This window comes from Microbacterium sp., assembly GCF_047602155.1.
Classification (GTDB): Bacteria; Actinomycetota; Actinomycetes; order Actinomycetales; family Microbacteriaceae; genus Microbacterium.
In genome coordinates this window covers 1,537,622-1,998,994 of sequence record NZ_JASGHZ010000001.1, presented here as the reverse complement: position 1 = coordinate 1,998,994, position 461,373 = coordinate 1,537,622, and the positions used below count along the sequence as shown (strand labels likewise).

At 70.5% G+C, this 461,373-nt stretch carries 372 protein-coding genes, 1 tRNA gene, 14 pseudogenes and 1 riboswitch (2 of these 388 only partly in view); of the genes and pseudogenes, 174 read left to right on the top strand and 213 right to left on the bottom strand.

Features of this window, described 5'->3' with window-relative positions:
* A protein-coding gene (locus QM720_RS08975) for a hemolysin family protein (RefSeq protein WP_415125769.1) crosses the window boundary here: on the bottom strand, window positions 1-103 show its 5' end (the start). It extends 947 nt beyond the left edge of the window; 103 of the gene's 1,050 nt are visible here — the first part of the coding sequence; its start codon is at window positions 101-103; the stop codon falls past the left edge of the window.
* On the bottom strand, window positions 100-1,431 hold the full coding sequence (locus QM720_RS08970) for a hemolysin family protein (protein WP_415127866.1): 1,332 nt from the start codon (window positions 1,429-1,431) through the stop codon (window positions 100-102). Before QM720_RS08970 ends, QM720_RS08975 begins: the two co-directional genes overlap by 4 nt.
* Before the next feature lie 364 nt (window positions 1,432-1,795).
* Here QM720_RS08970 and QM720_RS08965 point away from each other — a divergent pair, with 364 nt between their 5' ends.
* A complete protein-coding gene (locus tag QM720_RS08965; protein ID WP_415125768.1) occupies window positions 1,796-2,752 on the top strand; it encodes a hypothetical protein in 957 nt (318 codons plus the stop codon).
* 240 nt (window positions 2,753-2,992) lie between these two features.
* Entirely contained in the window at window positions 2,993-3,577 is a 585-nt protein-coding gene (locus QM720_RS08960; RefSeq protein ID WP_415125767.1) for a GNAT family N-acetyltransferase, read from the top strand.
* Between the two features lie 221 nt (window positions 3,578-3,798).
* Here the strand turns inward: QM720_RS08960 and QM720_RS08955 are convergent, their stop codons facing one another.
* Window positions 3,799-5,256, bottom strand: coding sequence for a GuaB1 family IMP dehydrogenase-related protein (locus tag QM720_RS08955; RefSeq protein WP_415125766.1), 1,458 nt, complete (start codon window positions 5,254-5,256; stop codon window positions 3,799-3,801).
* Between the two features lie 105 nt (window positions 5,257-5,361).
* On the opposite strand from QM720_RS08955, the pseudogene QM720_RS08950 reads away from it, so the two are divergent.
* A pseudogene (locus QM720_RS08950) lies at window positions 5,362-9,070 on the top strand (multifunctional oxoglutarate decarboxylase/oxoglutarate dehydrogenase thiamine pyrophosphate-binding subunit/dihydrolipoyllysine-residue succinyltransferase subunit).
* A 311-nt stretch (window positions 9,071-9,381) separates the two neighbouring features.
* Window positions 9,382-10,284: a diacylglycerol kinase gene (locus QM720_RS08945; RefSeq protein ID WP_415125765.1), complete on the top strand. Its 903-nt coding sequence runs from the start codon at window positions 9,382-9,384 to the stop codon at window positions 10,282-10,284.
* A gap of 13 nt (window positions 10,285-10,297) precedes the next feature.
* Here QM720_RS08945 and QM720_RS08940 read toward each other — a convergent pair whose 3' ends face one another.
* The 3 genes from QM720_RS08940 to QM720_RS08930 are packed head-to-tail and all read right to left on the bottom strand — an operon-like array spanning window position 10,298 to window position 12,381.
* The gene (locus tag QM720_RS08940; RefSeq protein ID WP_415125764.1) at window positions 10,298-11,173 is read right to left on the bottom strand and encodes a sensor histidine kinase; all 876 of its coding nucleotides are present in this window, start codon (window positions 11,171-11,173) and stop codon (window positions 10,298-10,300) included.
* On the bottom strand, window positions 11,170-11,889 hold the full coding sequence (locus QM720_RS08935; protein ID WP_415125763.1) for a response regulator transcription factor: 720 nt from the start codon (window positions 11,887-11,889) through the stop codon (window positions 11,170-11,172). The genes QM720_RS08940 and QM720_RS08935 overlap by 4 nt, the downstream gene beginning before the upstream one ends.
* Before the next feature lie 9 nt (window positions 11,890-11,898).
* Complete coding sequence (locus QM720_RS08930; RefSeq protein WP_415125762.1) at window positions 11,899-12,381, bottom strand: DUF3060 domain-containing protein; 483 nt, start codon at window positions 12,379-12,381, stop codon at window positions 11,899-11,901.
* Window positions 12,382-13,023: 642 nt separating this feature from the next.
* Here QM720_RS08930 and QM720_RS08925 point away from each other — a divergent pair.
* Window positions 13,024-15,882: a hypothetical protein gene (locus QM720_RS08925; protein WP_415125761.1), complete on the top strand. Its 2,859-nt coding sequence runs from the start codon at window positions 13,024-13,026 to the stop codon at window positions 15,880-15,882.
* 13 nt (window positions 15,883-15,895) lie between these two features.
* Here the strand turns inward: QM720_RS08925 and QM720_RS08920 are convergent, their stop codons facing one another.
* Window positions 15,896-16,141: a zf-HC2 domain-containing protein gene (locus QM720_RS08920; protein WP_415125760.1), complete on the bottom strand. Its 246-nt coding sequence runs from the start codon at window positions 16,139-16,141 to the stop codon at window positions 15,896-15,898.
* The gene (locus tag QM720_RS08915) at window positions 16,138-16,761 is read right to left on the bottom strand and encodes a sigma-70 family RNA polymerase sigma factor (RefSeq protein WP_415125759.1); all 624 of its coding nucleotides are present in this window, start codon (window positions 16,759-16,761) and stop codon (window positions 16,138-16,140) included. The genes QM720_RS08920 and QM720_RS08915 overlap by 4 nt, the downstream gene beginning before the upstream one ends.
* Window positions 16,762-16,910: 149 nt before the next feature.
* On the opposite strand from QM720_RS08915, the gene aroA reads away from it, so the two are divergent.
* The 3 genes from aroA to bcp are packed head-to-tail and all read left to right on the top strand — an operon-like array spanning window position 16,911 to window position 19,854.
* Window positions 16,911-18,281: a 3-phosphoshikimate 1-carboxyvinyltransferase gene (aroA, locus tag QM720_RS08910; RefSeq protein ID WP_415125758.1), complete on the top strand. Its 1,371-nt coding sequence runs from the start codon at window positions 16,911-16,913 to the stop codon at window positions 18,279-18,281.
* Entirely contained in the window at window positions 18,278-19,357 is a 1,080-nt protein-coding gene (rsgA, locus tag QM720_RS08905) for a ribosome small subunit-dependent GTPase A (protein WP_415125757.1), read from the top strand. Before aroA ends, rsgA begins: the two co-directional genes overlap by 4 nt.
* A 29-nt stretch (window positions 19,358-19,386) precedes the next feature.
* Window positions 19,387-19,854 (top strand): thioredoxin-dependent thiol peroxidase, encoded by a 468-nt coding sequence (gene bcp, locus QM720_RS08900; RefSeq protein ID WP_415125756.1) that lies wholly within the window; start codon window positions 19,387-19,389, stop codon window positions 19,852-19,854.
* A 16-nt stretch (window positions 19,855-19,870) separates the two neighbouring features.
* On the opposite strand, the gene QM720_RS08895 is transcribed toward bcp, so the two are convergent.
* A complete protein-coding gene (locus tag QM720_RS08895; protein WP_415125755.1) occupies window positions 19,871-20,263 on the bottom strand; it encodes a histidine kinase in 393 nt (130 codons plus the stop codon).
* A gap of 241 nt (window positions 20,264-20,504) precedes the next feature.
* Between QM720_RS08895 and QM720_RS08890 the strand changes: the two genes are divergently transcribed.
* Window positions 20,505-20,753, top strand: coding sequence for a WhiB family transcriptional regulator (locus QM720_RS08890; RefSeq protein ID WP_415125754.1), 249 nt, complete (start codon window positions 20,505-20,507; stop codon window positions 20,751-20,753).
* Window positions 20,754-20,765: 12 nt separating this feature from the next.
* Here the strand turns inward: QM720_RS08890 and QM720_RS08885 are convergent, their stop codons facing one another.
* From QM720_RS08885 to QM720_RS08875, 3 genes are read right to left on the bottom strand one after another with little or no spacing between them, the layout of a single operon-like run.
* On the bottom strand, window positions 20,766-22,277 hold the full coding sequence (locus QM720_RS08885) for a sensor histidine kinase (protein ID WP_415125753.1): 1,512 nt from the start codon (window positions 22,275-22,277) through the stop codon (window positions 20,766-20,768).
* 9 nt (window positions 22,278-22,286) lie between these two features.
* The gene (locus QM720_RS08880; RefSeq protein ID WP_415125752.1) at window positions 22,287-23,597 is read right to left on the bottom strand and encodes an AAA family ATPase; all 1,311 of its coding nucleotides are present in this window, start codon (window positions 23,595-23,597) and stop codon (window positions 22,287-22,289) included.
* Window positions 23,594-24,295 (bottom strand): SAF domain-containing protein, encoded by a 702-nt coding sequence (locus tag QM720_RS08875; RefSeq protein WP_415125751.1) that lies wholly within the window; start codon window positions 24,293-24,295, stop codon window positions 23,594-23,596. The genes QM720_RS08880 and QM720_RS08875 overlap by 4 nt, the downstream gene beginning before the upstream one ends.
* 19 nt (window positions 24,296-24,314) lie before the next feature.
* Here QM720_RS08875 and QM720_RS08870 point away from each other — a divergent pair, with 19 nt between their 5' ends.
* Complete coding sequence (locus QM720_RS08870) at window positions 24,315-24,596, top strand: helix-turn-helix domain-containing protein (protein ID WP_415125750.1); 282 nt, start codon at window positions 24,315-24,317, stop codon at window positions 24,594-24,596.
* 42 nt (window positions 24,597-24,638) lie between these two features.
* Here the strand turns inward: QM720_RS08870 and QM720_RS08865 are convergent, their stop codons facing one another.
* Window positions 24,639-25,253, bottom strand: coding sequence for a hypothetical protein (locus tag QM720_RS08865; protein ID WP_415125749.1), 615 nt, complete (start codon window positions 25,251-25,253; stop codon window positions 24,639-24,641).
* A 177-nt stretch (window positions 25,254-25,430) separates the two neighbouring features.
* Here QM720_RS08865 and QM720_RS08860 point away from each other — a divergent pair, with 177 nt between their 5' ends.
* A complete protein-coding gene (locus tag QM720_RS08860) occupies window positions 25,431-25,871 on the top strand; it encodes an Rv3235 family protein (protein ID WP_415125748.1) in 441 nt (146 codons plus the stop codon).
* Here the strand turns inward: QM720_RS08860 and QM720_RS08855 are convergent, their stop codons facing one another.
* The 7 genes from QM720_RS08855 to QM720_RS08825 form a co-directional block, all read right to left on the bottom strand.
* Window positions 25,872-27,095 carry a pyridoxal phosphate-dependent aminotransferase gene (locus QM720_RS08855; protein WP_415125747.1) on the bottom strand — a complete coding sequence of 408 codons (1,224 nt, stop codon included), beginning with the start codon at window positions 27,093-27,095 and terminating at the stop codon, window positions 25,872-25,874. It lies immediately after the preceding gene.
* 212 nt (window positions 27,096-27,307) lie between these two features.
* The gene (locus tag QM720_RS08850) at window positions 27,308-29,551 is read right to left on the bottom strand and encodes a TIM-barrel domain-containing protein (protein WP_415125746.1); all 2,244 of its coding nucleotides are present in this window, start codon (window positions 29,549-29,551) and stop codon (window positions 27,308-27,310) included.
* Window positions 29,548-30,717, bottom strand: a complete 1,170-nt coding sequence (locus QM720_RS08845) for a glycoside hydrolase family 15 protein (RefSeq protein WP_415125745.1) — start codon at window positions 30,715-30,717, stop codon at window positions 29,548-29,550. Before QM720_RS08845 ends, QM720_RS08850 begins: the two co-directional genes overlap by 4 nt.
* Window positions 30,718-30,813: 96 nt before the next feature.
* The gene (locus tag QM720_RS08840) at window positions 30,814-32,076 is read right to left on the bottom strand and encodes an ABC transporter substrate-binding protein (RefSeq protein ID WP_415125744.1); all 1,263 of its coding nucleotides are present in this window, start codon (window positions 32,074-32,076) and stop codon (window positions 30,814-30,816) included.
* Between the two features lie 43 nt (window positions 32,077-32,119).
* Window positions 32,120-32,938: a carbohydrate ABC transporter permease gene (locus QM720_RS08835; protein ID WP_415125743.1), complete on the bottom strand. Its 819-nt coding sequence runs from the start codon at window positions 32,936-32,938 to the stop codon at window positions 32,120-32,122.
* Window positions 32,931-33,884, bottom strand: a complete 954-nt coding sequence (locus QM720_RS08830) for a carbohydrate ABC transporter permease (RefSeq protein WP_415125742.1) — start codon at window positions 33,882-33,884, stop codon at window positions 32,931-32,933. Before QM720_RS08830 ends, QM720_RS08835 begins: the two co-directional genes overlap by 8 nt.
* Window positions 33,881-35,083, bottom strand: coding sequence for an ROK family protein (locus tag QM720_RS08825; RefSeq protein ID WP_415125741.1), 1,203 nt, complete (start codon window positions 35,081-35,083; stop codon window positions 33,881-33,883). The genes QM720_RS08830 and QM720_RS08825 overlap by 4 nt, the downstream gene beginning before the upstream one ends.
* Window positions 35,084-35,219: 136 nt before the next feature.
* Here QM720_RS08825 and QM720_RS08820 point away from each other — a divergent pair, with 136 nt between their 5' ends.
* Complete coding sequence (locus QM720_RS08820; RefSeq protein ID WP_415125740.1) at window positions 35,220-35,519, top strand: DUF503 domain-containing protein; 300 nt, start codon at window positions 35,220-35,222, stop codon at window positions 35,517-35,519.
* A 203-nt stretch (window positions 35,520-35,722) separates the two neighbouring features.
* The gene (locus QM720_RS08815) at window positions 35,723-36,994 is read left to right on the top strand and encodes an ATP-binding protein (RefSeq protein ID WP_415125739.1); all 1,272 of its coding nucleotides are present in this window, start codon (window positions 35,723-35,725) and stop codon (window positions 36,992-36,994) included.
* 113 nt (window positions 36,995-37,107) lie between these two features.
* Here QM720_RS08815 and secA read toward each other — a convergent pair whose 3' ends face one another.
* Window positions 37,108-39,939: a preprotein translocase subunit SecA gene (gene secA, locus QM720_RS08810; protein ID WP_415125738.1), complete on the bottom strand. Its 2,832-nt coding sequence runs from the start codon at window positions 39,937-39,939 to the stop codon at window positions 37,108-37,110.
* A gap of 182 nt (window positions 39,940-40,121) precedes the next feature.
* On the opposite strand from secA, the gene QM720_RS08805 reads away from it, so the two are divergent.
* The 4 genes from QM720_RS08805 (at window position 40,122) to QM720_RS08790 (ending at window position 44,539) form a co-directional block, all read left to right on the top strand.
* Complete coding sequence (locus tag QM720_RS08805; RefSeq protein ID WP_415125737.1) at window positions 40,122-41,456, top strand: hypothetical protein; 1,335 nt, start codon at window positions 40,122-40,124, stop codon at window positions 41,454-41,456.
* A 181-nt stretch (window positions 41,457-41,637) separates the two neighbouring features.
* Window positions 41,638-42,567 carry an efflux RND transporter periplasmic adaptor subunit gene (locus tag QM720_RS08800; protein ID WP_415125736.1) on the top strand — a complete coding sequence of 310 codons (930 nt, stop codon included), beginning with the start codon at window positions 41,638-41,640 and terminating at the stop codon, window positions 42,565-42,567.
* Window positions 42,564-43,325 (top strand): ABC transporter ATP-binding protein, encoded by a 762-nt coding sequence (locus QM720_RS08795; protein WP_415125735.1) that lies wholly within the window; start codon window positions 42,564-42,566, stop codon window positions 43,323-43,325. Before QM720_RS08800 ends, QM720_RS08795 begins: the two co-directional genes overlap by 4 nt.
* The gene (locus QM720_RS08790) at window positions 43,322-44,539 is read left to right on the top strand and encodes an ABC transporter permease (protein ID WP_415125734.1); all 1,218 of its coding nucleotides are present in this window, start codon (window positions 43,322-43,324) and stop codon (window positions 44,537-44,539) included. The genes QM720_RS08795 and QM720_RS08790 overlap by 4 nt, the downstream gene beginning before the upstream one ends.
* A 592-nt stretch (window positions 44,540-45,131) precedes the next feature.
* Here the strand turns inward: QM720_RS08790 and hpf are convergent.
* From hpf to QM720_RS08750, 8 genes are all read right to left on the bottom strand, one after another.
* Entirely contained in the window at window positions 45,132-45,794 is a 663-nt protein-coding gene (hpf, locus tag QM720_RS08785) for a ribosome hibernation-promoting factor, HPF/YfiA family (protein WP_415125733.1), read from the bottom strand.
* Between the two features lie 122 nt (window positions 45,795-45,916).
* Window positions 45,917-46,636, bottom strand: a complete 720-nt coding sequence (locus tag QM720_RS08780) for a ComF family protein (RefSeq protein ID WP_415125732.1) — start codon at window positions 46,634-46,636, stop codon at window positions 45,917-45,919.
* Between the two features lie 112 nt (window positions 46,637-46,748).
* Window positions 46,749-48,449 (bottom strand): LpqB family beta-propeller domain-containing protein, encoded by a 1,701-nt coding sequence (locus tag QM720_RS08775; RefSeq protein WP_415125731.1) that lies wholly within the window; start codon window positions 48,447-48,449, stop codon window positions 46,749-46,751.
* Window positions 48,446-50,113 (bottom strand): MtrAB system histidine kinase MtrB, encoded by a 1,668-nt coding sequence (gene mtrB / locus QM720_RS08770; protein ID WP_415125730.1) that lies wholly within the window; start codon window positions 50,111-50,113, stop codon window positions 48,446-48,448. The genes QM720_RS08775 and mtrB overlap by 4 nt, the downstream gene beginning before the upstream one ends.
* Window positions 50,114-50,123: 10 nt before the next feature.
* The gene (mtrA, locus tag QM720_RS08765) at window positions 50,124-50,813 is read right to left on the bottom strand and encodes an MtrAB system response regulator MtrA (RefSeq protein WP_415125729.1); all 690 of its coding nucleotides are present in this window, start codon (window positions 50,811-50,813) and stop codon (window positions 50,124-50,126) included.
* A gap of 155 nt (window positions 50,814-50,968) precedes the next feature.
* Window positions 50,969-51,613, bottom strand: coding sequence for an MIP/aquaporin family protein (locus tag QM720_RS08760; protein WP_415125728.1), 645 nt, complete (start codon window positions 51,611-51,613; stop codon window positions 50,969-50,971).
* Window positions 51,614-51,713: 100 nt separating this feature from the next.
* Window positions 51,714-53,171 carry an adenosylhomocysteinase gene (gene ahcY, locus QM720_RS08755; protein ID WP_415125727.1) on the bottom strand — a complete coding sequence of 486 codons (1,458 nt, stop codon included), beginning with the start codon at window positions 53,169-53,171 and terminating at the stop codon, window positions 51,714-51,716.
* 132 nt (window positions 53,172-53,303) lie between these two features.
* The gene (locus tag QM720_RS08750; protein ID WP_415125726.1) at window positions 53,304-53,510 is read right to left on the bottom strand and encodes a DUF3499 family protein; all 207 of its coding nucleotides are present in this window, start codon (window positions 53,508-53,510) and stop codon (window positions 53,304-53,306) included.
* A gap of 330 nt (window positions 53,511-53,840) precedes the next feature.
* On the opposite strand from QM720_RS08750, the gene QM720_RS08745 reads away from it, so the two are divergent.
* Window positions 53,841-54,287 (top strand): metallopeptidase family protein, encoded by a 447-nt coding sequence (locus QM720_RS08745; RefSeq protein WP_415125725.1) that lies wholly within the window; start codon window positions 53,841-53,843, stop codon window positions 54,285-54,287.
* Between the two features lie 4 nt (window positions 54,288-54,291).
* Here QM720_RS08745 and QM720_RS08740 read toward each other — a convergent pair whose 3' ends face one another.
* The 5 genes from QM720_RS08740 to QM720_RS08720 all read right to left on the bottom strand — a co-directional run bounded on the left by QM720_RS08740 (window position 54,292) and on the right by QM720_RS08720 (window position 61,485).
* A complete protein-coding gene (locus tag QM720_RS08740) occupies window positions 54,292-55,677 on the bottom strand; it encodes a DUF5719 family protein (protein ID WP_415125724.1) in 1,386 nt (461 codons plus the stop codon).
* Entirely contained in the window at window positions 55,674-58,457 is a 2,784-nt protein-coding gene (locus QM720_RS08735; RefSeq protein ID WP_415125723.1) for a glycosyltransferase, read from the bottom strand. The genes QM720_RS08740 and QM720_RS08735 overlap by 4 nt, the downstream gene beginning before the upstream one ends.
* 426 nt (window positions 58,458-58,883) lie before the next feature.
* Complete coding sequence (locus tag QM720_RS08730) at window positions 58,884-59,201, bottom strand: WhiB family transcriptional regulator (RefSeq protein ID WP_415125722.1); 318 nt, start codon at window positions 59,199-59,201, stop codon at window positions 58,884-58,886.
* Window positions 59,202-60,169: 968 nt separating this feature from the next.
* Window positions 60,170-60,985 carry a hypothetical protein gene (locus QM720_RS08725; protein ID WP_415125721.1) on the bottom strand — a complete coding sequence of 272 codons (816 nt, stop codon included), beginning with the start codon at window positions 60,983-60,985 and terminating at the stop codon, window positions 60,170-60,172.
* Window positions 60,955-61,485: a type I phosphomannose isomerase catalytic subunit gene (locus QM720_RS08720; RefSeq protein WP_415125720.1), complete on the bottom strand. Its 531-nt coding sequence runs from the start codon at window positions 61,483-61,485 to the stop codon at window positions 60,955-60,957. The genes QM720_RS08725 and QM720_RS08720 overlap by 31 nt, the downstream gene beginning before the upstream one ends.
* A 42-nt stretch (window positions 61,486-61,527) precedes the next feature.
* Between QM720_RS08720 and QM720_RS08715 the strand changes: the two genes are divergently transcribed.
* The 3 genes from QM720_RS08715 to QM720_RS08705 are packed head-to-tail and all read left to right on the top strand — an operon-like array spanning window position 61,528 to window position 65,272.
* The gene (locus QM720_RS08715) at window positions 61,528-62,922 is read left to right on the top strand and encodes an O-antigen ligase family protein (RefSeq protein ID WP_415125719.1); all 1,395 of its coding nucleotides are present in this window, start codon (window positions 61,528-61,530) and stop codon (window positions 62,920-62,922) included.
* A 4-nt stretch (window positions 62,923-62,926) separates the two neighbouring features.
* The gene (locus tag QM720_RS08710; protein WP_415125718.1) at window positions 62,927-64,270 is read left to right on the top strand and encodes an O-antigen ligase family protein; all 1,344 of its coding nucleotides are present in this window, start codon (window positions 62,927-62,929) and stop codon (window positions 64,268-64,270) included.
* Between the two features lie 12 nt (window positions 64,271-64,282).
* Window positions 64,283-65,272, top strand: coding sequence for a glycosyltransferase family 2 protein (locus tag QM720_RS08705; protein ID WP_415125717.1), 990 nt, complete (start codon window positions 64,283-64,285; stop codon window positions 65,270-65,272).
* 29 nt (window positions 65,273-65,301) lie between these two features.
* On the opposite strand, the gene QM720_RS08700 is transcribed toward QM720_RS08705, so the two are convergent.
* The 4 genes from QM720_RS08700 to QM720_RS08685 all read right to left on the bottom strand — a co-directional run bounded on the left by QM720_RS08700 (window position 65,302) and on the right by QM720_RS08685 (window position 69,455).
* Window positions 65,302-66,042, bottom strand: a complete 741-nt coding sequence (locus QM720_RS08700; protein ID WP_415125716.1) for an ABC transporter ATP-binding protein — start codon at window positions 66,040-66,042, stop codon at window positions 65,302-65,304.
* Window positions 66,042-66,836: an ABC transporter permease gene (locus QM720_RS08695; protein WP_415125715.1), complete on the bottom strand. Its 795-nt coding sequence runs from the start codon at window positions 66,834-66,836 to the stop codon at window positions 66,042-66,044. The genes QM720_RS08700 and QM720_RS08695 overlap by 1 nt, the downstream gene beginning before the upstream one ends.
* A gap of 24 nt (window positions 66,837-66,860) precedes the next feature.
* Window positions 66,861-67,997 (bottom strand): UDP-galactopyranose mutase, encoded by a 1,137-nt coding sequence (gene glf, locus QM720_RS08690; RefSeq protein ID WP_415125714.1) that lies wholly within the window; start codon window positions 67,995-67,997, stop codon window positions 66,861-66,863.
* 111 nt (window positions 67,998-68,108) lie between these two features.
* Window positions 68,109-69,455 carry a hypothetical protein gene (locus tag QM720_RS08685; protein ID WP_415125713.1) on the bottom strand — a complete coding sequence of 449 codons (1,347 nt, stop codon included), beginning with the start codon at window positions 69,453-69,455 and terminating at the stop codon, window positions 68,109-68,111.
* Between the two features lie 127 nt (window positions 69,456-69,582).
* On the opposite strand from QM720_RS08685, the gene QM720_RS08680 reads away from it, so the two are divergent.
* The 4 genes from QM720_RS08680 (at window position 69,583) to QM720_RS08665 (ending at window position 74,445) form a co-directional block, all read left to right on the top strand.
* Complete coding sequence (locus QM720_RS08680) at window positions 69,583-70,605, top strand: glycosyltransferase (RefSeq protein ID WP_415125712.1); 1,023 nt, start codon at window positions 69,583-69,585, stop codon at window positions 70,603-70,605.
* A 275-nt stretch (window positions 70,606-70,880) separates the two neighbouring features.
* The gene (locus QM720_RS08675) at window positions 70,881-71,900 is read left to right on the top strand and encodes a hypothetical protein (RefSeq protein WP_415125711.1); all 1,020 of its coding nucleotides are present in this window, start codon (window positions 70,881-70,883) and stop codon (window positions 71,898-71,900) included.
* Window positions 71,897-72,985, top strand: a complete 1,089-nt coding sequence (locus tag QM720_RS08670; protein ID WP_415127864.1) for a glycosyltransferase — start codon at window positions 71,897-71,899, stop codon at window positions 72,983-72,985. Before QM720_RS08675 ends, QM720_RS08670 begins: the two co-directional genes overlap by 4 nt.
* A 41-nt stretch (window positions 72,986-73,026) precedes the next feature.
* Complete coding sequence (locus tag QM720_RS08665; protein WP_415125710.1) at window positions 73,027-74,445, top strand: ArnT family glycosyltransferase; 1,419 nt, start codon at window positions 73,027-73,029, stop codon at window positions 74,443-74,445.
* Window positions 74,446-74,455: 10 nt separating this feature from the next.
* On the opposite strand, the gene QM720_RS08660 is transcribed toward QM720_RS08665, so the two are convergent.
* The 6 genes from QM720_RS08660 to rfbA all read right to left on the bottom strand — a co-directional run bounded on the left by QM720_RS08660 (window position 74,456) and on the right by rfbA (window position 82,539).
* Window positions 74,456-75,676, bottom strand: a complete 1,221-nt coding sequence (locus tag QM720_RS08660) for an ABC transporter ATP-binding protein (protein ID WP_415125709.1) — start codon at window positions 75,674-75,676, stop codon at window positions 74,456-74,458.
* A gap of 1 nt (window position 75,677) precedes the next feature.
* Window positions 75,678-76,595 carry an ABC transporter permease gene (locus tag QM720_RS08655; protein ID WP_415125708.1) on the bottom strand — a complete coding sequence of 306 codons (918 nt, stop codon included), beginning with the start codon at window positions 76,593-76,595 and terminating at the stop codon, window positions 75,678-75,680.
* 144 nt (window positions 76,596-76,739) lie between these two features.
* On the bottom strand, window positions 76,740-77,708 hold the full coding sequence (locus tag QM720_RS08650) for a glycosyltransferase (RefSeq protein WP_415127862.1): 969 nt from the start codon (window positions 77,706-77,708) through the stop codon (window positions 76,740-76,742).
* A gap of 63 nt (window positions 77,709-77,771) precedes the next feature.
* Window positions 77,772-79,682 (bottom strand): rhamnan synthesis F family protein, encoded by a 1,911-nt coding sequence (locus QM720_RS08645; RefSeq protein WP_415125707.1) that lies wholly within the window; start codon window positions 79,680-79,682, stop codon window positions 77,772-77,774.
* Window positions 79,679-81,601 (bottom strand): rhamnan synthesis F family protein, encoded by a 1,923-nt coding sequence (locus QM720_RS08640; protein ID WP_415125706.1) that lies wholly within the window; start codon window positions 81,599-81,601, stop codon window positions 79,679-79,681. Before QM720_RS08640 ends, QM720_RS08645 begins: the two co-directional genes overlap by 4 nt.
* A gap of 65 nt (window positions 81,602-81,666) precedes the next feature.
* Window positions 81,667-82,539 (bottom strand): glucose-1-phosphate thymidylyltransferase RfbA, encoded by an 873-nt coding sequence (gene rfbA, locus QM720_RS08635; RefSeq protein ID WP_415125705.1) that lies wholly within the window; start codon window positions 82,537-82,539, stop codon window positions 81,667-81,669.
* Between the two features lie 16 nt (window positions 82,540-82,555).
* Here rfbA and QM720_RS08630 point away from each other — a divergent pair, with 16 nt between their 5' ends.
* The 4 genes from QM720_RS08630 (at window position 82,556) to QM720_RS08615 (ending at window position 87,752) form a co-directional block, all read left to right on the top strand.
* A complete protein-coding gene (locus QM720_RS08630; RefSeq protein WP_415125704.1) occupies window positions 82,556-83,992 on the top strand; it encodes a hypothetical protein in 1,437 nt (478 codons plus the stop codon).
* Between the two features lie 34 nt (window positions 83,993-84,026).
* A complete protein-coding gene (rfbB, locus tag QM720_RS08625; RefSeq protein ID WP_415125703.1) occupies window positions 84,027-85,025 on the top strand; it encodes a dTDP-glucose 4,6-dehydratase in 999 nt (332 codons plus the stop codon).
* Window positions 85,025-86,431, top strand: a complete 1,407-nt coding sequence (locus tag QM720_RS08620; RefSeq protein WP_415125702.1) for a sugar nucleotide-binding protein — start codon at window positions 85,025-85,027, stop codon at window positions 86,429-86,431. Before rfbB ends, QM720_RS08620 begins: the two co-directional genes overlap by 1 nt.
* Before the next feature lie 181 nt (window positions 86,432-86,612).
* Window positions 86,613-87,752 carry a glycosyltransferase gene (locus tag QM720_RS08615; protein ID WP_415127860.1) on the top strand — a complete coding sequence of 380 codons (1,140 nt, stop codon included), beginning with the start codon at window positions 86,613-86,615 and terminating at the stop codon, window positions 87,750-87,752.
* Window positions 87,753-87,774: 22 nt separating this feature from the next.
* Here the strand turns inward: QM720_RS08615 and QM720_RS08610 are convergent, their stop codons facing one another.
* From QM720_RS08610 to QM720_RS08580, 7 genes are all read right to left on the bottom strand, one after another.
* Window positions 87,775-90,069 (bottom strand): hypothetical protein, encoded by a 2,295-nt coding sequence (locus QM720_RS08610; RefSeq protein ID WP_415125701.1) that lies wholly within the window; start codon window positions 90,067-90,069, stop codon window positions 87,775-87,777.
* Complete coding sequence (locus QM720_RS08605) at window positions 90,021-91,199, bottom strand: glycosyltransferase (protein ID WP_415125700.1); 1,179 nt, start codon at window positions 91,197-91,199, stop codon at window positions 90,021-90,023. The genes QM720_RS08610 and QM720_RS08605 overlap by 49 nt, the downstream gene beginning before the upstream one ends.
* A gap of 9 nt (window positions 91,200-91,208) precedes the next feature.
* The gene (locus QM720_RS08600; protein ID WP_415125699.1) at window positions 91,209-92,681 is read right to left on the bottom strand and encodes an LCP family protein; all 1,473 of its coding nucleotides are present in this window, start codon (window positions 92,679-92,681) and stop codon (window positions 91,209-91,211) included.
* Window positions 92,678-93,145, bottom strand: a complete 468-nt coding sequence (gene purE, locus QM720_RS08595; RefSeq protein WP_415127858.1) for a 5-(carboxyamino)imidazole ribonucleotide mutase — start codon at window positions 93,143-93,145, stop codon at window positions 92,678-92,680. Before purE ends, QM720_RS08600 begins: the two co-directional genes overlap by 4 nt.
* Window positions 93,146-93,404: 259 nt before the next feature.
* Window positions 93,405-94,520, bottom strand: a complete 1,116-nt coding sequence (locus QM720_RS08590) for a 5-(carboxyamino)imidazole ribonucleotide synthase (RefSeq protein ID WP_415125698.1) — start codon at window positions 94,518-94,520, stop codon at window positions 93,405-93,407.
* Between the two features lie 247 nt (window positions 94,521-94,767).
* Window positions 94,768-95,343, bottom strand: a complete 576-nt coding sequence (locus QM720_RS08585; RefSeq protein ID WP_415125697.1) for a PH domain-containing protein — start codon at window positions 95,341-95,343, stop codon at window positions 94,768-94,770.
* 113 nt (window positions 95,344-95,456) lie between these two features.
* Window positions 95,457-96,263 (bottom strand): biotin--[acetyl-CoA-carboxylase] ligase, encoded by an 807-nt coding sequence (locus tag QM720_RS08580; RefSeq protein ID WP_415125696.1) that lies wholly within the window; start codon window positions 96,261-96,263, stop codon window positions 95,457-95,459.
* Between the two features lie 173 nt (window positions 96,264-96,436).
* On the opposite strand from QM720_RS08580, the gene QM720_RS08575 reads away from it, so the two are divergent.
* Both QM720_RS08575 and QM720_RS08570 read left to right on the top strand, forming a co-directional pair.
* Window positions 96,437-98,026, top strand: coding sequence for an acyl-CoA carboxylase subunit beta (locus tag QM720_RS08575; protein ID WP_415125695.1), 1,590 nt, complete (start codon window positions 96,437-96,439; stop codon window positions 98,024-98,026).
* Window positions 98,023-98,298 (top strand): acyl-CoA carboxylase subunit epsilon, encoded by a 276-nt coding sequence (locus QM720_RS08570; protein WP_415125694.1) that lies wholly within the window; start codon window positions 98,023-98,025, stop codon window positions 98,296-98,298. The genes QM720_RS08575 and QM720_RS08570 overlap by 4 nt, the downstream gene beginning before the upstream one ends.
* A 207-nt stretch (window positions 98,299-98,505) precedes the next feature.
* On the opposite strand, the gene QM720_RS08565 is transcribed toward QM720_RS08570, so the two are convergent.
* The 4 genes from QM720_RS08565 to QM720_RS08550 are packed head-to-tail and all read right to left on the bottom strand — an operon-like array spanning window position 98,506 to window position 102,725.
* On the bottom strand, window positions 98,506-99,549 hold the full coding sequence (locus QM720_RS08565) for a hypothetical protein (protein ID WP_415125693.1): 1,044 nt from the start codon (window positions 99,547-99,549) through the stop codon (window positions 98,506-98,508).
* Window positions 99,546-100,760, bottom strand: coding sequence for a sensor histidine kinase (locus QM720_RS08560; RefSeq protein ID WP_415125692.1), 1,215 nt, complete (start codon window positions 100,758-100,760; stop codon window positions 99,546-99,548). Before QM720_RS08560 ends, QM720_RS08565 begins: the two co-directional genes overlap by 4 nt.
* Window positions 100,750-101,406, bottom strand: coding sequence for a response regulator (locus QM720_RS08555; RefSeq protein WP_415125691.1), 657 nt, complete (start codon window positions 101,404-101,406; stop codon window positions 100,750-100,752). Before QM720_RS08555 ends, QM720_RS08560 begins: the two co-directional genes overlap by 11 nt.
* Before the next feature lie 20 nt (window positions 101,407-101,426).
* The gene (locus QM720_RS08550) at window positions 101,427-102,725 is read right to left on the bottom strand and encodes a class I SAM-dependent RNA methyltransferase (protein ID WP_415125690.1); all 1,299 of its coding nucleotides are present in this window, start codon (window positions 102,723-102,725) and stop codon (window positions 101,427-101,429) included.
* 80 nt (window positions 102,726-102,805) lie between these two features.
* On the opposite strand from QM720_RS08550, the gene QM720_RS08545 reads away from it, so the two are divergent.
* Together QM720_RS08545 and QM720_RS08540 are read left to right on the top strand one after the other, a co-directional pair.
* Window positions 102,806-103,468, top strand: coding sequence for a Maf family protein (locus QM720_RS08545; protein WP_415125689.1), 663 nt, complete (start codon window positions 102,806-102,808; stop codon window positions 103,466-103,468).
* A gap of 88 nt (window positions 103,469-103,556) precedes the next feature.
* Window positions 103,557-105,337: pseudogene (locus QM720_RS08540) on the top strand (acetyl/propionyl/methylcrotonyl-CoA carboxylase subunit alpha).
* A 1,203-nt stretch (window positions 105,338-106,540) separates the two neighbouring features.
* Here the strand turns inward: QM720_RS08540 and QM720_RS08535 are convergent.
* A complete protein-coding gene (locus QM720_RS08535) occupies window positions 106,541-108,001 on the bottom strand; it encodes an NAD(P)H-quinone dehydrogenase (protein WP_415125688.1) in 1,461 nt (486 codons plus the stop codon).
* A 54-nt stretch (window positions 108,002-108,055) separates the two neighbouring features.
* On the opposite strand from QM720_RS08535, the gene QM720_RS08530 reads away from it, so the two are divergent.
* Genes QM720_RS08530 through QM720_RS08520 form a run of 3 tightly spaced genes read left to right on the top strand, consistent with a single transcriptional unit; the run spans window position 108,056 to window position 111,145 of the window.
* Window positions 108,056-108,883, top strand: coding sequence for a purine-nucleoside phosphorylase (locus tag QM720_RS08530; RefSeq protein ID WP_415125687.1), 828 nt, complete (start codon window positions 108,056-108,058; stop codon window positions 108,881-108,883).
* Entirely contained in the window at window positions 108,880-110,559 is a 1,680-nt protein-coding gene (locus tag QM720_RS08525) for a phospho-sugar mutase (RefSeq protein ID WP_415125686.1), read from the top strand. Before QM720_RS08530 ends, QM720_RS08525 begins: the two co-directional genes overlap by 4 nt.
* Before the next feature lie 13 nt (window positions 110,560-110,572).
* Window positions 110,573-111,145 carry a GNAT family N-acetyltransferase gene (locus QM720_RS08520; protein ID WP_415125685.1) on the top strand — a complete coding sequence of 191 codons (573 nt, stop codon included), beginning with the start codon at window positions 110,573-110,575 and terminating at the stop codon, window positions 111,143-111,145.
* A 138-nt stretch (window positions 111,146-111,283) separates the two neighbouring features.
* On the opposite strand, the gene QM720_RS08515 is transcribed toward QM720_RS08520, so the two are convergent.
* Window positions 111,284-113,215, bottom strand: a complete 1,932-nt coding sequence (locus QM720_RS08515; RefSeq protein WP_415125684.1) for a BglG family transcription antiterminator — start codon at window positions 113,213-113,215, stop codon at window positions 111,284-111,286.
* A gap of 119 nt (window positions 113,216-113,334) precedes the next feature.
* Between QM720_RS08515 and QM720_RS08510 the strand changes: the two genes are divergently transcribed.
* From QM720_RS08510 to QM720_RS08480, 7 genes are all read left to right on the top strand, one after another.
* The gene (locus QM720_RS08510; RefSeq protein WP_415125683.1) at window positions 113,335-113,661 is read left to right on the top strand and encodes a PTS sugar transporter subunit IIB; all 327 of its coding nucleotides are present in this window, start codon (window positions 113,335-113,337) and stop codon (window positions 113,659-113,661) included.
* Entirely contained in the window at window positions 113,658-113,933 is a 276-nt protein-coding gene (locus tag QM720_RS08505) for an HPr family phosphocarrier protein (protein ID WP_415125682.1), read from the top strand. Before QM720_RS08510 ends, QM720_RS08505 begins: the two co-directional genes overlap by 4 nt.
* A 15-nt stretch (window positions 113,934-113,948) precedes the next feature.
* Window positions 113,949-115,613, top strand: a complete 1,665-nt coding sequence (ptsP, locus tag QM720_RS08500) for a phosphoenolpyruvate--protein phosphotransferase (protein WP_415125681.1) — start codon at window positions 113,949-113,951, stop codon at window positions 115,611-115,613.
* A gap of 29 nt (window positions 115,614-115,642) precedes the next feature.
* Entirely contained in the window at window positions 115,643-117,262 is a 1,620-nt protein-coding gene (locus QM720_RS08495) for a PTS mannitol transporter subunit IICB (protein ID WP_415125680.1), read from the top strand.
* A 138-nt stretch (window positions 117,263-117,400) separates the two neighbouring features.
* The gene (locus QM720_RS08490; protein WP_415125679.1) at window positions 117,401-117,838 is read left to right on the top strand and encodes a PTS sugar transporter subunit IIA; all 438 of its coding nucleotides are present in this window, start codon (window positions 117,401-117,403) and stop codon (window positions 117,836-117,838) included.
* An 11-nt stretch (window positions 117,839-117,849) separates the two neighbouring features.
* Window positions 117,850-118,998, top strand: coding sequence for a mannitol-1-phosphate 5-dehydrogenase (locus QM720_RS08485; protein ID WP_415125678.1), 1,149 nt, complete (start codon window positions 117,850-117,852; stop codon window positions 118,996-118,998).
* A 169-nt stretch (window positions 118,999-119,167) separates the two neighbouring features.
* A complete protein-coding gene (locus QM720_RS08480) occupies window positions 119,168-120,562 on the top strand; it encodes a flavin-containing monooxygenase (RefSeq protein WP_415125677.1) in 1,395 nt (464 codons plus the stop codon).
* 239 nt (window positions 120,563-120,801) lie between these two features.
* Here QM720_RS08480 and QM720_RS08475 read toward each other — a convergent pair whose 3' ends face one another.
* The 13 genes and pseudogenes from QM720_RS08475 to QM720_RS08415 all read right to left on the bottom strand — a co-directional run bounded on the left by QM720_RS08475 (window position 120,802) and on the right by QM720_RS08415 (window position 136,658).
* Window positions 120,802-121,665, bottom strand: a complete 864-nt coding sequence (locus QM720_RS08475; protein WP_415125676.1) for an aldehyde dehydrogenase family protein — start codon at window positions 121,663-121,665, stop codon at window positions 120,802-120,804.
* Window positions 121,662-123,113, bottom strand: coding sequence for an aldehyde dehydrogenase family protein (locus QM720_RS08470; RefSeq protein WP_415125675.1), 1,452 nt, complete (start codon window positions 123,111-123,113; stop codon window positions 121,662-121,664). The genes QM720_RS08475 and QM720_RS08470 overlap by 4 nt, the downstream gene beginning before the upstream one ends.
* 8 nt (window positions 123,114-123,121) lie before the next feature.
* Entirely contained in the window at window positions 123,122-124,129 is a 1,008-nt protein-coding gene (deoC, locus tag QM720_RS08465) for a deoxyribose-phosphate aldolase (protein WP_415125674.1), read from the bottom strand.
* Window positions 124,130-124,153: 24 nt separating this feature from the next.
* Window positions 124,154-125,110: a sugar-binding transcriptional regulator gene (locus QM720_RS08460; protein WP_415125673.1), complete on the bottom strand. Its 957-nt coding sequence runs from the start codon at window positions 125,108-125,110 to the stop codon at window positions 124,154-124,156.
* A 486-nt stretch (window positions 125,111-125,596) separates the two neighbouring features.
* A complete protein-coding gene (locus QM720_RS08455; RefSeq protein WP_415125672.1) occupies window positions 125,597-126,856 on the bottom strand; it encodes a S1C family serine protease in 1,260 nt (419 codons plus the stop codon).
* 333 nt (window positions 126,857-127,189) lie between these two features.
* Window positions 127,190-128,305 carry an adenosine deaminase gene (locus QM720_RS08450; RefSeq protein ID WP_415125671.1) on the bottom strand — a complete coding sequence of 372 codons (1,116 nt, stop codon included), beginning with the start codon at window positions 128,303-128,305 and terminating at the stop codon, window positions 127,190-127,192.
* 56 nt (window positions 128,306-128,361) lie between these two features.
* Window positions 128,362-129,649 (bottom strand): annotated as a pseudogene (locus QM720_RS08445) (thymidine phosphorylase).
* Window positions 129,646-130,047, bottom strand: a complete 402-nt coding sequence (locus tag QM720_RS08440; protein ID WP_415125670.1) for a cytidine deaminase — start codon at window positions 130,045-130,047, stop codon at window positions 129,646-129,648. Before QM720_RS08440 ends, QM720_RS08445 begins: the two are co-directional and overlap by 4 nt.
* A gap of 5 nt (window positions 130,048-130,052) precedes the next feature.
* Window positions 130,053-131,339, bottom strand: coding sequence for an ABC transporter permease (locus tag QM720_RS08435; RefSeq protein ID WP_415125669.1), 1,287 nt, complete (start codon window positions 131,337-131,339; stop codon window positions 130,053-130,055).
* A pseudogene (locus tag QM720_RS08430) lies at window positions 131,336-132,612 on the bottom strand (ABC transporter permease). Before QM720_RS08430 ends, QM720_RS08435 begins: the two are co-directional and overlap by 4 nt.
* Window positions 132,609-134,123 carry an ABC transporter ATP-binding protein gene (locus QM720_RS08425; protein ID WP_415125668.1) on the bottom strand — a complete coding sequence of 505 codons (1,515 nt, stop codon included), beginning with the start codon at window positions 134,121-134,123 and terminating at the stop codon, window positions 132,609-132,611. The pseudogene QM720_RS08430 and the gene QM720_RS08425 overlap by 4 nt, the downstream one beginning before the upstream one ends.
* A 73-nt stretch (window positions 134,124-134,196) precedes the next feature.
* Window positions 134,197-135,297, bottom strand: a complete 1,101-nt coding sequence (locus tag QM720_RS08420; protein WP_415127855.1) for a BMP family lipoprotein — start codon at window positions 135,295-135,297, stop codon at window positions 134,197-134,199.
* 245 nt (window positions 135,298-135,542) lie between these two features.
* Window positions 135,543-136,658, bottom strand: coding sequence for a mannose-1-phosphate guanylyltransferase (locus QM720_RS08415; protein ID WP_415125667.1), 1,116 nt, complete (start codon window positions 136,656-136,658; stop codon window positions 135,543-135,545).
* A gap of 171 nt (window positions 136,659-136,829) precedes the next feature.
* Here QM720_RS08415 and sdhC point away from each other — a divergent pair, with 171 nt between their 5' ends.
* The 7 genes from sdhC to QM720_RS08380 all read left to right on the top strand — a co-directional run bounded on the left by sdhC (window position 136,830) and on the right by QM720_RS08380 (window position 144,366).
* Complete coding sequence (sdhC, locus tag QM720_RS08410) at window positions 136,830-137,264, top strand: succinate dehydrogenase, cytochrome b556 subunit (RefSeq protein ID WP_415125666.1); 435 nt, start codon at window positions 136,830-136,832, stop codon at window positions 137,262-137,264.
* Entirely contained in the window at window positions 137,264-137,707 is a 444-nt protein-coding gene (gene sdhD / locus QM720_RS08405) for a succinate dehydrogenase, hydrophobic membrane anchor protein (protein WP_415125665.1), read from the top strand. Before sdhC ends, sdhD begins: the two co-directional genes overlap by 1 nt.
* A gap of 61 nt (window positions 137,708-137,768) precedes the next feature.
* Window positions 137,769-139,595, top strand: coding sequence for a succinate dehydrogenase flavoprotein subunit (sdhA, locus tag QM720_RS08400; RefSeq protein WP_415125664.1), 1,827 nt, complete (start codon window positions 137,769-137,771; stop codon window positions 139,593-139,595).
* Window positions 139,595-140,377 (top strand): succinate dehydrogenase iron-sulfur subunit, encoded by a 783-nt coding sequence (locus QM720_RS08395; RefSeq protein ID WP_415125663.1) that lies wholly within the window; start codon window positions 139,595-139,597, stop codon window positions 140,375-140,377. The genes sdhA and QM720_RS08395 overlap by 1 nt, the downstream gene beginning before the upstream one ends.
* Window positions 140,378-140,415: 38 nt before the next feature.
* Window positions 140,416-141,570 carry a YihY/virulence factor BrkB family protein gene (locus QM720_RS08390; protein WP_415125662.1) on the top strand — a complete coding sequence of 385 codons (1,155 nt, stop codon included), beginning with the start codon at window positions 140,416-140,418 and terminating at the stop codon, window positions 141,568-141,570.
* A gap of 30 nt (window positions 141,571-141,600) precedes the next feature.
* Window positions 141,601-142,734 carry a YihY/virulence factor BrkB family protein gene (locus tag QM720_RS08385; protein ID WP_415125661.1) on the top strand — a complete coding sequence of 378 codons (1,134 nt, stop codon included), beginning with the start codon at window positions 141,601-141,603 and terminating at the stop codon, window positions 142,732-142,734.
* Between the two features lie 768 nt (window positions 142,735-143,502).
* The gene (locus QM720_RS08380; RefSeq protein ID WP_415125660.1) at window positions 143,503-144,366 is read left to right on the top strand and encodes an exodeoxyribonuclease III; all 864 of its coding nucleotides are present in this window, start codon (window positions 143,503-143,505) and stop codon (window positions 144,364-144,366) included.
* 78 nt (window positions 144,367-144,444) lie between these two features.
* Here QM720_RS08380 and ppsA read toward each other — a convergent pair whose 3' ends face one another.
* Together ppsA and QM720_RS08370 are read right to left on the bottom strand one after the other, a co-directional pair.
* Window positions 144,445-146,814 (bottom strand): phosphoenolpyruvate synthase, encoded by a 2,370-nt coding sequence (gene ppsA / locus QM720_RS08375; protein WP_415125659.1) that lies wholly within the window; start codon window positions 146,812-146,814, stop codon window positions 144,445-144,447.
* 19 nt (window positions 146,815-146,833) lie between these two features.
* Window positions 146,834-147,664, bottom strand: coding sequence for a pyruvate, water dikinase regulatory protein (locus QM720_RS08370; RefSeq protein WP_415125658.1), 831 nt, complete (start codon window positions 147,662-147,664; stop codon window positions 146,834-146,836).
* 165 nt (window positions 147,665-147,829) lie between these two features.
* Between QM720_RS08370 and trpS the strand changes: the two genes are divergently transcribed.
* Both trpS and QM720_RS08360 read left to right on the top strand, forming a co-directional pair.
* Window positions 147,830-148,834 (top strand): tryptophan--tRNA ligase, encoded by a 1,005-nt coding sequence (trpS, locus tag QM720_RS08365; RefSeq protein ID WP_415125657.1) that lies wholly within the window; start codon window positions 147,830-147,832, stop codon window positions 148,832-148,834.
* Window positions 148,835-148,992: 158 nt separating this feature from the next.
* A complete protein-coding gene (locus tag QM720_RS08360) occupies window positions 148,993-149,856 on the top strand; it encodes an Fpg/Nei family DNA glycosylase (RefSeq protein WP_415125656.1) in 864 nt (287 codons plus the stop codon).
* 12 nt (window positions 149,857-149,868) lie between these two features.
* On the opposite strand, the gene glpK is transcribed toward QM720_RS08360, so the two are convergent.
* Entirely contained in the window at window positions 149,869-151,404 is a 1,536-nt protein-coding gene (gene glpK / locus QM720_RS08355; protein ID WP_415125655.1) for a glycerol kinase GlpK, read from the bottom strand.
* A 53-nt stretch (window positions 151,405-151,457) separates the two neighbouring features.
* A complete protein-coding gene (locus tag QM720_RS08350) occupies window positions 151,458-153,173 on the bottom strand; it encodes an FAD-dependent oxidoreductase (protein ID WP_415125654.1) in 1,716 nt (571 codons plus the stop codon).
* A gap of 177 nt (window positions 153,174-153,350) precedes the next feature.
* Here QM720_RS08350 and QM720_RS08345 point away from each other — a divergent pair, with 177 nt between their 5' ends.
* From QM720_RS08345 to QM720_RS08335, 3 genes are all read left to right on the top strand, one after another.
* Window positions 153,351-154,634 (top strand): ATP-binding protein, encoded by a 1,284-nt coding sequence (locus QM720_RS08345; protein WP_415125653.1) that lies wholly within the window; start codon window positions 153,351-153,353, stop codon window positions 154,632-154,634.
* A gap of 371 nt (window positions 154,635-155,005) precedes the next feature.
* Window positions 155,006-155,812: a hypothetical protein gene (locus tag QM720_RS08340; RefSeq protein ID WP_415125652.1), complete on the top strand. Its 807-nt coding sequence runs from the start codon at window positions 155,006-155,008 to the stop codon at window positions 155,810-155,812.
* Window positions 155,813-155,870: 58 nt separating this feature from the next.
* A protein-coding gene (locus QM720_RS08335; protein WP_415125651.1) for an IS3 family transposase occupies window positions 155,871-157,114 on the top strand; the annotation gives its coding sequence in 2 pieces (ribosomal slippage) (window positions 155,871-156,177 and window positions 156,177-157,114; 1,245 coding nt in all).
* Between the two features lie 419 nt (window positions 157,115-157,533).
* Here QM720_RS08335 and QM720_RS08330 read toward each other — a convergent pair.
* Window positions 157,534-157,953, bottom strand: coding sequence for a hypothetical protein (locus tag QM720_RS08330; protein ID WP_415125650.1), 420 nt, complete (start codon window positions 157,951-157,953; stop codon window positions 157,534-157,536).
* Complete coding sequence (locus tag QM720_RS08325) at window positions 157,950-159,530, bottom strand: RHS repeat-associated core domain-containing protein (RefSeq protein WP_415125649.1); 1,581 nt, start codon at window positions 159,528-159,530, stop codon at window positions 157,950-157,952. Before QM720_RS08325 ends, QM720_RS08330 begins: the two co-directional genes overlap by 4 nt.
* 322 nt (window positions 159,531-159,852) lie before the next feature.
* On the opposite strand from QM720_RS08325, the gene QM720_RS08320 reads away from it, so the two are divergent.
* The 14 genes from QM720_RS08320 to ribH all read left to right on the top strand — a co-directional run bounded on the left by QM720_RS08320 (window position 159,853) and on the right by ribH (window position 177,937).
* Window positions 159,853-162,771, top strand: a complete 2,919-nt coding sequence (locus tag QM720_RS08320) for a LamG-like jellyroll fold domain-containing protein (RefSeq protein ID WP_415125648.1) — start codon at window positions 159,853-159,855, stop codon at window positions 162,769-162,771.
* Window positions 162,772-162,779: 8 nt separating this feature from the next.
* The gene (locus tag QM720_RS08315; protein WP_415125647.1) at window positions 162,780-169,325 is read left to right on the top strand and encodes an RHS repeat-associated core domain-containing protein; all 6,546 of its coding nucleotides are present in this window, start codon (window positions 162,780-162,782) and stop codon (window positions 169,323-169,325) included.
* A 5-nt stretch (window positions 169,326-169,330) separates the two neighbouring features.
* Window positions 169,331-169,795 carry a DUF4265 domain-containing protein gene (locus QM720_RS08310; RefSeq protein ID WP_415125646.1) on the top strand — a complete coding sequence of 155 codons (465 nt, stop codon included), beginning with the start codon at window positions 169,331-169,333 and terminating at the stop codon, window positions 169,793-169,795.
* A 123-nt stretch (window positions 169,796-169,918) separates the two neighbouring features.
* Window positions 169,919-170,206 carry a hypothetical protein gene (locus QM720_RS08305; RefSeq protein ID WP_415125645.1) on the top strand — a complete coding sequence of 96 codons (288 nt, stop codon included), beginning with the start codon at window positions 169,919-169,921 and terminating at the stop codon, window positions 170,204-170,206.
* A 62-nt stretch (window positions 170,207-170,268) separates the two neighbouring features.
* The gene (locus QM720_RS08300; RefSeq protein ID WP_415125644.1) at window positions 170,269-170,973 is read left to right on the top strand and encodes a hypothetical protein; all 705 of its coding nucleotides are present in this window, start codon (window positions 170,269-170,271) and stop codon (window positions 170,971-170,973) included.
* A gap of 27 nt (window positions 170,974-171,000) precedes the next feature.
* Window positions 171,001-171,279 carry a colicin D domain-containing protein gene (locus tag QM720_RS08295; RefSeq protein WP_415125643.1) on the top strand — a complete coding sequence of 93 codons (279 nt, stop codon included), beginning with the start codon at window positions 171,001-171,003 and terminating at the stop codon, window positions 171,277-171,279.
* Window positions 171,272-171,505 carry a hypothetical protein gene (locus QM720_RS08290; RefSeq protein WP_415125642.1) on the top strand — a complete coding sequence of 78 codons (234 nt, stop codon included), beginning with the start codon at window positions 171,272-171,274 and terminating at the stop codon, window positions 171,503-171,505. Before QM720_RS08295 ends, QM720_RS08290 begins: the two co-directional genes overlap by 8 nt.
* A 410-nt stretch (window positions 171,506-171,915) precedes the next feature.
* The gene (locus QM720_RS08285) at window positions 171,916-172,428 is read left to right on the top strand and encodes an RNA polymerase sigma factor (RefSeq protein ID WP_415125641.1); all 513 of its coding nucleotides are present in this window, start codon (window positions 171,916-171,918) and stop codon (window positions 172,426-172,428) included.
* Window positions 172,415-173,518 (top strand): hypothetical protein, encoded by a 1,104-nt coding sequence (locus QM720_RS08280; RefSeq protein ID WP_415125640.1) that lies wholly within the window; start codon window positions 172,415-172,417, stop codon window positions 173,516-173,518. The genes QM720_RS08285 and QM720_RS08280 overlap by 14 nt, the downstream gene beginning before the upstream one ends.
* Before the next feature lie 58 nt (window positions 173,519-173,576).
* On the top strand, window positions 173,577-174,023 hold the full coding sequence (locus QM720_RS08275) for a hypothetical protein (RefSeq protein ID WP_415125639.1): 447 nt from the start codon (window positions 173,577-173,579) through the stop codon (window positions 174,021-174,023).
* A gap of 298 nt (window positions 174,024-174,321) precedes the next feature.
* Window positions 174,322-175,557 carry a bifunctional diaminohydroxyphosphoribosylaminopyrimidine deaminase/5-amino-6-(5-phosphoribosylamino)uracil reductase RibD gene (gene ribD, locus QM720_RS08270; RefSeq protein ID WP_415125638.1) on the top strand — a complete coding sequence of 412 codons (1,236 nt, stop codon included), beginning with the start codon at window positions 174,322-174,324 and terminating at the stop codon, window positions 175,555-175,557.
* Window positions 175,558-175,560: 3 nt separating this feature from the next.
* On the top strand, window positions 175,561-176,190 hold the full coding sequence (locus tag QM720_RS08265) for a riboflavin synthase (RefSeq protein ID WP_415125637.1): 630 nt from the start codon (window positions 175,561-175,563) through the stop codon (window positions 176,188-176,190).
* Window positions 176,187-177,458, top strand: a complete 1,272-nt coding sequence (gene ribA, locus QM720_RS08260; RefSeq protein ID WP_415125636.1) for a GTP cyclohydrolase II — start codon at window positions 176,187-176,189, stop codon at window positions 177,456-177,458. The genes QM720_RS08265 and ribA overlap by 4 nt, the downstream gene beginning before the upstream one ends.
* Window positions 177,455-177,937 carry a 6,7-dimethyl-8-ribityllumazine synthase gene (gene ribH, locus QM720_RS08255; RefSeq protein ID WP_415125635.1) on the top strand — a complete coding sequence of 161 codons (483 nt, stop codon included), beginning with the start codon at window positions 177,455-177,457 and terminating at the stop codon, window positions 177,935-177,937. Before ribA ends, ribH begins: the two co-directional genes overlap by 4 nt.
* 753 nt (window positions 177,938-178,690) lie before the next feature.
* Here the strand turns inward: ribH and QM720_RS08250 are convergent.
* Window positions 178,691-179,650 (bottom strand): LacI family DNA-binding transcriptional regulator, encoded by a 960-nt coding sequence (locus QM720_RS08250; protein ID WP_415127853.1) that lies wholly within the window; start codon window positions 179,648-179,650, stop codon window positions 178,691-178,693.
* A gap of 111 nt (window positions 179,651-179,761) precedes the next feature.
* Here QM720_RS08250 and galT point away from each other — a divergent pair, with 111 nt between their 5' ends.
* The 3 genes from galT (at window position 179,762) to QM720_RS08235 (ending at window position 182,613) form a co-directional block, all read left to right on the top strand.
* The gene (gene galT / locus QM720_RS08245) at window positions 179,762-181,009 is read left to right on the top strand and encodes a galactose-1-phosphate uridylyltransferase (protein WP_415125634.1); all 1,248 of its coding nucleotides are present in this window, start codon (window positions 179,762-179,764) and stop codon (window positions 181,007-181,009) included.
* Window positions 181,006-182,181 (top strand): galactokinase, encoded by a 1,176-nt coding sequence (gene galK / locus QM720_RS08240; protein ID WP_415125633.1) that lies wholly within the window; start codon window positions 181,006-181,008, stop codon window positions 182,179-182,181. Before galT ends, galK begins: the two co-directional genes overlap by 4 nt.
* An 81-nt stretch (window positions 182,182-182,262) precedes the next feature.
* Window positions 182,263-182,613 (top strand): Fe-S protein, encoded by a 351-nt coding sequence (locus QM720_RS08235; RefSeq protein ID WP_415125632.1) that lies wholly within the window; start codon window positions 182,263-182,265, stop codon window positions 182,611-182,613.
* 45 nt (window positions 182,614-182,658) lie between these two features.
* Here the strand turns inward: QM720_RS08235 and QM720_RS08230 are convergent, their stop codons facing one another.
* The 3 genes from QM720_RS08230 to QM720_RS08220 are packed head-to-tail and all read right to left on the bottom strand — an operon-like array spanning window position 182,659 to window position 185,311.
* A complete protein-coding gene (locus QM720_RS08230; protein WP_415125631.1) occupies window positions 182,659-183,486 on the bottom strand; it encodes an ABC transporter permease in 828 nt (275 codons plus the stop codon).
* Window positions 183,483-184,373, bottom strand: a complete 891-nt coding sequence (locus tag QM720_RS08225) for an ABC transporter permease (protein ID WP_415125630.1) — start codon at window positions 184,371-184,373, stop codon at window positions 183,483-183,485. Before QM720_RS08225 ends, QM720_RS08230 begins: the two co-directional genes overlap by 4 nt.
* Window positions 184,370-185,311 carry an ABC transporter ATP-binding protein gene (locus QM720_RS08220; protein ID WP_415125629.1) on the bottom strand — a complete coding sequence of 314 codons (942 nt, stop codon included), beginning with the start codon at window positions 185,309-185,311 and terminating at the stop codon, window positions 184,370-184,372. Before QM720_RS08220 ends, QM720_RS08225 begins: the two co-directional genes overlap by 4 nt.
* 155 nt (window positions 185,312-185,466) lie before the next feature.
* Here QM720_RS08220 and QM720_RS08215 point away from each other — a divergent pair, with 155 nt between their 5' ends.
* A complete protein-coding gene (locus QM720_RS08215; RefSeq protein ID WP_415125628.1) occupies window positions 185,467-185,676 on the top strand; it encodes a hypothetical protein in 210 nt (69 codons plus the stop codon).
* A gap of 37 nt (window positions 185,677-185,713) precedes the next feature.
* Window positions 185,714-187,600, top strand: a complete 1,887-nt coding sequence (locus tag QM720_RS08210; RefSeq protein ID WP_415125627.1) for an ABC transporter ATP-binding protein — start codon at window positions 185,714-185,716, stop codon at window positions 187,598-187,600.
* A gap of 554 nt (window positions 187,601-188,154) precedes the next feature.
* On the opposite strand, the gene QM720_RS08205 is transcribed toward QM720_RS08210, so the two are convergent.
* Together QM720_RS08205 and QM720_RS08200 are read right to left on the bottom strand one after the other, a co-directional pair.
* Window positions 188,155-191,193 (bottom strand): alpha-mannosidase, encoded by a 3,039-nt coding sequence (locus tag QM720_RS08205; protein WP_415125626.1) that lies wholly within the window; start codon window positions 191,191-191,193, stop codon window positions 188,155-188,157.
* Complete coding sequence (locus QM720_RS08200; protein WP_415125625.1) at window positions 191,172-192,365, bottom strand: glycoside hydrolase 5 family protein; 1,194 nt, start codon at window positions 192,363-192,365, stop codon at window positions 191,172-191,174. Before QM720_RS08200 ends, QM720_RS08205 begins: the two co-directional genes overlap by 22 nt.
* A gap of 141 nt (window positions 192,366-192,506) precedes the next feature.
* On the opposite strand from QM720_RS08200, the gene QM720_RS08195 reads away from it, so the two are divergent.
* The 5 genes from QM720_RS08195 (at window position 192,507) to QM720_RS08175 (ending at window position 199,993) form a co-directional block, all read left to right on the top strand.
* Window positions 192,507-193,553, top strand: coding sequence for a LacI family DNA-binding transcriptional regulator (locus QM720_RS08195; protein ID WP_415125624.1), 1,047 nt, complete (start codon window positions 192,507-192,509; stop codon window positions 193,551-193,553).
* Between the two features lie 120 nt (window positions 193,554-193,673).
* On the top strand, window positions 193,674-194,957 hold the full coding sequence (locus QM720_RS08190; protein WP_415125623.1) for an ABC transporter substrate-binding protein: 1,284 nt from the start codon (window positions 193,674-193,676) through the stop codon (window positions 194,955-194,957).
* Between the two features lie 34 nt (window positions 194,958-194,991).
* Window positions 194,992-195,876, top strand: a complete 885-nt coding sequence (locus QM720_RS08185) for a carbohydrate ABC transporter permease (protein ID WP_415125622.1) — start codon at window positions 194,992-194,994, stop codon at window positions 195,874-195,876.
* Window positions 195,876-196,832 (top strand): carbohydrate ABC transporter permease, encoded by a 957-nt coding sequence (locus tag QM720_RS08180; RefSeq protein WP_415125621.1) that lies wholly within the window; start codon window positions 195,876-195,878, stop codon window positions 196,830-196,832. The genes QM720_RS08185 and QM720_RS08180 overlap by 1 nt, the downstream gene beginning before the upstream one ends.
* Window positions 196,829-199,993, top strand: a complete 3,165-nt coding sequence (locus tag QM720_RS08175) for a GH92 family glycosyl hydrolase (RefSeq protein WP_415125620.1) — start codon at window positions 196,829-196,831, stop codon at window positions 199,991-199,993. The genes QM720_RS08180 and QM720_RS08175 overlap by 4 nt, the downstream gene beginning before the upstream one ends.
* Before the next feature lie 335 nt (window positions 199,994-200,328).
* Here the strand turns inward: QM720_RS08175 and QM720_RS08170 are convergent, their stop codons facing one another.
* Window positions 200,329-202,215, bottom strand: coding sequence for a phosphoenolpyruvate carboxykinase (GTP) (locus tag QM720_RS08170; RefSeq protein WP_415125619.1), 1,887 nt, complete (start codon window positions 202,213-202,215; stop codon window positions 200,329-200,331).
* Window positions 202,216-202,334: 119 nt separating this feature from the next.
* On the opposite strand from QM720_RS08170, the gene QM720_RS08165 reads away from it, so the two are divergent.
* The 10 genes from QM720_RS08165 (at window position 202,335) to QM720_RS08120 (ending at window position 212,141) form a co-directional block, all read left to right on the top strand.
* Window positions 202,335-203,792, top strand: a complete 1,458-nt coding sequence (locus QM720_RS08165) for a helix-turn-helix domain-containing protein (RefSeq protein ID WP_415125618.1) — start codon at window positions 202,335-202,337, stop codon at window positions 203,790-203,792.
* 76 nt (window positions 203,793-203,868) lie between these two features.
* On the top strand, window positions 203,869-204,573 hold the full coding sequence (locus tag QM720_RS08160; protein WP_415125617.1) for a hypothetical protein: 705 nt from the start codon (window positions 203,869-203,871) through the stop codon (window positions 204,571-204,573).
* Window positions 204,573-205,196, top strand: a complete 624-nt coding sequence (locus tag QM720_RS08155) for a hypothetical protein (protein ID WP_415125616.1) — start codon at window positions 204,573-204,575, stop codon at window positions 205,194-205,196. The genes QM720_RS08160 and QM720_RS08155 overlap by 1 nt, the downstream gene beginning before the upstream one ends.
* Window positions 205,193-205,660, top strand: coding sequence for a hypothetical protein (locus QM720_RS08150; RefSeq protein WP_415125615.1), 468 nt, complete (start codon window positions 205,193-205,195; stop codon window positions 205,658-205,660). The genes QM720_RS08155 and QM720_RS08150 overlap by 4 nt, the downstream gene beginning before the upstream one ends.
* Before the next feature lie 14 nt (window positions 205,661-205,674).
* Window positions 205,675-206,142, top strand: coding sequence for a hypothetical protein (locus tag QM720_RS08145; protein ID WP_415125614.1), 468 nt, complete (start codon window positions 205,675-205,677; stop codon window positions 206,140-206,142).
* Between the two features lie 207 nt (window positions 206,143-206,349).
* Window positions 206,350-206,589, top strand: coding sequence for a T6SS immunity protein Tdi1 domain-containing protein (locus QM720_RS08140; RefSeq protein ID WP_415125613.1), 240 nt, complete (start codon window positions 206,350-206,352; stop codon window positions 206,587-206,589).
* Between the two features lie 104 nt (window positions 206,590-206,693).
* Entirely contained in the window at window positions 206,694-207,671 is a 978-nt protein-coding gene (gene efeU, locus QM720_RS08135; RefSeq protein ID WP_415125612.1) for an iron uptake transporter permease EfeU, read from the top strand.
* On the top strand, window positions 207,668-208,897 hold the full coding sequence (gene efeO, locus QM720_RS08130) for an iron uptake system protein EfeO (protein WP_415125611.1): 1,230 nt from the start codon (window positions 207,668-207,670) through the stop codon (window positions 208,895-208,897). The genes efeU and efeO overlap by 4 nt, the downstream gene beginning before the upstream one ends.
* A gap of 173 nt (window positions 208,898-209,070) precedes the next feature.
* Window positions 209,071-210,351: an iron uptake transporter deferrochelatase/peroxidase subunit gene (gene efeB / locus QM720_RS08125; protein ID WP_415125610.1), complete on the top strand. Its 1,281-nt coding sequence runs from the start codon at window positions 209,071-209,073 to the stop codon at window positions 210,349-210,351.
* Window positions 210,352-210,782: 431 nt separating this feature from the next.
* Complete coding sequence (locus QM720_RS08120; RefSeq protein WP_415125609.1) at window positions 210,783-212,141, top strand: amidohydrolase family protein; 1,359 nt, start codon at window positions 210,783-210,785, stop codon at window positions 212,139-212,141.
* A 334-nt stretch (window positions 212,142-212,475) separates the two neighbouring features.
* On the opposite strand, the gene QM720_RS08115 is transcribed toward QM720_RS08120, so the two are convergent.
* The 8 genes from QM720_RS08115 to QM720_RS08080 form a co-directional block, all read right to left on the bottom strand.
* Window positions 212,476-213,459, bottom strand: a complete 984-nt coding sequence (locus tag QM720_RS08115) for a methyltransferase dimerization domain-containing protein (protein ID WP_415125608.1) — start codon at window positions 213,457-213,459, stop codon at window positions 212,476-212,478.
* Window positions 213,460-213,528: 69 nt separating this feature from the next.
* A complete protein-coding gene (locus QM720_RS08110) occupies window positions 213,529-214,263 on the bottom strand; it encodes an alpha/beta fold hydrolase (RefSeq protein WP_415125607.1) in 735 nt (244 codons plus the stop codon).
* A 40-nt stretch (window positions 214,264-214,303) separates the two neighbouring features.
* A complete protein-coding gene (locus QM720_RS08105; RefSeq protein ID WP_415125606.1) occupies window positions 214,304-214,888 on the bottom strand; it encodes a TetR/AcrR family transcriptional regulator in 585 nt (194 codons plus the stop codon).
* A gap of 53 nt (window positions 214,889-214,941) precedes the next feature.
* Window positions 214,942-215,784: an ATP-binding cassette domain-containing protein gene (locus tag QM720_RS08100; protein ID WP_415125605.1), complete on the bottom strand. Its 843-nt coding sequence runs from the start codon at window positions 215,782-215,784 to the stop codon at window positions 214,942-214,944.
* Window positions 215,781-217,625: a dipeptide/oligopeptide/nickel ABC transporter permease/ATP-binding protein gene (locus tag QM720_RS08095; protein WP_415125604.1), complete on the bottom strand. Its 1,845-nt coding sequence runs from the start codon at window positions 217,623-217,625 to the stop codon at window positions 215,781-215,783. Before QM720_RS08095 ends, QM720_RS08100 begins: the two co-directional genes overlap by 4 nt.
* Window positions 217,622-218,563 carry an ABC transporter permease gene (locus QM720_RS08090; RefSeq protein WP_415125603.1) on the bottom strand — a complete coding sequence of 314 codons (942 nt, stop codon included), beginning with the start codon at window positions 218,561-218,563 and terminating at the stop codon, window positions 217,622-217,624. Before QM720_RS08090 ends, QM720_RS08095 begins: the two co-directional genes overlap by 4 nt.
* Window positions 218,564-218,629: 66 nt before the next feature.
* On the bottom strand, window positions 218,630-220,162 hold the full coding sequence (locus QM720_RS08085) for an ABC transporter substrate-binding protein (RefSeq protein ID WP_415125602.1): 1,533 nt from the start codon (window positions 220,160-220,162) through the stop codon (window positions 218,630-218,632).
* Window positions 220,163-220,342: 180 nt separating this feature from the next.
* Window positions 220,343-221,302, bottom strand: a complete 960-nt coding sequence (locus QM720_RS08080) for an aldo/keto reductase (RefSeq protein WP_415125601.1) — start codon at window positions 221,300-221,302, stop codon at window positions 220,343-220,345.
* A gap of 88 nt (window positions 221,303-221,390) precedes the next feature.
* Here QM720_RS08080 and QM720_RS08075 point away from each other — a divergent pair, with 88 nt between their 5' ends.
* The 3 genes from QM720_RS08075 to QM720_RS08065 are packed head-to-tail and all read left to right on the top strand — an operon-like array spanning window position 221,391 to window position 224,354.
* Window positions 221,391-222,134, top strand: a complete 744-nt coding sequence (locus QM720_RS08075; RefSeq protein WP_415125600.1) for an SDR family NAD(P)-dependent oxidoreductase — start codon at window positions 221,391-221,393, stop codon at window positions 222,132-222,134.
* 10 nt (window positions 222,135-222,144) lie between these two features.
* The gene (locus QM720_RS08070) at window positions 222,145-223,254 is read left to right on the top strand and encodes a zinc-binding dehydrogenase (RefSeq protein WP_415125599.1); all 1,110 of its coding nucleotides are present in this window, start codon (window positions 222,145-222,147) and stop codon (window positions 223,252-223,254) included.
* The gene (locus QM720_RS08065; RefSeq protein WP_415125598.1) at window positions 223,251-224,354 is read left to right on the top strand and encodes an aldo/keto reductase; all 1,104 of its coding nucleotides are present in this window, start codon (window positions 223,251-223,253) and stop codon (window positions 224,352-224,354) included. The genes QM720_RS08070 and QM720_RS08065 overlap by 4 nt, the downstream gene beginning before the upstream one ends.
* 38 nt (window positions 224,355-224,392) lie before the next feature.
* Here QM720_RS08065 and QM720_RS08060 read toward each other — a convergent pair whose 3' ends face one another.
* Window positions 224,393-226,747 (bottom strand): sulfatase-like hydrolase/transferase, encoded by a 2,355-nt coding sequence (locus QM720_RS08060; RefSeq protein WP_415125597.1) that lies wholly within the window; start codon window positions 226,745-226,747, stop codon window positions 224,393-224,395.
* 83 nt (window positions 226,748-226,830) lie between these two features.
* Between QM720_RS08060 and QM720_RS08055 the strand changes: the two genes are divergently transcribed.
* Genes QM720_RS08055 through QM720_RS08045 form a run of 3 tightly spaced genes read left to right on the top strand, consistent with a single transcriptional unit; the run spans window position 226,831 to window position 230,019 of the window.
* Window positions 226,831-227,829, top strand: coding sequence for an alpha/beta hydrolase (locus QM720_RS08055; protein WP_415125596.1), 999 nt, complete (start codon window positions 226,831-226,833; stop codon window positions 227,827-227,829).
* 7 nt (window positions 227,830-227,836) lie between these two features.
* Window positions 227,837-228,814, top strand: coding sequence for an alpha/beta hydrolase (locus QM720_RS08050; protein ID WP_415125595.1), 978 nt, complete (start codon window positions 227,837-227,839; stop codon window positions 228,812-228,814).
* A complete protein-coding gene (locus QM720_RS08045; protein WP_415125594.1) occupies window positions 228,811-230,019 on the top strand; it encodes a multidrug effflux MFS transporter in 1,209 nt (402 codons plus the stop codon). Before QM720_RS08050 ends, QM720_RS08045 begins: the two co-directional genes overlap by 4 nt.
* A gap of 163 nt (window positions 230,020-230,182) precedes the next feature.
* On the opposite strand, the gene QM720_RS08040 is transcribed toward QM720_RS08045, so the two are convergent.
* Window positions 230,183-231,028, bottom strand: coding sequence for a DUF559 domain-containing protein (locus tag QM720_RS08040; RefSeq protein ID WP_415125593.1), 846 nt, complete (start codon window positions 231,026-231,028; stop codon window positions 230,183-230,185).
* Window positions 231,029-231,374: 346 nt separating this feature from the next.
* On the opposite strand from QM720_RS08040, the gene QM720_RS08035 reads away from it, so the two are divergent.
* The 12 genes from QM720_RS08035 (at window position 231,375) to QM720_RS07980 (ending at window position 247,360) form a co-directional block, all read left to right on the top strand.
* A complete protein-coding gene (locus tag QM720_RS08035) occupies window positions 231,375-233,408 on the top strand; it encodes a primary-amine oxidase (RefSeq protein WP_415125592.1) in 2,034 nt (677 codons plus the stop codon).
* Window positions 233,409-233,521: 113 nt separating this feature from the next.
* Window positions 233,522-234,472, top strand: a complete 951-nt coding sequence (locus tag QM720_RS08030) for a helix-turn-helix domain-containing protein (RefSeq protein ID WP_415125591.1) — start codon at window positions 233,522-233,524, stop codon at window positions 234,470-234,472.
* Window positions 234,473-234,682: 210 nt separating this feature from the next.
* Window positions 234,683-235,678 carry an ABC transporter permease gene (locus QM720_RS08025; RefSeq protein ID WP_415125590.1) on the top strand — a complete coding sequence of 332 codons (996 nt, stop codon included), beginning with the start codon at window positions 234,683-234,685 and terminating at the stop codon, window positions 235,676-235,678.
* Window positions 235,679-235,685: 7 nt separating this feature from the next.
* Window positions 235,686-236,564, top strand: coding sequence for an ABC transporter permease (locus QM720_RS08020; protein ID WP_415125589.1), 879 nt, complete (start codon window positions 235,686-235,688; stop codon window positions 236,562-236,564).
* Window position 236,565: 1 nt separating this feature from the next.
* A complete protein-coding gene (locus QM720_RS08015; protein WP_415125588.1) occupies window positions 236,566-238,332 on the top strand; it encodes a dipeptide ABC transporter ATP-binding protein in 1,767 nt (588 codons plus the stop codon).
* Between the two features lie 92 nt (window positions 238,333-238,424).
* Complete coding sequence (locus QM720_RS08010; protein WP_415125587.1) at window positions 238,425-240,191, top strand: aminotransferase class III-fold pyridoxal phosphate-dependent enzyme; 1,767 nt, start codon at window positions 238,425-238,427, stop codon at window positions 240,189-240,191.
* The gene (locus QM720_RS08005) at window positions 240,188-241,828 is read left to right on the top strand and encodes an amidohydrolase (protein WP_415125586.1); all 1,641 of its coding nucleotides are present in this window, start codon (window positions 240,188-240,190) and stop codon (window positions 241,826-241,828) included. Before QM720_RS08010 ends, QM720_RS08005 begins: the two co-directional genes overlap by 4 nt.
* Before the next feature lie 45 nt (window positions 241,829-241,873).
* Window positions 241,874-242,728 carry a sulfurtransferase gene (locus tag QM720_RS08000; protein WP_415125585.1) on the top strand — a complete coding sequence of 285 codons (855 nt, stop codon included), beginning with the start codon at window positions 241,874-241,876 and terminating at the stop codon, window positions 242,726-242,728.
* On the top strand, window positions 242,721-243,710 hold the full coding sequence (locus QM720_RS07995; RefSeq protein ID WP_415125584.1) for a ketopantoate reductase family protein: 990 nt from the start codon (window positions 242,721-242,723) through the stop codon (window positions 243,708-243,710). Before QM720_RS08000 ends, QM720_RS07995 begins: the two co-directional genes overlap by 8 nt.
* On the top strand, window positions 243,707-245,059 hold the full coding sequence (locus tag QM720_RS07990) for an FAD-binding oxidoreductase (RefSeq protein WP_415125583.1): 1,353 nt from the start codon (window positions 243,707-243,709) through the stop codon (window positions 245,057-245,059). Before QM720_RS07995 ends, QM720_RS07990 begins: the two co-directional genes overlap by 4 nt.
* Window positions 245,060-245,206: 147 nt before the next feature.
* Window positions 245,207-245,566, top strand: a complete 360-nt coding sequence (locus QM720_RS07985; RefSeq protein WP_415125582.1) for a carboxymuconolactone decarboxylase family protein — start codon at window positions 245,207-245,209, stop codon at window positions 245,564-245,566.
* Window positions 245,567-245,791: 225 nt separating this feature from the next.
* On the top strand, window positions 245,792-247,360 hold the full coding sequence (locus QM720_RS07980) for an ABC transporter substrate-binding protein (RefSeq protein WP_415125581.1): 1,569 nt from the start codon (window positions 245,792-245,794) through the stop codon (window positions 247,358-247,360).
* 65 nt (window positions 247,361-247,425) lie between these two features.
* Here the strand turns inward: QM720_RS07980 and QM720_RS07975 are convergent, their stop codons facing one another.
* Window positions 247,426-249,174 (bottom strand): FAD-dependent oxidoreductase, encoded by a 1,749-nt coding sequence (locus tag QM720_RS07975; RefSeq protein WP_415125580.1) that lies wholly within the window; start codon window positions 249,172-249,174, stop codon window positions 247,426-247,428.
* Window positions 249,175-249,305: 131 nt separating this feature from the next.
* Window positions 249,306-251,200: pseudogene (ilvD, locus tag QM720_RS07970) on the bottom strand (dihydroxy-acid dehydratase).
* A gap of 103 nt (window positions 251,201-251,303) precedes the next feature.
* On the opposite strand from ilvD, the gene QM720_RS07965 reads away from it, so the two are divergent.
* The 6 genes from QM720_RS07965 to QM720_RS07940 all read left to right on the top strand — a co-directional run bounded on the left by QM720_RS07965 (window position 251,304) and on the right by QM720_RS07940 (window position 257,557).
* On the top strand, window positions 251,304-252,209 hold the full coding sequence (locus QM720_RS07965) for a helix-turn-helix transcriptional regulator (protein ID WP_415125579.1): 906 nt from the start codon (window positions 251,304-251,306) through the stop codon (window positions 252,207-252,209).
* Window positions 252,210-252,301: 92 nt separating this feature from the next.
* Entirely contained in the window at window positions 252,302-253,288 is a 987-nt protein-coding gene (locus QM720_RS07960) for a sugar ABC transporter substrate-binding protein (protein ID WP_415125578.1), read from the top strand.
* Window positions 253,289-253,389: 101 nt separating this feature from the next.
* Window positions 253,390-254,850 carry an ATP-binding cassette domain-containing protein gene (locus QM720_RS07955; protein ID WP_415125577.1) on the top strand — a complete coding sequence of 487 codons (1,461 nt, stop codon included), beginning with the start codon at window positions 253,390-253,392 and terminating at the stop codon, window positions 254,848-254,850.
* A 6-nt stretch (window positions 254,851-254,856) separates the two neighbouring features.
* Window positions 254,857-255,870: an ABC transporter permease gene (locus QM720_RS07950; RefSeq protein ID WP_415125576.1), complete on the top strand. Its 1,014-nt coding sequence runs from the start codon at window positions 254,857-254,859 to the stop codon at window positions 255,868-255,870.
* A 12-nt stretch (window positions 255,871-255,882) separates the two neighbouring features.
* Window positions 255,883-256,467: a TetR/AcrR family transcriptional regulator gene (locus QM720_RS07945; RefSeq protein WP_415125575.1), complete on the top strand. Its 585-nt coding sequence runs from the start codon at window positions 255,883-255,885 to the stop codon at window positions 256,465-256,467.
* Window positions 256,468-256,609: 142 nt separating this feature from the next.
* Window positions 256,610-257,557, top strand: coding sequence for a helix-turn-helix domain-containing protein (locus QM720_RS07940; RefSeq protein ID WP_415125574.1), 948 nt, complete (start codon window positions 256,610-256,612; stop codon window positions 257,555-257,557).
* Between the two features lie 158 nt (window positions 257,558-257,715).
* On the opposite strand, the gene QM720_RS07935 is transcribed toward QM720_RS07940, so the two are convergent.
* Window positions 257,716-258,531, bottom strand: a complete 816-nt coding sequence (locus QM720_RS07935) for an SDR family NAD(P)-dependent oxidoreductase (protein ID WP_415125573.1) — start codon at window positions 258,529-258,531, stop codon at window positions 257,716-257,718.
* 17 nt (window positions 258,532-258,548) lie between these two features.
* Window positions 258,549-259,367, bottom strand: coding sequence for an SDR family oxidoreductase (locus QM720_RS07930; protein WP_415125572.1), 819 nt, complete (start codon window positions 259,365-259,367; stop codon window positions 258,549-258,551).
* A 119-nt stretch (window positions 259,368-259,486) separates the two neighbouring features.
* Between QM720_RS07930 and QM720_RS07925 the strand changes: the two genes are divergently transcribed.
* The 3 genes from QM720_RS07925 to QM720_RS07915 are packed head-to-tail and all read left to right on the top strand — an operon-like array spanning window position 259,487 to window position 263,485.
* A complete protein-coding gene (locus QM720_RS07925; RefSeq protein ID WP_415125571.1) occupies window positions 259,487-260,974 on the top strand; it encodes an APC family permease in 1,488 nt (495 codons plus the stop codon).
* Between the two features lie 39 nt (window positions 260,975-261,013).
* Window positions 261,014-261,844 carry a molybdenum cofactor biosynthesis F family protein gene (locus QM720_RS07920; RefSeq protein ID WP_415125570.1) on the top strand — a complete coding sequence of 277 codons (831 nt, stop codon included), beginning with the start codon at window positions 261,014-261,016 and terminating at the stop codon, window positions 261,842-261,844.
* A gap of 3 nt (window positions 261,845-261,847) precedes the next feature.
* Entirely contained in the window at window positions 261,848-263,485 is a 1,638-nt protein-coding gene (locus tag QM720_RS07915) for an amidohydrolase (RefSeq protein WP_415125569.1), read from the top strand.
* Window positions 263,486-263,620: 135 nt separating this feature from the next.
* Here QM720_RS07915 and QM720_RS07910 read toward each other — a convergent pair whose 3' ends face one another.
* A complete protein-coding gene (locus QM720_RS07910) occupies window positions 263,621-265,063 on the bottom strand; it encodes an aldehyde dehydrogenase family protein (protein ID WP_415125568.1) in 1,443 nt (480 codons plus the stop codon).
* A 476-nt stretch (window positions 265,064-265,539) separates the two neighbouring features.
* On the opposite strand from QM720_RS07910, the pseudogene QM720_RS07905 reads away from it, so the two are divergent.
* Window positions 265,540-267,215: pseudogene (locus tag QM720_RS07905) on the top strand (thiamine pyrophosphate-binding protein).
* Between the two features lie 30 nt (window positions 267,216-267,245).
* On the opposite strand, the gene QM720_RS07900 reads toward QM720_RS07905, so the two are convergent.
* The gene (locus QM720_RS07900; protein ID WP_415125567.1) at window positions 267,246-267,863 is read right to left on the bottom strand and encodes a hypothetical protein; all 618 of its coding nucleotides are present in this window, start codon (window positions 267,861-267,863) and stop codon (window positions 267,246-267,248) included.
* A 184-nt stretch (window positions 267,864-268,047) separates the two neighbouring features.
* On the bottom strand, window positions 268,048-269,937 hold the full coding sequence (locus tag QM720_RS07895; RefSeq protein WP_415125566.1) for an FAD-binding monooxygenase: 1,890 nt from the start codon (window positions 269,935-269,937) through the stop codon (window positions 268,048-268,050).
* A gap of 194 nt (window positions 269,938-270,131) precedes the next feature.
* Between QM720_RS07895 and QM720_RS07890 the strand changes: the two genes are divergently transcribed.
* Window positions 270,132-271,016: an IclR family transcriptional regulator gene (locus QM720_RS07890; RefSeq protein WP_415125565.1), complete on the top strand. Its 885-nt coding sequence runs from the start codon at window positions 270,132-270,134 to the stop codon at window positions 271,014-271,016.
* Window positions 271,017-271,150: 134 nt separating this feature from the next.
* On the opposite strand, the gene QM720_RS07885 is transcribed toward QM720_RS07890, so the two are convergent.
* Entirely contained in the window at window positions 271,151-272,566 is a 1,416-nt protein-coding gene (locus QM720_RS07885) for an MFS transporter (protein WP_415125564.1), read from the bottom strand.
* Between the two features lie 100 nt (window positions 272,567-272,666).
* Between QM720_RS07885 and QM720_RS07880 the strand changes: the two genes are divergently transcribed.
* From QM720_RS07880 to QM720_RS07835, 10 genes are all read left to right on the top strand, one after another.
* The gene (locus tag QM720_RS07880; RefSeq protein ID WP_415125563.1) at window positions 272,667-274,187 is read left to right on the top strand and encodes a fumarylacetoacetate hydrolase family protein; all 1,521 of its coding nucleotides are present in this window, start codon (window positions 272,667-272,669) and stop codon (window positions 274,185-274,187) included.
* A gap of 5 nt (window positions 274,188-274,192) precedes the next feature.
* Window positions 274,193-274,882, top strand: coding sequence for a GntR family transcriptional regulator (locus QM720_RS07875; protein ID WP_415127851.1), 690 nt, complete (start codon window positions 274,193-274,195; stop codon window positions 274,880-274,882).
* A 31-nt stretch (window positions 274,883-274,913) separates the two neighbouring features.
* Window positions 274,914-276,428 carry a 5-carboxymethyl-2-hydroxymuconate semialdehyde dehydrogenase gene (gene hpaE / locus QM720_RS07870; RefSeq protein WP_415125562.1) on the top strand — a complete coding sequence of 505 codons (1,515 nt, stop codon included), beginning with the start codon at window positions 274,914-274,916 and terminating at the stop codon, window positions 276,426-276,428.
* 117 nt (window positions 276,429-276,545) lie between these two features.
* Window positions 276,546-277,703 carry a 3,4-dihydroxyphenylacetate 2,3-dioxygenase gene (gene hpaD / locus QM720_RS07865; RefSeq protein ID WP_415125561.1) on the top strand — a complete coding sequence of 386 codons (1,158 nt, stop codon included), beginning with the start codon at window positions 276,546-276,548 and terminating at the stop codon, window positions 277,701-277,703.
* A gap of 76 nt (window positions 277,704-277,779) precedes the next feature.
* Complete coding sequence (locus tag QM720_RS07860; RefSeq protein ID WP_415125560.1) at window positions 277,780-278,565, top strand: 2-keto-4-pentenoate hydratase; 786 nt, start codon at window positions 277,780-277,782, stop codon at window positions 278,563-278,565.
* Complete coding sequence (locus QM720_RS07855) at window positions 278,550-279,365, top strand: HpcH/HpaI aldolase family protein (RefSeq protein WP_415125559.1); 816 nt, start codon at window positions 278,550-278,552, stop codon at window positions 279,363-279,365. Before QM720_RS07860 ends, QM720_RS07855 begins: the two co-directional genes overlap by 16 nt.
* Before the next feature lie 89 nt (window positions 279,366-279,454).
* Entirely contained in the window at window positions 279,455-279,988 is a 534-nt protein-coding gene (locus QM720_RS07850) for a hypothetical protein (protein WP_415125558.1), read from the top strand.
* A gap of 121 nt (window positions 279,989-280,109) precedes the next feature.
* A complete protein-coding gene (locus tag QM720_RS07845) occupies window positions 280,110-280,961 on the top strand; it encodes a transporter substrate-binding domain-containing protein (protein ID WP_415125557.1) in 852 nt (283 codons plus the stop codon).
* A gap of 65 nt (window positions 280,962-281,026) precedes the next feature.
* Window positions 281,027-281,872, top strand: coding sequence for an amino acid ABC transporter permease (locus QM720_RS07840; protein ID WP_415125556.1), 846 nt, complete (start codon window positions 281,027-281,029; stop codon window positions 281,870-281,872).
* On the top strand, window positions 281,869-282,603 hold the full coding sequence (locus QM720_RS07835) for an amino acid ABC transporter ATP-binding protein (protein ID WP_415125555.1): 735 nt from the start codon (window positions 281,869-281,871) through the stop codon (window positions 282,601-282,603). Before QM720_RS07840 ends, QM720_RS07835 begins: the two co-directional genes overlap by 4 nt.
* 409 nt (window positions 282,604-283,012) lie before the next feature.
* On the opposite strand, the gene QM720_RS07830 is transcribed toward QM720_RS07835, so the two are convergent.
* Together QM720_RS07830 and glyA are read right to left on the bottom strand one after the other, a co-directional pair.
* Entirely contained in the window at window positions 283,013-283,894 is an 882-nt protein-coding gene (locus QM720_RS07830; RefSeq protein WP_415125554.1) for a bifunctional methylenetetrahydrofolate dehydrogenase/methenyltetrahydrofolate cyclohydrolase, read from the bottom strand.
* Between the two features lie 159 nt (window positions 283,895-284,053).
* A complete protein-coding gene (gene glyA, locus QM720_RS07825; protein WP_415125553.1) occupies window positions 284,054-285,382 on the bottom strand; it encodes a serine hydroxymethyltransferase in 1,329 nt (442 codons plus the stop codon).
* A gap of 49 nt (window positions 285,383-285,431) precedes the next feature.
* A riboswitch (ZMP/ZTP riboswitch) is annotated at window positions 285,432-285,514 on the bottom strand.
* Window positions 285,515-285,608: 94 nt separating this feature from the next.
* Here glyA and QM720_RS07820 point away from each other — a divergent pair.
* The 4 genes and pseudogenes from QM720_RS07820 to QM720_RS07805 all read left to right on the top strand — a co-directional run bounded on the left by QM720_RS07820 (window position 285,609) and on the right by QM720_RS07805 (window position 290,230).
* On the top strand, window positions 285,609-287,144 hold the full coding sequence (locus tag QM720_RS07820) for a beta-N-acetylhexosaminidase (RefSeq protein WP_415125552.1): 1,536 nt from the start codon (window positions 285,609-285,611) through the stop codon (window positions 287,142-287,144).
* Between the two features lie 25 nt (window positions 287,145-287,169).
* Entirely contained in the window at window positions 287,170-288,303 is a 1,134-nt protein-coding gene (gene nagA / locus QM720_RS07815) for an N-acetylglucosamine-6-phosphate deacetylase (RefSeq protein WP_415125551.1), read from the top strand.
* 156 nt (window positions 288,304-288,459) lie between these two features.
* A complete protein-coding gene (locus QM720_RS07810) occupies window positions 288,460-288,876 on the top strand; it encodes a YrdB family protein (RefSeq protein ID WP_415125550.1) in 417 nt (138 codons plus the stop codon).
* A pseudogene (locus QM720_RS07805) lies at window positions 288,873-290,230 on the top strand (FAD-binding oxidoreductase). Before QM720_RS07810 ends, QM720_RS07805 begins: the two are co-directional and overlap by 4 nt.
* Window positions 290,231-290,245: 15 nt before the next feature.
* Here QM720_RS07805 and QM720_RS07800 read toward each other — a convergent pair.
* From QM720_RS07800 to QM720_RS07775, 6 genes are all read right to left on the bottom strand, one after another.
* Window positions 290,246-291,025, bottom strand: coding sequence for a glucosamine-6-phosphate deaminase (locus QM720_RS07800; RefSeq protein WP_415125549.1), 780 nt, complete (start codon window positions 291,023-291,025; stop codon window positions 290,246-290,248).
* A complete protein-coding gene (locus QM720_RS07795) occupies window positions 291,018-291,959 on the bottom strand; it encodes an ROK family protein (protein ID WP_415125548.1) in 942 nt (313 codons plus the stop codon). Before QM720_RS07795 ends, QM720_RS07800 begins: the two co-directional genes overlap by 8 nt.
* Window positions 291,959-292,912 carry a carbohydrate ABC transporter permease gene (locus QM720_RS07790; protein WP_415125547.1) on the bottom strand — a complete coding sequence of 318 codons (954 nt, stop codon included), beginning with the start codon at window positions 292,910-292,912 and terminating at the stop codon, window positions 291,959-291,961. The genes QM720_RS07795 and QM720_RS07790 overlap by 1 nt, the downstream gene beginning before the upstream one ends.
* On the bottom strand, window positions 292,909-293,850 hold the full coding sequence (locus QM720_RS07785; RefSeq protein ID WP_415125546.1) for a carbohydrate ABC transporter permease: 942 nt from the start codon (window positions 293,848-293,850) through the stop codon (window positions 292,909-292,911). The genes QM720_RS07790 and QM720_RS07785 overlap by 4 nt, the downstream gene beginning before the upstream one ends.
* 76 nt (window positions 293,851-293,926) lie before the next feature.
* Window positions 293,927-295,219, bottom strand: coding sequence for an extracellular solute-binding protein (locus QM720_RS07780; protein ID WP_415125545.1), 1,293 nt, complete (start codon window positions 295,217-295,219; stop codon window positions 293,927-293,929).
* A gap of 67 nt (window positions 295,220-295,286) precedes the next feature.
* Window positions 295,287-296,483 (bottom strand): ROK family transcriptional regulator, encoded by a 1,197-nt coding sequence (locus tag QM720_RS07775; RefSeq protein ID WP_415125544.1) that lies wholly within the window; start codon window positions 296,481-296,483, stop codon window positions 295,287-295,289.
* Window positions 296,484-296,766: 283 nt separating this feature from the next.
* On the opposite strand from QM720_RS07775, the gene QM720_RS07770 reads away from it, so the two are divergent.
* Window positions 296,767-298,251: a L,D-transpeptidase family protein gene (locus QM720_RS07770; protein ID WP_415125543.1), complete on the top strand. Its 1,485-nt coding sequence runs from the start codon at window positions 296,767-296,769 to the stop codon at window positions 298,249-298,251.
* Window positions 298,252-298,413: 162 nt separating this feature from the next.
* On the opposite strand, the gene QM720_RS07765 is transcribed toward QM720_RS07770, so the two are convergent.
* Window positions 298,414-300,630: an NADP-dependent isocitrate dehydrogenase gene (locus QM720_RS07765; RefSeq protein ID WP_415125542.1), complete on the bottom strand. Its 2,217-nt coding sequence runs from the start codon at window positions 300,628-300,630 to the stop codon at window positions 298,414-298,416.
* Between the two features lie 175 nt (window positions 300,631-300,805).
* On the opposite strand from QM720_RS07765, the gene QM720_RS07760 reads away from it, so the two are divergent.
* Complete coding sequence (locus tag QM720_RS07760) at window positions 300,806-301,258, top strand: GNAT family N-acetyltransferase (RefSeq protein ID WP_415125541.1); 453 nt, start codon at window positions 300,806-300,808, stop codon at window positions 301,256-301,258.
* A 236-nt stretch (window positions 301,259-301,494) separates the two neighbouring features.
* On the opposite strand, the gene QM720_RS07755 is transcribed toward QM720_RS07760, so the two are convergent.
* The 16 genes from QM720_RS07755 to QM720_RS07680 form a co-directional block, all read right to left on the bottom strand.
* A complete protein-coding gene (locus QM720_RS07755; RefSeq protein ID WP_415125540.1) occupies window positions 301,495-305,181 on the bottom strand; it encodes an ABC transporter ATP-binding protein in 3,687 nt (1,228 codons plus the stop codon).
* 395 nt (window positions 305,182-305,576) lie between these two features.
* Entirely contained in the window at window positions 305,577-307,277 is a 1,701-nt protein-coding gene (locus tag QM720_RS07750; protein ID WP_415125539.1) for a hypothetical protein, read from the bottom strand.
* A gap of 5 nt (window positions 307,278-307,282) precedes the next feature.
* Window positions 307,283-307,507 carry a hypothetical protein gene (locus QM720_RS07745; protein WP_415125538.1) on the bottom strand — a complete coding sequence of 75 codons (225 nt, stop codon included), beginning with the start codon at window positions 307,505-307,507 and terminating at the stop codon, window positions 307,283-307,285.
* Window positions 307,508-307,613: 106 nt separating this feature from the next.
* Window positions 307,614-307,904: a WXG100 family type VII secretion target gene (locus tag QM720_RS07740; RefSeq protein ID WP_231370862.1), complete on the bottom strand. Its 291-nt coding sequence runs from the start codon at window positions 307,902-307,904 to the stop codon at window positions 307,614-307,616.
* 94 nt (window positions 307,905-307,998) lie between these two features.
* Window positions 307,999-312,510 carry an FtsK/SpoIIIE domain-containing protein gene (locus tag QM720_RS07735; RefSeq protein WP_415125537.1) on the bottom strand — a complete coding sequence of 1,504 codons (4,512 nt, stop codon included), beginning with the start codon at window positions 312,508-312,510 and terminating at the stop codon, window positions 307,999-308,001.
* On the bottom strand, window positions 312,507-313,826 hold the full coding sequence (locus tag QM720_RS07730; protein ID WP_415125536.1) for an RDD family protein: 1,320 nt from the start codon (window positions 313,824-313,826) through the stop codon (window positions 312,507-312,509). Before QM720_RS07730 ends, QM720_RS07735 begins: the two co-directional genes overlap by 4 nt.
* Entirely contained in the window at window positions 313,823-314,692 is an 870-nt protein-coding gene (locus QM720_RS07725; RefSeq protein WP_415125535.1) for a hypothetical protein, read from the bottom strand. Before QM720_RS07725 ends, QM720_RS07730 begins: the two co-directional genes overlap by 4 nt.
* Before the next feature lie 55 nt (window positions 314,693-314,747).
* Window positions 314,748-315,842, bottom strand: coding sequence for a hypothetical protein (locus tag QM720_RS07720; RefSeq protein ID WP_415125534.1), 1,095 nt, complete (start codon window positions 315,840-315,842; stop codon window positions 314,748-314,750).
* A 53-nt stretch (window positions 315,843-315,895) separates the two neighbouring features.
* The gene (locus tag QM720_RS07715) at window positions 315,896-316,978 is read right to left on the bottom strand and encodes a hypothetical protein (RefSeq protein ID WP_415125533.1); all 1,083 of its coding nucleotides are present in this window, start codon (window positions 316,976-316,978) and stop codon (window positions 315,896-315,898) included.
* Between the two features lie 41 nt (window positions 316,979-317,019).
* Window positions 317,020-317,709 (bottom strand): hypothetical protein, encoded by a 690-nt coding sequence (locus QM720_RS07710; protein WP_415125532.1) that lies wholly within the window; start codon window positions 317,707-317,709, stop codon window positions 317,020-317,022.
* A 3-nt stretch (window positions 317,710-317,712) separates the two neighbouring features.
* Entirely contained in the window at window positions 317,713-318,411 is a 699-nt protein-coding gene (locus tag QM720_RS07705; RefSeq protein WP_415127849.1) for a hypothetical protein, read from the bottom strand.
* Between the two features lie 105 nt (window positions 318,412-318,516).
* Window positions 318,517-319,008: a methylated-DNA--[protein]-cysteine S-methyltransferase gene (locus QM720_RS07700; RefSeq protein ID WP_415125531.1), complete on the bottom strand. Its 492-nt coding sequence runs from the start codon at window positions 319,006-319,008 to the stop codon at window positions 318,517-318,519.
* Window positions 319,009-319,090: 82 nt separating this feature from the next.
* The gene (locus tag QM720_RS07695; protein WP_415127847.1) at window positions 319,091-320,599 is read right to left on the bottom strand and encodes a DNA-3-methyladenine glycosylase 2 family protein; all 1,509 of its coding nucleotides are present in this window, start codon (window positions 320,597-320,599) and stop codon (window positions 319,091-319,093) included.
* 181 nt (window positions 320,600-320,780) lie between these two features.
* Window positions 320,781-322,382, bottom strand: coding sequence for a bifunctional phosphoribosylaminoimidazolecarboxamide formyltransferase/IMP cyclohydrolase (gene purH / locus QM720_RS07690; protein WP_415125530.1), 1,602 nt, complete (start codon window positions 322,380-322,382; stop codon window positions 320,781-320,783).
* A gap of 19 nt (window positions 322,383-322,401) precedes the next feature.
* A complete protein-coding gene (purN, locus tag QM720_RS07685) occupies window positions 322,402-322,986 on the bottom strand; it encodes a phosphoribosylglycinamide formyltransferase (RefSeq protein ID WP_415125529.1) in 585 nt (194 codons plus the stop codon).
* Between the two features lie 171 nt (window positions 322,987-323,157).
* Entirely contained in the window at window positions 323,158-324,501 is a 1,344-nt protein-coding gene (locus tag QM720_RS07680; protein ID WP_415125528.1) for a DUF6350 family protein, read from the bottom strand.
* Window positions 324,502-324,611: 110 nt separating this feature from the next.
* Between QM720_RS07680 and QM720_RS07675 the strand changes: the two genes are divergently transcribed.
* Window positions 324,612-326,096 carry an NCS2 family permease gene (locus QM720_RS07675; RefSeq protein ID WP_415125527.1) on the top strand — a complete coding sequence of 495 codons (1,485 nt, stop codon included), beginning with the start codon at window positions 324,612-324,614 and terminating at the stop codon, window positions 326,094-326,096.
* 152 nt (window positions 326,097-326,248) lie between these two features.
* Here the strand turns inward: QM720_RS07675 and sucD are convergent.
* Window positions 326,249-327,150: pseudogene (gene sucD / locus QM720_RS07670) on the bottom strand (succinate--CoA ligase subunit alpha).
* A gap of 38 nt (window positions 327,151-327,188) precedes the next feature.
* Entirely contained in the window at window positions 327,189-328,355 is a 1,167-nt protein-coding gene (sucC, locus tag QM720_RS07665; protein WP_415125526.1) for an ADP-forming succinate--CoA ligase subunit beta, read from the bottom strand.
* A 149-nt stretch (window positions 328,356-328,504) separates the two neighbouring features.
* On the opposite strand from sucC, the gene QM720_RS07660 reads away from it, so the two are divergent.
* On the top strand, window positions 328,505-329,182 hold the full coding sequence (locus QM720_RS07660) for a TetR/AcrR family transcriptional regulator (RefSeq protein ID WP_415125525.1): 678 nt from the start codon (window positions 328,505-328,507) through the stop codon (window positions 329,180-329,182).
* 116 nt (window positions 329,183-329,298) lie between these two features.
* Here the strand turns inward: QM720_RS07660 and QM720_RS07655 are convergent, their stop codons facing one another.
* A complete protein-coding gene (locus QM720_RS07655) occupies window positions 329,299-331,092 on the bottom strand; it encodes an acyl-CoA dehydrogenase (RefSeq protein ID WP_415125524.1) in 1,794 nt (597 codons plus the stop codon).
* Window positions 331,093-331,691: 599 nt separating this feature from the next.
* Between QM720_RS07655 and QM720_RS07650 the strand changes: the two genes are divergently transcribed.
* A complete protein-coding gene (locus QM720_RS07650) occupies window positions 331,692-332,063 on the top strand; it encodes a hypothetical protein (RefSeq protein WP_415125523.1) in 372 nt (123 codons plus the stop codon).
* Here QM720_RS07650 and QM720_RS07645 read toward each other — a convergent pair.
* The 5 genes and pseudogenes from QM720_RS07645 to QM720_RS07625 all read right to left on the bottom strand — a co-directional run.
* A pseudogene (locus QM720_RS07645) lies at window positions 332,058-332,735 on the bottom strand (ATP-dependent DNA ligase); the annotation flags it as partial. The gene QM720_RS07650 and the pseudogene QM720_RS07645 sit on opposite strands and share 6 nt — an antisense overlap.
* 246 nt (window positions 332,736-332,981) lie before the next feature.
* Entirely contained in the window at window positions 332,982-333,374 is a 393-nt protein-coding gene (locus QM720_RS07640) for a hypothetical protein (protein WP_415125522.1), read from the bottom strand.
* A 170-nt stretch (window positions 333,375-333,544) separates the two neighbouring features.
* Window positions 333,545-336,001 (bottom strand): ATP-dependent helicase, encoded by a 2,457-nt coding sequence (locus QM720_RS07635; protein ID WP_415125521.1) that lies wholly within the window; start codon window positions 335,999-336,001, stop codon window positions 333,545-333,547.
* A 159-nt stretch (window positions 336,002-336,160) separates the two neighbouring features.
* A complete protein-coding gene (locus QM720_RS07630; RefSeq protein WP_415127845.1) occupies window positions 336,161-336,847 on the bottom strand; it encodes a LuxR C-terminal-related transcriptional regulator in 687 nt (228 codons plus the stop codon).
* 1,068 nt (window positions 336,848-337,915) lie between these two features.
* Window positions 337,916-338,293 (bottom strand): annotated as a pseudogene (locus tag QM720_RS07625) (PspC domain-containing protein); the annotation flags it as partial.
* Between the two features lie 114 nt (window positions 338,294-338,407).
* Between QM720_RS07625 and QM720_RS07620 the strand changes: the two are divergent.
* From QM720_RS07620 to QM720_RS07605, 4 genes are all read left to right on the top strand, one after another.
* Window positions 338,408-340,117 carry a PspC domain-containing protein gene (locus tag QM720_RS07620; protein ID WP_415125520.1) on the top strand — a complete coding sequence of 570 codons (1,710 nt, stop codon included), beginning with the start codon at window positions 338,408-338,410 and terminating at the stop codon, window positions 340,115-340,117.
* Window positions 340,114-340,509, top strand: coding sequence for a hypothetical protein (locus QM720_RS07615; RefSeq protein WP_415125519.1), 396 nt, complete (start codon window positions 340,114-340,116; stop codon window positions 340,507-340,509). The genes QM720_RS07620 and QM720_RS07615 overlap by 4 nt, the downstream gene beginning before the upstream one ends.
* A 91-nt stretch (window positions 340,510-340,600) precedes the next feature.
* A complete protein-coding gene (locus QM720_RS07610; protein WP_415125518.1) occupies window positions 340,601-341,005 on the top strand; it encodes a YccF domain-containing protein in 405 nt (134 codons plus the stop codon).
* Window positions 341,006-341,108: 103 nt separating this feature from the next.
* Window positions 341,109-341,184: transfer RNA gene (locus QM720_RS07605), tRNA-Met, on the top strand.
* 260 nt (window positions 341,185-341,444) lie between these two features.
* Here the strand turns inward: QM720_RS07605 and QM720_RS07600 are convergent.
* Complete coding sequence (locus tag QM720_RS07600; RefSeq protein ID WP_415125517.1) at window positions 341,445-342,107, bottom strand: DUF4166 domain-containing protein; 663 nt, start codon at window positions 342,105-342,107, stop codon at window positions 341,445-341,447.
* Window positions 342,108-342,133: 26 nt separating this feature from the next.
* Here QM720_RS07600 and QM720_RS07595 point away from each other — a divergent pair, with 26 nt between their 5' ends.
* From QM720_RS07595 to QM720_RS07580, 4 genes are all read left to right on the top strand, one after another.
* On the top strand, window positions 342,134-343,129 hold the full coding sequence (locus QM720_RS07595) for an epimerase (RefSeq protein ID WP_415125516.1): 996 nt from the start codon (window positions 342,134-342,136) through the stop codon (window positions 343,127-343,129).
* A gap of 62 nt (window positions 343,130-343,191) precedes the next feature.
* Complete coding sequence (locus QM720_RS07590) at window positions 343,192-343,797, top strand: RNA polymerase sigma factor (RefSeq protein ID WP_415125515.1); 606 nt, start codon at window positions 343,192-343,194, stop codon at window positions 343,795-343,797.
* Window positions 343,797-344,684 (top strand): hypothetical protein, encoded by an 888-nt coding sequence (locus QM720_RS07585; RefSeq protein WP_415125514.1) that lies wholly within the window; start codon window positions 343,797-343,799, stop codon window positions 344,682-344,684. Before QM720_RS07590 ends, QM720_RS07585 begins: the two co-directional genes overlap by 1 nt.
* Window positions 344,685-345,354: 670 nt before the next feature.
* Entirely contained in the window at window positions 345,355-345,765 is a 411-nt protein-coding gene (locus tag QM720_RS07580) for a hypothetical protein (protein WP_415125513.1), read from the top strand.
* An 86-nt stretch (window positions 345,766-345,851) separates the two neighbouring features.
* Here the strand turns inward: QM720_RS07580 and QM720_RS07575 are convergent, their stop codons facing one another.
* The 4 genes from QM720_RS07575 to QM720_RS07560 form a co-directional block, all read right to left on the bottom strand.
* Complete coding sequence (locus QM720_RS07575) at window positions 345,852-348,956, bottom strand: S8 family serine peptidase (protein WP_415125512.1); 3,105 nt, start codon at window positions 348,954-348,956, stop codon at window positions 345,852-345,854.
* 143 nt (window positions 348,957-349,099) lie between these two features.
* A complete protein-coding gene (locus tag QM720_RS07570; RefSeq protein WP_415125511.1) occupies window positions 349,100-350,200 on the bottom strand; it encodes an ABC transporter permease in 1,101 nt (366 codons plus the stop codon).
* Window positions 350,197-351,135 carry an ABC transporter ATP-binding protein gene (locus tag QM720_RS07565; protein ID WP_415125510.1) on the bottom strand — a complete coding sequence of 313 codons (939 nt, stop codon included), beginning with the start codon at window positions 351,133-351,135 and terminating at the stop codon, window positions 350,197-350,199. Before QM720_RS07565 ends, QM720_RS07570 begins: the two co-directional genes overlap by 4 nt.
* Before the next feature lie 323 nt (window positions 351,136-351,458).
* Window positions 351,459-352,466, bottom strand: coding sequence for a glycerophosphodiester phosphodiesterase family protein (locus QM720_RS07560; protein ID WP_415125509.1), 1,008 nt, complete (start codon window positions 352,464-352,466; stop codon window positions 351,459-351,461).
* Window positions 352,467-352,628: 162 nt separating this feature from the next.
* Between QM720_RS07560 and QM720_RS07555 the strand changes: the two genes are divergently transcribed.
* Window positions 352,629-353,552, top strand: coding sequence for a Bax inhibitor-1/YccA family membrane protein (locus tag QM720_RS07555; protein WP_415127843.1), 924 nt, complete (start codon window positions 352,629-352,631; stop codon window positions 353,550-353,552).
* A gap of 123 nt (window positions 353,553-353,675) precedes the next feature.
* Here the strand turns inward: QM720_RS07555 and guaA are convergent, their stop codons facing one another.
* The 5 genes from guaA to guaB form a co-directional block, all read right to left on the bottom strand.
* Window positions 353,676-355,259 (bottom strand): glutamine-hydrolyzing GMP synthase, encoded by a 1,584-nt coding sequence (gene guaA, locus QM720_RS07550; protein ID WP_415125508.1) that lies wholly within the window; start codon window positions 355,257-355,259, stop codon window positions 353,676-353,678.
* On the bottom strand, window positions 355,256-355,747 hold the full coding sequence (locus tag QM720_RS07545; protein WP_415125507.1) for a DUF3817 domain-containing protein: 492 nt from the start codon (window positions 355,745-355,747) through the stop codon (window positions 355,256-355,258). The genes guaA and QM720_RS07545 overlap by 4 nt, the downstream gene beginning before the upstream one ends.
* A 78-nt stretch (window positions 355,748-355,825) precedes the next feature.
* Window positions 355,826-356,704, bottom strand: a complete 879-nt coding sequence (locus QM720_RS07540; protein WP_415125506.1) for an SURF1 family cytochrome oxidase biogenesis protein — start codon at window positions 356,702-356,704, stop codon at window positions 355,826-355,828.
* Window positions 356,704-357,822 carry a GuaB3 family IMP dehydrogenase-related protein gene (locus QM720_RS07535; RefSeq protein WP_415127841.1) on the bottom strand — a complete coding sequence of 373 codons (1,119 nt, stop codon included), beginning with the start codon at window positions 357,820-357,822 and terminating at the stop codon, window positions 356,704-356,706. Before QM720_RS07535 ends, QM720_RS07540 begins: the two co-directional genes overlap by 1 nt.
* A gap of 152 nt (window positions 357,823-357,974) precedes the next feature.
* Window positions 357,975-359,477 (bottom strand): IMP dehydrogenase, encoded by a 1,503-nt coding sequence (gene guaB / locus QM720_RS07530; RefSeq protein WP_415125505.1) that lies wholly within the window; start codon window positions 359,475-359,477, stop codon window positions 357,975-357,977.
* Window positions 359,478-359,719: 242 nt separating this feature from the next.
* On the opposite strand from guaB, the gene QM720_RS07525 reads away from it, so the two are divergent.
* The 4 genes from QM720_RS07525 to QM720_RS07510 are packed head-to-tail and all read left to right on the top strand — an operon-like array spanning window position 359,720 to window position 363,790.
* Window positions 359,720-361,045, top strand: coding sequence for a branched-chain amino acid ABC transporter permease (locus tag QM720_RS07525; RefSeq protein ID WP_415125504.1), 1,326 nt, complete (start codon window positions 359,720-359,722; stop codon window positions 361,043-361,045).
* A gap of 10 nt (window positions 361,046-361,055) precedes the next feature.
* A complete protein-coding gene (locus tag QM720_RS07520; protein WP_415125503.1) occupies window positions 361,056-362,042 on the top strand; it encodes a branched-chain amino acid ABC transporter permease in 987 nt (328 codons plus the stop codon).
* Window positions 362,035-363,051: an ABC transporter ATP-binding protein gene (locus tag QM720_RS07515; RefSeq protein WP_415125502.1), complete on the top strand. Its 1,017-nt coding sequence runs from the start codon at window positions 362,035-362,037 to the stop codon at window positions 363,049-363,051. The genes QM720_RS07520 and QM720_RS07515 overlap by 8 nt, the downstream gene beginning before the upstream one ends.
* The gene (locus QM720_RS07510; protein ID WP_415125501.1) at window positions 363,041-363,790 is read left to right on the top strand and encodes an ABC transporter ATP-binding protein; all 750 of its coding nucleotides are present in this window, start codon (window positions 363,041-363,043) and stop codon (window positions 363,788-363,790) included. Before QM720_RS07515 ends, QM720_RS07510 begins: the two co-directional genes overlap by 11 nt.
* Window positions 363,791-363,856: 66 nt before the next feature.
* Here the strand turns inward: QM720_RS07510 and QM720_RS07505 are convergent, their stop codons facing one another.
* From QM720_RS07505 to groES, 3 genes are all read right to left on the bottom strand, one after another.
* Window positions 363,857-365,230, bottom strand: coding sequence for an ABC transporter substrate-binding protein (locus QM720_RS07505; protein WP_415125500.1), 1,374 nt, complete (start codon window positions 365,228-365,230; stop codon window positions 363,857-363,859).
* A gap of 154 nt (window positions 365,231-365,384) precedes the next feature.
* Window positions 365,385-366,320, bottom strand: a complete 936-nt coding sequence (gene rarD, locus QM720_RS07500; protein WP_415125499.1) for an EamA family transporter RarD — start codon at window positions 366,318-366,320, stop codon at window positions 365,385-365,387.
* 243 nt (window positions 366,321-366,563) lie between these two features.
* On the bottom strand, window positions 366,564-366,860 hold the full coding sequence (gene groES / locus QM720_RS07495) for a co-chaperone GroES (RefSeq protein WP_005050391.1): 297 nt from the start codon (window positions 366,858-366,860) through the stop codon (window positions 366,564-366,566).
* 153 nt (window positions 366,861-367,013) lie between these two features.
* On the opposite strand from groES, the gene QM720_RS07490 reads away from it, so the two are divergent.
* Entirely contained in the window at window positions 367,014-368,201 is a 1,188-nt protein-coding gene (locus QM720_RS07490; protein ID WP_415125498.1) for a THUMP-like domain-containing protein, read from the top strand.
* 5 nt (window positions 368,202-368,206) lie between these two features.
* Here the strand turns inward: QM720_RS07490 and QM720_RS07485 are convergent, their stop codons facing one another.
* The 8 genes and pseudogenes from QM720_RS07485 to glmS form a co-directional block, all read right to left on the bottom strand.
* On the bottom strand, window positions 368,207-368,734 hold the full coding sequence (locus QM720_RS07485; protein WP_415125497.1) for a hypothetical protein: 528 nt from the start codon (window positions 368,732-368,734) through the stop codon (window positions 368,207-368,209).
* The gene (gene tsaD, locus QM720_RS07480; RefSeq protein ID WP_415125496.1) at window positions 368,731-369,774 is read right to left on the bottom strand and encodes a tRNA (adenosine(37)-N6)-threonylcarbamoyltransferase complex transferase subunit TsaD; all 1,044 of its coding nucleotides are present in this window, start codon (window positions 369,772-369,774) and stop codon (window positions 368,731-368,733) included. Before tsaD ends, QM720_RS07485 begins: the two co-directional genes overlap by 4 nt.
* Before the next feature lie 136 nt (window positions 369,775-369,910).
* Window positions 369,911-370,414, bottom strand: coding sequence for a ribosomal protein S18-alanine N-acetyltransferase (gene rimI / locus QM720_RS07475; protein WP_415125495.1), 504 nt, complete (start codon window positions 370,412-370,414; stop codon window positions 369,911-369,913).
* Window positions 370,411-371,094, bottom strand: a complete 684-nt coding sequence (gene tsaB, locus QM720_RS07470; protein WP_415125494.1) for a tRNA (adenosine(37)-N6)-threonylcarbamoyltransferase complex dimerization subunit type 1 TsaB — start codon at window positions 371,092-371,094, stop codon at window positions 370,411-370,413. The genes rimI and tsaB overlap by 4 nt, the downstream gene beginning before the upstream one ends.
* 441 nt (window positions 371,095-371,535) lie before the next feature.
* Window positions 371,536-372,039, bottom strand: coding sequence for a tRNA (adenosine(37)-N6)-threonylcarbamoyltransferase complex ATPase subunit type 1 TsaE (gene tsaE / locus QM720_RS07465; RefSeq protein WP_415125493.1), 504 nt, complete (start codon window positions 372,037-372,039; stop codon window positions 371,536-371,538).
* Entirely contained in the window at window positions 372,036-373,160 is a 1,125-nt protein-coding gene (gene alr / locus QM720_RS07460) for an alanine racemase (RefSeq protein WP_415125492.1), read from the bottom strand. Before alr ends, tsaE begins: the two co-directional genes overlap by 4 nt.
* A gap of 125 nt (window positions 373,161-373,285) precedes the next feature.
* Window positions 373,286-373,633, bottom strand: a pseudogene (locus QM720_RS07455) (holo-ACP synthase); the annotation flags it as partial.
* A gap of 185 nt (window positions 373,634-373,818) precedes the next feature.
* Complete coding sequence (gene glmS / locus QM720_RS07450; RefSeq protein ID WP_415125491.1) at window positions 373,819-375,669, bottom strand: glutamine--fructose-6-phosphate transaminase (isomerizing); 1,851 nt, start codon at window positions 375,667-375,669, stop codon at window positions 373,819-373,821.
* Between the two features lie 588 nt (window positions 375,670-376,257).
* On the opposite strand from glmS, the gene QM720_RS07445 reads away from it, so the two are divergent.
* From QM720_RS07445 to QM720_RS07420, 6 genes and pseudogenes are all read left to right on the top strand, one after another.
* A complete protein-coding gene (locus tag QM720_RS07445; RefSeq protein WP_415125490.1) occupies window positions 376,258-377,739 on the top strand; it encodes a sugar transferase in 1,482 nt (493 codons plus the stop codon).
* A 318-nt stretch (window positions 377,740-378,057) separates the two neighbouring features.
* A pseudogene (locus QM720_RS07440) lies at window positions 378,058-379,179 on the top strand (glycosyltransferase); the annotation flags it as partial.
* A gap of 153 nt (window positions 379,180-379,332) precedes the next feature.
* Entirely contained in the window at window positions 379,333-380,409 is a 1,077-nt protein-coding gene (locus QM720_RS07435) for a glycosyltransferase family 4 protein (protein WP_415127839.1), read from the top strand.
* Window positions 380,410-380,476: 67 nt separating this feature from the next.
* Window positions 380,477-381,586, top strand: coding sequence for a YveK family protein (locus QM720_RS07430; protein WP_415125489.1), 1,110 nt, complete (start codon window positions 380,477-380,479; stop codon window positions 381,584-381,586).
* The gene (locus tag QM720_RS07425; protein ID WP_415125488.1) at window positions 381,567-382,043 is read left to right on the top strand and encodes a hypothetical protein; all 477 of its coding nucleotides are present in this window, start codon (window positions 381,567-381,569) and stop codon (window positions 382,041-382,043) included. The genes QM720_RS07430 and QM720_RS07425 overlap by 20 nt, the downstream gene beginning before the upstream one ends.
* Before the next feature lie 6 nt (window positions 382,044-382,049).
* Window positions 382,050-383,366 carry a hypothetical protein gene (locus QM720_RS07420; protein ID WP_415125487.1) on the top strand — a complete coding sequence of 439 codons (1,317 nt, stop codon included), beginning with the start codon at window positions 382,050-382,052 and terminating at the stop codon, window positions 383,364-383,366.
* Here the strand turns inward: QM720_RS07420 and QM720_RS07415 are convergent.
* Window positions 383,272-384,738 (bottom strand): lipopolysaccharide biosynthesis protein, encoded by a 1,467-nt coding sequence (locus QM720_RS07415; RefSeq protein ID WP_415125486.1) that lies wholly within the window; start codon window positions 384,736-384,738, stop codon window positions 383,272-383,274. The two genes, QM720_RS07420 and QM720_RS07415, sit on opposite strands and share 95 nt — an antisense overlap.
* Window positions 384,739-384,878: 140 nt before the next feature.
* On the opposite strand from QM720_RS07415, the gene QM720_RS07410 reads away from it, so the two are divergent.
* A complete protein-coding gene (locus tag QM720_RS07410; RefSeq protein ID WP_415127837.1) occupies window positions 384,879-385,820 on the top strand; it encodes a glycosyltransferase family 2 protein in 942 nt (313 codons plus the stop codon).
* Between the two features lie 156 nt (window positions 385,821-385,976).
* Here the strand turns inward: QM720_RS07410 and QM720_RS07405 are convergent, their stop codons facing one another.
* The 3 genes from QM720_RS07405 to QM720_RS07395 form a co-directional block, all read right to left on the bottom strand.
* Complete coding sequence (locus QM720_RS07405; protein ID WP_415125485.1) at window positions 385,977-391,340, bottom strand: PKD domain-containing protein; 5,364 nt, start codon at window positions 391,338-391,340, stop codon at window positions 385,977-385,979.
* Window positions 391,341-391,401: 61 nt separating this feature from the next.
* Entirely contained in the window at window positions 391,402-392,016 is a 615-nt protein-coding gene (locus tag QM720_RS07400) for a hypothetical protein (protein ID WP_415125484.1), read from the bottom strand.
* A 54-nt stretch (window positions 392,017-392,070) separates the two neighbouring features.
* Window positions 392,071-393,636: a right-handed parallel beta-helix repeat-containing protein gene (locus QM720_RS07395; RefSeq protein ID WP_415125483.1), complete on the bottom strand. Its 1,566-nt coding sequence runs from the start codon at window positions 393,634-393,636 to the stop codon at window positions 392,071-392,073.
* 248 nt (window positions 393,637-393,884) lie between these two features.
* Between QM720_RS07395 and QM720_RS07390 the strand changes: the two genes are divergently transcribed.
* Entirely contained in the window at window positions 393,885-394,841 is a 957-nt protein-coding gene (locus QM720_RS07390) for a glycosyltransferase family 2 protein (RefSeq protein WP_415125482.1), read from the top strand.
* Between the two features lie 7 nt (window positions 394,842-394,848).
* Here QM720_RS07390 and QM720_RS07385 read toward each other — a convergent pair whose 3' ends face one another.
* Window positions 394,849-395,661 carry a CDP-alcohol phosphatidyltransferase family protein gene (locus QM720_RS07385; protein ID WP_415125481.1) on the bottom strand — a complete coding sequence of 271 codons (813 nt, stop codon included), beginning with the start codon at window positions 395,659-395,661 and terminating at the stop codon, window positions 394,849-394,851.
* Between the two features lie 284 nt (window positions 395,662-395,945).
* Between QM720_RS07385 and QM720_RS07380 the strand changes: the two genes are divergently transcribed.
* Together QM720_RS07380 and QM720_RS07375 are read left to right on the top strand one after the other, a co-directional pair.
* Window positions 395,946-396,527 carry a low molecular weight phosphatase family protein gene (locus QM720_RS07380; RefSeq protein WP_415125480.1) on the top strand — a complete coding sequence of 194 codons (582 nt, stop codon included), beginning with the start codon at window positions 395,946-395,948 and terminating at the stop codon, window positions 396,525-396,527.
* 160 nt (window positions 396,528-396,687) lie between these two features.
* Window positions 396,688-397,149: an adenylyltransferase/cytidyltransferase family protein gene (locus tag QM720_RS07375; RefSeq protein WP_415125479.1), complete on the top strand. Its 462-nt coding sequence runs from the start codon at window positions 396,688-396,690 to the stop codon at window positions 397,147-397,149.
* A gap of 105 nt (window positions 397,150-397,254) precedes the next feature.
* On the opposite strand, the pseudogene QM720_RS07370 reads toward QM720_RS07375, so the two are convergent.
* The 3 genes and pseudogenes from QM720_RS07370 to coaA all read right to left on the bottom strand — a co-directional run.
* A pseudogene (locus QM720_RS07370) lies at window positions 397,255-397,434 on the bottom strand (type I pantothenate kinase); the annotation flags it as partial.
* A 283-nt stretch (window positions 397,435-397,717) separates the two neighbouring features.
* Complete coding sequence (locus QM720_RS07365) at window positions 397,718-399,580, bottom strand: hypothetical protein (protein WP_415125478.1); 1,863 nt, start codon at window positions 399,578-399,580, stop codon at window positions 397,718-397,720.
* A gap of 159 nt (window positions 399,581-399,739) precedes the next feature.
* Complete coding sequence (gene coaA / locus QM720_RS07360) at window positions 399,740-400,687, bottom strand: type I pantothenate kinase (RefSeq protein WP_415125477.1); 948 nt, start codon at window positions 400,685-400,687, stop codon at window positions 399,740-399,742.
* A 467-nt stretch (window positions 400,688-401,154) separates the two neighbouring features.
* Here coaA and QM720_RS07355 point away from each other — a divergent pair, with 467 nt between their 5' ends.
* On the top strand, window positions 401,155-401,295 hold the full coding sequence (locus QM720_RS07355) for a hypothetical protein (RefSeq protein WP_415125476.1): 141 nt from the start codon (window positions 401,155-401,157) through the stop codon (window positions 401,293-401,295).
* 112 nt (window positions 401,296-401,407) lie between these two features.
* On the opposite strand, the gene glmM is transcribed toward QM720_RS07355, so the two are convergent.
* The 3 genes from glmM to rplM are packed head-to-tail and all read right to left on the bottom strand — an operon-like array spanning window position 401,408 to window position 403,718.
* Window positions 401,408-402,754 carry a phosphoglucosamine mutase gene (gene glmM / locus QM720_RS07350; protein ID WP_415125475.1) on the bottom strand — a complete coding sequence of 449 codons (1,347 nt, stop codon included), beginning with the start codon at window positions 402,752-402,754 and terminating at the stop codon, window positions 401,408-401,410.
* Window positions 402,751-403,236, bottom strand: coding sequence for a 30S ribosomal protein S9 (rpsI, locus tag QM720_RS07345; RefSeq protein ID WP_415125474.1), 486 nt, complete (start codon window positions 403,234-403,236; stop codon window positions 402,751-402,753). Before rpsI ends, glmM begins: the two co-directional genes overlap by 4 nt.
* A gap of 35 nt (window positions 403,237-403,271) precedes the next feature.
* Complete coding sequence (gene rplM / locus QM720_RS07340) at window positions 403,272-403,718, bottom strand: 50S ribosomal protein L13 (RefSeq protein WP_415125473.1); 447 nt, start codon at window positions 403,716-403,718, stop codon at window positions 403,272-403,274.
* Between the two features lie 225 nt (window positions 403,719-403,943).
* On the opposite strand from rplM, the gene QM720_RS07335 reads away from it, so the two are divergent.
* Window positions 403,944-405,245, top strand: coding sequence for a UDP-glucose dehydrogenase family protein (locus QM720_RS07335; RefSeq protein WP_415125472.1), 1,302 nt, complete (start codon window positions 403,944-403,946; stop codon window positions 405,243-405,245).
* A gap of 100 nt (window positions 405,246-405,345) precedes the next feature.
* Complete coding sequence (locus QM720_RS07330; protein ID WP_415125471.1) at window positions 405,346-406,770, top strand: cell wall-binding repeat-containing protein; 1,425 nt, start codon at window positions 405,346-405,348, stop codon at window positions 406,768-406,770.
* An 85-nt stretch (window positions 406,771-406,855) separates the two neighbouring features.
* On the opposite strand, the gene QM720_RS07325 is transcribed toward QM720_RS07330, so the two are convergent.
* A complete protein-coding gene (locus QM720_RS07325; protein ID WP_415125470.1) occupies window positions 406,856-407,719 on the bottom strand; it encodes a universal stress protein in 864 nt (287 codons plus the stop codon).
* Window positions 407,720-407,920: 201 nt separating this feature from the next.
* On the opposite strand from QM720_RS07325, the gene QM720_RS07320 reads away from it, so the two are divergent.
* The 3 genes from QM720_RS07320 to QM720_RS07310 are packed head-to-tail and all read left to right on the top strand — an operon-like array spanning window position 407,921 to window position 411,478.
* Entirely contained in the window at window positions 407,921-408,739 is an 819-nt protein-coding gene (locus tag QM720_RS07320) for a response regulator transcription factor (protein WP_415125469.1), read from the top strand.
* Window positions 408,740-408,749: 10 nt separating this feature from the next.
* On the top strand, window positions 408,750-410,360 hold the full coding sequence (locus QM720_RS07315; RefSeq protein WP_415125468.1) for a sensor histidine kinase: 1,611 nt from the start codon (window positions 408,750-408,752) through the stop codon (window positions 410,358-410,360).
* Entirely contained in the window at window positions 410,357-411,478 is a 1,122-nt protein-coding gene (locus QM720_RS07310; protein ID WP_415125467.1) for a hypothetical protein, read from the top strand. The genes QM720_RS07315 and QM720_RS07310 overlap by 4 nt, the downstream gene beginning before the upstream one ends.
* 18 nt (window positions 411,479-411,496) lie before the next feature.
* Here the strand turns inward: QM720_RS07310 and QM720_RS07305 are convergent, their stop codons facing one another.
* On the bottom strand, window positions 411,497-412,162 hold the full coding sequence (locus QM720_RS07305) for an endonuclease/exonuclease/phosphatase family protein (protein ID WP_415125466.1): 666 nt from the start codon (window positions 412,160-412,162) through the stop codon (window positions 411,497-411,499).
* A 114-nt stretch (window positions 412,163-412,276) separates the two neighbouring features.
* Complete coding sequence (locus tag QM720_RS07300; RefSeq protein WP_415125465.1) at window positions 412,277-413,131, bottom strand: tRNA pseudouridine synthase A; 855 nt, start codon at window positions 413,129-413,131, stop codon at window positions 412,277-412,279.
* 252 nt (window positions 413,132-413,383) lie between these two features.
* Between QM720_RS07300 and QM720_RS07295 the strand changes: the two genes are divergently transcribed.
* Complete coding sequence (locus QM720_RS07295) at window positions 413,384-415,498, top strand: acyltransferase family protein (RefSeq protein WP_415125464.1); 2,115 nt, start codon at window positions 413,384-413,386, stop codon at window positions 415,496-415,498.
* A 31-nt stretch (window positions 415,499-415,529) separates the two neighbouring features.
* Here the strand turns inward: QM720_RS07295 and QM720_RS07290 are convergent, their stop codons facing one another.
* The 8 genes from QM720_RS07290 to QM720_RS07255 form a co-directional block, all read right to left on the bottom strand.
* Window positions 415,530-416,597: a GNAT family N-acetyltransferase gene (locus tag QM720_RS07290; RefSeq protein ID WP_415125463.1), complete on the bottom strand. Its 1,068-nt coding sequence runs from the start codon at window positions 416,595-416,597 to the stop codon at window positions 415,530-415,532.
* Between the two features lie 100 nt (window positions 416,598-416,697).
* Complete coding sequence (gene rplQ / locus QM720_RS07285; RefSeq protein ID WP_415125462.1) at window positions 416,698-417,264, bottom strand: 50S ribosomal protein L17; 567 nt, start codon at window positions 417,262-417,264, stop codon at window positions 416,698-416,700.
* Between the two features lie 47 nt (window positions 417,265-417,311).
* Window positions 417,312-418,301 (bottom strand): DNA-directed RNA polymerase subunit alpha, encoded by a 990-nt coding sequence (locus QM720_RS07280; protein ID WP_415125461.1) that lies wholly within the window; start codon window positions 418,299-418,301, stop codon window positions 417,312-417,314.
* Window positions 418,302-418,417: 116 nt separating this feature from the next.
* Window positions 418,418-418,816, bottom strand: coding sequence for a 30S ribosomal protein S11 (rpsK, locus tag QM720_RS07275; RefSeq protein ID WP_194582672.1), 399 nt, complete (start codon window positions 418,814-418,816; stop codon window positions 418,418-418,420).
* Window positions 418,817-418,851: 35 nt separating this feature from the next.
* A complete protein-coding gene (rpsM, locus tag QM720_RS07270; protein WP_415125460.1) occupies window positions 418,852-419,232 on the bottom strand; it encodes a 30S ribosomal protein S13 in 381 nt (126 codons plus the stop codon).
* 208 nt (window positions 419,233-419,440) lie between these two features.
* The gene (rpmJ, locus tag QM720_RS07265) at window positions 419,441-419,557 is read right to left on the bottom strand and encodes a 50S ribosomal protein L36 (RefSeq protein WP_005050492.1); all 117 of its coding nucleotides are present in this window, start codon (window positions 419,555-419,557) and stop codon (window positions 419,441-419,443) included.
* Between the two features lie 74 nt (window positions 419,558-419,631).
* Entirely contained in the window at window positions 419,632-419,853 is a 222-nt protein-coding gene (gene infA / locus QM720_RS07260; RefSeq protein ID WP_005050493.1) for a translation initiation factor IF-1, read from the bottom strand.
* 142 nt (window positions 419,854-419,995) lie between these two features.
* The gene (locus QM720_RS07255) at window positions 419,996-420,673 is read right to left on the bottom strand and encodes a DsbA family protein (protein ID WP_415125459.1); all 678 of its coding nucleotides are present in this window, start codon (window positions 420,671-420,673) and stop codon (window positions 419,996-419,998) included.
* A 328-nt stretch (window positions 420,674-421,001) separates the two neighbouring features.
* On the opposite strand from QM720_RS07255, the gene QM720_RS07250 reads away from it, so the two are divergent.
* Complete coding sequence (locus tag QM720_RS07250) at window positions 421,002-421,988, top strand: hypothetical protein (protein WP_415125458.1); 987 nt, start codon at window positions 421,002-421,004, stop codon at window positions 421,986-421,988.
* A 118-nt stretch (window positions 421,989-422,106) separates the two neighbouring features.
* Here QM720_RS07250 and QM720_RS07245 read toward each other — a convergent pair whose 3' ends face one another.
* Window positions 422,107-427,218 (bottom strand): SdrD B-like domain-containing protein, encoded by a 5,112-nt coding sequence (locus QM720_RS07245; RefSeq protein WP_415125457.1) that lies wholly within the window; start codon window positions 427,216-427,218, stop codon window positions 422,107-422,109.
* Window positions 427,219-427,393: 175 nt separating this feature from the next.
* On the opposite strand from QM720_RS07245, the gene QM720_RS07240 reads away from it, so the two are divergent.
* The 3 genes from QM720_RS07240 to QM720_RS07230 are packed head-to-tail and all read left to right on the top strand — an operon-like array spanning window position 427,394 to window position 430,576.
* A complete protein-coding gene (locus QM720_RS07240) occupies window positions 427,394-428,713 on the top strand; it encodes a nitrous oxide reductase family maturation protein NosD (protein ID WP_415125456.1) in 1,320 nt (439 codons plus the stop codon).
* A complete protein-coding gene (locus QM720_RS07235; protein WP_415125455.1) occupies window positions 428,710-429,429 on the top strand; it encodes a hypothetical protein in 720 nt (239 codons plus the stop codon). Before QM720_RS07240 ends, QM720_RS07235 begins: the two co-directional genes overlap by 4 nt.
* On the top strand, window positions 429,422-430,576 hold the full coding sequence (locus QM720_RS07230; RefSeq protein WP_415125454.1) for a Dyp-type peroxidase: 1,155 nt from the start codon (window positions 429,422-429,424) through the stop codon (window positions 430,574-430,576). Before QM720_RS07235 ends, QM720_RS07230 begins: the two co-directional genes overlap by 8 nt.
* Before the next feature lie 103 nt (window positions 430,577-430,679).
* Here QM720_RS07230 and map read toward each other — a convergent pair whose 3' ends face one another.
* From map to rpsJ, 23 genes and pseudogenes are all read right to left on the bottom strand, one after another.
* Complete coding sequence (gene map / locus QM720_RS07225) at window positions 430,680-431,540, bottom strand: type I methionyl aminopeptidase (protein ID WP_415125453.1); 861 nt, start codon at window positions 431,538-431,540, stop codon at window positions 430,680-430,682.
* Window positions 431,541-431,550: 10 nt separating this feature from the next.
* Window positions 431,551-432,144 (bottom strand): adenylate kinase, encoded by a 594-nt coding sequence (locus QM720_RS07220; RefSeq protein WP_415125452.1) that lies wholly within the window; start codon window positions 432,142-432,144, stop codon window positions 431,551-431,553.
* Complete coding sequence (secY, locus tag QM720_RS07215; protein WP_415125451.1) at window positions 432,141-433,469, bottom strand: preprotein translocase subunit SecY; 1,329 nt, start codon at window positions 433,467-433,469, stop codon at window positions 432,141-432,143. The genes QM720_RS07220 and secY overlap by 4 nt, the downstream gene beginning before the upstream one ends.
* A gap of 143 nt (window positions 433,470-433,612) precedes the next feature.
* On the bottom strand, window positions 433,613-434,278 hold the full coding sequence (gene rplO, locus QM720_RS07210; RefSeq protein ID WP_415125450.1) for a 50S ribosomal protein L15: 666 nt from the start codon (window positions 434,276-434,278) through the stop codon (window positions 433,613-433,615).
* Window positions 434,278-434,463, bottom strand: coding sequence for a 50S ribosomal protein L30 (rpmD, locus tag QM720_RS07205; RefSeq protein WP_271172371.1), 186 nt, complete (start codon window positions 434,461-434,463; stop codon window positions 434,278-434,280). The genes rplO and rpmD overlap by 1 nt, the downstream gene beginning before the upstream one ends.
* On the bottom strand, window positions 434,463-435,107 hold the full coding sequence (gene rpsE, locus QM720_RS07200) for a 30S ribosomal protein S5 (RefSeq protein ID WP_415125449.1): 645 nt from the start codon (window positions 435,105-435,107) through the stop codon (window positions 434,463-434,465). Before rpsE ends, rpmD begins: the two co-directional genes overlap by 1 nt.
* 29 nt (window positions 435,108-435,136) lie before the next feature.
* Window positions 435,137-435,496: a 50S ribosomal protein L18 gene (gene rplR, locus QM720_RS07195; protein ID WP_415125448.1), complete on the bottom strand. Its 360-nt coding sequence runs from the start codon at window positions 435,494-435,496 to the stop codon at window positions 435,137-435,139.
* A gap of 2 nt (window positions 435,497-435,498) precedes the next feature.
* Window positions 435,499-436,035 (bottom strand): 50S ribosomal protein L6, encoded by a 537-nt coding sequence (gene rplF / locus QM720_RS07190; RefSeq protein ID WP_415125447.1) that lies wholly within the window; start codon window positions 436,033-436,035, stop codon window positions 435,499-435,501.
* Between the two features lie 6 nt (window positions 436,036-436,041).
* On the bottom strand, window positions 436,042-436,440 hold the full coding sequence (rpsH, locus tag QM720_RS07185) for a 30S ribosomal protein S8 (protein ID WP_415125446.1): 399 nt from the start codon (window positions 436,438-436,440) through the stop codon (window positions 436,042-436,044).
* Between the two features lie 161 nt (window positions 436,441-436,601).
* Window positions 436,602-437,213, bottom strand: coding sequence for a 50S ribosomal protein L5 (gene rplE / locus QM720_RS07180; protein ID WP_415125445.1), 612 nt, complete (start codon window positions 437,211-437,213; stop codon window positions 436,602-436,604).
* A gap of 2 nt (window positions 437,214-437,215) precedes the next feature.
* A complete protein-coding gene (gene rplX / locus QM720_RS07175; protein WP_415125444.1) occupies window positions 437,216-437,575 on the bottom strand; it encodes a 50S ribosomal protein L24 in 360 nt (119 codons plus the stop codon).
* Window positions 437,576-437,578: 3 nt separating this feature from the next.
* Entirely contained in the window at window positions 437,579-437,947 is a 369-nt protein-coding gene (rplN, locus tag QM720_RS07170) for a 50S ribosomal protein L14 (RefSeq protein ID WP_018171454.1), read from the bottom strand.
* Window positions 437,944-438,339 (bottom strand): 30S ribosomal protein S17, encoded by a 396-nt coding sequence (gene rpsQ, locus QM720_RS07165; protein WP_415125443.1) that lies wholly within the window; start codon window positions 438,337-438,339, stop codon window positions 437,944-437,946. The genes rplN and rpsQ overlap by 4 nt, the downstream gene beginning before the upstream one ends.
* Window positions 438,339-438,683, bottom strand: coding sequence for a 50S ribosomal protein L29 (gene rpmC, locus QM720_RS07160; RefSeq protein WP_415125442.1), 345 nt, complete (start codon window positions 438,681-438,683; stop codon window positions 438,339-438,341). Before rpmC ends, rpsQ begins: the two co-directional genes overlap by 1 nt.
* Window positions 438,683-439,102: a 50S ribosomal protein L16 gene (gene rplP / locus QM720_RS07155; RefSeq protein ID WP_415125441.1), complete on the bottom strand. Its 420-nt coding sequence runs from the start codon at window positions 439,100-439,102 to the stop codon at window positions 438,683-438,685. The genes rpmC and rplP overlap by 1 nt, the downstream gene beginning before the upstream one ends.
* Window positions 439,102-439,863, bottom strand: coding sequence for a 30S ribosomal protein S3 (gene rpsC / locus QM720_RS07150; RefSeq protein WP_415125440.1), 762 nt, complete (start codon window positions 439,861-439,863; stop codon window positions 439,102-439,104). Before rpsC ends, rplP begins: the two co-directional genes overlap by 1 nt.
* A complete protein-coding gene (rplV, locus tag QM720_RS07145) occupies window positions 439,863-440,261 on the bottom strand; it encodes a 50S ribosomal protein L22 (protein ID WP_415125439.1) in 399 nt (132 codons plus the stop codon). The genes rpsC and rplV overlap by 1 nt, the downstream gene beginning before the upstream one ends.
* 38 nt (window positions 440,262-440,299) lie before the next feature.
* A pseudogene (gene rpsS, locus QM720_RS07140) lies at window positions 440,300-440,580 on the bottom strand (30S ribosomal protein S19).
* 12 nt (window positions 440,581-440,592) lie between these two features.
* Window positions 440,593-441,432, bottom strand: coding sequence for a 50S ribosomal protein L2 (gene rplB, locus QM720_RS07135; protein WP_415125438.1), 840 nt, complete (start codon window positions 441,430-441,432; stop codon window positions 440,593-440,595).
* Between the two features lie 25 nt (window positions 441,433-441,457).
* Entirely contained in the window at window positions 441,458-441,763 is a 306-nt protein-coding gene (rplW, locus tag QM720_RS07130) for a 50S ribosomal protein L23 (protein ID WP_415125437.1), read from the bottom strand.
* Window positions 441,760-442,416: a 50S ribosomal protein L4 gene (rplD, locus tag QM720_RS07125; RefSeq protein WP_415125436.1), complete on the bottom strand. Its 657-nt coding sequence runs from the start codon at window positions 442,414-442,416 to the stop codon at window positions 441,760-441,762. The genes rplW and rplD overlap by 4 nt, the downstream gene beginning before the upstream one ends.
* A gap of 5 nt (window positions 442,417-442,421) precedes the next feature.
* Window positions 442,422-443,081: a 50S ribosomal protein L3 gene (gene rplC, locus QM720_RS07120; RefSeq protein ID WP_415125435.1), complete on the bottom strand. Its 660-nt coding sequence runs from the start codon at window positions 443,079-443,081 to the stop codon at window positions 442,422-442,424.
* A gap of 11 nt (window positions 443,082-443,092) precedes the next feature.
* Window positions 443,093-443,401: a 30S ribosomal protein S10 gene (gene rpsJ, locus QM720_RS07115; protein ID WP_005050520.1), complete on the bottom strand. Its 309-nt coding sequence runs from the start codon at window positions 443,399-443,401 to the stop codon at window positions 443,093-443,095.
* A 1,239-nt stretch (window positions 443,402-444,640) separates the two neighbouring features.
* On the opposite strand from rpsJ, the gene QM720_RS07110 reads away from it, so the two are divergent.
* Complete coding sequence (locus tag QM720_RS07110; RefSeq protein WP_415125434.1) at window positions 444,641-445,531, top strand: hypothetical protein; 891 nt, start codon at window positions 444,641-444,643, stop codon at window positions 445,529-445,531.
* A gap of 590 nt (window positions 445,532-446,121) precedes the next feature.
* Here the strand turns inward: QM720_RS07110 and QM720_RS07105 are convergent.
* The 12 genes from QM720_RS07105 to rpsL all read right to left on the bottom strand — a co-directional run bounded on the left by QM720_RS07105 (window position 446,122) and on the right by rpsL (window position 460,078).
* Window positions 446,122-446,364: a hypothetical protein gene (locus QM720_RS07105; RefSeq protein WP_415125433.1), complete on the bottom strand. Its 243-nt coding sequence runs from the start codon at window positions 446,362-446,364 to the stop codon at window positions 446,122-446,124.
* An 88-nt stretch (window positions 446,365-446,452) separates the two neighbouring features.
* Window positions 446,453-447,373, bottom strand: coding sequence for a class C sortase (locus QM720_RS07100; protein WP_415125432.1), 921 nt, complete (start codon window positions 447,371-447,373; stop codon window positions 446,453-446,455).
* A 90-nt stretch (window positions 447,374-447,463) separates the two neighbouring features.
* Window positions 447,464-448,990, bottom strand: coding sequence for a SpaH/EbpB family LPXTG-anchored major pilin (locus QM720_RS07095; RefSeq protein WP_415125431.1), 1,527 nt, complete (start codon window positions 448,988-448,990; stop codon window positions 447,464-447,466).
* Window positions 448,991-449,073: 83 nt separating this feature from the next.
* The gene (locus tag QM720_RS07090) at window positions 449,074-452,361 is read right to left on the bottom strand and encodes a SpaA isopeptide-forming pilin-related protein (RefSeq protein ID WP_415125430.1); all 3,288 of its coding nucleotides are present in this window, start codon (window positions 452,359-452,361) and stop codon (window positions 449,074-449,076) included.
* Between the two features lie 324 nt (window positions 452,362-452,685).
* On the bottom strand, window positions 452,686-453,309 hold the full coding sequence (locus QM720_RS07085) for a signal peptidase I (protein ID WP_415125429.1): 624 nt from the start codon (window positions 453,307-453,309) through the stop codon (window positions 452,686-452,688).
* Entirely contained in the window at window positions 453,309-454,274 is a 966-nt protein-coding gene (locus QM720_RS07080; RefSeq protein WP_415125428.1) for a hypothetical protein, read from the bottom strand. Before QM720_RS07080 ends, QM720_RS07085 begins: the two co-directional genes overlap by 1 nt.
* Window positions 454,271-454,816, bottom strand: a complete 546-nt coding sequence (locus QM720_RS07075; RefSeq protein ID WP_415125427.1) for a SipW-dependent-type signal peptide-containing protein — start codon at window positions 454,814-454,816, stop codon at window positions 454,271-454,273. Before QM720_RS07075 ends, QM720_RS07080 begins: the two co-directional genes overlap by 4 nt.
* Window positions 454,817-454,858: 42 nt before the next feature.
* The gene (locus QM720_RS07070; RefSeq protein WP_415125426.1) at window positions 454,859-455,395 is read right to left on the bottom strand and encodes an alternate-type signal peptide domain-containing protein; all 537 of its coding nucleotides are present in this window, start codon (window positions 455,393-455,395) and stop codon (window positions 454,859-454,861) included.
* Window positions 455,396-455,646: 251 nt separating this feature from the next.
* The gene (tuf, locus tag QM720_RS07065) at window positions 455,647-456,840 is read right to left on the bottom strand and encodes an elongation factor Tu (RefSeq protein ID WP_415125425.1); all 1,194 of its coding nucleotides are present in this window, start codon (window positions 456,838-456,840) and stop codon (window positions 455,647-455,649) included.
* A 150-nt stretch (window positions 456,841-456,990) separates the two neighbouring features.
* Window positions 456,991-459,105, bottom strand: a complete 2,115-nt coding sequence (fusA, locus tag QM720_RS07060) for an elongation factor G (protein ID WP_415125424.1) — start codon at window positions 459,103-459,105, stop codon at window positions 456,991-456,993.
* Between the two features lie 128 nt (window positions 459,106-459,233).
* Complete coding sequence (gene rpsG, locus QM720_RS07055) at window positions 459,234-459,704, bottom strand: 30S ribosomal protein S7 (RefSeq protein WP_415125423.1); 471 nt, start codon at window positions 459,702-459,704, stop codon at window positions 459,234-459,236.
* Window positions 459,705-459,709: 5 nt separating this feature from the next.
* Entirely contained in the window at window positions 459,710-460,078 is a 369-nt protein-coding gene (gene rpsL, locus QM720_RS07050; protein WP_018171438.1) for a 30S ribosomal protein S12, read from the bottom strand.
* Between the two features lie 589 nt (window positions 460,079-460,667).
* Between rpsL and QM720_RS07045 the strand changes: the two genes are divergently transcribed.
* On the top strand, window positions 460,668-461,373 hold the 5' portion of the coding sequence (locus QM720_RS07045) for a hypothetical protein (RefSeq protein ID WP_415125422.1). The gene runs 269 nt beyond the window's last position; only the first 706 of its 975 coding nucleotides appear in the window; it begins with the start codon at window positions 460,668-460,670; its stop codon lies off the right edge, out of view.

The window sequence follows — 461,373 nt, the reverse complement described above, 5'->3', positions numbered from 1 at the left end:
TCTGCGAGCGGCGTGCCGAGATGACGGCGAACTCGGCGCCGACGAAGAAGGCGTTGAACGCGAGCAGCACGACGAGCCACGCGAGGCCGGCCCAGTCGCTCATGACTGCTCACCGCCCTCGGCGCCGTCCGGCAGCGGATGCGGGGTGAACCGCACGCGGTCCACGCGCCGGCCGTCCATGCGCTGCACCGTGAGGGTGCCGTCCTCGAGGTCGACGGTGTCGCCGACGGCGGGGATGCGCTCCAGCGTCGACATGACGAAGCCGCCGACGGTGTCGTAGACATCGCTCTCCGGAACCCGGATGCCGGTGCGGTCGAGCACCTCGTCGGGCCGGAGGTCGGCGGGGAACGTCACGGCGCCGGCCGTACCGGCCACCCGCACGACCCCGGCGCGGCTGCGGTCGTGCTCGTCGAGCACCTCACCGACGATCTCCTCGACGAGATCCTCCAGCGTGACCACTCCCGCCGTGCCGCCGTACTCGTCGACGACGATCGCCATCTGATACCCGCGAGCGCGCAGCTCTGCCATGACGGCGTCGAGGTGCACCGCCTCGGGCACGCGCAGCGGCTCCTCGGCGATGGCGGCGGCGGGCACGTCGGCGCGGCGGTCGCGCGGGACGCTGACGGCCTGCTTGAGGTGCACGATGCCGGTGATGTCGTCCATCGAGTCGTCGTACACCGGAAAGCGGCTGTGCCCGGTGCGACGGGCGAGCTGGATGACCTCGTCCACGCTGTCGCCCGCGGCGACGGCGTGGACGCTCGGCCGCGGGGTCATGACGTCGGCGGTGGTCAGCCGGGAGAAGGTGAGCGTGCGGTCCAGCAGCGACGCGGTGTCCTCCTCCAGCACGCCGGCGCTCGCCGAGCGGCGCACGAGGCTCGACAGCTCCTCGGCGGTGCGGGCGCCGGACAGCTCCTCCTTGGGCTCGACGCCCAGGCCGTGCAGCACGGCGTTGGCGCTGCCGTTGAGCACGGCGATGGCGGGCCGGAACACCATCGTGAAGCCCACCTGGAACGGCACGACGAGCTTCGCGGTCTGGCGCGGCACGGCGAGCGCGAAGCTCTTCGGCACGAGTTCGCCGAGGATCATCGAGAACGTCGTCGCGATCGCGATCGCGACGACGGTGGCGATCGCGCTGACCGCGGCATCCGGAACCCGCCAGGAGGTCAGCACGGGGCTCAGCAGCGTCGACAGCGCCGGCTCCATCGTGTAACCGGTGAGCAGCGTCGTCAGCGTGATGCCCAGCTGCGCGCTGGAGAGGTGCGTCGAGGTGATCTTCAGCGCGTCGATCGTCAGCGACAGCCGCGACTCGCCCGCCGCCCGGCGGGCCTCGAGGTCGGCCCGGTCGAGGTTCACGAGCGCGAACTCGCTCGCCACGAACAGCCCGGTCCCGATGGTCAGCAGCAGCCCCACGCCCAGCATGACGAACTCCATCACGCATCACCCCCGGTCAGGCCGGGTTCGGGTCGGTGGGGCGAGTGTCTACAACTGGGAGGGTCGTCCATCGTGCACAGAAGTTTACGGCACCGCGCCGACTGCGCGCCGCTGCCCGCGGCATCCGCCCGCACCGTGCGCTCCCCCGCGCCCGCCGCATCCGCCCGCGCCGTCGAAATCGGCACGCGCGGTCGAAATCGGCACGCGCTGCTGAAGTTTCGATAGCGCGTGCAGGAAACGGCAGCGCGAGTGGGCCGCACGGATGCCGGTCGCAACCTCCTCCCCAGGACGCGAGTTCGGCGATCTGTCCACAGATCGCCGCGCGGGCCGATTCCGCGACGCCGTGACGTGCCAGGGTCGGAGCATGACTCCGACACCCGACGTGCAACTGGCGCGGACGCGCGAGTTCGGCGACACGCCCGACTACCGCCGACTGCGTCGCCACGTGCGCTCCGGCGCGTGGACCCGTGTCGCGCCCGGCGTGTACGCCTCGACGCCGCAATGGCGCGCGCTCGCGCCGATCGCGCGGCACCGCCTGCGCGTCGACGAAGTGTCGGCGCGGCTGGACGGCCCGGCCGTTCTCTCGCACTTCGCCGCGGCGGCCGTGTGGGGCATCGACATCCTCGGCGCGTGGCCCGAGCTCGTCGATGTCACGATCGAACGCGCGAGCGGCGGGCGCTCGGGCGGCGCGGTCCGGCGGCGCGCGCTCGGGTTGGCGGGCGTTGCTCGCGTCGGCTTCGGCCGGCATGAAGTGACAAGTCCGGCGCAGACGGTGCTCGATCTTGCCCGGATGCTCCCCTTCGTGCGCGCGGTCTCGGCGATCGACCAGGCCATCTGGACCGGTGGCCGCGGCGGCGCTCTGACGACGAAAGCCGAAATCCTCGCGCTGCTGGATGCCGGTCCGCCGCGCCGCGGCGATGCCCGCGCGCGCCGGGCCGTCGCTGCGGCCGAGCCGCTCGCGGCCAACGTGCGCGAAACCCAGATGCGGCTGCTCGTCATCGCCTTGGGATTCGGCGAGCCCCGACTGCAGGAGCGGCGCGTGCTCCGCAGCGGGCGGCTCGTGTACGGCGACGCCTATTTTCCGGAGCAGGACCACTGGCTCGAACTCGACGGACGCGGAAAGTACCTCAGTCCCGAGTTCGGCCAGTCCCGCGCGCCCGCCGAGATCGTCATCGATGAGAAGAACCGCGAGAACGAGATCCGCCGCGAGGTGCGCGGGTTCTCACGCCTCGAGGCGGCGGACCTCGATCACCCGAGGCGCGTGTACGACATCCTCACCGGCGACGGGCTGCACAGTTCGAAGCCCCGCCCGTCGCACTGACCGCCGCCGGCGCTGTCGCCGCCGATGCCCGACGCGCTTGCGCCCGTCGCGCTCGGCGCTCGTCGCGCTTGCGCCCGTCGCGCTTGCGCCCCGACGCGCTCGCGCTGTCGAAATCGGCACGCGCTACTGAACTTTCGATAGCGCGTGCCGAAAACGACCGCGCGAGCCGAGCGGGCGGGGACACGCCCTGCCGAACGGGCGGGGGCGCGCGAGCCGAGCGGAGGACGCGAGAATGGAGCCGTGAGCGAGACGATCGGCGAGAGCGCGGGCGTCATCGTGCGCCCGTTCATCGAGTCCGACATCGAGGACTATCGCCGCTGGCTGCAGCCCGACCAGGAATGGCACCGGTGGGACGGTCCGTACTTCGCGAAGCCGGATGCCGCCGCCATCGCCGCCGCGTGCCGACGCTTGTCGACGGCGCTCGCCGACGGCTCGTACGCCGCGCAGTCCCCGTTGCAGCGCGCGGTCATCGCGACCGCGGAGAACCCCGACGTCATGCGCGGCACGGTGTCGTGGCACTGGGAGGGCGAAGAGTCGGACTGGCGCCGGATGGGGATCACGGTTTACGACCCGACGCTCCGAGGCCGCGGCATCGGCACGGCGGCGCTGCGCATCTGGACCGACTACCTGTTCCGCACGACGCGCGTCGTGCGACTGGACTACTCGACGTGGTCGGGCAACACGCGCATGCTCGCCGTCGGCCGGCGCCTCGGCTTCACCGAAGAGGCCCGGTTCCGCGACGCGCGCGAAGTGCGCGGCATCCGCTACGACTCTGTCGTGATGGGCATCCTGCGTCACGAGTGGGAGGCCGCGGCTCACGCCTGACGCGCTTCGCGCTGTCGAAACCTGCACGCGCTGCTGAAGTTTCGACAGCGCGTGCAGGAAACGACCGCGCGAGCGGCGGGGTGGATGCCGGCGCCAGTGCCGAGCGGCGGACGAGCCGCCGAACTCCCACCCGACCGGCTGACCGCGCGCCGCCACCAGCTGACCGCCGAACCCCCACCCGAGCGCCTGACCGCGCGCCGCCACCAGCTGACCGCCCGCCGCTACCAGCTGACGGGCAGAGCCTTGCCCTCTTCGTAGCCGGCGGCCGACTGCAGGCCGACCGTCGCGCGCACGTGGAAGTCGGGCACGGTCGCCGCGCCCGCGTAGGTGAACGACGAGCGCACGCCCGAGGTGATCATGTCGACGAGATCCTCGACCGACGGCCGCAGCGGGTCGAGGTAGATCTTCGACGACGAGATGCCCTCGGCGAACAGCTCCTTGCGGGCGCGCTCGTACGGGTCGAGGCGGCCGAAACGGCCCTGCACGGCCTTGGTCGAGGCCATGCCCCACGACTCCTTGAACACGCGGCCGTCCGCGTCGGCCTGCAGCCCGCCCGGCGCCTCGATCGTGCCGACGAACCACGAGCCGATCATGACGGATGCCGCTCCCGCCGCGAGGGCCAGCGCCACATCGCGCGGGTAGCGCACTCCCCCGTCGGCCCACACGTGTGCGCCGAGCTCGGTCGCCGCGGCCGCCGTGTCGAGCACGGCGGAGAACTGCGGCCGCCCCACGGCCGTCATCATGCGCGTCGTGCACATCGCGCCCGGGCCGACACCGACCTTGAGGATCGAGGCGCCGGCATCCACGAGGTCGCGCGCGCCCTCGGCGGTGACGATGTTGCCCGCCGCGATCGGGATGCCGAGCTCCAGCTCCGACACCGCGCGCAGGGCGCGCAGCATCCCCTCCTGATGGCCGTGCGCGGTGTCGACGACGAGCACGTCGACTCCCGCGGCGGCCAGCGCCCTCGCCTTCGCGGCGACGTCGCCGCCTATGCCGACGGCGGCGGCGACGATCAGCCGTCCCGAGGCGTCGACGGCCGGCCGGTACAGCGTCGAGCGCAGCGCCGTGCGGCGCGACAGCGTGCCGACGAGGTAGCCGTGGTGCAGCACGCACACCGTCTCGGCGTCGGCGGCGACGATGAGGTCGAACGCGTGCCGCGCGTCGTCGACGTCGTCGGCGTCGATGGATGCCGTGCGCCCCCGCGCAAGGTCGCCCAGCCGCGCGTCGGGCAGCGCCGTGCCCAGGCGCGTCGCCGGCACGACGCCGAGGATGTCGTCGACGTGCACGCGCTCGCGGGCGCTCGACACCACGACGATGCCGTGCCCCTCGGTCGCCGGCAGCAGCGCCGCCGCCTCGGCGACGGTCGCGTCGGCGGGCAGCACCTGCGGCGTGTCCCACGGCACCGGCTGGTCTTTCACCCACCGGATCGCGGCGTCGATGTCCTGCAGCGGCATGTCCTGCGGCAGCACGCCCAGCCCGCCGCGGCGGGCCAGGGCCGCGGCCAGCCGGGGGCCGGTGACGGAGTTCATGTTGGCGGCGACGAGCGGGATCGTCGCGCTCGTGCCGTCGCGCGGCGACAGGTCGACGTCGAGGCGGCTCGTGATGCCCGACCTGCGCGGGACGAGGAAGACGTCGGAATAGGTGAGGTCGACGGTGGGCTGCGCGCCGGAGAACTGCATGCGTCCACGGTAGCGACTCCAACTGGGATAACCTTGACGGGTGTGCGCGAGGGCTCTTGCAAGCCCCGTACGATCTGAACTTCATCGACGAAAGCAGGCACAACCGTGTCCAGTCAGTTGACCGGCGTGGGTACATCGAGCGATGGCGAATTCGGGGCCAACGAGTGGCTCGTCGCCGAGATGTACGACCAGTTCGCGAAGGACCGCAACTCCGTCGACGAGTCGTGGTGGCCGGTCCTGGAGGCCTACGAGCGCACGCAGCGGAACACGGATGCCGCACCGCCGGCCGAGCGGGCTCCGGCATCCTCGCCCGTCACGACCCCTGCCGCGGCGGCCGAGGCGCGCCCCGTGACCGCCCCCGTCCCGGTCGTCGGCGCCCAGCCGGTCGCACGCACGACCGCCAGGCCCGCCGCTCCTCAGCCGGTTCCCGCGCAGGCTCCGAAGTTCGAGCCCGGCCCCGTCGCCGCGACGCTCGACGACGTCGTCACGCCGCTGCGCGGCATGCCGAAGACGCTCGCCGCCAACATGGACGAGTCGCTGACCGTGCCCACCGCGACGAGCGTGCGCACGATCCCGGCGAAGCTCATGATCGACAACCGCATCGTGATCAACAACCACATGTCGCGCACGCGCGGCGGCAAGGTGAGCTTCACGCACCTCATCGGCTGGGCCATGATCCGGGCGCTGAAGGACTTCCCGAGCATGAACGTGTCGTACGCCGAGGTCGACGGCAAGCCGTCGGTCGTCGCGCCCGCGCACATCAACCTCGGCATCGCGATCGACCTGCCCCGCCCCGACGGGACGCGCTCGCTCCTGGTGCCGAGCATCAAGCAGGCCGAGACGCTGACCTTCAACGAATACCTCGTCGCGTACGAGGATCTCGTCAAGCGCGCCCGCGCGAACAAGCTCACCGCGGCCGACTTCCAGGGCACGACGGTGTCGCTGACCAACCCGGGCGGCATCGGCACCGTGCACTCCGTGCCCCGGCTGATGAAGGGCCAGGGCTGCATCCTCGGCGCCGGCGCCCTGGAGTACCCGGCCGAGTTCCAGGGTGCGAGCGAGAAGACGCTCGCGGAGCTGGCGATCGGCAAGACCATCACCCTCACGAGCACCTACGACCACCGCGTCATCCAGGGTGCCGGGTCGGGCGAGTTCCTCAAGATCGTCCACGAGTACCTGACCGGTCAGCGCGACTTCTATTCCGGCATCTTCGCGGCGCTGCGCATCCCCTACGACCCGATCCACTGGGCCGAGGACGTCAGCGTCGACCTCGCCGAGCGCGTCGACAAGACCGCCCGCGTGCAGGAGCTCATCAACGCGTTCCGCGTGCGGGGCCACCTCATGGCCGACATCGACCCGCTGGAGTACGTGCAGCGCACGCACCCCGACCTCGAGATCGAGAACCACGGCCTGACCTTCTGGGATCTCGACCGCGAGTTCGTCACCGGGGGCTTCGGCGGCAAGCGGGTGCTGAGGCTGCGCGACGTCCTCGGCGTGCTGCGCGACTCGTACTGCCGCACGATCGGCGTCGAGTACATGCACATCCAGGATCCCGCCCAGCGCCGGTGGTTCCAGGCCCAGGTCGAGGTGAAGTACCAAAAGCCCGACCACGACGAGCAGCTGCGGATCCTCGACAAGCTCAACCAGGCCGAGGCGTTCGAGACGTTCCTGCAGACGAAGTACGTCGGTCAGAAGCGCTTCAGCCTGGAGGGCGGCGAGTCGCTCATCCCGCTGCTGGATGAGATCCTGCAGGGCGCCGCCCGTGCGAACCTCGACGGCGCCGCCATCGGCATGGCGCACCGCGGGCGCCTGAACGTGCTGACGAACATCGCCGGCAAGACCTACAGCCAGATCTTCCGCGAGTTCGAGGGCCAGGTCGCGATCGGGTCGAAGAGCGGGTCGGGCGACGTCAAGTACCACCTCGGCACCGAGGGGACGTTCGTGTCGGATGCCGGCACCGAGCTGCCCGTGTACCTCGCCGCGAATCCGTCGCACCTGGAGACGGTCGACGGCGTGCTGGAGGGCATCGTCCGCGCCAAGCAGGACCGGATGCCGATCGGCTCGTTCTCGTGGCTGCCGATCCTCGTGCACGGCGACGCGGCCTTCGCCGGTCAGGGCGTCGTCGTCGAGACGCTGCAGATGTCGCAGCTGCGCGGTTACCGCACCGGCGGCACGGTGCACGTCGTGGTCAACAACCAGGTCGGCTTCACGACGACGCCGCAGGACGGCCGCACCTCGGTGTACGCCACGGATGTGGCCAAGACCATCCAGGCTCCCATCCTGCACGTCAACGGCGACGACCCCGAGGCGGTCGTGCGCGTCGCCGCACTGGCGGTCGCGTACCGCCAGGAGTTCCAGCGCGACATCGTGATCGACCTCGTCTGCTACCGCCGCCGCGGGCACAACGAGGGCGACGACCCGTCGATGACGCAGCCGCTGATGACCAACCTCATCGAGGCCAAGCGCTCGGTGCGACGCCTGTACACCGAGGCGCTCGTCGGCCGCGGCGACATCACCGAGGAGGAGTACGACAAGGCCAAGCAGGACTTCCAGAACCGGCTCGAAGATCGCGTTCGCCGAGACGCACGCCGCCGAGACGGGCGCGAGCGGCATCGTGACCCCGACCGGGACGACCGAGGTCGCCGTCGGCGAGCCCGACACGACCGGGGTGGCGCTGGAGGTCGTTCACCAGATCGGCGACGCCTTCGTGAACAAGCCCGAGGGCTTCACGGTGCACCCGAAGCTCGATCAGCTGCTCGACAAGCGCCTGGACATGAGCCGCAACGGCCAGATCGACTGGGGCTTCGGCGAGCTGCTCGCCTTCGGCTCGGTGCTCATGGAGGGCACCAACGTGCGGCTCGCCGGCCAGGATGCCCGCCGCGGCACCTTCGTGCAGCGCCACGCCGTGCTGCACGACCGCGTCAACGGGCAGGAGTGGCTGCCGCTGGCCAACCTCTCCCAGACCCAGGGGCGCTTCTACGTCTACGACTCGCTGCTGAGCGAATACGCCGCGATGGGCTTCGAGTACGGTTACTCCGTCGAACGCGCCGACACGCTGACCCTGTGGGAGGCGCAGTTCGGCGACTTCGCCAACGGCGCGCAGTCCGTCGTCGACGAGTACATCTCCGCCGCCGACCAGAAGTGGGGCCAGCAGTCGAGCGTCGTGCTGCTGCTGCCGCACGGCTACGAGGGTCAGGGGCCCGACCATTCGTCGGCCCGCATCGAGCGGTACCTGCAGCTGTGCGCGCAGGACAACATGACCGTGGCGCGCCCGTCGACCCCGGCATCCTATTTCCACCTGCTGCGGCGGCAGGCCTACGCGCGCCCGCGCCGGCCGCTGATCGTGTTCACGCCGAAGGCCATGCTGCGCCTGCGCAGCGCCACGAGCCCGGTCGGGGACTTCACGACCGGGCGGTTCGAGCCGGTGCTCGACGACGACCGCGGGCTCGACAAGGCCGCCGTCAAGCGCGTGCTGCTGCACTCGGGCAAGATCCACTGGGATCTGAAGGCCGAGCTGGAGAAGAACCCGAACCCCGAGATCGCGCTCGTGCGCGTCGAGCAGCTGTACCCGGCGCCGCTCGACGAGCTGGGCGCCGTGATCGACGGCTACCCGGACGCGCAGCTGGTGTGGGTGCAGGACGAGCCCGAGAACCAGGGCGCATGGCCGTTCATCGCGCTGGAGGTCGCCGGGCACCTGCACGGGCGCACCATCCGCCGCGTCTCGCGCGCGGCCGCCGCCTCGACGGCGACCGGCTCGCCCAAGGTGCACGCGCGCGAGCAGGCCGCCATCCTGGAGACGGCGCTCACGCTCTGAGGCGGCGCATGAGCCCTCGCGGAGCGCATTCCGCCCCGTCGGCATCCGGGGCCGGTTCCTCAACGGTCATGCCCGACGCCTCGTGCGCCCGGCGCAAATCGCGGCTATTCGCACGAATGACCGCGATCTGCGCCGGATGAGGGGCGAGGCATCCGCGTGGTCCGGCGCAAATCGTGACGACCCGCGCAGTTCGACGCGATCTGCGACGGATGAGGGGGGTGACGCCTCGGCGTCGGGCATCGCGCCTGACCCCCGCCCGCGGGACGAAGCGCAGCAACACCCCCACACCGCAGCCCCGACCGAAGGACGACATGGACGTCGCACTCCTGACCAACCCCGCCGCCCGCGCGGGCGCACACACCGGCGCGGCGCCGCGCGCCGCCGCGCGGCTGCGCGCGGCCGGGCACCGGGTCACGGTGATCTCCGGCGGCAGCGCGGCGGAGTCGTCCGAGCTGCTGCGCACGGCGCTGCGCCTGGGGGCGGGTGCCGTCGTCGTCGCGGCCGGCGACGGCACCGTCGCCCTGGCCGTCCAGGAGCTGGCGGGCACCGGCGTGCCGCTGGGGATCGTCCCCGCCGGCACCGGCAACGACCTCGCGACGGCGCTGGGGCTGCGCGACCTCGACGCGGTCGGGGCCGCGGACGCCATCGTCGCGGGGCACACCCGCACGATCGACCTCGCCCGCATCACGCGCCCCGACGGGTCGGGGCAATACTTCGGCACGGTGCTCGCGAGCGGGTTCGACTCGCAGGTGAATGACCGCGCGAACCGGATGCGGTGGCCGCGCGGGCACCTGCGCTACACCATCGCGATCCTCATCGAGTTCGTGAAGCTGCGCGGCATCCCGTTTCTCGTCGAGGTGGAGCGGGCCGACGGCTCGACCGAGCGCGTCGACGGCGACCTGGTGATGGCGACCGTGGGGAACGGGCCGACCTACGGCGGCGGCATCCCGATCTGTCCCGACGCCGACCTTTCCGACGGGCTGCTCGACGTGACGCTCGTCCGCCCCGCGGGGCGTCTCAGGCTGCTGCGGCTGCTGCCGCGCGTATACCGCGGAACGCATATGACGGTTCCGCAGGTCTCGACGCACCGCGTCCGCGCCGTGCGGCTCGCATCGCCGGGCGTGACGGCGTACGCCGACGGCGACCCGGTCGGCGCGCTGCCGCTGTCGGTCGAAGTCGTCCCGGCCGCGCTGACCGTGTTCGTGCCGGCCTGAACCGGCCGCAGCCTCAGTGCCGCACGGCCGGCAGGGTGATCCGGACGCTCGTGCCCTGCCCCTCGCGGGACGTGATGTCGGCTCCGCCGCCGTGGCGTTCGACGATGGTGCGCACGAGCGCCAGCCCCAGCCCGCTGCCCTGCCGATCGCGGGCGTTGGACGCACGCGCCAGTTCTTCGAAGACGGTGCCGAGCTCCGCCTCCGGGATGCCGCGCCCCGTGTCGGCGACCTCCAGCACCACGGTGCCGTCCCGCTCCGAACCGCGCACCTCGATCGTGTCGCCGGGTTCGCTGTACTTCGCGGCGTTCGCCACGACGTTGAACACGGCGACGAACAGCAGGTCGGGGTCGCCGGCGACCCGCGGCAGCGGCCACGGCGCCGACGGCAGCGTCACCGCGATCTCGCGCCCGTGCGCGTCGCGGACCGCGTCGACGACGTCGCCGACCAGCGTGTCGACATCGACGGATGCCGCCTCCAGCGCGATCGTCCGCAGTTCCGCGAGCTTGCGCAGGTCGCCGACGAGCCGCGCCAGACGCTCGGTCTGCCCGTCGATGACGTCGAGCTGCGGCGTCGACGGCGTGCTCGCGGCGACGGCCGCGCGGATCGCGGTGACCGGGTTCTTCAGCTCGTGGTCGAGGCGGTCGAGGAAGCGCCGGTGCTCGCGCGCGGCATCCTCCGCGGCGGCGGCGCGCGCCCGCTCGGCGGCACGAGACCGCGACCGCATCCAGAGCACCGCGGCGGCTGCGGCCGCCGCCAGCACGAGCGCGACGACCGCCGCGACCAGGGGAACGGCCGCCCCCACGACGACCGTGCGCGCGTCGCCGAGCGCGACGACGGCCACCACCAGCGCCACGGCGGCGGGCAGGAACAACAGCAGCCGGCCCCTCATCCGCGACTCACCTCGGCGCGGAAGCGGTACCCGGCGCCCGGCACGGTCTCGATGTAGCGCGGGTCGGTCGCATCGTCGCCCAGCGCCGCGCGCAGTTCGGCGACACGGTGGTCGACGGCGCGCGTGTGCGCGGCGAAGTCGAAGCCCCACAGCGCCGACAGCAGGCGCTCGCGCGTGTGCACCTCGCCGGGCCGGGCCATCAGATACTCCAGCAGCTGAAAGGCCTTCGGCGTCAGCGTCACCTCGGCGCCGTCGCGCCAGAGGCGCCGCGCGGGACGGTCGATCCGGATGCCGTCGGCCCGCAGCACCTGCGACGAGACGAGCGGCGCCGCGCCGGCGGCGACCCGCCGCAGCACGGCCCGCACTCGGGCGACGAGTTCCTGCGGGTCGAACGGCTTGTTGAGGTAGTCGTCGGCGCCCTCCTCCAGCGCGGCGGAGCGTTCGCCCGACTCCCCGACGTGCGTCAGCAGGATCGCCGGCGTGGTGACTCCGCCCGCCCGCAACCGCCGGATGACCTCCCGGCCGTCGACGCGCGGCATGACCACGTCGCTGACGACGATGTCGGGATGCCACCGCGCCACCTCGTCGAGCGCCTGCGCCCCGTCGGCCGCGACCCGCACCTCGAAGCCGCTGCGCGACAGGAACGGCGCCAGGCTGTCGGTGATCGACGATTCGTCGTCGACCAGCAGCAGCCGGGGCAGAGCCTCGGAGTCCATGCCTCGACGCTAGCGGCTGATGGGAGTCGTCGCGTTCAGCGTGCCCTGGTCGTGGATCGCGGGTGTGCCGCTCTCCCAGCCCACGGCCCACGCGCTGCCGGTGATGGTGATCGTCTCGGCCGAGGCCACGATGACGATGCCGCCGTCGCCGGTGATCGTCAGGTTCTTCACGGCGGGCAGCAGCGTCACCCCGGCATGCGCCTCGATCGTCACGTCGGTGCAGTCGCCGGTGACGTCCACGACCATCGCATCGTGGACGTGGTCGATGACGTAGTCGTCGGACGTGCAGGTGAAGTTGCTGGTGACCGAGTCCGTCCAGCGGTCGCGCCGCAGGCGGTCGCGCACCTCGTCGCTGACGATGACGCTCGAACCGTCGTCGGCGGCGTCGCCGGTGGCCTCGTCCGTGACGTCCGTGGTCGGTGTGGACCCGGCATCCGTCGCCGGCGTCTGCGACAGCGACGCCGAGGGGCCTCGGCGACGGTGACGGTGCAACCGGCGAGACCGACCGCGGCGAGGGCTGCGGCCAGGCCGACGGTGGCGATGCGGAGCGGGGTGCGTGCGGCGGTGTTCATGCCCTCCACGCTACGGGGCCGATGTCGCAGGCGTGTCGCGAGCATGTCGCAGTCTCGCGACAGCTCCGGCGTCGCGCGGATACGGCCGGCGCGGCTCGCCCGTCACACACTGCCGGTCCGGCCGGCAGATTCCGACAGCGACCAGAGAGCGGCGACGGCCCGCGGCCTGCGGCCTGGGCGAGTTCAGTCGCGGCATCCTGCGGGTCGCGGACGCCGGCACCCACAATTCGCCGCGACCAAACCACACGGGCGGGCCACGCCCCACCCTCAGCCACAGCCCAGGCGAGTTCAGTCGCGGCATCCTGCGGGTCGCGAATGCCGGCACCCACAATTTGCTGCGACCGAACCACACGGGCCCACCACGCCCCGCCCTCAGCCGCGACCCGGGCGAGTTCGGTCGCGGCAATCTGCGGGTCAGGGGAAGACACACCCACGTTTCGCCGCGACCGAACCAACGCGGCGAAACGGATGCCGCGGCGCGGTCCCCGCCCTGTCGCCAGGGGCCCGCCGGGTCTAGCATGTGGCCGAGCGCAGGCGGCGCGGAAGGCGGGGTGGCGGACCCATGATCGGCTTCGCAAAGATCGTCGCGAAGAGCGAGCCTCACGTGCTCGAGCTGCGGGTGCACGGCGTCAACAACACGGCACCGCAGGATCTGCTCGACCTGCCGAAGGATCAGGTCGAGCTTGCCGCCGGCGACGAACTCGGGTCGTTCTGGCGACCGACGGCCGCGGCATCGGGCCCCTCGACCCGTCCGCGGGGTGCGATCCCGCCCGGCATCGTGCGCGAGGCGTACTCGTGGGGCGGGATGGTGCGGACGACGCCCGGCGTCGGCGGCACCGGCGTCGCGGGCAAGATCCTCGCCGTCATCGCGCGCATCGGCTACGCGCTGCTGCTCCCGTTCGCGCTCGCCAACACCGTGCAGTGGGTGCGGCGGCTGAAGCTCCCCGACCCGGAGCAGGTGGCCGTCGACGAAGCGACGGCATCCGCGCTCAGCGAGGCCGCGGCCGGCAAGAACGGCCAGGCCGGCGCCTCCGGAGCACCCGGAGCCCCCGGCGCGACAGCCCCCCGCCCACGCCGCAACGCGATCCCTATGACGGCGCAAGAACGCGCGCTCTCACTGCTCTCCGAGCGCGGCCACCTGCTCGCCGCGGGTGCGACGCGGGTGTTCGGGTTGCTGCTCACGCTCGTATTCACGACGACGGCGGCAACGGTCGGGCTCGGGATCGGCGCCGCGCAGTGCGCCGCCAGATCCACCCTCTGCGGCCCGCTGGCCGGCGTGTTCGCTCCCCTCGAGGACGCGACGCCGGGTCAGCGCTTCGGCCTGCTGGGCCTCGTGCCCGTGGCGGCGATCGTCGTCCTGTGGGGGTTGTCCGCGATCTCCCGTCAGCGCTACGGATCCCGGCCGTCGATGGCCTCGCACACCGAGCGGCCGACCCCGAAAGACCGGCTGGAGCGCGCGCCGCAGGCGTCACGCGCCCTCCTCGGTCAGCGCGGATTCTGGTCCACGCGCGGCTCCCGCGACCTGGCGCGCCTCAACCTCGCGGGCGGACTCCTGCTGTCGGCGGGATTCGTCTCGGTGCACGCCGCGGCATCCGACTGGGGGCGCGACTGGGCCGGATGGCATGTCGCCTGCGCCTGGATCGTGCTCGCCGGCCTCGTCGTGACGGCGGCGCTGACGTTCGCGGTCCCGACCACGACGGTGCTTCCGATCGGCTCGGCCGGCAGCCGCTGGCCGAGCCGCGCCAGCGCCGCGATGCTGATCGCGGCGTGCGCCGTGGCGGCGGCGATCCTGCTCGTGATCGCCTTCGAGCCGTATGCCGGCGAGCCCGCCGACGTGCCGCCGACGCCTCTGACGTGGGCCAACGAGGTGCTGCTCGTCCTCGTCGCGCTCGCCACCGCGATCGCGCTCACGGGATGCGGGTGGCGCCGCGCCGACCGCGCCCGGCGTTCGTACCGGGCGTGGCGAGGCAGGGCGCCGGCCGTCTTCATGATGCTCGCGCTGGCGGTCGCGGTGGGCACGAGCGCCATCGTCGTCGCCACGACGGGCAACGTGCTCAACGGGTCGGCGAGCTCGTCCCAGCTCGTCGACCCGGATGTGGCTCCCGCCCCCGTCACGACCGCGCCCGCGCTCGTCCCGGAGGGCTTCGAGTCGATCGGCCAGGCAGAGATCGTCACGCCGTCCGGCCAGGCAGACGGCGCGACACTGGTGGTGCCGACTCCCGTCGATCCGCGACCGGTGTCGCTCCAGGTCCCCACCGGTTTCCTCGCGCTCGGCACGACGATCCTCGCCGGGGGCCTTGCCGCACTGCTGATCCTGGGGCTGTTCCTCCTCCCCCGTCGAGACGTGTCGCCGCGCGCCGCCCGATGGCAGCAGACCTGGAAGCCCGGAGAGCCCCGGGTCGGTCCTTTCGCCGAACTGGACTCGGACGACGGCGTCCTGCCGCTCGACCCGGTCGACCTCTACGCCCAGATCACCTCGACGCGCGCGGCCGCCGCCCGGTTCCACCTGGTCGAGCCCGTCCTGGGCATGCTGTCGGTCTTCTTCGGGCTCGCCATCGTCCTCGGCATCGTCTGGACGATCGCCGGCAGCGGCGCGTTCGGTGCTCCCGGAGCGTTCCCGGCGAGGCTGTGGCCGGTCGAGAACGGCCTCGCACCCGGAGCGATGCACCGCATCCTCGACATCGCCATCGCGGCGCTCTCGTTCGCCGGCCTCGCCCTCGTCGCGGCGCTCGCGGCGGATGTCCAGCGTCCCCTGGGGATCGTGTGGGACGTCGTGTGCTACCTGCCGCGCACCGGCCAGCCGTTCGGGCCGCCGTGCTACGCGGAGCGGGCCGTCCCCGAGATCGCCGGAAGGATGTATGCCTGGCTCAACGATCGCGACAACGACCCGCGCCGGCGGCGCACGGTCGTGCTCGCCGCCCACAGCATGGGCGCCGTGCTCAGCGTGTCGGCGCTGGCCCTGCTCGCGAGCACCGGCAAGGGCGACGAGCTGCTCGGCCGCATCCGGCTGCTGACGTTCGGCGTCCAGTTGCGCGCGTACTTCGGCCGCGTGCTGCCGGAACTGCTCGGCCCCGAGGTTCTCGGCATCCAGTCATGCCTCGCGCCGCGGCTGCGCAGTCGCGACCCGTGGCAGGCGGATGCCGATGCCGCACCGGCCGCGGACGATACGGCATCCGGAACCCTCACGGGAACCCTGCTGCCGGAGCCGGGCGTGCCGTGGCGGAGCCTCTGGCGCCTGACCGACTACCTCGGGTTCCCCGCGCGGGCACCGCGCGAGAACCCGGTCGACCGCTACGCGCAGGAGCTCGACCTCACGGGGTACATGATCGCCATCGGCACGCACGGCGACTACTACCGCAGCCGGGCCTACGAGACCGCGCTGCTCGAACTGCGCGACCTGAACCCGCGCGATATGAACTGAGCCGCGTACGGGGTCAGTGGTGCGTGGCCTGCTCGGCGCGCAGGCGGGCGAGCACCTGGTCGCGCAGCTCGTCGGGCGCGGTCTCTTTGCAGGCGCGCGCGATGACGGTGGTGAGCGTCGTCGCGACGAGCACCTCGTCCTGGCACTCCGGGCAGTTCTCCAGGTGCGCGCGGATGTCGGAGTGCTCGGTGCGACACATCTCGTGCCGCAGGTACTCTTCGAGGTCTTTGCGCGCCTTGTCGCAGCCGCAGTCGGTCATTTCTTGCTCCTCGAAGCGAGGGCGGATGCCGGCACGTCGATGCCGCGCTCTCTCGCATAGTCGGCCAGCTGCTCACGCAGCATCCGCCTGCCACGGTGCAGGCGACTCATGACCGTTCCGATCGGGGTCTTCATGATGTCGGCGATCTCCTGGTACGCGAATCCCTCGACGTCGGCGAGGTAGACGGCCAGGCGGAAGTCTTCGGGCAGCGCCTGCAGCGCGTCTTTGACGACGGATGCCGGCATGTGGTCGATCGCCTCGGCCTCGGCCGAGCGCGAGCTCGTCGCCGTCGTGGACTCGGCGCCGCCGAGCTGCCAGTCCTCCAGGTCGTCGATCGTCCCCTGATAGGGCTCACGCTGCTTCTTGCGGTACGTGTTGATGTACGTGTTCGTGAGGATGCGGTACAGCCACGCCTTGAGGTTCGTCCCCTGTGTGAACGAGGCCCACGACGCGAACGCCTTGACGAACGTCTCCTGCACGAGGTCGGCGGCATCGGCGGGGTTGCGGGTCATCCGCATCGCGGCGGCGTACAGCTGGTCCATGAACGGCAGCGCCTGCTGCTCGAACTGGGTGCGCGCATCCTGCGGGGTCTGCGGCTCGGGGTCCGCCTGCTCGTCCATCACGCGCCAGTCTACGGGGGCGAGCCCGCCCGGCCGAGGGGGCGCCAGGGTCACGGTCACAAGACTCCTCTGCTGATGGCGATGCCCGCGCGTGCGCGGCGGATGCCGCACGGCGAGCGTGTCGCACGGGTTCGTTAGGGTAGAACCCGATGACCACGACCGGCTATTCCCTCACCGATCCGGCCACGGGCCCCACGCCGTGGCCGGCGCCGCACGCGACCAGCGCCGTGCAGGCGACCGTCGCGGTGCCCGGTTCGAAGTCGCTGACGAACCGCAAGCTCGTGCTCGCCGCGATCGCCGACGGCCCGAGCACGCTGGCCGCTCCGCTGCACTCCGACGACTCGGCCCGCATGATCGGCGCACTGCGCGCGCTCGGCGCCGAGATCGACGAGGTGCCCGGCACGGGGGCGTTCGGACCCGACCTGCACGTGACTCCCCCGGCATCCTTCCGCGGCGACGTCGTCATCGACTGCGGCCAGGCGGGCACGGTCATGCGCTTCATCGCGCCGTTGGCGGGCCTCGCGACCGGCGACGTGACGCTCACGGCGCACGAGAGCGCGCTGCACCGCCCGATGGGCGAGATGATCAAGGCGTTGCGCGACCTCGGCGTCGACATCGACGACGGCGGTCACTGGGCGCTGCCGTTCACGGTGCGCGGCCACGGCCACATCCGCGGCGGCGAGGTCACGATCGACGCCAGCAGGTCGAGCCAGTTCGTGTCCGGGCTGCTGCTGGCAGCTCCCCGCTTCGACGTCGGGCTGCACCTCATCCACTCCGGCGAGCGCCTGCCGTCGGTGCCGCACATCGACATGACGGTCGAGACGCTGGCGCGGCGCGGCATCCATGTCGAGCATCCGTCGCCGAACGAATGGGTCGTGCCGGCCGGCACGCCGCGCGGGCGCGACGCGGCGATCGAGCCCGACCTGTCCAACGCGGCGCCGTTCCTCGCGGCCGCCCTGCTGACGCACGGGACGGTCACGGTGCCGGCGTGGCCGGCCAGTTCCACCCAGCCCGGCGCGCTGCTGCCGGAGATCCTGTCGCTTCTCGGCGCCCGCGTCTCCCGGCGCGGCGGCGCCCTCACCGTCGCGGGCGGCGCGCAGATCGCCGGCGTCGACCTCGACCTCACGGCCGCGAGCGAGCTCGCGCCGACGCTGTTCGCCCTCGCCGCCTTCGCCGACGCTCCGACGGTGCTGCACGGCATCGGGCACATCCGCGGGCACGAGACCGACCGCATCGACGCCCTCGTCGGCAACCTGCGGGCGCTCGGCGGCGACGCCCGGGAGCTGCCCGACGGCATCCACATCACGCCGGCGCCGCTGCACGGCGGACTGTGGCGCGCCCACCACGACCACCGCATCGCGACGGCCGGGGTCCTCATCGGCCTGCGCGTGCCCGGCGTCGAGGTCGACGACATCGGCACGACCGCGAAGACCATGCCCGAGTTCCCCGCCCTGTGGCAGGGGATGCTGGGGCAGGGGATGCTCGACCCGGCTCCATCCGGCGGCGCGAGCCGCGGATGAGCTGGCTGGACGACCTCGACGACGACGAACCGGAGTTCGACGAGTCCGACGTCCGGGTGCGCCCCAACCCCAAGGCGAACCGGCCGCGCACCAAGCGTCGCCCCGCCCACGCCGACGCGCAGCTCGCCCGCGTGCTCGGCGTCGACCGCGGCCGCTACACCGTCCTCGTCGACGAGGACGGCCCGGGCGAGCGGCAGGTGCTCGCCACCCGCGCGCGCGAGGCGCGCCGCCGCCCCGACGCCGACGGCGACCCCGCTCAGGAGCTGCGCAAGCAGCCCATCGTCACGGGCGACCGGGCGCGGGTCGTGGGCGACACGAGCGGCGTCGAGGGCACCCTCGCGCGGATCGTCGGCATCGAGGAGCGCACGTCGCTGCTGCGCCGCAGCGCCGACGACACCGACCAGGTCGAGCGCGTCATCGTCGCGGGCGCCGACCAGATGCTCGTCGTCGTCGCGGCCGCCGACCCCGAGCCCCGGCCGCGGCTGGTCGATCGGTATCTCATCGCCGCGCTGGATGCCGGCATCCATCCCCTGCTCGTGGTCACCAAGACCGACCTCGCCGACCCGGCGCCCTTCCTCGCGCACTTCGAGGGGCTCGACGACCTGGAGGTGTTCACGAGCAGCCGCGGGCAGATGCCCGTCGACGAGATCGGGGCGCGGCTGGCGGGACACTCGACGGTGTTCGTCGGGCACTCCGGCGTCGGCAAGTCGACGCTCGTGAACGCGCTCGTGCCGACGGCCGACCGCGCCACCGGGCACGTCAACGAGGTCACCGGGCGCGGGCGCCATACGTCCAGCTCGACGGTGTCGCTGCGCTACGAGGGGCCGGCCGGGCGCGGCTGGGTCATCGACACCCCGGGGGTGCGCTCGTTCGGCCTCGGGCACGTCGACCCGGCCAACATCCTGCGCGCCTTCAGCGACCTCGCCGTCGTGGCCGAGGAGTGCCCGCGCGGGTGCACGCACCTGCCCGACGCCCCGGACTGCGCGATCGTCGAGGCCGTCGCCGCGGGCGAGCTCGGCGAGCGCGGCGCCGCCCGCCTCGACTCGCTGCAGCGCCTGCTCGCGACGTTCGCGTAACCCGCCGGGGAGACACGTAGGGTGGGAGGATGCCGCACCTGGAAATCGGAGACACCGCCCCCGCCTTCACCCTCGTCGATCAGGACGAGCGACCGGTATCGCTGAGCGACCTGCGCGGCGCACCGGCCATCGTCTTCTTCTACCCGGCGGCGATGACGCCGGGGTGCACGAAGGAGGCGTGCGACTTCCGCGACAGCCTCGCCCCGCTGCAGGCGGCCGGGTATGCCGTGGTCGGCATCTCGCGCGACGAGCCGGCGAAGCTGCGGGCCTTCCGCGAGCGCGACGCGCTGACCTACCCGCTCCTCAGCGACCCCGACCACGCCGTGCACGACGCCTACGGCGCGTGGGGCGAGAAGATGAACTACGGCAAGCTCATCGAGGGCGTCATCCGCTCGACGTTCGTGCTCGATGCCGATGGCGTCGTGACCCACGCGCTGTACAACATCACGGCGACCGGTCACGTCGCCCGGCTGCGCAAACTCCTCGGCGTCGGCTGATCAGGGATGCCGCGGCTCACTCGCGCCGCTGCGCGGCGCGGCGGGTGACGACGACGAGCACGACCAGCCCGGCGATGGCGGGCACCGCCAGCAGGAGCGCCGTCGCCGGCGACGGCGTCGGCCCGGTGGCGGCGCCGAACGCCACGGCGAGCAGCAGCAGCTGCGCCACCACCCCGCCCGAACGCCCCCACGACTGTCCCCGCGCGACGGCGACGGCGAACGCGGCCAGCGCCACCGCGCCGATCGTGGTGAGCACGATCAACGCGAGCGAGCTCACCGCGTCGTCGGTGTCGCCCCCGGCGAGGGCGACGACCTCCCAGCCCGCGACGACGAACAGCGCCAGCGCCTCGACCGCGAGGATCGCCGCGGCCCAGCGCTGGGCGGCAGGGCCGGGGACGCTCGTCGGCATGCTTCCCTCTCGTTCGGCGACGGCCGCTGCGCGCCCGTCGGATACAGGCGATGCACAGCAACTCGAACAGGAAATCCCGTGTTCACCCTTGATTCATCGGAATGCACATGGGACGATTGATTCATTCGTGTGCTCCCACAGCGAGGTGGGGCGAGCGCTCGCTCGCACACCCACCAGGGTAGTCGATGCTCCGCGTCGCACCCACCCGAACGTTTCATCCCGCATCAAGGAGCACCACACTATGGATTGGCGCGACAAGGCCGCCTGCCTCACCGTCGACCCCGAACTGTTCTTCCCGGTAGGGAACACCGGTCCCGCCGTGGACCAGATCGAGAAGGCGAAGTCGGTGTGCGCCCGCTGCACCGTCACCGAGATCTGCCTGCAGTACGCGCTGGAGACCGGTCAGGACTCGGGCGTGTGGGGCGGCCTGTCCGAAGACGAGCGCCGCGCCCTCAAGCGCCGCGCCGCGCGCGCCCGCCGCGCCGGTTGACGCCGAGCACCCTCAGTCCTCCGGCCGGGTTCCGTCCTCCATCGGGCCGAGGTAACGCATCGGGATCTCGATCGTCACCTCGGTGCCCGAGCCGACCTGCGTGTGCCAGTCGATCGTTCCGCTGAGCTCGCCCTGAATGAGGGTGCGCACGATCTGGGTGCCCAGCCCCCGGCCCACCTGGCCTTCCGGCAGGCCGACGCCCGTGTCGCGCACGCGGACCTCGAGGTGTTCGTCGGTGCGGGAGGCGTAGATCTCGACGTCGCCCTCCCGGTCGGCGAGGCCGTGCTCGACGGCATTCGTCACGAGTTCGGTGAGGGCGAGCGCGAGCGGCGTGGCGTACTCGCTGGGCAGCGTCCCGAACGTGCCCGTCTTGACCGTGCGCGCGCGGGTGCTCGGCGATGCGGCCACCTCGGCGATGAGCTTGAGCACCCGGTCGAACACGTCGTCGAAGTCGACGTTCTGGGCCAGCCCCTGCGAAAGGGTGTCGTGCACGACGGCGATGGCCGACACGCGCCGCATGGCGTGCGTCAGGGCGTCGCGCGCCTCGTCGGAGTGCGTGCGGCGCGACTGGATGCGCAGGAGCGAGGCGACGGTCTGCAGGTTGTTCTTCACCCGGTGGTGGATCTCGCGGATCGTCGCATCCTTGGTGATGAGCTCCTGCTCCTGGTGGCGGATCTCGGTGACGTCGCGGCAGAGCACGATCGCGCCGATCCGGGTGCCGTGGTCTTTCAGCGGGATCGTCCGCAGTGACACCGTGACCCCGCGCGCCTCGACGTCGGCACGCCACGGTGCGCGCCCCGCCATGACGATCGGCAGCGACTCGTCGAACTGCCGCTTCGCCGGCAGGATGCCGGTGGCCACCTCCAGCAGCGACTCGCCCTCCAACTCGTCGTCGAAGCCGAGCCGGTTGAACGCCGACAGCGCGTTGGGGCTCGCGAAGGTCGTGACGCCGTCGACGTCGATGCGGATGAGCCCGTCCGACGCGCGCGGAGCGCCGCGGCGCGGCGAGGTCGGCGCCGACAGATCGGGATAGTCGGCCGACGCGATCATGCCGAACAGGTCGTCGGCGCAGTCGTTGAAGGTGATCTGCTGCCGCGACGGCGTCCGCGCCTCGCCGAGGTTGGTGTGCCGGGTGAGCACGCCAACGACGACCGGCGGCTCGTCGCCGACGGCGAGCCGGCGCACGATCGGCACCGCGCGCACGCGGGTGGGCGTCTCCTCGAACCAGTCCGGCGACGCGGAATCGATGATGAGCACCCGGGTGAACGCCTCGCGCACCTGCGTGCGCCACTGCGGCCGCACGAGGTCGCCCACGATGTCGCGGTAGAACAGCGTCGCCGCCCCGGACGGCCGCGTGTGCGCGACGGCGATGAACGAATCATCGGCCGTCGGCACCCACACCACGATGTCGGCGAAGGCGAGGTCGGCCAGCAGCTGACCGTCGCCGGCGAGCCGATGCAGCCACTCGACATCGGCCGCCGTGGCACGGCCCTGGGCATAGACGAGATCGCTGAGCGTCGACACCCTCCCAGCCTATGGGTGCGCACGCGCCGTCGCCGCCCCGCCGGCTGTCGTCCGGGCCACCGGCTTCTGTGCACGTGAGTCCTGGCGGCTCGTCCGCCGCGTGGCGGCTCGCGGGGTGCGCGGTGCCGTGCGGGCGGCGGGCGGCTCGATCGCCGCGCCGACGAACCGGCGCATCGCCCCGGCGAGCGCCGACCGGCCGGCGATGTGGGCGATCGGCTGCGCCGCGAGCATGGCGGCATCGGTCGCCTTCGGATCCCACGGCACGAACCACTGATCCCGGATGCCGGCGTAGCGCTCGATCGCGCGCCGCACCTGGCCACGGGCATCCATCCCCAGCGCGGACGCACGGGACTTGTTCACGAGCACCCGCACGGGCGTGGCTCCGACGGCCGCACGCAGCTCGGCGTGGGCGCGGACGAACCGCGACACCCCCACGGGGTCGGCCGCCACGACGGCGACCACGAGGTCGGCGGCGCCCAGGACGCCGAGCGTGGCGGCGTTGCGGCGCGGGCCGTCGAGATCGCTCACGATCTCCTCGTCGCGCTCCAGGGATGCCGCGACATCCACGACGACGTCGTCGACCCAGTCGCGGCAGCGTTCCAGCGCCGCCGTGACCCGCGCGCCGGTCAGCTCGGGCCACCGGCCGGGACGGTTGAGGCCGGTCAGCACCTCGACGGTGCCGAGCGGGACCGCGATGCGGGCGAGCTCCGCGACGGTGAGCGTGCCGCGTTCGGCCTGGCGGCACGCGGCGGCGAACCCCGGTCCCTCGTCGGCGAGCCCGGTCATCAGCGCGATCGACGGCGCGTGCGCGTCGGCGTCGACGAGGGCCACGCGGCGCCCGTCGCGGGCCAGCTCGCACGCCAGCTCGATCGCGACCGTCGTGCGGCCGGGCGACCCGGCCGCACCCCACACGGCGATGACCCGGCCCCGGGGCTGCGCCGCCGCCGGCGCCGCCCGCGGTGCGACGACCTGTGTCACGGCCTCGTCGGCCGTGGATGCCGCGAGCCCGAACATCGCGGCGAGCCGCTCGTCGGCGTCGCCGTCGCAGACCGCGACGATCCGCACGCCGAACCGGTCGCACGCCGTCACCACCTGCGCGGTGAGGGTGTGCCGTGCGACAGCGAGCACGACGACGTCGGCGCGGGCGAGCTCACCCAGCAGCACGGCCGCGCTGACGTCCCCGTGCCCCGTCATCGTGTCGGCGACGGCGTCGGCCGGGGCATCCGCCGTCACCGTCACGGGCACCTCGACGCCCTCGGCCCGCAGCGCCTCGGCCAGGCGGCGCCCCGCCGCGCCGTCGACCGCGACGATCGCCCTCACGGCGTCACCGCCGTCGTGGGCACGATCGACAGACTCGAGCCGTCGGCGATCGCCGTGAGCGCGGCGGAGACGTCGGCGCGGGCGATGACCAGTTCGACCGCGGTGCCCGACGAGCCGAGCATCGACTCGTCGCGTGCGACGGAGACGACCACGGCGGAGGCGACGAGGATGCGCGGCGTGTCGTAGACGCCGCGTTCGCGTAGCGCGGCGGCCCACACCTCCACCGTCGCGCCCGCACCCACCGCCGCCGGGATCTCGGTCGCACTGTGCAGCACGACCGTCGTCGTGCGCACCGAGGTCGCCGCCCCCAGGGCGTCGGCCGGCACGAGCTCCCCGGCCGCGATCGTGCGCGTCGCGACGGCGCCCGGGGCGAGGGTCGCCGGCGTCGCGTACGCCTCCTCCACCTGGCCGAGGGCGACCTCGACGACGCGCAGGTCGGCGGCATCCACCACCTCTCCGGGGACGATCGTGCGCGTCGCGGCGAAGACCGGCGCCGTCTGCCGCGCGGCGGCCACGACGAACCAGACGCCGGCGATCGACACGACGATGAGGGCGATGCCCAGGAGGAAGCGGGCATCGGCCCAGAAGGCGCGGGGGCGCGGACGCGCAAGATCGCTCATGCCCACATCGTGGCCGATCTCGCGGCTCGCCGTGCGAGTTATCCACAGGTCGGCGTGGACCGTGTCGTCGTCCGTCACGGACGCGCATAATGGCCTCATGCCCGATTCCACCGCCTCCGACGCGCGCCTGCTGACGCCCGCCCAGGTCGCGGAGATGCTGCAGCTTCCCGTGGACGAGATCATCGCGCTCGTCCTGGACGGACGGCTGCGCGGGGTCAAGGCCGGGTCGCCGGCGCGGTGGCGCATCGAGGCGGATTCGGTCGCTGGATACCTCGACGACCAGGCGGAGGAGGCCCGGCGCATCGCCCTGTGGCACGAGTCCAACGCCGCGAGCTTCCCCGAGCTGTGGGGGCGCGGTCCGGTGCGCAACCCGGACTGACCCTCGCCCGCGGATGATCCGGCCGCGGAAGGCCGCGGAAGGTCAGGGCAGCTCGGTCGGCGCGTCGATCCGCACCGCGGCGAGCGCGGCGAACGGCACCACCCGGTATCCGCTGACGCTGCCGGCGCGGCGCGGCACCCCCGCCTCGTGGAGGGCGAGGTCGAAATGATCCGCGCCGGCGCGGTCGAGCGTGCCGCCCAGGATGCGTCCCGAGGTCAACCGCACCGTCACCGGCACGCGCCGACGGACGAGGTCGCGCAGCACGAAGCCGAGGCTCATCCGCTGCCCGAGGGGGCTGCCCGCGGCGGCATCCCGCACACTCGCGAGCATGTCCGGGGCGGCGAGCGTCGCCGCCGCGACGGCCGTCAGCGGCACGATCCACATCGTCTTGGCGCGCCGCGCCGCCTCGCCCGGGCAGGCGACGGCGAGCCAGTCGGGACCGACGCGGGAGAGGATGCCGGCGAGCACCGTCCCGTCGGCGAGCTCGAACGACGCCTCGTGCTCCCCCGCCGCCTCCGCGACGGCGACCAGTCGGTCGTGCAGCGGGATGCGCGACTGACGCAGCCGTTCGGCCTCGGTGTCCAGCGCCGCCCGCTCGGCCTCCCACTCGGAGTCGAGCTGATCCTCCAGGTCTTCGAAGAAGCGATCCCAGCGCACGGCGAGAGCGTACGCGACCGGCGCGGGGCCGCGTGCGGGTTTTCCACAGGCCCGCCGTTCGCGCGACGAGCTTTCCACATGTTGGAGGATTCTCATCCCACCGCGTACGCGGCTGTGCTGTACTCAACCCACAGCGCGACCCGAGTCACCGATCCGCAATGCAAGGAGGTCCGCACGATGGCTCCCCCCTCGGCCGGCAGCGGGCAGGCCTCAGCCCGTCGCACCACGGCGCTCGACGTCGAGGAGTACTTCGCCCCGCAGCGCACACCGAGCGACGACCTTCCCCAGCCCGAACCGCTGATGAAGAATCTGACGCTCGGCGTGCTGGAGGTGCTCGCGGGCGTGCGCGAGGTCGACCAGCTGGCGCGCTGGCTTGGCGAAGACGCGTTCCGCGTGCTCGTGACCCGGGCCAACCTGTCGGCGCGGGCGCGCAACGCGCGCGGCGTCCTTCCGACCCGCCCGGCCTATCGCATCCTCTCCACCCACTGCTTCTCCCCCGCGGACGGGGTCGTCGAAGGCGTCGTCATCGCCTCCGGCCCCGCCCGCACCCGGGCCATCGCGATGCGGCTCGAGGGCTGGGACGGGCGCTGGCGCGCCACCAGCGTCGGGCTGCTCTAGCTACTGCCGGTACGACGACAGGAAGTTGCCGAGTCGCTCGATGGCCTCGGTCAGCACGCGCGCCTCGGGCAGGGTCACGATGCGGAAGTGGTCGGGGGTCGGCCAGTTGAAGCCGGTGCCCTGCACGAGCAGCACGTGCTCGGCGACGAGGAAGTCGTAGACGAACTTCGCGTCGTCGCGGATCTCGTGCACCTCGGGATCGAGCCGGGGGAAGGCGTACAGCGCGCCCTGCGGCTTCGTGCACACGACGCCGGGGATCGCGGTCAGGGCGTCGTAGGCGGCATCCCGCTGCTCGTGCAGCCGGCCCGTCGGCGCGATGAGCGCGTCGATCGACTGCACGCCCGACAGGGCCGCCTGCACGGCGTGCTGGGCGGGGACGTTCGGGCACAGGCGCGTCGAGGCGAGCACCTGGATGCCCTCCAGGAACCCCGCGGCGTGCTTCTTCGGGCCGGTGATCACCATCCAGCCGGAGCGGAAGCCGGCGACCCGGTAGGTCTTCGACAGCCCGTTGAAGGTGAGGCAGAGCAGGTCGGGAGCCAGGGTCGCGAGCGGAATGTGCACCGCGTCGTCGAACAGGATGCGGTCGTAGATCTCGTCCGAGAGCAGCAGCAGCGAGTTCTCCCGCGCGATCTGCACGATGCCCTCGAGCGTCTCACGGTCGTAGACGGCGCCGGTGGGATTGTTCGGGTTGATGACGACGATGGCCTTCGTGGCCGGCGTCACCTTCCCCCGGATGTCGTCGAGGTCGGGCTGCCAGCCGTGCTCGCTGTCGCAGTGGTAGTGCACCGAGGTGCCGCCGGCGAGGCTCGTCATCGCCGTCCACAGCGGGTAGTCGGGCGAGGGGACGAGCACTTCGTCGCCGGTGTCCAGCAGCGCCTGCATCGTCATCGTGATGAGCTCGGACACGCCGTTGCCGAGGTAGACGTCGTCGGGGTCGAAGGCCGGAAAACCGGGCTCCTCCTCGTACCGCGACACCACGGCGCGGCGTGCCGACATGATGCCGCGGCTGTCGCTGTACCCGTGCGCCGTGGGGATCGCCTCGATCATGTCGCGCACGATCTGGTACGGCGCCTCGAACCCGAACGTCGCCGGGTTGCCGGTGTTGAGCTTGAGGATGCGATGCCCGTCGGCCTCGAGCCGATCGGCCTCGACGAGCGCGGCCCCGCGGATCTCGTAGAGGACGTCTTTGAGTTTCGACGACTGATCCAGGATGCGCGGGCTCATCGGAACAGGATATCCCCGTGCCGTGGCCGCCTCGCCCGGAGGCCGCATGCCAATCGCCCCGCCGTGGCCCGCGGCCGGGGCGGCATCCGTCCGCCGCACCAGAACAGGAGATCGTTCGGCAACAGGACGGATGCCGGGGATTTCGGCCTGTTCTCGCACGTTCTCCTGTTCTCGTCGACCGCTCCGGTGAAGCCGTGTCGATGGCGCAGACGCTAGGCGAACGCCCGCAGCACGGCCGCGCCCGCACGGGCGAACACGGGGATGCGCTCCAGCGGCGCCTCGACCGTGACGGTCGTGCCGCCGGCGACGATCGCGCCGGTCCAGACGTCGACCCAGTCGCCCGCGTCCGACGCCGGAAGCAGCACCCGCCGCGAGGTCGCGCCGGGCTCCAGGATGGGCGCGACGAGCAGGTCGTCCCCCAGCATCCATTCGATCCCCGTGCCCTCCAGCGCGGGGTCGCCGAGCAGCTCGGGCTGTGCGAAGAACAGCGGCCGCAGGAGCGGGCGGTCGGTCGCGAGGGTGACGCGCGCCTGCGCCGCGAGGTAGGGCAGCAGGCGTTCCCGCAGCTGCACGAAACGGCGCGTGACCTCCAGCACCCGGTCGTCGCCGGTGCGTTCGGCGATGTTCCACGGGGTGCGGTCGCGTGACGGCGTGCGATGGTGGTTGAACTCGGAGTGGTACTGCATGATCGGCACGAACACCGACGCCTGCATCGCGCGGATGTACAGCTCGGCATCCGGGATCTCGCCGGAGAACCCGGCGATGTCCCAGCCCCAGTAGACGATCCCGCTGGATGCCGCCGACAGCCCCGCGTTCATCGACCACCGGAACGCGTCCCACGTGGAGTTCTCGTCGCCGGCCCAGAACGCGCCGTGCGCCTGCGATCCGGCGAACCCGGCGCGGCTGAACGTGACCGGCGCCTTGCCGGCCGAGGCCAGCAGCTCGCCGTAGGCGGCCGCGTACGCGACGGGGAACGTGTTGTTCTTCTCGTCGCCGCGGCGCCCGTCGAGGTACTCCAGCTCGGCGCCCCACGCGTGCTCGCCGCCGTCGGTCTTGAAGCCGTCGACGCCGATCTCCTCGACCAGGTAGCGGCGCTTCTCGGTCCACCAGGCGGCGGCGCGCGCGTCGGTGAGGTCGGGCATGAGAGCCAGCGGGAACCACCAGCCGCGGTTGCGGTAGGGGCGCAGGCCACCCCGCGGGTCGGGCTCACGGATGAGGACGTCGGCGGCGACGGCGGCACGCGCGTCGGCGGCGAGCTGACCCGACGGATGCGGCCGCATCTTCAGCAGCGGGATCTGCCACAGGTGCAGCTTGACGCCGCGCCGGTGCAGCTCGTCGGCCATGCCCTTGGGGTCGGGCCAGGCGCCGTCGGCCGGGAAGGTGAAGTCGGCGAGCCGGTGCGGCGCGCCGTCTTCGGTGACCTCGTACCGGGCGTCGCGGAACGCCGTGAACGTCGACTCGTCGCTCCACGCCTCGATCACGACCGATCCGACCGGGATGTCGTGCGCGGCGTGCAGGTCGATCTGCCGCATGACCTCGGCCTGCGTGTTCCATTCGTTGCCGCTGGCCCACAGGCGGAACACCCAGTCGGGCAGCTCGGTCGCGCGCCCGACGCGGTCGAGGAACGCGCCGAGCACCTCGGTGGGCGTGCCGTCGAACAGGCGCACGTCGAGGCGGCCATCCGGGCCGGTCTCGGCCTCGATCCCCAGGCGGCCGGGTCGACGCGCGCCGAGGTCGAACCACACGCGGCGGGTCGTGTCGACGTGGAACCCCCAGCCCGCCCCGCCAACGACGTGCGCGAACGGCATCGGCAGATAGGTCTTGCGCTCCGCGCCCTGGCTCTTGTACTGCTCGAACACGACGGCGTCCAGCTCGGTGCCGGTCTGGTCGAGCCGGTCATAGCGCTCCCCGAAACCGGCGACGCGCTCCCGGGGTGCCAGCGGCAGCGCGAAGCGCACGCGCCACGCGCGCCGCCCGTCGTGCAGCTGCTCGACGGAGCCCGGGAGGATGCGCGGGGCGCCGTGCTCGCTCACGGCATCGGGCGCCGGCATCCAGGCGGCGGCGCGGAACGAGAAGGAGCGCGTGCGCTCGATACGGCCGTCGTCGCGCACGCCGGTGAAGCGGTAGGTGTATGTGCCGCCGGCGCGCAGCGCGGGCGTCTCGGCCTGCCAGCCGCCCGCGGCCCGCGCCAGCCTGCTCGCGGCCGAGGCCAGGTGGCCGCCGTCGGTGACCCGCCCGCGCGAAGTGGAGGCCACGCGCTGCAGCGTGAGGTCGACCTGATCGGCGGGCGCCCCGTCGTCGGGCGCGAAGACGAGCACGGCGGCGACCGCGGTGATGCGCGCGTCGGCGCGCACGCCGAGCACGGTGGTGCTGCCCGCCTCGGGGATCACCGGCCAGCGCTGCTCGGTGTCGACCGAGTAGGGGTGGCCGGAGCCGGCGGGACGGTGACGGATCATCGGGCGGAATCCTCTGCGTGATCGGGGGTGAAGGCGGATGCGTCGGCGTCACGGGTCAGCGACGCGGGGTCGAGGCGGCCGAGGCCGAGCCCCAGTCGCAGCAGCATGGCGTGGCTCCACAGCAGCGGCGTCGCGACCGGACCCCACCGATCGACCCACCTCTGACGCATGCCCGGAGCGATGAGGTGCTCCCCCACCTGCTCGGGCAGGTCTCCGCCGGCGGTCGCGGTGCCGACGGCCCATTCGTACAGCGCCGTCGCGGCGTCGCGGTCGCCCGCCGCGAGGTGCGCGAGGCCGAGGAAGCAGCTGAGCAGCGGCCACTGCCCGCCCCCGAAGAACGTGTCGCCGAGGTAGCGGTGCACGCCGCCGCCGACGTTCAGGTGGGCGTCGAGCACGGCGATGGTGCTGCGGCCGACGCCGCCGGCGGCGTCCACGAAACCCAGCGGGGCGATCGCGGCGGCGAGACTCCCGTCGACGCCGGTGCTGCCGAGCCACTTCGCGAGGTGCCCGTCGACGAGGCCGCGCTCGTCGATCAGGGCACGGATGCGGTCGACCGTGACCGAGATGCGCGCGGCGCGCGGCGCCGATACCCGCGGTGCGACGGCTTCGAGCCCCGCTCCGATGCAGGCGAGGGTCGACACGTGCACGTGGGCGGCGTGCTCCTCCCACCAGTCGTAGCAGGGGCGGTCCCACGAGGCCAGCAGGTAGTCGACCGTGAGGTCGACCGCCGGCTGCCAGCGCGCGAGGTCGCCGCCGTGGCGGCCCGCGTGCGCCACGAGAGCCCACAGCCAGGTGCCGTACCCGTCGAGCTGGAAGTCCCACCAGTCGTCGTCGCCGTCGCCGCCCGTGAAGGTGAAGCGCGCCGGAAGCATGCGTTCACCGGCGGGGGGCCGACCCGCCTCGGTCTCGGCGACGATCCACCGGATGTGATCGCCCCGCCGCTGAAGCACGCGGGCGCACCAGTCGAAGAACCGCTCCGCCGACTCTGCGCAGCCCGCCGCCGAGACGGCGTCGGCGATGAACGCGCCGTCGCGGAACCAGCAGTACCCGCGGTAGGCGGAGAACGTGGGGCTCGCCGGATACGCCCCCTCGGGGGTCTGGAACGCGAGCATCAGCCGGAGACTGTGGCGGGCGAGCGCCTGCTCGGAATCGATGGGGAAGGGCACAGAGGGATCCTTCACGACAGGAGTGGTCGTGTCCGCGGCGACGGGCGCATGGCGGGGTACGGGGGAATTCGCCGCCGCGGACACGAGTGCGGGTGGTTACTGCAGCAGCCCGTCGACGGTCGTCGCGAGGGCCGGAATCGCGTCGTCGACGGTCGCCCGGCCGGCGGCGATCTCTCCGAGCGCGTTGCCGACGGCATCCTGGATCTGCGTCGCGTTCGCACCCAGCTGGGGGGCGACGGCGACATGCTCGAGCGAGTCGAAGACGGCGATGCGGTTCGCGGGCGGCGTCTTGTCGAGGTACGGCGCCAGGAGCGACTCGTCGCTGATGGCGGGCAGCTCCCAGCCGGCGTTGAGGCGCACGTCCACCATCTCCTTCGAGCTGGTCAGGAACGCGGCCCACTTCTGCGCCGCCTCCTGGTGCTTCGAGGCGGCGGAGACCACGACGGCGTTCGAGAACGTGGCGCTGGCCTTCTGCACGTCGCCGGGCTCGACGGCGATGTCCCACCCGAACGGCAGGTCGCCGACGAGGCTGATCATCCAGATGCCCGTGTGCCACATGGCGAGCTTGCCGTCCTTGAACAGGTTGGTGTCGAAGTCGGCCGTGCCCGCGCCGTCGGCGGCCGTGGGCATGACGGTGCCGGACTTGCCGGCGAGCCACTCGGCCGCCGCCTTGCCCGCGTCGGAGTCGATCGCCGAGGCGGTGCCGTCGGCCGCGATCACGTCGCCGCCGGCCTGCTGCACCGCCTTGTAGTACTCGTAGTACGAGATGGGCTGGTAGTCGCCCCAGACCCCGGCATCCTTGTCGGTCAGCTTCTGCGCCGCCGCCTGCTCGTCCGCCCACGTCCAGTCCGAGGTCGGGTAGTCGACCCCGGCCGCGTCGAACAGATCCTTGTTGTAGAACAGCACGACGTTCGAGAACGAGGTCGGCAGCCCGTACTGCGCACCGTCGACGGCGTAGCCCTCGAGCACGCCCTGCCGGTAGGCGGACGCGTCGTAGTCCGTGAACGGGGCGAGCACGCCGGACGCCTGGATGTTGGCGAACGCGCCGGCATCGACGTCGAACACGTCGGCCTGCGTGCTGGCCGCGAGATCGGTCTGCAGCTGCGTGAAGTAGTCGCCGTAGGCGCTCGTGGTGACGTCGACCGTGATGCCGGGGTTCGCGGCCTCGAACGCATCGACGATCGTCTGCAGGTTGTCTTCGTTGCCGCCGTTCGAGATGAAGTTGGCGTAGGTGATGGTGACCGGCTCGTCGCTCGCGGCGGGCTCGGCCGTGCCGGCTGAGCAGCCGGTCACCGCGATCAGCGCGGCGGCGGCGACGGCGGCGGCGACGGCGCCGGCCGCCAGGTGCTTGCTGTGCATGGGGATCTCCTTCGATTCGGGTGGGTGGTACGGAGTGAGCCGGCTATTTCAGGCCGGCCCCGGCGACGCCCTGAACGATGTATTTCTGGGCGAAGACGTAGAGAGCGAACATGGGCAGGATGCTGATGACCGAGCCCGCCATGAGCACGTCCCACTGGGTCGAGTACTGACCCTGCAGGCTCGTGAGGGCGACCGGCAGCGTCTGCATCAGCGGGTCGCGCAGGATGATGAGGGGCCACAGGAAGCTGTTCCACGTGTTCAGGAACGCGAAGACGGCGAGCGTGGCCAGCGCGGGGCGGACGAGGGGCAGCACGATCTGGAAGAAGATCCGGAAGTGCCCCGCGCCGTCGAGGGTCGCCGCCTGGTCGAGGTCGTAGGGGACGGTCGTGATGGCCTGCCGCAGCAGGAACACGCCGAACGCCGTCGCGATCGTGGGCAGGATCGCGCCCGCGTAGGTGTTGATCAGCCCCAGCGTCTTCATCTCGGCGAACAGCGGCACGATCAACACCTGGAAGGGGATCATCATGGTCGCGAGATACACGACGAACAGGGCGCCGCGCCCGGGGAACGGCATCCGCGCGAACACGTAGGCGGCCATCGCGCTCGTCGCCAGTTGCAGCAGGGTGCTGACGACGGCGATGAGGAGGGAATTGACGATGACGCGCGCGAACGGCACGCGCTGGAACAGCTCCAGGTAGGGCGAGAGCGAGGCGTCGTCGGGGATCAGCTGCGGCGTCGACGTGAGCGTTGCGCCGGGGGTGATCGAGGTCACGACCGTCCAGACGAACGGGAACACCATGATCAGCGCGCCGACGGCCAGGACGACGTACAGGAGGACGCGGCGCATCGCGAGGCTACTCATAGTTCACCCACCGCTTCTGCCCGTAGAACTGCACGAGGGTCACGAGCATGATCACCAGGAACAGCAGCCACGAGAGGGCGGATGCCATCCCCGCCTGGCCGTACCGGAACGTGAGGTCGTACACCTGCTGCACGACGACCTGGCTGGAGTTGTTCGGGCCGCCTCCGGTCATGACGTAGACCTGGTCGAACACCTGGAAGCCGTTGATGAGCGACAGCACGATCACGAAGAACGTGGACGGCGACAGCATCGGCAGCGTCACGCTGAACAGGCGCCGCCACCAGCCGGCGCCGTCGAGAGCGGCGGCCTCGTACAGGTCGGGGTTGATCGACTGCAGGCCCGCCAGCAGGATCACCATGACGAATCCGAGATCCTTCCACGCCGAGGCGAGGATGATCGACGGCATCGACCACGCCGGGTCGGACCACCAGCCCGGGCCGGCGATGCCGAACCACGCCAGCACCGTGTTCACGACGCCGTTGCTCGGGCTGAGCAGCCAGCGCCACACGAGCGCCACGACGACCCAGCTGGTGATCACCGGCAGGAAGTACATGCCGCGCAGGAGCGCCCGTCCGCGCAGCCTGGCGTTCAGCGCGAGCGCGAGGGCGAGGCCGCCGACGTAGACGATCGGAAGATAACCGACGATGTAGTACACGGTGTGCCCGAAGGCGTCGCGCGTCGCCGCGTCGGTGAGCAGGTGCGCGTAGTTGTCGAACCCGACCCACGTCATCGTGCCGATGAGGTTCCAGGAGTGCAGGCTCGTCCACGCGGCCGAGATCATCGGGGCGAGGACGAACGCGACGAGCGGGACGAGGCTCGGCAGCAGGAACACCGCGACCGTCAGCGCGTAGCGTGCCCGACGGCGGCCGGGCGTGCCGCGACGGGGGATGCCGGGAGCCGAGGGCGTCGACGTCGCAGCCGGCCGGGCGGACAGGGCCGTGGTCATGACCGGCCGTCGATCGCCGCGACGAGCCGCTCGCGCACGAGCCGCCCCTGGTCTCCCGCGACGCCCTGCGCGTCGAACGGCGTCGCCAGCACGAGGGCGGCGGCGCCCTGCGCCCAGCGGTCGTCGTCCCAGCGCTCGACCTCGACCGCGATGCCGCGCTTGCCGGGGACCAGGGCGCTGCGCAGAGCCCGGTCGAAGGCGGCCGCCCAGTGCGTCCACGCGGCGACGCCCTCGCCGAGCAGCACGACGGCCTCGGGGTCGAGCAGGTTGACCGCTCCGGCGAGCGCCCGGCCGAGCTGATGACCGGCGTGCGCGAAGATCTCTCGCGCCTCGGCGTCGCCCCCGTCGGCGAGGGCACGGACGGCGTCGATGCCCTCGTCGGGGCCGATGAGCCGGATCGAGCGGGCGTCGTTGACGAGCGCGTTCTGGCCGATGATGGCCTCGAGGCAGCCGCGGTTGCCGCACTGGCACAGCGGGCCGTCCTCGCGCACCGGGACATGCCCGAGGTCGCCGGCGCCGCCGGCGCGACCTCGTACGATCGCCCCGTCGGCGATCAGCCCGGCGCCCACGCCGTTGCCGACCGTGACGACGAGGACGTTCTTGAGACCGCGACTGCGCCCGAACAGCTGCTCGGCGACGCTCAGCGCGTTGACGTTGTTCTCCACGACGACCGGCAGGTCGAGCGCGCGACGCAGCTGGTCGCCGAGCGGCACCTGCACCCAGCCGAGCTGCGTCGAGTCGACGACCCCGATGCCCTGCTGCGCGACGTTGCCGGGCAGGCCCACGCCCACCCCGAGCAGTCCCTTGACCGAGCCGGCGGAGATGAACTCCCGCAGCAGGGCGACGAGCGTCGAGGTCGCCAGCGGCGACACGGCGTCGAACGCACGCGTGTCCGTCCGCCGCACGACGCCGTCGATCCCGACCTCGACGAACGCGACGTGGTCGGGGGCGACCTTGACGCCGACGGCGGTGGTGTCGCGCGAGACGAGGCCCAGCATCCGGGCCGGACGCCCGCCGCTGCTGGCGGCATCCAGTTCTTCGATGAGACCGTCCGCGAGCAGATCACGCGTGAGCTGGGTGATGAGCGCCGGCGAGACCTCGAGCGCCCGTGCCAGGTCGGCGCGCGACGCGGGCTGTGCACCGAGATGCGCCAGGATCGCCGTGCGGTTCACGTCGGTCTGCGGTCGCGCGCCTGCCACTCTTCACCTCTTCGTCAGGAGTACTTTGTTCAGGATTGAATAAACCATAAAAGTAACTCCGCGGCGTTGTCAAGCGCGGACGCCGAGGAAGCTCACGGGCCACTCGCATCGGCTCACTTCTGGCAGACTGACGGCGATGTGGATCGGATGGGTCGAGTTCGACCTGCTACTGGGCGACGTGCACTCCCTGAAGGAGAAGCGCGGCATCCTGCGCCCCCTCATCGCCGATCTCAGCCGTCGCACCGAAGCGACTGCCGCCGAGGTCGGCGCGCATGACCTGCATCGGCGCGCCACCGTCGGCGTGAGCGTCGTCGCCTCGCACGCCGGTCACGTGCGCGACGTGCTCGAACGCGCCGAACGCCTGGTCGCCGAGGAGCACCCCGAGGTCACCGTGCTGTCCGCGCGGCCGAGGATCGTCTCCGCCGACGATCTGTGAAGGTGTCCGCGCAAAACGGAAATGGCGCGAATAACGGACGGCAGGGGCCGCCGGCATCCGTTTCTCGCGGCATTTCCGTTTCTGGCGACGATCCGCAAGACAGGAGCTCCGGCCCCTTGTTAGTCAACAAGTCCGGCTATCTGTTAGATAAGATATCCGCTATCTGTTAGTTATTGATACCGCTATCTGTTAGATTTAACGACATGGACGGCTATCGGCAGCGCATCGTCGACCGTACGCTCGATGAGGTGTTCCCGCATTTGGCGGCGATCGCACTCGAGGGAGCCAAGGCCGTCGGAAAGACGGCCACCGCAACCCAGCGCGCCCGAACCGTGCTCTCCATGACGACGGCCCCACAGCGAGCCGCGCTCGCCGGCAACCTCGACCTGGTCACTGCCGTCGACCCACCCGTGCTCGTCGATGAATGGCAACTCGTTCCCGACGTATGGGATCGCGTCCGCGACGCGGTCGATGCCGACCGTTCCGGAGGCCGATTCCTGCTTACGGGTTCGGCATCGCCAGCGCCGGGACTTCGTGTTCATTCGGGCGCCGGCCGGATCGTCAGCCTTCGAATGCGGCCGCTCACGGTCGCCGAACGCGGAATCAGTGATCCGACGGTGTCCGTGCGCGAACTGCTCCGCGGATCCTCGCCGAAGATCTCAGGACACACGAGTCTCGCGGTCGGCGACTATGCCGATGAGATCCTGCGTTCCGGATTCCCCGGCATCCGAGATCTCCCGGAACGGGCGCGGGATCTGCAGCTCGACGGCTACGTTTCGAGAGTCATCGACCGCGAACTACCCGAGAACGGGATGACTGTGCGCCGCCCGGCTGCCCTGCGTGCCTGGCTCGCCGCCTACGCGGCTGCCACGGCGAGCACCGCGAGCTACACCACGCTCTTGGATGCCGCAACCGCGGGGGACGACGACAAGCCCGCACGCCAGACGGTTGCGCAGTACCGCGACTATCTGCAACGGGCCTTCATCCTCGACCCCGTGGAGGCGTGGATGCCGGCTTTCGCTCCATTGAAGCGTCTCGGCGCCAGCCCGAAACACCATCTCGTCGATCCGGCGATCGCCGCACGCCTGGTCGGAGTCGGCAAGCAAGGACTGCTGGTCGGGGAGGGCGCGCCGAACCCCGCCACCGGCACCTGGCTTGGGGCGCTCTTCGAGTCGCTGGTGACGCAGTCGGTGCGGGTATATGCGGAAGCGGCCGACTCCCGGATCGGGCATCTGCGCACGAGGGACGGTGACCACGAGATCGATCTGGTCATCGAGTCGCCCGACCGATCGTGCATCGCGATCGAAGTCAAGCTGTCCGACACCGTTCACGACACAGATGTACGCCACCTGGCATGGCTCCAGCGCGAACTCGGCGATCGCCTGATCGACCGCATCGTCGTCAACACCGGACCGTACGCGTACCGCCGCCCGGACGGCATCGCCGTCGTGCCTCTCGCTCTGCTCGGACCGTAGGCGCCGCAGACTGTCGGTCGCGAAATACGGAAATGCCGCGAGAAACGGACGGCGGGGGCCGCCGGCATCCGTTTCTCGCGGCATTTCCGTTTCTGGCGACGGACCGCGTCAGCTCACTTCTTCTTGCCGGCGGCGCGGCGCTGGGCGCGGTTCTGCGGGGCGGGCGCGGCACCGGATGCCGCGGACTCGGTCCGCTGCCCGAACGCGCCGCGCGCTGCTTCCGCCGGAGCGGCGGCCCCGCCGACGCCCCCACCGGCACCGGCGGCCTGCGCGGCCGCCGCCTGCGCGGCGGCGGTGCGCAGCTTCGACGTCGCGGCCTGCTGCACCTGGCCGCGGTCGTTGCGCACCTCGACCTCGCCGGCGTCGTTCGCGGCGGTGTACTGCAGCTTCTGCGCCTCGACCGACGGCGCGGTCAGGCCCTTCGCCTCGACGCCGTCGCCCGCCGCGCGGACCTCGACGTCGAGGTTGTAGAGGAAGCCGACCGACTCCTCCTTGATCTGGCCCATCATGGCCTGGAACATCTGGTAGCCCTCGCGCTGGTACTCGATCAGCGGGTCGCGCTGGGCCATCGCCCGCAGGCCGATGCCGTCCTTGAGGTAGTCCATCTCGTAGAGGTGGTCGCGCCAGCGGCGGTCGAGCACCTGGAGCACGACGCGGCGCTCCAGCTCGCGCATGGCCGGCTCGCCGAGCTTCTCCTCGCGCGCGGTATACGCGATCTTCGCGTCGGAGAGGATCTCGCGCCCCAGCACCTCGGCGGTGACCCGGCCCTTGCTGCCGCTCTCGGCGACGACCTCGTCGATCGTGACGCTCACCGGGTAGAGCGTCTTCAGCTCGGTCCACAGCGCGTCGAAGTCCCAGCTCTCGGTGTGTCCGGCGCCGGTGTGGTCGTCGATGACGGCCGCGATCGCATCCTCGATGAAGTGCTGCACGCGATCGGAGAGGTCGTCGCCTTCGAGCATGTGCCGGCGGTCGGCGTAGATCGCCTCGCGCTGCCGGTTGAGCACGTCGTCGTACTTGAGGACGTTCTTGCGGATCTCGGCGTTGCGCGCCTCGACCTGGCCCTGTGCGCTCTTGATGGCGCGCGAGACCATGCCCGACTCGATCGCGACGTCGTCGGGGAAGTTCGTCCGCGCGAGAATCGCCTCGGCCGCGCCCGACTGGAACAGGCGCATGAGGTCGTCGGTCAGCGACAGGTAGAACCGGCTCTCGCCGGGGTCGCCCTGACGGCCCGACCGGCCGCGCAGCTGGTTGTCGATGCGGCGCGACTCGTGGCGCTCGGTGCCGAGGACGTAGAGGCCCCCGGCATCCACGACCTTCGTCGCCTCGGTCGCGACGGTCTCGCGCATCGCGGTGTAGACGTCGTCCCACGCGGCCTCGTACTCGTCGGGCGTCTCGACCGGGTCGAGGCCCCGCGCCTTCATCTCCTGCACGGCGAGGAACTCGGCGTTGCCGCCGAGCATGATGTCGGTGCCGCGGCCGGCCATGTTGGTGGCGACGGTGACGGCGCCGAACCGCCCGGCACGGGCGACGATCTCGGCCTCGCGCGCGTGGTTTTTCGCGTTGAGCACCTCGTGCTTGATGCCCTTCTTGGCGAGCAGCCGCGACAGGTACTCGCTCTTCTCGACGCTGACGGTGCCCACGAGCACCGGCTGGCCGGTCTCGTGCCGGCGGGCGATGTCCTCGACGACCTGTGCGAACTTCGCCTGCTCGTTCTTGTAGACGAGGTCGGCCTGGTCCTTGCGGATCATCGGCCTGTTCGTCGGGATCGGCACGACGCCGAGCTTGTACGTCGACATGAACTCGGCCGCCTCGGTCTCGGCGGTACCGGTCATGCCGGCGAGCTTCTCGTACAGGCGGAAGTAGTTCTGCAGCGTGACGGTGGCGAGGGTCTGGTTCTCGGCCTTGACCGGCACGGCCTCCTTCGCCTCGATCGCCTGATGGATGCCCTCGTTGTAGCGACGGCCGACCAGGATGCGGCCGGTGTGCTCGTCGACGATCATGACCTCGTCGTTCATCACGACGTAGTCGGTGTCGCGCTTGAACAGGGCCAGCGCCTTGATCGAGTTGTTCAGGAACGAGATGAGCGGCGTGTTCGCCGACTCGTACAGGTTGTCGATGCCGAGGTAGTCCTCGACCTTCTCGATGCCCGGCTCGAGCACGCCGATCGTGCGCTTCTTCTCGTCGACCTCGTAGTCGACGCCGGCCTCCAGGGTCTTCGCGATCTTCGCGAACTCGACGAACCAGCGGTTGGCCTCACCCGACGACGGGCCGGAGATGATGAGCGGCGTGCGCGCCTCGTCGATGAGGATCGAGTCGACCTCGTCGACGATCGCGAAGAAGTGGCCGCGCTGGACGAGGTCCTCCTTGCGCCAGGCCATGTTGTCGCGCAGGTAGTCGAAGCCGAACTCGTTGTTGGTGCCGTAGGTGATGTCGGCGTCGTACTGCGCGCGGCGCACGTCGGGGGTCTGCCCGGCGATGATCGTGCCCGTCGTCATGCCGAGCGCCCGGTAGACGCGGCCCATGAGCTCGGACTGGTACGACGCGAGGAAGTCGTTCACCGTGATGACGTGCACGCCCTTGCCGGCGATCGCGTTGAGGTACACGGCGAAGGTCGCCGTCAGGGTCTTGCCCTCACCGGTTTTCATCTCGGCGATGTTGCCGAGGTGCAGCGCCGCGCCGCCCATGATCTGTACGTCGTAGGGGCGCTGGCCGAGCGTGCGCTGGGCCGCCTCACGCACGGCCGCGAAGGCCTCGGGCATGAGCTTGTCGAGGGTCTCGCCGGCCTCGTAGCGGGCACGCAGTTCGGCCGTCTCGCCGCGCAGCTCTTCGTCGGTGAGCTGGGCGTAATCCTCTTCGAGGGCGTTCACGGCCTTCACGACCTGCTGAAGGCGCCGGAGGATGCGTCCCTCACCGGCGCGGAGCAGTTTCTCGAGCGGATTGGCCACGGACGATCTCCATCTGTCGGATGCGGGCGGCCTCGGATGCCGCCCGTGCCGCGCGCGACAGGCACAGCACAAAGTGCTATGTTACCGGGCCGTGACCATCGCTTGCTGTGTACGCCGCTGAATCGCCTGTGGACCGGCATCCGCCCCGCCGTCGGGTCACCGGCGCCGCATAGGATCGTGCCATGGCCGGATTCTGGAGCGCCCGCAAGCGAGAGCGCGAAGAACTCGCGTCGCACGACGCACAACAGGGGCAGCGCGCCGACGCCGCCCTCGTCGCCGTGGACGAGCGCGTGCGCACGACGACCGACGAACTCGTCTTCGCCGAACTGGAACTGGGGCGCGACGCCACGCGCGAACTGCGCGAGGCGCTCGCGGCGGTGCGGCACCACCTCGGCGAGGCGTTCCAGCTGAATCAGCTCAACCACGACCACCTCCCCGACACGGCGGACGAGCTGCGCACCCGCAACGCGCGCATCCTCCAGCTGTGCGACTGGGCGCAGGATCTGCTCGATGACCGGCTGCAGGCGCTGGCCGAGCCGATCTCCCGCGCCCGGCGCGCGCCGGAGATCGTCGCCGGCATCCGCGCCGACGTCGCCTCCGGCACCGCACGCATCCCCCGCGCCGAGGCGACCCTGGCGCGCCTGGGCGCACGGTACGCCGACGAGGCGGTGCGCAAGATCGCCCGCAACCCGGCCGAGGCCGCGCAGCTGCTGGAGTTCGCCATCCACGGTGCCGACGTGTCGGCGGCGCGCCGCGAGTCGGGGCAGCGCGAACAGGCGAACCTCGCGCTGGAGACGGCGATCGAGGCGGCGCGGCGCGCAACGACGCTGCTCGACGCCGTCGACGCCTTCGAGATCGAGGCGCTGCGCGCCGAGTCGACGCTGGACGCCATCGTCGACGACTCCCGCGACGACCTCGCCGCGGCGAGAGACCTCGTGCACGTGCCGGCCGTCACGGCGGCGATGACGGCGCTGGAGCAGGAGCTCGCGGCGCTGGCACCGGCCGGCACCCGGCCCGATCCGTTCGCCGAGCTCACCCGGCTGCGCGAGGCGAACGCCGCGCTGGATGCCGCCGTCGACAAGGCCCGCTACCGGGCCACGCACCCCGCGCCGCCCGAGTCGCACGTGCGGCACGCGATCGAGGATGCCGACCGCCAACTGGGCGTCGCCCGCGGCGTCATCTCGGGGCACCGCGGCTGGATCGGCGCCGACGCCCGCACCCGCCTCGCCGAGGCCGAACGCCTCCGGCTCGACCTCGCCGCCGTCGGCGGTCAGCCGATCGTGGAGGACGACCGCGAGCGGGCGCTGGCCGATGCCCGCCGCTGCGGCGCGCTGGCCGCCGAAGCGCTGCAGCTCGCCCAGCGCGACATCGACGCGTCGCGCCCCCGGGACGACGACTGGGGCGGACCGGGGCGGGGAGGCCAGGGCGGCCGCGGACAGCGCGGCGGCAACGATGTGCTGGGCGGCATCCTCGGCGGGATCGTGATCGGCAGCATCCTCGACGGCATCTTCGACTGATCCGGCTGCGCACCGCCGTCGGGCCGGTTCGCCGCCGCAGACGACCCCTGTCCGCGCGCGGCGGCCACCCGCGACGGCGGAGCCCCTATCGGGGGCATCCCCGATTCCACCCTGAATTGCCACCGCGGCGGCATCCGACCCCGTAGGTTCGGAGAAATCCCGTCCCTGCCTGGAGGACCCTATGCTCGTGTGGCGCCGCTGGATCTTCCCGATCCTCATGCTCGTCGTCTGTGGCGCGATCGCCGCGGCGCTCGTCAAACTCGCCTTCTTCCCCGACGAGGCGCAGGCCGCGACCGTCGTCCCCGGCGGGGAGGTCACCGCGCCGACGGTCGCGGTCGAGCGCGGCGCCGTCACCGACGAACTGACCATCGACGGCACCGTCGCCCGCGACGACGCGATCACCGTGCGCTCGGGGGTGGATGCCACCATCACGAGCGTGGCCGTCGGCCAGGGGCAGGCGGTGACCGCCGGCCAGGTGCTGTTCACCGTCAAGGCGAACGAGTGGCCGAACACCGTCACAAACATCGTCGCGCCCGAGGCGGGCGACGTCACGTCGTTCGAGCTCGTCGCCGGGCAGAGCGTGTCGATCGGTGGCGAGGTCGCCAAGATCTCGCCGGCCCGGTTCCACCTCATGGGCACCATCGAGCCCGTGCTGCTGTACCGGCTCGTGGGCGCACCGACCGAGGCGCAGGTGACGATCCAGGGCGGACCCGCCCCGTTCACCTGCACCGGGCTGAAGGTGCAGGTCTCCGAGGACGGCACGACGAGCGTCGTGTGCGCCGTGCCCGGCGACCAGCAGGTGTTCGCCGGGCTCAAGGCGTCGCTCGCGGTGCGGGTCGGGTCGGCCGACGACGCGCTGCTCATCCCCACGACGGCCGTCAAGGGCGGCGCCGGGACCGGCGTCGTCTGGGTCGATGTCGACGGCACCGCCGAGCAGCGCACGGTGAAGCTCGGCGTCACCGACGGCACCGTCGTGCAGGTGACGGAGGGGCTCGCCGAGGGCGACGTCGTGCGCCAGTTCGTGCCCGGCCAGACCTCCGGCGACGAGCCGGTCTGCTACGACGACGGCGCCGGCGGCCAGTACTGCGAACCCGCGGGAATGAGCTGGTGAGTCTCGTCGATCTGCGCGGCGTCACGCGTCACGTCACGCTGCCCGACGACACGCGCCTGGACATCCTGCGCGGCGTGGACCTGTCGGTGGATGCCGGCGACCACGTCGCGATCGTCGGCCGCAGCGGGTCGGGCAAGTCGACGCTGCTGAACATCCTCGGCATGCTCGACCTGCCCTCCACCGGCGAGGTCTTCTTCCGCGGGCGTCCGGTGTTCCACGACGGCACCCGGATGCGGCGCGGCACGCTCGACCGCCTGCGCGGGAGCGAGGTCGGCTTCGTGTTCCAGCAGTTCAACCTGCTGCCCGGTCGCACCGCGACCGAGAACGTCGCGATGCCGCTGGGGTATGCGTCCGGCGCCCAGTTCTGGCGCCGGCGGAGGCTGGCCGAGGAGATGCTCGACCGCGTCGGCCTCAGCCACCGGCTCGACTCGGTGCCCGAGCAGCTGTCCGGCGGCGAGCAGCAGCGCGTCGCCATCGCGCGCGCCCTCGTGCGGCGCCCGGCGCTGATCCTCGCCGACGAGCCGACCGGCGCGCTCGACGTCGAGACCGGCGCCGCGGTCATGACGCTGCTCGACGAGGTCGCCGGCAAGACGGCGGCGGCCCTCGTCACCATCACGCACGACCTGCACGTCGCCGCTCGCGCACGCCGGCACTACCGGCTGGATGCCGGGGTGCTCGCACCCGTCGCGCTGGATGCGGCATCCCGCGAGACCGCCCTCGGCGCCGTCACCGCGCTCGACGCGGGGGTGGACGCGTGAGCGCCGTCGTCGGCGCCCTGAGCGAGGCGTGGGCCGAGCTGCGCCACCACAAGCTTCGGGTGCTGCTGAGCCTCGTCGGCATCGCGGTGTCGGTCGCGGCGATCGCGGCGGTGCTCGCGTTCGGCGACTACATCCGGCAGCAGACGATCGAGCAGTCCGACCGCTACGGCGGCCGGGAGGCGACCATCTCGATCAGCGCGACCCGCACCGACGGCGGCACGCTCGACGGGGCGGCCTTCGACGCCCAGGTGCGCGCGGCGGCCGAACGATTCGGGATCGACCACCTCACTCGGCGCGCCGACCAGCTCGCCGAGCCGGCATCCGTACAGCTGACGGACTTCGTCCGCCCGGTCTCGGTGCGCCTGGCCGACGAGGACTATGCGGTGATCCACCGCACGACGCTGCACGCCGGCCGGTGGTTCACCGACGGCGACGCCGAATGGCTCGCGCCGCCGGTGATCGTATCCGAACCGCTGTGGCAGGCGCTGGGTGCGCCGTCCCTCGGCGCGAACCCCACGCTGCAGCTGCTCGGCGCCCTCGGCGGCACCTACCGGATCATCGGCGTCACGCCCGCGGAATGGGCGGGCGACAACCAGAAGACGATCACGCTCCTCACCGACACCTACCTCCAGCGCGCCGAGACCCTGTCGGCGAACGACTCGATGTCGTGGGAGCTGTGGGTCTCCCCCGACACCGTCGACGCGATCGGTCCCGAGCTGGCGGCGCAGCTGCGGGCGGGGGCCGGCTCCGACGTGCAGGTGAGCCTCAACCGGGCCGACTGGGGCTCGCGCCCGGAGTATCAGCAGCAGGTGGCGATCTTCGAGCTCGTCACGGGGCTCATCGCAGGCCTCGTGCTGCTGCTGGGCGGGCTCGGGCTCGTGAACATCCAGCTCGTCGCGATGCGCCAGCGCATCCGTGAGATCGGCGTGCGCCGCAGCTTCGGCGCCACCAGCGGCCGCATCTTCACGACGGTGCTGCTGGAGAACGTCGTCGCGACGGCGGTCGCGGGTGTCATCGGCATCGCGCTGGCGATCATCGTCATGCGCACCCTCTTCGCCCTGGGCGTCGTGCCGCCGCTGCAGGACAACCCGCCCTTCCCGCTGCGCGCCGCACTGGTCGCCCTCGCCGCCGCCGTCGGCATCGGCGCCGTCGCGGGGTTCCTCCCCGCCCTCGCCGCCGTCCGCGCCAGGGTCATCGACACCCTGCGCTTCTAGACACCGCCGTGCCCGCCTCCCGCCCCCTCGAATGCGTCGCCCCGCGCCCCGCGCCCCCCGCGCCCCGCGCGCCTTCGCGCTGTCGAATCCTGCACGCGCTATCGAAATTTCTGTAGCGCGAGCAGGATTCTGTAGCGCGAGCGGGTTTCTATAGCGCGTGCCGGTATCTGTAGCGCGAGCGGGTTTCTATAGCGCGAGCCCGATTCCGCAGCGGGTGCCGGATTCCGCGGCGCGGCCACCGCGCGGGCCTTCGCGCTGTCGAATCCTGCACGCGCTATCGAAATTTCTGTAGCGCAAGCAGGATTCTGTAGCGCGAGCGGGTTTCTATAGCGCGAGCCGGATTCCGCAGCGGGTGCCGGATTCCGCGGCGGGTGCCGGACTCCGCGGCGCGGCCGCCGCGCGGACCTTCGCGCTGTCGAATCCTGCACGCGCTGTCGAAGTTTCTGTAGCGCGAGCAGGATTCTGTAGCGCAAGCCGGAATGCGCGGCGCAAGCCGGACTCGGTGGCGGGCGCGGACGCGGGCGGGGGCGGGGGATGCCGAGACGACGAGGGGACGGATGCGCGCGGCATCCGTCCCCGTGTCACGGACCCGTCAGGAGGCGAGCTCCTCCTCGACCGGCGGGGCGACGGCGGTCAGAGAGATGACGCCGTAGTCCCAGCCCTTGCGGCGGTAGACGACGCTCGGGTGGTCGCTGCGCGCGTCGATGAACAGGAAGAAGTCGTGGCCAACCAGCTCCATGCGGTCGACGGCCTCTTCGACGGTCATCCACTCCGCGTCGAAGTTCTTCGTGCGGATGACGACGGGCGTGTAGTCCTCTTCGCCGTCCTCGGCGACGATCGGCACCTCGCCGGTCGCGACCGCGCGCAGCGTGTCGATGGACGCCGGCTGCACGTCGATGCCCTCCAGGTCGCCGTGCGCCTTGTCGAAGCGGGCACCCCGCGGGTGGTTGCGCGCGTCGACGCGCTTGTCCTTGGCGCGGCGCAACTGCTCGGCGAGTTTGTCGACGGCGAGATCGAGCGCCGTGAACTTGTCGGCATCCGTGGCCTCGGCACGCACGACGGGCCCCTTGCCGGTGACGGTCAGCTCGACCGTCTCTTCTTCGCGGGAGCCGTTGTGATAGGCCCGATGCGTGACCTTGACATCCAGGCGCTGCGCGCGCGGTGCCAGATTCTGGATCCGGACGGACTTCTCTTCGGCGACCGTGCGGAAGCGATCGGAGATGCTCACCCCGACGCCGACGATGCTGGTTTCCATCCTTGACCTCCTTGTTCCGGTCCGCCCGGTCAAGGGCGGACCCTGAGTTCGCCTTGGTGCCCCCAACGCTAGTGGTGCGCGGGCCCGGTGTCACCTGCGAAATGCCGGGACAAACCGATTGCTCAGGGTTTCGAGGGGGACTTCATCGGCGTCGAGGCGACGGTCGCCGCCGCGACCACGATCGCACCGGCTTCCCGCAGCGCCCGCACGGCCTCGCGGAGGGTCGCGCCGGTCGTGACGACGTCGTCCACGACGACCACCGGCACCCCTCGCACGCCGCGGGCGCGCATCGTCCCGGCGACGTTGCGTGCGCGCTCCGCACGGCCGAGGCTCCGCTGGTCGGCGTGCCCGGCGGTCGTCAGCGCCGCGACCGGCCGCAGGCCGCCGCGTCGCGCGATGAGCCCGGCGACCTCGTAGCCGCGCCGCCGCAGCGCCGCCGGGGACGAGGGCACCGGGACGACGACCGGTTCCGGAGACACCGGCACGGCGCCCCCGGCCGCAGCGAGCGCGCCGCACAGTGCGCCCTCCACCGCACCGTGTACCGCCCCCTGTACTGCCCCGCGCAGTGCCGCACCGAGTGGCCGCGCCAGCCCGGTACGGCCGTCCTCCTTGAACGACCGCAGCACCCGGGCCGGCACGCCGTCGAACACGAGCGCACTGTGCACGGCGACCCCGCCGACGTCGGCCCGCGTCACCCGCACCTCCGCCGCCAGCGCGCCGCGGCACGCCGCGCACAGCGCGACGTCGGGCGCGTCGCATCCCGCGCACCACGTGGGCAGCACGAGCGCGAGCGCCTCTTCGACCGCGTCGCGCACGACGCACACGAGGGATGCCGCTGCCATCCTCCGATCATCGATCATCGCGCCGGGCCGAAAGCGGCGCTGCGCCGATCTGTGGACGGATCGCCCGGATCCGCGGGCTGTGCAGGAGGTTCCGACGACGGCGTGGTGCGCGTCAGTGCGGCATCCCCTGCTGGATGGCGAGCACGAGCACGCCCGACCCGAGGTGCTGCCAGTTCGCGCCGCTCTTCGTGTACAGCTCCCCGTCGGCGTCGCGCAGGCGCACCCCGCCCGACTGCGAGCCGCCGGCGACCGCCGTCGCGGCCGGCGGCGTCCGCAGCATCGAGCCGAACCCGCCGACCTCGTGCGTGTAGAGGTTGTCCTCGCCGTCGTCGGTCGTGAGCACGCCCAGGGTGGCGGCATCGAGCCACGTCAGGGCACCAGCGGGCCCCGGCAGCACCGCCAGCACCTTGGGAGTGCCGAGCGTCACGGGGGCGTGATCCCGGTCACGCTGGATGCCGGCGACCCACAGGGAGTAGTCCTCGCCGTCGCGCACGACGGCGGCCACCTGCGTGCCGTCGCGCGAGACCCGCTGTGCGACGATCTGCGTCGCCCCGGGCCAGCCGCCCGCGACCTGCACCGCCGCGCCGCTGTCGGCGGCGTAGGCGACGACGCCGGCCGGGTCGTCGACGGGAGCGGTCCAGACGAAGCCGAACGGGTCGACCGAGGGGGCGACCAGGCCGCTGCGCGGATCGAGCTGCGACGTCGACCCGTCGGCGCGGGCGACGAGCACGGCGCCGTCGGCGTCGCGGACGGCGGCGAGCGTGCGTTCGGCATCCGTCTCGATCGCGACCACGCCGTTCGCGGCGAGGCCGGTCACCGCGTCGGACAGTCCGGGGATCTCCTCGATCGTGCTGCCCGCGACGAATCCGAAGGCGTCGGCGGTCAGCACGAGGGGGCGCGAGTCGACACGGGTGGAGCGCACCGTGACCGCCTCGGCGGCCAGCCGCTGGTCGCCGACGGTCAGCATGTCGACGCCGGCGATCCCGCCGGTGCCGACCAGGCTCGCCTCCAGCTGCGTCTGCATGCGGTCGAGCACGAGCTGATCCAGCGCACCGGCGCCGTCCTGCAGCGTCACCTCGGCGACGTTGGAGCGCACCGGCACCGCCGCCTGCGCGAGGCGCGCGTCGTCGGTGAACGCCGTGGCCACCGACCCCGCCAGCCACGGGCTCGGCTCGCCGTCGACGAGGGCCTGGGCGATGCGCGTGGCCGCGTAGGCGCGCGGGAACCACCGCTGGTCGGGGACGAGGTAGGTCCACGTCGGGTCGAAGTACATGATCGAGGAGGCGGCGAACACCGCGGCGAAGCGGGTGCGGTCGAGCACGATCCCGTCGGGCGCCTGGCTGATGCGCCACTGGCCGTCGGCCTGCTGCTCGAGCTTGAAGGTCAGCCGGATGTCGCCGGTGTCGCCCGCCGTCGTCAGCTCGCCCGCGGCATCCACCGTCGCGACCGGCGTGACGGTGAGGACGAACTCGTCTTCGGCGACCTCCGCGATCGTGCGCAGGCCCGGGCTGTACACCGTCACCCCGTCCTGCGGCTTCCACTGCCCCGTGAACTCGGGGGTGAGGAACGTCTGCGCGGTCTGCCAGTTGTTGCTGGGCCCGGAGCCGGCCGCGATGAAGCCCTCGACGATCTGCTGCGGCGTCGCGTCCTCCACGGGGCCGTTGGGGATGAAGGCGAAGTCGCTGGTCGTGTCGGCGTCGGCGACGGCGTCGCCGGCGTTGACGGCGCCGGAGGTGGGCAGGCCCGCGCACGCCGTGAGCGCGAGAGCCGCCAGCGCCGACACCGCGGCGGCCAGCATGCGACGGCCGATCATGGCGCCTCCCCCGTCTTCGCGGATGCCTCGGGAATCGTGATCGGCTGCGTCAGGCCGAGGTCTTCCAGCGCCGCGTCGTCGCCGGGGTCGACGGGGATGGGCGAGGCGCCACCGAGATCCTGCCCGCGGCGGGGCAGCGTGAGCACGAAGTTGGTGCCGCGGCCGAGCTCCGACCACACCGCGAGCGTGCCGCCGTGCAGCCGCGCATCGCCCAGCGCGATCGACAGGCCGAGGCCCGTGCCCCCGATCGTGCGGGTGCGCGACGGGTCGGCGCGCCAGAACCGGTCGAAGACCCGCTCGGAGTCGGCCGCGCTCATGCCCAGGCCGTAGTCGCGCACGCCGATCGCGACGGCGTCGCGGTCGCTGTCGACGGTGACGACGATCGGCCGGCCCTCGCCGTGCTCGATCGCGTTGCCGAGGAGGTTGCGCACCACCCGGCGCACCCGGCGCGGGTCCATGTCCACCGGCGAGTAGCCGCCGGGCGCGACCAGGCGCACGTCGGTGCCGTGCTGCTCGGCCAGCTGGTGCATCGAGGCGATGACGTCCTCGGCGAGGTGGGCGAGGCTCGTGGGCTCGTACTCCAGCTGCACCGATCCGGCGTCGTAACGGCTGATCTCCAGCAGGTCGGTCAGCAGCGTCTCGAACCGCTGCACCTGCGCGTGCAGCAGCTCGGCGGCCCGCGCCGTCGCGGCATCGAAGCTCTCGCGCCGGTCGTTGAGCATGTCACTGGCCAGGCGGATCGTCGTCAGCGGCGTGCGCAGCTCGTGCGAGACGTCGGACACGAACCGCTGCTGCACGAGCGAGAGCTCGGCGAGCTCTTTGATCTGCGCCTCGATGCTGTCGGCCATCGCGTTGAACGAGCGGCCGAGGGTCGCGAACTCGTCCTCGCCGCGCACCGGCAGCCGCACGCCCAGATCGCCCGCCGCCAGCGTCGCGCTCGTCTCGGCCGCCTCGGCGATCGGCACCGTGACCGAGCGCAGCACGAACCACGAGATCGCCCCGATCAAGAGCACGAGCCCCGCCCCGACGAGCCACAGCGTCACCTGGACGAACTGCAGCGTCTGCTGCTCGGAGCCGAGGTCGTACGCGAAGTAGAACTCGTACGCGCCGACCTCGGGAAACACGAGCTGCTGCCCGATGACGACCCCGGGCAGCCGCCCGCCGTCCTCCGTCGGCAGACCGATCGACTGCCACCACAGCTTCTCTCCGTCGCCGCGCACGCTGTCGCGCAGCTCGGAGGTGACGAGGTCGGCGATGTCGCCGGATTGGATGTTCTGCGGGGCGATCGCCGACGGCACGCTCGACACGCGGAACGCGGCGATGAGGTCGGTGCCCGCCTGCCGCGACATCGCCTGCACCGAGTTGTCCCACAGGGTCTGCAGCGCGACGGCGTCGCCGGTGACCTGCGCGGCATCCAGGGTGCGCTGCGTGGATGCCGTCGCACGCTGCACCGCCTCCTGCACCTGCTGCACGCGCGACTCGAACAGATCGTTCTGGATGGCCAGGGCCATCGCGACGAACGCCGCGAGAATCGCCAGCGCGGTCAGCCCGAGCGTCACCGCGACCGTGCGGAAGCGCAGCGAGCGCTGCCAGGAGTGCACGACGCGCCGCGGCCACGACCGCCAGTCGGTCAGGGTCGGCACGGTCGCCACGCGCGACGTCACGGCGGTCCGATCAGACGACGGCGCCGGCGCGGTAGCCGACGCCGCGGACCGTCATCACGATCTTCGGGTTGTCGGGGTCGATCTCGACCTTGGCGCGCAGGCGCTGCACGTGGACGTTCACGAGCCGGGTGTCGGCCTTGTAGTGGTAGCCCCAGACCTGCTCCAGCAGCATCTCGCGTGAGAACACCTGCTGGGGCTTGGAGGCCAGCGCGACGAGCAGCTCGAACTCCAGGGGCGTCAGCGCGATGACCTCGTCGCCGCGGCGCACCTCGTGCGCGGCCACGTCGACGACGATGTCGCCGACGCGCAGGAGACCCCCCTCGACGGTCGCCGACTTGGTCGCCGGACGCAGCCGGGTGCGGATGCGGGCGACGAGCTCCTTCGGGTTGAAGGGCTTGACGATGTAGTCGTCGGCGCCGGACTCGAGCCCCCGCACGACGTCGGCGGTGTCGGTGCGGGCGGTGAGCATGATGATCGGCACGCCCGACTCGGCGCGGATGCGGGTGCAGATCTCGATGCCGTCGAGCCCCGGGAGCATCAGGTCGAGCAGCACGAGCTCGGGACGCTGCGCACGCCACACGTCCACCGCCGCGGCGCCGTCGGCGCAGAAGACCGGCTCGAACCCCTCGGTGCGCAGCACGATGCCGATCATCTCTGCAAGTGCCGTGTCGTCGTCGACAACGAGGATGCGGGAAGTCATGGAAACGCGTACGTCCTTTGCGTCGGGCTCACACACCGGGGGCGACTCGCATCCCCAGCGCACTCCACACAGTAGCCGACGAAGCCGCACAGAACGATGAAGCCGGCCCGACCGGCGCCCGAGAGGCACCGTGCCAGGCCGGCATCCAGCGTCGACTACTCCGCGGCGGGCAGCTTGTCGTGCGCGTTGAGCACGCGGAACACGACGGCCGCGACGGCGGCGCCGACGATCGGGGCGATGAAGTACAGCCAGTACGACGCGAAGTCGAACGCGCCGGTGATCGACAGGCCGAGCGCCACGGCCGGGTTGAAGCCGCCGCCCGAGATGGGGCCGAGGCCGACGGCGCCGACGAACACGGTCGAGCCGATGGCGAGGCCGTAGAACGAGTTGTTCGGGTGGTCCTTGCTCGTGGCCACGTTGAGCACGACGAAGGCGAGGGCGAACGTGCCGAGCGCTTCGGCGAGGAAGGCGGGGCCCACCTCGATCGCGGCCGGCGCCTCGGCGGCGGGCCACAGCGCGAAGCTCAGCGCGGCGGCGAGCGCGCCGCCGATCAGCTGCGCCACGATGTAGACGCCCGCTCCCGCGACGTCGATCGCCCCGCGCAGCCACACCGCGACCGTGACGGCCGGGTTCAGGTGCGCGCCGGAGATGTGGCCGGTGGCGAAGACCATGACCATCAGGGCGAAGCCGATGGCCAGCGGCGTGAGGGCGCTGCCGCTGTTGACCGCCGCGATGATGGCGGAGACGAAGACGAATGTGCCGACGAGTTCGGCAACCGCACTGCGAACAATGCCGGTCATGGGGTACTCCTTAGGTTGAGGGCCGGGAACGTCGCCCCGGCGCATCAAGGGTAGAGCACGTTCAGCTTTCTCCCAGGTATTCCACGCCGTGTCGCCCTGCTCAGTACCGGTAGTGCTCCAGTTTGTACGGCCCCTCGACCGGCACGCCGATGTAGGCGGCCTGCTCGCCCGTCAGCGTCGTGAGCCCGACCCCGAGCGCGGGCAGGTGCAGGCGGGCGACCTTCTCGTCGAGCACCTTCGGGAGCACGTGCACGCCCACCGGGTACTCGTCGCGCTTCGTGTACAGCTCCAGCTGGGCGAGCACCTGGTTCGTGAACGACGCGCTCATGACGAACGACGGGTGCCCGGTCGCGTTGCCGAGGTTCAGCAGGCGGCCCTCCGAGAGCACGAGGATGCTGGTGCCGCCCGGCATCCGGTATTCGTGCACCTGGGGCTTGATCTCGATCTTCGCCACGCCCGCGAGGGATTCGAGCCCCGCCATGTCGATCTCGTCGTCGAAGTGGCCGACGTTGCCGACGATCGCGAGGTGCTTGAGCGCCGCGAGGTGGTCGACGGTGACGACGTGCCTGTTGCCGGTGCCGGTGATGAGGATGTCGACCTGGCCTACGACGTCGTCGAGGCGGGCGACCTGGAACCCGTCCATCGCCGCCTGCAGGGCGCAGATCGGGTCGATCTCGCCGATGATGACGCGCGCACCCTGGCCGCGGAGGGCCTCGGCGGCGCCCTTGCCGACGTCGCCGTAGCCGACGACGAAGGCGACCTTGCCGCCGATGAGCACGTCGGTGGCACGGTTGATGCCGTCGGGCAGCGAGTGGCGGATGCCGTACTTGTTGTCGAACTTGCTCTTGGTCACCGAGTCGTTGACGTTGATGGCGGGGAACAGCAGCGTGCCCTCGGCGGCCAGCTCGTACAGGCGGTGCACGCCGGTGGTCGTCTCTTCCGTGACGCCGATGATCTGCTCCGCCATGCGGGTGAACCGCTGCGGGTCGCGCGCGAGGCTCGCCCGCAGGGTGTCGAGGACGATGCGGTACTCGGCGGAGTCGCCGTCGGTGGCCGCGGGGACCGCGCCGGCGCGCTCGAACTCGACGCCCTTGTGCACGAGGAGCGTCGCGTCACCCCCGTCGTCGAGGATGAGGTTGGGGCCGTCGTAGCCCTCGGCGGACCAGTCGAAGATGCGGTCGGCGAGCTGCCAGTACTCCTCGAGCGTCTCGCCCTTGAACGCGAACACCGGGATGCCGGCGGGGTGGGCGGCCGTCCCGTGCGGGCCGACGGCGACCGCCGCGGCCGCCTCGTCCTGCGTGGAGAAGATGTTGCAGCTGGCCCAGCGCACCTGGGCGCCGAGCGCCACGAGCGTCTCGATCAGCACGGCCGTCTGCACCGTCATGTGCAGCGAGCCCGCGATGCGGGCGCCCGCCAGCGGCTGAGCGGGCCCGAACTCCTCGCGCAACGCCATGAGACCCGGCATCTCGTTCTCGGCCAGCCGCAGCTGGTGACGACCGGCCTCGGCGAGGCTCAGGTCGGCGACGACGAAGTCATGGGTGGCGGTAGCAGTCGGCATCCCCCCATCCTCCCACGCGGGCGCCCGGGGCGCGTTCCCGCGAGACAGCATCCGTGCACCGAGACTGCTGCTGCCGACTGCTGTTTCGGTGCACCGATGCCGTCTCGCGGTGGGTGAGGGGGTGGCGGCGAGTTAGACGCGGAGCGTCTCGTGGCGGACGACGACCCAGCCCTTGGGGACCGACAAGCGGTCGGTGTGGACGGCGCACAGGTCGTGGGCGTGCGGGTCGGCCGCGGCGCCGAGGGGGCCGAGCGCCGCCATCTGGTCGCCGTAGTCGTAGGTCAGGGTCGTCACGGCCTCGCGGGCGCAGCCCACCTTCGAGCACAGTCTGGATCGCATCGGCTTCACCGTAGCCGTCGTCGGCCAGGCGGCCGCGCTGCCGCGCCGGTCGTGTGCTGATTGCGGCACCGACCGCCTGCCCATTCCGCGCCGGTCGACAGCCGAGCGCGTGCCAAAAGCAGGGTCGATCGGCACTTCGCACCCGAAAACGGCCCCCGAACGCCACTTCAGCCTGCGTTTGGCGCACGACTTGGTGGTTCCGCCGATAGTTCGCCCCGCGACGAGCGCAGCGAGGAGACGAAACGCGGTTCTCTGCCGATCACGTCGTTTCGTCTCGCTACGCTCGCGGGGCGACCGGCGCCTATCGGCACACGACCTAGACTGGACGGCATGATCCGGCGCCGCGTCCCCTCCCGGTCGGCGAGCGCCGCCGTACGGCGCCCGGCGCGTCACGGCCGGCACGGCCGCGAGGGTCGCAGCCCCGTCGTCCGCCCGCCGCTGCTGCCGCTGGAGACGCGCGACGAGCGGTTCGATTTCGCCGTCGGGACGGCGGCGGAGTTCTTGCGCAGCGCCTGGCCCGAACTGCGCGAGGTGCGCTTCGAAGTCGCCGGGATGCCGATGGCCGCGGACGACGACGGCATCCCGCGGTGGAGCGTGCACGCCGACGAACAGCGCATCGTGCTCTACCGGCTGCCGATCGAGCGGCTCAGCCACCTGCATCGCGAAGACGACCTGCACCGCCGCATGGTCATCGAGGGATGCGTCTTCCGCGCCGCCGCCGAGTACCTCGACCGCGACCCCTGGGATCTCGGCCCGGAACGCTTCCGGTACTTCTGAGCCGTCAGCGCGGATAGACCGTGAAACCCGCGGCGGCGGCGTCACCGGCAGCGACGGGGTAGCCGGCGATCGCGCCGTCGGCGCCGTAGGTGACGGCCGCGCGGATCGGCCCGGCACCGTCCGCCGGCTCGATCCGGTACACGACGCCCTGCTCGACCGGCACGGTCGCCGCGCCGCCGGCCGGCACGGCGACCTCGATCGCAGACCCCGACTCCGCCCGCACGGTGACCGTCTGCGCGTCGCCGTCGGAGAACAGCGTGAGGACAGGGTTCGCACCGTCGGCCACCGCGACCAGGCTCGCCGCCGTCAGCGCGCCCGCCGCGGCGAACCAGCCGAAGTCACTCCCCGCGCCGAAGCCGCTCGTGGCCCACACGGCGCCGGTCACGGGAGCCGTCGCCTCGACGACGACGGTGTAGAGGCCGATGTCGAGCCCGGCCAGATCCAGCTGCAGCGGCACCCCGGCCAGCAGCGGCACGGTCTGCGGCGAGCCGACGACGGCCCCGCCGCGGTACACCGTGACGGTCGCCGTCGCGGCGGCGGCCGGCGCGAGCAGCCGCAACAGGGTCGGCACGTTGCTGTCGCCGGCCTCGCCGGGGGCACTCGTGACCGGCACGCCCGGGATCACGATCCGCGACCCCGGCACGACGCTCGCACCCACCTGGTCGACCCCGCCGGGGGTCAGGACCCGCGTCAGGCTCGCCTGCAGCGAGGCCTGCACGGGAGCCTCGGCGGCGGTGATGCGCAGCACGGGGCTCTCCTCCCCGAGGGCGAGCGAGGCCAGCGGAATGACCCGCTGGGTTCCCGCGGCCACGACGATCCCGTCGCCGGCGGTCGGGACGACGGGGCCGGTCGCACCGTAGACGGTGATCGTGACCTGTGCGGCGACGTCGCCGGGGTTGGCGAGCACGACGAGGTCGGCGGCGCCGGTGGTGCCGGCTCCCCCGACGAGCCAGGACTCCATCGCCGCACGCGTGCAGGCGGATGCCGCGAACCCGCGCAGATCGTCCGCTTCCAGCGCCGACGAGCCTGCGGCCGCGATGTCGGTCGGCTCGTCGCCGGTCGGCGCGGCGCGGAACGACGCCGGCCCCGTGCCGTCGGCGACGTCCGGCGCGGCGAGCCGTCGTGCGGAGCCGGCCGCCTCGGACGCGGTGACCGCCTGTGCGGCGGCGTCGCTGAGCAGCGCGGCCTGCGCGGAGTCGCGCGCGGTGGCGAGCACCGGGCCGGCACAGGTGGCCACCGAGGTCGTCGCCGACGGCTGCGCCGCGACGGTGACGGCATCGCGGGCGTGCCCGGGCAGCGGCGCGAGCACGGCGCCGATTCCGATGACGACCGCGGCCGCCGTCACGACGGCGCCGGCGATGAGCCGACCGGTGGTGGTCAGCGCGCTCATGAAACACCTCCGGGGCGGCCGACGACACGCGGCATCCGCCGGCTGCGGGCGAGCGAACGTCGCGTCGGCAGCGCCAGCAGGAGCGCCACCACGACGACGCCCCACTGCAGCGCCGCGACGCGGGCGGCCTGCGACGTGGCCGACGTATCGCGCGGGGTGACCGGCACGGCGATGCGCCAGAGCTTGCCCTTGCCCGTGTCGCCGACGATCTCGAGGTCGTCGCGCTGGTCGAGCGAGGTCTCCGCCTCGATGCGGATGGCGCGGGCCGCATCGCTGTCGCCGCCGGCGGTCGTGCCGAGCAGCACGAAGGCGACGCCGTGCGCCGCGAGGTCGGAGACGACGTCGCCGGTCGGGTCGGCGATGAGTTCGGCGGCGGCTCGTGCCGCGTCGGCGTCGCCGGCATCCGCCGTCAGGCGCGCGGAGCGCAGGGTCGTCTGCCCGCCGAGGGCGGAGGTCTCGCCCCAGACGACTTCGGCGACGACGCCCCCGTCGGATGCCGGCGTCACGACGAACGTCGCCGTGCCGAGCCCCGACCTGCCCTCCTGCTCGACGTACGCGGGGAGGGTGCTGCTCGGCCCGTCGGTCAGCGCCGACGCGCCGCGCGGCAGTGCCGTGAGCGCGGGCACCGCACTCACGGCGAGCACGACCATCGCGAGCGCGGCCAGCGGCGTGCGCACCCGGAGCCGGCCGGGCAGGGCGTCGAGCGTGAGCGCGGCGGCGCCCAGCAGCGCGAGCCAGTACAGGCTCAGCGCGGCCCCCGGCCACACCGGGACCGGGGTGGCGACGTCGACCGTGACCGTGATCCCGACGGCGAGGCTCGCCACCCCGAGGCCGAGCACCGCCGCGAACAGCAGCACGGCGGCCGCCGCCCCGCGCGCGAGCAGGGGGGCCGCCAGCGCGAGCAGCAGGACCGGCAGCGTGAGGAGCACCATCCACTGCGCGACGGACGCGTCGGCGAACCCGGTCCAGCCGGAAGAGCTCGGGAAGCCGAGCGCGAGCAGCATCCGCCGCGCGGGGTCCGTCGCGGCATCCCCCGCGAGCGGAACACCGGGGTCGGCCAGCAGCGCCCACGGATCACCGGTCGTGAAGCGATGCCACGCCAGCGGCGCGAACACGACGACCGCCGGCACGGCGAGCCAGACGACCTGGGCGATGCCGTGCCCGCGCACGCGCACCGCGGTGAGCACGACCGCGACGAGCCACAGGATGAGCAGCGCGGGCGCGAGCGAGGGCGCGCACGCGAGGATGACGGCGGCGGCGAGCGAACCGACGGCGGCGGCGCTCCACGAGCGGTGCGCGACGGCGCCGGTCCACAGCAGCCAGGGCAGCGCGAGGTGCGCGATCACGACGGTCGGCCGCCCCGACACGAGGGCGTCGAGCAGGCTCGGCGCGAGCGCCCAGCCGACCGCGACGACGGCGCGCACGCCGCTGCGGTCGGTGAAGCGGGTCGCGGCGAACCAGCCGCCGAGGGCGGCCAGCGGCAGCGCGCAGACCCACAGCACGACGATCGTGCGCGAGGGCTCGAGCGGCCACAGCGACCCGAGCACGGCGATGACGGCGCTGAACGGGTCGGCGGGGCCGCTGGTCGCCCAGCCGAGCGGGCGCCAGCCCGCCGCCGCGTCGGCCCAGAGCTGACCGAGGGTGGCGCGCAACGGCGCCAGCGCGCCGCCGCCGAGCACGGGCCAGGTCAGCAGCGACAGGAACGCGATGACCGAGACGAGGAGGGCACCCAGGACGATCCAGGCGCCCCCGCCGCTGAAGAACCGCAGCTCGCCGCGGCCCGGTCCGAGCACGACGTCGTCGTCGAGGCGCTGCCGCAGCTGACGCCCCGTCACGCGCAGGGGGGCCAGCTGCGCCCACGAGACACGGCGCCCGCTGCGGATGCCGCGGCGCGCCCGCGCGACCGATCCGAACCGCGTCATGGCGACCGCCGCTGCGCCCCACTCCGGCAGGATCTCGGCCGGGTGCTTGGCCAGCAGCAGCAGGGCGGTGCGCAGCAGGGCGAGCGGCAGGAACGACAGCCAGTGCAGCGGCACCGCGGCCGCCGGCGCGTAGACGAGGCGCCGGTGCAGCTGCGCGGTGCGCTTGGCGTACGCGCGACGCATGCCGCCACGGGGCGGGCCTGCGACGGCGATGAGCGCGAGCGGCGCCAGCACGATGCGGCCGCCCCGCAGGCGTGCGCGCACCCCGAGGTCGAGGCCCTCGTCGGCGCCGGCGAGCGCGGGGTCGATCCCGTGCAGCTCGCGCCAGGCGTCGGCGCGGACGAGCAGGCCGCGGTGGTCGGCGCCGAGCACGTCTTCGCGACCGTCGTGCTGCCCCTGGTCGTGCTCGCCGTCGGCGAGGCCGACCGCGCGCCCGAGCGCCGTCATCGACATCCCGAACGAGACGATCCGGTCGTTGTCGTCGGAGCGGACGAGCTTCGGCACGGCGACGGCGACCGACGGCGAGCTCTCCAGCGCGGCCGTCAGCCGCAGCAGGGCATCCGCCCCCGGCGTCGACTCCTGGGTGAGCAGCCACACCGCGTCGCCGTCGAGCCGCAGGCCGCCCATCGCGAGAGCCTGCGCGAACGACGTGCCGCGGTCGGCGGCGATGACGCCCTCCGCCGTGGATGCGGCCGCCACGCGATGGGTCTCGGCATCCGCTCCGCAGAGCACGATCGTGAGCGCGTCGATCGGACGGACCTGCGCGGTGAGCGCGGTCAGCGTCCGTTGCAGGTGAATGTCGGTGTTCGCGCGCCCGTCGGGGCGCACGACCAGCAGCGCGTGTACTCGGGCGGGCATGACGTCGTCAGCCTAGGCGCGGGCGCCGCCGCGCCGCGCAGGCGCGCCCGGAGGTCCCCGATCGGGCCGCCGATTCGCCGCACCGGCGGCATCCGTTCACCTCATTCGCCTGGCACTCGTTGCGGAATGCCGCACCGCGAAGCCACAACAACTGCCACCTCTCCACGAGGGTTAGGGACGTCACACCCATTCACCTGGCACTCGTTGCGGAATGCCGCACCGCGAAGCCACAACAACTGCCACCTCTCCACGAGGGTGGGAATGCCACGCCCGTTCACCTGGCACTCGTTGCGGGATACCGCGCCCCGAGGCCACACCAATTGCCAGCCCTTCGCGATGGCTCGGGATGGCACGGCGTCCATCTGGCACTCATTGCGACATCCCCCGACGCGAAGCCATGAGGGCAGGGGGCGAGGATGCGCGCGCTCAGGCGCGGCGCTTGAGCTTGCGCCGCTCGCGCTCGCTGAGGCCGCCCCAGATGCCGAACCGCTCGTCGTTGCGCAGCGCGTACTCGAGGCATTCGCCGCGCACGTCGCACGAGGTGCAGATGCGCTTGGCGTCGCGGGTCGAGCCGCCCTTCTCGGGGAAGAACGCCTCGGGATCGGTCTGCGCGCACAGCGCGTCGGCCTGCCAGGCCAGTGCGCTGTCTTCGTCGGCGGGGGCGGGGCGACGTACCCCGGGGACGCCGAGATTGACCGGGTCGACAAACCAGTTGTCGGGGGCGCCGGAGCGGTAGCCCGTCATATCGCTGTCTCCCTGAATTCGCGTCACGCCGATGCGCGTGTTGGAATAATTACACCCTTGTCATTCCCCGCGGTCAAGTCGCAGATCGTAAACCCTCAAGGCCTGATTGAAGCTTTCTCGCGCCGCTCCGGCGTGTCGCACCCCGCACACCTGTCACATTCCGGCTTCGCTGCCGCGCATGACCCCGGATGCCGCCAACTCCGCCGCGCCCGGCAGCCCCGGCATCCGCGGCGTCGACACCCTGTACCCGGTACCCGGTACCCGGTACCCGGTACCCCCAGCCTCCGCAAACTTGCCACAACTCGGGCCCAACAGCACCCCGTCACCCCGGATACAGCCAACTCCGCCACCGCCCCGGGCACCCCCAGCATCCGCAACGTCGACACCCGGCATCCCCAGCCTCCGCAAACTTGCCACAACTCGGGCCCAACAGCACCCCGTCACCCCGGATACCGCCAACTCCGCCACCGCCCCGGGCACCCCCAGCACCCGCACACCTGCCACGTTCCGGGCCCAACACCACCCCGTCACCCCGGATGCCGCCAACTCCACCGCGCCCGGCAGCCCCCAGCACCCGCACACCTGCCACGTTCCGGGCCCAACACCACCCCGTCACCCCGATACAGCCAACTCCGCCGACACCCCGCACCCCCCAGCACCCGCACACCTGCCACGTTCCGGGCCCAACACCACCCCGTCACCCCGGATACCGCCAACTCCGCCGACGCCTACACCCCCAGCACCCGCGCACCTGTCACGTTCCGGGCCCAACACCACCCCAAGACCCCGGATACAGCCAACTCCGCCGACGCCGGGCACCCCCAGCATCCGCACACCTGTCACGTTCCGGGCCCAACACCACCCCGTCACCCCGGATACCGCCAACTCCGCTGATCGGGGCGGGGCGGATCGGGTGAGGCCGGGCTGGGAGAGGCGGAGCGGATGAGGGGAGGCCGGGTGAGAGCGGGTCAGGGGAGGCCGGGCTGGGCGAGGAACAGCTCGCCGGCACCGTCCGCGCGCACGACCGGCTCCCCCACGAGGCACACCGCGTCGCCCGGGGCGAGCGTCGCCGACGCACCACCCGCCGACACCGTCACCTCGCCGACGGTCGCCAGCACGATGGCGGGACCCCGCAGCGCGAACTCGACCGGAGCCGACACGTCGGCGTGCGTGAGGGCGAAGTCGGGCACCGGCGGCACGAACTCGACGGCACCGGGCGCCACCGGCCGGGGTTTCACGACCGGCGCCGGGCCGGGGCGCGCGTCGAGCACGTGCAGGAGCTCGGGCACATCGACGTGCTTGGGCGTGAGACCGCCGCGGAGGACGTTGTCGCTCGCGGCCATCAACTCGACCCCGAGCCCCCGCTGGTAGGCGTGCAGCACCCCCGCGGGGGCGAACAGCGCCTCGCCGCGACGCAGCGTGACGAGGTTCATCAGCAGCGCGACGATGAGCCCGGCATCGCCGGGGAAGTCGGCCGCCGCCGCCCGCAGCACGGCGACCTCGCCGAAGCCGCCGAAGTCATCGAGGACGCCGACGCCACCAACCTCGCCGCCACCACGCGCACCGCCGCCACCGCCAACCTCGCCGCCACCACGCGCACCGCCGAAGCCGCCGGCCTGCCCGCCACCGCCGCCAGCGGGCCCATCGACACCGCCCGCACCAACCCCGCCCCCGTCGACACCGCCCGCGCCAACCCTGCCCGCGGCATCCAGCGCCGCGACCAGCCCCGCGACGACCCCGGCATCGGCCTCGGTCAGCGCCCACGCGACCGCGTCGCGGAGCACCGCCTCGTCCTCCCGCCCGTCGTCGGCGAGTCGCGCCGCGATCGGCGCCGCCCCGGGCCCAGAGCCTCCACCAGCCGCCGCGTGTCCTCGAGCGGGCGCAGCCCGACCAGGGCAAGGAACTCGTCGCTCAGCGCGACGATGATCTCGGGTTTGTGGCGGGCGTCGCGGTAGAGGCGGTCGGCGGCGTCGCGCGGGATGCCGGCATCCTCCTCGCGCGCGAATCCCTCCAGGGCCTGCGCGGCCGTCGGGTGCGCCTGGATCGACAGCGACGACCCGGCGGCGAGGAGCTTGAGCAGGAACGGCAGCGGCTCCTGACCGGCCGATGCGAGGGCATCGGCGAGCGTCCGACCGTCGGCGGTCACGGCCGGGCTGCCCGGGTGGTCGCCGTACCAGATCTCGGCCTCCGGGGCACCGGTCGGCACGCGTCCCACGAGCGCCGGGATCAGCTCCACAGAGCCCCACGAGTAGTCGCGCGGGGTGTTCGAGATCGGGATCAGCACGCCCCCAGCCTAAATGCCTCGCCACGGTACCCTGATCTGACAATGGCCATCCACACGCAGCATCCCGTCGCGGCGCCGCCGTCGGCGCCGATCCGGGAGAAGACGGCGCACCTCTTGCTGCGCGGCTGGTGCATCTTCGTCGTCGCCGGCGCGCTCGCGGGCACGTCGTGGCTGATGGTGCTCGGCGAGGCCGGCACGGCGATCGTCGCGTACGGCTCGGGGCTGGTCTCGCTGGCGCTGTGGTTCGTCGTGCGGCCCGAGGTCCAGTGGCGCCGGCTGCCCTGGTTCGCCGTGGCCTATGTCGGCTGGGCGGCGTGCTCCCTGCTGTGGACCGCCTACGCCGCAGCCACGCTGCTGACGCTGCTGCTGCTCGTCTCGACGACCGTGCAGGCGATGTTCGTCGGTTCCGTGCTGACGTGGCGCGAGCTCGTGCGCGCCACGGCGTCGGCGCTGAAGTGGATTCTCGCGCTGTCGATCGTGTTCGAGCTGTGGGTCTCGCTCGTGTGGGGCGGGCCGATCCTGCCGCAGTTCGTCCGCCCCGACGGGCCTGTGGGCGACCCCATCGTCTACTGGTCGCGCGACAACCTCTTCGACGGCGGCCGCATCCAGGGTCTGTTCGGCAACGCCAACCCGCTCGCGTACGTGGCCCTGCTCGGCATGATCGTGTTCGCGATCCGGTTCGCCGCGCGCGCCCCGCGGCGCACGCTGTTGGCGGCGTGGTTCGCCCTCGCCGCGTTCCTGTTCGTGCGGGCGGGGTCGGCGACGGCGTGGCTGGCGGCGGCCGGGGTCGTCGTGGTGCTCGTCACGGCGCTGCTCATGCGCACGACCGCCCGCCCGGGCGGGCGGCTGCGGTTCTCCCTCGCCTACCTCGCCGTGGGCGCCGGCGGACTCGCCGCCCTGTGGTTCGGCCGCGACACGGTCTTCGCCGCGCTGGGCCGGTCGTCGGATCTCACCGGCCGGGAGCGGATCTGGGGCGCCGTGTGGGACAGGGCGATCGAACGCCCGGTCACCGGATGGGGATTTTCCACGCCATGGATGCCGGCCGATCCCGCGTTCGACGGCTGGATCGTCGATCACGGCCAGACGGTCATGCAGGCGCACAACATGTGGCTCGACGTCTTGTTCCAGCTCGGGGTCGTGGGCCTGTTCCTCGTCGGGCTGACCTTCCTCGCGTACCTCTGGCGGTCATGGTTCTTCGCGATCGACCGGCCGCGCTGGGATCTCGTGGCCGACCGCCCCTACTCGGCCATCACGCTGCTGCCGACCCTCGTCGCGGCGGTACTGCTCGTGCAGGGGCTCACCGAATCGGCGCCGCTGCTGGCGTGGGGATGGTTGTTCCTCGTCATGCTCGCCTTCAAGATCAAGCAGGCGCCGCTGGTCGGCCGCGGCCCGTCGGAGCAGCGTCTGACCGGCGAGCAGGGCGAGCGGCTCGGATGACCCCATGACACCCGCCGCCACCCAGCCCGCCGACGGCGCACCCGGGGCGCCCGGCACCCTGACGCGCGTGCTCGGCTCCGCCGACCTCGCCCGCGCGTTCACGCTCGCGACCTTCGCCGCACTCGTCGGCACGCACCTGATCGAGCGCGTGGCCGGCATCGTGACCCTGCGGACGGTCGTCACGGGGCTGTGCGCCATCGCGCTGGCGATGCTGGTGGCCCGCCGCGCGGAGATCGCGTTTCTGCGACTCGTGCCGATCACGCTGCTGGCGCTCGTGACGTGGGCGCTGGCGAGCGTGTTCTGGAGCACCGATGCCACGATGAGCTTCGGCCGCTGGCTCGCGATGCTCGCGGTCGCCCTCCTCGCCGTGACGGTCGGTCACGTGCGCGACACGCTGCAGACGGTGCGGGCGCTCGGCGACGTGCTGCGCGTCGCCCTCGGGCTGTCGCTGGGGCTCGAGATCCTGTCCGGCATCCTGCTGGACATCCCGTTGCGCTTCCTCGGCATCCAGGGCAACATCGCCGCGCTGGGACCGATCCAGGGCATCTTCGGCACGCGCAACATGCTGGGGTTCGTCGCCGTCGTCGCGATGATCACCTTCGCCATCGAGATGCGTACGCATTCGGTGCGGCCCGGCACCGCGGCGGCCTCGCTGACCCTCGCCGCCGCGCTCGGGCTGCTGTCGGCGTCGCCGACGGTGCTCATCCTCGCGGTCGTCGTCGGCGTCGCGACGGCCGCCCTGACGCTCGTGCGTGCCGTCCCGCCTCAGCGGCGCACGCGCGTGCAGTGGATGCTGGCCGCCGCCGTGGCCACGGCATCCGTCGCGATGTACCTGCAGCGCAGCCGTGTCATCGAGATGCTCGGCGCGACCGACGATCTGCGGATGCGCACCAACCTGTGGGCGCTCGCACAGTACTTCGCCGGGCGGATGCCGGTGCAGGGCTGGGGCTGGTACGGGCCGTGGGAGCGCAGCGAGCAGCCGTTCTTCACGATCAACCAGCTGCTCGGGCAGAACCACACGACGGCGCTGAACGCCTACGTCGACGTGCAGCTGCAGCTGGGCTGGGTGGGCCTGCTGCTGCTCATCGCGTTGGGCGGCATCGCGCTCGTGCGGTCGTGGATCATCGCGAGCCGGCGACGCTCCATCGTGTACGCCTGGGCGCCCCTCATGCTCGTCACCCTCGCGACCACGAGCGGCTTCGAGTCGGTCGCCCTGTTCGGGCTGGGCTGGATGCTGCTCGTGCTCTGCGCCGTGCGCGCCGGGCAGTCGCGCTCGTGGCGCGATCGCCTGGGCGGACCGGAACGGGCGGGCGGCCTGCCCACGGGCGCCGTCAGCCTGCCGGGGTAGGATGTTCGGGTCATGACCCTCCCCGCCTCGCGTCCCGCCGCAGCCCACGACGAGCAGTTCGCGCCCGCCGACGCGACCATCGCGATCGTCACGTTCAACCGCTCCGCGCTGCTGACGCGCCTGCTGACGAGCATCACGGCAATGGACCCGAAGCCCGGCCACGTCGTCATCGTCGACAACGCGTCGACCGACGACACGACGGATGTGGTGGAGTCGTTCCGCGACGGCATCGGCACCGAGATCGTGTACCGGCGGCTCGACACCAACACCGGCGGCTCGGGCGGGTTCAGCGAGGGCATGCGCATCGCGTACGAGTTGGGCTCCACCTGGATCTGGGTCATGGACGACGACGTCGAGGTGCTCCCCGACGGTCTCGCCAAGATGGGCAAGTGGGCGCCGCGGTTCCGCTCCATCCAGGGGCGCCGTTACGACTTCGACGGCAGCGAGTTCTACTGGCAGTACCGCATCGCCGAGCGCCTCGGCATCCCGATCCCGTTCGCCCCGTCGGGGTTCGACGCGTCGGGGTACAAGGAGATGAACTCGGGCTGCTTCGAGGGCATGTTCATCCACCGCGACATCGTCGCGCAGATCGGCCTGCCCGACCCGCGGTTCTTCATCTACTGGGACGACCAGACCTACGGCTGGCTCGCCTCGCGCGTGACCACCTCGGTGATCGTGAACGAGTTCGTGCTGCGCCGCACGCGCGAGATCAAGCAGTGGGACATGGGCATCCGCCACATGAACGCGTCCTCGAACGCCTACCGGTACTACATCATGCGCAACCGGGCGCTGATCAAGCGCTACTACCGGTCGCTCGGGGTCTATCAGCCGGTGCTGTTCGGCCTGGGTACGGCGCTGACCTTCACCAAGGAGCTCATCCGGCTGCTGTTCGTCGAGCGCACCGTCCGCGGCACGTCGAACCTGTTCCGCGGGCTGCGCGACGGGCGCGCCATCGCCCGCGACCCGCAGTGGCAGCCGATGCCGCCGCTTGCGGTCGGCTGACTGAGCGCGACACTCTCGGTTCGCGTCGATCAGCCGCCCGCGTGGTCGGCGTTGTAGGCGTCGAGCACGTCGGCGATCGGCGCATCGAGTTTCAGCACGCCCTTGTCGAGGTACAACCCACGGGTGCAGAACCGGCGCAGATCCTTCTCGTTGTGACTGACGAAGAAGAGCGTCCGCCCCTCCGCGAGCAACTCGTCGATGCGGCGGTAGCACTTCTCGCGAAACGCCTTGTCGCCGACCGCGAGCACTTCGTCCACGAGCAGCGTCGGTTCATCCAGCTGCGAGACGACGGCGAACGCGAGGCGTACCTTCATGCCGTTCGACAGGTGCTTGTAGGGCATGTCGACGAAATCGGCGATCTCGGCGAAGGCGATGATGTCGTCGAAGCGGCGCGCGACCTCGGCCTTCGACATCCCGTGCAGGCCCGCCGTCAGCCGCACGTTCTCCCGCACGGTCAGGTCGCCGACGAAGCCGCCGGTGATCTCGATCAGCGGTGCCACTCCCCCGTGCACCGTCACCGATCCCTCGTCGGGCAGCAGTACACCGGCCACGAGTTTGAGCAGCGTGGACTTGCCCTGTCCGTTGCGGCCGACGACACCGATGGCCTCGCCCCGCCGCACCGTGAACGACACATCGCGCAACGCCCAGAACTCGCCGGGCAGGGTGCGGCGCGCCCGCCCGGCGAACAGATCCTTGATGCTGCGTCGCCCGCGCCGGTTGCGCCGGAAGCGCACACCGAGCCCGGTGACCGTGATGGCTGCGTCCGTCATCACAGCTCCTTCAGCACGGCGGGTTCGAGGCGCCGGAAGACGACGACGCCGAGCAGCAGGATGCCGATGCTCATCGCCGCGCCGACGACCACCGCGAGCGTGTCCCACTCCTGCGGGAACAGCCCGACGCGGTACAGCGTGAAGATGCCCGCGAGAGGGTTGCACACGGCCAGCTCCCGGAACACGCCGGGCAGGTCGGTCACGCCGTAGATGATCGGGGTCGCGTAGAACAGCGCCCGCAGCACGAGCCGGGTCGTGCGCTCCAGGTCGCCCCACAGCACGCACAGCGGTGCGACGAGCAGCCCGAGCCCGACCAGCAGGACGGCCTGCAGGACGACGGCCACCGGCAGCAGCAGCAGGCCCCACCCGGCGCTGCCGCCGGCGAAGACGGCGAACAGGGCGAGCACCGGCAGCGAGAAGAGGAACTCGACCCCCTTGCTCAGCACGATCCGGTTCACCCAGATCGAACGCGGTATGGCGGTCGAGCGCACCAGCCGCGCATCCTTGTTGAAGGCCCGGGTGAAGTCGGCGACCGCCGAGTTGAACCACATCCAGGGCAGCAGCCCGGAGACGAGGAACACGATGTACGGCTGCGCGCCGATGTCGCCGCGCTGGAAGACCTGCGTGAAGACGAACCAGTAGATGGCGCTCATGACGAGCGGGTCGAGCACCGACCACAGATATCCGAGCGCGCTCGTCGAATAGCGCACGCGCAGATCGCGCGCCGACAGCAGCCACAGCGAGTGGAGGTAGCGCCGGGGCGAGCCCGGAGCGCCGACGACGGCGGTGGTCACGATGTCGAGTCTATGAGGTGTACGTCACCCGAGCTGGTTGTGCCACATCGACAGCGCGGAGCCGATGGCCATGTGCATGTCGAGGTACTGATAGGTGCCCAGGCGCCCGCCGAACAGGACGCCGTCCTCCCCCTTGGTGAGCTCGCGGTAGGCGAGCAGGCCGGCCCGGTCGCCGGCCGTGTTGACCGGGTAGTAGGGCTCGTCGTCGCGGGTCGCGAACCGGGAGAACTCTCGCATGATGACGGTGCGGTCGGTCGGGTACCGGTCGGCGCGTTCGGGGTGGAAGTGCTTGAACTCGTGGATGCGGGTGTACGGGATGCCGGCATCCGCGTAGTTCATGACGCTCGTGCCCTGGAAATCGCCCACCTCGAGCACCTCTTCCTCGAAGTCGAGGGTGCGCCACCCCAGCTCGCCCTCCGCATAGTCGAAGTACCGATCGACCGGGCCGGTGTACACGATCGGAACCTGCCCGACGGTGGCCCGCTTGTGCAGCGGCTGCGCCGCGTCGAAGAAGTCGGTGTTCAGCCGGACCTCGATGTTGGGGTGATCGGCCATCCGCTCCAGCCACGCGGTGTAGCCGTCGGTGGGCAGACCCTCCCACGTGTCGTTGAAATAGCGGTTGTCGTAGGTGTACCGCACCGGCAACCGGCTGATCACCTCGGCCGGCAGATCCTTCGGGTCGGTCTGCCACTGCTTGGCGGTGTAGTCGCGGATGAACGCCTCGTACAGCGGCCGGCCGATCAGTCCGATCCCCCGCTCCTCCAGGTTCTGCGCCGTCTTCGGGTCGAACTCGCCCGCCAGTTCGTGCACGAGCGCGCGCGCCTGGTCGGGGGTGTATGCGGCCTGGAAGAACTGGTTGATCGTCCCCAGGCTGATCGGCAGCGGGAACACCACCCCGTTGTGGTTCGTGTACACCCGGTGCACGTAGTCGGTGAAGGTCGTGAACCGGCTGACGTACTCCCAGACCGCGGCGTTGGAGGTGTGGAACAGGTGCGCGCCGTAGCGGTGCACCTCGATGCCCGTGGTCGGCTCGTCCTCGCTGTAGGCATTGCCGCCGATGTGATGACGGCGGTCGATGACCGTGACCTTCCGGCCGGCCGACGCTGCACGCTCAGCGATGGTGAGTCCGAAGAAACCCGAGCCGACGATGAGGAGGTCCATAGGTGTCAGGCTTCCGATCCCGAGGCGAACATCCGATCAGTGTACTCAGTCTCCTGCTGCGGGTTCCCCCGCCGCCGCGTCTTTGCGGGGCGCACACGGGAATGCGGTGGATCACGCGTGCGTCTTCAGGACCGCGCAGTTCACGAGCATTCCACCGAACCAGGTCGGAGAGGCTCCGAGGTTGGCTACGGCGTCTGCGTTCGGTTGGTCGGCGCACCATTCGCGCGCGTGGGCGATCGCGCTGCGCCACGGCCAGTGGTCCTGCCTCGGCGTCGCGGCGCGCAGATCCACGAGCATCGGGATGAGCACAAGGGCGAGCACGCCCCCGGCCAGGTTCCTCCGGCTGACGGTGGCGGGCACTCGGGCGACGAATGCGTCGACGGCGATGAGCACCGCGATCATCATCAGCGCCGCCGGCACCACCGCGTATCGCATGCCCACGAGCACGGCTTCGGTGGGCGCGTCCGCAATGGCGTACCACTGCACGTAGTAGATCACGACGGCCGATGCCAGCGACCCCGCGAAGAAGAGGACGATCCCCCATCGGCGCAGCCTATCGACGCGGGCGGCCGCGACCAGCAGGGCGACGACGGCAAGCAACGCCGACCATCCCGCCGCCTGCCCGAGGAGAGACCAGGCGTGCTGCGAGCCGGACACGCCGGTCAGCCCGGTCAATGCGACCCGGATCGAGTAGGTCTCGCCGAACTCGATGATGCTCGGATGAGTCTGACCGATCTGACGCGCGTCCGATGCTCCGAGGAGCCCGCCCACGACGGCGCACGCCTGGACGACTCCGGCGGCCAGGGCCGCGCCGACGACGCCGCGATCCCGGCCGGACGGAAGCAACCACCACCGCACGACGAACAGGGGGATCAGGAGCAGCCCTAGCGCGTCGCTGGTGATCGCGGCGAAGATCGCAATGGCCTGCACGATCGCGATGCGACGGGAGGTGGATGCCGTCAGCAGCACACAGACGGCGGTGATGAGCAGATACCAGTGCAGATTCGCGAGGTTGTTCGGCACCTCGCCACCCATCGTCGGCAGCACGATGCAGACCAGCCACGCCGCGAGCCGCAGGGGCACCGCCGCGATCCGCGACTCGAGCATGATGTAGCAGAGCACGGCGAGTGCGGCCGTGATCACGGCCGCCACGAAGGTGATCGCCACCGGGAGCACCTCCAGCGGCACCCATGCCACGGCGAAAGCCGCGACTCGCGGCACCAGGTGGAAGTATCCGGAATAGGGCGCAATCAGCGACGCCCAGGAGTCGTTCAGGGCACCGCTCGCGAAGATCGTGCCGTCCTCAGCCCACAGGACATTCCACTGTGAGCGCGGAGTACGCGCCAGCGACAGCACGGCGCCGAGAACGAGCAGCACCCCCAGCAGCGCCCGGCGCTGCACGCCGGTGAATGTCGGCGGGTGCGGTCGAGGGTAAATCGCCTGTGCAACGCGCGCCATTCGGATCCGCACAAATGAAGAGCGTAGTACGAACCCACCATGACTCTCGACATGCGCATTGCCCACTGGCGACCCCTCGGTTCGTCCTTCCCGAGGTGCGCGCGCGGGGCACCGTATGATCGTCTCCATGAGCGATGCACATCGCGGTGGGCGCCGCCTCGCAGCGGCCGCCGTCCGCCGGGTGCGACGCGCAGCGGAACGCTCTCGCGCCCGCCTCTCGCGAAGCTCACGCATCCGCCGCGGGACGCTCAACTGGGCTCTCAAAATCAGTTCACCGGCCGATGCTTCTGCGTTTCGCTGGGGCGACACGGCGTTCGCCGCTGACCTGGCCGTTGCTCTGCGTGCGCGGGGACAATCCGTGTCGATCGACCACCTCGGCGCGCCACAGCGTCCGGACTCGCACCAGGACGACGTCGTCCTGGTGCTGCGGGGTCTGCACCGCATCGAGCCAACCGCTGGCGCGATCAACTATCTCTGGATCATCAGCCATCCGGACGCCGTAGGTGATGAAGAACTCGCCCTCGGCTGGAACCGCATCTTCGTCGCCAGCGAGAGCTGGAATCGCTCAGCCGAGGTCGGTGCCACGCCCCTCCTGCAGGCCTCCTCGGCATCCCGGTTCTCCTTGCGTCCCGAGCCGACCGACATTGCCGAGGACGTCCTGTTCGTGGGGACATCGCGGGGTGTGGTGCGCCCTGTGGTGCGCGACGCGATCCGGGTTGGTGCGCACCTGGCGGTGTACGGCCACGATTGGGACCGCTTCATCGACGAACGTTTCGTCCGCGCTGATCATCTCGACTTCGCCTCGGTGCCGGGCGCGTACCGCGCCTCGCGCATCGTGCTCAACGACCATTGGGAGGACATGCGGGCACACGGATTCCTGTCGAACCGGCTGTTCGACGCTGCCTTCGTCGGCGCGCGTGTGATCTCCGATCGCGTCGATGGTATCGATCGCATCTTCGGCGGTCTCGTGCAGACCTACGACAGTCCGGAGAGCCTGCGGCGGCTCCTGACGGAAGAAGCGGCCTGGCCAAGCCTCACCGAGCGGCGCGACCTCGCACGGCGCGTGCGCGCCGTGCACTCCTTCGATGCGCGCGCCGAAACGCTGGTGGATGCCGCCATCGCCGACATTCGCACGCGACGGAACAACTGAGCGTGTCGCGACGCGACCGACGTCGCGGTGAAGCTGGCCCACGCCCTGAAGCACCCCGAGTGTCGATCATCGAGCGTCCCCCTGCGGCCGGCGAGCCCATGCAAACGGACGCGTATCCGTTTCTTCCTGAACTCAGCGGATTGTGCTGTCCGTCTGGACCGCCTGATCGGAGCCGTGCCGCTGCGCGTACGTGAACCCGGTGCGCATCGTGGAGTCGGTCATGATGCTCCGATCTACAGGCCGTGCCCACCTCGTCACGGCAACGAGGCGCTGCCGTGACGACGGTAGACTGCTGGCGACATGCGCCCTCCCTCGACACCTTGCACACCGTGAACCTGATCCATCAGGGTCGTTCCGCCGTGCGACGTGTGGGTTCTGTCGTGCGCCACCCGCGCGCATCGCTGCGGCGGGCTCTCGCGCGTTACGGTGGATTGCCACACTCGGTCGGTACGATCGACAGTCCCACGCCCGAGACGGCGCGGCGCGTGCGCCGCCTCTGGCTGCGCAACGCGTTCTCGCGTGCGCCGATCGTTGATGCCCGCGCCGCTGAGGTCGTGACCATGACCAGCTACGGCCCGCGGCTGGGCGACGCCTGGGTCGCCCTGGAGTCGATCGGCGACGGCACTGCGCTGCCACGTCGGATCATGCTGTGGCTCGACGCACCGCTGGACCGCACGCCCTGGCGCCTGCGCCGGCTGCAGCGGCGCGGGCTCGAGATCCTGCACACCGAACCGGGCTTGGGGGTGCACACCAAATACTGGCCCTACCTGACCACCGCCGCGCTGGAGGGTCCGCTCGTGACGAGCGACGACGATGTCCTCTACCCCGCGCACTGGCTGGCTGCACTGCGAGCCGCCCACTCCCAGGAACCCGAACTGGTGCTCGCGCACCGGACCAAGACGATCCTGATGTCCGGACCGGACGATTTTGCACCCTACATCGAGTGGCCGGTGACCACCGAGACCCTCCCGAGCTATGCGATCTTCGCCACGTCGGTGTCGGGCCAGCTGCTGCCGGCCGCACTGCAGCAGGCCATCCGCGACGACGGCCCGGGTTTTCTCGATGCCGCCCCGGCGGCCGACGACGTGTGGATCCACAGCGCGGCGGTGCGGCACGGGTACCGCACGCGGCAGCTCACCGCGGTCGCCGAACATTGGCCCTTCGTGCCCGGCTCGCAGAAGGTGGCCCTCAACTACAGCAATGTCTTTGGCGGAGAAAACGACCCGCAGTTGCGCAATTCGCACTCCGCGGCAACCCGCGCGCGGATCTGGGAAGACCTCACCCGCGAGAGATGACGCCTCACGCGATCGACGCGACCGGGGAATTGCTGGCACAATCGGGTACCATGCCCTCTCGACCCACGAAAACACCCCGAGTGTCGATCATCGTGCGAACGCGCAACCGTCTGGACCTGCTGGCGCGGGCAATCGACGACATCTTCGCGCAGACCTTCGACAACGTGGAAGTCATCGTCGTCGACGACGCGGATGATGCGGATGACGGCGCCGCGTTCGTCGCCGCGCTGCCGCAAGGTCGCGCTGAGCGCGTTCGCCTCGTCTCACGGGCGGGACAGCAGCACGGCCGGTGGTTGGCCGCGAACTCCGGTCTGGAGGCGGTACGCGGCGAGTTCATCTCCCTCCACGACGACGATGACTACTGGGATCCCGAGTTCCTTGCCCGGACGATCGACTTCCTCGACGCGAACCCTGGTACGCCCGCGGTCTGCTCGCGGACAACCATCGTCATCGAGCGTCCCAATGCGGCCGGCGAGCTCACGCAAACGGACGCGTATCCGTTTCTTCCTGAACTCAGCGGCATCAGCCTGATCGACATGCTGCGCGCCAACCGCATTCCGCCGATCTCGATGCTCTACCGTCGCTCGCTCCACGACGAACTCGGCCCCTACGACTCATCGCTGAGGTACCTCGGCGACTGGGCGTTCTACCTCGCGATCGTCGCGAAACATCCGATCGGACTGCTGGAGGGAGCACCCCTCGCCTTCTGGAGTCTGCGCCCCGAGTCTGTCGGAGACGACAGCAACAGCATCTCCGCGGAGCGCTCGCGCGCCGCGACAGACGACGCGATCCGCGACGCGTTCGTGCGACGCGGCATCGACGACCACGGCATGGCACTGTTCGTGCACGTCGCCCACGAGAGCAAGTGGCTGGACCATCGCCTGACGGGCAGGATCGAATCTGCCCGCGGCTCCCTCGCCGAGCAGTCCGACGGGCTGTCGCAGCAGATCGAATCGCTGGGTGAGCAGTTGTCCGCGATGCAGGCGGAGCTGAGCGCCCTCCGCGAAGAGGTGCACCGTCGCACGAGCGTCACAGACATCCTCACCCGTCCGTTTCGCGGTTTTCGCGCCCGTCCGCGGGCATGACGCCGCCGGGCCGCGTTCTGGCCGGATGGACAGGCGGCAGGATGCTGCACAACGCCGCCGCGGCGGCAGCGGCAGCCGCCGGCGCGATTCTCGCGATCTTCATCTGCTTCCACGGAGTGTCCTCTCTCAACATCAACGGTGACGAATACATCTACGTCAACGCCGGCTGGGACTATGTGCACGGCGATTTCACGGCGAACCTCGAGCATCCTCCGGTGGCGAAGTACTTGTTCGGCCTGGCGCAGCTCGTCGGCGGTCAGGGCGTGGTCGCGCCGCGGGTGCTCGTGGGCATGCTCGTCTTCGCGGGCGCTGCGATCATGTTCGTCTGGCTCCGCCGCGAGCGAGGCCTTGCCGCCGCGACGGTGGCGGCCAGCCTCTGGCTGCTCTCCCCGCGGCAGCTCGACGGATACCGCATCGATCGGGTCGCGCTCTTAGAACCGGTCATGATGTTCTTCGCGATCCTGGCGATGTGGCTCGCGTGGCGCTGGGCGCGACGCCAAAACGGTCATTGGGCGGCGCTCGCTTCCGGCATCGCGATGTCGCTATCGATCACCTCGAAGGTGTCTTCTCTTGCGATCCTCCCGGCATTCGCCGTGCTGCTGGCGATCTTCGCCCGCGGGCGCAGGGCTCTCGTGGGGGCCGGCTTGTTCGCCGCAGGCCTGACCGCGACGGCGGTGGCCGTCTACGTGGGACCCCGACGCGCCGGCCTGCTGTATCTCATCCAGTTCCAAAGCGCGCACAACGCGAACGGCCACGTCGTGTGGATCGCGGGAGCTGCGTACGAGAGCGCACCGTGGTGGGCGCATGCGTGGTATCTGTGGCTCGGCGTGGGGACGCCCATGGTCGTCGTGCTCGCGGTGGGCGTCGGTGCCGCGATCGTCCGGTTGCGCGAACCTCTTGTGCTGTTCCTGGCGTCCGCACTTGCGGGACTGCTCGTCTTCTACCTCGCGGTCGCTCATGTCGCTTTGGCGTTCTACTACTACGCGTTCATGCCCTTCCTCGTCATGCTCGCAGCCATCGGGTTCGCACGGTTGCTGAGCACGCGCCCCGCGCCCCGCATCGGATGGCGCGGCGTGAGCGCATTCGCGCTCGTCGTGCTCACCGCGGTCGGCGTGATCCGGCTCGCCGAGCAGACCGGCGCGATCCGCCCCACCGGCATCGCCGTCGTGCCGGACGTGCTGCGGGAACACGATGCCTCAGGCTCGGTGCTCGTGCTGGCGATCACGCCGAACGCGTACCTTCCGTACCTCGGCGCGGCCGGAACCCAGGATGAGAGCGCCGGCCCCTTCTCCGCGATCGTGATCGGCACAGATCCGCGGTTCCCCCCAGACCAGGCATTGACGAGCGCCCTCGAAGACGAGGCAGGGCTCTACACACTCGTCGTCGAAGACGGGGTCGAGATCTGGTTGCCTCCGTCACCGGTCGTCTACGGCGACGGATCCTTCTCCACCCCTCGCTGAGATCCGCCGATCAACCGGGCCGCGGCGGGGCGACCTTCGCATCGACGTACACCGTGCCGGTCCTCTCCTCGCTCAGCGGGACGTAGAACCGGGCGCCCTGCCAGAGGATGTCAGCGCCGACGCCTTCTTCATCCATCACCTGTGCATTGACGAAATACTGTCCGCCGCCGAACGTGACATCGGGCAGCGAGTAGAGCACGACGGCGGGTCCGGCGGCGGCAGGTCCATGCGTGTCGCCCGTCAGCCTGCGGACACTGGTACCGAGGACCTGCTGCCCCGTGGGCGTGTCGATGCTGAACGACGTCTGCCAGTCGCGATGCGCAACCGCGTGGTTGACGGTGATCTCGATCTGGATGTCGTCGCCCGGGTTCACGTCCTGCACGGGCTCGCCGACCGAATTGAGAACGCGCACGCCCGTCACCGCATACTCTTGCGGAGACTCCGGCTCCGCGGCATTGACCAGCGACTGCCGCTTGCCTTCCATGATCTCGCGGTGCATCTTTGTGGCCTCGGCCGCCGGGCCGATGAACGCCACTCGTCCGTGCTGCAGGACGACACCCTGATCGCAGATGTCCATCACCTGAGCGGCCGAGTGGGAGACCAGGACGATCGTGCGGCCCTCACGCTGGAATTCGCGAATCTTGTCCATGCACTTGCGCTGAAAGGCCTCGTCACCGACGGCAAGTACCTCGTCGACGAGCAGGATATCGGGATCGGTGTGCACGGCGACGGCAAAGGCGAGTCGCACGTACATTCCCGACGAGTAGAACTTCACCTGGGTATCGATGAAGTCGCCGATCTCCGAAAACGCGACGATGCTGTCGAACCGCTCGTCGGTCTGCTCTCGCGTGAGCCCCAGAATCGCGGCATTGAGGTACACGTTGTCACGCCCGGACAGATCCGGGTGGAATCCGGCGCCGAGCTCCAGCAGCGCCGCGAGCCGGCCACGTCGGCGCACTTCTCCGTTCGTCGGCTCGATGATCCCGCCGATGACCTTGAGCAGCGTGCTTTTGCCGGAACCGTTGGGGCCCATCAGAGCGATCGACGCGCCGGCGGGGATCGAGAAGGAAACGTCTTGCAGCGACTGGAACTCCTCCTTGTGCTGCCGCCCGCGACGACCGAGCGTAACGATGCGCTCCTTCAGCGAGTTATCCCTGCGCAGCGCGAATGTCTTGGAGACGCCCTCGATGACGATGATCTCGGGAGCATCGCCGGTGGATGCCACAGTCATGTCACAGCTCCTGTGCAAAATTGCCCTGCAGGCGGGCGAACCCACGCTGGCAGAGGATCAAGAGGATGAGGCCGATAACGAAAGCGATGCTCATGCGCAGCAGCAGGTGCTCCGGAAAATCGGCCGGCGTCGCGGCGGTCCAGAAGGCACGGTGGAACCCGAGCACCGACAAGGTGAGCGGGCTGGCGGTATACACCTCGAGCACCCACGCGGGCAGATGCGCGCGCGCGACGAGATTACCCACCATCGTCCATGCGTAGACGATCGGCGACGCCCACATCGCGAGCATGAGCAGCACCTGGGTGAGGTACTGCACATCGCGCAGGTAGACGTTCAGCGCGGACAGCAGCAGCCCGAGTGCCAGTGCCCACACCAGGATCAGCGCGACGGAGGGGACGACGTACAGCAGATCCCACGACAGCGGCGGTGTGCCCAGCGTAAAGGCCGCCACGCACAGGACGAGCAGTTGCACCCCGAAGGTGAACAGCGCCGATCCGGTCGCTGCGAGGGGGAACACCTCGCGGGGCACGTAGACCTTCTTCACGAGGCCGGAGTTCGCGACGATCGACCCGGTGGCTCCCGAGAGCGTCTCGGAAAAAAGGCCGTAGATGGTGAGGCCAGAGAAGATGTACACCGCGAACCCCGAGATGTTGCCGGCTGCGCCGAGAACCTGCCCCATCACGAGGTAGTAGACCGCCAGCTGAACGAGCGGGTTGATGAGCGTCCACAGCATGCCGAGCACGCTGTCCTTGTATCGCGCTTTGACGTCGCGGCGGACGAGGAGTCCGAGCAACTGGCGATGATCCCAGACGTCGCCAACGGTGCGGAAGAACCCGCCCACGCCCAGACGGGTGGGGGTGACGGGCTGGAGGGGCTGGTCGGCCAATCGATGGAATCGAAGGACGGCGCTCTCGTTCACGTGCTGCTCACAGTGTTTCGCTCAAGACGGAGTGTCGATCATATCGTGCGGGTCTGCGAAACTGCCCGACACGACGCATCCGCTCGTGCGTGGTGAGCCGTCGGTGAGCCAGGAGCCGGGCACGATCGGCGGGTGCGGCGGCCCTCAGCGTCTGCGATGCACGGTGAGCCGGTACACCCTCACCTCGAGCCGCCGGATCGTGTGGAGCAGCCGACACCGCCAGCGCTGGCCGGCGCTGAGCCGCGCCATCTGGGCGGCGACATGGTCCTCATCGGCCCGGTACAGCGCAGCCTCGTCGACGTTACCCACGCTTCGCCGTTCGAGGTCGAGCGTCATCATGCCACCGTACGCACGAGCGGGGGTGATGCCCGCGGCGAGCGAGAGGTCGAATGCGTGCGAGTGCGCCGCAACGATGTCATGGAAGTACGCGGTGCGGCGCGCATCGTGCGACACGCTCTGAGGGTGCTGGATCCAGTAGTACAGGACGTCCGAGCAAGAGGCCACCGTGCGCATTCTCAGGTAGAGGTCCATGGCGACCGCGACATCCTGCGCGAACACGCCCTCCGGGAAGCGGATGCCCTCCCACAGGGCGGCGCGATAGAGCTTGCCCCAGTTCGCCTCACTGAAGTACTGCAGTTCACGGCGCGCAAGCCGCCGGTGCGCGAGGCTGAAGACCTCTTGATAGTGGCGCGCCGGTGCGTCGAAGACAAGGGTGTCCCCGATCGGATCAACGGCGTGCCGCCGCAGTTCGGTCGCCGCCGTGCTGGCGCCGATGTTCCGCCAGCGGCAGCAGCTCATGTCGGCATCCGCGTCGACCAGGATGTGGACCAGACGTTCGACGAGCGTGGGGCGCATCAGATCGTCATTGTCGCAGAACGTGATCAGTTCGCCCGATGCGACGTCGAGTCCGGCGTTCTGCGCGGCCCCGATCCCGGCGTTGGGCTGGTGCACGACTCGCACCCGTTCGTCGCGCTCGGCGAGCCGGTCGCACATCTGTGCGGAAGAATCGGTGGAGCCGTCATCGACGAGCACCACCTCGAGGTTCCGGTACGTCTGACTGAGGATCGACTCGACGGTTGCGACGAGGAACCCGGCGGCGTTGTAGACCGGCACGATGACGGAGACCAGCGGCGACGGCACGCCCGGGATCCCGCCCGCCTCGTGATCGGTCACCCCTCAGCGCTTCCGGGCCAGTCGCCGCTTGACGGCGCGCGCGCGCGCGAACAGACCTCGGATGCGCGGCTGCCACTGCGGTCGGCGCAACCGAGAGAAGATCAGCGCGAAGTCCTCCAGGCTGCCCCGCCCCAGAGGGCCGAGCCGGCGCAGAAACTCGATCTGGTGCATCGTGGTGTCGGGCATCGTGCTGGAGAACTGGTCGAGGTCGTAATCGAGTGCGGTGTAGCTGGAGGCCAGGTAGTCCGTGTTCGCGATCGTGCGCGTGATGTAGCCCGACTCCCCGGCCACGTAGGAGGGCATGCGTTCGAGCACGTGCGCGAGACCGCCGTCCTGATAAGCCTCCGCGCCGCCGAAATCTTCGTACTTCCACTCGTGCGAGGTCAGCAGAGTGAGCGCCTCGGGTCGGGCGACGTACATCGAACCGTACGGTGCGAGCGGTGAGGTCTCGTCGACGGGCACGCGCACGCCGAGACGCTCGGCCATCTCGACGAAGCCCGGGCGGTTGGCCCACCACGCGTGGCCGACGGTGCCGTACCCCAGATGCACCATCGGCGGATATGCAAGGCCCAGCCACGGTTCACGCTGGAAGAGAGCGACGACACTTGCGACATAGTCGGGAGAGCGCAACAGATTGTCAAACTGTTGGCTCTGAAAATGGGCGCCCGCGTTGGCCGCGTCCTGGAGCGTGCGCTTGGAGTGGACCTTGACGACGAGGTCGTAGCCGCCGTCGACAAGGACGTCTCGGCATTCGATCAGGAAGGCGCTCTGGTCGCGCCCGTCGTTGGACCCGACGACCCGCACCTCGGCGCTTCCGCGTAGCGCGCGCCCGTCGAGCACTCCGCGGATCCGCTCGGCCTTGTCCTCGCTACTCGTGGTCACCACGAGGTCATACGCGCCGGGGAGGTAGTCGAGGCGGTCGAGGATCTCGGTCGTCATCTCGTCGTAGAAGATATGGGCGATCGCGACGATGCGGAGCCGCTGCTCGGGGCGATACCCGGTCCCCGTGTCGCCGATCGCCTCAAGCAGCGCGGCGTCCGCGTTGAGCGTGTGCGGCTCCACGTTCCGCGCGAGGTCGGTGTAGACGAGTCTCATCGGATAGCCATGCCGCTCGGCGGCATCCAGCGCCCAGCGCCCGATGACGCCCAGGTGGTCGAGGTACGGCGGCCACTGGAAGAAGGCTCTGCGCTTGAGCGTCGGGCAGCCCTGCTCGATGAGCTTCTCGGCGTACAGCACCGAGTGATTCTCGACGCGATCGGTCAGTCCGGGGAACGCGACCTCGCCGACGAAGCCCAGCGACGAAAGCCACTCCGTGAAGGTGGCTTCGTGCAGCGCCACGGCGTCCTCGTATCCCGGCAGCGGGGGGAGGTCTCGCCAGTACGCCTGCCACTGCTCGGACAGGAAGAGCTCCCGACGCACGGCAAGCCAGTACGACTGCAGGTGATAGGGCAGATATCCGGTGCGCGTGAACGGGTTCGGCTCGACCCGCGGATGGTCGGTCATGCCCCAGAAGTGCAGCGGCTGCGCGTCCATCTGCTCGAACACGGGACCGAAGGGACGCACCGGCCCGAACCAGGTGTCGTTGGCGAGGATGATCTCGTCGTACTCTTCGAGCCGCGCGGCGGCGGTGTCCAGGCCCGTCTTGTATCCCCAGATGTCATATCCGGTGTTGGCGCGCTCGACGATTTCGTCGGCGACCGGGTCCAGCGCGGCACGCCCCTGGTCGGTGAGCTGCCCGTTGACGACGACGAGGATGTGCTCGCAATGAGCGCGCAGGCTGGTCAGCGCGTAGGGAATGTACTCCTCGACGTCGCCGCGGCGGTCGTAGACGACGTAGATGAGCAACCGTCGTCCACCCTCGGGGAAGCCGGCGGCCGAACGCGGATTGGTGACGATGAGTTCTGTAGTCTTCATGCTTGCCGCTCTTCCCGCAACGCCCGAATCGCGCGACGTGCCGCGGCGCGGGCTCGCAGACCGCGCACACGCAGGTAGCCGCGCTCGGCCAGGGACATCGCCGGCAGCAGCGCAGCCGAAAGACGCGGGTGGTTGCCACGCAGGTACATCCGAGACAGCCCGACGGGGCCACCACGTCCGGTCGGGCCGAGGCGGTGCATCAACGTGATCTGGTCAACGGGGTAACCGGTCGATGTCGAAGTGAGCTGATCGGCCTTGAACTCGATCGCAGTGTGGCTGATCGCCGCGTGCTCCGCCGTGAGCACCGTGCGCGCGTGGAAACCGTCCTCTGCAGCGGATGCAACGACGATTCTCTCCTGGATGCGTGCGAGCGCCCTCGACTTCTTATAGTCCCCGTACGTCCATCCCGCGGCGGCCAGGCGCCGCAGCGCCGCCGGGCGAGCGATCCACGTTGCGCCGAAAGGCGCGAGCGGCGAGATGAGGTCGAACGGGACACGGATGCCGAGCCTCTCGGCCAGCCGCAGCGTCTCGCCGCGGTAGGGACCCCAGCCGCGCCCCATCGTCGCATATCCGATGTGGATCATCGGCGGGAAGACGATGCCGAGTCCCGGCTCCCGTTCGAACAGCTGCAGGAGGTTGGCAACGTGTGCGCGCGACCCGAGTACGTTGTCCCACTGGTAGCGACGGAAGTAGTGCCGCACGTTTGCCGTCTTCGCCCGTTTGCGGCGGACATGGATCTTGACGATGAGGTCGTAATGGTCGCCGGCGATCACGTCGCGGCATCCGACGAAGAAGTCGCCCATGTCGCCGCCACCCCCGGTGGGAGTCACCCGGATATCCACCGTACGTGCTCCCAAAGACTCGCGGGATCCGAGTGACGAGCGCAGTCGCGCCGCCTTCACACCGTCGGTGGTCGTGACGAAGAGGTCATACCCGGCCGGCACGTTCTCGACGTAATCCAGCAGTTCGTCGGCCAGAGCGACGTCCGAGATGTACGCGACCACCGCGATGCGCCCGGACGGCGCAACGGCCTCGTGCTGCTCGGGGAAGATCTCGAGCATCGCGGCGTTGGTGTTGAGCGCCTTCGCCGGCACCGTGCGCGCCAGATGCGGCCACATCGCCGACGGCGGGTAGCCGGTCTTCTCCACGGCAGCGACGATCTCTCGACCGAGGATGGCGTGCTGCTGCAGGAACGGTGGGTAAAGAGAGAACGGGAGGACGCTCAGCACAGGGCATCCTGCCGCCAGCAACCGGACCGGGCAGTACAGCGCGGGGTTCCCGTAGGGGAAGTCCGCGCTGCGGAAGGCGAAGTCGACACGGTGGCCGGCCTCCGTCAGATGACGGGCAAACTCGACCTCTCCGGCGGGCGTGGCCGGTTGATCTGCCGCCCAGTACTGGCGCCACGCGGCCGAGTCCAGCACTTCCCGCCGCACGACCGTCCAGCTCCACGGCAGCCGGGGCGCCGGGAACCCCTGCGCCGTGAAGTCGCGGGGAGCGCCGTCGCGGTTCTCGACCATCTGCCATGCCCCCGCCGACGTTCGACCCATCCGGTCGAGAACGGGGGCGATGTCGGCAACCGGACCGAACCAGCAGTCCCCCGTCAGCAGCAGTTCGTCGGCTGAGGCGATGTCCGCACGCAGGGCACGGATCGCCTGCGCGTAGCAACCCGGCGTGAAGTCACTGCTTGTCGCAGTGAAGACGTGGTCGGCGAGCGCTCCAAGTCCCCGACGAGTGCGCTCGCCGACACCCGACGTCGTGACAACGGCGAGGGACCGCACGGACGGACGTAGCGCCGCCAAGGCGATGCGGACGTGCTCCGGGACGTCATCACCGCCACGCGTGACGACGTAGACGGCGACGCGCTGCACAGCGAAATCCGTCTCGTCGTGGGTGCCGCTAACTTCTTCGCTGCCCGCCATATATCCCTATTGCTCCTGTGACCATCGCACGGCACACGCTCACCGAGCGTCCGCCGCCGACGACGTCAGCGCGCGCCCTGCTGAAGCGCCTTCAGGAGGTACTGCCCGTATCCGCTCTTCACGAGCGGCTCGGCGCGAGCCCGCAACTCGTCGTCGGAGAGGAAGCCCATCCGCCACGCCACCTCTTCCGGACACCCGATGGACAGCCCCTGCCGCTTCTCCACCGTACGGATGAAGTCTGTGGCCTCGCTGAGCGAGTCAAAAGTGCCCGTGTCGAGCCACGCCGTGCCGCGCGGAAGCAGCTCGACCCTCAGATCCCCACGCGCGAGATATTCCTTGTTGACGTCGGTGATCTCCAGTTCCCCACGCGCAGACGGCTTCAACCCCTTCGCGATCTCGACGACGTCATTGTCGTAGAAATAGAGGCCGGGCACGGCATAGTTGCTCTTCGGCACCGCCGGCTTCTCCTCGAGAGACACCACCCGACCGGACTCGTCGAACTCCACGACGCCGTAGGCGGATGCGTCATCAACCCAATACCCGAATACGACCCCTCCGGTCAGGTCGTTGTACTGCCGCAGCCGCGTCCCCATCCCCTGGCCGTAGAAAATGTTGTCGCCGAGGACGAGCGCGGCCGTATCCGAGCCGATGTGCTCCTCCCCCAGGACGAAGGCCTGCGCGAGACCATCCGGGGAGGGCTGGGCCTTGTAGGTCAGGGACACGCCGAACCGGGAGCCATCGCCCAGCAACGACGTGAACTGATCGGCATCCTTTGGCGTGGTGATGACGAGAATGTCGCGGATGCCAGCGAGAATGAGCGTCGCCAGCGGGTAGTAGATCATGGGCTTGTCGTACACCGGCACGAGCTGCTTCGAGACGCCGAGCGTGATCGGGTGGAGTCGGGAGCCGGTGCCTCCCGCGAGAATGATTCCGCGCATGATGTCAAGTCTTTCATTGCGCACCGCCGCCGTCCAAGTTTCCCGGGTCGCGGACGCGTGCGACAATCGATGGGCTCGTCTCCAGAGCCGCGTCCGCCCGCACCGTCCCGGAAGAGGGCCCATCATGAGTTCCGTCGTGTCCGAAAATCGGCCATGGTCCCGGTTGGCGTCAGGGAGCACCGGCGTGCTTCTGACGGCCCTGATCGGCGTCGCGGCGGCAGCAACGGCCTTTTTCCGCCTCTCTCCCACGGCCCGAGGGACGGTGTGGGCCGAGGACGGCGCACTGTTCCTGTTCCGCGCCGCACATCCCGAGCAACTGACCGCCTGGATCTTCACACCCTACGACGGCTACACGCACGCGTTACCGCAGTTGATCGGCGTCACGATCTGGGCTCTCGTGCCGATCGCCTGGATAGGCATCGCGACAACCGTGGCGGCATGCGCGGTAACGGGAGCCGTGGCCGCAGGCGTGTTCGCGTTCACCTCTCGATGGAACCTCAACCTCGCGGGACGCCTCTTCCTCGCAGCGACCACCGTGCTCGTCCCCGACCTCACCTTCGAGGTTCTCGGGAACCTGGCCAATCTGCACTGGTTCCTGCTCTGGCTGACCCCGTTCGTCCTGCTCACCCGTGCGCGCACGTGGTCTGGTGCAGTCGGTCTCGCCTTCCTCATGTTCGTCATCGGGACGTCGGAGATCCAATCGTTTCTGTTTGCGCCGCTGCTGCTGTGGCATCTTCGAGACCGCCGACGCTGGCCGATCGTGGGCGGCGTCCTCGCGGCGGGCGTGATCCAGGCTCTCGCACTCCTCGGGGGCAGTCGCGATCGCGGGAGCCGGCCCTCGATCTCCTCGACGATCGACGGCTATTTCCTGCAGGTGCCTCTCACCGGCCTCGCCGGGACGGGCCAGGGGGCATCCGGCCTCGTCGCGCACTCCGGCTGGCCGATCGCCTACGCCGCCGCGGTGCCGTTCATCGTGTGCGGCGTGTGGTTCGCGTGGCGCTCGCACCGGCGAGCGGCACTCGTAGCGTTGATCGTCATCGCGTCGGGGACGCTGTGGGTCGCCGGGTTCGCCGTCAACTACGCCGACTCCTGGAACTATTCGCACATGGACGCATCGCAACTTGCCGCAGGCATCGCGCAACTGCGTTACGCCGTCGTTCCGACGATGCTCCTCTTCGCATTGGTGGGGCTCGCGATCGGTGGGGACCGCCCACGTCGCGAACGCCGTGGGCCGTCCCCTCAGGCTGTGGGCGTGCTCGTGATCGCCGTCTGCACGCTGCTGGCGTCATTCACCGTGTCCAACGGCGGCGCACGCGCGCAGGGTCCGACCTGGCGCGATGCCGTACGCACCGCGGCGGAAACCTGCGGCACGGACGGATCGGCGGTGGTGCAGGTGATGATCGCCCCCGCGGGCTGGATAGTGGGACTGCCCTGTGACAGCGTGACCCGCTGACCGCCGGACCTTTCCGCCTCGGTATCCTGGACGAATGCGCAAACTGCTCGTCACCGGCGGCGCCGGCTTCATCGGCTCGAACTTCGTGCACCACGTCATCGAGCACACCGACGACCACGTCACGGTGCTCGACAGTCTCACCTACGCGGGCAACCTGGCCTCGCTCGAGGGACTGCCGGCCGACCGCTTCACGTTCGTCCAGGGCGACATCGCCGACCCCGAGATCGTCGACACGCTCTTCGCCGGCACGGATGCCGTCATCCACTACGCCGCCGAGTCGCACAACGACAACTCGCTCAACGACCCGCGGCCCTTCCTGGACACCAACATCATCGGCACCTACACGCTGCTCGAAGCCGCGCGCCGGCACGGCACGCGGCTGCACCACATCTCCACCGACGAGGTCTACGGCGACCTGGAGCTCGACGACCCGGAGCGGTTCACCGAGAACACCCCGTACAACCCGTCGTCGCCGTACTCGTCGACCAAGGCGGGCAGCGACCTGCTCGTGCGCGCGTGGGTGCGCTCATTCGGGGTGCAGGCGACGATCAGCAACTGCTCGAACAACTACGGGCCGTACCAGCACGTCGAGAAGTTCATCCCGCGCCAGATCACGAACGTGATCCGCGGCATCCGTCCCAAGCTCTACGGCGCGGGCGAGAACGTCCGCGACTGGATCCACGCCGACGACCACTCCTCCGCCGTGCTGACGATCCTGGAGAAGGGCCGCATCGGCGAGACCTACCTCATCGGCGCCGACGGCGAGAAGGACAACAAGACCGTCGTCGAGCTGATCCTGACCCTCATGGGACAGGATGCCGACGCCTACGACCACGTCACCGATCGCGCCGGGCACGACCTGCGCTACGCGATCGACTCCACCAAGCTGCGCACCGAGCTCGGCTGGCAGCCGCAGTACCGCGACTTCGAGGCGGGCCTTGCCGCCACGATCGACTGGTACCGTGCCAACGAAAACTGGTGGGCGCCCGCGAAAGACGGCGTCGAGGCGTTCTACGCCAGCAAGGGACAGTAGTGACCGAGTACAGCAAGCCCCTCGCCGCGCACGAGACGACGATCCCGGGGCTCGTCGTGTTCGACCTGCCCGTGCACGGCGACGCCCGCGGCTGGTTCAAGGAGAACTGGCAGCGCGAGAAGATGACCGCGCTGGGCCTGCCCGACTTCGGGCCGGTGCAGAACAACATCTCGTTCAACGATGCCGTCGGCACGACCCGCGGCATCCATGCCGAACCGTGGGACAAATGGGTCTCCGTCGCGACCGGCCGCATCTTCGGCGCCTGGGTAGACCTGCGCGAGGGGCCATCGTTCGGCGCCGTCTACACGACCGAGCTCGACCCGTCGAAGGCGATCTTCGTGCCGCGCGGCGTCGGCAACTCGTACCAGACGCTGGAGCCCGACACGGCGTACACGTACCTCGTCAACGACCACTGGTCGCCGACGGCGGAGTACTCGTTCCTGAACCTCGCGGACGAGACCGCCGCGATCGACTGGCCGATCCCGCTGTCCGACGTGGAGATCTCTCCGAAGGATCTCGCCCACCCGCGTCTGGCCGGCGTCGTGCCGATCCCGCCGCGCAAGATCCTCGTGGTCGGCGCGAATGGGCAGCTCGGCCGCGCGCTGCGCGCCTCTTACGGCGATGCCCCGCACGTCGAGTACGCGACCCGCGACGACCTGGACCTCGCGTCGCCCGACCTGACCGCGGCGCGCCGCTGGCGCGACTACGGCACGATCATCAACGCCGCCGCCTACACGAAGGTCGACCTCGCCGAGACCGCCGACGGACGCCGCGACGCGTGGGCGGCCAACGTCACCGGGGTCGCCGCGCTGGCGCGCGTCGCGACGGAGAACGGCATCACGCTCGTGCACGTGTCCAGCGACTACGTCTTCGACGGCTCGCTCGACCGCCCGTACCGCGAGGACGACCCGGTCTGCCCGCTGGGCGTCTACGGCCAGACGAAGGCCGCGGGGGATGCCGTGGTCGCCACGACAGCGCGCCACTACATCGTGCGCACCTCGTGGGTCATCGGCGACGGCAACAACTTCGTGCGCACCATGGCCTCGCTCGCTGAACGCGGCATCGACCCGAAGGTGGTCGACGACCAGGTCGGGCGTCTGACCTTCACCGACGACATCGCCCGCGGCATCCGTCACCTGCTCGAATCCGGCGCGGCGTACGGGACGTACAACCTCACCGGCTCCGGCGATCCGCAATCGTGGGCCGACATCGCCCGGCGCGTGTTCGCGCTGACCGGCCACGATCCGGCGCGCGTGACGGGGGTGTCGACGGACGAGTACTTCGCGTCGGCATCCGGCCCGATCGCGCCGCGGCCGCGGGGTAGCGTCCTCGACCTCGGAAGGCTCGTCGATACGGGCGGCCTCACGCGTACGGCGGACGAGGCACTGGCGCGCTACCTGGGATGACCACCGCCGCACTGTGAACGGGGCTCGGCGGCATCCTTATTCGTCACCCCCGGCAACACGATCCGCAACCGCACCGCCGGCACCACCCCGGGTCTGCACAGCTTCTTCTCGTAGACTTTGCTGGGCGGCGAACGCGACCGACGTTCTGGTGTGCCCGAGAGACAGGTCAGGAGCACCCCGCATGGACTTAACGGTCGTCGTCCCCACGTTCAACGAATCGATGAACGTCGAGGAACTGGTCAGGCGCCTCTCCGGCGCGACAGCCGGCATCGACGCCGAGGTGATCTTCGTGGACGACTCCACGGATGACACGCCCGAGGTTATCCGTCGAGTGGCGGCGGTATCGAAGATGCCCGTGCGGCTCATCCATCGCGAAAAACCGTCCGGCGGGCTCGGTGGCGCCGTCCTGGAGGGGTTTCGCAGCGCATCCGCGGATGTGTGCCTCGTCATGGACGGCGATCTGCAGCATCCACCCGAGGACGTCCCCGTACTGTTCCGCCGCTTCCAGGAGGGCGGGGCCGACGTCGTCGTTGCGTCCCGCTACACGGGCGAGGGTACCGCGCACGGTCTGTCCGGCGCGATCCGCACGCTCGTCTCGCGGGCATCGACCCTCGTGACCAAGGCGATGTTCCCCATCCGGCTGCGGGCGTGTTCGGATCCGATGACCGGCTTTTTTCTGGTCGACCGGCGAGCGATAGCGCTCGAGACCTTGCAACCGCGCGGATTCAAGATCCTCCTCGAAATCCTCGCGAGGCAATCGCTGCGGGTCGCCGAAGTGCCCTTCCATTTCGCGGAGAGATACGCGGGCGCCTCGAAGGCGTCGCTGCGGCAGGGCATCAACTTCCTCAGCCAGCTCGCTGCGCTCCGCTTCGGAAAGATGTCGGCATTCGCTCTGATCGGCGCATTGGGGGCCATCGCCAACATCGGCATCGTCTGGGCGTTGAGCGCGCTCGGACTGGACTACATCTGGGCCGCGATCATCGCCGCGGAAGTCACAATCATCGCGAACTTCCTTCTGATCGAGCACTTCGTCTTCCGCGAGATGCGCGATCAGGCCAGCGGGGCTTGGGTGCGATTCGCGAAGTCTTTCGCGTTCAACAACACGGAAGCAGTGATCCGGATCCCGGTGATGGCGCTCATGGTAGAGAACTGGCATATGTCGAGCGTGTTCGCCACCGCGCTGACTCTCATCGTCGCGTTCTTCGCACGGTTCGTGTTCCACTCGCTGATCGTGTACGCGCCGCGCAAGGAGCTCGCTCCGAACCTGGAGCGGATCGTCTCCGATCTCGATGACGAGCTCACCGTCCCCGGCGAACTGTGACACCACCGCACGATCAGCGTCATCACGGCACCGTGACGACCCCGCACCCGAGGAGCGTATTGGCGCCGGGTACGGTGTTGATCCCGTACGCGCAGACCGTGTGTTGACCTGACGTCGCGACGACCGTCGCCGAGAATCCGTGCAGCGAACCATACCCCGGGTACGCCGCGGCCACGTCCGGTCGGGACTCGTCAGCCGTCAGAGACACGCCGTTGCCATCGACGTAGAGGTGGACGGCGATGGACTGCGCGACGTCCGGGTCGATCGCCCAGCCCTTCACCTGGATCTTCCCCGAGATCTGCCCCGAGGACGTCGTTGCGACATCGAGGCTGCCGACCGGCGCGCGCCCCATCTCGAGCGGCGACATCTTCGCGGATACGGTCCGGCACCCGAGGGTCGTGTTCGTCCCTCCATTGCTGTCGATCGCGTATACGCACACCGATGACGTTCCCGCGGGTACGGTCACCGTCGCGGTGTAGCCGTGCGCTCCGCCGTACGCAGGATAGGCGCTCGCGATGTCCGTTCGCAGCTGATCTGCGGTCGTCGAGGTCCCCCGTGAGCCGACGTAGACGTGGACTTGCGTCGAACCGGTGGTGTCGGGGTCGAGCGCCCACCCCTTGAGCGTGACCTGCTGCCCGTTTACCGAGACGTCATCCAGCGATCCCCGGGGCGCCGTCTGGGCGTTCCCGTCGCCGGGGAAGAGGGTTCTGACACAGCGGAACGTGACGTTCGATCCTGCGCCGACGTTGATGCCGTACACGCAGACGGTGTGCTCGCCTGCCGACACGGGGATCGTAGCGGAGAAACCATGCGCCGCACCATAGACGGGATACTGGACGGCGACGTCGGGTCGAGCATTGTAGGCGTCGATGATCCGCCCGACGCCGTCAACGTAGACATGCACGTGACCCGACGCCGTGGTATCGGGATCAATCAGCCAGCCAGTGATCGAAACGCCGCCCTTGACGTATGCGAAGCTGTCCAGGTTGCCGACGGGCGACCCACTCATCGCGGTGAGCGTCTTGCACCCCAACAGGCGATTCGAGCCGGCACCGGTGTTGATCCCGTACGCGCACACGGTCGCGTCCCCGGCGCCGGTCGCCGCGATTGTGGCGTCGAAGCCGTGCGCGGCGCCGTATGTGGGATAGGCCGTACCGACATCGGCGCGCGCACTGCTGGCCGTCACAGCGGTGCCCGTCGTTCCGACGTAGAGATGGACCGCGATCGGCGCCGCCGTGTCGGGGTCGATCGCCCAACCCGTGACGTGGAAAACGCCTGGCGCGGCCTCGACCGCGTCGAGGTAACCGAAGGGCGAGCTCGCAGAGTCCGAGTACTGGGTAGAGCCGAACCAGGCCGTGTAGTAGCTGTAAAAGTTGCGATTGCCGTAGCTGGAGCAACTATCTCCCAGAGAGAACCCCGCCGCGAGCGCGGCCGCATTCGGCTGGTACGGGGTGTAGTTGTACAGGGCGGCGGTCGCATAGTTCTGGATGTTGAGGTACGTGCCGCCGCAGCTGGTCGAGGGGTTGTAGCCGATCCAGTTGCGACCGGGCTGCTTGCCGAAGGCGGTCGCCTTGTACTTCTTGAGCTGCTCGGTGCCCTTGTAGATCTGCAGCACCGGTCCGGCGACGGTGGAATCGCAGCTGCCCGTGTCGGGACAGTCGTGGCCCATCGCGGCCAGCAGGTTCCAGTCACTCGGCGCCTTGCTCGTCGTGAGCCCCTGCTCTTTCTGAAGGGTCACCAGAATCACTTTGGCCGAGATGCCGCATGCGACCTGAACGCGATAGATCCATTCCGAGATCAGCATGTTCCCGCCGGCGATTGCGGAGCACACGAGGTTTCCTGTCGTCTGCGAGTAGTAGGCATCTTTCGTGACGCCGTCGACCCGCAACACGTTGAGGCACTTGCCGTTCGTGCACGTGCCGATCTTCGCGTCGAGGAAGGCCTGGATCTCGGCCGACGTCATCGCCAGCGAGTCGTAGAACAACGAGTCGTTGATGATGTTCTCGGGGTCGAACCCCACGACGGCGGCGGCCTTGACGATGCCGGAGTCGACCGCCGCATCCACGGGCGCGGCGGTCGCCGCGGGGGCGCTCAGACCGGCGAACAGAACGGCGCAGACGGCGATGGCCGCTGCGAGGACACGGGGGCGCCGGGGGGAATGGCGTCGGGTACGCATGTGTCCATTGTTACTGAAGTTGCCTCCCGTTACCAGCGAGACGTCAAAATCACTGTGAAGACACGCCGTTTCCCGGTCGCATTCAGGTTGCCTCACAGGTCGGCGTGGAGCTGCCAGACCCGCTCCGCCGAGCTCAGCCACGAGAACGCCCGGCCTCGGTCGCCGGCGAGCACGGCGTAGCGCTCCACGGCCGCCGTCGAGGCCAGGACGTCGGCGAGCGCGCCGGCGAGCGCATCCGCGGACTCACCCGCACCGCGCTCGGCGGCCGGGCGGCTCGCGTCGGCATCCGTTCCGCCCACGAGCAGGCCGCCGTCGATGACGACGTCGCGGTGCGAGGTCGTGTCGGCGGCGATCACCGGCACGCCGACAGCGAGGGCCTCGACGACCCGCCACGGGAATGCCGTCCGGGTCGCGGGGGCGAGGAAGGCCACCGCGCCGCCGAAGACCGCCGCACGATCCGCATCCTCCAGCGCGCCGCGCACGTGTACGCGCCCCTCACCGAGACCCGCCGCGGCGGCGAGCTCCACGACAGCCGGCTCGTCACCGTCCGGCGCATCGAGCACGACGACCGGCAGATCCGCACCCGCCCGGGCGATCGCCGCGAACGCGTCGACCAGCCGCGCCGACCCTGCCGAGGAACCGGCGACGAGAAGGAAGCCGTCCGGCACGCCGAGCGCCCGGCGCCGACCGACCTCGTCCGTCGGCACGGCGAACCCCGCCGGCGCGGCGCCCGCGATCACGCGGATCCGGTCGCCCAGCGCCGCGGTCGCGCTCGTGAGGCCGGTCAGACGCTCCGCGAAACCGTGCGTCGGGACGACGACGGCATCCGCATAGCGCACCGCGCGCTTGAGCATCGCCCGCTGCCACGCGACCGCCGTGCGGCCGAGCTCGGCGGGGTGCTCCCACGCCGTGAGATCCCACAGCGTCACGACCGTCTGGTCGTGGTCGTGCACCCGGTCGTGCTTGACGAGGGGCGCGAGCAGCGTCGGCGAGTGGATCATGCCGCCGCCCACGCCCGAGACGACGCCCAGCTGCCACGCGGCGGCCAGTTCACGCCGCGCCAGCGACGTGCGCGTCAGGTCGGCGAGCCCCGGCGCGGCGCTCTCGACGAGGCCCGCGGCATCCGCGACGGCCGGCACGATCGCCGCGACCTCGCACCCGGCGGGCGCCGTCGCGACGAGCGCCCGGGTCAGTTCGCGCGACGCCGTCGCGAGGTCGGCGTCGGTCTGCGCGACCACCTGGTCGAGCACGACCCGCAGCGTCGCCGGCACGCTGTGCCCTCAGCCCTCGGGAGTCGGGGTCGGCGACGGCGGATACAGCGCCTGCTGGATGAGCTCCCTCACGTGCGCGTACGCCTCGGCGCTCGGCTCGTCGGTGTCGATGCCGGCGCCATCGGGGGTGAGCTCGAGGGTCTGCACCGGCTGCTCCTTCGCCTTGGCCGCGAGCTCCACGAGGAACGGCAGCAGGGAGGCCGGGATGTCGGTCTGCACGAGATCCTCGCCCGCCGCGGCCACCTGCTGGAAGCGGGTCAGCACGTTGGCGGGGTTCGCCTGCGCGAGAATCGCCTCCTGCAGCTCGCGCTGCCGCCGCATCCGGTCCCAGTCGCTCGTCGTGTACCGCGAACGCGCGTACCACTGCGCGGTGTCGCCGTCCATGTGCTGCGCGCCCACCTCGATCCAGCCGGTCGCCCAGTCCTCGACGGGCTGGCCGTCGTATGCCGGCCCCCCGCCCTCCGGCAGCCGCTCCTGCACCGTGATGTCGACGCCACCGAGCGCGTCGACGATGTCGGCGAAGCCCTTCATGTCGACGAAGACGTAGTACGGGATCTCGATGCCGAGGATGCCCTCGGCGGCATCCTTGGTCGCCTCGATCGCGGGCGTCGAGCCGTTTGCGGCGGCATCCGGATACAGATCGGTGCCACCGCCGTCGCGACAGATCTCGACCGCGTTCATCAGCTGGTTGATCCCCGGACCCCATCCGCACGTGGCGGACACGTACCCCTGCAGCCCGTCGGGATACAGGTCGTGCATCGGCCCCTCGGAGAACGGCACGTGGGCGAGATCGCGCGGGATGCCGGTGATGTGCACCGCGCCCGTCTCGGCGTTGACCGACACCACCGAGATGCTGTCGAAGCGCATCGAGTCGCGGCCGAGGCCGCTGTCGGCGCCCAGCAGCAGGAAGTTGTAGTAGCCGTTGGACGGCGGCACGCTCGGGCCGCTGTTGCCGAAGATCGCCGCGATCGCCTCGCGCGCCGGGGCGAGCAGCTGCTGCGCGGCGTAGGCGGCCCCGCCGCTGCCGAGCACGAGACCGACGATCGCGGCGACGGCGACGGCCGGCCGCGCGCCCGGGCGCGTCTTGACGAGGCGCACGAGGCGCAGCGTGTCGACCGTCAGCACGACCCACAGCACGGCGTAGGCCAGCAGCAGGATCTGCGCGACGAGGAGGAAGACGACGTTCGTGCCGAGGGTGATCAGCAGGCCCGGCCACACGAGCGCGGCGACGGCGGCCAGCACGACCAGCGTCCACAGCGTCAGCGTCGCCGCCAGCCCGAAGCGCCCGAGGCGGCGGTTGCCCGACAGCGTCTGCGCCGAACCCGGCACGAGGAAGTTCATCGCGACGAGCCACCAGGCGCGGCGCGTCATCACCTGCGCAGACCGGGTGTCGGGGCGGCGCAGCGGCTGGTCGCCGAGCACCGGCGACTCGGTCGTCGTCTGGGTCTTCGCCGTCGGCCGGGGGGGCGCGCTCACGCTCACAGCGACTCCTTCAACCGGCGGTTCTTCTCTTCGACCTGCTCTTCGAGGGCGCGCGCGTACTGCTCGACGCGGTCGGCGAGGCGAACGTCGCTCGTACCGAGGATGCGGGCCGCGAGCAGGCCGGCATTTTTCGCGCCGTTGATCGACACCGTCGCGACGGGGATGCCGGCCGGCATCTGCACGATGCTCAGCAGCGAGTCGAGACCCTCGAGCGTCGCCAGCTGCACGGGCACGCCCACCACCGGCAGCGCCGTGACCGACGCGAGCATGCCGGGCAGGTGCGCGGCTCCCCCGGCACCGGCGATGATGACCTTCAGGCCCCGCCCGCGCGCTTCACGCCCGTAGCGCAGCAGCTTGTCGGGCGTGCGGTGCGCGGAGACGACCTCGACCTCGTGCGCGATCGTGAACTCGCTCAGCAGTTGCGACGCATCGCTCATGACGCGCCAGTCGGAGTCGGAGCCCATCACGACCCCCACGAGGGGCGATGCCGAGGAGTGCAGAGGCCGGGTCACCCGTCAAGGCTAGGCCGCGCGCCTGAAAGATCCCCGGAGCGCCACACCCTGCGGCGGTTGCCGGGCGGCATCGTCCGATGCTCGAGTTGACCCGTGCGCGGCCGCGCAGAGCGCACGCGGATTCGCCCCGCGAGCCCGTCGCGGGGCGCCCATCCGGGACGTTGAGCGAGCGGCGCAGCCGCGAGACGAAACGCCCCGAGCCTTCCGGCGCTCAGTCGGTGAAGAAGGCGGCGGCGGCGCGGGCCTCGTAGGCCACGGCATCCAGGTCGGCACCGGCGGCGGTGACGTGACCGACCTTGCGGCCCGGCCGCGGCGCCTTGCCGTACGTGTGCACCTTGACCGCGGGGTGCGCGGCGAGCGCCGCCGGCCAGCGCTGCTCGAGCCCGCCCTCGGCCGGCCCGCCGAGGATGTTGACCATCACGGCCCAGGGCTGACGGGGCGTCGGTTCGCCCAGCGGCAGGTCGAGCACCGCGCGCAGGTGCTGCTCGAACTGCGAGGTCACGGCGCCGTCCTGGCTCCAGTGCCCGCTGTTGTGCGGCCGCATCGCCAGCTCGTTGACGAGCAGCCGCTCATCGGTGGTCTCGAACAGCTCGACGGCGAGCATCCCGGTGACGCCGAGGCCTTCGGCGATCGTCGCGCCGATCTGCTCGGCCACCTCGGCCAGCCGCACCGTGCCGTGCGGAGCCGGAGCGATGACCTCGGCGCAGACCCCGCCGCGCTGCACCGTCTCGACGACGGGGTAGGCGACGAGCTCGCCCGACGGGCGCCGGGCGATCTGCTGCGCGAGTTCGCGCGTGAAGTCGACGAGCTCCTCGACCAGCAGCGCCCCGCCATCGAGCCAGTCGGCGACCTCGGCCGGGTCGGACACGACGCGCACGCCCTTGCCGTCGTAGCCGCCGCGGGGCGTCTTCACGACGGCGCGCCCGCCGTGGTCGTCGAGGAATGCCCGCAGGTCACCGGCATCCGTCACCGCCGCCCAGTCGGGCTGGGGCAGGCCGAGCTCGGCCAGGCGCCCGCGCATGAGCAGCTTGTCCTGCGCGTACTGCAGCGCGTCGGGGCCGGGGTGCACCCGGATGCCGTCGGCAACGAGCGCGCGCAGCACCTCCTGCGGCACGTGCTCGTGGTCGAAGGTGAGCACGTCGAGCCCCTGCGCGAACGCCCGGACGGTGTCGAGGTCGCGATAGTCGCCGACGGCGGATGCCGCGAGGGCTGCGGACATGGCGGGCTCCTCGGCGAGCACCTGGATCTCGATGCCCAGCTCGACCGCCGGCGCGATCATCATCCGGGCCAGCTGCCCGCCCCCGACGACTCCGACCCGCAGCGCCATGTGCTCCCCTTCGCGTTTGCTTCCGGCATCCATCATCCCCCACCTCCTCCCCCTCCGCGAAACCTCACAAATGTCTCGATCTGCGGCCCATTTCGCCGCGAAACCCGACATTTGCGAGGTCTCGCGAAACCTCACAGATGTTTCGGTTTGCGGCCAGATTCGCCGCGAAAGCCGACATTTGCGAGGTCTCGCGAAACCTCAGAGATGTCGGGGCGGGCGGGGCGGCGGGGACGAGGCCGGGAGTGGGTCAGGGCAGGGGCGGCTGGTCGCCGACGACCGGGATGCTGTGCGAGTCGCGGTGCGCGAGGATCTGACTGACCTCGACCTGATCGGCCAGCGCCTCGTGCATGAGACGCACGGCCGGGATGTTCACCATCCGCAGCGGCGCATCGACGCCGTTGGACAGGATCAGGGTGCCCGCCCCCCACATCCGCTGGATCGGCCCGCGGCGCTCGGAGATCGTGTAGCCGCGGGCGTGCGTCAGCTCGACGCGACGGCGCCCGAACACCCCGGACTCCTCGATCACCCGGCGCGTGGTCACGGTGTAGGTGTGCGAGAACCACCGCAGAAACGGCACGACGACCAGGAGCAGGACGATGAGGCCGGCCACCGCCCACAGCATCCAGTCCTGCAGCCACGCGCTGACCGGTGCGGGCGGGTTGCCGGTGACGTAGCCGGTCGCGCCGGCGACGGCGACGAGCACGAGCGCCGGCCAGAACAGCCGCCGCGCGTGCGGGCGCACCCGCGCGACCCGCAGCTCGGGCGTCGCCGCACCCGGAGCGGGCGTGGCGGGGCGCCCGAGGTACGCGGTCGGCTGAGTCACCCCTCCATTGTGACGGCGCGCGTGCCAAATGCAGGCTCAACCGGCCATGAACCGCCGTTTCCAGGGGTGAAACGTCGATTCACCCTGTCTTTGGCACACCCCGCCGGGGTGTGTCAGCGCACGTGGACGACGTCGCCGGCGCCGACGACGGTCTCGACCCCGCCTGTTTCGCCCCCGTCGGCTTCGCCGCCCCGGGCCTCGACGACCAGGCGCCCGGCCTCGTCGAGCCGCCGTGCGACCCCGCGCAGGGACGCACCGCCGGGAAGCGACACGACGACCTCCGAGCCCAGCGTCGCGCAGCGCGCGGCGACCCCGGCGGCCACCGCCGCGCCGCCTCCGACCGCGAGCGCGGCGATGCGGTCGCGCAGCCCGGTGAGGAAGCCTTCCAGCAGCCGATCGTCGCGGCAGTCCCGGCCCAGCGCCGCGAACGACGTCGCCGTGGGCACGGGCAGCTGCTCCGCCGTCATCGCGGTGTTCACGCCCGCCCCGAGCACGACGGTGTGCGGGTCGCCCGGCAGCACCTCCGCGAGGATGCCGCTGATCTTGCGCCCCTCGACCAGCACATCGTTCGGCCACTTCACGGTCACCTCGAGCCCGCCCAGCTGCGCCGCCACCGCCTCGGCCATCGCGACACCGGCCAGGAGCGGGATCCAGCCGCGATCGGCGGGCGCCACCGCGCCCACCCGCAGCAGCACCGACACCGCGATCGCCGACCCCGGCGGCGTCGTCCAGGTGCGATCGAGCCGCCCGCGCCCGGCGCGCTGGTCGTGCGTGAGCACGACCGACAGGTGTGGATGCCCGTCGGGATCGTCCTGCGCATCGCGCGCGAGCTTCGCGTTCGTGGAGTCGACGGCATCCATCACATGCAACCGCGGCGAGACGGCCGCGGCGAGGGGATATCCCCGCATCTCGTGGGTCATGCGTCCACGGTACGCCGCCGCGACCCCTCCGCCGCCCCGGTGCGCCGCGCCGAGACGCCGCGGCTCGGGCGGAAGGGGGTGGCCCGGCGGAGGGGGGAACGTACAGCAGATCGGCGGTCGCGTTGTCGGTGTCCCCCAACGCGGCGGCATCCGCGGTCGCTAGGGTGGAACGCGTGACCGACACGCCCGACCTGTCCACGACCGCCGGCAAGATCGCCGATCTCCGCTCCCGCTTCCAGGAGGCGGTGGTGGATGCCGAGGCCATCGCTCGCGACAAGCAGCACGGCAAGGGCAAGCTCACCGCCCGCGAGCGCATCGAGTCGCTCATGGACCCGGGATCGTTCGTCGAGCTCGACGAGTACGTGCGCCACCGCACGACGGCCTTCGGCATGGACCGCTCGCGCCCCTACGGCGACTCGGTGGTCAGCGGAGTGGGCACGATCCACGGCCGCACCGTCGCGGTCTACTCGCAGGACTTCACGACCTTCGGCGGGTCGCTGGGCGAGGTCGCGGGCGAGAAGATCATCAAGGTCATGGAGTTCGCGCTGCGGGCCGGCTGCCCGATCGTCGGCATCCTCGACTCGGGCGGCGCCCGCATCCAGGAGGGCGTCGTGGCCCTCGGCAAGTACGGCGAGATCTTCCGGCTGAACACGGCGGCATCCGGCGTGATCCCGCAGATCTCGATCATCATGGGGCCCGCCGCGGGCGGCGCCGTGTACTCCCCCGCCCTCACCGACTTCGTCGTCATGGTCGATGGGACCAGCCAGATGTTCGTCACCGGCCCCGACGTCATCAAGACGGTCACCGGCGAAGACGTCAGCATGGAGGAGCTCGGCGGCGCCTACACGCACAACACCCGTTCGGGGGTCGCGCACTACCTCGCCGAAGACGAGGACGACGCGATCGACTACGTCCGTACGATGGTCGGGTTCCTGCCCGACAACAACATGGCGGACATCCCGGTCTACGAGCACGAGTTCGAGTGGGAGACGACGGATGCCGACCGCTTCCTCAACACCGTCATCCCCGACTCGCCGAACCAGCCGTACGACATCCACCAGGTGATCGGGCACATCGTCGACGGCGGCGACTTCCTCGAGGTGCAGCCGCTGTTCGCGCCGAACATCGTGATCGGCTTCGGACGGGTCGAGGGGCGCACGGTCGGCATCATCGCGAACCAGCCGAAGCAGATGGCCGGCACCCTCAACATCGAGGCCGGCGAGAAGGCGAGCCGCTTCGTGCGGTTCTGCGACGCGTTCTCGATCCCGATCCTCACGCTCGTCGACGTGCCCGGATACCTCCCCGGCACCGACCAGGAGTGGACGGGCGTCATCCGCCGCGGCGCCAAGCTGCTGTACGCGTACGCCGAGGCGACGGTGCCGCTCGTGACCGTCATCCTGCGCAAGGCCTACGGCGGCGCCTACATCGTGATGGGCTCGAAGCAGATGGGCGCCGACGTCAACCTCGCCTGGCCGACGGCCGAGATCGCCGTCATGGGCGGGCAGGGCGCGGTGAACATCCTGTATCGCGGCGAGATCCGCAAAGCGGAGGAGGCCGGCGAGGACGTCGCCGCCGTGCGCACGCGCCTGGCCAACGAATACACCTACAACGTCGCCTCCCCGTTCCTCGCGGCCGAGCGCGGCGAACTCGACGGCATCATCGAGCCGGCGGCCACCCGCGTCGCCGTCGCCAAGGCACTGCGGGCTCTGCGCGGCAAGCGCGCCAGCATGCCGACGAAGAAGCACGGTAACATCCCGCTATGAGCGACGAGGGCCGCACCGGGGCAGGGGATGCCGCGGCGATGGATGCCGCCCCGGATGCCGGTCCGCCCGCCCTGCGCGTCGACGTGCTGCGCGGCGAGCCGACGCCGGAAGAGCTCGCCGCCGTCATCGCCGTCGTCACCGAGTCGTACCACCGCGAGGCGGCGTCGGCCCTGGCCGAGGATGCCCCGCGCCTCTCGGCCTGGCAGGTCTCGGCGCGGGCGCTGCGCCCCGAGCTGCGCCGCGAGATCGGCTGGGGCCGCTACGCGGGATAGCCGCGCGAAATCTCCGACTTCTGGCGGAGGGCTTGTCCCCCAAAATACCTACAGACAACTCATAGGCTCGGTGGCACACTAGAACTGCTGGAACGCTTTCTGCGTTCGGCCGGTTGCGCTGTCCGGTGCCGCCGGCCCTGGTGCGAGCAGGTTTTCGGGTAACCGCTCGCCCGGCGAGGGGCGGCACAGCCGCCCCTCGCCCCCAGCTCACTCCTCGGCCGGCCGCCGCGGGATCTCGCGCCACAGGTCGACCCGGTCTTCGCCGTCGTCGCCCGCGGAGCGACCGACGACGGTGACGGCGACCTCGTCGTGGCGCGACGCCCGCACGTACAGCCGTTCCGAATCGGCCCCCGCGAGCACGGCCGCCAGTTGCTGCCGGATCGCCGTCCGCGCCGCGGCGGACAGCTCCTCCAGCCCGCCCTCGTCGAGCACAGAGACCAGGGTGCCGCGGGCGCGGGCGGCCGCGAGCGCTCCGCGGACGACGTCGTCGAGCAGGGCCGCCGCGCGCAGCTCGTCGCGCAGCGCCGCCTCGGCGATGCGCGCCGCGTCGCGCTCGGCGTCGTCGAGCCGGCCCTGCGACTCGATCGTACGGGTGAGCACAGGGCCGGCGAGCGCGAGCGCGCGCTGCACCAGGGTGCGGCGCTCGACGCGGCGCCCCTCCTGCGCCGCCAGCCACTCCGAGGCCGCCCGTTCCACCTCCGCGAGTTCCGCCGTGTCCTGCGCCGCACGGTCGACGAGCCACATCAGCAGCTGGGCGACCCCGACCCACAGCACGGCCCCGACGACGCCGAGCGCCAGCGCATCGGCGATGCCGATCCACGCCGCGGCCTGCACCGCGAGGACGGCCACCCCGGCCCACGCCACCCGCGGGCGACGCCGCACCATGACGATCGCCATGAGCGCGCCGATCGCACCCATGCTCCACGTGGCGTAGTCGCGCAGGCGATCCTCGGGCGCCACCGCGAGCCACGACGCGTTCGGCATCACGACGGCGGTCGCCAGCGCCAGCGCCGCGGCCCACCCCGGCAGCAGGGGGCTGCGCCCCAGCTCGCCGGTGATCGGGTCGCCGGCGACATCGGGCCGGGCCTTCCAGAACGTGCACAGCCAGGTGGTCACGAGGTAGCAGGCGACGGCGGCGATCTGCAGCAGCGGCCGGGCCGGCGGGGTCGTCCACAACAGCGCCCCCACCGCGAGGTAGGCCGTGAAGGCCACCGTCAGCACCGACAGCACGGAGCGGATGCCGACACTCATCGCGGGCGCTCCCACTCCAGTTCGATCGCCGTGCCGCCCGCCCCGGTCTGCACGCGCGCACGGCCGCCGACCGCGGCCGTGCGCGCGACGATCGAGCCGCGGATGCCGAGACGGTCCTCCGGCACCGTCGCCGGGTCGAACCCGGCGCCGCGGTCGTCGACTCGCACCCGGATGCCGAGACGGTCGGCGTAGACCGCCACCGCCAGCCCCTCGGCGGCGGCGTGCTGCACGGCGTTGGCGATGGCCTGCGTCGCCGCCAGCACGAGTGCGCGCGCGACCCGGCCGGGGAGGGTGCCGGCATCCACGGTGATCACCCTCGTCACCTCCGGCGAGGACGCCCCCGTCTCGGCCAGCACGGTCTGCAGCTGCGCGACGATCGCGTCGGCGCAGACGGGTTCGTCCGATCCCTCGCCCGCGTCGCGATCGGCGTTCGCCAGCCGGGTCAGCGCCTCGCGGGCCATGGTGGCGGCAAGGGCCTGCTCGCGCGGCGCGCCGGCGCGCTCGGCGGCGATGAGTGCGGCCAGCACGCTGTCGTGCATGAGCGCGGCGACGGCGACCCGCTCGGTCTCCGCCGCGGCCGCCGCGGCGGCGGCGGCATACGATCCGCGGGCGTCGCGGCGCGCGCGATCGATGCCGATCGCGGCGGAGCGCAGCATCCAGGCGAGGGCGATCAGCACGCCGGCGAGGATCATCGCGAAGGCCGCGTCGAGCACGACCTCGACCGCCTGCTGCGGGTCGGCGTGGAGCTGCAGGATGCGCACGACGGCGTACAACGCGGGGATCGCTCCCGCCCACACCACCTGCAGCGGCAGGCGAAACGCCATGACGGCGGCGACGGTGGCGACGTTGAGCAGATACCAGACCCCCGGGGCGACGCCCGAGTACTCGGTGTGGCCGGCCGTCGCGACGGGCCACACCACGAGCACGAGCGGAAACACGATCGCGAAGGCGGCCGACATGGTGCGCACCGCGATGCCGCTCGCGCACGCGAGGATCATGAGCGCGAGCGGCACGAAGACCGCAGCGATCAGCGGCTGCCGCCACTGCTGATCGGCCTGCGGAGAGGCCAGCGCGTTGATCAACGCCTGCACGCCGAGCACGGCGCAGCCGAGCGCCACCACGATGCCGAGGATCCGCTCCACACGGGCCTGGGTGAACGTCTCCGTGCCGAGCCTCGGTTCGGCGGCGACCGGCGCCCCGTCAGCTGTCACCGGTGTGCTCGGACACGAGGCCGTCTTCGATGGCGCGGTGCAGCAGCTCGATCTTGGTGCGCGCGGGACGGCCGACCTCGACGTACTTCACCCGCACGCGCGTGATGTTCTCCTTCGCGGTCGAGTACGCCACCCCGAGCCGCTCGGCGACGGCCTTCAGCGGCAGGCCCGCCGCGTACAGGCGCAGCACCTCGCGCTCGCGCGCCGACAGCTGCGCGTCGGCGAAGGCGCGGTCGCCCTCGACGGCGCTGGCCCATTCGATGTTGTCGAGGGCGTCGCCGCGCGCGATCGTGCGAATGGCGGCGAGCACGTCGTCGGTGCGCGAGGCCTTGCTGATGACCCCGGCGGCGCCCGCCGCGAGAGCCTCGCGGACCGCGACCGGCCGATCGGCGACGCTGTGGATGAGCACGGGCGATCCGTCGCCGACGAGGCCGCACACGTTCTCGCTCGGGGTCGTCCCGTCACCCAGGGTCAGGTCGAGCACGACGACGTCCGCCGGGGCCGCGCCCGTGTGCGCGCGCCACTGCAGGTACGAGCGCACCGTGCTGCCGGAGAAGGCGATCGCGATCTCGCCGGTGCGCGCACACGCCGCCTCGAGCCCGAGACGCACGGACTCGTGATCGTCGATGAGGGCGACGCGCGTCATGCCGCCAGCCTAGCCAGCCCTCACGCCGGCGCCAGTACCGCGACCGCCTCGACATGGTGCGAGTGCGGAAACAGGTCGAGCGCATGGATGCGGCGCGGCTCGTACCCCTGCGCGCGGAACGTGCCGAGGTCGCGCGCGAGCGCGACCGGGTCGCACGCCACGTACACGACGGATGCCGGCCGCAGCGCGGCGACCTGTTCCACGACCTGCCGGCCGGCTCCGGCCCGCGGCGGGTCGAGCAGCACGACCCCGCGCGCCAGGCGCTCCCGCTCGGCGCCGCCGGCCTGCGCGAGCAGGCGCGCCAGGTACCGGTCGGTACGGTCGGTCTCGGCGCGCGCACCGACCCAGTCGGCGAGGTTCTCGCCCGCGTGCGCGGTGGCGCGCGGGTCGGATTCGACCGTCGTGATGCGGGTACCGCCGAGGCCGGCGATCGCGGCGGCGAACAGCCCGACGCCGCCGTACAGGTCGAGATGCTGCGCATCCGGGTCGACGGCGCCCTCGATCATCGCCGCGGCGGTGCTCGACAGCGAGGGCGCGGCGAGACGGTGCACCTGCCAGAAGCCCCCGGCATCCACGCGGAACGCGCGGTCGCCGACCCGCTCGATCACCGTCTCGCGGGCGGGGTCGTTCGCAGGGCGCCGCGCGGGGCCGCGAGGGCGCCGCCGGGCCTCGGGCCGCGGGATCACCCGCACGCGCCCGTCGGCGGGCTGGACGAGATCGATGCGCCCCGCGGGCAGGGGCGGCCCCGCGCGGAGGGCGTCGGCGGCGGCCTCGATCTCGGCGGTCGCGAGCGGCAGGTCGTCGGTCTCGACGACGCGGTGACTGCGGGCGGCATAGGGGCCGACGCGGCCGTCGGCGTCGACGTGCAGACTGACCCGGGTGCGCCAGCGCGTGGCATCCGGGGTCTCCTGCGCGACGATCTCGCCGGCCGGCGACAGCAGCGGCGGCGCGCCTTCGATCGTGGCGGCCGGCTGCGTCATGCCGCCGAAGCGCTCCAGGGCGTCCAGGAGCACCCGCAGCTTCAGCTCCCGCTGGTGGGCGAGGTCGATGTGGCCGAAGTCCGCGCCGCCGGGGCGGTCGGCCACGCCCACGTCGGCCGCCGCCCAGACGTGCGGGCGGCGGTGCGGCGAGGCGGCGAGCACCTCGACGACATCGCCCCGCCAGAACGCCGGCTTGGCGGTGTCGGTCAGCTGCACCCGCACCCGCTCGCCGGGGATCGCGTCGGCGACGAAGACGACGCGCCCGTCGTGGCGGGCGACGAACACCCCGCCGTGCGCGACATCGGTGACGTCGAGGTCGAGGAGCTCGCCGGTCTGCATCCTCCTATCCTCGCCCCTTCCGCGACCGCGTGCCTTCCGCGTCGGCGCGGGGTGCGCACCGGCCGGGATAGCGTGAGGACATGCGCGTGTGCCTGGCCTCGACCTCCCCCGCCCGACGGATGCTGCTGCGCCAGGCCGGCATCGAACCGCTCCTGCGGGCGCCCCAGGTGGACGAAGAGGCGGTGATCGCGGCGGTCGAGGCCGGCGAAGGGCGGGTGCTGGCGCCCGACGAGCACGTCCTGCTGCTCGCGCGACGCAAGGCCGCCGACGTCGCGGCGCGGCTCGCGGCCGACGAGCCGGGGTTCGACGGCATCGTCATCGGCGGCGACTCGATGTTCGAGCTCGACGGCCGGATCCTCGGCAAGCCCCTCCTGCCCGAGGTCGCCACGACCCGCTGGCACGAGATGCGCGGCCGCACGGGCATGCTGCACTCCGGGCACAGCGTGTGGCGGCTCGGCCCCGGCGCGGCGCCGCGCGAGGCGCACGCGGTGGCCGCGGCATCCGTCACGTTCGTCGACGACCTCACCGACGCCGAGATCGACGCCTACGTCGCCTCCGGCGAGCCGCTGCAGGTCGCCGGCGCTTTCACCGTCGACAGCCTCGGCGGCGCGTTCATCGAGCGCGTCGACGGCGACCCGTCCACCGTCGTCGGCATGTCGCTGTCGACCGTGCGACGCCTCTGCGGCGAACTCGGCGTCACCTGGACCGACCTGTGGGATGCCGGCATCCCCGCGACGGCGTAGCCTTCCAGACGATTCCACACACGATTTCCCGCGGATCTTGTGCGAGTTATCCAAAGGCGACCCCCGAAGGCTCGGTAGGCTGGCATCCATGCCTGAGATCGTGCCGCAGCAGATCACCAAAGTGCTCGTCGCGAACCGCGGGGAGATCGCCGTGCGCGTCATCCGCGCCGCGCGCGACTCCGGCAAGGGTTCGGTCGCCGTCTACGCCGACCAGGACCGCGACGCGATGCACGCGAAGCTCGCCGACGAGGCGTACGCCCTCGAGGGGGCGACGAGCGCCGACACCTACCTGTCGATCGAGAAGATCCTCTCCGTCGCCCGCCGCTCCGGCGCCGACGCCGTGCACCCCGGCTACGGCTTCCTCGCCGAGAACGCCGACTTCGCGCGCGCCGTCATCGCCGCCGGCCTCGTCTGGATCGGCCCGAGCCCCGAGGCCATCGAGGCTCTCGGCGACAAGGTCACGGCTCGGCACGTCGCCGAGAAGGTCGGCGCGCCGCTGGCCCCCGGCACGCCCGGACCGGTCGACGGCGCCGAGGAGGTCATCGCGTTCGCGCAGGAGTACGGCCTGCCCATCGCCATCAAGGCCGCCTACGGCGGCGGCGGTCGCGGCCTGAAGGTCGCCCGCGAGCTCGACGAGGTCGCCGAGCTGTTCGAGTCGGCCACCCGCGAGGCGATCACCGCCTTCGGCCGCGGCGAGTGCTTCGTGGAGAAGTACCTCGACAAGCCGCGTCACGTCGAGACGCAGTGCCTCGCGGATGCCGCGGGCACCGTCGTCGTCGTGTCCACCCGCGACTGCTCGCTGCAGCGCCGCCATCAGAAGCTCGTCGAAGAGGCGCCCGCGCCGTTTTTGACCGACGCGCAGAACCGCGTGCTGTACGAGGCGTCCAAGGCGATCCTGCGCGAGGTCGGCTACGTCGGGGCCGGGACCTGCGAGTTCCTCATCGGCGCCGACGGGACGATCTCGTTCCTCGAGGTGAACACCCGCCTGCAGGTGGAGCACCCGGTCTCCGAGGAGGTCACCGGCATCGACCTCGTGCGGGAGCAGTTCCGCATCGCCGAGGGGGCCTGCTCGACGACGACGACCCGGTGGCCGTCGGCCACTCCATCGAGTTCCGCATCAACGGCGAAGACCCCGGGCGCGGGTTCCTCCCGCAGCCGGGCCGCATCCACCAGTTCAAGACGTTCGGCGGGCCGGGGCTGCGCCTCGATTCCGGCGTGACCGCGGGCGACAGCGTGAGCGGCGCGTTCGACTCGCTGCTGGGCAAGCTCATCGTCACCGGCCGCGATCGCGCCGAGGCGCTGGAGCGCTCACGCCGCGCCCTCGACGAGTTCGAGGTCTCCGGCATGCCGACCGTGCTGCCGTTCCACCGCAAGGTCGTGCGCGACCCCGCCTTCACGGCGGAGGACGGGCGCTTCGGCGTGTTCACGCGGTGGATCGAGACCGAGTTCGTGAACGACATCCCGCCGTGGGACGGTGAGCTGGAGTCGCCCGCCGAGGCCGAGGGACGCCACACCGTCGTCGTCGAGGTCTCGGGCAAGCGCCTCGAGGTGAGCCTGCCCGACCGCATCGTCACCGCTCCCACCAAGATCGGCCGCCCCGCCGCCGTGCCGCCGTCGCGGCGCTCGCACGCGCCGACCGTCATGGCGGGCGCGTCGGGCGATGCCGTGAAGGCGCCCATGCAGGCCACGATCGTCAAGGTCGCGGTCGAAGACGGCCAGCACGTCGTCAAGGGCGACCTCGTCGTCGTGCTCGAGGCGATGAAGATGGAGCAGCCCATCCAGGCGCACAAGGACGGCGTCGTGGGCGCGATCAACGCCGCGCCGGGCACGACCGTCTCGGCCGGGCACCAGCTGCTGACGATCAGCTGAGCCCCCCACGCCTCCCCCGTCGCGCCACCGCCGCACCGCCGTCGCCGCCCTCCCCCGTCGCGCCGCTGCCCTCCCCCGTCGCGCCGCCGCCCTCCCGCGTTGCGCCGCCGCCCTCCCGCGTTGCGCCGTCGCCGCCGCCCCGCCGCACCGCCGCCGCCGCCCTCACCCGTCGCGCCGCCGCCCTCCCGCGTTGCGCCGTCGCGGCTCTCGCGCTGTCGTTTCCTGCACGCGCTATCGAAATTTCGACCGCGCGTGCAGGAAACGACAGCGCGAGCAGAGCCGCGCGTCAGCTGACGACGTCGGCGCCGTGCCGCACGCCCCATCGCGCCACCGTCGCACCCGTCGCGCGACGCGCCGTCGAAATGTGCACACGCTATCGAATCGGCGCCGGCCACGTGCCGTCCGTCATGCGCAGACCACCCGCGGCTGCCGTGCCAAACGCAGGGCGAAACGTCCCTTCCGGCCGTCCACCGGCTGCAGATGCGCAATCGGCCCTGCGTTTGGCACACCGCCGACGTCAGAGAAGCCGCGCCGCATCGGCCGGTACGCGCAGGCGCTGACCACCGAAGCCTGCAGCGACCGGCACGCGTGCTGGATCGGTTCGCAGATCTGGCAGCATCCGGGCCCACACTCGCGCATCACCCCGAAACCCGCCACATTCGGTGAAACCCACCGCGCAGACTTGGCGACATCCGGGCACAAACGCACACGTCACCCCGGATTGCGCCAGCTCTGCCGCTGCTGACCGCGCGTCCGAGTGGCATCCGCCGCGTGGCGGCCGACCACCTCACCGGCCAATCGCTGGACGTGCCGCGCGGCCACACCCGGCATCCTCACGCGCGTCGCGCTGTCGAAACCTGCACGCGCTGCCGAAAGTTCAGCCGCGCGTGCAGGAAACGACAGCGCGAGCAGGGCCGCGCGAGCGGGAAACGACAGCGCAAGCAGAGCCGCGGGAGCGGGAACGACAGCGCAACCAGGAAACGGCAGCGCAAGCAGAGCCGCGGGAGCGGGAAACGACAGCGCGAGCAGGGCCGCGGGAGCGGGAAACGACAGCGCAAGCAGAGCCGCGGGAGCGGGAAACGACAGCGCAAGCAGAGCCGCGGGAGCGGGAAACGACAGCGCAAGCAGAGCCGCGGGAGCAGGGCCGCGGGAGCAGGGCCGCGCGTGCGGGAAACGACGGCGCGAGGAGGAAACGACGGCGCGTCAGCTGACGACGTCGGCGTCGCGCGTGACGAGGTGCATCGCGCGGGTCGCGTCGGTGATCGAACCCGACAGCGACGGGTACACCGCGAACACGCGCGAGACCTGATCGACGGTCAGGCGGCGTTCGACGGCGATCGCGATCGGGTAGATGAGCTCCGACGCGCGCGGCGCGACGATGACGCCGCCGAGGACGGTGCCGCTGCCCCGATGGCCGATGATCTTGATGAAGCCGTCCTTGATCCCCAGCATCTTCGCGCGCGGGTTGGCCGCCAGCGGCAGCTTGTACACGTAGCCGCTGATGCCCTCGGCATCCAGATCCTGCTCCTGCAGGCCGACCGTCGCGATCTCGGGCGCCGTGAAGACGTTCGCCGTGATGCGACGGCGACCGAGCGGGATGACGATGTCGCCGAGCGCGTGGAAGACGGCGGTGCGCCCCTGCATCGACGCGACGGATGCCAGGGGCACGAAGGTCGTGCAGTCGCCGGCCGCGTAGATGTTCGGCACCGACGTGCGGGCGACGCGGTTGACCTCGATGTGGCCGGAATCCGCGAGCTGGATGCCGGCCTCCTCCAGCCCGATGCCGGCGGTGTTCGGGATCGAACCGACCGCCATGAGGCAGTGGCTGCCCGAGACCGTGCGGCCGTCCGCGAGGGTCACGACGACGCCGTCGGCGGTGCGCGCGACCGACTCGGCGCGCGATTTCGACAGCACCGTCATCCCGCCGCGCTTGAAGACCTTCTCGAGCACGGCGGCGGCATCCTGGTCCTCGCCGGGAAGCACGCGGTCGCGGCTGGAGACGAGCGTCACCTTCGCGCCGAGGTTCATGTACGCCGAGGCGAACTCGGCGCCGGTGACGCCGGAGCCGACGACGACGAGATGCTCGGGCAGCGCCTGCATGTCGTACAGCTGGGTCCAGGTGAGGATGCGGTCGCCGTCGGGCTCCGCCGTGGGCAGCTCGCGCGGCGACGCGCCCACCGCGACGACGAGGGTGTCGGCCTCGACACGGTCGAAGTCGGTGCCGCCGGGGCCGGTCGAGACGACGATGGCGTTGCGGTCTTCGAGCCGCCCGTGCCCGGAGATGATGCGCACGCCCGCCTCGACCAGCTGCAGGCGCATGTCGTCGGACTGCTGACGCGCGAGCGAGAGCAGCCGCTTGTTGACGGCGGCAAGGTTGATCGCGACCTGGGGCTTGAGGGGCTTGCCCGCGGCATCCTTCGCGAACAGCTGCACGCCGAGGTCGGATGCCTCGGCGATCGCGACGGCGGCGTCGGCCGTGGCGATGAGGCTCTTCGACGGGACGACATCGGTGATGACCGCCGCTCCCCCCACGCCGGCGCGCTCGACGAGGGTGACCTCGGCCCCGAGCTGGGCGGCGGCCAGCGCCGCCTCGTAGCCGCCGGGCCCGCCGCCGAGGACGGCGACGGACTGGGTGTTGACGAAGCTCGAGGACATGGCGACCATTCTTTCAGTAGCGCGGTCTAGTCGTGATCGCCGCCGAGTTCCTAGAGTGGGAGCATGTCCAACGAGAACCCCCTCGGCGCACCTGACGCCGACGTCATCGCCATCGCCGCCGACGCGGCAGCCGACATCGCACGCCTGACCGGCGTCGAGCGCCACGACATCGCCGTGACCCTCGGCTCGGGCTGGGGAAAGGCGGCCGACCTCATCGGCGAGACCGTCGCCGAGATCCCCGCCACCGAGGTCACCGGCTTCTCGCGCCCCGCGGCCGAGGGCCACGTGGGAACCCTGCGCAGCATCGTCACGCCGCGCGGCAAGCGCGTGCTCGTGATCGGCGCGCGCACGCACTACTACGAGGGCAAGGCCGTGCGCTTCGTCGTGCACAGCGTGCGTGCCGCGGCGGCCACCGGCGCGAAGATCATGGTGCTCACCAACGGCGCCGGCTCCATCCGCCCCGCCTGGGGGCCGGGAACGCCGGTGCTGATCAGCGACCACATCAACCTCACCGGGTCCTCGCCCGCGCAGGGCGCCAAGTTCATCGACCTCACCGACCTGTACTCGCGGCGGCTGCGCGACATCGCGCAGTCGATCGACCCGTCGCTGCCCGAGGGCGTGTACGTGCAGTTCCCCGGCCCGCACTATGAGACTCCGGCGGAGGTGCGCTACGCCAAGATCATCGGCGGCGACCTGGTCGGCATGTCGACGGCCCTCGAGGCGATCGCGGCCCGGCAGTCGGGGCTCGAGGTGCTCGGCATCTCCCTCGCGACCAACCTCGCCGCCGGCGTCAAGACGACGCCGCTCAGCCACCAGGAGGTCCTCGAGGCGGGGCGTGCCGCCGAGTCGGTCATCGGCCCGCTGCTCGCGCGGATCATCGGCGCGATGTGACCGGCGCCGTGGGCATCGGGGGCATCGCGCGGGCCTGGCTCGCGCAAGATCCCGACGACGTCACCCGCACCGAGCTGGCGGGCCTGATCGCCCGGGCCGAGGCGGGTGAGACGGATGCCGTCGCGGACCTCCACGACCGCTTCGACACCCGTCTGCAGTTCGGCACGGCCGGGCTGCGCGGTGCGCTCGGCGCCGGCAGCAACCGGATGAACCGGGTGCTCGTGTCGCAGGCCGCCGCCGGGTTCGCGGCGTACCTGCGTTCCCGGGCGACGGGCGCGACGCCGGTGGTCGTCATCGGCTACGACGGGCGCCGCAACTCCGACGTGTTCGCGCGCGACTCGGCGGAGCTGTTCGCCGGCGCGGGCCTGCGGGCGATCCTGCTGCCGCGGCTGCTGCCGACGCCCGTGCTCGCCTTCGCGGTGCGCCACCTCGGCGCCGACGCGGGCGTCATGGTGACCGCCTCGCACAACCCGCCCGACGACAACGGCTACAAGGTCTATCTCGGCGGTGCCGACGAGGGGTCGCAGATCGTATCGCCGGCGGATGCCGAGATCGCAGCGCACATCGAGGCGGTGGCTGCGGCATCCGTCGTCGGCGATATGCCGCGCGGGGAATACGAACTGGCGGACGAAGCGGTCGTCGAGGCCTACGTCTCCGCGACCGCCCTGGTCGCGCCCGCCCCGCGCGGTGCCGGGGAGCTGAACTGGGTCTACACGGCCATGCATGGCGTGGGCTACGAGACGCTCGCGAAGATCGTGGAGCGCGCCGGATACCCGCTGCCCACGGTCGTCACGGCGCAGATCGACCCCGACGGGCGCTTCCCGACGGTGGCCTTCCCCAACCCGGAAGAGCCCGGCGCGATGGATCTCACCTTCGAGACCGCGCGTGCCGTCGGTGCCGAGTTCGCGCTCGCGAACGACCCCGACGCCGACCGTCTCGCCGTCGCGATCCCGGATGCCGCCGGCTGGCGCCGCCTGACCGGGAACGAGGTCGGGCTGCTGCTGGGCTGGCAGGCCGGGGCACGCGCTTCGGGCTCGGGCTCGCTGGCGTGCTCGCTGGTCTCGTCGCCCGGGTTGCAGGCGATCGCCGAGCACTACGGCCTCGGGTTCCACACGACGCTCACGGGATTCAAGTGGATCTCGCGCGCGCCGGGCCTGATCTACGGCTTCGAGGAGGCGCTCGGCTACCTCGTGAACCCGTCGACGGTGCGCGACAAGGACGGCATCTCGGCGGCGGTCGCGATGCTCGGGCTCATCGCCGAGGCGCGCGAGCGCGGGCAGAGCGTCGCCGATCTGCTGGCGCAGTTCCAGGAGACGTTCGGGTACTTCCAGTCCGGGCAGGTGTCGCTGCGGGTCGACGACGTCTCGATCATCGGGCGGATCATGGCCGCGCTGCGCGCGGCACCGCCCGCCGCGCTCGGCGAGGTCGCGGTCGACCGCTTCGACGACCTGCTGACGCCCGACGCCTCCTCGACACCCGGCGACGGCCTGCCGCCCAGCGACGTGCTGCGACTGTGGCTGGCCGACGGCTCGCGCGTCATCGTGCGCCCCAGCGGCACCGAGCCGAAGCTCAAGGTGTACCTCGACGTGCGCGGCACGTCGGCGCCCGATGCCGACGCGCGCCTGGCCGCCCTCGATGCCGCCGCGCGTGGCCTCGTCGCCACCGCGCAGGCGTGAGTACGCTCGAGGGATGCTGCTGAACGACCCCGTCGTGCTGGAGAACGCCCACGTGCGGCTCGAGCCGCTCACACCCGCGCACACCGACGACCTCACGGCGGCCCGGGAGGGGCTGGACTACGCGTGGTACACGTCGGTGCCGGCATCCGTCGGCGAGGAGATCGCGCACCGGCTCGGCGAACATGCCGCGGGGCGCATGAACCCCTTCGCGGTCGTCGCGGGCGGGCGCGCCGTGGGCATGACGACCTACTGCAACATCGACGAGGCCCATCGCCACGTCGAGATCGGCTACACGTGGCTCTCGCCCGCCGTGCAGCGCACCGGCGTCAACACCGCCGCGAAGCTGCTGCTGCTCGGTCACGCGTTCGAGGCGTGCGACGCGATCGCGGTCGAGTTCCGCACGCACTGGCACAACCGTCAATCGCGCGCCGCGATCGAACGGCTCGGCGCGAAGCTCGACGGCGTGCTGCGCAACCATCGTCTCGGCCCCGACGGCACCATGCGGGACACCGTCGTCTACTCGATCCTCCCGCACGAGTGGCCGGCCGTGCGGCTCGGCCTCCAACGGCGCCTCGCGCGCGGCTGAGCCCGCGCATCCCCCGACCAAGTCCGCAGAATCTCACGTACTCCGCAGGATTTCGGCCGAATCCTGCGGAGTACGTCGCATTCTGCGGACTTCGCAACCATCGGCGCGGATGCCCCACGCGCAGTGCCGGAGCGCGAACTACCCGTCGACGACGGCGACCAGTTCGTCGAGGAACGCGGCGAACGTCGTCGCGCGGCGCACGATCCGCTGCACGCTGTCGCGCTCGCTGAACACCTCGACAAGCTGCTCGAAGACGGTCTGGAACGCCTCGCGGTCGCTCTCCGAGAAGGCCACCATCGCGACCACCTGCACGCGGGCGTCGCCGCCTCCCCAGGCCATCGACGGGTCGGCGATGGCGACGGCGATGGCGGTGCGGGTGGCGGTCATCCCGAGGGCGTGCGGTACGGCGAGGGCGTCGGTGAACGCCGTCGACGACAGCCGCTCGCGCTCCAGCGTGCGCTCGACGTAGTCGTCGTCGATGACGCCCTGCGCGACCAGCAGCGCCCCCAGCATCCGGATCGTCTTCTCCTGGTCGGCATCCGACGGCGCCGGGGCCACGAACGCGGCGGCGGAGAAATAGCGCTCCAGCTCGGCGCGCAGCCGCGCCAGGCGCCGCCCGCGGCGCACCCGGCCGGCCGCCGCCTGCACCCGCTCGATGTCGCCCTCGGTGAGGAACGGCTGGATGCGCACGATCCGGTCGCTCGCGACCGGCGGGTCGATCGTCGTGAGCACGAGGTCGGTGTCGATCGACTCCCAGTCGGGGTCGGCGCGGGTGTCGACGCCGACGACGTCGACGGCCTGGCCGAGGGAGCGGTCGATGCTCGAGCGCAGCAGTTCGTGCAGCTCGTAGTATCCGGGGCACACGATCGTCGCGGTCAGCATGGCGCTCGCGCGGCGGCTGCGCTCCAGGCGCCCGCCGACGTGCATCGCGATGTAGGCGATCTCGTCGTCGAGGATGGGGATGCCGAGGAGCCCTCGCAGCCCGTCGGCGATGAACACCGCCACCTCGAAGATCATCGGATGCGTCGCCTTCAGCGACCGGGTGAGGGGGTTGCGCGACCACGCCTGCTCCTGCGCGCGCAGTCGCAGGTTCTGCACGTGCAGCGCGAGGCGCAGCAGGAAGTCGTCGTCTTCGAGGTCGACGAGGAACTCTGCCGAGGCGCGGTGCACGACATCGCGCACCGCGGCCTCGACATCGGGCTGCAGCCGCTCGCGGATGACGGATGCCGCCTCCGACGCCCCCGGCGCCACGACGCGCCCCAGCACGAGCGCGGCGAGATGGCGCCGGTCGCCCTCGCCGAGCCGCACGTCGAGGTGCTGCGCGCACAGCCGGTCGATGAGCTCGGCGATCTGCTCCTGCGCGGGCGGGACGGTGCCGGCCAGGGTGGCCTCCAGCGCCCGCCCGTGCGCGACGCGGTCGGCGGTGATGGCGATGTGCATCATGACGTCGCCGATGCCGAGCTCGTTGACGAAGTAGCCGAGCGCGCCGAGCCCGGCCACGAGGTCGGCCTTGAACGGACCGAACACGGCCTCGCCGATGGAGCCCGCGCCGAGGCTGCGCCGCAGGGCCTCGAGGTCGAACGCGCCGTCCTCGGTCTCCTCGTGGGCGAGCCGGCTGAGCAGGCGCCGCTGCGCCATCTCGGTGCCGCGCAGCCGCGCGCGTGCGCCGCTGCGCTCGAGCGTCAGGTCGGTGTCGCCGAGCAGCGCCCGCACCCGGGCGAGGTCGCCCTCCAGCGTCGCCGGGCTCACGAAGAACTGCTGCGCCACGTCGTGCACGTCGACGCCGTCCGGCGTGTCCAGCAGCGCGCGCACGAGCCGGTGCACGCGCTCGCTCGGTGTCGCCGCGTCGCTGGCGGCGTGGAGCGCGGCCGAGGCTTCGGCGCCGGCGCGGTATCCGGTCGGGCCCGACTCGACGGCGGCGCCGCCGGGCACGCGCGCGTTCAACGCCGTCACGTAGCTGCGGATGCTGCGCGGCGTCACGCCGACGATGTCGGCCAGTTCTGACGCCGTCACCCAGTCGCCCTCCCGGATGAGCAGCGCGATGACCCGGTCCTGGCGCGCTCTGCTCACGGCATCCAGTCAACCACGCGCGGCGCGCGCGTCTGCGACGGGTTTCCGCCCCCGCGGAAACAGGAATGGTTGTCCGCTCCCAGCGTTTTCACAAGAATGGCCACAAAGGAGGCGGATCGATGAGGATCCTGGTGGTGTGCGGGGCGGGAGCGTCGAGCACGTTCGTGGCGCAGCGCATCCGGAGTGCCGCCGAGGCGGCCGGCCGCGAGGTGACCGCGGCGGCGGGCACCGAGACCTCGATCGCCGCCGGCGTCGCCGACGTGATCCTCCTCGGCCCGCACCTGGCGGCCGCGCTCGCCCGCATCCGCGACGAGGCGCGCGGCACGACGGTCGCGCTGCTTCCGCCCGATGTCTTCGCCGACCGCGACGGCACGCGCACCCTGGCCCTCATCGACGCTCTATCCGCCACCGCATCGCCCCCATCCACGGAGAGGAACCCCGCATGACCGAAGTGTCTCGCACGGTCCGCATCGGATCGTCGCACGGACTGCACGCCCGCCCGGCGAAGCTGTTCACCCAGGCGGTGAAAGACGCCGGGGTTCCGGTGACGATCGCCAAGGGGGCCGGCGCACCGGTGAACGCCGCCAGCATCCTCGGTGTCATCGCCCTCGGCGCCGAGAAGGGCGACTACGTCACCCTCACCACCGACGGGGAGGGCGCGAACGAGCTGCTCGATGTCCTCACCGAGCTTCTGACCACTGATCACGACGAGAACTGAGACGGGAACATCGACATGACTGAACTGCGCGGAGTCGGAATCGGCCTGGGCGTCGCCCAGGGGCCGGTGGCACGGATGGCCGAGCCCCTGCCCGCCCCGGACGATGTGGCGAGCACCCTCACCCCCGACCAGGAGCAGGCCCGCGTGCGCGAAGCGGTCGCGGCAGTCGCCCGCGAGCTGGAGGAGCGCGGCGCGAAGGCCGGCGGCCTGGCTCGCGAGGTTCTCGAGGCGCAGGCCATGATGGCCGAGGATCCGACCCTGGATGCCGAGGTCGCCACGCGCGTGAACGCCGGGAAGACCGGCGAATACGCCGTGCACGCGGCGTTCGCGAGCTTCCGCGACACCCTCGCCGCGATGGGCGGCTACCTCGGCGAGCGCGCCGCCGACCTCGACGACGTCGCGCAGCGCGTCATCGCCCGACTGCGCGGCCTGCCCGCGCCGGGCGTGCCCGACCCCGGCCACCCGTACGTGCTCGTCGCGCGCGACCTGGCGCCCGCCGACACCGCGCTGCTCGACCTCGACCAGGTGCTGGCCCTCGTCACGACCGACGGCGGCCCGACCTCGCACACCGCGATCCTCGCCCGCGAGAAGTCGATCGTCGCCGTCGTCGGCGTCGCCGCCGCGAAGGATCTCGTCGACGGCGAGACCGTCATCGTCGACGCCGCGAAGGGCATCGTCACGAGCCGGCCCACGGCCGGCGACCTGGAGCAGGCGCAGCACCGCGCCGACGCGCGGGCGGCGGCGGCGTCGGCCCCCATCACTCCCGGCGCGCTCAAAGACGGCTCGGCCGTGCCGCTGCTGGCCAACCTCGGCAAGCCCGGCGGCGCCGCCGAGGCCGTGGCGCTGGGCGCCGAGGGCGTGGGCCTGTTCCGCACCGAGTTCCTGTTCCTGTCGTCGACGCAGGCGCCGACCGTGCAGGAGCAGACCGCGGCGTACACCGAGCTGCTGCAGGCGTTCCCGGGCAAGAAGGTCGTCGTGCGCGCGCTGGATGCCGGTGCCGACAAGCCCCTCGCCTTCCTCAACGACGCCCACGAGGACAACCCCGCCCTGGGCCTGCGGGGCCTGCGGGCCCTGCGCGCCAGCGAGGACATCCTGCGCGAGCAGCTGACGGCGCTGGCGAACGCGGATGCCGCCACCGAGGCCGACCTCTGGGTCATGGCGCCGATGGTCGCCACCGTCGAGGAGACCGAGTACTTCACGACGATCGCGCGCGAGTACGGCATCAAGACCGCCGGCGTCATGGTCGAGGTGCCCTCCTCGGCGCTGCTGGCCGATCGCGTGCTCGCGATCGCCGACTTCGCCTCGATCGGCACGAACGACCTCACCCAGTACACGATGGCCGCCGACCGGCTGCTCGGTTCGGTCGCGTCGTTCCAGGACCCGTGGCATCCGGCGGTGCTGCGCCTCGTGAAGGCGACCGCCGACGGGGGGCGCGCCAACGGCAAGCCGGTGGGCATCTGCGGCGAGGCCGCCGCCGACCCGCTGCTGGCGGTCGTGCTCGTCGGCCTCGGCGCGACGACGCTGTCGATGGCGCCGACGGCCCTCGCCGACGTGCGCGCATCGCTGCTGAACCACACTCGCGCCGATGCCGAGCGCATCGCCGCCGCCGCACTCGCTGCCGACGACGCGGCAGCCGCCCGCGCCGCGGCGCAGGCGGCTGCCGAGACCTCCGCGGCCTGACCGCGGATCACCCGAAGGAGAAGACACACATGACAACGGCCTCGACCCCCGCGACCGGGGTGAACCGGGCACGGGTCGGAGTACAACGCTTCGGCACGTTCCTCTCGGGCATGATCATGCCCAACATCGCGGCGTTCATCGCCTGGGGCTTCATCACGATGCTGTTCATCAGCGCGGGGTTCTTCGGTGCGAACAGCCCGTTCGGCTGGCACTGGTTCCCCGTCGCGGAGATCATCGGGGGCGGCGGCGACTCGTCCGTCATCAACTGGCAGGGCGCGATGACGGCTCTCGCCGAGGCGAAGGACGACGACGGCAACGTCGTCGGCCACTTCCTCGCCTATGTCGGCCTCGTGGGACCGATGGTCACCTACCTCCTGCCGCTGCTGATCGCCAACACGGGCGGACGCATGGTGTACGCCGAGCGCGGCGGCGTGGTCGCCACGATCGCGACGATGGGCGTCATCGTGGGCACCGACATCCCGATGTTCCTCGGCGCGATGATCATGGGCCCGCTCGCGGCGTGGATCACGAAGCAGATGGACAAGCTGTGGGACGGCAAGATCAAGCCCGGCTTCGAGATGCTGGTGAACAACTTCTCCGCCGGCATCCTCGGCATGATCCTCGCGATCGTCGGCTTCTTCGCCTTCGGCCCCGTCATGCTCGGCATCAGCGCGTTCCTCGGCGGTGTCGTCGGCTGGCTCGTCAACCTGCACCTGCTGCCGCTGCTGTCGATCATCGTCGAGCCCGCGAAGGTGCTCTTCCTCAACAACGCCATCAACCACGGCGTGTTCACGCCGCTGGGCATCCAGCAGGCCGACGAGGTCGGCAAGTCGATCCTGTTCCTCATCGAGGCCAACCCCGGCCCCGGTGTCGGTCTGCTGCTCGCGTTCACGTTCTTCGGCGTCGGCGCGGCGAAGGCGTCGGCTCCCGGTGCGATCATCATCCAGTTCTTCGGCGGCATCCACGAGATCTACTTCCCGTACGCGCTGAGCAAGCCGATGACGATCCTCGCCCTCATCGCGGGCGGCGCGACCGGTGTGACGACGAACATGCTCCTCGGCGGCGGGCTCGGGTTCCCGGCCGCGCCGGGCAGCATCATCGCCGTCTCCGCGGCGGCGATCGGCGGCGGGGTCGGCAACCTGATGGTGGTCTATCTCTCCGTGATCCTCGCGGCGACGGTCACCTTCCTCATCGCCGGCGTCATCCTGCGCGCCTCGCGGGGGCGCGACCTGGCTGCCGAAGGCGCCGCCAGTGCGTCGTTCGAGGCGGCCATCGCGCAGACCGAGGCGAACAAGGGCAAGAAGTCGGATGCCCTCGCCGGCCTGCACGCCAGCGCGACCGCCGCGACCGCCCCGATCCGCAACATCGTGTTCGCGTGCGACGCGGGCATGGGGTCGTCGGCGATGGGCGCGAGCGTGCTGCGCAACAAGATCAAGAAGGCGGGCGTCGAGGACGTCTCAGTCACCAACAAGGCGATCGCGAACCTCGACGGCACCGAGGATCTCATCGTGACGCAGCAGCAGCTGACCGATCGGGCCCGCGAGCGCAACGGCAAGGCCGTGCACGTGTCGGTCGACAACTTCATGAACGCGCCGCAATACGAGGAGGTCGTCGCTCTCGTCGTGAAACAGCACGAGAACGGCGCCTGAACCCCGGTGGGACGGCGGTGGGGCCGGGGTGTGCGCAACACCCCGGCCTCGCCAGAACCCTGCCTCAGCCCGCATCCGCCGTCCCGCCCGGGCGCGGGTGAACAATACGAAGACACCCCAGAACAAGAAGAGGTCGCCATGTCACGCAGTGTGCTCAACGTCGGTCAGGTCCGGATCCACTCCGGCTCGGTATCCAAGGAGGATGCGATGCGCGAAGCCGCCGACATCCTCGAGGCGGCGGGAGCGGTCACCTCCGCCTATTTCGACGCGATGCAGCAGCGCGAGCAGGCGGTCTCGACGTACATGGGCAACGAGCTCGCCATCCCGCACGGCACGAACGAGACGAAGAACGCGATCCTCGACTCGGCGCTGTCGTTCGTCCGCTACGACGGCGGGGTCGACTGGGACGGTGAGCGCGTGACCTTCGTCGTCGGCATCGCCGGCAAGGGCGACGAGCACCTGGAGATCCTGTCGCAGATCGCGCTCATCTTCTCGGAAGAGGACGAGATCGCGCGGCTGAAGTCGGCGCAGACCCCCGAAGAGCTGTTCGGCCTGCTGTCCGCCGTCAACGAGTGACGGACAGGGCGATGAAGGCAGTGCATTTCGGCGCCGGCAACATCGGGCGCGGGTTCGTCGGGCTGCTGCTGCACGAGGGCGGCTACGACCTCGTCTTCACGGACGTGGCGGCGCCCCTCGTCGATGCCATCAACGGGGCCGACCACTACACCGTGCACGAGGTCGGCCAGGGCGGCGTCGACACGGTCGTCACCGGATTCCGCGCCATCAACAGCGCCACCGACCCGCAGGAGCTCGCCGACGAGATCGCGACCGCCGAGGTCGTCACCACCGCCGTCGGGCCCACGGTGCTGCGCTTCGTCGCGCCGCACATCCTCGCCGGGCTGGCCCTGCGCTCGCCCGCCCTGCCGCCGCTGCAGGTGATGGCGTGCGAGAACGCCATCGGCGCGACCGACCTGCTGCACGGCGAGCTGCGCGCGCAGGCCGGCGACGCCTGGGACGGGCTGTCGGGCCGTGCCGTGTTCGCAGGCACCGCCGTCGACCGCATCGTGCCGGCACAGCCCGCCGGCGCCGGAGTCGACGTCACGGTGGAGCCGTTCTTCGAGTGGGCGATCGAGCGTGCGCCATTCGGCGAGAACCCGCCGCACATCCCCCGGGCGCATTTCGTCGACGATCTCGCGCCGTTCATCGAGCGCAAGCTCTTCACCGTCAACACCGGCCACGCTACGACCGCGTACTTCGGGGCGCGGGCGGGGATCGACAAGATCTCCGACGCGCTCGCCGACCCGGCGATCGCGGCGCAGGTCGCCGCGACGCTGGAGGAGACCTCCGCGCTGCTGTCGGCCGTGCACGGGCTCGACCCGGCCGATCTCGCGCAGTACCGCGCGACGATCCTGCGGCGCTTCGCGAACCCCGCCCTGCCCGACACCGTCGGCCGCGTCGGCCGCCAGCCGCTGCGCAAGCTGTCGCGGCACGAGCGCTTCGTGGGACCTGCCGCGGCGGCGGCCGAGCGCGGGCTGCCGGTGACGGCGCTGGTGGCCGCGATGGGCGCCGCGCTCGAGTTCGACGAGCCCGACGACGAGCAGTCGGTCGAACTGCAACGGCGCCTGCGCACCGAGGATGCCGCATCCTTCACCGCGTCGGTCACCGGGCTCGAGCCCGGCCACCCTCTCTTCGCCCCGATCGAGGAGGTCGTGCGCGCCCGCCAGTCCCCCCTCTAACCCGCCCCACCCCTCCCCTCCCCCACCCCGCGTCGAGCCCACCCCTTCGACACGACCCGGCCCCCTGCGCACCGTGCGCAAGGGGCCGGGTCGTGTCTATCCGGCTGGCTCGACGGTACGGTGGTCTCATCCCGTACCAAAGACGTCGGCGGGTTGTGGGGATGGGAACATGCACAAGCTGCGCGTCGCCGTCATCGGCGCGGGGCCGTCGGGGCTGTCGGCGGCGCGCGCGCTGAGCAGAGCCGGGCACGACGTCGTCGGCTACGAGGCCTCGCGCGGGGTCGGCGGCCTCTGGGACATCGAGAACCCGCGCTCGACCATGTACGAGTCGGCGCACCTCATCTCCTCGCGCACGACCACCGAGTTCACCGAGTTCCCGATGACGACGGATGCCGACTACCCGAGCCACCGCGTCCTCCTCCCGTACTTCCGCGCCTACGCCGACCGCTTCGGGCTGACCGCGCTGTACCGGTTCGAGACCCAGGTGACGGCAGTGACGCCGGCAGAGGCGACAGAGGCGACCGGCGGCTGGGACGTCACCGCAACCGGTCCCGACGGCGAGTCGGCCGAGCGGTTCGACGCGGTCGTGCTCGCCAACGGCACCCTCGCCGAGCCGCAACTGCCGACCTTCCGCGGCGAGTTCGACGGCGAGATCTTCCACACCTCGGCCTACAAGAACGCCCGTCAGCTCGACGGCCGGCGCGTGCTCATCATCGGCGCCGGCAACTCCGGGTGCGACATCGCCGTCGACGCCGTGCACCACGCGGCATCCGTCGAACTGAGCGTGCGCCGCGGCTACTACTTCGTGCCGCGCTACCTCTTCGGCAGACCCTCCGACACGCTCAACCAGGGCCGCCCCCTCCCGGCCCGGCTCAAGCAGTTCGTCGACAAGCGGGTGCTGCGGGCGTTCACGGGCGACCCGGTGCGGTTCGGATTCCCCCAGCCGCACTACCGGATCTACGAGTCGCACCCCATCGTCAACACGCTCATCCTCGACCATCTCGGGCAGGGCGACCTGCGCATCCGCGCCGACGTCGACCGGTTCGACGGGAACACCGTGCACTTCCGCGACGGCACGAGCGGCGAGTACGACACCGTGCTGCTCGCGACCGGCTACACCCTCGACTACCCCTTCGTCGACCGCGCGGCGCTGAACTGGACCGCAGCCGCGCCCGACCTGTTCCTGAACATCTTCCCGCCGTCGTTCAACGGCCTGTACGTGATGGGGATGATCGAGGCGTCGGGCATCGGCTGGCAGGGGCGGTACGAGCAGGCCGAGCTCATCGCGGCCTACCTGTCGGCATCCGCGCAGGCGCAGGCCGAGTTCCGGCGCCGCGTCGCCACAGAGCCCTGGCCCGACCTCACCGGCGGATACCACTACCTGGGCCTCGATCGCATGTCGTACTACGTCAACAAGGACGCCTACCGCGGCGCCGTGCGCCGGGCCGTCGCCGCGCTGCGCGGCGACGCCAGCGGCGCACAACTCAGGCAATTCGCGCGGGTTGTCGGGCCGCACCCGCACAATTGCAGGGATCGCGACCCGCAGCGTCGGCAAACAGCCTGAGTGGGAAGCTCCGCCGATAGATACGGTCGCCCCGCGACCGGGAACCGCGTCTGCCCCGTTGCACGTGCCAAAAGCAGGGCGAAACCGCCTGAGACCGCTCTGCAGAGCCACTTTCGGTCGGTTGGCCCTGCTTTTCGCACGCCCTCGCGAGTATCGGCGAGGCGACCGATCGGCGGAACAGCCTATTCGCCGCCTCGCGGCGTACCTCGCCACGCACCCGGGCGTGGCGAGGGGCTGACTCACACCAGGCTCTTGGTGTGCCAGACCGTCTTGGTCTCGGTGAACGCCGTGATGCGGTGCAGGCTCGGCGCCGCGGCATCCGGACCCCGCTCGGGGCGCAGCACCCGGGTCAGGGTCTCGGCCGCGGCGATCTCGAGGTCGACCCAGTCGAGATCGCCCGCGCCGACGAGGTCGAGCGCGTGCACCTCGGGGTGCGAGGCGAGCCACGGCGCGATCTCGGCCGGCGACCCGGTGAGGACGTTCACGACACCCCCCGGCACGTCGCTGGTCGCGAGCACCTCGGCGAGGCTGATCGCCGACAGCGGGTACCGCTCGGAGGCGACGACCACGACCGCGTTGCCCGCCACGAGCGCCGGCGCGACCGCCGACACGAGACCCAGCAGCGCCGAGTCCTGCGGCGCGACGATGCCGACGACGCCCGTCGGTTCGGGCACCGAGATGTCGAAGTAGGGGCCGGCGACGGGGTTGAGCGACCCGGCCACCTGCGCGAACTTGTCGCACCAGCCGGCGTACCAGACCCAGCGGTCCACGGCCTCGTCGACCTCGGCGCCCGCGACGGCCGCCGACACCCCTGTCTGGGCGACGATCTCGTCGACGAACTGCGCGCGCCGGCCGTCGAGGATCTCGGCGACCCGGTACAGCACCTGACCCCGGTTGTACGCGGTGGCACCCGCCCACTTCGCGCCGGCGCCGACGGCCGCCTTCACGGCATCCCGCGCGTCTTTGCGCGAGGCGAGTGCGGCGTTGGCGAGGAACGCGCCCCGCGCCGAGCGCACCTCGTACGTGCGCCCCGATTCGCTGCGCGGGAAGGCGCCGCCGACGAACAGCTTGTAGGTCTTCGGCACGGTCAATCGCTGGGTCATTTCGTGGCTCCTGCCGACGGGGCGAGGTAGGCGAGCAGGCCGTGACGGCCCCCCTCGCGTCCGTAGCCCGATTCCTTGTAGCCGCCGAACGGCGACGCGGGGTCGAACCGGTTGAACGTGTTCGCCCAGATGACGCCGGCGCGCAGCCGGTCGGCGACGGCGAGGATCTTCGACCCCTTGTCGCTCCAGATGCCGGCCGACAGGCCGTACGGCGTGTTGTTGGCCTTCGCGATGGCCTCGGCGGGCGTGCGGAAGGTGAGCACCGACAGCACCGGGCCGAACACCTCCTCGCGGGCGATGCGGTGGCTCGCCTGCACGTTCGTGAAGATCGTGGGCGCGAACCAGAACCCGGTGCCCGGGATCGCGCAGTCGGCGCTCCAGCGCTCGGCGCCCTCGTCCTCGCCCACCTGAGACAGCGCGCGGATGCGGTCGAGCTGCGCGCGCGAGTTGATCGCGCCGATGTCGGTGTTCTTGTCGAGCGGGTCGCCCAGCCGCAGCGTCGACAGTCTCGCCTTGAGCCGGTCGACGACCTCGTCGTGCACGTTCTCCTGCACGAGCAGGCGCGAACCCGCGCAGCACACGTGCCCCTGGTTGAAGAAGATGCCGGTGACGATCCCCTCGATCGCCTGGTCGATGGGGGCGTCGTCGAAGACGATGTTCGCCGCCTTGCCGCCGAGCTCCAGCGTGAGCTTCTTGTCCGAGCCGGCGACGGCCTTGGCGATCTCGCGGCCCACGCCGGTCGAGCCGGTGAAGGCGATCTTGTCGACATCCGGATGCCGCACCAGCGCCGCGCCGGTGCTCCCCGCCCCGGTGAGGATGTTGACGACCCCCGGCGGCAGGTCGGCCTGCTGCAGGATCTCGGCGAACAGCAGCGCCGTCAGCGGCGTCGTCTCGGCGGGCTTGATCACGACGGTGTTGCCGGCGGCCAGCGCCGGGGCGATCTTCCACGCCAGCATGAGCAGCGGGAAGTTCCACGGGATCACCTGGCCCGCCACCCCGAGCGCCCGCGGGTTCGCGCCGTAGCCGGCGTAGTCGAGCTTGTCCGCCCAGCCGGCGTAGGAGAAGAACCAGGCCGCGACGAGCGGCACGTCGACGTCGCGGCTCTCCGTGATCGGCTTGCCGTTGTCGAGCGACTCCGCGACGGCGAGCTCGCGCGCTCGCTCCTGCACGAGCCGCGCGATGCGGAACAGGTACTTGCCGCGGTCACGACCGCTGAGCCTCGACCACGTCTTGTCGTACGCGCGGCGGGCGGCCGCGACCGCACGGTCGACGTCGGCCTCGGTCGCCGCGGCGACCATCGTGATGGGCTTCTCATCGGCCGGCGAGATGGTCGCGAACGGGGTGCCGGAGCCGGCGACGAACTCGCCGTCGATGAACAGCCCGTACTCGTCGCGCAGGGTCAGGATCGCGCGCGACTCGGGCGCGGGAGCATATTCCAGAAATGACATTTTCCGCCTCAATCGATCGTCACGTAGTCGGCGCCGGAGTAGTGGCCGGTGCGCAGCTTCTGCCGCTGCAGCAGCACGTCGTTGAGCAGGCTCGACGCGCCGAACCGGAACAGGTGCGGCTGCAGCCACTCCTCACCGGCGGTCTCGGCCACCGTCACGACGTACTTGACGGCATCCTTCGAAGAACGGATGCCGCCGGCCGGCTTCACGCCGATGCGCTCGCCGGTCGTGCGGTACCAGTCGCGCACCACCTCGAGCATCAGCAGCGTGACCGGGAGCGTCGCCGCGGGGGCCACCTTGCCCGTCGAGGTCTTGATGAAATCGCCCCCGGCGAGGATGGCGAGCACCGAAGCCCGCTTCACGTTGTCGTAGGTGTTCAGCTCGCCGGTCTCCAGGATCACCTTCAGCGCCGCCGAGGTGCCGTCGGCGCGGCGGCACGCCTCTTTGACGCGGGCGATCTGGTCGAACACGACCCCGTAGCGGCCGGCCAGGAACGCGCCGCGGTCGATCACCATGTCGATCTCGTCGGCGCCGGCGGCCACGGCATCCCGGGTGTCGGCCAGCTTGACGTCGAGCGACGCGCGCCCGCTCGGGAACGCCGTCGCGACGGCCGCGACCGACACCAGCCCGTCGTCGGGGTCGCCGTGCGCGGAGCCGAGCGCCTCGACCGCGTGGGGCACCATGTCGCCGTACACGCAGACGGCCGCCACCCGGGGGCACGTCGGGTCGGACGCGTCCGGATGCAGCGCCTTGGCGACGAGCGAGCGCACCTTGCCGGGGGTATCGGCGCCCTCCAGCGTCGTCAGGTCGATGAGCTCGACGATGCGCTCGAGCGCCCACGCCTTCGAACTCGTCTTGATCGACCGGGTGCCCAGGCCCGCGGCCCGCTGCTCGAGGCCGACGGCATCCACGCCGGGAAGGCCGTGCAGGTATCGGCTGAGGGTCACGTCGTCGGGCTCGCCGCCCAGCAGCGCGACGACCCGGCCCGGTGCGGGCACGAGCGAGGTCGCTGTCATGTCGTGGTCCATCCTTTCGCTTGGTCACTCACCGTCGGGTCCGCCGCCCAGCAGGTGCAGAGCGGTCGACTCGTCGGTGATGAGGATCTTGCACAGCCCCGACGCCACCATCGCGCGGGTGACCGCGTGCTTCGCGGTTCCCGCGGTGACCGCGATCGTGACGGGCGCGCCGCGCAGGGCGTCGAGCGGGTAGCCGACGGTGCGGGCGTCGAGGTCCGGATCGACGATGTCGCCGTCGGCGTCGACATACCGGCCGACGACGTCGCCGACCGCGCCCCTGCGGGTGAGCCTCGCGATGTCGGCGTCGTCGAGGTAGCCGCTGGCCACGTGCACCGACCGCGCGTCGGCCGCACCGGCGCTGAACAGGTAGGCGTCGGCATCCGCGGCCTGCCGCAGCACGCTCGCGACGACGCGATCGGCCTCGATCGCCTCTTTCGTCTCGCGGCGCTCGAGAATCGCCGGGATGGGCAGCAGCGTCGCCTGCCCGCCGCCCTTGTGCGCGATGCCGACGGCCGTGGCGGCTGCGGCGCCCCGGTCGTTGACGCTCGCACCGCCGTTGAGCTGCACGACGCTCGTGCCCGCCGACCACCCCTCGCGCAGCTGCGCCGCGACCTGGGACAGGGTGCGGCCCCAGCTCACGCCGAGCAGTCGCGGCACCGGCCGCAGGTCGGTGAGATAGTCGGCCGCGGCCTGCGCGACGCGGCGCTGCAGCTCGTCCTCGCTCTCGACGCCCGCGCGCGAGACGACGACGGCGTCGAGCAGTCCGCGCTCGTGGCGCAGCCGGCGCTCCAGGGCGACGCGGCGGGCGCGGGAGTGGCGGATCTCGATGCGGATGAAGCCCTCGTCGCGCGCCTGGGTGAGCAGGCGCCCGACCTTCCAGCGGGTGATGCGGAGGGCCCGGCCGATCTCATCCTGCGTGAGGTTCTCTTCGTAGTAGAGCTCCGCGGCGCGGATCGAGAGCAGTTCGTCGACGGCGTCCACGGTCCTCCTCTCGAGCCTTCCCCTCCAGGCTCGCACAGGTTCGCGGCCGTCTCAACATCTGCACACGAGTTTGCTCATATGAGCATGCCGCGGGTTGCCGCTGAGGCCGCGGCGCTGGCGCGCCGATTTGGCGAGGTACAGAGTTGGCGAGGCGCCGAGTTGGCGGCATCCGGGCCCAAGAGGCGACGATGACCCCGGATGCCGCCACATCCGCAGCGACAAGACGCACAGAGTTGGCAGCATCCGGGCGCAAAGGCGACGTTGGCCCCGGATCCCGCCACATCCGCAGCGCCAACGCACAAAGCTGGCAGCATCCGGCCCCAAAAGGCGACGATGACCCCGGATACCGCCACATCCGCAGCGACAAGACGCACAGAGTTGGCAGCATCCGGCTCCAAAGCGCAACCAAGACCCCGGATACCGCCAACCCTGCAGCGCTCATCCGTCGCCGACGACGACCCGCGGGGCAGGGAGCGGGGAGCCGGCTCAGGCCGCAGGCCCGGCGATGAGCGTCACCGTCGCGGAGTGCTCGGCGCCGGCGGCGTCGGTCCACGTGATCGTGACGCTGTCGCCGGGCGCGTGGCCGGAGAGAGCCGCGGACAGGCCGCTCGCGTCGGCGATCGCCGTGCCGTCGACGGCGGTGATGGTGTCACCCGCGGTCAGCCCGGCCGCCGCGGCGGGGGTGCCCGAGACGACGCCCGCGATCGTGGCGCCGCTGGTGGTGGCGCCGGTCGAACCGCGCTGCCCGCGCGGGCCGTCGCTCGACGACAGGTTCGACTGCCCCAGTTCCACGCCGAGGAAGGCCGGGTAGCCGAGCGTCACGCCGTTCGACTCGTCGCCGTCGAGGATCTCCTGCACGATCGTGAGCGCGTCGTCGATCGGGATGGCGTACGCGGTGACGTCGGCGCGGCCCGACGAGGCGGCGGTGTTCATGCCGATGACCTCACCCTCGTCGTCGAGCAGCGCGCCGCCCGAGTCGCCCGACACGACGTCGGCGGAGATCTGGATCATGCCGTCGAGCGTCTCACTCGCCGACGCACCGTCGGAACTCGTGGTCACGCTGGTGTCGAGGCCCGTGATCGTGCCGTCGGCGGCCAGCAGCACTCCCCCGCCCTCGGCGTTGCCGACCGCGGTGATCGCGTCGCCCACCGCGGCGTCGTCGTCCTGGTCGACCGTGACGGTGGCCAGTCCGCTCGCCCCCTGCAACTGGAGCAGGGCGACGTCGTCGTCCACGTCGACCCCGACCACCGTCGCGGTGTAGGTCTCACCGGTCGAGGCGATCGTGACGGTGATCTCGGTGGAGTCCGCGATGACGTGGTTATTGGTCAGCACGAGCCCGTCGGAGGTGAGCACCATCCCGGTGCCGGCGGCGGCGCCGTCGTCGTAGCCCAGGACGGTCTCGACGAGCACCACGCCGGTCGATTCGCCGGCGTCCGCCGTGGTCGCCGCCGCCTGCGTCGTGCCGGTCCCCGTGCCGGTCCCCTGGCCGCCGGAGCCGCTGCCCGCCCCGCCGCCCCCGCTCGATCCGGCCCCCGAACGCCCGCCGTCCCCCGAGAACGCCGGCGCCGCGACGGTGGTGGAGCTGCCGCTCGCGACGGATGCCGCCGAGGCCGACAACGGCACCGCGACCCCGAGGGTCGCGGCCACCACGACCGCCGCCGCGCACGTCAGCGGCGCCGCTCGGCGGTACCAGGGGCGCTTGGTCGCGGTCGGCTCGGGCTGGGCGGTCGGGGTCTCGGGGTGCATGGCGGTCTCCTTTTCGTCACCAGACAGGTCACCACCCGTGCCGATGCGCCCGGCATCCATCGGGTGTGCGGAGCCTATGAGTGCCTATGCCCCACCTTCATCCGTCGCAAATGACGGCGAAACCCGGGGATGGGCACGATATGCGACGGATGACCCAGCGGCCGGCTCCCAGAGTTGGCAACATCCGGGGCGAAAGCGCGAGATAGCCCCGGATGCCGCCAAGTACGCAACGCGGGGACACGCTGAGTTGGCAACATCCGGGGTGAAAGGGCGAGGATGACCCCGGATGCCGTCAACTATGCGACGCGAGACGGCGACGCGACGCGGCGGCGCTCAGTCGCCGAACCCGTCGCCGATGAGCTCGATGAGCTCCTCGCGCTCCTCGACGGAGAGGAAGGCGCCGGCGGCGGCGTTGAGCTGGAAGGCCTCGAGATCCTCCAGCCGGTAGTCGAAGGTCTCGGCCAGCAGCGCCAGCTCGCGGGTGAGCGACGTGCGGCTCATCGTGCGATTGTCGACGTTGACGGTGACGGCGAAACCCAGCTGGTAGAGCAGGTCGAAGGGGTGGTCCTCCAGGGTCGTGCCCCAGCGCGCGATGGCGCCCGTCTGCAGGTTCGACGAGGGCGAGAGCTCGAGCGGGATCTCACGGTCGCGCACCCACCGGGCCAGGTCGCCGAAGGTGACGAGCACCTCCTCGCCCTGCTGCTGCACGATCTCCAGGTCTTCCGCGAGGCGCACGCCGTGCCCGAGCCGCAGCGCGCGGCCGTCGAGCAGCGCCGAGCGGATCGAGTCGAGCCCGGCGGCCTCGCCGGCGTGGACCGTGACGGGGAAGAACTCCGACGCCAGGTAGTCGAATGCGGCACGGTGGTTCGACGGCGGGAAGCCGTCTTCGGGTCCGGCGATGTCGAAGCCGACGGCGCCGCGGCCGCGGAAGTCCACCGCGAGCCGGGCGATCTCCAGCGACCGGTCGGTGTGGCGCATCGCGCTGATCAGCTGCCCGACGCGGATGTCGCGCCCGGCGCTCTCGACGGCGTCCTCGCCCTCCTCGATGCCCTCCTGCACCGCCTCGACCACCTCTTCGAGCGAGAGCCCGCGCGACAGGTGCTGTTCGGGCGCCCAGCGCACCTCGCCGTAGATGACGCCGTCGGCGGCGAGATCCTCGACGAACTCCTTCGCGACGCGCCGCAGACCCTCGGCGGTCTGCATGACGGCGGTCGTGAGGTCGAACGTCTTGAGGTATTCGACGAGCGATCCGGAGTCGCTCTGGTCCTCGAACCAGTCGGCGAGGTCGCCGGCGTCGGTCGCGGGCACGTCGAGGCCGATCGCGTCGGCGAGCTCGATGATCGTCTGCGGGCGCAGCGCACCGTCGAGGTGGTCGTGCAGCGACACCTTGGGAAGGGAACGGATCGAGACCCCTTCGAGCTTCGCGTCGCCGTGCTGATCGATGGCCATGGTGCTTCCTTCGGGTGGGGATCGGGGTGTCGGGGCAGTCCTCGACGGGGTCGGGTTCAGGCGGTGATGCGTTCGCGCACGAGGGGCGCGGATGCCGGAGCCTGCGCACCCACCTCCCACGCGCCCTCGAGGGCGTCGAGGGCGCGTGGGAACCGCTCTGGATCATCAGCCAGCAAGGTAAACAACGGCTGACCGGCGACCACCGGGTCGCCGGGCTTCACGTGCAGGTCGATGCCGGCGGCGTGCACGACCGGGTCCTGCGCCCGTGCGCGCCCCGCGCCCAGGCGCCAGGCCGCGACGCCGAACGGCAGCGCCTCCATCCGCGCGACGACGCCCGCCGCCGGAGCGACGACGGTGTGCGTCTCGCGCGGGGTCGGCAGCGCGGCATCCGGATCGCCGTCCTGGGCGCGGATCATGGCGCGCCAGGCATCCATCGCACGCCCGTCCTGCAGCGCCGCCTCGACGTCGGCGTCGGGGTGCCCCGCCAGCGCCAGCATCTCGCGGGCGAGGGCGACGGTGAGCTCGACGACATCGGCCGGGCCGCCGCCGGCGAGCACCTCGACCGACTCGCGCACCTCGTTCGCGTTGCCGATGGCGCGGCCGAGCGGCGTGTTCATGTCGGTCAGCAGCGCCGTCGTCGCCACGCCGGAGTCGGTGCCGAGCGCGACCATGGTCTGCGCCAGTTCGCGCGCACGGGAGAGGTCGCGCATGAACGCGCCGGAGCCGAACTTCACGTCGAGCACGAGCGCGCTCGTGCCCTCGGCGATCTTCTTCGACATGATGCTCGACGCGATCAGCGGAATCGCCTCGACGGTGCCGGTGACATCCCGCAGGGCGTAGAGCCGCTTGTCGGCGGGGGCCAGTCCCGAACCGGCGGCGCAGATCACGGCGCCGACGCCCTGCAGCTGCGCGAACAGCTCGTCATTGGTCAGCGCCGCGCGCCAGCCCGGGATCGACTTCGAGCTTGTCGAGCGTGCCGCCGGTGTGACCGAGCCCGCGGCCCGACAGCTGCGGCACCGCGACGCCGAACGAGGCCACCAGCGGCGCCAGCGGCAGCGTGATCTTGTCGCCCACTCCCCCGGTCGAGTGCTTGTCGACGGTGGGCTTGCCGAGCCCGGCGAAGCTCATCCGCTCGCCGGAGGCGATCATCGCGTCGGTCATGACGCGGATCTCGTCGCGCGTCATCCCGTTCAGCAGCACCGCCATCGCGAATGCCGCCATCTGCGAATCGGCGACGTATTCCCGGGTGTAGGCGTCGATCATCCAGCGCAGTGCGTCGTCGGGCACGGCGCCGCCGTCGCGCTTGATGCGGATGACGTCGACGGCGTCGAAGGGCTCGGTCATCGGGCGGCATCCTCCAGGTCGCGCGGACCGAACGCGTCCGGCAGCACCTCGTCGATCGTACGGATGCCCGAGACGGTTTCCAGCAGCATCCCGGGAACGGCGAACTCGTACAGCAGCTGGCGGCACCGCCCGCACGGCATGATCGTGTCGCCGTGCCCGTTGACGCAGACGAAGGCGACCAGTCCCCCGCCGCCCGACAGCTGCAGGTCGCTGACGAGTCCGCACTCCGCGCACAGGCCCACGCCGTACGACGCGTTCTCCACGTTGCAGCCGGTCACGATGCGCCCGTCGGTCACGAGGGCCGCGGCGCCCACCTTGTACCGCGAGTACGGCGCATAGGCGCGCTGCATGGCCGCGGTGGCCGCGGCGCGCAGGTCGTCCCAGTCGATGTCGGTCACCGGCGTCACCCCTTGATGTACGCCACGCCGTCGGCGGCGGGGGCGCGCGATTTGCCGACCACCCCGGCGACCACGAAGATCGTGACGAGATACGGCAGCATGAGCATGAACTCGCTCGGCACGGGCGACCCGATGACGCTGAGCGTGTTCTGCAGGTTCGAGGCGAACCCGAACAGCAGCGCCGCGAGCGTCGCCTTGATCGGATCCCACTGGCCGAAGATGACGGCCGCCAGGGCGATGAAGCCGGCACCGGCGGTCATCTCCTTGTTGAAGGCGATGCCGTTGCCGATCGTGAACACCGTGCCGCCGATGCCGGCGATCGCGCCGGCCAGCAGCACGTTCCAGAACCGCGTCGCGTTGACCTTGATGCCGACGGTGTCGGCTGCCTGCGGGTGCTCGCCGACGGCGCGCAGGCGCAGGCCCCAGCGGGTCTTGAACATCCCGACCCACACGAGCACCACCGCCAGGTACATCAGGTACACGATGATCGTCTGGCGGAACAGCACCGGCCCGAGCACGGGGATGTCCGAGAGCAGCGGGATCGGGATGCGGTCGAAGCGCGGCGGCGTGTTCAGGGTGGCCGCGTTGGGCTGCAGCACCTGCGAGAACAGGAAGCTCGTCAGCCCCGCCACCAGCACGTTGAGCACGACGCCGATGATCACCTGGTCGACGAGGTACTTGATGGCGAACGCCGCCAGGACCGCCGCGACGAGCACGCCGGCGAACGCGGCGGCGATGAGCCCCAGGATCGGCTGCTGCGTCAGGGTCGCGACGACCGCCGCGGTGAAGGCGCCCGCGAGCAGCTGGCCCTCGATCGCGATGTTGACCACGCCCGCGCGCTCGCCGATGACCCCGCACAGCGCGCCGTAGATGAGCGGCACGGCCAGGCCCAGCGAGCCCGCGAGCAGGCCCGTGACCGGGACGGTGCCGCCGGATGCCGCCCACGTGAGGAAGCCGACCACCAGCACGACGAGGTAGACGATGACGATCCACAGCGGCGAGCGCCCGAAGGCGCGCACGAAGTATGCGGATGCCGCGGCCAGCAGCACGCCGAGGACGACACACGTCCACGCCGTCGCCATGACGGGGGTGACGAGGTCGGGCAGTTGCACGACGTCGCTGCCGCTGGACAGACGGAACGTCGTCTCGTCCTGCCGGGGAGCTGCCAGCAGGAGGATCGCGAACAGCACCGCGAACACGGCGAGCGCGATGGGCGCCTTCCAACTGCGGATGATCACGGTCTCGGGCAGGACGGCATCCGTCGAGGCCCGCACGGGAGTCGCGGCGCTCACGGTGCCGCCTCCCCGACGAGGGCCTCGGCTGTGACGGCCTTGGCCCGCGCCTTCTCACGCCGGCGCTGGTCGCGTTCGGGGGACGGCAGGAAGAAGATCGTCCGCACGAGCGGGGGCGCCGCGATGAACAGCACGATGAGCGACTGCACGACCGTCACGATCTCGATCGGGATCTGCTGGCTGGCCTGCATCGCGAAGCCGCCGGCCTTGAAGGCGCCGAACAGGATGCCGGCCGCGAACGTGCCCCACGGCGTCGAGCGGCCGAGGAGGGCCACCGTGATCGCGTCGAAGCCGATGCCGGCGTCGATGCCCGACGTGAACCCGGTCGTGATCGTGCCGAGCACCTGGTTGACCCCGGCCAGGCCCGCCAGGGCGCCGGCGATGAGCATGCCGTAGACGTACATGTTCTTCACGTCGATGCCGGCCACGCGCGCCGCATTCGGGTTCTCGCCGACGGCGCGGAACTTGAAGCCGAGGCTCGACCGGCTGAGGATCCACCAGACGAGGATCGTGGCGAGGATCACCAGGATGAAGCCGAAGTGCAGGTTGTAGCCCGAGCCGAGCAGCAGGGGGAAGATCGCCGTCTCCTTCATCGCCGGCGACTTCGGGTTGCTCGACCCGGGGCCTGCAGCAGGCCCGGCGTGCGGAGCATCCAGGAGATGAAGTAGTAGGCGATGTAGTTGAGCATGATCGTGACGATGACCTCGTGCGCGCCGGTGCGCGCCTTCAGCAGCCCCGCGATGCCGCCCCAGACCGCCCCGCAGAACAGGCCCACGGCGAGGGCGAGGACCATGTGCAGCGGGAAGGGCAGGTCGAAGCCGAAGGCGATCCACCCGGCGCCGGCCGAGGCCATGAGCATCTGCCCGCGACCGCCGATGTTGAACATGCCGATGCGGAACGCGAGCGCGACGCCGAGCCCCGCGGCGATGAGCGGCGTCGCGAAGGTCAGCGTCTCGGTGAGGGGACGGATGCCGCGGGCGAAATCGGGCGCGTTGACGTTGTAGATCGCGCCGCGGAAGAGTGCGGCGTAGGCGCCGCCGACGGCGTCCCCGACCGCGGCGAGCATGTCGCCGGGCCGGGCGAAGAAGTAGCCGGCCGTCTCCTGCACGTGCTCGTCGGTGGCGGCGATCATGATGCCGCCGACGATGAGGGCGAGGACGACGGCGAGCACCGAGATGAACCAGTTGCCCTGCGTGATGCGTAGGAACGTCTCGTGCCACTTCGACGGCGGCGGGGTCTCGCCGGCCGTTCCCTGAGCCGCTGGACCGGTCACGCAGCCACCTCCTCGGGCCGTTCGCCCGCCATCATGAGACCGAGCACGTCGCGCGGTGTGTCGCCGGGCACGATCCCGACGATGCGGCCCCGGTACATCACCATGATCCGGTCGGCGAGCGCGCTGACCTCGTCGAGCTCGGTGGAGACGACGATCACCGGGATGCCGGAGTCGCGCGTGGCGACGATGCGCTTGTGGATGAACTCGATCGAGCCGACGTCGACGCCGCGCGTCGGCTGGGCGGCGACGAACAGGGCGAGGTCGCGGCTGAGCTCGCGGGCGAGGACGACCTTCTGCTGGTTGCCGCCGGACAGGCGCCCCACGGGGGTGTCGATGCCGGGGGCCCGCACGTCGAACTCGGCGAACTTCGCCTGCGCGAACGCCTCGAGCGTGCCGCGCTGGATCGTGGCGGCTCTCACGAACGGCGCGCCGTCCGAGCGGTCGAGCATGAGGTTCTCGGCGATCGAGAACTCGCCGACCAGGCCGTCGACCTTGCGGTCTTCGGGGACGAACCCGACGCCCTCGTCGAGGATGCGGCGGATGCTGCGCCCCACGAGCTGAGAGCCGCCGAGGGTGATCGAACCGCGCACCTGCGGCTGCAGCCCGAGCAGCGCCTCGGTGAGCTCGGTCTGCCCGTTGCCCTGCACACCGGCGATCGCGAGCACTTCGCCGCCGCGCACGCGGAAGCTCACGTCGTTGACGACGACCTGTCCGCGCGGGTCGATGACGCTGAGCCCGTCGACGATGAGGGCCTCGTCGCCGAGCACCGGCGGGTTCTTGTGGACGGTGAGCTCGACGGCGCGACCCACCATCATCGAGGCGAGCTCGGCGTTCGAGGATGCCGGGTCGGCCGCGCCGACGACCTTGCCGAGCCGCACGACGGTGATGCGGTCGGCGACCTCGCGCACCTCGCGCAGCTTGTGGGTGATGAAGACGATGGAGGCGCCGGATGCCTTGAGCTGGCGCATGATCCCCATCAGCTCGTCGGTCTCCTGCGGGGTGAGCACGGCGGTCGGCTCGTCGAAGACGAGCACCCGCGCGTCGCGCGAGAGCGCCTTGATGATCTCGACCCGCTGCTGCACGCCGACCGGAAGGTCTTCCACGACGGCATCCGGATCGACGTCGAACCCGAACCGGGCGGAGATCTCGCGCACCTTCGCGCGCGCCGCCGGAAGGTCGAGGATGCCGCCGGCCTTGGTCTGCTCGTGACCGAGCATGACGTTCTCGGCGACCGTGAACACCGGCACGAGCATGAAGTGCTGATGCACCATGCCGATGCCGGCGCGCATCGCGTCGCCCGGGCCCGTGAAGTCCTGCACGCGGTCGTCGAGGAGGATCGTCCCCTCGTCGGCGGTGTACAGGCCGTAGAGCACGTTCATCAGCGTGGACTTGCCGGCGCCGTTCTCGCCGAGGAGGCAATGAATCTCACCGGACTCGACGACGAGGTCGATGTGATCGTTGGCGACAAGGCTTCCGAACCGCTTGGTGATCCCCCGGAGTTCGAGCTTCATGACCCCGATCCTAGTAATGGGAGAGCGGGGAGGCCGGATTCGACCTCCCCGCTCTCGTGCGCTGGTGCGGAACTCAGCCCGCGAGGTAGGACGTGACGGGGATCGAGCCGTCGATGATGCCGGCCTTGATCGCGTCGAGCTCGCCCTGCAGGTCGGGCGAGACCTTGCTCTCGAAGTCGTGGAACGGAGCCAGGCCCACGCCGTCGTTCTCGAGCGTGCCGATGAACGGGGTGGCGTCGAACTCGTCGTTGCCGGCCGCCGTGACGGCGTCGTAGACGCCGACGTCGATCAGCTTGCGGATCGAGGTGAGCAGCAGGTCGCTGACCGACGGGTCGGTCTCGAACACGTCGGCGTCGACGCCGATGAGGGCGATGTCGCGGCCCGAGTCACGGATGACCGACGCGGCCGACTGGTAGATCGGGCCGCCGACCGGCAGCAGCACGTCGACACCCTGGTCGACGATGCCCTGCGCGGCGTTGATGGCGTCCTGGTTGGCGGTGAAGGCGCCGGTGAAGACGCCGTCGGTGCCGTCCCAGCCGATCACCTCGACGGTGTCGTCCTTCTGCGCGTTCCAGTAGTCGACGCCCTGCTTGAAGCCGTCCATGAAGATCGTGACGGTCGGGTAGGCCGCACCGCCGAAGGTGCCCACCTTCCCTGCGGTCGAGTACGACGCCGAGGCATAGCCGGCCAGGAACGCCGCCTGGGCGGCATCGAACAGGATCGGCTTGATGTTCGGCGCGTCGGTCTTGCCGTCGTAGTCGGTGTCGGCCATGTCGTCGATCATGACGTACTCGATCTCGGGGTTCGCCTTGGCCGATTCGACCGTGGCCGAGGCCAGCGCGAAGCCGACCGAGATGATCAGCGTGCAGCTCTGGTCGACCAGGGTCTGCAGGTTCGGTGCGAAGTCGGACTCGGAGCTGGACTCCACCTTGACGAGATCGACGCCGAGTTCGGTGGCGGCCTTCTCCAGGCCTTCGAGGCCGAGCTGGTTGAACGACTTGTCGTCGAAGCCGCCCTGATCCGAGACCATGCACGGCTTGAAGCCGTCGATGGCGCCGCCCGCGGCGTCACCCGTGCCGGTGGAAGTGGTCTCGGGTGCCGAGCCACAGCCGGCGAGAGCGATGATGAGCGCGGCGGCCGTGCTGACGCCGGCGAGCTTCTTGGTGGTCGAGATGGTCAATGCAGCCTCCACATTGATAGGCCCGCGGATTTCGCGGGCGCACGCAACCGAAGTTACCGACTATGACGCGGAATGTGCACCCTGCACGGCACTGGCGGGCGAATGGTTACAAAGACGCAATCTTGCGGTGCCGTGCGTGGTCGTGGTGCGCTGTGCGTTTCGTCTCGCTGCGCTCGCTCAACGACCGGTCCTATCCCCGGTCGTTGAGCGAGGCGCGCAGCGCCGAGACGAAACGCGGCTCAGAGCACGTCGCCGCGGCCGGTGAGCTTCAGCGCGTCGACGACGCCCTTGACGCGCTGGGCGTGCTCGCTATTGGTGACCAACAGCGCATCCGGGGTGTCGACGACCACGATGTCCTTCACGCCGATGAGGCTGATGACGCGCGTGGTGTGACTGACGACGATGCCGCTGGCGGCATCGGTGAGGATGCGGGCGTTCTCGCCGAGGATGGCGAGATCGTTCTTGCGGCCGTGCGAGTTGAGCTTGGCGAGGCTCGCGAAGTCGCCCACGTCGTCCCAGTCGAAATGGCCCGGCACGACCGCGAGGCGACCGCGCTCGGCGGCGGGCTCGGCGACGACGTAGTCGATCGCGATCTTCGGCAGCTTCGGCCACACCCGGTCGACGACGGGGCCGCGCCGCTCGCGGTCGTCCCACGCCTCGGCCAGCTCCACAAGACCGGCGTGCAGGTCGGGGCTGTTCGCCTCGATCTCGGCCAGCAGCACGTCGGCGCGCGCGATGAACATGCCCGCGTTCCACAGGTAGTCGCGCGACTGCAGATACTGCTTCGCGGTGTCCAGGTCGGGCTTTTCGATGAACCGCTCCACGAGCGCGGCGTCGCGTGCGCCGTCGACGACCAGCTCCTCGCCGCGCTTGATGTAGCCGAAGCCGACCGCCGGCTCCGACGGCGTGATCCCGACGGTGCAGACGTAGCCCGCGCGCGCCACCTCGACGGCATCCCGCACCGCGAACTCGAAGACGCGGGTCCCCCGGATCACGTGGTCGGCCGCGAACGAGCCGATGATGACGTCGGGCTCGCGGCGGTGCAGGATCGCCGCGGCCAGGCCGATCGCCGCGGCCGAATCGCGCGGCTCCGACTCGAGGAAGACGTTGCGATCGGGGATGCCGGGCAGCTGCTCCTCGACGGCGGCGCGGTGCGCGCGGCCCGTGACGACGGCGATGCGGTCGGCCCCGGCGAGCGGTTCGAGCCGGTCCCACGTGTCGCGCAGCAGCGAATGCCCCGACCCGGTGAGGTCGTGCAGGAACTTCGGCGCGTCGGCGCGGGAGAGCGGCCACAGCCTGCTGCCGACACCGCCGGCGGGGATGACGGCGTAGAAGTCCTCGATGGGTGCGACCATGCCTCCGAGGGTATCCGAGGCGAGGCGCCCGGCCGGGAGAACGCGGCGGCGCTCGTCTCCATCTCGAACGAGGTTTCTCTCGACATCGAGAGAAGTTAGGCTCGCCTTCGTCGCCCGCGCCGCGCGGCGACGCCTAGGATGAGACCGTCGGATTCATCAAGGAGGACGACCGTGAGCGCACCAGCACGCATCACACCGTCGGTGGCCGAGACCACGTCCAAGACCCCGCGCGGCACCCTGTACCGCGGCAACGAGGGCATGTGGTCTTGGGTGCTGCACCGCATCACCGGCGTGGCCATCTTCTTCTTCCTGCTCGTGCACGTGCTCGACACGGCGCTCATCCGTGTCTCGCCCGAAGCGTACGACGCCGTCATCGGCACGTACAAGAACCCGATCATGGGCATCGGCGAGGTCGCGCTGGTCGCCGCCATCGCCTACCACGCATACAACGGCCTGCGCATCATCGCCGTCGACCTCTGGCCGTGGGCCACGCGACACCAGCGGCAGCTGTGGTGGGGCGTCATCGGCCTGTGGGCCGTCACGCTCGCCGGCTTCGCCCCGCGCCACCTCATGAACGTCTTCGCGAACGTCGGAGGGGGGCACTGATGACCGCGACCATCGAAGCCCCCCGCACCCCGGCGGTGCGCAGGAAGGGCGCGAACTGGGAGAAGGCCGGCTGGCTCTACATGCGCATCTCCGGCGTGATTCTCGTCGTGCTGATCTTCGGGCACCTGTTCGTCAACCTCATGGTGGGCGACGGCATCCATGCGCTGGACTGGGGCTTCGTCGCCGGCAAGCTCGCGAACCCGTTCTGGCAGGTGTGGGACATCCTCATGCTGTGGCTGGCGCTCATCCACGGCGCGAACGGCATGCGCACCATCATCAACGACTACGTCACCGGCGAGCGCGTGCGCAAGACCCTCGTGTGGGCCGTGTTCGCCGCGGCGGGACTGCTCATCGTGCTCGGGACGCTCGTCGTCTTCGCGTTCGACCCCTGCAACGGCGTGACCCCCGACAGCGCTTTCTGGGAGACGTGCCAGGCGCTCTGACGCGGCACCGCCCTGATATTCGACGAGTATTCGACGAGACGAGACGAAGAGGCATCCTGACGTGACCACCACGTACCCAGACGCCGTCCTCAAGGACGGGGTCTACTACCACGAGTTCGACATCGTCATCGTCGGCGCCGGCGGCGCCGGCATGCGCGCCGCGATCGAGGCCGGCCCCGGCGCGAAGACCGCCGTCATCACCAAGCTCTACCCGACGCGTTCGCACACCGGTGCCGCGCAGGGCGGCATGGCCGCCGCCCTCGCCAACGTCGAAGAGGACTCGTGGGAGTGGCACACCTTCGACACCGTCAAGGGCGGCGACTACCTCGTCGACCAGGATGCCGCGGAGATCCTCGCGAAGGAGGCCATCGACGCCGTCATCGACCTCGAGAACATGGGGCTGCCGTTCAACCGCACCCCCGAGGGCAAGATCGACCAGCGCCGGTTCGGCGGCCACACCGCCGACCACGGCAAGACGCCCGTGCGCCGCGCCTGCTACGCCGCCGACCGCACCGGCCACATGATCCTGCAGACGCTGTTCCAGAACTGCGTGAAGCTCGGCATCAACTTCTTCAACGAGTTCTACGTGCTCGACCTCATCACCACGACGGATGCCGCCGGAGCCACCCAGGTCGCCGGCGTCGTCGCGTACGAGCTCGCCACCGGCGACCTGCACGTCTTCCACTCCAAGGCCGTCATCTTCGCCACCGGCGGCTTCGGCAAGATCTTCAAGACGACCTCCAACGCGCACACCCTCACCGGGGATGGCGTCGGCGTCATCTGGCGCAAGGGCCTGCCGTTGGAGGACATGGAGTTCTTCCAGTTCCACCCGACGGGGCTCGCCGGCCTCGGCATCCTCCTCACCGAGGGCGCGCGCGGCGAGGGCGCGATCTTGCGCAACGTCTCGGGCGAGCGGTTCATGGAGCGCTACGCCCCCACCATCAAGGATCTCGCCCCGCGCGACATCGTCAGCCGCTGCATGGTGCAGGAGGTCGCCGAGGGACGCGGCGCCGGCCCCCACCGCGACTACGTGCTGCTGGACTGCACGCACCTGGGCGCCGAAGTGCTGGAGACCAAGCTCCCCGACATCACCGAGTTCGCCCGCACCTACCTCGGCGTCGACCCGGTCGTCGAGCCGGTGCCGGTCATGCCGACGGCGCACTACGCGATGGGCGGCATCCCGACCAACAACGACGCCGAGGTCCTCAGCGACAACACGACCGTCGTGCCGGGCCTGTACGCCGCCGGCGAGTGCGCGTGCGTCTCGGTGCACGGTTCGAACCGCCTCGGCACCAACTCGCTGCTGGACATCAACGTGTTCGGCAAGCGCGCCGGACGGGGCGCGGTCGAGTACGTCAAGACCGCCGAGTTCGTGCCGCTGCCGGACAACCCCGCCCAGGGCGTGCGCGATCTGCTCGAGGGCCTGCGCAACAACCCCGGCACCGAGCGCATCGCGGTGCTCCGCAAGACACTGCAGGACGAGATGGACCGCAAGGCCCAGGTGTTCCGCACCGACGAGTCGCTGGCGCAGGTGATGGACGTCATCGCCGACCTGCGCGAGCGTTACAAGAACGTGCACGTCGACGACAAGGGCCGCCGCTTCAACACCGACCTGCTCGAGGCCGTCGAGCTCGGGTTCCTGCTCGATATCGCCGAGGTCGTCGTCGTCACCGCCCGCAACCGCAAGGAGAGCCGCGGCGGACACATGCGCGACGACTATCCGAAGCGCGACGACGAGAACTACATGCAGCACACGATGGCCTACCTCTCCGGCGACGCGCACTCGTCGCACCCCGAGGACCACATCCGCCTGGGGTGGAAGCCCGTCGTCTTCACGCGCAACGAGGCCGGCGAGTTGCGCTACCCCCCGCTGGAGAGGAAGTACTGATGTCGAGCGCGCTCGTCGAACCGGATGCCGTCGCCGCGATCGAAGACGCGGCCAACGACACCGGCATCCAGTCGTTCCTCGTCACCTTCATCATCCGTCGCTTCGACCCCGAGACCGACGCCGAGCCGCGCTGGGTCGACTACGACGTCGAGCTGTACTCGACCGACCGCGTGCTCGACGCGCTGCACAAGATCAAGTGGGAGGTCGACGGCTCGCTCACCTTCCGCCGCTCGTGCGCGCACGGCATCTGCGGTTCCGACGCGATGCGCATCAACGGCCGCAACCGCCTCGCCTGCAAGACCCTCATCAAAGACCTCGACATCTCCAAGCCCATCTACGTCGAGGCCATCAAGGGTCTGCCGCTGGAGAAGGATCTCGTCGTCGACATGGATCCGTTCTTCGCCGCCTACCGCGAGGTCAAGCCGTTCCTCATCGCGAACTCGACGCCCGAGCCGGGCACGGAGCGCATCCAGTCGATCGTCGACCGCGAGATCTTCGACGACACCACCAAGTGCATCCTGTGCGCGGCCTGCACCTCGTCGTGCCCGGTGTTCTGGACCGACGGCCAGTACTTCGGGCCCGCCGCGATCGTCAACGCCCACCGGTTCATCTTCGACTCGCGCGACGACGCGGCGGGCGTGCGCCTGGACATCCTCAACGACAAGGAGGGCGTGTGGCGCTGCCGCACGACCTTCAACTGCACCGAGGCGTGCCCGCGCGGCATCGAGGTCACGAAGGCCATCGCCGAGGTCAAGCAGGCGGTGCTGCGCGGAGCGCGCTGAGACCGGATGCCGCGGCATCGGCTCGATAGTCTGACTCTGTGAGCGACGACCAGCGGGCACCCGACGACCTGCGCGCCCGGCTCGACGCCCCGTTGGCGCGGGCGACGGAGCTGACGCGCCGCGCCGTCGCCAGCTTCCCCGTGCGGGTGTGGCGCCGCTTCCTGCAGCGCAACGGGTTCCTGCTCGCCGCCGGCGTCAGCTACCAGTCGCTGTTCGCGGTGTTCGCGGCGCTGTACATCGTCTTCGCGGCGATCGGGCTGTGGCTCGGCGGCAGTCCGGCCGCGGTGGCCCGGGTCATCGAGATCGTCAACTCCTACATCCCGAACCTCATCGGCGAAGACGGTCTCGTGCACCCCGACGACGTGCAGCAGGTCGCCGCAAACAGCACCGGCACCCTGACGGTCACCTCGGTCATCGCCGCCGTCGTCGTCATCTGGGCCGCCATCGGGTTCATGACCTTCGCGCGCCGCGCGATCCGCGACATCTTCGGGCTGCCGTACGACGCGCGCAGCTACGTGCTGCTCAAGGCCGGCGACCTCGTCGCCGCGCTCGCGTTCGGTGTCGCCCTGCTCGTGGCGGCCGCGTTCGGGCAGGTCGCCACCTGGGCGTTGACGGCGATCTTCGACCTGTTCGAGCTGCCGCATCAGTCGTTCTGGTACAGCACGGCCACCCGCGCCGCGGTGCTGCTCGTGGGGTGCGCGCTCAACGGGTTCGCCCTCGCCGCCCTCTTCCGCTTCCTCACCGGAACGCACCTGAAATGGCGGACCATCCTGCCCGGCGCCTTCCTCGGCGGCGCCGCCCTCGTGGTCCTGCAGATCGGCGCGGGCCTGCTCCTCGGGTACTCGCCGTCCAACCCGCTGCTGGCGACCTTCGCCGTGCTCATCGGGTTCTTGCTGTGGTTCCGCCTCGCCGGCATCGTGATCCTCGTCGCGGCGTCGTGGATCGCCGTCACGACGGAGGACCGCGGCATCCCGCTCGTGCTCCCGTCGGCCGACGAGAAGGCACGCGCCGAGCACGCGGCGCTGGTCACCGCGGCGGGCGTGCGGCTGCGGCGGGCGCGCCAGGCCCGGGCGAGCGCCCCCTGGTTCGGCCACTGGAGCGCCGACCGCGCCGTCCGCCGCGCCGAGGACGAACTGCGCGAGATCGAGGATGCCGCGCCCCCGCCGCCTCGGCGCGGCATTCTCGACGACTGACCTGGCGCGGGGCTGGCTAGGGTGAGTGCTATGACCGCGCGCGACGTTGCGACCGGCTCCGCCGACCGCTCCACCGGCCCCATCGCGCGCGCCGGCGCGATCACGCAGCGCACCCTCGCCTCGTTCCCCGTGCGGGTGTGGCGGCACTTCCTCGACCACAGCGGGTTCCTGCTGGCCGCCGGGGTCAGCTACCAGGCGATGTTCGCGGTGTTCGCCGTCATGTACGTCGCCTTCGCCGCCGCCGGCATCTGGCTCGGTGCGAGCCCGTCCGCCATCCAGGCGCTCATCGACGGGATCAACAGCTACATCCCCGGGATCATCTCCGACGAGGGACTGTTCAGATCGGCGCAGGTCGTGGCGATCGCCTCGGGCGCCCGGCGGCTGCTGGTGGTCACGGGTGCCGTCGCGTTCATCGTGGCCATGTGGACGGCGATCGGCTTCATCTCGTTCGCCCGTCGCGCCGTGCGCACGATGCTCGTGCTGCCGCCCGACCGCCGCAACGTGCTGGTGCTGAAGCTGCGCGACCTCGTCGCCGCCGTCGTCCTGGCCGTCGCCCTCGTGCTGGGGTTCGCGGTCGGCTCGGCCGGCACGTGGGCGCTGGGGACGATCCTCGCCGCGCTCGGGTGGGACACGCACGAGGCCGTCCATGCGTTCCTCATCGCGGTGGCCTCGGTCGGCATCTCGTACGTCGTCTACACCCTCACCCTCGCCGCCCTGCTGCGGTTTCTCACCGGCACGGCACTGGGGTGGCGGCTGATCCGCACCGGGTCGCTGCTGGCCGCCGCCGGCATCACGCTCCTGCAGCTGGCGACCGGCTACCTCCTGGGCGCCGTTCCCCGCACGCCCCTGCTGGCGACCTTCGCGGTGTTCGTGGGGCTGCTCATCTGGTTCCAGGTCACCGGGGTGTTCCTGCTGAGCGCCGCCGCCTGGATCGCGGTCTCCGCCCGCGACAGCGACATCCCGCTGCTCACGCCGAGCGAGGAAGAACGTCGCCTGGCCGCACACGAGGCACGTGTGCGCGCCGCGCGCGACCGGCTGCGGGCGGCGCGCGATGCGCGGGCGGCCACGCCGTGGTGGCGCGCGCTGCGCGCCGACCGCGCCGTGCGCGATGCCCTCGACGAGCTGTTCCTCCTCGAGGCGAGCGCACCGCCGTCCCGCGAGTGACCGGCATCCTGGGCCCGTCGCCGCCGCGCGCCGCGCGCCGCTGGCTCCGCGCGCCCTGGCTCCGCGCGCCCTGAGCTTCGGACGCCCTGGCTCCGCGCGCCCTGAGCTTCGGACCCGAACCGCTGAGTTTCGGACCCGAACCGCTGAGTTTCGGACGCCTGAAGCGCCCGAAACTCGACCCTGGGCAGTTTCGGACGCTTGGAGCGTCCGAAACTCGATGCGGGTGCGCGCCGTCGGCGGCCATCCGCGTCCATGAAGCCGGAACGTGACACGTCGGCACCGGGCAACCGCACCCGAACCACCCCGGCGCGCAAACCTGGCAGCATCCGGGGCCATCCCCAGGAATACACCCGGATCGTGACAAATCGGCAAACGAGCGCGGCGTCGACCTGGCAGCATCCGGGCCCATCCGCGTCAATGAAGCCGGAACATGACACGTCGGCACCCAGCAACCGCACCCGAACCACCCCAGCGCGCAAACCTGGCAGCATCCGGGCCTATCTCCAGGAATACGCCCGGAACGTGACAAATCGGCAAACGAGAGCGGGGCAGACCTGGCAGCATCCGGGCCCATCTGCGTCCATGAAGCCGGAACGTGACACGTCGGCACCGGGCAGCCGCACCCGAACCACCCTGGCGCGCAAACCTGGCGGCATCCGGGGCCATCTCCAGGAATACGCCCGGAACGTGACAAATCGGCAAACGAGAGCGGGGCAGACCTGGCGGCATCCGGGGCCATCTGCGTCCGAAACTTGATGAGGGACAGCGATGTCGGCGGCTCTCGTTAGGCTGGAGCGCGTGTCACGCACCCTCCGCATCGCCTCCGTCAACGTCAACGGCATCCGCGCCGCCGCGCGGAAGGGGATGCTGCCGTGGCTGGAGACCGCGGGCGTCGACGTCCTGACGCTGCAGGAGGTGCGCGGCGAGGCCGTGCACCTGGCCGCGGCGCTGCCGGGCTGGCACCTCGTGAACGACGAGGCGCTCGCCAAGGGGCGGGCCGGGGTCGCGATCGCGACGCGCGAACCGGTCGCGGCATGGCGGATCGAGCTGGGCGACGGATCCCTCGACACGCGCGGGCGCTGGATCGAGGCCGACCTGTCGGTCGAGGGCACGCCCGTCACGGTCGTCAGCGCGTACGTGCACACGGGTGAGGCCGACACCGACCGGCAGCTCGCCAAGTACGCCTTCCTCGACGCGATGGAGGGACGGATGCCGCACCTCGGCGACCACGCCCTCATCACCGGCGACCTCAACGTCGGGCACCGCCAGCTCGACATCCGCAACTGGCGCGGCAACCTGAAGAAGGCGGGCTTCCTCCCCCGCGAACGCGCGTACTTCGACCGGTTCCTCGGCGAGGCCGGGGCCGTCGTCGACTGCGTCGACGGCACGGCCGGCACCGGCCTCGGCTGGGTGGATGTCGGCCGGCGCTGGGCGGGCGAGGTCGACGGCCCGTACTCGTGGTGGTCGAACCGCGGTCAGGCGTTCGACAACGACACCGGGTGGCGCATCGACTACCACCTCGCCACCGCGCCCCTCGCGGCGCGGGTCGTGGACTACCGCGTCGTGCGTGCGCCCTCGTGGGACACCCGCTGGAGCGACCACGCCCCCGTCGTGGCCGACTACGCCTTCTGAGTCCGCGGGTCGCGGACGTCCTTTCTCGAGTCCGCGACGCGGGATGCCGCGCCGCCGCGCGACGGCCGAGCGTCGGCGTCACCCGGCGGCGAGCCGCATCCAGGTCTCCACGACCGTGTCGGGGTTCAGCGAGATCGACTCGATGCCCTGCCCCACGAGCCATTCGGCGAGGTCGGGATGGTCCGACGGTCCCTGCCCGCAGATGCCGATGTACTTGCCGCGCCGGCGGCATGCCGCGATCGCCAGCTCCAGCACCTTCAGCACCGCGGGGTTGCGCTCGTCAAACGTGGCGGCGACCAGCGCCGAGTCGCGGTCGAGCCCCAGCACGAGCTGCGTCATGTCGTTCGAGCCGATGGAGAACCCGTCGAAGTGGTCGAGGAACTCGTCGGCCAGCAGCGCGTTGGAGGGGATCTCGCACATCATGACGATCTCGAGCCCGTTCTCGCCGCGGCGCAGGCCATTCTCGGCGAGCAGTGCGACGACGGCCTGACCCTCCGCGACGGTGCGTACGAACGGCACCATGATCTTCACGTTGGTCAGGCCCATCTCGTCGCGCACGTGCCGCAGCGCGGCGCACTCCATGTCGAAGCACGCGCGGAACTCGGGCGAGACGTACCGGGCGGCGCCGCGCCAGCCGAGCATCGGGTTCTCCTCGACGGGCTCGAACAGGTCGCCGCCGAGCAGGCCCGCGTACTCGTTCGACTTGAAGTCGCTCATCCGGACGATCACGGGCTCGGGCGCGAACGCCGCGGCGATCATCGAGATGCCCTCGGCGACCCGCTCGACGAAGTAGTCGCGCGGCGACGCGTACGCGGCGACGCGCTCGTCGACCTCGCGGCGTGCGGCATCCGGCAGCGTCTCGCGTTCGAGCAGGGCGCGAGGATGGATGCCGATCTGCCGGTTGACGATGAACTCGAGGCGCGCGAGCCCGACCCCGCGATTGGGGAGCTTCGAGAACGAGAACGCCTGATCGGGGGTGCCGACGTTCATCATCAGCCTGACCGGGATCGGCGGCATGGCGTCGAGCTTGGTCTCCTCTTCGACGAAGTCGAGGAGCCCCGCATAGACCAGCCCGTCGTCGCCTTCGGCGCACGACACGGTGACCGGTGTGCCGTCGTGCAGGTCGGTCGTCGCACTGCCGGTGCCGACGACGGCCGGGATGCCGAGCTCGCGCGCGATGATCGCCGCGTGACACGTGCGCCCGCCGCGGTTGGTGACGATCGCGGAGGCACGCTTCATGATGGGCTCCCAGTCGGGATCGGTCATGTCGGCCACGAGCACGTCGCCGGGACGGAAGTGCTCCATCTCGGAGATGTCGGCGAGCACCCGCACCGCGCCCGCACCGATCTTCTGCCCGATGGCGCGGCCGGTGACGAGCACCTCGCCGCGTTCGCGCAGCACGAACCGGCGGATGACGTTGCCGTCGGCGCGGGAGACGACGGTCTCGGGGCGCGCCTGCAGGATGTACAGGCGCCGGTCCACGCCGTCGCGCGCCCACTCGATGTCCATCGGCCGGCCGTAGTGCTCCTCGATCGTCAGCGCGTGCCGGGCGAGCTCTTCGACCTCCGCGTCGGTGATGCTGAAGTGCAGGCGGTCGGCGTGCGGGACGTCTTCGAACGCGGTGGAGGCGTCGACGCCGGTGGCACCGGTGTAGCGCATCGCGATGGCCTTCTCGCCCAGCTGCCGCTTGAGGATCGCCGGGCGGCCCGCGCGCAGCGCCGTCTTGTAGACGTAGAACTCGTCGGGGTTCACGGCCCCCTGCACGACCGCCTCGCCGAGGCCGTACGAGCTCGTGATGAACACGGCGCCGTCGAAGCCCGACTCGGTGTCGACGGTGAACATCACGCCGGACGCGCCGATGTCGGAGCGCACCATGCGCTGCACGCCGGCCGACAGCGCGACGTCGTGGTGCGAGAAGCCGTGGTGGGTGCGGTAGGCGATGGCGCGGTCGTTGTACAGCGACGCGAACACGCGGGCCACGGCGTGCAGGATGTTGTCGATGCCGCCGATGTTGAGGAACGTCTCCTGCTGCCCGGCGAACGAGGCGTCGGGCAGGTCTTCGGCGGTCGCGCTGGAGCGGACCGCCCAGGTGACGGTATCCGGGTCGGGATCGCGCGCGATCAGCTCGGCGTACGCGTCGCGGATGTCGCGCTCGAGGTCGGCGGGGAAGGCCTGCTGCTCGATCCAGCCGCGGATCTCGGCGCCGACACGGGCGAGCTCGGCGACATCCTCGATGTCGAGCGCGCCGACGGCCGCCTCGATGCGCGCGTCGAGGCCGCCGCCCGCGAGGAAGCGCCGGTAGGCATCGGCCGTCGTGGCGAATCCGCCCGGCACGCGCACGCCGGAGTGGGCCAGGCCCGACACCATCTCGCCGAGCGAGGCGTTCTTGCCGCCGACCTGCGGAAGGTCGGCCATGCCGATCTCGTGGAACCAGAGGATGTTGCTCATCGGGAGCCCTTTCGGTGGGTCAGGCACGCAGCTTCATGGTCTGCATGATGACGGCGGACATCTCCTCCACGCTCTTGGTGGCGGAGTTGAGGAACGGGATGTGGTGGCGCCGGTACAGATCCTCGGCGCGGCGCAGCTCGACGGTGCACTGCTCGAGGCTCGCGTAGCGCGACGCGGGGCGGCGTTCGTGGCGCACCTGGCTCAGCCGCAGCGGTGTCGTCGTGAGGCCGAAGCAGCGCGCGGCGTACGGGGCGATGGTGCGCGGCAGGCGCTCGGAGGGGAAGTCGTCTTCGGTCAGCGGATAGTTGGCGACGAGCAGCCCGTACTGCAGCGCGAGGTACATCGTCGTCGGGGTCTTGCCGCACCGGCTCGGCGCGATGATGATCACGTTCGCCGCGTCGAGCGCGCGGCTGGTCTGGCCGTCGTCGTGCTCGATCGCGTACTCCACCGCCCGCATGCGGGCGAGGTACGCGTGCATGTCGCCGACGCCGTGGTACTGACCGAGCTGTTCCGACGCGGTGACCCCGAGCGCGCGCTCGACCTCGGTCAGGTGGCCGGCGAGCAGGTCGACGATCGATCCCCGCGCCCCGGCGAGGATGTCCCGCAGCGCGGGCTGCTTCACCGTCGTGAAGACGATCGGCGGGCCGCCCGCCGCCGCGTCGATCTCGGCCGCGACGGCCCGGGCGCCGGCTTCGGTGTCGACGAAGGGGATCGTGCGGCGCACGAACCGGATGCCGGGAAAGTTCGCCAGCAGGGCATTGCCCAGCGTCTCGGCGGTGATGCCGGTGCTGTCCGACACGAAGTACGCCGCGCGCGACGCCGTGGGCGGGGAAACGCTCGGTTCGCTCATGCTCCGGTACCTCGTCGATGCGGAAAGACTCGTCCTGTCTGCGACGCTACGCGGCTGTTCTCGGCTATTTCTGTCGAGAAGCGTCGAAGATTCTGCTGTTCTTTCGTCTTCGGCAAATTCGCCGGGCCGCGGAGGCGGCATCCGTCCCGCCCGTAGGATTGAGGGATGACCAGGCCCCGCCTCTACTCCGGCATGCAGCCCTCGGCCGACTCGCTCCAGGTCGGCAACTACATCGGGGCGCTGTTGCAGTGGCGCGACCTGCAGGAGGCCTACGAGGCGTTCTTCTCGGTCGTCGACCTGCACGCCCTGACCCAGCCGAACGACCCGGCGGAGCGGCGCGAGAAGACCCGCCGCACGGCGGCGCAGTACATCGCGGCGGGCATCGAGCCCGAGCGCTCGACGCTGTACGTGCAGTCGCACGTGCCCGCGCACGCGGAACTCGCCTGGGTGCTGTCGACGATCACCGGGTACGGCGAGGCGAGCCGCATGACGCAGTTCAAGGACAAGTCGGCCCGCTACGGCGCCGACCAGACCAACGTCGGGCTGTTCACCTACCCCGTGCTGATGGCGGCCGACATCCTGCTGTACCAGGCCGACATCGTGCCGGTCGGCGACGACCAGAAGCAGCACGTCGAGCTCACCCGCGACCTCGCGGAGCGGTTCAACGGGCGCTTCGGCGAGGCGTTCCGGGTGCCGATGCCGATGATCCAGCAGGACACGGCGCGCATCTACGACCTGCAGAACCCGACCGCGAAGATGAGCAAGTCCGCCGAATCGGATGCCGGGGTGCTCTGGCTGCTCGATGACCCCGCCGTCTCGGCGAAGAAGATCATGCGCGCCGTCACCGACAGCGAGGGCGCCGTCCGCTACGACCGGGAGGCCAAACCCGGCGTGTCGAACCTGCTCGTGATCTACGCGGCGCTGACCGGACGGCAGATCCCGGCGATCGAGGACGAGTACGCCGGTCGCGGCTACGGGGACTTCAAGAAGGGGCTCGCCGAGGTCGTCGTGAACGAGTTCGGGCCGGTGCGCGCGCGGGCTCTCGAGCTGCTGGCCGACCCGGCCGAGCTCGACCGGGTGCTGGCGGCCAATGCCGACCGGGCGGCGGAGGTCGCCGACGCGACGCTCGCCGACGTGTACGACAAGGTCGGGCTGCTGCGCCGCCGCTGAGCCCGGTCCGCGGGCACGGTGCGCCCGCGCGCGTCGAAAACTGAGGAGATACCGGGTTCTGAGGAGGCATCCAGGCGAAAGGCCCCTCAGAAACCCGCAGGCTCCTCAGACTTCCACGGCGGATGCCGCGACAGCCTGACCGGTGGGAGGATGAGGGCATGCCGGAGATGCCGGAGGTGCAGGGGCTCGTCGACTTCCTCGGCGAGCGCGCGACGGGGCTGACGGTCACCACGGTGACCGTCGCGAACATCGCGGCGCTGAAGACCTACGACCCGCCGATCGACGCCCTGAAGCGCACGACGGTGGTCTCGGCCGCACGCCACGGCAAGTTCGTCGACCTGAGGATGGATGCCGGCATCCATCTCGTGTTCCATCTCGCCAAGGCGGGATGGCTGCGCTGGTACGACCGGCTTCCGGCGACGACGCTTCGCCCCGGAAAGACGCCGATCGCGCTGCGCGTCGGCTTCGACGACGGTTCGGGGTTCGACCTCACCGAGGCCGGCACGAAGAAGTCGCTCGCGGTCTATGCGGCCCGCGACCCGCAGGATGTGCCCGGCATCGCCCGCCTCGGCCCCGACCCGCTCGATGCCGCCTTCACCCGCGACGCCCTTGCCGGGCTGTTGGCCGGTCGCCGCACGCAGATCAAGGGGGTGCTGCGCGACCAGTCGATCGTCGCGGGCATCGGCAACGCCTATTCGGACGAGATCCTGCACGCCGCGCACATGTCGCCGTACGCCCTCGCCGCGAGCCTCGACGACGCCGAGATCGACCGCCTGTACGGTGCGATCCACGCGACGCTGACCGAGGCGGTGACCACGGCATCCGGCAAGCCGCCGGCGGAACTGAAGGATGCCAAGCGCCGCGGGATGGCCGTCCACGGTCGTCGCGGCCAGGCATGCCCCGTCTGCGGCGACGAGGTGAGATCGGTCTTCTTCGCCGACAACTCGCTCGAGTACTGCCCGACGTGTCAGACCGGCGGCAAGCTGCTCGCCGACCGGCGGCTCAGCCGGTTGCTGAAGTAGGAACGCCGCGGCTCAGTCGACGGTGTCCAGCAGCAGGTGGGCATCGTCGTCGACCCAGTCCAGCGACTTCGAGACGGCCTTCTGCCACTGGCGGTAGCGGCGCTCGCGCTCGTCGGCATCCATCCGCGGTTCGAAGCGCCGGTCTTCCCGCCAGTTCGCGCGCAGCTCGTCGAAGCCCGACCAGAAGCCGACGGCGAGCCCCGCGGCGTAGGCGGCGCCGAGCGCCGTGGTCTCGACGACCCGCGGTCGCACGACGGGCACGCCGAGGATGTCGGCCTGTAACTGCATGAGCACCTCGTTGCGGGTCATCCCGCCGTCGACGCGCAACTCGGCGAGGGCGACGCCGGTGTCGGCGACGACGGCATCGATGACATCGCGCGACTGGAACGCGGTCGATTCCAGCGCCGCCCGGGCGATGTGCGCCTTCGTGACGTACCGCGTCAGCCCGACGAGCGCGCCGCGCGCATCCGGCCGCCAGTACGGCGCGAACAGCCCCGAGAACGCCGGCACGAAGTAGGCGCCGCCGTTGTCGTCGACGGATGCCGCCAGCCGTTCCACGTCGGCGGACGTCTCGATGATGCCGAGGTTGTCGCGCAGCCACTGCACGAGCGATCCGGTGACGGCGATCGAGCCCTCCAGCGCGTAGTGCGCGGGCGCGTCGCCGAGCCGATAGGCGACCGTCGTGATGAGCCCCGCGCGCGAGCGCACGATCTCGGTGCCGGTGCCCACCAGCAGGAAGTTGCCGGTGCCATAGGTGTTCTTCGATTCGCCGGCCTCGAACGCGGCCTGCCCGAAGGTCGCCGCCTGCTGGTCGCCGAGGATCCCCGCCAGAGGGATGCCGCGCAGCGGCCCGGGCAGCGACGTCGAGCCGACGACCTCGGAGGACGAGCGGATCTGCGGCAGCATCGCGCGGGGAATGCGCCACTGGGCGAGCAGGTCGTCGTCCCAGTCGAGGGTGACGAGGTCCATGAGGAGCGTCCGGCTGGCGTTGGTGACATCCGTGACGTGGATGCCGCCGTCACGACCGCCGGTGAGGTTCCAGATGAGCCAGGTGTCGGGCGTGCCGAACAGGAGGTGGCCGGCATCGGCCGCCGCGCGGGCGCCGTCGACGTGGTCGAGGATCCAGGCGACCTTGGAGGCGGAGAAGTAGGCGGCCAGCGGCAGCCCGGTCTGCTCGGCGAAGGCGTCGGCGCCGCGCTCGGCGATGAGCCGGTCGATCTCGGGCTGCGTGCGGGTGTCCTGCCAGACGAGGGCGTTGTGGACGGGCCGCCCGGTGCGCTGGTCCCAGACGATGACAGTCTCGCGCTGGTTCGTGACGCCGATCGCCGCGATGTCGCCCGCCGCGAGCCGGGCCGATTCGAGCACCCGCGAGAGCACCCACTGCGTGTTGGTCCAGATCTCCACCGGGTCGTGTTCGACCCGGCCGGCGCGCGGGAAGATCTGCTGATGCTCACGCTGCGCCGAACCGCGGATCGACCCCGACCGGTCGAAGACGATCGCACGCGTCGAGGTCGTGCCCTGGTCGAGGGCGATGACATGCTCTGCCACGTCTCCTCCTTGAGATCGCGATGGAGTTTGCGGGATGAACGCCACGCTACCGGTCACCGCATGACGGCGGGCCCGGTGACCGCGCCCTCGGCGGCATGCACGGCGGCGAGCGCGCGGTCGACCTCGGCGGCGCAGGTCGCGGCGTCCCACCCCAGCACGGGGGCGATCGCGGCGGCGACCTCGGCGGCGGCCTCGGGTGTCGCGAGCCCGAGGAACGCGAGCGCCGTGCGCCGCATGAGCACGTCGTCGAGGTGCACGACCTGCTCGGTCGCGGCGAGGTGGCGCAGTTCGTCGCGGCTGTAGCCGGGGGCGGTGGCGAGCGGCTCGTCGTCGGGCGCGAGCGCGGCGATGACGTCGGCGGCGACCGTGCCGTAGCGGTCGAGCAGTGTCGCGGCGCGGGCGAAGCCGACGGCATCCGCGTGGATCGCGATCCACTGCCGCCGCGCCCGCTCAGAGGTCGGGTAGCCCGCACCGCCGCCGATCGGCAGCCCCTTCGTGCTGCGGATGCGGGGGCGCGCGAGGAGGTCGAGAACGCGGTCGGTCAGGTGCGCCGCCGACGCGCGGAACGTCGTCCATTTGCCGCCGACGAGGCTCAGCACGGTCGCGGCATCCGGCGCATCGCCCAGCCGCTGCGCTTCGATGCGGTAGTCGCGCGAGACGAACCCGGGCGCGAGGTCGCCGTGCCCCGGCAGCGGCCGTACGCCCGCGAAGCGGTACGCGATCTGCGAGCGGTCGACCGGGATGCCGGGGAACACATGCCCGATCAGGTCGAAGAAGTAGTCGACCTCCGCCTCGGTGCACACGATCGGCTCGCGCATGTCGTGCTCCAGGTCGGTCGTCCCGACGAGGACGCGACCCCCCAGCGGGTAGATGAGCACGATGCGCCCGTCGGAGTGCTCGAAGAACAGCTCGCGGCCGCCGGTGGCGGCCAGCAGCTCGTCGTGCTCGAGCACGATGTGCGAGCCCTTCGTGCCGCCCATGTAGCGCGTGCGGTCGCCGAGGGCGGCGTTGGTGAGGTCGGTCCACGGGCCCGAGGCGTTGACGACGACGGATGCCGCGAACACGAACTCGCCGTCGCTGTCGCTCAGGACCACCTTGCCGCCGGCGGCTCCGACCGCGGCCGTGTAGTTCGCGGCGCGCGCGGTGCCGCCGCGCTCCCCCGCCCGCAGCCCGTCGCGCAGCACGTCGAGGGCGAGGCGCTCGGGGTCGTGGAGCGAGGCGTCCCAGTAGGTCGCGGTGTACTTGACCGCCGGGTTCAGCTGCGGCAGCTGCTGCAGCGAGCGCTTGCGTCCGTGGAAGGCGTGCCGCGGCACGGAGCCCTTGCCGAAGAGGCCGCCGCCGCGGGAGAACGAGTCGTAGATCACGAGCCCGATCTTGATGAGCGCCGCCCCGCGCTCGTGCGCGGGGCCCTTGCCGTGGCGCAGGAACCGCAGCGGCGCCGACAGCACACCGGAGAACGTCGTGTAGATCGGGATCGTCGTCTGCAACGGCCGGACGTAGTGCGGCGCGGTCTTCAGCAGCGCGCCCCGCTCGGTGACCGCCTCGTGCACGAGCCGGAACTCGCCGTTCTCCAGGTACCGGATGCCGCCGTGGATCATGTGGCTCGACGCCGCCGACGCCCCGCTGACGAAGTCGCCGCGCTCGACGAGGGCGACGTCCACGCCCTGCAGCGCGAGGTCGCGCAGCGTCGCGAGCCCGTTGATGCCCCCGCCGATGATCAGCACATCGGCATATGGCCTGTCGCGCAGCGCCCCGGCACCCGTGGTCATCGTTCCCCTCTCCCGTACCAGGCTAAGCCGTGCAGGAGAACGACAGGCGGATCGCCGCGGAGTCTGTGACCGGCAGAGCATGACGACCCCGAGCGCCCTCGGATCGCTCCTGCGAACGGTAGCCCAGAAATCCTGCTAACGGTAGCCTAGATCATCTGCTAATGGTAGCTTAGGGACGTGACCGCCTATCTCCCGCGCGCAATCGACGACCAGCTCGACGTCGCTCTCGCCGAGTTGCCGGCGGTGGCGATCAATGGCCCCAAGGGGGTCGGGAAGACGGCGAGCGCGCAGCGCGTCGCCACGACGGTGCTGCGCCTCGACGACCCGGTCCAGCGGGAGTTCTTCGACGCAGACCCGGGCCGGCTGCGCACCGCCGCCCGACCCGTTCTGCTCGACGAATGGCAGCGTGCACCGCGCGCGTGGGACGACGTGCGCCGCTGGGTCGACGACGGCGCGCCGAGCGGCAGCATCATCCTCACCGGCAGCGCCAGCCCCCGCGGTGCGACGATCCACTCGGGCGCGGGCCGTATCGCGGCCCTCCGCATGCGACCGATGTCGCTCGCCGAACGGGCACTCGTGGCCCCCACGATCTCACTCGATTCACTGCTCGGCGGCACGGCCGACATCACGGGAGAGAGCCCCGTCACTGTGCGCGGCTATGTCGATGAGATCACCGGTTCAGGGTTCCCCGGCATCCGTCGCCTCAGCCCGCGCGGTCGTGCGCTGCAACTCGACTCCTACATCGACAACGTCGTACAGCGCGAGTTCGCCGACCAAGGACGTGCCGTGCGTGCCCCCGAAACCCTTCGGCGCTGGCTGCGCGCCTACGCCGCCGCGACCAGCACGACGGCGAGCTACGCAAAGATCCTCGATGCCGCGACGCCCGGCGAGACGGACAAGCCCGCCAAGACGACCACCATCGCGTACCGCGATGTGCTGCAGAGCCTGTGGCTGCTCGACCCGGTCGAACCGTGGGCGCCCGGAGCCACCGACCTCGGACGACTCGGTCAGAGCCCCGTGCACGCTCTCGCCGACCCCGCGCTGGCATGTCGGCTGCTGGGGATCGACACCGACGATCTCCTGGACGGCGCTCCCGAGGCAGACCCGATCGTCACGCGCGTCGGGGCCGGTCATGGGACGGTCCTCGGCCGGATGTTCGAGGCGCTGGTCGGTCTGAGCGTGCAGACGTACGCCGTGCACGCTGGCGCGCGAGTGGGCCACCTCCGTACCCGCAACGGCGACCACGAGGTCGATCTCATCGTGCATCGCGCCCGCCGCACGGTTGCGCTCGAGGTGAAGCTGACGCCGTCCGTTTCCGACGAGGATGTCCGTCACCTGCGCTGGCTCCAAGGTCGCATGGGCGCCGAGCTCACGGATGCCGCCGTGATCACGACAGGTCCGGTCGCCTACCGGCGCCGCGACGGCATCGCCGTGGTCCCGGCCGCGCTGCTGGGCTGGTGAGCGCCGATGTGCCTCATTCATGAAATGCCTCACTTGCTGAGATCAAATTCGGTGACGAATCACCTCTCGCCCGCGCAAGAGAACGCCGGTGCTATCCTGGATGCGTGCCTCCCCCCGAGGGGTGTGAGGAAGGAAGGGCCGAGACTCCCGCGTCGTCGTGGGACTCGGCCCTAACGCCATCAACGGACCTGAATCGGCACCGGCACGGCCTTCCCCGCCGACGCCAGAGTGTTGACTACTTCCTGCTGCGCTTCAGCAGGGCAGTAGGTAGCTCCTCCTCGACCAGCAACTGATCCGGTCGAGGCGAAGCCCATAGCACCGTTACGTACGCGGCGCAGCGGCCAGCCCTTCCCCGCCCGTAAGCTCACACCATGGAAGCGAGGGTTCGCTGGATCATTGCGGGTGTCGTCGGTGTCGCAATGATGGCAATCGCGCTTGCAATGGCGTGGAGCTTCTTAATGCCCGTCGGTGATCTCACAGGCTACAGGTCAGACCGAATCGCGTTCGACATCGTGGCGGCGGAGACCGGCGGGAGCTATCGAAGCGTACTTGTTGACCATCATGTAGAGGCAGAGTGGGAGTACGTGACGATCGCGCTCACAGGCGCCGATTCAGCTAAGGTCCATCTCCGCTTGACTGAAGGCAACGTCAGAGGCGATGCCGATTGGTACTGCGGGTCGGGGGTACAAGCTGCTGCCGGAGGGAGCCCTGCTTCGTACCGTTCGCTTCGTGACGGCGTCGAGCTTGTGATCACCGCGGGTGAGTCGTACAGCCTCTCGGAGGCGCTTCAGGCCGAAGGCGTGGCCTTCAAACGAGCAACGATGACGAGCAACGCGATCGGTATATCTTGCCAGCGAATCGGAACGACGTTCGAAAGGCGATCGCAGGGGCTGGTGCTTCTCGCATCCTCCTCGATATGGGCGTCCTTGGAGCATCAAGTACAAGCGAATCTGTCCCAGTCATTGGAGCTCCCCTTGGGTTGGGAGATTGCAGGTCGCGTGAAGCAGGTCAGCACCAGGGAACACTTCGGGGGTTCCTCGGCACGAGATCCCAGCGACAGGTACATATTCGTCTCCAGCCCAGAGCGGGCGAGTCAGACGGAGTCGGCGGACCAGATAGACGGTGTGCAGCTCGTGAGAGACAGTGCGGCGGCCTCAGACGAGGCTACCGGCCCTTGACCCCTGATCTTGGACACGCTGATTCCAGCACGGCGCTGGGGAAGCGAGAATCCAAGGGATGGCAAGGAAGAACTACACGGATGATTTCCGGCAGCGGGCGGTGGATTTGTATGAGTCCACGCCTGGTGCGACGGTGAAGGGCATCGCGGCGGACCTCGGGATCTCCCGCGGCGCGTTGCGGGAATGGGTCGAGAAGCACGGCACCGGGACAACGACTGCTTCGACGTCGGTGCCGGCGTCGGGGCGGTCGGAGTCGCAGGCGGCACGGATCATCCGGCTCGAGGCCGAGCTGGCCGCGTCCGAGGCGGAGAAACGCAAGCTGGAGACGGAGCGGGACATTCTCCGTCAGGCGGCGAAGTATTTCGCCGGGGAGACGAACTGGTGAACCGCTTCCAGTTCGTTGAGGACCACAAGGACGCCTATTGCGTGAAGCGGTTGTGTGAGGTCATCGAGATCGGAAGGTCGTCGTACTACGCGTGGCTTGCCGCAGCGCCGGGACGCGCCGCTCGCGCGGCCGACGACGCGGCCCTCGCCGATCGCATCCGGGTGCTGCAGGACCCCGGCCAGGGCGGCGACCGCGCCTACGGGGCACCCCGGATCACCGCTGACCTCAACGACGGCGTCACGCCCGCCGAGCGGGTGAATCACAAGCGGGTCGCCCGGGTGATGCGCGAGCACAAGCTTGCCGGGATCCGGCTGCGCCGGCGGGTGAAGACGACGATCCCTGACCAGTCTGGCCGTCGCTTCCCTGACCTCATCGGTCGGGACTTCTCGATCGGTGAGCCGAACCGCCGGTACGTCGGCGATATCACCTACCTCCCGATCGCGGATGGCACGAGTCTCTACCTCGCGACCGTGATCGACCTCGGGTCGCGGAAGCTCGCCGGTTGGCAGATCGCCGACCACATGCGCACCGAACTCGTCGAAGACGCCCTGAACGCAGCGGCCCGTGATCGCGGGTCGCTGGCCGGCACCGTGTTCCACAGCGACCACGGATCGGTCTACACCTCGAAGGCCTACGCCGAGCTCTGCGAACGGCTGAAGGTCACGCAGTCCATGGGCGCGGTGGGGTCGAGTGCCGACAACTCACTGGCGGAGAGCGTCAACGCCGCACTGAAACGCGAACTCCTCGAAGGCGCTACCGCGTTCCCCGAGCAGGCCACCGCCTACCGCGCCGTGTTCCGCTGGGCAAACCGCTACAACACCCGCCGACGCCACTCCGCGATCGGCCAGATCACCCCGAACACCTACGAAACCGCCTACGCGGCCGCGAAGTCAGCTACCCTCACGGAAGCGGCATAAACGAAACGACACCGTGTCCACGATCGAGGGTCAAGGCCCACCCGTGCCTGGCTATCCGCATTACTTGCAGGTGCCGCGGTGGCGCTGCTCGTTTCGTCCGTCGAGCATGTGCTCACTCGGCGGGACAGTGACACAGAAGCGGTCACCTCCGCACCATCGGATCGCCCCGAGACGCCTACGCGACGCTCAGCAGTTCCGATCTGGGCTGCCGCAGTAGTCGGATTCACTGCGGCAATGGTCCTGAACTTGTCGCGGCGCAGGCTCCGTCTGTAGGTCGCAGCCACAGCCCATGTAGTGGCTGCCTGATGCAGATCCTCAAAGTTCCCGAGGCGTAGGTAGAGCAGCAGGTCGACGTATCCATCCCCACCCATCCACGTCCTCGTCACCAATATTCGTCTCAAGATCCTCGATGGCGGCGGTCAACTGGCAGCCTCAGCAGCGGCGATGTGTGCCTCGAAGACGTCCAGCGCATCCGGATCGAACTCGAACAACGACTGCACGTGCGCGGGATCTTCGACGAGTTCTGGATATCCCCAGGTGGCGACCCCGGGTTCGGCCCACAGTTCCCGTCCCGTCGCGCGTATTCCCAGCTCCAGACCAAATCGCCAGCCCTCCGGGATCGGTGCCGTGAACAGCTCGAAGAAGCCCGCGGGCACGAAGCTGGGGCCACCTGAATCGTCGCGGACGAGGAAATAGAGAGCCCGCTCAGCGATCGTCATGCCGACGGCAACGTAGACCTTCCCGACCGTAAGCGGATAGACGCCCTCGAAAGGCACAGCCCGGCTCTGCTGGTGGTCAGCGAGCGCCTTCGGATCGTTGGCAACGCAGTTGACTCTCATCGCGGCATCACGAACTTGAAGTCATCGACCGCACCCGTCACCACGTTGCGCACATAGTGGACATTCACGCCGTTGACGATCTGCTGCATCTTCACCCATCCTTCCGACGCAGACCAACGAGGGTCAGCCATCGTGACACGCTGAATCTGCGCTCCGGCGGGCGCCGAACGCACCTCAGTCATCGCAAGTTGCTCAGTCAGATTCTTGGGCTCCATCCGCCCGGTCGACCCGAGACCAAGGGGTTTTGGCGCGGATGGAGGCAACCCTGGCAACAGGTTGTCTGCGGTCTTTGCTGCGTCTGTGCCGCCGCCGGCGAGTTTTTCGCCGAGTCTACCGATCCTGGCCATCGCCGGGACGACGCCGGCTCCGGGGGCCATGCTGCTGGCGCCGAGAAGGGCGCCGACGGTGTCTCCCTCGACGAGGCTGACAACGGAGTCCAGCCCGTCGCAGGGCTCACCGGCCCCGGGCAGCAGACCACACGCGATCAACGCCCCGTGCACGCCCGTGCTGGACGCGGCGAACTGCGCAGCCCGCAACGCCGACGTGTCACACGCCCCGCCGCACGCGCTGACGTACTCCGGGATCGAGAACGTCCAATACGCCGCCGTGCCCCCGCCCACACCGATCACCGGCACCGTCGAGACCGGAACCACCGGCGGACCCGACTTCGGTGTCGGCACCGTCTTGCCCGCCGACGCAGGCGCGGAAATCGTCATGCCGGGGTGACGGAACCTCCCCCCGTCGGGGAGCTTGTTGATGCCGGGCATCAGCCCCGACGGATCCGAGAACGTGACGGGGTTGTTGTCGGCGTAACCGTACGCGTTGAACTGGGCCGTGTTCAGTCGATCCAGCAACGGATCCACCGACACGAACCTCCCCGACGCGGCGTCGTAGAACCGCGCGCCCAACGCGGTCAGGGTCGACCCGTCCACACTCGCCCCCAGGAACCCGTGCCCCTGCACCGTCCCACCCGTGGACCGTGGCGCCCCGAACGGGTCGTTACGCACCCGCGTCACCCCCGCCGCCCAGTTCGTGTTCGGCACCCAGCCCACCGGCGACCCCTGAGGATCACAGACCACAGACGACACGCCCGCCATGCCCGTCCCGGTCCGCACCGCCACCGTCCGGCCCGCGAACGAATACCACCGCGACGCCGACACCGCCCCCGCGCTGGTGACCTTCACCTCCATCCCGCCCGGCAGGAACACCGTCGCCCCCGCACTGTCCGTGCGGATCACCCGATCCCCCGCAGCGTCGAACACGTTCGACCCCGCACCGGGACCGGTCGAGGCGACCAGCTCACCCTCCGCATCCCACGACAACGTCCCCGTCGAAGCCCCACCGATGAACGTGGTCTGATTGCCCGCCGCATCCCACGTCACACTCGTCGTCGTCGCCGAGCCCGACGGCGGCGTCACCTTCACCTGCGACACCCGGTGCGAACCCGCCGCCACCGTGTACGCGGTCGTCGTCGCCCCCGCCGCCGCACGCACCACCTTCTGCGTCCGGTTGCCGACCGTGTCATACGAGAACTGCTGCCAGTACGGCGCCGGGCCGGTCACGACCGACTGCGTCACCGAACCCGCCGCCTGTGGCGAAGACCGAACCGTGGGCGATATCGCGCATCGAATGCACCCGGGCGTGTCGCGACCTCTGAGGGGTGGCTGTGACCGGCTCTCGAAGAAGATTCCGGCGTCGGTGTCAGGAATGTGCCCTCTGGAGTCACTTTATCTCCAGGAGGGTTCACGAAGAGCCCATCGTCTCAGCGTGGAGGCCGTCGTGGGCGTTCTGTTCGGTTCGTCGTCGTCATCGTCGGGTGGGGGTGGGGTGCGGATGCCGCCGCGGTATCGCGCTCGAGGGCGTGCGGCGGCGGCGACTGCGGTCGTTGCGGCTCTGGTCGTGACGTTGGCGGTGGGGTCGTCGGCTTCGGCGGCGACCGCGGAACCGGTCGCGGTCAGTGCGGCGGTGAAGGCAGCGGCGTGTGCGACCGCGTCGGCGAAGTCGGTGGATGCCGCGGGCAGCCTTGCCGTGCTGTGCGACACCCGGGTGGAGGTGCTGGACGAGCGGACTCCGTGGGCGTCGTCGTACGTGCTGCCGTCGGGCGAGTCGGTGCTGGAGGTGTCCGCGGTTCCGACCCGCACGGAGGTGAACGGGTCGTGGGAGCCGGTGGACACGTCGATCGTGGCGTCGCGCTCCGCGGAAGGGTTGATGGATGTCGCGGCGCCGGTGGCGCGGCTGCAGGTCTCGGGCGGTGACACGGCCGACACGACCGATGCGGCGGTGCCGTTGGGCACGATCACCTCGGAAGCGGGGCAGACCTTGACAGTCGGGTTCCCGCTGCCTCTGCCGCAGCCGACGGTCGACGGGAACAGGGCGACGTATGCGCTGCACGACGGCGTGCGGGTCGTGACGTACATCTCGCCGTCGGGCATGGGCTTCACCCCGGTGATCGAGTTGGACGACCCGGAGGCTGCGACATGGTTCCGTGATGCTCTCGCCCAGGCGCGCGAGGATCGTGGGCTGCCCGGCGACGGGTTCGAGATTCCGTTGTCGTTCGCTTTCTCCGACGGCCTGACCGCCCGCGCGCTGGATGACGGCACGGTGCAGGTCACCGACGACGGCGGGAACATCGTGTTCCAGGCGCCGCCGGCGTACATGTGGGACTCGTCCGGTGCGCTTCCGATCGATCCGGTGCTGCCGGGTGAGAAGAAGCCCGCTGCGCTCGACGGCGACCGCGCCGAGTGGGCTTGGCCGGGCGACGTGGTGGCACAGATGCCCGTCCGGCTGGAGGGGTCTGCGCTGGTGCTCAGCCCCGACGAAAGCGTCCTGGATGCCGAAGACACGTCCTGGCCGGTTCACATCGACCCGGGGTTCAGCGGCCACGGTGCGGCGGATTGGACGATGTTGCGGACGGGCGGCTACACGAGTTCGATGTACCGGTTCACCGATCTCAGCCCGTCGTATCCGGGCGGTGGCGTCGGCCGATGCGTGGGTGTGTCGTCGTGCGGGGTGAGCTACTACGTCGGCCGGCTGGTGTGGCAGTTCACTGGTCTGTCGAGCATCGCTGCTCTCGTCGGCTCGGACATCGACTCGGCGACGCTGAGCGTCTACGGGGTCAGCTCGTACAACTGCAACGCCGCGACGACCGAGCTGTGGCACACGGCCCCCATCACCTCCGCATCGACGTGGAGCACTCTCGGCTATCTCTCGAATCAGTCCTCGAACACGAGTGCGCAACGCGACGGGTGCGCACAGGGGCAAGGCTGGCGCGATTTCAATGCGCTTGGCATGCTGCGTCTCATCGCCGACGTCGACGCCGACAATATCACGATGGGACTGAAGGCCAGCGACGAGTCGTCTATGGCCGGATGGAAGAGGTTCCGCAACGACGCGAAGCTCGCCGTCACGTATAACCGGCCGCCGACCGCTCCGACGAACGTGCGGCTGACCAACCCTGTCGCCGCCTGCGTGTCGGGCACCAGCCGGCCGGCGATCAACACCGCGACGCCTACGATCACGGGCACGCTGTCCGACCCGGACGGCGGCACGGTGTACCCGAGCTTCCAGGTGTTCAACGTGTCCACCGTCACCCAGGTCTGGGCGGCGACGCCGGCAGGCGTCGCCGCCGGGTCGTCGGTCAGTGCGACCGTGTCGCCGGCGCTCTCGGATGGCGTCGCGTACGGGTATCGGATCAAATCGAACGATGGCGCAAAGTGGTCGAACTGGAGTTCGCCGCTGTGCGAGTTCACCGTTGACACGGTCAAGCCGGTCGCTCCGACCGTGACGGCGGTGAGCACGGGCATGCAGGCCGTGTACCTGTCTACCGGCGTCAACGGCGGCGTCGGACGCACAGGACTCTTCACGCTGAGCAGGGGTACGTCGACGGACGTGACGCAGTTGCGGTACAAGTTCTCCACGGCGACGGTGGCCAGCACCGTGACGCCCGACGCGAACGGCAACGCGCAGGTGACGTATGCGCCTCCGATCTATGGGCCCGTGACCCTTACCGTCGATGCGAGAGATGCCGCGGGCAACTGGTCGAACCAGACGGTGTACGCGTTCACGGTCGCCGCGCCGAAGGCGTCGGCGGTGTGGCTGCTCGATGACGGCGCAGGGACCGTCGGCGCGGACACGAGCACCACCACGCCGGCGAATCCCCTGACGATCTCCGGCGCGACGTGGACCGACGGGGCTCTTGCCGACTTCGGTATCAACGGATCCGACCGCGCGCTGGCCTTCGCCGGCACGACCGGCTACGCCACCGCTGCCCCCGCGGTGGACACCTCGGCAGGCTTCGCGGTGTCGGCCCGCGTCTGGCTCGACGCGACAGCATCCGGCACGGGCACCTTCGTCGCCGTCTCACAGGATGGCGCGTCGCAGTCGGCATTCACGCTCGGCTACAAGCCAGGCTGCGCCGGCGGCAGCGGGTGCTGGTCGTTCGGCATGGCCGACGCGGATACGTCGACGGCGACGGTCACCTCCGTCGACTCCGCGGCGGCGGCGCAGCGCGGACGCTGGATGCATCTCGTGGGCGAATACAACACGGCCACGCCGGGCTCACCCAAGCTCCGGCTCTGGGTGTGCGATATCGGCAACCCGGACGATCCGGGCGACCTCGAGCCGGTGTCGTCGCAGCAGTCCAGGTCGGCGACACCGTGGAAGGCGTTCGGCTCATTCACGGTCGGCCGAGCCAAGGCGGCGGGAACGTCAACGGCGCCGTGGCGCGGCAAGGTCGACGACATCCAGGTCATCGGCGGCCCGGCCATCGACACCACGAAGGTGCTGCACCTCTGCCAGGAAGGGACCGGTAACGACTGATGTCCCCCATGACGACCCGACCCCGATCGCGTCGGACCCGCCCGCTGCTGGCGGCGCTGCTGGCCGTGATCCTGGCGATCGATCCGTTCGGCATCGCCGCCGTCGGCGCCCAGGCAGCACGCCCCGACGACGCCCGATTCGACGAGTCCCGTGACGAGAACTTCGATGCGGCCGTCGACCGGCTCACCGCCGAGCCGGTCTTCGATGCGGCCGACCTGTCGGCACCCGGTTGGGAGGTCGCGTCGTCGGGCAGTCTGCGAGTCGCGAGTGCAGATGTGCCGGCGCCGAGCGAGGCTACTGTCGAGTTGTCCGGCGACGAACCCGCCGTCGCCGACCTCGACGGCATGCGTGTCGAGATCGCGGCCGTCGACGGCGAGGCCGCCCCGCAGCAGGTGCAGGTCGGCGTCGCCGACGCGAAGACGACCAAGGATGCCGGCGTCACCGGTGTCGTGCTCGATCTGCAGGCCGCCGTCGACGACGCCGAGACCGTCGACGACGCCGAGAAGACGGTGCGCGTGACGGTCTCGTATGCCTCGTTCGCGGGGCTCGTGAACGCGGATTGGGCATCGCGGCTGCAGCTCGTGCAGTTGCCGGACTGCGACGCGGGACCCGACTGCCGCCCGATCGTGCTGGGGTCCACGAACGACCCGATCGCGCAGACCGTCACCGCCGACGTGCCTCTGGCCGCACGGCAGGACGAGGGCGCACAACCGGGCGAACAAGCGCCGGCGCAGCCGAAGGCTTCTGCCGCGACCGGCACCTCGTCGACGTCGGCTCCCGCGGCGATGGCCGCCACGACACTCGCGCTGACCGCGGGAGCGAACCCGTCGGGCGCGGGCGGCAGCTGGACGGCGACGAACCTGTCGCCGTCGTCGACGTGGGGCACGTCGGGCAACTCCGGCGCCTTCACGTGGTCGTACCCGCTGCAGACCCCCGGCGTATCCGTCGGCCCGGTCCCGGACCTCTCACTCGGCTACTCGTCGGCCGTGTCGGACGGCCGCACCCCGTCGAGCAACAACCAGTCGGGCTGGATCGGCGAGGGCTTCGACCTGACGAGCGGCTTCATCGAGCGCACCTACACGCCGTGCCAGAACGACACCGGCGCCGGTGCGAACAACATCGGGCTTTCCACGGGCGACCTGTGCTGGGGCAAGGACGCCATGACGCTCACCTTCAAGGGCTCATCGACGACCCTGATCAAAGACGCGACGAGCGGCAAGTGGTACGCGAAGAGCGACGACGGCACGCGCGTGGAGCGGTTGACCGGCGGCTGGTCGGGCGGCACCGACGGCGAGTACTGGAAGCTCACGACGACCGACGGCGTGCAGTACTTCTTCGGGCGCGGCAAGCGGTCGGCATCCGACCCGACTGCGCTGAAGTCGGCATGGACGGTGCCGGTGTACGGAAACCATGCCGGCGAGGCCTGCTATCAGACACCCGCGAACGGTGGGTTCTCCGCTTCGCGGTGCACCCAGGTGTGGCGCTGGAACCTCGACTACGTCGTCGACACATCGGGCAACACGATGACCTACGTCTACGAGACCGAGACCAACAACTACGTGCCCGACTACGGGCAGAACGCGACCGGCACGGCGATCCCGTACGTGTCCGGCGGGCGGCTGGCGCGCATCGACTACGGCACGCATACGTCCGGGTCGCTGTCGACGCCCGCTCCGGTTCAGGTCGTGTTCGCGTCGGCGCCGCGCTGTCTGACCGATCCCGCGAACGGGCTGTCGCTGTGCACGACCGCGACGACATCGCCATCGACGAAGACCTGGCCCGATACGCCGAAAGACCTGCAGTGCGCCGCGACGACCGGCTGCCTCAACGTGACGCCGGTGTTCTTCGACACCACCTATCTGCAGTCGGTCACGACGCAGGTGCATGACGGCACCACGTACCGCAAGGTCGATCGGTGGGATCTCGGCTATCGGTTCACCGGCGAGGGCGACGGCGGCAGCGTCCAGTACGCGACAAATCCGATCCTGCGGCTCGAGACGGTCACCCGCACCGGCCTGGGCGGCACCGACGCGACGACCGACGACATCACGCTGCCGCCGATCCGGTTCGGTTACCAGTTCTTGCAGGGGCGCGTCGACGCGCCCAACGACGGCGTGGCGCCGCTGTGGCGGCCGAGGGTGATCCAGGTGATCACCGACGTCGGCGCGAACATCTCGGTCGCCTACCGCACCGAGTGCTCGCCGACCGATCTGCCGGGCAGCAGCGACGCGGCTCAGCAGGCGAACACGAGGCTCTGCTACCCGGTCAAGTGGGCGCCGCCGGGTGAGGGCGTGCGCCTGGATTGGTTCCACAAGTACGTCGTCGAGTCGCTGCGCGAAGACGGCGCGGCGCCGGTGAGCCCCGGCTCGCCCGAGCTGGTCACCGGCTCGGTCGGCCGGGTCACGACCTACGAGTACACGAAGCCCGGCTGGGCCAAGCCCACCGGCGCCTTGGTCGACCCGGCGACGGTGACGTATTCGGAGTTCCGCGGCGCGCAGACGGTCGTCACAACCGTCGGCGACGGGCCGAGCGCGATGAAGACCAGCACCGTGTACTTCCGCGGGCTGGGTGGCGCGATGCCCGCGGCGGGGCCGGCCGGCGCGCAGGTCAACGCGACCGACACGGAGCAGTTCGCGGGCCGGGTGTTCGCGTCGACGACGCTGAACGGCACGACACCCGTGGCGACCACCGTGACCGTTCCGGGGGCTCCCGTCACCGTCGCGACGAACGCGGCCGGCTTGAAGTCGACGCGGTCGCCGTCGGCGACGGTCACGGGCTTCTCGTTCCGCGCGAACGGCGCGCTCGACAAGCAGACGAAGACGGTGACGACGCTCAACGCTGCCTCGCAGGTCGTGTCGATCGAAGACCTCGGCGATGTGGCGATCGCCGCCGACGACGTGTGCACGAAGATCGAGTACGCGACCGACGCCGCCTTCATCGCCGCGAACATGCTCGCCTTCCCGACCAAGACCGAGAAGTTCGCGGCGCTGTGCGCGACGACCCCGACCACGGCGCAGCTGATCTCCCGTGACCTCACCACGTTCGACAGTGCCGGCCGGGTGCTCACGACGAGCGCGCTGAAGCCCGACGGCAGCGGTACCTTCCAGACCTCCGCCGTGTTGTCCTACGACGCCCGGGGTCGTGTGCTGCAGACGTCGGATGCGCTGGGCAACGTGACGACCACCGGCTACACGACGGGAGCCGGCGGCCAGGTGACGGCGATCGCGCAGACGACGCCCGACCCCGACGGCACGGGGCCGCTCACGGGGTTCATGACCACGAACACCTACGATCCCGTCACCGGGTGGCTGCTGAAGACGACCGATCAGAACGGCAAGAAGACGACGGCGACGTACGACGCCCTCGGCCGCGTGCTGACCGTGCGCTACCCGCAGCACCAATCCACGAGTGCGCCGTCTCTCGCGTACCAGTACGTGACCCAGGCGAACGGCCTGAACGCGGTGGTCACGCGCAAGATCGCCGCGGACGGAGTCGGCCAGTACGTCAGCGTCGAGCTGATGGACGGATTGCTGCGCACCTTCCAGACGCAGACCGAGGGGCTCGACGCCGGCCCGGACAACATCGCGACCGCCGCCGAGCGCGGGCGGGTCGTCACGCACACCTTCTACGACTCCGCCGGCCGCGTGGTGGTCAAGACCGGTCAGTGGCACGCGACCGGCGCCCCGTCGAGCACCCCGATCGTCGCGGAGCCGAGCCCGCCGTCGCAGACCACCTACCAGTACGACGGCGCGGGCCGCGTCGTGCAGGAGACGCTGTGGAACGGCACCTACTCCAACCCCGCCTACGAGGTGTGGCGGACGGTCACGACGTACGACGGGTCGACCACGCTGACGATCCCGCCGGTCGGCGGCGTGCCGACCGAGCAGATCGTCGATGCCCGCGGCCAGCTGGTGCAGCTCAAGGAGCATGCGCGCAACCCCGTGACGCAGGCGGGAGTCACGTCGCCGGCTGCCGTGCTGGCGCTGCCGGCGACGACGACCACGTATGAGTACAACGCGGCCGGTCAGTTGACGAAGATGACCGATCCCGGTTCGCGCGTCTGGACGTATGCGTACGACAAGACCGGGCGCCAGGTGCAGGCGGTCGACCCCGACAGCGGCACGACCACCACGACGTACACGAAGCTCGGCCAGGTCGAGACCCGCACCAACGGCAACGGTCAGACCCTCGCGTACACCTACGATCCGCTCGGCCGTTCGCTGACGGTCCGCGACGGCTCCATCACCGGCACCGTCCGCATCCAGTGGTCGTACGACCAGGCGACGGATGCGGCGGGCAACGCACTGCGCGGCCCGATGTCGGCGGCGACCCGCAAGACGGCGAACGGCGATCTCGTGCGGACCGTGACGAAGTACGACGACGCGGGCAACGCTCTGCAGGTCGATACGAAACTGCCGAACGACACGGCGAATCTGAAGTCGCTCGCCGGCAAGACGTTCACCACGAAGTACGGGTTCACGGCGGGCGGCTGGCCGTCGCAGGTGACGTATCCGGCGGTGGCGAACGCGGCGGGTACGACGGTGCTCGGGACCGAGCTGGTGTCGACGAAGTACGACAGTGCCGGCATGCCGTCGTCGATGAACGGGCCGCTGGGTTGGGGCCTTTACGTCGCGCGGTCGGACTATGACGCGTACGGGCAGCAGTGGGCGCTGGATCTGGGGAACACGAAGGGTGCGGTGATCACCTTTGCGTGGGATCCGGTGACGCACCGGTTGAACGGGATGTCGCTGGATCGTGAGGACATCTCCGGTTCGGAGATTGCGTTGTCGTACGGGTATGACCCGGGCGGGAACGTGACGAGCGTCGCGGATGCGCCGACGAACACGGCGGTGTCGGCGCAGGCCGAGCGGCAGTGCTTCGTGTACGACGGGATGCGCCGGTTGACGGACGCGTGGTCGACGACGGCGGCGGCGTGTCAGGCGGCGGGTTCGGTGACGCAGTCGGTCGTGACCGGCCCGGCGCCGTACTGGCAGCAGTTCTCGTATGACACGGTCGGCAACCGGACGCAGAAGGTGGTGCGTGCGGCGGCGGGGGCGACGACGACCGCGTACACGGTGGCGGCGGGTTCGCACCGGGTGTCGCAGGTGAAGGTGACGCCGCCGTCGGGCTCGGCGACGACGACGAGTGTGACGTGGGATGCGGCGGGCAATCAGACCACGTTCATCGGTGGGGCTTCGACGGGGACGTTGTCGTGGGATGCGGAGGGTGAGCTGGTCGCCTCGACCGGTCCCGGTGCGGGGTCGAACGTGTTCGACGCTGCGGGGGATCGGGTGATCCGCACGGACAGTGCGGGGGCGACGGTGTTCCTGCCGGGCGGGATGGAGGTGAAGGTCACCAGCGCGGGGGCGGTGTCGGCGTCGCGGTGGTATTCGTTCGCGGGCCGGACGGTGGCGGTGCGGACCGGGACGGGCATGGCGGGCGTGTCGTCTGTGGTCTGCGATCCTCAGGGATCCCCGGTGGGCTGGGTGCCGAACACGAACTGGGCGGCGGGGGTGACGCGGGTGCGTAACGACCCGTTCGGGGCGCCACGGTCCACGGGTGGGACGGTGCAGGGGCACGGGTTCCTGGGGGCGAGTGTGGACGGGTCGACCCTGACCGCGTTGGGCGCGCGGTTCTACGACGCCGCGTCGGGGAGGTTCGTGTCGGTGGATCCGTTGCTGGATCGACTGAACACGGCCCAGTTCAACGCGTACGGTTACGCCGACAACAACCCCGTCACGTTCTCGGATCCGTCGGGGCTGATGCCCGGCATCAACAAGCTCCCCGACGGGGGGAGGTTCCGTCACCCCGGCATGACGATTTCCGCGCCTGCGTCGGCGGGCAAGACGGTGCCGACACCGAAGTCGGGTCCGCCGGTGGTTCCGGTCTCGACGGTGCCGGTGATCGGTGTGGGCGGGGGTACGGCGGCGTATTGGACGTCCTCGATCCCCGCGTACGCCAGCGGGGGCGGTGGTTGGTCTGCGCCGCCGCTGACAGGTGAGCAGTGGGCCGGGATCGGAATCGGGGTGCTCAGCGTCGCCCTTATCGTCGCGGGGGTCGCATGCATCGTCGCAACCGTGGGGATCTGTGCGGCAGGTATTTCGGTCGGTGGAGGTTTCGCGTTTGCCGGCGGTGCGGCGGTGGCGACCGCCGAGGTCACTGTCTCTGCGGGGGCGATCATCGGCACGAGCGCCGTCGCAGGGGGTGCTGCCGCGGCAACCGCGGGCGCCGGAATGCTGTTCAACGAATCGGCCCAATCCCCGCATGGAATCAAGGCCGGCTCCAGAGGCGGGCCGAGCGCAGGGAGGAACTTTCCACGCTCAGTCAAGAATGAGGTAATTGAGGACAATCCGAGCACGTGCGTCTATTGTCGAATGGAGACGGATAGTCCCCAGATCGACCACGTGATCCCGCGCTCGCGAGGTGGTAACGCAACGTTCGAGAATGCGCAGACCGCTTGCCCGTGGTGTAATGCGTCGAAGGGAGCACGGGATTACCCGGTCAATCAGCCGCCGGGATACAGAGGTGTCTGGCCGCCGGAGTGGTGGAGGTGAGTGCTGTGTCCGTGCGAGAGGCCGTTCATCGAGATCCGGTGTGGCGTGACCGGGCCAATTTCATCATCGCCACCGCGATCGACCCGGGCGATACCGGGGTGACAACGGAGCAGTTGTGGGCACGAATGGTGGATGACCGCCATTTTGAGCTGTGCTGCATCCCCTTCTTTGCGTACGACCTCGCGCTCGGGGACGTTGTCGAGGTGGACGACGATTACCTCGTGCGCCGCGTATCTGAGCCTTCGGGTCGTTACGTCTTCAGGGTCTACTTCGACCGAGACAACTTCGGTTTGCGTGACGAGGTGGTTCTCGAGTTGATCGGGCTGGGCGCGCTGGTCGAGTGGTCCTCGCCGAAACTGCTTGCGGTGGACGCGCGCAACGCGACACACGGTCAAGAGATTGCTGACTATCTCTTCAGCGAGGAGAACAACGGCAGGCTGATCTACGAGACCGGCAAGACGGAACCGTGAGAGCTGCCGTGAGTTCAGCCGCTGTAAAGCGCGTGATCGGGCCGCTTTCACCGCCGCCGTCCGCGTATACCGAGAATGCTGTGTTCACCCACCCCGGCGGCGATGCCGTACTCCGGTGCATCTATGAGCGGGAGGGCTCCATGTTCGGGGGGCGGCCTGCGGTTCCACCGCGTGCGCGCTTACCGGTTCCGAGCGGAGGGGCACTGCACGCTCTGGCACATCGAGGACGCCTACGACACACTCGTCGAGGTAGAGCAGTCTGAGTGGGTCGGCGAGTTGCTCGCGGCCGAGCCAAGTGAGACCGGGGGGCTGTGGAAGATGCGGCATTTCCTGATCTACATCGATGGGGCCGGGGCATACGAGGTTGCGGCGGAGGGGGTCGAGTGGCTGCCGGAGGTATCCGTTTCGTGACCCTGAGCGATGCGGACTTGAGCCGCGCTGTTTCTCACGCCCTTCGTCACGACCGTGGCTCTATGAGCTTGAGCTGGACGGCGTCGTTGATACGGAGTTCATGCCACAGGAGAACCTTTGGGACTACGTTCTCGACGAACAACCCCAATGATCACCGGATCGTCGGCGAGGAGTACTTCAGTGACCAGTCATTTCGTGTGTCCGGTGTGCGGATATCGGGGTTTGATGGAGGAGCCGCGCACCAGCAACGGGGCTCGTACGAGATCTGCTGGAGTTGCGGCTTCGAATTTGGCGTGACCGATGATGATCTTGGCTATGACTACGCTGGCTGGCGCCGCCTTTGGATTGAGCGTGGGATGCTGTGGGATGGGTCGCCGTTGCACTCGGTCCCGAAGGGCTGGAACCCGCGGGGGCATCGATATCGAGGTTCTCATCCGCAACAACCAGATCTGGACCGGCTACCCCACGAACGTCATCAGGAACGCCCCATGACCCCCGAGGAGTACCTGGGCCGCGTTCGCACCACGGCGCGGCACGCTGCCGACTACCTTCCGGCAGAACGACTGGATGAAGTCCACCGACTCATCGATCACGGCGAACCTGCCGAAGGTCTGTGTTCGCTTGCATGGGTGATCGCCGGAGAGCAGATCCAAGTACCCGGAAGCGTCGTCGACGCGATCTACGAGTACACCGCTGGACTCATCGACGACGAGTTCATGCCAACCGACCTACGTGATTATGCTAAACGCGAGGACGACCAAGCATGAACTGGGTCTGAATCGCCCTGAATTTCGTTGCAGGCGAAGTTCAAACACGCTGGTGACTTCGGTGTCGATGGGAACTACAGCAAGGCCAACGCGGCGGAGTTCAGCGCGGCGATCCATCAGCACATCAGTTCTGCGGGCACGCAGGCGATCCAGGGCACTTACCGAGGGCAATCGGTGACGCACTACCTCGATCTACCGACTAGCCTGAACGTGATTTCACGCAATGGCGAGTTCGTGAGTGGCTGGAGGCTGAGTCCAGATCAGCTTGCGAACGTGCTCAGGAACGGGAGCCTTGGCGGTGGCTGACGAGGTCTTGATCGGACTGTCCCGTGAGCAGGCGTTGGTGCTCTTCGAGTGGCTGACACGGACTGGCGTGGGTGGACAGCCCGCGGTGTTCGAAGACCAGGCGGAACAGCGTGTCCTGTGGGACTTGGAGTCCACGCTGGAGTCGTTGCTGACCGAGCCACTGCGGGAGGACTACCGCGAGCTCGTGGCTGACGCGCGAGCCAGACTCCGCGATGCCGTGGACTGAGTCGAATGAGACTGGTACGCAAGACTCGCGAGGCGCCGCACCTCGAAGTTGCGGCGCAGGTCTTGTATCCTCACTGCCAAGTTGCGGCAATCCTCAAGGTCTATGGATCATCAACCACATCCGGAGGCCTCCGCAACGAGAGCGGGGCCGTGGAGCCTGCGGTGGTTGTACTGTCGCGCACTACACCCTCGATCGTGAAGAGCCGATAAAGTGACCCCAGAGGGCACATTCCTGACACCGACGCCGGAATCTTCTTCGAGAGCCGGTCACAGCCATACCTCAGAGGGTCGCGACACGCCCGGGATGCACGTTTCCGCGAAAAAACGCATCTCCCCTGTCAGGAATCGGCCGCTGCGGTCACTTCGTTGGTGAAGGGCGTCACACATCCGCCGCTCGTGAGGAGTCCGCCGGTGCCCACACGCCAAGAGGCATTCGAGGCGGTGTACCGCGCGCACCGACACAGCATTCGCGGCTATCTGTGCAGCAAAGTCGGTATCGAAGACGCGGACGATCTCACTTCGCGGGTGTTCATCATCGCCTGGCAGAAGTTCGACCCCGATGACCCCTGTGGCATCGGATGGCTGATCGAGACCGCGAAGTTCATCGCCATCGAATACCGGCGCAACGAACAGCGGCGACGAACTGCCCAAGACACCCTCGAGACCTTCGTCGCCGGAGCATCGCCCGGGATCGACATCGACACCCGCGCCACGCTGGCGCAAGAAATCCGGAAGCTCGCCGCCCGCGAACAGGAGATGATCCGACTCACGTACTGGGCCCACGTGCCGGCAAAGGACATCGCCCGCCTGTTCCACATGAACGAGAACGCCGTCAACGCGGTGCTCAGCAGAGCCCGCAAGAAACTCAGACTCCGCCTTCAAGACGACCCCGCCGAGGAGGTGAGCGACCATGACGCACGCTGACGACCCGCAACTGCCGGGCGACGACACCGATGAGGAGCAGCGGTTCGTCGAACTCCTCATGCGCGCCTACCCGGAGCTGCACGACGACGAGCCCGACGAGCTCACCGCCGCTGACCTTGAGACCCTTGCCCGCATCACGGCCACCCCGGTCGATCCGCGCGCGCGAAAGGGCACCCGCGTCTCACCCCGGAAGGCCGTCCGAGACTGGAAACGCCACGAACGGCGGCGGCAGGCTGCCGTCCCGCGGCGTTCGCCGGCGGTCGCTATCCCCGCCGTCGTCGCCGTCGTCGCCATCGTCGTCGGGCTCGTCGCCGTCGGCACTTTCCTGGCGCCGGAACGTGCGGCCGCGGTGACTCCCGCGCCCCTGATGTACACGAACGACAGCCGGAGCGTGGCGCAGGTGCTGGATGACGCGGCATCCGCCCTCGCACACGCACCCGCGGGGCAGGTTCCCCGGCGGGAGTCGGTCAGCACCGGCTGGTACTACGAGGTCACCGAGAACGCGAACGGCACGACACGCACCGTGATCGCCCCGACCACGACGACCGTGACGTGGGCGGAAGACCTTTCCGGCAACACCCGGACGGTCGCCGCACAGCCGTACTGGGCCGACCTCGGCAACGATGCACTGCCGGCCGACACGCCGGCACCGGGAACTCTGCTGTGGGAAATGGCATACGGCCCGGGCGAGTTCTCCACCTGGTACACAGCCGTCCCCGGCGACACCGAGGACGACGTGCTCGCACTGCTGCGCGCATACGGACTGACCGACCCCGCGTCGGCAGCCGACGTGATGACCGCTATCGATGGCGTCCTCGCCGCGTGGACACTCACCGACGCGCAAGAGGCCCAGGCGCTGCGGATACTGGAGGATGCCGGCGGCGCACGCGTGCTGGGCACCGCCAGCGATCGCGCCGGACGTCCGGTCGTCGGCGTCGCGGCACCGCTGCCGGGCGGCACGGCGGAAGAGCATCTGCTGATCTCGGCGGACACCGGCCGGATCGCGGGATTCGAGACGTACACGACCGCGTCCGACGGAACCTTCCCCGCGAACGCGATCATCTCCTACCGTCTCTGGGATCTTCCCTGACGATCCGCACCCACCCGACGCTTACCCTCCTTCACCCACCTACGAGAGGACCACTCCCATGAAGAAGTACCGCCTGATTGTCACGGCCGCGGCCGCACTGTTCCTGCTGGGAATCGCAGCCCCGCCCGCCATGGCGGCGACGACCGTCGCCCCCGAAATCCAGGCGGTCCTCGACGAGGTGCCCGGCGGTGTCGTCGTCGACTACTTCCACGCAGAGTGGCCCGACCGCCACATGAGCATGTCCATCGAGATGACCCTCACCGTCGGCTCCTGCGCCACCGGCACGTACTGCGCCTACAACACCGCGGGCCTGACCGGTACCAAGCTCAGCTGGACCACCTGCACCACCCAGACCCTGCCGACGAGTTTCATCCTGCGGTCGTTCGCGAACGGCCGAACCAGCGGCACCGTGCAAGCCCGCAACGGCACCACCGTCGTCGCCACCGTCGGCGCCTCGGCCTGGGCGAACGTGACCGCCACCACCACGAACCTGCGCTGCAGCTGACGAGCGGGCGGGCGCCGCGTCACACGACGCCACGGAATGAAACGGGAGATGGCGCGTTGGATAGGATCGGAAGCACAACGTGCTCCGGGGTCGGTGAGAATCCGAACCGGCGGTGACAGTCCGCGAGCCGGCCGGGGAGACCCGGGCGGTTGACCCGGTGGAACTCCGGGACCGACGGTGATGCGACAGTGGCGACACTACGCTAGTCCGGATGGGAGGCAGCACGGGCGACGCCGGTCGATTCCGGTCCGTCGCCTGCGGTGTCGATCGGTTCCGGAGCCTCATCGAAGGACCACGGATGACTGCGACAGACCGCGAACGGGGCGCCATGCGTCGCGCGCTGGCGCTCGCGTCGAACGGGCCGCGCGGGGTCAATCCGCAGGTGGGCGCCGTCATCCTCTCCGCCGCCGGCGACGTGCTCGCCGAGGGCTGGCACCGCGGTGCCGGCACCGCGCACGCCGAGGTCGACGCGCTCTCGCACCTCTCCGCGGATGCCGCGCGCGGCGCGACGGCCGTCGTCACCCTGGAGCCGTGCAACCACACCGGACGCACCGGTCCGTGCGCGGTCGCGCTCATCGAGGCGGGCATCGCACGCGTCGTCTACGCCGTCGACGACCCGGGCGTCGAGTCGGCCGGAGGCGCCGAGCACCTCCGCGCCGCGGGGGTAGACATCGAGGCGGGGGTGCTCGCCGACGAGGGCCGCGAGCTGCTCTCCTCCTGGCTGACCGTGCAGCGCCTGGGGCGCCCGCACGTCACCGTCAAGTGGGCGCAGTCGCTCGACGGGCGCGCCGCGGCCGCCGACGGGACGAGCCAGTGGATCACCGGCCCCGCCGCCCGCGCCGACGTGCACCGGCGGCGCAGCGAGGCCGACGCGATCGTCGTCGGCACGGGAACGCTGCTGGCCGACGATCCGGCGCTGACCGCACGACGACCGGACGGAACGCTCTACGACGAGCAGCCGATGCCGGTCGTGCTCGGCGCGCGCGGCATCCCCGACGACGCCGCGGTGCGGCGGCATCCGCGCCCCGTCCTGCATCGGGACGGCGAGAACCTGGGCGGCGAGACCGAGAACGCCCCGTCGGTGCTGGAGGAGTTGCGGGGCCTGGGCGTGCACCGCGTGTTCGTCGAGGGAGGCCCCACGATCGCGAGCGCGTTCCTGCGCGAAGGGCTCGTCGACGAGGTGCTCGTCTACCTCGCGCCGACGCTCATCGGGTGCGGGCCGGACGGGGCGGACCACCCGGCCCTGCGGATGCTCGGCGTCGAGACGATCACGCAGCAGCTTCGGCTCGGGGTGCAGTCGGTTGAGCGGCTCGGCGACGATCTGCTCGTCGTCGCCCGATTCGGGGAGGGTGCGGGCGTTTCGTCTCGCTTCGCTCGCGAGGCGACCGGAGGCGAGACGACCGGGGAGGGTGCGGGCGTTTCGTCTCGCTTCGCTCGCGAGGCGACCGGGGGCGAGACGATCGGGCTGGCACCGGTCGTTGAGCGAGCGCCGCAGGCGCGAGACGAAACGCCCACGCTCCGGAGAGAGGACTGACGCATGTTCACGGGAATCGTCGAAGAGCGCGGCGCGGTCGTCGCGGTGGAACCGTCCGGGGACGGCGTGCGGCTCACCGTCCGCGCGCCCGTGGCCGTCTCGGATGCCGCCCAGGGCGACTCGATCGCCGTCAGCGGCGTCTGCCTCACCGTCGTCGACCAGGGCGACGACTGGTTCACCGCCGACGTCATGCGCCAGAGCCTCGACATGTCGACGCTCGGCTCGTTCGGCGTCGGCACGCCGGTCAACCTCGAGCGCGCCATGGCCGCGCACGGCCGCCTCGGCGGCCACATCGTGCAGGGGCACGTCGACGGCACCGGCATCGTGCTCGAGGTGCGGCCGGGCGCGCAGTGGCGCGTCATCCGCATCGGGCTGCCGACAGGCCTCGCCCCGCTCGTCGTCGACAAGGGCTCCATCACCGTCGACGGGGTGTCGCTGACGGTGTCGGCGGCATCCGAGGCCACCGACGACACCGACTGGTTCGAGGTGTCGCTCATCCCCGAGACCCTCGAAGTCACGACCCTCGGCGCCCTCGCCCCGGGAGACCGGGTCAACCTCGAGACCGACATCCTCGCTCGCCACGTCCAGCGACTGCTCGCTTTCCATCCGCACAACGAAGGGGGCTCCCGATGAGCCTTGCCACCATCCCCGAGGCCCTCGACGCGCTCCGCGCGGGGCGCCCGGTCATCGTCGCCGACGACGAAAGTCGCGAGAACGAGGGCGACATCATCCTGTCGGCCGAGCTCGCGACGCCGGAGTGGCTCGCCTGGACGATCCGCTGGTCGAGCGGGTTCCTCTGCGCGCCGATGCCGGCGGAATGGGCCGACCGCCTCGACCTGCCGCCGATGGTCGCCGTGAACGAAGACAGCCGCGGCACCGCGTACACGGTGAGCGTGGATGCCGCCGACCGCGTCTCGACCGGCATCAGCGCCGCCGACCGCTCGCACACGCTGAACGTGCTGGCCGACCCGGCATCCGTGCCCACCTCGGTCATCCGTCCGGGACACGTGCTGCCGCTGCGCGCCGTCGACGGTGGCGTGCGCGAGCGCGCCGGGCACACCGAGGCCGGCGTGGAGCTGATGCGCCTCGCGGGTCTGCAGCCGGTCGCCGCGATCGGCGAGGTCGTCGCCGAGGACGGCTCGATGATGCGTCTGCCCGGGCTGTTGGAGATGGGCGAGCGCGAGGGCGTTCCGGTCATCACGATCGAGCAGCTCATCGCCCACCTCGACGGCGAGGCGCCCGCGACGACCGACACCCACGACAGCCGCCGCCGGGTGAGCCTGCGCGCCGAGGCACAGGTGCCGACCTCGCACGGGTCGTTCCGCTTCCTCGCGTACAAGGACCGCATCACCGGCACCGACCACATCGCGGTCGTCGCCGGCGACCTGTCGGAGGGCACCCCGCTCGTGCGCGTGCACTCGGAGTGCCTCACCGGCGAGGCGTTCGGGTCGCTCAAATGCGAGTGCGGCCCGCAGCTCGACGCGGCGCTCGACGCCATCGAGCAGGATGGCGGGGTCGTCATCTACATGCGCGGGCACGAGGGGCGCGGCATCGGCCTCATCAACAAGCTGCGCGCGTACAGCCTGCAAGAGCGCGGCCTCGACACCGTGGACGCCAACCTCGCGCTCGGGCTCCCCGCCGATGCCCGCGACTACGCGGCGGCTGCCGGCATCCTCGCGGATCTCGGGGTGTCGCGGATCCGCCTGCTGACCAACAACACCGACAAGGTCAGCCAGCTGCGCAGCCTCGGACTCGAGGTCGCCGAGCAGGTGCCGCTGCTGGTCGGCGTCGGCGCGAACAACCACCAGTACCTGGCCACCAAGCGCGACCGCATGGGCCACATCATCGACGCGGGAAAGCTGGATGCCGCCCTGCACGACAGCGAGGAGACCGCCCGATGAGCGGACACGGCGCCCCCGAGACCGCCCCGATCGACGCGACGGGCCTGCGCGTCGTCGTCCTCGCCGGCACATGGCACGAGGTCATCACCGACGGCATGATCGCCGGGGCCGAACGGGTGCTGCAGGCATCCGGGGCGACGTGGAGCCTCGAGCGCGTGCCCGGCTCGTTCGAGTTGCCGGTCGCGGCCCTGGCGGCATTGCAGGGCGGGGCGGATGCCGTCGTGGCGCTCGGCGTCATCATCCGCGGCGGCACGCCGCACTTCGAGTTCGTCTCGTCGGCGGCCACCGACGGCCTCACCCGCGTCGCGCTCGACACCGGCAAGCCGGTGGGCTTCGGCGTGCTCACCCTCGACGACGAGCAGCAGGGCCTCGACCGCGCGGGCCTGCCCGGCTCGAAGGAGGACAAGGGCGCCGAGGCCGCCGACGCGGCGCTGCGTACCGCGCTGCTGCTGCGCCGGCTGCGCGCGCCACGCGGCTGACGCGAGCCCGAGGCCAGGCGCACCACCGGCCCGGTGCGGCACCCTCCCCCACGGAGCGCTCTCTCCCGCCACAGCACCCTCCCCCACGGAGCGCTCCCTCCCGCCACAGCACCCTCCCCCACGGAGTTTCGGACGCTTGAAGCGCCCGAAACTCTTCACCACGCCGTTTCGGACGCTTCAAGCGTCCGAAACTCGCGCGGGGCCATGCCACGGACGGCGATCCGGGGAGTGGCGCAGCGCTGTGCCACGGAGGGCGATCGGAGGCTGGCGCGGCACGCCCGAGGCCGGACGCACGACGAGGCGGGGGCGTCCTCGCCCGACGGAGCAGCGGCATCCTCGCCCGACGCGGGGCTGTTTCGGACGCTTGAAGCGCCCGAAACTCTTCACCACGCCGTTTCAGACGCTTCAAGCGTCCGAAACTCGCGCGGGGCTGTGCCACGGACGGCGATCCGGGGAGTGGCGCGGCACGACGAGGCCGGACGCACAACGGGGCCAGACGCACGACAGGCCGGACGCACGACGAGGCTGCGGCATCCTCGCCCGACGGGGCAGCGGCATCCTCGCCCGACGAGGGGCTGTTTCGGACGCTTGAAGCGCCCGAAACTCTTCACCACGCCGTTTCGGACGCTTCAAGCGTCCGAAACTCGCGCGGGCGCACGGGGGCGGGCGGCGAGCGGTGACCTGGGGGCTGTCGCGCCGGGGGCGGGAGTGTGGGGGGTCGGGAGCGTCGCGCGTGGCCGCCGCCGATGCGGATCAGGCGGAGGCGCGCACGACCAACCGGGGCGCCAGCAGGGTGCCGGAGGGATGCCGGCCCTCGATGGCGGCGATCAGTGCGGTGACGGCGGCGGCGCCGAGGGCGTCGAAGTCCTGGCGGACGGTGGTCAGCGGCGGCTGGTACTGGGCCGCATCGTCGACGTCGTCGAAGCCCACGACGGCGACGTCGGCGGGGACGCTCCGGCCCGCGTCGGCGAGCGCGCGCAGCGCGCCGAGCGCCATCTGGTCGTTCGCGACGAACAGCGCCGTCGCCTCCGGCGGCAGCGCGGCGGCGGCCCGGAACCCCGACGCGGCGGTCCAGTCGCCCCGCAGGACGGGCGGGGCGGCGATGCCGGCGGCATCCATGGTCTCGCGCCAGGCCCGCTCGCGCTCGGCCGCGGCATACGAGCCGTCCGGGCCGGCGAGGTGCCACACGTTGCGGTGCCCGGCGGCGATCAGGTGCGCGACGGCGGCCCGCGCGCCGGCGGCGTGGTCGGTCTGCACGACGATGTAGCGGTCGTCGGCGGGCGAGTCGACGACGACGAGGGCGAGACCCGGCGGCACCGCGGCGTCGCGGGCGAGGGCGGTCGCCTCGTTCAGCACGATCGCGCCGTCGACGCCCTCGTCGTGCAGGCGGGCGAAGCCCCCGGCGATGCCGGCGGCGCCGTCGGGGGCGGGGACGGTCACGAGCGCCAGCGCGAAGCCGCGCTGGGCGGCGGCGTCGGCGATGGCCTCCAGCATCCGCGAGTTGCCGACGGAGGCGAGGGTCGACACGATGACGCCGATCGTGTCGGTGCGGCCGGTGCGCAGCGCGCGGGCGGCGCGGTGCATGCGGTACCCGAGCGCGGCCATCGCCGCCTCGACCTTGGCGCGGGTCGCCGGGTCGACGCGCGGGCTGCCGTTGACCACGCGCGACACCGTCTGGCCGGACACGCCCGCGGCGGCGGCGACGTCGGCCATCGAGACGCGGCGACGCGGCGGTGGGGTCACGGGTTCTGCGGCCACTGTTCACGACTCCGGAGATCGACGGCGTATGTTGACGATAACATGTGTCTGCGTTACCGTGTTCCCGTGAACATACCGGAGTTCGGCACGGATGCCGCGGCCACCACCCCCGAAACGCTTCGCGCCGCCCCCGAAACCCTCGGCGCCGGCGTCGTCAAGCGGCCCACACGCCTGGCCGACGGCCGTGAGCTGATCTACTTCGACGACCCCGGCACGACGCTCGGACCCGCCCGAGCGATCGACGCGCGCGACCTCGACCCGCGCCCGGCGACCGCCACGATGCGCCAGGACGTGCTCACCGGCGACTGGATCTCGGTCGCCGCCGCACGGCAGAACCGCGCATTCCTGCCGCCCGCCGAGCTCGACCCGCTCGCGCCGCAGTCGGCGACCAACCCGTCGGAGATCCCGTCGGAATACGACGTCGCCGTATTCGAGAACCGCTCCCCCTCGTTCGGCCCCGCCCTCGCCGCCGGCGACGCCCCCGCGGCCGACGACCCGCCGCGCGGGCTCGACGATCTCGCCCGCGTCGGCCTCGGCCGCACCCGCACGAGCGTCGGCCGGTGCGAAGTCGTCTGCTTCTCCCCCGCGCGCACCGGCTCGTTCGGCACCCAGACGGTCACCCGCGCCCGCACCGTCATCGAGGCGTGGGCCGACCGCACGGCGGCCCTGTCGGCGCTGCCCGGCATCGAGCAGGTGTTCCCCTTCGAAAACCGCGGCGAGCAGATCGGCGTCACCCTGCATCACCCGCACGGGCAGATCTACGCGTACCCGTACATCACCCCGCGCACGACCCGACTGCTGGCGCAGCTCGACCAGGCCGGCCCCGACCTGTTCGCCCGCATCCTGGAGTTCGAGCAGGCGGGCCCCCGCGTGCTGCTGCGGGGCGCGCACTGGACCGCGTTCGTCCCGTTCGCGGCGCGCTGGCCCCTCGAGGTGCACCTCATGCCGCACCGCCACGTGCCCGACCTCGCCGCCCTGAGCAACGACGAGCGCGACGAGCTCGCCCCCCTGTACCTGCGGCTGCTGCGCGGCGTCGACGCGCTGTACGACACGCCCACGCCCTACATCGCGGCGTGGCACCAGGCCCCCGTGCACGTCGGCCGCGACACCGTCCGGCTGCGGCTCGAGCTGACGAGCCCGCGGCGCGCCGCCGACAAGCTGAAGTACCTCGCCGGTTCCGAAGCCGCCATGGGCGCGTGGATCGGCGACGTCCCACCCGAGACCGCCGCCGATGCCCTGCGCGCCGCCATCGCCCGCGCGGATGCCGCAGCAGCCGATGCCGCAGAAGTCCACGCCGAGGGAGAACCCGCATGAGCGCCACCGCCACCGCCGAGGCCCGCACCCTGCTGCACGAGCTGACCGGCCGGGCGCCGGCCGGCGTGTGGTCGGCGCCCGGCCGCGTCAACCTCATCGGCGAGCACACCGACTACAACGACGGATTCGTCTTCCCGTTCGCGATCGACGCCCGCACCGTCGTGGCCCTCGGCGCACGGACCGACGGCCGCATCCGCGTCGTCTCCACGTTCGACAAGACCCCGGTCGAGGTCGCCCTCGCCGACCTCGATGCGCTGTTCCCGGGGCGCCGCGACGAGGTCGTCGAGTGGGCGCGGTACCCGCTGGGAGTCGCCTGGGCGCTGCTCGACGGCCGCGATGCGGCAACGGCCGGCGTCGACCTCGCCATCGCCTCCGACGTGCCCGTCGGGGCCGGCCTGTCGTCGTCCGCGGCGATCGAGGAGGCCACGGCATCCGCCCTCGACGACGTCTGGGGGCTGGGACTCGACCGCATCGCGCTCGCGCACGCCGGCCGCCGCGCCGAGAACGAGGCCGTCGGCGCACCGACCGGGATCATGGACCAGATGGCGTCGGTGCTGGGACGAGCGGATGCCGGCATCTTCCTCGACTGCCGCGACTTCCACGCCGACACGATCCCCCTCGGGTTCGCCGCGGCGGACCTGGAGGTGCTCGTGATGGACACGCGCGTCGCGCACGCCCACTCCACCGGTGGCTACGGCGAGCGCCGCGCCGCGTGCGAGCGGGGCGCCGCCATCCTCGGCGTACCGGCCCTGCGCGATGTGCGCGTCGACGACCTGCCGCGGGCGCAGGAGCTGATGGACGACGTGACCTTCCGCCGGGTGCGTCACGTCGTCACCGAGAACCAGCGGGTGATCGACACCGTGCGGGTGCTGCGCGGGCAGGGGCCGCGGGCGATCGGCGCGCTCCTCGACGCGTCGCACGCGTCGATGCGCGACGACTTCGAGATCTCGGTTCCCGAGCTCGATCTCGCCGTCGAGACCGCGCGGGCGGCCGGGGCGATCGGCGCACGGATGACCGGCGGCGGATTCGGCGGCGCCGCCATCGCGCTGGTCGACCGCGAACGGGTCGGCGAGGTGTCGGCGGCGGTCACGTCCGCGTTCGCCGCGGCCGGGTACGCCGCGCCGCACCTGTTCACGGTGCAACCCTCGGACGGCGCCCGCCGCGACGCGTAGTCGCGTCGTTTCGTCTCGCTGCGCTCGCTCAACGACCGGGGCCGCGCGGCCCGCCCCCGAGCCATCAGTTAGGCTGAAGGCATGGAGATCCTGCGCCACGTCGTCGTCCTCGTCCACCTCGTCGGTTTCGCCGTGCTGCTCGGCGCGTGGGTGGTCGAGGCGGTCGGCACACGGCGCATCACGCGGCTGATGACCTGGGGCATGGCGATCGCCGCCGTCGCGGGCATCGCCCTGGCCAGCCCGTGGGGGATCTCGTACGAGCTGAACTACGCCAAGCTCGGCGTGAAGCTCGTCGTCCTGCTCGCGATCGGGGCGCTGCTGGGCATCGGCACGGCGCGCCAGAGGCGGACGGATGCCGTACCGCCGGCGCTGTTCTGGCTCATCGGCATCCTGACCCTGCTCAACGCGGGCATCGCCGTCATCTGGCGCTGACCCCGCGTCCTCAACCCGTGGGAGCGATGACCGCCCCGCACCCCCTCAATCGAGGAACAGGGCGCGCAGGCGCTTGGTCGTGAAGACCAGGCCGACGCCGATCATCACGACGTAGTACAGCACGTGCCAGAACATGTCCGCCGATAGGATGCCGGTCGTCAGCCCCCGGATGAGCTCCACCCCGTGCCACAGCGGGAAGGCCATGACGATGTGCTGCACCCACTCGGGGTAGACCGTGATCGGGTAGAAGGTGGCCGAGAACAGGAACATCGGCAGCAGGACGAAGTTGATCCAGTCCATCTGCTGGAACGTCTTCATATAGCTCGTGACCGCCATGCCGAGGCTCGCGAACCCGAACGCGATCAGCAGCACCGCCGGCAGTGCCAGCACCGCCGTCCAGGCGAGGTTCAGCCCGAGCAGCTGCATGATGATCATGAACCCGGTGGCATACAGCAGGCCGCGCAGGAGGGCGTAGAGGATCTCGCCGAGCGCGACGTCGAGCGGACCGAGCGAGGTCGCCAGCATCCCCTCGTAGAGCTTGCCGTAGTTGAGTTTGAAGAAGACGTTCCAGGTCGAATCGTAGATCGCGCCGTTCATCGCCGAGACCGCCAGCAGGGCCGGGGCGATGAATGCCGAATACTCCACCTCGACGCCGGCCGAGGTCTGCACCGTGCCGATGAACGCGCCGAGCCCGATGCCCATCGACGCCAGGTAGAACACCGGCTCGAAGAAGCCCGACACGACGATCGCCCAGCTCGACGAACGGGCCGCGATGAGCCCGCGCTGCACGACGGCGCCGGGGTTGCCGGCCCACAGCGCCCGCACTCCCCCGCGGCGCACGGCGACGGCGGCCTCGGTCGTCACGGCGCTCACTTCGCAAGCCTCTCGATGAACACGCGCCGGCCCCACAGGTAGCCCGCGACGACCAGCACGACGAGGTACCCGACGTGCACCGCGACCATGACCGGGTCGACGTCGGCGCCGTAGGTCGCGACGCGGCCGAGCTCGGCGCCGTGCCACAGCGGCGAGACCCAGCCGATCCATTGCAGCCACACCGGGAGCGTGGCCAGCGGATAGAACGTGCCCGAGAACAGGAACATCGGCATGAAGATGAACCGCTGCACGAGGGCGAACTGCCCCTTGTCGTCTTCGATCGACCCGGCATATGCCATCAGCGGAATACCGAAGGCGAGCCCCGCGAGGACGGATGCCGGCACCGCCAGCCAACCGGTCGCGGGGTGCGCGACGGCGCCCAGCGGCATGAGCCACACGAGGAGATAGTAGGCGGCCGCCGCGACGAGCATGCGCGCCGTCGCACCGGCGATCACGCCGTTGGCGATCTGCGGGCTGGACAGCGACGACGCGTTGAACCCGTAGAAGTAGCGCCGCCACTTGAACCCGGCCATGACCGGGTAGGTCATCTCCTCCGACGCGACCGAGATCGTCGCCGTCGCCAGCAGCGCCGGCGCCACGAACATGAGGTAGCTGACCTCCTGGCCGTGGTCGACGATCGGCACCCGGATGAGGGCGGCGAGCCCGACCGCGAGGCCCAGCAGGTACAGGATCGGCTGCCCGACGGCGCCGACGATGATCGTCCAGCCGTATGCGCGCATGGCGCGCACCATGTGCTCGGTGACGTACCAGCTGCCCCGGCGGCGGGCGCGCCGGCCCCACTGCATCGCCTCGGCGCGCAGTTCGTCGAGGGAGGGGTGGGCGGGCGCGCCCTCGACGAGGCCCGGGACCACGACGGGCGAGCTCATTCGATCAGCGACCTTCCGGTCAGGCGCAGGAAGACGTCTTCCAGCGACGACCGCCGCACGAGCGACGTCAACGGCTCGAGGCCGGTCGCGGTCACGCGCTCCAGCGCGGCCTCGCCGTCGTCGGCGTAGATGAGCACGCGGTCGGGCAGCACCTCGACGCGGTCGCCGATGCCCTGTACCTGCTCGGCGGCCTGCGCGTTGCGGTCGGAGCCGAAACGCACCTCGAGCACCTCGCGGCTGGAGTGCTCGCGGATCAGCGACGCCGGCGTCCCCTCGGCCATGATGCGGCCCTTGTCGACGACGATGAGGCGATCGCAGAGCTGCTCGGCCTCGTCCATGTAATGGGTCGTCAGCACGAGGGTCGTGCCGCGCTCCTTGAGGCGGAAGAGGCGATCCCACAGGACGTGCCGCGCCTGCGGGTCGAGGCCCGTCGTCGGCTCGTCGAGCAGCAGGATGCGGGGGTCGTTGATGAGCCCGCGCGCGATCGTCAGGCGGCGCTTCATGCCACCCGACAGCTGGTCGACCTTGTTCTTGGCCTTGTCCTCCAGCGCCGCGAAGGCCAGCAACTCGTCGGCCTTCTGGTGGCAGACCCTACCGGGGAGGCCGAAGTAGCGCCCGTAGATGTAGAGGTTCTCGCGGGCGTTCAGCTCGCCGTCGAGGTTGTCCTGCTGCGGCACGACGCCCAGTCGCGACCGGATCTCCGGACCGTACTGGTCGGGGTCGAGCCCCAGGATGCTCAGCGACCCGCCCGTGCGCGTCGACACGGCGCCGATCATCTTCATCGTCGTCGACTTTCCGGCGCCGTTCGGGCCGAGGAGGCCGAACGACTCCCCCGGCGCGACCTCGAAGCTCAGGTCCGCGACGGCGACGAAGTCGGGCTTCCCCTTCACCTTGTACGTCTTGACGAGGTTCTGCGCGGAGATGACGGGTTCGGACACCGCACCACCCTAGCGCGCGGCTCCGACACGGCGGGGGCACGGCATCCGCCCGGCGCCGGTCTTCGACGATCAGCGTCAACAGAAGTTGACAAGCGGATGCCGCGTCAACTACAGTTGACGCGCGAGACCCCGCACGGCCACCCAGAGGAGGCGCCATGAACGACACCCGCACCGCGCTCGGCGCCGCCGAGCACGAACCGCCGCTGCACGCGATCCAGGAGATCGCGCGCCGCCGGAAGGAGCTGGAGCGCGACGAGGAGATAGCCGTGCGACGCGCGCGCGTCGCCGGGTACCCCTGGGTCGCCATCGCCTGCGCCCTCGGCGTGAGCAAGCAGGCCGCGCACAAGAAGTACGGTCGGAGCTAGCCCGGCTCGGCCCGCCGAGCACCAGACGAGGAACCCCATGTCGAACCCCCGCACCTCCACCCGCCCCGCCCGCCCCACGCGCCGCGCGAAGGACGACGGCCCGCGTGCGAGCTTGCGCCACCTGCTGCCCTTCCTGCTGGAGCACAAGGGCGTCCTCGCCGTCGTCGCCGCGCTCAGCATCCTCGCCGCCGGCGCGACCCTCGCCCAGCCGCTGCTGGTGGGACAGGTCATCGAGCGGGTGCAGACCGGCGCCGGCCTCGGGATGCTGGTGTGGGCGCTCGTCGGGCTCGTGATCGCGGCATCCGTCATCAGCGGACTGCAGCACTTCCTGCTGCAGCGCACCGGCACGGCCGTGGTCTATTCCAGCCGGCGCCGTCTCATCGCGCAGCTGCTGCACCTGCCGGTGCAGGAGTACGACGCCCGCCGCACCGGCGACCTCGTCTCGCGCGTGGGCACCGACACGACGCTGCTGTACGCCGTGCTGACGCAGGGGCTCGCCGACTCGATCGGCAGCGCGCTCATCTTCGTCGGCGCCGTTGTCGCGATGCTGCTCATCGACCCGGTGCTGCTCGTGCTGATCCTCGTGGTGGTGGGGGCGTCGGTCGCCGTCGTCGGCGTGCTCAGCGGGCGCATCCGCGCGGCCACCGCCGATCAGCAGGAGAAGGTCGGCGCGCTGGCCTCGGGCGTCGAGCGGGCGGTCGGCTCGATCCGCACCATCCGCGCGGCGGGCGCCGCCGAGCGCGAGAGCGCGGAGATCGACCGCGCCGCCCGCGGGGCGTACGACGCGGGCGTTCGGGTCGCGAAGGCCTCGGCGTTCGTGCTGCCCATCGCCGGCATCGCGCTGCAGCTGTCGCTGCTGGTTGTGCTCGGCGTCGGCGGGTTCCGCGTCGCCTCGGGCGCCATTTCGATCGCGCAGCTGGTGACCTTCGTGATGTTCCTCTTCTTCCTCGTGCAGCCGCTCGGCTCCTTCTTCGGCGCCATCACCTCGGTGAACCAGGCGCTCGGCGCGCTCGGGCGCATCCAGGAGGTGCTCGACCTGCCCACCGAGACCGCGCGCGACGCGGAGCTCGCGGCATCCGTCCCGGTGACGGCGTCGCTGACGGCTCCCGCGATCGAGTTCCGCGACGTCCATTTCGCCTACCCGGATGCCGTCGTCGCGGCCCGTCGGGCATCTGAGACCGAGGCGGCGGCGCTCCTCGCCGAGGCGCACGCCGACGCGGCCGTCGCGGTCGCGGACGGCGACGGCGAGGTGCTGCGCGGGGTGTCGTTCCGCGTGCCGCGCGGGGCGCGCGTGGCCCTGGTCGGCCCGTCGGGGGCGGGCAAGTCGACGACGCTCGCGCTGATCGAGCGGTTCTACGACCCGGCATCCGGCGCGATCCTCGTCGACGGCGTCGACGTGCGCGCGATCGACCGGCCCCGGCTGCGCGCACAGCTCGGCTACGTCGAGCAGGACGCCCCGACCCTCGCCGGCACGATCGTCGACAACCTGCGCCTGGCCGCGCCGGATGCCACCGACGACGAATGCGTGCGGGTGCTGCACGCCGTCAATCTCGGCGAGGTGCTCGAGCGCAGCCCGCTCGGCCTGCAGGCGCCGGTGGGCGAGGCCGGCGTGATGCTCTCGGGCGGCGAGCGCCAGCGCCTCGCGATCGCGCGGGCACTGCTGGCCGCGCCGCCGATCCTGCTGCTCGACGAATCGACGTCATCGCTCGACGGGCTCAACGAGCAGCGGATGCGCGAGGCCATCGACGCCGTCGCGACCGGGCGCACGCTCGTCGTCATCGCGCACCGGCTGTCGACGGTCGTCGACAGCGACGTCATCGTCGTGCTCGACCACGGGCAGGTCGCCGGCATCGGCACCCACGCCGAGCTCGTCGAGCAGGTGCCGCTGTACCGCGATCTCGCCCGGCATCAGCTGCTCGTGTGAGCCACGGCATCCGGCGCCTCGTCGCCGAGACCGCGTCTGCGCGTCGAGACCCTGCGGTGATCCGCAGACCTGACGGAATCCGGGCTCACACGGTGGCCTTGAGCCCCCATTGCGGCAAGTCTGCGGATGCCGGGGGCACCGACACCACAGACCCGGCGGAATCCGGGCCCACACAGTGGCATTGAGCCCCAATTGCGACAAGTCTGTGGATGCCGGCGGGCGCGGGACACCGCAGACCTGACGGAATCCGGGCCCACACAGTGGCATTGAGCCCCAATTGCGACAAGTCTGTGGATGCCGGCGGGCGCGGGACACCGCAGACCTGACGGAATCCGGGCCCACCCAGTGGCGTTAAGCCCCAATTGCGACAAGTCTGCGGATGCCGGGGCGCGGACACCGCAGAACTGGCAGAATCCGGGCCCACACGGTGGCCTTGAGCCCCAATTGCGGCAAGTCTGCGGATGCCGCCGGGGTGCGCGGACACCGCAGACCTGGCAGAATCCGGGCTCACGTGGTGACATTGAGCCCCCATTGCGACAAGTCTGCGGATGCCGTCAGCGGCGCAGCCGGAAGGTCGCGACCTCGAACGGATGCAGCTCGAGCTCGAACGCGGATGCCGGCCCCGCGACAGCGGCATCCGCGGCAGCGACAGCGGCATCCACCGCGTCGAGCTCCACCGTCTCGCCCGGGCGCTCCAGCAGATCGGCGCGCACGGCGCCGACCCACGGGCCCGCCACCTCGATCGCGGTGCGCGTGCGCGCCCCCGCCGACTCGTACACCCGCACGACGAGGTCGCCCGACCGGTCGTCGGCGAGCTTGACCGCACTCGTGAGGACATTGGGCGCCGAGATCGTGACCAGCGGCGCGACGGGCCGCCCCTCGGCCGCGCGCGGCGGCACGTTGAGGCGATAGCCGGACTCGGTCGCCCGCGCCGTGTCGGCGCCGAAGACGACGGCGACGCGCATCGTCTGCACGCCCTGGTCGGTCTCGGGGTCGGGGAACCGCGGCGCACGCAGCAGCGAGAACCGGGCGTCCTGCGTGATGCGGCCGCCGCGCGGCACGCGCGTCACGTCGAAGCCGTACAGCGAGTCGTTGACGAACGCGACGCCGAAGCCCGGCTCCTGCACGAGGAACCAGCGCTGCGTGTGCGTCTCGAACCGCGCGACGTCCCACGACGTGTTCTCGTGGGTGGGTCGGCTCTGGAACCCGAACTGGGTCTCGGCGATCGCCGTGTCGGCGAACACGTCGACGGGGAATGCGAGCTTGAGGAACTTCTCGCGCTCGTGCCAGTCGACGCGGTGATCGATGACGAGCGACCGCCCGTCCTCCCCGACGGACAGGCGCTGCTCGATGGTCGAGTCGCCGAACGCGCGCGTGACGACGAGCGTCTCACCGTCCACGGCGATCTCGGCGGGGCCGCCGAGGTCTTCGCGCATCGCGCGGTAGTGCGCATCCACGTCCCACGCGTCCCACATGTTCGGGAAGTCCTGGTGCAGCTGCAGCACGTTGCCGACGGCGCCCTCGGGGATCGCCTCGCGACCCGAGTCGCGGTCGATCGCCGAGGTGACATGGCCCTCGGCATCCACCGTGATCTCCACGTGCGCGCCGCGCAGCACCCAGCCGGCGCCTGCGGCCTCCAGCGAACTGGTCGAGGTCTCGGAGACCGCGACCTCGCCGGGCCGCACGCCCGCGCGCGCCACGGGCGCGGAGTTCACCTGCAGCGGCCCGTCGTCGGTCAGCCGGATGCCGAGCGCCGCCAGCGCATCGCCGATGACGCCCTCGAGCGTCGCCGCCAGCTCGCGGTATCGGTCGCGCGCCTCGCGGTGCACCCAGGCGATCGACGAGCCGGGGAGGATGTCGTGGAACTGCAGCAGCAGCACCTGGCGCCACGCGTCGTCGAGCACGTCGTACGGGTACTCGTAGTCGGTGCGCAGCGCCGCGACGGCCGCCCACTGCTCGGCCTCGGCGAGCAACGCCTCGCTGCGGCGGTTGCCCTGCTTCATCGCGTGCTGAGTGGTGTAGGTCGCGCGGTGGATCTCGAGGTACAGCTCGCCGCGCCACACCGGCGGATTCGGCAGCTCGGCCTTGGCCCGGTCGAAGAAGTCGTCGGGCTTCTCCCACTGCACGCGGGCGCTGCCCTCGAGGTCGTTCATGCGCGTGGCACGCGCGATCATCTCGCGCGTCGTTCCGCCGCCGCCGTCGCCCCAGCCGGTGGGGGCGAGCGACGACGAGGCGATCGCCTTCTCGTGGAACTGACGCGCGGCGAGGGCCACCTCGGCACCGGAGAGCTGCGCGTTGTACGTGTCCATCGGGGGGAAATGCGTGAAGATCCGGCTGCCGTCGACGCCCTCCCACAGGAAGGTGTGGTGCGGGAAGCGGTTGACCTGGTTCCACGAGATCTTCTGCGTCAGGAACCAGTCGAAGCCCGCGCCCACGAGCAGCTGCGGCAGCGCGCCGGAGTACCCGAAGCTGTCGGGCAGCCACGCGCCGCGGCACTCGATGCCGAACTCCTCGCGGAAGAACCGCTGCCCGTAAGCGAACTGGCGGATCATCGCCTCGCCGCCGGGGAGCACGGCGTCGGCCTCGACCCACATGCCGCCGACCGGCACGAAGCGCCCCTCGGCGACGGCCTGCCTGACGCGGGCGTACACCTCGGGACGGTGCTCTTTCAGCCACGCGTACTGCTGCGCGCTCGACATCGCATAGATGAACTCGTCGTGCTCTTCGAGCAGGGTCACCATCGAGCTCGTCGTGCGGGCGACCTTGCGCACCGTCTCGCGCAGCGGCCACAGCCAGGCCGAGTCGATGTGCGCGTGGCCGACGGCGGCGATGCGGTGCACGGTCTCGCCGGCGGGCGCCGCGAGCGCCTCGGCGAGGGGCGCGCGGGCCGCCGCGGCGGTGCCCGCGACGTCCTGCAGGTCGAGGCGGTCGAGGCTCCGGTCGAGCGCGTAGAGGATGCGCGCGCGGCGGGCCGAGTCGACCGGCAGCTGCTCGGCGAGCTGCAGCAGCACTTCGACGTCGTGCACGAGCTCGAACACCTCGGCCTCGAACACGCACAGGTCGACGCGGCGGATGCGGTACAGGAGCTCGTCGCTGGAGGTGTCCCAATCGCCCTCCCGCGTGGGCTGGAAGGGCACGTAGTCGAGCAGGACCGGGTTCGACGACGCCTCGACGTACAGCTCGATCGGCTCGCCGGCGACGGCGTCGCGCGACACCGGGATCCACTGGGCGCGCGGGTGCAGCGAGCGCACCGGCTCGCCGTCGGGGCGGTAGACGAGGCCTTCCGCCTGGAAGCCCGTCATGTTGACGTCGAACCCGAGGTCGAAGACGATCTCCACGCGGCGACCGGCGAGCGCGTCGGGCACGGCGCCGGTGACGCGAAACCATGTCGTGTCCCACGCGCGGCCCCAGCGGTCGCCGACCGCGGCGGGCGCATAGTCGGCGGACAGGCCCTCGGCGACGGCGATCGGCTCCCCGCCGACGCGGAAGGCCTCGAGGGCGAGCGGATGCGGCTGCGAGTGCACGGCAGGACGGATGCGCTCCTCCAGCACGCGGGTGGCTCGGCCGATGGTCAGTTGCTGGGAGTCGTGCATTGTGGCGAGCCCGCGTCGTCGAGCACGATGCGCGGATGTCCTTCCGATTGTGCGAGGGTCATGTAGCGGTCGAACAGGGTGCCCCCGGGGGCGCAGGCGGCGCGGCCGCCGTCGGCGAGGCTCCAGTGCAGTTCCGGCTGCACCGCGGTCGGGGTCTGCTGAACCCCGGAGCGCGACGCGGCGATCGCCTCAGCGAATGCTACGCCCGCGGGCTTGATCCGGCCGCCCGCATCGATCAGCCCCAGGTCGTATTCGAGCTCGGGGAAGTCGGCGAGCTCGCGGCCGACGTCGTGCGAGCACCACCACGTGACGCCGAACAGCTCGGGCGCGTCGACGAGCTGGGCCATCGTGTGCTCGATGAACGGCACCACCGACGCCTCCGGCAGGACGTTGCGCGGCGCGCCGACCTCCTGCATCCAGACCTCGCGCGCGGGGTCACGATGGAACGCCCGGGCGAGTTCGACGAGGTAACGGGCATGCGCGCGGGTCTGGAACGAGTCGGCGCCGTAGCGCTGCGCCGTGCCGTTGAACACCCAGGAATGAACGACGGTGACGTCGCCGAGTTCGGCGGCGTGCGACGGTGTGAACGGCTGCGCATCGTCGTACCACGTCGCGTCGTAGCAGGCGTGCAGGGCGAGCGCCGCGGGCGCCGCGGCGCGGATGGCGCCGATCATCGCGTCGAGCCACGCGGTGACATCGGCCTCGTCGGCGGCATAGGGCTCGGGATGCACGCCGCCGGTGAACTGGTTCACCTCGTTGCCCACCGTGACGGCGAAGGTGTTCGGGTGCCGGCCGCACACGCGTGCGAGCTCGCCGAGATAGGCGGCCGTCGCGGCGATGACCTCCGGGTCGCGGAACAGCTCGCGCCGGTGCCAGCTGGTCAGCCAGCTCGGGACGAAATCGAAGCTCGACAGGTGGCCCTGCAGGCCGTCGACGGCCACGTCGAGGCCGCGTTCGCCGGCCAGCTCGACGACGCGCTCGACATCGGCCAGCGCCGTGCGCCGGATGAGCGTGCGGTTGGGCTGCACGAGCGGCCACAGCGGGAAGACGCGCACATGATCGACGCCGAGTTCGGCGATCGCGTCGAGGTCGCGCGCGACGTCGCTCGCGCAGAAGTCGAGCCAATGATGGAACCACCCGACGCGCGGCGTGTAGTTGACACCGAACCTCATCGTCCTGTCCCTCGGCTCATTCGCTGTACGCACCGGATGACCACGACGCAACTATACCGATTGAGCGGGAATCTGCAACGATGTAGCAACGCGGCGAAAGGCCGTAAGATGGCCGCACGATTCTTCCGGGAAGGGGCGCGGATGCCGGCTCAGGGTGCACCGTCGGACCCCGCCCGGCGGGGCCGCGTCACGATCGCCGACGTCGCTCGGCGCGCGGGGGTGACCACGGGCGCCGTGTCGCTCGCGATGAACGGCAAGCCGGGCGTGTCCGACGCCACGCGCGAACGCATCCTGCGCATCGCCGACGAGTTGAACTGGCGTCCCAACCACGCCGCCAAGACGCTGCGCGGCAAGCGCCCCCAGTCGATCGGCCTCGTGCTGGCACGCCCCGAAGAGGTCGTGGGCGAGGAGGCGTTCTTCGCGAAGTTCCTCACCGGCGTGCAGTCCGTGCTGAGCCAGCAGGGGTATTCGCTGCACCTGCAGATGGCGTCGGACCTGGCCGCCGAGTCCGAGATCCACACCGAGTGGATTTCGGACGGTCGCGTCGACGGCATCCTCGTGCTCGATCCCCGCGTCGACGATCCCCGGGTCACGCACCTCGAGCGGCTCGGCTACCCGACGATCGTCGTGGGCGGCGACGCCGACAGCGCGGCGCTGAGCAGCGTGCGCGCCGACGATGGGAAGCTCCTGCGCACGATCGTCGACCATCTCGTGGGCCTCGGTCACGAGCGCATCGGCTACATCACGGGCGAGCAGACCTTCACTCACATCCGGCGCCGCATCGACGCGTTCGCCGACGACACGATCGAACGCGGCGTGTGGGGCACCGTGCTGGCCGGCGACTTCGTGCCGCAGCAGGCGAAGGCGGCCACCCGCAAGCTGCTGTCGTCGCCGCGTCGCCCGACCGCGCTGGTGTACGACAGCGAGGTCATGGCGATCGCCGGCATGGCCACGATCGCCGAGCTCGGGCTGCGCGTGCCGACCGACGTGTCGGTCGTGTCCTGGGAGGATTCGGCGACCTGCCAAGTGCTGCATCCCACGATCACCGCGCTCAATCGCGACGCCGTGACGCTCGGCAAGCTCGCCGCCACCGAGATGCTCCAACTGCTCGCGCACGAGCCGATCGAGCACCCGGCGGTCGACGCCGTCGTGATCCAGCGCGAGTCGACCGCCCCGCCGCCCGCGTAGACACGGTTTGATCACGGCTGCATATCAACCTCTTGTCATTTACTCAATCGTTGTAGTAGTTTCCTCGAAACCGAGTATGCCGCCGCCCGGCGGCTCGATCGATTCAAGGAAGAGTCTCCGATGAAACGCACCGCACGCCTCGTCCCGCTGCTCGCCATCTCCGCTCTTGCGCTATCGGCCTGCGCCGGTGGCTCGAGCCCGACGTCGTCGGGAAGCAGCGATGGTGAGCTCTCCGGCACCATCACGTTCCAGAGCTGGTCGCTCAAGGGCGACAAGTTCTCCCCCTACTTCGAGGCGCTGTTCGACGCGTTCACGCAGGAGCACCCCGACGTCACGATCGAGTGGCTCGACCAGCCCGGGGACGGGTACCAGGACAAGGTCCTCAACCAGGCCAACTCCAACACTCTGCCCGACGTCATCAACCTGCCGCCGGACATCGCGTACCCGCTGGTCGAGGCCGGCGTGCTGCTCGATCTGGCCGGAGCCGATTCTTCGCTCAGCGACATCTACCTGCCCGGCGGGCTCGAGGCCTACCAGTATCCGGGCATCGACGGCACCTACGGTCTGCCGTGGTACCTCGGCACCGACCTGGCCTGGTGGAACACCAAGGCCATCGCCGACAACGGCGGCGACCCGGACAACCTGCCCACCACGACCGAAGAGCTCATCGAGCTCGCCACGACGGTGGGCAAGGCATCCGGCGGCACGATGCCGGTGCTCTCGTCCATGCCCACGCTCGACGTGTTCGAGTCGGCCGGCATCGCGACGATGAACGACGACGGCGAGTTCGTCTTCAACACCCCCGAGGCGGCCGAGATCGTCGACGAGTACAAGGCGGCCTACGACGCCGGCGGCATCCCGGCCGAGGCGCTCACCGGTGACGCCGGCGGGAACGCCGACATGTTCAAGCAGGGCAAGGTGGCCTTCACGACGGCGACCTCGGTGTTCGCCAGCGACCTGCAGCGCGACGCTCCGAGCCTCGTTCCCGACGTGAAGGCGACTCCCCGCATGGGGGATGCCCCGCTGTTCGTGCAGGGCGTGTCGGTCGCGGCGAACTCCAAGAACCAGGCCGCGGCCATCGCGTTCGCGAAGTTCCTCACGAACACCGAGAACCAGGTCGCGTTCTGCAAGCTGGCCGTCGGCTTCATGCCCGGCACGATCGACGGCAGCGCCGACACCGCGGCTCTGGCCGCGGACGTCACCGACCCGCTGCAGCTGGAAGCCATGGACATCGTGTCCGAGGCGATGAAGACGGCGCGCATCCTCACGCCGTTCCAGTGGTCGAACGCCATGAAGGTCTACATGGACCAGCAGCTGGCGCTCGCACTCAAGGGCGAGATCGGGTCGCAGGAAGCCCTCGACAAGATCGTCAAGTACGCCAACGACAACCGCATCGACAACTGAGTGACGCCGGCACCCAGATCATGAAAGGCAACCCATGACATCCCATAAGTGGTACACACCCTGGCTTCTCGTGGCGCCCGCCGTGATCTGGGTGCTGGTGTTCGCCCTCTGGCCGTTCCTGAACACCATCTACCTGAGCTTCACGAACGCGCGTCCACTGAGGGCGGGAGAGTTCGTCGGCCTCGACAACTACCTCAAGGCGTTCAGCGACGAGCAGTTCGGCTACGCGCTGCAGACGAGCCTCATCTACTGCGTCGTCTGCATCCCGCTGCTGACCATCCTGCCGCTGCTGGTGGCCCTGCTGGTGGAGAAAGCGATCCCCGCGATCACCTTCTTCCGCACGACGTTCTACTTCCCGGTGATCGCCTCGGTCGTCGTCGTCGCGCTCATCTGGACGTGGCTGTTCGACTCGCGCGGCATCGTCAACGAGGCGATGGCCGCCTTCGGGTGGATCTCCAAACCCCTGCCGTTCCTCGTCGACCGCTGGTTGCTGCTGGCCTGTTCGATCCTGCTCACGGTGTGGAAGGGGCTCGGCTACTACATGGTCGTGTACCTCGCCGCCCTCGGCAACGGCACCAAGGAGCTGCACGAAGCGGCATCCATCGACGGAGCCGGCAGCTTCCGCCGGTTCCTGTCGGTCACGATCCCCAGCGTCCGCGGCGCGATGATCCTCATCGCGGCCCTGGTCGCGGTGTCGGCGATCCGCGTGTTCACCGAGCTGGAGGTGCTCTCCAAGGGCACCGGCGGCCCCGGCGGTCAGGACATGTCGATCGTCATGCTCATCAAGATGGTGGGCTCGGGCCTGAACGGCAACGTCGGGTACGCCTCCGCCATCTCCGTCATCCTGTTCCTGATCACCGTGATCCCGCTGGCGGGCATCGCGCTGGCCAACCGTGAGAAGAAGGCGAAGGCGGCCTGATGAGCACGACAGCATTCGACACCGCAAAAGACCTCGTCGAACTCGAATCCGCCACCGGCGGGCGCAAGCGCACGCGCACCCCCAGGGTGAAGGAGCCCGCGTTCCGGCGCGCCGGTTCGAGCGACTTCACCAAGCCGACGCTCGGCGGCCTCGTCCTGCGCTACGTCCTGCTCGCGTTCATGACCCTGATCGTGATCGGGCCGCTCGTGTGGCAGCTCTCGACCTCGTTCAAGGGCGTGGGCGACGACATCTACTCGTTCCCGCCGAACCTCATCCCGACCGACCCGACGATTCAGAACTACATCAAGGTCACCGACTACATCCCGGTGTACCTGTACGCGTTCCACTCACTGCTGGTCGCAGTGGGGACCGTCGTCAGCAACGCGGTGCTCTCGATCTTCGCCGGCTATGCGCTGGGCTGCATGAAGTTCAAGGGCAAGTTCATCGTCCTCGGCATCCTGCTCTCGACGATGCTGTTCCCCGGCGAGGTCACGGTCACGAGCCAGTTCCTCACGATCAAGAACCTGGGTCTGGCCGACAGCCTGTGGGGGGTGTTCCTGCCCGGCGCGATCGGGGCGATGAACGTGCTGCTGATCGCGACGGCGTGCCGCACGATCCCGCCGGACATGCTCGACGCCGCCACGATCGACGGCGCCACGACGTGGCAGCGCATCCGTCACATGGTCTGGCCGAACATCAAGGGCATGGTCAGCGTCGTCGCGATCTTCTCGTTCATCGGCGCGTGGGATGACTACCTGTGGCCGCTGATCGTGCTGAGCGACCCCGCGAAGTACACCCTGACGGTGGGTATGGCCTACCTGAACGGCACCTTCTCGGCCGACCCGCGTCTGATCGCGGCGGGTACGATGATCGCACTGATCCCGCTCGTGCTGCTGTTCTCGTTCACGCAGCGGTTCTTCTTCGAAGGCGTGCAGGAGGGGGCTGTCAAGGGGTGACCGCGCACCTGGTGCCCGCGGCGGGCCCGACCGACCCGCCGTCATCGCGCCCCCGAGCCGGAGTGCTCGGGGGCGCGGTCTGCGCCTACCGGTTCGACCCGCGCCAGGGCGTGCAGCGCGTGCGCCTGCCGATGGATGCCGACCGGCCCGTCGCCGACGACGACCTGCTGGAGTGGGCCTTCTACACCGACGACGCCACCGCCCCGCCGTGGGCGTCGTTGGCGGTGTGCATCGACGTGCTCTTCGACGACGGCAGCCGGCTGACCGAGACCGCGCCCGTCGACCGGTACGGGTTCACCGTGACCCCCGCCGCGCAGTTCGCGGCGCGCTGGAGCATGCCCGAGCAGTGGAACGCGAACGCCGTCGCGCTCGCGCCGTGGGCCGGGCGGCGCATCGTCGCCGTCGAGTGCGTGCTCGGCGACGCCTCTCTCGCCGCGGCGGGCCCGACCGCGCAGGGGTTCGTCGAGGTGCGCATCACGCAGCGCCCGGCACTGCCCTCCTCCCCCGCCGAGCGGGTCGACACCCGCCGCGGCACGCACTCCGGGTCGCGCCTGTCGCGCGGCAACACGATCCCCGCGGTGGGCATGCCGCACGGCTTCGTCTTCGTCACCCCCGCCACCGACGCGGGCGACTGCGAATGGCCCTACCGGTATCACGTCTACGACACCGAGGCCGGCCGGCCGCTGGAGGCCGTGCAGCTCTCGCACCAGCCGAGCCCGTGGATCGGTGACCGCGGAGTGCTGCAGTTCATGCCGTTCCGCGACGTGCCGCACGCCGATCGCCGTGAGCGCCGCCTGTTCGTGCCGCCCGGCGCCGAGCACACCCGCCCGCACCGGTACGCCGCGCACCTGGTCGACGCAGGCGGCGCCGACGCCCTCGACGTCGAGGCGACCGCGACCGCGCGCACCGCCGTGCTGCGCGTGCGCGGGCCGGGCCCGGTGGGCTTCGTCATCGACCAGCACACCGACCACGGCCGGCTGCAGTTCGCCGCCGCCGGCGACGACGTCATCGTCTCGGGCTGGGTGCCCGAGGGCGACCCCTCGTGGGGCAACGCCCCGCGCATGTACTACTACAGCGTGCTGCGGGCGGCATCCGCCTCTTCGGGTTCCCTCGGCGGCGCCGGCCGCGGCAACGTCGCCGGGTTCGTCGCCGGGGCACAGACCGCCGAGTTGCGCGTGGCCACGTCGTTCCTGTCGGTGGAGCAGGCGCGGCGGACGCTGCACGAAGAGGCGCCGTGGACGATCTCGTTCGACGAGCTCGTCGAACGCAGCCGCGACGCCTGGGACCAGGCGTGCGCCGCGATCGAGCCGGTCGGCGACGACGCCTCCCTCGCCGCCGACGACCTGCGCGCCTCGATCGCCGCCTGCCTGTATCGCCTGCGGCTGTACCCGAACGCGGCCTGGGAGCGCACCGACGACGGCGATGCGTACGCCGACCCCGCCGTGCCGGCCGCCGCGCACGGCGAACAGCACACCGGCGCCCCCGTCCGCGCGGGCCGACTCATCGTCAACACCGGCTACTGGGACACCTATCGCACCGCCTGGCCGCTGCTGTTCCTGCTCGATCCGGACGGCTCGGCCGACCTCGTCGCGGGGTGCCTCGCCCAATCGGCGTCGACGGGATGGATGCCGCGCTGGGCGGCGCCGGGCCCGGTCCCCTCCATGGTCGGCACCTCGTCGGATCAGGTGTTCGCCGATGCCGCGGCCTGGGGCATCGGCGGCTTCGACGAGGAGGCTGCGTTCGAGACCGCCTGGCGCAACGCGTGCGAGCCGAGCCCCGACCATCGCACCGGCCGCGCGGCGGTCGCCGTGTCGCGGTTCACCGGGTCGGTGCCGTCGGAGGTGCCCGAGTCGTTCGGCTGGACGATCGAGGGCGCGATCAGCGACGCCGCCGTCGCGGCGTGGGCGGCGCGGCTGAGCGAGCGGCATCCGTCCTCCCGCGCCTTCGCGCGCTCCTTCGCCAACCGGGCCCGCGCCTATCGCGGGCTCTGCGACGGGGCGGGCTTCTTCCGCAGCCGCGACGGCGAGCAGCGCGCGCCGCGCACCGTGCTCGACCCGGCGGTGTGGGGCGGCGACTACGTCGAGACCAACGCCTGGGGCATGTCGGTGTCGGCCGTGCACGACGGCGACGGCCTCGCGGCCCTGCACGGTGGGCCGGCCGGGCTGCGCCGCCACCTCGACGCGCTGTTCGCCGCACCCGAGACCGCCGATGCCCGGTTCGCGGGCACCTACGGTGAGGTCATCCACGAGCAGCGCGAGGCGCGCGCCGTGCGCGCCGGGATGTGCGCCATGTCGAACCAGCCCGCCCACCACATCGCGGCGATGCACGTGTTCGGCGACGAGCCGTGGCGGGCGGGGCCGCTGGTGCGCGAGCTGGCCGCGCGGCTGTTCTGCGGCGGACACATCGGGCAGGGGTTCCCCGGCGACGAGGACAACGGCGAGATGAGCGCGTGGTGGCTGTGGGCGCTGATCGGGCTGTACCCCCTCGTGCCCGGCTCGGGCGAACTGCTGATCACCTCACCGCTGATCGACGAGGTCGTGCTGCGTCCGCACAGCGACACCGCGTTCCGCATCGTCTGCGACCGGCCCGGCCCCGACGCGCACTTCCTCGCCGCCGCCGAACTCGACGGTGCGGCGCTGCCGGGCCCGTGGGTGCCCGTCGCGGCGCTGGCGCGCGCGGGGACGCTGCGGCTCCGCTTCGCGGCGGAGCCCGATCCCGATGCGCTGCTGTGGCGGCGCGACGAGACGGTGACGCCGTGGCGGCCCGACCTCGCGCGCCGTGACCGGACGGTCGCGGCGCCGGGCGTCGTCGGCGCGGACGGCGTGTTCGACGACCGCGGCATCCATGACGTCCCGCTCGCGGCCGGCGCGTGGATCGGGCAGCGCTTCGCGGACGAGACCCGCATCACCGACGTCGCCGTGACGCTTTCGGGGGCGGCCGAGCCCGCGGCGCTGGCCATCGAGGCGAGCGCCGACGGCATCGACTGGATGCCGGTCGGCAGGACCGGCCCCGCCACGCTGCCCGCCGAGCGCACCACGCCGTTCGTCCTCGACGACGCGCCCGCCCGGCGGTGGTGGCGGCTGCGCGCACTCGCGCCCGTGCGCCTGCGCCAGCTCGAGCTGTTCGACCTCTCCGGCCTCTTCGGCGGCGGGGCGGGCTGAGTGCGCTGGACCCCGCCGTGGGATGCCGACGCCACCGTGCGCCCTCATTCATCCGTCGCGAAACCCGGCTATCACGCCGGGTGACCACGATTCGCGACGGATGAAGCAACCGGCATCCCGTCCATCCGGCGCAAAACACGGCGACAGCACCGGATAGGCGCGATTCGCGACGGATGAGCGCGCAGCGCCAATCCGTGCGTCGGCCCGATTGAGGCGGCCACTCGACCCCACCCCTTACACTCGACCGGGCCGCTTGCGAACGGTTCGCAAGCGGCCCGGTCGTGCGCAACCGGCGGGGTCAACGCCACCACCTCCGCCGCCGCGCGCCGCCGGGCTCAGGCCTGCTGGGCGAGCTTGAGGCGGTAGCGCAGGGCGGCGAGCTCGGCGTAGAGCGGCGCCGGGACGCGGCCCTCGAACTCGCGGTAGAACTCCTCCGTGAGATCCGCCTCCTGCAGCCACAGCTCGGGGTCGACGGCGAACAGCTCGTCGAGATCCTCGGCAGGCACGTGGATGCCGGTGAGGTTCAGGTCCGACACCACCGGCAGGCGGCCGATCGCGCTCTCGACGGCGGGCACCTGGCCCTCGATGCGGCGGATGATCCAGTCGATGACGCGCGCGTTGTCGCCGAATCCGGGCCACAGGAACCGTCCGTCGGCGCCCTTGCGGAACCAGTTGACCTGGAAGACGCGCGGCGCGCGGTCGAAGCGCAGCTTCTGCCCGACCTTGAGCCAGTGGCCGAAGTAGTCGGCCATGTTGTAGCCGCAGAACGGCAGCATGGCGAACGGGTCGCGGCGGAGCTCGCCCACGGTGCCCTCGGCGGCGGCGGTGCGCTCCGACGAGATGTTCGAGCCCATGAAGACGCCGTGCGTCCAGTCGGTCGCCTCGACGACGAGCGGCACGTTGGTGGCGCGGCGCCCGCCGAACAGGATGCCGTCGAGCGGCACGCCCGCGGGCGTCTCCCAGTCGGGGGCGATCTGCGGGCACTGGCCGGCGCTCACGGTGAAGCGCGAGTTCGGGTGCGCGGCGGGACGCCCCGACGACGGCGTCCAGGGCTTGCCCTCCCAGTCGGTGAGCGCGGCGGGCACCTCGTCGGTGAGGCCCTCCCACCACACGTCGCCGTCGGGGCGCAGCGCGACGTTCGTGAAGATCGTGTTGCCCCAGAGGGTGTCGACGGCCGTGGCGTTGGTCGACTCGCCCGTGCCCGGCGCGACGCCGAAGAAGCCCGCCTCGGGGTTGATCGCCCACAGCCGCCCGTCCTCGCCCGGCCGCAGCCACGCGATGTCGTCGCCCAGCGTCTCGACGCGCCAGCCCGGGATCGTGGGGCGCAGCATCGCGAGGTTGGTCTTGCCGCAGGCCGAGGGGAACGCGGCGGCGAGGTGATACGCCTTGCCGGCCGGGCTGATGACGCGGATGAGCAGCATGTGCTCGGCCAGCCACCCCTCGTCGCGGCCGATGACCGAGGCGATGCGCAGTGCGAAGCACTTCTTCGCGAGGATCGCGTTGCCGCCGTAGCCCGACCCGAACGACCAGACCTCGAGGGTGTCGGGGAAGTGCACGATGTACTTCTCGTCGTTGCACGGCCACGCCACATCCTCCTCGCCGGGGGCGAGCGGCGCGCCGACGGAGTGCACCGTCCTGACCCACGCCGCCCCGGCGGCGATCTGCTCCAGCACCGGCGTGCCGACGCGGGTCATGATGCCGATCGAGCTGACGGCGTACGCACTGTCGGTCACCTGCACGCCGATGTGCGACAGCGGCCCGCCGACGGCACCCATCGAGAACGGCACGACGTACATCGTCCGCCCGCGCATCGAGCCGGAGAACAGGGGCGTGAGGGTGGCGCGGAGCTCGGCGGGGGCGACCCAGTTGTTGGTGGGGCCGGCATCCTCCGCGCGCTCGGAGGCGATGAAGGTGCGCGCCTCGGTGCGGGCGACGTCGCTCGGGTGCGAGCGGGCGAGGTACGAGCCGGGCCGCCACTCGGGGTTGAGCTTGATGAGCTTGCCCTCGTCGACCTGCTGGCGCAGCAGCGCCTCGTTCTCGGCGCGCGACCCGTCGATCCAGTGGATGCGGGCCGGCTGCGTGAGCGCGGCGATCTCGTCGACCCAGGCGTGCAGCTCTTCCAGCCCCTCGCCGACCGGACGCACCCCGTAGCCGCGCGCGACGGCGGGCGCGGCCGGCGCGGTGGCGCGAGCGGGGCGGGTGAAGAGGTCGGCGATGGCCATGTCAGCTCCTTGCGTATGACGAGCGCGTGCGTCGTTCGACTCCACTCTCATCCGCGGATGCCGCCTCTTACGCCAAAACAACGCGTTAAGAAACCGACTTCTTTCGCTATGCTCAAGGAATGCCGTCGTCGCCCCCGTCGTCCACAGCGCTCCAACTGTCGACTCTGGGCCACCGCATCCGTCATCAGCGCGTCTCGCACGGCTACACGCTCGACGACCTGGGCGCGATCGTGGGGGTCGCGGGCAGCCAGCTGAGCCTCATCGAGAACGGCAAGCGCGAGCCCAAGCTGTCGCTGCTGCAGGCCATCGCCACCGCCACCGGCACCGAGGTCGGCGACCTGCTCTCCCCCGAGCCGCCCAACCGCCGCGCCGCGCTCGAGCTGGAGCTGGAGCGCGCGCAGTCGTCGACGCTGTTCCGCAGCCTCGGCATCGCGCCGGTGCGCGTGACGAAGTCGACGACCGACGAGACGATCGAATCGGTGCTCGGCCTGCACCGCGAGCTGCAGCGGCGTGAGCGCGAGGCGATCGCCACCCCCGAAGAGGCCCGCCGCGCCAACACCGAGCTGCGCCTGCGGATGCGCGAGACCGACAACTACCTGCCCGACATCGAGAAGCTCGCCGAGAAGCAGCTGCGCTCCGCCGGCCACGGCTCGGGCGCCCTCACCCACCGCACGGTCAGCATCATGGCGTCGCAGCTCGGCTTCGAGCTGATCTACGTCGACGATCTGCCGCACTCGGCGCGCTCGGTGACAGACCTCGAGAACGGCCGGATCTATCTGCCGCCGGCATCCATCCCCGGCGGGCACGGCCTGCGCTCGATGGCGCTGCAGGCGATGGCGCACCGCCTGCTCGGGCACACGCCGCCGACCGACTACGCCGACTTCCTGCAGCAGCGGCTGGAGATCAACTACTACGCCGCGTGCTGCCTCATGCCCGAGACGGCGTCGGTCGCCTTCCTCGTGCAGGCCAAGAAAGACCGCAATCTCGCGGTGGAAGACTTCCGCGACGCGTTCGGCGTGACGCACGAGGCGGCGGCGATGCGGATGACGAACCTGTTGACGCGGCACCTCGGCACGCGCCTGCACTTCCTGCGCGTCGACGGCGCGGGCGCCATCAATCGCGTCTACGAGAACGACGAGCTGCCGCTGCCGATGGACGTCACCGGCTCGGTCGAGGGCCAGATCGTCTGCCGCCGCTTCGCCGGGCGCGCCGCGTTCGCCGAGCAGAACCGCACCGTCGAGCACTACCAGTACACCGACACCCCGGCGGGGACGTTCTGGTGCTCGGCGCAGACCGGCAAGACCAGCGACGGCGAGTTCTCCATCACCGTCGGGGTGCCCTTCGACGACGCCCGCTGGTTCCGCGGCCGCGAGACGCAGAAGCGGGAGACGTCGACGTGCCCCGACGAATCGTGCTGCCGCCGACCGGATGCCGAGCTGACGCAGCGCTGGGCCGGCAAGGCCTGGCCGAGCGCGCGCGTGCACATGCAGATGTTCTCACCGCTGCCCCGCGGCGCCTTCCCCGGGGTCGACGACGGCGAGGTGTACGGCTTCCTCGACCGCCACGCAGTGCCGTAGACGCGGGGATGGGTAGTTCTCCCCATTGTCAGGTGCCCCCGGTCGTCGTTTACGCTCGTTGAACGGAGGTGCGTTCATGGGCATGATGCTGCCGAACGAGCTCGTCTGGATCATGCAGAAGCTCGGCTTCGAGTGGCCTGACGTCGACGAAGACGAGGTGACCAAGGGTGCCGCGCTGGTGCGAACCCTCGGCACCGACCTGGAGGACGTGATCCAGTCGGTCGACCGCAAGATGAACGGCGACGTCATCGGCGCCATGCGCGGCCAGGCAGGCCCGGCGACGCTGGGCGCGTGGAACACGAACCGGTCGCAGAACCTGCAGAAGCTCGTCGACATCATGCCGCCGGCGGCGACGGCGATGGACGTCACGGCCGGGGCGATCACGGCGCTCAAGATCAAGGTCATCTTCGATGTCACGACCACCCTCGCGACGCTCGTGGCGATGCTGACCAACCCGGTGACCGCGCTGGGTGCGGGACCGATGCTGATCATCAAGAAGCGACTGCTGAACGCGGCCGTCGACATCGCGGTCGAGCAGCTGCTGGGTCAGGTCGCACCGATGCTGATCGAGCCGATGGCCGAGCACCTGCCCGCCGTGCTCGACGCGATCCTGGATGCCCCGATGGTGGAGGGCGCCGTCGGCGACTCGGACGAGTTCTACGCCGACCTCGAAGCCCTCGAAGACGCCCGCTCCGCCATGAAGCTGCACGGCGATGACATCCAGGCCGTGACCACCGCGTTCTTCACCGAGTTCTCCGCCCTCAACTTCGGCGGCGACTGATGAGCGGGCTCAAGCCCATCATCCGCGAGGCGCGCGAGGCTGTCGTGGATGCCGCACAGCACATGCGGGACAAGCTCCCGCGCCTCACCCACAACATCGACGAGCATCTCGACGACGTCGTCCGCCAGGTGAAGGCGAGAGACAAGTTCGACGACAAACCCGACCTCGCCGGCACCCCGACCACGCACCGCCCCGGTACGGGCAGGTCGCCGGCGTCGCCCGTGGCGGACACACGACGGCACGGCGTCGACCGGGGCGACGGCCGCGACGACTTCGGGAAGTTCGTCTCCGGCGACAACCGCCAATGGGTCGACAAGGAGAAGATCGGACTGGACAACGTCGCCAGAACGCACCGCGGCGAGCTTCACCGAGTCCACGTGCGGGCGGTGATCGAGGGGCGTCGTCTGGACGGCGCGTCCGCCGACCAGGGACGCTACTACGATGGGCTCATACGGAACGCCGACGGCACCTACACCGGCATCGAGGTGAAGAGCGGCACTGCGACACGGAACGCCGCGCAACGCGGGTTCGATGACGCCGTGAGCGTCGAGACACCCGCCATCGCAATGCTCGACGAGAAGCCAATCCGCATCGTCCGAGTGATATTGGAGACAGTCCCATGACCCCCATAACACATCTCAGGGAAGTGAACGGCTTCAGCCGCGGGCCGTTGCTTGACAGCTTCGAGCCCTACCCCGATCAGATTCGCTATTCGCTGAACCAGATGGACGGAACCTCCTTCTGGGCGTACAGCCTCTGGCGGGCGCCGGAGGGCGCGGACCTCCTCGAGGACATCCCGTTCTCGGAGGACTACATCCAGTGCGCCGGATCAGCATCGGCACTCACCGTCGAGCTGCGCGTCGTGGATGCCGACGGCGTCGCGCACCAGTACGTCATCGGCACACCCGGCACCACCCCGACCGGCGAACCCTCCGAGACCATCCCGTGGGACGACGGACGCCGCAGCACCCGCGTCTACCCGAACGAAGTGTTCACCGCCGACGAAGCCGCCGACATCTTCTACGCCTACTTCCTCACCAACACCATCCCCGACACCTACCAACGCCGCGAACTCCACCTCGGATAAGGCCCGCCCGCCCCATGACCGTAAGAACCCACATCCGGCAAATGAACGGCAGCGGCGGCGGGCCCCTTGATGACCTCATTCGCCCCTACCCCGACCAGATCCGCTACGCACTGAACCAGATGGACGGCACCTCCTTCTGGGCGCTGAGTATCTGGCGCGCCCCGGAGGGCGCCAACCTCCTCGAGGACATCCCGTTCTCGGAGGACTACATCCAGTGCGCCGGGTCAGCCGAAGCACTCACCGTCGAGCTGCGCGTCGTGGATGCCGACGGCACCGCTCACCAGTACGTCATCGGCACACCCGGCGCCACCCCCACCGGCGAACCATCCGAGACCATCCCATGGGACGACGGACGCCGCAGCACCCGCGTCTACCCCAACGAAGTATTCACCGCCGACGAAGCCGCCGACCTCTTCTACGCCTACTTCCTCACCGACACCGTCCCCGACACCTACCAACGCCGCGAACTCCACCTCGGATAAGGGGTTCCGCCGATGAGTGGCGCCTCTTGACACCCATCGATCGGCGGAACCTCATGCACCGGCATCGCGGGATGCGGACCTCGACAACGTCTTCATGAACGTGACCTTCCGGTAGGCAGAGCGCCATGGCGGATGTCGCCGACGTCGTCGCGCACGGGCCGGTCGACCCCGAGGTGATCGACCGGTACCGGGATCGGGTTCCCGACCATGGTGACCGGCCTCGGCAGCCTCACGGCATCCCTCTTCCTCCCGGGGCTGGACGGCGCCGAGCACCTGTCCGACGAGTTCGATGGGGATCTGTTCCCCGACGCCGTCGCCGCACACGGAGAACTCCCGTACGACCAGTCGTTCATCTTCGCGCCGCTGCTCTCGCTCGGCGGCACCGCCCCGGAAGCCCGCCGCGCGTTGAGCGGGCCCGGCGGCGGGTGTATCGTTGGTGCGTTGTGAGGGTCGCCTAACCTAAGGCGAACGGCGTCGCGACGCGATGGCCGCGCTCCCTCACGCAGCGACCGGGGGCGGAGCTCCCTCGGGCCTCCCATCCGAAAGACACCGTGCTCGCGACCTTCCTCATCGGCCTTCGCGAAGGCCTCGAAGCGGCGCTGGTCGTCGGCATCCTCGTGGCGTATCTCAAGCGGGTGGGCCGGCGCGACGTGCTCCCGCGGCTGTGGATCGGCGTGGGGCTGGCGGTCACGCTCGCGGTCGTGATCGGGGCGATCCTGACGTTCGGCGCGTACGCGCTGACGTTCCAGGCGCAGGAACTGCTCGGCGGGCTGCTGTCGCTGCTGGCCGTCGCGATGGTCACCTGGATGATCTTCTGGATGCAGCGCACCGCCCGCGACATGAAGCGCTCGCTCGAGGGCGAGGTCGACAAGGCGCTCACCGCCGGAGGCCTCTGGGGCATCGTCGCCATCGGGTTCGTCTCCGTCGCGCGCGAGGGCGTGGAGACGACCCTGCTGCTGTGGTCGATGGTGCAGACCTTCGGCGACAAGCCCGCGACGCTGCTGGGCGCACTCCTCGGCATCGCCGCGGCCGTCGTGATCGGCTGGCTGCTGGCCCGCGGCATGGTCCGCCTCGATCTGCGCCGCTTCTTCGCCTGGACCGGCGGCTTCCTCGTGATCGTCGCCGCCGGCGTACTCGCCTACTCGATCCACGACCTCCAGGAGGCGGGCGTCCTGCCCGGCCCGTTCTCCGCCGCCGCGACGATCGATCCCGCCACCGGCGCCGTCGGCGTCGGCTGGGTCGGGTTCCCCTTCGGCTGGGCGTTCGACGTGAGCGCGCAGTTCCAGCCGGGCGGACCGCTGCACGCCGTCCTGCAGGCCGTCGTCGGCTTCATGCCGCAGATGTCGTGGCTGCAGGTGATCGCCTGGGCGCTGTACCTCGCGGTCGTCGGCACGTTCTTCGTGCGCGGGCTGCTCCGCCGGCCCCGCACGATCGCCGCGCGCCCCGCTTCCGTTCCCGCCGCGGATGCCGCGGCATCCGTCCCCGCTGTGCCTGCACCATCGTCCCCTGACATCCAAGGAGCATCATGACCCGCACCCGTCCCCTGGCCGCCGCCGCGGCGCTCGGCGCCACGGCGCTGATCCTCGCCGGCTGCGTCGCGAAGACCGACGTCGCGGCCGCCGACGCTTTGACGGTCACCTCGACCGATTCGTCGTGCGACGTGTCGGCGGCGACCGCCACCAGCGGCACCCTGACCTTCGAGGTCGCCAACGAGAGCTCGCAGATCAGCGAGTTCTACCTGCTCGCCGACGACGGCCTGCGCATCGTCGGCGAGGTGGAGAACATCGCCCCCGGCGCCTCGCGCACCCTCACCGTCGTCGCCCAGCCGGGCGACTACTTCACGCTGTGCAAGCCGGGCATGGTCGGCGAGGGCGTCGGCCGCACCGGGTTCTCGGTGACCGGCGAGGCCGTGCAGGCCACCGGTGACGACGCCGAGCAGAAGCAGCAGGCCGTCGCGCTGTACGCCGCGTTCGTCAAAGACCAGGTCGAGCAGCTCGTCCCGGCCGTCGACGAACTCGTCGCCGCGTACGAATCGGGCGACGACGAGACCGCGCGCGACCTCTTCCCGACCACCCGCGCGTTCTACGAGCGCATCGAGCCGGTCGCCGAGTCGCTCGGCGACCTCGACCCGCGCATCGACTACCGCGAGGTCGACGCCGTCGCCGAGGGGCTCGACTGGACCGGCTTCCACCGCATCGAGAAGGATCTGTGGGTGCCGGCGCAAGACGCGCTGAACGCCGACGACGAGACCCCGGCGTGGCAGGACTGGCAGCCGTCGACGACCGAGGAGCGCGCCGCGTTCGGCGACCAGCTCGTGGCCGACGTCGCCGAGCTCAACACCTACGTGCACTCCGACGACTTCCTCGAGGCCCTCGACGCGCAGGGCATCGGCGGCATCTCCAACGGCGCGATCGGCCTGCTCGACGAGGTCGCGACCGGCAAGATCTCCGGCGAGGAGGACTGGTGGAGCGGCACCGACCTCTGGGACTTCGCCGCCAACGTCGAGGGCTCGAAGATGGCGTTCTCGCTCGTGAAGGACTTCGCCGTCGCGCAGGGCGACGAGGGCAAGAAGCTCGCCGACCAGATCGACACCGGCTACGCCGACCTCGAGGCGGCGCTGGCCGCCTACGGTTCCCTGGATGCCGGTTTCGTCAACTATCGTGAACTCACCGAAGACGACAAGCGTCAGCTCACCGACCTCATCAACGCGCTCGCCGAGCCGCTGTCGAAGCTGACCTCGACGATCCTGGAGTGACCACGGACACCAGCCCGACCCCGGATGCCGGTGGCCCCTCCCCCGCGGAGGCGTCACCGGCATCCGTCGTGAGCACACCGGCATCCGTCTCGAACACAGGAGATTCGGCGAAAACAGGACGATCTGCCGCGGATCGTCCTGTTTCGGGTGAATCTCCTGTTCTCGGTGACGGGATGCCGGGGGGCTCCGGCACGGGGCTGAGCCGGCGGGGCCTGCTGGGACTCGCGGCGGGCGTCGGCGCCGCGGGCCTCGCCCTCGGCGCCGGGGCGGGGGCCGCCGCGGGCGTCGCGGTGGGGCGCGCCCGGGCCTCGGAGGGGGCGGCATCCGTCCACGAGTTCTTCGGGGCGCACCAGGCGGGCATCACGACTCCGGTGCAAGATCACCTGCACTTCGCGTCGTTCGACATGATGGCGCGCACCTCGCGCGACGACCTCGTCGAGCTGCTGCAGGACTGGTCGTACGCCGCGTCGCGCATGACGCAGGGCCTCGACGTCAGCGCAACCGGCGCCGTCGGCGGCGACCCCGAGGCGCCGCCCGACGACACCGGCGAGGCCCTCGGGCTGCCGGCCAGCGCACTGACGATCACCTTCGGGTTCGGGCCGACCCTGTTCGTGGCGAGCGACGGCACCGACCGCTACGGCCTGGCGGCACAGCGGCCCACCACGCTGGAGCGCCTGCCGTCGTTCCTCGGCGACGATCTCCTGCCCGGCATGTCCGACGGCGACCTGTGCATCCAGGCCTGCGCCGACGACCCGCAGGTCGCGGTGCACGCGATCCGCAACCTCAGCCGCATCGCCTTCGGGCGGGCGCGGCTGCGCTGGTCGCAGCTCGGGTTCGGGCGCACGTCGAAGACCACGACCGGCCAGGCGACGCCGCGGAACCTCTTCGGATTCAAGGACGGCACCGCCAACATCCTCGCCGACGACACCGCCGCACTCGACGCGCACGTCTGGGTGGCAGACTCCGACGAGCCGGCGTGGCTGGCCGGCGGCTCGTACCTCGTCGCCCGCAAGATCGCGATGCGCATCGAGACGTGGGACCGCGTGCGCCTGAGCGAGCAGGAGCGCATCGTCGGCCGCGACAAGGCGCACGGCGCTCCCCTGTCGGGCGGAGTCGAGCAGACCACCCCCGATTTCGAGGCGACGGATGCCGCGGGCTCCCCCGACATCGACGTGCGCAGCCACGTGCGGCTCGCGCATCCCGAGTTCAACGACGGCAACCGCATCCTGCGTCGCGGCTACAACTACGTCGACGGCAACACCGACCTGGGCCAACTGGATGCCGGCCTGTTCTTCCTGTCGTACCAGCGCACGCCCGACCAGTTCGTCGCGCTGCAGCGCACGCTGTCGACCGACCTCATGAACGAGTACACCCAGCACATCGGCTCGGGCATCTGGGCGATTCCCCCCGGCGCCCGCGCCGGCTCCTACGTCGGCGCCCCCCTCTTCGCCTGACGCGGGGTCAGCGATGCCACGCCCGCGCGGCCGGGTGTTCTCGACGACGCGCCGCGCGCCGGCGTCCGACGCCCCGAGTCGCAGGCACCGCCCCCGAATCGCCAGCCACGGCACGACGCCACACGAGTTTCGGACGCTTCAAGCGTCCGAAACAGTCCGGGAGCGAGTTTCGGACGCTCGAAGCGTCCGAAACTCGGCGGGTGAGGGGTGCGGCGGCGGGTGAGGATGCCGCGGCGGGTGGGGATGCGGCAGGGGGTGAGGGTGCGGCAGCGGGCGACGGGTGCGGTAGCGGGCGACGGGTGCGGCGAAGGGCGAGGATGCCGCGGCGGACGAGGATGCGGCGGCGGGCGGCGTCCTGGTTCGACCGAGACAAATGTCCCATCCGCTCCTTCTTTCGTCTACAATAGTGGAATAACGAAGGAGCGGCTGTTGTGAGCGACGATGTGGTCCTGATCGGCGGGGCGATCCGCCTGTTCGACGATTCCGGGACCACGGCGCGCGCACTCGCGATCCGGGGCGGCGTCGTCGTCGCGCACGACGCCGAAGCCGAAGCCCTCGCGGCCGGCGCGTCGCGGGTCATCGACCTCGACGGCCGCACCGCGATCCCGGGCATCAACGACGCGCACCTGCACGCCGCCTGGCTGGGCGCGCGCTGGCCCTCGCTGTTCTTCGGCGACCACGAGGCCTCGCACGACCACGACGGCGCGCTCGTGACGACCGCAGCCGAGCGCCGCGCCGCGCTGCAGCGCGCGTGGCGGCTGTTGGCGTCGTTCGGCATCACGAGCTACACCGAGCCCGGCATCGGTCCGGGCGAGGACGACGGACCGACCGGATGCTTCGGCACCGGCATGCTCGACGCGTACCTTCAGCTGCATCGCGAGGGCGCGCAGACCGCGCGCGTGACGCTCCTGCGGCTGTTCGGCACGATCGACGGCGAGAGCGACCTCGACGCGTTCCGGCGCGGGCTGGAGCTCCCGGTCCCCGCGACCGACCCGCGCTGGCTCGCGATCCCGGGCGTCAAGATCTTCGCCGACGGCATCCCGCCCATGCGCACGGCGTGGGTGCGCGAGCCCTACGTCGACGGCGGTGTCGGCGAGCTGCTCACGCGCGGCGGCGACGCGCCGCTCGACGCGTTCACGCAGATGGTGCGTCTCGCGCACGAGCGCGACCTGCAGATCGCCGTCCACGCCACGGGCGACGCCTCCATCGACGCGTTCCTGAGCGTCCTGGAGGATGCCGCGCAGGAGAATGCCGCGACACCCCGGCATCCGCACTACGTCGTGCACGCCGACCTCGCCTTCGACGACCTGCTCGCGCGCATGGCGCGCCTGGGCGTCGGGGCGGCCGTGCAGCCGCTCATCGCCGCCTTCACGCACGCGTGGGCCAGCGCCCAGCTCGGCGCGGAGCGCGCGAGCCGCGCCTGGCCGCTCGGTGCGATGCTGGAATCCGGCGTGCTGACGACGATCACGAGCGACGCCCCGATCGCGACGCCGGACTGGCGTGCGAGCATCGACGCCTCCGTGCGCCTGCTCGGCGATGCCGGCACCGCCGACGACGAGGCGCTGCGGGCGGCGCTGCTGCGCCGGCTCACGGTCGACGCCGCGCGCCAGGACGGCGCGGCGGACTGGAAGGGCGCCCTCACGCGCGGTCAGGCCGGCGACGTGTGTGTGCTGTCCGGCGACCCGCTGCGCGCGGGCACCGTGGTGTCGGAGCTGACGGTCGACCACACGATCGTCGCCGGCCGGGCCGTCTTCGAGCGCGGCGTCACCCCCGACGTCGACGCCGCCTGACGCGCGGGGATCTCGTCGCCGTCGGCGAAGACCTGACACTCGTTGCGGCCTCACCGCGCGCGAAGGCACGACTACTGCCAGGTCAATGGACGCCGCAGGACCCCGCCCGCCAAAACCTGGCACTCGTTGCGACCTCACCGCGCGCGAAGGCACGACTACTGCCAGGTCAATGGACGCCGCAGGACTCCGCCCGCCAAAACCTGACACTCGTTGCGGCCTCGCGACCCGTCAACCCACAACCACTGCCAGGCAAGTGGATGCCGCGAGATGCTGCCCGGGCAGCGCGAAAGGGGTGGATGCCGCATACCCGCGGCATCCACCCCCAGCGACGTCGTCAGACGGCGGTCGCGACGAGCACGCGCGGGCTGCCGGGCAGCGCCACCTTGTCGCGGACGTCCCAGCCGGCCTCGGCGAGCCACGAGCGCACCTCGGCCTCGGGGTAGACGACGGTGCCGTCGATCACGAGGTACTCGCCGGCGTGCACGGCATCCAGCGCGCGCTGCTCGGCGTCGTCGTCGAGGAAGAAGTCCAGCACGGTGAGCGTCGCACCGGGCACGGCGGCCGCCCGCAGGCGCCGGAAGATCTGCCGGTTCTCGTCGGCCGAGAAGCGGTGGATGACGTGGTTCGCGAACACGGCGTCGTACGCGCCGGCGGGCTCCGCCGTCGCGGTGTCGGCGAGCTCGATCGACGTGCGGTCGGTGAGCCCCGCCGCGGCCACGGCGTCGACCAGACCGTCCTCGAAGCCGGGCGCGTAGACGAACGTCGTGCGCAGGCCGGGGGTGGCCTGCATCGCCGCGATCGCAAACGCCGCCGACAGACCGCCGAAGTCGAGCGCGTTCGTGGCGCCCGTCAGGTCGATGTGGCGGCCGAACTCCTGCCCGTGCAACCGGTTGTAGGTCATGACGCCGGCCATGAAGGTCGCCCAGCGAGCGTCGTCCATCTGCAGGTCGCCCGGCTCGGTCGTGTCCACGGTGTGCCCGAACTGCAGCCAGTGCGGGTAGCTGATCTCGCTCAGGAACGTGAGGAACGGCGCGAGGTCGATGACGGCGGCGTCCCCGGTGAGGTACGCCGCGGCATCCGGGGCGAGCGCGTACGCGCCGTCCGTGCGGGTCAGCAGACCCTTCGCGGCCATCGCGTCGGCGAGGATCCGCGCCATGCGGGCACTCACGCCGGTCGCGGCGGCGATGCCGTCGGCGGTCTGCGGGCCGCCCTCGAGCGCGGCGAACAGTCCGATGCGGCTGGCTTCGAACAGCTGCTTGGCGGCCATGTAGCCGGTCGCGATCTCGAGGATCCGCCCGGCATCGGGAGTCGTGGACATGAGGTGCCTTTCTCTCGGTGGTGTCGTGGAAAAAATCGATGGATGCCGGCAGAGACGGCACGTCGGCGCCTACTCCGCGAGGAACTCGCGCACCGCCTCGCGCAGCTCGGGGCTGCGGAGGGCGCCGAAGTGATCGCCCGGCACGTGCTCCAGCCGAGCGCCGGGGATCGCGGCGGCGAGCGCATCGATGCCCTGCATCATCTGGTCGTCGGCGCCGGCGAGCAGCAGCGTGGGCACGCGCGGCGGCGACACGGCCGGATCGAACGGCTCGGCGCCGAGCCCCGCGACGACGTCGAGCAGCGCCCGCGGGTCGCCGGACTGCCGGGCCATCGCGAGGATCATGCCGGTCAGGGGGTCGGCGGGCGCCGGTCCCCCGTCCGCGGCCGCACGCGCCGCCGCGACGTCGACGGCGCCGAACGGTTCGACCGGGCTGATGCCGCCCAGCACGAGGCGGCGCACCGGCACGGCCGAGGTTCCCGCGAGATCCCACGCGAGCCGCGCCCCGAGCGAGTAGCCCACGAGGTCGATCTCGGCGTCGCCGACGGCCGCGCGCACGGCATCCGCGAGGGCCGCGAGCACGGCGCCGGTCGGCAGGGCGGCACCGGGGGCCGGGCTGTCGCCGTGGCCGGGCAGATCGATCACGACGACGTCGCGGCCCGCCGCCGACAGGGGCTGCGCCCACTGCTCGGCCGGCCAGTCTGCCGCTCCGCGCGAGGCGAAACCGTGGATCAGCACGACCGGCGGCCCGGAGGGCGTCTTCCGGGCGGGCGTGTGCTGCGCCGAGAGGATCAGCGAGTCGGTCATGCGAGGTCGTCCTTTCGGGTACGGACCGCGCACGTCGTGCTCAGCCCAGGCGTGCGAGGAATCCGTCGAGGTACCGGTCGTAGGCCGCCACGCGCGATCCGTCCGGATGCATGAGGTTCACGACGGCGGCGCCGATCACGACCGAGGTGTACTCGTCGATCAGCACGTCGTAGGGAGGCTCGACCGCGATGGCCCCGGCATCCTTCGCCGCCGTCAGATACCGGTCGAACGCGATGCGCCAGCGGTCCAGGAACCCCCGGTACAGGTCGGCGAGCTCGTCGTTGGACATCGCATGCTCCCACAGCGCCAGGACGACCCGGCCGCTCGCGATCTCCTCCTCGGTGCGCGGCAGCGGGGTCCGCAGGAAGTGCCGCAGCCGCTCCCCCGCATCGTCCGAGACCGGCGCGTAGGCCGCCGCCTCCATCTCGGCGAGGATCGACTCGAACGTTGCCGCGACGATCGAGTCCTTGCCCGGGAAGTAGTGCTTCAGCGCCCCGTTGGCGAACCCCGCCTCGGTCGCGATCGAACGCATCGTCGCCGCTTCGAAGCCGCCCTTGAGAATGATCTGCTTGGCGACCTCGACGATCTCGCGTCGCCGCTCGTCGTGATCGATGACCTTCGGCATCCGTATCCCTCACCCTGCGCTGCACCTCACCGAGCGTGTTCTCGGTCACCGTGCTACCGTACCGGGGCGCCCGCATCGGACACCTCCCGGATCGCCAGCCATTCCTGGCGCCGCCGTCGCTGGGCCACCGGGTCGGCCACCGGCGAGGCCAGCCGCAGGCGCTCGGAGTACGGGTGCGCGGGCGATCGCGTGACCTGCTCGCCGTCGCCGGTCTCGACGAGCTCGCCGCGGTACATCACGGCGACGCGGTGGCAGATGCGGCGGACGACGCCGAGGTCGTGTGAGACGAACAGGTACGAGACGCCGGTGTCGCGCTGCAGCTCGATGAACAGGTCGATGATCGTCGCCTGCGTCGTCAGGTCGAGCGCGCTGACCGGCTCGTCGCAGACGATCAGGCGGGGCTTGCGCACGAGCGCCCGGGCGATCGCGATGCGCTGGCGCTGACCGCCGGAGAACTCGCTGGGGTAGCGCTGCGCGGCCGTGGCCGGCAGCTTCACCCGGTCGAGCATCTCCGCGACCCGCGCCCGCGCCTCGCCGCGGCCGATCCCGGCGGTGGTCAGCGGCTCGGCCAGGATGTCGCCGATCGTCATCGCCGGATCGAGCGATCCGTACGGATCCTGGAAGACCACCTGGATGTCGGCGGCGAGTGCCCGGCGGCGAGCGCCGCGGGCGCGGGTGATGTCTTCGCCGTCGAAGCGGATGGTCCCGGATGCGACGGGGGCGAGCCCCAGCACGGCTTTGCCGAGCGTCGACTTGCCCGAGCCGGACTCTCCGACGAGCCCGAGGCACTCGCCCGGGGCGATCTCCAGCGAGACGCCGTGCAGGGCGCGGAAGGCCCGGCGGCCGCCGCCGTACTCGACGACGAGATCCTCGACCTGCAGCAGCGGCGCGGTCACGACGTCACCTCCGCGCCCGATCCGCCCCACGCGGCGTCGAGTTCGGCACGACCCAGGGCCGTGTCCAGGGACGCGTCGATGAGTTCGCGCGTATAGGGATGCTCCGGATGCCGGAAGAGCCCGTCGACGTCGCCCGTCTCCAGGATCGTGCCGTGCCGCATCACGACGACGCGGTCGCAGATGTCGGCCACGACGCCGAAATTGTGCGTCACGATCAGCAGCGCCATGCCGTACTCCTCCTGCAGCTCGCGCAGCAGCTCGAGCACCTCGGCCTGCACCGTCACATCCAGCGCGGTCGTCGGCTCGTCGGCCACGAGCAGCGACGGCTTGCCGGAGATGGCGCCGGCGATCAGCACGCGCTGCGCCATGCCGCCGGAGATCTCGTGCGGGTAGCTGCGCAGCACCCGGTCGGGGTCGGCGATGCCGACGCGCACGAGCACGTCGCGCGCCGTCTTCCTCGCCGCGGCCCGGCTCTTCCCGTGCACGAAGCGCAGCGGCTCGATCAGCTGGTGGCCGATCGTGTAGGAGGGGTCGAGGTTCGACATCGGCTCCTGCGGGATGTAGCCGATCTCGTGGCCGAGCAGCGCGTGGCGCTGCTTCGTGTCCAGGCGCGTGACGTCCTTGCCGCCCACCCAGATGCCGTCGGCGAAGGCCTCGCCGGTCTCGGGCAGGAGGTCGAGGATCGAGAAGACCGTCTGCGACTTGCCCGAACCCGACTCCCCGACGATGCCGACGACCTCGCCCGGGCCGACGTCGAGCGAGATGCCGTGCACGACCTCGACGAGGCCCGCCGGCGTCCGGTACGCGACCTTGAGGTTGTCCACGCGCACGGCGGAGTTCTCGGCGATGTGGCGCAGGGTGCCGGTGGCGAGGGTCGGCGGATGCGGCTCGACGTCTTCGGGCGTCACGATCTCGACGCCGGCCGCGCCGCGGCGCGCCCGGCGCGCCAGTGCACGGTCTTTCTTCGCCTCGGGCGTGCGCACCCGCACGAGTTCGGCCAGCGTCGACCCCATGATCGCGAGCACCGCGATCGTGATGCCGAGCGCCATCGACGGCCACAGCAGGATGAGCGGATTGGAGAGCATCAGCCGGAAGCCCTCGTTCATCATCGCGCCCCAGCTCGGGGTGTTCGAGTCGCCGATGCCGAGAAACTGGAGACCCGCCTGCATGCCCATCGCGATTCCCGCGGTGAGGGCGGTCTGGATGATGACCGGCGCGTAGACCGTCTTCACGATGTGCGTGGAGATGATGCGAGCGCTCCCGAGGCCCGAGACCCGGGCGGCGTCGATGTACGGCTCGCTGCGCACCGCGAGCGTCGTCGAACGCGCGATGCGGAAGTAACCGGGCGCCAGGAACACGCCGACCGTGATCATCAGCAGCGTGAAGTCGGAGCGCGTGCCCGCCGCCACGACGAGGAGGATGATCATGCCGGGGATCGACTGCAGCGCATCGCTGACCCAGGTCGCGACGCGGTCGAACGCTCCGCCGAAGTAGCCGGCGGCGACGCCCGCCGGCACGCCCAGCACGAGCGCGGCGACGATCGTGATGAGTGCGCCCCACAGCGTCGTGGTCGTGCCGTAGATGAGGCGGCTGAGGATGTCGCGGCCGAACGAGTCGCCCCCGAGGAGGTGCGCGGCGCTCGGCGGGGCCTTCGTGATCGCCAGATTGACGAAGTTGGGATCCTGCGGGGCCAGCAGCGGTGCGAACACCGCCACGAGCACGATGAGGACGAAGACCACGAACGGGATGAGACCGGCGGGCCGCAGCAGGAACCGGGCGAACAGGCCGGAGCGGGCGGTGCGCTCGGGATCGATCGCCCCCGTCAGCGTCGTGGCGCTCATGAGACGCGCGCCTTCGGGTTGATCCAGCCGAGGACGAGGTCGAGGAGGAGGTTGATGATCACGACGAAGACGATGGAGATCACGGTGATGCCGAGGAGCATCGGGATGTCGCCGTTCTGCGACGACGTGTTCATCTGCTGGCCGATGCCGGGGAGGGCGAAGATGGCCTCGACCACGATCGCGCCGGAGAGCAGACCGACGAACATGAGGGCGATGACCGTCAGCGCGGCCGGCGACGAGTTGCGCAGGATGTGGGTGCTGATGCGCCACTGCGCGAGGCCGCGGCTGCGGAGCGTGCGCACGTAGTCCTGCCGCTTGACGGAGAGCACCGCGTTGCGCAGCTGCTCGGCCACCGCGACGATGCCGCCGAGCGCCAGCGAGATCGCGGGCAGGGTGATCGAGCGCAGCCATCCCCCGACGGACTGCGTCGGGGGGACGTAGCCGACCGCGGGGAACCACTTCAGCTGGACCGCGAACCAGATCACGAGCACGAGGCTCACCCAGAAGCCGGGCAGTGCGAACAGGACGATCGATGCCGTCTTGGTGATGCGGTCGAACCAGCTCCCAGGATTGAGGCCGGCGACGAGCCCGAACACGGTGCCGACGACGGCGGTGATGAGGGTGGCGAAGGCGACGACGGAGAGGGTCACGGGCACCTTGGTCGCCAACTGCGGCCCGACGGGCTGGAAGTTGCGCCACGAGTCGCCGAAGTCGCCGACGATCAGGTGCGAGAACCAGTCCCAGAACTGCACGAGAAGCGGACGGTCGAGTCCGATCTTCTCGGCCAGTGCCGCCTGCTGCGCGGGGCTCGCGGTGGTTCCCAGCAGCGCCGCCGTCGGGTCGGAGATCGCGAAGTGCGCCAGGAAGAACGTGGCCACCGAGACGATCACGAGCAGGACGACCCCGCTCAGCAGCCGCTTGGCGGTGAACAACAGCATTGTCACTCGCTCCCTTCACAGAAAAGTCGGGGATGGAGCGCGAACCGCGCCCCACCCCCGAACGTGTCAGCCCTGGGTGATGTAGCGCAGCGTCGGGAACATCATCCCGATCACCGGCTGCACCTGCACGCCCTTGACGCTGTAGTACGTGTTGTCGGCCTGGTACCACACCGACCACCACGCGAGCTCCGTGAGCTTCTTGTTGAGGTCCTTCACGGCGGCGAGCTGCTCGTCACCGCGCGTGCTGTTGATCGTGTCGACGATCGACGTCACCTCGGGCACCTTCGTGTAGTCGGGCTCCGGGTTGAACCACTGCACGCTCGTCACCTGACGGGCGACCGTGGCCAGCGCGTTGCCGTCCATGGCGAGGAAGGCGATGAACACCGGGTACGAGGCCGCGTTCAGCTGGTAGTCCGGCTGCTGCATGTCGTCCCACGTGACGGTGATCCCGGCATCCTTGAAGGCCTGCTCGGCGGCGGGCTGCCACTGCGCGAAGATCGGCGACATCGGCATCGTGAGGGCGAGGTCGGACTCGCCGGCCGACGCCAGCAGCTCCTTCGCCTTGGCGACGTCGTACGCGTACGTGTCGTTCAGCGACGGGTCGTTGACGTCGCCGCCGTCGGGGAACACCTGGTTGGTCGCGACACCCGCGCCGCCGCCCACGGCCGCGAGCACGCCCGCGCCGTCGAACGCGTAGTTGAGCGCCTGCCGCACCTCGACCTTGCCGAGAGCCTCGAGCTTCGCACCGGTGTGGTCGGTGAACTGCAGGCCGACCCAGCCCGACACGCGCTGAGCGACGTTCCACCCCTGCTCCTCGGCCTGGTCGAGGTTCGCCTCGTCGCCGTAGTTGACGTTGATCTGACCGGAGAGCATGGCGTTGTGACGCGCCGTCGCATCGAGGATCGGGAAGATCGCGAGCGACGTGAACGGGTAGCTCGCGGCATCCCAGTAGTCCGCCACCTTCGTGAAGTGGTACTCGGCGCCGGCGACGGAGGTCGCGGTGTCGAGCGTGTACGGGCCCGATCCGACCGGCTCCGCCGCGAGCGTGCCCGCGTCGATGGCCGCGGGCGACATGATGTAGCTGCGGCCGAGGCCCATGAAGTACAGGATCGTGTCGTCGCGCTCGGTGAGGTTGATCTTCACCGAGTCGTCGTCGACCTTCTCGAACGATGCCACGTGCGTGTACGCCTCGCCGGAGCGGGCGCCCTGCTGGAGGTACTCGAGGCTCTTGACGACCGCGTCGGCGTCGACATCGCTGCCGTCGCTGAACGTGACCCCGGTCTTGAGGTCGAGCGTGATGCTGAGGTCGTCGTCGGCGACGGTCCAGTCGGTGGCGAACGACGGGATGGGGTTGCCGTCCTTGTCGAGCGCGATGAGCGCGTCGTACACGGCCGACAGGTAGGGGCCGTCGAAGCCGATGTCGGCCAGCGACGGATCCCACGACGTGACGTCGAGGAAGTTGCCGATCTTCAGATCGGTCACCGCCTCGGCGGGAGCGTCGGTCGAATCGCCGGTACCGCTATCACCGGTGCAGCCGGACAGGAGCAGCCCGACGGCGGCGAGAGCCGCGAGGGTTGCCGCAAGGGTCTTCTTTTTCATAATTCCTTCTCTCGGTGCGAGTAGTGAAGAAGGTCGGAGAAGCTTCCTCCGCTACGGGAGCCGGAGACGACGCCACTCCGATGTGCCGTGCTGGTTAGTCTACATATGTGGAAAAAGAGGTCAAGACCTTTTCCGATTATTTTCCACACGCGTAGAGAAATCGTTACACGCCCGTAACGATCACCAGGTGCCGTCGGCGGCGACCTCGCGGTCGAGCCAGAGCCCGGCGACCGCCGCGCGCACGGCGTCGCCGTGCTCGGCGGCCAGCCGCATCGCGGCCAGGTTGCCCTCGAGCTGAGCGGGACGCGACGCGCCGAACAGCACGTTGGCGGTCGGCGGGTAGGCCAGGCAGAACGCCAGCGCGAGCTGTGCGGGGGTCGCGTCGAGCTCGGCGGCGACGCGCGCGACCTCGGGGGCCGCGGCGACGATCCGTTCCCGGATGCCGCCGACGTCGGCGCCGATCTTGCGCTGCGGCACAAGGTTGCCCGCGAGGATGCCGCCCTCGAAGACGTCCGAGGCCTGCAGCGCCAGCCGGCCGGCGCGGAACAGTTCGCCGTACGGCTCGCCCTCGGCCATCGACCGGCGCACGATGCTGTACTTCAACTGCGCGAAGGTCGGGGCGGCGACCCCCGCGCGTTCCGCGGCGGCGAAGGCGGCGTGCGTGTCGCCGACGACCCAGTTGTTGATGCCCCAGACGTCGAACAGGCCGTCGGCGATCAGCTCTCCCACGTCCGCGACGAGGCGGTCCAGGTCGGGCGCGTCCCGGTAGTCGCCCACCACGACGGCGTCGAAGCGGTCGAGGCCGGCGCGCTCCAGGCTCTCCTCCAGCTGCGCGCGGAAGCCCTGAGCGGGCCAGTCCCACAGCCACAGCTTGCCGCACAGGACGATCTCGTCCCGGGCCACGCCCGAGGCGCGCAGCGCCTGCCCGAACAGGATGTCGGTCTTGGAGTTCTCGGCGTGCGGACCCATGTTGTAGTAGGCGACGTCGAAGAACCCGGCATCCCCCGCGACGGCGGCGTGGATCATCGCCACGGCCTCGTCCTCGCTCATGCGGTCCCAGGTGTTCCACGACCCCAGGGCCAACGGCGGGACGAGCGGGCCGCCCGGTCCGAGCGGGCGGGGGAAGGGTGATGCGGGCATCGTTGCCTCCTGGTTGTGTTTTTCTACATTTGTATAATAACGTCTCTTCAGGCGCCACGACAGAGCGCCGGCTCAGAGAGGTGCACGCATGGCCACCCGTTCCCGGCAGATCCTCATCACCGGCGGTGCCGGCGGCATCGGACGCGCGCTCGCCGACGCCTTCCTCTCGGCGGGCGACACCGTCGTGCTGACCGACCTGCCGAGCGACCGCCTCGACGCGCTCGGCGCCGAGCTCGGCGTCGGCACGCTCGGCCTCGACATCACCGACGCCGACGCCGTCTCCGCCGCCGTGGCAGAGGTCGCCGCGCAGCACGGGCCGATCGACGTGCTCGTCAACAACGCCGGCATCCTGCACCTGCACGGCCCCGTCGTCGACCTGCCGGTCGCCGACTTCGAGACGACGATCCGCGTCAACATCCTCGGCACCTTCGCCGTCACGCAGGCCGTCGCGCGGCACATGATCGCCGCGGGAACGCGCGGCGCCATCGTCAACATCTCCTCGATCGGCGGGCGCCAGCCCACCTCCGGCATGGGCGCCTACGAGTCCAGCAAGGCCGCCATCGACGCGCTCACCCGATGGGCGGCGATCGAGCTGGCGACCGCCGGCATCCGCGTCAACGCGGTCGCACCGGGCCCGGTCGACACGCCGCTGATGCGCGAAGGGATGCCGGAGGGCTCGCCGATGCGCGAGGCCTGGCTCGCCCGCATTCCGCTCCGGCAGTTCGCCGACCCGGCGCAGGTCGCCGCGGCCGCCGTCTTCCTCTCCTCCCCGAACGCCGCCGACATCACCGGGGTCTCGCTCCCGGTCGACGGCGGCCAGCTGCTCGTCTGAAAGGACCGTCATGGCGACTCCCACCACCACCCGCGCGGCCGTGCTCACCGCCCACGGCGCGCCCCTCGACCTGCAGGAGCTGGAGCTTCCCGCGCCGGCGCCGGGCGCCGCGATCGTGCGCATCGCCTGCGCCACGCTGTGCGGGACCGACATCGAGATCTGGGAGGGCAAGATGAGCTTCCCGGGCATGCTGCCGATGATCCTCGGCCACGAGATGGTCGGCGAGATCGTCGCCGTCGGCGAGGGCACGCACGACGCCCTCGGCGGACAGCTCCGCGTCGGCGACCGCATCGGCTGGTCGGAGTCGACGTGCGGCGAGTGCTTCGGCTGCGTCGTGCTGCGCCAGCCGGTGCACTGCTCCCGCCGCGGCTACGGCTTCCTGCAGCGCACCGACGTGCCGCCGTTCGTCACGAGCGGCCTCGCCGACTACGCCTACGTCTCCCCCGGGTCGGCGAAGCTGAAGCTGCCCGACAACGTGAAGAACACGTGGGCGTCGATGGCCGGCTGCGCCGCCAAGACGGTGCTGCGGGCGTTCGACCGCGCCGGCGGCGTCCGCACCGGTTCGCGCGTCGCGATCCAGGGATCGGGTGCGCTCGGCGTGTTCGCCACGGCCGTCGCGAAAATCTCCGGCGCGGCGCAGGTCATCACGATCGGCGCCCCGGCCTCGCGCCTCGAGCTGGCGACGCGCTTCGGCGCGGATGCCGTCGTCGACATCGCCGGCGGCGATGTCGTCGAACGCGTCATGGAAGTGACCTTCGGCCACGGCGCCGACCACGTCTTCGACTTCGCCGGCGCCGCCAGCGTCGGCCCCGAGGCGATCGGCATGGCCGCCCGGCGCGGCACGTTCACGATCGTCGGCTCGACCGGCCTCGCCGGCGACGTGTTCCCGCTGAGCGCGATCATGGGCAAGGAGCTCACCGTCACCGGCTCGCTCAACGGCGACATCTCCGACTACGCCCGCTCGATCGAGTTCTTCGCCGCCTTCGCCGACCGCTACCCGTGGGACGACCTGTTCAGCGCCCCGGTGGGGCTGGCCGCAGCGTCGGAGAAGATCGCGTCGATGGCGCACCTCGGCGAGGTCAAGGCCGTCATCGACCCCCGACTGGATGCCGCATCATGACCCTCCCCCGTCGCCGCATCGGCGAGAGCTCCCTGTACACCTCCGTGTTCGCGCTGGGCTCGTGGCACACCTACGACCGGATGGACTTCGGCGACGCCGTCGCGATGATCCGCGCGGCCGTCGACGCGGGCGTCACCCTCTTCGACGTCGGCGTGTACACGTTCCCCGGCGCCGCGCCGGTGTTCACCGACGTGCTGTTCTCGGCGATCGTGCGGGCCGCCGGCATCCGTCGTGACGAATGGATGCTGTCGAGCAAGCTCTGGATCGAGGGCTTCGGCGACGCGGGCTTCCGCCCCCAGCTGGAGAACGCGCTGTTCCGCGTCGGCCAGGAGCGCGCCGAACTCGTGATCCTCGGCGACCTGCGCGATTCGACCGTGGCGCTGCGCGACCTCGTGCTCGACCTCGCGGGCCTCACGCGCGCCGGACTCATCGCCGCGTGGGGGGTCAACAACTGGTCGGCGGGCTCCATCCGCGCCCTGAAGGAGATCGCCGCGGCCGAAGGCGTCGACGGCCCGCAGATCGCCCAGCTGAAGTACTCGGTCGCGCGTCGGGCCATCCCCGACGGCGAGCCGTTCGCGGCGCTGTGGGCGGAGGGTCTCAGTCTGCAGGCCTCCGATGTGATGGAAGGCGGCATCCTCGCCGGCAAGGTCGCCCCCGAGCGCGGCATCGGCCGCGACCCGGGCGAGATCCGCGAGCGGATCGTCGCCGGGGTGCCCGCATACGTGGCCCTCGCGGAGCGCCTCGGGGTGACGCCGGCGCAGCTGAGCATCGCGTTCACCCTCACGCATCCGGCGCTGGCGACCACGCTGTTCGGCGCGACGAGCATGGAACAGCTGCACGGCAACCTCGCCGCCCTCGACGTGGTCGACCGCGTCGGCGCCGAGGAGCTGCGCACGCTGGTCGAGCCGTTCTGGGCCGACCGCGGCGTCGTCGACCCCGAGGGCCCTGACCGCCGCGCGGCGCCTGGAGCCCGGTGCCCGGAGCCCGGAGCCCGGTGTGGTCGTCGCCGGCGCCGACGGCGCCGTCGGACACGCGCACGAGAACAGGAGATCACGCCAAAACAGGACGTTGGATCGTGCAAACGTCCTGTTTTGGCGTGATCTCCTGTTTTCGGTGACGACGACCTACCGGCCGGGCGCTAGTCGAGCAGCCGGGCGCTGATCTCGTCGACGGCCACCATCACCTCGTGGTTGTACGACGCCTTGGCGCCGGGCTCGTAGCGCACCCACTGCAGCGACCCCGAGTGGCGGAATACGCCGTGCCGCTCATGCAGCTCCCAGTCCACGGGCCCGGCCCCGTCGAATCCGACGCTGACACCCGTGAAGGGCGCCATCCCGATCAGCATCGGCACCGTGCCCAGGTCGAGCACGACCTTCCCGTCGATCTCCACCGTCACCGCCCACGCATAGTCGTCGAGCGCGGCGAACCGCGTCGTCACCAAGTGCACGGCATCCGCGCCGATCGTCGCCGCCGCCCGGTGCATCGCGCCGTAGGCGTTGTAGGCGAGCACGAGCTGGCCCGCCTCCGCGTACAGCACGTACCCGCCGCCCTGGTCGCCGTGCGAGAAGAGCACGCCCTCCCCGAGCGCGCCGCCCAGCGACGCGACGACCGTGAACGAGCGCAGGCCGATCAGCCGCGCCGATCGCCAGCGCTCGAGCGTCGGGGTGCCGGGACGGATCACGACGGGCTGCGAGTACTCCAGGTCGGTCGCCGGCCGCCGCCCGAACAGCGAGAAGTCATCGCCGAGCGGATAGACCGTGTTGTGCCAGGCGGCGCGTCGCCAGCGTTCGGCGAGGTCCGCGACGACCTCCGGATGCGCGGCGGCGACGTCCCGCGTCTCCGCGGGGTCGGCCTCCAGGTCGTACAGCAGCCAGTCGGACAGGTCGTCGTCCGTCGCCCCGAGCGCGGGGGCGACCGCTTTGAAGCGGCCCGCGTAGAACGCGCGCTGGTCCACGAGAGCCAGGTACTGCGCGTCGCGCGCGGCCGCGGCATCTCGGTCCTGCAGCACCGCGGTGAAGCTCACGCCGTCGGCGGGAGCGCACGGCGTCCCGCGCAGCGTCGCGGGCCGGGTGGCGCCGGCGAGCTCCAACAGGGTCGGCGCGAGGTCGGTGATGTAGGCGAACGCCGAGCGCACGCCGTCATCGTCCGCGGCGCGCGGCAGCCCCGCCGGCCACGACACGACGAGCGGCGTGTGCACGCCGCCCTCGTACACCGACCCCTTGTACAGGCGGAAGGGGGTGTTGGAGGCGTGCGCCCAGCCGGCGGGGTAATGCCCGTGCACGCGCGGGCCGCCGAGCTCGTCGAGCGGCCGTTCGACATCTCGCACCCAGTCGGCGGGAAGGCCCGGCACCTGCAGGAACTGGCTGAAGTAGCTGCGGGTGCCGCTCGGTCCGCCCTCGGCGGTGCCGCCGTTGTCGCTCGTGAACACGATGACGGTGTTCTCGTACTCGCCGATCTCCTTCAGCCGGGCGACGATGCGCGCCAGCGACTGGTCGACGCCGTCGACGGCCGCCGCGTACACCTCCATGTGCCGGGCGAACAGCGCCTTCGAGGCGTCGTCGAGGTCGTGCCAGGCGGGCACTCCCCCGGTGTTCTCCGGGGTCGAGGCCGACAGCGGCGTCGCCGGCGGGAACAGCCCGGAGTCGAGCTGCCGGGCGAAACGCGCCGCCCGGGCGCGATCCCAGCCGGCATCGTACGCGCCGCGATACTTCTCGATGTCGGCGGGCTTGGCCTGCACCGGGCCGTGCACGGCCTGGTGCGCGAAGTAGAGGAAGAACGGGCGCGAGGCGTCATTCGCGCGCAGCGCGTCGATCATCGTGATCGCCTCGTCGGTGAGGCGGTCGGTGAGGTAGTCGGCGTCGCCCTGCTGCTCCGTCACGACCGTGTTGTCGCGCACCAGCCGGTGCGGGTGATACAGGGTCGTGAAGCCGTCCATCGAGCCGAAGTAGTGGTCGAAGCCGCGCTGCAGCGGCCACGAGGAGCGGTCGGCGCCGTCGTGCATGAGCGATTCGAGCGTCAGGTGCCACTTGCCGACCATGAAGGTCGCGTATCCGTTCTCGCGCAGCGACTCGGCCATCGTCGGCAGGTCGTCCGGCAGCAGCATCCGGTACCCGGGATAGCCCGGGTCGGCGTGCGCCACCATCCCGAATCCCGCGCGATGCGGGTTGGCGCCGGTCAGCAGCGCGGCGCGCGACGGCGAGCACAGCGGCGTCGCGTGGAAGTTCGAGAACCGGTACCCGGTGTCGGCGAGCGCCTGCACGGCGGGGGTGTCGATCTCGCCGCCGAACGGCGAGACGTCGCTGAAACCCATGTCGTCGACGAGCACGACGACGATGTTCGGGGCGCCCTCGGGAGCGCGCCGGGGACGCGGCCACCAGGGAGTCGACTGCGACGACCGCGTCGCGACGACGCCCTCGAACCCGTCGTAGCCGCGCGGGTCGGCACCGTCGACCCCGCGCAGGCCACCGGCGTCGGAAAAATCAGGTGCGTCCACGACATCCTCCCCGATAGTCTACATTCGTTGAATATACGCGATCCCTGGCGCCGCCGGGCGACCGGCCATCCGAAGGGAGAACCATGACCCAGCCTGCACTCGGCCGTCCCGCGCTGCCGCCGGTGCCGTTCGCGCCCGAACTGGAGCCGGCACTGGCGGCGCTGGCCGCGATGGGCCAGCCGCCGCTCGCCCGCGACACCCTGGCGGCCAGCCGCGTCGGCGCCGACACGTTCTTCCCCGACGATGACACCGTCATCGGCGACCGGGCGATCGACGGAGAGGACCGCGTCATCCCGGGGCCGCCCGGCGCACCCGACCTCGAGGTGACGATCTACCGCCCCCGCGGACGCGCGGGCGAGGCGCTGCCCGCCGTCTACAACATCCACGGCGGCGGCATGATCGTCGGCCATCGTTCGTGGGAGTCGGCCCGCGTAGTCGACCTCGTCGACGAGCTCGGCGTCGTCGGCGTCAACGTGGAATACCGGCTCGCGCCGGAGAACCCCTACCCGGCGGGCGTCGAGGACTGCTACGCCGGATTCGTCTGGCTCGCGCAGCACGCGACGGAACTGGGCGTCGACCCCGAGCGCATCGTCGTCATGGGCGGCAGCGCCGGCGGTGGGTTCTCGGCCGCGGTCGCCCTGCTGGCCCGTGACCGGCAGGGGCCGCGCATGGCCGGTCAGCTGCTGCTGTGCCCCATGCTCGACAACACCAACTCGACGATCGCGAGCCTGCAGTACGACGGCATCGGCACGTGGCAGCGCGACGCGAACCTGCTCGCCTGGTCGTGCGTGCTGGGCGACGACCTCGCCTTCTCGATGGATGCCCCGGCCTACGCCGCCCCGGCCCGGGCGACGGATCTGTCCGGACTGCCGCCGGCGTTCATCGAGGTCGGTTCCGCGGAGATGTTCCGCGACGAAGACGTCGACTACGCCGCCCGCATCTGGGCCACCGGCGGCCAGGCCGAGCTGCACGTGTGGGACGGCGGGTTCCACGGCTTCGACATGTACGCACCCGACACCGAGCTCACCCGCGCAGCTCTTGCCAGCCGCAGCTCGTGGCTGCGCCGTAGGCTCGGATTGTGAGGATGCCATGACCGTCACCCCGGTGCCGTACGACCCGGAGCTGGAGCCCGGCCTGCAGGCCTTCCTCGATCTCGTCGAGATCATTCCGCTGCGCGCCGACACGATCCACGCCAACCGCGATCACTTCGCGACGATCATCCCGCCGATCCAGGCGCAGGCCGAGGGGCGGGCGGTCACGTGGGAGGACCGGACGATCCCCGGCCCCGCCGGCGCCCCCGACGTCGAGATCACGATCGTGCGACCGGATGCCGCGGCATCCGTCCCCGCCCCCGCCGTCCTGTCGATCCACGGCGGCGGCATGGTGCTCGGCACGCGCTTGTTCGGCACGCCCGAGGTCATCGACCTCGCCGAGCGCTACGGCGTCGTCGGGGTCGCCGTGGAGTACCGGCTGGCGCCGGAGCACCCCGGCCCCGCCCAGGCCGAGGACTGCTACGCCGCACTGGAGTGGATGGTCGCGCACGCGGAGGAGCTGGGCATCGATCCCGGCCGCATCCTCGTGTCGGGCGCGAGCGCGGGCGGCGGGCTGTCGGCCGCGGTCGCGCTGATGAGCCGCGACCGCTCCGGGCCGCCCCTGGCCGGCCAGCTGCTGAACTGCCCCATGCTCGACGACCGCAACGAGACGGTGTCGGCCCGGCAGTACGACGGCATCGGCGCGTGGGATCGCAACAACAACGACACCGCCTGGGATGCCATCGCCGGCGCCGACCGCTTCACCAACCGCGTCTCGCCCTACACGGCGCCCGCGCGGGCGACCGACCTCTCCGGGCTCGCCCCGGCGTACATCGAGGTCGGGGCGGCGGAGACCTTCCGCGACGAGGCCGTCGCCTACGCCACCCGCATCTGGGCGACCGGCGGGCCGGCCGAGCTGCACGTGTGGGCCGGCGCGTACCACGGCTTCAGCGGATTCTCACCCGATGCGATCGTGTCGCAGGCGGCCAACGCCGCCCGCGACAGCTGGGTGCGGCGCATCCTCGGTCTGTCGTGACGGCCACGCCTGGGGTGCGGATGTCCGCGCTGCGGGCGATGCTCGTGCTCGGGCTGCTCGAGGCGTTCGGTCCGCTGTCGATGGACCTGTACCTGCCGCTGCTGCCGCAGCTGGGCACCGAGCTGGGGGTGTCCGACACCCTGGCGCAGGCGACGATGTCGGCCTGCATGATCGGGCTGGGGCTGGGACAGCTCGTCGCCGGCCCGCTCAGCGACCGGTTCGGCAGGCGCCGCCCGCTCATGATCGGGGTCGCCGGCTTCGCCGTGCTGTCGGCGGCGTGCGCGCTCGCACCGACGGTCGAGGCGCTGCTGGTCGCGCGGTTCCTGCAGGGCATGGCCGGTTCGGCCGGCATCGTGATCGCCCTCGCGGTCGCCCGGGATCTGTTCCAGGGCGTCGAGCTCTCGCGCATGCTGTCGCTGCTGATGCTCGTGTCGGGCTTGGCGCCGATCGTGGCGCCGCTGCTGGGCGGGCAGCTCGCGTACCTCATGGACTGGCGCGGCATCTTCTGGGTGCTCGGCGGCGTCGGCGTCGCCCTGCTGGCGCTCGTCGTGTTCGCGCTGCCCGAGACCCTGAGCCCCGAGGCCCGGCATGCCGGCGGTGTCGCCGAGCTCGGCGGCCACGTGCGCGAGGTCGTCACCGACCGCCTGTTCGTCACCGTGCTGCTGGCGGGGGCCGCCAGCGGCGTCGCGTTCTTCGCCTACCTGTCGATGTCGAGCTTCGTGCTGCAGGGCGAGTTCGGTCTGACGCCGCAGGCGTTCAGCCTCGTGTTCGCCGGGAACGCGGTGGCGAGCATCGGCGGCGGCCAGCTCAGCCGCGTGCTCGTCGTGCGCCTCGGGCCGCTGCGGATATACCTCACCGGCGTCACCGCCACCTTCTGCGCGACGGCGTTGCTGCTGACGTTGTGCCTGGGCGGCGCCGGGGTCGCCGGCGTGATCGTCGCGCTCGTGGCGTTCATGTTCCTCGGCGGCACGAGCGGACCGAACGGCTCGACCCTCGCCCTGTCGCGGCACGGCGCCCGCGCCGGCACGGCCTCGGCGCTGCTGGGCACCTCGATGTACGTCGTCGGCCCGGTCGTCGCGCCCCTCGCCGCCCTGGGCGGCGCGTCGGCGCTCACGATGGCGGTGACGATGGCCGCCGCCGCGACCCTGGCCGCCGCGATCGCCTGGCTCGGTGTGCGCCCCGCCGCCCGCGCCGCCCGCCCCTGACCCGCGCCGCGCCGCGGCCCCGGCATCCCTCACCGAAAACAGGAGATTCGGCGAGAACAGGACGGATGCGGGCGGTTTCGTCCTGTTTTCGAACGATGTCCTGTTTTCGATGACCCTGTTTGGATGGCGACGGATGCCGGAGACCGGCGACGGATGCCGGAAGCTACCGCGCGAGGTGCAGCCCCTGCGCCATGGCCATGGTGATCGTCGCGATGACCTCTTCGGGGCAGAACAGGATCTGGTAGAAGTCGAACCGCAGAATCGTGTAGCCGCGGAGCACAAGCCGCGCGTCCGCGCGCAGGTCGCGTCGGCGGTCCGCCGCCCGATGGTGCGCGAACCCGTCGAGCTGGATGCCGAGACGCTCGCCGATGAGGCCATCGAGCGGATGCCCGTCGATCCACTTCTGCTGCTGCACCTCGACCCCGATCGACCGCATGAGATCGACGAACCGGGTCTCCAGACCCGAGTCGGACAGCGACGACGCGACGCTCGCATAGCGCGTCGCCGCCGTGCTGCGCCACTGCACCCGGCGCAGCACGTCGGGGTCGACCATGCGCTTGCGCAGCGCCGACTCCCACACCGCGAGCGCGTCGGCAGGTTCGAGGCAGCCTGCGACGTGGAAGAGCACGTTCACGAGGCCGTCGACAAGGGCGTGACCTCCCATGGGCGCGGGCCCCGGCGCCCAGTGCAGCACCATGCCGTCGGCCGCAAGCCGGGAGGCGGTCGACGGCACCGCGACATGAAGCCGCCCGGAGTGCTCCGGTGTCCACAGCCCCCGCCGCTCGGCCTCGGTGATGCACGTCAGACGACCGCCGACCGCCGCGGCAGCCCGCACCTGCGGATCGCACGTCGGCGCGACCAGCCATGAGCGCCGTACCCGCTCGGCGCGTCCGGCGGCGATCGCCAGGCGCATCGCATGCGGCGAGTATCCCGCCGCGCGCAGGTCGGCGCTGTGCACCGCGCCACCGCGCGCATGGAGGGTGTGCTCAAGATCTGCCGTGGTTCTCACCCCGCCATCGTGGCCCCGGCATCCATCCCGTGGGGGCCGCGGACCCGATCTGTGGACAGATTCCGGCAATCGGCCGCCTGTGGAGGAGGTTATGACGTCACCGAAAACAGGAGATCACGCGAGAACAGGACGGATGCCGGTGGTTTCGTCCTGTTCTCGAACGATGTCCTGTTTTCGATGACGGAGGATGCCGGAGACGGACGGAGGATGCCGGAGACGGATGACGGATGCCGCAGCCCGGCGAGACGGCGGCACGCGGCATCCTGAGTCACGAGCCGTGCACCCGCCGTCAAGCGCGGGCCGGCCGAAGGGAGCAGACTGGACAGCGACTCTGGAGGAGACTGCCATGACGCACCACGACCACTCCCACCACGATCACGCCGACGCGCCCGCGGGCCTGCTGCCGGTGACCGACGTCACCGGGCAGACGGCGCGGCATCCCCGCGATCCGCTGACCGCCGCCGAGATCGAGCGCGCGCGCGAGATCCTCGTCGCGGCGGGGCTGCTCGGCGACGCCGTGCGGGTGCCGTCGCTGCTGCCCGACGAGTACGACAAGGCCGAACTGGCCGCGTGGCGGCCGGGCGACGAGATCGACCGCCGCGTCGAGGTGACCCTTCTGGAGACGACGACCGGCGCCGTCACCGAGGCGCTCGTGTCGATCACGAAGGGCGAGGTCGTCGCCCAGAGCCCCCACGACCCGACCACCGCGCCGTATGGTCAGCCGCAGTACCTCTTCGAGGAGTACGAGCGCGCCGCACGCATCGTCAAGGCCTCGCCCGAGTGGCAGGCCGCGATGGCGCGCCGGGGTCTGGCCGACCGGATGGAGCTGGCGTTCTGCGGGCCGCTGGCCCCCGGATTCGTGGGTCGGGCGAACGAGGTCGGCAGGCGCGTCATCCGCTCGCTGACGTTCCTGCGCGACAGCGAGGATGACCTCCCCTGGGCGCATCCGGTCGAGGGTCTCATCGTGCACATCGACCTCGTCGCGAACACGGTGATCGGCATCGAGGACGAGGGCGACATCCCCGTGCCGGCCGGCAGCGGCAATTACACCCCGGATGCCGTGGGCCCCGCGCGCGAGACGCTCAAGCCGATCGAGATCACCCAGCCGGAGGGGCCGAGCTTCCGCGTCGACGGCCACCGCGTGCAGTGGGAGAACTGGTCGCTGCGCGTCGACTTCAACGCCCGCGAGGGTCTCGTGCTGCACGATGTGCGCTTCGACGACCGCCCGGTGCTCAGCCGCGCGAGCGTGCCCGAGATGGTCGTCCCCTACGGCGACACGAGCAACACCCGGTTCTGGATCAGCTACTTCGACGCCGGAGAGTACCTGCTCGGCAAGAACGCCAACCACCTCGAGCTCGGCTGCGACTGCCTCGGCGTCATCCGCTACTTCGACGGCTACGTCGCCGACGACCACGGTCACGCCGTGAAGATCCCGGGCGTCGTGTGCATGCACGAGGAGGACTACGGCATCCTCTGGAAGCACACCGAGCCGAGCATCGTCGGTTCGCACGTGCGCCGCTCGCGGCGCCTGGTGATCTCGTACTTCGCCACGATCGGCAACTACGACTACGGGTTCTACTGGTACCTGTATCTCGACGGCTCGATCCAGGTCGAGGCGAAGGCGACCGGCATCGTGTTCGTCGGGGCCGGCATCCCCGGATCGAGCAACCCGCACGCACCCGAGATCGCACCGGGGATCTTCGCTCCTGTGCACCAGCACCTGTTCAGTGCGCGCCTGGACGTCGCGATCGACGGCGAGGACAACCGCCTGTTCGAGGTCGACGCGGTGCGCATCCCGATGGGCGAGCGCAACCCCTTCGGCAACGCGTTCACCTGGAGCGCGACGCCGCTGCGCACCGAGAGCGAGGCGCAGCGCGAGGCAGACACGTCCGTCGCTCGCGTGTGGGAGGTCCAGAGCGCGTCGAAGACCAACTACATCGGCAAGCCGACCGCATATCACCTGATCCCCGAACCGACGGCGCTGCTGATGGCCGACCCTGCGTCGTCGGTCGCGGCGCGCGCCACGTTCGCGACCAAGCATCTGTGGGCGACGGCGTACGACAAGCAGGCCCGCTGGCCGGCCGGCCGCTACCCGAACGCCCATCAGGGCGGCGCCGGGCTGCCGGCCTACGCGGCGGGCGATCGGTCGATCGACGGCGAGGACTTCGTGCTGTGGCACACCTTCGGCCTCACGCACATCCCGCGCCCGGAGGACTGGCCGATCATGCCGGTGGACTACGCCGGGTTCTGGTTCAAGCCGTACGGCTTCCTCGACGTCAACCCGGCGATGGACGTGCCCGAATCGAGCCAGGCCGGTCACGTGCGATCGGGAGATGCCGGTTGCTGCGGTGAGGGCTGCGCCTGCGACCACGGGCACTGATCGCGTCCACCCGACCGTCGGCGACCCACGTCGCACCGCCGGCCGCGAGGAGTAGCAGATTCTCCTGCGATCGTATACGGTGCAACAAATAAGTCCAGGGAAATGAGACGCCCGTGCCGACGACGATTGACAACGACGTGATCCTCACCACCGTCGCCGAGAACATCAGCGAGTTCCGTGCCGCGGTGAACGACTCGTTCGTGCCCCTGCAGGTGACGAGCACGCATGCCGACCAGTTTCGCGGCATGATCCGCTCGGTCGGTGTCGACGGGGTGCACGTCACCGACGTGCACGCAACGGATCACGTCGTCGAGCGGACACCCGAGCTCATCGCGCGAAACGACAAGGCGTACTTCAAACTGGGGATCATGCTGGCCGGCACCGGCCTTCTCATCCAGGACAATCGAGAAGCCGTGCTCTCCCCAGGCGACCTCGCCGTCTACGACACCAGCCGGCCGTACTCCCTCGTCTTCGACGAGGACTTCCGCACGATGGTCGTGATGTTCCCGCGCCACTTCATCACGCTGCCGCCGGAGCAGGTCGGCCAGCTCACCGCCGTGCGCATCCCCGGGAACGAGGGTCTCGGCGTCGTCGTCGCGCCGTTTCTCGCGCAGCTCGCCGCGAACCTCGACCGGTTGCGCGGCACCACGGGCGCCATGCTCACGCACAGCGTGCTCGACCTGGTCACGACCGTCTTCACCCACGAGCTCGGACTCGACACAGCCGCCGCCGACCCGCATCGCGCGCTCATGCAGCGAATCTACGGCTACATCGACCGCGACCTCGCCTCCACCGACCTCGGCCCCGCCTCGATCGCCGCGGCGCATTTCATCTCGACTCGCCACCTGCACGGCCTCTTCCAGGAGCAGGGCACGACCGTCTCGACGTGGATCCGCACTCGCCGTCTCGAGCGGTGCCGTCGCGACCTCGTCGACCCGGCGCTCGCCGACCGGCCCGTGGCCGCGATCGCGGCGCGATGGGGTTTCGTGGATGCCGCGCACTTCAGCCGTGCGTTCAAGGCCGCATTCAACGTGTCGCCCAGCGAATACCGGGCGATGCACTGACGGTCGCGGGAAACGCCGGAGGCCGGCGCACGGGAGCCCGCCGTGTCCTATGGGCCGTGTCCTGCGGGCCGTGCGGACCGACGCCATCTTCACCTTCCGTCACGGTCAACGACCGTGCCCGAGGAGTCAACCGGCACACGGCCTCCGACGGAGATGATGTCAATTCGAGGGGGGAACATGACATCAGAGGAAGATCCACACGCGCAACCGATGACGCAAGAATCGGCGGCGCGCCCGACGCGGGTGTCGAGATGGCGAGCCGGCGGCACGCGGTTCGTGCTCGTGCGCGCGGCGCAGGGTGTGCTCACCCTGCTGATCGTCTCCATGTTGATCTTCTTCGCCACGCAACTGATGCCGGGCGATGTCGCACTGATCGTCCTCGGTGAGAGCGCCACCCCGGAACAGCTCGCCATCCTGCGCGAGCACCTCGGCCTCGACCAACCGGCCTGGCTGCAGTACCTCCACTGGCTGGCCGGCGTCGCGCATCTCGACTTCGGCACCTCGTTGGCCTCCGGCGCGACCGTGTCGAGCATGATCGGCGCGCGGTTGACGAACTCTCTCACCCTCGCAGCCGTCGCGCTCGTGATCATGTTCCCGCTGTCCCTGGTGACCGGCATCACCGCCGCGCGCATGAGAGACCGGCTCGCCGACAAGGGCTTTCTCACCCTCTCGATGATTGCCAACGCCACGCCGGAGTTCGTGATGGGAACCGTGTTCATCGCCCTCCTGGGCACCACGGTGTGGCCCGTTCTGCCGCCCGTGTCGCTCATCCCACCCGGTGACAGCCCGCTGGCCCATCTGCCGGAGCTCGCACTTCCCGTGCTCACCCTCGTGGTGGGCGGGAGCGCGTACCTGTCGCGGCTCATCCGGGCGTCGTTCATCGACGTCATGAGCAGCGAATACATCCAGATGGCGCGGCTGAAGGGTCTCTCGGAACGCAGGATCGTCTACCTGCACGCGCTGCCCAACGCGCTGGGGCCGGCGATCCCCGCAGCGAGCCTCGTCGCCGCGTTCACGATCGGAGGCGTCGTCGTCGTCGAGTTCATGTTCGCCTTCCCCGGCATCGGGACGCTCCTGGTCGAGGCGATCACGGCCCGCGATGTGCCGGTGATCCAAGCCGTCGTGCTCATCATCGCCGCGTCGTATTTCGTGCTCAATCTCGTCGCCGACCTGCTTTCCGCAGGCCGCCGGAACCCGACCCGGTGAGGACCGCATGACCCACACAACGCGAACGCAGGCACCCGTTGCACCCGCGCGGACGAGACCGGCCGGGTTCTCGCGATTCCTCCGGTCCGGGCAGGTCCGATTCGGCACCCTGCTTCTCGTCGCGACGACCGCGTTCGCGCTCGTCGGCCCGCTCGTCACGCCGTACGACCCGCTCAAGTCGGTGGGGATGAGCTACCAGCTCCCCGGTGCGGAGCATCTCCTCGGCACCGACCACCTCGGCTACGACGTGTGGTCGCGACTTTTGGCCGGCGGCATCCACCTCGCCTGGATGGCACCGACAGCGACGATCCTCGGCGTCACGGCGGGTTCGTTCATCGGACTCGTGAGCGCCTATCGCCGCGGCTGGGCAGACGTGCTTCTCATGCGCAGCATGGATGTGCTCCTCGCGTTTCCCGGCATCCTCTTCGCATTGCTCTTCGTGTCGATCGTCGGCCCGCAGCCCTGGCTGCTCGTGCTCCTCGTCGCCCTGGCCATCATGCCCGGATGCGCCCGCGTCATCCGCGGCGCGACCTGGCCCCTCACGTCGAGCGAATACGTGCTCTGGGCACGGGCCGTCGGGATCCCCGGTCGCCGAATACTGCTGGGCGAACTGCTTCCGAACATCACGTCACCGCTGATGGTGGAGTTCGGCGTGCGGCTCATGGTCTCGGTGGGGCTGCTCGCCTCGCTGAGCTTCATCGGATACGGCATCCAGCCCCCCACGGCAGATTGGGGTCTCATGGTGAGCGAGAACCGCGCAGGACTCGCGATCCAGCCGATCGCAGTGCTCGCGCCGATGGTGTTCATCGTGCTCTACACCGTCGGAGGCAACCTCATCGCCGAGGGCACGGCGCGCATCATCGCCCGGACCGAAGGGAAGGCGTGACATGGCGAAGGCGATCGAGGTCACCGGGCTGACAGTCGCGGTACGCGGCGGCGCACCCATCATCTCCGATGTCTCCCTGCACCTGGACAGCGGCGAGGTGATGGGCGTCGTCGGCGAGTCCGGGTCGGGCAAGAGCACGCTCGCGCTTGCTCTGCTCGGGTTCGCGCGACCTGGCGCGTCGATCACGAGCGGAAGCGTCACGATCGACGGCAGAGACCTGCTCTCTCTGCCCGATGCGCAACTGCGTGCGATGCGCGGACGCACGGTCGCCTATGTTCCGCAGGATCCCGCCACCGCGCTCAACCCCAGTCTGAGTCTGGCCACGCAACTCACCGAGGGCCTGGACGCGGACCGCTCCCGTGCTCTGGCCACCGTCCGGGAGTTGCTCGTCGCGGTGGGTCTGCCGAGCGACGACGCCTTCCTCCGCCGTCGTCCGCGGGAACTGTCGGGCGGTCAGCAGCAACGTGTGGCGATAGCGATGGCGATGGCCGCCGCACCGCGGCTCATCGTCTTCGACGAGCCCACGACGGGTCTGGACGTGTCGACCCAGGCCCGCGTGCTGGAGCTGGTGCGCGATCTGTGCCACAGCCGCCGGATGGCGGCGGTCTACGTTTCCCACGACCTCGCGGTCGTCGCAGAGGTGGCCGACGCCGTGACGGTCATGTACGCGGGCGAGATCGTGGAGAGCGGACCCAGCATGCGGGTGATCACGCGCCCCACCCACCCCTACACGAGAGCGCTGCTCGACGCCGTTCCGTCGATGGCGGCGCGTCACCGCCTCGTACCCATTCCGGGTCGGGCAGCCGGAGTGGGCGAGATCGACCAGGGATGCCGATTCGTGTCACGGTGCACCTTCGCCGTCGATGCCTGCCACCACACGCATCCCCCGCTCACCCTGGTGGATGCGGACACCGACGTGCGCTGCCTGCGCGCGACGGACGTCGCCGCTGCCGCACGCACCTCGCAGCGCATCAGCGACGAGCGGGTCGACGTGCCCGGCGAACAGCCCGCGCTCGCCGTCTCCCGTCTCGCCGCCGGATACGCCGGAAGGCAGATCCTGTTCGACGTCTCGTTCGAGCTTGGCCGCGGCGAGTGTCTGGCGGTGGTCGGAGAGTCGGGCAGCGGCAAGACGACGATGTCGCGTTGTCTCATCGGGCTGCACGAAGAGCAGACCGGCGAGTTCCAGTTCGAGGGCGCGCCGATGCCGGCGCTGGCGAGCCGGCGCAGCGACGACATGCGGCGAGGGTTGCAGTACGTCTTCCAGAACCCGTACGGCTCGCTCAACCCGCGCAAGACGATCGAGGCCAGTCTGACGCTGCCGCTCCAGCATTTCTTCGGCGTCGACCGGGATGAGGCACGGCAGCGAGCCGCGGATGCGCTGGAGCGGGTCGAGATTCCGGCACGCTACGCGCAGCGGTATGCCGCTGACCTCTCCGGCGGCCAGCGTCAACGCGTCGCGATCGCCCGCGCGCTGGTCTGCGAGCCGCGGGTGCTGTTGTGCGACGAGGTGACCTCCGCCCTGGACGTGTCGGTGCAGGCGTCGGTCATCGAACTGCTGAGGTCACTGCTGGACGAGGGTCTCTCGATGGTCTTCGTCACGCACAACCTGGCCGTCGTGCGCAGCATCGCCGACAAAGTCGTCGTGCTCAACAAGGGTCACCTCGTGGAGTCCGGACCCACCGAGGCGGTCCTGTCGGCACCGACGCACGACTACACGAGGGCGCTCATGGCAGATACGCTCGACGTACCGGAAGCGCGGAGCGCGTGAGAGAGATGTCACGACGCCTTCCTGCGCTCGGGGAAGACCCGTTTGCGCTGTCGATCAACAGTCGCTCCTTCGCCGCGAAACAGAATGGTCACATGAGTTCAGCAATCCAGGATGACCGCCAGCCGGCGCAGCCGCAGGGCGAGAGCACGAGCAACGCCGACTGGGTGGAAAAGGACATCCGGTACGTCGTGCATCCCGTCACGCCCGCCGACGGCGAGCGCGTCGTCCTCAAAGACGGTCACGGGTGCACGCTCGTGGCCGAGGACGGGCGGGAGTTCCTCGACGCACACGCGGGCGCATGGCTCGTGCAGGTCGGTCACGGTCGGCGCGAGATCGCGGATGCCGTGCATCGGCAGCTGAGCGACTTCGCGCACTTCTCCCTCCGCTTCGGCATCAGCAACAAGCCGGTCATCGCACTGTCGGAGCGTCTTGTCGCGCTCGCACCGGACAACATCGCGAAGGTGCGCTACTGCACCAGCGGATCCGAAGCCGACGACGAGGCCCTGCAGATCGCGCGCTACTACCACGCCGCCTCGGGACATCCCGAACGCACCGTGATCATCACCTTGCGCGGCGCGTATCACGGCCGGACCGTCGCGGGCGGCGCGCTGGCGGCGCATCTGCCGCTGGGAATGGAAGATCAGTTCCCCGGCATGGTCGTCCAAGTCGCCGCGCCGACTCCGTACCGCAACGACTGCCCGCCCGATGAAGACCTGACCGATTACTGCATTCGTGACCTGGAACGCACGATCGCGCAGGTCGGACCGGAGCGCATCGCCGCGATGTTCGGCGAGCCCGCACTCGGACCCGCCGGAATGATCCCGCTGCCCGCCGACTACTGGCCTCGTGTGCAGGAGGTGCTGCACCGCAACGGCATCCTCCTCGTGATGGACGAGGTCGTCACGGGCATCGGTCGCACCGGGCAGTGGCTGGCCAGTTCGGCGCTGGGTCTTCGACCCGATGTCATCCTGCTGGCGAAGGGGCTCGCGAGCGGCTACATGCCCATCGGGGCGATCCTGCTCTCCGGGGATGTCGCGGCGGTCGTGGACCCACTGCCCAGCGGAGGCTCGTACGGGGGGCACGCCGCGTCGTGCGCTGCCGCGGTGGCGAACCTCGACATCATCGAACGCGAAGGCCTGCTGGAGAACGCGCGGGCCCGCGGCGCCCAGTTCCTGGCAGAGCTGCAACCGCTGCTGGAGCTCCCCGTCGTCGGAGACGTCCACGGGGTGGGCCTGATGCTCGGCATCGACCTGGTCGCCGACAAGGCGACCAAGCAACCCCTCGACGGGATCGATCTGCCGCTCACGCAGGCCATCCGTGACGAGTCCGGCGTGCTCTTGAACGTCTCTCACGGCACCATCGTGATCATGCCGCCGCTGGTGATCACCGCCGAGGAGGTCACTCGTGTCGTTCAGGCGATCCGCCTCGCGGTCGAGCGGCTCGACCCCGACGGCACACTGCATCCCCCGGCCCCCACCTCTCAGCCCCGCAAGGAGAACCCCATGCACGAAGAGATCGTCGCCGCCGTCACGGCCTACGTCGAGGGCGTGCGCACCGCTGACCCGACCCGCGTCAAGGACGCCTTCCGCGCGGACGGCACGATGTGGGGCTACCTGGGCGACCAGTTCGTGACGATGTCGGCGGGAGAGTTCGCCGAACAGGTGGTCGCGACCTCACCGGCACCGGACGACTCCTACAGCTACGAGATCCACAGCGTGTCGGCGACCGGCGACGTGGCGTCGGCCGTTCTCGACGAGAAGGCCTATCTCGGAGCGAACTTCCGCAACTACTTCGGTCTGGTCAGGTCGGAGGGCACCTGGCGGATCGCGAGCAAAGTGTTCACGACGGTCGGAGCATGAACGCCGACACCGTCTTCCTGAACGCGACGATCTTCACCTCCACGACCGATCGGCCGGTTCCGGGCGCCTTCGCCCTGCGGGGCGGAACGCTGCTGGCCGTCGGCACCCGGGAGGACGTCGAGGCGACGGCGGGCCCCGACACCGACTTCGTGTCGTTGGAGGGCGCCTTCGTCATGCCCGGGTTCGTCGACGCTCACAACCATGTCTCCCTGCACGGACAGGCGGAGCTGCACGAGGTCGTCGTACCGCGGGAGTTCACGCTCGACCAGGTGCTCGACGCCGTCGATCGTCATGTCCGGGCTGACCCGTCGGAAGACTGGGTCGTCGTGGCCGCCTACGGCTCACAGCTGCTGGGAGAGCTCGGCTCGCACCGCACGCTGGCCCGGTTGGATGCGGTCTCGGGCGGCCGGCCGGTGATGATCCGCGAGAGCAGCCGTCACAACCGGTGGGTGAACTCCGAAGCCATGCGACGGGCGGGCATCGGCGACGACAGCCCCGATCCCCCGCACGGTCGCATCGTGCGCGACCCCGACACGGGAGGCCTGACCGGGCTTCTCGTGGAGTCCGCCGGAATCCCCGTCGAACACGCCTATGCCGCCACTCGCGCGTTCACCCTCGCGGACCACCGTGAGCGCATGCGGGCCGGCATCCGCCCGCTGAGCCGACTGGGCGTGACGGCGATGCACGATGCCGGCGCCTCGGAGGCATCGATGTCCGGGGCTGCCAGCCTCGACGCCGACGGGCAGTTGGACGCCTGGGTCGTCAGCGCGATCCCCGTGCACGAGCAGATCTTCGGCTTCCTCCCGCGCGGCGAGGACGTGTTGGCCAGAGCCGGCGCGCTGCGCAGCGAACACCACCGGCCGTCTTTCATCAAGATCTTCATGGACGGCATCCCGCCCACCCGCACCGCCTCGTTCCTGGATCCGTATCAGCCGTCCCCCGACTTCCCGCACGGCGTGCACGTGGGCCCTCTGCTGGGCGAGGAGGAGCTCGTCTGCATCCTCGAGGATGCTGCCCGGCTCGGGTTGTCGGCGAAGTTCCACTGCACGGGAGACGGCGCAGTGCATGCTGCACTGAACGCCGTGGAGCGGGTGCGCGCGGACGGCTTCGAGAAGACCATCTACCAGATCGGCCACTCGCAGTTCATCTCCGAGGGCGATGTCGCCCGGTTCACCGCGGTGGGTGCCGTCGTCGAGATCTCGCCGTACATGTGGTACCCGGGGGCCATCCCGTCGATGATCGACGATCTGGTGCGCCCCGGGCTGGCCCGCCGGATGCACCCCAACCGGGAGCTTCTCGACGCGGGCGCGACCGTGTCCGTCGGTTCCGATTGGCCCGCCGCGGCCAATCCCAACCCCTGGCACGCCGTGCACGGGCTGGTCAATCGCACCGACCCGACCGGGACGCGTCCGGGCGTATCCGCCCTCGACCAGGCCGTCACCGTCGCGGAGGCGCTCACGATGACGACCCTGCACGGGGCCCGGGCGCTGGGGATCTCCGACCGCACCGGGTCTTTGGAGCCGGGCAAGTCGGCGGATTTCATCGTGACGGACGCGAACCCCTTCGACATCGCCCCGGAGGAACTGCGCCGGATCGGCGTGACGCAGACCTGGTTCGCCGGACGACGTGTCGCCTGACCGCGGAGCGCTCACTGCCTGAGCGCACGGACGAAGAGGACAAGGATGACGAACATACTGATCGATGCCGAACAGCTCGGGGATCTCGTCGGGGGCGGTGCCGGGCCGCGTCTGCTCGACGTGCGATGGCGACTGGACCGTCCGGACGGTCGTCCGGACTTCATCGCCGGACACATTCCGGGTGCGGTATACGTCGACCTGGACGCAGAGCTGGCCTCCCACGGGCGCGCCGACGAGGGCCGGCATCCGCTGCCGCGTCGGGAGGACCTCCAGGAGTCGGTCCGGCGCTGGGGCATCAACGACGGCGACACCGTCGTGGTCTACGACGATCTCGGATCGATGTCGGCGGCGCGCGCGTGGTGGGTGCTCACCGATGCCGGTCTGGACGTGCGGCTGCTGGACGGCGGCCTGGGTGCGTGGACGAGCGCCGGACTGCCGCTGGAGACGGGCGAGGTCGTGCCCGCCCGCGGCGCGGCGACCCTCACCGGCGGCCTCCTCCCCCGTCTCACGATCGACGAGGCGGCCGCACTGCCCGACCGTGGCGTGCTGCTGGATGCGCGGGCGGCAGAACGCTATCGGGGGGATGTGGAGCCCATCGACCCCCGAGCCGGACACATCCCCGGGGCGGTGAGCCTGCCGACGGCGGGAAACATCGACGCCTCCGGGCGCTTCCTCCCGCCCGACGTCCTGCGGCGACGGTTCGAGCATGCCGGCGCCGGCACCGGCGAGGTGGGCGTGTATTGCGGTTCGGGGGTCACCGCGTCGCACGCCTACGTCGCACTGACGATCGCAGGCTTCTCCCCGCGTCTGTACCCGGGATCGTGGAGCCAGTGGTCCAACATTCCCGACCGTCCCGTCGCGACGGGCTCCGAGCCGGGCGGAGCGCCGTCCGATGGCTGAGAAGACGGGACGGTACCTGATTGTCGGTGCCGGTGCGATCGGTGCGTTCCTGGCCGCTCAATGGACCCTCGCCGGCGTGGCCACCGTCCTGGTCGCGCGCGGGCGTGCGCTGGAGGCGATCGCGCGCGACGGCGTGCGCGTGCGACGGCCGCACGGCGATGAGATCGTGCGCGTGGAGGTCGTCGGCGCGCTCGCCGACGCGCAGCCGACGGCGGCGGATGTCGTCGTGCTGGCGGTGAAGTCGCAGGATGCGGAGAGCGCGCTCACGCAGATCGCCTGGCTACCCCTCGCCGACGGCACGGGACTCGTGGCAGACCTGCCCATCCTCACTCTTCAGAACGGCCTGGCCACCGAAGACCTCGCCCTTCGCCGGTTCCGGCGGGTGATCGGCGTGTCGGTTGCGATCGAGGCGAGTCACTTGGAGCCCGGCGTCGTGGTGGCGACCTCGTATCCGCTCGTCGGCCTCGTGTGGCTCGGTGCGTATCCGTTCTCCGATCCCGATGCGGAGGCAAAGCACAGCGCCGCCTTCCGCGCCGGCGGTTTCGCGACGTGGGTGGAGCCGGACATCGCCGCCGCCAAGCGCCGCAAGCTGATCGGGAATCTGCACAACGGTGTCGAGGTGTTCGACAGCGAGCCGGACGAGTTGGAGGCGGCGCTGCGCGCGGTGCGCGCAGAGGCGCGCGCGCTGTTTGACGAGCTCGGCCTGCCCGTGGCGCCGCCCACCGCGGATGCGCGCCTGGAGATCGAGACTGTTCCGGGCCACTCCTCCGGGCTGTCCACGTGGCAGTCCTTCGCGCGCGGAGCATCCAGCGAGGGCGACTACCTCAACGGCGAGGTGACCTGGCTCGCACGCCGGCACGGCCGTACGGCGCCGCTGAACGAGGCGGTGCAGCGCGGACTCGGTGCACTCGCGGCACGCGGGGGAAAGCCGGGCGAGATGTCGCTCGCCGACGTGCTGGGCGGACGGGTTTCGGTCGGATGAGCTTGTCCGAACTCGTCGAGGCCGGGGTCGTCACCCTCGATCGGCGCACGCGCGACGGCGCCGCGGCAGACCGCTCGGGATGGCCGGGCGCGGGCGCGCCGCGGGCGGTGGCCCGTCCGCGGCACATCGAGGAGGTGCAGCGGCTGATGGCCTGGGCATCGGCGACGGCGACACCGGTCATCACGCGGGGCGCCGGCTCGGGACTGGCCGGTGCCGCATCCGGGACGGCCGAGGCTCTCGTGCTGGATCTGAGCAGGATGGACCGCATCGTCCAGATCGATGCCGACGAGCAGCTCGCCCGCGTCGAGCCCGGAGTGATCACGGCAGACCTGGATCGTGCCGCCGCCGAGCACGGGCTGATGTACGCCCCCGACCCGGCCAGTGTGGGCATCTCGACGATCGGCGGCAACATCGCCACCAACGCGGGTGGGCTGCGCGGGGCGAAGTACGGCGTCACGAGAGATCATGTGCTGGCGTTGGATGTCGTGCTGGCGGACGGCACCGTGATCCACGTGGGTCACGACACGATCAAGGGCGTGACCGGCTATGACCTCGTCGGCCTGTTCACCGGATCCGAGGGGACGCTGGGTGTCGTCGTCGGTGCGACGCTGCGGCTCCTGCCACGGCCGGCGCGCACCGCGACCGCCGCCGTCTTCTTCGCCGACGTCGCCACCGCCGCCCGCGCGGTGACCGCGATCACCCGCTCCGGCGCGCGGCCGGCCGTGCTCGAGATCCTCGACGGAGCGACCCTCGGCGCCATCGACGACGCCGAAGGCACGCGGTTGCGCGAACTCGGCGACGCATTCCTCCTCGTGCAGACCGACGGCTACGGGGCGGAGGAGGAGCTGACGGTCATCCGCGAGGCGGTCGGCGCCCTCGCGACATCCTTCGACGTGGCCACCGACGCCGCCGATGCCGACCGGCTGCTGTTCGCCCGACGTCAGGCCCTTCCCGCCCTCGAGGCAATCGGGCGTCCCCTCATCGAAGACATCGCCGTGCCGCGTACGCGCCTCGCGGAGGCGGTGGAGCGGATCTCCGCCATCGCCGCAGAAGAGGACGTACCGGTCTTCGTCTTCGGCCACGCGGGGGACGGCAACCTCCACCCGATTCTCGTCACCGAACCGGCACCCGCCGGAGCACCGATCCCTCCTCGAGCGCAGATCGTCGCCGACCGGATCTTCGCGCTGGCCCTGGAACTCGGCGGCACGATCACCGCCGAGCACGGCGTGGGCCGGCTCAAAAGAGAGTGGGCCGCACGGGAGTTGGGCCCCGACGTGCATGCGCTGCAGACGAGGATCAGGTCGCTGTTCGACCCCGATGGCATCCTCAATCCGGCGAGTTCCCTGTGAGCGCCCGCCGGGCGCATCGACCTGGCCGTCGCCCCACACCACCGTGGCGGGACGAGCCGGACTCGGCGCTGCGATGATCTGCGCCGCCACCGCGATGCTCGCCGTCCTGTTCATGGTCGGCGGGGGAACGAGAAGGGAATCACTCGAATGACCAGCAAGGATGAACGTGCCCAGGACCGTCGCAACGTCCGCATCTACAAGGCGGAGACTCCCGACGTGCTGCAGCGATGGGCCGAGTTCAACGCGGCGGTGTTCTCCCCCGAGCAGAGGGAGATCCCGTTGAAATACCTCGAGCTGATCGCGCTCGGTGTCGCACTGACGACGCAGTGCGCGTATTGCATCGAGTCCCATTCGCACAACGCCGTCGCCGCGGGGGCGAGCGATGCGGAGCTCGCGGAGGCGGCGTGGGTGTCTGCCGCGCTGCGCGCAGGCGGCGCCTACACGCACGGGTTGCTGGCCTTCTCGGCCACCCGGCCCGCGGAAGGCCAGCCCGCCCACGCGCACTGAGACGACGGGCCGGCCACCGCGCGACCAGCGTGCGCCGGGGAGCAACGTTCGTGCGCAGTGGATCATGTCCGCTCACCTGCACCCCGGGATGCTGAGTCTGGGATCAGAGAAGCGCGATGCACCAAGCGCCATCGGCCGGTCGTGCCAGAGCGACCCGGTGGAGTGTCCCGCATCCAGGGCACGGTTCTGCCTCGGCGGGCCGGCCAAAGCCAGAGAGGACTGTACGTGAAGAAGATCCCGAAGACCAGAATGAGCGCGAGCTCGTCTCGTCTGCTCCGCAGAGTCACCGCCGTCGCCGCAAGCCTGACGCTCGTCGTGGGCCTCGCGGCCTGCGCCGGCTCGACGCCCGACGGCGATGTCACCGAGACGGCGGCGCTGGCCGACTCCCTGACGTTCGGCAGCATCGGCGGCAGCACCGACAGCATCAGCCCCTACCCCAACAAGACCTCGGCGATGACACTGGCGATGGGGGCACAGCTGTACGAGGGTCTGACCCGGATCGCCGCCGACGGATCCGTGGAGATGGCGCTCGCCGAGTCGATGGAGCCGAACGAGACGCTCGACGTGTGGACCGTGCACCTGCGGTCGGGCGTCAAGAAGCACGACGGCACGGACTTCGGCGCCGACGACGTGCTGTGGAGCCTCGGCTACATCCTCGACGCCGACAACGCCTACGGCGGGGCGAGCGAGATCAGCTTCGTCGACCCGGACAAGATCACCAAGATCGACGACCTCACGGTCGAGATCGGCCTGACCCAGCCCTACGGTCCCTTCCCCGCAGCGATGGCCTCCAAGAGACTTCTGATGGCCGGCGCGAACTGGTCGGAGGATGCTCCCGTCGGCACCGGGCCGTTCGTGCTCGACACGTTCACGGCCGGCCAGCAGGCGACGTTCACCCGCTTCGACGACTACTGGGGGGACAAGCCCGGCTTCACCGACCTGACGATGATCACGTTCCAGGATCAGTCGGCGCTCAGCAACGCCCTGCGCGGCGGGCAGGTGCAGGTCATCTCCACGCTGCCGTTCGCTGAGGTGGAGGCGATGAAGGCCACCGCCGGGATCGAGGTGCTGGAGAGCGAGAACGCGACCAAGGCGTTCCTCTCCTTCCGCGTCGACATCGCCCCCTTCGACGACGAACGCGTCCGCGAGGCCATGCGCCTCATCGCGGACCGCGAGCAGATCGTCAGCAACGCCTACGGCGGCTATGCGACCGTGGCGAACGACATCAACGGCAACAATACGTCGTGCCCCGCGCCGGATGTCCCGCAGCGCGAGCAGGACCTCACCCGAGCCAAGGAACTCTTGGACGAGGCGGGGGTCGAGAATCTCGAGATCGAGATCGTGACCGACAACGGTTTCGCGGGAATGCTCGAGTTCGCACAGCTGTATGCGCAGCAGGCGGCCGAGGTCGGGGTGACCGTCAAGGTCACGCAGCTGGACTCGGCGGCGTTCCTGGCGAAGTGGAGGGAATGGCCGGCGCTGGTGAGCTTCGCCTCGCAGCCGTACATCACGCTCGCGAAGCGGTACTACATGGAGGGCGGCGAGAACAATGCCAGCCACTGGGCCGACCCCGAGTACGCCGAGCTGGCCGCGAAGCTGTACGCCACCGCCGACGAGGACGAGCAGTGCACGTACATCCAGCAGATGCAGGAGATCGAGTACGAGCGGGGCGTGGACATCGTCGCGGCCTTCCCCAAGACGCTCGTTCCGTACTCCTCCAAGGTGCACGGGCTGAAGGCCGACCTGTACGGACGTTCTTCGTACACCTTCACCGGAGTCACCGTCGAGAAGTGATCTGACCGCAGGAAGGAGGATGCCCGGGCTCGAAAGGCCCGGGCATCCCCCCTTTCCTGCTGCGGCTATTCGAGGATGCCGTCGCCGTGAAGAGCGAGGAGGGTCTGCATGCCCCCGGAGAGGGTGGCCGAGTCCAGCCCCGCCGCGGTGAGGATGCGATGAGCGAGGTAGGAGCGCACCCCCGAGGCACAGTGCACGCGGATCGGGCGTCCCTTCGCGGCCGCGCGAATCTCGTCGAGCCGTGCGCGCACCTCGGTGTGCGGCACGAGGAGCGCTCCGGGCAGGTGCCCGCGCTCCCACTCGTCGGGTCGCCGGACGTCGAGGATCAGCGCCGCCCGGCGCACCTCGTCCAGCTCCCAGGCCTGCCAGTGCCTGGTCACGCCGTCGAGCACGTTCTGGCCGACCAGGCCCGCCATCGTCACGGGATCCTTCGCCGAGCCGTACGGCGGGGCGTAGCAGAGATCGAGGTCGATGAGGTCACCGATGCCCAGCCCGGCGCGCATTGCGGTGGCGATGACGTCGATCCGCTTGTCGACGCCGGCGGCGCCCACGGCCTGCGCGCCGAGAATCCGGCCCGGTGCGGGCGACGAAGCCGCCGCGAAGTGCACGACGAGATGGATCGGCGTGGCGCCGGGAAAGTAGCCGGCGTGATCGTTGGCGTGGAGGTGGATCGTCTCGTATGCCGTCCCGGCGGCATCCAGTGCACGCCGCGACGCACCGGTGAGGGCGGCGGTGAACCCGCAGACGCGGACGATGGCCGTGCCCACGGCGATCGGACGGGGCCGCGCGACGACCTGCCCGTCACCGAGCATCGCGTCGGCGAGGAGCCGCCCGTCGCGGTTCGCCGGGCCGGCCAGGGGAACCACCCGCGACCGTCCGCCCAGGGGGTCGGGGTGGGCGACCGCGTCACCCACCGCCCAGATCCGCGGCACGCTCGTACGGCCGAACCCGTCGACGAGTATCGCCCCGTTCTCCAGCGTCGCCCCCGCCTGCTGCGCCAACTGCGACTGCGGGGTGACCCCCGATGCGACCACGACGACATCCGCGGGCACCGCATCGCCGTCGGTGAGGTGGACGACGACCCCCTGCGCGGCCGGATCGATCCGCGTCGCGGTGCAGTGCGTGCGCACTCGGATGCCGGCACCGCGGAGCTCGGCCTGGACGAGGTGGGCAAGTTCCGCATCCAGCGGCGACAACACGTGCGGCCCGGATTGCACGAGCTCGACGTCGATCCCCCTCATCCGCAGCGCCTCGGCGACCTCCACTCCGATGAAGCCGCCGCCGAGCACGACGGCGCGGCGCCCGTCGCCCACGGCATCGACGACAGCACGCAGCCGGGTGGCCTCGGCCACCGTGCGCAGCGTCTGCACCTGCGGCAGGTCGACGCCGGGGATGTCGGGGCGCAGGGCGGCGGCGCCGGGTGCGAGGACCAGGTCGTCGTAGGAGAACTCCGCTTCTCCGTGGGCGGTCGACGCCGTGACGGTGCGCCGGTCCGGGTCGATCGCGACGACCTCGTGGCCGACGTGCACCGTGATGTTGAGCGCCGCTCGCAGCGATTGCGGTGTCTGCACGAGCAGGCTCGCCTCGTCCTCGATCTCACCGCTCACGTGATAGGGGAGCCCGCAGTTGGCGAACGACACATGATCGCCGCGCTCCAGGACCGTGATCGCCGCGCTCTCATCGAGGCGGCGCGCCCGTGCCGCGAAACTCATCCCCCCGGCGACACCGCCCACGACCACGATGCGCCGCGGATCCGTCCGCTGCGCCCGCCCGTCTTCGTCCGATGGTGGGGTGGTGTGCGGGGCATCGGGCATCGCGGGCATCCTTCGTCTACGGGGGCGGTCGACGCCATTTTCGCGCCGGCGGATGCCGGTCGCGTTGTCGTGCAGTGCGGTACGGATGTCCCGGCGCGTACGATCGCGAGAGCGCGTCGAGCGCCGCCCTCCTACCGCAACACGGGTTCCGCGGCCCGCGCGGCCACCGCGGCCTCGACGGCATCCACATCGCGCACGGCGCCCTTGTCGGCCGACTGCGCCATGACGGCGTAGGCGCGCAGCGCCGGGGAGACGACCCGTTCGCGCGTGCGCGGACGATAGCCGCCGGTGGCGAGCAGGCGCTCCCGGCGCTCCTCGAGCACCGCCTCCGGAACATCGAGGGCGATCTCACGGGTGGGGATGTCGATGCGGACGATGTCGCCGTCCTCGACGAGGGCGATGAGCCCGCCCGAGGCCGCCTCCGGGGAGACATGCCCGATGGACAGTCCCGACGTGCCGCCGGAGAAGCGGCCGTCGGTGATCAGTGCGCACAGCTTGCCGAGCCCGCGACCCTTGAGGAACGACGTCGGGTACAGCATCTCCTGCATGCCGGGGCCTCCCTTGGGGCCTCGTAGCGGATGACGACGACGTCGCCGGCGGCGACCTTCTTGGCGAGGATCTTCTCCACCGCCTCTTCCTGCGACTCGCACACCACGGCGGGGCCGGAGAAGGTCCAGATCGACGGGTCGACCCCGGCGGTCTTGACGACGGCACCGTCGGGGGCGATGTTGCCGCGCAGCACCGCCAGGCCGCCGTCGACCGAGTAGGCGTGGGCGGCGTCGCGGATGCAGCCCGTGGCGGCATCCGCGTCGAGATCGGCCCAGCTCTCCGATTGCGAGAATGCCGACGAGGAGCGTCGCCCCGCGGGGGCGGCGTGCCACAACTGCAGCGCCTTCTCGGTCGCGGCGCCGCCGCGCACGTCCCACTCGTCGAGCCACTCGGCGAGCGAACCGGCGTGGACGGCGTGGACGGCCTCGTCGAGGAGCCCGGCGCGACGCAGTTCGCCGAGGATCGCGGGGACGCCGCCGGCGCGGTGGACGTCCTCCATGTAGTAGGTGCGGCTGCCTGCCACGTTCGGCGCCACCTTGGCCAGGCACGGCACGCGGCGCGACACCGCGTCGATGTCGTCGAGCCCGAAGTCGATGCCGGCCTCGTGCGCCGCGGCGAGCAGGTGCAGGATCGTGTTGGTCGACCCGCCCATCGCGATATCCAGCGCCATCGCGTTGCCGAACGCGGCGTGAGTGGCGATGTTGCGCGGCAGCACCGACGCGTCGTCGTTGTCGTAGTAGCGGTGTGCGAGCGCGACGACCAGTGCTCCCGCGTCTTCGTAGAGCGCGCGGCGTGCGGTGTGGGTGGCCAGGGTCGACCCGTTGCCGGGCAGCGACAGCCCCATCGCCTCGGTGAGGCAGTTCATCGAGTTGGCGGTGAACATGCCCGAACACGATCCGCACGTCGGGCACGCCGACTCCTCGATGCGCTGGATGTCGGCGTCGGAGACGTTCTCGTTGACCGCCTCGGAGATCGCGTCGACGAGGTCGAGGGTGCGCACGGTGCCGCCTGTCAGCGTTGCGCGACCCGACTCCATGGGCCCGCCGGAGACGAAGACGGTGGGGATGTTCAGCCGCAGCGCCGCCATGAGCATGCCGGGGGTGATCTTGTCGCAGTTGGAGATGCACACCAGGGCGTCGGCCTGGTGTGCGTTGACCATGTACTCCACGGAGTCGGCGATCAGGTCCCGCGAGGGCAGGGAATACAGCATGCCGCTGTGCCCCATCGCGATGCCGTCGTCGACGGCGATCGTGTTGAACTCGCGCGGAATGCCGCCGGCGGCCTTGACGGCATCGGAGACGATGCGACCGACCGGCTGGAGGTGGGTGTGACCGGGCACGAACTCGGTGAAGCTGTTGGCGACCGCAACGATCGGCTTGCCGAAGTCTCCGGCGTCGACGCCGGCGGCGCGCAGCAGTGCACGTGCGCCAGCCATGTTGCGGCCGTGGGTGACGGTACGAGAGCGAAGATGGGGCATGGCACCACTGTGCCCCATGGCGGCGGATTCGCAGAGGCTTCTCCGGTGCTAGTGCTCAGAGCACTAGCACCGGGGAACGAGCAGCGGGTACTACCATCGGAGGATGCCGCAGGAGCACGAGCGTCGCAAAGAGCTCGGCGCATTTCTGCGCGCGCGCCGCGAGCAGTTGTCCCGCGAGACGCTCTCGCTGCCACCCGGGACGCGCGGCACGCGCGTCGGCCTGCGCCGCGAGGAGGTGTCGGTCGCCTCCGGCGTGAGCATGACCTGGTACACGTGGCTGGAGCAGGGGCGGGACATCACACCGTCGCGTCAGGTGCTCGGCGCCGTGGCCGACGCGCTGCGGCTGACCGACGCGGAGCATGCCTACGTGCTGTCGTTGGCGGGGTACGCCCCGGCCCTCCCCGTGCACGTCGAACCCGCACCCGCGCACGTGCAGCGACTGCTCGACGCTCTCGACCACCCCGCGTACGCGCTCACGCCGGACTGGGGCGTCGCGGGGTGGAACGGCGCCTACGAGCTGCTGTACCCCCGAATCGCCGAGGTCGCCCCGGCCGAGCGCAACCTGCTGTGGCTGCTGTTCACCGACCCGCACCTGCGCGAGCTGCTGGACGACTGGCACGTCACCAGTCGACGCTTCCTGGCGGAGTTCCGCGCCGAGACCGCGCATCGGCTGACCGATCCCGCCTTGACCCAGCTCGTGACGGCGCTGTCCGAGCGCAGCGGGGAGTTCCGGGAGTGGTGGCGCAGCTACGACGTCGGCGGCTTCGCATCGCGCGCACGGATATTTCACCTCGACGCGGGCGCAGTGACCTTCGAACACCACCAGGTCCGCCCCTCCGACCGGCCGGACCTCCAGCTGGTGCTCTACACCCCGGCCAGCGAGGCGGATGCTGCGCTTTTCCACGCGGCCTCCGCCGTCGCCCCCACCGGCGGTCTTCTGTCGCGGGACATCGCTGATCCTGCCGGTGATGTCGGTGGCGACACTTGCCACGCACGGCACGGCGGTTGACTGAACACGCGGAAATCCTCCCGGCCCCTTGAACGACGCGGGCGCCCGACTCAAGATGGCCAGCACCACCCATCCCGAGAGGATTCCCGCACATGAAGGCACGGACCCGCACAGCAGCAGTGGCAGCCGCCGCCCTGATGGCCCTCACCGCCCTGACCGGATGCTCGTCCGACGGCAGCGGCGGCACGGACGACGCGACCGGCGACGCCGCCAAGGGCGCGATCGCCTGGAGCTTCGCGTCGCAGGACGTCGCGATCTGGGCGTCGCAGCTCGAGCTCATGAAGCCGCTCGTGGAGGCGGCCGGTTACGAGTTCCTCACCGACAACCCCTCCTTCGACGTGCAGACGCAGGTCAACGACTGGCAGTCGTGGATCTCGCGCGGCGACGTCAAGGCGATCGGCGGCTTCCCGGTCGACGCCGCCTCGATGGCCAATGTCACCGCCGACGCGACGACCGCCGGCATCCCGATCGTCAGCTACGCGGTGACGTGGGACGGCGTGACGGCGACGACCGAGATCTCCAACTACGACGCGGGCTTCGCCGTCGGCGAGGCCGCCGGCAAGTGGATCGCCGACGAGTACGGCACCACCGAGGTCTCCGTCGCCCTCCTGGCCGACACGCAGACGCAGCTGGGCATCGACCAGCTGAAGGGCCTCACCGAGGGCGTGCAGTCCACCGACGCGAAGGTGAAGGTCTACCCGCTGGAGGCGACGACCCGCGACGTGGGGTACAGCGTCGCGCAGAGCCAGCTGACGGCAGACCCCGACACCAAGGTGTGGCTGGGTATCGGCGCCGACATGGTGCTCGGCGCCCGCCAGGCGCTCATCGACTCGGGTGTCGCCGCGGATGCCGAGGGCTACTACGTCTCGGCGACCGATGCGAACGCCGAGGTGCTGCAGCTCATCGAGAGCAAGACCGACATGTGGAAGACGTCGTTCGCGTGGCGGGCCGAGGGCCTGGCCCAGGCCAACGTCGATCTGCTGCTGGCGGTCGCCGCCGGCGAGAAGCCGGACAACATCACGGTCGGCGTGACGCAGGTGACGGCCGACAACGTCGGCGACTTCGCCAACAACGGCTGAACGGCCGGGCGGGGCGTCCCGGCATTCCGGCGACGCCCCGCCCGCACCGCACCACACCACACCGCACCATCCCGCAGCGTCATCCGCACCGGAGGAGCATCATGGCACGCATCGCCTTCCGCGACGTCACGGTCGACTTCGGCGCGACCCGCGCGCTGGACAGCATCGACTTCGCGATCGAGCCCGGCGAGATCGTGGGCCTGCTGGGCCACAACGGCGCCGGCAAGTCCACCGTCATCAACGTGGCCGCGGGGGTGCTCAAGCCCACCGGCGGCTACTACGAGGTCGACGACGAGCGGGTCGTGAACCCGACCCCGGCCGCGGTCGCCGCCCTCGGAGTCACCGTCGTCAGCCAGGAGCCCGCCCTGGTGGGCACGCTGTCGGTGTCCGATAACCTCTTCCTCGGCCAGCGTCACGTGCCCCGCCAGGGCCGCAAGGCGATCGCCCGCGCGGCGCTGGAGCGCGTCGGCCTGGGCGCGCTCGATCTCGACACGCTCGTGGCCGTCCTCCCGGTGGGACAGCGTCAGCTCGTCGACCTCGCGCGGGGTCTCGTGCGCGGCGACATGAAGGTGCTCTTCCTCGACGAGCCGACCGCCGCGCTGGGAGCCGCCGAGACCGAGACGCTGCACGACCTCATCCGCAGCTTCGCGGCGGAGGGCACCACGATCGTGTACGTCTCGCATCGCCTCCCCGACATCCTCGACGTCTGCACGCGCGTCGTCGTGTTCAACGCCGGCCGGCTCGTGCGCGACCAGCCGGCCGCCGAGCTCGGCATCCGCGACCTCGCGATCGCCCTCGCCCCCGACTTCCAGGATCTCGAAGCGCACACCGCGGCCGAGGTCGGCGACGAGGTGCTGACGGCATCCGGACCGGTGTCGATGCGGTTTTGCGCCGGCGAGATCGTGGGCCTGTTCGGCATGGCCGCCGGCGGCCAGTTCGCCATCACCGAGAGCGTCTTCGGCTGGCGGCACCGCGCCGTGGCGGAGCACCTGCACTACACGCTCGACGGCCGCCCGTTCGCGCCCCGCTCGCCCACGGCGGCCATCTCCGCCGGTGTGTTCATGTCGCCGGCCGACCGCGAGTCGGATGGACTGCTGTTCAACCTCAACGCCCGGGAGAACGCCCTGCTGCCGTGGCTGCGCGGGCTGTCGCGCGTCGGCTGGATCGGCGCGAAGACCGGCGAGCAGCCCTACCAGGCGGGCCGCGACGCGATGAAGATGGTCGGCCCGGGCGGCACCGCCCCGATGGGCGCCTTCAGCGGCGGCAACAAGCAGAAGCACCTGCTCGCGCGCTGGATGTTCGCGAAGAAGCCGCGGGTGCTGCTGCTGAACCAGCCCACGCAGGGCGTCGACATCGGCGCGAAGAACGACATCGTGCGGGCTCTGCGGGCCCTCGCCGCGACGGGCGTGACCGTCGTGGTCGCCTCCTCCGAATCCGACGAGATCGCGCGCATGTGCGATCGCGCCTACGTCATCTATTCCGACCGCGCCGCCGAGATCCCCACTGGCCCCGACATGGAGGAGGAGCTGCTGCGCTCGTTGCTCGAGCTCGCCGCAGCGTAGAACGCTATGCCACGTATCACTGCTGAACGAATCCGGCTCCTGCTCGTGCAGAACGGGGTGCTCATCGCCCTCATCCTGCTCATCGTGCTGTTCGCCGTGCTCAACCCGCGCTTCATCTCCATCGGCAACGTGCAGACCATCGTGCTGCAGATCGCCGAGCTCGGGCTCATCGCCCTCCCGGTGGCGTTCCTCGTCATGCAGGCCAACGTCGACCTGTCGGTCGGCTCGACCGCGACGCTCGCCGCGGTTACCGGCGGGCTCACGATGGTCGCGACCGGCTCGGCGCTCCTGGGGATCGTGGTCGGCGTCGTCGTCGGGGCGGTCGCCGGCATCATCAACGGCACGCTCATCTCGATCCTGGGGCTGAACTCGTTCGTCGTCACCCTCGGTTTCATGAGCGCCTGGAGCGGGCTCGCGCTCTTCCTCACGAACGGCAAGACGGTCAGCGGGCTGCCGAAGGAGTTCACGTCGCTCGGATCCCTCGCGCCGCTCGGCATCCGCATCCAGATCATCCTGCTCGTCGTGGCGATCGTCGTCGCGTGGTGGGTGCTCAACCACACCACCCGCGGGCGCGAGATCCTCGCGGTCGGCGGCAACCTGCGGGCGTCGCAGCTGATGGGCCTGAAGGTGCACGACATCCGCGTGAGCACCTACGTCGTCACGGGCGCCGTCGCCGGGTTCGTCGGCCTGCTGCTGGCCGCGAAGCTCGGCGCGGTCAGCCCCGTCGTCGGGTCGGGCATGGAGCTCGACGCCCTCACCGTGGTGCTGCTGGGCGGCGTGGCCTTCGAGGGCGGCTCCGGCCGCATCCGCAGCGTGCTGTACGGCCTCGCGTTCGTCGGCGTGCTGAAGAACGGGCTCGTGATCCTCGGCATCTCGGCGTACGTGCAGACGATCCTCGTCGGCCTCACCCTGGTGCTCGCCGTCGGCCTCGACCGCGGCATCCAGCAGGCGGTCGCCCGCTCGATCGCCTCCAGCGCCCGGCGCCGGCAGCGCCGGGACCAGCAGGAGCTCGCCGGCTGAGAGGATGGCTTCGTGCCACGACTCGTCAACCACGCCGACAAGCGCGCCGAGATCGTTCAGGCCACCTGGCGACTGATCGCCGAGCGCGGCATCGAGGCGATGACCATGCGCGAGCTCGCGCGCGAACTGGGGCTCGCGAACGGGACCATCACGCACTACTTCCCGAACAAGCTCGCGATCCTCACGGCGGCCTTCCAGCACGTGGTCGATGCGACGAACGCCCGCTACCGCGCAGGCGGCGAGGTGACCGGGGCGGCCGCGCTGCGGGCGTTCCTGCTGCAGACCCTGCCGATCGACGAGGAACGGCTGCTCGAGGCGCGCATCGTCATCCCCTTCCTCGAGCACGCGGCGACCAACGAGGACATGGCCGCGCTGTTCCGGGCGATGATGGACCAGTGGCGCGCCCAGTTCGCCGAGCTGCTGGCGCAGGCGCTCGTCGCCGGTGAGGTCCGCCCGGATCTCGATGCCCGGGCCGCCGCCGACGGGCTCATCGCGCTCCTGACCGGCGTGCAGGCGACCGGCGTGCTGCTGCCCGACACCACGCGGCCCGAGCGCATGATCGCCATGCTCGATGCCGCGCTGGAGATGCTGCGCTGACGCGGGATGCCGGCATCCGCCGTCCCCAGCCAAATGTCACATCCCCGTAACAATCCCGACTCTTTGGTCCTACAAGCGTCCGATAAAAAGGATGATGTCAGTCACTGCGACTGCACCATCCGCGACGAGGCGAGGGGCTCCCATGTCGAATATCTCCGCGATCTCCACCGTCAGCACCATCCGAGTCGATGACATCGACCACTTCCGCACGGCCGTCAGCGAGTCGTTCGTGCCGCTCCGGATCGACAGCGACCGGCCCTCCCTGCACGGGGTGATCCGCGGGGCGTGCGCCGACGGCATCCACCTCACCGAGGTCGGCGCGACGGCGCACACCGTCACGCGGACCCCCGAGCTCATCGCGCGCTCGCCGCGCGGCGCCTACAAGGTGAGCCTCCTGCTCGCGGGATCGGGCCTGCTGATCCAGGACGGCCGCGAGGCGGTGCTGCGCGAGGGCGACTTCGCGATCTACGACACGAGCCGCCCGTACACGCTGGGCTTCGACCGCGACTTCCGCACGCTCGTGCTGATGTTCCCGTACGAGGTCACCACCCTGTCGCACGAGGCGATGCACGAGCTCACCGCGACGCGACTGGCCGGCGACACGGGCCTCGGCGCCATCGTCGCGCCGTTTCTCGCGCGCCTGGGCGCGCGCATGGACGAGCTCACCGGAGCGGCCGGTGTCCGCCTCGCGCACACCGCGGTCGACCTCGTCACGACGGCGCTCGTGCACGAGCTGGGGTTCGAGGGCGCGGCGGCCGATCCGCGCCGCACGCTGCTGCACCGCATCCACGGGTACATCGACGAGCACCTCGACACGGCCGATCTGACGCCCGGAGCCATCGCCGCCGCGCACTACATCTCGGTGCGCCACCTGCACTCGCTGTTCCACGAGTCGGGCACGACCGTCTCGGCGGTCGTGCGCAGCCGGCGCCTGGAGCGCTGCCGGCGCGACCTGCTCGAGCCGATGCTCGCCGAGCGACCGGTCGCCGCCATCGGCGCCCGCTGGGGCTTCGCGGATGCCGCGCACTTCAGCCGCGCCTTCAAGTCGGCCTACGGGGTCTCCCCCAACGCCTACCGGCACGCGGCCTGAGGGCGGCGAAGCCGCCTGTGGGCGTGGCGCGTTTCGTCTCGCTCGCTGCGCTCGCTCGCTCAACGACCGGGGGGTGACGCCTTTCGCTCGCTCAACGACCGGGAGTCATCCGGTCGTTGAGCGAGCGAAGCGAGACGAAACGCCCCGGCCTCCCGTCGCTACATGCCGGCGTGCTCGAACGCGGTCGTGGGGAGATCGACGATGTGGGCGCCGCCGTCGACGACGAGCACGGCGCCGGTCATGTACGACGACTCGCCCGAACCCAGGAACCGCACGACCGACGCGATCTCGGCGGGGTCGGCGGGCCGGCCCAGCGGCACGTCGCGCGTCACCGTCGCATACGCCGTGTCCCGGTCGTGCAGTCCGGCGTGACCGGCGAACTCGTCCATCTCGGCATCGGCCATCGGCGTGCGCACCCAGCCCGGGCAGATCGCGTTGACCCGCACCCCGTCGCGCCCGTAGTCCCGGGCCAGCGAGCGCGTCAGGCCGATCAGCGCGTGCTTGCCGACCGTGTACCCGGCCACCGAGGGCCCGGCGAACAGCCCCGACAGCGACGACACCACCACGACCCGGCCCCGGCCCGACGCACGCAGCGCGGGCAGCGCCTCACGGGTCATCGTGAACGCCGTCGTCAGGTTCGCCCGCAGCGACGCCTCCCAGTCGGCATCCTCCGTGTCACCCACCGTCGCGAACCCGTGGCCGCCGGCGTTGTTGACGAGCACGTCGATGCGCCCGAACCGCTCCCGCACCTCGGCGACCCCCGCGCGCACCCCGGCGGTGTCGGCGGCGTCGGCGACGACGACGTGCGCGCCGGTCGCGGCGGCGACCTGCTCCAGCGGCTCGCGCCGGCGCCCCACCACGACGACCTGTGCGCCCTCGGCGGCGAAGCGCTCGGCGATCGCCGCCCCGATGCCGGTCCCGCCGCCGGTGATGACGACGACCTCTCCTTCGATGCTGCTGCCTGCAAAAGCCATGACACTGTCCTCCAGATCTAGGCGGGGAAGTTCGACCGGGCGGAATACCCGAAGTCGCTGACGAGCGCCGCGGCATCCACGGCGCGCGCCCGCGGCGAGACGAGGAACGCGATCTCCGCGGCGACCTCCGCCGCCGTCTGCACCGGGAAGTCGAAGCCCGCGAACCCGTCGACGCCGTCGATCCCGAGGTCGCCCCGGCTCATCGGCGTGTCGACGATCGACGGGCAGACCGCGTTGATCCGCACCCGCGGATGCTCCACCGACGCCGCCCGCACGAGCTGCAGCAGCGCCGCCTTCGACGCGCAGTACGCCGCCATCCCGGGTGCGACGACGAGCGCCGAATCGCTCGCGACGAAGACGACCGCCGGCGCGCCCGAGCGCTCGAGCACCGGCAGCGCGGCGCGCAGCAGCAGGAACGACCCCGTCACGTTGACGGCGAACACCTGCTCCCACTGCGCCGGCTCGGTCTCGACCAGGCCGGTGCCGACCGGGCCGGAGATCCCCGCGCAGCCGACCACGATGTCGAGGCCGCCGAACGCCGAGACCACCCCCGCCACGGCCGCCGCGACGGCAGAGGCGGACGTCGCATCCGCAGCCAGCGCGATCGCCTCCGCGCCCGCGGCGCGCAGCCGCGCGGCACCCTCGGCGGGAGCGACGCGATCGACCAGCGCGACCCGCGCACCCTCCGCGGCGAGCTCCGCAGCCACGGCACCGCCGATGCCGCCCGCAGCGCCGGTGATCAGCACCGCACGCCCCGCGATCTGAAGATCCACCGGAACCGTCCTCTCGAAGGCCATCCTGCCGCCGTCGGCGGATGCCGATCGTTCATCCTGCACGCGAACAACATCCTTGTGCGCGGGATGTCAACGCGAGGAGAGTCGTACCTGCGCACAATCGCAGCACAGCATCGTCCGACCACTACTGCGCGCACCCGAAGCGGGCAAAGGAGTCCACCGTGTCAGATCAGCAGTCCCCGACGCAGGGCACCCTGCGCCCCGACGCACTGGGCGTCGCGTCCATCGTCTTCCTCGTGCTCGCGGCAGTGGCGCCGCTGACCGGCATCGTCGTCGTCGCCTCGCTGGTGATCGCACTGGGCAACGGCGGCGGCGCCCCGGCGTCGTTCTTCATCGTCGCGATCATCCTGCTGCTGTTCGCGGTCGGATACGCGCAGATGTCGAAGCAGCTGGCCAGCGCCGGCGGCTTCTACGCGTTCGTCGTGAAGGGCCTCGGCCGCACCGGCGGGCTCATCGCGGGCCTCATCGCCACGATCGGCTACAACCTGTTCGTCGTCGGCACGATCGGCACGAGCGGCTTCTTCATGCAGATCATCATCGCCGAGCTCACCGGCTTCGACATGCACTGGTACCTGTGGGGTCTGCTGTCGATCGCGGTCTGCTTCTGGATGGCCCGCACCGGCGTCGACTTCAGCTCGAAGATCCTCGGCGTCTCGCTCGTGCTGGAGACCGCGATCCTCGTCGTCTTCGACGTGTCGGTGCTCGTGCAGACCGGCTTCGACGTGTCGGCGTTCGGGCCGGCGGCGATCTTCTCCGGTTCGCTGCCGATCGGCCTGCTGCTGGCCGCGACCGGCTACCTCGGGTTCGAGGCGACCGCCCTGTTCAGCGAAGAGGCCAAGAACCCCCTGAAGACCGTCCCGCGCGCGACCTACACCGCCATCGTCGCGATCGCCCTCATCCTGGGCGTCTCGACGTGGGCGGTCGTCAGCGCCACCGGCGTCGCGAACGCGCAGCAGGCCTCGCTCGACCACCTGGATGCCGGCGACCTCTTCTTCTCGCTGGTGGCGCAGTACCTCGGCGAGCCGATGTCGATCATCGCGACGGTCCTGCTGCTGGTGAGTCTGTTCGCCGCCATGCTCGCCTTCCACAACTCCGCGACGCGCTACCTGTACTCGCTCGGTCGCGCCCGCGTGCTGCCGCACGCGCTCTCGCGCACCCGCGCAAACGGCGCACCACAGCTCGCGGGGCTCGTGCAGGCCACGTTCGCCGCGATCGTGGCGGGCTGCTTCGCCCTGGCCGGCCTCGACTCCATCACCGTCGTGGTGCCCGCCATGCTCGGCATCGGCACGCTGTCGGTCATCGTGCTGCAGACCCTCGCCGCCCTGTCGATCGTCGTGTGGTTCCGCCGCCAGCGCGATCCCCGCCTGTGGAGCACCTTCGTCGCGCCGGGCCTGGGCTTTCTCGGCCTCATCTCGATCGCGACCCTGGCGATCTTCAACTTCGACATCGTCGCCGGCACCGACAACCCGGTCATCCTGCTGCTGCCGTGGCTGCTCGCCCTCGCCGTCGTCGGCGGCGTCGCGTACGGCGCGTACCTCAAGAGCGCCAAGCCCGCCGTGTACGACGCCCTCGCCACCGACCTGGAGAAGTTCAACGTGCACGTCGCCCACGGCGATCACGCCCCGCACATCCCCGAACCCAACGTGTAACGTCCACATCCACCCGGCATCCATCATCAAGGAGAACTCATGAGCGTCAATCTGTCCGACACGTCCACCTGGCTGCCGCTGGACGGCCTCGCACCGGGCTTCGACGCGAGCAAGGCCGAGCTGTCGCACGACCTCGACGGACGCACCTTCACCGTCGTCGACGACCGCGGCACGCGCATCGTGCACACCTTCGGCGACGGCACGGTGTCGTGGGACTACCAGCCCGGCGCGGGCGATGACACCGCGGCGACGGCGCAGACCGACGCGTGCGAGGTCATCCGCGTCGACGAGGATCTGTACTACGCGCAGTTCCACCACGACTACCTGCCGAACGAGGCGGTCTCCCTCATCCTCGACCTGCGCAGCGGCTACGCGCTCGCGGTGCTGAGCGTGCTCGGCGAGAAGACACGCGAGCACGTCGCCGTGCAGCACCTGTTCGGCGTCGGGCGCATCCAAGAGCTCGAGCAGAAGGGCGAGCCGCCGGCACCGACCGGCGAGCTCATCGGCCGCCGCGTGCTGTGGGTGTACTCCAGCGTGCACGCCTACGAGCACCTCTACCTCTCGCCGCACTGGTACACGTGGCAGTGCCTCGCCGGCCCCGAGCAGGGCCTGGCCGACACCGACGAGAACACGGTGTGGCGCGTGCGCCCCGGCATCTACGTGTTCACGTGGCGCGAGAAGGTCATCCCGTGCGGGTCTGTCACGATCGCCGACCACCGCGACCAGAAGGCGTTGCGCGCGCACGGCGTGCTGTTCGGTGAGGGCGAGGGCGCGACGGCGACCCATTTCACCTTCGGCGCGCACGGCCGGCTCCTCTCGAACACCGTGCACCCCGCCGAGTACGACCCGGCGCGCGCGCTGGAGCGCTGAGCCGTGGCGGCCGACCTCATCCTCGTCGGCGGCGTCGTGCGCACCGCCGACCGTTCGCGGCCGACGGCGGATGCCGTGGCCTTCGCAGACGGCAAGGTGCTCGCGGTAGGCACCGCCGACGAGGTGCTCGCACACCGGGGCGAGGCCACCGAGGTGCGTGACCTCGCCGGCGCCGCCGTCTACCCCGGCTTCGTCGACGTGCACAACCACCACGCGGTGGCCGGCGTCACCGACCTGTACGAGCTGTCGTTCTCGGTCGCGCTCGGGCTCGACGAGCTCCTCGACGTCGTGCGCGCGTATGCCGACACGCTGCCCCCCGACGCGTGGATCACCGGCGGCTCGTGGGCGAGCACCCTCATGGACGAGCTCAACAGCTCGGCCGTTCGTGCCCGCCTCGACGAGGCCGCCGGCGGCCGCCCGGTGATGCTGTCCGACGACAGCCACCACAACAAGTGGGTCAACTCACGCGCACTCGAACTGGCCGGCATCTCGGCCGACAGCATCCCCGCCGAGGGCGTGACGCTGCTCGACGCCGGCGAGCCGAGCGGCGTGCTGCTGGAGGCGGCCGGCGTCGTCGTCGCGCGGGTGCACGCCGAGGCGGGGGGTCTGACGGCCGATCAGCACCGCCGCGCCTCGCACCGCGGCGTGGAGTTTCTCAGCGGCTACGGTGTGACGGCGTTTCAGGATGCCGCCGTGTCACAGGAGATCCTCGCCGCACTGCAGTCCCTCGACGAGGCCGGCGAGCTCAACGCGTGGGTCGTGTCGAGCCTGACGATCAACGACGAGATCTTCGGCTTCGAGCCGGTCGGCCAGCCGCTCGTCGACCTCGGCGGGAGATTCCGGTCGACGCACCACCGCCCCGACTTCGTCAAGATCTTCCTCGACGGGGTGCCGCCGGCGCGCACGGCGCTGTTCCTCGACCCGTACCTGCCCGACGACATCCACGGCGCGCACTACCACGGCACGACGACGATGGATGCCGACGAGCTCTACGGCTGGCTCCGCATGGTCGCCGAGCGGGGTCTCGGCGCCAAGGTGCACTGCACGGGAGACGGCACGGCGCACCTACTGCTCGACGTCGTCGAGCGCCTGCGCGGCGAGGGCTTCACCGAGACCGCGTTCCAGATCGCCCACGGCCAGTTCCTCTCCGACGACGACATCGCCCGGCTTCCGCGACTGAACGTGTCGGCCGACATCTCGCCGTTCCTCTGGTTCCCGGGCGTCATCGCGCAGGCCCTCACCGACGTCCTCGGCGCCGATCGGGTCGCGCACCTGCAGCCCAACCGGTCGATCATCGACGCCGGCGGGCTGGTCGCGGGCGGCTCCGACTGGCCGGTCAGCGAGTCACCCAATCCGTTCGAGGGCATGCAGGGGCTCGTCACGCGCGCCGACCCGCTGCGCCGCGCGCCCGGCGTGCTGGGGGCCGACCAGGCCATCACCGCCGCCGAGGCGCACGAGGTGTTCTCCATCAACGCGGCCCGCGCGATGGGGCTGGGCGACGTGACGGGCTCGCTCGAGGTCGGCAAGTCGGCCGACTTCGTCATCCTCGACCGCGACTTCGTCACCGGTCCCGCCGACGAGATCATCGACACGCGCGTGCTCGAGACCTGGTTCGCCGGCCGGCGGGTGTTCGCGGCCTGAGGCCTCGGCATCCGTCGGCACCGCGCCAGGATGCAGGATCACCTGTGACAAAACCCGCCGCCGAGGCGGGTCGAGGCAACTTCTGTCACACCCGATCCTGCATCTTGGCGCGTCCGGCCCGGTCGCGCCCCGGCCTCAGCTCTTTCGTCCCGGGCGGCTCACCACCTGGGTCACGGCGACCGACTTGAGACCCTCGACGCCGAACTCCAGGCCGTAGCCCGAGCCCTTGACGCCGCCGAAGGGCAGCATCGGGTGCAGGCCGCCGTGCGAGTTGATCCACACCGTGCCCGACTGCATGCGCGTCGCGTGCTGGGCCGCCTCCTCGGGGTCGCTCGACCAGACGGAGGCGCCGAGGCCCACCTCGGCCGCGTTGGCGCGGGCGAAGGCGTCGTCGACGTCGGAGTAACGGATGACGGGCAGCACCGGTCCGAACTGCTCCTCGTCGACGATGGCGACGCCGTCGGTGACGTCGGCGACGATCGTCGGGCGGTAGAACAGCTCGCCCAGCTCGGCGGCGGGCTCGCCGCCGGTGACGATGCGGGCGCCGTGGGCCTTGGCGTCCTCGACGAGACCCGACACGATGTCGAACTGCGCCTTGTTCTGCAGCGGTCCGAGCACGTTGTTCTCGTCGAGGCCGACGCCCATCGGCATCTGCGCGGCGACCTCGGCGAGCGCGTCGACGACGTCGTCGTAGACCGAGTCGTGCACGTACAGGCGCTTCATGGCGGCGCAGGTCTGGCCGGTGTTGATGAACGCGCCCCAGAAGAGATCCTGCGCGATGGCCTGGGCATCCGTCCCCGGCAGCACGATGCCGGCGTCGTTGCCGCCGAGCTCCAGCGTGAGGCGGGCGAGGTTGCCGGCCGAGCTCTCGATGATCTTGCGGCCGGTCGCGGTCGAGCCGGTGAACATGATCTTCGCGACATCCGGATGCGCGGCCAGGCTCGCGCCGACCTCACGCCCGCCGGAGATGCCGATCAGCACGTCGGCCGGCAGCACCTCGTTCATGATCGACACCATCGCCAGCACACAGAGCGGCGTGTACTCGCTCGGCTTGATGACGACGGTGTTGCCCATGCGCAGCGAGGGGCCGATCTGCCAGATGGAGATCATCATGGGCCAGTTCCACGGGCTGATCGCGCCCACGACGCCCGCCGCCTTGTAGACGAGCTCGGCGTGCAGATTCTCGTCGTCGATAAGGATCTGCGGCTCGAGCACGGTCGCCGCGTTGGCGCGCAGCCACGCCGAGCACGCGCCCACTTCGAAGCGGGCGTTCGGGCCGTTCAGGGGCTTCCCCTGTTCGCGCGAGAGCAGGTGGGCCAGGCCTTCGGCGTTGGCCTCGATCGCGTCGGCGACGGCGAGCAGCAGTTCGATGCGCTTCTCGTGCCCGAGCGCCTCCCACCCGGGCTGCGCGGCCTTGGCGCGGGCGATGGCGTCGTCGAGGTCTTCCGCGGTCTGCACCGGCGCCCGGCCGAGCACCTCGCGGGTGGCGGCGTCGAGGATCTCGCGGCCCTCGCCCTCCGGCGCCTGAACGCGATCGAGCAGTTCGGCCTCGCTGAGGCCGGTCGGGAAGTCGGACATCGGTGTCTCCTTCGGCAGAGCAGCGGGCGCGCCGGACGCGCATCCCTTGCTCTCATTGTGCACCGCGCCGCCGCCGCGTGCTTGACCGCGTGCGCGCTCGGTTTGCCGCAGCGCGCACCCCCGCCCTCGCCCGCCGCCCCGCCCGCCGCCCTCGCCCGCAGCCCCGCCCGCGGCGCCGCCCTCGACCCGCGTGAGAAACCACTTTCCGCCCGAGAAACCACTTCAGCTGTGGTTTCTCACGCAGGAAGTGGTTTCTCACGCGGGAGACGGCGTGACGCCGGCGCGGCGGGAGGGCGGGCGGCGGGGGCGGGGGCGGGCGGGGGCGGGGGCGGGCGGGGGCGGGGGCGGGCGGGGGCGGGCGGGGGCGGGGGCGTAGGATTGAGGGGTCCGGAGGGCGATGAGGCCGCCGGTGCTCGAAAAAGGGGCACACGCAGACATATACGGATCCATCACCGTCTCTGTCTCCGGAGGACCCCATGCCCACCGTCTCCGCGCACGTCGCCCAGACCCTCGCCGCGCACATCGACCACGTCTTCGGGGTGATGGGCAACGGCAACGCCCACTTCCTCGACGCCCTGGAGCGCTCCACCGACGTCCACTTCACCGCCGTACGGCACGAGGCCGGCGGCGTCGTCGCCGCCGACGCCTACCACCGCGCGGGCGGCGGGCTCGCCGCGGCGACCGCGACCTACGGCGCCGGGTTCACCAACACGCTGACCGCGCTCGCCGAGGCGGTGCAGGCGCGCGTGCCGCTCATCCTCGTCGTCGGTGACGAGCCCACGTCGGGCCCCGGCCCTGGGACGTCGACCAGATCGCCCTCGCGTCGGCGGTCGGCGCCCGCACCTACACCGTCGGGCGAGCGGATGCCGCTGCCACCACCGTCATCGCCATCGAGCACGCGCTGTCCTACCGCGTGCCGACCGTGCTCGCGATTCCCTACGACGTCGGGGCGCTCGACGCCGGCCCCGTGCGGCCTGCCGCCCCGCCGACACTGCCCGGATCGCTGCAGCCGGGCTCGCCGTTCGCCGAGCGGACACTCGACGACATCGCCGCCGCCCTCGCGCAGGCAGAGCGCCCGCTGCTGCTGGCCGGTCGCGGCGCATGGCGGGCCGGTGCGGGGCCGGCGCTCGGGGCGCTGGCCGCGGCATCCGGAGCGCTCACCGCGACGACCGCGCTCGGGCGCGGGATCTTCCCCGACGCACGGTACGACCTCGGCGTGACGGGCGGGTTCGGCGCGGAGGGCGCGATGGACATCGCCGGAGAAGCCGACGTCGCCGTCGTGTTCGGGGCGGGGCTCAACCAGTTCACGATGCGGTTCGGGGCACTGTTCTCGCCCGGCACCCGCGTGTTCCAGGTCGACATCGCCCCGACGGCGACGCATCCGCACGTCGGCGGCTACCTTCGCGGCGACGCGCGGCTGGTGGCGGAGGCGCTCGCCCTGCGGCTCGACTCCGACGCGGTGTCTCGCGAACGGTGGCGGGATGCCGCCTCCATCGCCGCGGCGCGCCGGCGCGACGCCGGCGACGCGGGCACGCCGTTCGCGTCGGACGGCCGCCTCGACCCGCGCCCGGTCGCGGCGCGCATCGGCGAGCTGCTGGAGGGGCACGCCTCGACGCGCGACCGGGTCGTCGTCTCCGACGGCGGCCACTTCATCGGCTGGGCGAACATGTTCTGGCCGGTCGCCTCGCCCGACCGCTTGCTGATGGTCGGCACGGCGTACCAGTCGATCGGCCTCGGGTTCCCGTCGGTGCCCGGCGCGGCGCTCGCCAAGCCCGAGTCGACGATCGTGCTCACGACGGGCGACGGCGGCGGCCTCATGGCACTGGCCGACCTCGAGTCGGCCGTCCGGGTCGCCGGCGGCCGCGGGCTCGCGGTGGTGTGGAACGACGCCGCCTACGGCGCGGAGGTCACCCTCTACGGGCTGCAGGGGCTCGCCCGCGCGCCGATGCTCATCCCCGAGGTCGACTTCGCCGGCCTCGCCCGCTCGGTCGGCGCGCAGGGGGTCGTCGTGCGGGAGCTCGCCGACCTCGAGGCGCTCGACGCATGGGCGCGGATGCCGGCATCCGACCGCCCCTATCTCCTGCTGGACTGCCGCATCTCGAACGAGATCATCGCGCCGTACCAGCAGGAGATCATCCGCGTGAACTCCTGACGGGTCGCGCCGTGCGGCGCGGTGCCCGAGTTACGGCGTGGCGGGCTCCGTGGTCGGCTCCACGGTGGCGGGGGCGGTCGGCTCCGCGGTAGCGGGGTCGTCCGCCGCGTCGGAGATCGCCTCGAAGGACAGCGTGCGCGACTCGGTCCACGAGCTGGTCGACGAGGCTCCGGCGAGAGTCCAGCTGCCGTCCGTCAGGATGTACTCCCACGTCGTGAGCGTGTGGGTGACGATGCGGGACTGCTGCGTGACGGGCTGTTCGGCCGACGGCTCGGGGCCCGACCAGTCCGTGTATTCGTAGGTCTCGACGGGGTCGGGCGCGGTCGGGCGCGCGACGGACTGGTCGGAGGGGCCGGCCGCAGCGACCTCCTCGGCCGGGCCGGCGGGTGCGTCGGGACGCGCGTCGGCGGGTGCCGACGCGGGGCCGTCTGCGGCATCGGCGGCGTCCGCGCCCTGCGCCGCCGGCTCGACGACGCTCTGCGCAGGCTCGGCGGCAGGCTCGGATGCCGGCGCCACGGCGGCCGGCGCGGCGAACTCGGCCCGCGTCGCGGTGACGTCATCCGCGACGACGACCGCATCGTCGTCGCGGACCTCTGTCGTCGGCGCGAACGCGAACGCCGCAGCCCCTCCAGCCACAGCCACGGACACCGCGACAAATGCAGCGACAATACCCCTCATGGCGACTCCCCCAGTCGTCCGCACGGTCCGTAGAAGCCCCCCGGCTTCGGCAGCGCCCCCGCGCTGCTCGCCCGTGCGTTGCCCCTACGCTACCGCGCCGACCGCGCCCGTGCCACCCCCGACGCGCCAGAGCGCCCGATCGGCGGGCGCCCGATCAGCGGACCGGGAGGAAGCCGCCCTCCAGGAAGGCCGTCAGCTCGGCGGTCGCGGCCAGCGGCAGCACGTGCGCGACGTACTGGTCGGGGCGCACCACGACGACCGCACCGTCGCGCGACAGCCCGCGCTCGGCGAAGATGTCGGTCGGGCTCCAGACGCTGGGGCCTGCCGCGAACACCTTCTCCCAGTCGGTGAGCCCGAGCGGCCCGGTCTTCGGGCGGAAGATGTCGGGCACGCGGTTCAGGTCGACGCCCTCGATGCCCTGCTGATAGATCACCTTGAGGTCGAAGACGGCATCGACGTCGGCGCCTTCCGGCGTGAACCGCGCGAACGGGGATGCGGGCGACGATGCCCACTCGGCCCACCCGGTCACGCCGGAGGCCTCGCCCGCGGCCGGAGCGTCGGCGAAGACGTACACGCGCCAGCGCCCGTCGGCGCGGGCGTGGTGGCCCAGGTGCACGACGTTGCCGTCGGCGACGAGCGAGACCGTCGAGCTCTTGAAGCGCTTGCCGATCGGGAATCCCTCGGCGAGGTTCTGATGACCGGCATCCCCGGTGATCATCGACGGACCGTACTGCGTCATGAACCCGGACGGGAACTCCGCCGTGCCCAGGTAGTAGTTCGCGAGCTCATCGGGGTCGGAGATCTCCTCGGGCTTGCGCGCCATGAGGCTCGACCATTCGCGGTCGAAGTCGATGAGCTGCTGGGCGACCGGCTGCCGCTCCGACGAGTACGTCGCCAGCAAGGATGCCGGGGCACGGCCGGTGAGCACCGATCCGAGCTTCCAGCCGAGGTTGAAGCCGTCCTGCATCGACACGTTCATGCCCTGACCGGCCTTCGCCGAGTGCGTGTGGCAGGCGTCGCCGGTGAGGAAGACGCGCGGCGCGCGACCGGCATCCTCGTCGCGGTCGTCGAAGTGGTCGGTGACGCGGTGACCGACCTCGTAGACGCTGAACCAGGCGACCTCCTTCACGTCGAGCGTGTAGGGGTGCAGGATGGCGTTCGCCTTCGCGATGATCGCCTCGATGGGGGTCGCCCGCACCGCGTGGTTGTCGTCTTCGGCGACCTCGCCGAGGTCGACGTAGACGCGGCAGAGGTATCCGCCCTCGCGCGGGATGTGCAGGATGTTGCCCGCCTCGGAGTTGATGGCGCACTTGGTGCGCCAGTCGGGGAAGTCGGTGTTGACCATGATGTCCATGACGCCCCAGGCATGCGCCGAGATGCCGCCGAGGTGCTTGCGGCCGATCGCCTCGCGCACCCGGCTGCGCGCGCCGTCGCAGCCGGTGACGTACTTGGCGCGGACGATGCGCTCTTCGCCGCTGCGGGCACCGGCGGTGTACCGGACGCGCACCTCGACGGGGTATTCGCCGTCGCGCACGGTGAGGCCGAGGAACTCGACGCCGTAGTCGGGCACGATGCGGCCGGGGCCGTTGTGCGCGGCATCCGCGAAGTAGTCGAGCACGCGCGCCTGGTTGACGATGAGGTGCGGGAACTCGCTGATCTTGAGGCCGTAGTCCTCGGTGCGGGAGGTGCGGACGATGTTCTGCGGGTTCTGGGGGTCGGGCCCCCAGAAGTTCATCCAGCCGATGTTGTAGGCCTCGGCGACGATGCGCTCGGCGAACCCGAACGCTTGGAAGGTCTCGACGCTGCGGGGCTGGATGCCGTCGGCCTGGCCGAGGGGCAGCCGCCCGTCGCGGCGTTCGATGATGCGGGTCGTCACGTCGGGGAACTGCGACAGCTGGGCGGCCAGCAGCATGCCGGCGGGGCCGGAGCCGACGATGAGCACGTCCATCTCGTCCGGGAGCTCGGCCGGACGGTCGATGCCGGTGCCGGCGGCCGGGAGCACGCGGGGATCCTGAGAGACGTAACCGTGGTGGTGGAACTGCATCTTCGTCGATCCTGTTCTATATTGGAACATAACGTTCTACTATTGAACAGATCGTATACGGTCGCCTCGCCCCCGCGCAAGGCTCCACCCTCCGCGAAACCTCGCAAATGTCCGCTTTTGCGACCGTTTGCGGCGGATTTGGCGACATTTGTGAGGTTTCGCGGGGCGGGCGGCGGGGCGGGAAGGGGATGCCGGTGGTGAGGGAGACGACGGTGCCGGGGACGGCGAGGGAGCAATCGGCTGAGGCGCGGGCGGCGAAGGAGCGGGCGGCCGAGGCGCGGACGGCGAGGGAGCAATCGGCTGAGGCGCGGTCGGCTGAGGCGCGGGCGGCTGAGGCGCGGGCGGCTGAGGCGCGGCCGGCGTCGCAGACGCTCAGTCGCGGCATCCAGATCCTGGAGACGCTCGCCGACGCGCGCGAGCCGCTGACCATCGACGAGGTTGCGCGCCGGCTCGAGGTGCACCGCTCCATCGCCTACCGGCTGCTGCGCACGCTCGAAGATCACGCGCTGGTCATGCGCGATACGGCCGGCCGCGTCACCCTCGGCGCGCGGATGGCAGCGCTGGCCGCCGGCGTCGCGCACGACCTGCAGGCCGAGGCCCTGCCGGAGCTCACCGCCGTCGCGAACGAACTGGGCATGACGTGCTTCCTCGCCGTGCTCGATCGCGACGAGTGCATCACGCTCGCGAGCGTCGAGCCGCGGCACGCCGTCGCATCGGTCGCGCAGCGGCCCGGCGCGCGGCATCCGATCACCGCGGGGGCTCCGAGCAAGGCGATCCTGTCGATCCTGCCGTCGTCCGAATGGCCCCCGATCGAGCTGGCGGCGGATGCCGCCGAGCGCCTGCGCGCCGAGGTCGCCGAGGCGGCGGCCCGCGGGTACGCGACGAGCCACGACGAGGTGATCCCGACGGTGCAGGCCGTCGCCGTGCCGGTGCAGCAGCGGGGCGGCGGCGTGTTGCGCGGCGGCCAGCGGCCGGCAGCGATCGCCGTCGTGCACGTCGGCGCGGCGGTCGACCAGGCCGCCGTCGCCGCCCGCCTGCGCGCCTCGGCCGCCGCGATCCGCGACGCGCTCGGCGGCTGACCGCGCGGCCGACCGGCGCGGTTCGCCATCGAAACGGCATCCGTGCACCGAGACTGCGGTCGGCAGCTGCAGTCTCGGTGCACCGATGCAGTCTCGCGGGATGGGCGGGGCGGGCGGGGCGGGCGAGGCGGGGGCTAGGCCTTCGAGAGCCCGTAGATCGGGCTCACCGACTGCTCGGCCTCGTGGTCGGGGCCGAGCGGGATGCCGCTGCGGTCGCGCAGCATGAGGGTCGCCGCCAGGCCGATGACGGTCATGATCGACAGGTACACGGTCACCGCGCCCGTCCCGCCGGTCGCCGCGACGAGCGCCTGCGCGATGGTCGGTGCGAACGCCCCGCCGAGGATCGCGCCGATCGCATACGAGATCGAGACGCCCGAGAAGCGGATGGATGCCGGGAACAGCTCGGTGTAGAACGCCGACTGCGGCCCGTAGGTGAAGCCGAGGCCGACCGCGAGGATCGCGACGCCGGCGAACAGCATGCCCACCTCGGCGGTGTTCACGAGCGGGAACAGCGTGAGCACACCGATGAACTGCAGGATCCAGCCGATGATGTACGTCGTGCGGCGGCCGATCTTGTCGCAGATCCATCCCGCCGTCCACGTCGACGCCAGCCACACGGCGCCGGACGCCGTCACCGCGAGCAGCACCTGGTCGCGCGGCAGGCCGATCGGGCCGTCGGGGTTCGACGCGAAGCCCGTGATGAAGCCGCCGGTGGTCATGTAGCCGACCGCGTTGTTGCCGGCGAACACGAGCGCAGCGAGCAGCACGAGCGGCGTGTGCCGCCGGAACAGCTGCGCGATCGGGAGCTTGGACTCTTCCTTGCGCTCGGCGATCTCGGTGAACACGGGGCTCTCCTCGACCTTGCGACGGATGTAGGAGCCGACGAGGATCAGCACGAAGCTCAGCAGGAACGGCACCCGCCAGCCCCACTGGCCGAAGGCGGTCTCCTCCAGCGGCGTGTCGGAGCCGGCCACCGGCCCGGGGGCGATGACGGCCATCACCCACATGACGCCCGACGCCAGCAGCAGCCCGAGCGGCACGCCGATCTGCGGCGAGGCGCCGTACAGTCCGCGCTTCTTCTTGGGCGCGTGCTCGACGGCCATGAGCACGGCGCCACCCCACTCGCCACCGGCCGAGATGCCCTGCACGACGCGCAGGAAGATCAGCAGGATCGGAGCGGCGGCGCCGATCGCGGCGTACGTGGGCAGCACGCCCACGAGCGTCGTGGCGAGCCCCATGAGAATCAGCGTCCACATCAGCACGACCCGGCGGCCGAACTTGTCGCCGAAGTGCCCCGCGAGGAAGGCGCCGAGCGGGCGGAACAGGAACGAGATCCCGACCGTCGCGAACGAGAGGATCTGCGCCATGCCCTGGCCGGCGGGTGCGAAGTAGAGCGTGGCGAAGACGATCGCCGCGGCCTGGGCGTAGATGAAGAAGTCGTACCACTCGACGGTGGTGCCGACGACGGTGGCGAACACGACGCGGCGCCGATCGGACTGCGTCGCGATGGTGCCCGTCGGGGTGAATCCGGATGGTTCGGCGGTGCTCATACTGACTCCTTTGTCTGGATCTCCTATCCGTTCGGAAATCCCTTGCCCGCACGCTAGCAGATCGTATACGATGCCAGCAAGAGGGACAGCGAGGGAGCTCATGACCATCGAGAACGCCGGCACGGATGCCGCAGACAGCCGATTCGCCGCCCTGCCCTGCCGCCCGGGCAAGATCATCGCGGTGCACCTGAGCTACCAGTCGCGCGCCGACCAGCGCGGCCGGCGCCCCGCCTTCCCCTCCTACTTCTTCAAGGCGTCGAGCTCGGTGGCCGCCTCGGGGAGCACGATCGAACGCCCCACCGGCACCGAACTGCTGGCCTTCGAGGGCGAGATCGCGCTCGTCATCGGCACGCCCGCCCGCCACGTCACCGTCGACGAGGCGTGGAGCCACGTCGGCTGGCTCACCGCCTCCAACGACCTGGGCCTGTACGACCTGCGCGCGAACGACAAGGGCTCGAACGTCCGGTCCAAGGGCGGCGACGGCTTCACCCCCATCGGCCCCGCGCTCATCGACGCCCGCGGCGTCGACCCCGACGGCATCCGGGTGCGCACATGGGTGAACGGCGAGATCGCGCAGGACGACACGACGGCGGGGCTCATCTTCCCGCTCGCCCAGTACGTCGCCGACCTGTCGCAGCACTTCACGCTGGAGACCGGCGATATCATCCTCACCGGCACCCCCGCGGGGTCGTCGGTCATCGTCCCGGGCGACGTCGTCGAGGTCGAGGTCGACGTGCCCGCCACCGGCGCCACGTCGGGCCGGCTCGTCACGACCGTCGTGCAGGGCGACGGCCCCGCCTACGACGAGGCGGTCGGATCGCTCCCCGCCGTCGACGACACCCAGCGCGAGGAGGCGTGGGGGTCGCGGGAGGCGGCGGGGCTGCCGGAGAAGCAGCCCCCGGCATCCGTCCTCACCCCCGAGCTGCGCGCGAAGCTGCAGCGCGTGCCGGTCGCGGGGCTGTCGGCGCAACTGCGCAAGCGCGGCCTGAACAACGTCTCGATCGACGGCGTGCGGCCGCTGCATCCGGAGGCGAAGCTCATCGGCACCGCCAAGACGCTGCGATTCGTCCCGAATCGTGAAGACCTCTTCACGAGCCACGGCGGCGGCTACAACGCGCAGAAGCGCGCGTTCGACGCCGTGCAGCCCGGCGAGGTCATCGTCATCGAGGCCCGCGGCGAATCGGGCTCGGGCACGCTCGGCGACATCCTCGCGATCCGCGCGCACGCGCAGGGCGCGGCCGGCATCGTCACCGACGGGGGCGTCCGGGACCTCGATGCCGTGGCCGCCGTCGGCATCCCGGTCTACACGTCGGGCGGGCACCCCGCCGTCCTCGGCCGCAAGCACGTGCCGTGGGACCACGACCTCACGATCGCCTGCGGCGGCGCCACGGTGCAGCCGGGCGACATCATCGTCGGCGACAATGACGGCGTCATCGTCATCCCGCCGCGCCTCGTGGAAGAGGTCGTCGACGAGGCCCTCGCTCAGGAGGAGGAGGATGCCTGGATCGCCGACCGCGTCGCCGAGGGTCACCCGGTCGATGGCCTCTTCCCGATGAACGCGCAGTGGCGAGCGACGTACGACGCGGCGCAGGCCGCCGGAGCGCGGGGACCGCTCGCGTGAGCACGATCGTGGTCGAGGCGGCGAGCAAGTCCGAGCGGGCGTACACCTGGCTGCGCGACCGCATCCAGCGGCACGAGTACGCGCCCGGCTTCCGGCTCGTGCTCGCCTCCATCGCCGACGAGCTCGACATGAGCGTCGTGCCGGTGCGCGAGGCCATCCGGCGCCTCGAGGCCGAGGGCCTGGTCACCTTCGAGCGCAACGTCGGCGCCCGCGTCGCGGTCGTCGACGAGAGCGAATACGTCTACACGATGCAGTCGCTCGGCCTCGTCGAAGGTTCGGCCACGGCGCTGTCGGCGCCCCTGCTGACCGGCGCCGACCTCGACCGGGCGTCCGCCGTCAACGAGCGGATGCTGGCCCTGCTCGACGACTTCGACCCGCACACGTTCACGGTGCTGAACCAGCAGTTCCACTCCGTGCTGTACGAGCCGTGCCCCAATCCGCACATCCTCGACCTCGTCCATCGGGGCTGGTCGCGGCTGTCCGGCATCCGGAACTCGACGTTCGCCTTCGTCCCCGGGCGCGCGGCGCACTCGGTCCAGGAGCACGTCGAGATCGTCGACCTCATCCGCACCGGCGCCGACCCGATCCAGATCGAGCTGGCCGCCCGCAACCACCGCTGGCGGACGATGGATGCCTTCATCGCCGCGCTGCATCCCGACCCGCACCGTCCCGCCTCACCCGACACCGACCACTGAATCGCCACCCAGGAATCCAACGGAGGAACCCATGACCGACACTCCCGCTCTCGACCGGCGTCACGTTCCGGCCGACCTGCCCGACCGCATCCGGCACTACATCGACGGCGAGTTCGTCGACTCGATCGACGGCGACACGTTCGACGTGCTCGAGCCGGTCAGCAACGAGGTCTACGTGCAGGCCTCGGCCGGCAAGAAGGCCGACATCGAGCGCGCCGTGGCCGCCGCGGCGCGCGCGTTCGAGGAGGGTCCGTGGCCCAGGATGCTGCCGCGCGAGCGCAGCCGCATCCTGCACCGCATCGCCGACCTCGTCGAGTCGCGCGATGCGCGCCTGGCCGAGCTCGAGTCGTTCGACTCGGGTCTGCCGATCACGCAGGCGCTCGGGCAGGCCCGCCGCGCCGCGGAGAACTTCCGCTTCTTCGCCGACCTCATCGTCGCCCAGGCCGACGACACCTTCAAGGTGCCGGGCCGCCAGATCAACTACGTCAACCGCAAGCCCATCGGCGTCGCGGGCCTGATCACGCCGTGGAACACGCCGTTCATGCTCGAGTCGTGGAAGCTGGGCCCGGCGCTGGCCACCGGCAACACCGTCGTGCTCAAGCCCGCCGAGTTCACGCCGCTGTCGGCGTCGCTGTGGGCGGGGATCTTCGAAGAGGCGGGGTTGCCCAAGGGCGTCTTCAACCTCGTCAACGGCCTCGGCGAAGACGCCGGCGACGCGCTCGTGAAGCACCCGGACGTGCCGCTCATCTCGTTCACCGGCGAGAGCCGCACCGGCCAGATCATCTTCGGCAACGCCGCTCCGTTCCTGAAGGGCCTGTCGATGGAGCTCGGCGGCAAGAGCCCCGCCGTCGTCTTCGCCGACGCCGACCTCGACGCCGCGATCGACGCGACGATCTTCGGCGTGTTCTCGCTCAACGGCGAGCGCTGCACGGCGGGTTCGCGCATCCTGGTGCAGCGCGACGTCTACGACGAGTTCGTCGAGCGCTACGCCGCACAGGCGCAGCGCGTCAAGGTCGGCTACCCGCACGACCCGGCCACCGAGGTGGGGGCGCTCGTGCACCCCGAGCACTTCGAGAAGGTCATGAGCTACGTCGAGATCGGCAAGGGCGAGGGGCGACTCGTCGCCGGCGGCGGCCAGCCCGAGGGCTTCGAGTTCGGCAACTTCGTCGCCCCGACGGTGTTCGCCGACGTGTCGCCCGACGCTCGCATCTTCCAGGAGGAGATCTTCGGCCCGGTCGTCGCGATCACGCCGTTCGACACCGACGAAGAGGCCCTCGCCCTCGCGAACAACACGAAGTACGGGCTCGCCGCCTACATCTGGACGAACGATCTCAAGCGCGCACACAACTTCGCACAAGCGGTCGAGGCGGGCATGGTCTGGCTCAACTCGAACAACGTGCGCGACCTGCGCACCCCGTTCGGCGGCGTCAAGGCCTCGGGCCTCGGTCACGAGGGCGGCTACCGCTCGATCGACTTCTACACCGACCAGCAGGCCGTGCACATCACGCTCGGCAAGGTCCACAACCCCACCTTCGGCAAGAACTGACCCCACCCCCTTCTCGCGAGACCTCGCAAATGTCCGCTTTTCGCCCCAATCCGGCCCGAAAATGCGACATTTGTGAGGTTTCGCGGAGCGACCGATAACGAGAGCAAGGATGCTGACATGACCAACCCGGAAGACCGCACACTGACCTCCTCCGGCTTCTACGTGAGCGCAGAGGCCCCCATCCAGACCGACAACCCGGTGCCGACGCCGTCGAGCCCGGCGCCCGACATCCTGCGCTGCGCGTACATGGAGATCGTCGTCACCGACCTCGCCGCCTCGCGGGCGTTCTACGTCGACGTGCTGGGCCTGACCGTCACGGAAGAAGACGACAACGCCGTCTACCTGCGCTCGCTGGAGGAGTTCATCCACCACAACCTCGTGCTGCGCCAGGGTCCGGTCGCCGCCGTCGCCGTGTTCAGCTACCGCGTCCGCACGCCCGAAGACCTCGATCGGGCCGAGGCGTTCTACCGCGAGCTCGGCTGCGACGTGCGCCGCAACACGGAGGGCTTCGTCAAGGGTATCGGCGACGCGGTGCGCGTCGTCGACCCGCTCGGGTTCCCCTACGAGTTCTTCTACGACACGCAGCACGTCGAGCGCCTCGCGTGGCGCTACGACCTGTACACGCCGGGTGCGCTCGTGCGCCTCGACCACTTCAACCAGGTCACCCCCGACGTGCCGCGCGCCGTCAAGCACTACCAGGATCTCGGCTTCCGCGTGACGGAGGACATCCAGGACGACGCGGGCACCGTCTACGCCGCCTGGATGCGCCGCAAGCCCACCGTGCACGACACCGCCACGACCGGCGGCGACGGCCCGCGCATGCACCACGTCGCCTTCTCGACGCACGAGAAGCACAACATCCTGGCGATCTGCGACAAGCTCGGCGCCCTGCGCATGTCCGACCGCATCGAGCGCGGCCCCGGCCGTCACGGCGTCTCGAACGCGTTCTACCTGTACCTGCGCGACCCCGACGGCCACCGCGTCGAGATCTACACGCAGGACTACTACACCGGCGACCCCGACAACCCGGTCGTCACGTGGGACGTGCACGACAACCAGCGCCGCGACTGGTGGGGCACCCCCGTCGTGCCCTCGTGGTACACGGATGCCTCGTTCGTCCTCGACCTCGACGGCAACCCGCAGCCGGTCATCGCCCGCACCGACTCCTCGGAGATGGCCGTCACGATCGGCGCCGACGGCTTCTCCTACGCCCGTGAGGGCGAGGAGATGCCCGACTGGAAGAAGGGCGAGTACAAGCTGGGCCACCAGCTGTAAAGCGCCGGCCCGGGTCGTTCGCGGCCCGGGCCTGCCCACGCCCCCACCACGACGAACACGACGAAAGCGAGACAGGATGCTCTCACCCGAGGCGATCGCGCAGATCGCCGAAGAACTGGCCGAGGCCGACCGCACGCACGGCGTCATCCCGCGCATCACGGCGCGGCATCCCGAGGCGACGGTCGAGGACTCGTATGCGATCCAGGGTCTCTGGCGCGACCGCATGGTCGCCGGCGGCCGTACGCTCGTCGGCCGCAAGATCGGGCTCACGTCGAAGGCGATGCAACAGGCCACCGGCATCAGCGAGCCCGACTACGGCGTCATGTTCGACGACACGGTCTACCCCAGCGGCGCCGAGATCCCGGTCGACCTCTTCTCGAACGTGCGCATCGAGGTCGAGCTGGCGTTCGTGCTGAAGACCCCGCTGGCGGGTCCGGACTGCACCCTGGACGACGCCCTCGCGGCGATCGACTACGCCGTGCCGGCGCTGGAGGTCCTCAACTCGCACATCGAGCTCGAGGGTCGCACGATCGTCGACACGATCAGCGACAACGCCGCCTACGGCGCGATGGTGCTCGGCGACGTGCACAAGCGCCCGGACGAGATCGACCTGCGCTGGGTGCCTGGCGTGCTCTCCCGCAACGGCGAGGTCGAGGAGACCGGGGTCGCCGCCGGCGTGCTCGGCCACCCCGCGACCGGCGTCGCCTGGCTCGCGAACAAGTTCGCCCAGCACGGCGCCCGACTCGAAGCCGGGGAGATCATCCTCGCCGGCTCGTTCACCCGCCCGATGTGGGTCACGCGCGGCGACGAGGTGCGCTGCGACTACGGACCGATGGGAGTCATCGAATGCCGCTTCGTCTGAGCCCCACCTTCCGCGACGTCCTCGCTGCACAGGCGGCGACCGCCCCGCGCCCCCTCGCGGGCGGCTGGGTGTGCTCGGGCTCGCCCCTCGCGGCCGAGATCATGGCCGGCTCGGGCCTGGACTGGCTGCTGATCGACGGCGAGCACTCCCCCATCGGGCTGGAGTCGATCGTCGCGATCCTGCAGGCGGCGGCCGCCTACCCGGTGACCCCGCTCGTGCGGGTGCCGGCCGGCGACGTCGTCACGATCAAGCAGGTTCTGGATGCCGGTGCGCAGAACCTCCTCGTCCCCATGGTGTCCTCGGCCGCCGAGGCGCGCACCGTCGTGGAGGCCGTGCGCTATCCGCCGCGCGGGCGCCGCGGCGTCGGCTCGGCGCTCGCCCGCTCGGCGCGCTGGAACCGCGTCGACGACTACCTCGTGAACGCCGACGCCTACGTCTCGCTCACGGTGCAGATCGAGACCGCGGATGCCGTCGCCCACGCCGCCGAGATCGCCGGGACCGACGGCGTCGATGCGGTGTTCGTGGGGCCCAGCGACCTCGCGGCATCCATGGGTCTGCTCGGCCAGCAGACGCACCCCGATGTCGTCGCGGGCGTGCTGCGGACCTTCGACGCCGTGCACGCCGCGGGCAAGCCCGTCGGGGTCAACGCCTTCGACCCCGCCGCCACGCAGGCCTACGTCGACGCCGGCGCCGACTTCGTCGCGGTCGGAGCCGATGTGGCCCTGCTGGCCCGCGGCTCCGAGGCGCTCGCCGCCCGCTGGGCGCCGGCATCCGACGCCCCGCCCCGCGCGTCGTACTGACCGCGCGTTCGGGGAGCGCAAATGACTCTCTCCGCGCCGCTTTCGGAGCCATTTGCGCTCCCCAACGCGCCAAGTGGGATGCTGGGGACATGAAGTCACTCGTCGTGCGGTTCCTGTCGCTGTATGCGTTCAACATCGTCGTGCTGCTGGTGATCGGCGTGCTCACGCCCGCCCACGTCGGGTGGCATGCCATCTGGGCGAGCGTGGTCATGACCCTCGCCGAGCTGCTGGTCAAGCCGCTGGCGCTGACGGCGTTCACGCGGAACGCCGCGAAGTCGGCCGAGCAGCGCACGAAGGCCGGTGAGGTGCTCGTGCAGGGCGGCATCGTGCTCGTCGTCGCGGCGATCGTCTGGGCCCTCACCCTGATCCTGTCCGGCGCCACGGCGGGCGGATGGTTCTGGGGCTGGGTGCTGCCGCCCGTGTTCATCGCGATCGGCTGGTTCGTGTACTCCCAGATCGTCGACAAGGTCGAGGCGCGGGCGGGCGCGATCTACGATCAGGCCGAGGCGGGCATCACCGGCAAAAACGCGACGGGCGCCGAGGCTCCGGCGGACGTGCGCGAAGAGCTCAGAGACGGCCTCACCGCCGAGCAGCGCAAGATGCTCGACGACCTCGGCACATGAAGACCTCGTAACAAAGCGTCGCCCGAGGCTCCTGCGCGCCGTGACCTCGGCGAGGATGGATGCGGCGGCATCCTCACAGCTCTCACGGGATGCGCCCCGCACCCACCTCGGAGGATCTCCCATGACGCGTCCCGCCCTGCGCACCGCCTTCGCCGCCACCGCGGCCGTGCTCGCCCTGCTCGCCTCCGGCTGCGCCAGCGGCGGCGCCGAGCCCGACGCGACCATCACCGACTCCGGCGACGCGGGCTATATCACGCCCGGAAAGCTGACGATCGCGACCGGTGAGACGGCGTACGAGCCGTACGTCATCGACGACGACCCCTCGTCGGGCGAGGGGTTCGAGGCCGCCGTCGCCTACGCCGTCGCCGACAAGCTCGGCTTCGCGCACGACGACGTCGTCTGGGTGCGCACCTCGTTCGAGGCCGCCATCGCGCCGGGCCCGAAGAGCTTCGACTTCAACATCCAGCAGTACACGATCACCGACGAGCGCAAGCAGGCCGTCGACTTCTCGACGTCGTACTACGAGGCCAGCCAGTCGGTCGTGGCGCTCAAGGGCGGACCTGCCGACGGCGTCACCGACATCGCCGGCCTCCGGGGTCTCGTCCTCGGCGCGATGACCGGTTCCACGAGCGCCGCGACGATCGAGGAGGCGATCCAGCCGACCGTCGCGCCGCAGCTGTACACGTCGAACGAGGATGCCGTCGCAGCGCTCGGCACGCAGATCGACGCCCTCGTCCTCGATACGCCGACGGCGTACGTCGCCGCGAACTTCTACATCGACAACTCCTTCATCGTCGGCGAACTGCCGGCCGCGGGCGTGCCCGACCAGTGGGGCCTGCTGCTGGCGAAGGACTCGCCGCTGACGGCGCGCGTCTCCGCCGCGGTCGACGAGCTGCGCGCCGACGGCACGCTCGCCGCCCTCGAAGAGAAGTGGCTGTCGGTGTTCACCGACGGCGTCACCCAGTTGCAGTGACCGCGCTCACTCCGGCGCGGGCGGGGCGCGGCATCCCGCTCCGGCGAGTCCGGTAGCGTCGATCCGTGACCCCGCACACCGTCAGCGCGCTCGAGCAGCAGCGCCGCGCCTACCGGCGGCGCCGGCAACAGCGGTCGGTGCTCGTCGCGATCGCCTCGACGCTCGTCGTCGCGGCGCTGGCGTGGCTGTTCGTGTTCAACACGTCGGGCTGGGCGGCCACGCAGCAGTTCTTCTTCGATCCGGCGATCGCGCTGCGGGCGCTGCCGAAGGTCTGGGACGGGTTCCTCGTCAACCTCCAGGTGCTCGGTCTGTCGGTCGTCACCGTCGGAGCCTTCGCGCTGCTCATCGCGCTGCTGCGGACGCTGCGCGGTGCGGTCTTCTTCCCCGCCCGCGTCATCGCGGCGACCTACACCGACCTGTTCCGCGGCCTGCCGTTCATCGTCGTGCTGTACCTGGTCGGGTTCGGCCTTCCGACGATCCTGAACACGCGCATCCCGCCGGTGGTGCTCGGCGTCATCGCGGTGACCCTGACCTACTCCGCGTACGTCGCCGAGGTGATCCGCGCCGGCATCGAGGCGGTGCATCCATCGCAGCGACTCGCGGCACGCGCGCTCGGGCTCGGCCACGTGCAGACGCTGCGGCGCGTCGTGCTGCCGCAGGCGCTGCGCAAGATGACGCCCCCGCTCATGAACGACTTCATCTCGATGCAGAAGGACGTCGGGCTCATCTCCATCCTCGCCGCCGTCGACGCGATCGCCGCGGCGAAGTCGGTGGCGTCGCTGACCTACAACTTCACGCCGTATGTGGTCGCCGGCATCCTGTTCGTGCTGCTCGCGATCCCGACGATCCGGCTGACCGACTGGTACACGGCGCGACTGCGCGACCGCGAGCAGCAGGGGTCGATCCTATGAGCGCGCTGCTGCGAGCCTCCGGGGTGTGGAAGTCGTTCGGCGAGCGCGAGGTGCTGCGCGGCGTCGATGTCACGCTCGGCCGGCACGAGGTGGTGGCGCTCATCGGCGCGTCGGGGTCGGGCAAGTCGACGCTGCTGAGGTGCCTGGGGCTGCTCGAACCCATCGACGACGGACAGATCTTCCTCGGCGACCTCGACATCTCCGACCCGCGGGTCGACGGCAACCGCGTGCGGGCGCGGCTGGGCGCCGTGTTCCAGAGCTACAACCTGTTCCCGCACCTGTCGGTGATCGACAACGTGACGCTCGCCTCGCGCGTCGTACACCGGATGCCGCGCGCTGCGGCCGAGGCCCGCGCCCTCGAGCTGCTCGAGCGCGTCGGGCTCGCGGACTATGCCCGGCAGCATCCCGATCGCCTTTCCGGCGGTCAGCAGCAGCGCGTCGCCATCGCCCGCGCCATCGCCACCGACCCCGAGGTGCTGCTGCTCGACGAGATCACCTCGGCTCTCGACCCCGAGCTCGTCGGCGAGGTGCTCGAGCTCGTGCGCGGGCTCGCCGCCGACGGCGCGACGATCCTCATGGCGACGCACGAGATGGCCTTCGCCCGCGACGTCGCCGACCGCATCGTGTTCCTCGACGCGGGCGTCATCGTCGAGGAGGGTTCGCCCGCGGCGCTGTTCACCGCGCCGCGCGAGGCGCGCACGCGCGAGTTCCTCGCCCGCTTCACCGCCTGACCCGCCCGTTCGGTCGCGGCATCCTGCGGGTGACAGACGCCGCAACCCGCGCATCGCCGCGACCCAACCCCGGCGGAGACACCACCACCCCGTTCGATCGCGGCAAACCGCGGGTGACAGATGCCGCAACCCGCGCATCGCCGCGACTCAACCCGGAGCGGAGACACCACCACCCCGTTCGATCGCGGCAAACCGCGGGTGACAGATGCCGCAACCCGCAGTTCGCCGCGACCCAACCCGGGCGGGGACACCGCCACCCGTTCGGTCGCGGCATCCTGCGGGTGACAGGCGCCGCAACCCGCGGTTCGCCGCGACTCAACCGGGGGCGCCAGCACACGCAGGTTCGGTCGCGGCATCCTGCGGGTGATGGGCGCCGCGACCCGCGGTTCGCCGCGACTCAACCCGGGCGTCAGCGCGCGAGGCGTTCGGCGGCTTCGACGACGTTCGTCATGAGGAGCGCGACGGTCATCGGGCCCACCCCGCCGGGGTTCGGCGACAGCCAACCCGCGACGTCCGCGACATCCGGATCGACATCGCCGGAGACGCGGGACTTGCCGGTCTCGGGGTCGGTCTCGCGCGTGACGCCGACATCGAGCACCGCGGCGCCCGGCTTCACGTCCGCGGCCCGCACGATGTGCTTGACGCCCGCGGCCGCGACGATGACGTCGGCCTGCCGCAGGTACGACGGCAGGTCGACGGTGCCGGTGTGCGTGAGCGTCACGGTCGCGTTGATCGCGCGGCGGGTGAGCAGCAGGCCGATCGAGCGGCCGATCGTCACGCCGCGCCCGACGACGACGACGTGCTTGCCCGTGAGGTCGTAGTCGCCGCGCAACAGCAGCTCGATCACACCGCGCGGCGTGCACGGCAGCGGCGTGTCGATGGGGCCGTTGACGTTGAGGACGAGCCGGCCGAGGTTGACGGGGTGAAGACCGTCGGCATCCTTCGCGGGATCGATGCGCTCCAGGATCGCATCCGTGTCCAGGTGCTTCGGCAGGGGCAGCTGCACGATGTAGCCGTGGCAGGCCGGGTCGGCGTTGAGCTCGTCGATGACCGCCTCGACCTCGGCCTGGCTCGCGTCGGCGGGCAGCTCGACCTGGATCGAGTTCATGCCGATGGCCTCGGACTCGCGATGCTTCATCCCGACGTACAGCTGCGACGCCGGATCGGCGCCCACGAGAACCGTCGCGATGCCCGGCACGATGCCGCGCGCGCGCAGCGCCGCGACCCGCTCGCGCAACTCCTCCTTGATCGCGGCCGACGCCGCACGTCCATCGAGTCGTTGTGCCGTCATGCGCGGCTCCTTTCATTCTCGGCATCCGCCCTTCTCATCCCCGCGAGACTGCATCGGTGCACCGAGACTGCAACTGGCGACCGCTGTTTCGGTGCACGGATGCTGTCTCGCAAGAAGACGGGGGCGGGAGGGGGCGGATGCCGGGGCAGCGCCGCAGGGCTACTGCTGCAGGCCGAGGTAGAGGGGGAAGGCGGCGGTCAGGGCGGCGACGCGCGTGCGCAGCGCCTCGAGGTCGACACCCGCGGCACCGGCCTCGCCGTCAGCCCCGGCGCCGTCGGCACCAGCGCCCGCGCCGCCCACCAGGGCGAGGGCGATGATGTCGGCCACCTCGGTGAACTCGGCGTCGCCGAAGCCGCGGGTCGCGAGCGCCGGCGTGCCGATGCGCAGGCCCGACGTGACCATCGGCGGGCGCGGGTCGTTGGGCACGGCGTTGCGGTTGACCGTGATGTGGATCTCGTGCAGCAGGTCTTCGGCCTGCTTGCCGTCGATCGCCGCGTCGCGCAGGTCGACGAGCACGAGGTGCACGTCGGTGCCGCCCGAGCGCACCGAGATCCCCGCCGCGGCGACATCCGGCTCGGACAGCCGCGCAGCCAGGATGGCGGCGCCGCGCACGACGCGCTCCTGGCGCTCGCGGAACTCCGGGGTCGCGGCGAGCTTGAACGCCGTCGCCTTCGCCGCGATGACGTGCATGAGCGGCCCGCCCTGCTGGCCCGGGAAGACGGCGGAGTTGATCTTCTTCGCGATCTCCGGGTCGTTGGTCAGGATGAAGCCCGAGCGCGGCCCGCCGATCGTCTTGTGCACGGTCGACGACACGACGTGCGCGTGCGGCACGGGCGACGGGTGCAGGCCCGCCGCGACGAGCCCGGCGAAGTGCGCCATGTCGACCCACAGCAGCGCCCCGACCTTGTCGGCGATCTCACGGAACCGCGCGAAGTCGAGCTGGCGCGGGTAGGCCGACCAGCCGGCGATGATGACCTTCGGCTGGTGCAGGACGGCGAGGCGTTCCACCTCGTCCATGTCGATGATCGACGTCGCCGGGTCGACGCCGTACGCGACGATGTTGTAGAGGCGCCCGGAGAAGTTGATCTTCATGCCGTGCGTGAGGTGGCCGCCCTGGTCGAGCGACAGGCCGAGCAGCGTGTCGCCGGGGCGGGCGATCGCGTGCAGCACGGCGGCGTTGGCCGAAGCGCCGGAGTGCGGCTGCACGTTCGCGAACTCCGAGCCGAACAGCGCCTTGGCTCGGGCGATCGCGAGCTCTTCGGCGACGTCGACCTCTTCGCAGCCGCCGTAGTAGCGGCGGCCCGGGTAGCCCTCGGCGTACTTGTTGGTCAGCACCGAGCCCTGCGACTGCAGCACCGAGACCGGCACGAAGTTCTCCGAGGCGATCATCTCGAGGTAGCCGCGCTGGCGGTCGAGCTCACGCTCGAGCACCTGGGCGATCTCGGGATCAACCTCGGACAGCGGGGCGTTGAAGTAGGCGTCGGTCATGACGGGCTCCTGAAGGTGGTGTGGATGCCGCTGCACGCGGCGATGTACCACAGCCGACCCAGGCGAGCGGTCGAATGCACGGTGGTCGCTTCCCGGTGGTGACCCACCTGAACGCCAGTTGCGACTGTACGAGCATATCGGATGCCGGTAGGCTGGACTCCGTCGATTTGTTAAGAGTCTTAACTTGCTCGCGTGCGGGCATCCGGACGCGCAGAATGGAACCATCGTGCCCACACCAGCCGTCGTTCCCCTCCCGGCATCCATCGCCCGGCGGGGCGCCCCGTTCCCCGTCACGGCCGAGACCGCCATCGCCGGCGACGCGGATGCCGCCGCCCACCTCCGGACCCTCCTCGCCGCCCGCACCGGCGCTGCCCCCGGCTCCGCGACGGGCTCGGGGAGCACGGGCACGATCGCGCTGACGATCGCCCCCGGCGGCGCCCCCGAGTCGTACCGCCTCACCGCGGATGCCACCGCCGTCACCGTGACGGGCGCCGACGCGGCGGGGCTGTTCTACGGCATCCAGACGCTCGGGCAGCTGCTCACGAAGACCACGGGAACCACCGGGACGCCCGCAGGCTGGGAGATCCCCGCCGTCGAGATCGACGACGCGCCGCGCTTCGCGTACCGCGGCGTCATGCTCGACGTCGCCCGCCACTTCCACGGCGTCGACACCGTGAAGGCGTTCATCGACCGCGCCGCGAGCCTGAAGTTCAACGCGCTGCACCTGCACCTGACCGACGACCAGGGCTGGCGCCTCGAGCTGCGCAGCCGCCCCGAGCTCACCGCGAAGGCGTCGTCGACGTCGGTCGGCGGCGACCCGGGCGGCTTCTTCACGCAGGACGACTATCGCGAGATCATCGCCTACGCCGCCGCACGGCACCTGATCGTGGTGCCCGAGATCGACCTGCCCGGCCACACGCACGCGATCTCGCTCGCCTACCCCGAACTGTCCGAAGAGCCGGTGATCAGCGACCAGGTGCGCGAGATCATCCGCCGATACGGCGGCGAGCTGCCCGTGCACGGACGACCGTTCGAGTCGATGGCCGTCGGCTTCTCGTCGCTGAAGATCCACGACGAGGCGACCTCCGCGTTCCTCGCCGACGTGCTCGGCGAGCTGGCCGAGCTGACCCCCGGCCCCTACCTGCATCTCGGCGGCGACGAATGCCTGGGCACGAGCCCCGAAGACTTCGCCGCGTTCATGCAGCGCGTCACGACGCTCGTCGCGGGGCTCGGCAAGACTCCGATCACCTGGCACGAGGCCGGCGCCGCGACGGACCTGGCCCCGACGACGGTCGGCCAGTACTGGGGCTTCGTGAGCCCCGTCGGCGGCATGGACGAGAAGGCGCGCGCCTTCGTCCGCGGCGGCGCGCAGCTCATCCTCTCCCCCGCCGATGCGATCTACCTCGACATGAAGTTCGACGCCGACTCCCCCCTGGGGCTCACCTGGGCACGCGGCGTCACGACCGCGCAGCGCGCGTACGAGTGGGATCCGGCGCGCGTGATCGAGGGCGTGGGGGATGCCGGCATCCTCGGCGTCGAGGCGCCCCTGTGGACCGAGACCGTGCGCGACCTCGGCGACATCGACGCCCTGGTCTTCCCGCGCGTCGCGGCGGCGGCCGAGGCGGGCTGGTCGCCGGCGCCCGGCAGCGCGGGCCGCACGTGGGAGTCCTTCCGCGCCCGCGTCGGCGCGCTCGGCCCCCTGTGGACGAGCCTCGGCATCGGGTTCACGCCGCTGCCCGAGATCGACTGGGCCACCGACTGACGCCCCCGCCGAGGAGCCGCCCGCCATGACCACCGTCATCCACTCCGTCCGCCTCGTCGACGACGGGCTCGTGACCGACGATGCCTGGGTCGCCCTCGACGGCGGCGTCGTGAGCGCCGTCGGCACCGGTCAGGGCTGGCGCGCGCACGCGGGTGAGGTCATCGCCGGCGGCGGCGCGTACCTGACGCCCGGCTTCATCGACATCCACGGCCACGGCGGCGGCGGCGCGTCGTTCGACGAGGGCGCCGCGGCGATCGCGACGGCCCGTGCCGTGCACCGCGCGCACGGCACGACGCGCGCCGTGGTCTCGCTCGTCACCGCGCCGATCGACGACCTCGCCGCGCGGGTCGCCGTCGTCGCCGACCTCGCCGCGCGCGACGCCACCATCCTCGGCTCGCATCTCGAGGGCCCCTTCCTCGATCCGGCGCACAAGGGTGCGCACACCGAGAGCCTGCTGCGCCCGGCCGATGCGGCGGCGGTCGAGCGGCTGCTCGCGGCGGGCCGCGGCACCATCCGGCAGGTGACGCTGGCGCCCGAGCTTCCCGGCGGGATGGATGCCACCCGGCGGTTCGTCGCGGCCGGCGTCGCGGTCGCCGTCGGGCACACCGGCGCCACCGCAGAGCAGGCGCGGGCCGCGTTCGACGCGGGCGCCACGCTGCTGACGCACGCGTTCAACGCGATGCCCGGCATCCATCACCGCGCCCCCGGCCCGGTCGTCGCCGCGATGCGCGACCGGCGGGTCACCCTCGAGCTCGTCGCCGACGGCGTGCACGTGCACCCCGACGTCATCGCCCTGACCTTCGCGCAGGCGCCCGGCCGCGTCGCGCTCGTCACCGACGCGATGGCCGCCGCGGGCGCCGCGGACGGGCACTACGAGCTCGGCGCCCTGTCGGTCACCGTCACGCACGGCACGGCACGGCTCGACGCGAACGGCGCGATCGCCGGGTCGACGCTCACGCAGGATGCCGCCCTGCGCCTCGTCGTCGCGGGCGGCCTGCCCCTTTCCGCCGCCGTCGCGGCGCTCACGTCGGTCCCGGCCCGCGCGATCGGGGTTGCGGATCGCTTCGGCTCGCTGCGCGTCGGCGCCGCCGCCGACGCCGTGCTGCTCGACGATGCGCTGCGGGTGACCGGGGTCTGGGTCGACGGCATCCGGATCTGAGCGCCGGGTCGGTGGCGGCCCGTCGTTGACCCCACCCCTTGGCGACGACCCGGCCGCCTGCGCACCGCTCGCACGCGGCCGGGTCGAACGCACAGGGCCGGGTCGACAGCGCGCACCGCCGCGGCCTCGCCGTATCCGCCCGCGTAAACTGGCCGCATGTCCGACGCCCTGCCTCCCGTCCGGCCCACCGCACCCGATGCGCCGCCGACACCGGATGCCGCCGCACCCGCCGGCACGCGCCCCGCGCTGGATGCCGTCGACGTCCTCGCCTTCCTCTGCGAGCTGTTCGCGTTCGCAACCCTCGCCGTCTGGGGGTTCACGGCGTGGCCGTTCCCGGGGAACCTCGTCGCCGGCATCGGTGCGCCGCTGGTCGCGATCGCGCTGTGGGCGCTGTTCGTCTCGCCGCGCGCGATGATCCCGGTACACCCGTTCGTCCGGGCGCTGGTCGAACTGCTCGTCTACGCCGCCACGACGATCGTGTGGTGGACCAGCGGCAGCGCCTGGATCGGCCTCGCCTTCGCCGTCGTCGCCGTCACCGTGGGCCTCATCGCCGGTCGGCGACGCCTGTCGTGACCATCGTCGACCGGCTGCGCGCGGCGCTCGGCGACCGCGTCGACACCGACCCGGCGCTGCGGGAGGCGATGCGCGCCGACAAGTCCGGCCACGCCTGCGCCGGAACGCCGCTCGCGGTCGTGCACGCGGCATCCGTCGACGACGTGCAGCAGACGCTGCGCATCGCCCACGCCACCGGGCACCCCGTCGTCACGCGCGGCGCGGGCTCGGGACTGGCCGGCGGCGCGAACGCCGGTGAGGGCGAGCTCGTGCTGTCGACGCTGCGGATGAACCGCATCCTCGAGGTGCGCCCCGACGATCTGCTGGCGGTGGTCGAGCCCGGCATCCGCAACGCCGAGCTCAACGCGGCGCTCGAGCCGTACGGCCTGTGGTGGGCGCCCGACCCCGCCAGTCGCGAGATCGCCACGGTCGGCGGCAACATCGCCACCGGTGCGGGGGCCTGCTGTGCGCGAAGTACGGCGTCGTGCGCGATGCCGTGCTCGGCGTCGACCTCGTGCTCGCCGACGGGCGGCTGCTGCGCCTCGGCCACCGCAGCGTCAAGGGCGTCACCGGCCTCGACCTCACGGCGCTCGTCATCGGCTCGGAGGGCACGCTCGGCGTCGTCGTCGGCGCGACGCTCAGGCTGCGGCGCCTCGCGCCGGGCCACTCCCGTACGCTCACGGCCCTGTTCCCCGACGTGCGCCTGGCCGCCGAGGCGGCCGCCGCCGTGACGGCGTCGGGCGTGCAGCCGGCGATCATGGAGCTGATGGATGCCGCCAGCCTCGACGCCGTCCACCGGCTGCTCGACCTCGACCCGCCGCCGGCCGGCGCCGCGCAGCTGACCGTGCAGACCGACGGCGTCGCCGCCGATGCCGAGGCCGCAGCGATCACCGCGACCCTCGCCGCCGCCGGCGGCACCGTGCGGCTGGCCGCCGATGACGCCGAGGCCGAACTGTTGTGGCGCATCCGCCGCTCGATGCACCCCGCGATGGAGACCCTGGGCACGACGCTCATCGAGGACGTCTCGGTGCCGCGCAGCGCGCTGCCGGCGATGTTCGACGAGATCGCGCGCGTCGAGCGCGATCACGGCGTCGCGATCCCGACGGTGTGCCACGCGGGCGACGGCAACCTGCACCCCAACTTCGTCTTCGACGGGCCGGAGGTGCCGCAGCACATCTGGGATGCCGCCGACGACCTCTTCCGCTCCGCCCTGCGCCTGGGCGGCACGCTCACCGGCGAGCACGGCATCGGCGTGCTCAAGCGCCGCTGGCTGGCCGAAGAGCTCGGCGACGACCAGTGGGAGCTGCAGCGCCAGATCGTGCGGGTGTTCGACCCGACCGGCATCCTCAACCCCGGCAAGGTCTTCGCGCCGTAGGAGCCCGGATGCGGCCTACAGCCCCTGCCAGGCGGGCTTGTTCGCGAAGGCGTAGCGGTAATAGTCGGCGTGGGCGAGCTGTGACGCGGCGGCCTCGTCGACGACGACGGTCGCATGCGGGTGCAGCTGGATCGCCGAACCGGGCAGCGACGACGTGACGGGCCCCTCGACGGCTCCCGCCACGGCGGCGGCCTTTCCCGTCCCGAACGCGAGCAGGAACAGGTGCCTCGCGTCGAGGATCGTGCCGAGGCCCTGCGTGATGCAGTGCATCGGCACGTCGTCGACCGTGTCGAAGAACCGCGCGTTGTCCTGCCGGGTCTGCGCGATGAGCGTCTTCACGCGCGTGCGCGACGCGAACGACGAGCCCGGCTCGTTGAAGCCGATGTGCCCCGACGTCCCGATTCCGAGCAGCTGCAGATCGATGCCGCCGGCATCCGCGATGGCGCGCTCGTAGTCGTCGCCGGCGTGCGCGATCGTCGCAAGCGCCCCGTTCGGCGTGTGGATGCGCTCGGGGTTCAGCCCCAGCGGCGCCACGACCTCGGTCGTGATGACCGAGCGATAGCTCTGCGGATGCCGGGGATCGATGCCGACGTACTCGTCCAGCGCGAACCCGCGCACGCGTGACACGTCGACCCCGGCCAGCCGTGAGCGCAGCGCCTCGTAGACCGGCAGCGGGGTCGACCCGGTCGCGAGCCCCAGCACCGCGTCGGGACGGCGCGCGATGAGCTTCACGATCTCGTCGGCGACGAGCGCACCGGCCGCCGCGGCGGACGGGACGATGACGACCTCAGCCATGAGTGATGATCTCCTCCGCGTTCGATGCTCCCAGTATCGATGCACCGAGCGCCGCCGCGGGCGAACCCGGGGGCAGCAGCTCGACCCGCTCGGGCAGGCGCAGCGAGCGCAGGAACGGCGACGCCGCCGCGCTGGCCTCGAGCTCGGCCACGACGGGGCCTATCATGCGGCCGCCGAGGGCGGTGATGCCGCCGCCGATGACGACGGCGTCGACGTCGCCCGACAAGACGATGACGCGCACGGCCGCGGCGACGCCGTAGGCGAGGCCGCCCCGCAGTGCGACGGCGTCCGGGTCGCCGGCATCCGCCGCGTCGAACACGTCGCGCACGGGCAGCGCGCCCGGCCTCCCCCAACGCTCGGCGATAGCCGCGCCGCCGCAGAACGCCTCGATGCAGCCGCGCTGTCCGCACTTGCACAGCGGCCCGTCGGGCGCGACCGAGATGTGCCCGACCTCGCCGGCGGTGCCGTGCGCGCCGCGCCAGAGTCGGCCGCGGCAGACGAGCCCGGCGGCGACGCCGGTGCCGAGGTTCAGGTACGCGACGGTGCTGCGCGCGTCGCCGCCCCGGCTCTGCCGAGACAGCGCGTGCGCCCCGAGGGCGGCGGCCTTGACGTCGTTCTCGGCGGCGACCGGCATCCCCAGTCGCGCGCCCACGGCGGCGCCGAGGTCGAGCTCGTCGACGCCGAGGTTGACGGCGTGCGTGACGATCGACGTGCCGGGGGCGACCTGGCCGGGCATGCCGATCCCGATCGACGTGAACGGCGACGCGGCGACGCCCGGCACCTCCGCCAGCTCGTCGACGAGGCCGAGGACCGTGTCGACGACGCCCTGCGGACCCCACGCGGTCGGGCGGCGCGTCCGCGCCACGATGCGTCCCGCACCGTCGGTGACGACGGCATCGGTCTTGGTGCCGCCGACGTCGAACCCGAGCCGCATCAGCCCTTCACCGCGCCCGAGACGAGACCTCCGGTCATCCGCCCCTGGACGAAGAGGAAGAAGATCATGACCGGCAGGGCGATCATCGTCGACCCGGCCATGACGGCGCCCCAGTTGACCGCGCCGCCGACCGACGACGACTGGAAGGCGTTCAGCCACGGCATGAGCGTCAGGTTGTAGCCGCTCATGAGCAGCAGCGCCATCGTGAACTCGTTCCACGCCTGGATGAAGGCGAAGATGCCGGTGGACACGAGGCCGGGTGCGAGCAGCGGAAAGGTGACCTTCCAGAACGCCTGCGACTTCGTGCAGCCGTCGATCATCGCCGCCTCTTCGAGGTCGGCGGGGACGCCGGCGACGAACCCGCGCAGGGTCCAGATGGTGAACGGGATGACGGCGGCCGTGTAGACGATGCCGAGGCCCAGCAGGGTGTTCATCAGGTGCCAGTCGTCGATCATGCCGTAGATCGTGAACATCATCGCCTCACCGGGAATCATCTGCACGATGAGCACGGCGACGATGAAGGTGCGGCGCCCCGTGAAGCGGAAGCGGGCGAGGGCGACCGAGGCGAGGAACGCGAACAGCAGGGTGACGACGAGCACGCCCGCCGTGACGGTGACCGTCGTGGTCAGCGCGTGCGGGAAGTCGGTCTGACCGGTGGCGGCCTCGCGGGTCCACGCCGTGACGAAGTTGTTCACCGTGAAATCCACCGGGAACAGGCTCGGCTCGCGGCTGACGATCTTCGCGTTCGGCGTGAACGCGAGGTTCACCATGTAGTACACCGGGAAGACCGAGCACACGAACACGACGAGCGCCGCGAGGTTCAGCAGGGTGCGGGTGGCGACCTTGCGGCCGGAGGGGCGGCGCGCGTCGATCGAGCCGCGTCGCACCTTCTTGTCCAGCTGCGGGGCGCCGACCGTGCCGACCTGGGTGCTGACGTTCACCTGGCTGCTCACAGCTCCTCCTCCTTGAGCGTCGTGCGCACGTATCCCCAGGAGAGGATCAGCAGCAGGATGACCATGAACACGCCGATCGCCGAGGTCGAGCCGAACTCGCCGACGCCCTGACGGAACAGATAGGTGCCGAGCACGTTGGTGTCGGCGGCGATGCCGCCGCGGGTCTGCAGCGCATAGACCTGGGTGAAGATGCGCAGGTTCCAGATGATCTGCAGCACGAGCACGACGGTGAGGATGCTGCGCAGGTACGGGAACACGATGTAGCGGAAGCGCTTCACGCCGCTCGCGCCGTCGAGGGATGCCGCTTCGAGCACCTCTGCGGGCACCTGGCCGAGCCCGGCGTAGGTCGTGAAGGCGACGAAGGGGATGCCCTGCCACACGACGATGATCGTGAGCACGAGGAAGAACGAGAGGGGTTCCAGGAGCCAGGAGTGGTTGGTCCACTCCGACGTGCCGGTGACGGTGCCCAGGAACCAGTTGACGAGGCCGTACTGCGTGTCGAAGATCCAGCCCCACACGACGGTGGCGGTCAGGGGCGGCATGGCCCAGGCCAGGAGCAGGCCGACCGAGACGATGATGCGCCAGGCGCGGCTCAGCCGCGTCATGAGCACGGCGACGAGCACGCCGAAGACGAGGATGAAGAACGTCAGCACGACCATCAGCGAGAGGCTGCGGACGAGGACGGCGGGAAAGTCCGACGTCGTGAACAGGTCGACGAAGTTCTCGAACCCGATGAAGTCGGGGGCCGTTCCCTGCACCTTGTTCTTGACGGTGTAGTCGGTGAACGCCTGGATGAACATGGTGACGGCGGGGTAGCCGACCATGACGCCGAGGACGATCAGCGAGGGCAGCAGCAGCGCCCAGGCGCCGCGCGTCTCGCGCCAGCGCTTGCGTCGCTCGCGCTGGGTGGCCGTGCCGGCCAGGTCGATCGCGGTCATCGCTCGCCTCCTTTCTTTCTCGACAGGAGAGGGGGTTCCGACCGGCATCCGGCCGGAACCCCCTCCCGGGTGCTGCCTACTTGTTGAGGATCGCCTCGATGTCGGTGTCGAGCTGCGTCGCGATCTGGGTGACGTCGCCGCCCTGCGCGATCTTCACGAGCGCGTCGGGGATGATCTGCGCCGCCTCGACCTCGGCCCAGTGGGGGCTCGTCGGGGTGAACTTCGAGTTGGCCAGACCCTCGGCCTGCGCCTTCGCGATGTCGGTGTCGGGCAGGTACTTCGCCGCCGAGACGATGCCCGGGGTCAGGCTCTGCTCGGCCAGCAGCTTCTGGTAGTCCTCGGAGAGCATGATCTTCAGGGCGGCCTTGGCCTTGGCCGGGGCGTCGGACTTGTAGGCGACGGCGACGTTCGAGCCACCCGCGAAGATCGGCGCGGTCTCGCCGGCCACGGCCCCCGGGAGGGCGAAGGCGGAGAGGTCCTTGGCGTAGGTGTCGGGGCATCCGTTGGAGACTTCCTCACCCGCGGCCTCGTCGCCCCACGGCCAGGCACCGGTCAGGTTGCCGGCGGCCCAGGCGGGGCTGGACAGGAAGCCCACCTCGCCGGCGCAGAACGCGATGTTGCCGAGCCGCTCGTTGCCGTCGACCGGCGCCACCGAGGCCTGCGTGTAGACCTTCTGCAGCAGCTCGAGACCCTTCAGGCTCTTGTCGCTGGACAGCTGCGCGTCCCACGTGCCGTCGCTGTCCTGCACGGCGATCTCGCCGCCGTAGGTCCAGATGTAGGGCAGCGCGTTGTACCAGTCCTTGCCGGGGGCGAAGATGCCCGAGACGGTGTCGGTCTTCAGCGCGATGCCCTTCTCGACGTACTCCTCGAGCGTGGTAGGCAGCGTGTCGCCGACGATCTGCGGGGTGTAGAAGACGACCCGGCCGCCGGCGTAGTACGGGGCCGCGTACAGGCTGCCGTCGAGCGTGCCCGCGTCGACGAGGCCGCCGAGCAGGTCGTCGCCGCCGAGGTCGGCCTTGATGTCGGAGATGTCGAGGAACAGGCCGGCATCCGCGAAGCCGAGCGCCTGCGTGTTGCCGACCTCGACGACGTCGGGCGCGTCGTTCGACGACAGCGCCGCGGTGTACGTGTTCGACACGTCGTCCCACGTCTTCTGCTCGATCGTGAGGGTCCACCCCTCGTTCTCGGTCTCGAACGTGTCCTTCAGGTACTGACGGGCCGTGTCCGGCGTGTCGCTGCCGACGAGCCAGACCGTGAGATCGCCGGTGGCGGCCTCGGACTCTGCGGGGGCAGCGCTGCCGCCCGCACAGCCGGCGAGAACGACAGCCGAAGCGCCGAGGAGCGCGAGTGCTCCGAGCTTCTTGTTCATGGTGACTTCCTTTGTCTCTCTTGGTGGTTCCCGTGGGCCGACGTGGCCGTCCGGGGTGGTGTGGGCGTCAGGACACCCCGAGCTGTCCCGACAGGACCATGACGGCCGCGCCGCGCAGGACGATGTCCTCGCCTTGCGTCGTCATCCGAACCTGCACGCCCTCGTTGAACGGAGCGAGCGTGCGGGTGCGCAGTGACTCGACGCATGCCCCCGCGAGGGGGCCGTCGAGAAGCTCAGGGGGGCCGGAGAGCACGATCTCCGACAGGTCCAGGACCCCCACGACGGGTGCCAGGGCGATGCCGAGGCGACCGCCCGCGTCACGCAGGACGGCGTCGCGCGCCGCGCCCGGCTCGGCCAGGCGCGCGCTCAGCGCGGGCTCCGAGAGCCAGGCCTCCAGGCATCCGACCTTGCCGCAGACGCACACCGGTCCGCCGTCGGTCCCGACCGTGACGTGGCCGATCTCGCCCGCGGCGAAGCGGCTGCCGCGCATGGGCTGACCGCCCGCGAGCAGGCCCGAGCCGACACCGCGGCCGACGCGCACCAGCAGCACGTCGTCGTCGGCGGCGCCGAACGTGTACTCGGCGAGCACGGCGGCGTTCGCGTCGTTGGCGACGAGGACGGGCAGTCCCAGCTCGTCGTGCAGAGACCGTTGCAGCGGGATGCCGGTCCAGCCGAAGTTCGGGGCCGTCAGCACGACACCGGCGTCGTCGACGACACCGGGAGTGCCCACGCCGACGCCGAGCACCGGAGCGTGCGCATCCGCGACGAGGCGGCGGGCGAGGTCGATGACGACGCGGAGGATGTCGGCGGGGTCGGCCGGCACCGGGGCGCTGTGTCGCGCGACGATCTCGCCGTCGAGGGTGAGCACGGCGCCGAGGAAGCGGCCGGTGCCCGACAGGTCGATGCCGACGATACGGTGGCCCTCACGGTCGAGGTCGACGAGGATCGCGGGCTTGCCGGGCCCGGTCGCCTCGCGGGTGCCGAGCTCGGCGACGTAGCCGTCGTCGATGAGCTCGGCGACGAGGTCGGAGATCGTGACGCGGGTGAGGCCGGTCTCGCGCGACAGGTCGGCGCGGCTCATGGCACCCTGGTGGAAGAGGGTCTGCAGCACGAGCGAGCGGTTGTGCGCGCGGGCGTGCTCGGGCAGGACCTTTGCGGCGCGGCGCAGGGGGCGCCCGGAGCCGAACGCGCGCGCCGGCAGTGCCATCGCTGCACCGGGGATCGTCGCCTCGGGTGCGCCACGCTGCTGATCTGCTCCGAACATGTTTGTTAGTAGACCTTACGAACAAACCTTGCGCAAGCCCGGCGAGGAATTTGATCGCCGTCTTTACAAAATCGTTACATTCGTCGTCTCGCACTCTCGCCCGTCACGCCGGGCGCATCCCCGTCCGGTCCACGGCCGATAGCGAGCGAGCGCTGACCGCCGTCACCCGGCCGTGCCCCCTCTCCCGAGGGCACTGCGCGCACACCCCGGATTTCCGCGTGCATCGCGTACCATAGAAGGGCGCGGTCTCGCGCTCTTTGCGCTCAATCACGGGGGTGTCGCGGTGACGGATCTCGCCACGAAGGACGATACCGGGCAGACTCCGGCCGTCCCGTCGTCCGTCGACGACGCCGCGGCGACCGCCGTGCTCGGCGCGGCACCGCCGACCGACGCCGGAGCGCCCGTGCAGTGGGCGCCGTCCGAGCCCGCCCCGAAGAAGAAGCGCCTCTGGCTGTGGATCGGCGTGCCGGTCGCCGTCGTCACGGCCGGTGCGGTCGCGGCATCCCTCGTGCTCATCGCGCCGGGCACCTCCGTCGCCGGCGTCCCGGTCGGCCTGCTCACCGAGGGCGCGGCCACCGACGCCGTCGCGCAGCAGCTCGCCGCCACGACCGTCGTGCTCGGGGAGGGCGGCCCGTCCGTCACCGCCGCCGAGCTCGGCGCGACCCTCGACGCCGGCGCCCTGGCGTCGGCCGCGTTCGATCAGCGCCCGATGTGGAACCTCACGCAGTGGTTCGGCGACCCCGTCAGCGCTCCCGTCACCCTCGACGCCGACACGGCGACGGCGGCGCTGCGCGACGCGCTGCCGGGCAGCTACCTCGACCCGGTGGCCGCGACCGTCGCCTTCGACGGCACCGCCTACACCGTGACCCCGGCCGTCGCCGGTCACGGCATCGACCTCGACGTCGTCACGGCGGCGCTGAACACGGCCTTCGCCGCGGGCGAAGAGTCGACGACGATCGACGTCGTCACGAGCCCCGTCGCCTCCCCGGCCACGACCGAGAAGGCGCAGGCCGCGGCCGACGAGGCGAACGCGATGCTCGCGAACATCGGCTTCTACGTCGGCGACGAGCGCACCGTCCCGGTCGACGCCGCCACCGCCGCGAGCTGGCTGACGATCACCGCCGACGCAAAAGGCGGGTACGAGATCACCGCGGATGCCGCGAAGATCCAGCCCGTCGTCGACACGCTCCAGCCGCTCGTCGACCGCGCTGCGGCCAACGGCACAGTCATCACCAACTCCGACGGCACCGTGCTGGAGACGACCATCCCGGGCGCCGACGGGCGCGTGCTCGGCGACACGAGCGAGGTCGCAACCGAGTTCGCGGCACAGCTCGCGTCGGGCAACGGCGTCTACACCCTGCCCGTCGAGGTCACGCCGGCGGTCACGACGACGCTGCAGCGCCTGCTCGAGGTCGACCTGAGCGAGCAGCGGCTGTACCTCAAGGAGAACGGCGCCGTCGTCGACTCGTGGTACATCTCCAGCGGCGAGAGCCGCTCGCCGACCGAGACCGGCCACTACCGCGTCAACAGCCACTACCGCGTGCAGACGATGACCTCGACGTCATCGACCGACGCATACTGGAACTACGACGTCCCCAACGTCGAGTGGATCATGTATTTCAACGGCAGCCAGGCGTTCCACGGCGTGTACTGGCACAACAACTTCGGCACCGCGATGAGCCACGGCTGCGTCGGCATGCCCAACTACCGCGCCGAGCAGATCTACACCTGGGCCCCCACCGGCACCGACGTCTGGATCCACGCCTAACCCTCCCGGCATCCCCCTCCCCCGTCCTCCCCCGTTACCCTGACCGCGAGACTGCATCGGTGCACCGAGACTGCAGCTGCCGGCCGCTGTTTCGGTGCACAGATGCTGTTTCGCGGGAGCGCTGTGGCGGAAGGAGGGGGTGGATGCTGCGGCATCACCCCGTCAGAGGGCGTCGATGACGGCGTTGAGCGTCGCCGAGGGGCGCATGACGGCGGCGACCTTCGCCTCGTCGGGGTGGTAGTAGCCGCCGATCTCGACCGGGTGACCCTGCACACCGTTCAGCTCCGCGACGATCCGCTCCTCGGCGGCGGTCAACGCCGCCGCAACCGGCGCGAAGGCGGCGGCCAGCTCGGCATCCGCGCTCTGGCGCGCGAGCTCCTGCGCCCAGTACAGGCCCAGGTAGAAGTGGCTGCCGCGGTTGTCGATCGTGCCCAGCGCACGGCCCGGCGAGCGGTCGTTCTCGAGGAACGTGCCGGTGGCGGCATCGAGGGTGTCGGCGAGCACGCGCGCCTTCGCGTTGCCGGTGTACTCGGCGAGGTGCTCGAACGATGCCGCGAGCGCGAAGAACTCGCCGAGCGAATCCCAGCGCAGGTAGTCCTCTTCCAGCAGCTGCTGCACGTGCTTGGGCGCCGACCCGCCGGCGCCGGTCTCGAACAGCCCCCCGCCGGCCAGCAGCGGCACGATCGAGAGCATCTTCGCCGACGTGCCGACTTCGAGGATCGGGAACAGGTCGGTGAGGTAGTCGCGCAGCACGTTGCCGGTCACCGAGATGGTGTCCTCGCCCTTGCGCAGCCGCGCCAGGGAGAACCGGGTCGCCTCGTCGGGCGGCAGGATGAGGATCGTCACGTCGCCGGTGTCGACGGTCGCGAGCGCCTGGTGCACCTTCGCGATCAGCTGCGCGTCGTGCGCACGGGTGAGGTCGAGCCAGAACACGGCCGGGGCGCCGGTGGCGCGGGCGCGCGCGACGGCCAGGCGCACCCAGTCGACGACCGCGATGTGCTTGGTCTGCGTCGCACGCCAGATGTCGCCCGCGCCGACCTCGTGCTCGATGAGCACCGTGCCGTCGCTCGCCAGGACCTGCACGACGCCGTCGGACGGGATCTCGAACGTCTTGTCGTGGCTGCCGTACTCCTCGGCGGCCTGCGCCATGAGGCCGACGTTGGGCACGGTGCCGATCGTCGCCGGGTCGAGCGGGCCGTTGGCGATGACGTCGTCGATGACCGCCTGATAGACGCCGGCGTACGACGAGTCGGGGATGACGGCGATCGTGTCGTCCTCACCGCCGTCGACACCCCACAGCTTGCCGCCGTTGCGGATGAGGGCGGGCATCGACGCGTCGACGATGACGTCGCTGGGCACGTGCAGGTTCGTGATGCCCTTGTCGCTGTTCACGTACGACAGGCGCGGGCCGCCCTGCAGGTCGGCGGCGAAGGCGGCGGCGATGGCCTCTCCCCCGTCGACCTCGCCGAGTCCGGCCAGGATCGCACCCAGGCCGTTGTTGCCGTCCAGGCCCGCGGCATCCAGGGTGGCACCGTAGGTGTCGAAGACGTCCTTGAAGAAGGCGCGCACGACGTGACCGAAGATGATGGGGTCGCTGACCTTCATCATCGTCGCCTTCAGGTGCACCGAGTACAGCACGTTCTCGGCCTTGGCCTGCGCGATCGTGTCGGCCAGGAACGCGTCGAGCGCCCGCGCCGACAGGAAGGTCGCGTCGATCACCTCGCGCGGGAGCACCTTCAGGCCCTCCTTGAGCACCGTGACGGTGCCATCGGATGCCGTGTGCCGCACCGACAGGACGTCGTCGTGCGCGGCGACCCAGCTCTTCTCGTTGCTCTTGAAGTCGTCGTGGCCCATCGTCGCGACGCGGGTCTTCGAGCCGACCGCGAACGGCTTGTTGCGGTGCGGATGCTTGCGGGCGTAGTTCTTCACCGACAGCGGCGCGCGGCGGTCGCTGTTGCCCTCGCGCAGCACCGGGTTGACCGCCGACCCCTTGATGCGGTCGTAGCGGGCGCGGATGTCCTTGTCCTCGACCGTCGCCGCGTCGTCGGGATAGTCGGGGATGTCGTAGCCCTGCGACTGGAGCTCGGCGATCGCCGCCTTGAGCTGGGGGATGGATGCCGAGATGTTCGGCAGTTTGATGATGTTCGCCTCGGGGAGCGTGGCCAGGCCGCCGAGCTCGGCGAGGGCGTCGCCCACCTGCTGCTCGGGATTCAGCCGCTGCGGGAACGCCGCGAGGATGCGGCCGGCCAGCGAGATGTCGCGGGTGTCGATCTCGACGCCCGCCTGCCCGGCGAAGGCCTTCACGATCGGCAGGAACGACGCGGTGGCCAGTGCCGGAGCCTCGTCGGTGTGGGTGTAGATGATGGTGGACTCAGGCACGTCTGGTCTTCCTGTTTCGTCGGGTTCCCGAGGGCGTCGCGGATCGATTCTCAGCCTAGCGCACCGGCGAAAGTATCTTGACGTCGAGATATCTCCGGCCGGCCGGCCGCACGGCTGTGCCATTTCATGACGAATCCCTGATGCCGCGGGGCGGACAGGGCGGTACCCTGGAGTCATGACCGCGCTGCGCCTCGTGGAACTGTCCGCCGCGACGATCGTCGCGGTCAACACCATGTCCCTCAAGCCCGGTCAGGAGCAGTTCCTCGCTCCCACCAGTTACGCCGTGGCGGGCGCCGTCGTGAACCCGGCGACGGCGTGGCAGCGCGTCGTGCTCGACGACGACGAGGTCGTCGGCTTCGTCAGCGCGAACTTCGATCCCGACGCGCCGCAGGAGTATTTCCGCTCCGTCCTGTGGCGCATCAACGTGGGCGCCGACGACCAGGGCCGCGGCGTCGGCCGCTTCGCGGTGGAGAAGCTCCTCGAAGAGGCCCGCTCGCGCGGCATGGATCGCGTCGACGTGATCTACGAGGGCGGGCACGACGGCCCCGGGGCGTTCTTCGAGCGCGTCGGGTTCACTCCGGTGGACGAGACCGAGTACGGCGAAGTCGTCGCCGAGATCCGCCTGTAATCAGCAGCGCCGCCCTCCATCGCTCCATCTCACCCGCAGACCGGCGGCGGGGTCTCGAGCCACCCTCCCCCTTCGAGGCCCCGTCGCCCCGGGTCCGCCGTTCGGCCGCGCGTGCCCCCGGCATCCGCCCTCGCGGCGACGGCAGGCCTTTCACCGAGACCCGCTCTGTGCGTCGAGACCCACGTTCTGCGCGTGGGTCTCGACGCAGAATGTGGGTCTCGGCGTCGGCGGATGCGCTAGACCAGCGACTCGCGCCAGGCCGCGTGCAGCTGCGCGAACTTGCCCGTGCCGGCGACGAGGACGTCGGGGGCGTCATCCTCGATGATGCGGCCGTACTCCATCACGAGCACCCGGTCGGCGATCGCGACCGTCGACAGGCGGTGCGCGATGATGATCGCCGTGCGGCCGCCCAGCAGCGTCTGCAGCGCCAGCTGGATCTGGCGCTCGCTGGGGATGTCCAGCGACGCCGTCGCCTCGTCGAGGATCAGCACCGCCGGGTTCGCCAGGAAGGCCCGCGCGAACGAGATCAGCTGCCGCTGCCCCGCCGACACGCGGCCGCCGCGCTTGTTCACATCCGTGCCGTAGCCGTCGGGCAGCCGCTCGATGAAGGCGTCCGCGCCCACCGCGCGGGCGGCGGCCTTGATCTCCTCCAGCGTCGCGTCGGGCTTGCCCAGCGCGATGTTGTCGGCGACGGTGCCGCTGAACAGGTACGCCTCCTGCGTCACCATGACGATCGCGCGGCGCAGATCCTTCGGATGCAGCGCCCGCAGGTCGACGCCGTCGAGCGTGACGGCGCCCCGAGTCGGGTCGTAGAAGCGCGACACGAGCTTGGCGAGGGTCGACTTGCCCGCACCGGTCGTGCCGACCAGCGCGATCGTCTGACCGGCCGGGATGTCGAGTGAGAAGTCGGGCAGGATCGTGCGGTCGCCGGAATAGCCGAACTCGACGCCCCGGAACTCGATGTGCCCCTTCGCCTCCCACAGGTCGACCGGGTGGGCCGGGTCGGGCACCGTCGGCTCCTCCTCCAGCACGCCCGAGACCTTCTCCAGTGCGGCCGTGGCCGACTGGTACGAGTTCAGGAAGAACGCGATCTCCTGCAGCGGCGAGAAGAAGTTGCGCACGTACAGCACGGCCGCCAGCAGCGTTCCGACGAGCAGTTCGCCCTGCGTGACCCGGATGCCGCCCCACACCAGCACGCCCGTGACGGCGAACGCCGACACCGCCATCATGCCAGGCTCGAACGTGCCGAACAGGCGCAGCGAGCGCATGTTCACGTCGCGGTACTGGCCCGCAAGATCGCCGAACTCCTCATCGTTGCGCGGCTCTTTGCGGAAGGCCTTGACGGCGCGGATGCCGGTCATCGTCTCGACGAACTTCACGATCACCTTGGCGCTCACCACCCGCGACTCGCGATACGTCCGCTGCGAGTTGCGGTAGAACCAGCGCATGAGGAGCCCCAGCGGCACGGCGGCCAGCGCCAGCACGACGCCCGACTGCCAGTCCAGCAGCAGCAGCGCAATGAGCGTGAACCCGCCGTACAGCACCCCCGAGACGAGCTCGTTGAGGCCGCCGTCGAGGAGCTCGCGGATCGAGTCGAGGTCGCTCGTCTGCCGCGAGATGATGCGGCCCGACGTGTACGACTCGTGGAACTCCAGGCTGAGCCGCTGCGTGTGCAGGAAGATGCGCTTGCGCAGGTCGAGCATGACGGCCTGCGTGAGGCGCGCCGCCACGACGGCGTACCAGCCGATCAGGGCCGCGCCGCCGATGCCGGCGACGAGGTAGACGGCCACCACGACGATCGTCGGCATCCAGTTCGCATCGTCGATCACCTGCGGCAGCGCCGTGTTCAGGCCGTACGCGATCAGCGCGGGGCCGGCGACACGCAGCGCCGTCGAGATCGTCAGCACGACGCCGGCGAGGATGAGCTGCCGGCGCAGCGGGCCCACGAGCGAACCCAGCAGCCGCAGCGAGCGACGGCGGATGGCGCGCGACTCGTCGCGCGTGTAGTCCGACCGGTCTTCGCCGATCGTTCCGGCGACGGATGCCGTGCTCATCGGTTCACCTCCATGGCGTTCTGGCGGGCTTTCAGCTGCGCATCCTCCAGGCTCGAAGATGACGTGCCGGTAGTGATCCGACGACCGCAGCAGCTCGGCGTGCGTGCCGACCGCCGTGATGCGGCCGGCCTGCAGCAGGGCGACACGGTCGGCGAGCAGCACCGTCGACGGCCGGTGCGCGACGACGAGGGTCGTCGTGTCGGCCATGACCTCGCGCAGCGCGTCTTCGACGAGCGCCTCGGTATCGACGTCGAGGGCCGACAGCGGGTCGTCGAGCACGAGCACCGCCGGTCGCGCCGCGACGGCACGGGCGAGCGCAAGCCGCTGACGCTGACCGCCCGACAGCGACAGCCCCTCCTCGCCGATGATCGTGTCGACGCCGTCGGGCAGGTCGTCGACGAAGCCGGCCTGCGCGACGGCGAGCGCCTCGCGCAGCACGGCCTCGGCCTCGGGGCTGCCCGGTTCGAGGTCTTCGCGGCCGAGCAGGACGTTCTCGCGCACCGACTGCGAGAACAGCGTCGCATCCTCGAAGGCCATGCCGACGTGCGTGCGCAGCTCACGCAGGGTGAGGTCGCGCACGTCCACGCCGTCGATCGTGACGCGGCCGCCGGTGACGTCGTACAGCCGCCCCGGCAGCGTCGTGAGGGTCGTCTTGCCCGAGCCGGTGAGGCCCACGAGCGCCATCGTCTCGCCCGGTTCGAGCCGCAGCTCGATGCCGTCGAGGAGATCCCGTTCGGATGCCGCGGCATCCTGGTACCGGAAATGCGCACCCTCGAAGGCGAGCGCGCCGCGCGGGGTCGCCACCGTCGTCGGGTCGGCGGCGTCGACGATCGTGTTCTCCTCGTCGAACACCTCGAAGATGCGGTCGGTCGCGGTGCGGGCGTCGAGCAGGAACGAGAAGAGGAAGCCGATCGACTCCATCGGCCAGCGCAGCACCGTCGCCATCGCGAAGAAGGCGACGAGCTCGGCGAGGCTCAGCTGGCCGAGCTGCTGCAGCACGATGCCGACGCCCAGGCACAGCGCGAACGCGATGTCGGGCAGCAGCACGAGCCAGAACCAGATCCAGCCCACGGCGCGGGCCTTCTTGATCTCGGTCTCGCGCAGGGTCTCGGCCTGGTGCGTGAACTTGCGCAGGGCGTGCGCGCCGCGGCCGAACGCCTTCAGCACCCGGATGCCGTGCACGCTCTCCTCGACGCTGGTCGCGAGGTCGCCGGCCTGGTCCTGGCTCTGCCGCGCGAGCACGCCGTAGGCGTTCTCGAAGCGGTATCCGGCGTACCACAGCGGCGCGCACACGACGAGAAAGCTCACCCCGAGCGCCCAGTGCCAGCGGAACAGCAGCAGCATGCCGACGAGGATCGTCAGCGTATTGACGACGAGCAGCACGATGCCGAAGGCCATCCAGCGGCGCAGCATGCTGATGTCCTGCATCATGCGGCTCAGGAGCTGACCCGACTGCCAGCGGTCGTGGAAGGCGACCGGCAGGCGCTGCAGGCGCCGGTAGAAGCTCGTGCGCAGGTCGTACTCGACCCTGGTCGAGGGGCCCAGCACGAACCAGCGCCGGAACCACACCATGAGAGCCTCGAGCAGCCCGAGCGCGAGGATCGCGACCGAGCCCCAGACCAGCTGGGCGAGGTCGCCGGAGGCGATCGGCCCCTGCACGAGCACCTCCAGCACGAGCGGGATCGAGAGGGCGAGCAGGCTCGCGACGAGCGCGCTGACGGCGCCGAGGACGAGGCGCGGCAGGACGGGCTTCGCGAACGGGTAGAGCCGCGCGAGCGCGCGCGGGGTGGACAGCCGCTCGGTCTGCGCGGGGGCTGTTGCGGCGGCCGTTGCGGTGGCTGTTGCGGGGGAGTCGCTGACGGAGGTCATGATCCTTGTGGGGTGGTACGGGTGCCGAGGTGATCGCTCGACGGAAAGGGTGGGCGCGCGGCGGCGCCACAGGACGAGCCGTCCTGTCAGGGAGAACACCGCACGCGGCGGGGCTATGCCGCCGGAAGAGAGCGCGCGGGCGTTACCCCCGGGACGATCCGGTGAACCGGGTGACTCCGGCGCCGGAGGCGACCGGGAGGACGGCGGGCTTCGTTGCGACGATGGCCGTGGACATGGCTTCCTCCAGAGAGTCGGTGGGCGGGGACGACAGCCCTCCAGAATATGCCGTGCAGGCTCTGCCCGCAACCAACTTGCAGGATCACCCGTGACAGAAGTGAACTCGGCGGCCCGAAACCGGCCGCCGAGTCACACCCGGTCCTGCAAACTGGCGCGGGTCAGGGCACGACGGCCCAGTGCGCGACGCCCCAGGTCAGCGACGCCGGGGAGTTGCGGGCGGCGACGCCGGTGACGCCCCGATCGACGACCGTGACGACCGGGTTCATCGCGAGCGGGCGCACGACGGCGGCACGCACGATCGATGCCTCGATCTCCCCCAGCAGCTCGCGCGCCTGGTAGACGTCGACGGTCTGGGCGAGCTGCGCGATGAGGTCGTCGCGGTCGGCGTCGGGCGGGGCCAGCCCCGCCGCGCTCCCCCACTGTTCGGCGAGCCGCGCCGGGGTCAGGGGCACCGGCGTCCGGTCGATGAGCGCGTCCCAGCCGCCGGCCGCGACGGCCGCGCCCAGGTCGTCGCTGCCGCAGTCCGCGACGGCCCACCCGGCCTCGGCCGCCGCGTCGCGCAGCGCCGCGAACGCCCCGGCGGCGAACGCGCTGCCACGGTCGTACAGCACGCACACGGCGGTTCCGGCCGGGATGCCGGCGGCCTCGCGGTCGAGCGCCGCGTCGTCGGCGGGCGTGCCGAGCGCCGCCGTGAACCCCGAGTCCTCGGCCACGATGTCGTAGGCGCGCGACCCGGGCACGGCCACCACCGACGTCGTCTTCGCGTACGCCGACGCCCATTCGCCGGCGCCGCGGTCGATCAGGTCGTTCACGGGCGCCATCCGCAAGAACGCCGCCCGCGCCGCCGTGCCCGCGAACACGCCGGCCGGGCGCAGCCGCACGGTCCAGACGCTGCCGTCGTTGGTCGCCTCCGCCGTGGAGTCGAGCCGCTCCAGCTCGTGGATGGGCGCGCGGTTCTCGGCGGTGGGGGCCACCTGCGCGACATCCAGTGTGTCGCCGATGGCCGCGATCGGGTCGTCGCCCGAGGGCACCAGGTCGATCTGGGCGACCTGCGCGGTCACGGCCCCGCGATATCCCGCGTTGGGGACGAGGGTCACGCTCTGCCCGTCGATCCCCCCGCTGACCTCGCCGACCTGATACGGGCCGCTGGAGACGAGCAGGTCCGCGGAGAGCCCGGTCCCGTCGCCGACGTCGAACCCGCTGTGCCAGGCCTCGGCGATCGCGGCGAGGGCCGTGGCGTCATCGTCCTCGATCGCCCGGATCACCGACTGCTTGGCCTGCATGGCGTCGTCTTCGCCGAACGCGAGCCGCCCGACGATGTGCGCCGGCACCTGCGCCGACACGGCCGTCTGCCACCCGATCGTCGGCTGCGGGAAGGTCACCTCGATCGCGCGGGCGAACTCGTCCACCGTCGGGACGGCGTGCGCCGCGTCGGGGCCACCGTCAGGGTCGCCGTCGAGATCCAGGATGCCGGTCGCCGCCGCCCAGCCGAGCAGCAGGTCGGCGGCATCCAGCGGCGTGCCGTCCGACCACGACGGCTCGGCGAGGTCGTAGCGCACGGTGAACGGGTCGTCGCCGACGATCGAGACCGTCCCGAAGCCCGGGTCGGCGACGAACTCGCCGTCGACGACGGCGCCGAAGTCGTCCCGGGTCGCGGCGGCGATGTCGAGGTTGCCGGCGGTCGGATCGGCGAGGGCGTTGAGCGAGGTGAGCTCACCCGGCCACGCCACGACGACGCGCGTGCCGGCGACCACCGTCGCCGGCGCCGACGGGGCGCACGCCGCCAGCGCGACCACGAGCAGCGCGACGACGGATGCCGCGGCAGGTGGTCTCGCGGGGCTCGTCGAGGAAGCCGGCATCCGGATCAGGCGAGGTCGGTGCCGTCGTCGAGCTCGGCGGCCATCTCGCGGAACGGCTCGCTCTCTTCGCTCTCCAGCCAGGCGCGCGCGTATTCGATCAGCACGGCCGGCGACTCCTCGGCCTCCTGGGCGCTCGGGAACGGCCCCAGGCAGTCCTCCGAGGGACGTTCGTCGCCCCGGACGACGGTCTGCGTCGTGAGGTTGTACCAGTAGCTCTGCGACGGTGTCATCGGCGGTGCGCTCCGTTCATCTCCCCGATCCTATTCAACCCGCACATGCGACACGGGCCGTGGGTGATCCGGAGATCACCGCACGACCCGTGTCGACGCCGCGGTCTCAGCCGCCGGCCAGCTCCGCGTCGGTGTCGCGGATGCGGTCGGCCATGCGGTCGAGCGCCTGGGCCATGTCGTTGACCGCCTCGGCGGCGTCATCGAGCGAGGTGGTCAGCTCGGAGTAGGCGGTCGAGTACGCCTCCGACGCGTTCTCGGTCTTGAACCCGTCCTGCACGAGGTCATCGATGATGCCCTGCAGCTCCTTCAGCGTGTCGGTGACGGTCTGACGTCCGTCGCGCAGCCGCTGCGCTGCACTCTCCATCTCGCTGTATGTTGCACCGAAATCGTGTGCCATGAACCCGCCTCCCAGCGTTTCGACTTTGCGCGGGCCACTCGGCCGCTACATGATCGATGCTACCCAAAGATCACGACAGCTCACATGGGGAGAACTACCCATGGTCATCCGCAGTGTCGGCGACGAACGGCAGCTGCATCGTGACGGCGCGGCCCGCCTGCACGAAGATGCCGCGCCCCACGGGGAAGTCCGACCGCTTGATGCGGCCGAACGGCGTCTTGAAGATCGCCTCGCCGTCGTACGTGTCGGGCTTGAGCACAATGCCCTGACGGGCCGACTTCCACTCGCCCAGCACGCCGATCGTGCCGCTCGCGCGCGCGATCTCGGCTTCGCCGACGAGCAGGTGCTCGCTGTCGTTCATCGCCTGCAGGAGCGCCCGCATGGGACGGTCGGCGGCCCCGTCGGACAGGTGCGGCATGTCTTCGATGACGATCATGATGCGCGCCTCGGGAGACTCGCTGACCACCAGCTCGGTCAGCTCCGTCGCGAGATCCTTCTCGTCGTCGGGTCGCGTCGCACTGCGCACCCAGGGCCGGAAGTCCTTGAGCTCCGCACGCCGGCTGCCGAAGTGGTACAGCCGCACGTCTGGATCGAACCGCTCCATCGCGACGATGAGCGCCTTCAGCGCGTTCGTACGCCCGGATGCCGGCGGCCCCGAGACGACGAACGATCCGATCGGCTCGAACCCGCGCGGCGCCAGGGTGTCGTCGGCGACGCCGAACACCGGCATCCCGTCGACGCTCGCGGGCAGGTCGGAAGCGGGCACCATCGTCGGCAGCGCGCCGACCTCGGGCAGGTCGCGCACGCCCTGCGCGCGCAGGCTCTCGCCGAGGGCGCCGAGGAGCTTGGTCTGCTCGACCGCGTTCGAGGTGCCGCCGAGCACGGCGATCTGCGCCTCGTGCCCGTCGATGACGGCGCGCCCCGGGCCCGACTGGTCGTCGAGCACGTCCCGCGGCACGCTGAGGAGCATGTACTGCGACGGGTCGCCCATGCGCAGCACGATCTTGCGCGAGATGTTCGACGCCACGGCGCTGGGCACGGCGTTGCCGCGGTCGGCGGTGAGCACGGTGTGCACGCCCAGCGTGCGCCCCTCGCCGAGGATGCGCATGAACGTGCGGTAGAACGGCCCCCGGCCGGGGGCGACCTCCCAGTCCTTCTTGAAGTCGGGGTAGTTGTCGATCAGCAGCAGGATGCGGGGCAGCTGCGGATCGGCGAGCTCGCGGTACTCCTGGATCGACGCGGCGCTCGCGGCGGAGAACGCCGCGGCGCGGCGGTCCATCTCGGCGTCGAGCGTGCGCAGCAGGCGCTGGATGCGCTCCACGTCGGCCCCGTCGACGACCGAGCCGACGTGCGGCAGCGCGGCCAGGGCGCCCAGGGCGCCGGTGGCGAAGTCGAGGCAGTAGACGTGCGTTTGGCCGGCGTCGGGACGCATCCCCGCCGCCGTCGCGATGGTCTTCAGCAGCGTCGACTTGCCCGACCCCGACGTGCCGTAGACGACGAGCGATCCGTCGCGATCGGGGACGAACACCGCCGCCTCCTGGAGCTGCCGCTCCGGCAGGTCGACGAGCGCGATGGGGATGCGCGTGTCGCCGTCGTTGGGGAGATCGCGCAGGTCGATGAGCGGCGACAGCTCGTCGAGCCAGGGGCGTCGCGGGCTCGGGAGGCCCGCCAGGGCACTGGCCGCCACGAGCGTCGACACGATGCGCTTCTGGTCGTTGGGGCCGAGATCCTCGTCGTGCACCTCCGACTCGGCGGGGCTGTCGTCCTCCCATTCGGGCGTCGCGCCGAAGCGCAGCTCGGCCACCCGGACCTCGGCGGCGGCCTCTTCGCCCGCCGTCCAGGCGCCGGTGTACGCGGACTGGAACGGCACGAGCCGCCCGGGGCCGGTCTTCGCGATGGCGCGCCCCGGCACGCTCGCCGGGAAGCCCGCGGCGACCTCGCTGTCGACGACGTCGCGCGAGTCGGCCTCGTCGGCCATGCGCAGCGCGATGCGCAGGTTGGTGTTCGCCCGGAGGTTGTCTTTGATGACGCCCGCGGGCCGTTGCGTGGCCATGATGAGATGGATGCCGAGTGAGCGCCCGCGCTGGGCGATGTCGACGACGCCGTCGACGAACTCCGGCATCTCCGACGCGAGAGCGGCGAACTCGTCGATCACGAGCACGAGCGAGGGCGGGCACTCGGGATCCTGGCGCTTTTCCAGTTCGAGCAGATCCTTGGCCTTCTTGCGGTTGAGCAGGTGCTCGCGGTGCTGCAGCTCGGCGCGCAGGCTCGTCAGTGCGCGGCGGACGAGGTGCGGGCTCAGGTCGGTGACAAGACCCACGCAGTGCGGCAGGTCGACGCAGTCGGCGAAGGCCGAACCGCCCTTGTAGTCGACGAAGAGGAAGGTCACCCGGTCGGGGCTGTGCGCCGCGGCCATGCCGAGCACCCACGCCTGCAGGAACTCGCTCTTGCCCGAGCCGGTCGTGCCGCCCACCAGCGCGTGCGGACCCTGCCCGCGCAGGTCGAGCGCCATGGCGTCGCTCGCGCCCTGCCCGATGATGGCGCGCAGCGTGCCCGCCTTCTTGAGCCGGGGCCGCGGCGCCGACGACCGATCGACGATGGTGTTGTTCTGCCGCCACCGTTCGATGACGACGCCCGGGTCTTCGGCGATCATCGGGTCGATGAGCTGCAGCAGCATGACCGCGCTCGGGATGTCCGACGCGTCCTGCACGACGGTGCTGGCGTCGACGACCGGCGCCAGGCGGCGGGCGAGCATCTGCATGTACACGTTCGACACGCCCTCGACGCGCACGTGGTCGTGGCTGTGGCCGCTGCGCACGAGGCCGACGTGGGCGTCGGCGAGGTCGCCGGTCACCTCGATGTAGCTGCGGCACACGGCGGGCAGCGACTCGACGGCGTGCGAGACGAAGACGGCGTGGACGCCGTGCTCGGCGCCGCGCTCGAGCACGTCGGTGAGCCGCCCGCGGTCGACGGGCGCGTCGCCGGCGACGAAGACGATGACCGACACCGGCGGCGCGGTCTTGCGGTCTTCGGCGGCGCGCGCGACGTCGGTGCCGTACCACTGCGGGTTCCAGTCGTCCTTGAACGGACCCCGCGGCTCGCTGATCTCGCCGCTCGCCGCGCGGCGCACGTACTCCTCCAGCGCGCTCAGCAGCGCCGCGGCGGTGGGCGCGGAGTCGGCGAGGGCGGCGCCCTGGAAGGGACTGCGCTCGCTGGAGGTGTGCGGCATCCATTTCAGCCAGTCCAGCTCACTCGTCCAGGTGGTGTCGGAGAAGGCGACGGCGACGATGTCGTTGGGCGCGTGCAGCCCGAACAGCTGCACCGCGATGCCGCGCATGGCGTCGGCGGCGAGCACCCGCGGCCCCGCGATGCCGATCGAGCCTGCGGCCGAGAGCGTGTCGAACACCGGGACGTCGTCGACCATCGCGTAGCGCTCACGCAGGCGGTCGACGCGGTCGATGAACTCGGGCAGCCCGTCGGGGGTCTCGGCGTCGTCGATCGCGTTGCGCGCCGGCAGCTGGCAGGCGCCCAGGCGCAGGCCGAGGAAGTTCCAGTGCTCGGGCCGCCTCGTCCACAGCAGCGGCCCGAGGCGCATCGCCTGATCGAAGACCTCCGCGACGGGCGGAGCCTCCGCGTTGCGCGCGCGCTCCTCCTCGGGCTTGCCCCGGAAGAAGTCCTCCTCCAACTGCTCGAACTGCCGCTCGAAGAGGAGGTACTCGTGGTTCTCGCTCTTCTTGCTCTGCACCGACTGGTTCACGAGGTTGAACAGGGCCATGAGCGGCGTCATCACGATGAGCAGGAGCGAGCGCGGGTTGCCGTTGAGCGCGAACAGCGCCGCGCCCATGAGGATCGGGGCGATCAGGATCGGCCAGGGGAAGACCTTGCCGATCTTCTCGGTGGGCAGCCGCGGCGGCTTGAACTTCGCGCCGGGGTAGCGCACCTCGACGCGCGGGCTGCGGTTGAACAGCAGGCCGCCGCCGCGTTCGATGATGGGATCCTCCTCGGCGGAGCCGTCCCACGCGCGGGTGAGGTACAGCACCAGCGTCGTGCCGCCGATCACGAACGGCGTGCCGTCGTCGATGCGCACGCGTTGCATCTGGACGCCGTCGACGAGCACGCCGTTGGCCGAGTTGAGGTCGACGATCTCGACGTACGCTCCCACCTCCAGTCGCGCGTGGCGCTTGGAGACCATGGGGTCGGCGAGCACGACGTCGTTGCCCTCGTCACGGCCGAGCGAGACGTGGCCCGCCGTCAGCGGGAACTCCTGGCCGGTCAGCGGGCCCGCCGTCGCGCGCAGCACGCCCACGACCTCGCGCCGGTCCGCGGCGGCGATCCCGACGCCGTAGTCGACGACGGATGCCGAGAACCCCGAACCGATCGGAGCCTCGCCGATGGCGATGTCGGGGTGCAGCGGCACCGGGCGCGCCCCCGTCGGCGGCGCCACCGCGAGTGTGAGCAGCGCACCGTCCGGGTAGCGGATGGAGCGCGAGGGGTCGGACTCGGCGATGTGGCGCGCCACGTCGCCGGCCGTCGCGGTGGAGTCGGCCGTGATGACGATGTCCACCGGTTCGCCGCTGGGGCGATTCAGGGTCAGCTTCAGTCTCACGCGATTCCTCCCGTCCGCACCACGGTCGCGAGGCGATCGCCGAGGCGGATCGCGTCGCCCTCGTACACGACCGCCGACGATCCGGGGGCGAGCTCGTGCTCGACGCCGCCGCGGATCACCGCGCATCCGTTGGTCGAGTGGCAGTCGACCAGTTCGAGCCCGCCGGCCACGGGTCGCACCAGCGCGTGGGTCTTCGACAGGGTCTTCGTCGTGTCGCCGATCGCGAGCGGCCGGGCACCCGGATGCGCGGTCGGGTCGGGATCGCGGCCGACCAGGAGCAGCCCCGACACGACGATGCTCTCGCCGGTGTCCAGGCGCAGCGCGAGCACGGCCGGCTGCGCGGGAGCCGGCCGAACGGGCTGCGCGGCGACCGGCTGCGGCGCCACGGGCTGTGGGATCGCGGGTTGCTGCGCGGCCACCGGCTGCGGGGCCACGGGCTGCGCGGCCACCGGCTGCGCGGCGGGTTGCTGCGCGGCCACCGGCTGCGGGGCCACCGGCTGCGGGGCCACGGGCGGTGTCGAGAGCTGCGCCGCCGCGGGCTGCGCCAGCGGCGCGGAGCCGCGCGGCTCCGACGAGCGCGAGACGCCGAGCACGCCGGCGCTGATCCGGCCGCCGGGACGATACTCCGGCTGCACCGCCGGGTCGCGCGGCGTCGCCAGCGAGGGCAGCTCCGCCCGCTCCTGCACCGGCTCGACCTTCACCGTCTTGCGCGCGATGCGCATCCGCTTCTCGTCAAAGGGGTTCAGCCCGGCGCGCACGTCGACGAGCCAGACGTTCGTCGCCCGGTCGTGCCAGCCGCGACCGCGACCCTGCGGGTCGAAGGTGGGCGAGAGCAGCACGAGGGTCGGCCCGATCACAGGGACCAGAGCGGATGCCGCGACGATGAGAAAGCGCAGCAGCACGGCGCCGACGCCGGGACGTTCCAGGGTCCGGACGTTCACGCTGCGAAGGCCCAGCATCGCCTTGCCGATCGTCATGCCGCGCAGACCCTGCAGCAGCCACTGGACGAGCGCGCACACCAGCATCAGCACCACCGAGACGGCCGCCATCACGGCGGAGAACACGAACCGCGGATGGTTGACGAACCCGTAGGGCGAGATCGACCCGTCCAGCAGCGTGAACACCAGCGGCATGGCCCCGAGCCACAGCGGCAGCTGCAGCATCAGCCAGATCGCGACGTCGCCGGCGAAGGCGAGGCTCCGCCGGCCGAACGGCGCACGCACGAGCCCCAGCTCCGCGGCGTACGCGGGGTCGGGGCGGCCCTGCGCATCCACGCCGTCGACGCGGGGCACCTCGTCGTCGATCTGCCAGATCATGCCCCGGCGTCTCGGGGTCGCTCGCCCGGCACGAAGTAGCGCGCCGGCGACAGGCCGGTGCGCACGACGGCGTCACCGGCGGCATCCAGGAACTGATCCAGAGTGGCGACGCTGAGCGCGCCGGCCGGGTCGGCGATGATGACGTTGTCCACGACCGGCAGGAGCGTCGCGGTGCCCTGCGGCCAGGTCGCGAAGGTGGTCGTGACGCCGCTTTCGAGCACGCGGATCTTCGGGTCGGCGACGTGGAGGTCGGGGCGCTGCAGCGCGACCGTCTGCGCCTCATACGCGCGGACGCTGAACAGGCGCAGCACGCGCGCGAACCTCAGCTCGAGCGCGCCGAAGCGGCCCTGCCAGGGGAACGGCTGCCAGCCGTCCGACGCGAGGACGATCGGATGCGCGCTCACCAGCGGGCCGCCGCCCTCGAAAAGCTGCTCGGCGAGGTCGAGCACGCGCGCGACGGCGGCCTCGTCGTCGGCCCCCGCCACGGCGACCCGGTCACGGGCCAGCGCGAACACGACGGGCGGGCCGGACAGCGCCAGCCCCGCGAGTCGGGACGGGTCGAGCACTGCGGCGGCAGACGCCTTCTCATCGTCGATCACGGTGAGCCCGTCGACGGGTGCGGGCACCGGCGCCGCGTCGGCGACGATTCCGAGCAGCACCTCACGGAACGGCCGAGGCCATCCCTCGGCCTGTCCTTCCGTGACGGCGGTGTGCTCCGGACCCTGATCGATCCCGACGAACAGGTCGCCGCCGACGTATTCCACACGGGGGTGAGCCGCGCCCGGCGCCGTCAGAGCGAGCACGCCGAGCCGGCTTGCGCCGTAGATGCGCGGCACCGCGCCGTTGCCACCGATCGTGTCGGTCATCCGGCCCCTCCTCGTCCTGTCTGCATGTCAGGCTATCCCGTCCCGCGGGGTGCGTTCATGCGCGGGGTGTTCCGATCACATCGGCGAGTGACCACGCGAGATCGACCTCGACCGCACCGGGCTTCGTTCGCCGCTCATCGACCCAGCTCACCGGAACCACCTGGACCGCCAACGTCAGATCCCCCGCCGACTCATCCCCGCACCACACGAGCGTCACACCCCTCGCACCCGCATCCGCCGGCTCGAAAGCCCACCACAACACCCGCGTCGCGCCCGCTCTCCGCAACGCCGCCGCATACGCGGCGATCCGGTCGCCTCCCCGATACGCGAGGTCGAAGGCCAGCGGCCGCCCCTCGTACTGCTCACACGCATCACTGACATCACTGCCGATCCGGTCGAACCGCCGCCGCTCCTCACCCGGATCGCGCCCACTTCCCGCAGGATTCGACTGTGCGGCCAACGGCAGAATGCGCACATCCCCACGCTCCAGCACATGAATGCCCGGACGAGGACGCCCGCCGCGCACCACCGCCTGAATCGCAGCCATGAGATCACGATCCCCCGCCGCGACGCGCCAGCCCGCGGCCTCCCCGACAGGCTCCCCCCGCACCACCCGACTGTCGGCGAACTCCTTCGCCGCCGTGATCGCATCCCACCCGAACCGCTCGACCACCGGCGGTGCCGACGCGGCCACCAGCGCCTCCCACCGCCCGAACTGCGGAACCGCCACCGTCGGGGCCAGCACGCCGGAAACCTCCCGCACCACGTCCTCCTCCAACGGCGACGACACCGTGATCAGCGCGACGCCGTCCGTCCCGAAGTCCTGCGTCACCGTCACCACACTCATGAACGGCACCCGGCGCTTGGGGTTGCCCTCCGGGTAGAACACGTCGATGACCTGCCGGCACACCAACACGCCTTCGACCGTCGCCCATTGCACCTGCCGCAACGGTGTCTTCTCGGGCGTGTAGAACGCGCCTCTGACGTGGTAGTTGTCACCGTCGAACGTGTCCCAACGGCTGGACATTGCCGTGAAGGACCATGCGGGCGGACGCTCGTTCGGGACGAACGTGATGAGCTTGCCCTCGGAGTAACGCTGCCGCGCTTCCTCCGGAGTGTAGAAGGGGTGGTCCGCCCTCAGCGGCTCCAAGCGGTAGAGCTCGAATCTCCTGGGGTAGAGGACGGATTCGGATTCGGGGTCAGTCATCCGATCACATCGGCGAGTGACCACGCGAGATCGACCTCGACCGCACCGGGCTTCGTTCGCCGCTCATCGACCCAGCTCACCGGAACCACCTGGACCGCCAACGTCAGATCCCCCGCCGACTCATCCCCGCACCACACGAGCGTCACACCCCTCGCACCCGCATCCGCCGGCTCGAAAGCCCACCACAACACCCGCGTCGCGCCCGCTCTCCGCAACGCCGCCGCATACGCGGCGATCCGGTCGCCTCCCCGATACGCGAGGTCGAAGGCCAGCGGCCGCCCCTCGTACTGCTCACACGCATCACTGACATCACTGCCGATCCGGTCGAACCGCCGCCGCTCCTCACCCGGATCGCGCCCACTTCCCGCAGGATTCGACTGTGCGGCCAACGGCAGAATGCGCACATCCCCACGCTCCAGCACATGAATGCCCGGACGAGGACGCCCGCCGCGCACCACCGCCTGAATCGCAGCCATGAGATCACGATCCCCCGCCGCGACGCGCCAGCCCGCGGCCTCCCCGACAGGCTCCCCCCGCACCACCCGACTGTCGGCGAACTCCTTCGCCGCCGTGATCGCATCCCACCCGAACCGCTCGACCACCGGCGGTGCCGACGCGGCCACCAGCGCCTCCCACCGCCCGAACTGCGGAACCGGAAGCCGCAGACCCGCGAGCTCGACCCCCGACACCTCCCGGAACCAATCCTCCTCCAACGGCGACGACACCAGCACCGACAGCACCCCGTCAGACCCCAACTCCTGCGTCACCGTCACGACACCCACGTATGGCACCCGCCACTGCGGATCGCCCTCCGGGTAGAAGACGTCGATGACCCGCCGGCACAGCAGCACGCCGCCGGACGCCTCCCACACCACCTCACGCAACGGCGTCTTCTGCGGCGTGTAGAACGTCAACGAAAACCGATATCCGCGCCGGCTGCCCGAGATATACAGCAGCCAGGCAAGGTCGTCGGCATCCGGAATGACATGCAACCCTTTCCCACTCCGATACGACTCGCGCGCTTCGACAGGGTCGAGATAGGGGTTCGCTTCGGGCACCTTGAGCGAGTAGTAGTCCACCGTCCTTGGGTAGCGGACGGCGCCGTCGCTGAGAAAGGTCTTCACGGAGTGAAACGATTCCACGATCCCCAACTGCCTCCCACGGACGGATCGGATGGGGTCGCTTCGGGATGAACGTCGAACACGGCTTCCGGCAGGCCTTCGGGGAGATAGCCACCGGGGATCCATTGCGCGTTGGCGCCGCCTTCGCTGCCCCGCGGCATCCTCAGGTTTCCGTTCAGCACTTCCTCGTAGCTGAAGTCCGCGCGCATGATGACGGAACCGTCATCGAAGTAGTCCTCGCCCAAGCCGAGCAGCACGCCGAGTGTCTTCTTGTCGCCGCCCGCTTGAGCAACCAAGTTGTCGATCTCAGACGTCGGGAAGACGAAGGTGGTGCCCCCGTTACCCGGGCCGTGACGGCCCAAACTGTCGGCCCTGTAGAACCGGGTCGCGCCGTCCTCGAACCGGGCGAGATGTTGCTTGATATAGTCCGCGTCGAGGTACTCCCCCGGATACGGGCGGTTGGGCTTGCCCGCCCCGACGACCCGGTCGGGCGTGTGCCAGGAGTCCTGCTTCCAGCCGTCGCGCAACGGCTGGGGGACATCCGTCGCGTCGAGGTCTTTGACCCGGCCGCTCGTGTGCGTCTGCTTCTGGCCGTGCTTGCGGAACATCTCCGCCAGCTGCCGGACGTGCACCGGCATGTCGTCGAGCGAGTTCTTCAGCGGGCGGATCACCGCACCCATGATGTGCATCGGTCAGTCCCCTCCGATGTTCAGGCTGGCGAGATCCGAGATGAGCCGGTCGGTCAGCGATTCGACGTCGGCGGCGTGCTGCTCCATCTCGCCCTGCGCCTGCTCCAGCGCCTGCAGGTCGGCGTAGAACTGGTCGGGGTCGCCCGCGACGGCCTCGACGATCGGAGACTCCAGCGCCGCCATCACGATGCCCGGCAGCTGCTCGGCCAGCGGCTCGATGACGAGGGGCAGCACCTGGTTCAGCACCTGCTCGATCGCGATGTCGACCGCCGCGTTGAGCAGCCGCTTCTTGATGATCAGCATCGGGCCGGCGCCGGCGGCCGTGATCGGGTTCGTCAGCATCGCGATGAGCGCGATCATCGTCGTGGTGACGTCCGCGATCACCTTGATCTTGAGGGCCAGCACGGCGCCCGCGGCGATCTCGATGCCCGTGGGCACCGGGCCGAGCAGATCCAGCAGCTTCTGCAGGTTCTGCGAGCGGTTGGTGTTCCACGCGCCCACGTAGGCGGGGCCAGCTTGGCCCTGCAGCGCCGCGGCGAGCTCGCCGTTCACCTTGCGGTCCATCGCCTGCAGCTTCGCCTCGAGCTCGCCGTGGAACACGCCGATCATGTGCCCGCCCCGGCGCAGCTCGTCCTCGTCGACGTCGGGCCAGTCGAACCCGAGCTTCTCCATCACCCAGATCAGCTCGTTCGGCAGCATCATTCCCACGGCGTCACCTCCCCGCATAGACCCTAGTGCAACGTCGTGCGAGGGCTCGATGGGGAGAACTCCCCACGCGATGCGCGCGGCCTCAGGCGGCCACGGCCCTCAAGCGGCAGCGGCCTCGCGGGCGAGCAGGGCGCGCTTGACCTCGACGCCCCACGCGAAGCCGCCCATGCCGCCGCCGGTGCGCAGCACGCGATGGCACGGCACGAACAGCGCCGGCGCGTTGCGCGCGCAGATGGATGCCGCCGCCCGCACCGCGCTCGGCGCCCCGAGGACGGTCGCGAACTCGGCGTAGGTCAGCGGCGCGCCCGGCGCGATGCGGCGCAGCGCCGCCCAGCCCACGAGCTGCCGCGCGGTGCCGGTCTGCGCGACCTCGACGGCGTCGATGGCATGCAGGTCGCCGCCGTAGTAGGCGCGGACGACGGCGGCGGCATCCGTCTCGGCCTCGCGCACCGGCGTCGGCGGGGTGCGCAGCCGCGCGAGGATGGCGGCCGGGTCGGCCGTCCATCCGCTGGACAGCACGCGCTGCCGGTCGTCGGCGAGGATCGTGAACGGGCCGTCGGGGGTCTCGATGGTCTGGATGAGGGCGGCCATGGGGTGCTCCTTCGTTTCTGCTGCAAAGATGCAGGACGGGGTGTGACAGGTGTGACCTCAGCGGGGTGTTTCGTCACTTCTGTCACCGGTGCTCCGACGGTTTTGCGGCGGCGCGCCAGAGGTGCGCCGTGAGGTAGCTGCGCCAGGGCGCGGCACGGACGGCCCAGGACTCGAATCCGCGCGGATCGGCCGGGATGCCGGCCGCCGCGGCGCCGGCGCGCACCGCGACATCGCCGGGCAGGGTGATGTCGGGGTCGCCGAGCACGCGCATGCGCACGTAGTCGGCGGTCCACGGGCCGATGCCGGGCCTCGCCAGCAGCGCCGCCCGCTGCGCGGCGCCGTCGTCGCCGCTCGTGAGCACGAGCGAGCCGTCGGCGAGCGCCGCGGCCGCACCCGTGATCGCGCGGATGCGGGCCGCCGGCCCGCGCAGCACCTCGGCACCGTGCTCGGCGATCGACGCCATCGTGGGGAACAGCCGGTCGTGTCCGTCGAAGCCGTCGACACGCTCCCCCAGCGCGTCGGTCAGCGCCGTCAGCACCGTCGTGGCGGCGGCGACGCTGATCTGCTGGCCCACCATCGCGCGGACGAGCATCTCGTGCGGGTCGGCGGCTCCGGGCACCCGGATGCCGGGCACCCGCGCCACGAGCGGCGCCACCTCGGGATGCGCGGCCAGCGCGGCATCGACCGCGATCGGGTCGGCGTCGAGGTCGAACAGGCGCCGCACGCGGGCGACGAGCACGGGCAGGTCGCGCAGGTGCGTCAGGCGCGCCCGCAGGCGCGGGCGGCCGGCCGCGTCGAGGCGCAGCTCGAAGCACGCGGGGCCGCCGGGCAGCCGCAGCGTGCGGGCGAACGCGTCGGCCGTGGCGCGTTCGACGCCGGCGACGGCGCGGGCGGCCATCCAGCAGAACAGGCCCGGCGCGTCGAACGGCCCGCGGTACGGCAGGACGAGGTCGATGGTCCCGGGGGTGTCGTATGCGTGGCCCGCCGCGATCCGGGGTTCTCCCGAGGTCGCCCCGTCCGTCGCGGGGCGATCCGCCCGGCGGCGGGCGCGCAGCTCGAGCGGCGGCATCCCGAACACCTCGCGAATGGTGTCGTTGAACTGGCGCACGCTCGCGAAGCCCGCCGAGAAGGCCACGTCGGCGGCGGAGAGGTCGGTGGCGACGAGCAGCATCCGTGCCGTGTGCGCGCGCTGCGCGCGGGCGAGAGCCAAGGGTCCGGCGCCGAGCTCGGCCGCCAGCAGCCGGGTGAGGTGCCGCGACGAGTATCCGAGCCGCCGCGCGAGCCCCGGCACGCCCTCGCGCTCGACGACGCCGTCGGCGATGAGCCGCATGGCGCGGCCCGCGACGTCGCCGCGCAGATTCCACTCCGGCGAGCCGGGTGCGGCCTCGGGCAGGCAGCGCTTGCAGGCGCGGTATCCGGCCTCGTGCGCGGCGGCCGACGTGGGGTAGAACGTGACGTTGGACGGCTTGGGCGTGCGCGCCGGGCACGACGGCCGGCAGTAGATGCCGGTCGAGCGCACCGCCGTGACGAACTGCCCGTCGAACCGCGCGTCGCGGGCGTCGATCGCCCGGTAGCGCTCGTCGAAGGTCATCGCCGTCGTGGTCACCTCCCTAGCCTGACACGCGGCATCCGCCCCCACTAGCGGAAATCAGCCACCACGGTAACCCCGACACCCACTCCCCGCGAAACAGCATCCGTGCACCGAGACTGCGACCGGCGGCTGCAGTCTCGGTGCACCGATGCAGTCTCGCGAACGGATGGGGAACGGCGGGTCAGTGGAAGAAGTGGCGCTCGCCGGTGAAGAACATCGTGACGCCGGCGGCGCGGGCGGCGTCGATGACCTCGGCGTCGCGGACCGACCCGCCGGGCTGCACGATCGTGCGGATGCCCGCGTCGATCAGCACCTGCGGCCCGTCGGCGAACGGGAAGAACGCGTCGGATGCCGCCACCGAGCCCGCGGCGCGGTCGCCCGCCCGCTCCACGGCGAGGCGGCACGAGTCCACGCGGTTGACCTGCCCCATGCCGATGCCGACCGTCGCCGACCCCTGCGCCAGCACGATCGCGTTCGACTTGACGGCGCGGCACGCCTTCCACGCGAAGATGAGGTTCTCCATGTGGTCGGGGCGCTCGCCCGAGACGAGCTCCCAGTCCTTCGCGACGGACTCGATGTCGTCGGGGAAGCGGTCGGCATCCTGCAGCAGCAGTCCGCCCGAGAGCAGCCGCACGTCCATCGGCTCCTGGCGCCAGTCGGCGGGCAGGCGTAGCACGCGCAGGTTCTTCTTGAGCGTGAAGACCTCCAGCGCCTCGGGCTCGAAGTCGGGGGCGACGATGACCTCGGTGAAGATGTCGCGGAGGTTCTCGGCCATCTTCAACGTCACCGTCCGGTTGGCGGCGATGACCCCGCCGAACGCCGACACGGGGTCGCACTCGTGCGCGCGCAGGTGCGCCGAGGCGATCGGGTCGAGCGCGTTGGGCGCCGCGACGGCGATGCCGCAGGGGTTCGCGTGCTTGATGATGGCGACGGCCGGCTTGACCATGTCGAACGCGGCACGGAGGGCGGCATCCGCGTCGACGTAGTTGTTGTAGCTCATCTCCTTGCCCTGCAGCTGCTCCGCCTGGGCGATGCCGTGGCCGCCGATGCGGCTGTACAGGGCGGCGCGCTGGTGCGCGTTCTCGCCGTAGCGCAGCGTCGCGAGGCGCTCGGCCTTGATCGTGAGGTGCTGCGGCAGGTCGCCCTCGTCGACGAGCGTCTCGCCGGCGAACCAGGTGGCGACGGCACGGTCGTAGGTGGCGGTGTGCGTGAACGCGCGCGCGGCGAGCTCGCGCCGCTGGGCGAGCGTCGTGCCGCCCTGGCCCAGCGCGTCGATGAGAGCCGGGTACGACTCGGGCGAGACGGCGATCGCGACGTTGGCGAAGTTCTTCGCCGACGCGCGCACCATCGCGGGGCCGCCGATGTCGATCTGCTCGACGACGGCGTCACCGGTGGCCCCGGATGCCACGGTCTCGACGAACGGGTACAGGTTCACGACGACGAGCTCGAACGGCAGGATGCCGAGCTCGTCGAGCTGCCGCTCGTGGTCGGCGAGCCGCAGGTCGGCGAGCAGGCCCGCGTGCACGCTCGGGTGCAGGGTCTTGACGCGGCCGCCGAGCGACTCCGGGAAGCCGGTGACCTCGGCGACGTCCGTGACCTCGAGCCCGGCCTCGCGCAGCAGCGACGCCGAGCCGCCGGTGGACACGATCTCCACCCCGGATGCCGCCAGCGCCTGAGCGAGCGGCAGCAGGCCGGTCTTGTCGCTGACCGAGATCAGCGCGCGACGGATCGGCACGACGTCGCGCGGGCGGTAGAGGGTGGGGTCGATGGTCGGACCGGCCATGCGCAGCTCCAGGTTCGTTTCAGGTCGTGGTGAGGTCGAGTTCGCCCGTCGCGATGCGGCGGACGACGTCGATCAGCAGGCGCCGCTCGACGGGCTTGATGCGGTCGTGGAGGGTGTGCTCGGTGTCGCCGGGCAGCACGGGGACGCGCTCCTGCGCGAGGATCGGGCCGGTGTCGACGCCGGTGTCGACGACGATGACGCTCGCCCCGGTCTCGGTGACGCCGGCATCCAGCGCATCGCGCACGCCGTGCGCACCGGGGAACTCGGGCAGGTATGCGGGGTGCGTGTTGATGATCCGCGGCGACCAGGCCTCGACGACGGATGCCGGCAGCAGCCGCATCAGCCCGCTCAGCACGACGAGGTCGGGGTTCCACACCTCGAGCTGGGCCTGCAGCTCGGCGCCCCAGTGCTCGCGCGTCTCGAACTGCCGGAACGGCACCAGGAACGTGGGGATGCCGAACGCCTCGGCATGCTCGAACCCGTCGGCCTGGCGGTCGGCCCCGACGACGACGACGCGCGCCGGGAAGGCCGGGTCGGCGGCGGCTTCGAGCAGGGCCCGCAGGTTCGAGCCGGTGCCCGAGATGAGGACGGCGACCGTGAGCACCCGCCCAGTCTACCGGCGCACGCCCCCTCCGCCCCCACCCCGGTCCCCGTGCCTGCCCCGCCCCACCCTCCCCTCGCGAAACCTCGCAAATGTCCGCTTTCGACCCGGCTTTCGGGGTATTTGCCGGACATCTGTGAGGTTTCGCGAGACCTCAGAAATGTCCGGGGCGGATCAGGGCTCGTCGTGGGGGAAGCGGGGGCCTGTGGGCGGGAACGGCCGCGTCTCGGCGTCGTCCGGGGGCGCGGCGGGCGCCAGCGCGGCGCTCCCCGGTGCGGCGGGCTCGGCGACGGGGGCCGGCTCGTCCTCCGCATCGCGACGTGCGCGGGCGGGAGAGAACAGGGCGATCGCCGCGCCGACGGCCAGCTCCAGGCCGACCGCGAAGGCGACGGGCCCCGCCGCCGGCCCGACGGCCGCCAGGCGCTCGGGGCCGATCGCGCCCGAGGCGCAGACGGCGAGCAGCGCCGCACCCGCACCGCCCAGCACGGCGACGGCGGCGAGCACGACCAGCCGAGGCGCGCTGCGGCGCACAGAGCCGTCACGCACCAACCGCGCCCGCCCGGCCCACCCGGCGAGAAACCCGACGGCGACGATCGCGAGGGCGAGCAGCAGCATCCACGGCGAGACCGTCTCGGGGATGATCCCGAGCAGGGGGATGCCGGGCACCACCCCGAGCGACGTCCCCGCGGGCGACACGGCCGTGCCGGCACCGACGGCGAACCCCGGCCCGGCGGCGAACGCCGCCCCCCACACGACGAGCGTCGGCAGGTAGGCCAGCTGACCCAGCGTCACGACGGTGGCGCCGAGAGCGTCGACGTGCGCCGCCTCGTAGAGCGCGATGACCTCTCCCCCGCGCAGCACCAGCGCGACGGCGACGAGCAGCGCCCCGACGCCGACCACGCCGGCGACAGCCACCCCGAGCGCTCGTCCCGCCGCCGCGGGCACCGGCGCCCACGCGGGCGATCCGCTGACCCGCGCCCGCAACCCGTCGACGACGCCGTCGTCGCCGTGCCGCCACGCGCCCACGACGGCGCCGCCCAGCGCGGGCAGCGCGAACACGAGGACAGGCAACAGCAGCGACTGCCAGCCGTAGACGAGGGCGACGGTGCCCGCCGACGTCGCCCACAGCCCCGCGGCCACCGCCGCGGCCACGACCGTCCCGCTGGCGACGCCGACGATCCATGCGCCCGCGCGCGCGGCGCGCGCGCCCGACCGCGCCGCGAAGACCGCCGTGAACGCCGCGAATCCCAGCGGCGCCAGTGACAGCACGAAACGAGACGCCTCGGCCGGGATGCCGGCGGCCGCCAGATACTCGTCGCCCAGCACGAGGTGCAACGGCACGAAGTGCCCGAGCTGCCAGACCCGCACCGCCGCGGGCCACAGCGCGCCCCAGTCGGCGGAGCCGCCGAATCCGAGCACCCAGAACACCGTCAGCGGCGCGAGCGCCGCGGCCACGCCGACGGCCGCCGCGATCACAGCGTCGACGGCGGACAGAAGAGCAACGAGCAGGCGATTCATGCGGGTTCGACCCTACCCAGCCCGCCCCGCGTAACACTGCGGACTCGCAGAGCCGGTAGCTTTTGCGCAGAAGACCCATCACGCAGGCGCCCTTTTGCGCAGGAGGATCAATGCCCACGTCATCCGATTCGGCGTCCCGCATCGCCGACGCCGCACCGCAGAACACGCCGCCGAGCGACAAGCCGGGAGGCGTTCTCGACCGCTACTTCGACATCACCCGCCGCGGCTCCACGGTCGGCGCCGAGATCCGAGGAGGTGTCGTCACCTTCGTGACGATGGCCTACATCGTCATCCTGAACCCCATCATCCTGTCCGGAACGCCCGACATCGAGGGCACCGAACTGTCGTTCGCCGCCGTCGGCGCCGTCACGGCGCTGACGGCCGGCGTCATGACGATCCTGTTCGGCCTCGTCTCGCGGCTGCCGTTCGCGTTCGCGGCGGGCCTCGGCATCAACGCGTTCGTCGCGTTCAGCATGGTCGGCGAAGTCACGTGGAAAGAGGCGATGGCGCTCGTCGTCATCAACGGCCTCATCATCGTGCTACTCGCCGCGACGGGGCTGCGGAAGCTGATCTTCGACGCCGTCCCCGTGCAGCTCAAGCTCGCCATCACCGTCGCGATCGGCCTGTTCATCGCGTTCATCGGCTTCGTCAACTCGGGCCTCGTCACCGCGACCGGCGCCGCCTCGCCGCCCGTCGGGCTCGGTCAGGGCGGATCGGTCGCCACCGTCCCGACGCTCATGTTCGTGCTCACGCTGCTGCTGACCGGCATCCTCGTCGCGCGCAAGGTCAAGGGCGGCATGCTCATCGGCCTCGTCGCCGGCACGGTGCTGTCGATCATCGCCGAGGCGATCTGGCACCTCGGGTCCGCGGTCGACAACCCCGGCGGCTGGGGTCTGACCATCCCGGCCCTGGACGGGTCGCCGGTGAGCGTCCCCGACCTCAGCCTCATCGGCGCCGTCGACTTCGGGTTCGACTACGGCAAGGTCGGCATCGTGGCGCTCGTCATGCTCGTGTTCACGCTCGTGTTCTCGAACTTCTTCGACGCGATGGGCACCATGACGGGCCTCGCGAAAGAGGCCGGGCTGGCGAACGAGAAGGGCGATTTCCCCCGCATCACGTCGGCGCTGATCGTCGAGGGCGTCGGCGCCGTGCTCGGCGGTGCGACCTCGGCGTCGTCGAACACGGTGTTCATCGAATCGGGCTCGGGCATCGGCGAGGGCGCCCGCACCGGCTTCGCGAACATCGTCACCGGCGGCCTGTTCCTGCTCGCGATGTTCTTCACGCCGCTCACCTCGATCGTGCCGAGCGAGGTCGCCGCGGCGGCGCTGGTGATCGTGGGCGCCATGATGATGGCGCAGATCTCGCACATCGACCTCAGCGACTTCCGGGTGCTGCTGCCGGTGTTCCTCACCACGACGATCATGCCGTTCACGTACTCGATCGCGAACGGCATCGGCGCCGGCTTCATCAGCTGGGTCGTGCTGCACGCCGTGTCGGGCAAGGGCAAGACCGTGAGCCCGCTGCTGTGGGGCGTCGCAGCCGGCTTCGTCGTCTTCTTCGCCCGCGGCCCCATCGAGGCCCTCATCGGCGGCTGACGCGGCGGCGCCGGCCCCGCAAGCCGGCCCGCCGCAAGAATGCAGGAGCACCTGTGACTGATCGCCGCTCACCGGGGAGGTGAGTGCACTTCTGTCACAGGCGCTCCTGCAAAATGGCGGCGCCGACCTGTGGCGCCGCGCGGCGCCGGGCGCTAGAGGGTCGCGATGATCTCGCGCATGAGGTCGGCCGTCTCCGACGGCGTCTTGCCCACGCGCACGCCGGCGGCCTCGAGGGCCTCCTTCTTGGCCTGCGCCGTGCCCGCCGAGCCCGACACGATCGCGCCGGCGTGGCCCATGGTCTTGCCCTCCGGCGCCGTGAATCCGGCGACGTAGCCGACGACGGGCTTCGTCACGTTCGCCCGGATGAAGTCGGCCGCGCGCTCTTCGGCGTCGCCGCCGATCTCGCCGATCATGACGATCGCCTTCGTCTCGGGGTCGGCCTCGAACGCGGCGAGCGCGTCGATGTGCGTCGTGCCGATGATGGGGTCGCCGCCGATGCCGATGGCCGTCGAGAAGCCGATCTCGCGCAGCTCGTACATCATCTGGTAGGTCAGGGTGCCCGACTTCGAGACGAGGCCGATCGGCCCTTGCCGGTGATGTTCGCCGGCGTGATGCCCACGAGCGCCTCGTCCGGCGTGATGATGCCCGGGCAGTTCGGCCCGATGATGCGGGTCTTGTTGCCCTTGGACTGCGCGTATGCCCACGCTTCGGCAGTGTCGCCGACCGGCACGCCCTCGGTGATGACGACGAGGAGCGGAATCTCGGCGTCGATGGCCTCGACCATCGCGTCCTTCGTGAATGCCGGCGGCACGAACGCGATCGACACGTCGGCGCCGGTGGCTTCGATCGCCTCGGCGACCGAGGCGAAGACGGGCAGCTCGACGGGGTTGCCGGCGGCATCCGTGTGCACCACCGTCGTGCCCGCCTTGCGGGCGTTCACGCCGCCGACGACCTGCGTGCCGGCCTTGAGCATGAGCGCCGTGTGCTTCGTGCCCTCGCCGCCGGTGATGCCCTGGACGATGACCTTGGAGTCCTTGTTGAGGAAGATAGACATGTTGTGCTTTCTGGTCCCTGAGCTTGTCGAAGGGTGGGTCAGGCGTTCGCCAGTTCGGCGGCCTTGTCGGCGCCCTGGTCCATGGTCTCGGCGAGGGTCACGAGGGGGTGGTTCGCATCGCGGAGGATCGCGCGTCCCTCCTCGACCTTGTTGCCGTCCAGGCGCACGACGAGCGGCTTCGTGGCGGTCGCCCCCAGCTCGGCGAGCGCACCGACGATGCCCTTCGCGACGGCGTCGCACGCCGTGATGCCGCCGAAGACGTTGACGAACACGCTCTTGACCTGCGGGTCGCCCAGGATGACGTCGAGACCCGCCGCCATGACCTCGGCCGACGCGCCGCCGCCGATGTCGAGGAAGTTGGCCGGCTTCACGCCGCCGTGGTTCTCGCCCGCGTAGGCGACGACGTCGAGCGTCGACATCACGAGGCCCGCGCCGTTGCCGATGACGCCCACCTGACCGTCGAGCTTGACGTAGTTGAGGTCGTTCGCCTTCGCCTTGGCCTCGAGGGGGTCGGCGGCATCCTTGTCCTCCAGGAGCGCGTGACCGGGATGCCGGAAGCCAGCGTTCTCGTCGAGCGACACCTTGCCGTCGAGGGCGACGATCTCGCCGTCGGCCGTGAGCACCAGCGGGTTGACCTCGACGAGCGTCGCGTCCTCGCCCTTGTAGACGTTGTAGAGCTTGACGAACACGTCGCTGACCTTGTCGACGAGGTCGGCGCCGAAGCCCGCCGCCTCGGCGATCTCGACGGCCTTCGCCTTGTCGATGCCGGTGCCCGGGTTGACCTCGATGCGCGCCAGCGCCTCGGGCTTCTCGACCGCGAGCTGCTCGATCTCCATGCCGCCCTCGACGCTCGCGAGACTCAGGTACGAGCGATTGGCGCGGTCGAGCAGCACCGAGAAGTAGTACTCCTTGTCGATGCGGGCGCCCGCGGCGACCATGACGCGCCCCACGACGTGACCCTTGATGTCGAGGCCGAGAATCGCCTTCGCCGCCTCGTACGCCTCGTCGGGGCTCTTCGCGACCTTGACGCCGCCGGCCTTGCCACGGCCGCCGGTCTTGACCTGGGCCTTGACGACGACGACCCCGCCGCCGAGCTTCTCGGCCGCTGCCTTCGCCTCCTCGGGGGTGTCGGCGACGATGCCGGCGAGCACCGGCACCTCGTACTTCTCGAACAGGTCTCGTGCCTGGTACTCGTACAGATCCACGGGCAATCCTTCGCTGGCGGCGGTGGGGTTTCGGTGCCGAAAGAATCTCGATGTCGAGATATCGACCGGTTCCCCAGCTTAGTACGCGCGGCTGAGCGCCCGTGCTCGCTGGGGTCGCGGCGGAGCTTCGCCGGTAGGCTTTCAGCACCATGAGTGACGCCCTGCCCACCTCCGCCCGCAACGCGGTCGTCGCCGCCGCGCTCGACCTGTTCGTCGCGCAGGGCTTCGAGGCCACCTCGGTGGAGCAGATCGCCCAGGCCGCCGGCGTCTCGCGGTCGACCTTCTTCCGCCAGTTCGGCGGAAAGGACGACGTCGTCTTCAGCGACCACGACGTGCTGCTGGCCGAGTTGCGGGCCTTCCTCGACACGACCGCGCCCGATCCGCACGAGAATCCCTGGGCCGCAGCCTGCGCGGCATCCGTCAAGGTGTTCCGCCACTTCGCCGCCGAGCCCGAGCTCGCGCGCCGCCGCTACGCCGTCGTGCGGCAGGTGCCGGCGCTGCGCGACCGCGAGATCGTGACGGTCTTCCAGTACGAGCGGCTGTTCGACGACTACCTGCGCGCGGCGCTGCCCGGCCTCGACCCGATCGACGCCGTCGCCTTCTCGGCCGCGGTCACCGCCGTGCACAATCACGTGCTGCGACGCCTCCTGCGCGGCACCGAAGAGGTGCCCGAGTCGGTGCTCACCGATGCCTACGACGCACTCCTGCACCGCTTCGGCGTCCACCCCGACGGCGAGCACGCGCGGGTCGACGACGTCGTCGTCGCCGTCTTCCCCCGCCGGATGCCGGGCGCCGAGGTCGCCCGCCGCGTCCGCGACGCCCTGTAGCCCGCGGGTCAGGTCTTTCTTCCGTGAAACAGCACCCGTGCACCGAGACTGCAGCCGTCGACGGCAGTTTCGGTGCACGGATGCCGTCTCGCTGAAAGGGGCGGGCGGATGCCGGGTCAGGCGGTCTCGCCGGAGGCGACGGTCTCGGCCAGGGCGTGCACGCGCGGCAGGTGGTGCGCGCCGTAGAAGTCGGCCAGCGTGAGGCGGGCCGCATCCGCGGCACCCGCGGCACCATCGTGCGCGAGCACGGCGGCACCATCGTGCGCGAGCGCGGCGGCACCATCGTGCGCGAGGACGGCGGTGACGGCGAGCGCGTGCATCCAGCCGCCGGCCAAGACCCCGAGCAGCATGAGGTACGGCACAGCGACCGCGTGCGCATCCCGCGGCGAACCGAAGCCGACGAGGTCGGCGGTGGCGCGCCGGGCGGCGGCCACGGCGCGCTCGAGGCGGTCGGCCGTGCGTGCCGCGACCGCGGCACCGGCGCCCCCGGCCGCGCCGCCGCCGAGCCCGGCCAGCACCGCGACGGTCTCGTCGATCTGCCGGAACAGCGTCTCGGCGGTGACCCCGCCGTCGCGGATCACCTTGCGCCCGATGAGATCGTTCGCCTGAATCCCCGTCGTGCCCTCGTAGATCGGCATGATGCGGGCGTCGCGGTAGTGCTGCGCGGCGCCGGTCTCCTCGATGAAGCCCATGCCGCCGTGCACCTGGATGCCTTCGCTCGCGACGGTGACGGCATCCTCCGTCGCCCAGCCCTTGAGGATCGGCACGAACAGTTCGGCGAGCCTGGTCAGCCCGGCATCCTGCTCGGCGCGGTCGAACAGGTCGCCGACGTACACGCCGAGGGCCCGCATCGCGAACACCTCGCTGCGCATCGACAGCAGCAGACGCCGCACGTCGGGGTGCTCGGCGATCGGCGCCCCGGCATCCCTTCCCACCACGGCACCTTGTATGCGCTCAGCGGCATACGCTGCCGCCTGCTGATATGCCCGATCGGCGATACCCGTCGCCTGGAAGCCCATCCCGATGCGGGCGGCGTTCATCATGACGAACATGCCGGCGAGACCCCCGCCGAGCTGTCCGACGAGGTAGCCGGTGGCATCCTCGTACGACAGCACGCAGGTCGGCGAGCCGTGGATGCCGAGCTTGTGCTCGATCGCCACCGTCTCGACCGCGTTGCGCGCCCCCAGCGAGCCGTCGGGGTTCACGAGCACCCGCGGCGCGACGAACAGCGACAGACCCTTGGCGCCCTCCGGCGCTCCGGGCGTGCGCGCGAGCACGAGGTGCACGATGTTCTCGGCGATGTCGTGGTCGCCCCACGTGATGAAGATCTTCTGACCCCGGATGCCGTAGCTGCCGTCCGGGCGCGGCGTCGCCAGCGTGCGGATCGCGCCGAGGTCGGTGCCGGCCGCCGGCTCGGTGAGGTTCATCGTGCCGGTCCACCGGCCCGACACGAGCTTGCTCAGGTAGGTCTGGCGGATCTCGTCGCTGGCCGCGGCATCCAGGGCATGGATCTGCCCCGCCGTCAGCAGCCAGCACAGCGCGAAGGCCGCGTTGGAGGCGTTCCAGATCTCGCCGAGCCCGGCCCGCACCGACCCGGGCAGTCCGTCGCCGCCCGCGCTGACGGGGGCTTCGGCTGTAACCCAGCCGGCCTCGACGAAGGCCCGGTATGCCTCGGCGAACCCGTCGGGCATGCGCACCTCGCCGTCAACGAGCCGCGCGCCCTCGCGGTCGCCGACCTCCTGCAGCGGAGCGAGCACGGATGCCGCGAACTCCCCCGCGCCGGCGATCACGTCGGCCCCGTCCTCCGCGGTGAGCTCGCCGCCGGTCGCGCGGGCGACGATGTCGAGCCCGAACGCCTCGCCGTACAGGAACGCGTAGTCGTCGACGGGCGGCTGGTAGGCGCTGGCCATGGTGCTCCTCAGGGATGTGGTGAGACTCAGAGTCAGTTTAGGTGAAACCGCGTCTCAGAGGAAGGCGCCTCGGGCGCCTCGGTCGCGTCGGTCGCGTCGGTCGCCCCGGGACGGATGCCGGATCTCCGCGCGCCCCGCTGCGCCCTCATCCGTCACGAATCACGCCCAAAGCCCCGGATAACCGCGATCTGCGACGGACGAAGCCCCGGCCCCGCCCTTCATCCGTCACGAACCGCGCCGAAAGCCGCGAATGGCCGTGGTTTCAGCCGGATGAACCGCGGCCACCCCGTCACGCCCGCCGGTGAGGAGCGACGGCGGCCACGCGAGGCGGAGGAACCCGGGCCAGGATCGACCCCTGCGCTGCGAGATCGCCGCCCCGATGCTCGCGGGGGTGGTCACGGCCGTGCCCGACCCCGCGAAATCGCCCGGCGGCACTCCGAGTTCGAGCAGCTGCCGGCCGGCATCCCGAGTCCCGTCCCGGTCACGCACGAGACCCGCGATCGCGACCTCGCCGGGCGCTGGCTCGCCCAGCTCGAGGGCGCCGGGCTCGGCGGCGCGGTCGCCAAGCCGCTCGATGCGCCGCGCCCGGCAAGCGTACGATGTTCACGATCACGCACGCGCGCGCCGCCGGCATCGTGCTGCTCGGATACCGCATCCACAATCCCCGCACCCTCGCCACGGATCGCCGAAGCGCTCCGCGTGGGCTCCGCGGCGCCGGGTCGCTGCCGGTCGGACTGTTCGACGCCGAGGGGCGGCTGCACGACGTCGGCGGGGTCTCCGCCGTCAGCGATGCCCGCCGCCTCGACCTCATCGACGAACTCGCCCCCTCGTGGCGATGGATGCCGGCAGCCCCGCCCAGCCAGCCCGAGCGGTTCACGGTTCACGGCGTCGTCCGCGCGGCGCCCAAAGCCCGATACGACCCGGCACTTCGCGTTCGGGGAGCGCAAATGGTTCCGTTCGAGGCCCTATGACGACCAGTTGCGCTCCCCGAAGGCCAGGCGTCGGCGACGGGGCGGTTCGCCGAGCCCGTCGGCCAGGTCGCGCCGCCACCACCCCAGCAGGGTGTCGATGCGCCCCGGCGCCTGCTCCGACGAAGCCAGGAGTCGCCGATCCGCGCCCGCCGCTCGGGCACCGTCCGCACGGTGAACGCCGCCGGGTCGACGTCGTCCCACATGAATCGGCGTCGACACCGTCGCCGTCGACAGGGCGCGCGAGCTGTCGGCGCCCGCCATCGTGCGGTCGCGACCTGCCTGATTGACGTCGACGAAGATGCGCTGACCGCGCTCCTGCTTCCACCCGCTTACGGTGACCTTCTCCGGCATCCGTCGTTCCAGCTCGCGGCCGGCGGCGATGACGGCGTGCCGGACGTCGAGGGTTTCGTGCGTCGGCTCGATCGGGCAGAAGACAGGGATGCCGCGGCTTCCGCTCGTCTTCAGCCACACCTCGAGGCCGGCCTCGCGCAGCACCTCCCGCAGCACCGGGGCCACGACGACGACCTCGGCGAAGGCCGTTCCCGGCTGCGGGTCGAGGCCGATCCGCAGGCCGACGGGGTTGTCGGTGTCGGTCGCAAGCGGGGCCCACGGGTGGAAGACGACCGTGTTCATCTGGATCGCCCACACGATCGCGGCCGCCTCGTCGAGCACCCGCCGGTCGCCCCGCGAGCGAAGCGAGACGAAACGGCGTGAGCCGACGTGGGACGTCTCGTCTCGCGCCTGCGGCACTCGCTCAACGACCGGAGGGTAGTCCCCGGCCGGCATCCCCTTCTCGGCCCGCGAGGGCGAGCACCGGGGCGAGCACGTCACGGTCGAGCTCGATCCACGGCCCGCCCGGGTCGACGACGAGGCCGAGCGCGGGGTCGGCGGCGAGGGCGCGGCCGAGCTGCTCGGGCGTCAGCGGAACCGGCCGGTCGCCGCGCCCGAGTGCGACGACCTCGAGCGGGTGGGAGAAGACCTCCAGCCGGCGCTGCCCGCCGGGCGTGCGCGCCTCGGCGAGGCCGATGCGGCCCTCGGCGTCGGTGCCGGCGGCGCGGTCTCCGCCGGGCGCCGCGGCGGCGGCGGAGCACCGAAGGCCGACACCGAGATGCCCACCTGCGGTACCGCCTCCTCGACCACGTCGGGCGCGGATGCCACATCCTCGACCACGGCAGCGGATGCCGCCTCCTCGACCACGGCAGCGGATGCCGCCTCCTCGACCACGGGCGCGGATGCCGCCTGTTGCGCCCCCGCCGTCGGCGCAACAGGCTCGCCGGGCTCAGCCCGGCCGCGACGCGAGAACAATGCCATTGTCCGAGCCTACGTCGCCGCACGGCTGCGGACACTCGGGTCCGCGAACACACCGCCGCGAGACTGCAACGGTGCACCGAGACTGCAACTGCCGGCTGCAGTCTCGGTGCACGGATGCAGTTTCGCGGCGAGGGAGGCGCAGCGAGGGGCGGGGCGGCGGGCGGGGGAGGCTAGAGCTTGGTGATCGGGGCGACCTTGATGAGGAGCTTCTTCGCGCCGGCGGTGTCGAACCGCACGTGGGCGATGCGCTTGGCGCCCTCACCGGTGACCAGGTCGACGCGCCCGTCCCCGAAGTCGTCGTGACGGATGCGGTCGCCCGCCGCCAGCTCCAGGTCGCTGTTGTCGCGCAGCTTCGCCGGGATGCGGTTCGCGAACTTCGTCACGTCCCCGGCCGGACGCTCGCGGCGCGGCAGCGGCACGAGGTCGTCGCCGTAGCGCGACCCGCCGAAACCCCCGGAGCCCGACCCGCCGAACCCACCGGGCCGCCGGGCGCCGGGCGCCCGCGACGGCATGCCGCCCCGAGAGTTGACGTCGCCCGGCGACTGCCGCCAGTCGATCAGCTCGTGCGGGATCTCCTGCAGGAACCGGCTCGGCATCGCCACCGACACCTCGCCGAACTGCGCCCGGGTCATCGCGAGCGACAAGTGCAGGCGCGTGCGGGCCCGCGTGAGCGCGACGTAGAACAGCCGCCGCTCCTCCTGCGGACCGCCCGGCTCGCCGGCCGAGATCCGGTGCGGGATCAGATCCTCTTCCACCCCGGTGACGAACACGGCGTCGTACTCCAGGCCCTTCGCCGTGTGCATCGTCATGAGCGACACCGAACCCGACGCGTCGTCGAGGTCATCGGCATCCGACACGAGCGCGACCTCGGTGAGGAAGTCGAGCACCGTCCCCTCGGGGTTGTTCCGCGCGAACTCGCGCGTGACGGCGACGAGCTCGTCGAGGTTCTCGACGCGCGCCTCGTCCTGCGGATCCTTCGACCGGCGCAGGGCGTCGAGGTATCCGGACTTGTTCAGCAGCAGGTTCAGCCCCTCGGTCACCGACACCGATGACGGCACCTCCCCGGATGCCGGCAGCAGCACCGCCGTCGCCTCGGTCAGCACGGCATCCAGCTGCGCGATCGCGGCCTGGATCTTCGGGCCGACGCCCAGCGCCGGCGCGTTCGCGAGCGCGTCGCGGAACGTCATGCCCTGCTCCGCGGCGTAGCGTGCGATCGCCGTCTCGGTGACGTCGCCGATGCCGCGCCGCGGCTTGTTCAGGATGCGCCGCACCGAAAGGTCGTCGGCGGGGTTCGCGACGGCGATGAGGTAGGCGAGGGCATCCTTGATCTCGGCGCGCTCGTAGAACTTCGTGCCGCCCATGATCTTGTACGGCACCGCGGCGCGGATGAAGATCTCCTCCAGCGCGCGCGATTGCGCGTTGGTGCGGTAGAAGACGGCCACCTCGCCGTAGGCGAGACCGCGGCGGTGCAGCGCGTCGATCTCGTCGGCGACGAACTGCGCCTCGTCGTGCTGCGAGTAGCCGGTGAACCCGACGATCGGCTCGCCCGCGCCGACGTCGGTCCACAGCTTCTTGTCCTTGCGGTCGAAGTTGTTGCTGATGACGGCGTTCGCCGCGCTGAGGATGTTCTGCGTCGACCGGTAGTTCTGCTCCAGCAGCACGACCTTGGCGCCCGGATAGTCGCGTTCGAACTCGGTGATGTTGCGGATGTCGGCCCCGCGGAACGCGTAGATCGACTGGTCCGAGTCGCCGACGACGGTCAGCGACGCGCCCTCGCTCTCGTCGAGCAGCGCGCCCACGTCCTCGATGGGCCGGGTCAGCTCGTGGATGAGCGCGTACTGGGCGTGGTTGGTGTCCTGATACTCGTCGACGAGGATGTGGCGGAACCTGCGCCGGTACACGTCCGCCACGTGCGGGAACGCGCGGAACAGGTACACCGTCTGCGCGATCAGGTCGTCGAAATCGAACGCGTTCGCCCGCTGCAACGAGCGCTGGTAGTCGGCGAAGATCTCCGCGAACAGCCGCTCGGCCGGGTCGCCGAGGTTGGCGGATCGCGCGAACGACTCGGCATCGGCCAGCTCGTTCTTCAGCTTCGAGATGCGGCTCTGCACGGATGCCGGCGTCAACCCGAACGCGTCCGCCTCGTGCTGCTTCACCAGGCGCTTGACGAGGGCGCGCGAGTCGCCGGAGTCGTAGATCGTGAAGTTGCGGGTGAACCCGAACTGCTCGGCCTCGCGACGGAGGATGCGCACGCACGCGGAGTGGAACGTCGAGATCCACATCCCCTGCGCCGTGTCGCCGATGAGCTGCCGCACGCGCTCGCGCATCTCGCCGGCGGCCTTGTTCGTGAACGTGATGGCGAGGATCTGGCTCGGCCACGCCTCGCGGCCGCGCAGCAGGGAGGCGATGCGGCGGGTGAGCACGCTCGTCTTGCCCGACCCGGCCCCCGCGACGATCAGCAGCGCCCGGCCACGATAGGTGACGGCCTCGCGCTGCGGCGGGTTGAGGCCCGCGAGCAGGTCGTCGTCGAGGCGGGCGGCACCGGGCTGCGGCCCGGACTCTTCGGGCGCGGGCGGCAACGTCCCGCCGGCCCTGCCGACGATGACGGGCTTGAGGGGTTCAGTCATGACCCTTCGAGTGTAGGCGCGGCCGCCGACACCGCGGTCGGCGCGGCGCCGCCCGCCAAGATGCAGGAAGACCTGTGACTGGTGTGGTTTCACCCCGCCCCGACGCCACTTCTGTCACAGGTGCTCCTGCACGTTGGCGGCCGCACCCACACGCCGGCGTTACAGCAGCCGCCGCTCGCTGGCCCACGCGGTCAGCTCGTGCCGCGACGACAGCTGGAGCTTGCGCAGCACCGCCGACACATGCGTCTCGACGGTCTTGATCGAGATGAACAGCTCGCTGGCCACCTCTTTGTAGGCGTAGCCGCGGGCGATGAGGCGCATGACCTCCTGCTCCCGCGCCGACAGGCGGTCGAGCTCGTCGTCGACCACCGCGGTCTCGCCCGACACCGCGCCGAAGGCGTCGAGCACGAAACCGGCCAGCCGCGGCGAGAAGACGGCGTCGCCGCCCGCGACGGCGTGCACGGCGCGGCTGACCTCCACGCCCGACGACCCCTTGGTGATGTACCCGCGAGCGCCCGCGCGGATGACCCGGACGACGTCCTCGGCGGCATCCGACACGCTCAGGGCGAGAAAGCGCGTCGGCGCGCTGGGCGCACTCGGGGTCGAGGCGAGGGCGCTGGAGCCCCGGATGACCTCCTCGCCGCCGGTCGCATCCACCCCCGCCCCGCCCGGCAGGTGCACGTCGAGCAGCACGACGTCGGGCCGGGTCTGCGCGATCACCGCCAGAGCGGACGGCACGTCGGCGGCCTCCCCCACGACGCTGACCGACGAGTCGAGGTCGCTGCGCAGCCCCGACCGGAAGATCGAGTGGTCGTCGACGATCACGACCCGGATGCCGTCACCCACGCCCCTCACCCTCCATGATCCGCTGGTAGTGCAGGTGCACCTCGGTGCCCGCGTCGCCCGAGCGGATCGTCGCGAGGCCCCGGCCCGCCGCATCCGTCCGATGATCGACTGCCGCACCCCGAGCCGGTCACCCGGGATGGCGTCGACCTCGAATCCCGGCCCGCGATCGCGCACGAACACGTCGACCCCGCCCGCCGAACCCTCGATGTACACCGACACCTCGCCGCCGGCGTGGCGCGCCGCGTTGAGCATCGCCTCGCGCGCCGCCGCCGCGACCTCGCCGCTGGCCCGTTCCGACGACAGCCCCGCCGAGACGACGTCGATGCGCACCGGGTAGTCGAGCTCGAGCGCCCCGGCGTAGTCGCGCAGGTCGGTGGGCAGATCGCTGTCGGCGGGCTGATCGCCGTCGTAGAGCCACGCCCGCAGCTCGCGCTCCTGCGCGCGGGCGAGGCGCGCGACCTCGCTCGACGCACCCGACCGGTTCTGGATCAGCGCGAGCGTCTGCAGCACCGAGTCGTGCAGGTGCGCCGCCATCTCGGCGCGCTGCTCCTCGCGGATGCGCTTGATCCGCTCGCCCGACAGCTCTCGCCACTTGTCGATCAGCGTCGACGACAGCACGACGCCGGTCCCCAGCAGCGGCAGCAGCACGACCACGACGCCGTCGTATTCGACCCGCTGCAACGGCACGAGAAAGACGAGACCCAGGATGCCGACCGCCACCAGCCGCACCGCCAGCGCGTGCTTGGGCCCGCGGTTCGGGTCGGCGCGGTCGACGAGCACCGCCCAGACGCCCGCCGCGGTCGCCAGCGCCGAGGCCGCGAGCACGGCGAGCGCGAGCAGCCACGGAAACGAGAACGGCAGCACCGGCGTGACGATCCAGGAGGAGCCGTACGGATCCCAGGGCGCCACCAGCACGCCGAACAGTCCCACGAGGGATGCCGCGATCAGCAGCCACGCGACCGGCACATGCCGTACCGGCGCGGCCTGTCTCGCCGCGACGGCCTCCCACGGCATGAACGCCCAGCACCACAGATACAGCAGCACGCCGGAGCCGCCGAAGAGCACGAGCACGACGAACAGGGCACGCACGGCCCAGACCGGGGCGCCGAGATGCCGCGCGATGCCCGCGGCGACCCCCGCGACGGCGCAGTCGCGGGTGCGTGCGAGGGCGGGCCGCGGGGGCAGGTCGGGGCGCTGCGCCCGCGCCGGGCGCGCGGGCCGCGGCGGTTTCGGCGGCCGCAGCGGCGCGGGCCCGGCGCCCGCAGCCCCCGGCACGCCCCTGCCCGGCACGCCCGCGCCCGCAGCCCCGGGCGCACCCGCACCCGGCACACCCGCGCCCGGCACACCCGGCGCGGGCTCGTGCGCGGCGAACGCCGCCGCGGCGGCATCCGGCGTGAGCGGCGGGAGCGGCGGACGCGGCCCGACGGACGCGACGGAGGTGGACATGCCGCCATCCAATCACCCCGCCCCGTGCGCGCCTACGCCACGGGGCCACAATCAGGGGCGAGTCAGGGGTTCACCCCATGGCAGAGCCCTGCGGGAAGCGGCGAGGATCGAGGCATGACCACTCCCGTGATCGACCCCGGTCCGCCGCCGCCGGTGCCGCCGCTGCCGCCGGTGTCCCCAGGCGCTCCGGGCGCCGTCCCCGCGCGGCGCCCGGGCGTCCGCGAGCGCTTCTTCTCGTGGACGGCGGGACTCGGCGTCGTCCGCGGCGACGGCTGGATCGGCGGCGTCGCCGCCGGCCTCGCGGCGCGGATGCGGATCGACCCGCTGATCGTGCGCGGCATCCTCGTCGTGATCGGGCTGTTCGGTTTTCCGGCGCTGTTTCTCTACGCGATCGCGTGGGCGCTGCTGCCCGACCTCGACGGCCGCATCCCGCTGCAGGAGGCGCTGCGCGGGCGCTTCACGTCGGCGCTCATCGGCATCGCCGCGTGCGCCGTGCTGGGGCTGCTGCCCGCATCGCTCGCGCTGTTCGTCGCGGCGCCGACCCTGTGGTCGGTCGCGGGGGCCGGCGGCGCGATCACGGCCCTGAGCATCCTCTGTCTCGTCGTCGGCGTGATCGCGGTGGTGGCACTCGTGCTGCTCATCGTGCGCGCCGCGCGCCGCACTCCCAGAGGCCTTGCGACTCCGGAGGCAGGTGCGGCGGTCGGGTGGGCCGCCGCCGCCCCGGGCGAGTCCGCGCCGACCGGTTCGGGCCCGGTCGCGCACGCGGACGGGCAGGGGACGGATGCCGCGGGCTTCGCGGCATCCGTCCCCGCCGATTCCGTCGTCGCACCCGCCGAACCCGAGCCGTCGAGTGCGGACCAGGCCGACGAGCCGGAACGCCCCGACCCGGAGCCGGCCGACGCCGCCTACGCGGCGTGGCGCGAGCAGCACGCGGCGTGGAAGGCGCAAGACGACGCGTGGCGCCGGCAGCAGCAGGACGCCGCGCGGGTCGCCCGCGAGCAGGCCCGCCGCGAGCGGCAGGAACGGGCGACCGCGTTCTCCGCCGAGGCGGCCGAGCGTCGCCGCATCCGTCGCCTGACCAAGCCGCGCACGCCGTTCGCGTACGTCGCGGTCGTCGTCGGACTCGCCGCGATCGCTGGGGCGCTGGCCGCACTGCAGCAGGGCGGCGAGACGGCCCCGGCGCTCGGCCTGTTCGTCGGGGCGCTCGTGCTGGCGGGCGGGATGGTCGCGGCCGGCATCCTGCGTCGCCGCAGCGGATTCCTCGCATCCACGACCGCCCTCGCCCTCGCCGGCGGGCTCGTCGCCCTGGCGGTGCCGACGATGGTGGCGCTGCACGTGGGGAGCTACGGCATCTCGAACACCGACCAATCGCCCGCCTTCCCCGCGAGCGCGCCGTTCGTCCAGCCGTGGGGCGACCTCACGATCTATCTGGCGGACACGGGCCGCGACGGCGAGATGTACGTGCGGAAACGCGCCGGTTCGACCTTCGTCACCCTCGACGCGCGAGTCGCGCTCGAGCTCGACGTCACGACGCGATCGGGCTGGGTGACACTGGCGGGGACCGACCGGGAGCAGGTGTACCTCCCGGATCAGCCCGGCGTGGTCACCCAGGTGCTTCCGGACGGCCGGATCCGGTACACCGCGACGATCAGTCCCGAGGGGACGGTCACGACCCGGCAGAAGCTCGTGATCGCGCAGGACTCCGGACCCATCGACCTCTACGTTCAGACGATGACCGACGCGCCCGCCGACCGGGAGGACCCCGTCGCGACCCCGATCCCCACACCCACACCCTCACCCTCACCCGAAGGAGACCAGGGATGACCGAGCCGACGCAGCCCTTCGACACGATGGCCGGCGCGGCAGGGGGCACCGCGGAAGAGGCCACCGTTCCCCTCGCCGACGTCACCCCCGGGGCCGCTGGCGGCGGTACGGACGGCGCCACGAACGACGCCCCGGTGTCGCTGCGGCCGCGCGTCCGCTGGGCCGGCATCGTGTGGGGGCTGGTGTTCCTCGTGCTGGCGGTGGTGGGCATCCGGTTCAGCACCGAGCCGGGGCTCTTCGACGACCTCGCCGCCTGGCTGCAGCACGTCGAGGTGGGCGCCGCCGTCGGCTACGGGCTGCTCGCTATCGGCGCCCTCGCCCTCGTGACGGGACTGGTGGGGCTGCTGCGCCGCGCGCAGCGCGCCCTCGCCGCCCGGCGCGCGGGCTCATAACTCAGGCAGATCTGATCGGCAGCCGCCGTCTGCGGGCGACATCGCCCCGTTCTGCCTGAGTTATGACCACCGATCGGAGACAATGGATGCCATGCGCACACTCCTCAACCTCATCTGGGTGGTCTTCGCGGGGTTCTGGCTGTTCCTGGAGTACGTGCTGGCCGGCATCCTGCTCTGCATCCCGATCATCACGATCCCGTGGGCGATCGCGGCGTTCCGCACGGCGTCGTACGTGATCTGGCCGTTCGGTCGCACGGTCGTGAGCAAGCCGACGGCGGGGCTCGGGTCGTTCCTGGGGAATGTGATCTGGGTGATCCTGGCGGGCTGGTGGCTCGCGCTGTCGCACATCGCGACCGCGATCGCCCTGTGCCTGACGATCATCGGCATTCCGATGGCCATCGCCAACTTCAAGATGGTGCCGATCTCGCTCATGCCGCTCGGCAAGGACATCGTCTCCACCGATCACGGCGCGTTCGACCAGACCCTCGGTGCCTGAGCCGTCACACGCCGACTCACAGGGTAATCATCTGTGACACCCGCTGCGCCGGCGGATGCCGCACGCTAGCGTCGTGGTGTCCCGTCGCATCGGCGGCGGGCATCGCGGCGATCCGGGCGGTCCCGGGCACCGGTTCATACCCGGGTGCGTTGCGGGTTCGACTCCCGCCGTCGCGTCCACCGTCCGCTCATCCGGCGCAAACCGCGCCCAAACCCGGCGGTAGCCGTGGTTTGCGTCGGATGAGCGGCGATGCGCAACTCACGACATCTGTGAGGTTTCGCGAAACCTCGCAAATGTTCGCTTTCGAGGCGAAACAGGCCGTAAAACGCGACATTTGTGAGGTTTCGCGGAGGGTGAGACGGCGGCATCCATTCGTCCGGCGCAAACCGCGCCCAGACCCGGGGATAGCCACGATGTGCGACGGATGAAGGCCGCGCGCTCATCCGGATGCCGGCCGCAGCCCGTACGTGAACGCGCCCGCGTAGCCATAGATCTCCCCGAGGATCGGCGCCGTGATGCGCGCCTCCACGTGCTGCGTGCCGTCGTCGCACGCCTCCTCCCGGATGCTGACGGCCACGACGCGAGGCAGCGGCAGCCGGATGCCCCCGAGTCGCAGCGCGATCCGGCGGCTGTCCAGCCGCAGCCCGCCGTCGACGACCCGGACCGCGAGCTCCACCTCCAGCTCCCCGCGCGCACCCAGCCGGTCGATGAGACGGCCGTCGACGACGCGCATCCGATCGACCATCTCCCGCGGCCAGCCGGCGAAGCGGAACGTGCGGATGCCGCGCAGCGCGCCATCGGCCTCGGGGATGTTCCGCACGTCGAACGGCACGTCGACGCCGCGCTCGGCGAACGCGATGCGCCGCATCCGCAGGATCGCGAACAGCGGCCGGAGCACGCGAGCCCGCAGCCCCGCCTCGCGGAACGTCCCCACCCCGACACCCTCCGCGCCCGGCGGGATCGGCCCGAAGTACGACCGCAGCCGCGGGTCGAGCGCGGCGAAGTCGCCCCCGAGCACGCGCTGGTACACCGAGGCGCCATCGCCCGCGCGCGCCGCGACGGATGCCGGCATCCCGCTCCCCCTCCGACGATTTCTGAACATGTTCAAAAGTGTAGTACCGTGGCGGCATGAACAGGATCGCGGTGATCGCGGGAGCGAGCGGGTTCATCGGGCGCGCGGTCGCGGACGCGTTCGCGGCCGACGGATACGAGATCCGGCTGGTGGGCCGGGACGCCGACGTGCGCTGGGACGACCCGGGCGCGCTGCGCCGAGCCGTGGACGGCGCCGAGGTCGTCGTGAACTTCGCGGGAAAGTCCGTGAACTGCCGCTACATCGACCGCAACCGCGACGAGATCCTCGGCTCGCGCGTGCGCACGACGCGCGCCCTGCGCGAGGCGATCGCGGGGGCCGCGCATCCCCCGCGAGTGTGGCTGAACGCCTCGACGGCGACCATCTACCGGCACGCGACCGACCGCCCGAACACCGAGAGCGACGGCGAGCTCGGCTCCGGCTTCTCCGTCGACGTCGCCACCTCGTGGGAGCGCGAGCTGTTCGCCGGAACCCTGCCCGGCACGCGGCGCGTCGCGCTGCGGATGGCGATCGTGATCGGCGACGGCCCCGCCGCCCGCATGCTGCTGGCCCTCGCGCGCAGCGGCCTCGGCGGCACGCAGTTCGACGGCTGGTGTCCGCCGCACCGCCGCTACCGCGGCATCGGCGAGTGCCCCACGGGCGGCGAGCGCGCGCCGTGGTACCGCACCGGCGGCCGCCAGCGGTTCAGCTGGGTGCATCTCGACGACGTCGTGGCCGCGATCCGCTTCCTCCGCGACGACGACCGCCTCGCCGGCGCGATCAACATCGCCGCGCCGCATCCGACCGACAACCGCACGCTCATGCAGACGCTGCGGCGCGTCGTCGGCGCGCGCGTCGGGCTGCCGACGACGCGATGGATGCTGGAGCTCGGGATGTGGGCGCTGCGCACCGAGCCGGAGCTCATCCTGAAGAGCCGCTGGGTCGTGCCCGAAGTGCTCACGGGCGCGGGCTTCGCGTTCCGGCATCCGGATCTGGAGGGTGCGCTCATCGCCGTGCGCGACGGCGCGGGAGCCGAGCGGGCCGCTACCCTCTGAAATGTCCGCACCCACCGCGTCCGACATGTGACCGTGCCGCCGCCCGCGGACATACCCCGGTGATGGACGAGACCGACGAGGGCATCTGGGCGCGGGTCGTCGCCGGCGACGCGCGGGCGTTCGGGGTGCTCTGGGATCGGCATCACACCCGCGTCTTCCGGCACCTGCGCGGGCAGGGACTTCCGCCGATGGATGCCGACGACCTCACCGCCGCGACCTTCCTCGAGCTGTGGCGCAAGCGCCGCGGCATCCGGTTCGTCGACGGATCGGCCCTGCCCTGGATCATCGTCACCGCGCGCAACCTCGCCCGCAACGCCGCACGCGCCCGGCGCCGGTACGAGCGGTTCCTCGCCGCGCTGCCCGCACCCGAACCGCACACCGACGTCGCCGACCGGCACGACGTCGACGACCGCACGGCCGCGATCCGGCTCGCGCTCGCCGACGCGAAGCCGATGGATGCCGACCTGCTCGCTATGACGGCCCTCGAGGGATTCACCCTGCGCGAGGCCGCCGCCGCGCTCGGCCTGTCGGAGTCCGCCGCGAAGATGCGGCTGTCGCGCCTGCGGGCGCGGCTGCGCGCGTCCGTCGCGCCCTCCGGCACCGGCGCCACCGCGGTGGCCCCTGCCGACCCCGCCCCCGCCGCCGCCGCCCCCGAAGGAGGAACCTGATGGATGCCTTCACTCCCGACCCGGCCGCGCCCGGCTCGGAGACCGCCCGCGCCGACGCGATCCGCGCCGCCCTCATTGCCACGGTCGCGAGTGGCCGGGCGGCCCGCCCGCGCCGCGGCATGTGGACCGCCGCGCTCGTCCTCGCCGGAGCCCTGGTGGGCGCGGGCGGCGCGGCGGGGGCGTTCGCGGCATCCGGAGCATTGGCGCCCCTGCGCCCGGGAGGCGAGGCGACCCCCGCCTTCCCCGACGCCGTGGCGGCGCCGCCCGGCGTCACACCCGGTGCCCCGCTGACCTCCGACCTCGGTACGCCGTTCACGGTTCCGCTCGAAGACACCACCGAGGTGCCGCTGACCGTGCCTGCCGGGGCGACGCACCTGCGCGTCACGATCACCCCCACCTCGGGCGGCCGCCTCTCCTTCGGGATGGATGCCGGGGGGAACAACCCCGGACTCACCACGACCGCCGCGGAGGCCGCCGCCGGGTCGTCCGTCGCGTGGTACGAGTTCCCCGTCGACGGCACCGAGACGGCGCTCTACCTCGATGGCGACCTGGCAGGGTTCGCGACGCTGCAGTGGGAGGTGCAGGTGCCCACCCTCCTCGGCGTCAACGCGCGCGGAGAGACCTACGGCGTCATGGGCGCCATCACCGGCGAGCCCGACCTCGTCGCGGTGAGCGCCACGGCGCCGGACGGCTCGTCGGTCGAGGGCTATGCCCGCGCCGCCGACCTCAACGCCTTCAGCCCCGACCACCCCGGGCAGCCCGGCAACCCCGACGAGGCACTGGCGTGGCAGGCCGAGCGCGACGCGGCCTACCCGAACGGCTGGGACGTCCCGGTGTTCACCTCCGACGGGGTGACCCGGATCGGGGTGTTCCACATCGGCGGGTGACCCTCCGGCGGGTCGCTCCCCGGCGGGTCACCGTCCAGCGGGTCACTGTCCGGCGGGCCGCTCCCCGGCGGGCCGCTCCCCGGCGGGTCACTCTCCGGCGGGCCGCTCCCCGGCGGGTTGCTCTCCGGCGGGTGACTCCCCGGCGGGTCGCTCGCCGGCGGGTCGCTCGCCGGCGGGTCACGGCGAAACCCATCCGGCGCGCGGCGCGGGCTTCGGCATCCGTTTCATCCGTCGCAAACCGCGCCCAAACCCCGCGATGACCGCGATACGCGACGGATCAACGCCACGCCCCTCCGCTCATCCGCCGCAAACCTCGCCCAACCCCTGCGGTGGCCGTGGTTTGCGACGGACGAGCGGCGACGCGCAACTCACGACATCTGTGAGGTTTCGCGAAACCTCGCAAATGTTCGCTTTCGAGGCGAAACAGGCCGTAAAACGCGACATTTGTGAGGTTTCGCGGAGGGTGAGACGACGGCATCCGCTCATCCGGCGCAAACCGCGGCCAAACCCCGCGATGACCGCGATATGCGACGGATGAACGCCGTGCACCACCACCGCGCACCACCGCGCACGCACGCGAGGGAGCAAGCGCACCACCGCGCACGATTCCCCGCGGCCTTGCAGGCACGGCGCCTACGCTCGGGATATCGGGCACGGCGAGGAGGCTCCCATGCGCAGAACCCTGACCCTGGCGGCGACGGCGCTCGCCGCGTGCGCCCTCGCCGCGTGCGCCACGGATGCCGACGGCACGGGCGCACCGGCATCCACCGCGTCGACGCGGCCGCCGTTTCTCACCACCACGCCCGGGACGATCGCGCCCACCGGCACGCCCGCCGACGTGCCCGAAGCTCGCTGGGACGCCCTCGTGGCCGACCTCGCCGCCCGCGGCGTGACGGCCACGCCCGTCCTGATCTCGGCCGAGGAGGTCACGTTCAGCGACGGGTCGCTGGGGTGCGCCAGCCCCGGGCAGTCGTACACGCAGGCGCTGGTCGACGGGATGCGGGTGGTCGTCACCGCCGACGGGCAGATCTATGACTACCGCTTCGGCGAGGGCACGACGCTCACGCTCTGCGAGCGCTGACCCGCAACCTGCACCGGAGGGGCGCCGCGCGCGCCGCCCCTCCGGGAGGAACCGGACGGAGGAACCGAACGGAAGATCCGAACGGCCTACTTCAGCCCGACCAGCAGCGCCTCGCTCGCGCCCGCGGCGTTGTCGTAGACGACGATCATCGAGCCGAGCGGCCTCTGCACCGCCACCTGCGCCGCGTCGATGGCGACCTGCACGTCGGCCTTGCCGAAGCGCGGCACCGTGACGTACTGGCCGTTGCCGATCGCCGGGTGCGCGGGGTCGTACGAGGCCCAGCCCGGGACCTCGTCCTCTCCGCCCGAGATCCCGTACGTCTGCACCGTGTAGTCGAACAGCCCCGTGATGCCGAGGTCGCTCGCGTACACCGGCAGCAGCAGCGTGCTGCTGTCGGTGGGCGCCTGGGTGAGGAATCCGCTGGCGAACGTGCCGCCACCGTGCAGGTCGACGAGGAACACCTCGGCCAGCCCGTTCGTATCGCCCGCGCGCACCGCGCCCGAGTCGTACGACAGCACGATCCAGTCGGGCTCGCCGTCGCGGTCGGTGTCGATGATGACGTCGTACTCGTTGCTCGCGGCATTCGACCAGCGCTTGTGCATGTTGAGGGCGAACACGAGCAGGTGGTCGTCGCCGTCGGCGAACGACTGCACCCCCGCGGCGCGGAGGTCGTAGCCGTTGTCGGGCAGCGACGCGACGGCATCCTTCGCGTCGCTCAGTCCCCACGTGTACACGTCGGCTTCGCCCGGCAGCGCGCCGAGGACGTTGCGCAGCGTGAGCGTCTTGGTCGCGTTCGCGACCTTCTGGTTCCTACCGAACCAGGGGTTCGTCGACGCGGCGGCGACGGTGCTGTTCGAGCGCGGCACGAGCAGGTACGGCACGCGCAGCGTCGAATCGGGCGCGGTGAGCACGATGTCGCCCGAGATCTCGTAGAACGAGAACTGGTCGTCGCCGGCGAGCGAGCCCGGCACGTCCTTCGCCGCGGCGAACACCGTCAGCAGCACCTTCGCGGAGCCGCCCGGCTTGACCGTCACCGACTTCGTCGACAGCACGACCGTCGCCTTCTGCGACTGCGTCGAGGCGGCCGTCGACACCTTGTAGGTGACGGAGGCCGGCCCGTCGTTGCGGATCGTCACGGTCTTGATGCCGCCGACGGCCAGCGGCGACTCCTGGAAGCCGAAGCTCAGCGCCGCCTCGCGTGCCCAGCCGCTCTCGGTGCGGAACGCGTCACCCGTGGCCGTGACCTGCGTCGCGACGGCCTGCGCCGCATCGACGAGGCCCACCCCGCCGAGGGTGAGGCTCTGCCCGGCGACCTTCTCGGGGTTGGCGGTCGAGACGACGGATGCCGCCACCTGCGGTGCCGACCACGTCGGATGCGCCTGCACCGACAGCGCGGCGACGCCGGCGACGTGCGGAGCGGCCATCGAGGTGCCCGACAGGATCGCGGCGCCCGAGCCCGAACCGATGTCGGCCGAGGCGATGGACACCCCGGGAGCCGCGACATCGGGGCTGATCGCGCTGTCGCCCGACCGCGGGCCCGACGAGCTGAACGACGCGTAGCCGCGGAAGCCCGGGTTCGAGATCTGCGCCGCCGCGAGGGTGGCGACCGCCCCCGGCGTGAACGCGGCGCCGCTGGAGGAGCGCACCCCGAGGAACGGGGTGTCGACGACGTACGCCTCGCCCGTGTCGGGGTTCGACGTGATCATGCCCTCGTACGGCGGCAGGTCGTCGGTCGTGTTGACCATCAGCACCGCGGCCGCTCCGGCCTGCTGACCGTAGATGGCCTTGGCCACCCGCGCGCACGTGCCGCGATCGACGACGGCGAGCTGGCCCCCGCCCTCGTGGATGCCGGCGGCCGTGAAGGCGGCCGCCGAGCAGCCCAGCCGGTTGTCGCCGGTCAGCCGCACGACCTCGAGGTCGCCGAGGCCCTCGACCGCCGCGCCGTTGGCGTTGATCGCCTCGACGGTCGCGCCGCCGACGGTCACCGTCGCACCGGGGAAGCTCTCCGAGCTGTCGATCGCGGAGACCGCGATGACGCCGTCGCCGGTGCCCGGCGAGCCGGTGAGGTAGGGGTTGTGGCCGGAGTTGCCGGCCGAGGCCACGACGACGACGCCCGCGCCGACGGCGTTCGCGGCGGCGACGGCGTCCGGGTCGTCCCCACGACCGAACGACGAGCCGAGCGACATGTTGACGACGTCCATGCCGTTCTCGACCGCCCAGTCGAGGGCCGGGACGACGACGTCCGTCGAGCCGTCGCAACCGAAGACGCGCACGGCGTACAGGTCGACCTGGGGTGCGACGCCGGGGCCGACGCGGAACGTGTGCGACGGCGTCGCGGTGTCGTAGGGACCGGGGTAGGTCGTACCGTCGGCGAGCACGCCCGACCCGCCGGTGGTGCCGGCGACGTGCGTGCCGTGACCCTGGCAATCGAGCGGGTTGGCGTCGGGGTGCGGCGTCGGCTGGTAGCTGTCGCTGTTCGGGTCGGCGTTGTAGTCGTCGCCGACGAGATCGATGCCGCCCTTCACGCGCGGAGCGTTCGGCCCGAACAGCGCGGGGTCCGCGGGCTGGTCGGAGACGGCGGCCGCGGTCTCGAACGCCTCGACCGTGCCGGGTCCGCCGAACGTGGCGTGGGTGTAGTCGATGCCCGTGTCGATGATCGCGACCTTGACGTTCTGGCCGGTGTAGCCGGTGCTCTGCCACACGGCGGGCAGGCCGAGGTAGGGCACCGAGACGGCGTTGTCGATCGAGTAGGTGCGCACGGGGTGGATCGCCACGACCCCCGGCAGCGCCGCGACCGCGTCGAGCTGGTCGGCCGGCACCGAGACCTGGAATCCGTTGTAGGCCGACTGCATCTGCGCCTGGATGCGCCCGCCCTTGCCCGTGATGGAACCGCGGATCGCATCCTGCGACTTCTTCAGCGTGTTCTTCACGTCGTTGCGCTCGGCGGACGTGAGGTCGCGGCCCTTCTCGGCCTGGACGACGGCGACCGGGTCGCCGGTCATCTCGATGACGATGGTGACACGACCGTCGGCGCCCACCGCCGCCGAGGCGAACGAGGTGTCGATCGCGCCGCTGGACTCAGCCGCGAGGAAGCGCGACGACGGATCGTCGCCGTCGGGCGCCGCGATTGCGGCGCTGGTGGGCAGCAGGAGCGCGATCGTACCGACCGCGGCCAGGATGCGTCGTCGCACAGGAGGACCGCCTTTCGTGCAGGGGTGTCTGCCACATCCGGATAGGACACAGCTTTCTGAAGGCTATGCACCCGCTGAACATCAGCGAAAGGGGCGGGATGCCGGATGAGAACATCCTCATCCGGCATCCCGCCCCTCGCACCTCACGCGATGCGGGTGCCGGGCGGCAGCCGCCGCGCGGGCGTGCGGGTGCGCGACCACGCCCACCACAGCAGCAGCGCGGCCAGCACGACCTGCACGCCGAGGCCCACGAACCAGCTCGGCACCGTCTCGTCGATGACCTCCCGCGGCGTCGGGTAGTCGCCGTAGTTGCCGTTCACGTCGTAGTTGTGCGGATCGCAGTCGTCCCAGACCGACTCGAGATCGGGCGCCAGCTGCGTCTGTCGCACCATGTACTTGAGCCATCCGAACGCGTCATCCGGGGAGTCTCCCGAGCCGTAGTGCGTGGGCGACGCGTCGGCGAGGATGACGAAGGGGTTGGCCGACAGCAGCCACCACACGCGGTCGAACCGCGGGACCGAGTACGTCGACGTCTGCCACTGGTCGCACACCATCCGGTCGGCGTCTCCCCAGCACTCGCCGGATCCGTCGGTGCACTTCGGGTTGCCGTCGGCGTCGTACGCGACCGATCGTGTCTTCGAGACGACCTCGCTCGTGAAGGCCGACCCGACGAGCCCGAACCCGATGACGGTCCCGATCGACAGCGCCGCGACGACGAGGTAGGTGGTCGCCACCGAGAACAGCGGACGCGCGAGGATGCCCGACAGCGCCACGCCGACCGCGGCGATGACACCGGTCTCGACGACGAGGATCACGAGCGAGACGACGACCGTCCCGGCGTGCACGCCGCCGGCGAGCGTCGCGATCATCAGGAAGGGCGCCGCGACGACGGCGAAGGCGAGCCCGGTGATCCAGGCGGCGACGAACTTGCCGAACAGGATCTCACCCGTCGTCGCGAGGGTCACCTGCACCGGCGCGAGGGTCGCGGCATCGCGGTCGCCGTTGATGCTGTTGCCGCTGAGGGTCGGCGAGACCAGCAGCACGAGCAGCAGCGTCACGAAGACGACGACGGAGTAGATGCCGGCACCGGCATCCGATCCGAACGCGCCGTAGGCGAGGAACGACAGGGCCGTCACGCCGACGAGCACGACGGCGAAGACGCCGAGCAGCACGTACCACGACACCGCCCGCAGGCGCTGCGTCAGCTCGAGCCGGGCGATCGTCCACAGCCGCGACGGGTTCATGACGCCCCTCCTTCGAGGTCGAGGAAGGTGTGTTCCAGGATGCCGGTCGCCGCACCGAACTCGGCCACCGGCAGCCCCGCCGCCACGAGCGCCGCGAGGGCGGCGGCCGCATCGGCATCGGAGGCGAAGGCCACCAGCAGGTCGCGCCGGTCGACGGGGATGAGCGCCGCGTCGAGCCCGAGCGCCTGCGCCACCGCCGGGGCGGCGGCTGGCGCCTCCCGGTCGGCGAGCCGGATGCGCCACGTGCGCTGCCGGTTCGCCGCCGCCGCGACGCGGTCGGGGCTGATCGTCTCACCCTGCACGAGGAAGACGGCGTCGTCGACGACCTCCTCCAGCTCCGACAGGATGTGGCTGGAGATGAGGATCGTCCGCCCCTCGGCGGCGAGCCGGCGCAGCAGCACGCGCAGGTCGATGCGCGCCTGCGGGTCGAGGCCGGATGCCGGTTCGTCCAGCAGCAGGACGCGCGGGTCGTGCACGAGGGCTCGTGCGAGGCCGAGCCGCTGCTTCTGCCCGCGCGAGAGCACGCGGGCCGGCGCGTCGGCGAGCTCGCGCAAGCCGACCTCGTCGAGCAGCCGCGCGGCACCCGCCGCCGCCTGCGCGGCGTCGAGACCGTAGAGCCGGCCCGTCATGACGATGGTCTCCCGGGCGCTGAGCGACGGCCACGCGCCGAGGGCGTCCGGCATCCAGCCGAGGATCGCGCGCACGCCGGCGGGATCTTCGACGGGGTCGATGCCGCCGATGCGGATGCTGCCGGCATCCGGCGCGAGCAGCGAGGCGAGCATGAGCAGCAGCGTCGTCTTGCCCGAGCCGTTCGGGCCGACGAGGCCGGTGACGGCGCCGGGGCGCGCTTCGAGCGTGACGTCGCGCACGGCGTGCACGTGCCCGAACGAGCGGCGCACGCCCGTCACGACGATGGGGGCCGGGCTGGGTGTCATGGCCTCACCCTATGCGCGATCGCCTCGCGACGGTCGACGGTCGCCCCGCGAGCGCAGCGAGACGAAACGCCGCAACGGTCGCCCCGCGAGCGCAGCGAGACGAAACGCCGCAACGGTCGTTGAGCGAGCGAAGCGAGACGAAACGCCGCAACGGTCGCCCCGCGAGCGCAGCGAGACGAAACGCAGCGACGGTCGCCACGCGAGCGAAGCGAGACGAAACGCAGAGACGACAACGGTCCGCATGCCGCGTTTCGTCTCGTCGCTGCGCTCCTCGCTCAACGACCGAGGCTCGACGACCAGGGCGAGACGCACAGACGCGCCGCTCAGCGGAAGGCGGCGAGCCCGAGGTCGGGGTGGTCGACGAAGACGCCGTCGACCCCGGCATCCTTGATGATCCGCCACTCGGCCTCGTAGTCGCCGAACCGCCCGCGATCGCGCCCGCGGCGGAACTGCGGGAGGAGGAACGCGTTCTCGGGCCGGCACGTCCACGTGAACACGCGCAGCCCGCGGGCGTGCGCGTCGACGACGACCGGCGACGGTCCCGTCGCCCGTCCCAGCCGGTCGGGTGCGAGGATCAGCCGCTTGTCGACGCTGATCCCGTCGACGGCGCCGGCGAGCGCGTCGAGCCCGGCCGGCGTCAGCTGCTGGCGGTAGGTCGGCGCGGCCTTGCCCTCGGCGGCGACGCGGTCGAACGGCGCGCCGCCCGCCTCGAGCAGATACACGTACGAACCGCGGATGCCGCGCTCGCGCACGGCGCCCAGCACCGATTGCTCGAACGACTCCACGACCAGCGGCAGGTCGCCGTCGGCCCAACCCGCCGCGCGCAGTTCGTCGGCGACGACGCCGGCGATGTCGAAGCCGAGCCGGGTGAAGGAGGTGGCGTGCTTGATCTCCAGCACGACGCCGATCTCGCGCCCCTGGTCGAGCGAGGCCCGGCGCACGAGGTCGAGCACGTCGCGCAGGCGCAGCGGCGGCTGGGTGTCGTCGAACGTCGCGCTGGAGGGGCGCAGCTGCGGCAGCCGCTCGCGACAGCGCAGCGTCGCCAGCTCGTCCCACGTGAAGTCCTCGGTGAACCAGCCGGTGTGCTCGGCGCCGTCGATGGTCTTGGTCGTGCGGCGATCGGCGAACTCGGGGCGGTCGGCGACGTCTGTCGTGCCGCCGATCTCGTTCTCGTGGCGTACCACCAGCACGCCGTCGGCCGTGAAGACGACGTCGGGTTCGACGGCATCCACCCCCAGCTCCAGCGCGAGATCGTACGACGAGCGCGTGTGCTCGGGGCGGTAGCCGGGCGCGCCGCGGTGTCCGATGACGAGGGGACGGCGGCGCGGCATGGTTCCAGGCTAAGCCGCCGTCGTGCGGGCCCGCGGCCGAAACCGGCGCCGCGGCCCGCTTCGTAGCGGGTTCACAGGACGCCGCGGGCCGCCCGGGGCACCCGTCCGATAGCCTGGAGGTCACAGCACCGCGCTGTGCACGAACCTGGAGTGGAAGAGACCATGGCCTCCGGCAACTTCGCATTCAACAACCCGGCGTTCCAAGAACAGCGCCCGGGGCTCACCCCGCCGTCCGCACAGCAGCAGGCCGGCACCCAGACGCAGTACGCGGCGGCGACGCAGCAAGCGACGGATGCCGCGGTGAGCGCCCAGCTCGAGGGCGCATTCGCGGCGCCCACGGCGGGCGCCCACCAGACCGGCCGGATGACGGTCGAGGACACCGTCGCCAAGACCGTCGGGCTGTTCGCGATCCTGCTGGTGACGGCGGTCGTCGGCTGGCTGTGGACGCTCGGCGGCAACCTCGGTCTCACGGGCGACGCGAACCAGCAGATCACCGTCGTCCCGTGGATCGTGGGCCTCGTCGGCGGCTTCGTCCTCGCGATGGTGATCTCGTTCACGTCGCGCAAGAAGGTGCGTCCCGCGCTGATCTTCGCCTACGCGGCATTCGAGGGTCTGTTCGTCGGCAGCATCTCGGCGTTCTTCGAGGTGCTGTGGCCCGGCATCGTCATGCAGGCGACGCTGGCGACCCTCGCGGTCGTGGGCGTGACTTTGGCGCTGTTCGCCAGCGGCAAGGTGCGCGCCTCGGCCCGCGCCACCAAGATCTTCATGATCGCGATGGTCGGCTACCTCGTGTTCGCGCTGCTGAACGTCGTGCTGATGATGTTCGGCGCGGCCGGCGAGGGCGGCGCGTTCGGGCTGTACAGCAACGTGAAGGTCGCCGGCATCCCGCTCGGCCTCATCATCGGCGTGCTCGTCGTGATCATGGCGGCCTACTCGCTGGTGCTCGACTTCGACATGATCCAGCAGGGCGTGCGCAACGGCGCCGCGCGCGAGTACGGCTGGCTCGGCGGCTTCGGCATCATGGTGACGGTCGTCTGGCTCTACGTCGAGATTCTGCGCATCATCGCCATCGCCCGCAGCAACTAGACCGGCTCCAAGGACACGAACTCCGCAGAATCACACGAACTCCGCAGCTGAAAGCGCTTTCGGCTGCGGAGTTCGTGTATGTCTGCGGAGTTCGAGACGGATGCCGGGGCACCGGCATCCGCCTCACTCCCACTCGATGGTGCCCGGGGGCTTCGACGTCACGTCGAGCACGACCCGGTTGACCTCGCGGACCTCGTTCGTGATGCGATTGCTGATCTTCGACAGCACGTCGTAGGGCAGGCGGGTCCAATCGGCGGTCATGGCGTCTTCCGACGACACGGGGCGCAGCACGATCGGGTGCCCGTAGGTGCGCCCGTCGCCCTGCACGCCCACCGAGCGGACGTCCGCGAGCAGCACGACGGGGCACTGCCAGATCTCGGCATCCAGGCCGGCCGCCGTCAGCTCTTCGCGGGCGATGGCGTCGGCATCCCGCAGAATCTCGAGGCGGGAAGCGGTGACCTCACCCACGATCCGGATGCCGAGGCCGGGCCCCGGAAACGGCTGCCGCCCGACGATCGCCTCGGGCAGGCCCAGCTCGCGGCCGATCGCGCGGACCTCGTCCTTGAAGAGGGTGCGCAGCGGTTCGACGAGCTCGAACTGCAGATCCTCCGGCAGCCCGCCGACGTTGTGGTGGCTCTTGATGTTGGCCGTCCCGGCGCCGCCGCCGGACTCCACGACGTCGGGGTAGAGCGTGCCCTGCACGAGGAAGCGGATCGGTTCGCCCTCGGCGGCCGCCTCGGCGACGAGGTCTGCCTGCACCTGCTCGAACGCGCGGATGAACTCGCGCCCGATGATCTTGCGCTTCTGCTCCGGGTCGCTGACCCCGGCGAGCGCGTCCAGGAAGGTCTCCCGGGCATCGACGGTGATCAGGCGCACGCCGGTCGAGGCGACGTAGTCGTTCTCGACCTGCTCGCGCTCGCCCTTGCGCAACAGGCCATGGTCGACGAACACGGCGACGAGCTGGTCGCCGACGGCCTCGTGCACGAGCGCCGTCGAGACGGCCGAGTCGACGCCGCCCGACAGCGCCGACAGCACGCGGCCGGTGCCTACCTGCTCCCGGATGCGGGCCACCTGCTCGGCGATGACGTTGCCGCTGTTCCAGTCGGCGGCAAGGCCCGCCGCCTTGTGCAGGAAGTTCTCCAGCACGTTCTGCCCGTAGTCGGAGTGCTTCACCTCCGGGTGCCACTGCACCCCGTAGAAGCACTTCTGCGCGTTGCCGAAGGCGGCCACCGGCGTCGCGGCCGTGGACGCGAGCACGTCGAACCCCTCGGGCGCGCGGGCGACCTGGTCGCCGTGGCTCATCCACACGTTCTGCGTCGCGGGCTGCCCGTCCAGCAGCACGCCGCCGTCGCCGGTGAGGGCGGCATCCGTCGCACCGTACTCGCGCAGCCCCGTGTTGGCGACCTCGCCGCCGAGCTGCTGGGCCATCACCTGGAAGCCGTAGCAGATCCCGAGGGTCGGGATGCCGAGGGCCAGCACCCCGGGGTCGAGCGTCGGCGCGCCGGGCTCGTAGACCGACGACGGGCCGCCGGACAGGATGATCGCCACCGGATCCTTCGCCTGCACTTGCGCGGCCGTGACCGTGTGCGGCACGAGCTCGCTGTAGACGCCGGCCTCGCGGACGCGGCGGGCGATCAGTTGCGCATACTGCGCGCCGAAGTCGACGACGAGGACGGGGCGCTGCGCGGTCTCGGTCTGCGTGGTCACCGGGTGCCTTCCGTGGCGGTGTGGGCTGAGGGGACGGATGCGGGCACGGCGGCTTCTTCCCGCTCGCGCTGCGCGAGAAAGGCCCGCACCTCACGGGCGACGCGCGCCTCCATGAAGAACGACAGCAGCGGCACGATGCCGCCGGCAGCCAGCATGACGAACCGGACGAAGCCCCAGCGCATGAGGCTCCACACGCGGAAGCAGGCGAACAGGTACACGACGTAGAACCAGCCGTGCGCGATGAGGGTGCCGAGCGAGAGGTTCACCCCGTCGCCCGTGGACTCGTGGCCCGTGGCCGTCTCGACGATGGGGGCGAACGAGAGCAATCCGCCCGATCCGCCGAGGAAAAGCTCGTAGCCGAGCCCGTACTTGACGATCACCTCGGCGCACAGCAGCAGCAGCATCACACCCGTGATGACGGAGGCCACCTGGTAGAACTTCAGCGCTCCGCGGATCGCCGGAAACGTGGCGAGTTTGGGCTGAGGCATGGGTTCGAGTCTAGTCGGCGCCAACATGCAGGATCGCCCGTGACAGCTGTGACCGTGGCGTCACTCCAGCCACTTCTGTCACGAGTGCTCCTGCATGTTGGCGACGCCGGCGGCCTCGGCGAGCGCCTCGACCTCCCTCTCCCACGCGTCGCGGGCGAGGCGGTACCACATGTAGAAGGCGAAGCCGGCGAAGACGGCCCACTCGACGGCGTAGAAGATGTTGAGCCAGTTGACGTTCGACTGTTCTTCGGGCGCCGGGGAGTCGATCGTCGCGAGTCCGGCGAGCGCCTCGTCGGACACGAGGTACGCCCGATAGACGTTCAGGTCGTCGACATCGTGCCACCAGCCCAAGAGGGCGGCCGGCGACATCCGGGTCATGGTGCGCACGTCGTCGCGGGGCGGCAGCAGCGGCCCCTCGTCGGAGATGAGCCGGCCGGTCAGCGTCGGCGCCGACTGACCGGATGCCGCGACATCCGCGACGGCTCGCGTCCGCTCGTCGAGCCAGGCCACAGCGCGGTCGGCCTCCTCCCGCGTCGCCGCCCAGCCGAGGGCCACCGCGAGCGACGTGGGTCCGTCGTCGTCGCTCGTGCGGGGGTCGACGCGCAGCTGCCCCGTGACCCAGTACCCCTCGACGCCGTCGTTGAACCGCGACGAGACGACGAGGAAATCCCCGGGCACGAACCAGCCGCTGACCCGCACTTTCTGGCCCACGAGCGGTTCGGGCAGATACTCCCCCGGCGCCGTCACCTCGCCGATCGGGCGGACGATCTCGGTCGCGCCCGGCTGCGGCGGGTCGGTGTCGATCGCGCGGGCCAGCTGCCACTGGCCGAGCCACGCGAACAGCGCCGCGACCAGCAGCGCGAACGCCAGCATCCCGATCCACCACGGCCGCAGCATGACCTCGCGCAGCGTCGGGGGGAACACCTCCGGCTCGGCGCCCACGGTCGGGGTGGCCATCAGTGCGTCGCGTACGGCGCGACGACGACCTCGACGCGCTGGAACTCCTTGAGGTCGGAATACCCGGTCGTGGCCATCGACTTCTTGAGCGCGCCGATGAGGTTGGCGGTGCCGTCGGCGACGGGCGCCGGGCCGTAGAGGATGCCCTCCAGCGGAGCGACCTGCGCGACCGAAACGCGGTGCCCGCGCGGCAGGCGGGCGTGATGCGCCTCGGGACCCCAGTGGAATCCCCGCCCGGGGGCGTCGGTCGCGCGGGCGAGGGCGACACCGAGCATGACGGCATCCGCTCCCATCGCGAGCGCCTTGACGATGTCGCCCGACGTGCCGACGCCGCCGTCGGCGATGACGTGCACGTAGCGCCCGCCCGACTCGTCGAGGTAGTCGCGGCGCGCGCCGGCGACGTCGGCGACGGCCGTCGCCATCGGGGCGTGGATGCCGAGGGTCGCGCGCGTCGTGGATGCCGCTCCCCCGCCGAAGCCGACGAGCACGCCCGCCGCTCCCGTGCGCATGAGGTGCAGCGCCGCCGTATAGGTCGACGCGCCGCCGACGATGACGGGGACGTCGAGGTCGTAGATGAACTTCTTGAGGTTCAACGGCGCCGCATCCGAAGACACGTGCTCGGCCGACACCGTCGTGCCGCGGATGACGAACAGGTCGACGCCGGCGGCGACGACGGTCTCGTACAGCTCCTGCGTGCGCTGCGGGGTGAGGGCGCCGGCGACGGTGACGCCGCCCGCGCGGATCTCGGCGAGCCGGTCGCGCACGAGCTCGGGCTTGATGGGTTCGGCATACAGCTCCTGCATCCGCCGCGTCGCCTGCTCGTCGGGCAGCGCCGCGATCTCGGCCAGCAGCGGTGCCGGGTCGTCGTAGCGGGTCCACACGCCCTCGAGGTCGAGCACGCCGAGGCCGCCGAGCTGACCGAGCATGATCGCCGTCTGCGGGCTCATGACCGAGTCCATCGGGGCGCCGAGCACGGGGATGTCGAACCCGAAGGCGTCGATCGACCAGGCCGTGGAGACGTCTTCGGGGTTGCGGGTGCGCCGCGAGGGCACGACCGCGATGTCGTCGAACGCGTACGCGCGGCGGGCGCGCTTGGCGCGGCCGAGCTCGATCTCCATGCTCACGCCCTCAGCCTACCCGCGCCGCCGCTCCCTCACCGCGAGACTGCATCGGTGCACCGAGACTGCAGCCGGCAACCGCAGTCTCGGTGCACGGATGCAGTCTCGCCGGGCGGGGGGTGGGGACGCGGCGGGCGGGCGCGGGGGGCGGGCTACTTCTTGTAGTTGGGGGCCTCGACCACGATCTGCACGTCGTGGGGGTGGCTCTCCTTGAGCCCGGCGGCGGTGATGCGCACGAACCTCCCCCGCGCCTTGAGCTCGTCGATCGTGCGCGCGCCGACGTAGAACATCGACTGCCGCAGACCCCCCACCAGCTGATACGCCACGGCCGACACCGGCCCGCGATAGGCGACCTGACCCTCGATCCCCTCGGGGATGAGCTTGTCGTCGGAGGGGATGTCGGCCTGGAAGTAGCGGTCCTTCGAGTACGACGTCTTCTTGCCGCGGGTCTGCATCGCCCCGAGCGAGCCCATGCCGCGATACAGCTTGAACTGCTTGCCGCCCTGGAACACGATCTCGCCCGGCGACTCGTCGGTGCCGGCCAGCAGCGACCCGAGCATGACGGTGTCGGCGCCGGCGACCAGCGCCTTCGCGATGTCGCCCGAGTACTGCAGACCGCCGTCGGCGATGATCGGGATGCCGGCATCCCGCGCGGCCTGGTACGCCTCCCAGATGGCGGTGACCTGCGGCACGCCGACGCCCGCGACGACGCGGGTCGTGCAGATCGAGCCGGGGCCGACGCCGACCTTGACGGCATCCACGCCCGCCTCGACCAGCGCGGCCGCGCCCTCGCGCGTGGCGACGTTGCCGCCGATGACGTCGATGTGCGCGAACGACTCGTCGCCCTTCAACCGCCGCACCATCTCGATGACGCCCTGCGACTGCCCGTTGGCGGTGTCGACGACGATGACGTCGACACCGGCGTCGCGCAGCGCCTCGGCACGCTCCCACGCGTCGCCGAAGAAGCCGATCGCGGCGCCCACGCGCAAGCGCCCGTGCTCGTCCTTGGTGGCCAGCGGGTACTTCTCGCTCTTGTCGAAGTCCTTGATCGTGATGAGGCCGGCCAGACGCCCCTCGTCGTCGATGAGCGGCAGCTTCTCGACGCGGTGCCGCGCGAACAGGGCGATGACCTCGTTCGCCCCGATGCCGACGTGCCCCGTCACCAGACCCTCGTGGGTCATGACGTCGCGCACCTTCGTGCTCTGGCGCTCGAAGCCCGAGACGAACCGCATGTCGCGGTTCGTGATGATGCCCACGAGCCGCCGGTCGTCGCCGACGACGGGCAGGCCCGAGATGCGGTACTGCGCGCACAGCGCGTCGACCTCGTCGATCGTGGCGTCGGGGGTGGTCGTGATGGGGTCGGTGATCATGCCCGACTCGCTGCGCTTGACCTGGTCGACCATGGCCGCCTGGTCGGCGATGGAGAGGTTGCGGTGCAGGATGCCGAGACCCCCCTCGCGCGCCATCGCGATCGCCATGCGCGCCTCGCTGACGGTGTCCATCGCCGCCGACAGCAACGGCGTCGCGACCGTGATGCGCCGGGTGACCCGCGACGACGTGTCGGCCTCGGACGGGATGACGTCGGTGTGCCCGGGAAGCAGCAGGACGTCGTCGTAGGTCAGTCCGACGAAACCGAACGGGTCGTGCTGGTCCATGGGCTCTCCTTGCGCGCGACGCACTGCTCAGTCCGGGCGCCGACCATCCGTGCGCGACGGACACGCCCCGATCAATTCTAAGCGGCGAGGCGGGAAAGATGTTCCGGATGCCACCCCCCTCGACTCCCCGGGATCGGGCCCGACACTCGATGAGAATCGAAAGACGCCGTTACGAAACACATGCGACACAATAGACGCATAGTGTCCTGGCCAATGACGTCTGACCTCGAAGGGTAGTCGCAGTGACGATCACCGCTCCCACGGGCGTCCATCGCTCTCGAATCTGGGCAAGTGCGATACTGCTCGCCTTCCTCAGCCTGCTCATGGTGCTCGTTCCCGTTCCCGCGCTCGCCGCGACGACCTGCACGCCCGACGACACGACGGGGTGCATCCAGGGCACGATCCGCACGAGCGACGGCGAGCCCGCGGTCAAGGTCGAGGTCACACTCACGTCGCCGGACGGCGATGAGCAGTCGACGCTGACCGACGAGACCGGCCGGTGGGTGTTCACGGTGACCGAGGCGGGCAGCTACGAGCTCTCCCTCGACACCGACACGCTGCCCGAAGGCCAGTTCCTCATCGGCGAGACCAGCCGCACCGTCAGCGCCGGGCCGCACAACAACGTGTCGCAGGCGTTCCGGCTGAGCAGCAGCGAGGGCGGGGAGACCGCTTCGGAATCGTCGTTCTCGTGGTCGAGGTTCTGGCAGCAGTTCGTCTCGGGCATCCGGCTCGGCCTGCTGCTCGCCCTCGCCTCCATCGGCCTGTCGCTCGTGTTCGGCACCACGGGGCTCTCGAACTTCGCGCAGGGCGAGCAGGTCACGCTCGGCGGCCTGCTCGCCTTCACCTTCGCGAACGTGCTGGGCCTCAACCTCTGGCTCGCCGGCCTCATCTCGGTGCTGCTGTGTGCCGCGACGGGCTGGCTGCAAGACGCCGTCATCTGGAAACCGCTGCGCCGGCGGCGCCTGAGTCTCACGCAGATGATGATCGTGTCTATCGGCCTTTCGGTCGCGATGGCCTACCTCTTCCAGATGATCTACGGCGCCAGCACCGTCCGCATCGACACGAGTTCGCCGCAGAGCATCATCATCCTCGGCATCCGCCTCACCGTGCAGTCCTACGTGGCGATGGGAATCGCGATCCTCGTGCTCATCGGGGTCGGGCTTGCGCTGCTCTACACGCGCGTCGGGCGGGCGACGCGGGCGATCTCCGACAATGCCGCGCTGGCCTCGGCGTCGGGCATCGACGTCGACCGGGTCATCCGCCTCGTGTGGACGGTCTCGGCGGGTCTCGCCGGTCTTGCGGGGGTGCTCCTGGGCCTCGTCCTCAACGGCATCAGCTGGTTCACCGGCGGTCAGTTGCTGCTGCTGATCTTCGCCGCCGTCACCCTGGGCGGCCTGGGCACGGCGTTCGGAGCCCTGGCCGGATCGATGATCATCGGACTCGTCGTGGAGTTGACCAACATCTGGCTGCCCGGCGACTTCAAATACGCCACCGCGCTGCTCGCGCTGATCCTGATTCTGCTGGTGCGCCCGCAGGGCATCTTCGGCAGACGCGAACGAGTCGGATAGGGGGAACCTCATGGACTTCTGGGGTCAACTGCTCAAGCTCCTCACCGAGACCGCGATCTCGCCGACGACGGCGGCCTTCGCGCTGGCGGCGATCGGCCTGAACGTCCACTTCGGATTCACCGGGCTCGTCAACATGGGGCAGGCAGGCTTCATGCTGATCGGCGCCTACGGCTTCGCGATCCCCGCGATGAACGGCGTGGGCTTTTGGACCTCCCTGCTCATCTCGATGTTCGCGTGCACGCTGTTCGCGCTGGTCCTCGGCATCCCGACGCTGCGTCTGCGCGGCGACTACCTGGCGATCGTGACGATCAGCGCCGCCGAGATCGTGCGAATGGTGGGCCGGTCGAGCCTGCTCACCGACATCACCGGCGGCGCCAACGGCATTCCGGGGGGCCAGTATCGCGGCGTGTTCGGCGGCCTGTCGTTCCTGCCCCCGGGCAAGACGACCATCCTGTGGTTCACCTACGAGAACACGGGTGTCAACGACTGGTGGACACGTCTGGTGGCGTGGTCGCTCGTCGCGCTCGGATGCCTGTTCGTCTGGCTCGCCATGCGCAGCCCGTGGGGACGTGTGCTCAAAGGCATCCGTGAGGACGAGGATGCCGTGCGCAGCCTCGGCAAGTCGGCCTTCTCGTTCAAGATGCAGGCGCTCGTCATCGGAGGCATCTTCGGCGGCCTCGGCGGCATCGTCATGACCATGCCCGCCTCGGTGCAACCCGACGGCCTCGGTCGACCGACGACGTTCTGGGTGTGGACGATCCTCCTCCTCGGCGGCGCCGCGACGGTGTTCGGGCCGGTGCTGGGCTCGGTGATCTTCCTCGTGGCGCGCCTGCTCATCGTTCAGGTGACCGGGGAGTTCGTGCCCAGCTGGATTCTCAACACCCAGCAGACCGAGCAGTTCGCCTGGGTTCTCGTCGGAGTCGCACTGATGCTGATCGTGATCTTCCGACCCCAGGGCATCCTCGGCAACAAGAAGGAGCTGTCCTTCAATGTCTGACACGAAGAGCGCCTCGCCGCTCGCGAACCAGAGCGGGTATCTCTACGACCGCGCGGAGCTGCGCGCGGTGCTCGACACGGTCGAAAGAGCCCCCGGATCGGCCAAGCCCGACCCCCTCCTCGTCGTCGACAACATCGTGCGCCGCTTCGGCGGTCTCACCGCCGTGCAGGTCGACCACCTCGAGGTGCAGCGTGGTGCGATCACGGCGCTGATCGGACCCAATGGCGCCGGAAAGACGACATTCTTCAACCTCATCACCGGTTTCGACAAGCCCTCCTCGGCGCCGACCCTGCTCACCCGCGGGCGCGACGATGTCGCCCGCTGGGTATTCGACGGATCGCCGATGGGGTCGACCGCAGCATCCAAGGTCGCGCGGGCGGGGATGGTGCGCACCTTCCAGCTGACGAAGTCACTCACACGCCTCACGGTGCTCGAGAACATGATGATCGGCGGGGCATCGCAACCGGGCGAGAACCTGTTCGTGGGGCTCGTGAAGCCGCTGTGGGCGGCGCGCGAGAAGGCCGTCACCGAGAAGGCACTGAGCCTGCTCCAGCGCTTCAAGCTGTACGAGAAGCGAAATGATCTCGCCGGTGAGCTGTCGGGCGGCCAACGCAAGCTGCTGGAGATGGCGCGCGCCCTCATGAGCGATCCGAAGATGATCATGCTCGACGAGCCGATGGCAGGCGTCAACCCGGCGCTCACGCAGTCGCTCCTCGACCACATCATCGCGCTCCGCGACGACGGGACGACCGTGCTGTTCGTCGAGCACGACATGCATATGGTGCGCCACATCTCCGACTGGGTCGTCGTGATGGCGCAGGGCAGCGTCATCGCCGAAGGGCTGCCGCAGACGGTCATGAGCGACCAGTCCGTCGTCGACGCCTACCTCGGTGCCCATCACGACACGGATCTCGGCGACGACGATGCCGTCAACACCGGCCTCGTCGCCACGATCGAAGCCGAGATCGCGACGGAGATCGCCACGGAGGGAGACGACGATGACAAGTGATGCGACCCCGGCCGAGCCGCTCGTCCACGCCGACAACCTCGTCGCCGGCTATCTGCCGGGCGTCAACATCCTCAACGGCTGCACGCTCGTGGCGTATCCGGGCGAGCTGATCGGCATCATCGGGCCGAACGGAGCCGGCAAGTCGACTCTGCTCAAGGCGCTGTTCGGCCTCGTTCAGATTCGCTCGGGCACAGTCACCCTCGGCGGCGAGGACATCACCAATCAGCGTGCCGACAGGCTCGTGCGCACGGGCGTCGGGTTCGTCCCGCAGACCAACAACGTCTTCCCGAGCCTCTCGATCGAAGAGAACCTGCAGATGGGGATGTTCCTGCGCCCGAAGGACTTCCTGTCGCGACTCGAGCAGATCTGGGAGCTCTTCCCCGTGCTCGCCGATCGCCGCAAGCAGCGAGCCGGATCGCTCTCGGGCGGCGAACGCCAGTCGGTCGCGATGGCGCGGGCGCTCATGATGGACCCCAAGGTGCTGCTGCTCGACGAGCCCAGTGCGGGGCTTTCTCCCGTGCGCCAGGACGAGACGTTCATCCGCACGCGCGAGATCAACAAGACCGGCGTGACGATCATCATGGTCGAGCAGAACGCCCGCCGCTGCCTGCAGATCTGCGACCGCGGCTACGTGCTCGACCAGGGCAAGAACGCCTACGAGGGCCGGGGCCGCGAACTCGCGAAGGACCCCAAGGTCATCCAGCTCTACCTGGGCACTCTCGCCGAGGATGCCGGCTGATCTCTCTCCTGCACGAAGAAGGGGGCGGATGCTGTACGGCATCCGCCCCCTTCTTGTCATCGTCGGCTACTCCGAGACGGTGACGTCCATCTCGACAGAGCTGAACCACACCGGGACGTTGTTGCTGTCGTACTTGTAGACGCTGATCTGGGCGGACGACGGGTCGTTCTGCTCGTTGAACGGGCCGATCGCCGACTTCGCCTTGTAAGCGATGTCCTTGCCTTCGTCCAGCAGCGCCTTGCACGAGGCGAAGTCCTCACACTCCTCGCCGCCGTCGGCGCCCGATACCGCGGCCAGGTTGGCCTGGATCGTCGCCGCGTCCGTGCCGCCGCCCTTCTGCGCCGCGAGTGCGGCCAGCGTGATCGCGTCGTACGACTCGAGCGAGTAGGAGAAGTCGGTCAGGTCGGCGCCCGCCGTGGACTTGTAGAAATCGTTCAGACGCGTGCGGAGCGCCTCGTCGGGATAGTAGCCGGGGATCGTTCCCTGCGCGCCCTCAAGGGTACCGGGCTCGAACGTGTCGGCGTAGCTGGCCGTGTTGCCGTCCGAGAAGTAGAGCTTCGTCATGTCCCAGCCCTGCGCCTGCAGCTCGGGGATGATCTTCTTCGTCTCGTCGAACGCCAGCACGACGATCGCGTCGGGGCCCGAGTCGATGGCCGCCGTCACTTCGGACGAGAAGGTCTCCTGACCGGGGGGGAACTCCGTTCCGTCACCCGATGCGCCGTAGGTGATCTCACCGCCGCCGTCGACGATCGTCTGCTCGACCTGGTCGCGCAGGCCCGTGCCGTACGGGTCGTTGAACACGAGGAAGGCGACCTTCGAGTTGCCGTCGCCGAGCACGACGTTTCCGAGCGCGGGACCCTGCACGCGGTCCGGCGGAGCGGTGCGGAAGAAGTAGCTCGAGTATCCCGACAGCGTGTCGGCGGTGTTCGCCGGCGAGATCTGCACGCGGCAGGCCTCCATCACGGTGTCGATGAAGTTCAAGGTCACACCCGACGACTCGGCGCCGAGAACGACCTGCGCGTCGGAGGAGACGATCTCGTTGGCCGACGCCGTCGAAACGGACATGTCCGCAGCGCCGCCCGAGTCGGTGACCGGGTCGACGACGACGGGCTGGTCGAGCACGCCGCCGGCCGCGTTGATGTCTGCGATCGCGAGACCGGAGCCCGCCTCAGCCGGAGGGTTCAGGTAGGCGAGGTTGCCGGTCTGCGGGAGGATCGTCGCGATCTGCAGGGCACCGGTGCTCGGGGTGCCGGGCTCGCAGTTGGCCGCAGGATCGACGTGTTCCTCGGTGGCGCCGCTGGTCGCCGACTCCGACGCCGCCGGCGTGGTGCTGCTCGAACAGCCCGAGAGGGCGAAAACTCCCGCTCCGACGATCGCGAAGCCGGCCAGGACCGACCGAGCGCGAACGGCGGAACCAGAGCCACGTGTGAAGACGCTCATGTTGCTCCTTGCTATGGATGGACACGGGGCGGGCTCGGGAGCCTCCCCCAGTGCGTCAAACCTAACCGTCCGGCGAGCCCGGGAGTGTTGCGATTGGTTAACGTCGTGTAACGCGACCGAATCGTTATCTAACAGGGATTCTTACGGAGCGGGCTCAGATCAGTTCGGCCACGTCTCCGGATGCCGACCGCGCGCGGCGCGCCGCGCGCACCGAGTCGACGGTCAGCACCGTCAACGCCACCCAGACCAGGCCGAACCCGATCCAGCGCTCCAGCGGCATCGGCTCGTGCAGCAGCCAGGCGCCGGTGATGAACTGCATGATCGGGGCGACGAACTGCAGCAGGCCGATCACGACGAGCTGCGCCCGGCGGGCCCCGGCCGCGAACAGCAGCAGCGGGATCGCGGTGACGACGCCGGCGAGGGTCACGAGCGCGGTGTGGCCGGCATCCTGCGTGCCGAAGACGAGACCGGTCGTGTTCGCGACGACGATGAGCTGGACGACCGCGATCGGGGTCAGCCACAGCGACTCGAGCGTGAGGCCGCTGATGGCGTCGACCTGCGGTCCGATCTGCTTTTTGACCAGGCCGTAGGTGCCGAAGCTGGCGGCGAGGGTGAGGGCGATCCAGGGGAACGAGCCGTAGGCGACGATGATGACGAGCACCGCGAGAGCGGCGAAGCCGATGGCGACCCACTGCGCCGTGCGCAACCGCTCGCCGAGCACGAGCACGCCGAGCAGCACCGTGACGATCGGGTTGATGAAGTACCCGAGGCTGCCTTCGATGACGTGCCCGGTCAGGATGCCGATGAGGAACACCTGCCAGTTCACGTAGATCAGCAGGCCCGCGACGATCGTCCAGAACACCAGCCGGCGGTCGCGCAGGATCGCGAACAGCTTGCCCCACGTGCGCGTCACCGTCAGCAGGATCGCGCAGAAGACGAGCGAGAAGAGGATGCGCCAGACGACGATCTCCCACGGCCCGATCGGCGTCAGCAGCAGGAAGTACAGGGGCATGAAGCCCCACAGGAAATACGCGGCGAAGGCGTAGACCCCGCCGAGCCGCTCTTCGCGCGCGGTCTCGTCGGGTGTCATGAGAGAAAGCCTAGTTCGGTCGTGACGCGCCGGCGTTCACGGCGGGGGCGGCATCCTGCCGATCGGCGTGGTTCTTCTGCCACGGCGTGCCAATGACAGGGTCAATCGGCGTTTTCAGGCGACTGGAACGTTCCAGGTGCCGGTTCGCCCTGCGTTTGGCACGCGGGGGCCGGAGCACCGGGCAACGCAGAAGACCCCCGGGGGCCAGTTGGCATTCCCCGGGGGTCTTCGGTGCGATGGGCGTCAGCGGACGACGACCGCCAGCACGTCGCGAGCCGACAGGACGAGGAACTCGTCGCCGCCGAACTTCACCTCGGTGCCGCCGTACTTGCTGTAGATGACGCGGTCGCCGACGGCGACGTCGAGCGGAACACGGTTGCCGTTGTCGTCGATGCGGCCGGGGCCGACGGCGACGACTTCGCCCTCCTGGGGCTTCTCCTTGGCGGTGTCGGGGATGACGAGGCCACTGGACGTGACCTGCTCAGCCTCGACCTGCTTGATGACGATGCGGTCCTCGAGCGGCTTGATGGAAACCGACACGGTCTACCTCTTTCTTGCTTTGCTTGCTGGGCGTTGTGCTTCAAGACTGATTAGCACCCGCATGTGCCGAGTGCTAACGCAAGTCTAGGGCGCGGCTGGCACTCGTGCAACGCGAGTGCCAATTCCCGGCGCACCCGCCCGTAGGCTGAAGGAATGGAACCCGCCGAGCTCACCGCCCTGCTGACCCCCGAGGGGCTGCGGCTGGTGGACGAGCTCGGCGCCGTCGACTCCACGGCCGAGGTCGCGGCGGCGGTGTCGCGGCTGCGCGCCGCGGGCCTGAGCCCCGACCTCGTCTCGGCGGCGGTCGGTCAGGCCCGGCTGCGCACGCGCGCCCGCGCGAAGTTCGGCGCCTTCGCCGACCGGATGCTGTTCACGCGCGCCGGCCTCGAACAGGCGACGCGCCTGAGCATCGGGGCGCGGCACGCCGGGCGCTTCCGCGACGCCGGGCTCACCCGCATCGCCGACCTCGGCTGCGGCATCGGCGGCGACGCGCTGGCCCTCGCCGGCCTCGGCCTCGAGGTGCTCGCCGTCGACGCCGACGAGACCACGGCCGCCCTCGCCGCCTACAACCTCGCCCCGTTCGCCGATACGGCGACCGTCCGCCACGCCCGCGCCGAGGACGTCGACCTCGCGGGCGTCGACGCCGTGTGGCTCGACCCCGCACGCCGCACGGCCGGACACACCGAGACCACGCGCGTCGGCGCCGGCGACTGGTCGCCGCCGCTGGAGTGGGTGTTCGACCTCTCGAGCCGGATGCCGGCGGGCATCAAGCTCGGCCCCGCGTTCGACCGCGCGCTGATCCCGGCCGATGCCGAGGCGCAGTGGATCACCGTCGACGGCTCCACGATCGAACTCGTGCTGTGGACGGGCGCGCTCGCGCGAGCCGGCATCCGTCGTGCCGCGCTCGTCGTGCGGGGCGAGGCGGCGGCGGAGGTGACGGCATCCGGCGACGCGCCCGATGTCCCGGTGCGCGCGCTCGGCGCGTTCGTGCACGAGCCCGAGGGCGCCGTCATCCGCGCGCGGCTGATCGGCGAGGTCGCGCGCGGGCTCGACGCGGGGATGCTCGCTCCCGGCATCGCCTACCTCACCTCGGATGCGGCCCTCACGAACCCGTTCGTCCAGTCGTTCCGGGTGCGCGAGCGGCTGCCGTTCGACGTCAAGGCGCTGGCCCGGGCGCTGCGCGAGCGGGGAATCGGCACGCTGGAGATCAAGAAGCGCGGCGTCGATGTCGACCCGGCGGCGCTGCGGACGAAGCTCAAGCTGCACGGCCCCGAGTCGGCGACGCTGCTGCTGACCCGCATCGACGACAAGCGCGTCGCGCTGCTCGCCGACCGCGTCTGACCGGCTCAACCGAACAGCGGCCCCTGCGTCGAGGCCCACCACAGCCAGCCGGCGCTGTAGACGATCGACACGAGGCTCAGGCACAGCGCCCAGATCGCGACGCCGCGCGCCTCCCACGGGCGCCGCAGCGCGGCGATCGCGAGGCCGAGGCCGAGCAGCCCGATGAGAAATCCCCACCCGACCAGCAGCGACACGATCAGTCCCAGGATGGCGAAGGTCAGCGCCCACCCCGCGCTGTGCGGCAGCGCCGCGGGCACGGGCGCGGTGGGCCCGACCTCGGTGTGGATCGAGGCCGCGATGGGCACGGGGCCGGTCAGCTCGCGCTGGAATCCGCCGCGGTGCTCCCCCGGCAGCGCCGCCGTCGGAGCGGGCTCGACGTCGTCGGTCGGCGCCTCCAGGCGCGGGGCGACCGGCAGCGCGGCGACGTCGCCGAGCACCACCGTCGCATCTCCCGGCATCCCTGCGGCATCGCCCGGCACGACGGCCGGGTCACCGGCGGCGCCGCGGGTTCCCGGCATCCGCTCGTCGCTCATCGCGCCACCTGGATCTCGGTCACCGGCAGCGTCGAATCGGCGCCGAAGTCGAGCGTCGAAGGGCCGCGGCCGTTCATGATGAGCTCGGCGGCGAGGGCGGCGATCATGGCTCCATTGTCGGTGCACAGGCTCAGCGGCGGAATGCGCACCGCCACGCCCGCCGCGGCGGCACGCTCGAGGGCGACCTCGCGCAGGCGCCGGTTGGCGATCACGCCGCCGCCCAGCAGCAGGCGCGGCACGTCGTGGCGCGCGCAGGCGTCGAGGGCCTTGGCGACGAGCACGTCGACGACGGCCTCGCGGAACGAGGCCGCGACGTCGGGGACGCTCACCTCGGGAGCCTGCTCGACCCACCGCGCGACGGCCGTCTTCAGGCCCGAGAACGAGAAGTCGTAGCGGTGCTCGGCCAGATCCGACGCGCGCGACAGCCCGCGCGGGAACCGGACCGCATCCGGGTCGCCCGCCGCCGCGGCGCGGTCGATCTCGGGGCCGCCGGGATAGGGCAGACCGAGGATGCGGGCGACCTTGTCGAAGGCCTCGCCGGCGGCGTCGTCCATCGTCTCGCCGAGTAGCTCGACGTCGTCCACGAGGTCGCGCACGAGCAGCAGCGACGTGTGGCCGCCCGAGACCAGCAGTGCGACGGTCGGGTACTCCACCCGCTCGCCGGTCAGCACGTCGGCGGCGATGTGGCCGACGAGGTGGTTGACGGCGTACAGCGGCTTGTCGAGGCTCACGGCGAGCGCCTTCGCGGCGCCGACGCCGACCATGAGCGCCCCGGCCAGGCCCGGCCCGCTGGTGACGGCGACGGCATCCAGGTCTTCGAGCCGGATGCCGGCCTCCGCGACCGCGGCCTCGATCGCCGGTTGCAGCGCCTCGAGGTGCGCGCGGGCCGCGACCTCGGGCACGACGCCGCCGTAGCGGGCGTGCTCGTCCATGGAGCTCGCGATCGTGTTGGAAAGCAGTGTGCGCCCGCGCACGATGCCGATGCCCGTCTCGTCACAGCTCGTCTCGATGCCCAGCACGAGCGGCTCGTCGCGGTTCATCCGGCGGCCTCCGCTCGGGCGTGGCGGGCGCGGCGGGCAGGTGCCGGCCGATTCGCGTGCCAAACGCAGGGCGAAACGGTGCTTTCGGGGGCAGAACGGCGGGTTCGGGTCGATTGGCCCTGCATTCGGCACACGATCATGAGCACGCCCCCGCATCGATCGCGGCCGGTGCGGCGTCACGCGCGGCCGCCCACCCCGCCAGGTCGAGCTTCATGACGACCGCGTCGACGTCGTCGGGCTGGTAGTACCGGGGGCGGCGGCCGATCTCGGTGAAGCCTTCGGAGGCGTAGAGGGCGGATGCCGTGGGATTGTCGGCCCGCACCTCCAGGAAGACCTCCCGCGCACCCCGCTCGCGGGCCGTCCGCAGCAGCGCGGCCAGCAGCGCGCGGCCGCGGCCGCGGCCGCGCGCGTCGGCGGCGATCGCGATCGTCTGGATGTCGGCGTCGTGTGCGCCGGAGACGGCGCGCACGCCGCCGTACCCCACCAGCCGGCCGGCCTCGACGTCTACGACGTAGCGGCCGTGGGGCGAGGAGATCTCCGCGCGCATCATGGGCTCGCTCCAGGCGTCGGTGGGAAAGCTGGCGCGCTCGAGGTCCATGATCGCCGCGAGATCCCTGGCGTCGGCGGTGCGCAGCGTCATCGGGTCACCCGCTTCGGCCCCGCCGACAGGGTCACGTCGGGGGCGCGCAGGTAGAGCGGCTCGGGCTCCGCGAGCTCGCGTCCCGCGCTCAGCGCGCGGGACGCGACGAGGGCCACCATCGCGCCGGAGATCGCCGTCACCTCGTGCACCCGCGCACCTCGCGACCGATCCAGCATGCCGTCGAGGACATCCTCGATGTCGGTGCGGAGGGCCAGTGCGGGGCCGGCCGCCCGCACCGGCAACCCGTCGTCATCGAGCCCGTCGTAGACCGAGTACGCGACCTCACGACGTCGGGCGTCGGTGACGACGGCGAACCGTGGCGGATCGCCGAAGGGGTCGGTCAGGAGCATCCCGAGCAGGATCTCCAGCGCCGCCGCGTCGTGGCTCGGCACGGCGACGACCGGCATCCCCCGTCCCAGGGCGAACGCCCGCGCCGCCGCGATGCCCACCCGCAGTCCGGTGAACGGTCCCGGCCCCATGCCCGCGGCGACATGCGTCAACGACCCCGGATGCCGGAGCCCGCCGCCGAGCCCCGCGTCGGCGAGCACCGACTGCAGCAGTGCGCCGATCACCTCTGCGTGGCCCCGCGGGTCGGCGCTGCTGCGCTCGGCGAGGATGACGCCATCGGGTTCGACGACGCCGACGGCCGTGCCGAGCGAGGTGTCGATGCCGAGGATCACCGTTCCAGGGTAGCCGCCGCCTCCGCCGACCCGTTCCGTCGCGGCAAACCGCGGGTGTTTGCATCCCCCACCCGCAAAACGCCGCGACCGAACCACGCGTCAGCCGCGCGGCAGCGCCCGGCGGCGCCCGGCGGCGGCGCCCGGCGTCAGCCGTGGCGGGTGATGGTGACGGTGCGGGGCGCGGCATCCTCCGTCGGCCGAGTCCGCTCGCGCTGTCGTTTCCTGCACGCGCTATCGAAAGTTCAACAGCGCGTGCAGGATTCGACAGCGCGAGTGCGGGTGCCGCGGGCCGGTGCCGCGGGCCGGTGCCGCGGGCCGGTGCCGCGGGCGCGCGCGGGTGCCGGTGCCGGGGGCGCGGGCGGGTGCCCGCATCCCCCACCCGCAAAACGCCGCGACCGAACCACGCGTCAGCCGCGCGGCGGCGCCCGGCGGCGCCCGGCGTCAGCCGTGGCGGGTGATGGTGACGGTGCGGGGCGCGGCATCCTCCATCTCGCGCGCCGCGGGACCGCTCGTGCCGCACGCGTTGTCGACGCCGGTCCCACTCCACCCCCGCTCGATCTCGACCTCCCACCAGGTGTCGACGAGGCCGTCGACCATCCCGCGGCCCCACTCGACGATCGTGACGGAGCCGTCGACGTCGAGGCCGAGGTCGTCGAGTTCGGCGGGCGAGCCGAGGCGGTAGGCGTCGACATGGACGAGGGGGACGCCGCCGACGAGCGACGGGTGGGTGCGGGCCAGCACGAAGGTGGGGCTCTGGATGGGTCCGCGCACGCCGAGCCCCGCGCCCATGCCGCGGGTGAGCGTGGTCTTGCCCGCGCCGAGGGGTCCGGTCAGCACGACGAGATCCCCGGCGTGCAACACGGCCCCGATGTCTCGGCCGAGTTGTTCCATCTCGGCCACGGATGCCACCGACCGCTCCCCCGCGAACGCCTCGAGTCCGCTCACAGCGCGACCTCCCGCCGGGACACGCGGGAACCGATCCGGGTGACGATCTCGTAGTTGATGGTGCCGGCGGCGTCGGCCCAGGCCTCGACCGGCGGCATCCCGAGTGTCGAGTCGCCGAACAGCACGGCCTCATCCCCCACCGCGACGGGGGCGTCGCCGACGTCGACGACGAACTGGTCCATGGCGACGCGCCCCGCCACGGGGAACACCCCGTCGCCGATGCGCACCGCCGCACCCCCCGAGGCGGCACGCGGCACGCCGTCGGCGTAGCCGAGAGGCACGAGCGCCAGGGTGGTCTCCCGGTCGGTGCGGTGCTGGTAGCCGTACGACACGCCCTGCCCGGCGGGCACGCGCCGCACCGCCGCGACGGCGCCGCGCAGCATCATCGCGGGCCGCAGGCCGAGGTCGGCCGAGGTGCGGTCGGCGAACGGCGACAGCCCGTAGATCGAGATGCCCAGCCGGACGCCGTCGAACCGCGCCGACGGCAGCGCGATCGCCGCGTGCGAAGCCGCGATGTGCCGCTGCCGCGGCGCGAGACCGTGCGCGGCGGCGAGGCCGAGCGCGTCGCGGAACCGCGCCACCGCGGCCAGGTCGTCGGCCTCGCTCGTGTTCGACAGATGGCTGAAGATGCCGACGACGCGCAGCCACCCGATCCGCTCCAGCCGCGCCGCCTCGGCGAACGCGACGGCGTAGTCGGCGGGCGCGAGCCCGTTGCGCCCGAGCCCGGTCTCGACCTTCAGCTGCACCGCGACAGGACGGTCCCCGGATGCCGCGGCCGCCGCACGCTGCAACTGCTCCACGCTCGAGATGCCCAGCTCGATCCCCCGCGCCGCCGCCTCGGCGAACGGCGCCCCGGGCGCGTGCAGCCACGCGAGGAGGGGCGCGTCGATGCCCGCCCGCCGCAGCGCGAGCGCCTCGTCGATGTCGCAGACGCCGAGCCGGCTCGCGCCGCCGGCCAGCGCCGCGCGCGCCGACCGCACGGCGCCGTGCCCGTAGCCGTCGGCCTTGACGACGGCGATGACCTCGGCATCCGTCAGCCGCCGCAGGTGCCGCACGTTCGCCGTGATCGCCGCGGTGTCGATGACGGCCTCGCGCAGCACCCCTTCGGGCAGGCGGGTCATGAAGCCGCCTCCGCACCCGCGGCATCCGTCATCGCAGAATCGGATGGTTGTCGCAGAATCGGAGCATTCACGCTCGATTCTCCGATTCTGGGCACACTCTCCGATTCTGCGGATGCCGCCTCCTGACCCTCGGCGACGACGTACGCGGCGGCGAGCCCGGCGTCGTGGGTGAGCGACAGGTGCAGTCGGAGGATGCCGCGCCCCGCGACCGTCGCCGCCGTCTCGCCGCTGAGGGCGAACACGGGTCGGCCCGAGGGCTCCGAAGCGATCTCGATGTCGGTCCAGTGCACACCGTCCGAGCCGCCGAGGGCCTTGATCAGCGCCTCCTTGGCGGCGTAGCGCGCCGCGAGCGAGTGCGGCTTGAGCGCGCGCTCACCGGGCGCGAACAGCCGCTCCAGCAGCCGCGGCGTACGCGCGAGCGAGCGCTCGAACCGCGGGATGTCGACGAGGTCGACGCCGATGCCGATGATCACCGCGCCAGCCTATCCGCCCGCCGCCGGGCCCGCGCCGGAGGCCTCGGCATCCCACCGCCACCCGCCTTGGGCGGCACCGCCCTCCGCGAGAGAACAATGGGCGGACGAGAGAACGGTCAACGCCCGTTCCCTCGTCCTGCAGTTGTTCTCTCGCGGTCAGGGCAAAGCGCCGACGAGCGCGGCGACTACTCGACGGTGACGGACTTCGCGAGGTTGCGGGGCTGGTCGACGTCGAGACCCTTGGCGGTCGCAAGGCCCATCGCGAAGATGTGCAGCGGCACGACGGCCAGCAGCGGCTCGAACAGGGGGCCGGCCAGCGGGATGCGCAGCACCTCGTCGGCGAAGGGCAGGACGGCGGCATCCCCCTCTTCGGCGACCACGATGACCCGGGCGCCGCGGGCGCGGATCTCCTGGATGTTCGACACGACCTTCTTGTGCAGCTCGCCCGACTCCCGCGGCGACGGCACGATGACGAACACCGGCTGCCCCGGCTCGATCAGCGCGATGGGGCCGTGCTTGAGCTCGCCCGCGGCGAAGCCCTCGGCGTGGATGTACGAGATCTCCTTGAGCTTGAGCGCGCCCTCGAGCGCGATCGGATACCCGACGTGCCGCCCCAGGAACAGCACCGACTGGGTGTCGGCCATCCAGCGCGAGAACTGCTCGATGTGCTCCTGCTCGGCATCGAGCACCCACGCGATCTTCGCCGGCACGGCCTCGAGCTCGCCGACCAGCGCCGCCTGTGCGTCCGCCGACAGCGTGCCGCGCACGCGCCCGATGTGCAACGCGAGCAGGTACAGCGCCGTGATCTGCGCGACGAACGCCTTCGTCGAGGCGACCGCGACCTCGGGGCCGGCGTGGGTGTAGACGATGGCGTCCGACTCGCGCGGGATGGTGGCGCCCTGCGTGTTGCAGATCGACAGGGTCTTGGCCCCTTGAGAACGCGCGTACTTGACGGCCATGAGGGTGTCCATCGTCTCGCCCGACTGGCTGATCGACACGACGAGCGTGTCGTCGCCGATCACCGGGTCGCGGTAGCGGAACTCGTGCGCGAGCTCGACGTCGGTCGGGATGCGCGTCCACTGCTCGAGCGCGTACTTGCCGGTCATCCCGGCGTAGGCGGCGGTGCCGCAGGCGATGATGATGATGCGACGGATGCCGGTGAACAGCCCGTCGAGCCCGTCCAGCTCGGGAATGGCGACGGCGCCGTCGCGCGCGCGCCCGCGGATCGTGTTGGCGACGGCCTCGGGCTCTTCCGAGACCTCCTTGGCCATGAACGACGGCCATCCGCCCTTCTCGGCGGCGGAGGCATCCCACACGACCTCGAACGGCTCGACCTCGACCCCGTCGCCGTCGAAGTTCGTCACCTCCACCGAGTCCGGCCGGATGGCGACGATCTCGTCCTGCCCGATGGCGAGCGCGTTGCGGGTGTGCTCGACGAAGGCGGCGACGTCGGAGCCGAGGAAGTTCTCGCCCTCGCCGAGGCCGATCACGAGGGGCGAGTTGCGACGCGCGCCGACGACGAGCCCCGGCTGGTCGCGGTGCATCGCCAGCAGCGTGAACGCACCCTCCAGGCGCTGCACGACCGTGCGGAAGGCCTCGACGAGGTCTCCGGATGCCGCGAACTCGCGGCCCAGCAGCACCGCTGCGACCTCGGTGTCGGTCTCGGAGCGAAAGGTGAAGCCCTGGCTGAGCAGCTCGTCCTTCAACTCGGCGAAGTTCTCGATGATGCCGTTGTGGATGACGGCGAGCTTGTCGTCGTCGGCCAGGTGCGGGTGGGCGTTGGCGTCGGTCGGGCCGCCGTGGGTGGCCCAGCGCGTGTGACCGATGCCGGTGGTGCCGTCGGGCATCGGATGGGCGGCCAGGTCGTCGCGCAGCACCTGCAGCTTGCCGGCGCGCTTGCGCATCTCGAGCTCGCCGTCGGCGTCGATCACGGCGATGCCCGCCGAGTCGTAGCCGCGGTACTCCAGCCGAGCCAGACCCGACAGCAGAATGGCCTGGCTGTCGCGCGGGCCTACGTATCCGACGATTCCACACATGCCGTCAATCGTAAGCGCACCCTCGCCCGCACCCTGGAAGCGGGGCCCTCCGGAGATGAGCCGTGGGGGACGGTCTGACTCGGGAGGACCCCAGCCCACGCTCTCTCGGGGGGTCGGATTGGGGGGAGACCCTTGCCGAATGCCGCCTGGGGAAGCAGCTGAGGAACTGCGCGGACACTTACGGATTCTACCGACGTTCACAGCGTTCCCCCAGCGACGCGCCAGTGCGGTCGTCGGGGTCTGCCCGTCCGTCCCGCCGTCGCCGTCTTGCCTCGACAGCCGAAACCGTGCCATACTAGCTGCACGTCAGCCGCAGGGGTGCGGGGCGGGTACCGCGGGGGCGGTGTTCGCAAGACGGCATCGATTTGGGATCGATGCGATGGTCTCTGGCGTGACCTGATTGGGGAGGGCGGATTTCGATCCGCTCCGTGGGGAATCGCAGGCTCTGCCTGCATCTGGGGAACTGGGGACACAAATGGGGGAACGCATTTACGGATGCGTGGGCGCAGTCATGCGTCCCATCGGCCTGACGCTGCCGCGCTGCATATCACGCAGCACACGCGCTTCGCGCGAAGGCTGGTCCGAACGATGAGCGCCGCGACGTTGTATCTCAGTGATGGGATGAGCGTCGCCGAGGCACCGCGGGTCGTGCCCGTTCTGGAAGAACGGCTGACTCGGGTGCGTCGGCACCGCCTGCGTCAATCGACGCTGGATGCGGCGATCATCATCATGGCCGCGGCGGCGACCGCGACTGCCCAGGCGCTGTCGGGGGGCAGCGCCCGGGATCTCAGTGTCGCAGTCGCCGCCGCAGTTCTCGCGACCGTGTGGGCGGGTGCGTTGGTCGTCCTTCGCACCCGCGCGCACCGCCGCGGGGCGGGTGAGCGCCTCGAGCTCATGCCGATCGTGCACTCGGCGACCATCGGGTTCGCCGTGCTCGCCGCCGTCGCCGTGCTCAGCGGCGCGGAGGTGCTGCGCCCGCATCTCGTGCTCACGCTGCCGCTCGGCGTGGCGGCGCTCGTCTCTGTGCGCGCCCTGCGCCGCGCGCTCACGGCACGCCGGCCCGTCGAGCGCACGCTCGCGCCGCGCACGCTGGTCGTCGGCTCGCGCGCGGGGGTCGAGCAGACCATCACCTCTCTGCTTGCGGACGAGCGCCTGACCCACAACATCCTCGGTACCGCACTCAGTGACACCGCGGTGGCCGACCTGGAGGTCGGTGGGCGCTTGTTCCGCACCCTGGGCACGCCTCAGCAGGTGGCCGATCTGGCCCGCCAGCTGGGCGTCGAGACGGTGATCGTCGCCGACAGCATCGACGACCCCGACTACCTGCGCCGGCTGAGTTGGAGCCTGGAGGGCGCGGCGACCGACCTCATCCTCGCGACCCGCCTGGCCGACGTCGACCGCTCGCGCATCGCGTTCGAGCGCGCGCACGGTCTCGCGCTGACGCACGTGAGCCTGCCGCGCTTCGACCGCTCGACGCAGCGCGCCAAGCGTGCGCTCGACATCGTCGTGGCGACGCTGGCGCTCGTGCCGATCGCACTCATGACGCCGTTCATCGCGCTGGCGATCAAGCTCGACAGCCCCGGCGAGGTGTTCTTCCGGCAGCGGCGCATCGGCCGCAGCGGACGGGAGTTCGACATCCTCAAGTTCCGCACGATGGGGATGGATGCCGAGGCTCGTCGCGCCGAACTGGAGCAGGCGAACGAGGGTGCAGGGCCGCTGTTCAAGCTGAAGAACGACCCGCGCGTGACGCGAGTGGGCGCCGTCCTGCGCCGCTTCTCGCTTGACGAGCTGCCGCAGTTCTGGAACGTGCTCGTCGGTGAGATGAGCGTCGTCGGGCCGCGCCCGCCGCTGCCCTCGGAGGTCGCGGACTACGAGCGCGACGTGTTCCGCCGCCTGTACGTGCAGCCCGGCATCACCGGTCTGTGGCAGGTCAGCGGTCGCAGCGACCTGACGTGGGAGCAGAGCGTCCGGCTCGACCTGCACTACGTGGAGAACTGGTCAGTGGCGACGGACCTGTCGATCATCGCCCGGACGGCGGCCGTGATGGTGCGACCGAAGGGCGCCTACTGACGAAGACGTGGCGGTCTTGCGCGCAGACGCCGCGCCCCGCTCGCCGACGCGGTCGATACCCGCGGCGTACGGAGCCCCTCGGCCTCGCGAGATTCGTCCACCCGGCAGCGCACCCGCCCCTCTCCCCACACAGGCGGGTGCGCTGTCATTTCTCAGGGCATCGTCCCGCCGCGGCGACAGAGCCCGGTCATCGGATGCCACTATGAAGATGACACCAATCTCCGAAGGAGCCTCATGCCGAGCGCGCGCCACGATCCGTCGCCCGACCCCGCATCCTCGCATACCCAGCCAGCGCCGACCCGTGCGCTGACGATCGCGATGATCGGCACTCGCGGCGTTCCAGCCGCCTATGGCGGCTTCGAGACCGCTGTGGAAGAGGTCGGCAGACGACTCGTCGAGCGCGGGCACCACGTCACGGTATACACAAGGGGGTCCGCGAGCCGCGACCGCGAGCACCTCGGTATGTCCGTCGTCCATCTGCCCGCCATCCCGCAGAAGCAGCTGGAGACACTCAGCCATACGGGGATCTCGGTATTGCACGCGGCGGCGCGGAAGGCACCGGATGCGGCATTCGTGTTCAACGCCGCGAACTCCCCGTTCTTGCCGATACTGCGTGCCCGCGGCATCCCTGTGGCATTGCATATGGACGGGATCGAATGGAAGCGCACGAAGTGGGGCCGGCGAGGTCGGGCCTATTATCGGTGGGCGGAGCAGTTCGGTGTGCGCTGGGCCGATGCACTCATCGCCGATGCGCCGGGCATCGCCGACTACTACGACGAACAGTTCGGCGTGCCCACTGAACTCATCAGGTACGGGGCACCGCTGATCGACGCCGCCGCAGACGACGGGGTACGTGCCCTCGGCCTCACTCCCGGCGGCTACCACCTGGTCGTCGCCCGATTCGAGCCGGAGAATCACGTGCTGGAGATCGTGCAGGGCTACCGCGACAGTGCGACGGCTCTCCCGCTGGTCGTCGTGGGCTCGGCGCCATACTCGGCCGACTACACCCGCGCCATCGACGCCATCGCGGCGGCGGATCCGCGAATCCTTCTGCTCGGCGGCATCTACGATCAGGCGCTGCTGGACGCCCTCTACTTCCACGCCTCCACCTACCTGCACGGGCACTCGGTCGGCGGCACGAACCCGTCGCTGCTGCGAGCGATGGGCGCCGGTACGGCGGTGATCGCGTACGACGTCGGATTCAACCGCGAGACGACAGCTGGGGCCGGCTGGTTCTTCGACGATGCCGCCGGCGTCGCGCGGTCCCTGGAATCGGCGGAACAGGATGCCGACCGTCTCCGCAACGCCGCCGCCGCGGTCCGCGAACGCGCGGAAGCGTCGTTCCGCTGGGAGGATGTCGCCCGCGACTACGAACGGCTCGCGACAGAACTGGCGGCGGGCGCATCGATGCATGCGGCCGGGCGCCGGGCGCGCCGGGTCGAGGAGAGCGCTGAAGGCACCGCGACGATCACGAGCCATCGGGCCACAGGAACGAACGAGCGAGCGACCAGCCGTCGCAGTTCCGGCGCCGCATCGCAGCAGCCCACCTATCTGGTGGCGCATCCTGGCGCCGAACTTTTCGGCTCCGACCGGATGCTCCTCGAAAGCGTTCGTGGACTGGTCGAAGGTGCCGCACGTGTCGTCGTCGCAGTGCCCGAGACGGGTCCATTGGTCACCGAGTTGCAGGGCGCAGGCGCGTCAGTGGTGATCATTCCCATGTTGGTCCTGCGGAAGGCGCTGCTTCGCCCAAGCAACTGGGTACGTTTCGCGCGCGACACGATGCGAGGTTTCGCGGCCGCAATGCGGCTCGTCCGGCGCCAGCGTCCGGCGGCCATCTACGTCAGCACGATCACTATCCCCCAGTGGCCACTTGTCGCTCGTCTGTGCGGCGTACGCAGCGTCACGCACGTTCATGAGGCCGAGGCTTCCGCCAACATCTGGATGAACCGCGCGCTCTACCTCCCACAGTTGTCCTCGCAGAAGCTGGTCGTAAACAGCGGCTTCAGCTTGACGACAATGACGTCGGCCATGCCATCACTGGCACGAAAGAGCTCCGTCGTCCTCAACGGAGTACAGCCGCCGCCATTGACGACGCCCCTGCGGGTCGAGCCCGAGCAGTTGCGTCTCCTCTTTGTGGGCCGCCTGTCGCCCCGTAAGGGTCCGGATCTCGTCATCGACGCACTCGCCACTGTCCGCCGGGGGGGACTCGATTGCCGCCTCCAGCTGCTTGGCTCCGTCTTCACCGGGTACGAATGGTACGAAGCTGCGCTTCGAGAGCAGGTCGCGAGCTACGGTCTCGAAGACCACGTGGACTTTCTCGGCTTCAGGACGGATGTCTGGCCCGTGATCGACGATGCGGACATCGTCCTGGTCCCGTCGCGTGTTGACGAGCCGTTCGGCAACACCGCGGTGGAGGCCGTGCTTGCGGAACGCCCAGTGATAGTAAGCGATACAAGCGGACTGCGTGAGGCAGTCGCGGGATACGCGTCAGCACGACTGGTCGAGCCGGGCGACTCAGTGGCGATTGCAGAGGCGCTCGTGCGGCTCGTCGCAGACTGGGAGGAAGTTCGCACGACGACAGAGACCAGCGCGGCCGCAGCGCGGGAGCGGCACTCCCCGGAGCGCTACCGAGAACGAGTCGCCGCGATCGTTCGGGATCTCGCGCGCTGAGCTGGGAAAGGTCCGCCCCTGAGATCAGGGGACTGGACGGTAGAATCGTCCCGACAGGGGAGAGACTGTGGAACTCAAGGACTACATTGGCGCGCTCAGGCGACGTTGGTACCTTCTGGTGGCGCTCACACTCATAGGCGGCGCGCTCGCCTACGGGTATGGGCTCCTTCAACCAGCGCAATATCGCGCACAGGCGAGCGCCTTCGTCTCGTCCCAGCGCGGCGATACGGTGAGCGAGCTTGTCCAGGGAAGCGAGTACACCGCCAACCTCATGCAGTCCTATGCGCGACTGGCGCTGACGCCGTCCGTCTTGAACCCCGTCATCGAGGACATGGGTCTCGACATCTCCCTCGCGACGTTGCAGGCGAAGCTCACGTCGGAGGTGGAGCTCAATACGGTGATCCTCACCATCTCTGCGACCGACACGGATCCCCAGCAAGCCGCAAAGATCGCCAACGACGTCGTTGCTTCGCTCGCCGACGCCGTGGACCGCCTCGCCCCCCAGGACGAGAACGGGAAGCCCTCTGTTGCGCTGACGACTGTGACGACGGCGACAGCCCCGACCGTGCCTTTCTCGCCCGACAAAACGCTGCTCGCGATGACCGGCGCGCTGATAGGCCTGGTGCTTGCCATGGCGTATGCCGTACTGAAAAGCGCCTTCGACACCCGGATCCGCGATGAGGAAGACATCGCGCGGATCGCCGACGTTGCCATCCTGGGCGCGGCCCCGGCCCAGCGCTCACAGCGGCGAGGTGAGAAGATCCGCCCCGCCGCGATCGAGTGGGAAAGATCTGCGAGCACGCGCGAGGCTTTCCGTCGCGTCGCCGCGAACCTCGATTTCGCGCACCTCGACAGCCAGCTCGGGGTCGCTGTCGTCACCTCCGCACTGCCGGCGGATGGAAAGACGATGACCTCCGCTTACCTGGCCCTCGCGCTCGCCGAACGGAACCATCGCGTACTCGTGATGGACGGCGACCTGCGTCATCCTCAACTCGCCCAGAGGTTCGGCGTCTCGGCTGACGTCGGCCTCACGTCGGTTCTTCGGCAACAGTTGCCCCTCGAGGAGGCGGTGCAACCGATCGTCGGGCGGAACGTTGACGTGCTTGCCAGCGGAACCCGCCCGCCGAATCCGACCGAGGTTCATCAACTCGCAGGCGATGCGTGCACTCCTGGCTGAGGCTCGCGAGCGCTACGACTTCGTCGTTATCGACTCGGCCCCCGTTCTCGCGGTCAGCGATACGCTGACCATCTCTCGGATGATCGGCGCGACGATCCTCGTCAGCCGATACAACACGACACGCCGTCAGGATCTCCGGTCGGCGATGGAGGCGGTCGAAGGGGCTGGAGCCCGCCTTCTCGGGGTCGTCATCAACGCCGTGCCGGAGAATCGGCGCTCCCTCAGCTATTACGGCGAGGAACAACTCGCGCTCGAACACGCAGCCGAGGCCGAAGCCGAGGCACACCGCGGACAGCCGCTCATCTCCAGCAAGACGGCTGCGAGCTCCGGCTCGGCGCGGCAGGCCACACCTGGAGCGGGCGACTCGACAGCCCCCGGCAAAGCGGACCCGCAGGTTCTGCGCACCGACGCGGCCGACGGCGACGCAGAAGCGCCCACTCCGCGCGTGCCGCGATAGGACATCGTGAGCGGGGCATATACGCGCGGAACCCGGGCCCGCCGCGGAGATCGGGATGCGTGGCGGGACATCAGTGTCGCGCTCGCCCTCGTCACGCTGTTCATGCTCGCGGCCCGCATCTTCATCGGGCGAGGAGTGTCCATAGGCCACGTCATGGCGATCTTGACGCTTCCACTGTGGATCGGGGCTGTGATCCGATCCGGACGCGGCCGGCTCATCGTGCTGCTGACTATTCTCGCCCTGGTGAACGGCGTCTGGTTGACGGCCTTCTTCGCTCCCACTCACAACATCAGTGATCTGGAGTTCACGACCAACATCGCCGAACTCTTATCGGTCGTCATGATTCTTGGCGTGTTTCTGTGGGCTTCCACGCTTGTCCGGGCCTGGGTCGCGGCTACCGCAGTCGGGCTCGGCCTCGTCGTCAGCGCAGTCAGTCGACCTGCGCTGTTTCTGGAGAACCCATGGAAGTATGCGCTGGGCCTCCCGATTGCCGCGCTGCTCCTCGCCCTCGCTATGGCGTTTCGCCGCCGAGTGGCAGAGTTGCTCGTGCTGATCCTGCTGGCCGCTGTCTCCGCGGCAATGGATTCACGGTCGTTCTTCGGCGTTTTCGCGATCGGCATCGTGCTGACGATCTGGCAGATGCTTCCCGCGCGCCGCCGAACCACCCCCGTCGAAGTCCTCATGGCAGTCACTGCGGTCGCACTCGTGGTCTATGTGGTGGGAACAACACTGCTGCTGGGTGGCTATCTGGGCGAAGCCGCACAAGCCCGCTCCATTATGCAGCAAGACCGTGCCGGCTCAGTGATCGTCGGTGGCCGTCCGGAGATGGCAGCGACCGCCGCGCTGTTCCTCCACAATCCTCTGGGTTTCGGCCCAGGGACGCTTGTGACTCCGACAGAGTTGCTCGCTGTGAAGGCGGGCATGTGGACCATCAACTACGACCCCGACAATGGGTGGGTAGACAACTACATGTTCGGAGATCGGATCGAACTCCATTCGACGCTGGGTGACCTCTGGGCCTACTGGGGCATCGCCGGGATCATGCTCGTCGTCGTCGCACTTGTCATCCTCTTCCGCCGGGCCAGCCTTGACCTTGCCGAACGCTCAGCGAGTGCGCTTCTTGTGTTCACCGTCATCATCTCGGCATGGAACGTGGCCTTCAACCCCACGTACTCGTCTTTGCCCTATTTCGGACTCGCCCTCGGGCTCGCATTGACTCCGAGGAGCATTACTTCCGGCGCCGGCCAACAGCACGCACAGCGAAGTCGACGACGATCACAAGGTCTCGTCGCGCAGACGCCGACAGCCCTGCCACGACGATGAGATAGACGGCCACTGCAAGGAGGCCCGCAGCGATCGTGGGAACAGACGGCCAGCCGAGAAGGGTCACCAGCCACGACACGACGCCCGCGGGAATGCTCACCGTGACGAGGATACGCACCGTATTCATCAGGAGCAGTCGCGGGCGGAGGCCCGCGACGCGGCACGACCAGATCAGCGAGATGATCCAATGCAGCGAGTACGCCACGGTGCTGCCCACCGCCACACCCATTGCCCCCCACGGCACGCCGGCGACGATAACGAGGATCATCAGAGGTCGAGTCACCAGGTACATCTTCAACTGTGCACCCGGGTGTCCACTGGCGAGGAAGATCCAGTACGAGATCTGGGAGACCGCCCGGAGCACCCCGCCGAGCGCCAAGATCGTGAAGATCGGGACAATCGGCAACCAGTCGGCACCGAACACGATGAGCACGATGTCCTTGGCGAGGCTTGCTGCGAGCGCGAACACTGTGGCAGTCACGTAGCCTCCAACGATCTGCGCGCGCAACAAGTACCGCTCGAACCTGACCGGATCATCGTGCACGCGCGAGAGCACGGGAAGCGCCACGCGCGTCATCGGTGCGTTGATCTGCCTGAGGGGCGCCATGAGCAGCTGATAAGCACGGTCGTAGTACCCCAGCGGTGTTGCTCCCCATGCCACGCCGATCGCGATGTTGTCGATGTTCTTGGTCAGGTACGCGATCACCTGAGTCCCGAACAGCGCGACCCCATACTTCATGAAGTGACGAATGGACACATCGCGACGAGGTACGCCGGGCCACCACCGCGCCGCCGCGACAGACAGCGCGAGCAGCACCGCGAGCGACACCAATTGCTGCACAACCAGCGCCCAGTATCCCGCGCCCATGAGCGCCATGACGACCGCGATCCCCAGAGCAATCGTGGGGCTCACCATCTCGATGATTGCCATCTTGCGGAACATCAGCCGGCGGGACATGTCCGCCGTGTACTGCGTGACCATCCCGCTGAGCACAAACGAACCCGCCAGGGCGACCACGACGGGGGTGACGCGAGCGTCTGCATAGAGCATCGCGATCAGAGGCGCCGATACCGCAACCACGACCGCTGACGAAACACCGAGCCCAGTGTTTGCCCAAAAGAGGTTGGTGCGCTCTGCCGTCGAGACGGACTTCGCCTGGATGGCGGCGCTGGACAGACCAAAGTCACGGAAGATCTCAGAGATGCCGATGACCGAGAGAACCATCGCAATCAGGCCGAAGTCGTCGGGCGACAGCATCCTCGCGAGCACCATGGTCGCGACCAGCTGAAGCGCAGCCTTGTAGAGTTGCGCAAACAGCGTGATGCTGGCGCCACGCGCTGCGGCATCACCCAACGCCACCTGTTCTGCCACGCTCTCTCCCCCGAGATCTTCCGCCCCCTCTCAAGGCTAGTGCTTCTGTGCAGACGCTCCAGGCCACCGGTGGTTGCCCGGTAGGCTGGTGATTTGGGTTCAAATCTCATAGTGGCTCGGCGGCGGAGGGCAGCGTGCAAATGGGGACGACGCCGGATTCGGCAAAGTCGATAGTGGTATCGCTCGCGACGTTTCGCCGACCGGCGCAGTTGCGGACGATTCTCCCGGCGCTCATCGCGCAGGCGAGGGAGGTCGGTTGTTCCGCCCGAATCGTGGTCGTCGACAACGATCCTGCCGGCGGGGCGAAGAGCCTGGTCGAGCAGGCAGCGGGTGACACCGCGCTCGTGACCTACCTGCATGAGCCACGACCAGGGATCTCAGCCGCCCGCAATGCAGCGCTTCACAACGCACGAGACGACGACGCCATTGTGTTCATCGACGACGACGAGATGCCAGAGGACGGCTGGCTGAACGCGCTCATCAGCTACTGGCTGACCGAGCGCCCAACCGCTGTCGCAGGCCCCGTCCGGTCGATCTTCACCCGGGAGACACCCGACCCGTGGGTGACCTCGAGCGGTGTATTCTCGCGGCGGCGTTTGGCCACCGGCACCGTGATCCGGGGCGCTGCGACGAACAACCTCCTCATCGATCTCGGGTTTCTCCGCACTCACAGGCTTTCGTTCGACGACCGGTTGGGGCTCGTCGGCGGATCCGACACCCTGCTCACCTACCAGATCACGGCCGCCGGCGGCGTCATTCGCTGGTGCGATGACGCCGAAGTCTCCGAGGTGGTCCCCGAATCACGACTCACCCGGCGCTGGGTTCTCCGCCGCGCAACTCGCACAGGCGCGTCCTGGGCTCATGCCACCCTAGAGGTCTCGACGTCACGCCAACGACCACTCGTCGCTACGAAGATGTTCGCCACTGCGGCGCTGCGGATACCCGAGGGGCTGGCCAGGTACGCCTATGGCACGATTGCGCGCCGCCCGGCGACGGCCGCACGGGGATTGATCCGAGTCGCGTCACACATCGGTGCTCTCGGCCGCCTGCTGAAGGTGCGTATCCACGAGTACAAGCGCTGACCGTTGTGTCACGCGTCACTCCTGCCTCCGGACCTCCCCGCTGAGCGTGTCGAATCGAGGATCTCCGCTCCTGATCCTCGCGGCACCGCCCGGCACGGGTGAGGGTGTGTGGGAACCCCTAGTTCCCACACACCCTCAGGTCAGTCCGTCGGTCGATCAGGGTCCGGGAACCGCGCTCAGCGAAAGGATCCGCACCGTCTGCGGAACGTTCGTGACCCCGGATCCCACGTAGAGTCCGACTCCGACGCCACCGGCCGATTGGAGCGCGGCGGTCGCATCCGTCGTGGTCGCATTCCAGGTGGTCGGCTCGGTCGTACCGGCCTTCCAGACCTTCGCGCGGATCGTCGTCGGACTCGTCCCGAAGACCTGGACTCGCACGTTGACTCCATCATTTGCCGCGATCGTCAGTCCGGAAACGTTGACCGACGTCATGGTCGTGTCGCCGCGGCGCAGTTGCAACTGCACGCTCCCCGCCGCGGCGATCGACAGCCGCGCCTGATAATCGGACGATCCCACCCGACGTGCGGCGAAGGACACAAAGTCGCTGCCACCGGTAGGAAGCGCATCGATCGAGAACAGCGAGGTCAGATCCGTCGACGTCGACGATACGTCGTTCAGGTAGGCCGTGCGGGTGAGGCCCGTGTTGGTGCTGATCACACCAGCGCCACCGGCCACGGAGAACTGCGAGGCCGTACCGCTGAGCGTCCAAGCACCCCCCGTCGTCGCCGAACCCCAGCCGCTGCTCACCGTTCTGTCGAACTCGTCTGCCGCGAGCACCGACCCCACAGCCGGCGCAGTGACCGTGACACTATTGGTCACCGCATTCGTCGCGCCGTCATCATCGGTCACCGTGAGCGTCACGGAATACGTGCCAGCCTCCGAGTACACGTGCGACGCGGTCGCTCCCGAACCCTCCGCCGACTGATCACCCCAGTTCCAGCTGTACGACGCGACCGTGCCATCCGAATCCGTCGAACCCGAACCATCCACCGAAACCGTGAGATCCGCGACCGACGACGTAAACGCCGCAGTCGGAGCCACATTCGGCACCACCACCGTGCCGGGCGTTGTGACCGAGTAGTGATCGAAGCGCACCGAATACGGGGTGTTGGTGATGGTGGAGCTCACATACGTGCCCAGCGCTGCGCCACCAGCCACCTGCAGGCCGGATGTCGAGTCCTGCGTCGTCACGAGCCAGGTCGTCGGCTCCGAAGAACCTGCCTTCCACGCACGGGCACGCAGCGTCGTCGGCGAGGCTCCCTCGACGTCCAGTCGGAGGCTGACAGTATCCCCCGCCGCGATCGTGAACGGCACGGAGCCGGTCGCGAGCGTTGTGCCGTTTCGCCGCAGCTGCAACGTGGTGGCGCCCGTCGTCGTGACGACGGCTCGTACGTCGTATCCGCTGGATCCGTTCTTGCGACTGGTGACCATCACGTATGACGAACCGCCCACCGGCAAGGAGGGGAACGTCACGTCCACCCGAGTTGAGGAGTCTGGCGACGCCAGGGTTGCGAGCGATGCCGTCCGGGTCAGGCCCGCGTTGGTGCTGATCACACCAGCGCCACCGGCCACGGAGAACTGCGAGGCCGTACCGCTGAGCGTCCAAGCACCCCCCGTCGTCGCCGAACCCCAGCCGCTGCTCACCGTTCTGTCGAACTCGTCTGCCGCGAGCACCGACCCCACAGCCGGCGCAGTGACCGTGACACTATTGGTCACCGCATTCGTCGCGCCGTCATCATCGGTCACCGTGAGCGTCACGGAATACGTGCCAGCCTCCGAGTACACGTGCGACGCGGTCGCTCCCGAACCCTCCGCCGACTGATCACCCCAGTTCCAGCTGTACGACGCGACCGTGCCATCCGAATCCGTCGAACCCGAACCATCCACCGAAACCGTGAGATCCGCGACCGACGACGTAAACGCCGCAGTCGGAGCCACATTCGGCGCAGCAACGACCGCTTGGGCCGTCTTCGTACCGGTCGCACCGTCGTCATCGGTCACGGTGAGGGTGACAGTGTAGGTGCCGCCAGCCGCGTAAGTGTGGCTCGCAAGCACTCCGATCGAAGGTTCCGAACCGTCCCCCCACGCCCAACTGTACGAGGCAACCGTCCCGTCGGTGTCGGTCGATCCACTCGCATCCACCGACACTGTCGCGCCCGACACCGAGGAGGTGAATGCCGCAATCGGAGCCGCATTGGGCGCCACGACCGCAACCTGCGCCGACGCGGTGTCGCTCCCGCCATCGTTGTCAACGACTGTCAGCGTGATCTCGTAGCTGCCGGAGTTCTGGTACTCGTGCGACGCCGTCGCGTCAGACGAGGCCACGCTGCTCGTGCCGTCACCCCAGCTCCACTGGTACGACGCGATGGTGCCGTCGGTGTCAGAAGATGCCGAGCCATCGACGCTCACGGTGAGACCGGAGGTCGACGTCGTGAATGACGCTGCAGGCTCCTCGTTCGAGGGCTGAATATTCGCGCCGATCTGGTAGTGCTCGGCGGCGACGGATGCCGACAACTCGACGGGATACACCGCCACTTCATCGATATCGCCAGCGAACTCCCACGCGTTGCCGCCCCATGTGACATCTCCACCGACATGCCAGTATCCGGTGTAACTCTGAGGCGTCGTCGTCGAGTTGGTGCCGACGAGATCGCCGTCGACGTACAAGGCCATGCCATCCGCGCCCTGCGTGGCCAGAACGTGATGCCAGGATCCGTCGTTGTAGGCGCTAGACGTATCGATCGTCTCTGTCTGGCCGGTCCACACCCCGAACGTGAGATGCCCGTTTTTGTTCATGTACACATGGCGGTCATAGCTCGACGAATTGCCATCGGCGCTGTTGCCGAACCCGATGATCTTCCCGCCCGTGGTCGACGTCGTCTTAAACCACGCCTCGAGCGAGTAGACAGTTGGGTTATCGAACGATGTCGCGCTGATCGCCTGCCCACCAGAGAACCGAGTCGCACTGTCGGCCACATCCACGAGCGCACCAGCGACGCCGCGCGACGCCGACCCGACGATACTGCCCGTCACGCCGGCACCGGAGTAGTCGTTGACCGTCGCGCCGGACGCTTCGTCGAGACGCCAGTACAGCGTGGGCTCCAGGCTGTAAACGGCAGCACCGTACGCGTCGGTGGGCGCCGTCGTGCCCGTCAAGGTACGACCCGATGCGATGTAGTGGCCCTGCACCTCGGAGCGGGTCAACGGTGCATCGTAGATTGCGACCTCGTCGATGTCACCGTCGAACCAGGTTGCGCCAGCCCAGGGGGTGTCGCCACCGATCCGCCAGTAACCGGAGTAATCCTGCGCGGATGTGATGTCGGTCCGGGCCGCGACGCGGACACCATCGATGTAGAGCGTCATCCCGTCGGAGCCCAGGCCCGCGACAACGTGGTGCCACTGACCATCGTTGTAGGTCTTCGACGAACTTATCGTCTGACTCGACCCGGGGTAGACGCCAAAGGTGATCGCTCCGCTTGGTTGCATGTATACGTGACGGTCGTAGCTTGTCGACGTGCCCGTGTTGCTGTTGCCGAAGCCGACGATCTTCCCGCCGCTCGTGCTCGTGGTCTTGAACCAGGCCTCGATACCGAAGGTTTGCGGCCCTGCGATCAGCTCGCTGCTCGCAGCGAAGCCGTCGTTGGTCCCCGGGAACCTCGCCGCCGTCGCCGTCTCGTCGACAAGTGCGCCGCTGACCCCACGCGTGACGGGGCTGTTGACCGTCAGGTCGGAGGCTCCCGCCCAGTCATAAGACGTCGAGCCCGCCGTGTCATTGAAGGGCCAGTAGCTCACCGGGTCGTCCGCCAGCACCGCAGTGCTGTATGCCGTGGTCGGACTATCGCCATCTGCGACGGCTGTGATCGTCGCGCTGTTCTGCACGTTGCCTGACGGATCGTATACGCGAATGCGATACGTGTAGGTCTGTCCCTGCACAACGTTTTTGTCGGTGAACGTCAGCCCCGGGAGTGCCCAGTCTGCAGGCTTCGATCGGGCCGTCACTGAGTACACCGGCGAGGCGGTGTTGCCGTTGCGGATCACCTGATACGTCAGGTACTCGTTGTCGCGGTCCCAGTTGAGGGGCCAGCTCACCCGGATAGAACCCTCCGAAATCGCCACCGCACTGGGAATCCAGCTGCTCTGCCCGAGGCGAGGCCCGTCCAGGTTGGGCGCGATCGACTTGACGGCAAAACGCACGAGACCCTGCTGAAGAACGTTGTTCACCCTCGTGAACTCGCCGCCGTACACAACATAGTTGTCGTTGCCAGTGACGCTCCATGGACCCTGTGAGGATCCGCTGACCGTACCCGTATTGAACTGTGGCATGAAGTGCAACATTTCGGGCGCGGGCGTACCGCCCCAGTCGTAGTAACCCAGGTTGAGGCCAGAAGGTGTGATGCGCTTCACGTCATCGCTGAAGGCGACGCCGCGGTAGAAGGTCCAAGGGTTGCTCTGCGGATGACCGTTGATCAGACTGCCACAGTAGTGCGCGTGGGTAGCCGCGTACACGACGCCGTTGACGGCGTAGCTCGAATAGGTGTCGCCGTGGCAGTCCTCAACCCAAACCAGATCCCCGCTGGACCAGTCCGCCTTGAAGGTTCCCTCGAGATTTCCACCGCTTCCATAGACGTAGCCGGTCCCGTAAAAGTAGCCGTCCGCCGTCGACAGCGAGTAGATGGCCGCGTCCGCACCACCATTGCGAACGGCGCTGTTCACCCCGGTCGGCAGCAGCGCACCGCTGCTGGAGTCGAATCGAGCCAGACCGTAGCCCGGGTTGCTCGAACCGTTCGCTGTTGTGAATGCTCCGCCGACGACGACCGCGCCCGCATCCGGGGAGATCACCACAGCGTTGCCACGTCCGCCATCGAGTACCGGAGCAAAGGGGAGCAGCGTCCCCGAGGACGACACCGCGGCGACATGCAGCCGGTCGTTGTTGGACACCCGACCGAAGACACCGGTGAAGAACACGACGGAGTCGGTCGCAGCGATACCACGCACCGATGCGTTCACGTTCGGCGCAAAGGAAGAATCCAGCGTGCCGGCGGGGATGTTGAAGGCGGCCACGCGGTTGCGAGTCGCGCCGTCGACGCTCGTGAAGTCGCCGCCGATGTACAGTCGTGTCCCGTCCGGAGAGGCGGCTACTGTCAGAACCTGACCGTTGATCGAAGGGGCAAACGACAAAAGGTTGCCCGTCGTGATGTCAAAGGCCAGCAAGTTGGTTCGCGTGACCTCATTGCTGCCCGCAACCGACCCGGCGGGCCGTGCGGTCGAAAACGAACCAGCCGCGTACACCGTATTGCCGACGACGACTTGCGACCAGATGATGCCGTTGATCTGCACCGTCGGGAGGACGTCAGTGGTGACGGTCGCCGGAGTGCTGCTATCCGTCGGCGTCGTATCGGCCGACGCCGACTGCGGCAGAGCAATCAGGCTCGTGAGCACGACAAGCAGCGAAACCGCGATCGCCAAGACCCCGGTCGCCGCACCCCGACGCTCTTGGTTGATCGAAACAACAGAGCGCATAACTGCATCCCTCCGATGCATGTGCACTCGGCGAGCCGAGCACATTCCCCAGTAGATGGCTTCAGTCGCTCGCCAACTTCCCCAAGAAGATGACCTGCGATTCCCCAGAAACCAGATCGAGGATAACACGAACTTGCTCCCTCACATCAAGAGGGAGGCTGAACGAATATGTTCCAGTCACTGTCGCCCCATCGGCAACGGTCGCGGGCAGACCCGTAGCGACGGGGTCGCCGATCGCCGGAGCGGGAGTGTGGGCATCGCCGAAATCAAGGTTGAGTGAAGCACCCGCCAAATCGACAGCCTTGCCCGACGCGTTGGTCACCTCGATCGTCACGCTGACCGCCGGACCGGCCAGCTGACCTGGCTCTTCGCTGTCTTCGGCCTCGAAAGACGTGACTTCCGAGATGCGCGCGGTGAGGGTCCCCGCGACAAGAGCCGACTGGTCGATATCCACTTGGATGGGCTCCCCGGGATCGACACCGTCTGTCGCGCCGGGCGTGGGCGTCGGCCATTGGCTCGGCGTCGCGGGAACGGTCTGGCTGTAGCTCCCGGCTGATTCCGTGGCGGCGGGCGAGCCGCTCGCCTGCAGGGACCCCGCCGAACTCCAGATCAGGATCACCACAGCAACTACTGCTATGGCGACTGCGCCGCCAACGACGACCTTGTTGCGCGACATGACGTGGACTCCCCTTCGGACGAGGCGAGGCCAACGGCCCCGCCTCGTCCGAGGTTACTCCCTGAACACGGCGGCGACGAGCAGGCCTGTGGCCTCCCAATAGTTGCCACGCAGCGTCACATCACTGGTGGATGGAATGTAGACGGCACAGTAGCTGATGGTCCGATTCGGTCCGAACAGGTTGTTCTCGAGGAGAACCTGAGAAATGCTGCCGCGCCCCTTCTCGTTCATATTGATGCTGCAATTGCCGCCATCGATGTAGTTATCGCGAATCGTGAGGTTGGAGACGTTCGACTGATCCTGGGTCACCATGATGACGGTGTTCTTCGACCCCGTCATGGTGTTGCCCTCCAGGACGATCTGGGAACCCGCCTGGATCTGGACGATGTCGTCATGACTCGGGGTGTAGTTCTGAACCGGATCCTTCTCGTAGTGCAACGTATCGTGCAGGTAGGAATCGCTCACGGTCACGTTGCCCCCCGTGATATGGACGGGGTCGATCACATCGTGGATGTTGACGCGGGTCGCGGTGAAGTTCGAGCCCAGGATCCCGTTGGCGTACGGGCTCGCCTCCGAAGACCACAGCTCCGAATCGGTGATCGTGAAGGAGTATCCGTAGGGGTAGTTGCTCACGAGCGGGCGACCCGACGTGGACGGACCGAGTACCTTCGTGTTGCGGATGACGACACCTGCCGCACGGACCTGGATCACGCCGTGAATTTCCAGGTTCTCCACGACAGCACCGGCCTGCGTGACGATGAGGTCGCCGTCGTAACGGGTCAGCGTGGTGCCGGCGGGGACGCCGGTCGTCGACGCGTCGGGCCGCTCAGACGCGGTCACGACCGTCGTGTCGGTTGACGCCTTCGTGGTCGCTGCCGCGGTTGCTGTCGGGGTCGGCGTCGCGGTCGCGGTCGGCGTTGCCGTCGCGGTCGGCGTCGCGGTCGCGGTCGGCGTTGCCGTCGCGGTCGGCGTCGCCGTCGCGGTCGGTGTTACCGTCGGCGTTGCCGTGTTGCTCGACGCTCCGAGGTCGGTGACCTTGACCGTCACCGTGCTCTGCGAGTCCGCGCCGGCATACACCGCCGCGACGGCCTTGCCGCCGGAACGAATGCGCTCGCTGCTGGTGTCGGTCGCGTTGACCGCGAAACTGGCATTGCCGACCTGAACCTTGCCGGCCAGCACGACCTTGTCGGAGCCCGAGGCCGACAGCGAAACGCTCACGGATGCCGCGTTCGACACCTTGAGCGAGGTGATGGTCGACTTCTTGAGGTCGGTCACCTTTGAGCCGTTGACGCGCTTGAGGCTGACCGCTACGTCACCGCCTGGCGTGACTCGCGCCTGTACGAAGTACGAGCCGCTGGAACTCGACCGCACGCGTGTCTGCAGATACTCGGATCCGCCTTGCATCGCGCTACGCGTGAACTCGAAGCGCGCCGACCCGGCATTCGTGCCGGAGAGCGCGACGACCGTCGTCTTGCCCGCAGCGGGTGCGACCGACGCGGCATTGGCGGCTTCGGCGCCCGCGAAGAGGAAAGCACCCACGGCGACGGCAATGACGCTGAGGATGGCGAATAGTCGCGTCCGCTTGGGCGCAACGGACAACGGTGGGGTGGCAACAGTCACAGAGGAACCTTCACTTCTGGAGGACACGTTGGGGGATGCAACGAGATCGGGTGAGGCCAGTTTGACGCAACGTGCCCGGATCTCCCAGTCGAGCCCAGCTCGATAACATCCGGATAACGGAAATGAAGCCCCGGTGAATAGCGGTTTTTCGCGCTCGGGCGCCGCGTTGGGAATGAGAGCATTCTCACGCAAACCGCTAGTCTTCTTGCAGAAAACGACCACTCGGGGAGAGGGAAACGGGCCAAAAAGTGACCCCAAAGACGGCAGATGCGCCATTGCGCTGTCTGATTGCCATCCCAACCTACAGACGCAACGAGTTGCTGGACGACCTCCTGAAGGAAGTGGAACAGCAGGCCGAAACGATGACGACAACCTCGTGCGTCGTAACGGTGCTGGTTGTCGACAACGACCCCGCGGAGGGAGCCGCCGCGGTCGTCGCACGACACCGCGCGCAGTACGTCCCCGAGCCGGCGCCCGGTATCGCGGCCGTGCGCAACCGCGCCCTCCACGAAGCTCACGAACACGACGTCCTCATCTTCATCGACGACGACGAACTGCCCGCGCCAGGGTGGCTGGACGCCCTCCTTGCCCGATACCGGCACGTCCGGCCGGCCGCCGTCGCCGGCCGAGTGCTCACACCCTTTCCGGAAGACACCGAGGCCTGGATTCCCGCCAGTGGCGCCTTCGTCCGCCCCACTCGACAGGACGGGCAAATACTGCGCGAGTGCGCGACGAACAACCTCCTGCTGGATGTCGCCGCGGTGGCCGAGTCCGGACTTCGATTCGACGAACGCTTCGGGCTATCGGGGGGCAGCGATAGCCTGTTCAGCCGTCAGCTCACCGCGCGGGGGTACCGCATCGTCTGGGCAGAGGATTCGCTCGTCGTCGAGCGCGAAGATCCCGAGCGGTTCACGCGCGACTGGGTGTTGCGCCGCACCTACCGGTTCGGCAACACGTCGGCGCGCGTCGAGATCGCGCTCGCCCAGGGAACAATCGGCCGGGCAGCAGCGCGCGTGCGCGTGGGCATTCGCGGGCTCGCACGCCTCACCGGCGGGTCGCTGCGTGCGGTCGTCGGTCGCGTCACCGGCTCGCTGCACCACCGCGCCCGCGGTGAACGAACCGCGGCGCGCGGCAGGGGCATGCTTGCCGGAATCTTCGGTCGCGTGTATAGCGAGTATGGATTGCGTCGCGGTGCCGCGGGCTAATTCCCGCTCAGAGCTCGTCCAACGCTCGCACCGAACGGAACCACGAGACTGCGGCAAGAGCGAGAAACAGCGCATTGGCGACCGCGATCGCGGTATACGCCGCCAGGAACGCTGCGGGCCATGCCCATAAGACCATCACAAGACACAGCAAGCCGTAGTCCGTCGGTAGTTTGACGATCGATCGCCAGAACGAGCCGCCACCGGCCGCGGCCGCGGCCGCCACACCTTTCTTGGCCCGGAGCAGGTCGTTGAGGATCATGCCGAAGAAGCTCACATTGGCAATGATCGTGAACATCAACGGAACCAGCATCCACACCTCGGCAATCTCTCCGGTGCGGGCGAGGCCGATCAGAATCGCGATGTGCAGGGACGAGATCTTGAGCGCATCGACGAAGTGATCGAGCCACTCGCCCGCGAGGGAGCCTCCCCCCCGAAGGCGCGCGACCTGCCCATCCGCCGAGTCCCACGCATAGCCGACCGCAAGCAGTAGCCACACGCCGATCCCCGTCGCCGGCGAGACCGGGGCGAGGGCCACAAGGGCGATGCCTGAGAAGGTGAACAGGGCGCTGACCCCTGTCACTTGGTTGGGCGTGAGTCCTGCGCGGTATGCAACGGTTGCGAACACGCGCCCCAGCGGTCGGTTCACATACACGGAGTATGCGGGCGCACCCCGGGCACGTCCCTTCTGAGCTGCCTGGAGCCGCGCGTACACGGCCGAGAAACTTTCCGCCATCGATATGTCTCCCCACACAATCGTCGGGTTGAAAGCTAGCCGCGTCTCCCTCGCGATGCAAACCCGCTCGCCGAACGCGGGGGTCATCTTCTTGAACCTGATGCAGCGATCCCCGGTCCGACGCACCGCGGAGCCGGACGGTTCACCAAAAGGGCGACGAGAGCCGCGTTTCACACGCGCACGGCTCGACCTTTGTCCGCGTGACGATGTGAGCCGACGGGGCGCTGGATGGGTCTGATCACGGCATCAGACGAGTAGCGTTGTGTCGATCTGAGCCGCTGTCGCCGTTCGCGCGGACCATTGACACAGAGCGACCATCGGTCTGTGCACAGCGTTGCGGTGGCCGACCTCACCGGCGGGGAGGGAGCTGAATGGAAATCTTGACGGTGTGCACGGGAAACATCTGCCGATCGCCACTTGCGGCGGTCGTATTGCAGGCACGCCTCGCCGATCTGGACGTCACGGTGCGCAGCGCTGGCACTCGAGGATCGAGCGGCGCCCCAATGACGCAGGAGGCAATAGGCCTTGCTCTTCGATACGGCGCAGCACTCTCTGCTGCTCAGGCGCATCGCTCCAGCCCCCTCACCGATCACCTTCTGACGTCTTCTGACCTCATTCTCACGATGACTCGCGACCACCGCCGCGACGTCACATCGTTGGCACCCACACGACTTCGCGCGACCTTTACGCTCCGCGAGTTCGCCCGGTTGGCCGAGGCGGCAGACGACGCTTCTCTCGTCGCCGTTGCACATACCGTGGCGCCGAGATCTCGCCTGCACGCCGTTGCCGCGTACCTCGCCTCTCTGCGAGGCGCCGTGGCCGCTCCGGCAGACGCGCGCGCGGACGATGTGATTGATCCGTATCGGCAATCGAGCGAGACCTACGCACGTTCTGCCCAACAACTGATCCCGGCACTGGGTCAGGTCGAGCGCATCGTCCGGCTGATCGCATGATCGGCTCCTGCACCAGGCGCCGTTCACACGATCAGCCGGAGCAAGCTATGCTGTAACTCGTCCATCGGTATGGGACGATGGCGCGTGCACCGGAGGGGTCCGGGACACGATGGGGGAAGCAGCGATCGATGATGGCTGCTCGTCAAAGGCTGGGGAGCTCATGACAGTGCGCATTGGTTACGCCGCAGGAGCATTCGATCTGTTCCACGTCGGACATCTCAACATCCTTCGCCATGCGCGCGAGAACTGCGATCTCCTCGTTGCGGGCGTCGTCAGCGACGAGATGCTCCGCCTGGTGAAAGGCATCGATCCCGTCATTCCGACAGCAGAGCGGGCTGAGATCGTGCGCAACATCGGCTATGTCGACCGCGTGCACATCGAGACGACGCCCGACAAGCTTGACGCCTGGCGCGAAGTGGGTTTCACGCACTTCTTCAAGGGAGACGACTGGCGTGGCACGAACAAAGGTCTCCGACTGGAGCAGGAGTTGTCCACGGTCGGCGTGGAAGTCGTCTATTTCCCCTACACCGTGCACACATCGAGCACGGCGCTGCGTCGCACGCTTGAGCTGATGTCGGCGTCCGTGCAGCGCGGCGACGAAGCCGTTCGCTCCAGCCGTTGACCTCTTCCTCGGCGCAACCCGCCGAGGAAGAGAGCGTGCATGGCGGCATCGGTTCCACGGGCATGCCACAGCAGGCGGGATGCCGAGACCGCACGGACGCCGCCGCTACAGCTTGCGCAGCAGCACCGTCTCGACGGCGTGATCGGCGGCCTTGCGCAGCACGAGCTTGGCGCGGTGACGCGTGGGCTCGACGTTCTCGCGCAGGTTCGGCAGGTTGATCGAGTTCCAGAACCCCAGCGCATTGGCGACGGCCTCGTCGTCGGAGATGTCGGCGAACGACCGGAACTCATCTGGCAACACCTGCGACACGGATGCTTCCCATGCAACATATTCAATGCATGCCGCGCAACAACTTCATTGCATGCCACGCAATTTTTGTCAGTCAGCGTGCGAGAAACCAGATTCCGCATGAGGAACCATCGCAGAAGTGGTTTCTCGCGCGCGATGTAGTTTCTCACCCACGGGCACGCCTCGAACGTGTCCCAGCTCGCGCAGCAACACCGTCTCGACGATGTGATCGGCCAGCCTTGCGCAGCACGAACTTGGCGAACCTCGTCGCGGCCACGGCTCAGACGATCAGACGTTCCGCGGTCTCGCGCATGCCGGTGCCCTCTTGCGCGGCCCGCGCGGCGACGGTCGCCGACACCGCCAGCGCGACCCCGTCAAGCACGACCTTGCCGCGATAGCGCCGGATCAACTCGTCGATCGCCCCGAACGCCCGGCCGCGACCGGAGGCTTCGAGGAAGTCGCGGGCGGCGGCTTGGGCGGCGGCATCCCACGCCGGAATTCGCGACCGCGCCGCTGCGGCGCTGAAGGCTGACGAGGAATGCACCCGGTCGAGCACGCCCGCGCCCACTCCGATGACCTGCGCCACAGACGGTTTGCCCGGCTGCGGATCAGACGGGATGCCGTCGAGCACGATCCGGGCGATCGTCTCATCACCGCCGGCGAGCGCTTCGCTGAGCAGCCGCAGCACGGTGACGGCGTGCTCGTGCTGTGCGCCGACGGGCGTCGACAGCTCCATGTTGTGCCGCTGTGTGGCGCGATCGAGCGCAGCTTGGAACGTGTCGAGATCGACGTCGTCGAGGTCGTCGAGGTCGTCGAGGTCGTCGAGGTCGTCGAGGTCGTCGAGGTCGACGCCATCCTCGCGCAGCAGCGGTGCCAGCTGCCGCATCATCTCGTCTGCCATCCCGGGCCTGTGCACAATACCGAGCCGAGCCATCTCGGCTCGCACCGCGGGGTCGCTGAAAGGGTCGAACCGGCCGTCGTCGTCTTCTTCGCCGAGGTCGTCGTCTTCCTCGTCGACGTCGAACATGGTGCGCACCAGGGTCAGCGCCAGCATCACGCCACGCGCGACAGTGCCCGCGAGCGCGTCGGGCACGCTCGGGTCGTCGGATGCCGCATCCTTCAGCATTCCGAGTTGTTCGATCTCCGCCAGCACGCGAGGCACAGCCATGCCCGCGAAGGCAGCCCACAGTTCGTCGCCGTCGTCACCGTCGGCAGGCTCCCCACCGAGGATCTCGATGAGCCGGTCCGCGACGCCACGGAAAATTACCATCCCGATCGGCCCATACCCCCGACGCGCTTCACCGATCAGGAGTTCGGCGAGAGTCATGGCCGCCACCATCTCGGCCGTCTCCAGCGGAGGCAACTCTTCGGCCAGCCACAACGTCGCGGTATCGCCGGGCCGGGCCCGGGATGAGGTCGTCGCGACGAGATCCGCGATATCCAGCGCCTGCCACCATGCGCTGAGCAGCGGCAGATCCCACATCGAGGTCACCGTGCGCGGGCCGCCCGGGTCAGCACGCCAATCGGGGTCAGATGCAACGCCGAGCGCGCTGACGCCGATCATCGCCGCGACCGGCTCGATGTCGGCGCGTCGCAACGCCCGCGTCGAGGTGGTCGGACGCGAAGCGCCGAGCCACTCCAGAAACGGGCGCACACCCGCGACGATCGGCAGCCGGGCGAGCGCGGCGCGCCGTTCGTGTTCGGGGAGCGCGTCCGAGATTGCGACGGCCCGCGACAGCACCTCGCCCGCGGCGACGTCGTCTTCTTCGCCCAGCAGGTCGGCGAGCGCGTCTTCGACGAGGCCGTGCGCGGCGCTCCACCCGGCCACCTCGGGGCTCGTGGCAAGGCGGAAGTGGATGTAGGCATCGAGTTCGACGAGCACGTCAGCGGCATCGAGAGCGAAATTCGGACCGTACACGACGTCGAGCATCGGATCGATGCCGTCCGGCCGCAACAGGTCGATGTTCTCTGCGGCGGCGAGCAGGAACAACTCCTGCAGGCCGGCGATGCTGGCGGCGATATCGGCGGCCGGTAGCCGGCCATCTTGCACGAGCCAGCGCTCGCAGTCGCGCAACGCCACCCGCACCGCGAACGGAATGTCGCGCTTCGCGGGATGGCCGGAGGGGCGTTTGCGTTTTGCCACACAACCAGTCTGTCAGTCGGCGATGGATGCCGCCGCCTCTTCGGTGTTGATCGGGACACCGCGCGAGAAACCAGATTCCGCATGAGAAACCATCGCAGAAGTGGTTTCTCACGCGCGATGTGGTTTCTCACGCGCCGGGGCCGGGGTACCCGCGCGCCGCTACAGCTTGCGCAGCAGCACCGTCTCGACGGCGTGATCGGCGGCCTTGCGCAGCACGAGCTTGGCGCGGTGACGCGTGGGCTCGACGTTCTCGCGCAGGTTCGGCAGGTTGATGGAGTTCCAGAACCCCAGCGCATTGGCGACGGCCTCGTCGTCGGAGATGTCGGCGAACGACCGGAAGAACGAGTTCGGGTTGCTGAACGCCGCCTGCCGCAGCGCGAGAAACCTGTTCACGTACCACGACTCGATGTGCTGCACGTCGGCATCCACGTAGATCGAGAAGTCGAACAGGTCGCTGACGGCGACGTCGTTCGGCGCCGGCGGGGGCTGCAGCACGTTGAGGCCCTCGACGATGACGACGTCCGGGCGGCGCACCGTGACGTGCGCGTCGGGGATGATGTCGTACCGCATGTGCGAATAGAACGGCGCGCGCACCTCGGGCACGCCCGACTTCACCTCGGTGAGGAAGCGCACCATCGCCCGGCGATCGTACGACTCCGGAAAGCCCTTGCGATCCATCAGCCCGCGCCGCTCGAGCTCGGCGTTCGGGTAGAGGAATCCGTCGGTCGTGACCAGCTCGACCCGGGGCGTGCCGGGCCAGCGGCTCATCAGCTCGCGCAGCAGGCGCGCGATCGTCGACTTGCCGACTGCGACCGACCCCGCGACGGCGACGACGAACGGCGTCGTCGAATCGGGCTCGTCGAGGAAGGCGGCGGTCTCGGCGCCGAGCCGCTTGGTCGCGCTCGCGTACAGGCTGAGCAGGCGGCTGAGCGGCAGGTACACCTCGCGCACCTCGGCGAGGTCGAGGCGGTCGCCGATGCCGCGCAACTGCACGACCTCGGTCTCGGTGAGCGGGTTCGGGATGCCGCCCGCCAGCCGCGCCCACTCCGCGCGCCCGACCTCGCGGTACAGCGAGTCGCCGGGAGGTGCGGGGTCGGTGGCAACCATCGCGCCCACTCTATCGGGATGCCGCGCCTGCGCCTCCAGGGCGCCGCGGGCAGGGGTCTCGGACCCGCGCCACGGGCCGCCACGCTCCGCTGTCGGCCATGATGCCGTCATGGCCGCCGGAGCTCGGCGCCCGCCCGCGCGTCGTCATCCGACCCGAATCGCGGATATCCTGCGGCATCGTCGGCTTTTGCGACGGATGAGCGGGCTGCGGCACGCCTCATCCGGCGCACATCACGCCCACCCGCCGAAATAGCCACGATCTGCGACGGATGAACGGGACGACGGCGAAGGCGACGGATGAACGCGACGGCGGCGAAGGCGCCGGATGAAGCGGCCCGCCGCGACACGCCGAGCGGGATGCCACTGGCGTGACGCGCGGCGATGCGCTAGCGTCGCCTCATTGGGGAATGCGGTGGGGGGCCACCGCACGCGTGCTACGCCTCTGGGGGGAAGCCATGGCGCAATTGGTGAACGACGTTGTCGGCGACGTGCTGGCGTGGGTCGGCAGTAGCGAGTCGGTGGGCGGCGGTGTCGCGCTCGCCGGGACGGTGTTCCTGTGTCTCGCCGTGGGGTTTCTCGCCTCGCGGCGCAGCCGTTCGCACTGGTGAGTCACCCGCGGGCGTGAGCCACCGGCACTGGTGAGCCCCCGGTCGGCGTGAGCCACCGGCACTGGTGAGCCACCCGCGGGGGTGAGCCGCCGTCCGGGGCGACCCGCAACCGTCAGCCGCGGACGACCTCGGCGAGCTGCTCGGCGAGGCGCTGCGCGTCGGCTTCCGACGCGGCCTCGACCATCACGCGCACCATCGGCTCGGTGCCCGACGGGCGCAGCAGCACCCGGCCGCTGTCGCCCAGCTGCGCCGCAGCCACCTCGACGGCCGCGAGAACGTCGGCATCCTGCGCGCGCGAGCGCTCGACGCCGCGCACGTTGATGAGCACCTGCGGGAACACCGTCATCACCGACGCCAGATCCGCGAGCGTCCGGCGCTGCCGCGCCATCTCGGCGCACAGGTGCAGGCCGGTGAGCAGGCCGTCGCCGGTCGTGGCATAGGCGCTCATGATGACGTGGCCGCTCTGCTCACCGCCCAGCGAGTATCCGCGCTCGTTCATCCGCTCGAGCACGTAACGGTCGCCGACCCCGGTCGTCTCGATCCGGATGCCGTGCGCGGCCATCGCCCGATGCAGCCCCAGGTTGCTCATGACGGTCGCGACGAGGGTGTCGTCGAACAGGCGCCCGCGCTGCTTCATCGCCACCGCGAGGATGGCCATGATCTGGTCGCCGTCCACCACCCGGCCGTCGGCATCCACCGCGAGGCAACGGTCGGCGTCGCCGTCGTGCGCGATGCCCACGTCGGCGCCGACGTGCACGACCTCGGCGGCGAGGCGGTCGAGGTGCGTCGAGCCGTAGCCGTCGTTGATGTTGATGCCGTCGGGGTCGGCGCCGATGACAGTGACCTTGGCCCCCGCATTGCGGAAGGTCTCCGGCGACACTCCGGATGCCGCGCCGTGCGCGCAGTCGAGCACGACGTGCAGGCCGTCGAGGCGATGCGGGAGCGACGCGAGCAGGTGGATCGCATAGCGGTCTTCCGCATCGGCGAACCGCACGACGCGGCCGACCTCGGCGCCGGTCGGGCGCAGTTTGTCGCCCGCCATGGCGTCTTCGATCCGCTGCTCGACCTCGTCGGGCAGCTTGACGCCGCCCCGCGCGAAGATCTTGATCCCGTTGTCGGGGGCGGGATTGTGGGATGCCGAGATCATGACCCCGAAGTCGGCATCGATGTCGTTGATCAAGAAGGCGGCCGCCGGGGTCGGCAGGGTGCCGGCGTCGAGCACGTCGACGCCGGAGGATGCCAGGCCCGCTTCGACCGCGGCCGACAGGAACTGCCCCGAGATGCGCGGGTCGCGGGCGACGACGGCGGTGAGCCGCTTGCCCGCCGCCTTGCGCGCCTCCGCGATACGCCCCTGGCCCAGGACGACAGCCGTCGCCTGGGCCAGGGTGAGCGCAAGTTCGGCGGTGAGAGGGCCATTGGCCAGCCCCCGCACGCCGTCCGTGCCGAACAGTCGGGTCAACGCTTCGAGTACTGCGGAGCCTTACGGGCCTTCTTGAGTCCGGCCTTCTTGCGCTCCTTGACGCGGGCGTCGCGGGAGAGGAAGCCGGCCTTCTTCAGGGTCGGGCGGTTGTTCTCGGCGTCGATCTCGTTGAGCGCGCGGGCGATGCCCAGGCGCAGCGCACCGGCCTGGCCCGACGGGCCGCCGCCGGAGATGCGCGCGATGACGTCGTACGCGCCGGCGAGGTCGAGCACCGTGAACGGGTCGTTGATGAGCTGCTGGTGCAGCTTGTTCGGGAAGTAGTCCTCGAGGGTGCGGCCGTTCACCGTGAACGTGCCCGAACCGGGGACCAGACGCACGCGGGCGATGGCCTGCTTGCGGCGGCCGACGGCGGCACCGGGGACGGAGAGCACGGGGCGGGGCGCCGCGGCGGCCGGAGCGGCCTCGCTCTCGGTGGTGTAGCTCTCGGGAGCCTCTTCGATGGTTTCAGCGATCTTCGCCATGTTCGTTTCCTTGATGTCCTGGTTCGAAGCGGCGCTTACTGAGCGACCTGGCCGAAGGTGTACGGGGTGGGCTGCTGGGCCGCGTGCGGGTGCTCGGCGCCCGCGTAGACCTTGAGCTTGGACAGCTGCTGGCGGCCCAGGCTGTTCTTGGGGAGCATGCCGCGAACGGCCTTCTCGACGGCGCGGACCGGGTTCTTCTCGAGCAGCTCGGCGTAGCTGGTGGCGGTGAGGCCGCCCGGGTAGCCCGAGTGGCGGTAGGCCATCTTCTGGTTGAGCTTCTGACCGGTCAGGGCCACCTTCTCCGCATTGACGACGATGACGAAGTCACCGGTGTCGATGTGGTTCGCGAAGGTGGGCTTGTGCTTGCCGCGGAGGAGGGCGGCGGCGTGGCTGGCGAGGCGGCCGAGGACCACGTCGGTGGCGTCGATGACGACCCACTCACGGGTCACTTCACCGGCCTTGGGGGTGTAGGTGCGCGTCACAGTAGTGCTGCTTTCTTGATCGAACGGAGAGGTTCGTGAATCCCGCTCCGGGGCTCTTGCGCGGTCAGAACCGGGAAGGCGCCAGTGGAGGGCTCACGTTCGTGGCACCGGATCAGCACCGGCACCAAAGGGATAGTTTACGGCATCCGGATGCCGCCACCAAACGAGCGCGTCGATCGGGAAACGACCGGCGTCGCCGCGACCCGCGCCGGTAGGCTCGATCCCATGCGAATTTCTGTGATCGGATGCGGGTACCTGGGGGCCGTCCACGCGGCGGCGATGGCGTCGATCGGCCACGAGGTCGTCGGCATCGACGTCGACGAACGCAAGGTCGCCGCGCTGTCGGCCGGCCGTGCGCCGTTCTTCGAGCCCGGGCTGCCCGAGATCCTCGCCGAGGGGATCGCGTCGGGACGACTCACGTTCACGACCGACATGGCCGCGGCATCCGGCGCCCGCGTGCACTTCGTCGGCGTCGGCACACCGCAGCAGAAAGACGGCTACGCCGCCGACCTCACCTACGTGAACGCGGCGATCGACGCTCTGCTGCCGCACCTGTCCCCCGGCGACGTCGTGGCGGGCAAGTCCACGGTGCCGGTCGGGACGGCGGCATCCCTCGCACCGCGGGTCGAGGCCACCGGCGCGACCCTCGTGTGGAACCCCGAGTTCCTGCGCGAGGGGTTCGCGGTGCAGGACACCATCGACCCGGATCGGTTGGTCGTGGGGGTCGCCGGCGGAGAGGATGCCGCGGGGGTGCTGCGGGAGGTGTATGCCCCGGCGGTCGCGGGGGGCACGCCGTTCATCGTCACCGACCTGGCGACCGCCGAACTCGTGAAGGTCGCGGCGAACGCCTTCCTCGCGACGAAGATCAGCTTCATCAACGCGATGGCCGAGATCGCCGAGGTCACCGGCGCCGACGTCACCCAGCTCGCCGACGCGATCGGGCACGATGTGCGCATCGGCCGCAGGTTCCTGGGTGCGGGCATCGGATTCGGCGGCGGATGCCTGCCCAAAGACATCCGCGCCTTCTCAGCGCGCGCCGAAGAGCTCGGCCGCGGCGAATCGGTCGCCTTCCTGCGCGAGGTCGACGAGATCAACCTGCGCCGTCGCGACCGCGCCGTGCAGCTGGTCGTCGACGGGCTCGGCGGGCAGGTGTACGAGAAGAGGATCACGGTGCTCGGCGCCGCTTTCAAGCCGCACAGCGACGACATCCGCGACTCCCCCGCGCTCGATGTCGCCGTGCGCCTGCACGGCCTCGGCGCACGGGTCACCGTGACCGACCCGGAGGCCCTGGCCAACGCCGCCCGCGTGCACCCGCAGCTGACGTACGTGCACGACCGCGACGAGGCTCTGACCGGCGCCGACGCCGTCGTGCTCGTCACCGAATGGGACGAGTACCGCCGTCAGCTCTCCCCGTCGCACGCGGCGACGCTGGCCGCCGGGCGGGTCGTCGTCGACGGGCGCAACGCCCTCGACCCCGCTGCCTGGCGCGCCGCCGGCTGGACGTACTTCGGCATGGGACGGCCCTGACCCGGTCGTCAATCCGCCGCGGAAACTGGCGTGTCGCGCGTGATTCGTGATATTCAGGTCTAGAAGAAACCTCTTCCGTCCCCCCCCGGAGGATCACATCGTGACCACTCGCATTGGGCGACGCTTCGGCGTCGCCACGGCGGCGGTATCGGCTCTCGCGCTGCTGCTCGGCGGCGCCGTGACGCCGGCATCCGCCGCTGACACCGCCCTGTCCTGCACCTCGCTGACCCTGGAACAGGTACGCCAGCAGATCTTCAGCGAGGTCAACGCCTCGCGCGCCGCCAACGGTGTCGCGCCGCTCATGCACAACACGAACATGGATGCCGTCGCCACCAGTTGGTCGCAGAGCCAGGCATCCGCGAACAGCATGAGCCACAACCCGAACTACTCGACGCAGATCCCCTCCGGCTGGTACGCCGCCGCCGAGAACGTCGCGTACGGCTATGCGCCCACCAAGGTCACGACGGCGTGGTGGAACAGCGAGGGGCACCGCAAGAACATGCTCAACGCGTCGTACAACTACACCGGCATCGGCGTCGCCTGCAACGGATCCCGGCCCTACTACACCCAGGTGTTCGCCGGATACTCCGGCATCCCGACCGGGTCCACGGCGCCGGGCGAGCGCCTGGCCGGCGCCGACCGCTATTCGACGTCGGCCACCATCTCCAGCTCGGCGTTCAGCGCCGGCGTCGCGGCGGTGTACCTCACGAGCGGGGCGAACTTCCCCGACGCGCTCTCCGGGGGAGCTGCGGCGGGGCTGCAGAACGGCCCGGTGCTGCTCGTGTCCCCGGACAGCATCCCCGACGCCGTCCGCAGCGAGCTCACGCGCCTCAAGCCGCAACAGATCTTCGTGCTGGGCGGGCCGACGACCGTGTCGGATGCCGTGCTGACCGCGGCGAGCTCCTACGCCTCGGTCAAAACGACACGCATCAACGGCGTGGACCGCTTCGAGACCTCGGCAAAGATCTCCGCGGCGACCTTCGACCCCGGGGTTCCGACGGTCTACCTCAGCAACGGCCTGAACTTCCCCGACGCCCTCTCCGGCGGAGCGGCCGCGGCGAAGGACGGATCGTCCGTGCTGCTGGTCACCCCGACCGAGATCCCCACGGCGATCAAGGAGGAGCTGACGCGTCTGAAGCCCGGCCGCATCGTCGTCCTCGGCGGAACGCCCTCGGTGTCGCAGGCGGTGATGGATGCCGCGGCCGCCTACACGACGGGCGGCGTGACACGTCTGTCGGGCTCCGACCGGTATGCGACGTCGGCCGCCATCTCGGCAAACACCTTCTCACCCGGCGTCGACGTCGTCTACCTCGCCAGCGGCGCCAACTTCCCCGACGCCCTGTCGGGCAGTGCCGCCGTCTCGATGTACGGCGGCCCGGTGCTGCTGACCCCGACCAACAGCCTGCCCGACGTCATCCGCGCGGAACTGACGCGCCTGAAGCCGAAGCGGGTGATCGCGCTCGGCGGACCGACGACGGTCAGCGACGGCGTTCTCGCCGAGGCCTCCACGTACATCGTGAAGTGAGAACCGGGCGCGTGGGGCCACTGAAGACAGTGGCCCCACGCGCTGCTCTCCCCAGCTCTCCCCAGCTCTCCCAGAGGATCGTTCTTCAGCGAACGACGGCGGTGACGGTGGCGAGGCGCTGCAGCACCTCGTGACTGATCGAGCCGAGCAGGAAGCGGGCCAGTGCCCCGCGGCCGTGCGTGCCGACGACGGCCATCCGCGCGGTGGCCGCGCGGGCGTTGATGACGTGCGAGGGGTAGCCCTGGGCGACCACCCGCTCGACCACGAGGTCGGGGTAGTCGGTCGCGAGGCCCGCGAGGGCCAGGCTCTGCACCTCCTCGGTCGCGGCCTGCATGTTCTCCAGGTACGCCTCGGGGTACACGGCCAGGTCGTTGCGCGGCGCCTCCAGCGGCGTCCACACGCTGATCGCGATGAGCTTCTCGCCCAGCCGATCGGCCTCGGCGGCGGCGAACCGCAGGGCCTGCTCCGACAGTTCCGACCCGTCGATGCCCACCACGACGCCCGAGCGCCCGTCGTCGCCATCGGAGAGGTCGAGGTCGGGCACCACGACGACCGGGCACTTCGCTGCCGCGGCGACCCGGAACCCGTGCGACCCGCGTGCCGGGCCGCCGTCGGGCCCGCGGTAGTCGCTGCCGATCACCAGCAGCGCCGCGTGCGCCGACGCGTCGACGAGGGTCGAGACGGGATCGCCCGCTTCCATCCGCGTGCTCACGCGCGTGTCGTCGAGACCGCATTCCCGCGCGGTCGTGACGCGGGCGTCGAGCAGCGACTGGGCGGCATCCAGGGCGTCGCTGATGACCGACGCCTCGCCCACCGTCCCGATCGCCCCGCCCACGACCGCCCACAGCTCCAGTCGCTGGTGCCGGGCTGCCGCACGCGTCGCCGCCCACGCGACGGCCCGGTCCGAGACCGGCGCTCCGGTCACGCCGACGATGATCGTGTCGCTCATGGTCCCTCCCCCGTCGGCGGCTCCACCGGTAACACCGTCCACGCTACGCCGATGGCGCGCGCCGGGGGCGACAGGCGGCCGTGTTAAATCCGCCCGGCTCGCCGGCGCGCACCGCCGCCGTGTCCCGGTCGCCCCCGGAGCGGGGTCTGGCACAATCGAGGAAGCGCTACCCCGCCCGACGCCGCATCGGAGGAGATCACCGTGGACGATTCGACGGCACGCACCGCCGTCGTCATCGACGACGACCCCGACGTGCGCGACCTGCTCGTGCAGGTGCTCTCCAGCGCGGGGTTCGAGGTGATCGCATCCGGAGACGGATACGCGGGGGTGGATGCCGTCATCCGCCACCGCCCCGACATCACGACGGTCGACGTCAACATGCCCGGGATCGACGGGTTCGAGACCACGCGCCGCATCCGTGAGCACAGCGATACCCACATCATCCTGATCACCGCCCTCACCGACGAGGCCGATGCGATCCTCGGCTTCAGCGCCGGCGCGGACGACGTCATCACCAAGCCCTTCCGTGCTCGCGAGCTGCGCGCTCGCGTGCTCGCCGCGCAGCGACGCCGGCAGGTCTCGGAGCCCCGCGCCGGGAGCGACGCCGACCGCGCGCCGGCCGGCACCGCAGCGTCTTCCGGCTCGTCGTCCGCCACCGTGCGACCGGCTCTGCGCGGACGCGACGGCTTGGAGGTGCGCCGCGACACGCACTCCGTCACTCTGGGCGGCCAGCCGCTGACGCTGACGCGCACCGAATTCGAGTTGCTCGCCACGCTGCTCGAAGCGGCCCCCGAAGTGCGCAGCAAGGCCGACCTCGTCGCGGCGCTGCGCGACGACGGAGCCGCCTCGACGTGGGTGACCGACGCCGACGAGCGCAGCATCGAGACGCACATGACCAATCTGCGCCGCAAGCTCGGCGACAGCGTCGCCGAGCCGCGCTTCATCGAGACGCTCCGCGCCGTCGGCTACCGCGCACTCCGGCCGGAGGATCCCGTGCGGCCGACCCCGCCGCGCGGGTGATCGGGGCACGATGACGCACGCACCGGTGCGCACGCGGTCGATCTGGCGATGGCAGCTGATCCTGGCCGCCGCCACGGTGGCCATCACCGCGACGATCATGCTGATCGAGCCCGCCCGGCTCGGCGACCCGGCCTTCCTGGGCGGGGCCAGCGGCGTCGTGGTCCTCACCTGCGCATGCCTGTTCGTCCCGTGGCACCGCGTCCCCGCGGCCGGCGTGGCGCTCTTGCCCTATGCCGACATCGCGGCGATCGCGCTGATATCCGTCGCCGGGCAGACCCGCGCGTCGCTGCTGTGGGTCTTTCCCGTCGCGTGGATCGCCACCTACTACCGCCTGCCGTGGCTGGCGGCGGCGATCGTGCTGATCGGCGTCTTCGTCACCCTCGACGCCTTCGTGGGCGACCTGTCGCCGACGCTCTTGCAGCGGGCGATCGTCCTGGTGCTGTGCCTCGGGTTCATGGGCGTCACGATCAACATCGGAGCCCGGCGCACCCGGGCGATCAGCCACCTGCTGCGCCGCCAGTTCACCCAGCTCGACCGCACCCGGGTGCGCGCCCAGTCCGAGGCGCGGCGCACCGCCCTGCTCGCCGACTCGCTGGACACGGGCCTCGCCCGCATCGACCGCGACAGCGTGCTGATCGACGCGAACGCCGCCTTCCTCCGGCTGTACGGGGCCGCATCCATCTCCGAGTTCACCCCGACGGGCGCGGTGGAGTACGACGACCACCGCGGTCGCGCGCTCGGCCCCGACGAGACCCTCATCGCGCGCGCCGCCGCCGGTGACCGATGGGTCGACCGGCGTGTCTGGCTGTTCGACGGCGAGGCGCGGTGGCGTGCCCTCAACGTGACGATGCGCCCCATCACCCCGGACGTCGTCGAGACGGCGTCGAACATCGTCATCGTGAACGACGTCACCGAGGCCGTCGCCGCCGAACGTGAGCGCGCCACCTTCAGCGCCGTCGTCTCGCACGAGCTGCGCAATCCGCTCACGGCGATCCTGGGGCACGCCGAGCTGATGCTCGAACGCGACGACCTGCCCGCCGACATCGCCCGCCAGCTCGGCGTGATCGAACACGCCGGACAGCGCATGGAACGCCTGGTCACGACGGTGCTCGAGGGGCGCAGCCTCTCGGACGAGCCGTTCGAGCCGGTCGATCTGCGCACCGTGGCAGAGGCGTCGCTCATCGGGTTCGGCCCGACGGCGGCGTCGGCGGGGGTGGCGCTGCACCACGATCTGCGCGGGGTGGGCGAGGTGTGGGGCGATGCGTTCCGGCTCCGTCAGGCCATCGACAACGTCGTCGGAAACGCGATCAAGTACACGACGCGCGGGGGCACCGTGACGATGTCCGCCGTCCACACCGCACAGCAGGTGCGGCTGACGGTCGCCGACACCGGGATCGGCATGGCGCCGCACGAGCGCGACCGGATGTTCGACCGCGGCTTCCGCAGCGACGTGGCGCGCGCCAGCGGCATCTCCGGGGCGGGCATCGGCATGTCCGTCGTGAAGGAGGTCGTCGAACAGCACCACGGCGCGCTGCACGTGGAGAGCCTCGTGGGCCGGGGCACGCGGGTGACCCTCGTGCTGCCGCGCCTCGCCGAGACCGCCGAAAGGATGCCGTCGTGATCGTTCCCGACCTCACCACCGCCCTGGTCGCCCTCTCGACGCTGGCGACGCTCCTGTACATCGGGCTCGGCTTCCTCCCGCGCCCGAGCCGGGCGTCTGCCACCTGGTCGCTCTCGTTCGCCGGGACGATGGTCGGTTCCTACGCGTGGGCGGGCGGCAATGCGCTGGATGCCGACGCCCTGCGCGCCGCGGCATCCGGGCTCATGCTCGGGATGATCGCCCTGGTCTGGACCGGTCTGCGGATGTGGCGCGGCGCCGCGCGCTCGTACGCACCCGTGGCCGCCGCGTTCACGGTCCTCGCCGCCGCGGTGCTGGCGCTGCTCGCCGAGACCGACCTGTTCCTCCTGGCGATTCGCGTGATGTTCCTCGGATCGGCGGTGTTCTCGGCCCTGACCATCCTCGAGCTGGCGCGCTTGGGCCCGCTGCTGCGCGACGAGATCCTGCCGCTGGCCCTCATCTCCGCCGGGCACATCATGATGGCCGTGCTCGGGTCGGTCTCCGAAGTGGTGCGCCTGTCGACCGGCGGGCCTGCCGAGGCCGTGCTCGAGACCAACCGCACGCTCAACACGCTCGGGGCGCTGCTGTACCTCTCCTGCGCCGTCGTGACACTGCTGCTGCTCACGCGGCTGCAGCAGCCGTCCGCCGCCGCGGTGCCGAGCTCGTTCCGGACGGTCGCGCTCGACCGGCTGCAGCGCGCGCAGGAGGCGCACGACCCCTGGTGGTCGCTGCTGGTGGTACGGCTCGACGACCCCGAAGCGCTCCGCGAAGCATCGAGCACCAACGCGTACGACCAGATCGTGGGCCGATTCGCGGCGGTGCTGCGCGGTGCGCTGCCCGCCGACGCCGACATCGACCAGCGCAGCGCAAGCGAGTTCGTCGTGCTGCTGCCGCGCCCCGTCGGGGCGGTGCGCCAGGTGCTCGCGCAGCTGCTGGAGAAGGTCGCCGACGCCGGGGCGGATTCGCCGCTCGCGGTGCGCCTGTCGGCCAGCGCCGGCTGGGCCCAGGTCGAGGTCGTCGGGTACGCACTGAGCGACCTCGAGACAGCCGCGGAGCGCGCGGCGGACGAGGCCCAGCAGCGCGGGGGCGACCAGTGGAACCGGGCCGTGGGAGTCGCCTGACCCGGCATCCGGGGCGGATCAGGTGCGGGCGGTCACCAGGATCGGCAGGTGGTCGCTGAGCCCCTGCGGCAGCGTCGTGATGTCGTCGATGTCGAAGCCGACGCTCGTCGCGAAGTCGTAGTGGCCGCGGAAGAACTTGTAGCGCGTGTACGTGCGAGCGTCGCTGAGGGTCAGCTCGTAGCCCGCCGCGCGCACCTTCTGCACGAGGTTCTCCTTGAAGACCGGATAGTTGTAGTCGCCCACCATGAGGATGGGCAGGTTGTCGCCGAGGCTGGAGAGCTCGGCCAGCGCCGACTGGATCTGCTTGCGCCGCAGCGAGTTCAGCGCGGTCAGCGGGGCGGCGTGGAAGCTCGCGACGATCAGCTCGCGCCCGTGATCGATGTCGCGCAGACGCACCGCGAGCATCCGCTCTTCGGCGGGTTTGAGCACCCGGTCGTGCATCGACTTCTTCAACGCGAGCGAGCGCACCTCCAGGGCCGTGAACGTGTTGCGGCGGTAGTAGACCGCCAGCCCGAGACGGTTGCGGGCCGTCGCGTCGGCGAGGTGCAGCCCGGAGATCTCGGCGGGCAGCTCCTCGGTCACCGCCTCCTGCAGGCACAGGATGTCGGCGCCGGTCTCCTCGACGAGCCCCGCGAGCTCGCCCGCCGCCTTGTGCTTGTTGAGGTTGTAGGAGATGACCTTCATCGTGAGGCCAGCCTAGGCCTGCCGCCTATGAGCCGGCCCGTGGAATCGGAAGACCCGCGCAGAATCGGCTGCGGGGCGCCGCAGCATCCGACTCCACGACGATTCCGCGCGGGTTCAGTCGTCGTCGAGCCGGCGGCGCGCCCGGGTCTGCTCGGCGCGGGCGGCGAGCAGATCATCGGCCGGATACCCCACCTCGGTCAGCGTCAGCCCACGGGCCGCGAGCACCTTGACGTCGCTCGTGCGCACGCCCTCGTCGCGGATGTCGGCGACGTCCTCGACGTCGAGCCGCCCCTCGCCGACGGCGACGCACGCGCCGACGAGGGCGCGCACCATGCTGTGGCAGAACGCATCGGCCTTGACGTTCGCGACCAGGATGCCGCGGTCATCGCGCCGCCACCCGAACTCCAGCAGGGTGCGGATCGTCGTCGCGCCCTCGCGCCACTTGCAGTACGCGGCGAAGTCGTGCAGGCCCACGAGCGAGCGGGCGGCGGCATCCATCGCGGTCTCGTCGAGGCGGGCGTTCACGGTCGTCGTGCGGTGCCGCTCGAGCGGGTCGTAGCCGGCGACGCGGTCGGCGACCCGGTACTCGTAGCGACGCCAGACGGCCGAGAAGCGGGCGTCGAACCCCGGCGCGGCCAGCGCCGTGCGGTGCACCGCGATGTCGGGATACTGCCCCAGCACCCCACCTACCCGCGGGCCGAGCCGCTCCGCCGCGTGCGCCCCCGCGTCGGCGCCCGGGCGCACGGCGTGCAGCCGCCGGATCTGCGCCTCGGTGAGGTCGAGGTGGGCGACCTGGCCGGAGGCGTGGACGCCGGCATCCGTCCGGCCCGCGACGACGAGCTGCGGGTCCCCGCCGAGGATGCGGCCGATCGCGGCCTCGAGCGTGCCCTGCACGGTGCGCAGGTCGGGCTGACGCGCCCACCCGCGAAATCCGGTGCCGTCGTAGGCGAGGTCGAAGCGCAGCCGCACCCCGCCAGCCTACTCGCGGGGTTCCGCCGATCGGTCGCCCCGCTGATACTCGCGAAGGCGTGCGAAAAGCAGGGCCAACCGACCGAAAGCGGCTCTTCAGAGCGGTCTCGGGCGGTTTTGCCCTGCTTTTGGCACGCGCAACGGGGCAGACGCGGTTCCCCGATCGGCGGGGCCGGGGCGCATCCAGGTTGGTTTCGTACACTGGAGGGACTGCGCGGCACGTTCGATGGATGCCGCGCCCCCTCGCCTCCTATGACTTCTTCGACTGCGCCACGGTACGCAGGACTCGACGGTCTGCGCGCCGTCGCCGTGCTGCTGGTCGTGGCGTACCACCTGTTCCCGGCGGGGATCCTGCACAGCGGGTTCGTCGGCGTCGACGTCTTCTTCGTCATCTCGGGCTTTCTCATCACCTCGCTGCTGCGGCGCGAACTGACGGCGTCGGGGCGCATCGCGCTGCGCGCATTCTGGGCCCGGCGCGCCCGCCGCCTGCTGCCGGCACTGCTGCTGGTGGTGACGGCCAGCGCGTCGGCCGCCCTGCTCGTCGGCGGCGACGTGCTCGTGAGCCTGGGGCGGCAGGCCCTCGGGGCGGCGACCTTCTCGTACAACTGGCTCGCCGTGTCGGCGGGTGCCTCGTACTTCAGCGGCGGCGAACCCGAGCTGCTGCGCAACCTCTGGTCGCTCGCGGTCGAGGAGCAGTTCTACCTGCTGTGGCCGCTGCTGCTGCCGCTGGTGCTGCTGCTGCCGGGGCCGCGGGCGGGGCTCGCCGTGGGGCTGGCCATGGCATCGGGCGCCTGGGCGGTCGCCGTGGTGGGCGGGGCGCTCGGCGGCGGCCTGACACGCGCGTACTACGGCACCGACACGCACGCCTTCGGGCTGCTGATCGGCGTCGCCCTCGCCCTCGCTGTGCCTTCCGTCCCGGTCGACGTCGCGGCGGGTCCGCGGGCCGGCGGCTGGCGCACGGGGGTCGGGATCGCCGCGCTCGTCGGGATCGTCGCCGTCGCCGCCGTGCCGGGCGGCGCGGCCGCGTACCCGTACATTCCGTTCGCGGCATCCCTTCTCACGGCGGCCGTCATCGCGGCGGCCGTCGCCCCCGGATCCGCCCTCGGATCGCGTCTCGACATCGCGCCGCTGCGGTGGATCGGAGCGCGCTCGTACGGCATCTACCTGTGGCACTGGCCCGTCGTCGTGCTGCTGACGATCGCCGCCACCGGCTCGTTCGCCGACACGGCGGTGCCGGTCGCCGTCGGAGTCGCCGCGTCCCTCGTCACCGTCGCGCTCGCAGCGCTGTCGTACCGGATGCTGGAGCAACCCGTCCGGACGCTCGGCTTCGGCGGCGCGTGGCGCGCGCTCACCGCCCGGCTGCACTCCACCCCGCCCCGCCGGCTCGGCGCGGTCGCCGCCCTCAGCGCGAGCCTGCTCGTCGTCGGGGGCACGGCGGCGGCCATCGGCGCGGCGCCACCGGTGACCTCCAGCCAGGCCGCCGTGGAGGCGGGGCAGCGGGCACTGGATGCCGCGACGACGGGGGTGCCCGACCCGAAGGCATCGCAGGCCGGCGCCACGACAGGAGCCGGCGCCGCATCCGCCCCTGCCGAAGGCGACGCCACGGGATCTGTCGGCGCGCCCGGCCCCGCCGACGGCGCCCGGACGGTGCTGCTGTCGCCCACGCCGGCGACCGCCGTCGTGGATGCGGAGTCTCGCACCGCCGAATCCACACCTCCCTCCGACTGCGCCTCCGGCCCGTGGGCAGGCCGCGCGGCTCGGCCGGCACCCGCATGCGCCGATCCGCATCTACGCCCGCAGCCGCCGGCGACGGTGCCGGTCGACGGCAGCCGGATCAGCGCGATCGGCGACTCGGTCATGCTGGCCTCGTCCGGCGGACTGCTCGCGAGGTTCCCCGGCATCCAGATCGATGCCGCCGTATCGCGCTCGATGTGGGCGGGCGACGACATCGTCAGCGCGCTCGCCGCCGCGGGCGCCCTGCGCGACTACGTCGTCGTCGGGCTCGGCACCAACGGCCCCGTCTCCGCGGAGGCGCTGCAGAGCATCTACGACATCGTCGGTCCGTCTCGCACGCTTGTGCTCGTCAACGCCTTCGCGCCGCGCGACTGGATCGACGGCGTCAACCGGGACCTCGCCGCGTTCGCCGCCGCGCACCCCGGGGTCGTGGTGGCCGACTGGGCGCAGGCGATCGGCGGGCATACCGACCTGCTGGCGGGTGACGGCATCCATCCCGGCGAGGCCGGGGGCGCCGTGTTCGCCGAGGCGGTCGCCGGCGCCGTCGACGGCGCCGAGAATCAGCGCGCCCAGGCGCGCTACCGGATCGAGCTCATCCGCTGGGCCACCGCCCCCGCCCTCGCCCCGCGCTGACGCCCGGCCCGTGATGGCGGTGGATGCCGCCTCAGACGTGCCGGACGAACGCCACCGAGCGCTCGGTGGCGCGGAAGCCGAGCCCTTCGTAGAGGGTGTGCGCACCGGTGGGGCTCGCCGTGTCGACGTCGAGCACGGCCTTCTCCAGCCCCGCGTCGGCGATCGCCTGCAGCGTGCCCGAGATCGCGAGCGGAGCGAGCCCCCGCCGACGGTGCGCGCGCACGACGCCGATCAGGTCGATGTAGGCGTTACTGGCGCCGAGCGATTCCCAGTCGTCCTCATTGACCGAGGCGAGACAGAACGCGGCGATCGCGCCGTCGGCATCGAGCACGAGGCGCGACAGGTCGGCGCGGAAGAACTCCCCGCCCACGAACTTCGCCCAGGTTTCGGGCGCACTGGGCAGGCTCCCCCAGTGATCGCGGAACGCATCGTTGCGCGCGAGCCTCGCATCCTCGTCGCGATCGTGCGTATATTCCACAACGCGCATACCGTCGGGCGCGGCCAAGGTCGGCACCGCCTCCGCCTCCTCGCCCGCGAGGTCGCGGAGCATCGAGGTGAACCAGCGCTCGGGCGCGAACCCGGCCTGCTCGGCCAGACGCGGGATGCCGAGGTTCACCTCGTCGGCGTAGACCTTGAGGTTCGCCTCCCACTCCCCTCTGCCGAAAAGAGCCGGCAGCGTCGGCGCGACCTCGGCGAGTTGCTGCAGCGCTCGCGCGACGAGCCACCGCTGCACCTGCGTCCCGATGCCGCGGCGCCACAGCTCGGGCAGCACCGCGCCGAAGAGGTGCACGGTGAGGGTTCCCTCGCGCGCCGGATGCAGGAACGCGCTGCCGAACGCCACCGGGCGCCCGTCGGCGTGCCACCCGATGATCGTGTCGCGCGAGGGGTCGATGTGCGGCAGATCGAACGTGTCGGCGACCTCTTCGCGCGGACTCGTCCACGTCGGGTGGTCGATCTTCTCGGCGGCCACCATGACGGCGTGGATCGCGTCGATGTCGGCGGGCGTCGCCGTGCGCCACACCGCCACGTCCGGATGCCGCGGCAGCGGCGGCTCGACCGGCTCGCCGACCCGCGCACTCAGGGGAAGCTGCTCACTCACCCCGCCACAGTACCGGTCCGCCGCCACGCCCACGCTCCGCGCCGTGCACAGCACGAGGCCCGCACCCCTGGGGGTGCGGGCCTCGTGCGAAGCGGGGTGCTTACTCGCCCTTGTCGGCGGCGTCGACCTCGTCGGCGGCGTCCTGCGCCTCGTCGGCCTCGGCGACAGCCTCGGTCGCAGCCTCTTCGGCGGCATCCTCGGCGACGGCGGCATCCTCGTCCGACACCTCGGCAGCAGGAGCCTCGTCGGCGACCTCGGCGGCGGGAGCCGCGGCGGCGGCCTTCTTCGCCGACTTCGGCTTCGGGTTCACCGGCTCGAGCACGAGCTCGATGACGGCCATGGGCGCGTTGTCGCCCTTGCGGTTGCCGATCTTGGTGATGCGGGTGTAACCGCCCTCACGGTCGGCCACCAGCGGCGCGATCTCGGCGAACAGGACGTGCACGACTTCCTTGTCACCGATGACCGACAGCACCCGGCGGCGGGCGTGCAGGTCGCCGCGCTTGGCGAAGGTGACGAGGCGCTCGGCGAGCGGACGCAGGCGCTTGGCCTTGGTCTCGGTCGTCGTGATCGAGCGGTGCGTGAACAACGCAGCAGCGAGGTTCGCGAGCAGCAGGCGCTCGTGGGCGGGGCCGCCTCCGAGGCGGGGACCCTTCGTGGGCTTGGGCATGTCAATTACTCCAGATGGAAAGTGTCAGCAGACCTGTCGGGTGCAGGTCAGAGGGTCTCGTCGTCGTATCCGCCGTAGAAGTGCGCACCGTCGAACCCGGGAACCGAGTCCTTCAGCGACAGGCCGAGCGAGATGAGCTTGTCGCGCACCTCGTCGACCGACTTCTGACCGAAGTTGCGGATGTTCATGAGCTGCGTCTCCGACAGGGCGACGAGCTCCGACACGGTGTTGATGCCCTCGCGCTTGAGGCAGTTGTACGACCGGACCGACAGGTCGAGGTCTTCGATCGGCATCGACAGCTCGTTGGTGAGCACCTCGGCGACCGGCGCGGGGCCGATCTCGATGCCCTCGGCCTCGACGTTCAGCTCGCGCGCCAGGCCGAACAGCTCGGTCAGGGTGCGGCCGGCCGATGCGACGGCGTCGCGCGGGGCGATCGAGGGCTTGGTCTCGACGTCCAGCACGAGCTTGTCGAAGTCGGTGCGCTCACCGGCACGCGTCGCGTCGACGCGGTACGAGACCTTCAGCACCGGCGAGTAGATCGAGTCGATCGGGATCTGCCCGGCCTCGGCGTACTCGTTGCGGTTCTGCGTGGCCGACACGTAGCCGCGGCCGCGCTCGATCGTGAGCTCGAGCTCGAACTTCGCCGAGTCGTTCAGGGTCGCGATGACCAGCTCGGGGTTGTGCACCTCGACACCGGCGGGCGCCGAGATGTCGGCGGCGGTGACCTCACCGGCGCCGGTCTTGCGCAGGTACGCGGTGATGGGCTCGTCGCGCTCGGACGAGACCACGAGCTGCTTGATGTTGAGGATGATCTCGGTGACATCCTCCTTGACACCCGGGATGGTGCTGAACTCGTGCAGCACGCCGTCGATCCGGATGCTGGTGACCGCGGCACCGGGGATCGACGACAGCAGGCTGCGGCGCAGCGCGTTGCCGATCGTGTAACCGAAACCGGGCTCGAGCGGCTCGATGACGAAGCGGCTGCGGAATTCGCCGACCTTCTCCTCGGTCAGGGTGGGACGCTGTGCGATGAGCACTATGTGTTCCTTTCGGTCACGTGCCCGCTATATGACACGTGGGTTTCTGAGTGTGTTGAGTTTTTCCAGACGGATGCCGGGCCCACCGCGCGCGGCGGTGTCCCGGCATCCGAAGATCAGACGCGGCGGCGCTTCGGGGGGCGGCATCCGTTGTGCGCCTGCGGGGTGACGTCGGAGATCGACCCCACCTCGAGGCCGGCGGCCTGCAGCGAACGAATCGCGGTCTCGCGGCCCGAACCGGGACCCTTCACGAAGACGTCGACCTTCTTGACCCCGTGCTCGGCGGCCTGGCGGGCGGCCGACTCGGCCGCCATGCCGGCGGCATACGGGGTCGACTTGCGCGAGCCCTTGAAGCCCACGCCGCCCGACGACGCCCAGCTGATGACGGCGCCCGACGGGTCGGTGATCGAGACGATCGTGTTGTTGAACGTCGACTTGATGTGGGCGTGGCCCAGCGCGATGTTCTTCTTCTCCTTGCGGCGCGGCTTGCGCGCGGCGGTCTTGGCCTGTGCCATTGCTCTTGTTCTCCTCAACCTTTGCCGGGGCGCGCTTACTTGCGGCCGGCCTTCTTCTTGCCGGCGACGGTGCGCTTGGGACCCTTGCGGGTGCGCGCGTTCGTCTTGGTGCGCTGCCCGCGCACGGGCAGGCCACGACGGTGGCGCAGACCCTCGTACGAGCCGATCTCGACCTTGCGGCGGATGTCGGCGGCGACCTCGCGGCGCAGGTCACCCTCCACCTTGTAATTGCCTTCGATGTAGTCGCGCAGGGCGACCAACTGGTCGTCGGTGAGATCCTTCACGCGGATCGACTCGTCGATCTCGGTGGCCGTGAGGATCTCGACCGAACGGGTACGGCCGATGCCGTAGATGTAGGTGAGGGCGATCACCACGCGCTTGTCGCGCGGGATGTCAACGCCGGCAAGACGTGCCATGCGGTTTCTCCTAGGAGTTGGTGGAGGTGTGGAGCAGGATCGGTGCCCGGGCCTCCACCCGGGGTGTCCCCGCTGTCGCGGTTCTGATCCTGCCGAAACGTATTGAGTTGTGTGTTCGTGCTGGGGTTTCGACGCGGCCGCTTCGCGGCCTCGCTCAACCTTGACGTTCGCGTGTCAACGCGGCTGCGCCGCATTGACACGTCTCACGTCAACCCTGGCGCTGCTTGTGACGCGGGTTCGACTTGCAGATGACCATGACGCGACCGTGACGACGGATGACCTTGCAGTGGTCGCAGATGGGCTTGACGGAGGGGTTGACCTTCATGATGTTTCCTGTTCGCTGTCTTCGAGTCGCACGGATGCCGGCGGCATCCGTCCGCTCGTTACTTCTCGACCGGTCTAGCGGTAGCGGTAGACGATGCGGCCGCGGGTGAGGTCGTAGGGCGAGAGCTCCACGACGACGCGGTCTTCGGGGATGATGCGGATGTAGTTCTGCCGCATCTTGCCGGAGATCGTGGCCAGGACCTTGTGTCCATTGGTCAGCTCAACGCGGAACATCGCGTTGGGGAGAGCCTCGGACACGACGCCCTCGATCTCGATGACACCGTCTTTCTTAGCCATAGCCTCGCTGTCGCTTGTGCAGACCGGCCGGTCTGCGGTGGGTGGGTTTTCGGTGCGGCGACACGCCAATGAAGGCGCAAGGCACCAAAGATCTAGTATACGTGAGAGGAGTCCGGGCGCCAAACCGCCGGCCGATCCCCGCTCAGTCGGTCAGATTCGCGACGATGTCGGTCTCCGGGTCCATGGTGATGCTGATGACATTCCCGTTGACGAGGAGCGTCGGCGTGCCGGTGGATCCCTCGGGCAGCGACTGCGCCTGCGCGAACTCGAGGTACTTCTGGTCGAGGATGGTCTGCTCCAGCTCGTCGGTCATGTCGACCCCGGCATCCTTCGCGATCTGGATCATCTCCTCGTCGGTGAGGCCGGTCGTCCCTTCGTCGGGCTGGTTCTTGAACAGCGCCTGCATGAAGGCGTAGGAGTGCGCCGGGTCGGCCTCGGCGACCGCGTAGAAGGCGGCCGCGGCGCGGCTGGAGAACTGCGTGCCCTGCGAGCGGCTGTCGAGGATGTGCACGGGGTAGATCTCGAGGGTGATCCGCCCCTCGTCGATCAGCTGCGTGATGGTGGAGCCCGATGCCTGCTCGAACTGGTTGCAGTAGGGGCACATGAAGTCGACGTAGGTGGCGACGACGTCCTGCCCGTCGCCGAACGTGACGGCGCCGGTCTCCTGGTCGATCCCGCTGGCTTGGGGCAGAACCCCCGGGTCGGTCGCCTTGTTGTTCATCATCACCACGAGCGCGATCACGACGGCGATGACGGCCACGACCGCCACGCTCACCCAGATCGCGAACCAGTTGCGGTTGCCCGCCGCTGCCTGCGCCATTCGCCAGCCTCTCTTCGCCGTGCGCCGCCTCAGCGCACCACCCTCCATCCTCCCCCATCCACCTGTGCATCCGCCGCGCGCCCCGCCCCCGCCCTCCCGTCGAGAAACCACTTTCTGCACGAGAAACCACATCTGAAGTGGTTTCTCACGCGCGATGTGGTTTCTCACGGGGCGAGACGGCGGGGGAGACGGGGGCGACGACGGCGGGGGCGGATGCCGGGGCGGCGCGATGGCGGAAGTTCCTCCCCAGCGGGCGATGTGCGCGAGTTGTCCACAGATCGCGGCGTTGGAACCCCACGACGGCGGCGGAGTGAGCACAATCTGTGGCATGCCTCTCTTGCTGTCATCCCGCGCGGCGACGCGCTCGCCCGTTCCGCTGATCGCGGCAGCCGTCGCGCGCGACCTGCACCTCCCGGTCACGACTGCCGCCTACCACCGCGTACGCTCCGGTGTCTACGTCGAGCGGGCCGCCTGGGAGCGCCTGAAGCCCTGGGAGCGCTACGAGGTGCGCGTCCACGCCTTCCTCCTCGCGCACCCCGACGCGATCCTCTGCCTGGAGTCGGCGGCCGTGATCCTCGGGCTTCCCCTGTTCGGCGAGACGCGTGACATCCACGTCTTCGACCCCGGGCGCACCGCCTCACGTCGGTTCGGCGACGTCTGCGTGCACACGAGCGAGAGCGCGCGTGAGGTCGTCGTGATCGCCGGCATCCGGGTCACATCGCTCCTCGACACCGCGGCGGACCTCGCGCGCGTGCTGCCCGCCGCACAGGGGCTGTCCGTGACGGATGCCGCCATCTCTCCCGCGCAGGGCGGCGCTCTCACCGTCGCGGCTCTTCGCGCGCACGTCGCCGAGCAACCCAACCGACGGGGCCGAGCGCGGCTGGAGTGGGTGCTCGGGATGGCAGACCCTCGTGCGGAGTCGCCGGGCGAGACCGTGAGCCGGGCCGTCATCCGCTGGGCGGGATTCGAAGACCCCGAGTTGCAACCCGTCTTCTTCTACGAGGGATTTCAGGACCGCTGCGACTTCATCTTCCCGTCGTCGCGGTCGCTCGGCGAGAGCGATGGCTGGGGCAAATACGACCTCGCCGACCCGGTGGCCGCCGAACGCCACCTCCGGGAGGAGAAGCGCCGAGAAGACCGCCTGCGGCGGGGCGGTCACCCGTTCGGCCGCTGGGATCTGGCCGATGCGTTCCGCGTCGCCCCCCTGTGCCGGGTGCTCGTCGCCGCCAAGGTGCGCCAGGTCCGCCCGATGGACCCCCGCGGCCTGGCCACCCTACGCCGCACGCCACGAACGCTCCCCCGCCCCGGCCACTGAAAAACCACATCCTGCGTGACAAACCACTGCAGATGTGGTTTCTCACGCAGGATGTGGTTTCTCGCGGGAGGTCGGCGGCGCGCGGGGTGGCGACGGATGCCGCCACCGCGCGCGCGATTCAGACCGTGCGCCGGCGCGCGCGCAGCGCGAGCACGAGACCGCCGACCAGCAGGAGGACCGCGGCGAACACGACGCCCCATGCGATCTGGCCACCGGTCACGGCGAGGTCTCCGTCCTCCGACTCTGCCTCCCCCGAACCCGTCCCGGCCTTGAGGACCACGCCCGCGTCCCACGTTGGGTCGATGCCCTCGGAGGCCGTCAGTTCCGCGAAGGAATACTCCTCGCCGGGCACCAGGTGCGTGTTCGAGCCGTTGAGCGTGAACTCGACCGTCCAGCCGTCGGCATCCACGTCGGAGTCGTCGCTGCCGCCGTCGCCCAGAGTCGTGAACTCGTAGAGCTCCTGCTGCTCAGCGGTCAGCACGAACCGGAGCCGGTAGTCGCCCGTCGGGAGCCCGTCGAACACGTAGCGGCCGTTCTCGTCGGTCGTCGTGGTGGCGTACGGCGTGCTCTCGCCCGCGCGGTACAGCTCCACCGTGACACCGGCCAGCGGGTCCTCGTCGGCGTCCTGGATGCCGTCGCCGTCCGCGTCGATCCACACGTAGTCACCGACCGCGTAGGTCTTCACGATGACGCCCGCATCCCACGTCGGGTCGATGCCCTCGGTCGCCGTGATCGGCAGGCCGTCGTAGTCGCCGCCGTCCACGAGTGCCGTGTTCGAGTCGTCCAGAGTGAACACCGGCGTGCGGCCCGTCACCGGGTCGGCGTCCGAATCGGCGGCGCCGCCGTCGCCCACGGAGGTGAACATGTATTCGTCGCCCAGCACGAACTCGACGAAGTAGTCGCCCGCGGGCAACCCGTCGAACACGTACAGACCGTTCTCGTCCGTCGTCGTCGTCGCGTACGGCTCCGTGTCGCCGTCACGGTACAGGTTCACCGTGACACCGGCCAGCGGTTCCTCGTCGGCATCCTGGATGCCGTCGCGATCCGCGTCGACCCACACGTAGTCACCGACCGCGTAGGTCTTCACGATGACGCCCGCATCCCACGTCGGGTCGATGCCCTCGGTCGCCGTGATCGGCAGGCCGTCGTAGTCGCCGCCGTCCACGAGCGCCGTGTTCGAGTCGTCCAGAGTGAACACCGGCGTGCGGCCCGTCACCGGGTCGGCATCCGAATCGGCGGCGTCCGAACCGGCGTTCGCCGACGTGAAGCGGAACTGCGAGGCCTGCTGTTCGGTCAGCACGAACTCGACGAAGTAGTCGCCCGCGGGCAACCCGTCGAACACGTACAGACCGTTCTCGTCCGTCGTCGTCGTCGCGTACGGCTCCGTGTCGCCGTCACGGTACAGGTTCACCGTGACACCGGCCAGCGGCTCCTCGCCGGCATCCTGGATGCCGTCGCGGTCCGCGTCGACCCACACGTAGTCGCCGACCGCGTAGGTCGCCGCGATGAGACCGGCGTCCCACGTCGGGTCGATGCCCTCCGAAGCGAGAACCTCGCCGATCGAGGCGTACTCCTCGGCCGAGACCAGTGCGTCACCGCCGTACTCCAGCGTGAACACCGCCGTACGCGCGATACCCGCGTCGGTGCCGACGACCGCATCCGAGTCGACGGCGTCATCCGACCCCGCGCCGACCTCCGTGAAGCGGTACAGCGCACGCTGCGCCTCGGTCAGCTCGAACTGCACGTAGTACGACCCCGCGGGCAGCTCGTCGAACAGATACAGTCCGTTCGCGTCGGTGGTCGTCGATGCGACCTCCACGCCGTCCGCCGTGTACAGCCGCACGGTGACGCCCGACACCGGAGCCTCACCGGCATCCTGGATGCCGTCGCGGTTCGCGTCGAGCCACACGTAGTCGCCCACCGCGTAGGTGCGCTCGACGACGCCCGCATCCCACGTCGGGTCGATGCCGTGCGACGCCGTCACCGACTCGTCCTGGGCGGAACCCGCTTCGCTGGCGTTGTACGTCGACGACGCGACGAGGGCGGTGTTGTCCTCGCCGAGCGAGAACACCGCGGTGCGGCCGGAGACGCGCCCGTCGACATCGGCCGACGGGGCCGCGTCCGAGTCGGTCGCGGAGCCGTCACCGGTCGTCGTGAAGACGTACTGCTGCGACTGCTCGAGCGTCAGCACGAACTCGACCTGGTAATCGCCCGGCGGCAGGTTGTCGAAGACGTAGTAACCGGACGCGTTGGTCGTCGTCGTGATCGGCTGTCCGTCGCCGTCGAGCACGGGCTCGCCGTCGGCGTCGAGCAGGTTCACGGTGACACCGGCGAGCGGGTCTTCGCCGTCATCCTGGATGCCGTCGCGATCCGCGTCGATCCACACGTAGTCGCCGACCGCGTAGGTCTTGTACGTGTTGGTGATCGTGAAGCTCAGTTCGTCGGATGCCGTGACCTGCACGGGCACCGACGGGCTGATGGCCACGTCGTAGTCGTCGCCGTTGGTCTCGGTGACGGCGGTGATGACGCTGAAGGCGGGCAGCTCGATCTCGTTCTCGCCGCCGACCTCGAGCGTGAAGACGAGGTCGTCCAGCGCGTTGCCGCGGAAGTCCTCGAGCGCGACCGTAATCTCGAACGTCGCTCCCTCAGGTGCCGGAGCGCTGTCCGCGGCGAGAACCTTGGTGAAGTCGACCGGAACCGTCGCGACGAAGCCGGCGTCGATCGTGTGGTCGTTCACCCCGGGGCCGACGACGTTCACCGGCGCCTCGCCGCTGTCGGGGTCGGCGTTGGAGTCGTTCTGCGTCTCATCGGCGTCGTAGTACCGGGTCGTGAACGACAGGTCGGCCCACGTGAGGGTTCCGAGCGCCGGGTGGACGGTGTCGGCCGGCCAGACGAAGGTCACGTTCTCGGTCTCGTCGGCGGGCGTGGAGAACACCACCACGAGCGACGCGGCGGGGTCGTCGAACCGCGAGGCGGTCCACAGTTCCGAGTCGAAGTAGTAGGTTCCGCTGGAGTCGGTGGTCGTCGTCCCCAGCGCCGCACCCGTCGGGTGCCCCTGCGCATCGGCGCGGTAGAGCGTCACGACGGCGCCGGAGATCGCCGGCTCGTCGGGGTCCTGCCGGCCGTTGCCGTCGGCGTCGTACCAGACGCGGTCGCCGATCTGCACGGGCGCAGGCAGCTGCGCGAGCGTCAGGCCGCCGAGGCCGCCGCCCTTCTGGAAGCTCGCGGCCGGCGCGGTGCCGGCCGAACCGGAATCTGCGGTGTGCTCGTAGCCGCGCAGCGCGGTGCCGTCATCGACGTCGAACCAGTTGACGCCGGCGAGGCGGACGCCCGTCAGCGGGTCGAACGTCGTGGACGCGACCTCGGAGAGCCCGGGGTACGAGATGACCGCGCCGAGGGCGACATCCTGGTGCACGTAGCCCGTCGCGGGGCTGTTGTTGTACAGACCCTTCTTCATGTCGTCGTTGTAGAACTCGCGGGTGCTGACGGCATCCGGTCCCTGATCGTTCAGCGCGCTCGTGAAGCTCGTCGTGCGGTCGCCGACCTCACCGTTCTGCTCGAGGGTGAAGGTGCCGTCGCCGTTGGGGCTCGCGATGAGCAGGTCACCGCTGGCGACGGTCTCGTAGCGCTGGGTCTGCGTTCCCGTCATGGCCGCGTGGTTGCGGTTGCCGCCCTGGATCGCGGTGCGGTCGGCGAACCCGAGCGACAGGTAGCCCTCGTCGTCGAAGGTGAGGCCGCTGAGGATGGCCTGCGGGTAGATCTGCACGCCGCCGTTGGACAGGGCGACCGAGTCGGGTGCCGACCCGGCGGTCGCGGTGGCGCCGGAGCCGGTGTTGTACGACGTGGTGTTGCCGTTCCACGACCAGGTGTCGGTCCACGTGTTCCAGCGACGGACCTGCAGGTGGGTGGTGTCGCCGTAGGTCGCGCCGCCCCACTGGCGGACCGAGTTGCCCTTCTGGTAACCGAGGTCGGCGGTGAGCACCTCTTCCCACGCGACGTCGCCGGTCACCGCGGCGGCCAGCGGCGTCTTCACGACGTAGGCGTTCAGCCCCGCTTCGGCGGCGCTCTGGCCCGCGACCGAACCGGTGTCGATGTAGCCGACGTACAGTTCGTCGCGGTAGATCGTCACAGCCCACGGCTGCTGGTCATCGCCCAGCCCGAGCGCGGAGGCCAGCGGGATGCGCGTGGCCTCGGTCGGCTGAGCGCCGCTCGCGTCGACCGCGTACAGGTCGCCGTCGTTCAGGTTGACGAAGACGAGCTCCTGCGTCTGCGGCACCGAGACGATGCCGCCGATGCCGATGCGGCCCGCCCGGGCGAAGCCGTCGATGTCGGCCCCCGTCGCGCTGGCCAAGGCGGGGATGCCGCGCGCCGCGTTGCTGAGCGCCGTGCCGAGGTCGAGGGTGCCGGCGGCGTTCGTCAGCGGAAGACCCTGCACGTCGGCCCAGGCCTCGGTCGTCGGGGTGCCGGCGATCGTGCCGTCGTCGTTGAGGACGTCGGTCATGCGGTAGATGCCGCCGAGGCCGAGGCTGCCGAGGGCCGAGAGGCGCTTGTAGGTGGCGGCCGCGTACAGGTCGTTGCCGGTGCGGTCGTAGGCGAGCCCCCAGATCGCGCCGACCTGGCCGTACGTCGCGATCGTCGTGCGCGTGGGATAGGTCGTGGCCGTGCCCTCGGTGGTCTCCCACGGCGTCGAGACGATCGCGGGCTCGTTCGCGTTCGTTCCCGTGGTCAGCGCCGGCCACTGGATCGCCGTGAACAGCGGCGCGTTGGCCTGCGCGTAGTCGTCGGGGTTGTTGAGGAGGAAGTCGACGTCCTCGGCACCCACCGCCACGAACTGCACGGTCGTCCCGTTGTCAGCGCCGGCCGCCGTCGGCGAGAAGCCGTCGGGGAGGTCGGTGAACTCGACACGGACGGGCGTGCCGTCGGCGAGGGCCGACAGATCCAGCGAATACGTGCCGTCACTGCCGGAGGCGACGCTGTCCACGGCGGTGCCGGATGCGTCGTAGGCGGTGACGGTGACTCCCGCGAGCCCGACGTCGACCTGCGTCCCTGCCAGCGTGTCGTCCGTGTCGACGACGCCGTCGCCGTCGAAGTCGCGCCAGACCGTTCCGCTGACCGTGCCGGTGGCGGCCGCGGCGGGTGCGGCGGCGACCGCGACGCCGGTGAGTGCGAGGGTGGCGGCGGTCAGTGCTGCGAGGGCACGCCTCGCGTATCGGGGGGGATTGATCGTCACTGTTCGTGTCCTTATAAGGTGGAGCGGGCACGCGGGGTGGCGTCGATGCGCGTACTGCGCGATCGAGAGGGATCGCCACCTGCCGGATAGACAGATATATCTGTCCCTCGCGACGTTATCGGCTGGGGCTGGGTGAACGCAAATCGAATGCTGGTTTCGCTCTAAGCTGGAGCGTGTGCGAGCGACCACGACCCTGACGACCGCAGCCCGGGGATCGATGGCGATGCTCGCCGCGCTGCTGTGCGGCGCACTGCTGACGGGCTGCGATGCGACCGGCCCCTCCGGTTCGGGCGACGCGGTCGTGCGCGTGCCCGAGGACACCGCGTCGCTGCAGGAGGCGGCGGACCGCGTGGCCGAGGGCGGGGTGATCGAGATCGCGGCGGGCGTCTACGACCAGACCATGCTCGTGTCGACGCCCGACGTGACCGTGCGCGGCGCGGATCGCAACGAGACGGTCGTCGACGGCGGCGGCATCCGTCCCTACGGCATCGTCGGGATCGCCGACGGCATCACGATCGAGAACCTGACCGTGACCGGCGCCCTCTACTACGGTGTGCTGGTCACCGGCACGCACGACGAGAACGGGCCGAGCGCACACGGCGGCGCCGGCTATCAGCCGTTCGACCCGGCGCAGTTCCCGCCCCTTCAGCGCTTCCTCATCGATCACGTGACGGCCTACAACAACGGGCTCTACGGCATCTACGCGTTCAATTCGCAGCACGGCGTCATCCGCGACTCCTACGCGTCGGGGTCGGCCGACAGCGGCTTCTACGTCGGCCAGTGCGAGGGCTGCGACATTCTCGTGACCGGCAACGTCGCCGAGAACAACGCGGTGGGGTTCGAGAACGCCAACGCCTCGGACTCGGTCGTCATCGCCGGCAACCGCTTCGCGGGAAACCGGGTGGGGATGACGCTGCTGTCGAACTACCAGGAGGCGTTCAGCCCGCAAAGCGGCAACACGATCGTCGGCAATCTCGTCTGGGGCAATGACGCCGGCGACAGCCCGGCCCAGGCCGACGGCGCCTTCGCCCTGGGCATCGGGATCTCCGGTGGCCGCGACAACGTGTTCGAGCGCAACCTCATCGGTGCGAACGCCGCCGCGGGGGTGCAGTTCGCCAACACCGAAGACCTCGCCGCCTCGGGCAACGACCTGCGCGGCAACACCTTCGAGACCAACGGCGTCGACGTCGCGAACACCTCCGCCGCCCGCGCGCCCGCTGCCGCCAATTGCGCGGATGCCGGCATCACGACCCTCCCCGCCACGCTGGGCGACGCGCTCGCCACGTGCGCGGCGACGCAGGAGGCGGCCGAGGTGCTGCCGGCCCCCGCGGCACCGGAGGGGGTCAGCTTCCTGCGGGTGGCGGCGCCTCCCGCACAGCCGCAGTTGGATGCGCCGGCATCCGCCCCCCTGCCGGAGACCGTCGAGCTGCCGGACCTCGCCGCCTTCGACACCCCCACCTCGGCGCTGCTGGCCGACCGTTCGAGGATGCCGTGAGGCGCGCGCTGACCGCGGTGCTGGCCGCGGTGGTCACCCTCTGCGTCTGCGCCTGCGCGCCGGCCGCGGAGTCGGATCCCCGCCCCGTGACCACGGCCGAGTCGGAGCTGCTGGCCGCGATGCGCTTCAAGAACTTCGACGCCGGGACGCGGCCGTTCACGACGACTGTCGTCGAGCAGGGCACGTCGCTGCACCTGAACGGTTGGGTGGACTACGCGTCGCACACCGGCTACGCCGCGGTCACGGGCGAGGGGTTCGAGCCGCAGGCGCTGCTGTGGACCGCCGACACCGTCGCCATCCGCCCGGCGGCACCGGACGACGCGGGCCTGCCCGTCCTGCCGATCCCCGCCTTGTCCGACCAGACGTGGACGAGCCGCACGCTCCAGGCCGACGCCTCCGCCCTTGACGCCACCCTCGCCCTGATCGGCAACCTCGGCGCGGACCGCCCCGAGAACCCCCTGCTCGTGCAGCAGACCGGGGCGCTCTGGCTGCGCGAGGACGAGATCGACGGCACTGCCGTGACCGTGTTCGCCGCCCCGCCCAGCGACGAGGTGGTGGATGCCGACACGCTCGACCCCGACGAGTCGCCGCTGCGGTTGTGGCTCGACGAGTCCGGGCTGTTGCGGCGCGCCCAGGTGCGACAGTCGGACTTCTGGTACGACATCGACTTCGGGCTCGACCCGGGCCCCGCGTTGGCGGTGACCACCGATGGCTGAGGCCGCGGCATCCGGCGGGGTGTCCCGACGCACCCTGCTCACCGGCGGGGCGGGGCTCATCGCCGGCGCGGCCGCGGCAAGCGGCGTGCTCGCGGCGCTCGGCCGCGACGACGCGGCGGCCGACGTGCAGCGCGTCTCGCCGTACGGCGCTCACCAGGCGGGCATCGCCGCCCCCGCCGCCGCGCAGGCGCACGCGCTCATCTCGGTCTTCGACGCATCCGACGTCACCCGCGAGACCCTGCCGACTCTGCTCGCCTCACTCGGGACGGCGGTGGCCGCCCTCACCGCCGAGGGGTACACGTCACGGCTGCTGCCCGATGGCGCGGGCGACCTCACCGTCGTCGTCGGCATCGGCCCGCGGCTGCTCGCCCTCATCGACCCGGACCTCGCCCCGGTCGCGACGCTGCCGGTCTTCGCCTCCGACGACACCGTGGAGGTGCACGGCGGCGACGTGCTCGTCATCGCCGCCGCCACCGACCCCACCGTGCCGGCTGCGGCGACGGAGGCGCTCACGGGCGCCCTCGCGCCGCGATGGGCGCAGCCGGGGCTGCGCGGGGCGGGGCGGCGCAGCGCCGCACGCAACCCCCTCGGGTACTACGACGGGATCATCGTGCCCGACACGACGGCGCTGTTGGATGCCGGGGTCTGGATCGGCGACGGACCGCTGGCGGGCGGGACGGTGTGCACCGTGCGCCGGTTCCGTCTCGACATCCCCCGGTTCCGTGCGCTGGATGCCGAGGCGCAGGACGCCGTGTTCGGCCGCCGCCAGACCGACGGCACGCCGCTGTCCGGGGGCGACGCTTTCGGCGAGATCGATCTGACGGCGAAGTCGCCCGAGGGCGAGTACCTCGTGCCGGCGCGCGCGCACGCGCGCGCCGCGCATCCGTCGTTCATCGGAGCGCCGCTCATGCTGCGCCGCAGCTACAGCTACGCCAACGACGACGACGATCGCGGGGTGGTGTTCCTGAGCTTCCAGAACGACGTGTCGACCTTCAGCCGTACGCTGCAGCGCCTCGAAGAGACCGACGATCTGCTCGGCTTCGCCACCGCGACCGCGTCGGGCGCGTTCGCGGTGCTCCCCGGCTTCACGGCCGACCGCCCGCTCGGCTCCCCCCTCGATCCCGCCTCGGCCACCGCCGACCCGTGAGAAACCACTTTCTGCGTGAGAAACCACTGCAGATGTGGTTTCTCACGCGCGATGTGGTTTCTCACCGGGCGACGGATGCCGGGCGGGCGCAGGGGGCGGGGGGTTAGGTGAGGGGGGTGGGGGTTACGCCGAAGGGGGCGAGGCCCGCGGCGCCGCCGTCGGGCGCCGTCAGCACCCAGATCCCGCCGTCGTGCACCGCGACGCTGTGCTCCCAGTGGGCGCCGTCGCTGCCGTCGACGGTCGACACCGTCCAGTCGTCCTCTTCGACGAACGTCTCGTCCGACCCGGCGGTGACCATCGGCTCGATCGCCAGGCACAGCCCGGGCCTGACGGCCGGACCCAGATCGGACACCCGGTAGTTGAAGACCGTCGGGCCCTCGTGCATCCGTCGGCCGATGCCGTGCCCGACGTAATCGCGCAGGATGCCGTAGGTTGCGCCGTCCTCGGCCGCCGCACGCTCGATGGAGCCCTGCACGGCGTCGCCCACCTCGCCGACCCGCGCCGCGTGCGCCAGCGCCGCGATGCCCGCCCACAGCGACCCCTCGGTCACGTCCGACAGGCGCTGCCGCGCCGCGACCCGCGCGGCATCCGCCGTGGCACCGGAAGCGTCGCCCGGCACGATGACGGTGATGGCGGAGTCGCCGTTCCAGCCGCGGAACTGGGCCCCCGCGTCGATCGAGACGATGTCGCCGGGCTCCAGCACCCGCGACGAGGGGATGCCGTGCACCACCTGCTCGTTCACCGAGATGCACGTGGTGTGACGGTATCCGCGCACGAGCTGGAAGTTCGACTCGGCACCGCGCGCACGCACGACGTCGAAGGCCGCGGCATCGAGCTCCGCCGTCGTCACCCCGGGGGCGATCAGCGCACGGACCGCGTCGAGGGCGGCCGCGGTGATGAGCCCCGGCTCGACCATCGCCCGCAGTTGGGCGGGCGTCTTGTACAGCGAGCGCCGCAGACCCATGAGAACGCCGTCAGACCGCGACGACGATGCCGCGCTCGGCGAGAGCCGCGACGATCCGCTCGAACACCTCGTCGAGCGTGCCGACGCCGTCGACCGTGACGACGATGCCGTGCGCCCGGTACACGTCGAGGATCGGCGCCGTCTCGGACTCGTAGATGGCCAGGCGCTTGGCGATCGACTCCTCGTTGTCGTCGGCTCGCCCCTGCTCGGCGGCGCGCAGCGACAGGCGCTGAATCGACTCCGCGCGCGGCACCGACAGCTCGACGACGGCGGTCAGCGGCTCGCCGCGGCCGTCGAGGAACGTGTCGAGGTCGCCGACCTGACCGAGGTTGCGCGGGTATCCGTCGAGGAGGAACCCGCCCGCCGCGTCGTCCTGCGACAGCCGGTCGCGCACGATCTCGTTCGTGAGCGCGTCGGGCACGAGATCACCGGCGGCGGTGATCGCCTGCACGCGCCTGCCCAGCTCGGTGCCGGCGGCGATGTTCGCCCGGAAGATGTCGCCGGTGGAGATCGCCGGGATGCCGAGGGCGGCGGCGATACGCACGCCCTGCGTGCCCTTGCCCGAGCCCTGCGGCCCGATGATCAGCAGTCGCGGAGTGGTCATCGCAGGAGCCCTTCGTAGTGGCGCTGCTGCAGCTGCGCGTCGATCTGCTTGACCGTCTCCAGACCCACACCGACGATGATGAGGATCGACGCGCCACCGAACGGGAAGTTCTGGTTGGCACCGACGGTGGCCAGAGCGACGAGCGGCAGCAGGGCGATGAGACCGAGGTAGATCGAGCCCGGCAGCGTGATGCGCGTGAGCACGTAGTCGAGGTATTCGGCGGTGGGACGACCCGCACGGATGCCGGGGATGAAGCCGCCGTACTTCTTCATGTTGTCGGCGACCTCGACCGGGTTGAACGTGATGGCCACGTAGAAGTACGTGAAGCCGACGATCAGCAGGAAGTACAGCAGCATGTACAGCGGGTGGTCGCCCTTGGTCAGGTAGGCCTGGATCCAGCTGACCCAGCCGGGGATGTTGCCATCGGCATCCGGGTTCTGGTTGAACTGCGCGATCAGCGCCGGGATGTACAGCAGCGACGAGGCGAAGATGACGGGCACGACACCGGCCATGTTCACCTTGATGGGGATGTACGTGTTGGTGCCGCCCAGCGTCCGCCGGCCCACCATGCGCTTCGCGTACTGCACCGGGATGCGCCGCTGCGACTGCTCGACGAACACGACCAGCGCGACGACCACGATGCCCACCGCGAGCACGAGCAGGAACGTCTCGAAGCCGCGCGACTGCGCGATCGACCACATCGCCGCCGGGAACTGCGCCGCGATCGAGGTGAAGATGAGGATCGACATGCCGTTGCCGACGCCGCGTTCGGTGACGAGCTCGGCGAACCACATGATGAGGCCCGTGCCGGCGGTCAGCGTGATGATCATCAGCAGCTGCGCCCACCAGGCGTCGTTGGTCAGCAGGGAGTTGCACTCCGCGATGCTCGTCGAGCCGAACAGCGCGCCCGAGCGGGCCACCGTGACGAGCGTCGTCGACTGCAGCAGCGCGAGGGCGATGGTGAGGTAGCGCGTGTACTGCGTGAGCTTGGACTGCCCCGCCTGCCCCTCCTTGTACAGCGTTTCGAAGTGCGGGATCACCACGCGCAGCAGCTGCACGATGATCGTCGCCGTGATGTACGGCATGACGCCGAGGGCGAAGACCGACAGCTGCAGCAGCGCGCCGCCCGAGAAGAGGTTCACGAGCGAGAGCAGACCCTCACTGGCCGAACCGGTCTGCGACAGGCACGACTGCACGTTGATGAAGCTCACGAACGGCGTCGGCACGTGCGCGCCGAAGCGGTAGATGGCGATGATGGCCAGGGTGAAGGCGATCTTCCGCCGGAGATCCGGAGTGCGGAAGACCCGCGCGATGGCGCTGAACAAAAGGATTTCCTCCAGTGGGCTTGCCGGTGCCGACGCCCGAATATCGGGATACCGGGGCGGGCACCATCTCCCAGAGTACGGCAACAGGGGCCGGTACCGGGTTCTCGAGCATGTCGAGATTCGGACCGGCCCCTGCCGTGGAATTACTTGACCGAACCGCCCGCGGCGACGATCTTCTGCTCGGCTGCTCCCGAGACCTTGTCGACGGCCACGTTCAGCGCCACGGCGATGTCGCCGCCACCGAGAACCTTGACCTTCTCGTTCTTGCGGACCGCACCCTTGGCGACGAGGTCGCCGACGGTGACGTCGCCACCGGTCGGGTACAGCTCGGCGAGCTTGTCGAGGTTGACGACCTGGTACTCGACGCGGAACGGGTTCTTGAACCCGCGCAGCTTCGGCGTACGCATGTGCAGCGGCATCTGACCGCCCTCGAAGCCGACCTTGACCTGGTAGCGGGCCTTGGTGCCCTTGGTACCACGACCGGCGGTCTTGCCCTTCGAGCCCTCACCGCGACCGACACGGGTCTTGGCGGTGTTGGCGCCGGGAACCGGACGCAGGTGGTGCACCTTGAGCACGCCGGGGCGGGATGCCGCGGCATCCTTCTTCACGGCGTCCTTCTTCGCGGCGGGCTTCTTGGCGGCGGGCTTGTCGGCCTTCTCCGCCGTGGCGGCAGCGGCCTTCGCCAGAGCCTTTTCGGCCTTGGGGGCCTTCTCGGCGGCGGGCTTCGCCGCCTTCTTCTTCTCGACGACCTCTTCGGTCGCCTTCACTTCGGCTCGCTCAGTGCGGCGCTCGGCTTTGTTGTCAGCCATCAGTCGATCTCCTCAACGTTCACGAGGTGTGCGACGGTGCGGACGTACCCGCGCGTCTGCGCGTCATCGGGACGGACGACGGAGTCGCCGATCCGCTTGAGGCCCAGCGAACGCAGCGTGTCACGCTGGTTCTGCTTCTCGCTCACCTTGGACTTGATCTGGGTCACCTTGAGACGCGCGGCCATCAGGCACCTCCCTTTGCAGCGGCCGCGGCCTCAGCCTCGGCACGGATCAGACGGGCGGGAGCCACCTGGTCGAAGTCGAGACCACGACGAGCGGCGACCGCACGGGGTTCCTCGAGCTGCTTGAGCGCCTCGACCGTCGCGTGCACGATGTTGATCGTGTTCGACGAACCGAGCGACTTCGACAGCACGTCATGGATGCCGGCGCACTCGAGCACGGCACGCACCGGACCACCGGCGATGACACCGGTACCGGCAGCGGCCGGACGCAGCAGCACGACGCCGGCAGCGGCCTCGCCCTGCACCGGGTGCGGGATGGTGGAGCCGGCACGGGGCACGCGGAAGAAGTTGCGCTTGGCCTCTTCGACACCCTTCGAGATGGCGAGGGGGACCTCACGCGCCTTGCCGTAGCCGACGCCCACGAGACCGTTGCCGTCGCCCACGACGACGAGCGCCGTGAAGCTGAAGCGGCGACCGCCCTTGACGACCTTCGACACGCGGTTGATCGTGACGACGCGCTCCAGGAACTGGCTCTTGTCGGCATCCCGCGCACCGCGGTCGCCGCGGGTCTGGCTGCGCTCACGACCGCCACGGCGGGGCTCGCGCTCGCGCTCGACGGGGGCTTCGGCCGTAGCCTCTGCAGTCACTTCGTTCTCCACATTCACAGTTGCATCGCTCACAGGTTCAGCCCTCCCTCGCGAGCGCCCTCGGCGATCGCAGCGACCCGGCCCGCGTAGCGGTTGCCACCGCGGTCGAACACGACGTCGGAGACGCCGGCGGCCTTGGCGCGCTCGGCGACGAGCTCGCCGACCTTGCGGGCCTTGGCGGTCTTGTCACCGGCGAACGCGCGCAGATCGGCTTCGAGGGTCGAGGCCGAGGCCACGGTGTGGCCCTTCGCGTCGTCCACGAGCTGGACGAAGACGTGGCGTGCCGAACGGGTCACGACCAGGCGCGGACGCGCCTCGGTGCCCACGACCTTCTTGCGAAGGCGGGCGTGACGACGCGAACGCGCGTCGGACTTCGAGGTCACAGCCATTTTTACTTACCAGCCTTTCCGGCCTTGCGGCGGACGACCTCGCCCGCGTAACGCACACCCTTGCCCTTGTAGGGCTCGGGCTTGCGGATCTTGCGGATGTTGGCAGCAGCCTCACCGACGGCCTGCTTCGAGATGCCGGAGACGGTGAGCTTGTTGTTGCCCTCGACGGTCAGGGTGATGCCGGCCGGAGCCTCGACCAGCACGGGGTGCGAGAAGCCGAGCGCGAACTCGACCGCCGTCCCCTTCTGGGCGACACGGTAACCGGTGCCGACGACCTCGAGGCCCTTGGAGTAGCCCTCGGTCACGCCGATGATGTTGTTGTTGATGAGGGTGCGGGTCAGGCCGTGCAGCGAGCGCGACTCGCGCTCGTCGTCGGGACGGGTGACGAGCACCTGGCCCTCTTCGACGGTGACCGCGATGGGCTTGGACACGGTGAGCGCCAGCTCGCCCTTGGGACCCTTGACGGCGACATCCTGGCCGTCGACCGTGACGGTCACGCCGGCGGGGATGGTGATGGGAAGACGTCCGATACGCGACATGTCAGATCACCACACGTAGGCGAGGACTTCCCCACCCACGCCCTTCTGCTCGGCCTGACGGTCGGTGAGAAGACCGGAGGAGGTGGACAGGATCGCGACGCCGAGGCCGCCGAGGACCTTGGGCAGCTCGGTGGACTTCGCGTAGACGCGCAGACCGGGCTTCGAGACGCGCTTGATGCCGGCGATCGACCGCTCACGGTTCGGGCCGTACTTCAGCGTCAGCGTGAGGGTCTGGCCGACACGGGCGTCGGAGACCTCCCAGCCGGCGATGTAACCCTCCTGCTGGAGGATCTCTGCGATGTGGGTCTTGAGCTTCGAGCTCGGCAGCGACACGGAGTCGTGGTGCGCCGAGTTCGCGTTGCGCAGACGGGTCAGCATGTCAGCGACCGGGTCTGTCATCGTCATTTCGTTTGTTTCCTTTGTTCAGTGGTTTCGGATGCCGTTACACGACAGCCGACCTTCTTGATGGTGGCGTTTCGTCTCGGGCCTGCGGCCCTCGCTCAACGACCGGGGGTTCTCGTCTCTCTGCGCCCGGTCGTTGAGCGAGCGCAGCGAGACGAAACGTGTCAGGCCTCGTCGGACTTGAACGGGAAGCCCAGCTGCTTGAGCAGCGAGCGACCCTCGGCATCCGTCTTCGCCGTCGTGACGATCGTGATGTCGAAACCGCGGACGCGGTCGATCTTGTCCTGGTTGATCTCGTGGAAGACCGACTGCTCCTGCAGGCCGAACGTGTAGTTGCCGTTGCCGTCGAACTGCTTCGGCGACAGGCCGCGGAAGTCGCGGATGCGGGGCAGCGAGAGGTTCACGAGACGGTCGAGGAACTCCCACGCGCGGTCGCCGCGGAGGGTGACGTGCGCGCCGATGGGCTGGCCCTCGCGCAGCTTGAACTGCGCGATGGACTTGCGGGCCTTCGTGACGACCGGCTTCTGGCCGGTGATCTTGGTGAGGTCGTCGACCGCGCCATCGATCACCTTGGAGTCGCGCGCCGCCTCACCGACACCGGTGTTGACGACGACCTTGACGATGCCGGGGATCTGCATGACGTTGCCGTAGCCGAACTCGTCCTGCAGAGCCTTCTTGATCTCGCCCTGGTACTTCTGCTTCAAACGGGGCTGGACTCGTGTCGAAGGCGAGCCTTCGGCCGCAGGGCCAGCCGCCACGTCAGTGGTGGTGCTCATATTCAGAGGTCCTTACCGCTCTTCTTCGCGTAGCGCACGCGGACGGTGCGCTTCACGCCGTCCTTCGTCTGCTCCTCGACGCGGTGGCCGACGCGGGTCGGCTTCTTGGTCGAGGGGTCGACGAGGGCGACGTTGGAAATGTGGATCGGGGCTTCCATCGTCTCGATGCCGCCCGTGCGGGTGCCACGCTGCGACTGGCCCACGCGGTTGTGCTTGGTGACGTAGTTGACGCCCTCGACGATGATCCGGTTCTGCTCGACGAAGATGTCGAGCACCCGGCCCTGCTTGCCGCGGTCGCCGCCCTTGTCCTGCTTGCGGCCCGTGATGACCTGCACCAGGTCACCCTTCTTGATCTTGGCCATGGGTCAGATCACCTCCGGTGCGAGCGAGACGATCTTCATGAACTTCTTGTCGCGAAGCTCACGACCGACCGGTCCGAAGATGCGGGTGCCGCGGGGCTCCCCGTCGTTCTTCAGGATGACGGCGGCGTTCTCGTCGAACTTGATGTACGAACCGTCGGCACGACGGGTCTGCTTGACGGTGCGGACGACGACGGCCTTGACCACGTCGCCCTTCTTGACGTTGCCGCCCGGGATCGCGTCCTTGACGGTCGCCACGATGATGTCGCCCAGACCGGCGTAACGGCGGTTCGAACCACCGAGCACGCGGATCGTGAGCAGCTCCTTGGCGCCCGTGTTGTCGGCGACCTTGAGGCGGGACTCGGTCTGAATCACTTTGCCTTCTCCAGAATCTCCACCAGACGCCAGCGCTTGGTGGCGCTCAGCGGGCGGGTCTCGTTGATGAGGACGAGGTCGCCGATGCCGGCGGTGTTCGCCTCGTCGTGCGCCTTGACCTTCGAGGTGCGACGGATGACCTTGCCGTAGAGGGGGTGCTTCACGCGGTCCTCGACCTCGACGACGATCGTCTTGTCCATCTTGTCGCTGACCACGTAGCCGCGGCGCGACTTGCGGTAGCCACGGGCGTCGGCGTCGCGCACGTCGTGCGCGGCGTGCTCGTGACCGGCGACCTCGGCGGGTGCTTCGACCACAGCGGCCTCGACGACCTCGGCGGCAGCGGCCTTCTTCGCGGGCGCCTTCTTGGCGGGCGCCTTCTTCTCGTCAGCCATTACTCGGCCTCTTCCTTCACAGCGTCGTCGGCATCCGCCTTCTTCGCCTTCGTCTTCACTTCGTCTCGCTCCGCTCGCTCAGTGCGGCGCTTCGCCTTCGTCGCGACCTCGGCGGGCGCGGGCGTGGCACGGATGCCGAGCTCGCGCTCACGGATCACGGTGTACAGCCGCGCGATGTCGCGCTTGACCGCACGGATGCGGCCGTGGCTCTCGAGCTGGCCGGTGGCCGACTGGAAGCGCAGGTTGAACAGCTCTTCCTTGGCCTTGCGCAGCTCTTCGACGAGGCGCTGGTCCTCGAACGTGTCCAGCTCGCTCGGAGCGAGCGTCTTGGTGCCGACAGCCATTACGCGTCGCCCTCCTCGCGCTTGATGATGCGTGCCTTCAGGGGCAGCTTGTGGATTGCCCGCTGCAGGGCCTCGCGGGCCAGCTGCTCGTTGACGCCGGCGACCTCGAAGAGGACGCGGCCGGGCTTGACGTTGGCGACCCACCACTCCGGCGAACCCTTACCGGACCCCATGCGGGTTTCGGCCGGCTTCTTGGTGAGCGGACGGTCGGGGTAGATGTTGATCCACACCTTGCCACCGCGCTTGATGTGACGGGTCATGGCGATACGAGCGGACTCGATCTGACGGTTCGTCACGTAGGCGGGGGTGAGAGCCTGGATGCCGAACTCGCCGAAGGAGACCTTCGTGCCGCCGGTGGCCTGGCCGGAACGGCCCGGGTGGTGCTGCTTGCGGTACTTGACCTTACGCGGGATAAGCATCAGGCAGACGCTCCTTCTGCGACGGGGGCCTCGCTGCGCGGGCCACGGCGGCGGTCGCCGCCGCGGTCGTCACGACCGCGGGGCTGCTTGGGGGCGCCTGCCTGCTCGCGAGCGAGCTCCTTGTTGGTCAGGTCACCCTTGTAGATCCAGACCTTCACGCCGATGCGGCCGAAGGTGGTCTTGGCCTCGTAGAAGCCGTAGTCGATGTTCGCGCGCAGCGTGTGCAGCGGCACCCGACCCTCGCGGTAGAACTCCGACCGGCTCATCTCGGCGCCGCCGAGACGGCCCGAGACCTGGATGCGGATGCCCTTGGCGCCGGCGCGCTGAGCGCCCTGCAGGCCCTTGCGCATCGCACGGCGGAACGCCACGCGGGCGCTGAGCTGCTCGGCGATGCCCTGGGCGACCAGCTGAGCGTCGGCCTCGGGGTTTTTCACCTCGAGGATGTTCAGCTGGATCTGCTTGCCGGTGAGCTTTTCGAGGTCGGCGCGGATGCGCTCGGCCTCGGCGCCGCGGCGACCGATCACGATGCCCGGGCGGGCGGTGTGGATGTCGACGCGGACGCGGTCACGCGTGCGCTCGATCTCGATGCCGGACACGCCGGCGCGGTCGAGCTGCGTCTGCAGGAGCTTACGGATCTTGATGTCCTCGGCCACGTAGTCGGCGTACCGCTGGCCCGGCTTCGTCGAGTCGGAGAACCAACGCGACACGTGGTCCGTGGTGATGCCGAGGCGGAAGCCGTACGGGTTGACCTTCTGTCCCATTACTTGCTCGCCTTCTTGTTCTTGGAGCCGGCATCCGTCGTTGCGACCTCGGGGGTCGCGAGCTCGATCGTGATGTGGCTGGTGCGCTTCTTGATCTGGAACGCGCGACCCTGTGCACGGGGCTGGAAACGCTTGAGCGTCGTGCCCTCGTCGACGTACGCGTTGCGCACGTACAGGTCCTGCTCGTCCAGGAACTCGCCGTCGCGGTCGGCCTTCACCCGGGCGTTGGCCACGGCGGCAGCGACGAGCTTGTAGATCGGCTCGCTGGCGCTCTGCGGGGCGAACTTCAGGATGGCCAGAGCCTCCTGAGCCTGCTTGCCCTTGATGAGCGCGACGACACGACGAGCCTTCTGAGGGGTCACGCGAATGTGCTTGACGCGTGCGATGGAATCCACCATGTCTCTCCTCCTCTAGTCCTCTCTGGAACGCCCCCGCGTCAGCGGCGGCGGCCCTTCTTGTCGTCCTTCTCGTGGCCGCGGAAGGTGCGGGTGGGCGCGAACTCGCCCAGCTTGTGACCGACCATGGTCTCGGACACGAACACGGGGATGTGCTTGCGTCCGTCGTGCACGGCGATCGTGTGACCCAGCATCGCGGGGATGATCATCGAGCGGCGCGACCAGGTCTTGATGACGTTCTTGGTGCCGGCATCGTTCTGCGAGACGACCTTGCGAAGCAGGTGCTCGTCGACGAAGGGCCCTTCTTCAGGCTGCGAGGCATGTTCCTCTACTCCTACTTGCGCTTCTTGCCGGCGTTGCGACGACGGACGATGTACTTGTCGCTTTCCTTGTTGGCGTGGCGGGTGCGACCCTCAGCCTGGCCCCAAGGAGAGACGGGGTGACGACCACCGGAGGTCTTGCCCTCACCACCACCGTGCGGGTGGTCGACCGGGTTCATCGCGACACCGCGGACGGTCGGGCGCACGCCCTTCCAGCGCTTGCGGCCGGCCTTGCCCCAGTTGATGTTCGACTGCTCGGCGTTGCCGACCTCGCCGATCGTCGCACGGCAGCGCGCGTCGACGTTGCGGATCTCGCCCGAGGGCAGACGCAGCTGGGCGTAGGGGCCATCCTTCGCGACGAGGCGAACCGACGCACCCGCCGAGCGGGCCAGCTTCGCGCCGCCGCCGGGGCGGAGCTCGATCGCGTGGATCACGGTACCGGTGGGGATGTTCTTCAGCGGCAGGTTGTTGCCGGGCTTGATGTCGGCCGACGGACCCGACTCGACGATGTCGCCCTGCGACAGCTTGTTCGGCGCCAGGATGTAGCGCTTCTCGCCGTCGAAGTAGTGCAGCAGCGCGATGCGCGCGGTGCGGTTCGGGTCGTACTCGATGTGCGCGACCTTGGCGTTGACGCCGTCCTTGTCGCCTCGACGGAAGTCGATCACGCGATACTGGCGCTTGTGACCGCCACCGATGTGACGCGTCGTGATGCGGCCCTGGTTGTTGCGGCCACCGGTCTTCGACAGCGGGCGAAGGAGCGACTTCTCGGGCGTCGATCGGGTGATCTCGGCGAAGTCGGCCACCGACGAACCGCGACGACCCGGGGTCGTGGGCTTGTACTTGCGAATAGCCATGTTCTCTAGTCCTCTATCCCGACTGTCAGCCGACGGCCGTGAAGATGTCGATGGTGCCCGAGCGCAGCGTGACGATGGCGCGCTTGGTGTCCTTGCGCTTGCCGGTGCCGAACCGGGTGCGACGGGCCTTGCCCGCGCGGTTGAGCGTGTTGACCGCGGCGACCTTGACGCCGAAGATCTTCTCGATGGCGAGCTTGATCTCGGTCTTCGAGGCGCGCGGGTCCACGAGGAACGTGTACTTGCCCTCGTCGATGAGCGAGTAGCTCTTCTCCGAGACGACCGGGCGCAGGATGATGTCGCGCGGATCCTTGTTCAGGGCGACGGCGCTCATGCCGAGACCTCCTCGGTGGTGGCGCTCTTGGACGCGACGAACGCGTCGTAGGCGGCCTTGGTGAAGACGATGTCGTCGGAGACGAGCACGTCGTAGGCGTTCAGCTGGCCGAAGGGCAGCACGTGCACGTACGCGAGGTTGCGCACGCTCTTGACCGTCAGCTCGTCGCTCGCGTCGATGACGACGAGCACGTTCTTGGTCGCACCGAGGCCGCTGAGCACGGATGCCGCGGTCTTGGTCGACGGGGCGCCCTCGATGCCGAACGAGTCGACCAGGTGCAGGCGGCCACCGCGAGCGCGATCGCTCAGCGCGCCCAGCAGGGCGGCGGCGATCATCTTCTTGGGGGTGCGCTGCGCGTAGTCGCGCGGCTTCGGTCCGTGGACGATGCCACCACCGGTCATGTGGGGAGCGCGGATCGAACCCTGGCGGGCGTTACCCGTGCCCTTCTGCTTGAAGGGCTTGCGGCCGGCGCCCGAGACCTCACCGCGACGCTTGGTCGAGTGGGTGCCCTGGCGTGCCGCCGCGAGCTGCGCGACGACGACCTGGTGGATCAGCGGGATGTTCGTCTTGACGTCGAACAGCGCCGAGGGGAGGTCGACCGAACCGGCCTTCTTCCCGTTCGCGCCGTGGACGTCGAGTGTCGTGTCAGTCATGGACCTCAGGCACCCTTCACTGCGTTGCGGACGTAGACGATGCGGCCACGGGCACCGGGGACGGCGCCCTTGACGAGCAGCAGACCCTTCTCGGCATCCACGGCGTGCACCGTGAGGTTGAGGACGGTCACGCGCTCGCCACCCATACGGCCGGCCATGCGCATGCCCTTGAAGACGCGGCTCGGGGTCGACGACGCGCCGATCGAACCGGGCTTGCGGTGGTTGCGGTGCGCACCGTGGCTCGCGCTCACGCCCTTGAAGTTGTGGCGCTTCATGACACCCGCGGTGCCCTTGCCCTTGCTGGTGCCGACGACGTCGACCAGCTGGCCGGCCTCGAAGGTGCCGTCCACGGTGAGCTCCTGACCGAGTGAGTAGTCAGCGGCATCCGCCGTGCGCACCTCGGTGAGGTGGCGGCGCGGGGTCACGCCCGCGGCCTCGAAGTGGGCCGTCAGGGGCTTGTTGACCTTGCGGGGGTCGATCTGGCCGTAAGCGATCTGCACGGCGTTGTAGCCGTCGCGCTCGGGCGTGCGCACCTGGGTCACCACGTTGGGGGCGACCTCGATGACGGTGACGGGAACGATCTTGCCGTTCTCGTCCCAGACCTGGGTCATGCCCAGCTTCGTGCCGAGCAGGCCCTTGGAAACCTTGTCGTTGATGTGTGCCATGTCCGTCGTCCTCAGAGCTTGATCTCGATGTTGACGTCGGCCGGCAGGTCAAGGCGCATCAGCGAGTCGACGGCCTTGGGCGTCGGGTCGATGATGTCGATCAGACGCTTGTGGGTGCGCATCTCGAAGTGCTCGCGGCTGTCCTTGTACTTGTGGGGCGACCGGATGACGCACACGACGTTCTTCTCGGTCGGAAGGGGCACGGGGCCCACGACAGTCGCGCCCGCACGGGTCACGGTGTCGACGATCTTGCGCGCCGACGTGTCGATGACCTCGTGGTCATACGACTTCAGGCGAATGCGGATCTTCTGTCCCGCCATTGTCTGCTCACTCTCTTTCTCGCGTCGTACCTGCCCTGGTCTCCCAGGGGGCATTGGACGCACACGGCGCTGGTGGCGCCTGGCACTTCTTCCTCGCACGCTGTTGCGCGCGGGATGCTGCACCGCTGTTCTGATGTCAGTCCCGGCCCCCGCACGCACGCGCACGAACCTGTTTCCAGGTGGAGTCGGGTTGTCGTTGTTCTGCTGCCCGCGGCCTAGACTCCGAGCTTGCGCCGGTCTATGCACTGCCCTGGCAGTGATCCCGCGTCGCGCTGGCGCGCGCACAGGAATGTGGAACCTGACTAGTCTACGTGTCGCCCGGGCGTGTCGCAAACCCGGGCGTGTCGCGCCCTCCGGTTGCCGCTTCGCGCCCGGCGGCTTGCCGCTTCGCGCCCGGCGCGTGGCCTGCGCGTGGCCTGCGCGCGGCCTGCGCGCCGCCTGCGCCCCGCGCACTCCAACGCATACCTGGCACCATCCGGACCCACCCCGCCCCATCACCCCGGATACCGCCAACTCCCCGCGCCACCCCGATCCGCACCTGGCAGCATCCGGGCCCACCATCGTCGATAACACCCAAACGCGCCAGGCTCGCGCGACGGCGCGGCGGCGCGCACACACCTGGCACCATCCGGGCCCACCCCGCCCCATCACCCCGGATACCGCCAACACCCCGCGCCACCCCGATCCGCACCTGGCAGCATCCGGGCCCACCATCGTCGATAACACCCAAACGCGCCAGGCTCGCGCGACGGCGCGGCGGCGCGCACACACCTGGCACCATCCGGGCCCACCCCGCCCCATCACCCCGAATACCGCCAACACCCCGCGCCACCCCGACGCACACCTGGCAGCACCCGGGCCCACCATCGCCAATAACACCCAAACGCGCCAGGTTCGCGCGACGGCGCAGCGGCGCGCGCACACCTGGCACCATCCGGGCCTATCCCGCCCCATCACCCCGGATACCGCCAACTCCCCGCGCCGCACCGATCCGCACCTGGCAGCATCCGGGCCCACCATCGTCGATGACACCGAAACGCGCCAGGTCTGCGCGACGGCGCGGCGGCGTGCGTAACCTCCTCCCCAGGAGGCGATTTCGCGGATCTGTCCACAGATCCGGCACTTCGGCACCCATGGACTCGCGCGAAGTGCCATGGTGGCGGGATGTCCCGCCCGTTCACCGCTCTACCTGCTGAGCTCGGTTCCGCCTTCTGCGTCGAGCGAGCCCGCGCTGCGGGCGTGTCTGCCGACCGGCTTCGCGCCCGCGACCTCAACGCGCCCTTCTGGGGTGTGCGCTCATGGCCGTTCCAGGCGCCGGAGCATGACGGCATCCTCGACGTCGCCGCACTCGAGCACCGTCATCGCATCGACGCGTACGCGAAGCGGATGGCACCGGAGCGGTTCTTCGCCGGTTTGTCCGCGCTGGTGATCTGGTGCGGGATGCTGCCGGTCGCCGCCCCGGTTCTCGAGGTCGGCGTCTTCGCGCCGCACCGCGCACCGCGCGCCGCCGGCGTGCGTGGCCGGCAGTTCGCCGAGCACCTCGCGTCGGTGCGCGAGACGAGCGGGCTGCGGGTGATCTCCCCGGCATCCACCTGGGTCACGCTCGCACCGACTCTTGCGCCGCGGGATCTCATTGCGGTCGGCTCGATGATGATCACACAGCCGCGCGGGCCGGGCGGTCGCGACATCGGTGCGCCGCTGACAACCCTCGAGTCACTGCAGGCCGCCGTCGCCGCGGGCCCTCGGCCCGGAATCGCGACGGCGCGCCAGGCGCTGACGGCGATCCGCCCCGGGGCGCGCAGTCGCGCGGAGGTGCACCTCTGGCTTGCGCTCGTCGCGGCCGGGCTGCCCGAGCCGCTCTTCGATGTGCCGATCCACGACGCGTCTGGAGAGCTGATCGGCATCGGGGACCTCGTGTTTCCCGAACTGAAGGTCGTCGTCGAGTACCACGGCGACTATCACCGCCTGTCGCCGCGCGCGTGGAGCACCGACATCACCCGGCGCGAGCGTCTGCGCGAGGCCGACTGGATGCCGGTGGAGGTCACGCGCTCAGAGCTCTACCCCGACGAGTCCGCAGCCGTAGGTCGGGTCGCACGGGCACTCACGGCGCGCGGGTTCCGCGTGCGCTGACCCGCGGCGCGCGGTCGGCGACCGCAGACTTGGCGGCATCCGGGCCGACACGTGCCCATCGGCCCGAATTGCGACAAGTCGACGCGTGGACGGCGGACAGATCTGGCAGCATCCGGGCCGACACCTGCCGATCAGCCCGAATTGTGGCAAGTCGACGCGTGGACGGCGGACAGATCTGGCAGCATCCGGGCTGACACATGCCCATCGGCCCGAATTGCGACAGATCGACGCGTGGACGACGGGCGGCGGACGACGGGCGGCGGGCATTGGACGGCGGACGGACCTGGCGGCATCCGGCGTTATGCGGGCAGATGCGCCCACAATGTGACAGGTCTGCGCGCGGCTGCTCGGTCGAGCTGGCAAGATCCGGGCCCATCTGCGGCGATAGGCCCGGAAGGTGACAGGTGTGCGTAGCGGGGCGCGGCGGCGCCGGACAGCGAAGGGGGCGGACAGCGAAGGGGGCGGACAGCGAAGGGGGCGGACAGCGAAGGGGGCGGACAGCGAAGGGGGCGGACAGCGAAGGGGGCGGACAGCGAAGGGGGCGGATGCCGCTGGCCGCGGCATCCGCCCCCCAAACGGTCGCGCGGCGGTCAGCTGCCGATCGCGCCGTCGACCTGGTCGCGGACGCTGTCGATCTGCTCGGCGGCGTCGGGCGCCACCTTCTTGGCCGCACCGGCCGCGGCGTCGAGAACCTGGTCGCTGACCTCCTCGACCTTGTCGCTGCCGAAGACCTCCTCGGCCTTGTCCTTGGCGGCCTCGAATCCGCCCTCGACCTTGTCCTTGGCGTCTTCGAAGAGCTCCTTGCCCTTGTTGACGATGTCATCGAAACCCATATGCTCTGCCTTTCCGCGCAGTCAGTGCGTGGCGTACCCACGCACACTCATCATTATTGCGCGGCCGCAAAAGCGAAAGAGGTGCCCGTCACTCGACCGCGTCGGTCGCCGCGGCGTCGAGTCGGCGTGCGCGTGCGCGGGCATCGGTGTATCCACTGCGCCAGAGGAACACGGCAAGCGCGAACGTCCCCGCGCCGAGGACGACGGCCCACCACGGGAACCCGGGGATGTCCGGCGGATCTCCGGCGGCCTCGACATCCTCGACCGGCGTCGGCGTGACCCGCTCGCCGGTGACGAGAATGCGGTGAGAGTTGATCCCGAGCGGGGTGCAGGTGACGAGCGTCACGAGATCCTCTCCCTCGACCGGGCGCAGCGTGTCGGTGTCCTCCGGCTCGACGACGCGCTTCTCGCGCACTCGGTACGTCAGCACCTCTCCGAACACCTCGATCGTGAACGTGTCCCCCACGACGACCTCGTCGAGGTCGCTGAACATCGTGGCGTTCGCCAGTCCGCGATGGGCGGTGATGACCGCGTGCGTGGACGGCCCTCCGACCGGCAGGTGCGACCCTTCCAGGTGGCCCGCCCCGCGCAGGAGCGTGTCGTCCGCGGTGCCATGGTAGATCGGCAGATCGACATCGATCGCGGGGATGCGGATACGCGCCATCGGCGCGTCGGTCCCGACGCTCAGGATCGACCAGTAGTCCAGCGAGTCGTCCGACGAGACGCCGTCGCCGACCGGCACGTGGGCGTTCGCGTCGAGGCGGACGCCCGAGCTCAGCGCGTCGTTGTACTCGTGCGCCAGGCGCAGCTGTTCGGTCGCCGACGGCTCGACCGCGTCGATCTCGTCGGTGTACTCACGGATCAGCAGCGACTGGTTCTGCGACGACAACCAGCTCGCCACCGTCGGGTACATCAGGACCAGCATCCCGATGAACGCCACGACCACGACCGCCCACGACAGCGCGCCGGGCCGCCACCGGGGGGTGGCTCGTGGGTCTGCGTCTGTCACTTCGACTGATTCCTCGACGATGGATGCCGGTCGGGCACGACGACGGCGCCGGACGCAGAGGCATCCGGCGCCGTCGGCCGTGTCACGCTATCAGCGCTTCGCGCCTGCGCGACGGCGGGCGATCAGCAGACCACCGGCGACGGCCAGCAGACCGACACCGCCGATGACCATGGCGATCTGGCCGTTCGCACCGGTCAGCGGGAGGTCGGGAACATCCGCCTGGACGTTGACGACCGTGGCGTTGTAGCTATCCGCCGCGTTCGCTCCGGCCGTCACGGCGATGCCGTGAGCGTTGTTCGACGAGTCAGGCGTCACGAAACCGGCAGGCGCCTGCGTCTCCACGACGACGTAGCAGCGGAACGTGCTGTTCTGGGCGGCGTTCACGCTGTCGCTGACGAACAGGCCGGGGATCGTGACGACGCCCGAGTCGTTCGACGTGAACGTCGTCTGGCCGCCCACGCTGAGCGCGGAGCCGGTGGCGACGGCCGTGGAGCAGTCCGTCGCCGACGCCGGGTACGGCGTCACGGCGGCGTAGACCTCGAACACCGCTCCGGCGAGCACCGTGGCGGTCGTGGCGCTGTCGGTCTTCAGCAGCGTCGCGTCACCCCAGGTGGTCGTCACCTGGTTCGACGTGATGCCCGTCCCGGTCGCGTGCCCGGGCGCATTGATGTACGCCGTGGCCGTGTTGGGGATGGAGCCGTCGCCGACCGACTGCACGGTGCCGGTGAAGGTCGCCACGACACTGCTCAGCGCGTTCGCCTTGAGGAAGGTCTGCACGGCGGGCAGCGCGATGTTGAACGCGACGGTGACGGTCTGTCCGCTGGTGGTCACGGTGTAGTACGTGGGATCGACGGCAGTGCCACCGACCGTCACACTCGACACGCCCGTCGGCGTCAGCCGCGAGTCGAGCGTGTCGACGATGTCGAAGCTCGTGAAGTCGGCGCCCCCCGTGGAGGGGATGCGCACCGTCACGGGGAACGCCACGGCGCTGCCGAGACCGAGGCCCGTCTGCGCGCTGATCGACTTCGAGATCGACGTCACCGAGTTCTTCGGGTAGACGTTCACGTTGTACACCCAGCCGTCCTGGTAGGGCGTCGGGACGGTCACGATGAACGGGGCCGCAGCGGAGGTGACGGAGGCGGGCGCCGCGGTCTCACACACGACGTAGGCGCTGAGGTTCGTCGGGGTGATCGTCGTGAGGCCGCTGGCGTCGGTCGTTCCCTGGCCCACCTGCGCGCCGATCGTGTATCCGGTGCCGCCGGTGACGGCGGTGCACGCCGTGTTCACCGACAGTGCGCTGAGCGTCGTCCACGCGGCGGGGTCGGTGAGATCCACGGCAGTGCCGTTCTGCAGCAGCTGGTAGGCGGTGAACGTCACACCGGCAACGGGAGCAGAAGGGATGGAGGTCGTGCCGTCAGGGTTGGCGGTGACGCTCGTTCCGGTCTGGTACTCGTGCTTGTGGATGATGATCGAGCCCGTGGCGTCGTCGTCGATGTTGCCGAAATCGGGCGCCGCGTTCGCCGCGACGGCCGATCCCAGCACACCTGCCCCGGCGAGGGCGATGACGCCGGCAAGGGCCAGCGCACGCCTGCCCTTGACATGTGAGTTGTTGGTCATTTTCGTGCTTTTCCTTTCGATGTGACGCGTAAGGGGGGTCGCGTCGTTGCTGTGTTGTCTGTGAAGCGATGCGTTGTGCGGTGTCATGGCGATATTCGTGACTGCCTCCTACGCCAGAAGAGGATGCCGAGAGCAGCGATCAGGGCGCCGCTGCCGCCGAACAGGAACCAATCGCGTCCGAGGCCGCCGGTGAGCGGAAGCAGCGGCACGTCCTGCTGCACGTTCACGATCTGCCCGACCGACGCGGTCAGAGCGACCGCCGCGATGGCGAAGGTGCGGGGGGTCGGGTCGAGCACGTATCCCGCCGGGGCCTTGGTCTCGACGAGCGAGTAGCTGCCCCACGCCAAGCCGGTCACGCTGAAGTAGCCCGCCCGGTTGTCCTTGTCGACTCCGGTGCAACCCGCCGCGGAGGCCGCCACGCAGTCGACGACGGCCAGCTCCGTCGTGGCCGGAGCCGGCCCGACGATCTTCCACTCGGACCCCGCAAGAGAGGTCGCAGGAGTCACGGCATCCACCTTCTGCCACGTGACCGCGCCCAGGATGCGGGTGTTGGCGAACGGTGAGCCGCTGACGGTGGGAGTGAGCGAGGTCGCCGAGATCGTGAACGTGTGCTGCGTCGTGCTGAGTTCGTACCCGGTGGGCGCCGACTGCTCCTGCAGCGTGTAGCTGCCCCACGCCAGGCCGGTGAGCTGGAACGCGCCCGCCGCCGGATCGGCGTCGAGGTAGAGGCCGGTCGTACAGGGCGACGCCGTGCAGTCGCTCACGACCGTGTTCGCCGGCACTTCCGGGCCGGTGAGCGTCCAGGTCGAGCCGGCCAACGCCGAACCGGTCGTGGCGTCCGTCTTCTGCCACACCGCGCTGCCGGGCTGCTGCTTGTTGGTGAACACGCACGAGACGGTCGCACCGGGCGTGACGCCGGTGAGGGTGCCGCTCGCGCTGGCCAGGTTCACGGTGGTCGCGCTGCCGGACAGCGGCGTGATGGTGCAGACGCCGCTGACGAAGGCGTACCCGGTCTGCTGAGTCTCCGAGATCACGACGTTCGCCGTCGCCGAGCTGCTCGGGAAGGTGATCGACCACGGCGTCGCCACCGCACCGGTCGCGCCCGTTGTCGCGGTTGCCGGCGTCGTGATCGTCGTACCGGTGGTGCTGCCCGTACCCAGCGCGGCCCCCACGGTCCACCCGACACCGGCCTGTGGGTTCAGCCCGTTCACGTCCTGGACCGTCTTGCTGATCGTCACCGTGGCCGGGGCGATGGGAGTGTTCGTGAACGTGCACACGATGTCGGGCCCGGCCGATGCCTGCCCTGATGGCGTGGGGAACGTGTAACTCAGCGTCGTGCCGGTGCCCGTCGCGACGACGTTCGACGCCCCATCGACGCACACATACGTCGATACGTAGTTGCCGAGCACGGTGGTCCCGGACGCGGCCTCCGCGATCGTGTACGTGGCGTTCGCGACGCCGATCGCGGGACCGGCTATCTGAGACTGGATGCCGGTCGCCGTGCCCGTCGTCGTGGCGGTGGCCTGCGTCGTGGTTCCTCGGGTGATGGACAGGGCGAACTGGTTGCCGGCCGCCACGCGCCCGTCGGGCAGGTTCTTGCGCACCGAGACCGTGCCCGGGTAGAGGCAGCTGGCGAGGTCGGTGCCGGGGTTGCCCGTCGTCGCGCCGCTCAACGTCAGGGTCGTGGGCCCGCCGAGCGTCGCACCGGTGCCCGGGTCGATCGTGCGCACGTACGTCGTGCTGCTCCCGGAGGTCGCATCCTGGGCGAACAGGCGCCCCGAACTGTCGAACGCGATGCCGTTGTACGTCGTCGTCGGGGTGGTGAGCGTCAGAGCCGTCGAGTTCGTTTCGAGCTGATTGGTCGAGCCGGAAGTGCCCGCGGCGAGGTTCGCCGCGGTGACCGTCACCAGCTCGTGGACTGCCGAGGTTCCCGAGTTGCTGTAGGACAGGTACAGGTTGCCCTGGTTGTCGAAGAGGATGTCGCTGTTGCCCGATGTCGTCGCACCGTTCGGCACGATGTAGCCGCGGAGGGTGATGCTGTTGTTCGCGGGGTTGAAGACCCAGACGTAGAAGCGGTTGACAGCGCTCGTGTAGCCGCCGAAGTAGTAGTACCCGTTCACGGGGTTGACCGCACCGGCCACCATGTTGTCCGTCGTCGCCGGCACGATGCTGTAGTTGCTCACGAGCGTGGAGCCCACGCCGGTGGTCGGGTTGTATCCGAGGATGTCGACCTGATTCGTCGCGTGGCGATAGAACGCGTACGCCATCGTTCCACCGGGCGCGATGGCGAGACCATTGACTCCCGTGTAGCTCCACACCGGGCTGCTGGTTCCGATCAGCGTCGTCGTCGCGTTCGGCGTCACCCCGGGGCTCGTCACCTCGTAGAGCCGGCCGTCGTTGGAGACCGTGTAGAAGGTGCCCTGCGTGCAGGACAGCGCCGTGGCCGCGACGACGACCGATCTGCTCTCGTAGTAGCCTGTGCCGGTCCGGAGGCTTCCGTTGGAGTCGTTGTTGTCGCCGATGGTCGCGGCAACGGTGCTGCCGACGGTCGCGCTCGCATCGACCGTGGCCGTGACCGACACGGACAGTCCGGTTCGGTTGAGGGTTCCGAGGGTCCATGTGGCGGTCTTGTTGCCGTTGCTGAGGACGACGCCGGTCGGCAGACTGAGCGAGTTGAACGTGGCACCACCCGTCAGGGTCAACGTCACAACGGCCCCCGTGACCGAGCACGAAGCGGTGTTCGTGCCCCCGCAGCGAGCGTTCAACGTGTACGTCACGGTGCCACTGGCCGCCACCGATGAGCCCGATGACGGCGCGGACTCGGTCATCCAGTACTGCCACGCTCCGGTGGCTGCATCCGTGAAGGTCGTCGTCGCGGTGCCCGAGAGCGCGCCCGTTGCGGTCACGTCGTAGTTCGGCACGTAGTAGTTCGGCAGCGTGAAGACCAGGGCGAGGGTGCCGTCTGCGGCGGCGACCACGTCCTGGGTGAGAGACCAGGTGGCCCCATCGGTGTCGTTCACCACGATCGTGACGGTCTCGCCGGGCTGCCACCCGGTTCCGGTGAGGGTGACGGTGCCGCCCGGCGGGTAGTCTTCGAGGTCGCTGGCGATCGTCGGGGATGCGGCGGCGTCCGCACCAGCCGGTGCGGTCGGAGCCGCGGAGACATCCGTGGCAGCCGAAGCCACGAGCGCGTCCGCGGCGGCCACGCCGCTTTCGTCCGTCGTGGTCGTCGCCTCGGGAGCCACGCCGTCGTCCGCGAAGCTCATCGTCGCGGGGAGGCCGGCGAACAGCAGGGCTCCGCACAGCGCACCCACGAGGGCACGGTGCACGGCGCGGCGCAGCACGCCGCCGCTGCTCGCCCTACCCGACATGCGCTGGTTCCCCCTGGCTCGTCGCACGGATGATCCCACAGAGTCGGCCCCGGTGTTGCGGCGATCGCTCGACGACGCCGCCCGAGTACGGGCTCTGGGGCACCCCGATCGTCCCGGTAACTCTAGCGGTGTTCCCCGCGCGGAGACCACTGCGGGAAACGGCCACGGACGCGGGGGCACCGACGACGTCATCGGCGGCGCGCGCGTCACACGTAGACATGGTTTCCTCCGGAATCACGCGGCGGGAATCGGGTTCCGGCTGCGGCGAGGACGCTGCGGGCGTCAGCGCACCGCCCGGCATCGGCTCTCTATATGAGAACATTTTCATCCCCGCCTCTTGGATTCTTGAGCGACTTGAGGGAGACCCGGGCGGCCCTTGAGATAAATCTGCTCCCGCGTGGCCCCGCGGCGCCGTCTCTCGACCAGCGCCGACCCGAATGTCCACGTCGCGTACCCGAAGAGCACGACGACCGTGAGGGTGATGACGATCATGCGGTGCTCGCCGGTGACCGCTGTGGCCACCCAGCCGAGATACGGCAGTGCGTACCACACGGTGCCGCGCACCTGCACCGGGAGCACCTCGTCGGCGTCGGCCGACGCGTTCGCGTCGCCCTTCGTGACGAAGCGGGTCGCCCCGGTCGTGTCGACGACCTTGGCGGCCACCCGATGGGTGACGAGGGTCGGCTTGCCCGATTCCAGCTGGAAGGTGATGACATCTCCCACCGCGATGTCCTCCGTCGCCACCGGCTTGACGACGACGAGCGAGCCCGGGGGCAGCCCCGGCGACATCGAACCGGTCAGGATCGTCAGCGGCATCCCGCCGACGACCCCGGGGAGGGCGACCACGAGCAGGCCGAGGCCGAACACGATCAGCAGCACGCCGATACTGAGGCCGTGCGCAACGGCGCCGGCGACGCTGCGGATGGGGCCGGCCGCGGTGCTCGTCATCATTGCCACCCGCACCACGTGCGCAACCCCTCGGCCAAGGTCGCCGTACGGAACTTGCCGTACGCGATCTGCGTCCAGGGGCCGCCCGAACCGGCGGTCGACCGTTCGACGAACAGCCACGTGTTGCCCATCGCCCCGTTCGCCGAACTGAGGTAGCTCTGCAGGCTCGCGTTGCCCGGGGCGACCTGCACAGCGGTCCACCACGGGTTCGGGTCGGTCGCCGGGCTGTAGGCCACGCGGGTCGTGGGCGTGCTCTCCCGCGCGAGGAAGAAGCGGTAGGAGATGCCGCTGGTCGGCGTGGCCTCCGTGAACCAGAGATCGAGGTTCCAGCCGTTGTTGTCGTTGCACGTCATCGCCGTGCCGTCCGGCACGAACTGGGACTGCGCCACCTGCTGGGTGAAGGTGACCGCCGCGCCGCTGACGCGCCAGGCATCGGCCGCCGCGTACTCCAGGCCGGTGCGCACACTGAGGCTCGCCGAGGCGCCGCCGTAGGTCGTCACGTCCGCCGCGGTCATCGACGTCTGCAGGCACACGACCACGCTCGCCCCCGCGGCGACCGTGCCGGTGGCCGTGAACGACGAGGCGGTGCCGGTCTGCGCCCCGCTCAGGGTCGCCGTCGTCGTGCAGGCCGCGGCGCTTGCCACGACGGCTGCGGCCACCGTGATGGCGCCGGGCAGGCCGGCGCTGGTCGCCGAGGCCGCGGAGAGCGACAACGAGTAGGCCGCACCGCGGCTGCCGGTGTTCTGGACGGTCACCGCGCCGGCGGCAACCCGCAGGGACGAGCTGTAGGTCACGGTGAGCGGCGTGGACTGCACCGTCTGGACCAGTCCGGTCGAGGCCGCGGCGGCGGTCGCCTCGACCTGCGCCTGCGCACTCCAATAGGCGGCCGCGCCCCCTCCCCCGGCGAGGGTGAGGACGGCCACGGCTCCGGCGAGGACCGACATCCGCCACGACCACCGGGTCATCGCGGCACCTGCTTCCCGTCGAACTGCGCCGTGAAGGTGAGGGTCTGCCCCGGAGTCGCCGCGGTCGTCGCGCGGACCTCGAGGCACACCGTCGTCGAGGCCGAACTCGTCAGCGTGACCCCGAGCGCCTGCGGGGCACCGGTCGCCGCCGCCCCGTCAAGGGGCGCGTCGGGGCAGGTGCCCGCCGCGAGGCGGATCTCGAAACCGCCCGCGACGGCGACGGTCGCGGACAGCTCCAGCGGTGCGGCACCGGTGTTGGTGAGGGTGAGGGGTTGGCGCACCGACTCGCCGGGCAGGAGGTTCGCCCAGGCGGTGTCGGTGTGACCGGACGCCCACTGCGCCGCGAGCGCTGCGTCACCGGCGACGATGGTCCCGGCATCCACGGACTCGACGTCGTTCCACATCGCGTAGCTGCCGCCGACGCCCGACAGCGCGAGCACGAAGAGGCCGAGGCCGGCCAGGGCGGTCAGCGACATGCCGCGCACGCGCCGCACCCCGTCGCGCGGAGTGCGCGGCGGGGTCTGGCGGTGTGACTCGGGCATTGCTGACGCTCGTCTCGACGGGGTTTTCCGGGGTGTGCGGGGTTACGGGGTGGTGACCGCGCCGGAAGCGGCGGTCTGCGTCGCCACGAAGGCGATGCCGGAGAGGTCGACCTCGATGTCCTGCGAATCGTTCTGCGCCGCGGTCTCCAGGTACGGGAACGCGACGGTCACGGTCACCGGAATGGTCGCGGCGGCGAAGGTGCCGTCGAAGGTGAACGCGTTGGTCGCCGCGTCGAACGTGACGCCGCTCGGCAGCGTGCCGTGGCCGATCGTCACCTCGAACTGGTCGGGAACGACGATCGAGTCCTCGTCGAGGGCGATGGTGCCCTGCATGTTGTCACCGGTCGCGGTGAGGACAAGGTTCGCCGTGTAGGTCGAGTGATCGCCGGGAACCCAGAGCGACAGCGCCGGCGACCAGACGCCGGCGGAGGCGTCGGCTTCGAGCTGGAGCACGCCGGTCTGGATGCTGTGGCCGGCGATGTCGGCCTCGTCGTTCCAGTACGCGAGCGAACCGCCCGCGCCGAGGAGGAGGAGCACGGCAGCGCCGGCGGCGATGGTGCCCTTGGTGATCTTGTTCATGATGCTCTCTTGCTTTCGCTGGGGCCGAGGGGCGCCGGGGGACGCGCTCGGGATGGGGGATGGGGGGTATCGGTCCGAACGCTCCGCGGGGGGTCGAAGTTCGTCTAGATGAGAACATTCTCATCTAGAAAACTCGGCAGTTGTGGTGACTTGACGAATCTTGAGGCTGCGTTGAGAGAAGGACCTTATCCCCGATACGGCGAAAGACCCCCGGGAGCGGATGCTCCCGGGGGCCTTTCGAGTGAAGCGGATTACTTCAGGATCTTGGTGACGGTGCCGGCACCGACGGTGCGGCCACCCTCGCGGATCGCGAAGCCGAGACCCTCTTCCATGGCGATCGGCTGGATGAGCTCGACCGTCATCTCCGTGGTGTCGCCGGGCATGACCATCTCGGTGCCCTCGGGCAGCGTGATGACGCCGGTGACGTCGGTGGTGCGGAAGTAGAACTGCGGACGGTAGTTCGTGAAGAACGGGTTGTGGCGGCCGCCCTCCTCCTTGGACAGGATGTACGCCGTGCCCTCGAAGTTGGTGTGCGGGGTGACCGAACCGGGCTTGACGACGACCTGGCCGCGCTCGACGTCGTCACGCTTGGTGCCGCGCAGGAGCAGACCACAGTTCTCGCCGGCCCAGGCCTCGTCGAGCTGCTTGTGGAACATCTCGATACCCGTGACGATCGTCTTCTGCGTCGGGCGGATGCCGACGATCTCGACCTCGGAGTTGATGGCCAGCGTGCCGCGCTCGGCGCGGCCCGTGACGACCGTGCCACGGCCGGTGATGGTGAAGACATCCTCGATGGGCATGAGGAACGGCTTGTCCTTGTCACGCACCGGGTCGGGGATCGACTCGTCGACGGCCTCCATGAGCTCGACGATCGACTGCGTCCACTGCTCGTCGCCCTCGAGAGCCTTCAGGCCCGAGACGCGCACGACGGGGGCGTTGTCACCGTCGAAGTCCTGGCTCGACAGCAGCTCGCGAACCTCGAGCTCGACGAGCTCCAGGATCTCCTCGTCGTCGACCATGTCGCTCTTGTTCAGCGCGACCAGCAGGTACGGCACACCGACCTGCTTGGCCAGCAGCACGTGCTCGCGCGTCTGCGCCATCGGGCCGTCGGTGGCGGCGACCACGAGGATCGCGCCGTCCATCTGAGCGGCACCGGTGATCATGTTCTTGATGTAGTCGGCGTGACCCGGGGCGTCGACGTGCGCGTAGTGGCGCTTCGGGGTCTCGTACTCGACGTGCGAGATGTTGATCGTGATACCACGCTGACGCTCTTCGGGCGCCGAGTCGATCGACGCGAAGTCACGCTGCACGTTGGTCGCCGACGGGTACTTGTCGGCGAGCACCTTCGAGATGGCAGCGGTGAGCGTGGTCTTGCCGTGGTCGACGTGACCGATCGTTCCGATGTTGACGTGCGGCTTGGTCCGCTCGAACTTGGCCTTGGCCACTGGGTCCTCCTCAGGACATTCGTGTAGAGGTTCCGGGCGCTGGATTGCGACCGGTGCTCTACGGGGATGTTTCTAGTTTATGGGTATGAAGTTGTGTGACGCCTGCGTTTCGTCTCGGCCCTGCGGGCCTCGCTCAACGACCGGCGGAGTTTACTCGCCCTTGTTCTTCTGGACGATCTCGTCGGCGACGGCCCGGGGAACCTCGGCGTACGAGTCGAACTCCATCGAGTAGACCGCGCGGCCCGAGGTCTTCGAGCGCAGGTCGCCGATGTAGCCGAACATCTCCGACAGCGGAACGAGGGCGCGGACGATCTTGATGCCCGAACCGTCCTCCATCGACTGGATCTGGCCACGACGCGAGTTCAGGTCGCCGATGACGTCGCCCATGTACTCCTCGGGCGTGCGCACCTCGACGGCCATGAGCGGCTCGAGGATCGCGGGGCTCGCCTTGCGGACGGCCTCCTTGAAGCCCATGGAACCGGCGATCTTGAACGCCATCTCGGACGAGTCGACGTCGTGCGAGGCACCGTCGAGCAGAATCGCCTTCACGCCCACGATGGGGTAGCCGGCGAGCACGCCGACGTTCATCGCGTCCTGGAAGCCCTGGTTGGTCGGCTCGATGTACTCGCGCGGGATGCGGCCACCGGTGACCTTGTTCTCGAACTCGTACGTCTTGTCGGCCGTGACCTCGAGCGGCTCGAGCGCGAACTGGATCTTCGCGAACTGACCCGAACCACCGGTCTGCTTCTTGTGCGTGTAGTCGTGACGCTCGACGGCCTTCTTGATCGTCTCGCGGTACGCCACCTGGGGCTTGCCGACGTTCGCCTCGACCTTGAACTCGCGCTTCATGCGGTCGACGAGGATGTCGAGGTGCAGCTCTCCCATGCCCTTGATGACGGTCTGGCCGGTCTCGGGGTTGAGCTCGGTGCGGAAGGTCGGGTCCTCTTCGGCGAGCTTCTGGATCGCGGTGCCCAGCTTCTCCTGGTCGGCCTTGGTCTTCGGCTCGATGGCGACCTCGATGACGGGCTCGGGGAAGGTCATCGACTCGAGGACGACGGGCTCGTTCGGGTCGGCCAGGGTGTCACCGGTGGTGGTGTCCTTGAGGCCGATGACGGCGTAGATGTTGCCCGCGGTGACCGAGTCGACCGGGTTCTCCTTGTTGGCGTGCATCTGGAAGATCTTCCCGATGCGCTCCTTCTTGCCCTTGGTCGAGTTGATGACCTGCGCGCCCGAGTCGAGGTGACCCGAGTAGACGCGGATGTAGGTCAGGCGACCGAAGAAGGGGTGCACCGCGACCTTGAACGCGAGGGCCGCGAACGGGTCGCTCGCGTCGGGGTGACGCTCGATGATCTTCTCTTCGTCCTTCGGGTCGTGCGCCTCGATGGCGGGCACGTCCAGGGGCGAGGGCAGGTAGTCGACGACGGCATCCAGCATCGGCTGCACACCGCGGTTCTTGAACGCCGAGCCGCACAGCACGGGGTACAGCTCGCCCGAGACGGTGAGCTTACGGATCGCGCCCTTGATCTCGTCGATCGTGAGCTCTTCGCCGCCGAAATACTTCTCCAGCAGGTGCTCGTCGGACTCGGCGACGGTCTCGAGCAGCTTCTCGCGGTACTCGGCGGCGCGGTCGGCGAGGTCGGCCGGGATCTCCTGCACCTCGTACTTCGCCCCCATCGTCACGTCGCCCTTGGCGTCGCCGGGCCACACCAGGGCACGCATCTCGACGAGGTCGATGACACCGACGAAGTCGTTCTCGGCACCGATCGGCAGCTGCAGCACGAGCGGCGTGGCGCCGAGGCGGTTCACGATCGTGTCGACCGTGAAGTAGAAGTCGGCGCCCAGCTTGTCCATCTTGTTGACGAAGCAGATGCGCGGCACGTCGTACTTGTCGGCCTGACGCCACACCGTCTCGGACTGGGGCTCGACACCCTCCTTGCCGTCGAAGACGGCGACGGCGCCGTCGAGCACGCGCAGCGAACGCTCGACCTCGACCGTGAAGTCCACGTGGCCGGGGGTGTCGATGATGTTGATCTGGTGCTTGTTCCAGAAGCAGGTCACGGCGGCGGACGTGATCGTGATGCCGCGCTCCTTCTCCTGCTCCATCCAGTCGGTGGTCGAGGCGCCGTCGTGGGTCTCGCCCAGCTTGTGGTTGACGCCCGTGTAGAACAGGATGCGCTCGGTCGTCGTCGTCTTGCCGGCATCGATGTGCGCCATGATGCCGATGTTGCGGACCTTGTTGAGGTCGGTGAGCACTTCTTGTGCCACGGGGTGTCCTTATCTGTTTCGTTCGGGTGCGGGCGTTTCGTCTCGCGGCTTCGCCGCTCGCTCAACGACCGGATGGCGTCCTGGTCGTTGAGCGAGCGAAGCGAGACGAAACGCCGCGGCGAGCGCTGTTACCAGCGGTAGTGCGCGAAGGCGCGGTTGCTCTCGGCCATCTTGTGGGTGTCTTCACGGCGCTTGACCGCGGCGCCCAGGCCGTTGGAGGCATCCAGGATCTCGTTCTGCAGGCGCTCGGTCATCGTCTTCTCACGACGGCCCTTCGCGTACGAGACGAGCCAGCGCAGCGCGAGCGTGTTCGCGCGGTGCGGCTTGACCTCGACGGGCACCTGGTAGGTCGAGCCGCCGACGCGGCGGCTCTTGACCTCGAGGGTGGGGCGCACGTTGTCGAGCGCCTTCTTGAGGGTGGCGACGGCATCCTGGCCGTTCTTGGCCTCGACGCCCTTGAGGGCGTCGTAGACGATCGACTCGGCGAGCGACTTCTTGCCGTCGACGAGGATCTTGTTCACCAGCTGGGTGACGATCGGAGCACCGTAGACCGGGTCGTTGACGACGACGCGGCGGGGTGCGGGTCCCTTGCGAGGCATTGTGCTTAACCCTTCTTCGCGCCGTAGCGGCTACGGGCCTGCTTGCGGTTCTTGACGGCCTGGGTGTCCAGGGCGCCACGGACGATCTTGTAGCGGACGCCGGGAAGATCCTTCACACGGCCGCCGCGGACGAGCACGAGCGAGTGCTCCTGCAGGTTGTGACCCTCGCCGGGGATGTAGGCGGTGACCTCGGTGCCGTTGCGGAGCTTGACACGGGCGACCTTGCGCATGGCCGAGTTCGGCTTCTTGGGCGTGGTCGTGTAAACGCGGGTGCAGACACCCGCCTGCTGCGGGTTCGCCTTCAGGGCGGGCGCCTTGGTCTTGCTGACCTTGGGCGAACGACCCTTGCGAACCAACTGCTGAATGGTTGGCACGTTCTCTCCTTGTCGGGCTGCGCTCCTGTGTGGCAGGTGCGCAGGGTTGCTGCACGGTGACAGCGATGGTGGTTTCACCACAGATCCACCGCACGCCGGTTTCCGGTGTGCTGCGGTGGTGGATATGCCGTGGGGGTGACCTGTTCGCAGGTCGGTCCCTTCGGTGCCGCTCCTGCCCGCCGCCCCGGTGCCGAGGCACGCACGACGGCGCGCGAAAGCGCACACCCTGCCAATACTACGCCGTATGACGAACGTGGGCAAACGCCCGTAGATGCCGGAGCGTGCGGAGCGAAGGGCGCCGTCCCCCGCCCGCGTTGACACGGCACTGGTTGCGGGTTCACACCTGGACAAGGGGCAACAACTGCCAAGTCTTCGCCGTCGGCGAGCGGCGGCATCCGTTTGCCTGGCACTGCAGGCGGGTTCCCACGCGCGCAAAGGACAACAACTGCCAAGGGAAGGGTGAGGGATGCCGCCGCCAGCCACCGGTTCGCAACCTCCTCCACAGGGCGGCACATCGCGAAACTGTCCACCGATCGCGCAGTTCTGCTCCCACGGGCCGGCGAACGGGTCCATGGTGTGACTCATGCCCATGCCTGCCACCCCCCTGCCGAACACCTTGGGAGCAGCTTTCGGCGTCGGCGAGGCGCGCCAGGCGGGCGTCTCCGCCGGCCGTCTGCGCGCCAAGGACCTCGAGGCCCCGCACCGCGGAGTGCGGATGCGGCGCACGGAGCCGGCGGCATCCGTGGATGACTCTCCGCTGGCGCGCGACCGCCTCGTGCGAGCGAGGGTCATGCGCAAGGTCGCGGCGTACGAGGAGATCCGGCGACCCCACGCTTTTTACCTGGGGCGCACGGCAGTGGCCATCTACGATCGACTGTTCGACGACGACTCCGGCGACGGACCCCTCATGGTCGCCGTCTTCGCACCGCACCGCGCGCCGCGCTGCCGCGGAGTGCGCGGAGTGCAGTCCGTTCCGGGGCTGACGACGCTGCGGCACGTGGGCGGACTGCCCGTCGCCAGTCCCGCGAGTGTCTGGGCGGGGCTCGCCGAAGAGCTGGGCCTACGTGCGCTGATCCGGCTCGGCGACGCGCTGGTCCGGATTCCCCGCGGCGACGGCGGAGCGCCCCTGCCGCATGCGCAATTGGCGACGATCGGGCAGCTGCAGGCCGCGGCCGAAGCGCCGCGACGACGAGCACGGCACGTGCTCGAACACGCCCTGCGTTACATCCGGGTCGGGAGCATGTCGGTCATGGAGACGGACTTCCGCGTCGACGCGCAGGATGCCGGACTGCCCG

What these genes read in the sequence shown, in the direction of transcription:
- QM720_RS08970 (WP_415127866.1), bottom strand. Translation starts at nt 1,431, where the DNA reads ATGGAGTTCGTCATGCTGGGCGTGGGGCTGCTGCTGACCATCGGGACC.
- QM720_RS08965 (WP_415125768.1), top strand. Translation starts at nt 1,796, where the DNA reads ATGACTCCGACACCCGACGTGCAACTGGCGCGGACGCGCGAGTTCGGC.
- QM720_RS08955 (WP_415125766.1), bottom strand. Translation starts at nt 5,256, where the DNA reads ATGCAGTTCTCCGGCGCGCAGCCCACCGTCGACCTCACCTATTCCGAC.
- QM720_RS08945 (WP_415125765.1), top strand. Translation starts at nt 9,382, where the DNA reads ATGGACGTCGCACTCCTGACCAACCCCGCCGCCCGCGCGGGCGCACAC.
- QM720_RS08940 (WP_415125764.1), bottom strand. Translation starts at nt 11,173, where the DNA reads ATGAGGGGCCGGCTGCTGTTGTTCCTGCCCGCCGCCGTGGCGCTGGTG.
- QM720_RS08935 (WP_415125763.1), bottom strand. Translation starts at nt 11,889, where the DNA reads ATGGACTCCGAGGCTCTGCCCCGGCTGCTGCTGGTCGACGACGAATCG.
- QM720_RS08925 (WP_415125761.1), top strand. Translation starts at nt 13,024, where the DNA reads ATGATCGGCTTCGCAAAGATCGTCGCGAAGAGCGAGCCTCACGTGCTC.
- QM720_RS08920 (WP_415125760.1), bottom strand. Translation starts at nt 16,141, where the DNA reads ATGACCGACTGCGGCTGCGACAAGGCGCGCAAAGACCTCGAAGAGTAC.
- QM720_RS08915 (WP_415125759.1), bottom strand. Translation starts at nt 16,761, where the DNA reads ATGGACGAGCAGGCGGACCCCGAGCCGCAGACCCCGCAGGATGCGCGC.
- aroA (WP_415125758.1), top strand. Translation starts at nt 16,911, where the DNA reads ATGACCACGACCGGCTATTCCCTCACCGATCCGGCCACGGGCCCCACG.
- rsgA (WP_415125757.1), top strand. Translation starts at nt 18,278, where the DNA reads ATGAGCTGGCTGGACGACCTCGACGACGACGAACCGGAGTTCGACGAG.
- bcp (WP_415125756.1), top strand. Translation starts at nt 19,387, where the DNA reads ATGCCGCACCTGGAAATCGGAGACACCGCCCCCGCCTTCACCCTCGTC.
- QM720_RS08895 (WP_415125755.1), bottom strand. Translation starts at nt 20,263, where the DNA reads ATGCCGACGAGCGTCCCCGGCCCTGCCGCCCAGCGCTGGGCCGCGGCG.
- QM720_RS08890 (WP_415125754.1), top strand. Translation starts at nt 20,505, where the DNA reads ATGGATTGGCGCGACAAGGCCGCCTGCCTCACCGTCGACCCCGAACTG.
- QM720_RS08870 (WP_415125750.1), top strand. Translation starts at nt 24,315, where the DNA reads ATGCCCGATTCCACCGCCTCCGACGCGCGCCTGCTGACGCCCGCCCAG.
- QM720_RS08860 (WP_415125748.1), top strand. Translation starts at nt 25,431, where the DNA reads ATGGCTCCCCCCTCGGCCGGCAGCGGGCAGGCCTCAGCCCGTCGCACC.
- QM720_RS08855 (WP_415125747.1), bottom strand. Translation starts at nt 27,095, where the DNA reads ATGAGCCCGCGCATCCTGGATCAGTCGTCGAAACTCAAAGACGTCCTC.
- QM720_RS08850 (WP_415125746.1), bottom strand. Translation starts at nt 29,551, where the DNA reads ATGATCCGTCACCGTCCCGCCGGCTCCGGCCACCCCTACTCGGTCGAC.
- QM720_RS08840 (WP_415125744.1), bottom strand. Translation starts at nt 32,076, where the DNA reads ATGCACAGCAAGCACCTGGCGGCCGGCGCCGTCGCCGCCGCCGTCGCC.
- QM720_RS08835 (WP_415125743.1), bottom strand. Translation starts at nt 32,938, where the DNA reads ATGAGTAGCCTCGCGATGCGCCGCGTCCTCCTGTACGTCGTCCTGGCC.
- QM720_RS08830 (WP_415125742.1), bottom strand. Translation starts at nt 33,884, where the DNA reads ATGACCACGGCCCTGTCCGCCCGGCCGGCTGCGACGTCGACGCCCTCG.
- QM720_RS08820 (WP_415125740.1), top strand. Translation starts at nt 35,220, where the DNA reads ATGTGGATCGGATGGGTCGAGTTCGACCTGCTACTGGGCGACGTGCAC.
- QM720_RS08815 (WP_415125739.1), top strand. Translation starts at nt 35,723, where the DNA reads ATGGACGGCTATCGGCAGCGCATCGTCGACCGTACGCTCGATGAGGTG.
- QM720_RS08805 (WP_415125737.1), top strand. Translation starts at nt 40,122, where the DNA reads ATGGCCGGATTCTGGAGCGCCCGCAAGCGAGAGCGCGAAGAACTCGCG.
- QM720_RS08800 (WP_415125736.1), top strand. Translation starts at nt 41,638, where the DNA reads ATGCTCGTGTGGCGCCGCTGGATCTTCCCGATCCTCATGCTCGTCGTC.
- hpf (WP_415125733.1), bottom strand. Translation starts at nt 45,794, where the DNA reads ATGGAAACCAGCATCGTCGGCGTCGGGGTGAGCATCTCCGATCGCTTC.
- QM720_RS08780 (WP_415125732.1), bottom strand. Translation starts at nt 46,636, where the DNA reads ATGGCAGCGGCATCCCTCGTGTGCGTCGTGCGCGACGCGGTCGAAGAG.
- QM720_RS08775 (WP_415125731.1), bottom strand. Translation starts at nt 48,449, where the DNA reads ATGATCGGCCGTCGCATGCTGGCCGCCGCGGTGTCGGCGCTGGCGGCT.
- mtrA (WP_415125729.1), bottom strand. Translation starts at nt 50,813, where the DNA reads ATGACTTCCCGCATCCTCGTTGTCGACGACGACACGGCACTTGCAGAG.
- QM720_RS08760 (WP_415125728.1), bottom strand. Translation starts at nt 51,613, where the DNA reads ATGACCGGCATTGTTCGCAGTGCGGTTGCCGAACTCGTCGGCACATTC.
- ahcY (WP_415125727.1), bottom strand. Translation starts at nt 53,171, where the DNA reads ATGCCGACTGCTACCGCCACCCATGACTTCGTCGTCGCCGACCTGAGC.
- QM720_RS08750 (WP_415125726.1), bottom strand. Translation starts at nt 53,510, where the DNA reads ATGCGATCCAGACTGTGCTCGAAGGTGGGCTGCGCCCGCGAGGCCGTG.
- QM720_RS08745 (WP_415125725.1), top strand. Translation starts at nt 53,841, where the DNA reads ATGATCCGGCGCCGCGTCCCCTCCCGGTCGGCGAGCGCCGCCGTACGG.
- QM720_RS08740 (WP_415125724.1), bottom strand. Translation starts at nt 55,677, where the DNA reads ATGAGCGCGCTGACCACCACCGGTCGGCTCATCGCCGGCGCCGTCGTG.
- QM720_RS08735 (WP_415125723.1), bottom strand. Translation starts at nt 58,457, where the DNA reads ATGCCCGCCCGAGTACACGCGCTGCTGGTCGTGCGCCCCGACGGGCGC.
- QM720_RS08730 (WP_415125722.1), bottom strand. Translation starts at nt 59,201, where the DNA reads ATGACGGGCTACCGCTCCGGCGCCCCCGACAACTGGTTTGTCGACCCG.
- QM720_RS08715 (WP_415125719.1), top strand. Translation starts at nt 61,528, where the DNA reads ATGGCCATCCACACGCAGCATCCCGTCGCGGCGCCGCCGTCGGCGCCG.
- QM720_RS08710 (WP_415125718.1), top strand. Translation starts at nt 62,927, where the DNA reads ATGACACCCGCCGCCACCCAGCCCGCCGACGGCGCACCCGGGGCGCCC.
- QM720_RS08705 (WP_415125717.1), top strand. Translation starts at nt 64,283, where the DNA reads ATGACCCTCCCCGCCTCGCGTCCCGCCGCAGCCCACGACGAGCAGTTC.
- QM720_RS08700 (WP_415125716.1), bottom strand. Translation starts at nt 66,042, where the DNA reads ATGACGGACGCAGCCATCACGGTCACCGGGCTCGGTGTGCGCTTCCGG.
- glf (WP_415125714.1), bottom strand. Translation starts at nt 67,997, where the DNA reads ATGGACCTCCTCATCGTCGGCTCGGGTTTCTTCGGACTCACCATCGCT.
- QM720_RS08685 (WP_415125713.1), bottom strand. Translation starts at nt 69,455, where the DNA reads ATGGCGCGCGTTGCACAGGCGATTTACCCTCGACCGCACCCGCCGACA.
- QM720_RS08680 (WP_415125712.1), top strand. Translation starts at nt 69,583, where the DNA reads ATGAGCGATGCACATCGCGGTGGGCGCCGCCTCGCAGCGGCCGCCGTC.
- QM720_RS08670 (WP_415127864.1), top strand. Translation starts at nt 71,897, where the DNA reads ATGACGCCTCACGCGATCGACGCGACCGGGGAATTGCTGGCACAATCG.
- QM720_RS08665 (WP_415125710.1), top strand. Translation starts at nt 73,027, where the DNA reads ATGCTGCACAACGCCGCCGCGGCGGCAGCGGCAGCCGCCGGCGCGATT.
- QM720_RS08660 (WP_415125709.1), bottom strand. Translation starts at nt 75,676, where the DNA reads ATGACTGTGGCATCCACCGGCGATGCTCCCGAGATCATCGTCATCGAG.
- QM720_RS08645 (WP_415125707.1), bottom strand. Translation starts at nt 79,682, where the DNA reads ATGAAGACTACAGAACTCATCGTCACCAATCCGCGTTCGGCCGCCGGC.
- QM720_RS08640 (WP_415125706.1), bottom strand. Translation starts at nt 81,601, where the DNA reads ATGGCGGGCAGCGAAGAAGTTAGCGGCACCCACGACGAGACGGATTTC.
- rfbA (WP_415125705.1), bottom strand. Translation starts at nt 82,539, where the DNA reads ATGCGCGGAATCATTCTCGCGGGAGGCACCGGCTCCCGACTCCACCCG.
- rfbB (WP_415125703.1), top strand. Translation starts at nt 84,027, where the DNA reads ATGCGCAAACTGCTCGTCACCGGCGGCGCCGGCTTCATCGGCTCGAAC.
- QM720_RS08615 (WP_415127860.1), top strand. Translation starts at nt 86,613, where the DNA reads ATGGACTTAACGGTCGTCGTCCCCACGTTCAACGAATCGATGAACGTC.
- purE (WP_415127858.1), bottom strand. Translation starts at nt 93,145, where the DNA reads ATGGGCTCCGACTCCGACTGGCGCGTCATGAGCGATGCGTCGCAACTG.
- QM720_RS08590 (WP_415125698.1), bottom strand. Translation starts at nt 94,520, where the DNA reads ATGGCGCTGCGGGTCGGAGTCGTCGGGGGCGGGCAGCTGGCCCGGATG.
- QM720_RS08580 (WP_415125696.1), bottom strand. Translation starts at nt 96,263, where the DNA reads ATGACCCACGAGATGCGGGGATATCCCCTCGCCGCGGCCGTCTCGCCG.
- QM720_RS08570 (WP_415125694.1), top strand. Translation starts at nt 98,023, where the DNA reads ATGAGCGACGAGGGCCGCACCGGGGCAGGGGATGCCGCGGCGATGGAT.
- QM720_RS08565 (WP_415125693.1), bottom strand. Translation starts at nt 99,549, where the DNA reads ATGAGTGTCGGCATCCGCTCCGTGCTGTCGGTGCTGACGGTGGCCTTC.
- QM720_RS08555 (WP_415125691.1), bottom strand. Translation starts at nt 101,406, where the DNA reads ATGACGCGCGTCGCCCTCATCGACGATCACGAGTCCGTGCGTCTCGGG.
- QM720_RS08550 (WP_415125690.1), bottom strand. Translation starts at nt 102,725, where the DNA reads ATGCAGACCGGCGAGCTCCTCGACCTCGACGTCACCGATGTCGCGCAC.
- QM720_RS08545 (WP_415125689.1), top strand. Translation starts at nt 102,806, where the DNA reads ATGCGCGTGTGCCTGGCCTCGACCTCCCCCGCCCGACGGATGCTGCTG.
- QM720_RS08535 (WP_415125688.1), bottom strand. Translation starts at nt 108,001, where the DNA reads ATGGTCGCCATGTCCTCGAGCTTCGTCAACACCCAGTCCGTCGCCGTC.
- QM720_RS08530 (WP_415125687.1), top strand. Translation starts at nt 108,056, where the DNA reads ATGTCCAACGAGAACCCCCTCGGCGCACCTGACGCCGACGTCATCGCC.
- QM720_RS08520 (WP_415125685.1), top strand. Translation starts at nt 110,573, where the DNA reads ATGCTGCTGAACGACCCCGTCGTGCTGGAGAACGCCCACGTGCGGCTC.
- QM720_RS08510 (WP_415125683.1), top strand. Translation starts at nt 113,335, where the DNA reads ATGAGGATCCTGGTGGTGTGCGGGGCGGGAGCGTCGAGCACGTTCGTG.
- QM720_RS08505 (WP_415125682.1), top strand. Translation starts at nt 113,658, where the DNA reads ATGACCGAAGTGTCTCGCACGGTCCGCATCGGATCGTCGCACGGACTG.
- ptsP (WP_415125681.1), top strand. Translation starts at nt 113,949, where the DNA reads ATGACTGAACTGCGCGGAGTCGGAATCGGCCTGGGCGTCGCCCAGGGG.
- QM720_RS08495 (WP_415125680.1), top strand. Translation starts at nt 115,643, where the DNA reads ATGACAACGGCCTCGACCCCCGCGACCGGGGTGAACCGGGCACGGGTC.
- QM720_RS08490 (WP_415125679.1), top strand. Translation starts at nt 117,401, where the DNA reads ATGTCACGCAGTGTGCTCAACGTCGGTCAGGTCCGGATCCACTCCGGC.
- QM720_RS08485 (WP_415125678.1), top strand. Translation starts at nt 117,850, where the DNA reads ATGAAGGCAGTGCATTTCGGCGCCGGCAACATCGGGCGCGGGTTCGTC.
- QM720_RS08480 (WP_415125677.1), top strand. Translation starts at nt 119,168, where the DNA reads ATGCACAAGCTGCGCGTCGCCGTCATCGGCGCGGGGCCGTCGGGGCTG.
- QM720_RS08475 (WP_415125676.1), bottom strand. Translation starts at nt 121,665, where the DNA reads ATGACCCAGCGATTGACCGTGCCGAAGACCTACAAGCTGTTCGTCGGC.
- QM720_RS08470 (WP_415125675.1), bottom strand. Translation starts at nt 123,113, where the DNA reads ATGTCATTTCTGGAATATGCTCCCGCGCCCGAGTCGCGCGCGATCCTG.
- deoC (WP_415125674.1), bottom strand. Translation starts at nt 124,129, where the DNA reads ATGACAGCGACCTCGCTCGTGCCCGCACCGGGCCGGGTCGTCGCGCTG.
- QM720_RS08455 (WP_415125672.1), bottom strand. Translation starts at nt 126,856, where the DNA reads ATGCACCCCGAGACCCCGACCGCCCAGCCCGAGCCGACCGCGACCAAG.
- QM720_RS08450 (WP_415125671.1), bottom strand. Translation starts at nt 128,305, where the DNA reads ATGGCCATCGATCAGCACGGCGACGCGAAGCTCGAAGGGGTCTCGATC.
- QM720_RS08425 (WP_415125668.1), bottom strand. Translation starts at nt 134,123, where the DNA reads ATGAAGCTCGAACTCCGGGGGATCACCAAGCGGTTCGGAAGCCTTGTC.
- QM720_RS08415 (WP_415125667.1), bottom strand. Translation starts at nt 136,658, where the DNA reads ATGGTCGCACCCATCGAGGACTTCTACGCCGTCATCCCCGCCGGCGGT.
- sdhD (WP_415125665.1), top strand. Translation starts at nt 137,264, where the DNA reads ATGACCGCGACCATCGAAGCCCCCCGCACCCCGGCGGTGCGCAGGAAG.
- QM720_RS08395 (WP_415125663.1), top strand. Translation starts at nt 139,595, where the DNA reads ATGTCGAGCGCGCTCGTCGAACCGGATGCCGTCGCCGCGATCGAAGAC.
- QM720_RS08385 (WP_415125661.1), top strand. Translation starts at nt 141,601, where the DNA reads ATGACCGCGCGCGACGTTGCGACCGGCTCCGCCGACCGCTCCACCGGC.
- QM720_RS08380 (WP_415125660.1), top strand. Translation starts at nt 143,503, where the DNA reads ATGTCGGCGGCTCTCGTTAGGCTGGAGCGCGTGTCACGCACCCTCCGC.
- ppsA (WP_415125659.1), bottom strand. Translation starts at nt 146,814, where the DNA reads ATGAGCAACATCCTCTGGTTCCACGAGATCGGCATGGCCGACCTTCCG.
- QM720_RS08370 (WP_415125658.1), bottom strand. Translation starts at nt 147,664, where the DNA reads ATGAGCGAACCGAGCGTTTCCCCGCCCACGGCGTCGCGCGCGGCGTAC.
- trpS (WP_415125657.1), top strand. Translation starts at nt 147,830, where the DNA reads ATGACCAGGCCCCGCCTCTACTCCGGCATGCAGCCCTCGGCCGACTCG.
- QM720_RS08360 (WP_415125656.1), top strand. Translation starts at nt 148,993, where the DNA reads ATGCCGGAGATGCCGGAGGTGCAGGGGCTCGTCGACTTCCTCGGCGAG.
- QM720_RS08350 (WP_415125654.1), bottom strand. Translation starts at nt 153,173, where the DNA reads ATGACCACGGGTGCCGGGGCGCTGCGCGACAGGCCATATGCCGATGTG.
- QM720_RS08340 (WP_415125652.1), top strand. Translation starts at nt 155,006, where the DNA reads ATGGAAGCGAGGGTTCGCTGGATCATTGCGGGTGTCGTCGGTGTCGCA.
- QM720_RS08330 (WP_415125650.1), bottom strand. Translation starts at nt 157,953, where the DNA reads ATGAGAGTCAACTGCGTTGCCAACGATCCGAAGGCGCTCGCTGACCAC.
- QM720_RS08315 (WP_415125647.1), top strand. Translation starts at nt 162,780, where the DNA reads ATGACGACCCGACCCCGATCGCGTCGGACCCGCCCGCTGCTGGCGGCG.
- QM720_RS08305 (WP_415125645.1), top strand. Translation starts at nt 169,919, where the DNA reads ATGAGCGGGAGGGCTCCATGTTCGGGGGGCGGCCTGCGGTTCCACCGC.
- QM720_RS08300 (WP_415125644.1), top strand. Translation starts at nt 170,269, where the DNA reads ATGAGCTTGAGCTGGACGGCGTCGTTGATACGGAGTTCATGCCACAGG.
- QM720_RS08280 (WP_415125640.1), top strand. Translation starts at nt 172,415, where the DNA reads ATGACGCACGCTGACGACCCGCAACTGCCGGGCGACGACACCGATGAG.
- QM720_RS08275 (WP_415125639.1), top strand. Translation starts at nt 173,577, where the DNA reads ATGAAGAAGTACCGCCTGATTGTCACGGCCGCGGCCGCACTGTTCCTG.
- ribD (WP_415125638.1), top strand. Translation starts at nt 174,322, where the DNA reads ATGACTGCGACAGACCGCGAACGGGGCGCCATGCGTCGCGCGCTGGCG.
- QM720_RS08265 (WP_415125637.1), top strand. Translation starts at nt 175,561, where the DNA reads ATGTTCACGGGAATCGTCGAAGAGCGCGGCGCGGTCGTCGCGGTGGAA.
- ribA (WP_415125636.1), top strand. Translation starts at nt 176,187, where the DNA reads ATGAGCCTTGCCACCATCCCCGAGGCCCTCGACGCGCTCCGCGCGGGG.
- ribH (WP_415125635.1), top strand. Translation starts at nt 177,455, where the DNA reads ATGAGCGGACACGGCGCCCCCGAGACCGCCCCGATCGACGCGACGGGC.
- QM720_RS08250 (WP_415127853.1), bottom strand. Translation starts at nt 179,650, where the DNA reads ATGGCCGACGTCGCCGCCGCCGCGGGCGTGTCCGGCCAGACGGTGTCG.
- galK (WP_415125633.1), top strand. Translation starts at nt 181,006, where the DNA reads ATGAGCGCCACCGCCACCGCCGAGGCCCGCACCCTGCTGCACGAGCTG.
- QM720_RS08235 (WP_415125632.1), top strand. Translation starts at nt 182,263, where the DNA reads ATGGAGATCCTGCGCCACGTCGTCGTCCTCGTCCACCTCGTCGGTTTC.
- QM720_RS08225 (WP_415125630.1), bottom strand. Translation starts at nt 184,373, where the DNA reads ATGAGCTCGCCCGTCGTGGTCCCGGGCCTCGTCGAGGGCGCGCCCGCC.
- QM720_RS08215 (WP_415125628.1), top strand. Translation starts at nt 185,467, where the DNA reads ATGAACGACACCCGCACCGCGCTCGGCGCCGCCGAGCACGAACCGCCG.
- QM720_RS08210 (WP_415125627.1), top strand. Translation starts at nt 185,714, where the DNA reads ATGTCGAACCCCCGCACCTCCACCCGCCCCGCCCGCCCCACGCGCCGC.
- QM720_RS08205 (WP_415125626.1), bottom strand. Translation starts at nt 191,193, where the DNA reads ATGCACGACTCCCAGCAACTGACCATCGGCCGAGCCACCCGCGTGCTG.
- QM720_RS08200 (WP_415125625.1), bottom strand. Translation starts at nt 192,365, where the DNA reads ATGAGGTTCGGTGTCAACTACACGCCGCGCGTCGGGTGGTTCCATCAT.
- QM720_RS08195 (WP_415125624.1), top strand. Translation starts at nt 192,507, where the DNA reads ATGCCGGCTCAGGGTGCACCGTCGGACCCCGCCCGGCGGGGCCGCGTC.
- QM720_RS08190 (WP_415125623.1), top strand. Translation starts at nt 193,674, where the DNA reads ATGAAACGCACCGCACGCCTCGTCCCGCTGCTCGCCATCTCCGCTCTT.
- QM720_RS08185 (WP_415125622.1), top strand. Translation starts at nt 194,992, where the DNA reads ATGACATCCCATAAGTGGTACACACCCTGGCTTCTCGTGGCGCCCGCC.
- QM720_RS08180 (WP_415125621.1), top strand. Translation starts at nt 195,876, where the DNA reads ATGAGCACGACAGCATTCGACACCGCAAAAGACCTCGTCGAACTCGAA.
- QM720_RS08170 (WP_415125619.1), bottom strand. Translation starts at nt 202,215, where the DNA reads ATGGCCATCGCCGACCTCTTCACCCGCCCCGCTCGCGCCACCGCGCCG.
- QM720_RS08165 (WP_415125618.1), top strand. Translation starts at nt 202,335, where the DNA reads ATGCCGTCGTCGCCCCCGTCGTCCACAGCGCTCCAACTGTCGACTCTG.
- QM720_RS08160 (WP_415125617.1), top strand. Translation starts at nt 203,869, where the DNA reads ATGGGCATGATGCTGCCGAACGAGCTCGTCTGGATCATGCAGAAGCTC.
- QM720_RS08155 (WP_415125616.1), top strand. Translation starts at nt 204,573, where the DNA reads ATGAGCGGGCTCAAGCCCATCATCCGCGAGGCGCGCGAGGCTGTCGTG.
- QM720_RS08150 (WP_415125615.1), top strand. Translation starts at nt 205,193, where the DNA reads ATGACCCCCATAACACATCTCAGGGAAGTGAACGGCTTCAGCCGCGGG.
- QM720_RS08145 (WP_415125614.1), top strand. Translation starts at nt 205,675, where the DNA reads ATGACCGTAAGAACCCACATCCGGCAAATGAACGGCAGCGGCGGCGGG.
- QM720_RS08140 (WP_415125613.1), top strand. Translation starts at nt 206,350, where the DNA reads ATGGTGACCGGCCTCGGCAGCCTCACGGCATCCCTCTTCCTCCCGGGG.
- efeO (WP_415125611.1), top strand. Translation starts at nt 207,668, where the DNA reads ATGACCCGCACCCGTCCCCTGGCCGCCGCCGCGGCGCTCGGCGCCACG.
- efeB (WP_415125610.1), top strand. Translation starts at nt 209,071, where the DNA reads ATGCCGGGGGGCTCCGGCACGGGGCTGAGCCGGCGGGGCCTGCTGGGA.
- QM720_RS08115 (WP_415125608.1), bottom strand. Translation starts at nt 213,459, where the DNA reads ATGTCCACGACTCCCGATGCCGGGCGGATCCTCGAGATCGCGACCGGC.
- QM720_RS08110 (WP_415125607.1), bottom strand. Translation starts at nt 214,263, where the DNA reads ATGACCGACTCGCTGATCCTCTCGGCGCAGCACACGCCCGCCCGGAAG.
- QM720_RS08105 (WP_415125606.1), bottom strand. Translation starts at nt 214,888, where the DNA reads ATGCCGAAGGTCATCGATCACGACGAGCGGCGACGCGAGATCGTCGAG.
- QM720_RS08095 (WP_415125604.1), bottom strand. Translation starts at nt 217,625, where the DNA reads ATGAGCGCCACGACGCTGACGGGGGCGATCGATCCCGAGCGCACCGCC.
- QM720_RS08090 (WP_415125603.1), bottom strand. Translation starts at nt 218,563, where the DNA reads ATGCTGTTGTTCACCGCCAAGCGGCTGCTGAGCGGGGTCGTCCTGCTC.
- QM720_RS08085 (WP_415125602.1), bottom strand. Translation starts at nt 220,162, where the DNA reads ATGAAAAAGAAGACCCTTGCGGCAACCCTCGCGGCTCTCGCCGCCGTC.
- QM720_RS08080 (WP_415125601.1), bottom strand. Translation starts at nt 221,302, where the DNA reads ATGCCCGCATCACCCTTCCCCCGCCCGCTCGGACCGGGCGGCCCGCTC.
- QM720_RS08075 (WP_415125600.1), top strand. Translation starts at nt 221,391, where the DNA reads ATGGCCACCCGTTCCCGGCAGATCCTCATCACCGGCGGTGCCGGCGGC.
- QM720_RS08070 (WP_415125599.1), top strand. Translation starts at nt 222,145, where the DNA reads ATGGCGACTCCCACCACCACCCGCGCGGCCGTGCTCACCGCCCACGGC.
- QM720_RS08065 (WP_415125598.1), top strand. Translation starts at nt 223,251, where the DNA reads ATGACCCTCCCCCGTCGCCGCATCGGCGAGAGCTCCCTGTACACCTCC.
- QM720_RS08055 (WP_415125596.1), top strand. Translation starts at nt 226,831, where the DNA reads ATGACCCAGCCTGCACTCGGCCGTCCCGCGCTGCCGCCGGTGCCGTTC.
- QM720_RS08050 (WP_415125595.1), top strand. Translation starts at nt 227,837, where the DNA reads ATGACCGTCACCCCGGTGCCGTACGACCCGGAGCTGGAGCCCGGCCTG.
- QM720_RS08035 (WP_415125592.1), top strand. Translation starts at nt 231,375, where the DNA reads ATGACGCACCACGACCACTCCCACCACGATCACGCCGACGCGCCCGCG.
- QM720_RS08025 (WP_415125590.1), top strand. Translation starts at nt 234,683, where the DNA reads ATGACGCAAGAATCGGCGGCGCGCCCGACGCGGGTGTCGAGATGGCGA.
- QM720_RS08020 (WP_415125589.1), top strand. Translation starts at nt 235,686, where the DNA reads ATGACCCACACAACGCGAACGCAGGCACCCGTTGCACCCGCGCGGACG.
- QM720_RS08015 (WP_415125588.1), top strand. Translation starts at nt 236,566, where the DNA reads ATGGCGAAGGCGATCGAGGTCACCGGGCTGACAGTCGCGGTACGCGGC.
- QM720_RS08010 (WP_415125587.1), top strand. Translation starts at nt 238,425, where the DNA reads ATGAGTTCAGCAATCCAGGATGACCGCCAGCCGGCGCAGCCGCAGGGC.
- QM720_RS08005 (WP_415125586.1), top strand. Translation starts at nt 240,188, where the DNA reads ATGAACGCCGACACCGTCTTCCTGAACGCGACGATCTTCACCTCCACG.
- QM720_RS08000 (WP_415125585.1), top strand. Translation starts at nt 241,874, where the DNA reads ATGACGAACATACTGATCGATGCCGAACAGCTCGGGGATCTCGTCGGG.
- QM720_RS07995 (WP_415125584.1), top strand. Translation starts at nt 242,721, where the DNA reads ATGGCTGAGAAGACGGGACGGTACCTGATTGTCGGTGCCGGTGCGATC.
- QM720_RS07990 (WP_415125583.1), top strand. Translation starts at nt 243,707, where the DNA reads ATGAGCTTGTCCGAACTCGTCGAGGCCGGGGTCGTCACCCTCGATCGG.
- QM720_RS07985 (WP_415125582.1), top strand. Translation starts at nt 245,207, where the DNA reads ATGACCAGCAAGGATGAACGTGCCCAGGACCGTCGCAACGTCCGCATC.
- QM720_RS07975 (WP_415125580.1), bottom strand. Translation starts at nt 249,174, where the DNA reads ATGCCCGATGCCCCGCACACCACCCCACCATCGGACGAAGACGGGCGG.
- QM720_RS07965 (WP_415125579.1), top strand. Translation starts at nt 251,304, where the DNA reads ATGCCGCAGGAGCACGAGCGTCGCAAAGAGCTCGGCGCATTTCTGCGC.
- QM720_RS07960 (WP_415125578.1), top strand. Translation starts at nt 252,302, where the DNA reads ATGAAGGCACGGACCCGCACAGCAGCAGTGGCAGCCGCCGCCCTGATG.
- QM720_RS07955 (WP_415125577.1), top strand. Translation starts at nt 253,390, where the DNA reads ATGGCACGCATCGCCTTCCGCGACGTCACGGTCGACTTCGGCGCGACC.
- QM720_RS07950 (WP_415125576.1), top strand. Translation starts at nt 254,857, where the DNA reads ATGCCACGTATCACTGCTGAACGAATCCGGCTCCTGCTCGTGCAGAAC.
- QM720_RS07940 (WP_415125574.1), top strand. Translation starts at nt 256,610, where the DNA reads ATGTCGAATATCTCCGCGATCTCCACCGTCAGCACCATCCGAGTCGAT.
- QM720_RS07935 (WP_415125573.1), bottom strand. Translation starts at nt 258,531, where the DNA reads ATGGCTTTTGCAGGCAGCAGCATCGAAGGAGAGGTCGTCGTCATCACC.
- QM720_RS07920 (WP_415125570.1), top strand. Translation starts at nt 261,014, where the DNA reads ATGAGCGTCAATCTGTCCGACACGTCCACCTGGCTGCCGCTGGACGGC.
- QM720_RS07910 (WP_415125568.1), bottom strand. Translation starts at nt 265,063, where the DNA reads ATGTCCGACTTCCCGACCGGCCTCAGCGAGGCCGAACTGCTCGATCGC.
- QM720_RS07895 (WP_415125566.1), bottom strand. Translation starts at nt 269,937, where the DNA reads ATGCAGTTCCACCACCACGGTTACGTCTCTCAGGATCCCCGCGTGCTC.
- QM720_RS07885 (WP_415125564.1), bottom strand. Translation starts at nt 272,566, where the DNA reads ATGAGCACCGCCGAACCATCCGGATTCACCCCGACGGGCACCATCGCG.
- QM720_RS07880 (WP_415125563.1), top strand. Translation starts at nt 272,667, where the DNA reads ATGACCATCGAGAACGCCGGCACGGATGCCGCAGACAGCCGATTCGCC.
- hpaE (WP_415125562.1), top strand. Translation starts at nt 274,914, where the DNA reads ATGACCGACACTCCCGCTCTCGACCGGCGTCACGTTCCGGCCGACCTG.
- hpaD (WP_415125561.1), top strand. Translation starts at nt 276,546, where the DNA reads ATGACCAACCCGGAAGACCGCACACTGACCTCCTCCGGCTTCTACGTG.
- QM720_RS07860 (WP_415125560.1), top strand. Translation starts at nt 277,780, where the DNA reads ATGCTCTCACCCGAGGCGATCGCGCAGATCGCCGAAGAACTGGCCGAG.
- QM720_RS07855 (WP_415125559.1), top strand. Translation starts at nt 278,550, where the DNA reads ATGCCGCTTCGTCTGAGCCCCACCTTCCGCGACGTCCTCGCTGCACAG.
- QM720_RS07850 (WP_415125558.1), top strand. Translation starts at nt 279,455, where the DNA reads ATGAAGTCACTCGTCGTGCGGTTCCTGTCGCTGTATGCGTTCAACATC.
- QM720_RS07845 (WP_415125557.1), top strand. Translation starts at nt 280,110, where the DNA reads ATGACGCGTCCCGCCCTGCGCACCGCCTTCGCCGCCACCGCGGCCGTG.
- QM720_RS07835 (WP_415125555.1), top strand. Translation starts at nt 281,869, where the DNA reads ATGAGCGCGCTGCTGCGAGCCTCCGGGGTGTGGAAGTCGTTCGGCGAG.
- QM720_RS07830 (WP_415125554.1), bottom strand. Translation starts at nt 283,894, where the DNA reads ATGACGGCACAACGACTCGATGGACGTGCGGCGTCGGCCGCGATCAAG.
- glyA (WP_415125553.1), bottom strand. Translation starts at nt 285,382, where the DNA reads ATGACCGACGCCTACTTCAACGCCCCGCTGTCCGAGGTTGATCCCGAG.
- nagA (WP_415125551.1), top strand. Translation starts at nt 287,170, where the DNA reads ATGACCACCGTCATCCACTCCGTCCGCCTCGTCGACGACGGGCTCGTG.
- QM720_RS07810 (WP_415125550.1), top strand. Translation starts at nt 288,460, where the DNA reads ATGTCCGACGCCCTGCCTCCCGTCCGGCCCACCGCACCCGATGCGCCG.
- QM720_RS07800 (WP_415125549.1), bottom strand. Translation starts at nt 291,025, where the DNA reads ATGGCTGAGGTCGTCATCGTCCCGTCCGCCGCGGCGGCCGGTGCGCTC.
- QM720_RS07795 (WP_415125548.1), bottom strand. Translation starts at nt 291,959, where the DNA reads ATGCGGCTCGGGTTCGACGTCGGCGGCACCAAGACCGATGCCGTCGTC.
- QM720_RS07785 (WP_415125546.1), bottom strand. Translation starts at nt 293,850, where the DNA reads ATGACCGCGATCGACCTGGCCGGCACGGCCACCCAGCGCGAGCGACGC.
- QM720_RS07780 (WP_415125545.1), bottom strand. Translation starts at nt 295,219, where the DNA reads ATGAACAAGAAGCTCGGAGCACTCGCGCTCCTCGGCGCTTCGGCTGTC.
- QM720_RS07775 (WP_415125544.1), bottom strand. Translation starts at nt 296,483, where the DNA reads ATGTTCGGAGCAGATCAGCAGCGTGGCGCACCCGAGGCGACGATCCCC.
- QM720_RS07760 (WP_415125541.1), top strand. Translation starts at nt 300,806, where the DNA reads ATGACCGCGCTGCGCCTCGTGGAACTGTCCGCCGCGACGATCGTCGCG.
- QM720_RS07755 (WP_415125540.1), bottom strand. Translation starts at nt 305,181, where the DNA reads ATGACCTCCGTCAGCGACTCCCCCGCAACAGCCACCGCAACGGCCGCC.
- QM720_RS07750 (WP_415125539.1), bottom strand. Translation starts at nt 307,277, where the DNA reads ATGCCGGCTTCCTCGACGAGCCCCGCGAGACCACCTGCCGCGGCATCC.
- QM720_RS07745 (WP_415125538.1), bottom strand. Translation starts at nt 307,507, where the DNA reads ATGACACCGTCGCAGAGCTACTGGTACAACCTCACGACGCAGACCGTC.
- QM720_RS07740 (WP_231370862.1), bottom strand. Translation starts at nt 307,904, where the DNA reads ATGGCACACGATTTCGGTGCAACATACAGCGAGATGGAGAGTGCAGCG.
- QM720_RS07730 (WP_415125536.1), bottom strand. Translation starts at nt 313,826, where the DNA reads ATGATCTGGCAGATCGACGACGAGGTGCCCCGCGTCGACGGCGTGGAT.
- QM720_RS07725 (WP_415125535.1), bottom strand. Translation starts at nt 314,692, where the DNA reads ATGACCGACACGATCGGTGGCAACGGCGCGGTGCCGCGCATCTACGGC.
- QM720_RS07710 (WP_415125532.1), bottom strand. Translation starts at nt 317,709, where the DNA reads ATGCACATCATGGGTGCGGTGATCCGCCCGCTGAAGAACTCGCTCGAC.
- QM720_RS07705 (WP_415127849.1), bottom strand. Translation starts at nt 318,411, where the DNA reads ATGATGCTGCCGAACGAGCTGATCTGGGTGATGGAGAAGCTCGGGTTC.
- QM720_RS07700 (WP_415125531.1), bottom strand. Translation starts at nt 319,008, where the DNA reads ATGGCCGCCCTCATCCAGACCATCGAGACCCCCGACGGCCCGTTCACG.
- QM720_RS07695 (WP_415127847.1), bottom strand. Translation starts at nt 320,599, where the DNA reads ATGACCTTCGACGAGCGCTACCGGGCGATCGACGCCCGCGACGCGCGG.
- purH (WP_415125530.1), bottom strand. Translation starts at nt 322,382, where the DNA reads ATGGCCGGTCCGACCATCGACCCCACCCTCTACCGCCCGCGCGACGTC.
- QM720_RS07680 (WP_415125528.1), bottom strand. Translation starts at nt 324,501, where the DNA reads ATGAATCGCCTGCTCGTTGCTCTTCTGTCCGCCGTCGACGCTGTGATC.
- QM720_RS07675 (WP_415125527.1), top strand. Translation starts at nt 324,612, where the DNA reads ATGCCCACGTCATCCGATTCGGCGTCCCGCATCGCCGACGCCGCACCG.
- QM720_RS07660 (WP_415125525.1), top strand. Translation starts at nt 328,505, where the DNA reads ATGAGTGACGCCCTGCCCACCTCCGCCCGCAACGCGGTCGTCGCCGCC.
- QM720_RS07655 (WP_415125524.1), bottom strand. Translation starts at nt 331,092, where the DNA reads ATGGCCAGCGCCTACCAGCCGCCCGTCGACGACTACGCGTTCCTGTAC.
- QM720_RS07650 (WP_415125523.1), top strand. Translation starts at nt 331,692, where the DNA reads ATGTTCACGATCACGCACGCGCGCGCCGCCGGCATCGTGCTGCTCGGA.
- QM720_RS07640 (WP_415125522.1), bottom strand. Translation starts at nt 333,374, where the DNA reads ATGGCATTGTTCTCGCGTCGCGGCCGGGCTGAGCCCGGCGAGCCTGTT.
- QM720_RS07635 (WP_415125521.1), bottom strand. Translation starts at nt 336,001, where the DNA reads ATGACTGAACCCCTCAAGCCCGTCATCGTCGGCAGGGCCGGCGGGACG.
- QM720_RS07620 (WP_415125520.1), top strand. Translation starts at nt 338,408, where the DNA reads ATGACCACTCCCGTGATCGACCCCGGTCCGCCGCCGCCGGTGCCGCCG.
- QM720_RS07615 (WP_415125519.1), top strand. Translation starts at nt 340,114, where the DNA reads ATGACCGAGCCGACGCAGCCCTTCGACACGATGGCCGGCGCGGCAGGG.
- QM720_RS07610 (WP_415125518.1), top strand. Translation starts at nt 340,601, where the DNA reads ATGCGCACACTCCTCAACCTCATCTGGGTGGTCTTCGCGGGGTTCTGG.
- QM720_RS07600 (WP_415125517.1), bottom strand. Translation starts at nt 342,107, where the DNA reads ATGTTCAGAAATCGTCGGAGGGGGAGCGGGATGCCGGCATCCGTCGCG.
- QM720_RS07595 (WP_415125516.1), top strand. Translation starts at nt 342,134, where the DNA reads ATGAACAGGATCGCGGTGATCGCGGGAGCGAGCGGGTTCATCGGGCGC.
- QM720_RS07590 (WP_415125515.1), top strand. Translation starts at nt 343,192, where the DNA reads ATGGACGAGACCGACGAGGGCATCTGGGCGCGGGTCGTCGCCGGCGAC.
- QM720_RS07585 (WP_415125514.1), top strand. Translation starts at nt 343,797, where the DNA reads ATGGATGCCTTCACTCCCGACCCGGCCGCGCCCGGCTCGGAGACCGCC.
- QM720_RS07580 (WP_415125513.1), top strand. Translation starts at nt 345,355, where the DNA reads ATGCGCAGAACCCTGACCCTGGCGGCGACGGCGCTCGCCGCGTGCGCC.
- QM720_RS07570 (WP_415125511.1), bottom strand. Translation starts at nt 350,200, where the DNA reads ATGAACCCGTCGCGGCTGTGGACGATCGCCCGGCTCGAGCTGACGCAG.
- QM720_RS07565 (WP_415125510.1), bottom strand. Translation starts at nt 351,135, where the DNA reads ATGACACCCAGCCCGGCCCCCATCGTCGTGACGGGCGTGCGCCGCTCG.
- QM720_RS07560 (WP_415125509.1), bottom strand. Translation starts at nt 352,466, where the DNA reads ATGCCGCGCCGCCGTCCCCTCGTCATCGGACACCGCGGCGCGCCCGGC.
- QM720_RS07555 (WP_415127843.1), top strand. Translation starts at nt 352,629, where the DNA reads ATGGCCTCCGGCAACTTCGCATTCAACAACCCGGCGTTCCAAGAACAG.
- QM720_RS07545 (WP_415125507.1), bottom strand. Translation starts at nt 355,747, where the DNA reads ATGCCTCAGCCCAAACTCGCCACGTTTCCGGCGATCCGCGGAGCGCTG.
- QM720_RS07540 (WP_415125506.1), bottom strand. Translation starts at nt 356,704, where the DNA reads ATGGCCACCCCGACCGTGGGCGCCGAGCCGGAGGTGTTCCCCCCGACG.
- QM720_RS07535 (WP_415127841.1), bottom strand. Translation starts at nt 357,822, where the DNA reads ATGGAGATCGAGCTCGGCCGCGCCAAGCGCGCCCGCCGCGCGTACGCG.
- guaB (WP_415125505.1), bottom strand. Translation starts at nt 359,477, where the DNA reads ATGGACCAGCACGACCCGTTCGGTTTCGTCGGACTGACCTACGACGAC.
- QM720_RS07520 (WP_415125503.1), top strand. Translation starts at nt 361,056, where the DNA reads ATGGACTTCTGGGGTCAACTGCTCAAGCTCCTCACCGAGACCGCGATC.
- QM720_RS07515 (WP_415125502.1), top strand. Translation starts at nt 362,035, where the DNA reads ATGTCTGACACGAAGAGCGCCTCGCCGCTCGCGAACCAGAGCGGGTAT.
- QM720_RS07510 (WP_415125501.1), top strand. Translation starts at nt 363,041, where the DNA reads ATGACAAGTGATGCGACCCCGGCCGAGCCGCTCGTCCACGCCGACAAC.
- QM720_RS07505 (WP_415125500.1), bottom strand. Translation starts at nt 365,230, where the DNA reads ATGAGCGTCTTCACACGTGGCTCTGGTTCCGCCGTTCGCGCTCGGTCG.
- rarD (WP_415125499.1), bottom strand. Translation starts at nt 366,320, where the DNA reads ATGACACCCGACGAGACCGCGCGCGAAGAGCGGCTCGGCGGGGTCTAC.
- QM720_RS07490 (WP_415125498.1), top strand. Translation starts at nt 367,014, where the DNA reads ATGGAACCCGCCGAGCTCACCGCCCTGCTGACCCCCGAGGGGCTGCGG.
- QM720_RS07485 (WP_415125497.1), bottom strand. Translation starts at nt 368,734, where the DNA reads ATGAGCGACGAGCGGATGCCGGGAACCCGCGGCGCCGCCGGTGACCCG.
- tsaD (WP_415125496.1), bottom strand. Translation starts at nt 369,774, where the DNA reads ATGAACCGCGACGAGCCGCTCGTGCTGGGCATCGAGACGAGCTGTGAC.
- rimI (WP_415125495.1), bottom strand. Translation starts at nt 370,414, where the DNA reads ATGACGCTGCGCACCGCCGACGCCAGGGATCTCGCGGCGATCATGGAC.
- alr (WP_415125492.1), bottom strand. Translation starts at nt 373,160, where the DNA reads ATGACCCGCCTGCCCGAAGGGGTGCTGCGCGAGGCCGTCATCGACACC.
- glmS (WP_415125491.1), bottom strand. Translation starts at nt 375,669, where the DNA reads ATGTGTGGAATCGTCGGATACGTAGGCCCGCGCGACAGCCAGGCCATT.
- QM720_RS07445 (WP_415125490.1), top strand. Translation starts at nt 376,258, where the DNA reads ATGAGCGCCGCGACGTTGTATCTCAGTGATGGGATGAGCGTCGCCGAG.
- QM720_RS07435 (WP_415127839.1), top strand. Translation starts at nt 379,333, where the DNA reads ATGCTCCTCGAAAGCGTTCGTGGACTGGTCGAAGGTGCCGCACGTGTC.
- QM720_RS07425 (WP_415125488.1), top strand. Translation starts at nt 381,567, where the DNA reads ATGCGTGCACTCCTGGCTGAGGCTCGCGAGCGCTACGACTTCGTCGTT.
- QM720_RS07410 (WP_415127837.1), top strand. Translation starts at nt 384,879, where the DNA reads ATGGGGACGACGCCGGATTCGGCAAAGTCGATAGTGGTATCGCTCGCG.
- QM720_RS07405 (WP_415125485.1), bottom strand. Translation starts at nt 391,340, where the DNA reads ATGCGCTCTGTTGTTTCGATCAACCAAGAGCGTCGGGGTGCGGCGACC.
- QM720_RS07400 (WP_415125484.1), bottom strand. Translation starts at nt 392,016, where the DNA reads ATGTCGCGCAACAAGGTCGTCGTTGGCGGCGCAGTCGCCATAGCAGTA.
- QM720_RS07385 (WP_415125481.1), bottom strand. Translation starts at nt 395,661, where the DNA reads ATGACCCCCGCGTTCGGCGAGCGGGTTTGCATCGCGAGGGAGACGCGG.
- QM720_RS07380 (WP_415125480.1), top strand. Translation starts at nt 395,946, where the DNA reads ATGGAAATCTTGACGGTGTGCACGGGAAACATCTGCCGATCGCCACTT.
- QM720_RS07375 (WP_415125479.1), top strand. Translation starts at nt 396,688, where the DNA reads ATGACAGTGCGCATTGGTTACGCCGCAGGAGCATTCGATCTGTTCCAC.
- coaA (WP_415125477.1), bottom strand. Translation starts at nt 400,687, where the DNA reads ATGGTTGCCACCGACCCCGCACCTCCCGGCGACTCGCTGTACCGCGAG.
- rpsI (WP_415125474.1), bottom strand. Translation starts at nt 403,236, where the DNA reads ATGGCGAAGATCGCTGAAACCATCGAAGAGGCTCCCGAGAGCTACACC.
- QM720_RS07335 (WP_415125472.1), top strand. Translation starts at nt 403,944, where the DNA reads ATGCGAATTTCTGTGATCGGATGCGGGTACCTGGGGGCCGTCCACGCG.
- QM720_RS07325 (WP_415125470.1), bottom strand. Translation starts at nt 407,719, where the DNA reads ATGAGCGACACGATCATCGTCGGCGTGACCGGAGCGCCGGTCTCGGAC.
- QM720_RS07315 (WP_415125468.1), top strand. Translation starts at nt 408,750, where the DNA reads ATGACGCACGCACCGGTGCGCACGCGGTCGATCTGGCGATGGCAGCTG.
- QM720_RS07305 (WP_415125466.1), bottom strand. Translation starts at nt 412,162, where the DNA reads ATGAAGGTCATCTCCTACAACCTCAACAAGCACAAGGCGGCGGGCGAG.
- QM720_RS07295 (WP_415125464.1), top strand. Translation starts at nt 413,384, where the DNA reads ATGACTTCTTCGACTGCGCCACGGTACGCAGGACTCGACGGTCTGCGC.
- rplQ (WP_415125462.1), bottom strand. Translation starts at nt 417,264, where the DNA reads ATGCCCAAGCCCACGAAGGGTCCCCGCCTCGGAGGCGGCCCCGCCCAC.
- rpsK (WP_194582672.1), bottom strand. Translation starts at nt 418,816, where the DNA reads ATGGCACAGGCCAAGACCGCCGCGCGCAAGCCGCGCCGCAAGGAGAAG.
- rpsM (WP_415125460.1), bottom strand. Translation starts at nt 419,232, where the DNA reads ATGGCACGTCTTGCCGGCGTTGACATCCCGCGCGACAAGCGCGTGGTG.
- rpmJ (WP_005050492.1), bottom strand. Translation starts at nt 419,557, where the DNA reads ATGAAGGTCAACCCCTCCGTCAAGCCCATCTGCGACCACTGCAAGGTC.
- infA (WP_005050493.1), bottom strand. Translation starts at nt 419,853, where the DNA reads ATGGCTAAGAAAGACGGTGTCATCGAGATCGAGGGCGTCGTGTCCGAG.
- QM720_RS07255 (WP_415125459.1), bottom strand. Translation starts at nt 420,673, where the DNA reads ATGGCGCAGGCAGCGGCGGGCAACCGCAACTGGTTCGCGATCTGGGTG.
- QM720_RS07250 (WP_415125458.1), top strand. Translation starts at nt 421,002, where the DNA reads ATGCCTCTCTTGCTGTCATCCCGCGCGGCGACGCGCTCGCCCGTTCCG.
- QM720_RS07230 (WP_415125454.1), top strand. Translation starts at nt 429,422, where the DNA reads ATGGCTGAGGCCGCGGCATCCGGCGGGGTGTCCCGACGCACCCTGCTC.
- map (WP_415125453.1), bottom strand. Translation starts at nt 431,540, where the DNA reads ATGGGTCTGCGGCGCTCGCTGTACAAGACGCCCGCCCAACTGCGGGCG.
- QM720_RS07220 (WP_415125452.1), bottom strand. Translation starts at nt 432,144, where the DNA reads ATGACCACTCCGCGACTGCTGATCATCGGGCCGCAGGGCTCGGGCAAG.
- rplO (WP_415125450.1), bottom strand. Translation starts at nt 434,278, where the DNA reads ATGGCTGACAACAAAGCCGAGCGCCGCACTGAGCGAGCCGAAGTGAAG.
- rpmD (WP_271172371.1), bottom strand. Translation starts at nt 434,463, where the DNA reads ATGGCCGCGCGTCTCAAGGTGACCCAGATCAAGTCCAAGGTGAGCGAG.
- rplR (WP_415125448.1), bottom strand. Translation starts at nt 435,496, where the DNA reads ATGGCTGTGACCTCGAAGTCCGACGCGCGTTCGCGTCGTCACGCCCGC.
- rplF (WP_415125447.1), bottom strand. Translation starts at nt 436,035, where the DNA reads ATGTCGCGTATCGGACGTCTTCCCATCACCATCCCCGCCGGCGTGACC.
- rpsH (WP_415125446.1), bottom strand. Translation starts at nt 436,440, where the DNA reads ATGACGATGACAGACCCGGTCGCTGACATGCTGACCCGTCTGCGCAAC.
- rplE (WP_415125445.1), bottom strand. Translation starts at nt 437,213, where the DNA reads ATGAGCACCACCACTGACGTGGCGGCTGGCCCTGCGGCCGAAGGCTCG.
- rplX (WP_415125444.1), bottom strand. Translation starts at nt 437,575, where the DNA reads ATGGCCAAGATCAAGAAGGGTGACCTGGTGCAGGTCATCACGGGCCGC.
- rpsQ (WP_415125443.1), bottom strand. Translation starts at nt 438,339, where the DNA reads ATGGCTGACGAGAAGAAGGCGCCCGCCAAGAAGGCGCCCGCGAAGAAG.
- rpmC (WP_415125442.1), bottom strand. Translation starts at nt 438,683, where the DNA reads ATGGCTGTCGGCACCAAGACGCTCGCTCCGAGCGAGCTGGACACGTTC.
- rplP (WP_415125441.1), bottom strand. Translation starts at nt 439,102, where the DNA reads ATGCTTATCCCGCGTAAGGTCAAGTACCGCAAGCAGCACCACCCGGGC.
- rpsC (WP_415125440.1), bottom strand. Translation starts at nt 439,863, where the DNA reads ATGGGACAGAAGGTCAACCCGTACGGCTTCCGCCTCGGCATCACCACG.
- rplV (WP_415125439.1), bottom strand. Translation starts at nt 440,261, where the DNA reads ATGGTGGATTCCATCGCACGCGTCAAGCACATTCGCGTGACCCCTCAG.
- rplB (WP_415125438.1), bottom strand. Translation starts at nt 441,432, where the DNA reads ATGGCTATTCGCAAGTACAAGCCCACGACCCCGGGTCGTCGCGGTTCG.
- rplW (WP_415125437.1), bottom strand. Translation starts at nt 441,763, where the DNA reads ATGAGCGCCGTCGCCCTGAACAAGGATCCGCGCGACATCATCCTGCGC.
- rplD (WP_415125436.1), bottom strand. Translation starts at nt 442,416, where the DNA reads ATGACTGACACGACACTCGACGTCCACGGCGCGAACGGGAAGAAGGCC.
- rplC (WP_415125435.1), bottom strand. Translation starts at nt 443,081, where the DNA reads ATGGCACACATCAACGACAAGGTTTCCAAGGGCCTGCTCGGCACGAAG.
- rpsJ (WP_005050520.1), bottom strand. Translation starts at nt 443,401, where the DNA reads ATGGCGGGACAGAAGATCCGCATTCGCCTGAAGTCGTATGACCACGAG.
- QM720_RS07105 (WP_415125433.1), bottom strand. Translation starts at nt 446,364, where the DNA reads ATGGGTTTCGATGACATCGTCAACAAGGGCAAGGAGCTCTTCGAAGAC.
- QM720_RS07095 (WP_415125431.1), bottom strand. Translation starts at nt 448,990, where the DNA reads ATGACCAACAACTCACATGTCAAGGGCAGGCGTGCGCTGGCCCTTGCC.
- QM720_RS07090 (WP_415125430.1), bottom strand. Translation starts at nt 452,361, where the DNA reads ATGTCGGGTAGGGCGAGCAGCGGCGGCGTGCTGCGCCGCGCCGTGCAC.
- QM720_RS07085 (WP_415125429.1), bottom strand. Translation starts at nt 453,309, where the DNA reads ATGACGAGCACCGCGGCCGGCCCCATCCGCAGCGTCGCCGGCGCCGTT.
- QM720_RS07080 (WP_415125428.1), bottom strand. Translation starts at nt 454,274, where the DNA reads ATGACCCGGTGGTCGTGGCGGATGTCGGTCCTCGCCGGAGCCGTGGCC.
- QM720_RS07075 (WP_415125427.1), bottom strand. Translation starts at nt 454,816, where the DNA reads ATGCCCGAGTCACACCGCCAGACCCCGCCGCGCACTCCGCGCGACGGG.
- QM720_RS07070 (WP_415125426.1), bottom strand. Translation starts at nt 455,395, where the DNA reads ATGAACAAGATCACCAAGGGCACCATCGCCGCCGGCGCTGCCGTGCTC.
- rpsG (WP_415125423.1), bottom strand. Translation starts at nt 459,704, where the DNA reads ATGCCTCGCAAGGGACCCGCACCCCGCCGCGTCGTCGTCAACGACCCG.